Origin of the sequence: Halomarina ordinaria (assembly GCF_030553305.1) — an archaeon.
GTDB lineage: Archaea > Halobacteriota > Halobacteria > Halobacteriales > Haloarculaceae > Halomarina > Halomarina ordinaria.
In genome coordinates this window covers 1,532,553-1,966,138 of the sequence record NZ_JARRAH010000001.1, presented here as the reverse complement: position 1 = coordinate 1,966,138, position 433,586 = coordinate 1,532,553, and the positions used below count along the sequence as shown (strand labels likewise).

Annotated in this window: 467 protein-coding genes, 10 tRNA genes, 1 other RNA gene and 2 pseudogenes (1 of these 480 only partly in view); 232 read left to right on the top strand and 248 right to left on the bottom strand. The window is 70.1% G+C overall.

Annotation, left to right across the window (positions count from 1 at the left end; all coding sequences use genetic code 11):
• The first annotated feature begins 711 nt into the window (after positions 1–711).
• Positions 712–924 (top strand): hypothetical protein, encoded by a 213-nt coding sequence (locus P1Y20_RS10695; protein WP_304448649.1) that lies wholly within the window; start codon positions 712–714, stop codon positions 922–924.
• A gap of 17 nt (positions 925–941) precedes the next feature.
• Here P1Y20_RS10695 and P1Y20_RS10690 read toward each other — a convergent pair whose 3' ends face one another.
• On the bottom strand, positions 942–2,276 hold the full coding sequence (locus P1Y20_RS10690) for a tyrosine-type recombinase/integrase (protein ID WP_304448648.1): 1,335 nt from the start codon (positions 2,274–2,276) through the stop codon (positions 942–944).
• Between the two features lie 324 nt (positions 2,277–2,600).
• Here P1Y20_RS10690 and P1Y20_RS10685 point away from each other — a divergent pair, with 324 nt between their 5' ends.
• Positions 2,601–3,632, top strand: coding sequence for a DUF8231 family protein (locus tag P1Y20_RS10685; RefSeq protein WP_304448647.1), 1,032 nt, complete (start codon positions 2,601–2,603; stop codon positions 3,630–3,632).
• A gap of 273 nt (positions 3,633–3,905) precedes the next feature.
• Here P1Y20_RS10685 and P1Y20_RS10680 read toward each other — a convergent pair.
• From P1Y20_RS10680 to P1Y20_RS10670, 3 genes are all read right to left on the bottom strand, one after another.
• Positions 3,906–3,979: transfer RNA gene (locus P1Y20_RS10680), tRNA-Lys, on the bottom strand.
• Positions 3,980–4,112: 133 nt separating this feature from the next.
• A complete protein-coding gene (locus P1Y20_RS10675) occupies positions 4,113–4,793 on the bottom strand; it encodes a DUF7119 family protein (protein WP_304448646.1) in 681 nt (226 codons plus the stop codon).
• A 52-nt stretch (positions 4,794–4,845) separates the two neighbouring features.
• A complete protein-coding gene (locus P1Y20_RS10670) occupies positions 4,846–4,986 on the bottom strand; it encodes a DUF8595 family protein (protein ID WP_304448645.1) in 141 nt (46 codons plus the stop codon).
• Between the two features lie 308 nt (positions 4,987–5,294).
• On the opposite strand from P1Y20_RS10670, the gene P1Y20_RS10665 reads away from it, so the two are divergent.
• The 3 genes from P1Y20_RS10665 (at position 5,295) to P1Y20_RS10655 (ending at position 7,748) form a co-directional block, all read left to right on the top strand.
• Complete coding sequence (locus P1Y20_RS10665) at positions 5,295–5,612, top strand: DUF8134 family protein (RefSeq protein WP_304448644.1); 318 nt, start codon at positions 5,295–5,297, stop codon at positions 5,610–5,612.
• An 86-nt stretch (positions 5,613–5,698) separates the two neighbouring features.
• Positions 5,699–7,447, top strand: coding sequence for a nitrite/sulfite reductase (locus P1Y20_RS10660; RefSeq protein WP_304448643.1), 1,749 nt, complete (start codon positions 5,699–5,701; stop codon positions 7,445–7,447).
• Positions 7,448–7,451: 4 nt separating this feature from the next.
• Positions 7,452–7,748, top strand: a complete 297-nt coding sequence (locus P1Y20_RS10655) for a DUF6360 family protein (protein ID WP_304448642.1) — start codon at positions 7,452–7,454, stop codon at positions 7,746–7,748.
• A gap of 4 nt (positions 7,749–7,752) precedes the next feature.
• Here the strand turns inward: P1Y20_RS10655 and P1Y20_RS10650 are convergent, their stop codons facing one another.
• The 11 genes from P1Y20_RS10650 to P1Y20_RS10600 all read right to left on the bottom strand — a co-directional run bounded on the left by P1Y20_RS10650 (position 7,753) and on the right by P1Y20_RS10600 (position 17,138).
• Complete coding sequence (locus P1Y20_RS10650; RefSeq protein WP_304448641.1) at positions 7,753–8,181, bottom strand: hypothetical protein; 429 nt, start codon at positions 8,179–8,181, stop codon at positions 7,753–7,755.
• A 58-nt stretch (positions 8,182–8,239) separates the two neighbouring features.
• Complete coding sequence (locus P1Y20_RS10645) at positions 8,240–9,223, bottom strand: phosphate signaling complex PhoU family protein (RefSeq protein WP_304448640.1); 984 nt, start codon at positions 9,221–9,223, stop codon at positions 8,240–8,242.
• A 35-nt stretch (positions 9,224–9,258) separates the two neighbouring features.
• Entirely contained in the window at positions 9,259–10,185 is a 927-nt protein-coding gene (gene pstB, locus P1Y20_RS10640) for a phosphate ABC transporter ATP-binding protein PstB (RefSeq protein ID WP_304448639.1), read from the bottom strand.
• The gene (gene pstA / locus P1Y20_RS10635) at positions 10,182–11,729 is read right to left on the bottom strand and encodes a phosphate ABC transporter permease PstA (protein WP_304448638.1); all 1,548 of its coding nucleotides are present in this window, start codon (positions 11,727–11,729) and stop codon (positions 10,182–10,184) included. Before pstA ends, pstB begins: the two co-directional genes overlap by 4 nt.
• Complete coding sequence (gene pstC / locus P1Y20_RS10630) at positions 11,726–12,829, bottom strand: phosphate ABC transporter permease subunit PstC (RefSeq protein WP_304448637.1); 1,104 nt, start codon at positions 12,827–12,829, stop codon at positions 11,726–11,728. The genes pstA and pstC overlap by 4 nt, the downstream gene beginning before the upstream one ends.
• Positions 12,830–12,923: 94 nt before the next feature.
• The gene (locus P1Y20_RS10625; RefSeq protein WP_304448636.1) at positions 12,924–14,072 is read right to left on the bottom strand and encodes a PstS family phosphate ABC transporter substrate-binding protein; all 1,149 of its coding nucleotides are present in this window, start codon (positions 14,070–14,072) and stop codon (positions 12,924–12,926) included.
• Positions 14,073–14,295: 223 nt separating this feature from the next.
• A complete protein-coding gene (locus P1Y20_RS10620; RefSeq protein ID WP_304448635.1) occupies positions 14,296–14,712 on the bottom strand; it encodes a universal stress protein in 417 nt (138 codons plus the stop codon).
• Between the two features lie 50 nt (positions 14,713–14,762).
• Positions 14,763–16,040 carry an MBL fold metallo-hydrolase gene (locus P1Y20_RS10615; protein WP_304448634.1) on the bottom strand — a complete coding sequence of 426 codons (1,278 nt, stop codon included), beginning with the start codon at positions 16,038–16,040 and terminating at the stop codon, positions 14,763–14,765.
• Between the two features lie 43 nt (positions 16,041–16,083).
• A complete protein-coding gene (locus P1Y20_RS10610) occupies positions 16,084–16,395 on the bottom strand; it encodes a WNWW family protein (RefSeq protein ID WP_465261616.1) in 312 nt (103 codons plus the stop codon).
• Positions 16,396–16,411: 16 nt separating this feature from the next.
• Complete coding sequence (locus P1Y20_RS10605; protein ID WP_304448632.1) at positions 16,412–16,732, bottom strand: hypothetical protein; 321 nt, start codon at positions 16,730–16,732, stop codon at positions 16,412–16,414.
• Between the two features lie 97 nt (positions 16,733–16,829).
• Positions 16,830–17,138 (bottom strand): hypothetical protein, encoded by a 309-nt coding sequence (locus P1Y20_RS10600; protein ID WP_304448631.1) that lies wholly within the window; start codon positions 17,136–17,138, stop codon positions 16,830–16,832.
• Positions 17,139–17,287: 149 nt separating this feature from the next.
• Here P1Y20_RS10600 and P1Y20_RS10595 point away from each other — a divergent pair, with 149 nt between their 5' ends.
• From P1Y20_RS10595 to P1Y20_RS10585, 3 genes are all read left to right on the top strand, one after another.
• Complete coding sequence (locus P1Y20_RS10595; RefSeq protein WP_304448630.1) at positions 17,288–17,707, top strand: 30S ribosomal protein S6e; 420 nt, start codon at positions 17,288–17,290, stop codon at positions 17,705–17,707.
• Positions 17,708–17,711: 4 nt separating this feature from the next.
• Positions 17,712–18,143, top strand: a complete 432-nt coding sequence (locus tag P1Y20_RS10590) for a DUF7112 family protein (protein ID WP_304448629.1) — start codon at positions 17,712–17,714, stop codon at positions 18,141–18,143.
• An 81-nt stretch (positions 18,144–18,224) separates the two neighbouring features.
• Positions 18,225–18,680, top strand: coding sequence for a DUF5807 family protein (locus tag P1Y20_RS10585; RefSeq protein WP_304448628.1), 456 nt, complete (start codon positions 18,225–18,227; stop codon positions 18,678–18,680).
• A gap of 4 nt (positions 18,681–18,684) precedes the next feature.
• Here the strand turns inward: P1Y20_RS10585 and P1Y20_RS10580 are convergent, their stop codons facing one another.
• Positions 18,685–19,815: a DHH family phosphoesterase gene (locus tag P1Y20_RS10580; protein ID WP_304448627.1), complete on the bottom strand. Its 1,131-nt coding sequence runs from the start codon at positions 19,813–19,815 to the stop codon at positions 18,685–18,687.
• A gap of 54 nt (positions 19,816–19,869) precedes the next feature.
• The gene (locus tag P1Y20_RS10575) at positions 19,870–20,289 is read right to left on the bottom strand and encodes a universal stress protein (protein WP_304448626.1); all 420 of its coding nucleotides are present in this window, start codon (positions 20,287–20,289) and stop codon (positions 19,870–19,872) included.
• 60 nt (positions 20,290–20,349) lie between these two features.
• Between P1Y20_RS10575 and P1Y20_RS10570 the strand changes: the two genes are divergently transcribed.
• Positions 20,350–20,739 (top strand): universal stress protein, encoded by a 390-nt coding sequence (locus P1Y20_RS10570; protein ID WP_368662148.1) that lies wholly within the window; start codon positions 20,350–20,352, stop codon positions 20,737–20,739.
• A 5-nt stretch (positions 20,740–20,744) separates the two neighbouring features.
• On the opposite strand, the gene P1Y20_RS10565 is transcribed toward P1Y20_RS10570, so the two are convergent.
• Positions 20,745–21,275: a GNAT family N-acetyltransferase gene (locus P1Y20_RS10565; protein WP_304448624.1), complete on the bottom strand. Its 531-nt coding sequence runs from the start codon at positions 21,273–21,275 to the stop codon at positions 20,745–20,747.
• A complete protein-coding gene (locus P1Y20_RS10560) occupies positions 21,272–21,640 on the bottom strand; it encodes a universal stress protein (RefSeq protein WP_304448623.1) in 369 nt (122 codons plus the stop codon). The genes P1Y20_RS10565 and P1Y20_RS10560 overlap by 4 nt, the downstream gene beginning before the upstream one ends.
• A 78-nt stretch (positions 21,641–21,718) precedes the next feature.
• On the opposite strand from P1Y20_RS10560, the gene P1Y20_RS10555 reads away from it, so the two are divergent.
• Positions 21,719–22,345, top strand: coding sequence for a DUF5806 family protein (locus P1Y20_RS10555; protein WP_304448622.1), 627 nt, complete (start codon positions 21,719–21,721; stop codon positions 22,343–22,345).
• A 9-nt stretch (positions 22,346–22,354) separates the two neighbouring features.
• Here the strand turns inward: P1Y20_RS10555 and P1Y20_RS10550 are convergent, their stop codons facing one another.
• Positions 22,355–22,807, bottom strand: a complete 453-nt coding sequence (locus P1Y20_RS10550; protein WP_304448621.1) for a DUF7529 family protein — start codon at positions 22,805–22,807, stop codon at positions 22,355–22,357.
• 202 nt (positions 22,808–23,009) lie between these two features.
• Between P1Y20_RS10550 and P1Y20_RS10545 the strand changes: the two genes are divergently transcribed.
• From P1Y20_RS10545 to P1Y20_RS10525, 5 genes are all read left to right on the top strand, one after another.
• Positions 23,010–25,643 (top strand): dipeptide ABC transporter ATP-binding protein, encoded by a 2,634-nt coding sequence (locus tag P1Y20_RS10545; RefSeq protein ID WP_304448620.1) that lies wholly within the window; start codon positions 23,010–23,012, stop codon positions 25,641–25,643.
• Between the two features lie 81 nt (positions 25,644–25,724).
• Positions 25,725–27,455, top strand: coding sequence for an ABC transporter substrate-binding protein (locus tag P1Y20_RS10540; protein WP_304448619.1), 1,731 nt, complete (start codon positions 25,725–25,727; stop codon positions 27,453–27,455).
• 36 nt (positions 27,456–27,491) lie between these two features.
• Positions 27,492–28,505 carry an ABC transporter permease gene (locus P1Y20_RS10535; protein ID WP_304448618.1) on the top strand — a complete coding sequence of 338 codons (1,014 nt, stop codon included), beginning with the start codon at positions 27,492–27,494 and terminating at the stop codon, positions 28,503–28,505.
• Positions 28,502–29,488: an ABC transporter permease gene (locus tag P1Y20_RS10530; protein WP_304448617.1), complete on the top strand. Its 987-nt coding sequence runs from the start codon at positions 28,502–28,504 to the stop codon at positions 29,486–29,488. The genes P1Y20_RS10535 and P1Y20_RS10530 overlap by 4 nt, the downstream gene beginning before the upstream one ends.
• 7 nt (positions 29,489–29,495) lie before the next feature.
• On the top strand, positions 29,496–29,882 hold the full coding sequence (locus P1Y20_RS10525; RefSeq protein WP_304448616.1) for a DUF7268 family protein: 387 nt from the start codon (positions 29,496–29,498) through the stop codon (positions 29,880–29,882).
• A 1-nt stretch (position 29,883) separates the two neighbouring features.
• Here P1Y20_RS10525 and P1Y20_RS10520 read toward each other — a convergent pair whose 3' ends face one another.
• Both P1Y20_RS10520 and P1Y20_RS10515 read right to left on the bottom strand, forming a co-directional pair.
• Positions 29,884–31,152, bottom strand: a complete 1,269-nt coding sequence (locus tag P1Y20_RS10520) for a dihydroorotase (protein WP_304448615.1) — start codon at positions 31,150–31,152, stop codon at positions 29,884–29,886.
• Positions 31,153–31,216: 64 nt separating this feature from the next.
• Positions 31,217–31,903, bottom strand: coding sequence for a lipoate--protein ligase family protein (locus tag P1Y20_RS10515; RefSeq protein ID WP_304449486.1), 687 nt, complete (start codon positions 31,901–31,903; stop codon positions 31,217–31,219).
• 57 nt (positions 31,904–31,960) lie between these two features.
• On the opposite strand from P1Y20_RS10515, the gene P1Y20_RS10510 reads away from it, so the two are divergent.
• Positions 31,961–32,803 carry a DUF8155 domain-containing protein gene (locus P1Y20_RS10510; RefSeq protein WP_304448614.1) on the top strand — a complete coding sequence of 281 codons (843 nt, stop codon included), beginning with the start codon at positions 31,961–31,963 and terminating at the stop codon, positions 32,801–32,803.
• A gap of 223 nt (positions 32,804–33,026) precedes the next feature.
• On the opposite strand, the gene P1Y20_RS10505 is transcribed toward P1Y20_RS10510, so the two are convergent.
• The gene (locus P1Y20_RS10505; protein WP_304448613.1) at positions 33,027–33,470 is read right to left on the bottom strand and encodes a DUF4385 domain-containing protein; all 444 of its coding nucleotides are present in this window, start codon (positions 33,468–33,470) and stop codon (positions 33,027–33,029) included.
• Between the two features lie 156 nt (positions 33,471–33,626).
• Here P1Y20_RS10505 and P1Y20_RS10500 point away from each other — a divergent pair, with 156 nt between their 5' ends.
• Both P1Y20_RS10500 and P1Y20_RS10495 read left to right on the top strand, forming a co-directional pair.
• Positions 33,627–34,667, top strand: coding sequence for an SIR2 family protein (locus P1Y20_RS10500; RefSeq protein WP_304448612.1), 1,041 nt, complete (start codon positions 33,627–33,629; stop codon positions 34,665–34,667).
• A gap of 126 nt (positions 34,668–34,793) precedes the next feature.
• A complete protein-coding gene (locus tag P1Y20_RS10495) occupies positions 34,794–35,243 on the top strand; it encodes a PaaI family thioesterase (protein WP_304448611.1) in 450 nt (149 codons plus the stop codon).
• Positions 35,244–35,264: 21 nt separating this feature from the next.
• On the opposite strand, the gene P1Y20_RS10490 is transcribed toward P1Y20_RS10495, so the two are convergent.
• A complete protein-coding gene (locus tag P1Y20_RS10490; RefSeq protein WP_304448610.1) occupies positions 35,265–35,843 on the bottom strand; it encodes a cysteine hydrolase family protein in 579 nt (192 codons plus the stop codon).
• 85 nt (positions 35,844–35,928) lie between these two features.
• On the opposite strand from P1Y20_RS10490, the gene P1Y20_RS10485 reads away from it, so the two are divergent.
• The 6 genes from P1Y20_RS10485 (at position 35,929) to P1Y20_RS10460 (ending at position 42,465) form a co-directional block, all read left to right on the top strand.
• Positions 35,929–37,509, top strand: coding sequence for an Hvo_1808 family surface protein (locus P1Y20_RS10485; protein WP_304448609.1), 1,581 nt, complete (start codon positions 35,929–35,931; stop codon positions 37,507–37,509).
• A gap of 2 nt (positions 37,510–37,511) precedes the next feature.
• Positions 37,512–38,819 carry an Hvo_1808 family surface protein gene (locus P1Y20_RS10480; RefSeq protein WP_304448608.1) on the top strand — a complete coding sequence of 436 codons (1,308 nt, stop codon included), beginning with the start codon at positions 37,512–37,514 and terminating at the stop codon, positions 38,817–38,819.
• Positions 38,820–38,869: 50 nt separating this feature from the next.
• Entirely contained in the window at positions 38,870–40,012 is a 1,143-nt protein-coding gene (locus P1Y20_RS10475; RefSeq protein WP_304448607.1) for a nicotinate phosphoribosyltransferase, read from the top strand.
• Between the two features lie 40 nt (positions 40,013–40,052).
• Positions 40,053–40,423: RNase P RNA component (rnpB, locus tag P1Y20_RS10470), an RNA gene on the top strand.
• A gap of 62 nt (positions 40,424–40,485) precedes the next feature.
• A complete protein-coding gene (locus P1Y20_RS10465) occupies positions 40,486–41,514 on the top strand; it encodes a matrixin family metalloprotease (RefSeq protein ID WP_304448606.1) in 1,029 nt (342 codons plus the stop codon).
• A 42-nt stretch (positions 41,515–41,556) separates the two neighbouring features.
• The gene (locus P1Y20_RS10460; RefSeq protein WP_304448605.1) at positions 41,557–42,465 is read left to right on the top strand and encodes a hypothetical protein; all 909 of its coding nucleotides are present in this window, start codon (positions 41,557–41,559) and stop codon (positions 42,463–42,465) included.
• Here the strand turns inward: P1Y20_RS10460 and P1Y20_RS10455 are convergent.
• Both P1Y20_RS10455 and P1Y20_RS10450 read right to left on the bottom strand, forming a co-directional pair.
• Complete coding sequence (locus tag P1Y20_RS10455) at positions 42,462–43,316, bottom strand: ATP-grasp domain-containing protein (protein WP_304448604.1); 855 nt, start codon at positions 43,314–43,316, stop codon at positions 42,462–42,464. The two genes, P1Y20_RS10460 and P1Y20_RS10455, sit on opposite strands and share 4 nt — an antisense overlap.
• Positions 43,317–43,377: 61 nt before the next feature.
• Positions 43,378–43,908: a 50S ribosomal protein L16 gene (locus P1Y20_RS10450; RefSeq protein WP_304448603.1), complete on the bottom strand. Its 531-nt coding sequence runs from the start codon at positions 43,906–43,908 to the stop codon at positions 43,378–43,380.
• A gap of 733 nt (positions 43,909–44,641) precedes the next feature.
• On the opposite strand from P1Y20_RS10450, the gene P1Y20_RS10445 reads away from it, so the two are divergent.
• The 7 genes from P1Y20_RS10445 (at position 44,642) to P1Y20_RS10415 (ending at position 51,916) form a co-directional block, all read left to right on the top strand.
• The gene (locus P1Y20_RS10445) at positions 44,642–45,667 is read left to right on the top strand and encodes a glutathione S-transferase family protein (protein WP_304448602.1); all 1,026 of its coding nucleotides are present in this window, start codon (positions 44,642–44,644) and stop codon (positions 45,665–45,667) included.
• 42 nt (positions 45,668–45,709) lie between these two features.
• Positions 45,710–46,816, top strand: a complete 1,107-nt coding sequence (locus tag P1Y20_RS10440) for a DUF7350 domain-containing protein (RefSeq protein ID WP_304448601.1) — start codon at positions 45,710–45,712, stop codon at positions 46,814–46,816.
• A gap of 31 nt (positions 46,817–46,847) precedes the next feature.
• Positions 46,848–47,846, top strand: a complete 999-nt coding sequence (locus P1Y20_RS10435) for a DUF7282 domain-containing protein (RefSeq protein WP_304448600.1) — start codon at positions 46,848–46,850, stop codon at positions 47,844–47,846.
• A 54-nt stretch (positions 47,847–47,900) separates the two neighbouring features.
• Positions 47,901–48,962 (top strand): twin-arginine translocation signal domain-containing protein, encoded by a 1,062-nt coding sequence (locus P1Y20_RS10430; RefSeq protein WP_304448599.1) that lies wholly within the window; start codon positions 47,901–47,903, stop codon positions 48,960–48,962.
• Entirely contained in the window at positions 48,959–50,266 is a 1,308-nt protein-coding gene (locus P1Y20_RS10425; protein WP_304448598.1) for a DUF7405 family protein, read from the top strand. The genes P1Y20_RS10430 and P1Y20_RS10425 overlap by 4 nt, the downstream gene beginning before the upstream one ends.
• Positions 50,267–50,410: 144 nt before the next feature.
• Positions 50,411–50,650 (top strand): hypothetical protein, encoded by a 240-nt coding sequence (locus tag P1Y20_RS10420; RefSeq protein ID WP_304448597.1) that lies wholly within the window; start codon positions 50,411–50,413, stop codon positions 50,648–50,650.
• Between the two features lie 42 nt (positions 50,651–50,692).
• Positions 50,693–51,916 carry an MFS transporter gene (locus P1Y20_RS10415; RefSeq protein WP_304448596.1) on the top strand — a complete coding sequence of 408 codons (1,224 nt, stop codon included), beginning with the start codon at positions 50,693–50,695 and terminating at the stop codon, positions 51,914–51,916.
• Positions 51,917–51,925: 9 nt separating this feature from the next.
• Here P1Y20_RS10415 and P1Y20_RS10410 read toward each other — a convergent pair whose 3' ends face one another.
• Entirely contained in the window at positions 51,926–52,120 is a 195-nt protein-coding gene (locus P1Y20_RS10410; RefSeq protein WP_304448595.1) for a hypothetical protein, read from the bottom strand.
• A 168-nt stretch (positions 52,121–52,288) separates the two neighbouring features.
• Here P1Y20_RS10410 and P1Y20_RS10405 point away from each other — a divergent pair, with 168 nt between their 5' ends.
• A complete protein-coding gene (locus tag P1Y20_RS10405; RefSeq protein ID WP_304448594.1) occupies positions 52,289–53,134 on the top strand; it encodes an aldo/keto reductase in 846 nt (281 codons plus the stop codon).
• Here the strand turns inward: P1Y20_RS10405 and P1Y20_RS10400 are convergent.
• The 7 genes from P1Y20_RS10400 to P1Y20_RS10370 all read right to left on the bottom strand — a co-directional run bounded on the left by P1Y20_RS10400 (position 53,028) and on the right by P1Y20_RS10370 (position 56,455).
• Positions 53,028–53,621, bottom strand: coding sequence for a hypothetical protein (locus P1Y20_RS10400; protein WP_304448593.1), 594 nt, complete (start codon positions 53,619–53,621; stop codon positions 53,028–53,030). The genes P1Y20_RS10405 and P1Y20_RS10400 overlap by 107 nt on opposite strands.
• A 137-nt stretch (positions 53,622–53,758) precedes the next feature.
• Complete coding sequence (locus tag P1Y20_RS10395; protein ID WP_304448592.1) at positions 53,759–53,953, bottom strand: cold-shock protein; 195 nt, start codon at positions 53,951–53,953, stop codon at positions 53,759–53,761.
• A 229-nt stretch (positions 53,954–54,182) separates the two neighbouring features.
• Positions 54,183–54,665 carry a gas vesicle protein GvpH gene (gene gvpH, locus P1Y20_RS10390; RefSeq protein ID WP_304448591.1) on the bottom strand — a complete coding sequence of 161 codons (483 nt, stop codon included), beginning with the start codon at positions 54,663–54,665 and terminating at the stop codon, positions 54,183–54,185.
• A gap of 105 nt (positions 54,666–54,770) precedes the next feature.
• A complete protein-coding gene (locus tag P1Y20_RS10385; RefSeq protein WP_304448590.1) occupies positions 54,771–55,154 on the bottom strand; it encodes a VOC family protein in 384 nt (127 codons plus the stop codon).
• A gap of 141 nt (positions 55,155–55,295) precedes the next feature.
• Positions 55,296–55,490: a cold-shock protein gene (locus tag P1Y20_RS10380; RefSeq protein WP_304448589.1), complete on the bottom strand. Its 195-nt coding sequence runs from the start codon at positions 55,488–55,490 to the stop codon at positions 55,296–55,298.
• 283 nt (positions 55,491–55,773) lie between these two features.
• Positions 55,774–55,899, bottom strand: a complete 126-nt coding sequence (locus tag P1Y20_RS10375) for a hypothetical protein (RefSeq protein ID WP_304448588.1) — start codon at positions 55,897–55,899, stop codon at positions 55,774–55,776.
• 67 nt (positions 55,900–55,966) lie between these two features.
• The gene (locus P1Y20_RS10370) at positions 55,967–56,455 is read right to left on the bottom strand and encodes a DUF8162 family protein (protein WP_304448587.1); all 489 of its coding nucleotides are present in this window, start codon (positions 56,453–56,455) and stop codon (positions 55,967–55,969) included.
• Positions 56,456–56,711: 256 nt separating this feature from the next.
• On the opposite strand from P1Y20_RS10370, the gene P1Y20_RS10365 reads away from it, so the two are divergent.
• Positions 56,712–58,694, top strand: coding sequence for a bacterio-opsin activator domain-containing protein (locus tag P1Y20_RS10365; protein ID WP_304448586.1), 1,983 nt, complete (start codon positions 56,712–56,714; stop codon positions 58,692–58,694).
• Positions 58,695–58,698: 4 nt separating this feature from the next.
• On the opposite strand, the gene P1Y20_RS10360 is transcribed toward P1Y20_RS10365, so the two are convergent.
• The 4 genes from P1Y20_RS10360 to P1Y20_RS10345 form a co-directional block, all read right to left on the bottom strand.
• On the bottom strand, positions 58,699–59,757 hold the full coding sequence (locus tag P1Y20_RS10360; RefSeq protein ID WP_304448585.1) for a Brp/Blh family beta-carotene 15,15'-dioxygenase: 1,059 nt from the start codon (positions 59,755–59,757) through the stop codon (positions 58,699–58,701).
• Entirely contained in the window at positions 59,733–60,527 is a 795-nt protein-coding gene (locus tag P1Y20_RS10355; RefSeq protein WP_304448584.1) for a lycopene cyclase domain-containing protein, read from the bottom strand. Before P1Y20_RS10355 ends, P1Y20_RS10360 begins: the two co-directional genes overlap by 25 nt.
• A gap of 123 nt (positions 60,528–60,650) precedes the next feature.
• On the bottom strand, positions 60,651–61,403 hold the full coding sequence (locus tag P1Y20_RS10350) for a bacteriorhodopsin (RefSeq protein WP_304448583.1): 753 nt from the start codon (positions 61,401–61,403) through the stop codon (positions 60,651–60,653).
• Between the two features lie 194 nt (positions 61,404–61,597).
• Positions 61,598–61,671 (bottom strand) — tRNA-Phe (locus tag P1Y20_RS10345).
• 93 nt (positions 61,672–61,764) lie between these two features.
• Between P1Y20_RS10345 and P1Y20_RS10340 the strand changes: the two genes are divergently transcribed.
• Complete coding sequence (locus P1Y20_RS10340; protein ID WP_304448582.1) at positions 61,765–61,941, top strand: hypothetical protein; 177 nt, start codon at positions 61,765–61,767, stop codon at positions 61,939–61,941.
• Between the two features lie 151 nt (positions 61,942–62,092).
• Here the strand turns inward: P1Y20_RS10340 and P1Y20_RS10335 are convergent.
• A tRNA-Val gene (locus P1Y20_RS10335) sits at positions 62,093–62,166 on the bottom strand.
• An 85-nt stretch (positions 62,167–62,251) separates the two neighbouring features.
• Between P1Y20_RS10335 and P1Y20_RS10330 the strand changes: the two genes are divergently transcribed.
• Together P1Y20_RS10330 and P1Y20_RS10325 are read left to right on the top strand one after the other, a co-directional pair.
• Complete coding sequence (locus P1Y20_RS10330) at positions 62,252–62,785, top strand: DUF192 domain-containing protein (RefSeq protein ID WP_304448581.1); 534 nt, start codon at positions 62,252–62,254, stop codon at positions 62,783–62,785.
• 67 nt (positions 62,786–62,852) lie between these two features.
• Positions 62,853–64,796, top strand: coding sequence for an ABC transporter ATP-binding protein (locus tag P1Y20_RS10325; RefSeq protein ID WP_304448580.1), 1,944 nt, complete (start codon positions 62,853–62,855; stop codon positions 64,794–64,796).
• A 102-nt stretch (positions 64,797–64,898) separates the two neighbouring features.
• On the opposite strand, the gene P1Y20_RS10320 is transcribed toward P1Y20_RS10325, so the two are convergent.
• A complete protein-coding gene (locus P1Y20_RS10320; RefSeq protein ID WP_304448579.1) occupies positions 64,899–65,213 on the bottom strand; it encodes a DUF5789 family protein in 315 nt (104 codons plus the stop codon).
• Positions 65,214–65,326: 113 nt separating this feature from the next.
• On the opposite strand from P1Y20_RS10320, the gene P1Y20_RS10315 reads away from it, so the two are divergent.
• Positions 65,327–66,055: a creatininase family protein gene (locus P1Y20_RS10315; RefSeq protein WP_304448578.1), complete on the top strand. Its 729-nt coding sequence runs from the start codon at positions 65,327–65,329 to the stop codon at positions 66,053–66,055.
• Between the two features lie 38 nt (positions 66,056–66,093).
• Here P1Y20_RS10315 and P1Y20_RS10310 read toward each other — a convergent pair whose 3' ends face one another.
• Together P1Y20_RS10310 and P1Y20_RS10305 are read right to left on the bottom strand one after the other, a co-directional pair.
• Positions 66,094–66,540, bottom strand: a complete 447-nt coding sequence (locus P1Y20_RS10310; protein WP_304448577.1) for a DUF5790 family protein — start codon at positions 66,538–66,540, stop codon at positions 66,094–66,096.
• A 139-nt stretch (positions 66,541–66,679) separates the two neighbouring features.
• Positions 66,680–67,015: a dihydroneopterin aldolase family protein gene (locus P1Y20_RS10305; RefSeq protein WP_304448576.1), complete on the bottom strand. Its 336-nt coding sequence runs from the start codon at positions 67,013–67,015 to the stop codon at positions 66,680–66,682.
• Between the two features lie 113 nt (positions 67,016–67,128).
• On the opposite strand from P1Y20_RS10305, the gene P1Y20_RS10300 reads away from it, so the two are divergent.
• Entirely contained in the window at positions 67,129–67,752 is a 624-nt protein-coding gene (locus P1Y20_RS10300; RefSeq protein ID WP_304448575.1) for a translation initiation factor IF-2 subunit beta, read from the top strand.
• 88 nt (positions 67,753–67,840) lie between these two features.
• On the top strand, positions 67,841–68,581 hold the full coding sequence (azf, locus tag P1Y20_RS10295) for an NAD-dependent glucose-6-phosphate dehydrogenase Azf (protein ID WP_304448574.1): 741 nt from the start codon (positions 67,841–67,843) through the stop codon (positions 68,579–68,581).
• 148 nt (positions 68,582–68,729) lie between these two features.
• Here the strand turns inward: azf and P1Y20_RS10290 are convergent, their stop codons facing one another.
• From P1Y20_RS10290 to P1Y20_RS10270, 5 genes are all read right to left on the bottom strand, one after another.
• Positions 68,730–69,638, bottom strand: coding sequence for an abortive infection family protein (locus P1Y20_RS10290; protein WP_304448573.1), 909 nt, complete (start codon positions 69,636–69,638; stop codon positions 68,730–68,732).
• A gap of 57 nt (positions 69,639–69,695) precedes the next feature.
• The gene (locus P1Y20_RS10285; protein ID WP_304448572.1) at positions 69,696–70,307 is read right to left on the bottom strand and encodes a DUF309 domain-containing protein; all 612 of its coding nucleotides are present in this window, start codon (positions 70,305–70,307) and stop codon (positions 69,696–69,698) included.
• Between the two features lie 39 nt (positions 70,308–70,346).
• Positions 70,347–72,425 carry a hypothetical protein gene (locus P1Y20_RS10280; RefSeq protein WP_304448571.1) on the bottom strand — a complete coding sequence of 693 codons (2,079 nt, stop codon included), beginning with the start codon at positions 72,423–72,425 and terminating at the stop codon, positions 70,347–70,349.
• Between the two features lie 72 nt (positions 72,426–72,497).
• Complete coding sequence (locus P1Y20_RS10275; RefSeq protein ID WP_304448570.1) at positions 72,498–72,677, bottom strand: hypothetical protein; 180 nt, start codon at positions 72,675–72,677, stop codon at positions 72,498–72,500.
• A gap of 411 nt (positions 72,678–73,088) precedes the next feature.
• Positions 73,089–73,161: transfer RNA gene (locus tag P1Y20_RS10270), tRNA-Arg, on the bottom strand.
• Positions 73,162–73,331: 170 nt separating this feature from the next.
• Here P1Y20_RS10270 and P1Y20_RS10265 point away from each other — a divergent pair.
• The 3 genes from P1Y20_RS10265 to P1Y20_RS10255 all read left to right on the top strand — a co-directional run bounded on the left by P1Y20_RS10265 (position 73,332) and on the right by P1Y20_RS10255 (position 76,482).
• Complete coding sequence (locus P1Y20_RS10265; protein ID WP_304448569.1) at positions 73,332–74,813, top strand: single-stranded DNA binding protein; 1,482 nt, start codon at positions 73,332–73,334, stop codon at positions 74,811–74,813.
• Between the two features lie 230 nt (positions 74,814–75,043).
• Positions 75,044–75,478 (top strand): histone, encoded by a 435-nt coding sequence (locus P1Y20_RS10260; RefSeq protein ID WP_304448568.1) that lies wholly within the window; start codon positions 75,044–75,046, stop codon positions 75,476–75,478.
• Positions 75,475–76,482, top strand: coding sequence for a histone deacetylase family protein (locus tag P1Y20_RS10255; protein WP_304448567.1), 1,008 nt, complete (start codon positions 75,475–75,477; stop codon positions 76,480–76,482). Before P1Y20_RS10260 ends, P1Y20_RS10255 begins: the two co-directional genes overlap by 4 nt.
• Here P1Y20_RS10255 and cca read toward each other — a convergent pair.
• On the bottom strand, positions 76,461–77,813 hold the full coding sequence (gene cca, locus P1Y20_RS10250) for a CCA tRNA nucleotidyltransferase (protein WP_304448566.1): 1,353 nt from the start codon (positions 77,811–77,813) through the stop codon (positions 76,461–76,463). The genes P1Y20_RS10255 and cca overlap by 22 nt on opposite strands.
• Positions 77,814–77,936: 123 nt before the next feature.
• Between cca and P1Y20_RS10245 the strand changes: the two genes are divergently transcribed.
• Positions 77,937–78,009, top strand: a tRNA-Asn gene (locus P1Y20_RS10245).
• 31 nt (positions 78,010–78,040) lie between these two features.
• On the opposite strand, the gene P1Y20_RS10240 is transcribed toward P1Y20_RS10245, so the two are convergent.
• Entirely contained in the window at positions 78,041–78,670 is a 630-nt protein-coding gene (locus tag P1Y20_RS10240) for a GNAT family N-acetyltransferase (RefSeq protein ID WP_304448565.1), read from the bottom strand.
• A 102-nt stretch (positions 78,671–78,772) separates the two neighbouring features.
• Between P1Y20_RS10240 and P1Y20_RS10235 the strand changes: the two genes are divergently transcribed.
• Positions 78,773–78,847: transfer RNA gene (locus tag P1Y20_RS10235), tRNA-Ile, on the top strand.
• A 199-nt stretch (positions 78,848–79,046) separates the two neighbouring features.
• Here P1Y20_RS10235 and P1Y20_RS10230 read toward each other — a convergent pair.
• Genes P1Y20_RS10230 through P1Y20_RS10220 form a run of 3 tightly spaced genes read right to left on the bottom strand, consistent with a single transcriptional unit; the run spans position 79,047 to position 81,105 of the window.
• A complete protein-coding gene (locus P1Y20_RS10230; RefSeq protein WP_304448564.1) occupies positions 79,047–79,424 on the bottom strand; it encodes a DUF7522 family protein in 378 nt (125 codons plus the stop codon).
• Positions 79,425–79,474: 50 nt separating this feature from the next.
• Positions 79,475–80,746 carry an MFS transporter gene (locus tag P1Y20_RS10225; protein WP_304448563.1) on the bottom strand — a complete coding sequence of 424 codons (1,272 nt, stop codon included), beginning with the start codon at positions 80,744–80,746 and terminating at the stop codon, positions 79,475–79,477.
• Positions 80,747–80,793: 47 nt separating this feature from the next.
• On the bottom strand, positions 80,794–81,105 hold the full coding sequence (locus P1Y20_RS10220) for an EthD family reductase (RefSeq protein WP_304448562.1): 312 nt from the start codon (positions 81,103–81,105) through the stop codon (positions 80,794–80,796).
• An 82-nt stretch (positions 81,106–81,187) separates the two neighbouring features.
• On the opposite strand from P1Y20_RS10220, the gene P1Y20_RS10215 reads away from it, so the two are divergent.
• Both P1Y20_RS10215 and ubaA read left to right on the top strand, forming a co-directional pair.
• Positions 81,188–81,529: a hypothetical protein gene (locus P1Y20_RS10215; protein ID WP_304448561.1), complete on the top strand. Its 342-nt coding sequence runs from the start codon at positions 81,188–81,190 to the stop codon at positions 81,527–81,529.
• 45 nt (positions 81,530–81,574) lie between these two features.
• Complete coding sequence (ubaA, locus tag P1Y20_RS10210; RefSeq protein WP_304448560.1) at positions 81,575–82,399, top strand: SAMP-activating enzyme E1; 825 nt, start codon at positions 81,575–81,577, stop codon at positions 82,397–82,399.
• Here the strand turns inward: ubaA and P1Y20_RS10205 are convergent, their stop codons facing one another.
• Positions 82,400–82,792 (bottom strand): desampylase, encoded by a 393-nt coding sequence (locus tag P1Y20_RS10205; protein WP_304448559.1) that lies wholly within the window; start codon positions 82,790–82,792, stop codon positions 82,400–82,402.
• A 9-nt stretch (positions 82,793–82,801) separates the two neighbouring features.
• Positions 82,802–83,710, bottom strand: a complete 909-nt coding sequence (locus tag P1Y20_RS10200) for a BtuF-related (seleno)protein (RefSeq protein WP_304448558.1) — start codon at positions 83,708–83,710, stop codon at positions 82,802–82,804.
• Positions 83,711–83,814: 104 nt separating this feature from the next.
• Between P1Y20_RS10200 and P1Y20_RS10195 the strand changes: the two genes are divergently transcribed.
• From P1Y20_RS10195 to P1Y20_RS10175, 5 genes are read left to right on the top strand one after another with little or no spacing between them, the layout of a single operon-like run.
• The gene (locus tag P1Y20_RS10195) at positions 83,815–84,168 is read left to right on the top strand and encodes a YkvA family protein (RefSeq protein WP_304448557.1); all 354 of its coding nucleotides are present in this window, start codon (positions 83,815–83,817) and stop codon (positions 84,166–84,168) included.
• Positions 84,169–84,214: 46 nt separating this feature from the next.
• On the top strand, positions 84,215–84,802 hold the full coding sequence (locus P1Y20_RS10190) for a DUF6663 family protein (RefSeq protein WP_304448556.1): 588 nt from the start codon (positions 84,215–84,217) through the stop codon (positions 84,800–84,802).
• Positions 84,803–84,835: 33 nt separating this feature from the next.
• A complete protein-coding gene (locus P1Y20_RS10185) occupies positions 84,836–85,627 on the top strand; it encodes a hypothetical protein (protein WP_304448555.1) in 792 nt (263 codons plus the stop codon).
• Between the two features lie 51 nt (positions 85,628–85,678).
• On the top strand, positions 85,679–86,047 hold the full coding sequence (locus P1Y20_RS10180; RefSeq protein WP_304448554.1) for a DUF8159 domain-containing protein: 369 nt from the start codon (positions 85,679–85,681) through the stop codon (positions 86,045–86,047).
• 44 nt (positions 86,048–86,091) lie between these two features.
• Positions 86,092–86,508: an acyl-CoA thioesterase gene (locus tag P1Y20_RS10175; RefSeq protein WP_304448553.1), complete on the top strand. Its 417-nt coding sequence runs from the start codon at positions 86,092–86,094 to the stop codon at positions 86,506–86,508.
• Between the two features lie 129 nt (positions 86,509–86,637).
• On the opposite strand, the gene P1Y20_RS10170 is transcribed toward P1Y20_RS10175, so the two are convergent.
• Positions 86,638–87,267: a rubrerythrin family protein gene (locus tag P1Y20_RS10170; RefSeq protein WP_304448552.1), complete on the bottom strand. Its 630-nt coding sequence runs from the start codon at positions 87,265–87,267 to the stop codon at positions 86,638–86,640.
• 92 nt (positions 87,268–87,359) lie between these two features.
• On the opposite strand from P1Y20_RS10170, the gene P1Y20_RS10165 reads away from it, so the two are divergent.
• Together P1Y20_RS10165 and P1Y20_RS10160 are read left to right on the top strand one after the other, a co-directional pair.
• The gene (locus P1Y20_RS10165) at positions 87,360–88,517 is read left to right on the top strand and encodes an MBL fold metallo-hydrolase (protein ID WP_304448551.1); all 1,158 of its coding nucleotides are present in this window, start codon (positions 87,360–87,362) and stop codon (positions 88,515–88,517) included.
• Between the two features lies 1 nt (position 88,518).
• A complete protein-coding gene (locus P1Y20_RS10160) occupies positions 88,519–88,935 on the top strand; it encodes a DUF7988 family protein (protein ID WP_304448550.1) in 417 nt (138 codons plus the stop codon).
• Here P1Y20_RS10160 and P1Y20_RS10155 read toward each other — a convergent pair.
• Both P1Y20_RS10155 and bcp read right to left on the bottom strand, forming a co-directional pair.
• Positions 88,932–89,684, bottom strand: coding sequence for an SDR family oxidoreductase (locus P1Y20_RS10155; RefSeq protein WP_304448549.1), 753 nt, complete (start codon positions 89,682–89,684; stop codon positions 88,932–88,934). The genes P1Y20_RS10160 and P1Y20_RS10155 overlap by 4 nt on opposite strands.
• A 39-nt stretch (positions 89,685–89,723) precedes the next feature.
• Positions 89,724–90,194 carry a thioredoxin-dependent thiol peroxidase gene (gene bcp / locus P1Y20_RS10150; RefSeq protein WP_304448548.1) on the bottom strand — a complete coding sequence of 157 codons (471 nt, stop codon included), beginning with the start codon at positions 90,192–90,194 and terminating at the stop codon, positions 89,724–89,726.
• An 81-nt stretch (positions 90,195–90,275) separates the two neighbouring features.
• Between bcp and P1Y20_RS10145 the strand changes: the two genes are divergently transcribed.
• The gene (locus P1Y20_RS10145; protein ID WP_304448547.1) at positions 90,276–91,037 is read left to right on the top strand and encodes an SDR family NAD(P)-dependent oxidoreductase; all 762 of its coding nucleotides are present in this window, start codon (positions 90,276–90,278) and stop codon (positions 91,035–91,037) included.
• Positions 91,038–91,043: 6 nt separating this feature from the next.
• Here P1Y20_RS10145 and P1Y20_RS10140 read toward each other — a convergent pair whose 3' ends face one another.
• The 7 genes from P1Y20_RS10140 to P1Y20_RS10110 all read right to left on the bottom strand — a co-directional run bounded on the left by P1Y20_RS10140 (position 91,044) and on the right by P1Y20_RS10110 (position 101,003).
• Positions 91,044–92,318 (bottom strand): MFS transporter, encoded by a 1,275-nt coding sequence (locus P1Y20_RS10140; RefSeq protein WP_304448546.1) that lies wholly within the window; start codon positions 92,316–92,318, stop codon positions 91,044–91,046.
• Between the two features lie 90 nt (positions 92,319–92,408).
• Positions 92,409–94,499 carry a DNA mismatch repair endonuclease MutL gene (gene mutL, locus P1Y20_RS10135; protein WP_304448545.1) on the bottom strand — a complete coding sequence of 697 codons (2,091 nt, stop codon included), beginning with the start codon at positions 94,497–94,499 and terminating at the stop codon, positions 92,409–92,411.
• Positions 94,496–94,894, bottom strand: coding sequence for an NUDIX domain-containing protein (locus P1Y20_RS10130; RefSeq protein ID WP_304448544.1), 399 nt, complete (start codon positions 94,892–94,894; stop codon positions 94,496–94,498). The genes mutL and P1Y20_RS10130 overlap by 4 nt, the downstream gene beginning before the upstream one ends.
• Entirely contained in the window at positions 94,887–97,565 is a 2,679-nt protein-coding gene (mutS, locus tag P1Y20_RS10125) for a DNA mismatch repair protein MutS (RefSeq protein WP_304448543.1), read from the bottom strand. Before mutS ends, P1Y20_RS10130 begins: the two co-directional genes overlap by 8 nt.
• A 79-nt stretch (positions 97,566–97,644) precedes the next feature.
• Positions 97,645–98,973, bottom strand: coding sequence for a bifunctional hydroxymethylpyrimidine kinase/phosphomethylpyrimidine kinase (gene thiD, locus P1Y20_RS10120; RefSeq protein ID WP_304448542.1), 1,329 nt, complete (start codon positions 98,971–98,973; stop codon positions 97,645–97,647).
• 1 nt (position 98,974) lies between these two features.
• On the bottom strand, positions 98,975–99,997 hold the full coding sequence (locus tag P1Y20_RS10115; RefSeq protein WP_304448541.1) for an AIR synthase family protein: 1,023 nt from the start codon (positions 99,995–99,997) through the stop codon (positions 98,975–98,977).
• Positions 99,998–100,046: 49 nt separating this feature from the next.
• Positions 100,047–101,003 (bottom strand): alkaline phosphatase family protein, encoded by a 957-nt coding sequence (locus P1Y20_RS10110; protein ID WP_304448540.1) that lies wholly within the window; start codon positions 101,001–101,003, stop codon positions 100,047–100,049.
• A gap of 59 nt (positions 101,004–101,062) precedes the next feature.
• Here P1Y20_RS10110 and P1Y20_RS10105 point away from each other — a divergent pair, with 59 nt between their 5' ends.
• Positions 101,063–102,004, top strand: a complete 942-nt coding sequence (locus tag P1Y20_RS10105; RefSeq protein WP_304448539.1) for a glycosyltransferase family 2 protein — start codon at positions 101,063–101,065, stop codon at positions 102,002–102,004.
• On the opposite strand, the gene P1Y20_RS10100 is transcribed toward P1Y20_RS10105, so the two are convergent.
• From P1Y20_RS10100 to pyk, 5 genes are all read right to left on the bottom strand, one after another.
• On the bottom strand, positions 102,001–103,419 hold the full coding sequence (locus P1Y20_RS10100; RefSeq protein ID WP_304448538.1) for an oligosaccharide flippase family protein: 1,419 nt from the start codon (positions 103,417–103,419) through the stop codon (positions 102,001–102,003). The genes P1Y20_RS10105 and P1Y20_RS10100 overlap by 4 nt on opposite strands.
• Before the next feature lie 158 nt (positions 103,420–103,577).
• Positions 103,578–104,942, bottom strand: coding sequence for a sulfatase family protein (locus P1Y20_RS10095; protein ID WP_304448537.1), 1,365 nt, complete (start codon positions 104,940–104,942; stop codon positions 103,578–103,580).
• 10 nt (positions 104,943–104,952) lie between these two features.
• Positions 104,953–105,963, bottom strand: coding sequence for a glycosyltransferase (locus P1Y20_RS10090; RefSeq protein ID WP_304448536.1), 1,011 nt, complete (start codon positions 105,961–105,963; stop codon positions 104,953–104,955).
• 1 nt (position 105,964) lies between these two features.
• A complete protein-coding gene (gene wecB / locus P1Y20_RS10085) occupies positions 105,965–107,041 on the bottom strand; it encodes a non-hydrolyzing UDP-N-acetylglucosamine 2-epimerase (RefSeq protein ID WP_304448535.1) in 1,077 nt (358 codons plus the stop codon).
• 162 nt (positions 107,042–107,203) lie between these two features.
• Positions 107,204–108,985 carry a pyruvate kinase gene (gene pyk / locus P1Y20_RS10080; RefSeq protein WP_304448534.1) on the bottom strand — a complete coding sequence of 594 codons (1,782 nt, stop codon included), beginning with the start codon at positions 108,983–108,985 and terminating at the stop codon, positions 107,204–107,206.
• A 125-nt stretch (positions 108,986–109,110) separates the two neighbouring features.
• Between pyk and P1Y20_RS10075 the strand changes: the two genes are divergently transcribed.
• The gene (locus P1Y20_RS10075) at positions 109,111–109,746 is read left to right on the top strand and encodes a DsbA family oxidoreductase (RefSeq protein ID WP_304448533.1); all 636 of its coding nucleotides are present in this window, start codon (positions 109,111–109,113) and stop codon (positions 109,744–109,746) included.
• Between the two features lie 209 nt (positions 109,747–109,955).
• Here P1Y20_RS10075 and P1Y20_RS10070 read toward each other — a convergent pair whose 3' ends face one another.
• The gene (locus tag P1Y20_RS10070) at positions 109,956–110,267 is read right to left on the bottom strand and encodes a thioredoxin family protein (RefSeq protein WP_379737808.1); all 312 of its coding nucleotides are present in this window, start codon (positions 110,265–110,267) and stop codon (positions 109,956–109,958) included.
• Between the two features lie 301 nt (positions 110,268–110,568).
• Between P1Y20_RS10070 and P1Y20_RS10065 the strand changes: the two genes are divergently transcribed.
• On the top strand, positions 110,569–111,729 hold the full coding sequence (locus P1Y20_RS10065) for a glutathione-independent formaldehyde dehydrogenase (RefSeq protein WP_304448531.1): 1,161 nt from the start codon (positions 110,569–110,571) through the stop codon (positions 111,727–111,729).
• A 144-nt stretch (positions 111,730–111,873) separates the two neighbouring features.
• Complete coding sequence (locus P1Y20_RS10060) at positions 111,874–112,014, top strand: hypothetical protein (RefSeq protein ID WP_304448530.1); 141 nt, start codon at positions 111,874–111,876, stop codon at positions 112,012–112,014.
• Here P1Y20_RS10060 and P1Y20_RS10055 read toward each other — a convergent pair whose 3' ends face one another.
• The gene (locus P1Y20_RS10055; protein ID WP_304448529.1) at positions 112,015–113,145 is read right to left on the bottom strand and encodes a CobW family GTP-binding protein; all 1,131 of its coding nucleotides are present in this window, start codon (positions 113,143–113,145) and stop codon (positions 112,015–112,017) included.
• Between the two features lie 67 nt (positions 113,146–113,212).
• On the bottom strand, positions 113,213–113,776 hold the full coding sequence (locus P1Y20_RS10050; RefSeq protein WP_304448528.1) for a hypothetical protein: 564 nt from the start codon (positions 113,774–113,776) through the stop codon (positions 113,213–113,215).
• Positions 113,777–114,047: 271 nt separating this feature from the next.
• Here P1Y20_RS10050 and fdhF (P1Y20_RS10045) point away from each other — a divergent pair, with 271 nt between their 5' ends.
• From fdhF (P1Y20_RS10045) to P1Y20_RS10030, 4 genes are all read left to right on the top strand, one after another.
• Positions 114,048–116,135, top strand: coding sequence for a formate dehydrogenase subunit alpha (gene fdhF / locus P1Y20_RS10045; protein ID WP_304448527.1), 2,088 nt, complete (start codon positions 114,048–114,050; stop codon positions 116,133–116,135).
• A gap of 308 nt (positions 116,136–116,443) precedes the next feature.
• Positions 116,444–117,958 (top strand): NADH-ubiquinone oxidoreductase-F iron-sulfur binding region domain-containing protein, encoded by a 1,515-nt coding sequence (locus tag P1Y20_RS10040; protein WP_304448526.1) that lies wholly within the window; start codon positions 116,444–116,446, stop codon positions 117,956–117,958.
• Entirely contained in the window at positions 117,955–121,182 is a 3,228-nt protein-coding gene (gene fdhF / locus P1Y20_RS10035; RefSeq protein WP_304448525.1) for a formate dehydrogenase subunit alpha, read from the top strand. Before P1Y20_RS10040 ends, fdhF (P1Y20_RS10035) begins: the two co-directional genes overlap by 4 nt.
• Positions 121,183–121,272: 90 nt before the next feature.
• Entirely contained in the window at positions 121,273–121,884 is a 612-nt protein-coding gene (locus P1Y20_RS10030) for a molybdenum cofactor guanylyltransferase (protein WP_304448524.1), read from the top strand.
• On the opposite strand, the gene yqeC is transcribed toward P1Y20_RS10030, so the two are convergent.
• From yqeC to P1Y20_RS10015, 3 genes are all read right to left on the bottom strand, one after another.
• Positions 121,881–122,609 (bottom strand): selenium cofactor biosynthesis protein YqeC, encoded by a 729-nt coding sequence (gene yqeC, locus P1Y20_RS10025; protein ID WP_304448523.1) that lies wholly within the window; start codon positions 122,607–122,609, stop codon positions 121,881–121,883. The two genes, P1Y20_RS10030 and yqeC, sit on opposite strands and share 4 nt — an antisense overlap.
• A gap of 115 nt (positions 122,610–122,724) precedes the next feature.
• Positions 122,725–123,315, bottom strand: coding sequence for a 50S ribosomal protein L15e (locus tag P1Y20_RS10020; RefSeq protein ID WP_304448522.1), 591 nt, complete (start codon positions 123,313–123,315; stop codon positions 122,725–122,727).
• Positions 123,316–123,498: 183 nt separating this feature from the next.
• A complete protein-coding gene (locus P1Y20_RS10015) occupies positions 123,499–124,725 on the bottom strand; it encodes a trans-sulfuration enzyme family protein (protein ID WP_304448521.1) in 1,227 nt (408 codons plus the stop codon).
• A gap of 214 nt (positions 124,726–124,939) precedes the next feature.
• Between P1Y20_RS10015 and P1Y20_RS10010 the strand changes: the two genes are divergently transcribed.
• Positions 124,940–126,769, top strand: a complete 1,830-nt coding sequence (locus P1Y20_RS10010) for an ABC transporter ATP-binding protein (RefSeq protein ID WP_368662170.1) — start codon at positions 124,940–124,942, stop codon at positions 126,767–126,769.
• A gap of 28 nt (positions 126,770–126,797) precedes the next feature.
• Here the strand turns inward: P1Y20_RS10010 and P1Y20_RS10005 are convergent, their stop codons facing one another.
• The 3 genes from P1Y20_RS10005 to P1Y20_RS09995 all read right to left on the bottom strand — a co-directional run bounded on the left by P1Y20_RS10005 (position 126,798) and on the right by P1Y20_RS09995 (position 129,271).
• Entirely contained in the window at positions 126,798–127,703 is a 906-nt protein-coding gene (locus P1Y20_RS10005; RefSeq protein ID WP_304448519.1) for a serine/threonine-protein kinase RIO2, read from the bottom strand.
• A 102-nt stretch (positions 127,704–127,805) separates the two neighbouring features.
• Entirely contained in the window at positions 127,806–129,095 is a 1,290-nt protein-coding gene (locus P1Y20_RS10000) for an MFS transporter (protein WP_304448518.1), read from the bottom strand.
• 8 nt (positions 129,096–129,103) lie between these two features.
• Positions 129,104–129,271, bottom strand: coding sequence for a rhodanese-like domain-containing protein (locus P1Y20_RS09995; protein WP_304448517.1), 168 nt, complete (start codon positions 129,269–129,271; stop codon positions 129,104–129,106).
• An 89-nt stretch (positions 129,272–129,360) separates the two neighbouring features.
• Between P1Y20_RS09995 and P1Y20_RS09990 the strand changes: the two genes are divergently transcribed.
• Complete coding sequence (locus tag P1Y20_RS09990; protein ID WP_304448516.1) at positions 129,361–130,095, top strand: helix-turn-helix domain-containing protein; 735 nt, start codon at positions 129,361–129,363, stop codon at positions 130,093–130,095.
• A gap of 27 nt (positions 130,096–130,122) precedes the next feature.
• Here the strand turns inward: P1Y20_RS09990 and P1Y20_RS09985 are convergent, their stop codons facing one another.
• The 3 genes from P1Y20_RS09985 to P1Y20_RS09975 all read right to left on the bottom strand — a co-directional run bounded on the left by P1Y20_RS09985 (position 130,123) and on the right by P1Y20_RS09975 (position 131,581).
• On the bottom strand, positions 130,123–130,461 hold the full coding sequence (locus tag P1Y20_RS09985) for a DsrE family protein (protein WP_304448515.1): 339 nt from the start codon (positions 130,459–130,461) through the stop codon (positions 130,123–130,125).
• A gap of 152 nt (positions 130,462–130,613) precedes the next feature.
• Positions 130,614–130,910: a stress response translation initiation inhibitor YciH gene (yciH, locus tag P1Y20_RS09980; protein WP_368662146.1), complete on the bottom strand. Its 297-nt coding sequence runs from the start codon at positions 130,908–130,910 to the stop codon at positions 130,614–130,616.
• Positions 130,911–130,996: 86 nt separating this feature from the next.
• Positions 130,997–131,581: a PaaI family thioesterase gene (locus P1Y20_RS09975; protein WP_304448514.1), complete on the bottom strand. Its 585-nt coding sequence runs from the start codon at positions 131,579–131,581 to the stop codon at positions 130,997–130,999.
• 120 nt (positions 131,582–131,701) lie between these two features.
• Here P1Y20_RS09975 and P1Y20_RS09970 point away from each other — a divergent pair, with 120 nt between their 5' ends.
• The gene (locus P1Y20_RS09970) at positions 131,702–132,280 is read left to right on the top strand and encodes a DJ-1/PfpI family protein (protein ID WP_304448513.1); all 579 of its coding nucleotides are present in this window, start codon (positions 131,702–131,704) and stop codon (positions 132,278–132,280) included.
• 43 nt (positions 132,281–132,323) lie between these two features.
• The gene (locus P1Y20_RS09965) at positions 132,324–133,301 is read left to right on the top strand and encodes a DUF7351 domain-containing protein (RefSeq protein ID WP_304448512.1); all 978 of its coding nucleotides are present in this window, start codon (positions 132,324–132,326) and stop codon (positions 133,299–133,301) included.
• On the opposite strand, the gene psmA is transcribed toward P1Y20_RS09965, so the two are convergent.
• Positions 133,253–133,963 carry an archaeal proteasome endopeptidase complex subunit alpha gene (psmA, locus tag P1Y20_RS09960; protein WP_304448511.1) on the bottom strand — a complete coding sequence of 237 codons (711 nt, stop codon included), beginning with the start codon at positions 133,961–133,963 and terminating at the stop codon, positions 133,253–133,255. The genes P1Y20_RS09965 and psmA overlap by 49 nt on opposite strands.
• Positions 133,960–134,574, bottom strand: coding sequence for an Ntn hydrolase family protein (locus P1Y20_RS09955; protein WP_304448510.1), 615 nt, complete (start codon positions 134,572–134,574; stop codon positions 133,960–133,962). Before P1Y20_RS09955 ends, psmA begins: the two co-directional genes overlap by 4 nt.
• A gap of 156 nt (positions 134,575–134,730) precedes the next feature.
• Here P1Y20_RS09955 and P1Y20_RS09950 point away from each other — a divergent pair, with 156 nt between their 5' ends.
• The 4 genes from P1Y20_RS09950 (at position 134,731) to P1Y20_RS09935 (ending at position 137,779) form a co-directional block, all read left to right on the top strand.
• Entirely contained in the window at positions 134,731–135,582 is an 852-nt protein-coding gene (locus P1Y20_RS09950; protein ID WP_304448509.1) for a lipoate--protein ligase family protein, read from the top strand.
• A gap of 67 nt (positions 135,583–135,649) precedes the next feature.
• Complete coding sequence (locus tag P1Y20_RS09945; RefSeq protein ID WP_304448508.1) at positions 135,650–136,483, top strand: deoxyribonuclease IV; 834 nt, start codon at positions 135,650–135,652, stop codon at positions 136,481–136,483.
• A gap of 72 nt (positions 136,484–136,555) precedes the next feature.
• Entirely contained in the window at positions 136,556–136,918 is a 363-nt protein-coding gene (locus P1Y20_RS09940; RefSeq protein WP_304448507.1) for a hypothetical protein, read from the top strand.
• Positions 136,919–136,969: 51 nt separating this feature from the next.
• Positions 136,970–137,779: a class I SAM-dependent methyltransferase gene (locus tag P1Y20_RS09935; protein WP_304448506.1), complete on the top strand. Its 810-nt coding sequence runs from the start codon at positions 136,970–136,972 to the stop codon at positions 137,777–137,779.
• Between the two features lie 108 nt (positions 137,780–137,887).
• Here the strand turns inward: P1Y20_RS09935 and P1Y20_RS09930 are convergent, their stop codons facing one another.
• A complete protein-coding gene (locus P1Y20_RS09930; RefSeq protein ID WP_304448505.1) occupies positions 137,888–138,541 on the bottom strand; it encodes a DUF7095 family protein in 654 nt (217 codons plus the stop codon).
• A gap of 149 nt (positions 138,542–138,690) precedes the next feature.
• On the opposite strand from P1Y20_RS09930, the gene P1Y20_RS09925 reads away from it, so the two are divergent.
• The 3 genes from P1Y20_RS09925 to P1Y20_RS09915 are packed head-to-tail and all read left to right on the top strand — an operon-like array spanning position 138,691 to position 140,583.
• Positions 138,691–139,068: a hypothetical protein gene (locus P1Y20_RS09925; protein ID WP_304448504.1), complete on the top strand. Its 378-nt coding sequence runs from the start codon at positions 138,691–138,693 to the stop codon at positions 139,066–139,068.
• Between the two features lie 56 nt (positions 139,069–139,124).
• A complete protein-coding gene (gene ncsA / locus P1Y20_RS09920) occupies positions 139,125–140,090 on the top strand; it encodes a tRNA 2-thiolation protein NcsA (RefSeq protein ID WP_304448503.1) in 966 nt (321 codons plus the stop codon).
• A gap of 49 nt (positions 140,091–140,139) precedes the next feature.
• Positions 140,140–140,583, top strand: coding sequence for an SRPBCC domain-containing protein (locus P1Y20_RS09915; RefSeq protein WP_304448502.1), 444 nt, complete (start codon positions 140,140–140,142; stop codon positions 140,581–140,583).
• Between the two features lie 63 nt (positions 140,584–140,646).
• Here the strand turns inward: P1Y20_RS09915 and ftsZ are convergent, their stop codons facing one another.
• The 3 genes from ftsZ to P1Y20_RS09900 all read right to left on the bottom strand — a co-directional run bounded on the left by ftsZ (position 140,647) and on the right by P1Y20_RS09900 (position 142,866).
• On the bottom strand, positions 140,647–141,795 hold the full coding sequence (gene ftsZ / locus P1Y20_RS09910) for a cell division protein FtsZ (protein WP_304448501.1): 1,149 nt from the start codon (positions 141,793–141,795) through the stop codon (positions 140,647–140,649).
• On the bottom strand, positions 141,796–141,972 hold the full coding sequence (gene cdrS / locus P1Y20_RS09905; protein ID WP_304448500.1) for a transcriptional regulator CdrS: 177 nt from the start codon (positions 141,970–141,972) through the stop codon (positions 141,796–141,798).
• Between the two features lie 216 nt (positions 141,973–142,188).
• Positions 142,189–142,866 carry a double zinc ribbon domain-containing protein gene (locus tag P1Y20_RS09900; RefSeq protein WP_304448499.1) on the bottom strand — a complete coding sequence of 226 codons (678 nt, stop codon included), beginning with the start codon at positions 142,864–142,866 and terminating at the stop codon, positions 142,189–142,191.
• Positions 142,867–142,984: 118 nt separating this feature from the next.
• Between P1Y20_RS09900 and P1Y20_RS09895 the strand changes: the two genes are divergently transcribed.
• A tRNA-Tyr gene (locus P1Y20_RS09895) sits at positions 142,985–143,058 on the top strand.
• A 64-nt stretch (positions 143,059–143,122) separates the two neighbouring features.
• Here the strand turns inward: P1Y20_RS09895 and P1Y20_RS09890 are convergent.
• Positions 143,123–143,887, bottom strand: coding sequence for an SDR family NAD(P)-dependent oxidoreductase (locus tag P1Y20_RS09890; RefSeq protein ID WP_304448498.1), 765 nt, complete (start codon positions 143,885–143,887; stop codon positions 143,123–143,125).
• Positions 143,888–144,364: 477 nt separating this feature from the next.
• Between P1Y20_RS09890 and P1Y20_RS09885 the strand changes: the two genes are divergently transcribed.
• Complete coding sequence (locus P1Y20_RS09885) at positions 144,365–144,817, top strand: type IV pilin domain-containing protein (RefSeq protein ID WP_304448497.1); 453 nt, start codon at positions 144,365–144,367, stop codon at positions 144,815–144,817.
• An 85-nt stretch (positions 144,818–144,902) separates the two neighbouring features.
• Here the strand turns inward: P1Y20_RS09885 and P1Y20_RS09880 are convergent, their stop codons facing one another.
• On the bottom strand, positions 144,903–145,169 hold the full coding sequence (locus P1Y20_RS09880; RefSeq protein ID WP_304448496.1) for a DUF7553 family protein: 267 nt from the start codon (positions 145,167–145,169) through the stop codon (positions 144,903–144,905).
• A 96-nt stretch (positions 145,170–145,265) separates the two neighbouring features.
• Between P1Y20_RS09880 and P1Y20_RS09875 the strand changes: the two genes are divergently transcribed.
• Genes P1Y20_RS09875 through P1Y20_RS09845 form a run of 7 tightly spaced genes read left to right on the top strand, consistent with a single transcriptional unit; the run spans position 145,266 to position 150,868 of the window.
• Positions 145,266–145,886 carry an HAD family hydrolase gene (locus tag P1Y20_RS09875; protein ID WP_304448495.1) on the top strand — a complete coding sequence of 207 codons (621 nt, stop codon included), beginning with the start codon at positions 145,266–145,268 and terminating at the stop codon, positions 145,884–145,886.
• Entirely contained in the window at positions 145,887–146,822 is a 936-nt protein-coding gene (gene cbiB / locus P1Y20_RS09870) for an adenosylcobinamide-phosphate synthase CbiB (RefSeq protein ID WP_304448494.1), read from the top strand.
• On the top strand, positions 146,813–147,571 hold the full coding sequence (gene cobS, locus P1Y20_RS09865; protein WP_304448493.1) for an adenosylcobinamide-GDP ribazoletransferase: 759 nt from the start codon (positions 146,813–146,815) through the stop codon (positions 147,569–147,571). Before cbiB ends, cobS begins: the two co-directional genes overlap by 10 nt.
• Positions 147,571–148,125 (top strand): NTP transferase domain-containing protein, encoded by a 555-nt coding sequence (locus P1Y20_RS09860; protein ID WP_304449484.1) that lies wholly within the window; start codon positions 147,571–147,573, stop codon positions 148,123–148,125. The genes cobS and P1Y20_RS09860 overlap by 1 nt, the downstream gene beginning before the upstream one ends.
• The gene (locus P1Y20_RS09855; RefSeq protein WP_304448492.1) at positions 148,116–149,120 is read left to right on the top strand and encodes a nicotinate-nucleotide--dimethylbenzimidazole phosphoribosyltransferase; all 1,005 of its coding nucleotides are present in this window, start codon (positions 148,116–148,118) and stop codon (positions 149,118–149,120) included. Before P1Y20_RS09860 ends, P1Y20_RS09855 begins: the two co-directional genes overlap by 10 nt.
• Before the next feature lies 1 nt (position 149,121).
• A complete protein-coding gene (cobD, locus tag P1Y20_RS09850; RefSeq protein WP_304448491.1) occupies positions 149,122–150,144 on the top strand; it encodes a threonine-phosphate decarboxylase CobD in 1,023 nt (340 codons plus the stop codon).
• Positions 150,128–150,868 (top strand): adenosylcobinamide amidohydrolase, encoded by a 741-nt coding sequence (locus tag P1Y20_RS09845; protein WP_304448490.1) that lies wholly within the window; start codon positions 150,128–150,130, stop codon positions 150,866–150,868. Before cobD ends, P1Y20_RS09845 begins: the two co-directional genes overlap by 17 nt.
• A 24-nt stretch (positions 150,869–150,892) precedes the next feature.
• Here the strand turns inward: P1Y20_RS09845 and P1Y20_RS09840 are convergent, their stop codons facing one another.
• Both P1Y20_RS09840 and P1Y20_RS09835 read right to left on the bottom strand, forming a co-directional pair.
• Positions 150,893–151,795: an alpha/beta hydrolase gene (locus P1Y20_RS09840; RefSeq protein ID WP_304448489.1), complete on the bottom strand. Its 903-nt coding sequence runs from the start codon at positions 151,793–151,795 to the stop codon at positions 150,893–150,895.
• 291 nt (positions 151,796–152,086) lie between these two features.
• A complete protein-coding gene (locus tag P1Y20_RS09835) occupies positions 152,087–152,227 on the bottom strand; it encodes a hypothetical protein (RefSeq protein ID WP_304448488.1) in 141 nt (46 codons plus the stop codon).
• Here P1Y20_RS09835 and P1Y20_RS09830 point away from each other — a divergent pair.
• Positions 152,226–152,489 carry a hypothetical protein gene (locus P1Y20_RS09830; protein WP_304448487.1) on the top strand — a complete coding sequence of 88 codons (264 nt, stop codon included), beginning with the start codon at positions 152,226–152,228 and terminating at the stop codon, positions 152,487–152,489. The genes P1Y20_RS09835 and P1Y20_RS09830 overlap by 2 nt on opposite strands.
• Positions 152,490–152,626: 137 nt before the next feature.
• Here P1Y20_RS09830 and P1Y20_RS09825 read toward each other — a convergent pair whose 3' ends face one another.
• From P1Y20_RS09825 to P1Y20_RS09805, 5 genes are all read right to left on the bottom strand, one after another.
• A complete protein-coding gene (locus P1Y20_RS09825; RefSeq protein WP_304448486.1) occupies positions 152,627–153,445 on the bottom strand; it encodes a DUF7839 domain-containing protein in 819 nt (272 codons plus the stop codon).
• A gap of 65 nt (positions 153,446–153,510) precedes the next feature.
• A complete protein-coding gene (locus tag P1Y20_RS09820) occupies positions 153,511–153,912 on the bottom strand; it encodes a helix-turn-helix domain-containing protein (RefSeq protein WP_304448485.1) in 402 nt (133 codons plus the stop codon).
• A 90-nt stretch (positions 153,913–154,002) separates the two neighbouring features.
• Complete coding sequence (locus P1Y20_RS09815; protein WP_304448484.1) at positions 154,003–154,989, bottom strand: sulfite exporter TauE/SafE family protein; 987 nt, start codon at positions 154,987–154,989, stop codon at positions 154,003–154,005.
• A gap of 1 nt (position 154,990) precedes the next feature.
• Positions 154,991–155,140: a DUF7512 family protein gene (locus P1Y20_RS09810; RefSeq protein WP_304448483.1), complete on the bottom strand. Its 150-nt coding sequence runs from the start codon at positions 155,138–155,140 to the stop codon at positions 154,991–154,993.
• A gap of 306 nt (positions 155,141–155,446) precedes the next feature.
• Entirely contained in the window at positions 155,447–155,593 is a 147-nt protein-coding gene (locus tag P1Y20_RS09805; RefSeq protein WP_304448482.1) for a hypothetical protein, read from the bottom strand.
• A 201-nt stretch (positions 155,594–155,794) separates the two neighbouring features.
• On the opposite strand from P1Y20_RS09805, the gene P1Y20_RS09800 reads away from it, so the two are divergent.
• Positions 155,795–156,421 (top strand): cob(I)yrinic acid a,c-diamide adenosyltransferase, encoded by a 627-nt coding sequence (locus P1Y20_RS09800; RefSeq protein ID WP_304449483.1) that lies wholly within the window; start codon positions 155,795–155,797, stop codon positions 156,419–156,421.
• Between the two features lie 25 nt (positions 156,422–156,446).
• Here the strand turns inward: P1Y20_RS09800 and P1Y20_RS09795 are convergent, their stop codons facing one another.
• On the bottom strand, positions 156,447–157,007 hold the full coding sequence (locus P1Y20_RS09795; RefSeq protein ID WP_304448481.1) for a DoxX family protein: 561 nt from the start codon (positions 157,005–157,007) through the stop codon (positions 156,447–156,449).
• Positions 157,008–157,124: 117 nt separating this feature from the next.
• Here P1Y20_RS09795 and P1Y20_RS09790 point away from each other — a divergent pair, with 117 nt between their 5' ends.
• The 4 genes from P1Y20_RS09790 to P1Y20_RS09775 all read left to right on the top strand — a co-directional run bounded on the left by P1Y20_RS09790 (position 157,125) and on the right by P1Y20_RS09775 (position 160,407).
• A complete protein-coding gene (locus tag P1Y20_RS09790; RefSeq protein WP_304448480.1) occupies positions 157,125–158,618 on the top strand; it encodes a cobyric acid synthase in 1,494 nt (497 codons plus the stop codon).
• Positions 158,619–158,800: 182 nt separating this feature from the next.
• Complete coding sequence (locus tag P1Y20_RS09785; protein ID WP_304448479.1) at positions 158,801–159,574, top strand: nucleotide-binding protein; 774 nt, start codon at positions 158,801–158,803, stop codon at positions 159,572–159,574.
• Positions 159,571–160,149: a DUF8054 family protein gene (locus P1Y20_RS09780; protein ID WP_304448478.1), complete on the top strand. Its 579-nt coding sequence runs from the start codon at positions 159,571–159,573 to the stop codon at positions 160,147–160,149. Before P1Y20_RS09785 ends, P1Y20_RS09780 begins: the two co-directional genes overlap by 4 nt.
• A 78-nt stretch (positions 160,150–160,227) precedes the next feature.
• Positions 160,228–160,407, top strand: coding sequence for a hypothetical protein (locus P1Y20_RS09775; RefSeq protein WP_304448477.1), 180 nt, complete (start codon positions 160,228–160,230; stop codon positions 160,405–160,407).
• 60 nt (positions 160,408–160,467) lie between these two features.
• Here the strand turns inward: P1Y20_RS09775 and P1Y20_RS09770 are convergent, their stop codons facing one another.
• Both P1Y20_RS09770 and P1Y20_RS09765 read right to left on the bottom strand, forming a co-directional pair.
• On the bottom strand, positions 160,468–160,674 hold the full coding sequence (locus P1Y20_RS09770; RefSeq protein ID WP_304448476.1) for a hypothetical protein: 207 nt from the start codon (positions 160,672–160,674) through the stop codon (positions 160,468–160,470).
• Positions 160,675–160,767: 93 nt separating this feature from the next.
• Positions 160,768–161,469, bottom strand: a complete 702-nt coding sequence (locus P1Y20_RS09765) for a helix-turn-helix domain-containing protein (protein ID WP_304448475.1) — start codon at positions 161,467–161,469, stop codon at positions 160,768–160,770.
• 160 nt (positions 161,470–161,629) lie between these two features.
• Here P1Y20_RS09765 and P1Y20_RS09760 point away from each other — a divergent pair, with 160 nt between their 5' ends.
• A complete protein-coding gene (locus P1Y20_RS09760; RefSeq protein WP_304448474.1) occupies positions 161,630–162,613 on the top strand; it encodes a metallophosphoesterase family protein in 984 nt (327 codons plus the stop codon).
• A gap of 89 nt (positions 162,614–162,702) precedes the next feature.
• Complete coding sequence (locus tag P1Y20_RS09755) at positions 162,703–163,386, top strand: helix-turn-helix domain-containing protein (RefSeq protein ID WP_304448473.1); 684 nt, start codon at positions 162,703–162,705, stop codon at positions 163,384–163,386.
• Here the strand turns inward: P1Y20_RS09755 and P1Y20_RS09750 are convergent, their stop codons facing one another.
• Positions 163,387–164,526: a CBS domain-containing protein gene (locus P1Y20_RS09750; protein ID WP_304448472.1), complete on the bottom strand. Its 1,140-nt coding sequence runs from the start codon at positions 164,524–164,526 to the stop codon at positions 163,387–163,389.
• Positions 164,527–164,747: 221 nt separating this feature from the next.
• Between P1Y20_RS09750 and tuf (P1Y20_RS09745) the strand changes: the two genes are divergently transcribed.
• The gene (gene tuf, locus P1Y20_RS09745; RefSeq protein WP_304448471.1) at positions 164,748–166,013 is read left to right on the top strand and encodes a translation elongation factor EF-1 subunit alpha; all 1,266 of its coding nucleotides are present in this window, start codon (positions 164,748–164,750) and stop codon (positions 166,011–166,013) included.
• A gap of 29 nt (positions 166,014–166,042) precedes the next feature.
• Here the strand turns inward: tuf (P1Y20_RS09745) and P1Y20_RS09740 are convergent, their stop codons facing one another.
• The 3 genes from P1Y20_RS09740 to P1Y20_RS09730 form a co-directional block, all read right to left on the bottom strand.
• Positions 166,043–166,180 carry a hypothetical protein gene (locus P1Y20_RS09740; protein WP_304448470.1) on the bottom strand — a complete coding sequence of 46 codons (138 nt, stop codon included), beginning with the start codon at positions 166,178–166,180 and terminating at the stop codon, positions 166,043–166,045.
• Positions 166,181–166,495: 315 nt separating this feature from the next.
• Positions 166,496–168,337 (bottom strand): right-handed parallel beta-helix repeat-containing protein, encoded by a 1,842-nt coding sequence (locus tag P1Y20_RS09735; protein ID WP_304448469.1) that lies wholly within the window; start codon positions 168,335–168,337, stop codon positions 166,496–166,498.
• Positions 168,338–168,457: 120 nt separating this feature from the next.
• Entirely contained in the window at positions 168,458–169,558 is a 1,101-nt protein-coding gene (locus P1Y20_RS09730; protein WP_304448468.1) for a M24 family metallopeptidase, read from the bottom strand.
• Positions 169,559–169,717: 159 nt separating this feature from the next.
• Here P1Y20_RS09730 and P1Y20_RS09725 point away from each other — a divergent pair, with 159 nt between their 5' ends.
• Together P1Y20_RS09725 and P1Y20_RS09720 are read left to right on the top strand one after the other, a co-directional pair.
• Positions 169,718–170,542, top strand: a complete 825-nt coding sequence (locus P1Y20_RS09725) for a PGF-CTERM sorting domain-containing protein (RefSeq protein ID WP_304448467.1) — start codon at positions 169,718–169,720, stop codon at positions 170,540–170,542.
• An 87-nt stretch (positions 170,543–170,629) separates the two neighbouring features.
• Positions 170,630–170,926, top strand: coding sequence for a HalOD1 output domain-containing protein (locus tag P1Y20_RS09720; RefSeq protein WP_304448466.1), 297 nt, complete (start codon positions 170,630–170,632; stop codon positions 170,924–170,926).
• Positions 170,927–170,984: 58 nt separating this feature from the next.
• On the opposite strand, the gene P1Y20_RS09715 is transcribed toward P1Y20_RS09720, so the two are convergent.
• Positions 170,985–172,175: an AI-2E family transporter gene (locus P1Y20_RS09715; protein WP_304448465.1), complete on the bottom strand. Its 1,191-nt coding sequence runs from the start codon at positions 172,173–172,175 to the stop codon at positions 170,985–170,987.
• 150 nt (positions 172,176–172,325) lie between these two features.
• Between P1Y20_RS09715 and P1Y20_RS09710 the strand changes: the two genes are divergently transcribed.
• From P1Y20_RS09710 to thiM, 6 genes are all read left to right on the top strand, one after another.
• The gene (locus tag P1Y20_RS09710; RefSeq protein WP_304448464.1) at positions 172,326–172,610 is read left to right on the top strand and encodes a hypothetical protein; all 285 of its coding nucleotides are present in this window, start codon (positions 172,326–172,328) and stop codon (positions 172,608–172,610) included.
• Positions 172,607–173,245: a CAP domain-containing protein gene (locus P1Y20_RS09705; RefSeq protein WP_304448463.1), complete on the top strand. Its 639-nt coding sequence runs from the start codon at positions 172,607–172,609 to the stop codon at positions 173,243–173,245. The genes P1Y20_RS09710 and P1Y20_RS09705 overlap by 4 nt, the downstream gene beginning before the upstream one ends.
• Before the next feature lie 124 nt (positions 173,246–173,369).
• Complete coding sequence (locus P1Y20_RS09700; RefSeq protein WP_304448462.1) at positions 173,370–174,425, top strand: DHH family phosphoesterase; 1,056 nt, start codon at positions 173,370–173,372, stop codon at positions 174,423–174,425.
• A 141-nt stretch (positions 174,426–174,566) separates the two neighbouring features.
• On the top strand, positions 174,567–176,369 hold the full coding sequence (locus tag P1Y20_RS09695; RefSeq protein WP_304449482.1) for an SLC13 family permease: 1,803 nt from the start codon (positions 174,567–174,569) through the stop codon (positions 176,367–176,369).
• A gap of 503 nt (positions 176,370–176,872) precedes the next feature.
• The gene (thiE, locus tag P1Y20_RS09690; protein ID WP_304448461.1) at positions 176,873–177,508 is read left to right on the top strand and encodes a thiamine phosphate synthase; all 636 of its coding nucleotides are present in this window, start codon (positions 176,873–176,875) and stop codon (positions 177,506–177,508) included.
• Positions 177,501–178,325, top strand: a complete 825-nt coding sequence (thiM, locus tag P1Y20_RS09685) for a hydroxyethylthiazole kinase (RefSeq protein ID WP_304448460.1) — start codon at positions 177,501–177,503, stop codon at positions 178,323–178,325. Before thiE ends, thiM begins: the two co-directional genes overlap by 8 nt.
• Before the next feature lies 1 nt (position 178,326).
• On the opposite strand, the gene P1Y20_RS09680 is transcribed toward thiM, so the two are convergent.
• Positions 178,327–178,809 carry a peroxiredoxin family protein gene (locus P1Y20_RS09680; protein ID WP_304448459.1) on the bottom strand — a complete coding sequence of 161 codons (483 nt, stop codon included), beginning with the start codon at positions 178,807–178,809 and terminating at the stop codon, positions 178,327–178,329.
• 124 nt (positions 178,810–178,933) lie between these two features.
• On the opposite strand from P1Y20_RS09680, the gene P1Y20_RS09675 reads away from it, so the two are divergent.
• On the top strand, positions 178,934–179,896 hold the full coding sequence (locus tag P1Y20_RS09675) for a carbohydrate kinase family protein (protein ID WP_304448458.1): 963 nt from the start codon (positions 178,934–178,936) through the stop codon (positions 179,894–179,896).
• Here P1Y20_RS09675 and P1Y20_RS09670 read toward each other — a convergent pair.
• The 10 genes from P1Y20_RS09670 to P1Y20_RS09625 form a co-directional block, all read right to left on the bottom strand.
• Positions 179,884–181,008, bottom strand: coding sequence for a M24 family metallopeptidase (locus P1Y20_RS09670; RefSeq protein WP_304448457.1), 1,125 nt, complete (start codon positions 181,006–181,008; stop codon positions 179,884–179,886). The two genes, P1Y20_RS09675 and P1Y20_RS09670, sit on opposite strands and share 13 nt — an antisense overlap.
• On the bottom strand, positions 181,005–182,123 hold the full coding sequence (locus P1Y20_RS09665) for a Gfo/Idh/MocA family protein (RefSeq protein WP_304448456.1): 1,119 nt from the start codon (positions 182,121–182,123) through the stop codon (positions 181,005–181,007). The genes P1Y20_RS09670 and P1Y20_RS09665 overlap by 4 nt, the downstream gene beginning before the upstream one ends.
• A 41-nt stretch (positions 182,124–182,164) precedes the next feature.
• Positions 182,165–183,133 carry a sugar phosphate isomerase/epimerase family protein gene (locus tag P1Y20_RS09660; RefSeq protein ID WP_304448455.1) on the bottom strand — a complete coding sequence of 323 codons (969 nt, stop codon included), beginning with the start codon at positions 183,131–183,133 and terminating at the stop codon, positions 182,165–182,167.
• A 164-nt stretch (positions 183,134–183,297) separates the two neighbouring features.
• Positions 183,298–184,380 carry a Gfo/Idh/MocA family protein gene (locus P1Y20_RS09655; RefSeq protein WP_304448454.1) on the bottom strand — a complete coding sequence of 361 codons (1,083 nt, stop codon included), beginning with the start codon at positions 184,378–184,380 and terminating at the stop codon, positions 183,298–183,300.
• Between the two features lie 86 nt (positions 184,381–184,466).
• Positions 184,467–184,673 (bottom strand): DUF8005 family protein, encoded by a 207-nt coding sequence (locus tag P1Y20_RS09650; RefSeq protein ID WP_304448453.1) that lies wholly within the window; start codon positions 184,671–184,673, stop codon positions 184,467–184,469.
• Positions 184,663–185,808: an ABC transporter ATP-binding protein gene (locus tag P1Y20_RS09645; RefSeq protein WP_304448452.1), complete on the bottom strand. Its 1,146-nt coding sequence runs from the start codon at positions 185,806–185,808 to the stop codon at positions 184,663–184,665. Before P1Y20_RS09645 ends, P1Y20_RS09650 begins: the two co-directional genes overlap by 11 nt.
• Before the next feature lie 11 nt (positions 185,809–185,819).
• Positions 185,820–186,743 carry a carbohydrate ABC transporter permease gene (locus P1Y20_RS09640; protein ID WP_304448451.1) on the bottom strand — a complete coding sequence of 308 codons (924 nt, stop codon included), beginning with the start codon at positions 186,741–186,743 and terminating at the stop codon, positions 185,820–185,822.
• 1 nt (position 186,744) lies between these two features.
• Complete coding sequence (locus P1Y20_RS09635; protein WP_304448450.1) at positions 186,745–187,731, bottom strand: carbohydrate ABC transporter permease; 987 nt, start codon at positions 187,729–187,731, stop codon at positions 186,745–186,747.
• 2 nt (positions 187,732–187,733) lie between these two features.
• The gene (locus tag P1Y20_RS09630; protein ID WP_304448449.1) at positions 187,734–189,203 is read right to left on the bottom strand and encodes an extracellular solute-binding protein; all 1,470 of its coding nucleotides are present in this window, start codon (positions 189,201–189,203) and stop codon (positions 187,734–187,736) included.
• A gap of 87 nt (positions 189,204–189,290) precedes the next feature.
• Positions 189,291–190,370, bottom strand: a complete 1,080-nt coding sequence (locus tag P1Y20_RS09625) for a TrmB family transcriptional regulator (protein WP_304448448.1) — start codon at positions 190,368–190,370, stop codon at positions 189,291–189,293.
• Positions 190,371–190,534: 164 nt separating this feature from the next.
• On the opposite strand from P1Y20_RS09625, the gene P1Y20_RS09620 reads away from it, so the two are divergent.
• On the top strand, positions 190,535–190,981 hold the full coding sequence (locus tag P1Y20_RS09620; protein WP_304448447.1) for a universal stress protein: 447 nt from the start codon (positions 190,535–190,537) through the stop codon (positions 190,979–190,981).
• A gap of 49 nt (positions 190,982–191,030) precedes the next feature.
• Here the strand turns inward: P1Y20_RS09620 and P1Y20_RS09615 are convergent, their stop codons facing one another.
• A complete protein-coding gene (locus P1Y20_RS09615) occupies positions 191,031–191,597 on the bottom strand; it encodes a DUF8173 domain-containing protein (RefSeq protein ID WP_304448446.1) in 567 nt (188 codons plus the stop codon).
• Positions 191,598–191,715: 118 nt separating this feature from the next.
• Here P1Y20_RS09615 and P1Y20_RS09610 point away from each other — a divergent pair.
• Positions 191,716–193,903: pseudogene (locus P1Y20_RS09610) on the top strand (NADP-dependent malic enzyme).
• Positions 193,904–193,998: 95 nt separating this feature from the next.
• On the opposite strand, the gene P1Y20_RS09605 reads toward P1Y20_RS09610, so the two are convergent.
• A complete protein-coding gene (locus tag P1Y20_RS09605; protein WP_304448445.1) occupies positions 193,999–195,336 on the bottom strand; it encodes a right-handed parallel beta-helix repeat-containing protein in 1,338 nt (445 codons plus the stop codon).
• Between the two features lie 134 nt (positions 195,337–195,470).
• Here P1Y20_RS09605 and P1Y20_RS09600 point away from each other — a divergent pair, with 134 nt between their 5' ends.
• Positions 195,471–195,833: a group I truncated hemoglobin gene (locus P1Y20_RS09600; protein ID WP_304448444.1), complete on the top strand. Its 363-nt coding sequence runs from the start codon at positions 195,471–195,473 to the stop codon at positions 195,831–195,833.
• Position 195,834: 1 nt separating this feature from the next.
• On the opposite strand, the gene P1Y20_RS09595 is transcribed toward P1Y20_RS09600, so the two are convergent.
• On the bottom strand, positions 195,835–196,629 hold the full coding sequence (locus tag P1Y20_RS09595) for a GHMP family kinase ATP-binding protein (protein WP_304448443.1): 795 nt from the start codon (positions 196,627–196,629) through the stop codon (positions 195,835–195,837).
• A gap of 284 nt (positions 196,630–196,913) precedes the next feature.
• On the opposite strand from P1Y20_RS09595, the gene P1Y20_RS09590 reads away from it, so the two are divergent.
• Positions 196,914–198,341 (top strand): sulfatase, encoded by a 1,428-nt coding sequence (locus P1Y20_RS09590; protein WP_304448442.1) that lies wholly within the window; start codon positions 196,914–196,916, stop codon positions 198,339–198,341.
• A gap of 6 nt (positions 198,342–198,347) precedes the next feature.
• Positions 198,348–198,770, top strand: coding sequence for a GtrA family protein (locus P1Y20_RS09585; protein ID WP_304448441.1), 423 nt, complete (start codon positions 198,348–198,350; stop codon positions 198,768–198,770).
• Between the two features lie 6 nt (positions 198,771–198,776).
• Here P1Y20_RS09585 and P1Y20_RS09580 read toward each other — a convergent pair whose 3' ends face one another.
• From P1Y20_RS09580 to P1Y20_RS09555, 6 genes are read right to left on the bottom strand one after another with little or no spacing between them, the layout of a single operon-like run.
• On the bottom strand, positions 198,777–199,331 hold the full coding sequence (locus tag P1Y20_RS09580; RefSeq protein WP_304448440.1) for a DUF7261 family protein: 555 nt from the start codon (positions 199,329–199,331) through the stop codon (positions 198,777–198,779).
• A complete protein-coding gene (locus P1Y20_RS09575) occupies positions 199,319–199,723 on the bottom strand; it encodes a DUF7262 family protein (RefSeq protein WP_304448439.1) in 405 nt (134 codons plus the stop codon). Before P1Y20_RS09575 ends, P1Y20_RS09580 begins: the two co-directional genes overlap by 13 nt.
• Entirely contained in the window at positions 199,716–200,408 is a 693-nt protein-coding gene (locus P1Y20_RS09570) for a DUF7263 family protein (protein ID WP_304448438.1), read from the bottom strand. Before P1Y20_RS09570 ends, P1Y20_RS09575 begins: the two co-directional genes overlap by 8 nt.
• Positions 200,408–200,863 carry a DUF7266 family protein gene (locus tag P1Y20_RS09565; RefSeq protein WP_304448437.1) on the bottom strand — a complete coding sequence of 152 codons (456 nt, stop codon included), beginning with the start codon at positions 200,861–200,863 and terminating at the stop codon, positions 200,408–200,410. The genes P1Y20_RS09570 and P1Y20_RS09565 overlap by 1 nt, the downstream gene beginning before the upstream one ends.
• A complete protein-coding gene (locus P1Y20_RS09560; protein ID WP_304448436.1) occupies positions 200,856–201,596 on the bottom strand; it encodes a DUF7289 family protein in 741 nt (246 codons plus the stop codon). The genes P1Y20_RS09565 and P1Y20_RS09560 overlap by 8 nt, the downstream gene beginning before the upstream one ends.
• Positions 201,593–203,467, bottom strand: coding sequence for a type II secretion system F family protein (locus P1Y20_RS09555; RefSeq protein ID WP_368662169.1), 1,875 nt, complete (start codon positions 203,465–203,467; stop codon positions 201,593–201,595). The genes P1Y20_RS09560 and P1Y20_RS09555 overlap by 4 nt, the downstream gene beginning before the upstream one ends.
• Positions 203,468–203,707: 240 nt before the next feature.
• Here P1Y20_RS09555 and P1Y20_RS09550 point away from each other — a divergent pair, with 240 nt between their 5' ends.
• On the top strand, positions 203,708–204,307 hold the full coding sequence (locus tag P1Y20_RS09550) for a rhomboid family intramembrane serine protease (protein WP_304448434.1): 600 nt from the start codon (positions 203,708–203,710) through the stop codon (positions 204,305–204,307).
• Here P1Y20_RS09550 and P1Y20_RS09545 read toward each other — a convergent pair.
• Positions 204,295–206,544 (bottom strand): type II/IV secretion system ATPase subunit, encoded by a 2,250-nt coding sequence (locus P1Y20_RS09545; protein WP_304448433.1) that lies wholly within the window; start codon positions 206,542–206,544, stop codon positions 204,295–204,297. The genes P1Y20_RS09550 and P1Y20_RS09545 overlap by 13 nt on opposite strands.
• A gap of 441 nt (positions 206,545–206,985) precedes the next feature.
• On the opposite strand from P1Y20_RS09545, the gene nasA reads away from it, so the two are divergent.
• The 4 genes from nasA to P1Y20_RS09525 all read left to right on the top strand — a co-directional run bounded on the left by nasA (position 206,986) and on the right by P1Y20_RS09525 (position 213,105).
• On the top strand, positions 206,986–209,058 hold the full coding sequence (nasA, locus tag P1Y20_RS09540) for an assimilatory nitrate reductase NasA (protein ID WP_368662145.1): 2,073 nt from the start codon (positions 206,986–206,988) through the stop codon (positions 209,056–209,058).
• Between the two features lie 15 nt (positions 209,059–209,073).
• On the top strand, positions 209,074–210,378 hold the full coding sequence (locus P1Y20_RS09535) for an MFS transporter (protein ID WP_368662168.1): 1,305 nt from the start codon (positions 209,074–209,076) through the stop codon (positions 210,376–210,378).
• Positions 210,368–211,006, top strand: a complete 639-nt coding sequence (gene mobA, locus P1Y20_RS09530) for a molybdenum cofactor guanylyltransferase (RefSeq protein ID WP_304448431.1) — start codon at positions 210,368–210,370, stop codon at positions 211,004–211,006. Before P1Y20_RS09535 ends, mobA begins: the two co-directional genes overlap by 11 nt.
• 332 nt (positions 211,007–211,338) lie before the next feature.
• Positions 211,339–213,105, top strand: coding sequence for a nitrite/sulfite reductase (locus tag P1Y20_RS09525; RefSeq protein ID WP_304448430.1), 1,767 nt, complete (start codon positions 211,339–211,341; stop codon positions 213,103–213,105).
• Here P1Y20_RS09525 and P1Y20_RS09520 read toward each other — a convergent pair.
• The 6 genes from P1Y20_RS09520 to acs form a co-directional block, all read right to left on the bottom strand.
• Entirely contained in the window at positions 213,102–213,320 is a 219-nt protein-coding gene (locus P1Y20_RS09520; protein WP_304448429.1) for a DUF8119 family protein, read from the bottom strand. The genes P1Y20_RS09525 and P1Y20_RS09520 overlap by 4 nt on opposite strands.
• Before the next feature lie 13 nt (positions 213,321–213,333).
• Positions 213,334–213,798 (bottom strand): universal stress protein, encoded by a 465-nt coding sequence (locus P1Y20_RS09515; protein WP_304448428.1) that lies wholly within the window; start codon positions 213,796–213,798, stop codon positions 213,334–213,336.
• 3 nt (positions 213,799–213,801) lie between these two features.
• Positions 213,802–215,499, bottom strand: a complete 1,698-nt coding sequence (locus P1Y20_RS09510; protein ID WP_304448427.1) for a sodium:solute symporter family transporter — start codon at positions 215,497–215,499, stop codon at positions 213,802–213,804.
• Positions 215,496–215,888: a DUF4212 domain-containing protein gene (locus P1Y20_RS09505; protein ID WP_304448426.1), complete on the bottom strand. Its 393-nt coding sequence runs from the start codon at positions 215,886–215,888 to the stop codon at positions 215,496–215,498. Before P1Y20_RS09505 ends, P1Y20_RS09510 begins: the two co-directional genes overlap by 4 nt.
• 306 nt (positions 215,889–216,194) lie before the next feature.
• On the bottom strand, positions 216,195–217,919 hold the full coding sequence (locus P1Y20_RS09500) for a bacterio-opsin activator domain-containing protein (protein ID WP_304448425.1): 1,725 nt from the start codon (positions 217,917–217,919) through the stop codon (positions 216,195–216,197).
• A 174-nt stretch (positions 217,920–218,093) separates the two neighbouring features.
• Positions 218,094–220,055 carry an acetate--CoA ligase gene (gene acs / locus P1Y20_RS09495; RefSeq protein ID WP_304448424.1) on the bottom strand — a complete coding sequence of 654 codons (1,962 nt, stop codon included), beginning with the start codon at positions 220,053–220,055 and terminating at the stop codon, positions 218,094–218,096.
• Positions 220,056–220,402: 347 nt separating this feature from the next.
• On the opposite strand from acs, the gene P1Y20_RS09490 reads away from it, so the two are divergent.
• Together P1Y20_RS09490 and P1Y20_RS09485 are read left to right on the top strand one after the other, a co-directional pair.
• A complete protein-coding gene (locus P1Y20_RS09490) occupies positions 220,403–222,202 on the top strand; it encodes a BCCT family transporter (RefSeq protein WP_304448423.1) in 1,800 nt (599 codons plus the stop codon).
• Between the two features lie 88 nt (positions 222,203–222,290).
• Positions 222,291–222,548 (top strand): hypothetical protein, encoded by a 258-nt coding sequence (locus P1Y20_RS09485; protein ID WP_304448422.1) that lies wholly within the window; start codon positions 222,291–222,293, stop codon positions 222,546–222,548.
• A gap of 261 nt (positions 222,549–222,809) precedes the next feature.
• Here the strand turns inward: P1Y20_RS09485 and P1Y20_RS09480 are convergent, their stop codons facing one another.
• The gene (locus tag P1Y20_RS09480; RefSeq protein WP_304448421.1) at positions 222,810–224,291 is read right to left on the bottom strand and encodes a helix-turn-helix transcriptional regulator; all 1,482 of its coding nucleotides are present in this window, start codon (positions 224,289–224,291) and stop codon (positions 222,810–222,812) included.
• A gap of 211 nt (positions 224,292–224,502) precedes the next feature.
• Here P1Y20_RS09480 and P1Y20_RS09475 point away from each other — a divergent pair, with 211 nt between their 5' ends.
• Complete coding sequence (locus tag P1Y20_RS09475) at positions 224,503–224,829, top strand: hypothetical protein (protein ID WP_304448420.1); 327 nt, start codon at positions 224,503–224,505, stop codon at positions 224,827–224,829.
• Between the two features lie 103 nt (positions 224,830–224,932).
• On the opposite strand, the gene P1Y20_RS09470 is transcribed toward P1Y20_RS09475, so the two are convergent.
• A complete protein-coding gene (locus P1Y20_RS09470) occupies positions 224,933–225,598 on the bottom strand; it encodes a metallophosphoesterase family protein (RefSeq protein WP_304448419.1) in 666 nt (221 codons plus the stop codon).
• 83 nt (positions 225,599–225,681) lie between these two features.
• On the opposite strand from P1Y20_RS09470, the gene P1Y20_RS09465 reads away from it, so the two are divergent.
• The 5 genes from P1Y20_RS09465 (at position 225,682) to P1Y20_RS09445 (ending at position 229,204) form a co-directional block, all read left to right on the top strand.
• Positions 225,682–225,900 (top strand): DUF8015 family protein, encoded by a 219-nt coding sequence (locus P1Y20_RS09465; RefSeq protein WP_304448418.1) that lies wholly within the window; start codon positions 225,682–225,684, stop codon positions 225,898–225,900.
• A gap of 66 nt (positions 225,901–225,966) precedes the next feature.
• Positions 225,967–226,866 carry a DUF4129 domain-containing protein gene (locus tag P1Y20_RS09460; RefSeq protein WP_304448417.1) on the top strand — a complete coding sequence of 300 codons (900 nt, stop codon included), beginning with the start codon at positions 225,967–225,969 and terminating at the stop codon, positions 226,864–226,866.
• The gene (locus tag P1Y20_RS09455) at positions 226,863–227,423 is read left to right on the top strand and encodes a DUF7269 family protein (RefSeq protein ID WP_304448416.1); all 561 of its coding nucleotides are present in this window, start codon (positions 226,863–226,865) and stop codon (positions 227,421–227,423) included. Before P1Y20_RS09460 ends, P1Y20_RS09455 begins: the two co-directional genes overlap by 4 nt.
• Positions 227,424–228,707 (top strand): DUF58 domain-containing protein, encoded by a 1,284-nt coding sequence (locus tag P1Y20_RS09450; protein WP_304448415.1) that lies wholly within the window; start codon positions 227,424–227,426, stop codon positions 228,705–228,707.
• A complete protein-coding gene (locus tag P1Y20_RS09445; protein ID WP_304448414.1) occupies positions 228,704–229,204 on the top strand; it encodes a DUF7519 family protein in 501 nt (166 codons plus the stop codon). Before P1Y20_RS09450 ends, P1Y20_RS09445 begins: the two co-directional genes overlap by 4 nt.
• Position 229,205: 1 nt before the next feature.
• Here P1Y20_RS09445 and P1Y20_RS09440 read toward each other — a convergent pair whose 3' ends face one another.
• Positions 229,206–230,153 (bottom strand): AAA family ATPase, encoded by a 948-nt coding sequence (locus P1Y20_RS09440; RefSeq protein ID WP_304448413.1) that lies wholly within the window; start codon positions 230,151–230,153, stop codon positions 229,206–229,208.
• A gap of 92 nt (positions 230,154–230,245) precedes the next feature.
• Between P1Y20_RS09440 and P1Y20_RS09435 the strand changes: the two genes are divergently transcribed.
• Positions 230,246–230,330, top strand: a tRNA-Ser gene (locus P1Y20_RS09435).
• 244 nt (positions 230,331–230,574) lie between these two features.
• Positions 230,575–230,784, top strand: a complete 210-nt coding sequence (locus tag P1Y20_RS09430; protein ID WP_304448412.1) for a hypothetical protein — start codon at positions 230,575–230,577, stop codon at positions 230,782–230,784.
• A 4-nt stretch (positions 230,785–230,788) separates the two neighbouring features.
• Here the strand turns inward: P1Y20_RS09430 and P1Y20_RS09425 are convergent, their stop codons facing one another.
• Positions 230,789–231,028: a DUF8142 family protein gene (locus P1Y20_RS09425; protein ID WP_304448411.1), complete on the bottom strand. Its 240-nt coding sequence runs from the start codon at positions 231,026–231,028 to the stop codon at positions 230,789–230,791.
• Between the two features lie 87 nt (positions 231,029–231,115).
• On the opposite strand from P1Y20_RS09425, the gene P1Y20_RS09420 reads away from it, so the two are divergent.
• Entirely contained in the window at positions 231,116–232,567 is a 1,452-nt protein-coding gene (locus P1Y20_RS09420) for an amidase (protein ID WP_304448410.1), read from the top strand.
• On the opposite strand, the gene P1Y20_RS09415 is transcribed toward P1Y20_RS09420, so the two are convergent.
• Positions 232,568–232,852, bottom strand: a complete 285-nt coding sequence (locus P1Y20_RS09415) for a GYD domain-containing protein (protein ID WP_304448409.1) — start codon at positions 232,850–232,852, stop codon at positions 232,568–232,570.
• A gap of 22 nt (positions 232,853–232,874) precedes the next feature.
• Positions 232,875–233,168, bottom strand: coding sequence for a DUF8081 domain-containing protein (locus P1Y20_RS09410; protein WP_304448408.1), 294 nt, complete (start codon positions 233,166–233,168; stop codon positions 232,875–232,877).
• A gap of 73 nt (positions 233,169–233,241) precedes the next feature.
• Here P1Y20_RS09410 and P1Y20_RS09405 point away from each other — a divergent pair, with 73 nt between their 5' ends.
• Positions 233,242–233,667, top strand: a complete 426-nt coding sequence (locus P1Y20_RS09405) for a bifunctional nuclease family protein (RefSeq protein ID WP_304448407.1) — start codon at positions 233,242–233,244, stop codon at positions 233,665–233,667.
• A 1-nt stretch (position 233,668) separates the two neighbouring features.
• On the opposite strand, the gene P1Y20_RS09400 is transcribed toward P1Y20_RS09405, so the two are convergent.
• Complete coding sequence (locus tag P1Y20_RS09400) at positions 233,669–235,540, bottom strand: PINc/VapC family ATPase (RefSeq protein ID WP_304448406.1); 1,872 nt, start codon at positions 235,538–235,540, stop codon at positions 233,669–233,671.
• A gap of 79 nt (positions 235,541–235,619) precedes the next feature.
• Here P1Y20_RS09400 and P1Y20_RS09395 point away from each other — a divergent pair, with 79 nt between their 5' ends.
• From P1Y20_RS09395 to P1Y20_RS09375, 5 genes are all read left to right on the top strand, one after another.
• Positions 235,620–236,738: a M20 family metallopeptidase gene (locus tag P1Y20_RS09395; RefSeq protein WP_304448405.1), complete on the top strand. Its 1,119-nt coding sequence runs from the start codon at positions 235,620–235,622 to the stop codon at positions 236,736–236,738.
• A gap of 43 nt (positions 236,739–236,781) precedes the next feature.
• Positions 236,782–236,973 carry a hypothetical protein gene (locus P1Y20_RS09390; protein ID WP_304448404.1) on the top strand — a complete coding sequence of 64 codons (192 nt, stop codon included), beginning with the start codon at positions 236,782–236,784 and terminating at the stop codon, positions 236,971–236,973.
• A 26-nt stretch (positions 236,974–236,999) separates the two neighbouring features.
• On the top strand, positions 237,000–238,490 hold the full coding sequence (locus P1Y20_RS09385) for a carboxypeptidase M32 (RefSeq protein ID WP_304448403.1): 1,491 nt from the start codon (positions 237,000–237,002) through the stop codon (positions 238,488–238,490).
• A 302-nt stretch (positions 238,491–238,792) separates the two neighbouring features.
• Positions 238,793–240,295: a lipopolysaccharide biosynthesis protein gene (locus P1Y20_RS09380; protein ID WP_304448402.1), complete on the top strand. Its 1,503-nt coding sequence runs from the start codon at positions 238,793–238,795 to the stop codon at positions 240,293–240,295.
• A gap of 208 nt (positions 240,296–240,503) precedes the next feature.
• Positions 240,504–241,472 carry a hypothetical protein gene (locus P1Y20_RS09375; RefSeq protein ID WP_304448401.1) on the top strand — a complete coding sequence of 323 codons (969 nt, stop codon included), beginning with the start codon at positions 240,504–240,506 and terminating at the stop codon, positions 241,470–241,472.
• Positions 241,473–241,481: 9 nt separating this feature from the next.
• On the opposite strand, the gene ddh is transcribed toward P1Y20_RS09375, so the two are convergent.
• A complete protein-coding gene (ddh, locus tag P1Y20_RS09370; RefSeq protein WP_304448400.1) occupies positions 241,482–242,396 on the bottom strand; it encodes a D-2-hydroxyacid dehydrogenase in 915 nt (304 codons plus the stop codon).
• 162 nt (positions 242,397–242,558) lie between these two features.
• Complete coding sequence (locus P1Y20_RS09365; RefSeq protein WP_304448399.1) at positions 242,559–243,830, bottom strand: eIF2B alpha/beta/delta subunit family protein; 1,272 nt, start codon at positions 243,828–243,830, stop codon at positions 242,559–242,561.
• Between P1Y20_RS09365 and P1Y20_RS09360 the strand changes: the two genes are divergently transcribed.
• The 4 genes from P1Y20_RS09360 to P1Y20_RS09345 all read left to right on the top strand — a co-directional run bounded on the left by P1Y20_RS09360 (position 243,829) and on the right by P1Y20_RS09345 (position 247,107).
• Positions 243,829–244,398, top strand: coding sequence for a metallophosphoesterase family protein (locus P1Y20_RS09360; protein WP_368662144.1), 570 nt, complete (start codon positions 243,829–243,831; stop codon positions 244,396–244,398). The genes P1Y20_RS09365 and P1Y20_RS09360 overlap by 2 nt on opposite strands.
• A gap of 82 nt (positions 244,399–244,480) precedes the next feature.
• Positions 244,481–245,278, top strand: a complete 798-nt coding sequence (locus tag P1Y20_RS09355; protein ID WP_304448398.1) for a hypothetical protein — start codon at positions 244,481–244,483, stop codon at positions 245,276–245,278.
• 96 nt (positions 245,279–245,374) lie between these two features.
• Complete coding sequence (locus P1Y20_RS09350; protein ID WP_304448397.1) at positions 245,375–246,127, top strand: coenzyme F420-0:L-glutamate ligase; 753 nt, start codon at positions 245,375–245,377, stop codon at positions 246,125–246,127.
• Entirely contained in the window at positions 246,124–247,107 is a 984-nt protein-coding gene (locus P1Y20_RS09345) for a 5,10-methylenetetrahydromethanopterin reductase (protein ID WP_304448396.1), read from the top strand. The genes P1Y20_RS09350 and P1Y20_RS09345 overlap by 4 nt, the downstream gene beginning before the upstream one ends.
• Positions 247,108–247,116: 9 nt before the next feature.
• Here P1Y20_RS09345 and P1Y20_RS09340 read toward each other — a convergent pair whose 3' ends face one another.
• Positions 247,117–247,365 carry a DUF8024 family protein gene (locus P1Y20_RS09340; RefSeq protein ID WP_304448395.1) on the bottom strand — a complete coding sequence of 83 codons (249 nt, stop codon included), beginning with the start codon at positions 247,363–247,365 and terminating at the stop codon, positions 247,117–247,119.
• 76 nt (positions 247,366–247,441) lie between these two features.
• Between P1Y20_RS09340 and P1Y20_RS09335 the strand changes: the two genes are divergently transcribed.
• The 5 genes from P1Y20_RS09335 to yciH (P1Y20_RS09315) all read left to right on the top strand — a co-directional run bounded on the left by P1Y20_RS09335 (position 247,442) and on the right by yciH (P1Y20_RS09315) (position 252,506).
• The gene (locus P1Y20_RS09335; protein ID WP_304448394.1) at positions 247,442–247,795 is read left to right on the top strand and encodes a DUF7573 domain-containing protein; all 354 of its coding nucleotides are present in this window, start codon (positions 247,442–247,444) and stop codon (positions 247,793–247,795) included.
• Positions 247,796–247,936: 141 nt separating this feature from the next.
• Positions 247,937–248,896, top strand: a complete 960-nt coding sequence (locus P1Y20_RS09330) for an AAA family ATPase (RefSeq protein ID WP_304448393.1) — start codon at positions 247,937–247,939, stop codon at positions 248,894–248,896.
• Entirely contained in the window at positions 248,893–249,879 is a 987-nt protein-coding gene (locus tag P1Y20_RS09325; RefSeq protein WP_304448392.1) for a DUF58 domain-containing protein, read from the top strand. Before P1Y20_RS09330 ends, P1Y20_RS09325 begins: the two co-directional genes overlap by 4 nt.
• Positions 249,876–252,116: a transglutaminase TgpA family protein gene (locus tag P1Y20_RS09320; protein WP_304448391.1), complete on the top strand. Its 2,241-nt coding sequence runs from the start codon at positions 249,876–249,878 to the stop codon at positions 252,114–252,116. Before P1Y20_RS09325 ends, P1Y20_RS09320 begins: the two co-directional genes overlap by 4 nt.
• Positions 252,117–252,212: 96 nt before the next feature.
• Positions 252,213–252,506 carry a stress response translation initiation inhibitor YciH gene (gene yciH / locus P1Y20_RS09315; RefSeq protein WP_304448390.1) on the top strand — a complete coding sequence of 98 codons (294 nt, stop codon included), beginning with the start codon at positions 252,213–252,215 and terminating at the stop codon, positions 252,504–252,506.
• A 102-nt stretch (positions 252,507–252,608) separates the two neighbouring features.
• On the opposite strand, the gene P1Y20_RS09310 is transcribed toward yciH (P1Y20_RS09315), so the two are convergent.
• From P1Y20_RS09310 to P1Y20_RS09290, 5 genes are all read right to left on the bottom strand, one after another.
• Positions 252,609–253,016, bottom strand: a complete 408-nt coding sequence (locus P1Y20_RS09310; RefSeq protein WP_304448389.1) for a rhodanese-like domain-containing protein — start codon at positions 253,014–253,016, stop codon at positions 252,609–252,611.
• Positions 253,017–253,096: 80 nt separating this feature from the next.
• Complete coding sequence (locus tag P1Y20_RS09305; RefSeq protein WP_304448388.1) at positions 253,097–253,687, bottom strand: NUDIX hydrolase; 591 nt, start codon at positions 253,685–253,687, stop codon at positions 253,097–253,099.
• Positions 253,684–254,091, bottom strand: a complete 408-nt coding sequence (locus tag P1Y20_RS09300; RefSeq protein WP_304448387.1) for a hypothetical protein — start codon at positions 254,089–254,091, stop codon at positions 253,684–253,686. Before P1Y20_RS09300 ends, P1Y20_RS09305 begins: the two co-directional genes overlap by 4 nt.
• Positions 254,088–254,507 (bottom strand): DUF5809 family protein, encoded by a 420-nt coding sequence (locus P1Y20_RS09295; protein WP_304448386.1) that lies wholly within the window; start codon positions 254,505–254,507, stop codon positions 254,088–254,090. Before P1Y20_RS09295 ends, P1Y20_RS09300 begins: the two co-directional genes overlap by 4 nt.
• Positions 254,508–254,531: 24 nt before the next feature.
• Positions 254,532–255,032, bottom strand: coding sequence for a DUF5810 domain-containing protein (locus tag P1Y20_RS09290; protein WP_304448385.1), 501 nt, complete (start codon positions 255,030–255,032; stop codon positions 254,532–254,534).
• A 270-nt stretch (positions 255,033–255,302) separates the two neighbouring features.
• Here P1Y20_RS09290 and gdhB point away from each other — a divergent pair, with 270 nt between their 5' ends.
• Positions 255,303–256,601 (top strand): glutamate dehydrogenase GdhB, encoded by a 1,299-nt coding sequence (gene gdhB / locus P1Y20_RS09285; RefSeq protein ID WP_304448384.1) that lies wholly within the window; start codon positions 255,303–255,305, stop codon positions 256,599–256,601.
• A gap of 157 nt (positions 256,602–256,758) precedes the next feature.
• Entirely contained in the window at positions 256,759–257,487 is a 729-nt protein-coding gene (locus P1Y20_RS09280) for a class I SAM-dependent methyltransferase (protein WP_304448383.1), read from the top strand.
• A gap of 4 nt (positions 257,488–257,491) precedes the next feature.
• Here the strand turns inward: P1Y20_RS09280 and rimI are convergent, their stop codons facing one another.
• Positions 257,492–257,965 (bottom strand): ribosomal protein S18-alanine N-acetyltransferase, encoded by a 474-nt coding sequence (rimI, locus tag P1Y20_RS09275; RefSeq protein ID WP_304449479.1) that lies wholly within the window; start codon positions 257,963–257,965, stop codon positions 257,492–257,494.
• Between the two features lie 302 nt (positions 257,966–258,267).
• Positions 258,268–260,244: an aconitate hydratase gene (locus P1Y20_RS09270; RefSeq protein WP_304448382.1), complete on the bottom strand. Its 1,977-nt coding sequence runs from the start codon at positions 260,242–260,244 to the stop codon at positions 258,268–258,270.
• 315 nt (positions 260,245–260,559) lie between these two features.
• Here P1Y20_RS09270 and P1Y20_RS09265 point away from each other — a divergent pair, with 315 nt between their 5' ends.
• Positions 260,560–261,033: a deoxyuridine 5'-triphosphate nucleotidohydrolase gene (locus P1Y20_RS09265; protein WP_304448381.1), complete on the top strand. Its 474-nt coding sequence runs from the start codon at positions 260,560–260,562 to the stop codon at positions 261,031–261,033.
• A gap of 133 nt (positions 261,034–261,166) precedes the next feature.
• Positions 261,167–261,880 carry a ferredoxin--NADP reductase gene (locus P1Y20_RS09260; RefSeq protein ID WP_304448380.1) on the top strand — a complete coding sequence of 238 codons (714 nt, stop codon included), beginning with the start codon at positions 261,167–261,169 and terminating at the stop codon, positions 261,878–261,880.
• 54 nt (positions 261,881–261,934) lie between these two features.
• Here the strand turns inward: P1Y20_RS09260 and P1Y20_RS09255 are convergent, their stop codons facing one another.
• Positions 261,935–262,693 carry a zinc metalloprotease gene (locus tag P1Y20_RS09255; protein WP_304448379.1) on the bottom strand — a complete coding sequence of 253 codons (759 nt, stop codon included), beginning with the start codon at positions 262,691–262,693 and terminating at the stop codon, positions 261,935–261,937.
• A 370-nt stretch (positions 262,694–263,063) separates the two neighbouring features.
• On the opposite strand from P1Y20_RS09255, the gene P1Y20_RS09250 reads away from it, so the two are divergent.
• The 3 genes from P1Y20_RS09250 (at position 263,064) to P1Y20_RS09240 (ending at position 265,411) form a co-directional block, all read left to right on the top strand.
• The gene (locus tag P1Y20_RS09250; protein ID WP_304448378.1) at positions 263,064–263,468 is read left to right on the top strand and encodes a CBS domain-containing protein; all 405 of its coding nucleotides are present in this window, start codon (positions 263,064–263,066) and stop codon (positions 263,466–263,468) included.
• 86 nt (positions 263,469–263,554) lie between these two features.
• Positions 263,555–265,246 (top strand): NAD-binding protein, encoded by a 1,692-nt coding sequence (locus P1Y20_RS09245; protein WP_304448377.1) that lies wholly within the window; start codon positions 263,555–263,557, stop codon positions 265,244–265,246.
• A 92-nt stretch (positions 265,247–265,338) separates the two neighbouring features.
• A tRNA-Arg gene (locus tag P1Y20_RS09240) sits at positions 265,339–265,411 on the top strand.
• 256 nt (positions 265,412–265,667) lie between these two features.
• Here P1Y20_RS09240 and P1Y20_RS09235 read toward each other — a convergent pair.
• On the bottom strand, positions 265,668–267,158 hold the full coding sequence (locus P1Y20_RS09235; protein WP_304448376.1) for an MATE family efflux transporter: 1,491 nt from the start codon (positions 267,156–267,158) through the stop codon (positions 265,668–265,670).
• A 218-nt stretch (positions 267,159–267,376) separates the two neighbouring features.
• Positions 267,377–267,964: a 2Fe-2S iron-sulfur cluster-binding protein gene (locus P1Y20_RS09230; RefSeq protein WP_304448375.1), complete on the bottom strand. Its 588-nt coding sequence runs from the start codon at positions 267,962–267,964 to the stop codon at positions 267,377–267,379.
• A 316-nt stretch (positions 267,965–268,280) separates the two neighbouring features.
• Between P1Y20_RS09230 and P1Y20_RS09225 the strand changes: the two genes are divergently transcribed.
• Positions 268,281–269,480 carry a M14 family zinc carboxypeptidase gene (locus P1Y20_RS09225; protein WP_304448374.1) on the top strand — a complete coding sequence of 400 codons (1,200 nt, stop codon included), beginning with the start codon at positions 268,281–268,283 and terminating at the stop codon, positions 269,478–269,480.
• A gap of 12 nt (positions 269,481–269,492) precedes the next feature.
• Here the strand turns inward: P1Y20_RS09225 and P1Y20_RS09220 are convergent, their stop codons facing one another.
• The 5 genes from P1Y20_RS09220 to P1Y20_RS09200 form a co-directional block, all read right to left on the bottom strand.
• On the bottom strand, positions 269,493–269,774 hold the full coding sequence (locus tag P1Y20_RS09220; RefSeq protein ID WP_304448373.1) for a lipoyl domain-containing protein: 282 nt from the start codon (positions 269,772–269,774) through the stop codon (positions 269,493–269,495).
• The gene (locus tag P1Y20_RS09215; protein WP_304448372.1) at positions 269,771–270,787 is read right to left on the bottom strand and encodes an alpha-ketoacid dehydrogenase subunit beta; all 1,017 of its coding nucleotides are present in this window, start codon (positions 270,785–270,787) and stop codon (positions 269,771–269,773) included. The genes P1Y20_RS09220 and P1Y20_RS09215 overlap by 4 nt, the downstream gene beginning before the upstream one ends.
• Positions 270,787–271,791 carry a thiamine pyrophosphate-dependent dehydrogenase E1 component subunit alpha gene (locus tag P1Y20_RS09210; protein WP_368662167.1) on the bottom strand — a complete coding sequence of 335 codons (1,005 nt, stop codon included), beginning with the start codon at positions 271,789–271,791 and terminating at the stop codon, positions 270,787–270,789. Before P1Y20_RS09210 ends, P1Y20_RS09215 begins: the two co-directional genes overlap by 1 nt.
• Positions 271,792–272,046: 255 nt before the next feature.
• Positions 272,047–272,946: a phosphogluconate dehydrogenase (NAD(+)-dependent, decarboxylating) gene (gene gnd, locus P1Y20_RS09205; protein ID WP_304448370.1), complete on the bottom strand. Its 900-nt coding sequence runs from the start codon at positions 272,944–272,946 to the stop codon at positions 272,047–272,049.
• 45 nt (positions 272,947–272,991) lie between these two features.
• Positions 272,992–273,897 (bottom strand): alkaline phosphatase family protein, encoded by a 906-nt coding sequence (locus P1Y20_RS09200; protein WP_304448369.1) that lies wholly within the window; start codon positions 273,895–273,897, stop codon positions 272,992–272,994.
• A 209-nt stretch (positions 273,898–274,106) separates the two neighbouring features.
• On the opposite strand from P1Y20_RS09200, the gene P1Y20_RS09195 reads away from it, so the two are divergent.
• Positions 274,107–276,737, top strand: a complete 2,631-nt coding sequence (locus P1Y20_RS09195) for a valine--tRNA ligase (RefSeq protein ID WP_304448368.1) — start codon at positions 274,107–274,109, stop codon at positions 276,735–276,737.
• Between the two features lie 51 nt (positions 276,738–276,788).
• Positions 276,789–277,883: an aminopeptidase gene (locus tag P1Y20_RS09190; protein WP_304448367.1), complete on the top strand. Its 1,095-nt coding sequence runs from the start codon at positions 276,789–276,791 to the stop codon at positions 277,881–277,883.
• A 306-nt stretch (positions 277,884–278,189) separates the two neighbouring features.
• On the opposite strand, the gene P1Y20_RS09185 is transcribed toward P1Y20_RS09190, so the two are convergent.
• Positions 278,190–280,379, bottom strand: coding sequence for an elongation factor EF-2 (locus P1Y20_RS09185; RefSeq protein ID WP_304448366.1), 2,190 nt, complete (start codon positions 280,377–280,379; stop codon positions 278,190–278,192).
• Between the two features lie 126 nt (positions 280,380–280,505).
• On the bottom strand, positions 280,506–281,159 hold the full coding sequence (locus P1Y20_RS09180) for a J domain-containing protein (protein ID WP_304448365.1): 654 nt from the start codon (positions 281,157–281,159) through the stop codon (positions 280,506–280,508).
• Between the two features lie 97 nt (positions 281,160–281,256).
• Here P1Y20_RS09180 and P1Y20_RS09175 point away from each other — a divergent pair, with 97 nt between their 5' ends.
• Positions 281,257–282,006, top strand: coding sequence for a DUF5781 family protein (locus P1Y20_RS09175; protein WP_304448364.1), 750 nt, complete (start codon positions 281,257–281,259; stop codon positions 282,004–282,006).
• A gap of 4 nt (positions 282,007–282,010) precedes the next feature.
• On the opposite strand, the gene P1Y20_RS09170 is transcribed toward P1Y20_RS09175, so the two are convergent.
• The 3 genes from P1Y20_RS09170 to P1Y20_RS09160 all read right to left on the bottom strand — a co-directional run bounded on the left by P1Y20_RS09170 (position 282,011) and on the right by P1Y20_RS09160 (position 283,772).
• Positions 282,011–282,595, bottom strand: a complete 585-nt coding sequence (locus P1Y20_RS09170) for a hypothetical protein (RefSeq protein ID WP_304448363.1) — start codon at positions 282,593–282,595, stop codon at positions 282,011–282,013.
• Positions 282,596–282,721: 126 nt separating this feature from the next.
• Entirely contained in the window at positions 282,722–283,342 is a 621-nt protein-coding gene (locus tag P1Y20_RS09165) for a 30S ribosomal protein S7 (RefSeq protein WP_304448362.1), read from the bottom strand.
• 1 nt (position 283,343) lies between these two features.
• Complete coding sequence (locus tag P1Y20_RS09160) at positions 283,344–283,772, bottom strand: 30S ribosomal protein S12 (protein WP_304448361.1); 429 nt, start codon at positions 283,770–283,772, stop codon at positions 283,344–283,346.
• Between the two features lie 164 nt (positions 283,773–283,936).
• On the opposite strand from P1Y20_RS09160, the gene P1Y20_RS09155 reads away from it, so the two are divergent.
• Positions 283,937–284,227: a hypothetical protein gene (locus P1Y20_RS09155; RefSeq protein WP_304448360.1), complete on the top strand. Its 291-nt coding sequence runs from the start codon at positions 283,937–283,939 to the stop codon at positions 284,225–284,227.
• 63 nt (positions 284,228–284,290) lie between these two features.
• Here the strand turns inward: P1Y20_RS09155 and P1Y20_RS09150 are convergent, their stop codons facing one another.
• Genes P1Y20_RS09150 through P1Y20_RS09125 form a run of 6 tightly spaced genes read right to left on the bottom strand, consistent with a single transcriptional unit; the run spans position 284,291 to position 292,487 of the window.
• Positions 284,291–284,716, bottom strand: coding sequence for a NusA-like transcription termination signal-binding factor (locus P1Y20_RS09150; RefSeq protein ID WP_304448359.1), 426 nt, complete (start codon positions 284,714–284,716; stop codon positions 284,291–284,293).
• A 3-nt stretch (positions 284,717–284,719) separates the two neighbouring features.
• Complete coding sequence (gene rpoA2 / locus P1Y20_RS09145) at positions 284,720–285,934, bottom strand: DNA-directed RNA polymerase subunit A'' (RefSeq protein ID WP_304448358.1); 1,215 nt, start codon at positions 285,932–285,934, stop codon at positions 284,720–284,722.
• A gap of 1 nt (position 285,935) precedes the next feature.
• A complete protein-coding gene (locus P1Y20_RS09140) occupies positions 285,936–288,863 on the bottom strand; it encodes a DNA-directed RNA polymerase subunit A' (RefSeq protein WP_304448357.1) in 2,928 nt (975 codons plus the stop codon).
• Between the two features lie 3 nt (positions 288,864–288,866).
• The gene (gene rpoB / locus P1Y20_RS09135; RefSeq protein ID WP_304448356.1) at positions 288,867–290,693 is read right to left on the bottom strand and encodes a DNA-directed RNA polymerase subunit B; all 1,827 of its coding nucleotides are present in this window, start codon (positions 290,691–290,693) and stop codon (positions 288,867–288,869) included.
• A gap of 1 nt (position 290,694) precedes the next feature.
• The gene (locus P1Y20_RS09130) at positions 290,695–292,260 is read right to left on the bottom strand and encodes a DNA-directed RNA polymerase subunit B'' (RefSeq protein ID WP_304448355.1); all 1,566 of its coding nucleotides are present in this window, start codon (positions 292,258–292,260) and stop codon (positions 290,695–290,697) included.
• Complete coding sequence (locus P1Y20_RS09125) at positions 292,257–292,487, bottom strand: DNA-directed RNA polymerase subunit H (RefSeq protein WP_304448354.1); 231 nt, start codon at positions 292,485–292,487, stop codon at positions 292,257–292,259. Before P1Y20_RS09125 ends, P1Y20_RS09130 begins: the two co-directional genes overlap by 4 nt.
• A gap of 257 nt (positions 292,488–292,744) precedes the next feature.
• Between P1Y20_RS09125 and P1Y20_RS09120 the strand changes: the two genes are divergently transcribed.
• Positions 292,745–292,817, top strand: a tRNA-Asp gene (locus tag P1Y20_RS09120).
• Between the two features lie 193 nt (positions 292,818–293,010).
• On the opposite strand, the gene P1Y20_RS09115 is transcribed toward P1Y20_RS09120, so the two are convergent.
• Entirely contained in the window at positions 293,011–293,196 is a 186-nt protein-coding gene (locus P1Y20_RS09115) for a hypothetical protein (RefSeq protein WP_304448353.1), read from the bottom strand.
• A gap of 54 nt (positions 293,197–293,250) precedes the next feature.
• Positions 293,251–293,442: pseudogene (locus tag P1Y20_RS09110) on the bottom strand (SLC13 family permease); the annotation flags it as partial.
• 127 nt (positions 293,443–293,569) lie between these two features.
• Between P1Y20_RS09110 and P1Y20_RS09105 the strand changes: the two are divergent.
• Both P1Y20_RS09105 and crcB read left to right on the top strand, forming a co-directional pair.
• Positions 293,570–293,980, top strand: coding sequence for a fluoride efflux transporter FluC (locus P1Y20_RS09105; RefSeq protein WP_304448352.1), 411 nt, complete (start codon positions 293,570–293,572; stop codon positions 293,978–293,980).
• Positions 293,980–294,333: a fluoride efflux transporter CrcB gene (gene crcB / locus P1Y20_RS09100; RefSeq protein WP_304448351.1), complete on the top strand. Its 354-nt coding sequence runs from the start codon at positions 293,980–293,982 to the stop codon at positions 294,331–294,333. Before P1Y20_RS09105 ends, crcB begins: the two co-directional genes overlap by 1 nt.
• Positions 294,334–294,340: 7 nt before the next feature.
• On the opposite strand, the gene P1Y20_RS09095 is transcribed toward crcB, so the two are convergent.
• On the bottom strand, positions 294,341–294,781 hold the full coding sequence (locus tag P1Y20_RS09095; protein WP_304448350.1) for a universal stress protein: 441 nt from the start codon (positions 294,779–294,781) through the stop codon (positions 294,341–294,343).
• Between the two features lie 40 nt (positions 294,782–294,821).
• Positions 294,822–295,832 carry an ATP-binding protein gene (locus tag P1Y20_RS09090; protein WP_304448349.1) on the bottom strand — a complete coding sequence of 337 codons (1,011 nt, stop codon included), beginning with the start codon at positions 295,830–295,832 and terminating at the stop codon, positions 294,822–294,824.
• A 74-nt stretch (positions 295,833–295,906) separates the two neighbouring features.
• Here P1Y20_RS09090 and P1Y20_RS09085 point away from each other — a divergent pair, with 74 nt between their 5' ends.
• Positions 295,907–296,371 (top strand): DUF7382 domain-containing protein, encoded by a 465-nt coding sequence (locus P1Y20_RS09085; protein WP_304448348.1) that lies wholly within the window; start codon positions 295,907–295,909, stop codon positions 296,369–296,371.
• Position 296,372: 1 nt separating this feature from the next.
• Here P1Y20_RS09085 and P1Y20_RS09080 read toward each other — a convergent pair whose 3' ends face one another.
• The 5 genes from P1Y20_RS09080 to P1Y20_RS09060 all read right to left on the bottom strand — a co-directional run bounded on the left by P1Y20_RS09080 (position 296,373) and on the right by P1Y20_RS09060 (position 301,040).
• The gene (locus tag P1Y20_RS09080; protein WP_304448347.1) at positions 296,373–297,560 is read right to left on the bottom strand and encodes a pyridoxal-phosphate-dependent aminotransferase family protein; all 1,188 of its coding nucleotides are present in this window, start codon (positions 297,558–297,560) and stop codon (positions 296,373–296,375) included.
• A 51-nt stretch (positions 297,561–297,611) separates the two neighbouring features.
• Entirely contained in the window at positions 297,612–298,355 is a 744-nt protein-coding gene (locus P1Y20_RS09075; protein ID WP_304448346.1) for a protein-L-isoaspartate O-methyltransferase family protein, read from the bottom strand.
• A gap of 21 nt (positions 298,356–298,376) precedes the next feature.
• Entirely contained in the window at positions 298,377–299,306 is a 930-nt protein-coding gene (locus tag P1Y20_RS09070) for a methyltransferase (protein ID WP_304448345.1), read from the bottom strand.
• A 46-nt stretch (positions 299,307–299,352) separates the two neighbouring features.
• A complete protein-coding gene (locus P1Y20_RS09065; protein WP_304448344.1) occupies positions 299,353–300,003 on the bottom strand; it encodes an HVO_0476 family zinc finger protein in 651 nt (216 codons plus the stop codon).
• 83 nt (positions 300,004–300,086) lie between these two features.
• Complete coding sequence (locus tag P1Y20_RS09060) at positions 300,087–301,040, bottom strand: aminopeptidase (RefSeq protein WP_304448343.1); 954 nt, start codon at positions 301,038–301,040, stop codon at positions 300,087–300,089.
• A gap of 144 nt (positions 301,041–301,184) precedes the next feature.
• Here P1Y20_RS09060 and P1Y20_RS09055 point away from each other — a divergent pair, with 144 nt between their 5' ends.
• The 6 genes from P1Y20_RS09055 (at position 301,185) to rpsJ (ending at position 306,026) form a co-directional block, all read left to right on the top strand.
• A complete protein-coding gene (locus tag P1Y20_RS09055; protein WP_304448342.1) occupies positions 301,185–302,198 on the top strand; it encodes a type II glyceraldehyde-3-phosphate dehydrogenase in 1,014 nt (337 codons plus the stop codon).
• A gap of 90 nt (positions 302,199–302,288) precedes the next feature.
• Positions 302,289–302,684 (top strand): Hsp20/alpha crystallin family protein, encoded by a 396-nt coding sequence (locus P1Y20_RS09050; protein ID WP_304448341.1) that lies wholly within the window; start codon positions 302,289–302,291, stop codon positions 302,682–302,684.
• 99 nt (positions 302,685–302,783) lie between these two features.
• On the top strand, positions 302,784–303,311 hold the full coding sequence (locus P1Y20_RS09045) for an amino acid-binding protein (protein WP_304448340.1): 528 nt from the start codon (positions 302,784–302,786) through the stop codon (positions 303,309–303,311).
• A complete protein-coding gene (locus P1Y20_RS09040; protein ID WP_304448339.1) occupies positions 303,308–304,255 on the top strand; it encodes a homoserine dehydrogenase in 948 nt (315 codons plus the stop codon). Before P1Y20_RS09045 ends, P1Y20_RS09040 begins: the two co-directional genes overlap by 4 nt.
• Before the next feature lie 196 nt (positions 304,256–304,451).
• Positions 304,452–305,717, top strand: coding sequence for a translation elongation factor EF-1 subunit alpha (gene tuf / locus P1Y20_RS09035; RefSeq protein ID WP_304448338.1), 1,266 nt, complete (start codon positions 304,452–304,454; stop codon positions 305,715–305,717).
• On the top strand, positions 305,718–306,026 hold the full coding sequence (rpsJ, locus tag P1Y20_RS09030; RefSeq protein ID WP_304448337.1) for a 30S ribosomal protein S10: 309 nt from the start codon (positions 305,718–305,720) through the stop codon (positions 306,024–306,026).
• A gap of 308 nt (positions 306,027–306,334) precedes the next feature.
• Here rpsJ and P1Y20_RS09025 read toward each other — a convergent pair whose 3' ends face one another.
• Complete coding sequence (locus tag P1Y20_RS09025; protein WP_304448336.1) at positions 306,335–306,802, bottom strand: hypothetical protein; 468 nt, start codon at positions 306,800–306,802, stop codon at positions 306,335–306,337.
• A 162-nt stretch (positions 306,803–306,964) separates the two neighbouring features.
• Here P1Y20_RS09025 and P1Y20_RS09020 point away from each other — a divergent pair, with 162 nt between their 5' ends.
• Positions 306,965–307,261 (top strand): hypothetical protein, encoded by a 297-nt coding sequence (locus P1Y20_RS09020; protein WP_304448335.1) that lies wholly within the window; start codon positions 306,965–306,967, stop codon positions 307,259–307,261.
• Positions 307,262–307,275: 14 nt separating this feature from the next.
• Here the strand turns inward: P1Y20_RS09020 and P1Y20_RS09015 are convergent, their stop codons facing one another.
• Positions 307,276–307,944: a helix-turn-helix domain-containing protein gene (locus P1Y20_RS09015; protein ID WP_304448334.1), complete on the bottom strand. Its 669-nt coding sequence runs from the start codon at positions 307,942–307,944 to the stop codon at positions 307,276–307,278.
• A gap of 351 nt (positions 307,945–308,295) precedes the next feature.
• Between P1Y20_RS09015 and P1Y20_RS09010 the strand changes: the two genes are divergently transcribed.
• Both P1Y20_RS09010 and P1Y20_RS09005 read left to right on the top strand, forming a co-directional pair.
• The gene (locus P1Y20_RS09010; protein ID WP_304448333.1) at positions 308,296–309,291 is read left to right on the top strand and encodes an orotate phosphoribosyltransferase; all 996 of its coding nucleotides are present in this window, start codon (positions 308,296–308,298) and stop codon (positions 309,289–309,291) included.
• A gap of 90 nt (positions 309,292–309,381) precedes the next feature.
• Positions 309,382–309,825: an ester cyclase gene (locus P1Y20_RS09005; RefSeq protein WP_304448332.1), complete on the top strand. Its 444-nt coding sequence runs from the start codon at positions 309,382–309,384 to the stop codon at positions 309,823–309,825.
• Positions 309,826–309,882: 57 nt separating this feature from the next.
• Here the strand turns inward: P1Y20_RS09005 and P1Y20_RS09000 are convergent, their stop codons facing one another.
• Both P1Y20_RS09000 and P1Y20_RS08995 read right to left on the bottom strand, forming a co-directional pair.
• Positions 309,883–311,226, bottom strand: a complete 1,344-nt coding sequence (locus P1Y20_RS09000) for an RNB domain-containing ribonuclease (RefSeq protein WP_304448331.1) — start codon at positions 311,224–311,226, stop codon at positions 309,883–309,885.
• A gap of 46 nt (positions 311,227–311,272) precedes the next feature.
• On the bottom strand, positions 311,273–311,572 hold the full coding sequence (locus P1Y20_RS08995; RefSeq protein ID WP_304448330.1) for a DUF7562 family protein: 300 nt from the start codon (positions 311,570–311,572) through the stop codon (positions 311,273–311,275).
• 113 nt (positions 311,573–311,685) lie between these two features.
• Here P1Y20_RS08995 and P1Y20_RS08990 point away from each other — a divergent pair, with 113 nt between their 5' ends.
• Positions 311,686–312,165 carry an RNA-binding protein gene (locus P1Y20_RS08990; RefSeq protein WP_304448329.1) on the top strand — a complete coding sequence of 160 codons (480 nt, stop codon included), beginning with the start codon at positions 311,686–311,688 and terminating at the stop codon, positions 312,163–312,165.
• A gap of 39 nt (positions 312,166–312,204) precedes the next feature.
• On the opposite strand, the gene P1Y20_RS08985 is transcribed toward P1Y20_RS08990, so the two are convergent.
• The 3 genes from P1Y20_RS08985 to P1Y20_RS08975 all read right to left on the bottom strand — a co-directional run bounded on the left by P1Y20_RS08985 (position 312,205) and on the right by P1Y20_RS08975 (position 314,347).
• Positions 312,205–312,828 (bottom strand): hypothetical protein, encoded by a 624-nt coding sequence (locus P1Y20_RS08985; protein ID WP_304448328.1) that lies wholly within the window; start codon positions 312,826–312,828, stop codon positions 312,205–312,207.
• Positions 312,829–312,881: 53 nt separating this feature from the next.
• Positions 312,882–313,967: a CAF17-like 4Fe-4S cluster assembly/insertion protein YgfZ gene (ygfZ, locus tag P1Y20_RS08980; protein WP_304448327.1), complete on the bottom strand. Its 1,086-nt coding sequence runs from the start codon at positions 313,965–313,967 to the stop codon at positions 312,882–312,884.
• Positions 313,968–314,050: 83 nt separating this feature from the next.
• Positions 314,051–314,347 (bottom strand): DUF6432 family protein, encoded by a 297-nt coding sequence (locus P1Y20_RS08975; RefSeq protein ID WP_304448326.1) that lies wholly within the window; start codon positions 314,345–314,347, stop codon positions 314,051–314,053.
• An 82-nt stretch (positions 314,348–314,429) separates the two neighbouring features.
• Between P1Y20_RS08975 and P1Y20_RS08970 the strand changes: the two genes are divergently transcribed.
• The gene (locus P1Y20_RS08970) at positions 314,430–315,320 is read left to right on the top strand and encodes a DUF7093 family protein (protein ID WP_304448325.1); all 891 of its coding nucleotides are present in this window, start codon (positions 314,430–314,432) and stop codon (positions 315,318–315,320) included.
• A 24-nt stretch (positions 315,321–315,344) separates the two neighbouring features.
• A complete protein-coding gene (locus P1Y20_RS08965; protein ID WP_304448324.1) occupies positions 315,345–315,725 on the top strand; it encodes a DUF5611 family protein in 381 nt (126 codons plus the stop codon).
• Here P1Y20_RS08965 and P1Y20_RS08960 read toward each other — a convergent pair.
• The 8 genes from P1Y20_RS08960 to P1Y20_RS08925 form a co-directional block, all read right to left on the bottom strand.
• A complete protein-coding gene (locus P1Y20_RS08960) occupies positions 315,722–316,495 on the bottom strand; it encodes an ABC transporter permease (RefSeq protein ID WP_304448323.1) in 774 nt (257 codons plus the stop codon). The genes P1Y20_RS08965 and P1Y20_RS08960 overlap by 4 nt on opposite strands.
• Positions 316,492–317,472, bottom strand: a complete 981-nt coding sequence (locus P1Y20_RS08955; RefSeq protein WP_304448322.1) for an ABC transporter ATP-binding protein — start codon at positions 317,470–317,472, stop codon at positions 316,492–316,494. Before P1Y20_RS08955 ends, P1Y20_RS08960 begins: the two co-directional genes overlap by 4 nt.
• Before the next feature lie 129 nt (positions 317,473–317,601).
• Positions 317,602–317,958, bottom strand: a complete 357-nt coding sequence (locus P1Y20_RS08950) for a cell division protein SepF (protein ID WP_304448321.1) — start codon at positions 317,956–317,958, stop codon at positions 317,602–317,604.
• A gap of 107 nt (positions 317,959–318,065) precedes the next feature.
• Complete coding sequence (locus tag P1Y20_RS08945) at positions 318,066–319,148, bottom strand: geranylgeranyl reductase family protein (RefSeq protein WP_304448320.1); 1,083 nt, start codon at positions 319,146–319,148, stop codon at positions 318,066–318,068.
• A gap of 44 nt (positions 319,149–319,192) precedes the next feature.
• Positions 319,193–320,179 carry a WD40/YVTN/BNR-like repeat-containing protein gene (locus tag P1Y20_RS08940; RefSeq protein ID WP_304448319.1) on the bottom strand — a complete coding sequence of 329 codons (987 nt, stop codon included), beginning with the start codon at positions 320,177–320,179 and terminating at the stop codon, positions 319,193–319,195.
• A gap of 120 nt (positions 320,180–320,299) precedes the next feature.
• On the bottom strand, positions 320,300–321,331 hold the full coding sequence (locus P1Y20_RS08935) for an NAD(P)-dependent alcohol dehydrogenase (protein ID WP_304448318.1): 1,032 nt from the start codon (positions 321,329–321,331) through the stop codon (positions 320,300–320,302).
• A gap of 83 nt (positions 321,332–321,414) precedes the next feature.
• Positions 321,415–324,357, bottom strand: a complete 2,943-nt coding sequence (gene uvrA, locus P1Y20_RS08930; RefSeq protein ID WP_304448317.1) for an excinuclease ABC subunit UvrA — start codon at positions 324,355–324,357, stop codon at positions 321,415–321,417.
• 148 nt (positions 324,358–324,505) lie between these two features.
• Positions 324,506–325,546 carry a Gfo/Idh/MocA family protein gene (locus tag P1Y20_RS08925; RefSeq protein ID WP_304448316.1) on the bottom strand — a complete coding sequence of 347 codons (1,041 nt, stop codon included), beginning with the start codon at positions 325,544–325,546 and terminating at the stop codon, positions 324,506–324,508.
• Between the two features lie 79 nt (positions 325,547–325,625).
• On the opposite strand from P1Y20_RS08925, the gene P1Y20_RS08920 reads away from it, so the two are divergent.
• Together P1Y20_RS08920 and P1Y20_RS08915 are read left to right on the top strand one after the other, a co-directional pair.
• Entirely contained in the window at positions 325,626–326,207 is a 582-nt protein-coding gene (locus P1Y20_RS08920) for an LURP-one-related/scramblase family protein (protein ID WP_304448315.1), read from the top strand.
• A 33-nt stretch (positions 326,208–326,240) separates the two neighbouring features.
• A complete protein-coding gene (locus P1Y20_RS08915) occupies positions 326,241–326,477 on the top strand; it encodes a glycine zipper domain-containing protein (protein ID WP_304448314.1) in 237 nt (78 codons plus the stop codon).
• 3 nt (positions 326,478–326,480) lie between these two features.
• Here the strand turns inward: P1Y20_RS08915 and P1Y20_RS08910 are convergent, their stop codons facing one another.
• Positions 326,481–326,870 carry a DUF7475 family protein gene (locus tag P1Y20_RS08910; protein ID WP_304448313.1) on the bottom strand — a complete coding sequence of 130 codons (390 nt, stop codon included), beginning with the start codon at positions 326,868–326,870 and terminating at the stop codon, positions 326,481–326,483.
• Between the two features lie 99 nt (positions 326,871–326,969).
• Between P1Y20_RS08910 and P1Y20_RS08905 the strand changes: the two genes are divergently transcribed.
• The gene (locus tag P1Y20_RS08905; RefSeq protein ID WP_304448312.1) at positions 326,970–327,527 is read left to right on the top strand and encodes a metal-dependent hydrolase; all 558 of its coding nucleotides are present in this window, start codon (positions 326,970–326,972) and stop codon (positions 327,525–327,527) included.
• On the opposite strand, the gene P1Y20_RS08900 is transcribed toward P1Y20_RS08905, so the two are convergent.
• Together P1Y20_RS08900 and P1Y20_RS08895 are read right to left on the bottom strand one after the other, a co-directional pair.
• The gene (locus P1Y20_RS08900) at positions 327,505–328,329 is read right to left on the bottom strand and encodes a CDP-alcohol phosphatidyltransferase family protein (RefSeq protein WP_304448311.1); all 825 of its coding nucleotides are present in this window, start codon (positions 328,327–328,329) and stop codon (positions 327,505–327,507) included. The two genes, P1Y20_RS08905 and P1Y20_RS08900, sit on opposite strands and share 23 nt — an antisense overlap.
• Positions 328,330–328,423: 94 nt before the next feature.
• A complete protein-coding gene (locus P1Y20_RS08895) occupies positions 328,424–329,161 on the bottom strand; it encodes an SDR family NAD(P)-dependent oxidoreductase (protein WP_304448310.1) in 738 nt (245 codons plus the stop codon).
• Positions 329,162–329,238: 77 nt separating this feature from the next.
• Here P1Y20_RS08895 and P1Y20_RS08890 point away from each other — a divergent pair, with 77 nt between their 5' ends.
• From P1Y20_RS08890 to P1Y20_RS08875, 4 genes are all read left to right on the top strand, one after another.
• A complete protein-coding gene (locus tag P1Y20_RS08890; RefSeq protein WP_304448309.1) occupies positions 329,239–330,129 on the top strand; it encodes an SDR family oxidoreductase in 891 nt (296 codons plus the stop codon).
• Positions 330,130–330,169: 40 nt separating this feature from the next.
• Positions 330,170–330,841 (top strand): TIGR00266 family protein, encoded by a 672-nt coding sequence (locus tag P1Y20_RS08885; RefSeq protein WP_304448308.1) that lies wholly within the window; start codon positions 330,170–330,172, stop codon positions 330,839–330,841.
• A gap of 73 nt (positions 330,842–330,914) precedes the next feature.
• Positions 330,915–331,886 carry an ROK family protein gene (locus tag P1Y20_RS08880; RefSeq protein ID WP_304448307.1) on the top strand — a complete coding sequence of 324 codons (972 nt, stop codon included), beginning with the start codon at positions 330,915–330,917 and terminating at the stop codon, positions 331,884–331,886.
• An 81-nt stretch (positions 331,887–331,967) separates the two neighbouring features.
• On the top strand, positions 331,968–333,476 hold the full coding sequence (locus P1Y20_RS08875; protein WP_304448306.1) for an LVIVD repeat-containing protein: 1,509 nt from the start codon (positions 331,968–331,970) through the stop codon (positions 333,474–333,476).
• A gap of 19 nt (positions 333,477–333,495) precedes the next feature.
• Here P1Y20_RS08875 and P1Y20_RS08870 read toward each other — a convergent pair whose 3' ends face one another.
• Both P1Y20_RS08870 and P1Y20_RS08865 read right to left on the bottom strand, forming a co-directional pair.
• Positions 333,496–334,920, bottom strand: coding sequence for a ribonuclease FAU-1 family protein (locus P1Y20_RS08870; RefSeq protein ID WP_304448305.1), 1,425 nt, complete (start codon positions 334,918–334,920; stop codon positions 333,496–333,498).
• Entirely contained in the window at positions 334,917–335,291 is a 375-nt protein-coding gene (locus P1Y20_RS08865; RefSeq protein WP_304448304.1) for a DUF7532 family protein, read from the bottom strand. The genes P1Y20_RS08870 and P1Y20_RS08865 overlap by 4 nt, the downstream gene beginning before the upstream one ends.
• An 87-nt stretch (positions 335,292–335,378) precedes the next feature.
• On the opposite strand from P1Y20_RS08865, the gene P1Y20_RS08860 reads away from it, so the two are divergent.
• Positions 335,379–336,386 (top strand): PrsW family intramembrane metalloprotease, encoded by a 1,008-nt coding sequence (locus P1Y20_RS08860; protein WP_304448303.1) that lies wholly within the window; start codon positions 335,379–335,381, stop codon positions 336,384–336,386.
• A gap of 441 nt (positions 336,387–336,827) precedes the next feature.
• Here the strand turns inward: P1Y20_RS08860 and P1Y20_RS08855 are convergent, their stop codons facing one another.
• Positions 336,828–337,448: a riboflavin synthase gene (locus tag P1Y20_RS08855; protein WP_304448302.1), complete on the bottom strand. Its 621-nt coding sequence runs from the start codon at positions 337,446–337,448 to the stop codon at positions 336,828–336,830.
• A 110-nt stretch (positions 337,449–337,558) separates the two neighbouring features.
• Between P1Y20_RS08855 and P1Y20_RS08850 the strand changes: the two genes are divergently transcribed.
• A complete protein-coding gene (locus P1Y20_RS08850) occupies positions 337,559–337,801 on the top strand; it encodes a DUF7533 family protein (protein ID WP_304448301.1) in 243 nt (80 codons plus the stop codon).
• Here P1Y20_RS08850 and P1Y20_RS08845 read toward each other — a convergent pair.
• The 4 genes from P1Y20_RS08845 to P1Y20_RS08830 all read right to left on the bottom strand — a co-directional run bounded on the left by P1Y20_RS08845 (position 337,798) and on the right by P1Y20_RS08830 (position 342,473).
• A complete protein-coding gene (locus tag P1Y20_RS08845) occupies positions 337,798–339,627 on the bottom strand; it encodes a UvrD-helicase domain-containing protein (RefSeq protein ID WP_304448300.1) in 1,830 nt (609 codons plus the stop codon). The two genes, P1Y20_RS08850 and P1Y20_RS08845, sit on opposite strands and share 4 nt — an antisense overlap.
• Positions 339,628–339,721: 94 nt before the next feature.
• Entirely contained in the window at positions 339,722–339,889 is a 168-nt protein-coding gene (locus P1Y20_RS08840; RefSeq protein ID WP_304448299.1) for an HVO_0416 family zinc finger protein, read from the bottom strand.
• Between the two features lie 157 nt (positions 339,890–340,046).
• Positions 340,047–341,909, bottom strand: coding sequence for a DUF2070 family protein (locus P1Y20_RS08835; protein WP_304448298.1), 1,863 nt, complete (start codon positions 341,907–341,909; stop codon positions 340,047–340,049).
• Between the two features lie 12 nt (positions 341,910–341,921).
• Complete coding sequence (locus P1Y20_RS08830; RefSeq protein WP_304448297.1) at positions 341,922–342,473, bottom strand: GMP synthase subunit A; 552 nt, start codon at positions 342,471–342,473, stop codon at positions 341,922–341,924.
• Between the two features lie 184 nt (positions 342,474–342,657).
• Between P1Y20_RS08830 and P1Y20_RS08825 the strand changes: the two genes are divergently transcribed.
• Positions 342,658–343,491: a TrmB family transcriptional regulator gene (locus P1Y20_RS08825; RefSeq protein ID WP_304448296.1), complete on the top strand. Its 834-nt coding sequence runs from the start codon at positions 342,658–342,660 to the stop codon at positions 343,489–343,491.
• 4 nt (positions 343,492–343,495) lie between these two features.
• Here P1Y20_RS08825 and P1Y20_RS08820 read toward each other — a convergent pair whose 3' ends face one another.
• Complete coding sequence (locus P1Y20_RS08820) at positions 343,496–344,005, bottom strand: DUF7097 family protein (protein WP_304448295.1); 510 nt, start codon at positions 344,003–344,005, stop codon at positions 343,496–343,498.
• 111 nt (positions 344,006–344,116) lie between these two features.
• On the opposite strand from P1Y20_RS08820, the gene P1Y20_RS08815 reads away from it, so the two are divergent.
• Positions 344,117–344,452, top strand: a complete 336-nt coding sequence (locus P1Y20_RS08815) for a DUF192 domain-containing protein (protein WP_304448294.1) — start codon at positions 344,117–344,119, stop codon at positions 344,450–344,452.
• 55 nt (positions 344,453–344,507) lie between these two features.
• Here the strand turns inward: P1Y20_RS08815 and P1Y20_RS08810 are convergent, their stop codons facing one another.
• A complete protein-coding gene (locus tag P1Y20_RS08810; RefSeq protein ID WP_304448293.1) occupies positions 344,508–344,798 on the bottom strand; it encodes an ArsR family transcriptional regulator in 291 nt (96 codons plus the stop codon).
• A gap of 236 nt (positions 344,799–345,034) precedes the next feature.
• Here P1Y20_RS08810 and P1Y20_RS08805 point away from each other — a divergent pair, with 236 nt between their 5' ends.
• From P1Y20_RS08805 to P1Y20_RS08795, 3 genes are all read left to right on the top strand, one after another.
• Positions 345,035–345,334, top strand: a complete 300-nt coding sequence (locus P1Y20_RS08805) for an EMC6-like membrane protein (protein WP_304448292.1) — start codon at positions 345,035–345,037, stop codon at positions 345,332–345,334.
• Positions 345,334–347,175: a ribosome biogenesis/translation initiation ATPase RLI gene (locus P1Y20_RS08800; RefSeq protein WP_304448291.1), complete on the top strand. Its 1,842-nt coding sequence runs from the start codon at positions 345,334–345,336 to the stop codon at positions 347,173–347,175. The genes P1Y20_RS08805 and P1Y20_RS08800 overlap by 1 nt, the downstream gene beginning before the upstream one ends.
• Positions 347,176–347,302: 127 nt before the next feature.
• Positions 347,303–348,076, top strand: coding sequence for a PHP domain-containing protein (locus tag P1Y20_RS08795; protein ID WP_304448290.1), 774 nt, complete (start codon positions 347,303–347,305; stop codon positions 348,074–348,076).
• A gap of 91 nt (positions 348,077–348,167) precedes the next feature.
• Here the strand turns inward: P1Y20_RS08795 and P1Y20_RS08790 are convergent, their stop codons facing one another.
• On the bottom strand, positions 348,168–348,689 hold the full coding sequence (locus P1Y20_RS08790; protein ID WP_304448289.1) for an archaemetzincin family Zn-dependent metalloprotease: 522 nt from the start codon (positions 348,687–348,689) through the stop codon (positions 348,168–348,170).
• A 39-nt stretch (positions 348,690–348,728) separates the two neighbouring features.
• Between P1Y20_RS08790 and P1Y20_RS08785 the strand changes: the two genes are divergently transcribed.
• From P1Y20_RS08785 to npdG, 4 genes are all read left to right on the top strand, one after another.
• Positions 348,729–349,142, top strand: coding sequence for a UPF0146 family protein (locus P1Y20_RS08785; protein ID WP_304448288.1), 414 nt, complete (start codon positions 348,729–348,731; stop codon positions 349,140–349,142).
• Positions 349,139–350,017, top strand: coding sequence for a TIGR01548 family HAD-type hydrolase (locus P1Y20_RS08780; RefSeq protein WP_304448287.1), 879 nt, complete (start codon positions 349,139–349,141; stop codon positions 350,015–350,017). Before P1Y20_RS08785 ends, P1Y20_RS08780 begins: the two co-directional genes overlap by 4 nt.
• 73 nt (positions 350,018–350,090) lie before the next feature.
• Positions 350,091–350,312, top strand: a complete 222-nt coding sequence (locus P1Y20_RS08775; RefSeq protein WP_304448286.1) for a hypothetical protein — start codon at positions 350,091–350,093, stop codon at positions 350,310–350,312.
• A gap of 44 nt (positions 350,313–350,356) precedes the next feature.
• A complete protein-coding gene (gene npdG, locus P1Y20_RS08770) occupies positions 350,357–351,025 on the top strand; it encodes an NADPH-dependent F420 reductase (RefSeq protein ID WP_304448285.1) in 669 nt (222 codons plus the stop codon).
• A 379-nt stretch (positions 351,026–351,404) separates the two neighbouring features.
• On the opposite strand, the gene P1Y20_RS08765 is transcribed toward npdG, so the two are convergent.
• Positions 351,405–351,740 carry a thioredoxin family protein gene (locus P1Y20_RS08765; RefSeq protein WP_304449478.1) on the bottom strand — a complete coding sequence of 112 codons (336 nt, stop codon included), beginning with the start codon at positions 351,738–351,740 and terminating at the stop codon, positions 351,405–351,407.
• 38 nt (positions 351,741–351,778) lie between these two features.
• Between P1Y20_RS08765 and P1Y20_RS08760 the strand changes: the two genes are divergently transcribed.
• The 4 genes from P1Y20_RS08760 (at position 351,779) to hisE (ending at position 353,512) form a co-directional block, all read left to right on the top strand.
• The gene (locus tag P1Y20_RS08760) at positions 351,779–351,937 is read left to right on the top strand and encodes a preprotein translocase subunit Sec61beta (protein ID WP_304448284.1); all 159 of its coding nucleotides are present in this window, start codon (positions 351,779–351,781) and stop codon (positions 351,935–351,937) included.
• A gap of 188 nt (positions 351,938–352,125) precedes the next feature.
• Positions 352,126–352,722, top strand: a complete 597-nt coding sequence (pdxT, locus tag P1Y20_RS08755; RefSeq protein WP_304448283.1) for a pyridoxal 5'-phosphate synthase glutaminase subunit PdxT — start codon at positions 352,126–352,128, stop codon at positions 352,720–352,722.
• Positions 352,723–352,784: 62 nt separating this feature from the next.
• Positions 352,785–353,228: a bifunctional nuclease family protein gene (locus P1Y20_RS08750; RefSeq protein ID WP_304448282.1), complete on the top strand. Its 444-nt coding sequence runs from the start codon at positions 352,785–352,787 to the stop codon at positions 353,226–353,228.
• A complete protein-coding gene (gene hisE / locus P1Y20_RS08745; RefSeq protein ID WP_304448281.1) occupies positions 353,225–353,512 on the top strand; it encodes a phosphoribosyl-ATP diphosphatase in 288 nt (95 codons plus the stop codon). Before P1Y20_RS08750 ends, hisE begins: the two co-directional genes overlap by 4 nt.
• Positions 353,513–353,515: 3 nt before the next feature.
• Here the strand turns inward: hisE and P1Y20_RS08740 are convergent, their stop codons facing one another.
• Positions 353,516–353,833, bottom strand: a complete 318-nt coding sequence (locus P1Y20_RS08740; RefSeq protein WP_304448280.1) for an ASCH domain-containing protein — start codon at positions 353,831–353,833, stop codon at positions 353,516–353,518.
• 43 nt (positions 353,834–353,876) lie between these two features.
• A complete protein-coding gene (locus P1Y20_RS08735) occupies positions 353,877–354,236 on the bottom strand; it encodes a DUF5518 domain-containing protein (RefSeq protein WP_304448279.1) in 360 nt (119 codons plus the stop codon).
• A gap of 112 nt (positions 354,237–354,348) precedes the next feature.
• On the opposite strand from P1Y20_RS08735, the gene P1Y20_RS08730 reads away from it, so the two are divergent.
• Complete coding sequence (locus tag P1Y20_RS08730) at positions 354,349–355,335, top strand: NOG1 family protein (RefSeq protein ID WP_304448278.1); 987 nt, start codon at positions 354,349–354,351, stop codon at positions 355,333–355,335.
• On the opposite strand, the gene P1Y20_RS08725 is transcribed toward P1Y20_RS08730, so the two are convergent.
• The 4 genes from P1Y20_RS08725 to P1Y20_RS08710 all read right to left on the bottom strand — a co-directional run bounded on the left by P1Y20_RS08725 (position 355,305) and on the right by P1Y20_RS08710 (position 359,378).
• A complete protein-coding gene (locus P1Y20_RS08725) occupies positions 355,305–356,675 on the bottom strand; it encodes a TIGR00341 family protein (RefSeq protein WP_304448277.1) in 1,371 nt (456 codons plus the stop codon). The genes P1Y20_RS08730 and P1Y20_RS08725 overlap by 31 nt on opposite strands.
• 191 nt (positions 356,676–356,866) lie before the next feature.
• A complete protein-coding gene (locus P1Y20_RS08720; protein WP_304448276.1) occupies positions 356,867–358,177 on the bottom strand; it encodes a TIGR00341 family protein in 1,311 nt (436 codons plus the stop codon).
• A gap of 52 nt (positions 358,178–358,229) precedes the next feature.
• On the bottom strand, positions 358,230–358,931 hold the full coding sequence (locus tag P1Y20_RS08715; protein ID WP_304448275.1) for a 5-formyltetrahydrofolate cyclo-ligase: 702 nt from the start codon (positions 358,929–358,931) through the stop codon (positions 358,230–358,232).
• A 45-nt stretch (positions 358,932–358,976) separates the two neighbouring features.
• Positions 358,977–359,378 (bottom strand): DUF5518 domain-containing protein, encoded by a 402-nt coding sequence (locus P1Y20_RS08710; protein WP_304448274.1) that lies wholly within the window; start codon positions 359,376–359,378, stop codon positions 358,977–358,979.
• A gap of 133 nt (positions 359,379–359,511) precedes the next feature.
• On the opposite strand from P1Y20_RS08710, the gene engB reads away from it, so the two are divergent.
• Positions 359,512–360,129, top strand: a complete 618-nt coding sequence (engB, locus tag P1Y20_RS08705; protein ID WP_304448273.1) for a GTP-binding protein EngB — start codon at positions 359,512–359,514, stop codon at positions 360,127–360,129.
• Positions 360,130–360,407: 278 nt separating this feature from the next.
• Here the strand turns inward: engB and P1Y20_RS08700 are convergent, their stop codons facing one another.
• The 4 genes from P1Y20_RS08700 to P1Y20_RS08685 form a co-directional block, all read right to left on the bottom strand.
• Positions 360,408–361,076, bottom strand: coding sequence for a class I SAM-dependent methyltransferase (locus P1Y20_RS08700; protein ID WP_304448272.1), 669 nt, complete (start codon positions 361,074–361,076; stop codon positions 360,408–360,410).
• A complete protein-coding gene (locus P1Y20_RS08695) occupies positions 361,073–361,984 on the bottom strand; it encodes a thiamine-phosphate synthase family protein (RefSeq protein WP_304448271.1) in 912 nt (303 codons plus the stop codon). The genes P1Y20_RS08700 and P1Y20_RS08695 overlap by 4 nt, the downstream gene beginning before the upstream one ends.
• Positions 361,981–362,568 carry a dCTP deaminase gene (gene dcd / locus P1Y20_RS08690; protein ID WP_304448270.1) on the bottom strand — a complete coding sequence of 196 codons (588 nt, stop codon included), beginning with the start codon at positions 362,566–362,568 and terminating at the stop codon, positions 361,981–361,983. Before dcd ends, P1Y20_RS08695 begins: the two co-directional genes overlap by 4 nt.
• A gap of 67 nt (positions 362,569–362,635) precedes the next feature.
• Positions 362,636–363,358, bottom strand: a complete 723-nt coding sequence (locus tag P1Y20_RS08685) for a Yip1 family protein (RefSeq protein WP_304448269.1) — start codon at positions 363,356–363,358, stop codon at positions 362,636–362,638.
• Positions 363,359–363,446: 88 nt separating this feature from the next.
• Here P1Y20_RS08685 and pth2 point away from each other — a divergent pair, with 88 nt between their 5' ends.
• Positions 363,447–363,785, top strand: coding sequence for a peptidyl-tRNA hydrolase Pth2 (gene pth2 / locus P1Y20_RS08680; protein WP_304448268.1), 339 nt, complete (start codon positions 363,447–363,449; stop codon positions 363,783–363,785).
• 3 nt (positions 363,786–363,788) lie between these two features.
• Here the strand turns inward: pth2 and P1Y20_RS08675 are convergent, their stop codons facing one another.
• Positions 363,789–364,871 carry an NADH:flavin oxidoreductase/NADH oxidase gene (locus P1Y20_RS08675; protein ID WP_304448267.1) on the bottom strand — a complete coding sequence of 361 codons (1,083 nt, stop codon included), beginning with the start codon at positions 364,869–364,871 and terminating at the stop codon, positions 363,789–363,791.
• 159 nt (positions 364,872–365,030) lie between these two features.
• Between P1Y20_RS08675 and truD the strand changes: the two genes are divergently transcribed.
• From truD to P1Y20_RS08640, 7 genes are all read left to right on the top strand, one after another.
• Positions 365,031–366,341, top strand: a complete 1,311-nt coding sequence (gene truD / locus P1Y20_RS08670; protein WP_304448266.1) for a tRNA pseudouridine(13) synthase TruD — start codon at positions 365,031–365,033, stop codon at positions 366,339–366,341.
• 45 nt (positions 366,342–366,386) lie between these two features.
• Positions 366,387–367,106, top strand: a complete 720-nt coding sequence (locus P1Y20_RS08665; protein WP_304448265.1) for a DUF2103 domain-containing protein — start codon at positions 366,387–366,389, stop codon at positions 367,104–367,106.
• Between the two features lie 81 nt (positions 367,107–367,187).
• Positions 367,188–367,454 carry a 50S ribosomal protein L37ae gene (locus P1Y20_RS08660; protein ID WP_304448264.1) on the top strand — a complete coding sequence of 89 codons (267 nt, stop codon included), beginning with the start codon at positions 367,188–367,190 and terminating at the stop codon, positions 367,452–367,454.
• Between the two features lie 37 nt (positions 367,455–367,491).
• Positions 367,492–367,626 (top strand): DNA-directed RNA polymerase subunit P, encoded by a 135-nt coding sequence (locus tag P1Y20_RS08655; RefSeq protein ID WP_304448263.1) that lies wholly within the window; start codon positions 367,492–367,494, stop codon positions 367,624–367,626.
• 5 nt (positions 367,627–367,631) lie between these two features.
• Positions 367,632–367,922 carry a KEOPS complex subunit Pcc1 gene (locus P1Y20_RS08650; protein ID WP_304448262.1) on the top strand — a complete coding sequence of 97 codons (291 nt, stop codon included), beginning with the start codon at positions 367,632–367,634 and terminating at the stop codon, positions 367,920–367,922.
• A 98-nt stretch (positions 367,923–368,020) separates the two neighbouring features.
• Positions 368,021–368,413 carry a prefoldin subunit beta gene (locus P1Y20_RS08645; RefSeq protein ID WP_304448261.1) on the top strand — a complete coding sequence of 131 codons (393 nt, stop codon included), beginning with the start codon at positions 368,021–368,023 and terminating at the stop codon, positions 368,411–368,413.
• A gap of 4 nt (positions 368,414–368,417) precedes the next feature.
• On the top strand, positions 368,418–368,660 hold the full coding sequence (locus tag P1Y20_RS08640) for a DUF3194 domain-containing protein (RefSeq protein WP_304448260.1): 243 nt from the start codon (positions 368,418–368,420) through the stop codon (positions 368,658–368,660).
• Positions 368,661–368,693: 33 nt separating this feature from the next.
• Here the strand turns inward: P1Y20_RS08640 and P1Y20_RS08635 are convergent, their stop codons facing one another.
• Both P1Y20_RS08635 and P1Y20_RS08630 read right to left on the bottom strand, forming a co-directional pair.
• A complete protein-coding gene (locus P1Y20_RS08635) occupies positions 368,694–369,449 on the bottom strand; it encodes a DUF7001 family protein (protein ID WP_304448259.1) in 756 nt (251 codons plus the stop codon).
• A gap of 5 nt (positions 369,450–369,454) precedes the next feature.
• Complete coding sequence (locus P1Y20_RS08630; RefSeq protein WP_304448258.1) at positions 369,455–370,387, bottom strand: sulfide-dependent adenosine diphosphate thiazole synthase; 933 nt, start codon at positions 370,385–370,387, stop codon at positions 369,455–369,457.
• Positions 370,388–370,519: 132 nt separating this feature from the next.
• On the opposite strand from P1Y20_RS08630, the gene P1Y20_RS08625 reads away from it, so the two are divergent.
• A complete protein-coding gene (locus P1Y20_RS08625; protein ID WP_304448257.1) occupies positions 370,520–371,659 on the top strand; it encodes a pyridoxal phosphate-dependent aminotransferase in 1,140 nt (379 codons plus the stop codon).
• 367 nt (positions 371,660–372,026) lie between these two features.
• Here the strand turns inward: P1Y20_RS08625 and P1Y20_RS08620 are convergent, their stop codons facing one another.
• From P1Y20_RS08620 to P1Y20_RS08605, 4 genes are all read right to left on the bottom strand, one after another.
• Complete coding sequence (locus P1Y20_RS08620) at positions 372,027–372,788, bottom strand: 4-phosphopantoate--beta-alanine ligase (RefSeq protein WP_304448256.1); 762 nt, start codon at positions 372,786–372,788, stop codon at positions 372,027–372,029.
• A 44-nt stretch (positions 372,789–372,832) separates the two neighbouring features.
• A complete protein-coding gene (locus P1Y20_RS08615; RefSeq protein WP_304448255.1) occupies positions 372,833–373,663 on the bottom strand; it encodes a pantoate kinase in 831 nt (276 codons plus the stop codon).
• A 38-nt stretch (positions 373,664–373,701) separates the two neighbouring features.
• Positions 373,702–374,277 (bottom strand): pyridoxamine 5'-phosphate oxidase family protein, encoded by a 576-nt coding sequence (locus tag P1Y20_RS08610; RefSeq protein ID WP_304448254.1) that lies wholly within the window; start codon positions 374,275–374,277, stop codon positions 373,702–373,704.
• A 274-nt stretch (positions 374,278–374,551) separates the two neighbouring features.
• On the bottom strand, positions 374,552–375,820 hold the full coding sequence (locus tag P1Y20_RS08605; protein WP_304448253.1) for a cation:proton antiporter: 1,269 nt from the start codon (positions 375,818–375,820) through the stop codon (positions 374,552–374,554).
• Between the two features lie 104 nt (positions 375,821–375,924).
• On the opposite strand from P1Y20_RS08605, the gene P1Y20_RS08600 reads away from it, so the two are divergent.
• The gene (locus P1Y20_RS08600) at positions 375,925–376,452 is read left to right on the top strand and encodes a DUF8159 domain-containing protein (RefSeq protein WP_304448252.1); all 528 of its coding nucleotides are present in this window, start codon (positions 375,925–375,927) and stop codon (positions 376,450–376,452) included.
• A gap of 9 nt (positions 376,453–376,461) precedes the next feature.
• Here P1Y20_RS08600 and P1Y20_RS08595 read toward each other — a convergent pair whose 3' ends face one another.
• Entirely contained in the window at positions 376,462–377,292 is an 831-nt protein-coding gene (locus P1Y20_RS08595) for a bacteriorhodopsin (RefSeq protein ID WP_304448251.1), read from the bottom strand.
• A 220-nt stretch (positions 377,293–377,512) separates the two neighbouring features.
• Between P1Y20_RS08595 and P1Y20_RS08590 the strand changes: the two genes are divergently transcribed.
• Positions 377,513–377,935: a DUF2178 domain-containing protein gene (locus tag P1Y20_RS08590; RefSeq protein ID WP_304448250.1), complete on the top strand. Its 423-nt coding sequence runs from the start codon at positions 377,513–377,515 to the stop codon at positions 377,933–377,935.
• Positions 377,932–378,129 (top strand): helix-turn-helix transcriptional regulator, encoded by a 198-nt coding sequence (locus P1Y20_RS08585; RefSeq protein ID WP_304448249.1) that lies wholly within the window; start codon positions 377,932–377,934, stop codon positions 378,127–378,129. The genes P1Y20_RS08590 and P1Y20_RS08585 overlap by 4 nt, the downstream gene beginning before the upstream one ends.
• A gap of 50 nt (positions 378,130–378,179) precedes the next feature.
• On the opposite strand, the gene aspS is transcribed toward P1Y20_RS08585, so the two are convergent.
• From aspS to P1Y20_RS08565, 4 genes are all read right to left on the bottom strand, one after another.
• The gene (aspS, locus tag P1Y20_RS08580) at positions 378,180–379,484 is read right to left on the bottom strand and encodes an aspartate--tRNA(Asn) ligase (RefSeq protein ID WP_304448248.1); all 1,305 of its coding nucleotides are present in this window, start codon (positions 379,482–379,484) and stop codon (positions 378,180–378,182) included.
• A 39-nt stretch (positions 379,485–379,523) separates the two neighbouring features.
• Complete coding sequence (locus P1Y20_RS08575) at positions 379,524–380,174, bottom strand: helix-turn-helix domain-containing protein (RefSeq protein WP_304448247.1); 651 nt, start codon at positions 380,172–380,174, stop codon at positions 379,524–379,526.
• An 81-nt stretch (positions 380,175–380,255) separates the two neighbouring features.
• Positions 380,256–380,969, bottom strand: coding sequence for a phosphoglycerol geranylgeranyltransferase (locus P1Y20_RS08570; protein ID WP_304448246.1), 714 nt, complete (start codon positions 380,967–380,969; stop codon positions 380,256–380,258).
• Positions 380,970–381,023: 54 nt separating this feature from the next.
• Complete coding sequence (locus tag P1Y20_RS08565; RefSeq protein ID WP_304448245.1) at positions 381,024–383,540, bottom strand: DNA topoisomerase I; 2,517 nt, start codon at positions 383,538–383,540, stop codon at positions 381,024–381,026.
• A 253-nt stretch (positions 383,541–383,793) separates the two neighbouring features.
• Between P1Y20_RS08565 and P1Y20_RS08560 the strand changes: the two genes are divergently transcribed.
• Positions 383,794–384,270, top strand: a complete 477-nt coding sequence (locus tag P1Y20_RS08560; RefSeq protein ID WP_304448244.1) for a hypothetical protein — start codon at positions 383,794–383,796, stop codon at positions 384,268–384,270.
• A 12-nt stretch (positions 384,271–384,282) separates the two neighbouring features.
• On the opposite strand, the gene P1Y20_RS08555 is transcribed toward P1Y20_RS08560, so the two are convergent.
• From P1Y20_RS08555 to gatB, 3 genes are all read right to left on the bottom strand, one after another.
• Entirely contained in the window at positions 384,283–385,785 is a 1,503-nt protein-coding gene (locus tag P1Y20_RS08555; protein WP_304448243.1) for a S8 family peptidase, read from the bottom strand.
• Between the two features lie 6 nt (positions 385,786–385,791).
• Positions 385,792–386,406, bottom strand: a complete 615-nt coding sequence (locus tag P1Y20_RS08550) for an ArsR/SmtB family transcription factor (RefSeq protein WP_304448242.1) — start codon at positions 386,404–386,406, stop codon at positions 385,792–385,794.
• A gap of 214 nt (positions 386,407–386,620) precedes the next feature.
• On the bottom strand, positions 386,621–388,102 hold the full coding sequence (gatB, locus tag P1Y20_RS08545) for an Asp-tRNA(Asn)/Glu-tRNA(Gln) amidotransferase subunit GatB (RefSeq protein ID WP_304448241.1): 1,482 nt from the start codon (positions 388,100–388,102) through the stop codon (positions 386,621–386,623).
• Positions 388,103–388,217: 115 nt separating this feature from the next.
• Here gatB and P1Y20_RS08540 point away from each other — a divergent pair, with 115 nt between their 5' ends.
• On the top strand, positions 388,218–389,897 hold the full coding sequence (locus P1Y20_RS08540) for an aldehyde ferredoxin oxidoreductase C-terminal domain-containing protein (RefSeq protein WP_304448240.1): 1,680 nt from the start codon (positions 388,218–388,220) through the stop codon (positions 389,895–389,897).
• 6 nt (positions 389,898–389,903) lie between these two features.
• Here P1Y20_RS08540 and P1Y20_RS08535 read toward each other — a convergent pair whose 3' ends face one another.
• Positions 389,904–390,779, bottom strand: coding sequence for an alpha/beta fold hydrolase (locus P1Y20_RS08535; RefSeq protein ID WP_304448239.1), 876 nt, complete (start codon positions 390,777–390,779; stop codon positions 389,904–389,906).
• A 102-nt stretch (positions 390,780–390,881) separates the two neighbouring features.
• Here P1Y20_RS08535 and P1Y20_RS08530 point away from each other — a divergent pair, with 102 nt between their 5' ends.
• The 3 genes from P1Y20_RS08530 to P1Y20_RS08520 are packed head-to-tail and all read left to right on the top strand — an operon-like array spanning position 390,882 to position 395,702.
• The gene (locus tag P1Y20_RS08530; protein WP_304448238.1) at positions 390,882–391,133 is read left to right on the top strand and encodes a DUF7518 family protein; all 252 of its coding nucleotides are present in this window, start codon (positions 390,882–390,884) and stop codon (positions 391,131–391,133) included.
• A 23-nt stretch (positions 391,134–391,156) separates the two neighbouring features.
• Positions 391,157–394,723, top strand: a complete 3,567-nt coding sequence (smc, locus tag P1Y20_RS08525) for a chromosome segregation protein SMC (protein ID WP_304448237.1) — start codon at positions 391,157–391,159, stop codon at positions 394,721–394,723.
• Positions 394,716–395,702 (top strand): segregation and condensation protein A, encoded by a 987-nt coding sequence (locus P1Y20_RS08520; protein WP_304448236.1) that lies wholly within the window; start codon positions 394,716–394,718, stop codon positions 395,700–395,702. Before smc ends, P1Y20_RS08520 begins: the two co-directional genes overlap by 8 nt.
• Positions 395,703–396,028: 326 nt before the next feature.
• Here P1Y20_RS08520 and mtnP read toward each other — a convergent pair whose 3' ends face one another.
• Both mtnP and P1Y20_RS08510 read right to left on the bottom strand, forming a co-directional pair.
• A complete protein-coding gene (mtnP, locus tag P1Y20_RS08515; RefSeq protein ID WP_304448235.1) occupies positions 396,029–396,880 on the bottom strand; it encodes an S-methyl-5'-thioadenosine phosphorylase in 852 nt (283 codons plus the stop codon).
• A gap of 49 nt (positions 396,881–396,929) precedes the next feature.
• Complete coding sequence (locus P1Y20_RS08510) at positions 396,930–397,622, bottom strand: phosphoribosyltransferase (RefSeq protein WP_304448234.1); 693 nt, start codon at positions 397,620–397,622, stop codon at positions 396,930–396,932.
• 109 nt (positions 397,623–397,731) lie between these two features.
• Here P1Y20_RS08510 and P1Y20_RS08505 point away from each other — a divergent pair, with 109 nt between their 5' ends.
• From P1Y20_RS08505 to P1Y20_RS08460, 10 genes are all read left to right on the top strand, one after another.
• Positions 397,732–398,187, top strand: coding sequence for a nucleoside deaminase (locus tag P1Y20_RS08505; RefSeq protein ID WP_304448233.1), 456 nt, complete (start codon positions 397,732–397,734; stop codon positions 398,185–398,187).
• 48 nt (positions 398,188–398,235) lie between these two features.
• On the top strand, positions 398,236–399,222 hold the full coding sequence (locus tag P1Y20_RS08500) for a PhzF family phenazine biosynthesis protein (protein WP_304448232.1): 987 nt from the start codon (positions 398,236–398,238) through the stop codon (positions 399,220–399,222).
• Between the two features lie 117 nt (positions 399,223–399,339).
• Positions 399,340–401,634 carry a phosphoenolpyruvate synthase gene (gene ppsA, locus P1Y20_RS08495; RefSeq protein WP_304448231.1) on the top strand — a complete coding sequence of 765 codons (2,295 nt, stop codon included), beginning with the start codon at positions 399,340–399,342 and terminating at the stop codon, positions 401,632–401,634.
• Positions 401,635–401,771: 137 nt separating this feature from the next.
• A complete protein-coding gene (gene mfnA, locus P1Y20_RS08490; RefSeq protein ID WP_304448230.1) occupies positions 401,772–402,854 on the top strand; it encodes a tyrosine decarboxylase MfnA in 1,083 nt (360 codons plus the stop codon).
• A 37-nt stretch (positions 402,855–402,891) separates the two neighbouring features.
• Positions 402,892–403,446, top strand: coding sequence for a YqaA family protein (locus tag P1Y20_RS08485; protein WP_304449477.1), 555 nt, complete (start codon positions 402,892–402,894; stop codon positions 403,444–403,446).
• Positions 403,447–403,716: 270 nt separating this feature from the next.
• A complete protein-coding gene (gene metG / locus P1Y20_RS08480; protein ID WP_304448229.1) occupies positions 403,717–405,810 on the top strand; it encodes a methionine--tRNA ligase in 2,094 nt (697 codons plus the stop codon).
• 37 nt (positions 405,811–405,847) lie between these two features.
• Entirely contained in the window at positions 405,848–406,018 is a 171-nt protein-coding gene (locus P1Y20_RS08475) for a DUF7312 domain-containing protein (RefSeq protein WP_304448228.1), read from the top strand.
• 94 nt (positions 406,019–406,112) lie between these two features.
• Positions 406,113–406,682 (top strand): NfeD family protein, encoded by a 570-nt coding sequence (locus P1Y20_RS08470; protein WP_304448227.1) that lies wholly within the window; start codon positions 406,113–406,115, stop codon positions 406,680–406,682.
• A gap of 60 nt (positions 406,683–406,742) precedes the next feature.
• On the top strand, positions 406,743–407,930 hold the full coding sequence (locus P1Y20_RS08465; protein WP_304448226.1) for an SPFH domain-containing protein: 1,188 nt from the start codon (positions 406,743–406,745) through the stop codon (positions 407,928–407,930).
• A 44-nt stretch (positions 407,931–407,974) separates the two neighbouring features.
• On the top strand, positions 407,975–408,589 hold the full coding sequence (locus P1Y20_RS08460; protein ID WP_304448225.1) for a winged helix-turn-helix transcriptional regulator: 615 nt from the start codon (positions 407,975–407,977) through the stop codon (positions 408,587–408,589).
• 4 nt (positions 408,590–408,593) lie between these two features.
• On the opposite strand, the gene P1Y20_RS08455 is transcribed toward P1Y20_RS08460, so the two are convergent.
• From P1Y20_RS08455 to P1Y20_RS08435, 5 genes are all read right to left on the bottom strand, one after another.
• Complete coding sequence (locus P1Y20_RS08455) at positions 408,594–408,833, bottom strand: DUF7123 family protein (RefSeq protein WP_304448224.1); 240 nt, start codon at positions 408,831–408,833, stop codon at positions 408,594–408,596.
• 270 nt (positions 408,834–409,103) lie between these two features.
• A complete protein-coding gene (locus P1Y20_RS08450; RefSeq protein WP_304448223.1) occupies positions 409,104–409,487 on the bottom strand; it encodes a TRAM domain-containing protein in 384 nt (127 codons plus the stop codon).
• A gap of 38 nt (positions 409,488–409,525) precedes the next feature.
• Positions 409,526–410,206, bottom strand: coding sequence for a YkgJ family cysteine cluster protein (locus P1Y20_RS08445; RefSeq protein WP_304448222.1), 681 nt, complete (start codon positions 410,204–410,206; stop codon positions 409,526–409,528).
• Positions 410,207–410,230: 24 nt separating this feature from the next.
• Positions 410,231–411,040, bottom strand: coding sequence for an MBL fold metallo-hydrolase (locus P1Y20_RS08440; protein ID WP_304448221.1), 810 nt, complete (start codon positions 411,038–411,040; stop codon positions 410,231–410,233).
• A 29-nt stretch (positions 411,041–411,069) separates the two neighbouring features.
• Positions 411,070–411,342 (bottom strand): MarR family transcriptional regulator, encoded by a 273-nt coding sequence (locus P1Y20_RS08435; RefSeq protein ID WP_304448220.1) that lies wholly within the window; start codon positions 411,340–411,342, stop codon positions 411,070–411,072.
• A 181-nt stretch (positions 411,343–411,523) separates the two neighbouring features.
• Here P1Y20_RS08435 and P1Y20_RS08430 point away from each other — a divergent pair, with 181 nt between their 5' ends.
• The 5 genes from P1Y20_RS08430 (at position 411,524) to P1Y20_RS08410 (ending at position 416,346) form a co-directional block, all read left to right on the top strand.
• Entirely contained in the window at positions 411,524–411,922 is a 399-nt protein-coding gene (locus tag P1Y20_RS08430) for a PPOX class F420-dependent oxidoreductase (RefSeq protein WP_304448219.1), read from the top strand.
• A gap of 53 nt (positions 411,923–411,975) precedes the next feature.
• Positions 411,976–412,680 carry a class I SAM-dependent methyltransferase gene (locus P1Y20_RS08425; protein ID WP_304448218.1) on the top strand — a complete coding sequence of 235 codons (705 nt, stop codon included), beginning with the start codon at positions 411,976–411,978 and terminating at the stop codon, positions 412,678–412,680.
• A 36-nt stretch (positions 412,681–412,716) separates the two neighbouring features.
• On the top strand, positions 412,717–413,700 hold the full coding sequence (locus tag P1Y20_RS08420) for a glycosyltransferase family 2 protein (protein WP_304448217.1): 984 nt from the start codon (positions 412,717–412,719) through the stop codon (positions 413,698–413,700).
• Positions 413,701–413,819: 119 nt separating this feature from the next.
• On the top strand, positions 413,820–415,397 hold the full coding sequence (gene thsA / locus P1Y20_RS08415) for a thermosome subunit alpha (RefSeq protein WP_304448216.1): 1,578 nt from the start codon (positions 413,820–413,822) through the stop codon (positions 415,395–415,397).
• A gap of 148 nt (positions 415,398–415,545) precedes the next feature.
• The gene (locus P1Y20_RS08410; protein ID WP_304448215.1) at positions 415,546–416,346 is read left to right on the top strand and encodes an alpha/beta fold hydrolase; all 801 of its coding nucleotides are present in this window, start codon (positions 415,546–415,548) and stop codon (positions 416,344–416,346) included.
• Here P1Y20_RS08410 and P1Y20_RS08405 read toward each other — a convergent pair.
• The 3 genes from P1Y20_RS08405 to P1Y20_RS08395 are packed head-to-tail and all read right to left on the bottom strand — an operon-like array spanning position 416,300 to position 418,231.
• Positions 416,300–416,920 carry a trimeric intracellular cation channel family protein gene (locus P1Y20_RS08405; RefSeq protein WP_304448214.1) on the bottom strand — a complete coding sequence of 207 codons (621 nt, stop codon included), beginning with the start codon at positions 416,918–416,920 and terminating at the stop codon, positions 416,300–416,302. The genes P1Y20_RS08410 and P1Y20_RS08405 overlap by 47 nt on opposite strands.
• Complete coding sequence (locus P1Y20_RS08400; protein WP_304448213.1) at positions 416,920–417,675, bottom strand: SAM hydrolase/SAM-dependent halogenase family protein; 756 nt, start codon at positions 417,673–417,675, stop codon at positions 416,920–416,922. The genes P1Y20_RS08405 and P1Y20_RS08400 overlap by 1 nt, the downstream gene beginning before the upstream one ends.
• Before the next feature lie 4 nt (positions 417,676–417,679).
• A complete protein-coding gene (locus P1Y20_RS08395; protein ID WP_304448212.1) occupies positions 417,680–418,231 on the bottom strand; it encodes a nicotinamide-nucleotide adenylyltransferase in 552 nt (183 codons plus the stop codon).
• A 221-nt stretch (positions 418,232–418,452) separates the two neighbouring features.
• Here P1Y20_RS08395 and lonB point away from each other — a divergent pair, with 221 nt between their 5' ends.
• The 3 genes from lonB to P1Y20_RS08380 all read left to right on the top strand — a co-directional run bounded on the left by lonB (position 418,453) and on the right by P1Y20_RS08380 (position 422,202).
• Positions 418,453–420,417 carry an ATP-dependent protease LonB gene (gene lonB, locus P1Y20_RS08390; RefSeq protein ID WP_368662165.1) on the top strand — a complete coding sequence of 655 codons (1,965 nt, stop codon included), beginning with the start codon at positions 418,453–418,455 and terminating at the stop codon, positions 420,415–420,417.
• 3 nt (positions 420,418–420,420) lie between these two features.
• Positions 420,421–421,221 carry a CPBP family intramembrane glutamic endopeptidase gene (locus P1Y20_RS08385; RefSeq protein WP_304448210.1) on the top strand — a complete coding sequence of 267 codons (801 nt, stop codon included), beginning with the start codon at positions 420,421–420,423 and terminating at the stop codon, positions 421,219–421,221.
• Between the two features lie 78 nt (positions 421,222–421,299).
• On the top strand, positions 421,300–422,202 hold the full coding sequence (locus P1Y20_RS08380; RefSeq protein WP_304448209.1) for a cell division protein CdpA domain-containing protein: 903 nt from the start codon (positions 421,300–421,302) through the stop codon (positions 422,200–422,202).
• A 1-nt stretch (position 422,203) separates the two neighbouring features.
• On the opposite strand, the gene P1Y20_RS08375 is transcribed toward P1Y20_RS08380, so the two are convergent.
• Genes P1Y20_RS08375 through P1Y20_RS08365 form a run of 3 tightly spaced genes read right to left on the bottom strand, consistent with a single transcriptional unit; the run spans position 422,204 to position 424,823 of the window.
• On the bottom strand, positions 422,204–422,644 hold the full coding sequence (locus tag P1Y20_RS08375) for a Mut7-C RNAse domain-containing protein (protein ID WP_304448208.1): 441 nt from the start codon (positions 422,642–422,644) through the stop codon (positions 422,204–422,206).
• Positions 422,644–424,392, bottom strand: a complete 1,749-nt coding sequence (polX, locus tag P1Y20_RS08370; RefSeq protein ID WP_304448207.1) for a DNA polymerase/3'-5' exonuclease PolX — start codon at positions 424,390–424,392, stop codon at positions 422,644–422,646. The genes P1Y20_RS08375 and polX overlap by 1 nt, the downstream gene beginning before the upstream one ends.
• Positions 424,389–424,823 carry a DUF5788 family protein gene (locus tag P1Y20_RS08365; RefSeq protein ID WP_304448206.1) on the bottom strand — a complete coding sequence of 145 codons (435 nt, stop codon included), beginning with the start codon at positions 424,821–424,823 and terminating at the stop codon, positions 424,389–424,391. Before P1Y20_RS08365 ends, polX begins: the two co-directional genes overlap by 4 nt.
• A gap of 72 nt (positions 424,824–424,895) precedes the next feature.
• Here P1Y20_RS08365 and P1Y20_RS08360 point away from each other — a divergent pair, with 72 nt between their 5' ends.
• On the top strand, positions 424,896–425,243 hold the full coding sequence (locus tag P1Y20_RS08360) for a DUF5789 family protein (RefSeq protein WP_304448205.1): 348 nt from the start codon (positions 424,896–424,898) through the stop codon (positions 425,241–425,243).
• Between the two features lie 48 nt (positions 425,244–425,291).
• Positions 425,292–425,741, top strand: coding sequence for a DUF302 domain-containing protein (locus tag P1Y20_RS08355; RefSeq protein ID WP_304448204.1), 450 nt, complete (start codon positions 425,292–425,294; stop codon positions 425,739–425,741).
• Positions 425,742–425,830: 89 nt separating this feature from the next.
• On the opposite strand, the gene P1Y20_RS08350 is transcribed toward P1Y20_RS08355, so the two are convergent.
• The 3 genes from P1Y20_RS08350 to P1Y20_RS08340 all read right to left on the bottom strand — a co-directional run bounded on the left by P1Y20_RS08350 (position 425,831) and on the right by P1Y20_RS08340 (position 428,455).
• A complete protein-coding gene (locus P1Y20_RS08350; protein WP_304448203.1) occupies positions 425,831–425,962 on the bottom strand; it encodes a hypothetical protein in 132 nt (43 codons plus the stop codon).
• Between the two features lies 1 nt (position 425,963).
• A complete protein-coding gene (gene nreA / locus P1Y20_RS08345) occupies positions 425,964–427,232 on the bottom strand; it encodes a DNA repair protein NreA (protein WP_304448202.1) in 1,269 nt (422 codons plus the stop codon).
• A 266-nt stretch (positions 427,233–427,498) separates the two neighbouring features.
• Positions 427,499–428,455, bottom strand: a complete 957-nt coding sequence (locus P1Y20_RS08340) for a transcription initiation factor IIB (protein WP_304448201.1) — start codon at positions 428,453–428,455, stop codon at positions 427,499–427,501.
• Positions 428,456–428,618: 163 nt separating this feature from the next.
• Here P1Y20_RS08340 and rnhA point away from each other — a divergent pair, with 163 nt between their 5' ends.
• Both rnhA and P1Y20_RS08330 read left to right on the top strand, forming a co-directional pair.
• The gene (gene rnhA / locus P1Y20_RS08335) at positions 428,619–429,218 is read left to right on the top strand and encodes a ribonuclease HI (RefSeq protein WP_304448200.1); all 600 of its coding nucleotides are present in this window, start codon (positions 428,619–428,621) and stop codon (positions 429,216–429,218) included.
• Positions 429,202–429,738 (top strand): DUF7108 family protein, encoded by a 537-nt coding sequence (locus P1Y20_RS08330; protein WP_304448199.1) that lies wholly within the window; start codon positions 429,202–429,204, stop codon positions 429,736–429,738. Before rnhA ends, P1Y20_RS08330 begins: the two co-directional genes overlap by 17 nt.
• A gap of 1 nt (position 429,739) precedes the next feature.
• Here P1Y20_RS08330 and P1Y20_RS08325 read toward each other — a convergent pair whose 3' ends face one another.
• Positions 429,740–430,099 (bottom strand): PadR family transcriptional regulator, encoded by a 360-nt coding sequence (locus P1Y20_RS08325; protein ID WP_304448198.1) that lies wholly within the window; start codon positions 430,097–430,099, stop codon positions 429,740–429,742.
• 201 nt (positions 430,100–430,300) lie between these two features.
• On the opposite strand from P1Y20_RS08325, the gene P1Y20_RS08320 reads away from it, so the two are divergent.
• The 5 genes from P1Y20_RS08320 to P1Y20_RS08300 all read left to right on the top strand — a co-directional run.
• On the top strand, positions 430,301–430,834 hold the full coding sequence (locus P1Y20_RS08320) for an inorganic diphosphatase (protein WP_304448197.1): 534 nt from the start codon (positions 430,301–430,303) through the stop codon (positions 430,832–430,834).
• Positions 430,835–430,928: 94 nt separating this feature from the next.
• Positions 430,929–431,108 (top strand): hypothetical protein, encoded by a 180-nt coding sequence (locus tag P1Y20_RS08315; protein WP_304448196.1) that lies wholly within the window; start codon positions 430,929–430,931, stop codon positions 431,106–431,108.
• A gap of 90 nt (positions 431,109–431,198) precedes the next feature.
• On the top strand, positions 431,199–432,545 hold the full coding sequence (locus P1Y20_RS08310; RefSeq protein ID WP_304448195.1) for an alkaline phosphatase family protein: 1,347 nt from the start codon (positions 431,199–431,201) through the stop codon (positions 432,543–432,545).
• 60 nt (positions 432,546–432,605) lie between these two features.
• Positions 432,606–433,385, top strand: a complete 780-nt coding sequence (locus P1Y20_RS08305; protein WP_304448194.1) for a YihY/virulence factor BrkB family protein — start codon at positions 432,606–432,608, stop codon at positions 433,383–433,385.
• Positions 433,386–433,420: 35 nt separating this feature from the next.
• Positions 433,421–433,586: the 5' portion of a DUF7310 family coiled-coil domain-containing protein gene (locus P1Y20_RS08300; RefSeq protein ID WP_304448193.1), read on the top strand. Its footprint extends 299 nt past the window's final position; 166 of the gene's 465 nt are visible here — the first part of the coding sequence; its start codon is at positions 433,421–433,423; its stop codon lies off the right edge, out of view.

Sequence of the window (433,586 nt, the reverse complement as noted above, 5' to 3'; positions counted from 1 at the left end):
CCGCTATCGGTTCCGCTATCGGTTCCGCTATCGGTTCCGTTACCGAATAAGGGGAAACTGATGCGCCCGCTATTTCTTATAGATCAGTTTTCCAACTGTCTTTTCAGGGACTACAGAGTGGGGCAAGCAGGCCACCGACAACATTATTAGGTTCGCTATGGAATGCCCTGATGCGACTAATGCATAGTAGAATAACGTCGTCGGCGTGCTGGCAGGCACTGTGGCCGACGACGCTACAACTAACGGGTAGAACCCCGACGTGCCGCGCCAGACACGTCGGGCGCGGACACGTGGAAGGTAACCCGTGATGAGTGCTTTACACTCAGCCATTATCAAGCCTTCCTCACATCCTGTAGCCCGGCAGGGGCTAGGTCGAGGCCTGACTCGACCATCATTCCACAGTGAACAAAAAAACACCTGCGCTGAACGACACTACCGGCTTGACGGGCAATCAATGCTCGGCTGGATACGAATGGTGCGCTGGTCACGCTGCAGTCGATCTCAACGCTGCAACACTCGGCTCCTGTTCCGCTTGTATTCAAACCGCTACACGGGACCGAAGGATGTCATGAGTGGAACTCGCCCATGTCGGGAAGACCGATCCCGCCCCCGCGACTCCCTCCGTTCGTGCAATCACCATGCGAGCTGGCGTGAGGTGTACCGTGCGCTGAACGTCTCCACGTCCATCGAACCGACCTCAAAAGATCCTTCATGACGTCGCTTACTGAATCCGACTCGGACGCCGATTACCTTGAACATCTTGACGCGTACGCCCGTGAGCGACTCGCCCCCCATCGCGAGCATCTCGAACGCCTCGCTATGCTTGACACGGCACTGAGCGAGGACGCGAAGAAGGCGCTTCAAATGCTCGACGAGGCGGAGCGGGGAGAATTGCCGGACGAACGCGAGGAGGTCCGCGAATGAGTGCTGCAGCTTCCTGCTCACTCGCCGTCGGTCCCGTCAAGCACAGCCTGCACTCGCTGGTCGATCAGCGCGTCGAGGACGTCGGCCGCCGCGTCGGGGTCGACGCCCTCCTCGCCGACCAACTGCCCCATCGTTCGGAGGGCGGCTTGCTGCCGCTGCTCGGTGTTTTCGACCGCGTCGTGCGAGAGAGCGAACCCACAGTACATACACCGCGAACCGTGTCGGGGCGTCTCTTGCTGGCACCGGGGGCAGGTGACCGGCCCGTACTCCTCCGGTTCATCGGTTTCGACGTCTTCCCCGTGGAGCATGGCGTACTGGCGTTCGTTCGACTCGTCACCGAATCGAGCCATGTACCGGCGTGTGTGTTCGCTCCCTCGTTGGCGGCCCTGTCGGTCTTCGATTCGGGCCTGACTCATGCCGAGGAGGACGAGCCAGCGCGTATTGGCCTTCCGGAAGTCTGTCGGCGTGACATCCTTCGTGACACCGGCACGCTCACCGGCGCCCTTGAAGTAGTTGAGCCAGGTGTTGTACGAGGGACGGTCGGAGGAGGTGAGCTTCGACCAGAGATAATCGCTGTCGTCACCGGGGTGTTCGTTCAGCCACCGTTGGAGGTACGGGACAGCCATGATGAGGTGGACGGTGCGCTCACCTCGTTTTCCGTCGACGTGAACCCCCACGGAGTGTTCAGCGTCGAACACGTCGCCGACACGGAGGTCGTACAGTTCGCCGCTTCGACACCCAGCCTCGAACTGGACCGCGAACAGCGCTTTGTCCCGTGTATTGTGCGCCGCCTCTATCATCGGGACGACGTCGTACTGCCACTGGAGGATGTCGCGTTCCGAGGGAACAGGATTGAAATCATTGCTCGTCCCGGTCGGAATCCAGGCGAGGCTGTCGGGTGGTTCAGATTGCTTCAGTCGGTAGCGTCCGAACGACCGCAGTGCTGTCCGGTAGTCCTGGTTCGTGTGTTCGTTGGCGTACTCATCGTTAATCCAGCGGACGATAGTTTCGGCGGCCGCCCGATACTGCAGGGCGAGGCCAAGCAGACCGTGTTGGTCGAGGAGTGCCTTGACGTCTTCATCGGTCGTGACGCCAGCGGCGTCGGCCTCGTCGTTGTCGACGAAGTCCTCGACGGTCGGCCACGGCGTGAGAATCGCCATCCGTCGAACGTGCCGGAGGATTTTGAGGTGACGGTGATCGCCAATCTCCGAGGGAACGAGACGGATGTTGTCGGACATCTTCAGGAGGTGTTCGCGGTCGGCAGCGAACGGCACCTGCGAGTCTTTCTCGGCGTTACCACGGAGTCGCTGACGGATTCCGTCGACCTCAGCGCGGGGGTCGGCATCGGTCATACTCCTATGGTTTATGTATCGGATTGTAAGGCTAGGGCTAGAAGCCGGCCCTTGGCTTCCTTCGAATCGTCCCTCGACGAGCGACGCGTAGCTGTGCCGACCGGTGACGACTGATTCGACTCACGGAGCGTCTCCCGACGTCGCGATGAACGCACCCTACTCCTGGAATGCGCGTCTCGACCGTTCCTCGACCGTGTGGACACGCTCGCGCTCACCGACTGCAATCGACGCTCCGTCGGTACCCCGCATCGTCCGTCGGCTCGTCGGTCGTCGTGCGTATCGCGGGAAAGTAATCGTTATACGGAGTCGTTCCGTCGCTCCTGTATGCAACGTCGAGCGGCCGCGGTCCTGTTCGTCTTCTTCCTCGTCATGGGCACGAGTGCGTACTCCGTCATCGCGATGGCGGAGGAGCCCGCCATCCAGATCGAGGACGAGGGACAGACGTACGAGCCCGGCAGCAACTTCACTATCGGCGGTCAGGAGTACAACCTCTCCGAAGTGAGCGTCGGGGACGAACCGTCCGGGACGCTCGTCTACACCATCGACGACGCGCTCCAATCCGAGACGTTCGACGACGGTTCGACCGTCGAACTGGAGAACGGGACGTATCTCGTCTCCACCGGGAGCGCGCCCGACCCGACGACGGCACCCGCGGACGGGGGGAACGTCTCCGAGGAGAACGGCACGGCCGGTAACGCGACCGACGGGAACGCCACCGGTGAGAACGCGACCGACGGGAACGAGACGGCTGACAACGCCACGGACGGGAACGCCACCGAAGGCAACGCGACGGCCGGTAACGCGACGGGGAACGACACCAGTGCGCCCGAGACGCTCGTGTTCACCGAGGAACGCGACGTCGAAGGCATCCTCGAGAACGACACCTCGGTCGCGAACGAGACCGTCGCCGTCGACGACCAGGAGTACGTCCGCGTCCTCGAGAACAACCAGCTCGTCCCGCTCTCGGAGTACCTCGAACCGGCCGAGCAGCGCACCTACGAGGCCGGCGACTCCTTCGAGTACGAGAACAGAACCGTGACGGTCGAGAACGTGACGGACAGCAGCGCGACGGTGACCTGGCGCGCCGACCAGACCGTCGAACAACCGCTCGAGGAAGGGGGGAACGTCACCCTGTCGAGCAACGGGTCGAACGAGACGTACGTCGTCAACTTCCCCGGACAGAGCGAGTCGGACCAGCGCGTGGTGTTCAGCAGTAACTACGACGCGTACCGGCAGGAGATCGAGCGTCAGGACTACTTCCACGAGCGCATCAACGGCCTCTGGGGCGTCCTCATCCTCTCCGGTATCGCCGCCTTCGTGCTGCTCGCGATGGCGTACATGCCGGTTCGCGGCTGACCGTCCCACCACTCGGTTCGCGCACAGCCGATTCCGCTCTTCGTATCCATCTCCTCACGAACAGTTCGAACAGGGTCGTGTCGAACGCGGTTCGCCTCTCCTCGTCGGCACTCGCGCGTGAGACACGTCGCCGCGCCGCTCTTCGCGCAGTGGTCGCAGGGAGATGGCCGAGAGGGTGTTTGACGACAGCCCCTCCGCTCGTCGACACTCGCTGCGCTCCCCGGTTCAAACCTTCCGTAGCGTTTTCACTGCTCACATTCGTTCGCGGGGAAACGGGCTGAGAGGGATTTGAACCCCCGGCCGTCTGGTTAAAAGCCAGACGCTCTGCCTAACTGAGCTATCAGCCCTCGCCCTGACCTTCCGCGCCGCGTCGCTAAACCGTTACGGTTGTCCCGGCGAGAAACCCCTCAACGCCGTTTGACACCCTTCGACTCGGCGGTGGCGCCGTGTGCACACCTAGGTCACGTGTGACACGAGCGCCTATCGCTCCCGTGCGTCGCGCGATTCCCGTTCCAGCGCGTCGAGGGCGTCGGCGACGACGTCCTCCGGTTCCCGGCCGTCGAGCGCCGCGCGCCGTCGGAGGTCGCGATAGACCGCCGTGTCGAGTTCGAGCGTGAGCGTTCCGGGGTCGACGTTCGCCGCCCGGAGGGCCTCCTCGACGGGCGTGCCGTCGTTGATTCGACTCGCGATGGCGCGCACGTCCCGAACGGTCAGTCCGTGGTCGAGGACGGCCCACGCGAGCTGGTAGCGCGCGTCGCCGTGGACGCGGGCGATGTGTTTCGCCGTCGTCGGCGCGATACGACCGGTCGCGACGTAGCGCCGGACCGCCCGCGGCAGGTCGTGGACCCGCGCCCACTTGCGGATAAAGGAGACGGTGACGTCGTCGCCGGCGCGTTCGGCGGCCGCCTTGTACGACCCCTCGCCGCGGACGAGCGCGGCGCAGGCCGCCGCCCCGCGGAGCACGTACACGTTGTCGTCGCCGGCGCTCGAGGTCGCGAAGCGGCGGACGGTCTCCGCCGCCTCCGTGACGCTCTCGGGGTCGCTGGGGTCGAACTGGACGGCCCGTCGGGCGCGCTCGCCGGTGAGCGTCGGGTCGCCCCTGATGACGGGCTGTCCCACCGGCGACTCGCGGTCGGCCGGGGGGTCGTCCGGATCTCTCATCGGTCGAACCGACGGGGGCCCGTAGGAAAAGCGTCTCGGGGTCGTGCGCGACTCACTCGCCGCGCTGCTCGGAGAGGTGCTCCCACACCTCGGTGCAGCCACAGCCGTCTTCCATGTCGTCGAGGTGGCTCGTGTCGACGTCCTCGGTCGGTTCGTCGTCTGCGGGCTCGGTCACGGATGTCGGCTCACTCATCGTCTTGCTCCTCGTAGAGTTCCGGCGCGACGTCGGCGGAGACGTGCTGTCGAGCGCCGTCCGGGGACTCCATTCTTACCATCGATTTCCCGTAGGCACAGGACACTCAAAAGGTCGCGTTCAGCTGTAACGTTGACCCGTACTGTCGCCCGGCGGCAATCCTCTCCGCTATGCACGACAGGACTTCTCGGCAAAACCGCACGAGGGCATCGGGTTTCGTCGTCGAACCGCGTCACTCGATTCGGCGACACGCGGCGGCGCCTGCCCGCACCGGTGCGGTTAGTGTCCGCACCCCGTAACCACCGACCGTGGCGAACGCAGTGTACCTGCTCGACGACGGCGCGTGGGTGAGCGTCAACGACCGCCGGGAGCTGAGCGTCGGCCAGTTGTGGCGCCTCGCCGACCACGACTTCTGTGACTGCTCGCTCGCCGACGTACTCGCCGAGGGGTTCGTCGACGTCGGTCTCGTCCCGCCGGAGGTGGAGGTGCGCCTCGCCGGCCAGTGCATCGCCTGCGGCGCGCAGAACGTGACGGGATGGCTCCGGGTCGGCCGCGTCGACGCCGAGACGGGAGCGTTCCGGGGCGGAGTCCCCGAGAGCGTCCACCGCCCTCGCTCTCGCAGGTAGCGGAGATTCTCGCCGGTGGGCCGAAGCGCCCGCGAGCCTTGACGCGACGCACGCGGGTATACGGCCGGGGGCCGAGAGGTAGACAAATGCCGAGCAAGGTCGAGGGCTGGAAGGACGAGGTCTACGGGACGGACATCCGCGAGCACCTCTTTCGCTTCGCGGAGGAGGGGTGGGACGCCATCCCGGAGGACGAACACGACGCCTGGTTCGAGCGCTTCAAGTGGTGGGGGCTGTACCACCAGCGCAACGGCCAGGAGAGCTACTTCATGATGCGCGTCGGCGTCCCCGGCGGGCGACTCACGCCGGAACAGCTCCGGGTGGTCGCCGAGGTGGCGGACGACTACGCCCGTGGTCCCGCCGACAACCCCGAGTGGGAGGGCGCGTGGCTCGACTACACCACCCGGCAGTCCATCCAGCTCCACTGGATCGAACTGGCGGACATCCCGGACATCTTCGACCGCCTGGAGAGCGTCGGTCTCTCGACCATCCAGGCGTGCGGTGACTCCTGGCGCAACATCGTCGGCAGCCCCGTCGCGGGTCGCGACGCCGACGAACACCTCGACGTCTGGCCGCTCATCGAGGGGCTGAACGACGAGTTCAAGGCCAACCCCGCGTACTCGAACCTCCCCCGCAAGTGGAAGGTGTCGGTGACGGGCGACACCCGCGGCAGCGGCCAGGGCGACATCAACGACCTCGCGTTCGAACCCGCGGTGAAGGAGGTCGACGGCGAGGAGGTGAAGGGGTTCAACGTCCGTGTGGGCGGCGGCCTCGCCCGCAAGGAGGCGCGCCTCGCCCGGGACATCGACGTGTTCTGTACGACCGAGGGGGCCTACGACGTCTCGGCGGGTATCTCCGCGCTCTTCCGCGACCACGGCGACCGTGACAACCGCTTCAACGCCCGCATCAAGTTCCTGATGGACGAGTGGGGCCCCGAGAAGTTCCGTCGCGTCCTCCAGGAGGAGTACGTCGACTACGACCTCCCCACCGCGGGCGAGGACCTCCGCGACCAGTACGACTACAACGCCGGGCGCGCGGACGCCCCCGGCGACTACGTCGGCGTCTTCGAACAGAACGACGGCCAGTACTTCGTCGGACTGTCCGTCCTCGTCGGGCGGATGGGCGTGACGGACACGCTCGAACTCGTCGACCTCGCCGAGGAGTACGGCTCCGAACTCATCGGCCTGACCCAGCGACAGAACGTCATCGTCGCGGACATCGCCGAGGAGGACCTAGAGGACTTCCTCGCGGAGGACCTGCTCTCGGAGTACAGCCCCGACCCACACCCGTTCATGCGCGGGTCGCTCGCCTGCACGGGGACGGAGTTCTGCTCGCTGTCCATCGTCGAGACGAAGAACCGGATGGTCCGCTACGCCCACTGGCTCCGCGACAACGTCGAGGTGCCCGACGGCGTCGAGGACTTCCACGTCCACCTCTCGGGCTGCACCGCCTCCTGCGCCCAGCCCCAGATCGCGGACATCTCCCTGCGCGGCATGAAGACGCGCAAGGACGGCGACCCCGTCGAGGCGTTCGACGTCGGCCTCGGCGGCGGCCTCGGCGCCGACCCGCAGTTCGCCGACTGGGTGGAGATGCGCGTCGCCGCCGACGAGGTGCCGGGGTACATCCGCAACCTGCTCGCCACCTACGAGGCCGAGCGGGACGAGGGGGAGTCCTTCCGCGACTTCATCGCCGCCCGCGACGAGGAGGAACTCGAGTCGCTCGCCGACCCCGAGGAGACGAGCTACGAGGACCCCTACATGCACAACACGAAGATGACGTGGTACCCCTACGCCGAGGAGGACGCCATGGACAGCGCGCCCACGCCGGCCGACGACTGACGCGATGGCCGACCGCATCATGCGGGTGAACGCCTACACCACCCTCGACCTCGTGGACGCCGCGGCGGAGGGCCACGACTTCGAGGAGTCGGCGTACGCCACGCTGAACGTCAGTTCCCCCCGGAAACGGCCGGACCACGTCACGCTCCAGCTCGAACTGGACAACGCCGAGCTCGACCACCTGCCACCGCACGCCGACAGCGTGACGCTCTCGGCGGCGGAGGCGCGCACGCTGGCCGCGGACCTCGTCGAACACGCCGAACGCGTCGAGGCGGCCGAGGCGAACGAGGACGCGGCGTAACCGACTACTCGGCGTTCGCGCCTCCCTCCTCGCCATCCCCTCTCTTCGCCGTCCACCCCTCGGCGCGCTCGCGCCACTGTCGCTGCTGTTCTCGCTCCGTAACGTGGCGCTCGCCGTCGGCGAGGTCCTCGCGGACGCGCTCTTCGAACGTCGTCACGTCCGCGAGGAAGTTCTCGCGGAACGTGTCGACGAGTTCGTACGTCCACATGTCCTCGATGGCACCGGCGGGGAGGTGCTCGTCGCGGAGCGCGTCGGCGAATTCCGTGTGTCCGGCCTCCCGGAGCAGTTCTTCGGCGTCGTGCAGGTGGTCCATCCCCCCGCCGATTCGGTGATGACAACTCAGCAGGTCGCCGTACCCCCGGTAGATGTGTTCGAGGCCGAGAGTGAGTTCGTGGAGCGCCTCCCGTTCCGTCTCGCTCAGGTCGTCCGTCATGCCCCGACCGTCGACGGCGGCGGGGGAAACCGTTTCCCCGACGCACGCCCGGACGACCTCAGCGCTCGGCGCGCAGGTCGTCGGCGACCGCCCATTCGGCGATGGCGGCGCCGCACTCGACCGTCTGACGGACGCTCTCGCAGAACCGGCCCGCCGCGTACGCGGCGGCCGGGTCCCCGTCCCGGTCGCCCCGGTCGAGTTCGGCCAGGACGTCGTCGCGGGCCGAGAGCGCGGCGTGCGCCTGCTCCGTGTCGCCGCCGTTGACCACGACGTCCGTCGCGTCCGCGACGACCGACCGGGCGCGCCTCGCGGCGTCGAGGAGTGTCGCCGGGAGCGTCGTCTCCCCTTCGCGTCCCACGACGGTCGCCATCGACGCCGCGCAGTCGCCGACCTGTACGAGTCGTTTGGCGGTCTCGTAGTAACTGCGAAGCTCGTGACGGTCGACACCGAGTGTCGCCGCCTCCGAGGGGTCGTCGACCGCCCGGTGGTACTGCCGGGCTATCGTGGCGAGCAGCCTGTCGGTCTCGTGGTCTCGTCCCGCTGTCCGCTCCGCGAGCGAGGCGTCGCTCCGGGCGACGGCCTCGACGGCCCCACGCTGCATCGAGAGGACGGTCGACTGGAGCTGGACGACGGTCTGTCGGACCGAGACCTCGTCCGCGTTCAGCAGACTACGCACGACGACCTCCCGGTCGGACTCGCGGACCACCTCGAAGCCGACGAGTTCGGCGGTGGCGTCGGTGACGGCGCGGCGCTTCGCCGCCGGTGTCGGCTCCGCCGTCGTCAGCGTCAACTCGTCGACGCCGACGGTGTAGTGGGCACGGACCAGTCGGGTGAGTGTCCCCGGTTCGTACCGGTCGACCGACCGCTCGACCGAGCGGCCCGCTCCCTCCCCGGCGTTCGTGCGGACGAGCAGCGACCCGTCCGCTTTCGGGTGCAGGTTCAGGTGCGTGCCGGCGACGATGTCGTGCGTGTCCGCCCAGGGTTTCGGCAGCGAGATGGTGTAGGTCGACCCGCCGGCGAGCTGGACCTTCCGTCGCTCCATCTACGCTCCCCCCGGTCCCCGCGTCGTGCGCCCCGTCATCCGAACTTGCCGGTGATGTAGTCCTCGACGCGCTGGCTCTCGGGGTTCTCGAACACCTGATCGGTCTGCCCGTACTCGACGAGTTCGCCGCCGGTGAGGAAGACGGCCGTCTGGTCGGAGATGCGCGCCGCCTGCTGCATGTTGTGCGTGACGACGACGACGGTGTAGTCCTCCGCCAGGTCGTCGATGAGGTCCTCGATCTTCGAGGTGGCGATGGGGTCGAGCGCGCTCGCCGGTTCGTCCATCAGGATGACCTCCGGGTCGGTCGCGAGACAGCGCGCGATACAGAGGCGCTGCTGTTGCCCGCCCGAGAGCCCGATGGCGTTGTCGTCGAGGCGGTCGTTCACCTCGTCCCACAGCGCCGCCCGCCTGAGCGAGCGCTCGACGATCTCGTCTTCCTTCGCCCGGTCGTCGCGGCCGGTCAGCCGGGAGAGCACCCCCGTCTCGATGTCGCCGTGCTTGCGTGGCCCGTACGCTACGTTGTCCCGGATCGACTTCGGGAACGGGTTCGGCGCCTGGAACACCATCCCGACGCGCTTTCGCAGTTCGACGAGGTTGACGCCGTCCTGGTAGATCTCCTCGCCGTCGATGGTGACGGAGCCGTCGACGGAGGCCGCCCTGATTCGGTCGTTCATCCGGTTGAGACACCGGAGGAACGTCGACTTCCCGCAGCCCGAAGGACCGATGAGTGCGGTCACGCTCTCTTCGGGTATCTCCATCGAGATACCCTTCAGGGCGTGGTCCGAGCCGTAGTGGACGTCGAGGTCGTCTGCGGCGAGCTTCGCGTCGCCCTCGAACTCGTAGTCGGTCCACGAGTCGCGGGTTCGCTCGTCGGTCTCGCCGGCGACGGTCGTCTGGCCCGCCTCCGTCGTCCGGTCCGTGTCTGTCGTCTCGTCCGTATCTGTCGTTATCGTCTCGGTCATTGTGTCAGTTTCCTTCGGAAGTAGATGCGCGATGCGATGCCGATGGCGTAGAACGAGAGGACGACGAGCAGGAGCACGAGCGCCGTCCCCCAGCCGAACGCCTCGTCGCCGCTCACGCCGGCCGTGATGGTCGCGTACAGCTGGTAGGGGAGCGCCGGTGCGCTCTGGAGGAGCGCGTCGTTGGCGACGAACGGCGGGGCCCCCGTGAACTCGAACGACCCGAGCACGCTCGGCGCGTTATCGCGCAGCCCGCCGGTCATCACGAGCAGTATCGGTGCGGTCTCCCCCGCGATGCGCCCGACGCCGAGGATGATGCCCGTCGCGATACCGGGCATCGCGGCGGGGACGACGACGCTGCGTATCGTCTGCCACTGACTGACGCCCAGTGCCGCGCTCGCGTCGCGGTACTCGTCGGGGACCGCGAGGAGGGCCTCCCGACTGGTGATGACCACCAGCGGGAGGAGCATGAACCCGAGCACGAGCATCCCGGCGAGCAGCGAGGTGTTGTTGCCGAGCCGAGGGACGAGGAAGGCGTAGCCGAACAGCCCGAACACGACGCTGGGCGTGCTCCACAGCCCGTTCGTCGCCACCTCAACGACGGCGGTGAACCGACCCTGCTCGGCGTACTCGGAGAGGAACACCGCGGCACCGATGCCGATCGGGACCGCGAGCACGACCGCACCGAAGACGACCCAGAACGTCCCGACGATGGCGGGATACACCCCGGTCACCGCCGTCGGCGAGAGGCTGAACCCGTTGGTCACGAACGGCCACTCCACCGTCGGCGTCAGCCGGGCGCCCTCCAGCACGGGACCGAGTCCGCGGGAGACGATGAACAGGATGAGCCCGGCGAGGACGGCGAGCATACCGAACGCGCTCGACCCGATGAGCAGGTACGCGCCGTTCTGCCGGCCGCGCGTGCCGAATCCCTCGGCCGACTTCGCCGCCGACCACGAACAGAGCAGGCCGCAGACGACGGTCAACGCCGGGACCACGATGGTCCCGTAGAAGGTGGCGGTGAACGCATCCGGGTCCCAGCTCCACTCGGGACCGAGGACGCCCGTCAGGACGAGCGCGCCGACGCCGGCGGTCAGCAGGCCGACCGGGACGGTCGACCCGACGTCCTCGCCGACGAGCATCACGCCGACGGTGACGACCGCCCCGGCAGCGACCGCCGCGGCGAGCGACACGCCGGCACCGACGCCGAGGGTCTGCGAGACGACCAGACCCGCCGCGACCGCCCCGATGCCGCCGAAGGCGACAGCGGTGAAGACGCCCGCGTTCCGGTCTGGCTGTGTCTCGACGAGCCCCGCCCGCGAGGCGACACCGATACCGACGAGCGTGACGCCCATGGCGAGCAACCCGACCGCGAGGACGTCGAACAGCGAGATTCCGAGGACGTCCGTCTGCTCCGTCGTCCAGCGGAAGATACTCGTCATGCCGAGGACGAAACTGACGATGCCGAGGCCGACGACCCCGGTCGCCACGCGTTCGAGTGCCGTCGTCTCCCCGTCGACCAGTTTCGACCCGTAGGCGTCGCTCATCGGTTCCCTCCGAACTGGTGTTGCATCCGTGCCTCGATGAGTTGCGAACCGATGCTGAGGACGAGCACGCTGACGAACAGCACGACGCCCGCGGCGAACAGCGCGCTCATGTGCGGGCCGGTCGCGTTGCCGTACTGACCCGCGATGAGGCTCGTGAGCGTCTCCGTGTTGCCGAAGACGTCGTAGAGCGGCTCGGGAAGCGCCTGGGTGTGGCCCAGAATCACCGTCGCGGCCATCGTCTCCCCCGCCGCACGTCCGACGCCCAGCAGCACCGCGGCGGAGACGCCGGAGAACGCCGCCGGGAGGGTGATGCTCTTCATCGTCTGCCAGTCGGTCGCACCCATCGCGAGCGAGCCGTCCTTGACCGGCGAGGGGACGCTCGAAATCGCGTCCTCGGCGACGGAGACGACCGTCGGGAGCGACATGAGACCGATGACGATGCCGACGACGAACAGGCTCCCGAACGACGGCAACGCGAAGTTCGTCATCATGTAGCTGTTGATGACCACGTAGCCGAGGAAGCCGTAGACGATAGAGGGGATGCCCGCCAGGATTTCGATGCCGGGTTTGACCACCTCACGAACGGCCGGTGGTGCGATTTCGCTGATAAATAGCGCGCCGGCGATGCCCAGCGGTCCCGCGATGAGCATCGCGAGGAACGTCGTCAGCAGCGTCCCCCATATCATCGGCGTGAGCGCGTAGACGTCCTGCGACGTGCTCCAGAAGGTCTCGACGCCCGGGAGCACCGTGACGCCGAACAGCCGTACCGGCGTGCCGAGCGAGAACATCTCGACGCCCATCAGCGCGAACGCCGGTATCGCTTCGAGCACCAGGAATACCGTAATCAGCGCGAGGACGAGGACGGTCGAGACCGTCGCGAGGAACGTCAACGCTCGCGCCGTCTCTGCCTGGTGGGCGACCCACCCGTACCCTACGACGACGACGAACCCGACGACCGGTAGCACGGTGAACGTCGAGTTCAGCATGAACGCGGCGAACGCCGCGACGAGACACAGGGCACCGATAGCGCCGGTCGCCAGCGCCCCGTCGCCCGCGTCGGTGGTTCGTCGGATTCGTTCGAATCCCGATATGCTACTCATGTACTGAAAATCTTGGTTGTCCTTTTGCTGTGTCAGCTCCTTCGACCCGAAGGAGTCGTTCGCTCGCGGTGCCCCCGGGGACGCCGGTGGTCGTTCAGTTGGTCGGCCCGGGGAGCGCGTCGAGTTGCTCCTGGCGGGTCTCCTCCTCGAGCGGCAGGTAGTTGTTCGGCTCGACGAACATCGTCTGGCCGTAGTCGCTGAGTATCATACGGATGAACGCCGCCTCCTTGTTGGAGGTGCCGTCCCACGTGTAGCAGTGCAGTGCGCGCGAGAGGGGGTACTCGAGTGTCCCGAGGTTCTCCCCGTAGGTGTAGGTGGTGCCGTCGATTTCGAGACCGATGGGGGGGACGGTCTCCTCGTCGACGAACGCCAGCGCGATGTACGCGATGGCGTTGTTCGACTCCTGGACGAGCGTCGCCACCTGCTGGTTCTGCCCCTGGCGGACGTCGGTGCCGGGCATCTCCGCGTCGGGGTCGCCGAGAACGTTGTTCCGGAAGGAGGTGTCCGTCCCCGAGCCCTCGGCGCGGCCGACGGCCTGAATCTCGCGGTCCGGCCCGCCGAGTTCCGACCAGTTCTCTATCTCGCCACGGTAGATGGCCTGGAGGTCCTCGAGCGTCATCTCGGTGACGCCCTCGTCGTATACCTCCTTACTGACGACGATGGGCTGGGCGTCGATGGCCACGACGTGGTCCGTGAACGGTTCGAGTTCCTCCTCGCTGCGGTCGGGGAACTCGGCGCTGACCGGCGCGGACGCGTCGCCGATGTCGACCTGACCGTTCTCGAGTTTCTCGAGACCGACGCCGGTGTGGTTCAGTCCGATGGACGTGTAGAACGGGGGGGTCCCCGACTCACCGCTGGGTTCGAACCCGTAGAGGCCCGCCCAGTAATCTGCCATGTTCTTGTCCGTGTCGATGTCGTACTGTCCCGGCCCCCAGTACTCCTCGTCGTCGGCCGGCGCGTTACCGTTCCAGAGCGACCCCGCCTGACTCGTGATGGGGTACACCGTCGAGGAACCGTCGGCCGTCAGGGGCCCCTCGCCACTGGAGCCCTCCTCGTCGGTCTGTGTGCCTTCCGACTCGTTCCCGCTACTACTCTCGTCACCGCTCTCGTTGTCGTCCCCTTCGCTCCCGTTACCCCCACTGTCGCCCGCGCAACCTGCCAGTGCTGTGATGCCCGCGGTCCCCGCGCCGAGGATGACCGTCCGCCGCGATACTCCCGGAACCTCCGTCGAATCGTCCGTCATCACCCGAGCGATTATCCCTTCTGAGTAAGTAGTTTCATATTTCTTATATATAACTGCTCGTTACGGATAGAGAGGGTATGCGACACTACGGAGGCAGCTATAGCTCGAGAGGCAGTACGGACTGGTTACGTACCGGGACGTGCATCGGCCGGTCGAGAGGGTCTGCGTGCTCGATTCGTCCCCCCCCTCGCTCTCGTTACCCCGGAACGCGCTCCGCCTCGACTCACGCCCGGACGACGAGGACGGGTCGGTCGCACGTCCTGAGCACGCGCTCGGTCGTGCTCCCCAGCAGGAGGTCGTGGAGGCGCGAGTGGCCGTGACTCCCCATCACCACGAGGTCGACGTCGCGGTCCTCGGCGTAGTCGACGATGGCCTCGCTCGGCACGGCGTCCTCGATTGCACTCACCACCTCGACGCCGGCGTCGGCACCGAGGCCCTCGACGGCCTCGACCGCCGCCTCGGCGCGTGCCTCCAGCGCGTCGAGGACGGCCTCGACGTTCGGTTCGAGCGAGGGGCGGAGGTGGACGACGGACAGCGCGTGGACGGTCGCCCCCTGTTCTCGCGCGAGCGAGACGGCGTGTTCGGCCGCCGCCAGCGCACCGTCGCTACCGTCGGTTGGAACGAAGATTCGGTCGTACATGCCCCCCACGACGACGCCGGGGGGCTTAACGTGTCACCCTATCCACACGCTCAGCGCTCGACGGTCGCGCCCAGTTCCGGCGCGCTCGCGTCGAAGCCCCGCTCGCGCAGTTCCCCGGCGAACCACTCGGTTCGCTCGCCGTGGTTACAGAGGACGCGGGCGTCCCGGTAGTCGTCGAGGAACCGTTCCAACCCGCTGCGGTCGGCGTGCGCGGAGAACTCGAAGAGCGCGGTGCGCGCGCTGACGGGCACGACTCGGCCGTCGAGTTCGGCGCTGCCGCGGTCGAGCAGGTCCCGCCCCGGCGTCCCCTCGACCTGGTAGCCCGTGAACGCGACGGCGTTGGTCGGGTCGCCCCGGACGGCGGGGACGTAGGTCATCGCCGGCCCGCCGGTGAGCATCCCGCTGGTCGTGACGACGACGTTGTTGCCCCGGGCGATGCGCTCACGCTGTCCGTCGCCGCCGCGGACGACGCGTGCGCGGCCCACGGCCCGGCGCAGCGCCTCCCCGTCGCGGACGAACTCGGGGTGACTGGTGAGCATCCGGGCGACGTCGACGCCCATCCCGTCGACGTAGCAGTCGATGTCGTGGGCGTCACACACCAGCAGCACCTCCTGCGTGCGGCCGATGGCGAACGCCGGGACGACGACGGTCCCACCCTGGTGGACGGTCTCTCTCACCCAGTCGGCGAAGCGCCGCTCCACCCGCCCGCGCGGGTCGTGGTGCACGTCGGCGTACGTCGACTCGCAGACCACGACGTCGGCCTCGGGGCGTGCGGTCGACCCCTCGACCAGTCGCTGGCCGCCCACCCCGCGTTCGTGGTTCCCGTTCCCGTCGTTCCCCTGCTCGTCGACGTAGAAGTCGCCAGTGTAGAGCAGGCGCGTCTCGCCGTCGTCGACGAGGACGTGCGCGCTCCCGGGGATGTGCCCGGCGTTGTAGAGGGTCACCTCGTGGCCCGCCGCCTCGAACGGCTCGCCGTAGCCGTGCGGTTCCGACACCTGGGTCAGCCGGCTCACGTCCGTCCGGGTGAACGGACACTGGAGGGTGCCGCCGTGGAGCTTCAGCGTGTCGCGCGCGAGCGTCAGCGCGAGTTCGCGCGTCGGCGCCGTCCAGTGAATCGGGGGACGGGCACGCCCCGAGAGGAGCGCGGGCAGCGCGCCGACGTGGTCGAGGTGCCCGTGGCTCACCACGACGGCCTCGGGGTCGACCGACCCCACCGGGTACTGCGGCGGGTTCTCCGCCGCCATCCCGTAGTCGAGCAGGAGCGCGTCGTTCACCAGGAGGGCGCTCCGCCCGATCTCGTCCGCGCCGCCGAGGAAACGCACCTTCATCGGCGACGACTACTCGGGGGCGACCCTTGTGCCCGTCGTCTCCTCACCGCTCGACCGCCCGTATCTGGAACTCGGCGTAGCCACCGAAGGCGAGTTCGAGCGACCCGAGCCACCAGTTCCAGCGCTCCGGCAGGCGCTCGTCGGGCGCGTCCCGGAGGCTCTCGACGACGGCGGCGACCGTCAGCGGGGTGCCCACGTCGCTCGCGTAGCGTCCCGAGTCGGCGAGGTCACCGGCCGCGCGGACGACGGCGCGCACCTCGCCGGGTGTGGCGTCGAACCGCTCGTCGAGCGTCCGTTCCAGGGCCGTGCGGTCCATACTGGTCTCTGGTCGACCGTGACCTTCACTCCCGCGCACTCGAAAAAGGGGGGTCTCAGTCGCTGGGGAGCATCGACCGGCCGCTGGTCGCGAGCGCCTGCATCTCCTCGACGGTGACCTGCATCTCCTCCAGGCGTTCGCGGACGCGCTCGTGGTCGGGGTCCTCGCGCTTCAGTCGGAGGACGACGTCGGTCGCCTGGCGGTGGAGGTCGTCGAAGAGGTGAGGGTAGTCGGTGTACTGGACGCGCTCGATGGACTCGTGGGCGAGGTCGGCGACGTCGGTCCACTCGTCCCGGTCGGCCCGCCGGCGAGCGACGTCGATGGTGTAGGCGGCGCCGTCGTACTCGGGTGGGTCGTTCGCTGTCCGCTCCGTCATGCGTCCCTCTCTTGTGTCCTCGGGCTGAGGACAGCATCCGCTAGCCTCGTAGCCACGGGGCGTCCGGAGGGCTATACACCGTGATTGTGACGCGTTGTCACGCCCTGGTCGGCGCGGCCGTGATGGTCTGCAGTTCCTCGACGACCCGGCGCAGCGAGCGCAGTTGCGCGAGCGCCCGTCCGTGGTCGGGGTCGGCGGCGTCGAGCGTCCGCTCGATGTCCTCGGCGAGGTGGTGGACCTGCTGGACCTGGGTGGGGTAGGGGGCGTCGTCGACGCTCTCGACGACCGTCCGGAGGTGGCCGGGAACGAGACCCCACTCGCCGGCCGTGGCGCGCTCGACGGCGGCGTCGGCGGCGTAGGAGGCGTCGTCGTACGCGGGGGCGTGCGTGTGGTCGGACTGTTGCACACCTGACATACGCCGTCGAGGCGGATAACGCTTCGCCGGCCGTGTCCGTTGCGCGCGGCCGCGTCGCCGACTCGACCGCCCGCTCCGGGCCTGTGACGTGCAACGACGCTTTCAGTATGCTTTTCACCGCCCGCCCGTTCAGACCGGGTATGGCTGAGTTTCAGGTCGTCGTCGCCGACCCCGAGGACGGCACGACCTATCAGTTCGATATCGACGGACAGGACGCGAACCGCTTCATCGGCCGCGACCTCGGCGAGGAGGTCGACGGGAACGCCGTCGGCCTCGACGGCTACACCCTGGAGCTGACCGGCGGTTCCGACAACGCCGGGCGACCGATGCGCGCCGACGTGGCCGGCCCGAACCTGAAGGCGCTGCTGCTCACCGGCGGCGTCGGCTACGAGCCGACCGTCGAGGGCGAGCGCAAGCGCGTGACGGTCCGCGGCCGCGAGGTCAGCGACGAGACGCGACAGATAAACGCGAAGATCGTCGAGCGCGGCAGCGAGTCGGTCGCGGAGGCGCTCGGCCTCGACGACGAGGACGGCGACGACGGGGACGACGGCGACGACTAACGCCGTGGTCGAGCGCATCTCACACGACAACTCCTCGGTCACCACGCTCCGCGCCCGCGTCGAGCGTGCCGGCCGCACCGAGCGGCCGAAACTCGTCCTCCCCGAGGGGGTCGCGACCCCCGACGACCCGGTCCGTCTCGTCCTCGGCGGGCGGACCTACCACGCGCTCATCGAACCGGACTTCGACGGCGTCCCCGAGATACGCGGGGCGTACGACAACGCCCGCCTCGCCCGCGAGCGCGACGGCGAGAACCACCTCGTCGAGTGGTACGAGCGCGGGTCGCTCGACTTCGGCCGCTCGGTCCACCTCGACGTGGTCGACCCCGGCTCCCTCTACGGCGTCCGCGCGCCCGGCGAGCGCGCGACCTACCCCTCGCTCGACGGTCCCTCCGACTCGCTCGCGGACATCGCCCGCGACGTCGAGGACGGGGAGTAGCGCGCCCTCCGGGTACCGGGCGCAGTACGCGGCCGAGCGCAGAGTGGCAGGCTTTTCCCGTTTCGCCGAGTAGCGCTCGCCATGAACGCCGCACGACGCGAGTTCCTCGCCGGCGAGCGCCCGGACGACGTGCTCATGTTCCTCGCCGACGAGGCCGTCACGAACCCCGACGCGCTGCTCAGTATCGGCGAGGCGACCGACCGGGGCGTCGTCCTCGTCGTCCCCGGGGAGAACGGCCGCGCCGCCTTCGAGTCGGCCGTCGGCACCGACCCGATGACCTTCGCCGGGTCGGCGATGGGGACCGACGGCACCGTCGCCCCGGACTGCACCGACGGGGAGTGCCCGAGCGCCCACGCCGACGAACCCGCCGAGGACCACCGGGTGCGCTTCGTCTTCGCGTTCGCCGAGGAGCGAAACGAGGAGGTCGGCGGCCTCTACGCGGAGGGCGAGGTCGTCCACGCCTACGCGGCCTGTTCCTGCGGGACGACGTACTCCGACCGGTGGGTCGCCGGCGACCGACCGATTCCGGAGGAGTAGGCGTTCAGGCGTCCGGTGTACTCTCTTCGACCGGCGGCAGGTTCCTGAACGCGTCGAGGATGACCTGTTTGGTGGTCGCGCCGCGGGTCGTCCAGTGGTTGGCGTAGTCGAGCATGTCGTGGTAGATGTCGGGCTTGCACCCCGCCGCCCGCGGGTGCCCGCCGCCCTGGACCTGCGCGGCCACCTCGTGACAGCGCTCGAAGCCCTCCGACCCGCGGATGGAGGCGCTCCCGGCCGGCTTGACGACGACGGTAGCGTCGGCGCCGCGCTCGCGGAGCGTCTCCGCGACCTCGTTCTGCGAACACCGCCCGTAGGTGACGGCGACCGTCGCGCCCGCCACCTCCCGGATGTCGGCGCGTTCGACCGCGAGGTCGATGAGCGCCTGTTTCTCGACGCGGCGCTCCTCGATGTACGCCTCGACGACCTCGGGGAGGTCGGCCCCGTGGGCGCGGACCGTGGCGACGTAGCGCTCGGGGGAACTCCAGTAGGAGTAGTCCGCCAGGTCGTCGCTCCGGGGGTCCTCGCGGAGCCAGAGGTCGTGGTCGCGGGTGACGGTCGCCAGTTCGCGGTAGCGCTCGTCGAAGTCGTGGTCGATGCTCCGGAGGGCGACGTCCGTGGTGCACTCCTCGTCGGACTCGCCGACGACGAGGTCGACGCCGAGGTCGCGGACCGTCGCCGCGAGGTCGTCGTCCCACTGGTGGTGGTCGAACCAGGTCACCGAGTCGGCCGCCGCGACGAGGTCGGGGAGGTACTCGACGTCCTCGGGGTCGTCGGGACAGAGGTCGCAGACGAACACCTCGACGCCCGCGGGGAGGTACTCGACGGCCTCCTCGAAGGCGTCGGCCAGCGAGTGCGGCGAGGTGGGGAGGAGCGCGACGTGCCCCTCGGGGGCCTCGAACTCCTCGGCGGGGTCGACGGACGCCGCGACGGGGTCGTCGCGCGCCTCGCGGACGAGCGCCACGCAGCCGAGGCCGTCGGCGTCCGGGTCGGCGACGACGACGGTCTCCGCGCGTTCCAGAGCGGCGATGCGTTCCTCGCTCGGTCCCTCCTCGTCGGGCAGGAAGAAACCGGCGCCGGGGATGACGGACTTGCGCGACAGCGACAGGTCGGCCGTGTCGATGAGGTCCTCGTTCATGGGTGAGCGAGGAAGTGGCGGGCAATCAAGCCCGTGGTTCGCCGCGCCCGCGCCTCACTCCGCGTCCGCCGCCATCTCGCTCTCCACCTCGCCGGCCAGTTGCCGGACGGTGAGGACGGGGATGGGACAGTCGTGGACGACGGTCTCGGCGACGCTCCCGAGGTGGTAGGAGTAGGGACTGTCGCGGCCCCGGGTGCCCGTCGCGACGAGGTCGGCGTCCACGTCGGTGGCGTAGCGCTGGATGACCGCGGCGGGGTCGCCGCGTTCGACGACGGTGGTGACCGGGTAGTCGTGTTCGCGCTCGAGACGGGCGAGTGCGTCGCGTACCTCCGCCTCGTGCTCGCCGTTCGCATCGTTCAGCACCGAGAGGACGTGGACCTCTGCCCCGAAGCGTTCGGCGATATCGAGCGCCGTCTCGACCGCTCGCCCGGCACTGGTGCTGCCGTCCGTCGCGATGACCACGGTCTCGAACATGCGTGCGACTATCGTCGCGGCTCTCAAATACTCGGTGGGTTTTTGCCCTCGCTACCGCTGGTGGGGCGTATGGACATCGACACGGTGCTGGTCCCCGTCGACGGGAGCGAGGAGTCGGTGCGGGCCATGGAGGTGGCCGTCGCGGTGGCCGACCGGTACGGCGCGCTGGTACACGCGCTCTACGTGCTCGACCGGCCCGACCGCGACCGCACCGAGCAGATGATGGTCGCCGCCCACGCCGTCGCCGGCGACGTCCCGCTCACCCACTCGGTCGCCTACGGCTTCTCGACGTCGCACCTGACGACCCACCCCGGCAGCGTCGTCCTCGACACCGCCGAGGACGTGAGCGCCGACTTCCTCGTCATCCCCCGGGACCGCCCGGCGGACCTGCTCGGCAAGGCGGCGGGCTACGTCCTCCAGTTCGCACCCCAGCCCGTGCTGGCCGTCTGAGTTGCTCACTCGGGGTCGAGGCGCAACGACATCTCTATCTCGAAGCTCTCGGACTTGCTCGACTCGAAGCCCACCTTGCGGTAGAGCGCGATGGCCGGCGCGTTCCAGCGCTCGACGGTGAGCCAGACGCGGTCGACGCCCTCGCGCTCGCCCTGGCCGAGCAGCGCGGTGATGAGGCGCGTCCCGATACCCGCGTTCTGGTACTCGCCGAGGACGAAGATGGCGAGTTCGTACCCCTCGGTCCCGTCGGGGACGAGCGTGGCGTGGCCCACCGCCCGGCCGTCGGACCGGGCGACGACGTTGACGCACTCCTCGCTGGCGATGCCGACCAGCCAGTCGCGGATGCGCTCCTCGCCGGTCGGCGGGATACCCTGCGCGCGGTCGGCGGGGTCGAAGTCGAGGTACATCGACACCAGCGCCTCCTCGTCTCCCTCTCCGAGGGCCTCGATGGCGATGGGGCGGCCCTCGGCGTCCTCGAAGTGACGCGGGGGCGGTTCGAACGGGCCGGCGGGCGCGTCGGGGAAGATGCGACTCATCGTATCAGCGTCACCGAGGTGTTGGCGTTCAGCAGGACGAACTCGGCGATGCTCCCGAGGTTTATCTTCCCGAGGGGGCTGGTCTCGCCACCCCCGAGGACGATGCGGTCGAACTCCCCGCGCTCGGCGAACTCGACGAGGCGACTGCCCGCGTCGCCCTCGAGCACCCGGACCTCGGCGTCGAGGGCCACCCCGTCCAGGTGCTCGTACACCCGCGTCTCGACCGTCTCGACGGAGAGCGACGAGTCGGGGTTCTCGACGATGGCGACGGTCACCTCGTCGCCCGCCGCCTCCGCTCGTCGCAGCGCGCGTTCCAGCGCGTGCAACGAGTCGTCACTGCCGCCGATGCCCACCAGCGTTCGCATGGGTGGGCATTGCCCCGTGACACCAAAAGCCTCCCGTCGACACGACACGCTTTTTCGCCCCCGGTTTCGAGGTGGGGTATGACCCAGCCCCCCACGGACGACGGCCCCGAGCGACCGTCGCCCGAACCGCACGTCCCCGAGGAGTCCGACCACGCCGACCACGCCGACCACGACGGGCGCGACGGCGAGGACGACGTCCCCGAGGACGTCCGGAAGTACGAGCGGTTCAAGAAGATAGACGGCGCGCAGTACGACCGCGCGAACCAGTTCCTGCGCGACCGGACGTACATCACGGCTCGCGAGTGGGCCATCGCGCGGCTGTGTTCGGACTTCCGGACGGAGACGGGCGTCGAGATGACGAAGATCGGCGAGAACCTCCCCGAACTCGTCCCGTTCATGGAGGACACCTACACCCCGCAGGCGGTCAACCAGGCGCGTTCGGCGTTCGAGGCGAAGGTCCGGAAGGCCGGCGCGACCTTCCTCTACGGGGCGATGTGCGACTTCTTCACCGCCGAGGAACTCGACGACATCATGTACGAGACGACCGAGGTGGCGAAGTTCCTCCTGGAGGTCGAGGGCGTCGACCTCTCGGTCGAGCAGGAACTGGAGGCCGAAGAGCGCATCAGCAGCGTGATGCGCGAGGTCCGGAAGGCGAGTTCGGAACTCCGCGAGGAGGACGCCGAGACGAACGCGAGCGACGACTGAGTCCCCCCCTCACTCGGGGAAGAACAGTTCGGGGTCGTCGAACGCGACGGCGACGGCGTCGTCGGCGCTCAGGCTCCGCACGTAGGTGAACAGCCGGCCGGACTCACGGGCGTACTCGCGCAGCGACGTCGCCCGGTCGGGGGCGTAGTAGAGCGGACAACAGAGCGCCGCCTCGCTCGCGCCGTCGCGGACGACCACGAGCACGTAGACGCGTCCGCCCTCGACCGCGCGGAACACCTCCGTCTCGGTGAGCGAGGCGTCCGCGACCATCGACTGGACGGCCGCGAACTCCTCGCCGGAGACGACGAGGTCGAAGCCGCTGCCGTCGTCGACGACGGTCACGTCGCCGGGGTGGAGTTCGACCACGTCGTAGCCGTCCTCGCGGTAGGTCTCGCCGGTCGCGTGCATGTCCTCTATCACCCGCTCCCAGCCCTCGCCGGCGGGGGTGCCGATGTCGTCCATGCCCGGCCTGTGTGGGCGGCGCGTGAAAGCCTGTCCGGTCGTCGTCGCGGCGTCTCCCACCTCGATCGCCCCCCCCCACTCCGCCACCGAACCCGCTGCAGTCCTGCGGTTCTTGTCCCTCTAGCCGAGTACCTCGGACCGCGGATTGACGCGCTCGACGTAACTCCCCAAATCATTTACTATCATCTCGCCAACGAGGGCCATGACCGATTTGCTCTCCGTCTCGGGGCTCCGGACGCAGTTCGACACCGACCGCGGCACGGTGAAGGCAGTCGACGGCGTCGACCTCACCATCCCCGAGGGGAAGACGGTCGGCCTGGTCGGCGAGAGCGGGTCCGGCAAGTCCGTCACGGCCCTCTCGCTGATGCGTCTCGTCGACGACCCGGGCCGCATCCCCGAGGGTGAGGTGCTGTTTCGCGCGCCCGAGACCGTCCGGAAACTCGCCCGCCGGTACCCGAAGGGCGTCGCCACGCCCGACCACGACGGGTACGTCCGGGTCGAGGCCGGCCGCGTCGACGCGGCCGACGCGCCCAGCGACGTCGAGGCGACCGACGACCCCGACGCGGTCGCGCGCCTCGCCCGCGAGCGCCCGAAAGCCATCGCCGTGCCCGAGGCCGACCAGGACGGGTACGTCCACATCGAGGCGGGGAGCGTCGACCTCACCGCGGCGCCCGAGCACGTCATGCGCGAGGTGCGCGGCGGCGACATGGGGATGATCTTCCAGGACCCGATGACGTCGCTGAACCCCGCGCTGACGGTCGGCGAGCAGGTCGCCGAGAGCCTCCAGCTCCACCGCTACGGCGGGCGCAAGAAGGACACCTGGACGAACGCCGTCCGGGAGGTGTTCTCCCGAAGCGGGATGAGCGAGGAGGTCCGCGAGAACGCCATCGACCTGCTCGCGGAGGTGGGCATCCCCGAACCCACCCAGCGCGTCGACGAGTACCCCCACGAGTTCTCCGGCGGGATGCGCCAGCGCGTCCTCATCGCCATCGCGCTCGCTTGCCGCCCCCGCCTGCTCGTCGCCGACGAGCCGACGACGGCGCTCGACGTCACCATCCAGGCACAGATCCTCGAACTCGTCAACGAACTTCAGGACGAACTGGGGATGTCCGTCCTGATGATCACCCACGACCTCGGAGTGGTGGCGGAGACGTGCGACCGCGTCGCCGTCATGTACGCCGGCGAGATCGTCGAGGAGGGGCCGGTCGAGGAGATATTCGCGAACCCCTCCCACCCCTACACCTACACGCTCCTCGAGTCCATCCCGAGCGAGGACACCGACCGCCTCACCCCCATCGAGGGGAACGTCCCCGACCTCATCGACATGCCCGATGGCTGTCACTTCGCGCCGCGCTGTCCGTGGGCGAAACCCGAGTGCACCGAGGGCGAGATACCGTTCCTCCAGCACGGCCCCGAGGGGGTCGAGCACCGCTCGAAGTGCATCCTCCCGGAGTTCGACACCGACGAGTACGGCGTCGAGGAGGGGATACGCGCCGACTCGGTGACGCCGACGGGCGACCCCCTCCTCGAGGTCGAGGGGCTGAAGAAGTACTTCTCGCGCGCCGACGGCCTCCTCGACGGCCTCGTCGGCGGCGACACGCGGGCGGTGAAGGCGGTCGACGGCGTCGACCTGGAGGTGTACGAGGGCGAGACGCTGGGGCTCGTCGGCGAGTCCGGGTGCGGGAAATCGACGACGGGACGGACCATCCTCCGGCTCCTCGAACCCACCGAGGGGCGGGTGGTGTTCGCCGGCGAGGACCTGAACGACCTCTCGCGCGAGGACCTCCGCGAGCGCCGCCGGGACCTCCAGATGATCTTCCAGGACCCGCTGTCGAGTCTCGACCCCCGGATGACCGTCGGCCAGACCATCGCCGAACCGCTGACGATACACGACCTCCCGGAGGAGGGGTCGCGCCGCGACCGGGTCGTCGAGTTGATGCGCGCGGTCGGGCTCGACCCGAGCCAGCGCGACCGCTACCCCCACGAGATGTCGGGCGGCCAGCGCCAGCGCGTCGGCATCGCCCGCGCGCTCGCCGTCGACCCCGACTTCATCGTCTGTGACGAACCGGTGAGCGCGCTCGACGTGAGCGTCCAGGCCCAGATCCTCAACCTGCTCGAGGACCTCCAGGACGAGTTCGGCCTCACGTTCCTCTTCATCGCCCACGACCTCTCCGTGGTTCGCCACATCTGCGACCGCATCGCCGTCATGTACCTCGGCGAGGTGGTGGAGGTGGGGTCGACCGCCGAACTGTTCGACGACCCCAAACACCCCTACACGCGGGCCCTGCTCTCGGCGATTCCCGAACCCGACCCGCGGGCGAAGACCGACCGGGTCATCCTCCGGGGCGACGTGCCCAGCCCCGTCGCCCCTCCCTCGGGCTGTCACTTCCGGACGCGCTGTCCGTCGGTCATCCCGCCCGAGGACGTCGAGGTCGACCAGAAGGTCTACCGCGAGGTGATGGACCTCCGCCAGCGCGTCGAGGACCGCTCGCTCGATGTCGAGGCGCTCCGCGCGACCGAGGCGGGGACGGCGACGGCCACCGACGGCGGGACGGCGGCGTCGTCCGCGACGGCCACCGACGCCACGCCACACGTCGACTCGCTGGTCGACGCGCTGTTCGAGCGTCCCCCGACCGGCGAGAACCGCGCGACGGTCGAGCGCGCGCTCGAACGCGTCCTCGACGACGAGTGGGAGGCGGCGGCCGCGCTCCTGCGCGAGCGGTTCGAGAGCGTCTGCGAACGCTACCGACCGCGACTCCAGGACTCGCCGCACCCCGCCGCCTGCCACCTCTACGACCAGCCCGCGGACCTCCCCGACGAGCGCGCGGAGGAGTAAACCACCGGACGGCTCCGTATGACTATCCCTCTCGTGTGTGTCATCGGTAACCTTATGTAATGTGGTGCGACCGTTATGAGTATGCCTACTGGTGACAAATATGACCGCCGGACGTTCCTGAAGGCGGCAGGCGCAACGGCAGCGGCAGCGACGCTCGCGGGCTGTGCGGGCGGCGACAGTCCGGGTGCCGGCGGCGGCGACGGTAACGGCAGCGGCAACGGCTCCGGTGGCGGTGGCGGAGGCGGCGAGGGGGGCCGACTGGCGTACGCCCGCGGTAACGACTCGGCGACGCTCGACCCGCAGTCGACCACCTCCGGCGAGGACGCGAAGGTGATAAACCAGGTGTACGACACGCTCATCAAGTTCGAACCGGGCGAGTCCACCCTCGTCGAGGGGCTGGCGACGGACTTCAGCCTCGACGGGACGACGGCGTCGCTGACGCTGCGCGAGGACGCCACGTTCCACGGCGACGACGGCGCGACGTTCACCGCGGACGACTTCGTGGCCACCTACCGACGCTTCGTCGACGAGGAGTACGACTACTTCATCGGCACGAGTGACGACGAGGGTGTCGAAGGGAGCGCCCAGTCGTTCTACGGTCCCTACCTGCTCGACAAGGTCGAGAACGTCGAGGCGACCAGCGAGACGGAACTGACGCTCGAACTCGACTCCGAGTACGCCCCCTTCCTGCGCAACCTCGCGGTGTTCGCGATGGCGGTCATGCCAAAGAACCTCATCGAGGAGGGCCACGACTTCTCCGGCGAACCCGTCGGGACGGGCGCGTTCGCCTTCGAGGAGTGGGACACGGGCAACCAGCGCATCATGCTCTCGGGCAACGACGACTTCTGGGGCGAGGGGCCCTACGTCGACGAGGTGGTCTTCCAGGGCGTCGGGCAGAACAGCACGCGCGCCCAGTCGCTGCTGGCCGGCGAGGTCCAGCTCATCGACGGCATCGGCGCCCAGGAGGTCAGCCAGATACAGAACTCCGAGGACGCCGAACTCCAGGAGACCCCCGGGATGACCGTCGGTTACATGGCGTTCAACATGGCTCGCGTCGAGGCGTTCCGCGACAAGAACGTCCGGCAGGCCATCAGCCACGCCATCAACGTCGAGGCCATCATCGAGAACATCTACGAGGGGCTCGCGGTGCAGGCGAGCCACCCCCTCCCCGAGACGGTGATGGGACACAACGGCGACGTCGAACCCTACGAGTACGACCCCGAGACCGCCCAGCAGTTGCTCGAGGAGGCCGGCTACGGCGACGGTTTCTCGTTCGAACTGGCGACGATGAACAACCCCCGGCCGTACTTCGCCTCCCCCCAGCAGACCGCGGAGGTCGTCCGCTCGAACCTCGAGGAGGTCGGTATCGAGGTCGAAATCAACGAGCAGTCGTGGGACCCGTTCCTGAACTACACCTCGGAGGGCCAGCACGACGCCTGTTTCCTCGGGTGGATCTCGGACAACGCCGACCCGGACAACTTCTACTACCCGCTGCTCCACCCGCAGGTGGACGCGAGCGAGGTCCCGGACGGCCAGGACTGGGTCAGCCGCGACGTCGAGGGGTTCAACACGGGTAACCGCGCCGCGTGGGCCAACACCGACTTCATGGACCTCGTCGAGCAGGGTCAGGCGGAGTACGACGAGGGCGCCCGCGAGGAGATCTACCTGGAGGCGAGCCAGCTCGTCCACGACGAGGCACCGTGGGTGTTCATGACCCACACCTCGGAGATGCGCGGCGTCGGCGCCGGCGTCTCGGGCTTCACCGTCTCGCCCATCGGCGGCCCCGCCCTCCACCTCGTGGAACTCTCGTAACGCCGCACCGCCCGCCTACCACCGTTCACCGTCATTATGGTCAGCAAACAATTCATCATCAAGCGATTGCTGTTGCTCGTCCCGGTGTTGCTCGGGGTGGCGACGCTCGTGTTCGCCATCCTCCACCTCTCGCCGGGCGACCCGGCGAGAGTCATCGCCGGCGAGCGCGCCTCCCAGGCGTTCGTCGAACGTATCCGCGAGGACCTGGGGCTCAACGACCCCATCTGGGTGCAGTACGGGCGCTTCCTGCTCGACACCGCGACGCTCGACTTCGGCCGGTCGTACATCGTCCGCGACGGGACGCCCGTCCTCGAGGTGCTGCGCACGCGCTTCCCCGTCACGCTCGAACTCGCCGTCCTGGGTCAGCTGTTCGGCATCGTCTTCGGCATCCCGCTCGGCATCCTCAGCGCGGTCAAGCAGGACTCGCTCACCGACCACCTCACGCGCGTCGGCGCGCTCACGGGCATCAGCGTCCCCATCTTCTGGAGCGGGCCGCTGCTCATCCTGCTGTTCGCCGTCCAGCTCGGGGTCCTGCCGACGAGCGGTCGCATCGGCTACGGCTACTCCATCCCGGCGGTCACCGGGCTGTTGACGATAGACACCCTCATCGCCGGCGACCTCGACGCGTTCGCCTCGACGGTCAGACACCTGTTCCTGCCGGCCGTCGTCATCGGCGTCTACGCGATGGCGCTCATCTCGCGGATGATGCGCTCGTCGATGCTCGAGGTCGTCAGACAGGACTACATGCGGACCGCCCGGGCGAAGGGGCAGGGCGCGAAGATAACCGTCATGAAACACGGGTTCAAGAACGCGCTCATCCCCGTCATCACCGTCATCGGCATCCAGTTCGGCTCGCTGCTCGGCGGCGCCGTCCTCACCGAGACGGTGTTCAACATCCCCGGCATCGGCACGCTGCTGGTGGAGGCCATCAACACCGGTGACTACCCGCTGGTTCAGGGGACCGTCCTGCTGTTCGCCCTGCTGTTCACGCTCGTGAACCTGGGCGTCGACATCACCTACTCCTACCTCGACCCGAGGATCGACCAATGAGCGCAGAAACCGAAACCGCGACGGACGCGCGCGGCCAGCGGGGCTTCTTCGCCCGCCTGCTCGCCTCGCCGTTCGTCTCCAGCCTGCTGTCGAATCGCCTCGCCGTCGTCGGCCTCACCATCATCGGCGCGATGGTCGTCATCGCGCTCTACGCCCGGTTCGTGCTGGTCGGGGGCTTCCTCTCGCCGAACCTCGGCCCCCTCCTGGGGTCGCAACTCGGGACCACCGGCTACGTCGGGCCGTGCGGCGCGAACACCCTCACGGGGGCCGCCTCGAACGCCGGGTCCTGCGCCCACCCGTTCGGGACGGACATCCAGGGCCGCGACATCCTCTCGCGGACGCTGTACGGCGCGTGGCTGGCGCTGAAGTGGGGGACCATCACCGTCGTCACGTCGACGGTCATCGGCATCAGCCTCGGCATCGTCGCCGCCTACTACGGCGACCTGACCGACAACGTCATCATGCGGACGATGGACGTCCTGCTCGCGTTCCCCTCGCTGCTGCTCGCGCTGGCGCTCGTCGCCATCTTCCCCCAGGAGTGGGGGCTGTGGCGCGCGGTGACGGCGCTCATCCTCGTCTACACGCCGCGGTTCGCCCGCGTCGTGCGCGGGGCCGCGCTGAAGGTGCTCGAGGACGAGTACGTCGACGCCACCGTCGCCCTCGGCGCGAAGGACCCCCGCGTGCTCGTCAGGCACGTCCTGCCGAACTCGCTCGCACCCATCACCGTCCAGAGTACGCTCAACTTCGGCCTCGCCATCATCGACCTCGCCGCGCTGTCGTTCCTCGGTTTCGGCGCGAGCGCCGGGACCCCCTCGTGGGGACTGATGCTCTCGAACGGCGTCGACTACGGCCTGCTCAACGGCCAGTGGTGGTGGTCGTTCTTCCCCGGCCTCTTCCTCGCGGTCACCGTCCTCGGGTTCAACCTGCTCGGCGACGGGATGCGCGACGCGCTCGACCCGCGCATGCGCGAGGCCGTCGACTAGCCGCGCGATGGTCCCCGACTCGTCGCCCTCGACTCGCTCCCGCCTCCGGCGGTGGGCGCGCCCGCGTGTGCGCATCGTCCTCTCGGCCGCCCTCGTCGGGGCGCCCCTCGGCGCGCTCGCGACGCTCGCGCTCGTCTCCCTTCTCCCGTTTTCGGTCCGGGAGGCCAGCACGCAGGCGTTCGCGCTGAGCGCGCTCGCGCTCGGCTTCGGCCTGCTCGGCTGGTCGGGGTCGGTGCTGCTCGGGCGGAGCGTCGAACGGGCGCAGCGCACCCTCGAGACGGGAACGGACTGGACGGAAGCGGACTCCCGGCGCGCGATGGCGCGCATCGTCGGCGTCGGTGCCGGCGGGATGGTCGGCGTCGCCCTCGTGACGACGCTCCTCGGGGCGTTCTGACTTATCGGACGTTCTCCCCGTTCGCCTCGCCGAAGCGTTCGGCGGTCGCGCCGCGCTGGTAGACGAACTCCCCGCGCACCATGGTCCACTCGGGGAAGACGCCGCGCATCCCCTCGAAGGGCGTCCAGTCGCACTTCGTGTGGAGGTCGGCGGCGCGAATCTCGCGGCTGGCGTCCGGGTCGACGAGGACGAGGTCGGCGTCGCGCCCCTCCGCCACCCGGCCCTTCCGGTGGAGGCCGAACACCTCGGCGGGAGCGGCGGCGGTGAGGTCCCGCACCCGTTCGTAGTCGAGTTCCTCGCGCCGGGCGGCCTCGAGCAGGAGCGGGAGGGCCGTCTCGACGCCGGGGACGCCGCTCGGCGCCTCCCAGATACCGGCGTCCTTCTCCTCGCGGGTGTGTGGCGCGTGGTCGGTGGCGACCATGTCGACCGTCCCGTCCGCGAGGCGCTCGAACAGGGCGGCGCGGCGCTCCTCGCTCCGCAGGGGCGGGTTCATCCGGCCGAACGTCCCCAACTCCTCGTAGTCGTCCCGGGAGAGGAAGAGGTGGTGTGGGGTCACCTCGCAGGTCATGCCGGCGTCGGCGGCCGCGTCGACGCCCTCCGGCGTGCTCGTGTGCGCGACGTGGATGCGCGTGCCCGCCTTCCGGGCGACGTCGCAGGCGCGCGAGACGGCGACGCGCTCGGCCTCCGCCGTCCGGTAGGCGCTCCAGGCGTCGGGGTCGTCGCGTTCCCGAACCGAGTCGTCGAACAGCGTCGCGTCCTCGGCGTGGACCGTCACGCGGACGTCGTGGTCGCTCGCGCGCTCGACGGCGTCCCGGTAGGTGTCCAGGTCGATGCCCATGTCGCCGGTCGAGTCGGCGAGGAACACCTCCCCCAGTGCGAACAGGGGCCGCTCGAACAGCGAGTCGGGGTCCCAGCCGGGGGTGACGCCGCCGCTGATGCCGTAGTCGACGAGCGACTCGCGTGCCAGCGCCGCCTTCTCGTCGAACGCCTCGCCCGTCACCGTCGGCGGGTCGGTGTTCGGCTGGTCGACCACCGTCGTCACGCCCCCGGCCGCCGCGCTCCGACTGCCCGTCCCCCACGTCTCCTTGTGCGGGAAGCCCGGTTCGCGGAAGTGGACGTGGGCGTCTATCATCCCCGGCAGGAGCAAGCGACCCTCGGCGTCGACGTCCGCGACGCCGTTGAGGTTGCGCCCGACCGTCTCGATGCGGCCGTCCTCGATACGGACGTCTCGAACGCGCCCGTCGGCGAGCGTGGCGTCCCTGATGAGCATGGTCCCTATGGGTGAGGGGGTGTCCTAATCCTGCCGGAGGGGAACGGTCCGTTCGACGTGACGGTCAGCGCCCCTCGATGCGCTCCACGCGCGCTTCGGCCGCCCCCACGAGCGCCCGCTCGATGGCCTCGACCACGTCGCCCGGGTCGACCGTCCGGCCCGCCGCGCGTGCGACGCTCCCGACGCTCTCCGGGTCGAAGGGCACGTCGAGGGCGGCGTACACGTCCTCCAGCACGGCCGCGAGCGCCGCCCGGTCGTCCGTCACGCAGATGCCCGCCGTGAGCGCCGCCCCTCGCTGGACGCGCTGGGCGATGCCGACGACCTTCCCCTCCGCCTGCAGCGAGTGGTCGCCCGGGCAGAACGAGGCGGGAGGTTCGCCCGCCTCGACCGCGACGCCGAGACGCTCCAGCGCGCGCGTCACGTCCCCGGTCATCGCCTCGTAGCGCGCGTCGAGGCCCTCCCGAACGTCGTCGAGGCCCTCGACGCGGGCGAACGCCACCGTCGAACCGGTGTAGGCGACCGCCCGGCCGCCCACGGAGCGCTCGTAGGGCGCGAAGCCGTGCTCGCGCGCGGTCTCCCGCGCACGGTCGTACCCCGGTTCGCGGGCGTCGCGCCGCCCGAACGCCACCTGTCGGTGGGGCGTCCACACCCGGACCGCCCGCCGGCCCGTCTCGGCGGTATCGGCACAGAGCGCCCGCGTCACCGCCCGGTCGGCCTCGATATCCGCGGCCCGCCCCCGGAGTACGCGCACCGTCATGGCCCGCACTCGAACCCGAGCGGGCTAAAGCGCCGCGCTCGTACCCCCTGCATGGTCACGCTGGACGGCGAGGTGCTGTCGCGCTATCGCCGCTTCTCGCTGTACAACTCGCCGTACGTCGCCCACGACCACGGGTGCGCTATCGACCTCTACCCCGGCGACGGGGTCGAGCGCGCAACCGACGCCCCCTCGCCCGTCGCCGGCGAGGTCGTCGACACCCGGGCGGTGCGCGCCCCGTCGAAGGCGTACGCCGCGGAGCGCGACTTCCTGATTCTCGTCGACACCGGCGACTACGTCGCCCGGACCCTCCACGTCGAACCCTCGGTGTCGCCCGGCGAGCGAGTGGCGGTGGGCGACTCGCTCGGAACCCTCGTCCGGGCGGGCTTCTTCGCCCCCTGGGTCGACAACCACATCCACCTCGGTTTCCGTCCCCACGAGGCGAACCACCACCGCGCCTCCGGGTCGCTCCCCATCGACGTCGGCGTCCCCGTCGAACCGCTCCCGTGGGACGGCACCGGGCGCGTCCAACGCGTCGGCGAGACGTACGCCGTCCTCGACGCGCCCGCCCACCCCGCGCCGGACGAGCACTTCGTCGGCGTGGCCTGCGGCGACGCCGTCCTCGACGGGGGGTTCCCCCACTACGACGGCGGCGGCCTGCTCGGCGGCGTTCCGGGCGACCCCGTCTCGCTCGCCGGGTCGCGCATCGGGACCGTCGGCGAGAACGGCCGGGACGTCCGCTGGGAGGCCGTCGAGGTGCGCGCGAACGGGACGCCCATCACCGGCGTCTCGCTGTTCTGCGCGCAGGACGCGGCCTTCGGCGCGAAACTGGTCTGTCCGGAGACGTCGTTCGAGGTGGGCGAGGCGGTCGAGGTGTCGATACACCCGACCGAGTGACGGCGCCCCTCTCACCCTGCCGACCCGGGCGGACCCGTCTGCCGACGTCTCAGGACGAGCACGTGTCGACGTCCCCCGTCCCCTCCTCCGGTTCGACGTCCTCCTCGCGCTGGGGGTGGTCGCGTCCCTCGCCACCCTCTCGCCCGTCGACGAGCGACGCGAGGTCGTCGCCGCCCTCCGCGCCGTCGTCGGTGCCGGGGCCGTCCTCGACGACCGACTCTGACTACCGCTCCCGGTGGGCCTCCTTCGCCGCTCGATACGCGTCGTCGGCCTCGACGCGCTCCCACCAGACCTCGTACACGAGCGCCGCCTCGCGCTTGTCGTGGTCGGCCCAGTGGACCGGGTCGCGTTCTTCGCCGTTCTGGTACTTCCGTCCGCCCGGATAGCGCGCGTAACGCATCGCCCGCGTGTAGCCCATCTGGAGGTACTTGCGGGCCATGTCCATCCCCGGGAAGTCGCCCGCCTCGCGGTATTCGCGGAACTGCCGGTAGATGGCCTCCCCGCCCTCGTCGGCCGTCTCGCGGTCCGCGTACCCCCACAGCGGCAGGAGTTCGCCCTTGTAGGGTTCGACCTTGAACACCCCCTCCTCGCCGCGGCCGACCTCGTACTGTTCGGGGTGTTCGCGGAAGTCGACGTCGTACTCGGGACCGTCGTTAGTGTCGGTCATCGGATATCGGTTCGGTTCGCTCCCCCCTCGCCCTTTCGACGCACGAAGTAGTACCATCTAATCATCAAATATGCAATTCGTACAGATTCTTTATCTTATGCGAAATCACAAATAATAAAAGATAGATATTAATTCGTGTTCCATCTCTTGTAATGCATGACAAAATGTCTTTTATTAGGGGCTGGAGCTTCTTTCGGACATGATGAGAAGCTTCCCTATGAACAACGACCGCCGTTAGGACATAGACTATTTTCTGCTGGCTGGGAATCGGGCTTACTGAAACGGGAGGATTTTGCCAGTCTTCTGTATCAGGTCTGTGAATATGTTGGCGAAGTACCAGATGACATTGAATCGGGAGATATGCTCGAGTGCGATGCTGAGATGTTTCTTAGAGATTTGCACGAGAACCATCCTACACAGCAAGATAATAACAGTGTCAATATAAACACAAGCGTACAAGAATCGCTTGGAACTTGCTATTACTACTTTTTTGAACTATTTCGTCGATACTCTGCCGAATTTTCGCCAGCACGAGACAACTACACAAAAATGATTGAAAAACTAGATGCTAGTGACTTACATATCCTTTCTCTAAACTACGATACACTACTAGAACAGTCAATCACCTTTTCTGGGATTGATTATTCCTATTTCTCGTCAAACTTTAGTAAACGAAATACTATACCCGTTTCTAAGCTACATGGCTCAATAAATTGGGTAAACAAGTTCCCAGCAGAGGCGATTTACCTTGGTGATTCATTCGCAGACCGGATAAAAATGATTCACAGCAATTCTATGCGCCTGAGTGGGTTAAAAATATTGGACCTCGAAAAGTATTCGGATATCAACTATCACGAGCTCGCCTGTGGTACTCGGGACACTTACGAGCCTGCGCTGATTCCGCCTTTCGATTCCGCCAAAGACTACGGAAAAGTAGATGAGTATAAAGTAGTGTGGGAAATAAGTAAAAAAATGTTGGGGTGTTCTGACGAGTTAGTCATTCTCGGGTGCGGAGTGAAAGAAAACGACAGTAGGCTACTGACACTACTTAGCAACGACTTATGTGATGATACAGACATCACTGTTGTCTCTGGACGGCAATCCGAGGAAATTGCGAATCGGCTGTCGAAGTTAACCGATGCTTCCTCTTTCAATACTGATTATCGATATTTCGGCGACTATGTTGAAGCGCTGTGACGCAGTACCGTCTTAATTGTACTATTTACTGATTACTAGTTGTCTTTGTCTTATTGTCCTGTGGTACAGCTGGCTACCTCTGATAAGGACCGCTGGCTACAAACCCGCACGCGGTCACTCCCCGACATGGCAGACGAGAGCCTTCCGCCGGCGGCCACGGAGTTCGTCCAGCGGTTCATCGAGGAGGAACACGGCTACCTCTCGTGGCTCGGGACCACCGTCGAGGAGTTCACCTACGACTCCATCACCCTCTCCGTGCCGTTCGACGAGAAGTTGACCAACCCGACGACGCCGCCCACGATGCACGGCGGTATCGCCGCGACGCTCATCGACACCGCGGGGGGCATCGCCCTCCGGCCCTCCCTGGCGGACCCCACGGCCGGCGGCGTCGCCACCATCAACCTCAACGTGAACTACCTCCGGCGGGCGGCGGGCGATATGACGGCCCGTGCCGAGGTGGTCCGCGCCGGCGGGTCCGTGGGCGTCAGCCAGGTGACGGTGACGAGCGAGACGCCGACCGACGGCGACCGGCCGGTCGCCGTCGGGCAGGGTGCCTACCGACTGTTCCGGGAGTGACCGGCCGGTCGCGCAACGTCGCTAGCCCGACTCGAACTCGACGTCCTCTAACTCCTCCACCTCGCCGAACAGCCAGTCGGCGTGGTCCAGCGCGTACTCCCGGTGGTCCTCCTCGATGGCGCCGATGGCGTCCCGGACGAGGACGGGTCGGAAGTCGCGCAGGCCGGCGCTCCCGGCGGTGTGGAGGACGCAGACGTTCGCGAGCGTCCCGCAGATGAGCAGGTCTCGCACGTCGTGAGCGCGGAGCCACCCCTCCAGGTTGGTGTTGTAGAAGGCGTCGTAGGTGTGCTTGGTGACGACGTGGTCGTCGGGTTCGACGGGGAGGTCCGCGACGACCGCCGTCTCCCACGTCCCCTCGACGACGTGTTCGCCCCACCGGTCGAACTCGTCGTAGTAGTGGTTCCCCTCGAACTGTTCCGGCGGGTGGACGTCGCGGGTGAAGACGACGCGCGCGCCGGCGTCCCGCGCCCGGTCGAGGAGCGCGGCGACCGGTTCGATAGCCGCCTCGCTCCCCGGGGCGTAGAGGCTCCCCTCCGGGTGACAGAACCCGTTCTGCATGTCCACGACGACGACGGCGGTGTGGTCGGGGTCGAACGCCATGCGGTCGCTTGGCAGACGCGCCGCAAAACGGTTCCGCCGGTGACGCTTCGGGTGGTTTTTGACACCGCCTCACATAGGAGGTGGCATGCAGCGGTCCCTGAACGTCTCCCTCCCGGTCCTGTTGGCCCTCCTCGCCCTCCTCGGTGCCGTCACCCCCGTCGTAGGGGCGAACGCGCAGGCTGGCCCGCGCGAGGACCCCGACGGCGACCCCCTCGGGTGGGAGGACGGCTACTGGTACGACGACCCGGTCGACGTGACGCCCGGCGACGGCCTCGACGAGGACGAACTCGACGCCGTCGTCGCGCGGTCGATGGCGCGCGTCGAGGAGATACGCGGCCTGGAGTTCGAGCGGTCGGTCCCCGTCGAGGTGGTCTCGCGCGCCGAGTTCCGCGAGGAGGTCGACGCCGTCGAGGTGGCCGACGAACGCGACCGCCTCCACCAGAACGTGAAGTTCGAGGCGCTGTTCATGGTCGAGGAGTCGGCGGACGCCGTCGCGGTCCAGCGCGCCAACCGGGGGGCGACCGTCGGCGGCTACTACGACCCGCGGAGCGAGCGCGTCGTCGTCGTCTCCGAGAACGAGACCGCCCCCCGGGTCAACGAGGTGACGCTCGCCCAGGAACTGTTCCACGCCCTGCAGGACCAGCACTTCGACGTCGAGTGGGAGAACCAGACGACCCGCGAGGCGCACAACGCCCTCGACGGCCTCATCGAGGGCGACGGCAACTACGTCGACTACCTCTACGAGGAGCGCTGTGGGAGCGAGTGGGACTGCCTCGCCGACTCCGCGCCCGGGGCGCAACCCGGCGCGAACGACCTCCACTACGGCCTCTACTTCCTCGTCTACCAGCCCTACAGCGACGGCCCCCCGTTCGTCCGGTCGGTCCGCGAGGAGGGGGGGTGGGAGGCGGTGAACGCCCTCTACGACGACCCGCCGGCGAGCACCGAGCAGGTCATCCACCCCGAGAAGTACGGCGAGGACGCGCCGACCGCGGTCGAGGTCGAGGACCGCAGCGACGACCGCTGGCGTCCTCTCGACCTCGCGGGCGAGACGGACCACGCGGCGTTCGGCGAGGCCGGCATCTACTCGATGCTCTGGTACCCGAGCTACGAGGCGACCACCGCCTCGGGCGTCCCCGAGACGGTCGCCATCCCCTACGCCCACCCGTTCAACACCGACACGAACGGTCGCCTCGACGGCTTCGACCCGCTGAACTACTCGCACCCCGCGAGCGCGGGGTGGGACGGCGACTCGCTCCAGCCGTACGTCACGGACGACTCGCGCGCGACCAACGAGACGGGCTACGTCTGGGAGACCGCCTGGGACTCGCCGGGCGACGCCGAGGAGTTCGCTGCGGCCTACCGGTCGGTGCTCGACTACCACGACGCCGAGCGCGTCGGCGAGCGCACCTACCGCCTGCCGGACGGGAGCGGCTACGGCGACGCGGTCCACCTCGCCGTCGACGGCGACCGGGTCACCATCGTCAACGCACCGACCGCCGACGACCTCTCGGGCGTCCACGCGGTCGACGTCGCCCGCGTCGAGGAGGAGCGGGAGGGTGAGGGCGAGGGGAGCGAGGCGACCGGTCCCGGCTTCGGCGTCGGGGTCGCCCTCTCCGCGCTCCTCGTCGCGCTCGCGGCGCTGGTCGCGCGCCGCGGCCGACCGTGAGCGTGCCGCCTCGACCCCGTCCCCGGGTGCTCGCCGTCGCGCTCTGCGCGCTGGTGGTCCTCTCGGGCTGTTCGGTCCCCGTCACCGACGAGGGCGAACTCGGCGTCGAGGACGGGTACGCGGCCGACGCCGACCTCGACGTGACGACGGAGGACGGCCTCAACGCCAGCGAGCGCGACGCCGTCGTCGCGCGGACGATGGCGCGCGTCGAGGTCATCCGGGGCCTGGAGTTCACCGACGACGTGGACGTGCGCGTCGTCTCGCGAGAGACCTACCGCGAGGAGCGCGGCGCGGAGCGGGCCGCCGGCGCGTTCCGCGAGCAGGCGTGGGAGGCGCCGTTCCTCGTCGACGAGGAGACGACCGTCGCGGCGGCCCGCGAGGAGGTGTTCGGCGCCGCCGTGGCGGGCTACTACGCCGGCGGCGACGTCGTCGTCGTCAGCGACAGCGAGACGCCGATGCTCGACACGCGGACGCTCGCGCACGAACTCGTCCACGCCCTGCAGGTCCAGCACTTCACCGCCCCGCCCGACCGCCGGACGCGCGACGGGTCGCTCGGCGTGAACGGCCTCGTCGAGGGCGACGCGAACGCCGTCGAGGCCGCCTACGAGGCGCGCTGTGGGACGGAGTGGGACTGCCTCCCCCGACCGGACCGCCCCAGCATCGACGAGGACCCGGTCTTCGAGAGCGGCCTCTACCTCTCGGTCGTCGCGCCCTACGTCGAGGGGCCGGAGTTCGTCGACGCCCTCCGCGAGGAGGGCGGCTGGACGGCGGTGGACGACGCCTACGACGCCGTCCCCGAGAGCAGCGAGCAGGTCGTCCACCCCGAGCGCTACCCCGACGACGCCCCCGCGACCGTCGCGGTCGCGGACCGCTCGACCGACCGCTGGGAGCGCGTCGACCGGGACCCCGACTGGACGACGCTCGGGGAGGCCACGATCTACGCCATGCTCCGGGCGAACGGCGCGCTCGACGGGGGGGACCGCTTCGACTACGACCACCCCGCGACCGACGGGTGGGCCGGCGACCGCCTCGTCCCCTACGTGAACGCCGACGCCGACGCGTCGGACCCCGATGCCGAGGCGGGCTACGTCTGGCGCATCGAGTGGGACGACGCGAGCGAGGCCCGCGAGTTCCTCGACGCGTACCGCACGCTCCTCGAGGAGCGGGGAGCCGACCGCGAGGGGACCGTCTACGTCCTCCCCGCGGACGACCCCTACGCCGACGCCTTCCGGGTGACCCGCGAGGGGGAGACGGTCACGGTCGTCAACGCGCCGACCCCCGCCGACCTCGACGCGATTCACCGGTCCTGACTTCCGAGCGTATCGCCTACCTTTTTCGACGCGCCCGGTGTACCGGGCGTATGTTCGACATCGTCCCCTCCGAGGCCATCAGCGAGGGACGCGCCACGGACGCCTACTTCGACCGGACGGTCGCCGCCCTGGAGGCCGCGGACCGCAACCCGACCGTCGTCGCCGAGGTGACGGCCGACCAGTTCCCCGACGGCTCGTTCGAACTCCTCGCGGGCGTCGAGGACGCGGCGCACCTCCTCTCGGGCCTCCCCGTGGACGTGGACGCGCTCCCCGAGGGGACGCTGTTCGACGGCGGACCGGTGATGCGTATCGAGGGGCGCTACCTCGACTTCGCACGCTACGAGACGTCGCTGCTCGGCTTCCTCTCGCACGCGAGCGGCATCGCCACCGCCGCCCTGGAGGCCCGACTCGCGGCGCCCGAGTCGACGCTCCTCTCGTTCGGCGCGCGCCACGTCCACCCGTCGATGGCCGCCGTCGTCGAGCGCTCGGCGCTGCTCGCGGGCTTCGACGGCTTCTCGCACGTCGCCGCCGGCGAGTTGCTCGGCCGGGAGGCCAGCGGGACGATGCCCCACGCGCTCGTCATCTGCTTCGGGCCGGGCGAACAGGAGGCGGCGTGGACGGCGTTCGACGACGCCGCTCCCCCCGAGACGCCGCGTATCGCCCTCTGTGACACCTACTCCGACGAGACCGAGGAGGCCCTCCGCGCGGCCCGGGCCATCGACCTCGACGGCGTCCGTCTCGACACCACCGGCTCCCGGCGGGGCGACTTCCGCCACATCGTCCGGGAGGTGCGCTGGCGTCTCGACGGCGCGGGCTTCGAGGACGTCGAGATCTTCCTCTCGGGGGGCCTCGGCCCCGCCGAACTCCGCGACCTGCGGGACGTCGCCGACGGCTTCGGCGTCGGCGGCCACGTCAGCAACGCCGACCCCGTCGACTTCGCGCTCGACATCGTCACCGTCGAGGGACAGTCGTGGGGCAAGCGCGGCAAACTCCCCGACGAGAAGGCGGTCTACCGGACCGCCGACGGCGGGCACGACGTCCGGCGCGCGGCCGACCCCGCGCCGGAGAACGCGGAGGAACTGCTCGCGCCGCTGGTGCGCGACGGCGAGGTGGTCCGCGAGTTCGACCTCGACCGGGCCGTCGCGCGGACCGCCGAGGACGCCGCCCGCGTCGGGTTCGGCCCTCCGGCGTAACCGAACGACTTAGGCCCGCGACCCGTCTACGTGCCACCGTGGCAGCGGGTGTCCGGCCCCCGTGCGACGCACGAGGAAAGTCCCCCCACCGGCCGGGCAGGCGACCGGGCGCAAGTCCGGGACGGGAGACCGTCGGCACTGGAACAGAAACGAGACCACTCCTCCGGACCGATGAGGTGCGCGAACCCGACCGCGAGGGAGGGGAGTTGACCCACCGAGGGTTGCGCGACGTCTCTCCGAGAGGTCGCGGTACGCGCGAGCGGGCCCTGCCCGCGAGCGCCGATGGAGGAGAACGGATGGAACGGCGAATCCTCGCCGGTGCAAGCTCGCGGCATCAAGGTAGCCCGGCGACAGCCGCGAGCGCTCAGCCGAATGCCGGATAGAACAGAAGGGGGCTTACGGCCCGCAGCCACTACTCGTCAGAGTTCGAGAGAGTCACAGCTATCTTTCTGGAGCGTCACTGTCGAATCGAAATGACCGACGGTCCCGATTCGTGGTTCCCCCTCCCCCTCCCCCTCTCCCTCGCACTCTGCGCGCTCGTCCTCCTCGCCGGCTGTACGTCGCAGGTGCCGACGGTCCCGTCGACCGACGAGTCGCGCGGTATCGTCTCCGACAACCCGTGGGGGACGGAGACGCTCACCGTCGCGCTCGTCGACGAGACGGGGGCGGACCGCGACTTCGAACCGCTGGTCGCCGAGGCGCTCGCCTACTGGGAGGCGAACGCGGAGCGTTACGCGGGCTACGGCGTCACCTACCGTCTCGACCCGGACGCCGCCGACCCGGATATCGTCGTCACCGTCGTCGACGACATCGGGACCTGCGGGACGGAGGACCACGCCGCGGGGTGTGCGCCCTACATCACCCGTGGACCGGTCGACCGACCCGTCGAGGTCGAGGTCCGGACGGGCTTCTCCGACGACTCGACGGTTCAGGTGCTCACCCACGAACTGGGTCACACGCTCGGTCTGGCCCACGGCGACGACCCCCGCGACGTGATGGCCGCGGAGTCCTCGCTGGTCACCCCTCCGCAACCGAACGCCACCGACCGCGCCCTCCCGTGGGCGAACGAGACGCTCCGGGTCGCTATCGACGACGCGGCCGTCCCCACCGACGAGCGCGAGGCCGTCGCCGAACAGGTCGGCGCCGCACTCGCCTACTACGAGCGCGGCGCCGACGGCACCGTCCCCGAGAACGTCTCGTTCGAGGTGGTCGCGTCGAACGCGAGCGCCGACGTCACCGTCCGCTTCACGGACGAGTCGACGTGCCACGAGGGGCCGGCCTCCTGTGGGACGCTCGAAGGGCCCGACCCGGACGGCGACGGCGCCATGGAGACCTACACCGCCCTCGACATCACGCTCACCGGTATCGAGACGGACGCCGTCGCCTGGCACGTCGCCCGCTGGCTCGGCACCGGCTTCGGCTTCGAGACCGAGGACGAGTACCCCGACCCCCTCCGCCGGGACGCCACCGCGAGCGAACAGCGCGGCGAGTGGTGGCGCTGACCGACCTGTAGACTTTTCGATACACGCGGCGGGCGATAGTACATGGCGGTCCCCTCGCCTTCCCCCTCACCCTCCGACACCACCGTCGAGTGGCGCTACGACGCGCGAACCGTCCCGTGGCTCCGGTGCTGTCGGCTGCTCGCCGTCGCCCTCGTCGGCGGGACGTTCGCCTCGCTGTACGGCGTCGTCGCGCTCGCGGTCGCCCTCTCCGCCGTCGCCGCGACGTCCACCCTCGGCGGGTCGCTCCGGTTCGCCCTCGTCCTGCTCGTCCTCGTCTTCGTCGGCGGGCCGTTCTCGCTGCTCTACCTCCTCCCCTTTCTCGACCCGACACAGCGCGCCGGCGTGGTCGATACCCTCACCGAGGAGCGTCGCACCCCACCGCTGCCCGGTCGGACGTACGTTGCCCTCGCCACCTGTGGGGTGGTCGCGTTCGCCGCAGCCTTCCTCCTCGTCGGTCCGTCCGGTCCACTCGCACTCGTGGTCGGGGGCGTCCTCGCGGGCGGCTGCTACCTCCTCGGCACCACCCACGGCCGCATCGACGGCGAGGCGCTGACAGCGACGGCCGGGAACGACGCGACGAACGAGGGGTCGCTCGCCGGCCTCCGGTCCTACCGGACGGTTCCCCTCGGGCCGCTCTCGCTGTTCGTCCTCCGTCACGAGCGGACGCCCGGGGCGCTCTCGCGCCCGCAGTGGGTGCTCGTCCCGACGCGGAAGCGCGAGGCGTCGACGGCCGTCTTCGACCGCGCCGTCGACGTCCGTGTCACGGACGACGGCCGGGGGCGGGGGTCGAACCGCGCGGTCACCGTCACCGCCGCCCTCCTCGGCGTGGTCCTGCTCGCCGTCGGCGTCGGCGGCGTCGTGGTCGTCGGCGGACCGGTCGGCTGGTACCTGTCGCTCTGCTCGGGCCTGTTCGGCGGTCTCCTCCTGCTGGTGGCCGGCTTCGAGAGCTAACGCTCGGCCGTCGCCCGAATCAGGTCCGCGAGCGCGTCGTAGAAGCCGGGTTCGTACTTCGTCGCCTCGTCGACGGTCGGCCGGGCGTTCGTCTCGTTGACCACCGCCCGGTCGTCGGTCACGAGCAGGTCGACGCCGAGGTAGGCGACGCCGAGCGCCGCGGCGGCCTCCTCCGCGAGCGCCCGGAGGTCGGCCGGGAGGCGAACGCCGGTGGCGACCGCCCCCCGGTGGACGTTGTGCTTCCACCGTTCCTCCCCCTCGGGGAGGCGACGCTCGACGGCGCCGGCGTACGCGCCGTCGACGACCATCGCCCGGTAGTCGCGCGCGTCGGGGAGGTACTCCTGGAGGAGGTACGAGCGGTCGCCCGTCGCCGGGAAGTCGTGGATGAGCGAGAGGTAGTCGGTCACGCCGAGCAGCGAGTCGAGGTCGTGGACCTTCGCGATGCCCGTCCCGCGCGTGGTGGAGTTGGGTTTGACGACCACCGGTGGGTCGAACCGTTCGAACGCCGCCCGCAGGTCGTCCTCGTCGGCGGGGCTGGAGACCACCACCGTCTCGGGGACGGCGACGCCCGCCCGGGCGAGGCGGGCGAGCGCCTCCGCCTTGTGGCGCGAACGCAGTATCGCCTCGCGGTCGTTCACCCACGGGACGCCGAGGAGGGCGTCGGCGACACCCCCCTCGGGGAGGCGGCCGGGGTAGACGAAGCCGACGTCGTACCCCTCGAACGGCGGCGAGGAGAGCGCGAACGACCGCTCGGTCGGGTCGACGTGGCCGACGGCGATATCGCGCTCGCGAAGCGGGGCCTCGATGCGCTCGTAGGTCTCGGCGCGGGTGGTGACCGCGAGGCGGAGCATGGGCTACGGGAGGGGTGCGGGGCGTAAAAGCGTAGAGACCCCCGCCTCGCGCGGTGGGTGCTTACGAGACGAGCAGGTCCTCGCCGCGTTCGACGACGATGCGACACGGCGGCGAGACCTTGTTGTACGCGCGCCGGAGGGCGTCCTTGGCGGCGGGCGCCTGGTCGGGGTGACACCAGATGGTGAACACGCGCTCGCCCTTGCCCATGCGGGCGGCGGTGCCGACGATCTTCCCGAAGGACTGGCGCATCCCGTCGGAGACGCGGTCCGCACCCGCACCGGTCGCCTGCTTGTTCTCGCGCAGGACCTGGTGGGGGAACTTGCGGAGGATCATCTTGTAGTTCTTCTCGCCGAGTTCCTTGATGAGGTGGCGGTTCGCCGACAGGCGGGAGGCCTCGAGCGAACCGTGGCGAATCTGGACGGCCTCGTCGACGACGAGACTTATCTGGACGGGGTAGTCGTCGGGGTCGGCGTCGATGTCGCCCATCTTGTGCTGAGCGATCTGGGACCCGGGAATCCCCGTGATGTACTCCCGTCGGGTGTACGGGGGCTTGTCGATGTCCCGGTACATCGAGGCGGGTTTATCGGTCATATTACGTGTGTCGAGGTGCAGTTCGGGGTTAAAGCCTTCGAACCCACTTTCCGCCCACGTTTTGCTGCGCTCGTGAGGTGCTGACACGCCTCGCTTCGCTCGGCGGTCAGCACCCGGCTCGCTGGCAAAACCTGGACGGAAAGCCGTCGTCACCCCCTTCGGGGGTTCCTCGGCCCGCTCGCTCCCTCCGGTCGCTCGCGGTGCGGCCGCGACCTGTTCTCGCCTGTGTCGGCGGCCATCGCGCCCTTCACGTCAGGCTGTCGTCGCCTGATTATGTTCGTCGACGGAGCGTGACACACCAATGTCTCGCCGGTGTCGCGTCGGTACCGGGAGACGACCCGAACCCACCGTCCGGACGTTCATATACGAGAACGCGGCCAGACCCCCCGTGCGCTGACTCCCGTCGCGGGGCGCTCGCGGGTGTGCGACGCCACGCCCCGTGAGTCCGCCGTGGCGTCGCCTGCACGCCCACCCTTTGCCGCGGTCGCTCGCGACGCTCGCTTCCTGGCAACACCTGGACGAAAACCGCCCCTCACTCCCTGCGGTCGTTCGGCGCGTCCACTCGCTCGCGCCTGCAGCGCTCACTCGCGGGACGACGTCACGCCACGCGAACCCGTTCGCGGCGTCGCCTGTTCGCCACCCGTTCGCGGGAGCGTCGACACCGCGCTCTCGGCTCTGTCCGGGTACCACACACCCTCCGCGCCTATTTGAGGTGTCGGCTCCCAGGTGTGGTATGCACCAGTTCGTCGACGGCGAGTGGGTCGCGGAGTACGAGGCCACGAACGAGGACGGCGAGTTCGACCGCCAGGAGACGACCTTCCGGAACTGGGTCGGCGGCGAGGGCGTCCGCGAGGGCGAGGACCCGGACCCGGATGCGGCGTTCCCCGTCGAGGCCGGTCGCTACCACCTCTACGTCTCGCTGGCCTGCCCGTGGGCCCACCGGACGCTCGTCACGCGCGCGCTGAAGGGGCTGGAGGACGTCGTGAGTGTGGACGTCGTCGACCCCTACCGCGACGAGGACGGCTGGCAGTTCACGCCCGAGAAGGCGGGCTGTACCCCCGATACCGTCAACGGCTTCGACTACCTCCGGGAGGCGTACGTCGCCGCCGACCCGGACTACACCGGCCGGGTGACGGTGCCCGTCCTCTGGGACACAGAGAAGGGGACCATCGTGAACAACGAGTCCGAGGAGGTCATGCGGATGCTGGACGTGGCGTTCGACGGCCTCGCCACCCGCGACGTGGACCTCTACCCCGAGGGGGACCGCGACGAGGTCGACCGGGTCATCGAGGAGATCTACGACCCCATCAACAACGGCGTCTACCGCGCCGGCTTCGCCGACTCGCAGACGGCCTACGAGCGTGCGGTTGGGGAGCTGTTCGACGCGCTCGACCGCTGGGACGCGCTTCTCGGGGACCAGCGCTACCTCGCCGGTGACCGCCTCACCGAAGCCGACGTCGCCATGTTCACGACGCTGATTCGCTTCGACGACGTCTACCACACCCACTTCAAGTGCAACGTCCGGAAGATAGCGGAGTCCCCGAACCTCTGGAACTACCTGAAGGAGCTCTATCAGCTCCCCGGCGTCGCCGAGACGGTGGACATGGACCACATCACGGAGCACTACTACACGACGCACACCGACGTCAACCCGAAGCGCATCGTCGCCGTCGGTCCGGACCACGACTTCACCGCACCCCACGACCGCGACCGCCTCGGGGGCGGCCCGCCCGGCGCGCTCTCGCCGGCCGACGACTGAGGTCACCAGAACGCTCATCCCTCCGAGCGCGAACCTCTACGCATGCGACGACGGCGCGCCCTCTCGCTCGCCGGGCTGGCCCTGTCGAGCGCCCTCGCCGGCTGTCTCTCCACGCTCACGCGGGACGAGAGCGAGGGCGACGCTGAGGGCGAGGGTGAGCGGGGGCGGCCGGACGGCTCGAACGCGACGCGCGGAGACGACCGCCCCGAGGGCATCTACATCCAGTCCTTCCAGGAGTCGATGTCCATGCAGGGCGAGTCGACCGCCGGCGACTACCGCGTCGCCCTCGCGTTCACCGTCCCGCACGACTTCTGGACCGTCACCGGGCGCGAGGTCGAACTGGTCCCGCGGACGGACGCGGACTCGCTGCACCTGATGGCGGTCGTCTGGGACCCCGAGTCGGAGCGCGTCCTCCCCGAGAGCGGCGTCTCCGTCCAGCTCACACGCGAGGGCGGCGTCGTCACCGAGGAGGTGCTCTACCCGATGCTCTCCCAGCCGATGGGATTTCACTACGGCGCGAACGTCGTCCTCCCCGATGACGGCACCTACGACGCCCGGGTGCGCGTCGGCGGGCTCTCGATTCGCCGCACGGGGTCGTTCCGCGACCGGTTCGGCGCGAGCGCGAGTGCCCGCCTCTCGCTCGCGTTCACCGACGAGACGCGCGAGGCGGTCGCCACCCGCCCCATCGAACAGGGGGGCGACCCCGGGGCGCTCGCGCCGATGGATACCGGTTACCCGCAGTCGCTCGCGCCCCCCGTCTCGGACCTCCCCGGCGACCTCGCGGGGGAGACCGAGCGCGGCGACTGGGCCGTCGCGGCGACGGTCCTCCCCGACCCGCCGACGGGTATCGAGGGGACGGGCGCGTACCTCGCGGTCTCGCCGCGAACGCGCTACAACGGCTTCCTCCTCCCGGCGATGGGACTCTCGGGGACCCTGACCCGGGAGGGAGAACCGGTGTTCGAGGGGGCGCTCGACCGTACCTTCGACCCGACGCTCGGCTACCACTACGGGGCGGTCGTCCCCGACGCCGCGGCGGTCGACGACCTCCGGGTGACGGCGACGACGCCGCCCCAGACGGCGCGCCACGAGGGCTACGAGACGGCGTTCTTCGACCTCCCCGAGGTGGAGACGACGCTCGCCTCGCGATAGCCTCTTTCCGGTGGGTGCCGTAGCCGCCGCCATGGCCCGTGCGCTCGCCGTCGCGCTCGCCCTCCTCGCCGTCTGCGCGGTGGTGCCCGCGCCCGCGAGCGCACACGCGAACCACCTCACCGTCGACACGCAGGTGGTCGCGGACGACCGGGTCGTCGTCGAGAACGCCTTCGTCAGCGTCGACGCCCACGTCGTGATTCGCGCGGACGACGACGGCGCGCCCGGCGAACCGCTCGGCTCGACCCGCGTCTCACCGGGGATGCACACCGCCGTCGAGGTGCCGCTCGACGAGGGAACGCTCGACGCGAACCGGACGCTCTGGGCGGTCCTCCACCGCGACGACGGCGACGGCGAGTTCTCCCCCGACGACGACCGGGCGCTCACCTACTTCGGGAGCGTCGCGGGCGAGCGCTTCGCGGCGCGTGCGACCGACGCCGACAGCGGCGCGAACGTGGTCGCCGAGGGGTTCTCGCTCCAGCGCGCCGACCGCGGGTCGGTCTCCGTCGAACGAGTCGAACTCCCCCGGGACGGTCACCTCGTCGTCCGGGACGCGACGGGGGCGACCGAGAACGGGAGCGAGAACGCGAGCGCGGCGAACGGAACGGTCGTCGCCACCCGGGCGCTCGACGCCGGCGTCCACGAGGACGTCCCGCTCGACCTCTCGCCGGCGAACCTCACCGTCGACCGCGGGACGGCCGACCTGGTCGCCACCGTCCACGTCGACGACGGTGACGGGACCGACGGTGACGGCGACCGACCGGTTCGCGTCGGCGACGAGCGCGTCGGGTCGGCGTTCAGCGTCGCCGTCGGCGAGACGAGCGGCCCCGAGTCGCTCGGCGACCCCGACCTGAACACGCCGACCGAGACGCCGGACGAGGGCGAACGTACGAGCGCGCCCGGGACCGACGCCGACGACGGTGACGGTGCCAGTGACGATACGGTGGGTCTCGGCCCGGGGTTCGGCGTCTTCGTCGCCCTCCTCGCACTCGCCGTGACCGGTGTGCTCGCGCTGTCTCGACGCGTCCGCTGACCGCTTCGACTATCGCACCAGAAGCCCCTTGCCCTCGAATCGACTAGTCCTCGTATGGACCGTCGGACGTTCCTGCGTGCGACCGGTGGCGTCTCGCTCGCCGCCGGTCTCGCAGGGTGTACTTCACTCGATATCATCACTGGCGGCCAGCGCGTCCCTCCGGTCCTCGACGACCGCCCGGACGCCGTCTACCTCCCGACCCACCGCGAGGACATGGGGATGCTCGGTATGGGCGACGCGGGGTCGCTGAAGGCGATGCTCAGCTACAGCTACCCCCACCGGTTCTGGAACGTCAACGGGACCGAGGTCGAGAAGACGCCGCTCGACGGCGACGCCCACCTGATGGTGACGCTCTGGGACCCCGACTCCGGGGTCGTCCTCCCCCGCGCCGACGTCTCGCTGGAGGTGCGCCAGGGCGGGTCGACCGTCGTCGGCCCCGAGGTGCTCTACCCGATGCTCTCCCAGCCGATGGGTATCCACTACGGCGACAACTTCTCGCTCGACGGCGACGGCGACTACGTCGCCCGCGTGCAGGTCGGCGGCCTCGACGTGCGCCGAACGGGGGCGTTCCGCGAGCGCTTCGCCGAGGCGACGACCGTCGACGTCGAGTTCAGTTACTCGCAGTCGCGGCGCGACAACCTCCCCTACGAGAACTTCGACGACGCGGGTGCCCGACGGACGATCGAACCGATGTCGATGCCGAGACAGCCCTCCTCCGCCGCCCCCTCCCCCGACGCGCTCCCGGGGACGGTCCGCGGGAGCGCGTCGGCCGGCGACGTCCGCTTCGTCGTCACGACGCTCGACGCGCCGCCCGCGGGCATCGACGAGGAGGGGGCGTACCTCGCCGTCTCGGCGCGCACCCGGCACAACCGGTTCGTCCTCCCGGCGATGGGCCTCGCGGCCCGACTGACGCGCGACGGGGAGCGGGTGTTCGAGGGCGACCTCGCCGACGCGCTCCACCCGGCGCTCGACTACCACTACGGGGCGGTCGTCTCCGACGTCGCGTCGGGCGACACGCTCACGCTCTCGCAGACGGTGCCGCCCCAGACGGCGCGCCACGAGGGCTACGAGACGGCGTTCTTCGACCTCCCCGAGGTGGAGGTGACGCTCCAGTGAGACCGGACCCGTCGCTCGACCGCCGCGAGTTCCTGAAGGCGGCCGTCGCGCTCGGCGGGGTGAGCGCCCTGAGCGCGTGTCTGGACCGGTTCGAGGACGACCCCGAACCGGTCCCGACTGGCGCGGACCCCGACTCCCTCCCCGCCCGCCAGTTCGCCTGGAACGACCGCCTGCCGACCGACGACGCCGGCAACACCGTCCTCCCCCGTCACCAGACGCTCTGGTACCTCACCCTCGACGGCGACGGACCGCCGGACGCGGGCGAACGCGAGACGGTGGCGGCGGCGCTCGCCACGCTCGACCGCGCCTACGAGCGGAGCAACGAGGGCCTGCTCTCGCTCGTCGCCTACTCGCCGGCGTACTTCGAGCGCTTCGACGACCCCCTCCCCGAGAGCGTCGACCTCCCTCGTCCGCGGGCGCTCTCGACGTTCGAGGACCCGGCCCTCGACGAGCAGGACGCGCTCCTCCACCTCGCCAGCGACCGCCCGGACGTGCTCCTCGAGGCCGAGGAGGCGCTGAAGGGGGAGGTGGATGAGGCCAACGGTGAGACGGTGGAGGCGGCCCTGACGGACGTGTTCACTCTCGACGACCGTCGGACGGGGTTCGTCGGCGACGGGATGCCCCGCGAGGCGGCCGCCGAGACGCAGCTCTCGGGCATCCCCGAGGGCAACCCCATCCCCGAGGAGTCGCCGCTGTTCATGGGGTTCAAAGCGGGCCTGAAGCGCAACCAGGCGAGCGAGGACGCCGTCACCATCCCCGAGGGGCCGTTCGCCGACGGCACCACGCTACACGTCTCGAACATCCGCCAGCGCCTCGACGACTGGTACGGCGAGCAGGACCACGACCAGCGCGTCATGGAGATGTTCAGCCCCACGCACGTCACCGAGGACCTCGTCCCGGAGGGGAGCGTCGGCACCGAACTCGGGGACTTCTCCGGGGTCACCCGGGAGATAATCGACCGTATCGAGGACGACGCCCTGGAGTTCGGCCGGGTCGGCCACGCCCAGAAGGCCGCCCGCGCCAACCGCGACGCCGGCGGGGACGCCCTGTTGCTCCGCCGGCACTTCGAGTCGACCGACGACGACGCCGCGAGCCTCCACTTCCCGTCGCTCCAGCGCGGCATCTCGCAGTTCGAGGCGGTCCGCGAGGCGATGAACGGCGCGGACCTCACGCAGGTGACGCCCGCCATCCGCCAGCGCGTCAACAACGGCATCCTCGAGTACATCTTCACGGACCACCGGGGGAACTTCCTCGTCCCGCCGCGGGACCGCCGGGCGCTCCCGCCCGCGGCCCCCGACGCCTGAGTTCGGGGTGCGGACCGAAAGCGACAATCCTCTCTCCGTGTACCCTCCGCGTAGAGTCCGCCGTGAGTCGCACACCTCGTATCCAACCGGTACCTCGTCCCCACGCGGTCGCCTCGCCCCGGAACGCCACGCAGGGAGGGCGCCGTGCCTGACCCGTTCTCGCAGAACCCCCGGTTCCGCAAGTTCGCGCTCTACCGCCACGAGGACGCCTCGGGCGTCTCTGGGACGGGCGTCGTCGCCTACGGCGTCCAGTTCCCGCCGCCGAACGGGAAGTGCGTCGTCGCGTGGGTGACCGACGTGGCGAGCATCAGCGTCTACGACGACATGCAGGCGGTCCAGTCGGTCCACGGCCACGAGGGGGGCACCGAGGTCCTCTGGGAGTAACCCGGGCGACCGAGCTATGTCCCTCGCGGGTGAGACGGGGGTATGAGCCGCGGCTCCGGGGTCGACGACGGCGGGAAGTGGCGGGCGCTGGCGCTGCTGGCGACGGCCGAACTGTTCGTGATGGCGCTGTGGTTCAGCGCGACGGCCGTCGCCCCCGAACTCGCCGGCCGGTGGGGGCTCGCGCCCCGACAGGTCGCGTGGCTCACCATCGCCGTCCAGCTCGGCTTCGTGACGGGTGCGCTCGCCTCGGCGGCGCTCACCCTCTCCGACGTCGTCCCGACGCGCCTGCTGTTCGCGGCGAGCGCGCTCGTCGGCGCCGGCGCCACCGTCCTCCTGACGCTTGTCGGGAGCGCCTCGCCGGCCATCGCCCTGCGCTTCCTCACCGGCGTCGCGCTCGCGGGGGTGTACCCGCCGGGGATGAAACTCGTCGCGGGCTGGTTCCGCGCCGGGCGCGGCCTCGCCATCGGGACGCTCATCGGCGCGCTCACCGTCGGGTCGGCGCTCCCGCACCTCGTCAGAGCGGTCGGCGGCGTCGACCGACCGGGACTGGTCCTGCTGGTGGCCGCCGGCCTCGCCGTCGTGGGTGCGGCGCTCGTTCTCCTGGTGGAGGAGGGTCCGTACCAGTCGCCGGCGGCACCCTTCGACCCCGGGATGGTGGGGCGCATCGTCCGCGACCGGCCGGTGTCGCTCGCCAACCTCGGCTACTTCGGACACATGTGGGAGCTGTACGCCGTCTGGACGTGGGTGCCGACGTACCTCGCCGCGAGCTTCACGGCGCGCGGCGAGGCGGCCCCGGCGCTCGCGAGCGCGCTCGCCTTCCTCACCATCGCGGCCGGGAGCCTCGGCGCCGTCGCCTTCGGCACCGCCGCCGACCGCTGGGGGCGGACGACGCTCACCGCGGTGAGCATGGTCGCGAGCGGGAGCGCGAGCCTGCTCGCCGGACTCGTCTTCGGCGCCTCGCTGTGGGTCGTCCTCCCCTTCCTCCTCGTCTGGGGGTTCGTCGTCGTCGCCGACTCCGCGCAGTTCTCCGCGTGCGTGACGGAACTCGCCGACGAGCGCTACGTCGGGACGGCGCTGACGCTCCAGACGGCGGTCGGCTTCCTGCTCACCGTGGTCACCATCCAGGCGACGCCGCTGGTGGCCGCGCGCGTCGGCTGGCAGTGGGCGTTCGCCCCCCTCGCGGTCGGACCGGCCGTCGGCACGCTCGCGATGCTCAGGCTCCGCGCGCTCCCGGCGGCGCGCAGGTTGGCCGGCGGCGCGGGCTGAGGCTCGAACTCAGACCGCCCGGCGGCCCGCCCCCGGGGTGTCGGCGTCGTGCGCCTCCTGCTCGGAGTCCCCGTGTCCCTCGGCACCGTCCGGCGACTCCCCGTAGTGGAGCGTCCGGGGGACGAGGTACGTCGCCACGACGAACAGCGCCGTCAGGACGACCAGCGTGATGGCGACGAGCGCGAGTGTGACGAGTTCTGTCATGGTACCTAGTAGCGCAATTCGGGGACAAGAACCTGTCCCCGAACGTCGGCGTCGACGAGGGTCTCGACGCCCAGACCCTCCGAATTCGGTGTGTGACGTCACCTCCGAACGGCGACGCGCTTGCCGCGCCACGAAGGCCTAACCCGTCGTCGCGCGAGGGTCGAGACGATGACCGTAACGAACCAGAGCGACACGTTCGACATCGGCGGGGAGTTGACCGTCCACCGACTCGGCTTCGGCGCGATGCGGCTGACGGGCGAGAACGTCATCGGCCGGCCGGACGACGAGGAGGCGGCGAAGGACGTCCTCCGACGGCTTCCGGAGGTGGGCGTCGACTTCGTCGACACGGCCGACTCCTACGGCCCGGGCGTCAGCGAACGGCTCATCGGCGAGGTGTTCGACGGGAGCGACGACGTCGTCGTCGCGACCAAGGCGGGGCTGTTGCGCAACCGCGACGGCGACTGGCTCCCGCACGCCAACCCGGACTACGTCCGCAACCAGGTCCTCTGCAGCCGCGACCGGCTGGGCGTCGACACCATCGACCTCTACCAGCTCCACCGGCCGGACCCCGACACGGACTTCGAGACGGCCGTCGAGACGTTCGCGGAGCTGAAGGACGACGGCCTCGTCCGACACGTCGGCGTGAGCAACGTCAGCGAGGAGCAACTGGAGACGGCGCTCGACGTGGTCGACGTCGCCACCGTCCAGAACGAGTACAACGTCGGCAACCGCGAGTCGGAGGCGGTCCTCGAACGCTGCGAGGAGGAGGACATCGGTTTCATCCCGTGGTTCCCGCTCGGCGCCGGCGACCTCGGCGAGAAGGAGGCGGTCCTGGAGGAGGTGGCGGCGGACCACGACGCCTCGAAGCGACAGGTCGCGCTCGCGTGGCTCCTCCAGCACTCGCCGGTCACGCTCCCCATCCCGGGAACGTCGAGCGTCGACCACCTGGAACAGAACGTCGCGGCCGCGTCGCTCGACCTGCGCGAGTCGGAGATGGAGCGACTGAGCGAGTGAGCCGCGCGGCGGACGCGGCGTAGCCGACGGCCCTCGCGGCCGTCGACCCCGCGACGCGCAGCGCGCGCCGTCGGCGCCCCACGAACGTCCGGTCGAGGCTCGTCTGTGTCGCGGGTCGGGGGGCGGCGACGAGGCGTGCGACGGCGAACAGCGCCGCGCCACCACCCGTCGCCAGCGTCAGCACCGCGTTGAGCAGCGCCAGGTCGGCCGCGCGCGGTGCGAACAGCGTCATCAGGACGCCCGTGAGCGCGAGGCGGCCCGCAACCGCGAGCGCGAGGCCGGTCAGCCCCGCCGTGAGGACGGCCCGCGGCCAGTCGTACTGTCTGCGCATATCGCCGCGCTCGTAGTGGAGCGGCGAGCGCGCCACCGCGGCCGTTCTGAGGACCGCGACGACAGCGCCGGGGAGTCGCCGGGCGGTCGCCCGATACGACGGGTGGTACCGGGCGGTCAGCGACTCCCGACCGGTATCGGGAACTGGGACATACATCGAAGAATGAGTTTGTGCGTCTGGACATTAATCTTCGTCAGACTCATTCTCGAATTAGATAATTTCTTGACCGCTGCTCGCGCTCGCGAGTCGGGTTCCAGAAAATCGTGCTCTGATGTCGATGCGTCCGTCCGGACCTAGAGCCGCTGCAGGTTCGTCGCCCGCGGGCCCTTGTCCGCCTGTTCGATGTCGAACTCCACTTCCTGACCCTCCTCGAGGTCGGGACCGCCGACGTCTTCCATGTGGAAGAACACGTCCTCGTCCGAGTCCTCAGTCGTGATGAAGCCGTAGCCGCCCGTGTCGTTGAAGAAGTCAACCGTACCTTTCGCCATTGCTTGTAATCGAAGCCGACGGATGAATATAATACTTCCGCGGCTCACTGTGACACGGTCCGGACGACGCCCGTCGCACGCAAGCCGAATCGCCATCTTGCGGGGGCGTGTCCGCCTCCGACGATGCTCCGAGCACTCCGGTCACTGCTGCGCCGCGCCATCGACCTCGTCATCGCCATCGTCACGCTCCCGCTTCGGATACTGCGCTCGCTGCTGTAACGACCGCTCTCTACCGTTCTGCCGGTCGCACGCGCACCTCGAGGACGCCGTTGTTGCGTCGCGTCGCGGGGACGCCCGCGGGCCACGGCAACGACACGCGCCCGACGACCCGGTCGTGCGCCGCGACGACGAGGTCGTCGTTCCGGTCGCGGCCGACGACCACGTCCTCCTCGGCGACGCCCGAGAGGTCCGCGACGACCACCACCTCGCGGTCGCCTCGCTCGACGTGAACGGGGTACTCCGGCGTACCCGACGTCGAGGTGTCCGAGGGGTCGGGGGCGGAGGGGCGACGGCTCACGCCGCGGTCGACGTGCCCCTCGACGCCGTCGTGCGCCCGCCCCGCGTCGGCGAGGTCCGCGAGGTTCTCGAGGAGGTCGGTCACGCTCCGCACGCCGACGTCGAGGCGAAAGCCCCGCGTCCACGCGCCGCGCTCGGCGTCAGTCGCGTCCGTCCACTCGTCGTCGCCGTCGTCGGGATGTGCTGGGTCGGTCATCGTGTTCGGCGGGCCGCGCTGGCTTGGCGTGCGATTGGCTGGCGTTCAGGATAAACCGCACGGCTACAGCTATCGTCGCCGGTTCGAGTCGGTCGCCGCCCGCGCTCACTCCTGGTACTCGGCGACCTCGACGAGGTTGCCGTCGGGGTCGCGGAGGTAGACGGACGCGAGCGATCCGACCGCGCCGGTCTTCGGGACCGGGCCCTCGACGACGTCGACGCCGGCCTCCCGGAGTTCCGTCTCGACCGTCTCGATGGGCGTCTCGGTCAGCAGGCAGAAGTCACCCGACCCGGGCGTCGGCCGGTCGGCCCGCGGGTCGTACTCGTCGCCGGCGGGGTGGAGGTTCACCTTCTGGTCGCCGAACTGGAGGGCCGTCCGGCCCTCACCGAACGTCACCACCTCCGCGTCGAGCACGTCCTCGTAGAAGTCACACGTCGCGTCGATGTCCTCGACGGTGAGGACCAGGTGGTCGAGGCCGGTCGTGTCCATGGCTCCGTATCGCTCGTCGCCAGTATGAGCCTTCGCCTCATGGGGTGCGACGACTGCGGCGCCGTCGCTCGTGGTGCGTGTCGTCCAAGAGAAATGCAGAACCGCGTGTATCACCGCCCGGTGCGGTGCGTACTCGCCGTGTTACAGGCGGGTAAGGTTCTTCGCGCGGGGGCCCTTGGGGGCCTGTTCGATATCGAATTCCACTTCCTGGCCCTCCTCGAGGTCCGCGCCGCCGATGTCTTCCATGTGGAAGAACACGTCGTCGTCCGCATCCTCCGTCGAGATGAAACCGTAGCCGCCAGTGTCGTTGAAGAAATCAACCTTGCCGTTTGCCATTGCGACTAAACGAAACGCCCACCCACCAATAAGACTTGCGAGAGTCGTGGTACCTTGGGGGTATTTTGCTGGACGACGTAACCGATTCGTCCGCTCGGCTGGTCGAATGTCAGAAACGGCCGGTTCTCGACGGGACCGGTGGGGGTTTCTGACCCCTGCGCCGCTCGTTCGACCGAATCGGCAGTTCCCGACGACGTCGCTCCCGTGACTCGTGTCGTGGGGTCGAGGACACCGGGGGGCGACACCACGGCCGACCCCTCTGTGACGGCATCGACTCCGCGCGTTACGACCCGAGGACGCGCGCGAGGCCGCCCGCGAGGAGGACCAGTGCGCCGGCGATGAACGTACCGGGAATCGGGAGGACGAACAGGACGGCACCGAACGCGAGGACGGCAGTTGATGCTCTCATTACGGGCAGGGGTTCGACGGGCCGGTAGTTACCGTTTGTGGCGGTGCGTGCCGGTCCGGCCACCGGGTCAGTAGCCGCCGGGGAGCGCGAGGACGATTCCCAGTACGACCAGCGGGACGGCGAACAGCGTCGCGTACCAGCCGCCGGCGGCGCCGAGCAGGACCCACGTCGACCAGCCGTAGCCGGTCGGGTCCCAGTCGACGCCGACCCGGGGGAGCGCGAGGACGCCGACGACCGGACAGCCGACCGTGTACAGCACCCCCAGCAGGAGCGCCAGGGTCAGGAGCGCGTTCCCCCACGCACCGCCCGCCGAATCCACGGACGCGAGCACCCACAGGACGCCGCCGACGTACGGGAGCGACAGGCCGACGCCGACCAGCGCGTACGTCGTGACCGGCGAACCTTCGGGGGGGAGCGCCGCGAACAGCGACCGAACCCGCTTCGCGGCCAGGAACGGTGCACAGAGGGCCGTAGCGGCGACCCCCGGGACGAGCAGTACGAGCCCGAACGTCACCCATCCGCCGACTTCGGGGACGACAGACTGGAGGAGGGCCATGCGTGGTCGCGCGCGGAGCGACACAAGTGCTTTCGGGTGCGTCGCTCCCGACCGTGCAGACGGGTACCGTGACCCCGCGTTCGTGCGCCACCGCGACGAACCGGCGTGATACCGCCCCGAGCGACGGCGGTCTGTCGGGTGTGGAGGGGGCCCGACGCCCGACGAGCGAGCACGCTCGCACCGGGCCGACGTCCGGGTTTATACTGCCAGCGACCCTATTCCGGCCGGAGAGACACTCGTGACTGGACCTCAGAGCGTGCGTGTCCTCGCGGTCTCGGACGGTGACGAACTGCTTGCCGCCCTCGACCGTCGAACGACACTGGCACTCACCGCCGTGTCGGAGGGCAGCGACGCGTTGTCGCGTCTCGACGACGCCGACTGCGTGGTGTTGATCGACGGTGGGGGCGTCGATGCGGTCGCCCTGCTGGAGCGTCTCCGGGCTTCGATACCGGCGTTGCCGGTCGTAGTGGTCGCCGACGACGGAACGGTCGCGAGTGACGCCGTCGCCGCCGGCGTCTCGGAGTACGTTCCGAAGGATGCCCCCGACGTCGACGACCGACTGTACGGGCGGGTCATCGCGGCAGCGGACGCGGCGACGTCGCGTCCGACCGACCGGAACGCCCGGATGCCCATCGAAGACCTCGGTTTGCGCGAGGAGCTACGACTGAAAGAGCGGGCCATCGACGAGGCACCGGTCGGCATCACCATCGCCGACGCCGACCGCCCTGACGAGCCGATGGTGTACATCAACGACGCCTTCGAGCGGCTGACGGGCTACTCGAAGGAGCGCGTCGTCGGCCAGAACTGTCGGTTCCTGCAGGGCGAGGACTCCGACCCCGAGGCCGTCGCCGCGATGCGTGGGGCGATCGACGCCGGCGAGCAGGTGTCGGTCGAGTTGCTGAACTACCGGAAGAGCGGCGAACCGTTCTGGAACCGCGTCGACATCGCGCCAGTTCACGGCTCCGACGGGTCCGTCTCACACTTCGTCGGGTTCCAGACCGACATCACCGAGCGCAGGGAGGCCGAGATGCAGGTGGAACGCGAACGACGGAGCCTCGAACACCTGCTGGTACGCATCGACGGCCTTCTCAGGGACGTGACCCGCACGCTCGTCGGGTCCGGGGGACGCGTGGAGGTCGAACGGGGCGTCTGCGACAGCTTCGTAGCCGTCGATACCTACGAGTTCGCGTGGCTCGGCGTTCCGGACCGCTCCAGTGACACCCTCGCCGCGACGGCGTCGGCCGGCGAGTGGGCCGTCTCGCTCGACGACCTGCACGTCGACCTCACGGCGTCGGACCCGCCTCTCGCCGCCACCGCCTACGAGACCGGCGAACTGCGTGTCGTCACCGACGACGCAACACTGGCAGCCATCGCCGAGGACTCGCCGTGGATGGCCGCCGGGGCTGTCCACGGCATCGCCGCAGTCCCGCTCGTTTACGGCGAGACGACGTACGGCGTCCTGTCCCTGTACGCCACCGAGGAGGCGGCGCTGAACGAACACGAACGGGTCGTGCTCGAAGCCATCGGCCGGTCGACGGCGACGGCGTTGAACGCCCTGGAACGCGGCCGGATGCTCGCCACCGACAGCGTCCGACAACTCGACATCGAGACCACCGACGGGGGCCTGTTCTTCGTCGAACTCTCGGCACAGACCGGTTGTTCACTCACGTACAACGGCTCGGTGTACCGCGACGACGGGTCGGTGCTGATGTTCTTTCAGTCGGACGGCGACGCCGAGGCCGTCCTCGCGGCCGCCGAGCAGTACTCACACATCGCGTCGGGGGAGCTGATACACGAACACGGCCGCGAGGCACTGCTCGAGTTCACCGTTACGGACGACTCCCTGCCGGCGACGCTGGCCGAACGCGGCGTCCAAATCCGTGCCATCGCCGTCGACGACGGCGTCGCTACGATCGAACTCGAACTGCCGAGCGAGGGCGACGTGCGTGCCATCGCCGACCTCCTCTCAGAGCGGTATCCGGCGACGGAAATCGTCGCCCAGCGCGAGCGCGAGCGTCCGCCGTCGACCCGACAGGCGTTCGTCGGCGAGGTCGAGGAGCGACTCACCGAACGACAGTTGACGGCGCTCCAGAAGGCCTACGTCAGCGGGTTCTACGAGTGGGACCGTCCCGTCACTGGCGACACGCTGGCGGAATCGATGGATATCGGTCGGGCGACGTACCACCAGCACCTCCGTGCGGCGGAACGGAAACTCATCGGTGCGTTCTTCGAGCGGTGACACCTCACCCCCACCAGATTCCCTCCCGGTAATCCATCCACGTCACTACAGCGACGTGGGGAAGCGTGAGCACCGCGACGAAGACCAGATACACAGCGGCTCCCGACGCCGTCGAAGCGGGTGCGACGGGAACGAGCGAGGCGAAGCCGACGAGGAAGACGAGCGCGAGCGCCGTCGTCGGTGCGGCCTCACGGGCGGACGACACGACGACGCTGCGAGGGGTAACCGGTCCGGTCCCGGTCCTGGTCCCGGTCCCGTCGACGGCGACGACCCTGAGGACGTGCCGAAGGGAGTGCCACACGCAGAAGTAGACGCCGATGGCGACCACCGGTGGCACAGTCAGGAAGAACAGCCACAGGAGCGCCGTCTCGCCGGCGTCGACCTGCCAGCCGCGGCCACCGTCTCGACGGTAGCCGACGAGCAACACCCCGACGCTGACCGTCAGGAAGACCGCGCCCCCCACCAGACGGGTCCCTCCGGCGAACAGCCACATCGCCGAGACGTCGGTCCCGAACAGGCCGACCCACGAGTCGACGACGGTTCGATACCGCTCCGGGAAGGCGAGGAGCGGGACGAACATGGGGAGGCCACCCCGAACCCCTCCTGTCGTCACCCGAAGTCCCGTCGAGTCGAGGTGGTCGGCTTCCACGAAGGCGACGAGGGCGTGAACGTCGCCTTGACCCCAGTGGAACCACGTCAGCGCGATGAACCCTGCTGCGGCGGCCAGCGGGGTGATGAGCCAGAGTACCGCGTAAGCGCCGCCGAAGACGGCGTAGAGCCCCCCGACTGCGGCCATCGAGCGGGGGGGCGAGCAGTCGTCGACTCGCGCCGGAACGAGGTAGTCGATCGCGCCGTGTGGGAGGCCGAAGACGACGACGCTGGCCGCGAGCGGGAGGTACCTGATCGACGGCGGCAGCGAGACGTCAAGCGCTCGTCCGAGGGTCGCACCGACGACGAACAGGGCACAGATCACCCACGCCGGGCGGGCGGCGAGACGGCGGTAGACCCCGCGAAGCGCCGGCGTCGGTCGCTCGACGGTCACGCCCATCGATCGACCACCCATCGGAACAGGACCAGCCCCTGCACCACGAAGAGGTTCGTCACGAGAAAGAACAGCGCCTCCTCGAGAGGGAGGCCGACGAGCGCGACGCCGGTCGTGTACGTCGGCGAGATGTGCCAGATACCGGTGGCGAGCGCGACCCTGTCGATTACCCAGAGGTACAGCGTCGGGACGGCGACCCCGAGGGCGGCCGTTCGACGCTGATACAGCAACTGTGGGAGGCCGACGACCCACTGGATGAACAGGACGGGCGCGCCCCACGCGAGGATGGCGCCGAGGTAGAGCGTCTCGGGCGACCGGAGGCACACCGCACCGGCGATACCGAGTCCCGTCGCGGCGAGCGCTCCGACGCCTCTGTATCGAAGCGAGAGTCGACCGACGTCGAGCGTTCGTCGCCCGTGTGTGGTCCGGCCGAGTGCGTCGGCTTCCGGCCACCCGTCGCGGAGCGTCAACTGCCCGAGCCACAGTGCGGTGAGTATCGGCTGGAGGACGAAGAACACGTACTCGCCCAGCGGGGCGAACCCGAGATGGACGAACGTCCGTCCCTCGCCGTAGCCCCAGACGCCGCGAGCGATGAGGTAGTTGTCCCACGGCGTCGTGTAGACGACAGCGAGCAGCGTGACGATGGCGACGCCGCTCCAGTAGGGTCGGTCGATCGACCACACCGTCGGCCGGGTCGTTCGAGAACGGGTCACCGTGGCCGCTGCCAACAGTCCCGCGACTGCCGGCAGGACGAACGCGAAGTGAAACTGCGCGTACGTCGGACCGCTCATTGTCGCTCCGCTCGGCGAGCCGTGCTGTCGAACGTGTCCGTGTGTCGGCGGGTGGAAGTCATCGAGACGGATTCGAGCCGGTGCGCTTCGGGAGTAGTTCCTCCTCGACACCGTCGTCCGGTGTCAGTCGGCGACCGGCTGGGACGTCGACCCGGCGAGCCCGCCGGCGGCGTCGAGCACCTCACGGCTCGACAGCAGTATGAACCCGAAGCCGACCTTCGCGACGAGGTCGAGGACCATGAAGCCCGCCGTCTCGATGGGGAGGCCGACGAGACCGAGCCCCTCGGTCCCGAGGATCCACCACACCGGATACACCAACCAGACGACGATGATGAGGTTTCGGAGGGTACGGAACGTCGACTGGGCGGCCTCCGGGAGCCGGTTCGCCTCCTCGGTCAACGTCTCCAGCAGGAAGTACAGGAGCACCAGCAGGAAGCCGGTGGAGACGCCCCACCAGACGATGCGGTCACCGACAGGACCGAGCAGCGCGCCGGTCGTCGACAGCGTCGCTACCGCACCGGTGCCTATCATCAGCGCGTCGAGCCCGACGAGGGTGGCGAGTTGGTTCCGGTTCGCCCCGGCGAGCAACCCGAGGTCGATGAGGAGCAACGGCGTCGTGAACAGCCAGTCGGTGTACCGTGCCCAGTAAATGGGTATCTCCTCGCCCGCGACGGTCACCGTCGTCAGACCGAACCCCAGCGCCATCATCAGATAGTTGACGAAGGCGATGGCGGTGATGAATATCGTCACGATGTAGAACTCCTGTCGCCGTCTGCTCTCCTCGCCCCACCCGCGGGCGATGAAGTACACCATGCCGAGGAACATTCCTGCCGTACCTATCCACAGCCATATCGCTTCGCTACCTGGAGTTGCCATAACTCGTCGTTGACTACGCACTGGTCGGTTTTGAAATCTATACCAAACTAGTATGGACGATTCGGCAACTCTTACGTGCCGGGGCTTCCACCCCGTCGTCCGGCCCGACGCAGACATCGACGAACGCGGCACCGGGGGTCGGAATCGTTGTAAGGCGACGCCGTCGCTCGACTAGAAATCGCGCGAACGAACCATGCCGCCTCCCGGATTTGAACCGGGGACAGCTCGATCTTCAGTCGAGTGCTCTCCCAGTCTGAGCTAAGGCGGCTCGTCTCAACGGATGCCGACGGACCGAAAAAGCGTTTCGAAACGGCCGTGTGCGACCCGAAAGCTCATCACACCCCATAGCGGCGTCTCGGTCATGCCCGCTCCCCCGCTCCTGGAGAACGCCGGCGGCGCGCTCGTCCTCCTCGCGGTCGCCGCCTCCTCGTCGTTCACGGTCCTCGTCTTCGCCCCGCCCGTCGTCCCCACGTCCCTCCTGGTCTGTCTCGTCGCGGTCGCCCTGTTCGCCGCGACGCTGGTGGAGACGCCCCACTAACACACACTCGCTGTCGCTCGCGGAACGAGAGTGGGTCCGGACGGATTCGAACCCCACTCGCACCGCTCACGTTCGTTCGCGGTGCTCCCTGATTCGAATCCGCCGCAGTCCACGATCCACGCGGCTCACGTCCGTTCGCCGCGAGAAGTAGTGGGTCCGGACGGATTCGAACCATCGACCTCAGCCTTGTAAAGGCCGCGTCATGACCAACTAGACCACGGACCCTCGTCTCGACCCACCGCCGCGGAGCGAATAACGCTTGCGAAGCCCCCCGGAACCCTTACACTCGCACGGCCGGAGTCTCCGCTACATGCGAACGGAACGCGTCCTCGCCGCCGCCGGTCTCCTCCTCGCGCTCGGACTGGTCGGGGCTACCCTCGTCGCCGCCGGCGTCCTCCCTCCCGCCTTCCTCGGTTCGCCGCCCGCGGACGACGACTACGACCGGACGGCCGTCGTCGTCAGCGACGAGAACGGCACCGAACTCGGTCGCGTCGAGGCGCGCATCGCGGACACGCGACAGAAACGCTACACCGGCCTCAGCAACACCTCCTCGCTCCCCGAGGACGAGGGGATGCTGTTCGTCCACGACGACCCACAGAGCCTGACCTACGTGATGCGCGGGATGGACTTCGGCATCGACATCGTGTTCGTCGCCGAGAACGGCACCGTCACGGGCATCGAACACGCGCCGGAGCCGCCGGAGGGCGAAGACGGGAACGACTACCGGTACACGGGCGAGGGAAAGTACGTCCTCGAGGTGAACTACGACTGGACCACCCGCCACGGCGTGACCGTCGGCGACCGCGTTCACGCCGAGGGCGTCGGCCTGGAGCGGTCGGAGTAGCCTGTCCAGTGTTACCGTATTCCACTGGCTGCCAACACTTTTCACCGGCTCACGCCTAGGTTCAGCGATGGGAATACACGCCGACGAGGACGACCCGTTCGAGGAACAACGCGAACGGGCGGAGAACCCCATGCGTCGGCTGTTCGTCGATTACGGGGGGAAGAACACCTTCGCGTTCGTCGTCGGCGTCCTCGCCAGCACGGCCGCACGCGCGCTCGACCTCCTGCCGCCCATCCTGCTCGGGTTCGCCATCGACTCGGTCATCCGGCAGGACAAGGCGTTCGTCGCCCCGCTGATACCCGACGCGTGGGTCGCCACCCGGGAGGGACAGCTGTTCGTCGTCACGGCGCTCGTCGCGTTCTCCTTCTTCGGGGGCGCGCTGTTCCACTGGGCGCGCAACTGGGGGTTCAACTCCTTCGCCCAGCACATCCAGCACGACGTCCGGACGGACACGTACGACGCGATGCAGCGGCTCAACATGGACTTCTTCGCCGACAAGCAGACCGGCGAACTGATGAGCATCCTCTCGAACGACGTCAACCGCCTCGAGCGGTTCCTGAACGACGGGCTGAACAGCGCGTTCCGCCTCGGCGTCATGATCATCGGCATCGCCGGGGTGCTGTTCTACTTCAACTGGCAACTCGCGCTCATCGCGCTGGTACCGGTCCCCGTCATCGCCTTCTTCACCTACAAGTTCGTCGAGATAATCCAGCCGAAGTACGCCGAGGTTCGCTCCTCGGTCGGGAAGGTCAACTCCCGGCTGGAGAACAACCTCGGGGGTATCCAGGTCATCAAGTCGAGCAACACGGAGGACTACGAGTCGACGCGCGTCGACGGCGTCTCGCGGGACTACTTCGACGCCAACTGGGGCGCCATCGAGACGCGCATCAAGTTCTTCCCCGCCCTGCGCATCATCGCCGGCATCGGCTACGTCCTCACGTTCGTCGTCGGCGGACTGTTCGTCATCACCTACGAGACGACCGGCGGGGCGCCGGGGCCGTTCACGCAACCGCTGTCGGTCGGCGAGTTCGCCACGTTCATCCTCCTCACCCAGCAGTTCGTCTGGCCGATGGCGCAGTTCGGGCAGGTCATCAACATGTACCAGCGCGCCCACGCCAGCGCCGCCCGCATCTTCGGGCTGATGGACGAACCCGGTCGCCTCGTCGAGAACCCCGACGCCGACGAACTCGTCGTCGAGGAGGGCCGCGTCGAGTACGACGACGTCACCTTCGGCTACGACGACGCCGAGACCATCGTCGAGGACGTGCACTTCACGGTCGAGGGCGGCGAGACGCTCGCGCTGGTCGGCCCGACGGGCGCCGGGAAGTCGACGGTGCTCAAACTGCTCATGCGCCTCTACGACGTGGACGAGGGGGCAGTCCGTATCGACGGTCAGGACCTCCGGGACGTCTCGCTCCAGAGCCTCCGCCGGCACGTCGGCTACGTCAGCCAGGACACGTTCCTCTTCTACGGGACGGTCCGCGAGAACGTCGCCTACGGGTCGTTCGACGCCACCGACGAGGAGATCGTCGCGGCGGCGCGGGCCGCGGAGGCCCACGACTTCATCCAGAACCTCCCCGACGGGTACGACACGATGGTCGGGGAACGCGGCGTGAAGCTCTCGGGGGGCCAGCGCCAGCGCCTCTCCATCGCCCGGGCGGTCCTCAAGGACCCCGAGATCCTCGTCCTCGACGAGGCGACCAGCGACGTGGACACCGAGACGGAGATGCTCATCCAGCGCTCGCTGGACCGTCTCACCGCCGACCGCACGACGTTCGCCATCGCCCACCGCCTCTCGACCATCAAGGACGCCGACCAGATCGTCGTCCTCGAGGGCGGTCGCATCGTCGAGCACGGCTCCCACGACGACCTCCTCGCGGAGGACGGCCTCTACGCCCACCTCTGGGGCGTCCAGGCCGGCGAGATAGACGAACTCCCCCAGGAGTTCATCGAGCGCGCGGCTCGACGACAGGCACGCACGGACTCCGAGACGGGCGAAGCGGACGACTGAGCGGCGCGCTCGCTTCGGGACGGCGTCGCCACGCTGCCGTCGCTCGTCGGTTTCGGTCACGCGTCTCTCCGACCTGCCAGCGAAACGTCCGAAGAACAGCCGTTACAGCGACTCCTCGTCGTGTTCCTGGTCGGACTCCGACTGGTCGCCCCGGTCGGAGTAGTTCTCCCGGCCGACCGCCTCGCTGCCGACCATGTTCAACACCGCCTGCTTCACCTCGTCGGCGGACTGGAACTCCTCCTGGTACCCTTCGAGCGCCTCGTCGAGGCGCACCGACCCGCCCTCGAGACCGATTTCGGCGTCGCCGTACGCCTCGCGGATCTCGTCGGTGTCGGCCGGGTAGTCGTGCGATTCGAGGCGGCCGTCGAGGTCGCCGAAGTCCACGCCGAGGCTCCGGTCGTCGTCTGACTCGCTCATAGTGTCGCGACCAACACGGGCCAACGGGATACGGTTTGTGCCCGCGACGGCGCGGTCACCTCGCGTTCGCACTCGACGTTTGATTTGATGTGGGCGGCGCCCGACGCACGGGTATGCGACTCACGGACCACCCGTGGCCGGACGTGGAGGCGTCGTCGACCGACCTCGCGCTCCTGCCGGTCGGAAGCACCGAACAGCACGGCCCGCACGCACCGCTCGGGACCGACGCGCTGACCGCCGAGGCCGTCGCCGACGCCGGCGCGGCCGCCACCGACCGCGAGGTGGTCGTCGCGCCAACGATTCCCGTGGGCGTCGCCGAGGAACACCGCGGGTTCGCGGGGACGCTGTGGGTCTCCGAGGACACGTTCCGGCGGTACGTCCGGGAGGTCGTCGAGAGCCTCGCACACCACGGCTTCGATCGCGTCGTCGTCGTCAACGGCCACGGCGGGAACGTCGCGGCGCTCCGCGAGACCTGCGCACGGGTCACCCGCGACGGGACGGCCTACGCCGTCGCGTTCACGTGGTTCGACGGCGTCTCCTCCGACCTCCCGATGGGGCACGGCGGCGCCAGGGAGACGGCGCTGCTCCGACACGTCGCACCGGACCTCGTCCGCGAGGACCGCGTCGAGGCGGCCCGCGCGGAGGGGGCCGACCGCTGGGGGGAGTGGGTGAGCGGCGTCAACCTCGCCTACGACTCGGCGTCGTTCACCGAGAACGGCGTGGTGGGCGACCCGGGTGCGGGCACCGCGGCGGACGGCGAGGAACTGCTCGACGACGCGGCGGCGGCGCTCTCGACGCTCCTCGATAGCGTGGCCGACCGGCCGGTCGGCGGTGACGAGTAGCGTAGCCGCCGGCGGTCAGACCGCGCCGCGCTCGCGGGTCACTCCTCGTCTTCCTCGTCGGCGTCGTCGTCCGCCTCGGCGTCGTCCGCCGCCTCACCCTCGGCGTCTTCGAGCGCCCCGCGGAGCTGGGGGATGGTGCTCGCGAGCGCCCCCACCTGTTCGTGGGCGTCGGCGACCGTCTCGACGAGGTCGTCCACCTCCGCGATGGCCTCGCGGAGGTCCTCCGCGTCCTCGAAGGCGTCGGCCCGTTCGCCCATCGTGTACCACTTCTTGGCGTTGCGGAGGTGTTCCTCGGCGGCACCGGCGTCGAGGGCGCTGCGGAGGCCGTTGAGCACGCCGAGGGTGTTGTCGGCCTCGACGTCCCACACGTCGTCGGCGGGGGGGAGTTCCGCCCGGGCGTTCGCGAGGCTCTCCTCGACGTCGTCGCGCATCTCGGTCGCCGCTTCGCCGAAGAGTTCGTCGTCGTCGAGGGTCTGTTGGCTCATGGCGCGGGGTTTGTCGCCATCGTTCATAAACGCCCGCCCGAAACTGAAAGTAAAAACGGTGGTTTCGACCGCTCGCGAGCGGGTCAGCGTCGGTTCACCCCCCTCACGGGGCGGCGACCGGTGTCCGGTCCGGTTCCGTTCACTCCTCGTGGACGTCGACGACGCGCATCATGGGGTAGCCGTCCTCCATCCGCATCTCGGTACGGACGACGGTCTCCCCGTAGTCGATGCGCATGTGCACCTCCATGTACCGGCCCGTCAGTTCGGTGTAGTCGTGGGTGGTGTCGAGTTCGTCCACGAGGATGGCCACGTCCACCGCCGTGCAGTGGGGCTGGTTCTCGACGGCCGCCTCCATGGCGCGTTCGAGGCTGGCGGCGCTCTCGGGGCTGACGGGGGTCCCCGCGAACTGGTGGTACAGGGTCCCGAACTTGATGCCCGCCTCGAAGCAGGCCACCTCCCGTTCCGTGGGGTCCATACGCCCTCTGGCCGCGGGGCCGACTAAAGCGCCCCGGGTTCTCCCCCTCGCACTCTTGGTACGTGAACGCACATCTCGCAACCGGTTTAGGCGCGAATCGCTTTGCTCCCGCCATGGATTACGAATCGAGCCTCGACCGAGCCATGGAGAACGTTCCCGACATCGATACCAGTGGCGAGCGCCTCAGCGTCCCGGACGCGCAGGCCCAGAAGGACGGCGCGTTCACCCGCCTGACCAACCTCTCGGATATCGCCGACACCGTCTCCCGCGAGACCGAGCACGTCCACCGCTTCGTCCAGCGCGAACTCGGGACGAACGGGAAACTCGAGGAGGGCGTCGGCCGCTACAACGGGACCTTCTCCGGGCGCGACTTCGACACGGCCATCGAGAAGTACGTCGAGACGTACGTCCTCTGTGGCGAGTGCGGCCTGCCCGACACCCGCCTCGTGACCGAGGACCGCACGCCCATGCTCCGCTGTGACGCCTGCGGCGCGTTCCGTCCCGTCTCCAAGCAGCGCCGCCCCCAGCAGCAGACCCAGCAGCGCGACGCCGTCGAGGAGGGCAACACCTACACCCTCGAGATAACCTCGACCGGCCGCAAGGGCGACGGCGTCGCCGAGCGCGGCGAGTACACCATCTTCGTCCCCGGCGCCCAGCGCGGCGACATCGTCGAGGCGTACATCGAGAACATCAGCGGGTCGCTCGCGTTCGCCCGCCTCGAATCGAAACAGGACTGACTCCTCCGGCACGTCCCTCCCGCGAGCGCACACCGACGAGCGGCGAAACCGCGTCATTCTTCACCGACTTCTCCCTCTCTCCGCTCGAATGGACGACCCGGTCTTACTCACGGGGGCCGCGGGTCGCGTCGGCAGGGCCATCCTCGGCGACCTCGGCGGGGAGTACGAGTGGCGCCTGCTCGACCGCGAACCGCCGACGGAGGAGCCCGACCACGAATACGTCGTCGCCGACATCACCGACGAGGAGGCGGTGCGCGAGGCGATGGAGAACGTCGGCGCGGTGGTCCACCTCGCCGGCGACCCCCGCCCGGAGGCGCCCTGGGACAGCGTCCTCGCGAACAACATCGACGGGACGCACACGGTGCTGGCGGCGGCCGTCGAGGCGGGCGTCGAGAAGTTCGTCTTCGCCTCCTCGAACCACGCCGTCGGCGCCTACGAGTTCGGGCGCGACCCCCACATCTACCGCACCGAGTCGGAGTTCCGCCTCGACGGTACCGAACTCCCCCGCCCGAAGAACGTCTACGGCGTGAGCAAGGCCGCCGGCGAGACCCTCGGGCGCTACTTCCACGACGTCTACGACCTCTCGGTCGTCTGCGTCCGCATCGGCAACCTCACGAAGGGCCACCCGCCCGTCGACTACGAGCGCGGACAGGCGATGTGGCTCTCCTACCGCGACTGCGCGCACCTCTTCGACTGCTGTCTCCGCGCCGACTACGACTTCGAAATCGTCTACGGCATCTCCGACAACGACCGCAAGTACTACTCCATCGAGCGCGCCCGCGAGGTGCTCGGCTACGACCCGCAGGACAACTCCGCAGAGCACGACTGAGAAATCTATTGTCTTCTTTGATAAAGAAGGATCTCAGGAATTTCAGAAAGTGCCCGGTCAACTCAACCCATTTTCATCTGTGATAGGCTGTTTAAACACATCTCATGGATGTTTGTGACGGGGTTTTTATATGTATGGCTCTCTTTAACTATTGGGAGTACTGCTCATAGCGGTTAATGAGGAAGTAGAGGAATGCACCTACTTGGTGGATTAGCAATGTACAGTAAGTGCGGTCCATATAGGAATGGCGTTGTTTTCTGTCATTTCCAAGTTTAGCCGTCAACTGCTCTAATCCCTGTAGTAGATTATTCAACTCGGGCGCCGTGATACCATTTGCATTGTATACTCCTTCCTCTCGAAGCATATTGAGATAGTCTGAGTGATTTAAATCTGGATTGTCTGTCCAACCCTCCTTGTCCACGCAGATTGTACGGAGAACATCCTCAACACTGTTGTACAATCTCTTTGCAATCAGTTCGTCGTAGTCACCGTCCAGATACTGCTCATAGGCATCATTGTAGCCTCTGAGCGCTGTAGACCACTGCTTGTCTGCTGCTAACGATCGAACTTGTTCGTCAACGTCTTTCATCGCATCAGAAGCGAGCGATTCGAATCTAATCGTCCCTGGCTCATTCTCCGGGACTTCCCGTACCTGCCATAGTAACCCCTCTGTCTCAATAATGTCGCAGAGTGTCTCAAAATGACTCCCCATCCATTGATTGTTTCTGTCATATTTTTCTACTTGTACAATGAACAGATGCTCTAAGTAAGACAACGCAATATCGCTATCTGACTCTAATAATATCTTCTCATGAAGTTTATTATTCCCTGATAAACCACACGTGGAGGTTTCTGTTTTAATAGCCTCTACCACCTCATCGGGTATGCCGGATGTACCTGCTACACGAATGACTGGTTCCAGAGCTGCCCCTACATCAAAGTCTGTGGCGGTAAGTGCGTGAGCGATTCGTTCTCTACTACGTTGTGTTAGTTCTCTGTGGACTCGCGATTCGGGTTCTCTATTGCGCTCGAAGAACGATTCGAATTCATCTGTCATCGCTGCCTACTTTGATTGGGAATTGATAGATGTATGGTTGATGGAATACTCTGAGAACTACCCGAACAGCCCCTCGACGTCCCGTTCCTCGTGTTCGCGCCGGTCGACGTGTTCCGAGAGGCGCCGGTAGACCAGCGCGCGGTTCCGGCCCTCCGCGAAGTCCATCACGAGCGCGACGAACGGGCTGGTCGCCCGACCGGCGTCGAGGTCGGCCCGCCCGAACTCGGTGGCCCGGTCGAGCAGGTCGGTGTCGTAGTCGTACTCCGCGGCGAGCGCCCGCGCCGCGAGCGCCGCCTCCTCGAAGGTGAGGTCCGCGACGGCGAGCGCGACGCCCTCCACGTCGAGTGCGACGGGGTCGCGTCGTTCGACGACGGTCGGGTCGGCCGCCAGCGCGTCGAGGTACGCTCGAACCGGGTCGAGGGCGACCCCCCGGTACTCGCTCCCGAGGGGTGCGAGGTACTCGCGGGCGCCCGCCGCGAGGCCGACGGCCCCCCGTTCGTTCCCCTCCCTCGCGTGGTAGACGGCGGCGGTGAACTGGACGAGGCCCTGCAGGAAGTCGCGGTCGCGCCCCGCGTCGAGTTCGAGCCACTCCTCCTCCCACGGGTCGTGCGCGGCGTGGTACTCCCCGGCGTTGTAGAGGGCGACGCCGGCACGGAGTGCGCGGTCCATGTCTTCCCTTCTCGCTCGCCGGAGAAGTGTCTGGCTCCCTCAGTCGCGCGCCCAGACGACGCTGAAGTTCGCCACCTCGGGGTGCGTCTCGCGCATGAGTTCGGCGGCGTGCGCGGGTGCGGGCAGGTTGCCGCTGCCGAAGTAGGGCATCGCGTAGGCGGCGCGCAGGTCGCCCCGTTCGCGGACGGCGCGCATCGCCTCCTTCCGGCCGCCTTCGAACAGCGGCGGGCGCGGGAGGCCGAACAGCAGCGCCGCGTCGTCGTTCGCGACGACGCCGAGCGGTGTGACATCGTCCGTCAACTCCTCGCCGACGGTCTCGGGGTCGAGGTCGGCGAGCCCCTCCCCGAGCAGCCAGAGGTCGACGTAGGAGCCGACCGCGAAGGTCGGGTCGCCCTCGGCGCGCGCCAGGTCGCGCCGGACGCCCGCCGTCTCGGGCGTGACGAGTTCGTCGATGGGTCTCGGCTCCCCCTCCCGCACCGAGAGGTCGACCGTCTGGGTACGGTCGAGCGTCGCGTCGACGCGCTCGTCGATCCGTGCGTGGGGCGTGACGTCCTCCTCCTGGAGGAGTCGGAACGCCTCGCGCTCGGTACAGAACGCGCCGAGGTCGAAGGGGACGGCGACCACCCGGTCCAGTCGGGCGTCCCCGTCGGCCCCCTCGCGCGGTTCGACGCGCAGGCGGAGCGTCCCGTCCGCGAGGTAGCGCTCGGCCTCGAGCGCGCGGACGGCGCTGACCAGCGGGCCCGACTCGGGGACGTGTGGCTGGGCGTCGGGGTGGTAGCCCCCGACGTCGCCGAGGAACTCCCAGCCGTCGGGCGTGTCGGCCCAGACGGCGTGGTCGAGGAAGTCGAAGCCCTCGCCGGCCAGCCAGAGGTCGAACCGGCGGTCGGGGGCGTACGCCCCGTTCCGGGCGAACGTCGCCGCCCAGGCGTAGAGGTAGCGGTCGCGCGCGACGGTGATGGTGTCGACGGGCAGGTCGTCGCCGAGGCTGTCGGGGTCGACCTCGTTGGGGACGAACGGGTCGAACCCGAGTTCCGTCCGCGTGTACTTCGTCCGGGCGTACCAGCCGACGCCGTCGGCACCGGCGCCGATGGAGGCCCGGAGGTCCATCCGCATCGCCTGCTTGCTCGGGGTGTACTGGGGGTTGTTCGTGTGGCTCTCGCCGAGGTAGTAGACCGGGCTGTCGTCCGAGTACCGCCGCGCGTTCCTGACGAGGCTCCTGACCGCTTCGTTCGTCTGCTCGGGGCTGATGTCCTTCTCGTACCAGCCGCGGTAGAAGTCGGTGAAGACGAAGTCGGGCAGCGACTCCCGGAGACGCAGGTCGTCCATCACGCCCGCGAACACCTCCGGCTGGCGGCTCTCGACGATGTAGGGGAAGTGCAGGAAGATACCCACGTCGAGGTCCTCGCTCACCGCCCTCACCGCGCGCCGCTGGGCGGTGAAGACGTCCGGGCCGTACTGCTGCATCCGTTCGACCGACTCGCGGTTCCACTTCCCGCCCGGAATCCACTCGCCCGCGACCGGTGCCTCCTGCCAGAGGATGAGTTTCCCGCCGGGCATCCGCTCGCGGTAGCGCTCGGCGACCGCTCGGAGTCCGTCGAGGTGACGCTCGCGTTCCGTCCCGTTCGTGGCGAACGTCTCGGCGTCGATACGCCGGAGGACGCCGACGTTCGCCCACGCCTCCACGCCCGCGTCGCGCGCCTGCTCCAGCGCGGGCGCGAGGCGCCGCCCCTCGTCGTCGACGTGCGCGCTCGCGTCCGCCAGCACCACCGCGAGGTCGTGCTGGCGGGCGAAGGCGTAGAGGTTCCGGCGCAGTCGGTCGTTCTGCCAGATCGCCCGTTCGGCCCACGCGAAGTCCGTCCGCGACTCGGCGGCGCTCGTGTCTGGGTAGGGGACGTCCGCCCACTGGTTCGTCGGCTCACCCGTCCACTGGCTGACGGCGTAGCCGCTCGTCGCCGCCACGCCGACGACGCCCGCCGCGCCGAGCATCGCTCGCCGGCGCGTGATGCCGCCACCGCCACCGCCACCACTACCACCCTCGCCGCCCTCGCTGCCGCCGTCTCCGGGTTCTGCGGCTCCGCCACCCCCGCCGCCGTCGTCGCCGCGCTCCGGTCGGTCCATTCGTTGCCTACCCGGTACTGACCCGAGGGCAATCAACCTGTCCGCTCGCGTGTCACTCGGGCGCACGGTGGGTTACCGGCGGAGCGTCCACCCGAGTGCGAGGACCGCGACGGCGACGCCGAGCGCGAACGGGAAGGTGTCGCTCTCGCCGCCGAACCGCCAGCCGAAGACGACGAACCCGACGAGCGCGACGACGAACGCGGCGAGACCGACCCACTGGAGGGTCGGTGAACGCGAGGAGCGTCCGGGCATGGTGTGGGTGTAGCTGTTGGTGGAGGAACACGTGCGTTGGCCAGAGACGGAGCTGTAACAGTCGCTGTGCCTCGAGCGAGAAACGTCCTGACGGAGTCTCACGCGAGCTGCGCGGGACCGGAGGTCCCGCGAGAAACCGGCGGCTTCGCCGCCGGTGACGAAAACGAGCGTGAGGCACGTCAGGGCGCGAACCGTGAGGCGAGTCGCTCTCCGAGCGACTCGCCGAACAAAGTGAGCGTCCTGATGGAGATTTGAACTCGCCGAGACTCGCTGACGCTCACGGCTTCGCCGTTCGCGGGCGAGGTCGCAAGCGACCTCGCCACCGCTCGTCTCGTCTGCTCAAATCTCCGTGGAGGCGTTTCACGAGGCGTCGGCTCCTCGCTTCGCTCGTCGCGTGACGCCTCGTAGAAACGTCCTGACGGAGATTTGAACTCCGGTCCCTGGCTCCGCAAGCCAAGAGGATAGTCCACTACCCTACCAGGACTCACCTATCCGTACCGGGGTTCGGGATAAGTGGGTTACGGTTCGCTCGCGTCCTGCCGGCTGTCAACACGGCGACGAACGTTCAAGTACCAGAGGGTGACCAGTGGGGCGTATGCCGAACCGTTCGAACAATCGACAACGATTAACAGCGGTGTACCCATGTCCCGACTAATGGGCGTTATCGAGGACGTATACGGGGACCTCGAGGCGGACATCTCCGAGGAGGAGTTCCGCGAGGCAGTGGCAACGAAGGTCGAACAGATGGACGGCCTCGCCGACGAGGAGACGGCGGCGATGCTCGTCGCGCACGAACTCACCGAGGAGGAGGTCAACGGCATCGCGGACGTCGAAGCCGGCATGGAGGAGGTGAAGTTCCTCGCGAAGGTGCTGAGCGTCGGCGACCTCCGGACGTTCGAGCGCGAAGACGGCGAGGGGCAGGTGCTCAACGTCGAGGTCGCGGACGAGACGGGCCGCGTGCGCGTCGCGCTCTGGGACCAGGACGCGGCCGCTGCCGAGGAGGAACTCGACGCCGGCGACGTGCTGCGTATCAAGGGTCGTCCCAAGGAGGGCTACAGCGGCCTGGAGGTGAGCGCCAGCCGCGTCGAGGGCGACCCCGACGCGACCATCGAGGTCGACCTCGCCGAGGAGGGCACCATCGCGTCGCTCTCGCTCGGCCAGAGCGACGTCTCTGCGCGCGGGCGCGTCCTCGGCACCGAACCCGTCCGGACCTTCTCGCGCGACGACGGGAGCGAGGGCCGCGTCGCGAACGTCGTCCTCGGCGACGAGACGGGCCGCGTGCGCGTGACCCTCTGGGACGAGCAGGCCGACCGCGCCACCGAACTGGAGGAGGGGCGTTCCGTCGAGGTCGTCGACGGCTACGTCAGGGAGCGCGACGGCGCGCTCGAACTCCACGTCGGCTCCCGCGGGAAGGTCGAGGACCTCGACGAGGACGTGACGTACGTCCCCGAGACGACGGACATCGAGGACCTCGAACTGGAGGACGTCGTCGACATCGCGGGCGTCATCCGCTCCGCGGACCCCAAGCGGACGTTCGACCGCGACGACGGGAGCGAGGGCCAGGTGCGGAACGTTCGCGTGCAGGACCGCACTGGCGACATCCGCGTGGCGCTGTGGGGCGAGAAGGCCGACGCCGACATCGGCCCCGGCGACGAGGTGCTGTTCGCCGACGTGGAGATAAAGGACGGCTGGCAGGAGGACCTCGAAGCCTCCGCCGGGTGGCGCTCGACGGTCTCCGTCCTCGACGCGGGGAGCACGACCGCCGGGGCGGAGGCGGGGAGCGCCGACGCCGACGACTCCGACGGTGGTTCGGGCGGTGCGACCGGTCTCGACGCCTTCACCGGCGAGAGCGACGCCGACGGTGCGGGAAGTGCCGGAGACGCGCCGTCGTCCGACGCCGGGGCGGAGAGTGCCGCCGCGGCCACGGCGAGCGCCGAGGGACTCGCCGACGCGAGCGACGGCGACGAGTCCACGGAGTTCACCGGGACCGTCGTCCAGACGGGCGACCCGGTGATGCTCGACGACGGGAGCGAGACGGTCACCGTCGTCACCGACGAGGACGTCCGCCTCGGCCAGGAGGTGACCGTCCGCGGGCGACTGGTGGACGGCCGCCTCGAGGCCGACGAGGTCTTCTGACGACTGCCGCCTGCGGTCGACGACCGTCGCCTGTCGCCTGCCGCCTGTCGGCCGACGGCCACCGTGTTCTGCTCCCGTTTCCTCCGGTCTCGCTGCACTTGCTCGAACCGTGTCTGGTCGTCACGTCCCCCGGACGACTGCGTTCGCCCCGACACCCGCGCTTCGACCCCCGTCGGAGGGTGGTCTATCGACGCGGAACGCTTAAGCCCGAAACAGTCCCGTGTCACGGTATGAGTGTCGAGTTACCGTTCGCGCCGGTGGACACTATCATCCGGCGGAACGCGGGGTCCCTCCGGGTGAGCGCCGACGCCGCCGAGGCGCTCGCTCACCACATCCAGGTCCGCGGCGCGGCGTTGGCCGTCGACGCCGCCCAGCGCGCGACCGAGGACGGCCGCAAGACGCTGATGGCCGAGGACTTCGGCACGACCGGCGAGAAGGCGGCGCTCGAACTCCCCATCGCGCCGGTCGACCGCATCGCCCGACTCGACATCGACGACCGCTATCGCGTCTCGATGGACGCGCGTATCGCCCTCGCGTCGCTGCTCGAGGCCTACGCGGACGACGTGGCCGCCGCGGCCGCCGTCCTCGCCCGGCACGCCGACCGCCGGACGGTCATCGAAGCCGACGTCGAGACGTACTTCGAACTCGCCGCCTACTTCGAATGAAGTTCGGCTACCGGGAGGCCTGTCTCTCACACGACGCGGGACCGCGCCACCCGGAGCGTCCCGACCGACTGCGCGCCATCCGGCGCGCGCTCTCCCGGCAACACGCCGTCGAGTACGCCGCCCCCGACGCCGCCACCCCGGAGGAGGTGAAGGCCGTCCACGACGACGAGTACGTCGAGTCCGTCCGGGCGTTCTGCGCCGACGGCGGTGGAGAGTGGGACCCCGACACGGTCGCCGTCGAGGAGACGTGGGACGCGGCGCTCGCCAGCGCCGGCATCGCCCGCTGGGCCGCCCACGAGGCACTCGACGGGGCCGACGGCTGGGACACCCCCTTCGCGCTCGGTCGCCCGCCGGGTCACCACGCCGTCTACGACGACGCCATGGGCTTCTGCTTCTTCAACAACGCCGCCGTCGCGGCCCAGTCCGCCCTCGAACGGGTCGACCGCGTCGCTATCTTCGACTGGGACGTCCACCACGGCAACGGCACGCAGGACATCTTCTACGAGCGCGGCGACGTCCACTACTCCTCCATCCACGAGCGCGGCCTCTACCCCGGGACGGGCCACCCCGACGAGACCGGTCGCGACGACGGCGAGGGGGCGACGTTCAACCTCGCGCTCCCCGCCGGCTGTGGCGACGTCGAGTACGCCTTCGCCATCGACGAGGGGCTTCGCCCCGCGCTCGAAGCGTTCGACCCCGGCCTCGTGCTCGTCAGCGCCGGCTTCGACGCCCACGAGCGCGACCCCATCTCGCGGATGCGCGTCTCCTCGGAGGGGTACGCCGCCCTCACCGACCGGATGCGCGACCTCGCTGACGACCTCGACGCCCCGCTCGCGTTCGTCCTGGAGGGGGGGTACGGCCTGGAGTCGCTCGCCGAGAGCGTCGCCACCGTCGACGAGGTGTTCGAGGGACGCGAGCCGGTCGAACCCGAGGGCGATGTCGACGAGAAGGCCCAGCGGGTCGTCCGGTCGACCCTCGACCATCACGGCCTGGGGTCGAAGTAACGCGCGAGGTCCGCCCCGAACTCCCCGGCCAGTGCTACGGTCTCCTCCCCGCCGAGCACCTCGTAGCCCTCTCTGAGTGCGTCCTCGACGCGGACGCCGAGCGAGACGCCGAAGAGGGCGTCGCTCTCGAGCCACGAGCGCGCCGTCGCGTGGTCGCGCTCGCGCTCGACGACGTAGCGCGCACCGTCGACGAACGGCCCGTAGACGTCCCCCGATTCGGCGTACTTGTCGTAGAAGCCAGCGGCGTGACCGCCGACCCACACCGGAGGCCCGTCGTGGCGCGCGACGGCGGGTCGGGCGGCCACCTCGCACTCGACGAAGAGGACGGCCGTCTCGTCGGCGAACGCGGCCGCCCGGAGCACGTCGAACCCCTGCCGGTCGAGTTCTCCGGCGACCCCCGCGAGCGACTTCTCCAGCTGGGGGTAGAGCTGGTCGTCCACGAGGTCGGGCGCGTCGAACCGGAGCGCGAAGGGGGTCGTCCCCCGCCGGTCGAGTTCCGCGGCCATCCTCTCGGCGTCGAGCGGGGTCGGCGCGGGCGGGTCGAAGCGCTCGACGGTCGGGTCCGCGAGGAACACCCGCGCGTGGTGGACGAGCCGCGCGACGTTGTCAGTCGAGCACACCGCGGCGACGTTGCGCTCCGGGTCGGTGGGGTCGACGACCACGAGCGGGTCGTCGAACGACCGCCTGCCGTGGGCCTCGGGGTCGAGTTCGACCGGCGGGCGCCAGTCGCACGCGGCCGCCAGGAACGAACGCAGGTCGCCGTACGCCAGCACGAGCAGTTCCGTCAGGTAGCCCGAGAACCCCTTCGTCCGGAGGTCGCTCCCGTAGACGCCGATGCCCTTCAGGAACGCCTTCGTCAGCACCACCTCGCGGGCGAGGTCGGCGTCGAGTCGCGCCGAGAGGTAGGCGTCGTGGAAGGGCGTGCGGTCCACCGCCGACTGGATGTCCGTGGCGTCTGCTACCCTGTAACAGGGAACGAGGTCGACGTCGAACCCCTCGACGGTGCCCTTCACGTAGGGGTGTTCGGCGTACTCCTCGTGGCCGTCGGGGAGGACCGCCCGGCCGACCTGGAGGCCGTAGCGCTCCAGGTCCGCGCGCGGGAGGTCCGGCGGGAAGCGGACGAACACGTCGATGTCGCGGTCGCCGCTGACCCACGTCCCCCGGGCGGTCGAGCCGACCTGGACAACGTCCGCCGCGACCGGCAGGTCGTCGACGGCCGCCTCCGCCGCCGCGAGGACGCGCCCCGCGACCCCCGCGAGTCGCTCGCGCTCCTCCGTATCGGGGACGACGCGGGCGGCGATTTCCTCGACGACGGCCTCGAACTCGTCCATGTGCGGAGGTCCCGGTCGGCGGGCGAAAACGTGTCGGTCCGCCCTGTGACGTGTGGTCGCACTCCGCCCGACCGCCCCGGAAACGAAAGTCCTATCTGGTGAATCGAGTTAGGGGATGGTAGAGCCGCCGTAGCTCAGTTGGTAGAGCACCTCGCTGTTAACGAGGTTGTCCCAGGTTCGAGTCCTGGCGGTGGCGCTCCTCTCGTTCACTGCTCCGCCAGCCCCCGCTACGACTCGATGACCGCCTCGCCCGCGCGGAGCGCCTCGTCCCACCACGACGCCTCCCGCGCGTCGGCGACGGGGAGCGGCGGGTCGGGGTCGGCCGGTGGGTCGCACAGCGCGCGACGGAACCACCCCACGTCGCACCACTCCTCCAGTTTGTAGCCGACGTCCTCCCAGACGCCGACGCGCCCGAAGCCCAACGCCTCGTGGAAGGCGGCGCTCGTCGGATTGGGGAGCGTGACGGCCGCGTAGACGCTACAGTAGCCCTGCCCGGCGAGCAGGTCGAACAGGGCGGTGTAGAGGCCCCGACCGACGCCGGCCCGTTTCGCGCCGTCGGCGACGTACACCGAACTCTCGGTCGCCCACCGGTAGGCCGCCCGCGAGCGCACCGGGCCGGCGTAGGCGTACGCCACCACCCGGCCGTCGCGTTCGCAGACGAGCCACGGGTAGGCCTCCCGTTTCGACTCGATGCGCGCTCGCATCTCGGCTTCGGTCGGGGGCGTCCGCTCGAACGTGATAGTGGTCTCCTCGACGTAGGGGGCGTAGACGTCGCGAATCGCGCCCGCGTCCCCGGGCGTGGCGAGTCGGAGCGTCGCGCTCACCGCGCCCGCGGACTCGCTGGCCTCTCCGGTCATGCCCTCCGATTCGGGGCGGCGTGCAAACCCGTTGCGTCCCGCGCGACGCTTGCCGACCCGTCTCGGCACACTAAAGAGGCGCGACAGAAAACCCTGGACTGAGGGCCCTTAGCTTAGTCAGGTCAAAGCGACCGGCTCATAACCGGTTGAGCGCTGGTTCAAATCCGGCAGGGCCCATGCGAGTACCGCGAGCGTCAGCGAGCGGTCGCGCGGAACCCCGACGGATTTGAACTGAGGAGCGAGCGCCAGCGAGCGACCGTGGTTCAAATCCGGCAGGGCCCATGAGGCCGGCGCGCAGCGCCGTGCCGAGTACACCGCTGCCGATTTGAATCGAGGAGCGAGCGCCAGCGAGCGACCGTGGTTCAAATCCGGCAGCTCACTCCTCGCTCGCGAGCGTCCGCCGGAGCGCCGTCGCCACCTCCTCGAACAGCGTGATGGGCATCGCGTCGGTGGTGGCGAACGTCCCCTCCTCGCCGTCGACGACCCGGACGACGTAGCCGTCGGTGAACGCCCTGATGGTGAACTGGTAGGTGCCGAGTTCGGAGGTGCCGTAGGCGCGCAGGTCGGCGAACGCGAGGCGCTCGTTGGCGGCGAAGCGCTCGACGTCGGCGTCCCGGTCGAGGTCGCTCCGCAGGTAGAGCCGTTCCCACTCCTCGGGGGTGAAGTAGACCAGGCTCCGGAGGTCGTCTCCGATGGCGGTTCGAGCGGCGCTGACGAGCGTCTCGCGACGCTCGTCCGTGACGAGTGCTGTCATGTCTCTCGAATACGCACGCCGAGGAGATATGCCCTGCGCGAGCCCTCCCCTCACCACTCGGTCAGCGCGCGCGTCCCGTGGTAGCGAGAGAGGACGCCGAGGAAGGTGGCGACGGCGCAGAGCGCGCTCGCCCCGCCGAGGTAGAACACCCACGCGATGCCCACCGAGTCGACGAGGACGCCGGCGACGACGGGGGCGACGACGCTCCCCGGCCGCCAGACGAGTTCCCGGACGCCGAAACTGCTGGCGACGCTGCCGTCGGCGGTCCCCTCGTCGGCGAACAGCGCCATGCTCGCGGGTTCGCGGAGACTGTCCGCGACGCCCAGCAGCGCGTTCAGCGCGACCAGCGGGAGGAACGCCACCGACAGCTCGCCCAGGGAGGGGAACGTCGCGGGGAGCGAGAGCGCCTCGCCCAGCAGGGGCGTGAACGGGACCAGCAGGGCGACCACGCCGTAGGCGGCCCCGCCAACGAAGACGAACAGCGCGCGGCCGTGGCGGTCCGAGAGCGTCCCGCTGTAGGGTTGACAGCACATGTTCGCCACCTTCTCGGCGACGATGACGACGCTCACGGCGAGCGTCGCCTCCACGTAGCCGAGACCGCCGCGGGCGGCCGACAGACCGGCGTAGACGGGGACGAAGTTCCGGACGAGCGTCACCGAGACGGCGTACTGCGCGCGGAAGCTCGTCAGCGTCCACAGCCGCCGGTTGAGTGCGAGCCCACGGAAGGGGTTTCCCCGTATGCGGCTCCCGTCGGGGTCGACGAACGCGAGGACGGCGAGCAGCGCGCCCACCATGAGCGCCACCTGGACACTGTAGACGGCGCCGAAGCCGAAGCGCTGGTAGAGGTAGCCCGCGCTGAGCGCGCCGCCGACCCCCGCCGCGAGCCGTGCGGCGTTCGCCCGGCCGATGCGGTTCGCGCGGCCGTCCCTCGCGGCGAGTTCGCCCACCAGCGCCAGCGAGAGGATCCCCGTCGCCGTCGCCGAGAGCCCCTGGAGGGCGCGCGCGAGGACGACGTGCCCGCTCGTCTCGACGAACGCGAACGCGCCGTAGGCGACGACGCCGAGACCGAGGCCGACGAGCAGGACGGTCCGCTTGTCGTAGCGGTCGCCGGCCCACGCCACGGGGACGACGGCGGCCGTCTGGGCGACCGTGAAGCCCGTGTAGAACAGGCCGAGGACGACGCCGGAGGCGCCGAGGACGTTGATGTACGTCGGGAGGAGCGCCGCGAGCGTCGCCAGGCCGAACCCGGCGGCGAAGCGCGTGAGGTAGAGCGCGCCGAACTGGCGGGCGGCCGGCGTGGCGACTCGCGAGCGGAGGGGCATACACCGGGTCTGGGTGGTCCCGAAAAAGCGGTTGCGAAACCGACCGGTCAGTCGACGACGACGGTCTCCTCGGCGACCAGCTGGAGCACGTCGTCGGTGTCGGCGAAGTTGGCGATGTCGGCGCCGGCGGCCCGGCCCGCCTCGCTGTCGAGCGCCGCGTCGAGCGCCTCGCGGTCGGCGAAGAACACCTCCGCCAGCGCGTCGTAGGGCGCCCCCTCGTCGGCGAACGCGACGGTGTAGCGCTCGACGTTCGGCATCTCCTCGGCCATCGGTGCGTGCTCCTCCAGGTAGTAGCGCTCGAACTCCTCGCGGTCCATCCCCTCCGTCCGGTTGAGACCGAACACAATCTTGGTCGTCATGGCGTCTCGACCTCTCGCGCCGGGACCGTAACTGTTCGCTCGCGGCAACGCTCATGTGCGCCGGGCGTGAACCCCTCCACTCGTGACCGAGAACGACCGGGTCGGACGACGCGCCTTCCTGCGTGCGGGGGCCGGGGCGGGGGTCGTCGCCGCGACGGCCGCCGCCAGCGCCACCGCGGCCGCCCAGGGCAACGAGAGTGGCACCAACGCGAGCGAAGGTGAGGGTGAGAACGACGGCGGTGGGGAGGGCGAGAACGACGGCGAGGGCGAGAACGACGACGAGGGTGAGAGCGAACCGTTCGCCCCCGGCCTGAACTTCGTACTCGCGTTCCTCGCCGTCGTGCTGGCCGTCCTGTCGCCGCTGGCCTTCGCCCTCCTCCTGTTCGCCCGCGGCGGGGGCCGGGGGCGGCCCCCGGAGGAGTAGGGACGGCACCCCCGCGCTTATTCTCCGTCGTCACCTGGTGTGTGTATGGCTGACCTCGCACTCTCGCCCGAACAGCTCGACCGGTACTCCCGGCACATCATCATGGACGAGGTCGGACCCGACGGGCAGGCGGCGCTGCTCGACGCGCGGGTGCTCTGCATCGGCGCGGGTGGCCTCGGCTCGCCGGTCATCCAGTACCTCGCCGCCGCCGGCGTCGGGACGCTCGGCATCGCCGACGACGACGTGGTCGAACGGTCCAACCTCCAGCGGCAGGTCATCCACGCCGACGCCGACGTGGGCCGCCCGAAGGTCGACTCCGCCGCCGACTTCGTCGCCCGACAGAACCCCGATATCACCGTCGAGCCCCACGAGACGCGCGTCACCGAGGAGAACGTCGAGTCGCTCATCGCCGACTACGACGTGGTCGTCGACGGCTCGGACAACTTCGCCACGCGCTACCTCGTCAACGACGCCTGTACGCTCGCGGGCGTCCCCTTCTCGCACGGCGCCATCCTCCGCTTCGAGGGGCAGGTGACGACCTTCGAGGCGCGCGAGGACTCCCCCTGCTACCGGTGTATCTTCCCCGAGGCGCCCCCGGCGGGGACGGTCCCGAGCTGTGCCGAGGCGGGCGTCCTCGGCGTCCTCCCGGGAACGGTCGGCTGTATCCAGGCGACCGAGGCGATGAAGCTCGCGCTCGGCTACGGCGAGACGCTCGACGGTCGGCTCGTCCTCTACGACGCCGGCGACATGACGTTCGAGACCGTCGAGATACGCAAGAACCCCGACTGCCCGGTCTGCGGGGAGGACCCCCGCATCGAGTCGGTCCACGACGTGGCGTACGAGGAGACCTGCTCGATTCCCGCCGAGTAGTCACGTCTCGCGCTCGAACGCCTCGCCGTCCCACAGCCAGCAGCCGACGAACGACTCGTCGGGAACGACGATGACGTAGCGCATCCCCGGCCACGTCGCCTGCGCCGCGTCGGTCGCGCTCGGCCCGGTCGGCCCGCGCGGGTGGGAGTGGTAGAACCCGACGACCGCCCGTCCCTCGTCTTCGATGCGTTCCATCGCCGCCAGCTGAGCCGCCGGGTCGAGTTCGTAGCGCGTCTCCGGCGTCCGGGCGACGTTCTCGACGGGGACGTGCGTCGTCGCCCGTATCGACTCCTCCTCGACCACGCCGCCGAGGACGCCACAGACCTCCTCGGGAGCCCCCTCGCTCGCGTGGTCGAGGAGGGCGGCTCGCGTCGCTCGTGCGAGTTCGAACATCGCGCTCGCTCAGGCGGTGACGCGCGCCAGCGGTCGCGCGACGTCGCCCGGCGGCGCCTCGAACAGGTCCGGGTGAATCAGCGCGGCGAGGTACTCCAGGGTGTCGACGAGGCGCGGCCCCGGCCGGTTGAGGTAGTGATGGCCGTCGAGGGCGTAGGCGCGCCCCTCGCGGACGGCCGTCAGGTCGTCCCACCCGGGACGGTCGGTGAGGCCGCCCAGGTTCGCCGCGGTCTGGTCGAGGTCGAAGCCGCAGGGAGCGGCGACGAGGACGTCCGGGTCGGCCTCGCGAATCGCCGCCCACTCGCGCGGGACGGAGGCGTCCCCCGCGAACAGCGGGTCGCCACCGGCGTACTCGACCAGTTCCGGCACCCAGTGGCCCGCCGTCATCACGGGGTCGAGCCAGTCGAGGACAGCCACCTCGGGGCGCTCCTCGACGCCGGCGGTCACGTCGCGGACGGCGTCGACGCCCGCGCGGAGTTCCGACACCAGCTGGTCGGCGTGGCCCTCGCGCCCGGTCGCGCGTCCGACACGTCGGATGTCGTCGAACACGTCCGCGAGGCTGTGGGGGTCGGTCGTCAGGATGCGACAGTCGAGGTCGAGTTCCTCGACGGCCTCCTCGACGACCACCTCGTCGACGGCGCAGACGTCGCACAGCCCCTGCGTGACGATGAGGTCGGGGTCGGCCGCCGCGAGGACGTCGAGGTCGATGTCGTAGACCCCCTCGCCCTCGCGTTCGGCGTCGAGCACCTGTGCGTCGATGTCGGCGCTCGACGCCGTCGGGTCGATTCGCGTCGCGTTCACGGCCGGCTTCTCGCTCGCCTCGGGCGGGTAGTCGCACTCGTGGGACACCGCCACGGGTTCGAGGCCGAGCGCGTAGACGATCTCCGTCGCCGAGGGGAGCAGCGAGACGATGCGCATGGTCGTCGAGAGGGGCGCGAGCGACTAAACCCCGCCGGCGGTGCGGGGGCGCGGCGCACCCGCCGGCGCACCCCTCAAGGGCGCGCACCTGCTACCCGGAGGCGATGCTCCGCCGTCTCACCACGGTCGTCGTCGAGGCGTACGTGCTGGTCCGGGTCGCCCTCGACCGGCGAACGCCGAACCGCGTCGCCGCGCTCGTCGCGCTCGCCGCCGCGTACCTCGTCGTCCCGGTCGACCTCCTGCCCGACGCCATCCCCCTCCTCGGGTGGGGCGACGACCTGCTGTTCGGCGTCCTCGTCCAGCGGGGCGTCGGCCACGTCGTCCCCGACGCCGTCGTCGAGGAGCACCGCGAGGCGGCCCGCGACCGGGTGTGGCTGGCGGCGGGGCTGGTGGCGAGCGCGCTCGCGCTGTCGCTCGTCGGGGCCGTCCTCGTCGTCCGGTGGCTCGGCTGGCTCTGAGCGACGACCCGACAGCCACACAACGCCCGGCCACCAACGCCCGCCGATGAGCGACTCCGCGGTCTACCGCGTCCTCCGGAGCACCCGCGCGGACGACGAGTTCCTCCTGCTCGACACCGAGACGGCGGACCCCGTCTACGTCGAGCGCGCGGGGTACGACGACCCGCTCGCCGACCGCGTCGCCGCGCTCGAACCGGGCAACACCGTCCGCGCGACGTTCGACTGGGACGGCGAGCGCCCCCGGTTCGTCGCCCTCGACCGTCTCACCGAAACGCACTTCTCGTTCGCTCGTGACGTCTCGCCGACCTTCCAGGCGGCGCTCGACTGCTGGGCCGAGGCCGACCGCGCCGGCGAGGCGATGAACGCCCACCTCACCCGGAACACCGACGGCGACGTCAACGGCGTGCTCTACGTCTTCGCCGAACAGGCCGGCGAGCGCGACCTCTTCGCCGAGTTCGAGGACGGCCTCCGCCCGCTCGACCCCCTCGTCGCCCGCATCGAGGGCGCCGACCCGCCGTACGACGTGTTCGTCCTCGACCCGGCCGCCGACCCCTTCGTCGTCGTCTACATCGCCCTCCGGCGCGACGGCCTGCTCGCGGAAACGGTACGGGATACGTACTCTCTCGATTCCTGAAAGCTTATGCCACGTTCACCGTAGCCTCCGTCCATGTCGACCCGTCGGTCGTTCCTCCGCTCCGGGGTCGTCGCGGCGGCCACCGGCGCGCTCGCCGGCTGTCTCGCCGCCGGGAGCCCCGACCCGACCACCCTCTCGCTCGGCGAGCGAGCGACCCTCGACGAGGCGACCCCCCGCGTCGACCGGGTCCACCCCTACGCCGCGTACGTCCTCGACGAGTCCACCGCCCCCGCGATTCGGAGCGCCCCCCACACCCAGTTCCTCCTCGCGTGGGTCGACGTGCGCGGCGAGCGCGAGGCACCGCCACCCGAGCAGTACGGCCTCGTGCTCGACGGCCGCGCGCCCGTCCCCGCAGAGGCGGTCAGACCCCCACCCGAGGTCGTCTACGGCGCGGGTCGAGTCGTCGGCGGCGACTGGGCGCTCGTCTTCCCCGTGCCGACGACGCGCGCGGTCGAGTCGGCCGCAGTCGTCCGGTTCGAGGCCGGCGACCCGGTCGCCGAGTGGCCCGTCGACGGGGCGACGCTCGACCTACTGAACGACCCGCCCGCCGTCCAGGTCCGGGACGTTCGCGTCCCCGACCGCGTCGAGCGGGGGGAGCCCTTCCCCGTGGCGGTCACCGCCGCCCGCCTCGGTGGGCGCGCGGAACCCCTCGCCGTCGTCGCGACCGCCGACTCGCTCGCCGGCCGCGTCGAACGCGTCGACCTCCCGGCCGGTCGACCCGTCCGCACCACCCTCTCGCTCACCGCACCCGCCGCCGGGACGAGCGCCGTCCTCGTGGAGTGGATGGGCGGTCGCATCGAGCGCCCCCTACACGTCGAGGGCTGACGTCCGAACCGAGAGCCGCACGCTTAATCCGCCGGCCGCCGACGGACGAGTATGCCCGGCATCGACGAGGCGCTGTACGAGCACCTCGAAGAGCACCTCATGAGCCAGAACGTCTACCTGACGGACGCGGGGTGCGTCGACGGGACGCTCGAACTGGTCTACGAGACGGTCCTCCCGACCGGCGGCGTCCCGCCCCGACAGGTGGGCACCGTCGTCGTCTCACTCCGCGAGTTCGAGGGGTGGGACCCCCAGAACGTCGGCGCGACGGTCACGAACCCCGACGGCGTCGTCCACGGGACCTGGGAGGTGCGCGAGGAGTGGCTGCGGGCGCTCGACGCCGGCGACATTTCGGAAGAGGAGTTCTCCCGACGCGCCATCGAGGCCGTGCGCGCGTGGGGGCCGCGCACCGAGACGAACTGACCGACCGAGCCAACAGCTATCACGGCGGCGGGCCGTCTCCGCGTATGCACGACGTCTACGAGAACCGCGTGCGCTTCGCAGAGACCGACCAGCAGGGCGTCGTCTTCTACGGCGAGTACGTCACCTTCCAGGACGAGACGGTCAACGCCTTCCTCCGGGCTATCGGCTACGACTACGACACCATGCGCGCCGCCGACTGGGACGTCCACGTCGCGCACGTCGACCTCGACTACCGCGCGCCGGCGCGCTTCGAGGACGTCGTCGTCAACGCCTGTCGCGTCGAGGCCATCGGGGAGTCGAGCGTTCGTTTCGCCTACCGCGCACGCCGCAAGCGCGACGGCGCGACGCTCGCCGAGGGCCACGTCGTCCACGTCGCCGTCGACGCGGACGGGTCGACGCGCGTCCCCGAGGCGTTCCGCGACGCCGTCGTCGTCTTCCAGGACGACCCGCCCGAACAGTGAGGCGAGCGTTCATATACGAGCGCGCGGCCAGCGCCGGTGTGCCCTGACGCCGGCCACGGACCGTCCGCGGGTGTGCGACACAGCGGTCCGTGGAGCGCCCGCCGTGTCGCCTGTTCGCCCCCCGACCGCTCAACAGACCGGCCGCGGGTCGATGCCCATCCCTTCGAGCGCGTCGGCGTACTCCTCGTAGGCCAGTTCCACGACGGCGACGGCCGCCTCTCGCGCGCGCTCCCAGTCCTCGTCGCGCCCGCACAGGTCGTCGAGGAGCGCCGCCCCGTCCTCGACCTGCTCGTCGGTCTCCGAGCGGAGTTCCCGGAACAGGTTCGCCGCCGCCTCGTCCGACTCGTTGACGAAGAAGTTGATGGTCTGGAGGAAGGTCCTATCGGTCACCAGCGACCGCCCGACCATCCCGGCGGCGGCGCGCTCGACGGTCGAGTCGCAGCCCCGGAGGTGCTCGTGGAGCGCGTCGGCCGTCGCCTCCACCTCGCCGTCGAGGTGGTCCTCGACGCGCGCGGCGTGCTGGCGCTCCCGGTCGGCGACCCGCTCGAACGCCTCGCGAGCGGCCGCCTCGTCCTCCCTTTCGGCCCACGTCTCGAACGTCGTCGCCGCCCGCCGCTCGGCACGTGCGGCGGCGGTCAGCACGTGCTCGCGGTCGAGGTGCGCCGCCGTCGTCGCGACCAGCGCCTTCTCGCTCCCGAGTCGGTCGAGTTCCGTCGCGCACTCCGCTCGGACCGTCGAAACGAACGTGTCGGGGTCCATGTCCCCCCAACGGGTCGCCGACGTATGTAGAGTCGTCTAGACGGACCGACAGCTCTCGCGGCGCTTATCGGTCCGGGTCGCCACCTGCGGGTATGGCCCGCGACCCATCGAGCGCGTCGACCGAGGCGGGCGACGGTATCGACGCCGCGACGCTCCGCGAGCGCCTCGTGGACGGCGAGTCGGTCCACCTCCTCGACGTACGCAACCGCGACGAGAGAGAGGAGTGGCGCATCGACGCACCCGCCAGCACGGCGATTCCGTACATGCGCTTCGTCGCGGCGCAGGCGACCGACGGCGTCGCCGACCTCGCCGCGGCGTTACCCGACGACGAGACGGTCGTCGCGGTCTGCCCGCGCGGCGAGGCCAGCGCCGAAGTCGCGGCCCTCCTCCGCGAGGTCGGCGTCGATAGCGTCAACCTCGACGGCGGGATGGAGGGCTGGGCGCGCCTCTACGAGTCCACGGTCGTCTCGGAGGACCCGACCGTCGTCCAGTACCTCCGGCCCTCCAGCGGTTGCGTCGCCTATCTCGTCGTCGACGACGGCGAGGCGGCCGTCGTCGACCCGCTGCGCGCGTTCGCCGACCGGTACGTCGCGGACGCCGCCGACCACGGCGCCGACCTCGTCTACGCGCTCGACACGCACGTCCACGCCGACCACGTCAGCGGCGTCCGCGACCTGGCCGACCGGGGTGTCGAACCCGTCCTCCCCGCGGGCGAGACCGACCGCGGTCTCGCCGACCCCGAGCGGTTCACGCTGCTCGACCCGGGCGAGGCGTTCGACGTCGGCGGCGTCCCGGTCGATACCGTCGCCGCCCCCGGCCACACCACCGAGACGACCGCCTACCGGGTGGGGGACGTCCTCCTCACGGGCGACGGCCTGTTCACCGAGCGCGTTCCGCGGCCGGACCTCGAAGCCGGTGCCGAGGGCGCCGAGGCGATGGCCGGGGAGCTGTACGCGACGCTCACCGACCGGTTCGCGTCCCTCTCGGACGACCTGGTCGTCGCCCCGGGACACGTCGAACCGGACGCCACCGTCCGGGGGCCGTTCGTCGCCCGCCTCGGCGACCTGCGCGAGCGTCTCCCCGCGTTCGACCGCGACCGCGAGGCGTTCGTCGCGTACGTCCTCGACCGGATGGGGCCGCGTCCGGCGAACCACGAACGCGTCATCGCGGTCAACCTCGGGCGCGACTCGGTCGACGACGAGGAGGCGTTCGAACTCGAACTCGGGCCGAACAACTGCGCCGCCGGGTGAGATGACGGCCACGACCGAGGAGCGGGTGCGGTCGTACCTGCTCGCCGAGCACCGCGACCTCCTCCAGCGGGTGCTCGACTGCGCGGACGCCGTCGCGGCGGGCGTCGACCTCGACGCGGTGGACGCCCTCGATGGCCCGCTCTCGGCCGCCCTCGCCCGCGCCGGCGTCACCCAGCGGTTTCCCGCCGTCGTCGCGGGGTGCGCCGAGGCGGCGGGCGGGGAACTGCGCGCGCCGCCGGTCGCCGCCCCGCCGTACGTGGTCGTCACGAGCGTCGGCCCCGTCCTGCGCGCGACGCTCGACGGGGTGCGCGTCGTGGTGACGGTCGAGGCGTTCCGTCTCGAACATCGTCCACGACGGTACGTCCGGGCCGCGCGGACGCCCGAGGCGGCGCTCACGGTGGAGGTCCGCTCGCGCTAGAACAGCCCTAGCTTGTCGCGGTTGTAGAGGTCGAGTTCGCTCACGTAGGAGGGGTCCTGCCGGGCGGCGAACGCGACGGCTTCGGCGACTTCCTCCGCCTCGACGGCCTCGCCGTGGTCGTAGCGGTCCTCGAACGCGGTCGGTTCGTCGCCCTCGAAGCCGGCGACGGAGAACTCCGTCCGGACGGCTGCCGGGTTGACGACGGTCACCCCGACGCCGTCGTCGCCGACGCGGGCGGCGACGCTCAGCGCGAACCCGCGCGTCCACCACTTGCTCGCGGCGTAGACCGGGTTGAACGGCCGGGGGTACTGCCCGGCGAAACTCCCGACGAACACGAGCGTCCCCGCCGACTCGCGGAGGTGCGGGAGCGCCGCCCGCGTGGCGAAGAACATCCCGTCGACGTTCGTGTCCATCATCGTCCGGTAGTCTTCCGTCGAGAGGTCGGCGACGCCCGCCCCGCGCGCGAGGCCGGCGTTGTTGAGCAGGATATCCAGTCCATCGAAGCGTTCGACGGTGGCCTCGACGAGCGCGTCGACCGCCTCCTCGTCGCGGACGTCCGTCGGGACCGTCGCCGTCTCGCAGTCGTACTCCCCGCCGATGGCGTCGGCGAGTTCCTCCAGGCGTTCCTCGCGGCGGGCGGCGAGCACCACGTCCGCGCCGTCGCGGGCGAGCGCCCGCGCCGACGCCGCGCCGATACCCGAACTCGCACCCGTCACGATGGCCGTCTGCCCGTCGAGCGGTCGTGTCATGCCACGGGTTACCGCGGCCATCCTCCTCGCTCTTTCGGGTTACGCCGTCGACTCGCCGCGCGCGTCGAGGTCGTCGAGCAGTTCCTCGGCGTGGCCTTCGGGCGTGACGTCCTCGTAGACGCCCGTTACCTCGCCGTCGTCGACGAGGTACGTGTTCCGGAAGGTGCCGTCGAAGCGCTTGCCGAACATGTGCTTCTCGCCGTAGGAGTCGTAGCGAGCGGCCACCTCGCCGTCGGGGTCCGACAGGAGCGTGAACGGGAGGTCGTACTTCTCCGCGAACGCCCGGAGGTCGGCCGGCGAGTCGTCGCTGATACCGAGGACGGTGATGTCGCGGTCCTCGTACTCCTCCCACGCGTCGCGGAAGCCGCAGGCCTCACTCGTACAGCCCGGGGTGTCGGCCCGTGGGTAGAAGTAGACGACGACGGGGCCGGCGAAGTCCGTCAGCCGGGTCGGTCGGCCGTCCTGGTCGAGCAGTTCGAAGTCGGGGGCGTCGTCGCCTACCGTGAGCATCGACCGAGGGCTAGACGGGCGCGAGCAAACGGGTTGCGGTCTCGCCCCGGGAGTTATCATCCCACGTGACGATTCGACCCTATGCGACTCGAAGACGCGACCGTGTTCGTGACGGGCGCCGGCGCCGGTATCGGCGAGGCGACCGCGCGACGCTGCGCCGAGGAGGGGGCCACCGTCATCGTCACCGACGTGAACGAGGAGACGGCGAGCGAGACCGCCGACGCCATCGAGGACGCGGGTGGGCGGGCGGTCTCGCACACCCTCGACGTGACCGACGGCGAGCGCTTCCACGACCTCGTGACGGCGACCGCCGAGGAGTACGGCCTCGACGGCATCGTCAACAACGCGGGGACCGGTCACCCGCCCGCCTACACCGAGGACCTCGACGCGGGCGTCCTCGAGTTCGTCCTCGACGTGAACGTCCGTGGCGTCTGGCACGGCTGTCGCGCCGCCCTCCCCGTGATGAAGGAGCAGGGTCACGGCGCCATCGTGAACGTCGCCTCGCTGGCGGCCATCCTCGGCCTCCCCAGGCAGGCCGTCTACTCGCTGACGAAGGGGGCCGTCCTCAACTTCACGCGCGCCGTCGCCGCCGAGGCGGGGCCGACGGGCGTCCGCGCGAACGCGGTCTGTCCGGGGTTCATCGACACCGACCTCGGCCGGCAGTACTTCGAGTCCCGCGACGACCCCGAGACGGCCCGCGCGCGCATGGAGGCGCAGTACCCGCTGAAGCGCCTCGGCGAGGCCGACGAGATAGCCGACGTCGCCCTGTTCCTGCTGAGCGAGGAGTCCTCCTACGTGACGGGCCACGGCCTCGTCGTCGACGGCGGCTACTCCGTCTCCTGAGGGCGGTCAGGCCGCTACGGCCGCGTCGAAGTCCTTCCCGAAGGCGAGGAAGAGGACGACGCCGAGCAGCCCGACCGCCGAGGCGGCGCCGAACGCGAGCCGCGGCGAGAACCCGTAGATGAGGCCGCCGAGCGCGGAACTCGGGATGACGACGAAGTTGCGAACGAGGTAGTACGCGCCGGTGACACGTCCGCCCTCGTTGCGCTCGGCGGGGCCGACGATGAGCGCCTTGTGGGCCGGCAGGCCGGCGAAGCGCAGCCCCGAGACGGCGAACAGGAGCGTCACGACCAGCGGGTCGGCGGGCGCGGAGATGAGCAGGACGGGGAAGACGGCGTAGACGGCGAACCCGAGGGCGACGACGGGTTTCAGCCCCACGCGTCGCGTGAGCGCGGCGACGGGGACCATCGTCAGGAGCGCGACGGCCATCTCGACGGCCAGCAGGACGCCGAACAGCGCGTCCGGGCTCAGGTAGCCCACCACCGGGAGCGTCACGTCCACCTCGAGGAACTGCGTGACGACGATGACGAAGAAGGTGTAGACCATCCCGTTGGCGAAGCGCACGAGCGTGTCACCGAGCAACAGCGGCGGCAGTTCCGGCGGGAGCCCCCGGAGGTCGTCGACGAGTTGACCTATCCCCTCGAAGGACTTCCCCAGCGCGTCGCCCGAGGGGTCGTAGAGGCGGTGCTGGGCGACCGTTCCCACGAGCGCGACGACGGCCGCCACGCCGACGACGTAGCGGAAGCCGAGGCCGAAGCCGTAGGTGGCGATGAGCGCCGAGGCGAGCAGCGGGCCGACGAGGAACGCCGTCCGACGGACCGTCTCCGTGCTCGCGAACCCCGTCGCCAGCCGCTCGTCGGCGACGCTCTGTTTGACGATGGCGAACGTCGCGCCGAGGCCGAACGACTGCCAGCACTGGACGAGCAGGAGGCCGAGGAACACCGCCCCCACGCCGAACCCGAGCGACCCCGCCGCGAACCAGACGACGAACCCGAGCGTCGACAGCAGGCCGAACAGCGTCAGCGCCGTCCGCGAGCCGATGCGGTCGGAGACGGCGCCGCCGGGGTAGGGGTACGCGAAGCCGATGACGTTCCCCACCGTCCCGTAGAGACCGATGACGAACGCGCTCGCGCCCAGCAGGTCGAGGTACCGTCCCATGTACCGGCCGGTCATCTGGAAGCCGAGGCTGAAGGCGAACATCGACAGCGACAGCACGAGGACGTCCCGCTCGAAGGAGAACAGTTGGCGGACGATTCCTCTCACGCTCGTGCTGTCCGTCGACACGCGCTCGCCTTCGAACGTGGCTCACATCAATCTCACTATGAGTCCTCCCGAGCGCTCCCGAGCAGTGCACCGGGTGTCCGAACGCTCGGCCTACTCCCGTCTACGCCCCGCGTGGCCGGGGTAGTCGCGCTCGAAGCGCTCGGCGATCTCCTCGCGGCCGAACGCGACGACCGTGGGCCGCCCGTGGGGGCAGGCGTAGGGGTTCTCGCAGTCGTCGAGGGCGGTCAGGAGGTCGACGACCGACCCCTCCGTCAGCGACGTGTTGCCGGTGATGGAGGGGTAGCAGGCGAGGTCCGCGAGCAGGGCGTCGGCCGCCGCCTCGACCGTCGTCGCGCCGTCGCCCGCGACGAACGCCGTCAGGAGGTCGCGCACGAGGTCCTCGCGCCCGGTGAGGAGCGCGGGCACCGTCCGCACCGCCGCGACGCGTTCCTCGACGAGGCCGGCGTGGAAGCCGAGCGAGGCGAGGGCGTCCTCGAACTCGTCGAACAGCGCCGCCTCCCGCGCGGTGAGTTCGAGGCGGACTGGCTCGGCGAGCGCCTGCGTCGTCACGTCGTCGGCGAACGCCTCGCGCAGGCGCTCGTAGTTCACCCGCTCGTCGGCCGCGTGCTGGTCGACCAGCAGCAGGCCGTCCTCGGCCTCGCAGACGAGGTACGTGTCGTCGTACTGCCCGAGGACGGTGAGCGACGGCAGGCGTTCGTACTCGGGGTCCGGCGCGTCGTCGCTCAGGCGGCTCTGTTCGGTGCCGGGGCGGAACCGACGCCGGTCGTGGGGGTCTCGGATGTGAGTGTGGTCGTCGGACTCGTCGCGCTCACCCTCTTCCTCGTCGCGCTCGCGTTCACCTCTCGACCGACTCTCCCCGCCGTACATCGGGTCCGACGCGGGCGCGTCCGCGACGTCGGTCGACGGAGTCGACGCCGCGGAGGGAGCGGTGGAGGCGGACGAGGGCGCACCGCCCTCCTCGCCGGTGCGCTCGCCGTCCCGGCGGCGCGCGCCGTCGCTCGCGTCGTCCGTCCGACTCGCGCGTGCCCCTCCTCCGGTTCGACTCGAACCCGAACCGGCGTCGCCCCCGGTCGCCCCCTCGCCGTCCGAACCGTCCTCGGCTCGCTCCGGACTGATCTCGGTCTGCTCGGGCGCCGACCGACCGCGGGGCGCGCCCGAGCGAATCAGCCCCTTATCGAGCAGCGCGCGCTCGACGGCGTGGCCGACCTGCTCGCGGACGCCCTCCTCGTCGACGAACCTGACCTCCTGTTTGCGCGGATGCACGTTGACGTCGACCGTGGCGGGGTCGACGTCGAGGAAGACGACGGCGAAGGGGTAGCGGTCGGGCGCGAGCTGCGTCCCGTAGGCGTCGACGACCGCCTCCCGGACCGCGCTCGCGGCGACGTACCGCCCGTTGACGAACGTCGAGCAGTACGACCGGCTCGCGCGCGTCGTCTCGGGGTGGCTCACCAGTCCCGAGACGCCGTCGAGGGGGCCGTCGGGGAGGTCCAGGTCCGCGCCGTCCACCTCGACCATCGCGCTCGCCACCTCGCGGCCGTAGACGGCCATCACCGCGCTCCGGAGGTCGCCCCGGCCGGCCGTCGAGAAGCGCTCGCGGCCGTCGGCCTCGAACGTCACGGCGACGTCCGGGTCGGCGAGCGCGTAGCCCGTGACGACGCGCTGGACGTGGTCGGCCTCCGTCGAGGGGCGCTTGAGGTACTTCCGGCGGGCGGGGACGTTGTAGAACAGCTCCTCGACCTCGACGGTGGTTCCCTCGGGACAGCCGGCGGGGCCGACCGACTCGACCTCGCCGCCCTCGACGACGAGTTCCGTTCCCCGGTCGCCCCCGCGGGGTTTCGTCGTCACCGTCAGCCGCGAGACGGCGCCGATGGCGTGGAGCGCCTCCCCGCGGAAGCCGAGCGTCCGAACGCCCGCTTCGAGGTCCTCGACGTCCGCTATCTTGCTCGTCGTGTGCTCCTCGACGGCCCGGCGGACCGCCGCCTCGTCCATCCCGACGCCGTCGTCGCGGACGCGGATGCCGTCGATGCCGCCGTTCTCGACGCTCACGGCGACGCGCGAGGCGTCGGCGTCGACGCTGTTCTCGACGAGTTCCTTCACCGCGCTCGCGGGGCGCTCGACCACCTCGCCGGCGGCGATGCGCTCGACCGTCTTCGGGTCGAGCCGGCGTATCTCGCGGCTCACGACTCGCCCCCGTCCAGCGCGTACTCGAGCCCGGTCGCCAGCCGCTCGCTCAGCACTGCCGACGCCTCCGCCGGGGTCGCCCACCGGTGCTCGACGTGCTCCTCGCTCAGCTCGACGCGCGCTCCGTCCGTCGTACAGCGGTAGACGACGACGAAGCGGTTCGTCCCCGAACTCCGCCAGGCGGCGGTGTGGACCGGTCGGTCCACCTCGACCGCGAGGCCCGTCTCCTCGCGCACCTCGCGCCGGAGGCCGTCGAGCGGGCGTTCCCCGACGCCGAGGCGCCCGCCCGGGAACTCCCAGCCGTCGTCCGGGTCGCGCAGGAGCAACACGTCGCGCCCGGGGCCGAACAGCGCCGCCTTCTGGTGGACCGTCGCCCGCAGCGGTCGCTCAGTCATCGGCCAACCGCCCCCGGAGGTCCTCCACGAACTGGAGCGCTTCGAGCGGCGTCATCCCGCTCGTGTCGACGTCCCGGAGTCTCGACACCACCTCCTCGGTCGCCGGGTCGAGCGCGGCCGGCGCGGTGTCGTCGGGGTCGATACCCGCCGTCCCGCCGTCGGCCTCCGCGCCGTCCCTGAACGACCCCGACCCGAGGTCGAAGACGGCCTGTACGGTCTCCCCCTCGCGCTCGCTCCCCTTCGCCTCGATGGCCCGCTCCTCGCGGAGCGCGGCCAGCACCTCGTCGGCGCGCTCGACGACCGGCCCGGGCACGCCCGCGAGGTCGGCGACGTAGACGCCGTAGGAGCGGTCGGTCGCCCCCTCCTCGACCGTCCGGAGGAACGTGACGTCGCCCTCGCGTCGGTTCGTCTCCCCCTCGGTGGTCCCCCGCTCGTCGACCGCGACGTGGACGTTCGCCACGCGCGGCAGGTGGTCGGCGAGCGTCGTCAGTTCGTGGTAGTGGGTGGCGAAGAGCGTCCGCGCGCCGACGACGTTGTGGAGGTACTCGGTGGCCGCCCACGCGATGCTGATGCCGTCGTAGGTGGCCGTCCCGCGCCCCACCTCGTCGAGGATGACGAGCGACTCCTCGGTCGCGGAGTGGAGGATGTTCGACAGTTCGGCCATCTCCACCATGAACGTCGAGCGCCCCTGCGCGAGTTCGTCGAGCGCGCCGACGCGCGTGTAGATGCCGTCGACGACGCCCACGCGCGCTCGCCGGGCCGGGACGAAACTCCCCACCTGCGCGAGCAGGGTGATGAGCGCCGCCTGGCGCATGTACGTCGACTTCCCGCTCATGTTCGGGCCGGTGACGATGAGGAAGCGTCGGTCGTCGGAGAGCGAGAGGTCGTTGGGGACGAACTCCGTGTCCGTCTCGACCACGGGGTGTCGGCCCGCCTCCACGTCGAGGACCCCCGGTTCGGCGAGGTCCGGGCGCGTCCAGTCGTGCTTGACGGCGTGGACCGCGAGGCTCGCGAGGGTGTCGAGTTCCGCGAGCGCCCGCCCCACGTCCTGCAGGAGTTCGGCGCGCTCGGCGACCGACTCGCGGAGGTCGCAGAACAGGTCGTACTCCAGGTCGCCCCGGCGCTCTTCGAGGCGCAACAGCTCTCGCTCGCGCTCGTTCAGTTCGTCGGTGACGTAGCGCTGGGCGTTCTTCAGCGTCTTGATGCCCTCGTACTCCTCGGGGACGGCGTCGGCCGCCGACTTCGGCACCTGCACGTAGTAGCCGTCGGTCTTGTTGCGGTCGACCGAGAGCCGCGAGATACCGGTCCGCTCGCGCTCGCGCTCGGCGAGCGTCTCGAACCACTCCAGGTTCGCCTCGTAGCGCTCGACGAGCGCGTCGAGGTCGTCGTCGAACCCCCGGCGCAGGAGGCCGCCCTGCGTGACCGTCGTCGGCGGGTCGTCGACCAGCGCCTCGTCGAGCGCCCCGGCGAGTGAGACGGCCGCCTCGCGGTCCGGGCCGTCGAGGAGCGCCGCGACCGGCGAGTCGGCGAGGCGCTCCGCGTCCGACACCGCGTCCACCAGTCGCGGCAGGAGCGCGAGCGTCTCGCGCACCCGGAGCAGGTCGCCCGCGTCGGCGCTTCCCGAGACGCTCCGGCTGGCGAGGCGTTCGAGGTCGTACGCCTCGCCGAGTCGCTCACGGAGCTCCTCGCGTTCGAGCGCGGCGGCCGCGAGCGCCGCCACCGCCGACTGGCGCCGGGTCAGTTCGCCGCGCTCGCGCAGGGGTCGGCCGAGCCACTCCTTCAGCAGGCGTCGCCCCGCGCTCGTGGCGGTGTGGTCGACCGTCTCGAACAGCGAGCGCCCCGCGCCCGTCATCGTCTCGGTGAGTTCGAGGTTGCGCTGGGTCGTCGCGTCGAGGTCGACCCGGTCGTCCGCGGCGTACGGCTGGAGGCGTGTCACCGACGCCAGCGCGCCGACGCCCGTCTCCTCGACGTACGAGAGCGCCGCCCCCGCCGCCCGCAACGCCGCGCCGTCGAGGTCGCCCGCCAGCGACTCGGGCGCGCCCCCGAACTGCTCGCGGACGGCGTGGCGCGCCCGCCCCGGCGCGAACGCCTCCGTCGCGTGGAGCGTGAACGTCGTCTCGACGCGCTCTCCCACCCGCGCGAGCAGGTCGTCGTCGCCCCGGACGTCGGGACCGGGGAGCACCTCGGTCGGCGCGAAGCGGTACAGCTCCGTACAGACGGCGCCAGCGTCCGCGACGCTCGTGACGTGGAAGCGCCCGGTGGTGACGTCGACGAACGCGAGGCCGTACTCGCCCTCGCCCTCGACGACGCTCGCCAGGTAGCGTGCCTCCTGGCTCGTCGTCTCCAGCAGGGTACCCGGCGTCGCCACGCGCACTATCTCCCGGCTGATGTCGCCGTCCCCGCGCTCGAACTGCTCGGCGACGGCGACGCGATACCCCCGCTCGACCAGCGCGCGCAGGTACGGCGTCAGTTCCGAGAGGGGGATGCCGGCCATCTCGTACGACGACCCGCCGCTCGACCGCTCTGAGACTTTCAGGTCGAGTTCCCGCCCCACGGTCCTCGCGTCCTCGTGGAAGAACTCGTAGAAATCGCCCATCTGCATCGCCAGCAGGTCGGCCTCGGACTCGCGCTTCAGTGCGAGGTACTGCCCGACGATTCCCTCCGCAGTCATGAGACGTGAGTGGTGGGTGACGGAGGAAAACCCTGTGGGTTCCCGGGGACGGGTGTGTCCGCCTCCCGTGGGGGTCTTCCTATCGGAGCGCGTCGGCCAGCGCGAGCAACCGGTCTTCGAGCGTCGCCGCCTCGCCCGAAAGGAGGAGGGCCGTCGCCTCCCGGCCGACGCCGGCGTCGAAGGCGACGACGTCCGGGACCCCCCCGTCGAACGCCGCCGCGATACCCTCCTCGTAGGCCGTCTCGCCGTCGACGACCGCCACCTCCAGGCCCGCGTCCGCGAGCGCGTCTCGCACCGCCTCGTCGTTCCGACAGACCGCGGCGAAGCGAAGCGACGGGTCCTGTTCGCGCGCCGCGAGCAACACGCGCGCCACGTTGTTCGAGGCGCCGAAGCGTACCCCACGCGGCGCCGCGACCCCCGCCAGCGTCTTCGTGAGACGCCCCTCGACGGCGGCCGCCTCGGCGCGCGACTCGGCGTAGCGCGACGCGCCGACGACGTTCATCCCCACCTCCGGGACGAGCGCGCGCACCGCGTCGCCGTGCTCCCGGAGCGTCGCGAGCAGGCCCTCGACGGCCTCCGCGGTCGGCTGCCGGTCGGCCCGCTCGCGCAGCGCCGCGAGGTGGTGGACGGCGCCCGGCCCCTCCCCGACGGCGTGGTGGTACCGGACGGCGCGCGCCACGAACCCCGTCGCGCGCTCGACCGCACGCTCGACGTCGTCGCCGCGCGCGAGACGGGCCGCGACGGCGCTCGCCAGCGTACACCCCGAGCCGTGGGTCGCGTCGGTGTCCACCCGCCGGTGGCGGAAGGTCTCGACTCCCTCGCCCGTGACGAGGGTGTCGACCACCTCGTCGCCGGACCCGATGTGGCCGCCCTTCACGAGCGCCGCGCGCGCGCCGAAGTCGAGCAGCGCCTCGCCCGCCGCGCGCGCGTCGGCCTCGCTCTCGGGGCGCTCGCCGACGAGCACTTCCACCTCGTCTGCGTTCGGCGTCACCACCGTCGCCTCGGCGACGAGCGCCTCGTAGGCCTCCTCGGCCGCCTCGGCCAGCAGGCGGTCGCCGGAGGTGGCGACCATCACCGGGTCGACCACGAGCGGGCAGTCGAAGTCGGCCGCGCGCGCGGCCACCGCCTCGACCACCTCGCTCGTGGCGAGCATCCCCGTCTTCGCCGCCCCGACGTCGAAGTCGTCGAGGACGGCGTCCAGTTGCGCCTCGACGTGCTCCGTGGGCACGACGTGCGACCCCGTCACGCCCCGCGTGTTCTGCGCCGTCGTCGCCGTGACGACGCTCGTCCCGAACGTCCCGAGCGCCTCCATCGTCTTCAGGTCCGCCTGGATGCCCGCACCGCCGCCCGAGTCGCTCCCCGCGATGGTGAGCGCCACCGGGAGGGTGACGGGTGCCGCCGCCCGCATCTCACTCCTCCAGTTTCGGCAGGTTCTCCTCGACGGCCGCCCAGTACGGGTCGGCACCGGGGTGGTCGGTCGGTTCGCCGTCGACGACCAGCCCCGACCCCTCGACCACCCTGCCGGCGTCGGCGGCGGGGATGCCCTCCTCCTCCAGTGCCGAGAGCACGCTCTCGACGTGTTCGGGCGCGACGGTGAGCAGGAGCGTCCCCTCGCTGATGGACGCCCACGGGTCGATGTCGAAGAACTCGCAGGTCGTCTCGACGCCCGGCAGGACCGGGATGGGGTCGCGTTCGAGTTCGATGCCGACGCCCGCCGCGCGGCCGAGTTCGTAGCATCCCCCGTAGACCCCGCACTCGGTGGCGTCGTGCATCGCGCTGACGGGCGCGGCGGCACTCGCCACGAGCGCGTCGCGAACCGGCGACATGTCGTAGAAACGCTCCTGTGCCGTCTCGATGTCGTCGTTGGGGACCTCCCCGCGGAGGAGCTCCTCGAACTGGACGGCGAGCAGGCCCGTCGCCTCCACCGCCGGTCCCTTCGTGACGACGAGGCGGTCGCCCACGCGCGCGCCGTCGGGCCTGACGAGGTCCTCGGGGTCGCCCACGGCGATGCTCGTCGCGCCCCCGACCATCGGGTAGTTACAGCCGGCGTAGCGCGCGGTGTGCCCCGTGACGATGCTCACGCCGAGGTCGCGCGCCTCGGCGTCCATCGTCTCCCAGACGGTGGCGAACTCCTCGTCGGTGATGTCCGGCGGGAGGTTGAAGTCGATGCTCAGGTGCGTCGGGGCGATACCCGACACCGCCACGTCGCTCAGCAGGATGTGGAACGCGAACCACGCGGCGCGCTCGAACCCGAGCGACGGCATGACGAACACCGGGTCGGTCGCCAGCGCGACGGCCTTGCCCCCCACCTCGATGGCGCCGAAGTCGACGCCGTGCTGGGGGGCGAGCGTCACGTCGTCGCGCTCCGCACCCAGGTACGGGTAGATGTACTCGTCGAAGAACTCCCGGTCGACTTTGCCGAGGTCGGTCATACCGGGTGGTACTACGAGGTGATGCTTAGCGGTGGTGGTCGCGCTCGTGCTACTCCCGGTAGCCGAGCGCGCGGAGGCGTTCGTTGACGTCCTCGTCGTCGGCCTCGCGCGAGCGCGACCGGACGCCGTCGTCCCTCGTCCGCCGACGCTCGCCGTCGAGGACCGCCCATGGCACGCGCACGAGGTCCGGGTGGCGCACCCCGCGCGGGTGGCCGTAGACGCGCACCCCGAGGGGCCAGACCCGCTCGCCGAGCAGGTTGCCGTGGTCGCTCGTCAGCACCGCTCGGCCGTCCAGGTCGTCGGTCAGCGCGCGGGCCGCCGCGAGGACGTAGCGCAGGTTGTCGGCGTACGCCGCCCAGACGCGTTCCGTGGGGAGCTCGCCGTCTTCGAGCGCCTCCCAGACGTCGTGGGGGCCCTCCTCTCGCTCCGCGCCGTTGAGCATCCGGTCGGGCGACCAGCTCCGGTAGCGCATCTCCGGGTAGCCGACGAACGGGTAGTGCGGCTGCATGAAGTGGACGACGAGGCGCTTGTCGGGATACGTCTCGTGGGCCTCACGGGCGGCGTCGGCGACGGCGTCGGCGGGGACGGTCCCCGCCTCCTCGTCGAAGGCGTCGGCCCACACCTCCACCACGTCGTGGAAGGCGTCGCCCGCCAGTTTCGAGACGAACGGGTTCGCGGAGACGTAGACCGTGTCGCCGAACGCCCCGTCCGCGAAGTTCTTCTCCGTCCACTCGGCGGTCATGCTCCCGAGGCTCTCCACCCGGCGGTAGTCGTCGAACTCGCGGAGGTCGGCCACCGCCTCGAACAGGTCGGCCCGGCAGCCGTCGAGGACGACGAGCGTGTCCCAGTCCTCGTCCATCACGTGCGTCGCGGCCCCGTCGCCGGGGTAGCGCTCGTGTACCGGGACGACCACCCGCTGGGTGAGTCGGCCCTTCCACCACCGCCTGTCGTCGTAGTGTGCGCCGACCTCGGAGAGGGCGTAGCGTATCGACTCCTTCAGCGCCATTCTCACGTCAACTCGCGCTGGAAACGTTAATAACTCCGCCGGCCGAGCGTTCTCGACCAGTGACGCCCGACGTCTCCCTGCCCGACTCCCTGCGGTCGGGTCGCGGCCCGCTCGTGTCCGTCGTCGTCCCCACCTACGAGGACGACGAGTTCCTCCCCGGTGCCCTGGAGAGCATCGCCGCCCAGCACGCGGACGTCGAGCTAGTCGTCGTCGACAGCTCCGGCGTCGGGTGGCTCCGCGACCTCGCCGCCCGCGTCGAGGGCGTCGAGTACGTCTACCAGGAACCCTCCGGCCTCTCGGCGGCGCGCAACCGCGGTATCGACGTCGCGCGCGGCGAGTACGTCGCCTTCCTCGACGCCGACGACCGCTGGCGCGAGGACAAACTGGAGAAACAGCTCGCGGTCATGCGCGACGGCGCGGACGTGGTCTACTCCGACGTCACCGTCGTCGGCGAGTCCGGCCGCCGCCGTCTCTCCTCGCTCCCCGTCGAGCGCCCGGCCGCCCACCACGTCGACTTCCTCTACTCGGGGGGCGTCCCCATCCTCACCGTCCTCGTGCGCCGGGCGTGTCTCGAACGCCACCGCTTCGACGAGTCGCTCGGGGCCGTCGAGGACCGCCACCTGCTCGCGCGACTGTTCGCGGAGTTCCGCCCCGGGCGCGTCGCCGAACCGCTCGCCGAGTACGCCGAACGCGCCGACTCGATGAGCTCCGACGCCGAGTTGATGTACCGCAGCGAGCGCGACTCGCTCGCGGACCTCGTCGCGCGCTACCCCGACCTCGACGCCCACCGCTCGCACCTCGAGGCCCGCGCCGCCTACAGCTACGGCAAACGACTCCTCCGGACGGGCGACGCGCGCGCCGCCCGCCGCCCGCTGTTCGACGCCCTGCGCGGCGGGGCCGGGGGCTACCGCGGCGCCGCCCTGCTCGCGCTCTCGCTGCTCCCCCGCGGGCACGAGCGGCTGCTCTGGGAACTCGAACGGTTAGAGGAGTGCCGGCGCTAGGGGATGGGGAGGTTCCGGCGCACCGTCGCGCGGAAGCGCCGCGAGAGCGCCGCGAGCGCGAGGAAGTACACCCCCGCGCCGACGCTCACGAGGGTGAGGGTCGCCGGAATCCCGCCCGGCATCGTCTCGCTCCCGGCGAACACGACGACGCCCATCACGAGCGCCGCACCGACCTGGGTGCTCACCTCCCGCGTCGGGAGGGGGACCTCGATGAGCCGCGAGAGGTAGACGTAGCCGAGGACCAGGCCGGCGACCGCCGAGAGGGTGGTCGCGACGGCCGCGCCGTACCAGCCGAAGCGATAGACGAGCACGACGTTCAGGACGAGGTTGAGGCCGATGAAGACGACGTTCACCCGGAAGGCGAGGTCCGGGCGGTCGACGGCCCCGAGCGTGTTGGTGAACTGCGACTCGTAGACGTACACCAGCCGCGCGAACACGAGGACCACGAGGATGAGGCCGCCCTGGGCGAACTCGGCGCCGTAGATGCGCATCAGCGACTCGCCGAGGACGAGGCTCCCCACGAGGCCGGGGATGACGAACAGCCCGGAGTACGCGAGCGCGTCGTCGACGAACCCCTCGACGGCGCGCGTCCCCTCCGCCTCGCTCAGGCGGCTTATCTGGGGGAACAGCGACCGGCTGATGGCGACGCTGAACATCGCCAGGATGGACGCGAGGTTCCAGGCGATCTCGTAGATGCCGAGGAGGTCGCTGGCGACGAAGATACCGAGGACGATGGTGTCCATCGAGGCGAACGCCCGCGACTCGATGCCGTTGAACCAGGAGAACTTCGCGTAGTCGACGACGCTCACCACCTGCTCGCGCGAGGGGAGCGTCGGCCGGACGGTGAACATCGCGATGCCGACGACGCCGGCGAGTACCTCGGCGACGGCGTAGCCAGCGAGGAGCAACTGGACGGTGCCCAGGCCCGCGAGCGCCACGCCGACCTGCGCGATGCTCCGGAAGAGACGGTCGATAGGCGAGAGGAGCGCGCCGAGGTGGACGAGGTCCATCCCGTTGAGCGCGCTCGTCGCCGTCCAGATGAACAGGCTCGCCGCGAGCAGGCCGAGGACGACGCCCGGGCTCACGCCGAGGCCGACGTCGAAGTACGTCCGGGCAACCTTCGCGCCCGCGAGGAACACGAGGGAGACGACGGCGAACGCCGCCCCCTGCAGGAGGACGACCGCCCCGAAGTAACCCGACCGGTCTCCCCCCTCGCTGATGCGCTTGATGGCCGCCGTCTGGATACCCTGTCCGGAGAGAATCTTCATCCAGATGACGATGCTGACGACGAAGTAGTACTGCCCCAGGACGCTCGCGCCCAGTTCGCGCGCCAGGACGAGCGTGACGGCGAACCCGAGAATCGACGTGAGGAACTGCGAGCCGAAGTACACCAGCGACGTCTGTCCGATGCGCATGAGGGGTCAGTGAGTTCCCGAGACGACGGCGGGCCGCCGTTTCAGCGTTGTGTTGTGCGCGCTCCGCGCGCCGTGTCGACGCGGCGCAGTCGCGACCCGGCGCGGCGACGTGCGGTCCGCCGACTCGTGCGGCGAGGTCGACGCCGCCGAGGGAGGCGTCACTCCTGGTAGCCGAGGTCGCGCAGCCGTTGCTTGACGTGGTCTTCCATCTCGACGTCGCCGAGGTCGACCGTCGTCGCGTCCACGTCGCGCTCGTGGTCGTCGACGGCCGCCCGACACCTTTCGAGGGCGCTCCGCTCCTCGCCGGCGACGTCCTCCGTCTCGCCGGGGTCGGCCCGCAGGTCGTACAGTTCCTCGTCCTGCCCCCGACGGATGTACTTCCAGTCGTGGTCGCGGTAGGCGTAGCGGCGCTCGCTGTCGGGGCCGTCCGGCGCCCAGTCGCCGATGACGGAGTCGCGGGGCCACTCGCCCGCTCCGACGAGCGAGCGGAGGCTGTGTCCCCAGAACGCGTCCGCCTGTTCGCCGCCGGCGTAGTCGACGAGCGTCGGCGTCACGTCGAGGAGGCCGACGAGGTCCTCGAACTCCCCCGAGGCCTCGCCGTCCGACAGCACGAACGGGACGTGCGTCACCTCGTCGAAGAACGTCGCGTGGTGGCTGTACTGGCCGTGCTCGCCGAACTCCTCGCCGTGGTCGGCCGTGAACAGCACGACGGTGTCCTCGCCCCACGTCTCGCGGACGTGCTGGAGGAGGCGGCCGATTTCGGCGTCGCAGAAGCGAATCTCGGCGTCGTAGAGGTCGAGGAGCTGCTGGCGCTCGTGTTCGCTCAGCGCCTCCGGTTCCTCGAGCATCTTCCGGCGGAGTTTGACCGCCTGGCGCTCGTCGATGTACTCGCCGGTGAGCGCGCGCTGGTGGCGCTCGGGCGGGACGTAGGGGTGGTGGACGTCCATGTAGTGCGCCCAGAGGAAGCGCGGGTCGCTCGCGGTCGCCTGCTCGTCGACCCAGTCGACGGCCATGTCGGTCAGGTCGTCGGCGGTGACGTACGCCGACCCGACGTTGAGGCCGGCCTGTCGCTCGGCGGTGTTGACGCCGGTCGAGAGCGCCTGGAAGAGCAGGCCGTCGTTGTCGAGGCGGTCTTTCGCTATCTGCTTGATGCGGGCGACCGGGCCGGGGTCGGTCTTCGAGTCGAAGAAGTGGTCGAAGCCGCTCCCGTAGCCGAAGTCGGCGGAGAGATAGAGGTTCGAGTGGAGGCCGGCCGTCCGGTAGCCGGCGTCCGAGAGCGCCTCCGAGACGAGCGTCTGCTCGTCGGAGATGCGCTCGTAGCCGCCGTACATGAGCGCGTACGAGGAGGCGAGGATGGAGGGGAACGACGGCCGGGTCGAGCAGGCGTGCGCGAAGGCGTTCTCGAAGCGACACCCCTCGTCGGCCAGGGCGTCGATGGTCGGCGTCGTCTCCCGGTCGTAGCCGTAACAGCCGACGTGGTCGGCGCGCAGCGAGTCCACCGTGAGGAGGAGGATGTCGGTCATGTTCGTTGAGTTATTCGCCCAGAACCGTTCGTAACACTTCGGTGTATCGGCCCGCGACGCGGTCGTAATCGAAGCCTGCGACGTACTCGCGGAACGCCTCGGGGCCGTGGTCGGCGTCGCGCCGTCGGGCGCCCGCCTCGCGGATGCCGCCCGCGACACCCGTCGGCGTCGGGTCGCAGAACGTGACGTGCTCACCGAAGCGCGCCTCCGCCCGGCCGCGCGCCTGGACGACCGACAGCCCCGCCGCGCCGTACTCCAGCACCTTCAGCGTGTGCGGGTCGTCGACGAGGCAGACCCCCACCTCCGCGCGGTGCAGGTAGCCCGGGACGTCCTCGTGGGGGACGGTGCCGAGGAAGACGACGTTCTCGCGCTCGCGGGCGGCGCGCGCGACGGCCGGTTCGAGGCTCCCCGCGCCGAGGACGAGGAGCGTCCAGCCGTCGAGGTAGCGCGCCGCCGCGAGCAGTTCCTCGATGCGGTAGAGCGGTTCGAGCCCCCCGACGTAGACGGCCACCCGGTCGTCGGGTGCGACGCCGGCGTCGGCGAGGCGCTCGCGGGCGCGCTCGACGGCCGCCGGGTCCGGGTCCGCGAACCGCTCGTAGGAGACGCCGAGGTCGGCCTTCGTCGCCGCGGGGGCGTGCCGGCGCGCCCGGTGTTCCTCCTCCTCGTAGACGTACAGCGTGTGCGTCGAGAGCCGGAACGCACACGCTTCGAGCACGCGTACGGGGAGCGACAGCCACCGGGGGTGGGTCGCCTCGAACTGCCGGATGGGGTCGACGTGGTCGACCACGAGGGGCCGGCCGAGCAGGCGAAGGAGTGCCCCCGCGAGCGCCCCCGACCGCGTCGTCCCGACGACGACGTCGTACCGGTCGCGCTCGCGCACCGACGCGAGGAGCGTCCGGGGCGTCGTCCCGCGCAGGGTCACGTCGAAGCCGCGGGCTTCGAGGCACTCGGCGATACGTCGGCGACCGACGCTGATGTTCGCCGGCTTGTCCGGCGTCAGCCACAGCACGTGCCCGCCCATCTCAGTCGAGGGCGGCGTCGAGCGCCGCGACGATGCGTTCGCCGGCGTCGCCGTCGCCGTAGAGGTCCGGGTGGCCGGTCATCGCGTCGCGGGCGTCGGCGTCGGTCAGCAGGGTCTCGAGGCGCGCGCTCAGCTCTGCGGGTTCGACGAGTTCGTTCACGCCGGCCTCGACCGTCTCCGGGCGCTCGGTGTTCGGGCGCACCGTCAGACAGGGCACCTCCAGCACCGACGCCTCCTCCTGGATGCCGCCGGAGTCGGTGACGACGACGCGGGCGTGGTCCATCAGTTTCAGGAAGTCGAGGTAGTCGAGCGGGTCGACCAGCCGAAGGGACCCCGACGGCTCGTAGTCGAGGTCCGCGAGGACGCGCTGCGTGCGGGGGTGGGCGGGGAAGACGACCGGCACGCTCGCGCCATCGAGGGCGTCGACGACGGCGCGCAGGCGCTCCGCGTCGTCGGTGTTGTGCGGGCGGTGGATGGTGGCGGCGACGTAGTCGCCGTCGAGGCCGAAGCGTTCGAGGACGTCCGAGCGTTCGGCGGCGAGGGGGGCGTGTTCGTGGCAGGCGTCGACGACGGTGTTGCCCGTCTCGTGGACCCCCTCCGTGACGCCCTCGTCTCTGAGGTGTGAGACGGCCTGTTCGGTCGGAGCGAACGAGAGGTCGGCGACGTGGTCGGCGACGACGCGGTTGACCTCCTCGGGCATCGTCCGGTCGAAGCTCCGGAGACCGGCCTCGACGTGGCCGAACGTGGTCGAGAGCTTCGACGCCGCGAGCGCCGTCGAGAGGACGGCGTTCGTGTCGCCGAGCGCCACCGCCGCCGCGGGTTCGCGCTCGAGCAGCAGGCGCTCGACGCCGACGAGCGCCTGGGAGGTCTGCTCGCCCTGTGTCCCGCTGCCGATTTCGAGGTTCTCGTCCGGCGCCGGGAGGTCGAGCGCCTCGAAGAACGCCCCGCTCATCTCCGCGTCGTAGTGCTGGCCCGTGTGGACCAGATAGCGCTCGAACGTCCCCTCGGCGGCGCGAATCACCGGGGCCATCTTGATGATTTCGGGTCGGGTGCCGACGACGACCACGAGTTCTCGCATACTCGATACGCCTGCGGCGAGCCCCTTGCGTCTTTCTGCCCTTCCGTGTCCCGTGGGGCCGCCTCGCGCACCTCGCCCGCGGTGACGACCCGCCGCGCCCGGTCGCCTCACGGGCCGTCGCCTCCCGGTCGCCCCGCGGGTCGTCGCGCGCCGGCGTCGGCGCTACGGTCGCCGGTCGGCCGTTATCTCCGCCCCCGCCGCCCGCTCGCGCGCCAGCACGTCGCCCTCGTAGACGATACCGCGTTCGGCGTCGACGGTGACGGTCGTTCCGGGCGCGACGTCGGCGGGGGCGAGCGAGGCACCCGAGACCATCGGGACGCCGAGTTCGCGGGCGACGATGGCCGCGTAGCCGGTCATCCCGCGGCGGGCGGCGACGATGCCGCCGATGCGCGAGAGGTCGCCGTCGAACGGTCCCTCGAACGACCCGGGGACGGCGAGTATCGCCCCCTCCGGTGCGTTCTCGAGGCCGTCGCCGGCGTACGCGAGGGGGCCGACGACCCGGCCGGGGACGGTCCCCTGGCCCGTCGCCAGCGTCTCGGCGGCGACGTGGACCTTGAGCATGTTCGTCGTGTCCGTCCCCTCGACGCCCGTCATCATCCCCGAGAGGACGACGACGGTGTCGCCGCTCTCGGCGGCCCCCACGTCGAGGACGGCGTCGACCGCCCCCCTGATGACGTCCTCCGCGTCGGCGACGTAGTCGACGTGGACCGGACGGATGCCCCACGAGAGCGCGAGACGCCGGCGCACGCCCTCGTCGGGCGTCGCGGCGACGATGGGCGCCTCCGGACGGTACTTCGCGGTCTTGAGTGCGGTGTAGCCGGACTCGCTGGCCGCGACGACGGCACTCGCGCCCACGTCGCGCGAGAGGTAGCGCGCCGCCCGGGCCAGCGAGTCGGCGCTCGCCGTCCCCGGCCCCGGGACGCGCTGTTCGCGCAGGTCGGCGTACTCCTCGCTCGCCTCCACCTCCGAGACGATGGTGTCCATCGTCTCGACGACCCGGACGGGGTCGTCGCCGATGGCCGTCTCCGCCGAGAGCATCACCGCGTCCGTGCCGTCGAGGACGGCGTTCGCCACGTCGGAGGCCTCGGCGCGCGTGGGCCGGCGCGCGTGGACCATCGAGTCGAGCATCTCCGTCGCGATGATGACCGGCGTGCCCGTCTCCCGGCAGCGCCGTACCACGCGCTTCTGGATGAGCGGGACCTCCTGGAGGGGGTACTCGACGCCGAGGTCCCCACGCGCGACCATCACGCCGTAGGCCGCCTCGACGATGTCCTCCAGGTGGTCGATGGCGCCGCTTCGCTCCAGTTTGGCGACGACGGGCACGTCGCCGCCGAGGTCCTCGATGACCCCCGCGACCGCGAGCACGTCCTCAGCGGTGCGGACGAAACTCGCCGCGACGAAGTCGGCCTCCTGCTCGACGGCGAGTTCGAGGTCCTCACGGTCGTCCTCCGTGACGACGTCGAGGTCGAGGGCGAGGCCGGGGACGTTCACCCCCTTTCGCGCGCCCAGTTCGCCGCCGCTCTCGACGCGCGCGACGACCGCATCGCCGTCGACGCGCTCGACGGTCGCCTCGATGCGCCCGTCGTCGACGAGGACCCGGTCGCCGGGCGAGGCCCCCGCGATGGAGATGGAGAGGCCGACCTCGCTCGCGCTGGCGTCGTCGCCCTCGACGAACCGCACCTCGCTCCCCTCGACCAGGTCGACCGGTTCCTCTACGGGTGCGGTCCGAATCTCGGGCCCCTGCAGGTCCACCATCGACGCCAGCGGGGCCGCCGACTCGCGGTCGACCTCCCGGATGCGTTCGAGGAGGTCGCGGCGCTCCTCGCGCGTCCCGTGACTCGAGTTCACCCGCGCCACGGTCATCCCCGCGTCGGCGAGCGCCCGAATCCGCTCGTGCGAGGCGGACGCCGGCCCGAGCGTACAGACGATCTTCGCGTTACTCATGGGGTCTCTCGCCCGTCATCCGGGAAAAAGGTTCGTTCCCCCCGAAGAATCGCCTTCCAGCGGTCGTGCGCGCCCGCCTCACAGCCGACCCGCGCTCTTCCGTCCGCTGCCCGGAGTCCCTCCACATGAGTGACGCCCACTCCACGGAGCGACTGACCGTCTACTCCGACTACGTCTGCCCGTTCTGCTACCTCGGTCGCGCCTCGCTCCGGCGCTACCAGGCGTCCCGCGAGGACCCCCTCGAGGTCGACTGGCACCCCTTCGACCTCCGGAGCGGGAAGCGGAAGCCGGACGGCACCATCGACCACGACGCCGACGACGGCAAGGACGACGACTACTACGCGCAGGCCCGGGAAAACGTCCGCCGACTCAGCGAGGAGTACGATGTGGAGATGGCCCAGGAGATAGCGACGGAGGTCGACTCGCTCCCCGCGCAGGTCGTCTCGTACTACCTGTCGGAACACCACCCCTACGAGACGTGGCTGGCGTTCGACGAGGCGGTGTTCGAGGCGCTCTGGACCGAGGGCCGGGACATCGGCGACGAGGCCGTCCTCGTCGACCTCGCCGAGGAGGCGGGCGTCGACGGCGAGGAGGTCCGGTCGGCACTCGACGACGACGCCCTCCGCGCCGAGGTCGACGAGCGGTTCGCCGAGGCCCAGCGTCAGGGCGTGACGGGCGTGCCGACGTTCGCCTACGACGGCTACGCCGCCCGCGGTGCGGTCCCCCCCGAACAGCTGGAGCGTCTCGTCGAGGGCGTCTGAGTCGCGTCCGAGGTGCGGGCGGCACGTGCCGCCAACAGAAAGCCCATTACGCACCCCTCCCGAGCACCGCTCGTCGGCGGACAGGAATATCGGTCGCCGACACCCCTCACCGACACCCCGCTATCCCCCCCCAGCCGGGGTGTCGGTCGTACCCGGCCGCCCGCCGCGACGTCCCTCGCTCCTGCTCGGGGCGTCCGGGCGGGCGTTCTCTACTCTTCGATACCGCGTCGTTCGACGAAGTCCACGACGGACTCGGTCCCCTGGAATCCCTCGGCCAGCCGGGCGACGGCCTCGCCGTCCTCGAACAGGACGAGCGTCGGGACGCTCCGTATCGCGTACTCCTCTATCAGCGGGAGGTCCTCGCGGGGGTTGACCAGCGCGACGACCGCGTCCGTGGCGCGCGCGACGTTCCCCAGGACGGGTTCGATGCTCTGACAGAGCGTGCACCCCTTCGTGTAGAAGTCGACGAGGACGAGGTCGTGGGCGGCGACGAGCGCCGCCAGCTCCTCGCCGTCGCGCAGGTGAACCGGTCGGTCGGGGGTCTCGCGCGCGGCGACGAGCGGGTCGGTCTCGGCGGTCGTGTCGGTCACGAGTCGGAGAAGGTGCCCCGCGCACTTACACCCCTCACGCTCGTGTGGCCCGGTCGCCCGGCCGTCCGCCCCGGGACCGCCGGCCGCGCTCCGCGTCGTCTCCACGGTCGACGCACCGCCGAACGGTCACGATACCCGACAGCTCGTGACTGTCCCGTCTGCTTCACTCTCAAACCCGTACTAAAAAACAGGTAATAGCCGAGCGGGCGACTGTCGATTCGGTGTCATACCAATGGACGCAGTAGTCTACAAAGGCGAGCACGAGGTCGCAATCGAGGACGTCGACGAACCGAGCATCGAGGACCCGAACGACGTGGTCATCGACATCACGACGACCGCCATCTGCGGGTCGGACCTCCACATGTACGAGGGCCGGACGGCCGCCGAACCGGGTATCGTCTTCGGCCACGAGAACATGGGGACCGTCACCGAGGTCGGCGAGGGGGTAAGCACCCTCGAGGAGGGCGACCGAATCGTCCTCCCGTTCAACGTCGCCTGCGGGCACTGTCGAAACTGCGAGAACGGGTTCACCGGGTTCTGTACGAACGTCAACCCCGGCTTCGCCGGCGGCGCCTACGGCTACGTGGCGATGGGTCCCTATCAGGGGGGGCAGGCCGAGCAACTGCGCGTCCCGTACGCGGACTTCAACGCGCTGAAACTCCCGGAGGGCAACGAGCACGAGGACTCCTTCGCCCTCCTCGCCGACATCTTCCCGACGGGGTGGCACGGGACGGAACTGGCCGGCCTCCAGCCCGGCGAGTCCATCGCCATCTTCGGCGCCGGTCCCGTCGGTCTGATGGCCGCCTACAGCGCGAAGATAAAGGGCGCCTCGGAGATATACGTCGTCGACCGCGTCCCGAGTCGCCTCGACCTGGCCGAGGAGCACTGCGACGCGATGCCCATCAACTTCGAGGACGCCGACCCGGTCGAGCAGATAAAGGAGGCCCACGGCGACGGGGTCGACCGCGGCGTCGACGCCGTCGGCTATCAGGCCATCGACCCGGACACCGACACGGGTGACGACGCCTACGACCCCGCCCGTGAGAACCCGGCGGTCGTCCTCAACCAGCTCATCCAGACCGTCCGCCCGACGGGCCAACTGGGCATCCCCGGCCTCTACGTCCCGAGCGACCCCGGCGCGCCCGACGACATGGCCGCGCAGGGCCGACTCGGCATCGACTTCGGCAAGCTCTTCGAGAAGGGCCTGCGCCTCGGGACGGGCCAGTGTAACGTCAAGCAGTACAACCGCCAGCTGCGCGACCTCATCATCGAGGGGCGCGCCGACCCGAGTTTCGTCGTCTCCCACCGCGTCGGCCTGGAGGAGGCTCCCGAGATGTACGAGGCGTTCGACAAGCGCGAGGAGGGCGTCACGAAGGTCCTCCTCGAACCGTAGTCGGACCGTCTCGCCACAGCACGCACGCTTCTTTTGCGCCCCCCGGACCCAGCACACGACGACCCGTGAGAGTCGACGGACCGCCCACCGCGCGTCGGACGACCCCCCGCAACCGTTATCCTCCCGCTGGCGGTAGCTCCACTCGTGTGTCTCTACTGTAACATCGGCGCGGGGTGGTCCGCCCTCCTCCAGTACGACGACGTCTACCAGAACGCCGTCGGTGGGACGGGCGAGTCGACCTACGGGTTCCACGAGTCCTACGAGGAACTGCGCGAGCAGGTCTGATTACTTGAGCAGCGTCTCGCGCGGGAACGGGTCGTCCGCCCGGGTGACGTCCGACTCGCCGTCGTCGAGCAGACACGCGTCGAGGCCGTCGAGCAGTCCGTCGTCGAGGTCGGTCCCGATGAACACCAGCCGCGTGGCCGGGTCGTCCTCGCCCCACTCGCCGATGGGACCGGCGCGCAGCGAGGGTCCGGCCTGGTTCAACCCGAGTACCTCCTCCGGCCGACTCGCCAGCCAGCAGAAGCCCTTCGCGCGGACGACCGACCCGTCCCAGTCGTCGAGCCAGTCGGAGAACCGCCCGGAGTGGAGCGGCCGGTCGCCTTCCTCGTAGACGACCGACTCGACGCCGTGGGTCTCGGCGGCGGAGCGGTCGTGCGAGTGGTCGTGACCCTCCTCGCCCCCGTGGTCGTCCCTCCCCCCGTGTCCGCCGCCGGCGAGTTCGCGCTTCCAGCCCTGCTCGCGGCTCGCCGCCTCGAAGTCGAAGCGGCCGGTCCCGAGTACTGTCTCGGGCGGGACGTCCGAGTGGGTCGTCCGGCGTATCGCCGCGCGGGGCTGGAGTCGTCGAATCACGGCCTCCATGTCGTCGAGGACCCCGTCGGGCACCATGTCGCACTTGTTGAGCAGGAGTACGTCGCAGAACTCGATGCCGTCGACGAGCACGTCCGCCAGCGGCCGCTCGGGGTCGTGGCCCGGCGGGAGGTCCGCGCCCGCGTCGAACTCTTTCCAGAACCCGTAGGCGTCGACGACGGTCACCATCGTGTCGAGGGCGTAGTCGTCGGTGGGGTCCGGTCCCTCCCCGGCGTCGCCGGCGAGCGTCCGCGCGATGGGGACGGGTTCGCTGATGCCGGAGGCCTCGACGACGAGGTAGTCGAACTCGCGCTCGCGGGCCAGTCGCGCCGCCTCCGTCCGGAGGTCGTCCTGCAGGCGACAGCAGATACAGCCGTTCGAGAGGTCGACGACGCCCTCCTCCTCGCGCTCGACGAGTTCCGCGTCGACGTTCACCTCCCCCATGTCGTTGACGATGACCGCGATACGCCGGTCGCCGGGCGCGGTCAGCAGGCGGTTCACGAGCGTCGTCTTCCCTGCCCCGAGCGCGCCGGCGATCACCGTCACGGGGACCCGTTCGTCGCTCATCGACGGTGAGTCGCCCCCCGGGGGCAAGTATCCGCCGTCGGTCACATCGACGGACAGTCCCGTTCGGTTATGACTCGTCGCCGCCCAGTCGCCAGAGCGCGCGGTACACCGTCTGGAGGTCGACGTCGCAGCGTTCGGCCAGCGTCCGACACCGCTCCAGGTAGCGCTGGTAGGCCGTCGTCGACGGCGGGTCGGGATAGGGCGTCGAGAGAACGCCGGCGGCGCGGAGTGCGTCCCACGTCCGCTCGTCGACGGCGAGGTAGGCGTCGGGACGGAGGTACTGCAGGAGGGCGCTCGCGACGCCGGTGTCGACGCCGTCGAGCGTCTCGAGGCACGCGAGGCGCTCCTCGTCCGTGTCGACCTTGCCGACCGCCTCGACCATCTCGCGGACGTCCTCCCAGTCGTTCGACCGGAAGCGCTCCTCGACGTCGAGTCGCCGCCTGTGGGGGTACGCTCCGAGGTGACGTCTGAAGTACCACCAGACGACCCACTCCACGTCCTTCCACGTGACGTCCCCCGCGGCGACGGCGTCCGGGAGCGTCTCCAACTGGTCGCGCTCGACCTCGTGGAACGGTTCGCGACGCTCGTACGCGCGGGCTTCCCTGTCGACGACCGAACAGTCGAGTTCCATTCTCTCACTCACCCCGTGGCTGTGTCGCCCCGGTCCAGGTCCATTGGTCTCCCGACGGCATAACGCCACGCCCGGTCGCCGCTCGAACTGTTCTCCCCCTCCGTTCATTCACGGAGAAAGACTAATGTGTTGGAATGACCCTCTAGATTTCAGTACATACGGTTGAGGAGAACAACGTAACGTTCAATCCCGACCACGATGTGGTATTCGGTAGCGAACGACGCGGAAGGGGACCAGCGCGACGACCAGCGACCGACACAACACGACAACTATGAGCAAGGAGGCCGACGAGGGGGTCTGTACCATCTGCCCGTACTGCGGGGTCGGGTGCGGACTCAAACTCAAGGAGGGCGAGGAACAGGGCGAGGTACGACTGCAACCGTGGTTCGACGCACCGGTGAACGAGGGCGCGCTCTGCATCAAGGGCGGCGCGTCGACCGAGGTGGTGAACCACGAGGAGCGCCTCATGGAACCGCTCGTCAGAGAGGACGGCGAGTTCCGCGAGGCGACGTGGGAGGAGGCGCTCGAGCGCGTCACGAGCGAGATGAGCCGCATCCGCGAGGAGTACGGCGGCAACTCGATGGGCTTCTTCGGTTCCTCGAAGTGCACGAACGAGGAGAACTACGTCCTGCAGAAACTCGCCCGTCGCTACGGCACCAACAACGTCGACAACTGCACGCGGATGTGTCACGCCTCGACGGTGGCCGCCCTGCGCGAGAGCCTCGGCGCCGGCGCGATGACCAACAGCATGCAGGACCTGATGGAGGAGGCCGACGTCTACTGGATACACGGCGCCAACCCGGCCGAACAGCACCCCATCGCCCACAGCAAGTACTTCCGGCAGGCGGCGCTCGAGGACACCTTCGTCGTCCAGGTCGACCCGCACGTGAACAAGACCAGCCGCGACGCGGACCTCCACCTGCAGGTGAAACCGGGAACCGACATCCCGCTCCTCAACATCGTCCTCAAGACGATTCTCGACAACGGCTGGGTCGACGAGGACTTCGTCGAGGAGCGCACCGAGGGCTTCGAGCACCTCGTCGAGACCCTGGAGGACTTCGACGTCGAGGAGGCCGCGGACATCTGTGGCGTCCCGCTGGAGGACATCGAGCGCGCCGCCGAGGTCTACGCCACGGCGGAGAACGCCGCCATCTTCACCGGCATGGGGATGAGCCAGCACGCCTGCGGGACCGACAACGTCCAGAACGAGATCAACCTCGCGCTGGTGACGGGCAACCTCGGCCGCCCCGGCACCGGCGTCAACCCGCTCCGCGGGCAGAACAACGTCCAGGGGACCTGCGACGTCGGGGCGATGTACAACACCCTCCCCGGCTACGTCCCCGTCGACGACGACGAGGGCCGCGCCGCCGTCGAGGAGGTGTGGGGCTTCGAGGTCCCGACCGTCCCGGGCCTCTCGAACGTCGAGATAACCCAGGCGGCGGGCGAGCAGGTCCACGGCCTCTACGTGATGGGCGAGAACCCGGTCATCAGCGAACCGAACGGCAACGAGGTGCTCGAACTGCTCGACGAGATGGAGTTCATCGTCGTCCAGGACATCTTCATGTCCGACACCGCCGAACTGGCCGACGTCGTCCTCCCCGCCACCTCGTGGGCCGAGCGCGGCGGCACCGTCACCAACACCGACCGGCGCGTCCAGCGCATGCGCGCGGCGACGCGCGTCCCCGGCAACGCGCGCCACGACCTCGACATCCTCTCGGACGTCGGCACGCGCCTCTTCGGCGAGGGCTTCGACTTCGACGCCGGCGACCCCGAGGAGGTGTTCGAGGAACTCCGGCAGGTGACGCCCATCTACCGGGGCATCACCTACGACCGTCTCGGGCTAGAGGGCGTCCACTGGCCGTGCTACGACGAGGAGGACGAGGGCGACCCGTTCCTCTACGAGGAGTCGTTCGACACGCCGAGCGGCCTCGGGGGGATTCGGGGCGTCACCCACCAGCCGCCACGGGAGGTCGAGGACGAGACGTACCCGTTCGTCCTGACGACCGCCCGCCTCGAGGAGCACTACAACACGGGGACGATGAGCACCCGTTCGCCGACGCTCATCCGCCGGACGCCGGAGAACTTCGTCGACATCAACCCCGTCGACGCCGACCGGCTCGGCGTCGAGGACGAGGCGTACGTCAAACTCGTCTCCCGCCGCGGTGACGTCGTCGTCAAGGCGAGCGTCAACGAGAACGTGAAGCCGGGCGTGCTGTGGTCGACGCCGCACTTCTCGGAGTCGCCCATCAACCGGCTGACGAACGACGCGCTCGACCCGGTCGCGAAGATTCCGGAGTACAAGGCGTCGGCCGCGCGCGTGGAGGTGGACGTCGAACCGGCGGCCCAGCCGGGCGACTGAACGTCCGTCCTCGCACTCCCTTCGCTTCCCCCTCCTCGACGGTCGCGGCCGGCACCCCCACGGTCAAGTGAGCCGCGGGCGAAGCGAGCGCCATGCCGAACACTCGAACGCTCGCCGGGCCGGTCGTCCTCGCACTCGTTCTCGCACTCGTCGCCGCGCTCACGGTCGTGCGCAGGCGACGCCGTCGTCCGCGCCTGACGCCGCCCTTCTGACCCGGGCCGACACTCACCACCACACACGACACTGTCTCTCGATTGGTACGATTCCGCGGACAATCGTTTTTTACGGTCCCCGCTCGCAGGCGGCGTATGGACGAGACCCCAGCGACCGTCGGTCGGTCCCCCCTCCTTCGCGTCTCGGACGCGGAGGGCGCGGTTGCCGCCGCCGCGCGGGCGGTCGCAGCGGAGTCCGTCGTCACGGTCGGTTCGACCGGTATCCGGGGGGTCGACCCGCTGGTATCGGCGACCGTCGACGGCCGGACTGCGTACCACCAGAACTGCACGCTGGAGCGCGCGCGCGACCTCGCCACGACGGTCGTCGACGGCGACCTCCCGACTGAGGGGGCGCTGGCCGTCGTCGAGCACGACGCCGACACGGAGACGCTCCCGGCCCCCGAGACGGGACCGCTCGCGGTCGGCCGACGGCACCTGCTCGGCCCCTGCGGGTGGGTCGCGCCGGCGAGCCTCGACGACCTCCCCCCCACGTTCGACGAGGGCGCCCCCGAGCGGGCGCTCGACCGCGTCTCCGCGGTCGGTCTGCTGGGCCGCGGCCGCGGCGACGGCCGGGCCGACGAACCGGTCGCGCCGGCGTGGCGCACCGCGAGCGAGGCCGACGGCGACCCCGTCGTCGTCGTCAACGCCAACGAGGCCGACCGGCGCAACGGGACCGACCGTCTCCTGCTCGAATCCACACCCCTCGCCGTCCTCGACGGAGCGCTCGCGACCGCCCGCGCCGTCGGCGCGGGCGACGTCGTCGTCTACTGCAACGAGGAGGACGCGCTCGTCCACGAGCGCGTCGAGGCGGCCGCGAGCGCGCTCGCCGCCGAGAAGGGCGTCACCGTCGAGGTCGTCGTCGGCCCCGACCGCTTCATCGCCGGCGAGATGACGATGGCGCTGGAGGCGATGGAGGGCGCGGACCGCATCGAGGCGCGCGTCCGCCCGCCCGGCCCGGAGACCCACGGCCTCTACGGCCGGCCGACGGTCATCCACACCCCCCGAACGTTCGCGCACGTCCGCCGGGCACTCCTCGCGGACGAGGCGTACGACGCCGACGACGCCGACCCCGGCACGCGCCTGTTCACCGTCGCCGGCGACGTCGAGGCGCCAGCGACGGTCGAACTCCCCACCGGGAGTTCGCTCGCGGCCGCCCGCGACGCCGTCTCGATGACCGGACGCTACAAGATGGCCTGCGTCGGCGGGCAGTTCGGTGGCCTCACCCGGTCGCTCGACTGCCCCCCGAGCGCCCCCGCGCTCGCCGCCGCCGACCTCGGTACCGAGGGGGTCGTCGAACTGCTCGACGACACCACCTGTGCGGTCGCCACCGTCGGTACCCGCGCCCGGTTCGCCGAGGAGGAGAACTGCGGGCGCTGTGTGCCCTGTCGCGAGGGGTCGAAACAGCTGACGAACCTCCTGCGTGACGTCTACGGCGGCGACTACCAGGACGACATGCTACGCGAACTGGCGCGCGTGATGCGGGCGACGAGCACCTGCGCGTTCGGGCAGACCGCCGCCCGTCCCGTCACCACCGCCATGGAACAGTTCGAGACCGAGTTCCGCGCCCACGCAGACGGGCGCTGTCCGAGCGGCGCCTGCAACGAATCATGAGCACGCAACCACCACTCCCCCGCGTCCCGACCGTCGACGACCCGCAACCAGAGACCCCCCTGACCGAGGACTTCGTCACGGGGACGGCGAACGACCCCGACCTCCGGACGCCGACGGCAGGCGACGAGATGGTCACCGTCGAGGTCGACGGCGCACCCGTCGCGCTCCCGGCGGGGTCGACGCTGCTCGACGCCGTCGAGGCCGTCGACACCGAGGCGTACGTCCCGGCGCTCTGTTCGTACGACCGCGACACCGAGCAGGGCGACAACATCGGCCCGCGCTCGGAGTGTCGCACCTGCATGGTCGAGACGGACGACCACGGCCTCGTCCCCTCGTGTAGCTTCCCCGCCGAGGACGGCCTCTCCGTCTCGACAGACGCCACCGACGCCGAGGAGGCCCGCGACGTGAACCTCGACCTCCTGCTGTCGAACCACAACCTGCGCTGTACGACCTGCAACGCGAACGGCGACTGCGAACTGCAGGACGTCTCCATCGAGAACGACGTCTCGCACCCGCGCTACGGCGTCCTCGACGACCGCGACGAGTACGAACCCCTCGACGACACCTCCTCGTTCATCCAGATAGACCGCAACAAGTGCATCCTCTGTAACCGGTGCGTCGAGGCGTGTAACGACGTGCAGGTCGAGGGCGTCCTCCGCATCGACGGCTCCGGCGGCGACACTCACGTCGACTTCCAGACCGACGCCGCCACGATGGCGGACTCCACGTGCGTCTCCTGTGGCCACTGCGCGACGGTCTGTCCGACCGGGTCGCTCACGGAGAAGGGCTACGACGGCGTCGCCACCCTCCCCATCCCGGGGTTCAACCAGCGCAACTCCGTCGGGAAGGTCATCGAACACGAACCCGCGCGGACGGCCGACGACGAGCGCCGTTCCGAGCGCGAGGAGGAGGTCGACATCGAGGAGAAGCAGGGCGTCGCCCGGTTCATGGCGAAGGCCCGCGCCGACGCCACCGACGCCGCCCGCGACGTGGGCGAGAAGGCGTGGCAGAAAGTCGAACACACCGCCGAGGACGTCGCGGCGTCGACGATGCCCGAGGGCGTCCTCTTCGACATCGCGGACGCGGTGAGCGACGTCCGCCGCTCGGGCGTCGAGAAGACCGAGACCACCTGCGGGTACTGCGCGGTCGGCTGTCGCTTCGAGGTCCACGCGAAGGACGACGACTTCCTCGCCGTCCAGCCGACCGACCCCGACCACGCGCCCGTCAACGACTTCTCGACGTGCGTGAAGGGGAAGTTCGGCTACGAGTTCGTCGACCAGGAGACGCGTCTGCAGACCCCGCTCGTCAAGGAGGACGGCGAGTTCCGCGAGGCGACGTGGGAGGAGGCGCTCTCGCGCGTCGCGAGCGAGTTCGCCGGCATCCGCGACGACCACGGCCCCGACGCGCTGGCCACCTTCGCCTCCTCGAAGGGGACCAACGAGGAGGCCTACCTCGTCCAGAAGTTCGCCCGGCAGGTGCTCGGCTCGAAGAACATCGACAACTGCGCGCGCCTCTGTCACTCCTCGACCGTGGCGGCGCTGAAACAGACCGTCGGCTTCGGCGCGATGTCCAACCGCATCAACGAGGACATCGGCGAGACCGACTGTTACCTCATCACGGGGTCGAACACCACCGAGAGCCACCCCGTCCTCGCCACGCGCATCAAGCAGAACGTCCGCGACGGCGCGGACCTCTTCGTCTTCGACCCCCGGAAGGTCGAAATCGCCGAACACGCCACCCAGTACTCCCGGACGCGCCCGGGCTACGACGTGGCGTGGATAAACGGGATGATTCGTCACATCATCGACGAGGGCCTCCACGACGAGGCCTTCGTCGAGGAGCGCACGAAGAACTTCGAGGACCTCCGCGAGAAGGTCGAACCGTTCACGCCCGAGGAGGTCGAGCGCCTGACGGACGTCCCGCCCGAGGAACTCACCCGGGCGGCCGAGACCATCGCGAACGCCGACACCTGCGTCTTCGGGTGGGCGATGGGGATGACCCAGCACTCCCACGGGACGCAGAACGTCCTCGCGCTGGCGAACCTCGCGCTCGTCACCGGCCACGTCGGCAAGCCCGGCGCCGGCTTCTCGCCGTTCCGCGGGCAGAACAACGTCCAGGGCGGCGGCGGCGACATGGGGACGCTCCCGAACAACCTCCCCGGCTACCAGGACGTCACCGACCCCGAGGTGCTCGACCGGTTCGCCGAGGTGTGGGGCGAACGCCCGCCCGGCGAGGTCGGCCTCCGGGTGCCCGAGGCGTTCAGCGAGGCGCTCGCGGGCAACGTCCACGGCATGTACGTCGTCGGGGAGAACCCCGCGCTGTCGGAACCGGACCTCTCGCACGCCCGCGAGGCGCTGGAGGACCTCGACTTCCTCGTCGTCCAGGACATCTTCATGACCGAGACGGCGGAGTACGCCGACGTCGTCCTCCCCGCGGCCACCTTCGCGGAGAAGAACGGCACGTTCACGAACACCGAACGGCGGGTCCAGCTCGTCGGGAAGGCGATGGACGCGCCGGGCGAGGCGCTCCCCGACTGGGTCATCGTCCAGGAACTCGCGAACCGCCTCGGGTTCGACTGGGACTACGACTCGCCCGCCGACGTGATGGACGAGATAAACGACCTCGTCCCCATCTACGGGGGCATCAGTCACGACCGCCTCGAGGCGGTCGGCGACGGCCTCCAGTGGCCCTGTCGCGACGCCGACGACCCCGGCACGCCCTTCCTCTACGAGGAGGAGTTCAACTTCGAGGACGGCCTCGCGCGGTTCGTCCCCGCGGACATGGGCGAACCGGGCGAACTCCCGAGCGAGGAGTACCCCCTCACGCTCACCAGCGGGCGCGTGCTCTACCACTGGCACACGGGGACGCTCACCCGCCGCGTCGAGGGGCTGATGCACCACGTCGGCGAGAGCTTCGTCGAGATTCACCCCGAGACGGCCGAGCGACTCGGCATCGAGGACGGCGAGCCAGTTCTCGTCGAGTCGAAGCGCGGGGAGATAACGGTCGACGCGCGCGTGACCGACCGACCCGGCGTGGGCGTCGTGTTCATCCCGATGCACTTCGCCGCGGGCGCCGTCAACACGCTTACGCGCGAGTCGTTCGACGCCGTCAGCGGCATCCCCGAGTACAAGGTGGCGAGCGTCCGGGCGAGACCCGCCGGCCCCGACGCGGGTGTCGCGCCCGAGACATCGGCGGACGCCGCCGTGGCCGACGACGACGACTGAGCGCGAACCCCCTCGTTTCCACTCCAGCCCCGAAACGGTCTCGTTTTTCGGACCGCCGGGCGTTTACCCCTCGGACCGGTACCCCCGGGTATGCACACCGCCGTCGTCCTCGCCGGCGGGCGCTCGACGCGCTTCGGGCCGCGCGACAAGGCCGTCGCCGACCTCGCCGGGACGCCGATGATACGCCGGGTCGCGGACCGCCTCGTGTCCGTCGTCGACGCGCTCGTCGTCAACTGCCGCGAGGACCAGGTCGACGCCATCGACGCCGCGCTCGACGGCTTTCCGCTCCCGGTGCGCTTCGCCGTCGACGAGACCCCCGACGAGGGGCCGATGGCCGGTATCGGTCGGGGGCTGCGGGCGGTCGAGGGCGAGTACGCCTTCGTCGTCGCCTGCGACATGCCGTTCGTCGACCCCGGAATCGTCGCGTTCCTCTTCGAGCGAGTCGTCGACCACGACGCCGCCGTCCCGCGCCTCGACGACGAGTGGTTCCAGACGACCCACGCCGTCTACCGGGCGGACGCGATGGCCGACGCCTGCGACGCGGCGCTCGCCCGCGACGACCACAAGATTCTGGCGGCGCTGTTCGAGGTGGACTACGTCGTCGTCGACGAACCCGCCCTCCGGGCGCACGGGTCGCTCGACACGTTCGAGAACGTCAACACCCGCGAGGAACTGGCGGCGGCCGAGGCGCGTCTCGGTTAGACGACCGCCACGAGGTCGCCGCCGCGGAGGTGCGTGAGCGCGACGTAGGGGACGTCGGCGCGCTCGTGAATCCGGCGAGCGATGGTGCGAGCGGTGCGCTCCCAGTCGGCGTCGTCGACCTTGTTCAGGACGGGGACGACCGTCGTGTCCCCGGGAACGCCCTTGCACCCGCCGTCGGGGTGGGTGAGGACCGTCGCCACGTCCTCCGCGCGGACGGTGTCGCCCACCTCGCGGTCGGTGAGCGCCGCCACCCGCTCGGGCCGGTGGACGTAGTCGTCGGTCAGGGGGCGGCCGACGACCTGCACGCTGGCGATGGGGAGGACGGCGGTGCTCGCCGCGGGGAGGCGGGGTTCATCGGCGTCGGGCGCCTTGAACTCGCGCATCCGGGCGCCGTCGGCCTTCACGAGGACGGCGTCGACGTCCGTCTCGGTGAGCGCGTCGACCGTCGCCGTCTCGTAGCCGAGGTACCGGTCGTCCTCGCGCTCGGGGACGACGCCGAGGGGCCACGGCCCGTCGTGCGCCGCGACGGCGTCCACCGGGTCGTCGGTGACGCGCACCTCCCCGACGTGTTCGTCGAAGATGGGGATACGGACGGTGGCGGTGACGACCGCACGGTCGAGGGCGTTCGAGAGCGTGTAGAGGGTCGTCTTCTTCCCTCCAGCGCCGACCACGCAGACGAGCGGGGTCCCCTCGCTCTCGGGGACGAGCGCGTCGATGAGGTCCATACGGGGGAGTCGTGCCGCGCGCGCATGAGCGTACTGCCGGCGGCTGGACTCGGCGTCGGTCCGAGTCCTCCCGAAAGAAGCGTTCCGTGACCGTTCCGTGTGTGTTCCGCGAGCGTTACTTGCCGCGACCCTTGTTCGCCCGGACGCCCGGACGGACCTTCTCGGCGCCGGTGCCGCGGTTGCGCAGGCCGCGTCCGCGCTTGCCGGCGCCGGTCTTGCCCCGGAAGGCGCGCCCGCGCTGGCTGTCGTCGCAGATCCAGTTCAGCTCGTCGTCGTTCTGGATGGCGGGGTGCTCGGGGTCGATGAGGATGGCCTCGAACCACTTCTGGGAGCCGTCCTGTCCGACGCTGTAGGAGTTGAGCACGCGCAGGTTGCGGAACTTCCGCGACGCGCGCTCCTCGGCGACGCGCTGGAGGTTCTTCTTGCGGGTGATCTTCCGGACGCCCTGGCGCTTCGAGCGCCGCCCGGCGGTGAAGCGCTGCTTGCGCGCGCTGCCCTTGCGGACGCTGACGCGCGCGAGGACGACGCCCTGCTTGGCCTTGTAGCCGAGCGAGCGCGCCTTGTCGAGTCGGGTGGGGCGCTCGATGCGCTCGATGGCGCCCTGGTTCCGCCACTCCTGCTTTCGCTGCCACTGGAGTTCGGCGAGCTTGCCTTCCTTCGGGTCCTTCCACGCCTCGCGGATGTGCGAGTAGAAGCTTCGTGCCATGGTGTGTTCCGACGGGCGTTGGGTGGTTCAGCGCGAGCGGGTCGCGCCACATTCCGGCCTGCGTGGTCGCGACCCGCGTTCGGGGTCGCGCCGGCAGGTGCCCGCTGGGGCCCGTCTCGGCCAGCGAGTTGTCCAGACTACTGCCATGGCGTACTTAGGGCCTTCGGAACGCCCGCTCGCCGCTCAGACCGAGCGCGCGGGGTCGGCGTTCGCGAGGCGCGCGAACGCGCCGTCGAGGTCGGCGAGCAGGTCGTCGACGTGCTCGATACCCACCGACACGCGGAGCAGGGTGTCGGTGATGCCGACCGCCTCGCGCTCGGCGCGCGGGATGGGTTCGTGGGTCATCGCCGCCGGGCACTCGACGAGGCTCTCGACGCCGCCGAGGCTCACCGCCAGCCGGAAGTGCTCCAGGCCGGCGACGAAGCGCGTCACGTCGTCCATATCGCCGTCGAGTTCGAACGACAGGACGCCGCCGAACCCGCTGGTCTGCTCGCGCGCGAGGGCGTGCTGGGGGTGCGAGTCCAGTCCCGGGTAGTGGACGCGTCGTACCCGGTCGTGGTCGACCAGGTACTCGGCGACCGCCCGCGCGTTCGCCTCGTGTGCGCGCATCCGGAGCGGGAAGGTCTTCAGCCCGCGCAGGAGGAGGTAGCTGTCGAAGGGGGCGAGGACGTTCCCGAGGGCGACCTGCTGGTGGAACCCCACCACCTCGGCGAGCGCGTCGTCGTCGGTGACGAGCGCCCCCCCGAGGCCGTCGGAGTGGCCGTTGAGGTACTTGGTGGTGCTGTGGACGACGACGTCGGCCCCCAGGGTGAGCGGGCGCTGGAAGTAGGGACTGAGGAACGTGTTGTCGACGCCGAGGCGTGCACCGCGTTCGTGGGCGAGGTCGGCGATAGCGGCGACGTCACAGAGACGCAGCAGGGGGTTGGTCGGCGTCTCCATCCAGACGAGCGTCGTGCGGTCGGTGAGCGCACGTTCGACGTTCGCGGAGTCGGTCGCGTCGACGAACGTCACGTCCACGTCGAGGCGCTCGGCGAACAAGCCCTCCAGCATCCGGCGGGTCCCGGCGTAGAGGTCCTCGAACGCCACGACGTGGTCGCCGGGTTCGACCGTCGCGAGGAGCGCCGTCGCGATGGCCGCCGTCCCGGACGAGAAGGCGAAGCCGTGGTTCCCCCCTTCGAGGGCGGCGAGGCGCTTCTCGACGGCGTGGCGCGTCGGGTTCGACAGCCGGGTGTAGAGGAACTCGCCGCGCTCGGGGTCCACGTCCTCCAGGCTGAGGTCGGTGTCTAGCCCCTGGAGCGCGTACGTGGAGGCGAGGTGGATGGGCGAGACGACGTCGCCCGGCCCGGCCTCCGGCGTCGGTTCCTCGCCGTAGCCCACCGCGAGCGTCTCGATGTGCGGGTCCGAGTCCATACGTTCCTTCCCCCGAGCGACCACAAAATCATTTCGACTATCTGATAATTTATCCGGTCGCAAATATTACCTCGAATCATCCCCGGGCGGCGCGACCCTCATACCCGTTCGTCGCGTACCGGGGGTGAATGTCGCAGGGGTTCGTCACCACCGGGTCGCGTCGGGTCAGCGAGCGCGCGCCGTGAGTACGGCGCCGTCGCCGCTGGCCGCGCCGATGCGCGACCTCTTCGCCCGCTACGCCCGGCCCGAGCTGGGGCTGTTCGTCCTCGGCGTCGTCACGAGCATCCTCGGACGCGGCGTGAGCCTCGTCCCGCCGCTGGTGCTCGGCGTCGCCATCGACGCCCTGTTCACCGACGCGGGTCCCTACACCCTCCCGCTCGTTCCGGGCGCGTGGATTCCGAACGGGGCGCCCGCACAGCTCTGGTTCTCCGTCGCGCTCGTCCTCGGGTCGCTCGTGGTCGGCGGCGCGCTCACCTGGGTCCAGGGGGTGAGCCTCTCGCTGTTCTCGAACCGCATCCAGCACGCCGTCCGCGTCGACGCCTACCGCGCGATGCAGGACCTCGACATGGCGTTCTTCGACGACAAACAGACCGGGCAGGTGATGGCTATCCTCAACGACGACGTCCGCAACCTGCGGATGTTCCTCGGGACGACCGTCAGCGGCGCGCTCCAACTGCTCGCCACGGTCCTCGGCATCGCCGCCCTCCTGTTCTACCTGAACGCGCAACTCGCCGTCGTCACCCTCGTCGGGGTGCCCGCGCTCGGGGCGTTCACCGTCTGGTTCATGCGCACCATCCGCCCGCGCTACCGCGCGCTCCGCGCGAGCATCGGCGACCTCAACACCCGCATCGAGAACAACCTCGCCGGGATGGAGGTCATCAAGACCTCGAACGCCGAGGCCTTCGAGAACGGCCGCGTGCGCGACGCCTCGTGGGAGAACTACCTCCGGACGTGGGCGGTCGCCAAACTGGAGTACCTCTACCAGCCCGCGATGGACCTGCTCGCGGGCCTCACCTTCGCCGTCACCTTCGCGCTCGGGGGGTACTGGCTCGTCGTCGGCCCGCCGCCCGGCTTCTCCGGCACGCTCTCGCCGGGCGAACTGGTCACCTTCCTGTTCATGACCCAGCGGTTCGTCGAACCGCTCTCCGGGGCGGGGCGCATCGTCAACTCCTACGAGAACGCCCGCGCGAGCGGCGAGCGCATCGTCGACCTCGTCGAACGCCCCGTCACGGTCCGCGACGGCCCCGACCCCGTCGCCCCGGAGCGAATCACGGGGCGCGTCGAGTACGACGACGTGAGCTTCGCCTACGTCCCCGGCCGGCCCGTCCTCGCGGACGTGAACTTCGTCGTCGAACCGGGCGAGACCGTCGCCTTCGTCGGCCCGACCGGCGCGGGGAAGTCCACCGTCGCGAAGCTCCTCCTGCGCCTCTACGACGTGGATAGCGGGGCGGTCCGCGTCGACGGCCACGACGTGCGTGACCTCGCCCTCGACAGCCTCCGCTCGGCGGTGGGGTACGTCGGGCAGGACGTCTTCCTCTTCGACGGGACGGTCCGCGAGAACGTCGCCTACGGGTCGTTCGACGCCACCGACGAGGCGGTCGTCGCGGCGTCGCGTGCCGCGGAAGCCCACGAGTTCGTCGTGGACCTCCCCGATGGGTACGACACTCGGGTCGGGGAACGAGGGGTGAAGCTCTCGGGGGGCCAGCGCCAGCGTCTCGCCATCGCCCGGGCTATCCTGCAGGACCCGGCGGTCCTGGTGCTGGACGAGGCGACGAGCGCCGTCGACACCGAGACGGAACGCCTCATCCAGCGGGCGCTCGACCGCCTCACCGCCGGTCGAACGACGCTCGCCATCGCCCACCGCCTCTCGACGGTCAGGGGAGCGGACCTCATCCTCGTGCTCGACGAGGGACGCGTGGTCGAGCGCGGCGCGCACGAGGCGTTGCTGGCCGCCGGGGGCCTCTACGCCCACCTCTGGGGCGTCCAGGCCGGCGAGGAGGCGAGCGCGTTCGACTCGCTGCTCCGTACCGACGGCGAGGACTGAGCTCCGATTCGCTATCGTCCCATCCGATTTATCGACACGCGCGCACCGACTCGAACGAGTCGTCGCGGATGGCGTCCGCGATGGCCGAGACGTCCTCCTCGCCGACCTGCTGGGGGTACTTGCGTCGGAAGTACCGGACGAGGTTCGCCACGTCGCGGTCGAGGAACTCGTCGGCGTTCTCGTGGTCCGTCGGGACGGCCTGTGGCCAGTCGAAGATCGTCACGCCGTCGCTGTCGACGAAGACGTTGTACTCGCTCATGTCGGCGTGGACGTAGCCCTCGCGGTAGGCCGTCGCCAGTTCCGTCAGCACGAGGTCGAGGACGCCGACCACCTGTCCGGCGTCGAGGCCGGCCTTCGAGAGTTCGACCCCGGGGAGCTTCTCCATCACGAGGGCGTGGCGGTTGTGGTCGACGGGCCGGGGGACGCGCACGTCCGGGTAGAGCGTCTCCAGGGCCTCGTACTCCCGCTCGGCGGCCTTGCGCGCGGTGTAGAACCACGAGACGTGGCGGTTCTCGGAGGTGTACTCGCGCTCGCGGCGCACCTCGCGGAAGTTGGTGTAGCCCTCGCGGTGGAACTTCAGCGCGAGAGGCTTGTACGAGCGCACCTCGTAGACGTCGCTCTCCTTGCCGACGCCGAGGGGCGCGCCGAACGCCTGGATGCTGTCGCGCTCGGTGAGCGCGCGCAGCGCCAGCACGTCGTACCCCTCGAACGTGAGGCGAAAGCCCTGGTAGTGGACGGTCTTTCGCTCGACGTACCCACGGTCCTCACAGCGGTCCAGCCGGTAGTCGACCTCCTCGCTGTCCAGCCGCGAGAACTCCGCCACCTTCTCGCGGTCGACCCACTCGCTGAACCGCATGCCGTGCTCGATACCCGAGAGGAGATAGAAGTCCTCGGGTTCGAGTTCGAGGAAGCCCGCGGCGACGTTCTGCACCATACCTCCCCTCTCGTGCGGGCGAGTAAAAGCCCCCCGCGTCGCGCACGGTAAACTGGAGAGTGCTATACGGAATCGGGATGGGGACCGAGACTGAGCGCGGGTTCAGTCTTCGGACACCGCCCGGGTCGGTGACTCGGCAACCGGGGCTGGTGGCTCGTGGGTCCCGAAGTCGGGGTGGGTCTCCTCCATCCAGACGTACACGACCGCACCGGAGGCGAACATCAGGAGTGCGGTCATGTAGAACGCGGCCTCGGGGTTCACGAACTCCATCGAGAGCCCGATCAGGATGGCTCCGACGGCATAGCCGGAGTCGCGCCACATCCGGTAGACTCCCATCCCTGCAGACCGCCAGGTCGGGTGGGCGGCGTCGCTCGGCACCGTCATCAGGTTCGGATACAGTAACGCCATGCCAAGGCCGGAGAGAGCGGCCAAGACTGCCCACGCGAGATACCCCTCGACGAGTACCATTCCAAGGACGCCGACACCTGCGAGGAACATGCCCCAGACGACGGGCGGCCGGCGACCGATACGGTCAGCAAGTCCACCGGTCGCGATCTGGAGGAAGTACATCGCGCTGTGGACACCGACGACGACACCGACCGCCGCAATACCAAGACCCTGGCTTACCAGATACAGCGGGACGGCGATCCAGAACAGCGTATCCACGAAGTTCTCGATGTGGCCGGCCTGAGCCGCAGCGAACAGCGTCTTGTCACCGTAGGTCGCTCGCTTCACCACCTCGTCGAACGGCAGGTTTGCGTCGTGGTGGTCGTCGTCTCCCTCTGCTTGGGCGTACTGGACAGTTTCCTTGATCAGGAAGATGGAGACGAGGAACGCCAGCACGACGACGATGGCGAGGAAGTAGAACGGCTCCGGCCGGAGGCTCCACTGACCGGCGACAACGCCTGTAATCCATGCCCCGACGGCAACGCCAGTGTAGCCGAACGACTCGTCGATACCGACCGCAAGGCCACGCTGCTCGGGTCCTGCGAGGTCGATCTTCGCGTTGATCGCCATACTCCACGTCAATGCCTGGTTGATACCCAGCAGGATATTCCCGACGGTGATCCAGCCCCAACTCGGAGCGAAGATGAGGACGAGCGGCAGGGGGAGTGCTGTCGCCCACCCGGCGACGAGCACTGGCTTGCGGCCGTACTCCTCGCCCCATTTGCCAGCGTAGAGATTGAGAATCGACTTCACGATTCCGAACGAGACGACGAACGAACCGATAACCAGGAACGACTCGACGCCGAGTACCTCTTCGCCCAGAACGGGGACGACGGTCCGTTCGGACCCGATGGTCAGGCCAGTGGCGAACACCAGCAGGACGTGGAGTGAGAACTGTCCGAGGTGCTCGCGGATTCCTTGTTTGATTTCAGTACCCGTATTCATGGACTCATTTAGCAGCGCAGTGGGCCGTCAGTCGATTGGTCGTAGACATCCACGTCGATGCTGCCCGGGAGCTGCCCGTCCTCGAAATCCGCTCCGTGGCGAATATCGAGGACGACCGGCCCGTCATCACCGTTTCGCAATCGGTCGCTGAGTTCTTCCGGCGTGATCTCCTGCATCGGTACTCCCGAATAGAGGGTATATCTACATGTAGGTGCTGCCGGACATGACCGGCAGTGTTAATTTTGACCAGACCGACGTTGGTCGTATGAGTCTGTACGAGGCCTCGATTCGGGTCAAACACGAGTGCCCGTACCGAGAAATCTCTGAGCGCCACCCGGACCTGACGATACGGGAGTGGCCGCTGAGCGACTGCCAGGTGCTCGAAATCACCTCCGAGACGACGCCGACCGACGACCTGCTCGACGAGATCAGCCAGCTCGGAACCGTTCTACACGAATCGGAGAACGACGACGGCTATCACGTCGTCACGCAGTCCTGTCTCTGCTCGCTCGAGGAGACCATCGTCGACCGCTTCGAGGAACACAACTGTCTGTACCAGTCCCCGACGATCTACCGCCAGGGCTGGGAACACTACACGGTGGTCGCGTTCGACGAGGAGGACGTCCGGGAACTGCTCCGCGACCTGCGCTCCGACAGGGAGATCGAGCTCCTCTCGAAGACCTCGCTCTCGGAGACGCAGATTCCCCACACGATGCTGGCCCCGGTCGACCGACTGTTCGAGACGCTCACGGACCGGCAGCTGGCGGCGTTGCAGTTGGCGCTGGAGTGCGGGTACTACGAGCACCCCCGGCAGACGTCCATCCGTGACCTGGCCGACCGGACGGCCGTCGCTCGCTCGACGTACGAAGAACACCTCCGGAAGGCGGAGAACAAACTCCTCACGAACGCGGGGCAGTTCTTGCGGCTGGTCACCGCGACGTCGACGGCGGACCCGTTACGGGTCCGGGAGACGCGACGGGCGGGACGGGTCGCCGACTAGTCCGCCGCGCGGACGGCGAGCGGTTCGCTACCCGATCGTGAGCACCTTCTCGGCGTCCTCGACGATTCGCAGGTAGTCGCCCATCGTCGCACGGGGCCGGAGGTCGTCCTCGTCGAGGTCGCGGGAGTCGAGACACGTCCCACAGGCGAGGAGCTCGCCGCCGTCTCGAGTGTACTTGCGCATCACACCGTGCGGGTTGAACGTCTCGTGTTCGAGGTCCGGTGCCTCGACAGCGTCACCGAGGAGGAAGACCTCGACCGTGTGCTCCGCATCGAGTGCCGTGTTCGCGAGCCGAAACGCGTTCCAGACGCGCTCGGGGTCGTCGGTCTCCAGGACGATTCCGACGTGTGCATACCGGCCCTTCACCGGCGACGCACTCGAGATTGGATGGTGTTTGTTCTCGGAACGAGGCCACGACTCATGAGTCGCTCCTTCTCCTCGGGGCCCGTCGCCCCCGGGCCGCCGCGTGGGGTCGATAGCGGCGCGACCGGCCGGGACCCCGACGCCCCGCGCGTCGCTCAGGCGAGCTGAAAGCCCTCATCCCGGAGGACGTCGGGCAGGCGGTCCGCGTGGTCGCCCTGTAGTTCGATGTGGCCGTCGCTGACGGTACCGCCGGTGGCGAGGCGGCGCTTGAGCGTCGAGGCGAGGGCGTCAACGTCGACTCCCTCCTCGAACCCGTCGACGACCGTCATCGGCTTGCCGTAGCGGCGGCGCTCGACGCGAATCGAGAGTCGCTGCTCGGCGCGCGCGAGGTCCTCGCCGATGCCGAGGTCGCTCGGCAGGCCGGCGATGTCACTGAGGTCTTTCTCACTCACGGTCGTCCTACGCCGCCGACGGTATAAACCGGTTCGCGGCTGTGCGTGCCCGTGGTATAGCGCCGTCCCCTACGTTCGCCGCTCTCTCAGCGGCCCGCCGCCTGTTCGTCGCGCAACGTCATACACGTACTCGACAGGCGGGCGACCCGCTTCCCGTCCTCGTTCGTGATGTCACACTCGACGAGGCCGACGGTGCGGCCGCCCTCGACGACGCGGCCGACGGCCTCCAGTCGCTCCGACCAGACGGGTCGGAGGTAGTTCACCGTCAGGTCGAGCGTCGTGAACGACTCCGCCTCGGCGAGCGTGCTCGCGTAGGCCGTCCCCATCGCGGCGTCGCCGACGTCACAGACGACGCCGCCGTGGAGCGTCCCCATCGGATTGGCGTGCTCCGGCCCGGCGTCGAAGGCGAGGCGTGATTCGCCGTCCGCGGCTTCGAGTACGTCGAAGCCGACGAGGACCCCTACCGGGGGCCGGGGAATCCCCTCGGCGCGCTCCTCGACGGCCAGCTCGCGAAAGCCGCCCTCGCGGGTGAACTCGATGCTCTCCTCGAGGTCCACCCGCCGGAGGAGCGCCTCCCGGGCCAGCGCTTCGGGGTCGTCCGTCGTCGCCGCCAGGCGGTCGTACTCCTCGGCGGTGAGCGTCACCTCGACACGGCGCTCGTCGCTTGCCATGCCACCCACTCCGAGCGCGGGCGCATAACTCCCGGCCATCGCGCCGCACGGGCGATTTCGTATCGCACTCTCCGATTTATCGACGTATCCAGTCAAGTCCCCTCACCCCCAACCACGGCCATGACAACCGTGGAAATCGTCGTCTACGAGGGGTTCGACGAACTCGACGCCATCGGTCCCTACGAGGTGCTCGCCAACGCCGCCGGTCTCGGTGCCGACATCGCCGTCTCGCTCGTGACGCTGGAACCGTGCGACGTCGTCGAGGCGAGCCACGGCCTCCGGGTGGAACCGGACGGCGTCCTCGGGTCGCCCGACGTCCTCGTCGTCCCCGGCGGCGGGTGGAACGACCGGAGCGCGGCGGGCGCGTGGAGCGAGGCCGAGCGCGGCGAGATTCCCGAGGCGGTCGCGCGCCTCCACGACGGAGGGGCGACTATCGCTTCGGTCTGTACGGGTGGGATGTTGCTGGCGCACGCGGGCGTCCTCGACGGCCGCCCCGCGGTCACGCACGCGGGCGCGCTCTCCGACCTGCGCGAGTTCCCCGTCGAGGTGCGCGAAGAGCGCGTCGTCGACGACGGCGACGTCCTCACCGCGGGCGGGGTCACCTCCGGGCTGGACCTCGCGTTCCACCTCGTCGAGCGCCTGGCGAGCGTCGAGGTGGCGACGCGCGTCGCGAGCGAGATGGAGTACGACCGGCGCTGAGCGTCGACGGACGACTTATCCGTCGTGGTGGGGTACTGTGGCCATGACCGACGGCGAGGTCGACCCGAGCGAGGCGTTCCGCCCGCTCGGCAACGAGGTCAGGACGCGCGTCCTCGCGTCGCTGCTCGAACCGGTCGGTGGGGGTCGCGACGCCGCCGACCCGGACGGCGACAGCGCGGGCGTCGCACCCACGACGAAGACCTTCTCGGAACTGTTCGAGGCCAGCGGCGCGGAGACGACCGCCGGGTTCGCCTACCACCTCCGACAGCTCACCGACCACTACCTCCAGGAGACCGACGACGGCTACACCTTCACCTACGCGGGCCTGCAGGTCGCCCGCGCCATCGTCAGCGGTGCCTACACCGAGAGCGTCGACCGCGACCCCGTCGCCCTCGACGACCCCTGTCCGCTCTGTGCGGCGGCCGACCTGCACGTCGCGGTGACGGACAACACGGTCGGCGTCTCGTGTCACGCCTGCGAGGCGGACCTGCTCTCGCTGCCGTTCCCGCCCGGCGGCCACCGGACCCACGACGACGCGTCGCTCCCGGGGGCGTTCGACCGACTCCACCGCTCGCGGGTGGCGCTGCTCGTCGCCGGCACCTGCCCGGAGTGCGGCGGCACGTCGAGCGCGCGCGTCGAGTACGCCGACGCCGACGCGGTCGCCACGGACGGGGCCGAGACAGAGCGCCCCGCCAGTCCCGTCCGCCTCCACCTCGGCTGTGCGGCCTGCGGCTACACGCTTCGCTGTCCGGTGACGCTGGCCGTCCTCGACCACCCGGCGGTGGTGTCGTTCTACTACGACCACGCGCTCGACGTGCGCGAACGGCCCATCTGGAACGTGGGCCGCGAGTGGCGAGAGGCGGTGCTCTCGGACGACCCGTGGTGCGTTCGCGTCTCGACGGAACTCGGGAACGAGACGCTAGAACTGCTCGTCGGGCGCGACGGGACGGTCGTCGAGACCGACCGCCGGGCTCACTCGGCGTCGGACGCCGCGTCCTCGCCCACGTCGACCGTCCGGTAACCCTCCTCGTCGACGACGGCAACCGCGATGAACTCCCCGTCCTCGTCCTCGTCGTCCTCGTCGCTGAGCGCGTCGCGCGCGAGCGCGATGGCGTCGTTGAGCCCCATCTCCTCGTCGTAGTGCTCCTCGAGGTGTTTGCGGAGGTCGTCGCTGCCGCCGCCGATGGCGGCCGCGCGCCACTCGTAGGGCGTCCCCGAGGGGTCGGTCTCGAACAGGCGCGCCTCGCCGTCGACGTAGCCGCCGACGAGCAGCGCCGCGCCGAACGGCCGGGCGCCGCCCGACTGGGTGTACTCCTGGATGTGACGGCTCACCTCGGTGGTGAGCTGCTCGGTCGTGACGGGCTGGCCGTAGCGGAGTCGCTCGACCTGCGCCGCGCGCCGCGCCACGTCGACGAGCTGGCGGGCGTCGGCGACGTGGCCGGCGCTCGCGACGCCGTGGTTGTCGTCGACCTTGTGGAGCTTCTCGACGCTGCGCGGTTCGAGCAGCGGCGACCGGACACGCCGGGAGGCGGCGAGGACGACCCCCTCCTCGGTCCGGATGCCGACGCTCGCGCTCCCTCGTTTCACCGCCTCGCGGGCGTACTCGACCTGGTAGAGTCGCCCGTCGGGCGAGAAGATGTTGCTGCCGCGGTCGTACGCCTGTCGGTCGTTGCCTCCCATCATGCGAGTGCCTCCGTGACGTCGTCGTAGGTGTCGATGTTCACGCCGTCGGCGGTGATACGCGCGACGGTTATGCCGTTTCCGCTTGCGGTGTCGCGTTCGAGCGCGCTGTCGACCGCCTCGGCCGCCACCTCGACCCCCTCCTCGAGGGTGAGGTCGTCGCGGTAGAGGCGTTCGAGCGCCCCCGTCGCGAGGGTCATGCCGCTCCCGCTGGCGCTGTAGGCGTCCTCGAGGACGCCACCGGCGCCGTCGATACTGAACACGCGTGCCTCCCCGTCGGCGTCGACCCCGCCGAGGACGGGGCTCGCGGGCATCCCGCGCAGGAGCTGGCCGGCGGTCTGGGCGAGCGCGTCCACGTCCATCGGCTCGCCGCGGCGCGCCTCGTAGAGGTTCGCCGAGGCGCGCAACTGGCGGATGAACGCCTGGGCGCCGCCGACGGACCCGGCCATCGTGACCGCCGCCCGGGGGTGGACCTGCTCGATTTTCATCGCCTGCTTGTTGGAGACGAACCGACCGCCGAGGCTGGCCCGGCGGTCCGCGGCCAGCACGACTCCCTCGCTCGTCGCGAGGCCGACCGTGGTGGTGCCGGTCTTCGTCACCACATCGTCGTTCATACCTCCCCTCGGGGCGCGCGCCGGATAAGTACTCGCTAAAGATGCCTTTAGCTGAGGCCTCGGGGCTCCTCGCCCGCCGTGGGGGACGGCGGCGTGCCGTCCCGCTACGACCCCCGCGGCGCAATCGCTTTCCCGGAGCGCTCCACTCTAACGGGTATGACAGCCGAGGTCGAGCAGGAGGAGCGCGAGCGAGGACCGCTCGCCGACCGCGAGTGGCGACTCGTCCGCGAGGAGGCCCGCCCCGGGCCGATGTGTATGGCACTCGACGCGGTAGCCGCCGAGACCGCCGCCGCGGGCGGTCCGCGGACCGTCCGCGTCTACCAGTGGGCGCCGAGCACCCTCTCGCTCGGCTACCGGCAGGACCCCGCGGACGTCGACTGGGCGTTCTGCGAGCGCGAGGGAATCACCGTCACCCGCCGGCCGACCGGCGGCGGCGCCATCTACCACGACCACGAGGGCGACATCTCCTACTCCATCATCGCACCCGCCGCCGAGTTACCGGGCGACCTCATGGAGACCTACGACCTGCTCTGTCGGCCGCTGCTCGACGCCTGCGCCGCAGTGGGTGTCCCTGCCGGGTTCGCGGAGCGTGAGCACCCCGAACTGTACCACCCCGCCTGCTACCTCCGGGAACTGCACCCCGCCCACGACGTCGTCCACGAGGGTCGAAAGCTCTCGGGGAACGCCCAGTACCGCCGGCGCGACAGCGTCATCCAGCACGGCTCGCTCACCTACTCCGCGCGCGCCGAGCGGACCCTCGGCTGTTTCACCGACCCGCCGGTGACCCCCGAGGCGTTCCGCGAGCGCGTCACCGCGCTCGACGAACACGCCGACGTCTCGCGCGGGGCGGCCGTCGAGACGCTAGAGGAGTCACTCCGCGCGTGGGCGGACGCCGAGGAGGGGACGTGGACCGACGCCGAACTCGACCGCGCCGCCGACATCGCCGAGGCGAAGTTCGCGAGCGAGGCCTGGAACCGCAGGCGCGAGGACCCCCTCGCGGGCCGCTGAACCGCCCCCGTCCTCGCGTACGCGTTCCGAAGTCCCTATATCGCCGTCGGAGTAGGTTCAGCCACCAATGCTCAGAGTCGGAGCGCACGTCTCCATCGCGGGCGGCGTCGACAACGCCGTCGGCAACGAGGTCGCCGTCGGCGGGAACTGCGGACAGATATTCACCCACTCCCCGCAGGTGTGGCAGGACCCCAACATCGGCGACGAGGAGGCCGAGGCCTTCCGCACAGGGACCGAAGCGAACCTCGACGGCCCGTGGGTCATCCACTCGTCGTACCTCGTCAACCTCTGTACGCCGAAGGACGACCTGCGTGCGAAGTCCGTCGACTCCATGCAGAAGGAGGTCGACGCGGCCGCGAAGCTCGACATCCCCTACGTCAACGTCCACCTCGGCGCGCACACCGGCGCCGGCGTCGAGAACGGCCTCGCGAACGCCGCGAGCGCGCTCGACGAACTCGACGTGCCCGACGACGTGACCGTCCTCGTCGAGTCCGACGCGGGCAGCGGCACCAAACTCGGTGGCGACTTCGAACACCTCGCGACCGTCCTCGACGACAGCACACAGGCCCTCGACGTCTGTCTCGACACCGCCCACGCCTTCGCCGCGGGCTACGACCTCTCCACCGCGAAGGGCGTGAAGGCCTCGCTCACCGAGTTCGACGACGTCGTCGGCCTCGACCACCTCCGGTGCATCCACCTCAACGACTCGAAGCACGCCTGCGGGACGAACAAGGACGAACACGCCCACATCGGCGAGGGCGAGATCGGCGTCGGGGGGATGGAGACGCTCGTCAACGACCCGCGCGTCGAGGACGTCCCGCTCGTCCTCGAGACGCCCACCGAGGACGGCAAGAGCTTCGAGTGGAACATCCAGCGGGTCCGCGAACTCCGCGGGGAGTGACCGCCGCTCGCCACCCGAACCCTCCCCCTCGATAATAAATACTTATGCCCTGACACCACGTCGGTCGGGTCGATGCCCTCCCCCGCTCGCCTCCCTCCCAGCCTGCTGCTCGGCGGTGCCGTGGTCTGCGGTCTCGTCGCGGCGGGCGTCGACGCGTTCGTCACCATCACCGGCGAGACGTACGCACAGGCCGCGTTGCTGCTGCTCGCGGTCCCGTTCGGCTTCGCACTCCTCCTCGCCGCCCTGCTGCGCGAGCGCCTCGCGTCTCCCCGGCACGCGGTGCTGTTCGTCGCGGCGGTCGGCGCGCTCGCAACCGTCGTCGAGGTGTCGGTCGTCCTCGCGGCCGACGAGTTCGACCCGACGGTCGCACTCGTCTCGGCCGCCGGCGCGGCGCTGCTCTACGCGGGGCGCCGCCTCGTCGACGCCGCGGCCTGAACCGCCGGAATACCCCCAGCGTTTTCGTCGTCGCCCGCCCATCGACGAGCGATGCGACGGTTCTCCGCCGATTACCTGTCGGACACGCGCGCGGGCATGTGGGACGAGGACTCCCGCGCGGCGCTCGCGCCGCTCTCGCTCGCCGACCGCGAGGTGGTCCTCGACGTCGGTTGCGGGACGGGCGCGCTCGCGACGGTGCTGGCCGAGGAGACCCCGCCCGACGCGCGCGTCGTCGGCCTCGACCGGGACGCCGCGCTCCTCGGGAGGGTCCCCGCGACGGTCGCGCCCGTACGGGCCGACGCCCTCTCGCTGCCCGTCGCCGACGGGCGGGCCGACCTGGTGGTCTGTCAGGCGCTCCTCGTCAACCTCCCCGACCCGGTCGCCGCTGTGGGGGAGTTCCGCCGCGCTTCGAGCGACCTCGTGGCGGTCGTCGAACCCGACAACGGGGCCGTGCGCGTCGAGTCGAGCGTCGAGGCGGAGACGCACCTCACCGCCCGTGCCCGCGAGCGCTACGTCGCGGGCGTTCCGACGGACGTGACCCTCGGGTCGGTCCCGGGGCTGTTCGAGGAGGCTGGCCTCGTGGACGTGGAGACGCGCCGCTACGACCACGAGCGGGTCGTCGAACCACCCTACGACGACGCGGCGCTCGAGGGGGCGAAGCGGAAGGCGACGGGGTCGCGCCTGCGCGACCAGCGCGAGACGTTGCTCTCGGGAGGGTTGACCGAGGCGGAGTACGACGCGCTCAGACGGGAGTGGCGCGAGATGGGGCGCGTCGCCGTCGAACAGATGGCGAACGGCGAGTACCGGCGGCGCGAGGTGGTCCCGTTCCACGTGACGGTCGGGCGGGTGGGGAGAGAGTGAACAGGCGACGCCGACCCCGCCCGCGAGGCGTGGCGTCGCGCTCCCGCGGGCGCCTCGCGGTCCGTCTCAGGACACGGCGACGCTGGTCCCCTCCTCGAACATAAACCCTCAGACCACGTCGCCGCGGACGGTCATCCCCTCCTGTTCGGCCCGGTAGGCGCGGAGCGCGTCGGCCGCGTCGGCCGCCTCCTCGTCGTCCATCCCGAGCATCGAGAGCGAATCGGAGAGGGTCGGGAAGACGAGGTCGCCCGCCCGCAGTTTCTCGAACGCCGTCTCCGAGCGGGTGCCGTCGACCCACAGACAGACCCCCCGCGGGTCGAGTATCTGCTCGTAGGCCCCCCGTGCTCGCGCCCCCTTCAGCCGCTGGGTGACGTTGTTCTCGAAGCCGGTGTTGCACACCTCCAGGTGGACCGGTTCGTCGGGCGCGAGGAGGTGGGCGGCGAGGCACTGCTCGGGGGCGACGTGCCCGCTGTGGTTGGCGCGGATGGCGTCGGGGTGCTCGTCGGCCCACGCGGCCGAGACGGTCTTTCCCACCCCTTTCACGCCGTGGCTGGCCTCGAACTCGGCCTCGCGGTCGGCGTCGCCGTGGAACAGGAGGTCCTTCGTGAGGTAGACGTCGAGGCGCTCGACCGGGTCGAGGCCGAGCGCGACGTCGCCGTACACCCACACCTCGCGGACGGGGACGGGCATGGTCTCGCGTTCGACGGCCTTGACCAGTCGTGCGACGCGGGAAACGGCCGCCTCGCGGGAGAGCGCAGACATCGTCCCGAGTAGACCGGCGACGCGAAAAACCGTTTCTCCCCGCGTCGACCCGTCGCACGTCCGGGACGCGAACTATCACGCCGCCGAAGGGACGCACCGTGCGACACGTGGCCGCGAAGTATTTCACCCCGGGTGCGCTGGCTTCGGGCATGGCTCCCTCGCCGGTCGGGGCGGTCTCGCCCGTGGCGCAGTCGGACTCGTCGTCGCTCGCCGCCACCGAGCTGTTCATGGTGCTCAGCGTCGACATCATCCTCGTCATCCTGCTCACCGCCGTTCTCGTGGCCGTCGGGCGGCGAACCGGGGTGCTCGCGGGCGTCGCGCCGCAGCTCCCCTCACCGACGGGGGCGTTCCTGCTCGCGTCGGCGGTGGTGGTCGTCTCCGAACTCGTCCGCCTCCAGCTCGTCGCCGCGGCCATCCTCGCGGTGCTCTGCGTGGTGATGGGCGGCCTCGCGGCCGTCGTCCTCACGGCGTTCGACGAGGAGGGCGCGACGAACGGCTCCGACCCCGAAGAACCGACGACCGACTGATTCTCCCCTCTCGCGACCCGTAACCGTGATTGTCGTCGGTCCGATAGCGAGGGGCAATGGACTGTGATAAGTGCGGCAATCCGGCGGTGATGCACGCCGCCTACTCTGGGCTGCACCTCTGCGAGAAACACTTCTGCCGGTCGGTCGAGAAGCGCGTCAGGCGCCGCATCCGCGAGGACGCGCTGCTCTCGCCGGACGCGACCCCGGACGACCCCGAGACGTGGGTCGTCGGCCTCTCCGGCGGGAAGGACAGCGTCGTCCTCACCCACATCCTCCACGAGACGTTCGCGAAGGACCCCCGCGTCGAACTCCTCGCGCTCACCATCCACGAGGGCATCGAGGGCTACCGCGACGAGTCCGTCGACGCCTGCCTCGACCTCGTCGAGGCGCTCGACCTGCGCCACGAACTCGTCACCTACGAGGAGGAGTTCGGCCTCCGGATGGACGACGTCGCCGAGTCCGACCCGCTCGGGATGGCTCCCTGCGCCTACTGCGGGGTGTTCCGCCGGGACGTCCTCTCGCGGTACGCGACGGAGTTCGACGCCGACAAACTCCTCACCGGCCACAACCTCGACGACGAGGCCCAGACCGCCCTGATGAACGTCCTCGAAGGTGACGTCGCGCAGGTCGCGAAGCACTTCGACGCCAGCCTCGGGAGCTTCGAGGAGCGCGCGGAGGTGGAGGAACTCGTCCCGCGCGCGAAACCCCTGCGCGACGTCCCCGAGAAGGAGGTCGCCCTCTACGCGCACCTGAAGGACCTCCCGGCACACATCACCGAGTGTCCCCACGCGAGCGAGGCCTACCGCGGCGAGATACAGCGCCTCCTGCTTGACCTGGAGGAGAACCACCCCGGCACCCGTCACTCCATCATGGCGGGCTACGAGGAACTGGCGGGCATCGCCGCCGAACGCTATCGCCGAGGCGACGGCCCGGAGATGCGCGAGTGCGAGCGCTGTGGCGGCGCGACGACCCGGTCGCTCTGCCGGAAGTGCCAGCTCGTCGAGGCCGTCGACGCCGCGTAGCGGTCCCCTCGGCGCGAGTTTATGCTCTCACCCGCCCATACCCGAGGGTATGCGAGAGATAACGACCCGCGTCGACATCGACGCCTCGCCCGCGGCCGTCTGGCGGGTCCTCACGGACTTCGCGGCCTACCCCGAGTGGAACCCCTTCATGACGGTCGAGGGGCACCCGCGGAAGGGCGAGCGACTCACGGTCCACCTCTCGCCGCCCGGCGGCCGGTCGGTCACCTTCCGCCCGGTGGTCCGCCGGGCCGACGGCGACGAACTGCGCTGGGAGGGGCGCCTGTTCGTCCCCGGCCTCTACGACGGGACCCACCGCTTCGCGCTGACGGAGCACCCGGACGGGACGACGACGCTCGTTCACGACGAGACGTTCGGCGGCGTCCTCGTCGGTCCCATCAACCGGCGGTTCGGCCCCGCCGTCGAGCGGGGGTTCGAGGAGATGAATGCGGCGCTGAAGGCGCGCGTCGAGGCACAGAGCGAGGCGGTCGCGTAGCGTCGGTCGAACGCGCTCGCTGGTGGTCGAAAGAGAGAGAACCGGTGTTCGTTCGTCTCCGGGTTACCGGATGACGTCGAGGCCGTTGTTCTGTTCGAGCTGGGAGGTGCCGCCGTCGGTCTCCCCGTAACTGACGTTCTCGTGGCCGTCGTCCTCGATGGCCTGTCGGGAGGCGTTGGCCTGCTTCTGGGTCGTGGGGCCGAGGATCTGTGCGGACTGGACGCCGGTCATGATGGCCATGACGCGGACCTTGCCCTTGTACTCCTCCTGGATGCGCGCGCCCCAGATGACGTTGGCGCTGGCCTCCAGGCGGTCGGTGATGTTCTGGGCGATACCCTCGGCCTCTTTGAGGGTGAGGTCGGGGCCGCCGGTGATGTGGACGAGGCCGCCCGAGGCGCCGCGGTAGTCCACGTCGAGCAGCGGGTGGTTCATCGCGTCCTTGACCACTTCCTCGGTCTTGTTCTTGTCCTGGGTCTCGCCGACGAGCATCACCGCGACGCCGCCCTGGTTCATGATGGTGGACATGTCCGCGTAGTCCAGGTTGATGAGGGAGGGCTGGGTGATGGTCTCGCTGATGCCCTTCACCGTCTCCGCGATGATCTGGTCCATCACGGAGAAGGCCTTGCCGATGGGCAGGTTCGGCACGTAGTCGAGCAGTCGGTTGTTGTCGAGGACGATGATGGAGTCGGCCTCGTTGCGGAGCTTCTCGAGGCCCTCTTCGGCCTTCACCGTGCGGGCGCGTTCGACGTTGAACGGCGTCGAGACCATGCCGACGACGATGGCGCCCTGCTCCTTGGCGATCTTCGCGACGATGGGCGCGGCGCCGGTACCGGTGCCGCCACCCATGCCGGCGGTGACGAACACCAGGTCCGCCTCGCCGAGCACCTCCTTGATGGTACCCTGGGCCATCTCGGTGGCGCGCTCGCCCATCTCGGGGTCGCCGCCGGCGCCGAGACCGGCCGTCAGGGACTTGCCGACGAGTATCTTCGTGTCGGCCTCTATCATCTTGAGGTGCTGTTTGTCGGTGTTGATGGCGACGGTGTCCGCGCCGTCGACGCCGATGTTGTAGAGGCGGTTGACGGTGTTGTTACCCGCGCCACCGCAGCCGACGATGACGATTCGGGGTTCGCCGAACTCGTCGTCGTCCGAGTCGGACATCTTGCGCTGCTCCTTCTCTGCGTTCTCGAGCGCGGAGTTGACGATGTCCTGCATCTACGCCCTCGCCCACGGCCGTTTGTTCTGACGCCCGCGGTCGGCGTTCTCCTCGTTGATCATGTCACGCACGGCGGCCCGGATGGCCTCGCTTCGATTCGGGTACTCACCCGTCTCGACCATGCGTTCGACCTCTTCTATCTGCTGCTTCGGAATCCGTAGTGTCACACGCTCCATTGTTGTATTTCCCCTTGTGTCCGGTAAGACGTCGGGCCACCGTGTCACACCGGCCCGCGCGTCTTACACGCCAAACCGCACCACGGGTCGGGGTTTCGACCCCCGAACCCAACGTGTAAGACGAACGTCTTACGCAGGTGTTTGCATACCCTGGTGTATAATAAATCTTCGGTATATCGTAAGACACGATTCGGGACGAGTCGTAAACACGACGGGTTACTGGCGGTCGAGGACGTCCGCTGCGGGCGTCCTCCGGCCGCATCCCGGGCAGAAGCTCCAGTCCGAGCGGACCTCGTCACCGCAGTCACAGAAGACGCGGTGGTTCGCCTTCTCCCCGCAGTTCGGACAGAAGACGTGCGACGAGGACAGCCCCTCGCCGCACTGGCCGCAGGTCGGGTCGGACCGGCCCTCCGACGCCCGGGTCGGCTCCGCTTTCGTGTCGTGTGCGTCGCGCTCCCGCCCGCGTGCGGGTCGCTCCGCCTCGGTCTCTCGCTCAGTCGTTCGTCCCGCGTCGCGTGTCTTACGGTCGTCGACGGCCGTCGCCCCGTCGACGTTGATTGTGAGCGTGACGTCCCGCGTGTCGGCCGGGCGGCCGTCGTAGCCGCCCCCGGCGCGCACCTCCGCCAGCACTGCGTCGGCGATCTCCGCGACGAGGTCGTCGCTTCGCTCGGCGAGTATCGCGTCGACGCGCTCGCGGACCAGCGCGTCCAGCGCCGCGCGGTCGAGTCCCGCGTCGGACGCGGTGGGCTCGGCGGACGCCGACGGCGCGGGCGCGTCGCTCCCCTCGTCGAGGTACGCCCGGAGCGCCTCGCGCATGACCTCGCTCTTGGAGGCGTCTCTCCCCTCCAGGCGCGCCACGAGGTCGTCGTCCGCGCGGAACGTTATCTTGCTCATGCGAACGTGTGACGTATATTGGTTGGACTATAAGAATCTTCTCTCATCGTCCGACGCGTGACCGACGCCGGGGCGAACGATAAGGGTTAAATTCGATGGTGCGTTCGTATCTGATAGACCGCTCTTAGCTCAGTCTGGCAGAGCAGTCGACTGTAGATCGACTTGTCCCCCGTTCAAATCGGGGAGAGCGGACTTCTCCTGCGAACGACGTGAGCAGTGAGCCGTCTCCCCGACTCGATGTGAACAGGGAGTGTGGTCACTCGACCGGCGGGACGAATCGCTCGGTGCCCTTCGCCACCACGTAGGGGACGTGGCGGGAGAGGGACAGTCCCAGCCTGGTCTTCCGGTCGGCGGTGACGACCCTGTCCGTCGACGCTATCCTGTCGGCCAGTTTCCGTCCGACGTCCGCTGGGTCGCTCAGCAGGGACGCCGGGTAGCCGAGTCGGGCCGCCGACCGGGTGTTCGACAGCGGGGGGTGCATCAGCGTACACGCGACGTTCTCGTGGCGCAGTTCCAGCCGCAGGGACCGGACGAGCGCCTCTATCGCCCCCTTCGTCGAGGCGTAGCCGGAGAGGCCGGGGTGGCCGACGAGGCCCGCCCCGGAACTCACGTTGTGGACGATGCCCTCGTTTCGCGCCCGCATGTGCGGTAAGACGGCCCGAATCGTTCGGACGTACCCGAAGTAGTTCACCTCGAACTCGCGTCGCGTGTCGGCGAGCGTCGTCTCCGCGAAGGGGGCGAAGGTGAACACCGCGGCGTTGTTGACGAGGACGTCGATTTGCTCCCACTCGTCCAGCACGGCGCCGACGGCCGCCGCCACCTCGTCGTCGCTCGTCACGTCGCACTCGACGAACCGGACTCGCTCGGGGTGGGCCTCCTCCAGCGCCTCGACGTGCTCCCCGTGGACGTCGAGGCCCGCGCCCCGGTAGCCGTCGTCGACCAGCGAGGCGAGCAGGTGGTAGCCGATACCCTCGTTCGCGCCGGTGACGACCACGACCCGCCCCCGCTCGGATGACTGCATAGCGGCGCCACTACGTCGGTGGTACGGATTAGCTCAGTGGTCGGTTCGCCAGCGACCGCGAACCGCGTGCGACGACCCGACCCGTTCCGTCTCGCGCGCGTACGAACCCGGCGAGAGAAAGTACTTAAACCACGGCTCGTACCCCCGTAATACGCCCGGACACGTACGAGACGACGAACTGTCACGATTCGACGAAAGTGGGGCACAGCGAAGCGTTCTCGAATCCTGAACACGCTACATTACTCTCTGATAAACTACTTCGAATACGAGAAAGTATGAAACTAAAGTAATTCTTAAGTATGTGTGTGTCGGACCGGAGAGCAACCACTGGCACGTGGGATTGCGGCGGGTGGGACACCGTGGCTGGCGTCCCTCGCTCGCGGCGTCCGGGGAGCGACCCTCGACGGCCACGCGGGCGCGTCACGTACGCGCGCTGACGCACTCGCCCTCGTCGGGCCGGTGGACAGTGAAAAAACCATGATACGCAAACTCAAGCAGCTGTTTACGACGGACGACCGCGCCGTCTCGCCGGTCATCGGCGTCATCCTGATGGTCGCCATCACGGTCATCCTCGCGGCCGTCATCGGGACGTTCGTACTGGGACTGGGCGACAGTATGGGTAACAACGCGCCGAGCGCCAGTTTCAGCTTCGACCAAGATGGTGACGTTGCTACGTCCGGAGCGACACTAGATATCGAACATAACGGCGGTCAGACGCTCGACAGCGAGAATGTTGAAGTTCGATACAAAGGCGAAGAAATCACTGACGATATGGATACGTCGTTCACTTCGGATATTTCGTCCGGAGCGATAGCGACTGTCGATATCTCCGACACGGCAACTAACAGTTACAGTGAAGGTGACGAGATAACCGTCGTGTGGGTCTCTGACGGCGAGACGTCGGAACTCGGTAGCCACGAACTGAGCTAATCCGGCTCAACGAACTTTCGTAGCAACACTTCGATTTTTGACCGCTGACTTCCTCGCGAGAGGCTTCCGCGCTGTTCTGAACCCCTCAGATACCGCCGACGCCCTCGCGATACTCCGTGACGTGTTCGAGTGCCCGGTCGACGTGCTCGCTCGCGTCGCCCGCCTCCTCCGAGAGTTCCCGGAGGATGTTCATGTGGCGGTCCAGTCGCCCCTGGTCGGGGCCGCGCTCTGCGGTGGCGAGTTTGGCGAGCGCCTCCGACTGCCCGGCGAGTCGCTCGCTCGTCTCGCCCTCGGTCGATTCGGCCGCCGCGTCCAGTTCGTCGCTGGCCGCCTGGAGTTCGTCTCTGACCATGCGCGGGGGTATGTGACTCCCCGTGAAAACCGTTGATACCGCGGCAGGTGGGCGGGGACCGTCGCGTTCAAGTCGAATTGCACTAATCACGGGACAGTGGCGCACACGTTCGACCTCTTCGGAACGCTCGTCCGGGCGGCGACGCCGGACGACCCCGCCCGCGCCGTCGCCAAGGAGCTAGCGGCCCGCGACGTGGCCGTGCCCGACGACTGGGCGCGCGCCTACGGCGAGGTCCACATCGACGCCCCCGAGGGTGCGGAGGTGCCCCTGCCGGCGCACGTCGCGGCCGCCCTGCGGGACCGCGGCGTCGACGTGCCCGCCAACGCGGCCCGCCGCGCCGTCGTCGCCGCCTTCGACCCCGACGTGGAGACGGTCGAGGGCGCGCGCGCGGCCGTCGCGGCCGCCGCCGAGCGCGGGCCGGTCGCGGTCTGCTCGAACTGTAGCGTCCCCGAACTGGCCGCCCGGACGCTCATCCGGGCCGACCTGGAGCGCGACGCGTTCGACGCCGTCGTCACGAGCGTCGCCTGCGGGTGGCGCAAGCCCGACACCCGGCTGTTCGAGGCGACGGCCCGGACGCTCGGCGTCGCCCCCGACTCGCTGACGCACGTCGGGGACGACCCGCGGACCGACGGCGGCGTCGAGGCCGTCGGCGGGCGCTTCGTCGACGTGGCGGACGTCCCCCTCGCGACCTTCCCCGACTGGCTGGAGGGCCGGTAGATGTCGCTCGCCGGCGCGGGGGCCGTCGCGCTGGCCGCCGTCCTCGACGCCGTCGCGGCCGAACCGCCGGCGCGCGTCCACCCCGTCGCCTGGTTCGGCCGTCTCGTCGCCCCCCTCGACCGCGAGTGGACGCGCCCGCGACTCGTCGGTGGCCTCGTCGCGCTCTGTCTCCCCGCGCTCGCGGGGGGCGTCGTCGGTGGCCTCGTCGCGCTGGCCGCGTCGCGCTCGCCCGCGCTCGCGGCCCTCCTCGCCGGCCTCGTCCTCTTCTCGACGACCAGCCGCCGGATGCTGACGGACCTCGCCCGGTCGGTCGTGGACGCCTCGTCGGCCGACCTCCCCCGCGCCCGCCGCGACCTGCGCGGGCTGGCGGGCCGCGATGCGGGGGCCCTCTCCCCGGGCGAAGTTCGCAGCGCCGCCGTCGAGAGCGCCGCCGAGAACCTCGCGGACGGTCTCGTCGCCCCCCTGCTCGGGTTCGTCGCCGGGACGCTGCTCGGCGGCCTCCCCCTCGGCGCCGGCCTCGCCGCCTGGGTGAAGGGCGTCAACACGCTCGATTCGATGCTCGGCTACCGCTCGAAACCGGTCGGGACCGCGAGCGCGCGCCTCGACGACGCCGTCATGTGGCTCCCCGCGCGGGCGAGCGCGGCCCTGCTCGCGCTCGCCGCCGGCGCGCCCCGCGCGCTCGCCGCCGCCCGGCCGTGGCTCGCGGGCGTCCCCTCCCCCAACTCCGGGTGGCCGATGGGGACGCTCGCGGCGGCGACGGGTGCGCGCCTCGAGAAGCCCGGCGTCTACACGCTCAACCCCGACGCCCCCCTCCCCTCGCTCCCCGTCGCCGAGCGAGGGGTGTGCGTCGTGGACCGGGCGGCGTGGCTCGCCGTCGCGCTCGCGGCGCTCGCACTCGCGCTCCCCGCGCTCCCGGAGGTGGGCGGGTGGTCCTGACCGCCCTCCGGGGGGCGCTCGGCTTCCTCTCGCGGCTCCCCGTCGGCCGTGACCGGCGGGCGTGGGAGGCGTTTCGAACCACCCCCGTCGCCTTCGTCCTCGCGGCCTACCCGCTCGGCGCGCTGGTCGCGCTCCCCGTCGCGCTCGCGGCCGCCCTCCCCGCCCCGGCCCCGGTCGTCGCGTTCGTCCTCCTCGTCGCGCTCGTGCTGGTGACGGGCGTCAACCACGCCGACGGCGTGGCCGACCTGGGTGACGCCGCGAGCGTCCACGGCTCGCCGGCCGACCGCCGCGCCGTCCTCAAGGACACGACGGTCGGCGTCGGCGCCGTCCTCGCCCTCGCGCTCGTCGTCGCCGGCCTCGCGCTGGCCGGCCTCGCGCTGGCCGGCCTCCCTCCGCTCGCGCTGTTCGGCCTCGTCGTCGCGGGCGAGGTGGGCGCGAAGCTTGCACTGGCGTGCGTCGCCTGCCTCGGGGAGGCGCCCCACGACGGCCTCGGCGCCGCCGTCACGAGCAGGGCCGACGCCTCGCAACTCCCCGGCCCGACACTCGCGGCCCTCCCCGCGCTCGCGCTCACCGGCCCCTCGCCGGCCGCGCTCGGCGCGCTCGCAGGCGGCCTCGCGGGCGGTCTCGCGGTGCTCTGGTGGGCGCGGCGGGCGCTCGGCGGGGTCAACGGCGACGTCTTCGGCGCGGCGAACGAGGTAGGACGCGTCTGCGCCCTGCACCTGGGGGTGGTGCTGTGGACGCTCTGGTGATGTGCGGGGGACGCGGCACCCGCCTCGACCGCGGGGAGAAGCCGCTCGTCCCGGTGTGCGGCACGCCGATGGTCGAGCGCGTCGCCGACGCCTGCGCGGACTCGGCGGGCATCGAGACGACCTACGCCGCCGTCTCGCCGCACGCGCCCGACACCGCCGACCACGTCCGCGAGACGCTCGGCCTCCCCGCAGTCGAGACCCCCGGGGAGGGCTACGTCGCCGACCTCGACCGCGCGCTCGCCGACCCTCGCCTCTCTCCCCCCCTGCTCACCGTCGTCGCGGACCTCCCGCTCCTCACCGGCGGGGTGCTGGACGCCGTCTGCACCCGCGCCGATGGCGGGTCGCTCGCGGTCTGCGTCCCCGTCTCGCTGAAGCGCGACCTCGGGGTGAGCGTCGACACGCGCTTCGACCACGGGGGGCGCGCGCTCGCGCCCACCGGCTGTAACGTCGTCAGTGACGACGCCGATTCCATCATGACTTCCCACGACCATCGACTCGCCGTCAACGTGAACCGACCGGACGACCTCGCCGTCGCGGAGGCGCGATGCGACTAGTCCTCGTCGCCGGGACGACCGCCGTCGCCGCCGTCGAGGGCATCAGCGCCGCCGGCGCCCACCCCGCGCTCATGCGTCACACGCCGAGCGCGGACGCGGAGATACTCGTCTACGGCGCGCCCGTGGCCGCGCCCGACGGGACGACCCACCCGACGCCGGTCAGCCCCGAGGGCTGTCCGACGCCGGCGGTGATGACCCGCGCCGCCCGCGAGGTGCTCGGCTTCGACGCGACCGTCGTCGACGCCGGCCTCGCCGCCCCGACCGGCGCGCCGACCGTCTCGCTCGACGCCGCACCCGGCCGCGACGTGCGCGACCCGGAGGCCGTCCCCGACGCGCACGGCATCTTCGAGCGCGGGCGCCGACTCGGCCGCGCGCTCCCCGACGACGGCCCGCTCCTCCTCGGCGAGACCATCCCCGGCGGGACGACCACCGCCCTCGGCGTCCTCACCGCCCTCGGCCACGAGGTGGGCGTCTCCTCCTCGCTCCCGGAGAACCCCCTCGCCCTGAAACGGGAGGTGGTCGCCGCCGGCCTCGACGCCTCCGACCTCGAACCGGGCGAGGCGGCCGACGACCCGCTCGACGCCGTCCGTGCCGTTGGCGACCCCGTCCTCGCGGGCGTGGCAGGCCTCGCCGTCGGCGCCCTCGACGCCGGCGTCGAGGTGGTGCTCGCCGGCGGCACCCAGCTGGTCGCGGCCGGCGCCGTCGTCCGCGGGTTCTCCGACGCCCCCCTCGAACTCGCCACCACCTCGTTCGTCGCCGACTCGACGCCCGACCTCGCGGCCGCCTGTTCCACCCTCGCCCTCGACCTGACCGTCACCGACCCCGGGTTCACCGACGACCACGTCGCCACGCGCCACTACCGCGCCGGCGTCGGGAAGGAGGGCGTCGGCATGGGGGGCGCGCTGGCGCTCGCGGCCGAGCACGCCGCCCTGGACGACACGCGCGAGCGCATTCGCCTCGTCTACGACCGACTGCTCGACGGCGAGGGGCCGTGAGATGGACCCAGAGAGCGTCGAGAGCGTCGACCGGGTGCCCCACGGCAGCGACGACAGCGTCGCCCTCGACCTGAGCGCGAACTGCAACCCGGTCGTCCCCGGGGGTGCCCGGAGCGCGTACGACCGGGCGTTCGAGGCCTCGCGCACGTACCCCCGCGACGACTACCCCGACTTCCGGGCGGCCGCCGCCGACTACGTCGGCTGCGACCCCGAGAGCGTCGTCCCGACGCCGGGCGGCCTCGCCGCCATCCGCCTCGCGATGGGCGTCACCGTCTCGCCCGGCGACACCGTGCTCGTCCCGTCCCCCTCCTTCGGCGAGTACGCCCGCGAGGTGCGCCTGCAGGGTGGCGTCCCCGCGTTCGTCGCGCAGACCGACGCGCTCGACGCCGACCCCGCGGGCCACGCCCTCGCGGTGCTCTGCACGCCGAACAACCCCACCGGCGACCTCCCGTCACCGGAACGCCTCGACGCGTTCCACGAACGCTGTCGCGCGGCGGGGACGCCGCTACTCGTCGACGAGGCGTTCCTCGACTTCGTGGCGCGGGACTCGCTCGCCGGCCGCGAGGGGGTCGTCGTCGCCCGCTCGCTGACGAAGGTGTTCGGCCTCCCCGGCCTCCGGGCGGGGTTCGCCGTCGCCACCGGCCACCTCGCCGCCCGCCTGCGGACCGCCGTCCCCGCCTGGGCGCTCGGGACGCCCGCCGCCGCCGTCGGCACTCACTGCCTGCGCGACGAGCGCTTCGTCCACGAGACGCGCGAACGGGTCGTCGCTGAGCGTGCACACCTGCGCGACGGCCTCGAAGCGAGGGGGTTCGACGTCCACCCCTCCGACGCGCCCTACCTGCTCTGCGACGTGGGGGCCGACCCCGCGCCGCTCCTCGCCGCCCTCCGCGAGCGGGGTATCGCCCTCCGGGACGCGACCACGTTCCGGGGCCTCGACACGCACGTCCGGGTCGCGGTGAAGACGCGCGAGGCGACCGACCGTCTCCTCCGAACCCTCGACGAGGTCGATGGCGTACTCGACTGACCTGCGCGCGGGCGTCGGTCGCCTCCGGAGCGACGAGCGGGCGCGCTGGCTCTCCTCGGGGTGGCGCGGCGGGTTCACGGAGACCCGCGCGGCCTACAACGTGAGCGTCCCCGACGGGTGGCCGGAGGTGGACCTCGACGCGTACGGCGCCGAGCGGCGCGAGCGCGCCGGTTTCGAGGACGGTCCAACCCTGTTCACGGGCGTCGACGCCCGGCACGCCCGCTGTGCCCGCCTCGGGCCGGTCACCTGCCTCGCCACCGCCGGCGTCTCCAACCCGGCCGCCCTCCCGGTGGGTGAGGCGACGCCGACCGACGACGCCGACACCGCCGTCGACTCGGTCGAGGGGTCGAGCGACTCCTCCCGGGAACCGCCGGGGACGGTCAACGTCCTGCTCGGGACGACGACGGCGCTCACCGACGGGGCGCTGGCCGGCCTGCTGGGGGTCGCCGTCGAGGCGAAGACGGCGACGCTCCTGGCGACGACGGGCTTTCCGGGGACGACGACGGACGCCGCCGTCGTCGGCTGTCGGGTGCGTGAGACTCCGGACCCCTTCGCCGGGAGCGCCACCGAGGTCGGTGGCGCGGCGCGGGCGTGCGTCCGGGAGGCGGTCCGCGCCAGCCTCGACTCGCGGTATTCGGAGGACGGCTGGGCGGTTCCCGGGTCCGTCGAGGCGGCGAAGTACGGCCTCTCGACGACGGCGCGCGCGGACGTGTTCGTCCCCTGAGCGCTCCCCCGTCGTCGGTCGCCGTTAGGCGCGGTCCTGGAACCCCGCCACGGCGTCGTAGAGCGCCGCCCGGCGCGCGCCGTGCATCAGGTAGTGGTCGCCGCCCGCGAGTTCGAGGTACTCCCCTTCCTCGGTACCTAATTCGTCGTAGAGCGTCGTCGCGTCCTCCCGGACGGAGATGACGTCCTCGCTCCCCCGGACGACGAGCGTCGGGAGGTCGAGGGCCGCGGCGTCGTACGGCGGGTTCCCCCGGCCGCAGTCGTCGTAGTCGGCGAGCGCGCCGGTCTGGGCGAGGTAGCGCTCCCCGTCGACGCCCTGGTTCGACTCGACCTGCGTCCGCCAGATGGCCTCGAAGAGCGCGCCCGTCTCGCCCTGTCGGTCCTTCACGGTGTCGTACTCCTGGTAGTGGTAGGCGCCGAAGTCGGCGTCCAGACCCAGCGCCGCGAGGCCCTCCTCCACGTCGTAGGGGACGTCGTAGACCGGGGCGACCTGCGTGAGCGAGGCGACGTCGGGGTCGTTGCGCTCGACGAACCGCCCACAGGTGTTGGTCCCCCACGAGACGCCGACGAGGTGGACGACGTCGTAGGACTCGCGGACGAACGCGAAGGCGTCCGCGACGTCGTTCGCCGCGAGGTCGGTGCGGACCGGTGGGCCGTTCGCTTCGGGTGGCTCGTCCAGTTCGGGCGGTCGTTCGGAGTCGCCGTACCCGCGGACGTCGAGGGCGAACGCGGCCCGGCCCGCGTCGGCCGTCGCCGCCAGCCAGGAGTAGGAGTCGTCGCCGGGCACCGGCGGGGCGAACAGCGCTCGCGCGCAGGTGATGCTCCCGTGGAGGAAGAGGACGGCCTCGGTCGCGTCGGCGGTCGATTGCTCCCAGCAGTTGAGCGAGAGGCCGTCGCGGGCCTCGACGGTGTGCGCGGTCGGGTCCATGCCCCCACTCGCGAGGGAAGCGAGTAAAGCGCTCGCCCGGCCGTGTGCTACGTCGTGTCAATCCTGCACAACGACTAAGGGGGTGCCGGAAATACGAGATGACGTGCCACGCGCCCCTCGAGGCGCCGGTGCGTTCACATGACCGCGTCCGACCACATCCCGACGCTCGCCGTCCCGGTCAGCGAGGGGTACGGGGTCGACGCGGTCACGCACCGCTGCACTCGGTCCACCCATCTCGCGTAACCGGACGGGTCCCCCCGTCCGCGTCGATGCTGGGTGGGGCCGAGTGCGCTAGCGTTCTCCCTCAGCATCGATTCCCCCGCGTCGGAGCGCCCGCTCCGCGGTTGCGAGCGGGTACTCCGGGTGGACCACCGCGTCCGCGTGGAGCGGCCACCCCTCGGGTTCGACCCCCGGCGGACGCCTCATGTCCATGCATGAACTCCCGGCCACGCGGGTGGCCGTCAGACTGTGGGTGCCCCGCGGTGCCGCCGGCGACCTCGCCGGCGGCGCGCGGCGCGTCCTCGAAGCCGTATCGACCGTCGACCGCGTCGAGACCCTGGAGGTCACGGGCTTTCGGCCCACGGCGACCGACGTCCGCGTCGAGGTGCGCGCGACCGTCGCCCTCGCCGCCGGTACGGACGCCGCCGACCTCGAAGCGGGTTTCGGCGTCGTCGAAGCCGCGGTGGACGCGTGACCCGCGCTCGCTCGAACGCGTCCCGCCCCGCGGTCGGGGCGCGCGCGGGTTCGACTCCCGCCGGGACGCCTCGCTCGTCGCCGACCCTCGACGACCGGCGTCGCCGGCGGACGTGACAACCCCCCCTTCGACCCTCTCTACTGCCGGACGTCGACCAGTTCGTAGCTGACGTTGTGTTCGCGCAGGCGGTCGGTGTGCGCCGACCGCTCGCGGGCCGTCACGACGAGCAGGACCGACAGCCCCCTGACGGCGGCCTCCTGGACGGCCTGGGGGGTGCCGAACCTGATGTCGGGCGCGAGGTCGACGCCCCGGACCGCCGCCAGCGCCTCCGTCCCCGCGACGCCGACGAGGTCGTGGGCCGCCGCGAGGTCGACGAGACGGTCGGCCGCGACGGCGCGACTCCCCCCCTCGCGTACGCCGGGCAGGACGACGACGGTCACCGTCCCGGGGTCGTACTCCAGCAGTCCCTCGAACTCGGCGACGCCGAGGTCCGCTCCCCGCTCGGCGTCGGTGAGGGCGACGGCCGTGGCACCGGTCCCCGCGTCCGCGTCCTCGGGCGAGGCGGTGAGCGTCCCGTCGCGCATCGACAGCGCGACGCGGTCGCCGGCGGTCACGGCCGCGGCCGCGATGGCCGTCTCCGACTCCACCTGCCCGATGACGTCCTCGCTGACGAACTCGGTGTACTCCCGGAGGTCCTCGGTGCGCGAGATGAGCCAGTCGACGCCCTCCTTCGTCACCTCGTAGCGCCCGCGACCGTGTTTCTCGACGTGGCCGGCGTCGACGAGCGCACGGATGTACTCGCTGACAGCCTGGGCGGTGACGCCGACGCTGTCGGCGATCTCCTGCTGGCTCACCGCCGGCTGGCGCGCGGCGATGGCGACGAGAATCTGGTACCGCGAGGCGTCGCGCTTGTTCCGCAGGACGGCGACGTCACGCTCGTCCACACCGTCGGTCATAGTTCCACTTCCGGGCGCCCGTGCAAGTAGCTTTCCGGACGCTCCCGCCGCTCGCCACCGGGTCCCTACGGTTCCGCGGGCTGGGCGCGGGGCGTCTCCTCGTACTTGTCGCGGAACTCGGCGATGAGTTGCCCCATCTTCGCGTACCAGTCGTTGAGCATGCGCTGCATCTCGTCGGCGACCACGTCGGGGTCGGTCGGGCGGTAGACGTGGTAGTAGCCGCCCTGTTCGTAGTTCACCTGTTCCTTCTGGACGAAGCCGGTCTGGAGGAGGCGCTGGACGGCGCGGTAGGCGGTCGAGCGCTCCCGGTCGACCGCGGTCGCCACCTCGTCGACCGTCAGGGGGTCGTCGTGCTCGACGAGGACGCGGAAGACCTCCTTGTCGAGTTCCTTGAGCCCGTGGATACACTCGAGCAACCCCTCGCACTCCATGTCCTGCTTGAGGTACTCGCTCATCGAGTCTGCCATTGACGGACGATAGCCACCCCACGGTAAAAAGAGTTGTGTGGTCTGTGCATAACCGCGCACGCCGGACGCGGGGCGCGACCGACGGCGAGGTCAGTCGGTGGAGGCGGGCCGCGGTTCCTCCCTCCGACGGAGCGCGAGGAGACTGCTGTAGCAGACGGCACCGCTGACGAGCAGCGCGCTCCCGACGATGATGGCGAGGCTGAGGTGGCTCAGGGCGGGCGTCCCGAGGGCGAGACCGACCTGCCGGATGGCGACGGCGACGGCGCCGAGCAGCAGCATCGCCCCGAAGTACCCCTTGATGTCGTCCTCGCTGACGACGCCCGTCGCCGCCGACCCGACGCGCGCGCCGAGGGCGCTGCCGGCGAGCAGCGGGGCGACGATGCTGAGGTCGACGCCGCCCGACTGCGCGTAGAGGAAGCTCCCGACCGCCCCGGAGATGGTTATCTGGAGGATGTCCGTCCCGACCGCGACCGCCGCGGGGACGCCGAGGCCGTACAGCATGGCCGGCATGAGGAGGAACCCGCCGCCGACGCCGAGGAAGCCCGCGAGGACCCCCACCACGAGGCCGATGGCGAAGACGACCCAGACGGAGACGGTCGGGCCGTCGAGTATCGACACGGTCGGCGGGAGGCGGACGCGAGCGAGGACCGCCCCGCTCCCGGTCGGGTCGCCCTCGCGGCGGGCGTCGACGACGACGAACGCGCCGACGGCACCCAGCAGGACGACGTACGCGACGGAGACGACGAGGTCGGCCGCCCCGAGCGCCTCCAGCGAGAGGACGGCGCGCTTGCCGAACTCGATGCCGACGCTGACGCTGACCGTCAGCAGGGCCGCGAGGCGGTAGTCGACCTGTCCGAGGTCGCGGTGACGCAGCGCGCCGATGACCGACGTCCCGAAGACGAACGCGAGGCCGCTCCCGACGGCGACGCGCGAGGGGTACCCCATCACGAGCAGCGCCGGCGTGACGAGGAACGACCCGCCCATCCCGAAGAAGCCGAACAGGACGCCGACGAGCACGCCGAAGCCGACGAACAGCGCCAGCGTGGCGGCGCCGACGCCGAGGAGTTCGACCGCCATCTCACTCGCCGCCCAGCGCCCGTTCGAGGTGCGGCGCCGCGACGCGGGTCACGCCCCCGTAACCGGCGTAGAGGACCAGCGACTCCGCGAGGACGAGGCCGACCAGCACGACGGCCTGCGACGACCCCGACAGCGTCTCGATTCCGAACATCAGTACCACCCCGCTCCGCGGGTGAGTCGTGTGTGAGTCATGGGTTTCTCTCTGGTACTCCCTATCCGGTTCCTGCTCTTAACGGTTTTGGGACTAGCGCACAATACTATATCGCGGTATCCAACGCGTGGAGATGCATACGTTACGGGTAGCTACGAACGGTCGCCGGTGTGAGTCGTGGCGGTTCGCGCGCGGCCGCACCGTCGGCCGGAGGAGCGGTTCGGCGTCGGACACGCATCGCTGTCCGGTCGCACCCGTCCCGTCCGGGGAGAGGCCGGACCCCGTCGACCACGGTGGTGCCCTCGTCTAGTAGAAGTAGACGTCGATGGGGTGTCCGCACGTGCAGGCCACCCGTTCGCCCCGGAGGGTCGCGCGTCGTGCCCCGGACGGTTCGGGTTCGGCGACGACGACGTCCCGGCAGTTCGGACACTCGATGTCGATGCTGGACGACATACCTGTTCATTCGAGACAGTACGCTATGGTTATAGATGTCGTACGCCCCGGTAAGCGATGGTTACCCCTGACCGGTGGCTACATGCACCGAGCGGTCCCACACCGTCTATGACCGACGAACACACCTCCGGCGAGCGGACGACCGAGACCCTCTCCGACGACGACCCCCGTCGGGCCGCCCCCGGCGGCGGCGTGACACCGATGGCGCGCGACATCGAACCCGCAGCGCCCGAGGAGTTCGGCCTCGTGCAGGTGTGGTGGGGCGACGGGAAGGGCAAGACCACCGCCGCCCTCGGGATGGCCATGCGTGCGGTCGGCCACGGCTACCGCGTCCACCTCCTCCAGTTGATGAAGGGGGGCGCGGCGAGCGTCGAGTCCGTCCGCGGCGAGTACAACGCCATCGCCGCCCTCCCCGGTTTCTCCTACGAGAACGCGGGCCACTACGGCTGGCACGCCATGAACGACGGCTCCGCGGACGCCGACCACGAGCGCGAGGCGCGAGCGGGCCTCGACCGCGCGCGCGACCTCGTCGCGGCCGCCGGCGAGGCCGACCTCGACGCCCCGCTCGACCCCGAGGGGTCGCCCGAGGACGGCGTCAACATGCTCGTCGTCGACGAACTGCTCTACGCCGCCGACCGCGGTCTCGTCTCGCCGGGGGAGGTCGTCGAACTGGTCGAGTCGAAACCCGAGTCGCTCGAACTCGTCCTCACGGGGAGCCACACGCGCCCGGAGTACCTGCTGGACCACGCCGACCTCGTGACGCGGGTCGCGAAGGAGAAACACCCCATCGACGCGGGCCAGCGCGCGCGCAAGGGGACCGAGTTCTGAGGGGACCGTCGCGGCCCCCTCGCCTTCACCCGAGGACGTAGTCGAGGACGGGGTAGCGCTCGACGAGCGGTTCGCCGTCCACCTCGTAGCGTTCGAGGTAGGCGTCGAGGCCGAGGATGCGCCCCGCGCCGAGGGCCGCGACGGTGAGGAACACCAGCGCGTAGGCGAGGTCGCCGTTGACCACGCCGTGGGCGACGTCCCAGTTCCCGAAGTAGAACAGGACCATCAACAGCGCGCCGAAGAACGCCGCGAGACGGGTCAGCGCGCCGACGACGAGGCCCAGGCCGATGAGCAGTTCACCCCACGGGACGGCCACGTTCGCGAGCGCGACCAACCAGTCGGTGGTGCCCATCCAGTAGAACACCCCTTCGAGGGGGTTGCCGTTCGTGGCAGCGACCCCCACGAGGTAGCCCCGTGCGTCGAACGGCTCCGCGGCCACTACCTTCGTCCACCCGGCGTAGAGGAACGCGTAGCCGATCATCAGCCGGAGCGCGAGCACGAACCACGCGGCGAGGTCGTGGGCGCGCCCCGTGACGGTCAGGTCGCCGAGGCGGGTCTCGAACCGGTTTGCGGTTTGGTTGGTCATTTCGCTCACCTCACGGTTACCACTCGTTCTCGGACGGGGATATATCCGGTATCCGGTTCTCGAATCCGTGGAATCGGGCGTCGACAGCTTCAGGGCGTCCCCTCGCCACCTCCCGCTATGCCTCGCGCGCGGACCGTCCTCGTCGCCGGGACGGCCAGCCACGTCGGGAAGTCGACGGTCGCCGCCGGCCTCTGTCGGCGCCTCGCCGACGCCGGCGTCGACGTCGCCCCCTACAAGGCACAGAACATGTCGAACAACGCCCGGGCGGTCGCCACGCCCGACGGCGGCTTCGGGGAGGTCGGCGTCTCGCAGTACGTCCAGGCGCGTGCGGCGCGCGTGCCGGCCACCACCGACCACAACCCCGTCCTGTTGAAACCCCGCGGCGGCGGCGAGTCGCAACTGGTGATACACGGACGGGCGGTCGGGCACGTCGCCGCCGGCGACTACTACGAGACCCACTGGGAGCGCGCCCGCGCCGCCGCCGAGGCGTCGTGGGAGCGGCTCGCCGCGGCACACGACGTCGTCGTCGCCGAGGGGGCGGGCAGCATCGCGGAGATAAACCTCCACCACCGCGACCTGGCGAACGTCGAGACGGCCCGCTTCGGGGACGATATCGCGGTCCTCCTCGTCGCGGACATCGAGCGCGGCGGGGTCTTCGCCAGCCTCGCGGGCACCCTCGAACTGATGCCCGCCGACGTCCGCGAGCGGGTGGTCGGCTGCGTCGTCACGAAGTTCCGCGGCGACCGCTCGCTGCTCGCCCCCGGCGTCGAGGCGTTCGAGGAGCGCTTCGGCGTCCCGATACTCGGCGTCCTCCCCTACGACGACCCGGGGCTCCCCGAGGAGGACAGCGTCTCGCTCCCCCCCGTTGGCGAGCGCGCCGTTCGAGGAGGGGGGGATGGGATTCCCGACGCCGAGTCGGTCACCGTCGCCGTCCCGCGCCTCCCGCGCATCTCGAACTTCACCGACCTCGACCCCCTCGCGCGCGAACCGGGCGTCCGGGTCGCCTACCTGCCGCTCGACGCGTCGCTCGACGGCGCGGACGCGCTCGTCCTCCCGGGGACGAAGAACACCGTCGACGACCTGCTCGCGCTCCGCGAGGCCGGCTTCGACGACCGCCTCGCGGCGTTCTCGGGCCCGGTCGTCGGCCTCTGCGGCGGCTACCAGCTCCTCGGCGAGCGACTCACGAACGCGGCCGTCGAGGGGACCGGCGGGGACTCGGACCTCCCCGGGTTCGGCCTCCTCCCCGTCGAGACGCGCTTCGAGGAGCGAAAACGGGTCGAACCGGTCACCCGACGGCTGGTCGGCTGCGGTCCCCTCTCCGGGGCCGAGGGTCCCGTGACCGGCTACGAGATACACATGGGCCGCACCCGGGCGCTCGGACCGGTGGACCACCCGTTCCCCGAGGAGTCGGCGGGGGCGGCGACCGACCGCGTCCTCGGGACCTACCTCCACGGCCTGTTCGACAACCGGACTGCCCGCGACGCCTTCCTCGACGCCGTCTTCGCGGCCGCCGGCCTGTCCAGACCCGATGGCGAGGCGGGGCCGTCGCCGTACGACCGGGCGGCGTCGCTCGTCGGCGAGATAGACCTCGCCCCCCTCTCGCTCCCCTAGTCCTCGTCGATGGGACGACCCGCGCGTCGGCGTCGCGCTCCTCGAGGAACTGGTTCGGTGGTACGTCTCGCACCTCACCCCCGAGGACGACCCGAGTGAGGTGGTCCTCCTGCTGGTCGCGGCGAGTGACCTCGCCGAGTGAGTGCGAAGGTTTAGGTACGAACACCCATCCACCGAACGTAATGGTAGAGGCCTTCGCGGTCGCCAGCGGGAAGGGCGGCACGGGAAAGACGACGAGCACGCTCGCGCTCGGCATGGCGCTGGCCGAGGAGTACGACGTGACGGTGGTCGACGCCGACACGGGGATGGCGAACCTGCTCTTCCACGCCGGCCTCGACGACGCCGACACGACCCTGCACGACGTCCTCCTCGGCACCGCGCCGGTCGCCGAGGCGACCTACGAGCGCTTCGGGATGCGGGTCGTCCCCTGCGGGACGAGCCTCGCCGCCTTCCGCGAGGCCGACCCCACCCGCCTGCGCGAGGCGGTCGCGGACCTCGCGGCCGACGCCGACGTCCTCCTGCTCGACTCGCCGGCCGCCCTCGGGAGCAAGAGCGCCGTCCTCCCCGTCGTGCTCGCCGACCGCGTCGTCGTCGTCCTCCAGCCGACCATCCCCTCGCTCTCGGACGCGCTGAAGGTCCAGGAGTACGCCCGCTCGTACGGCACGGGCACCGCGGGCGTGCTGTTCAACCGCGTCCGCGAGGGCGACGAGGAGGCGGTCTCGCGTATCGAGGGGAACGTCGAGCGCTACTTCGACGGGCCGACGCTCGGGTCGGTACCGGAGAGCGAGGCGGCGGGGGCGGCCCGCCGGGCGGGCGAACCGCTGCTGGCGCACGCTCCCGACGCCCCGGCCGCACGCGCCTTCCGCGAGGCGGCCCGCGCGCTCTCCGTGCGCGCGGGCGACGCCGACGACGTGGCCGCTCGCTTCCGGAGCGCGGTCATCCCCGACCCGCCATGAGCGTCGAGGCGCTCCCCATCCCCCGGGGGGAACTGCTCCGCTCGCGGGTGGTCGCCGACGTCGCCGTCGCCCTGGAAGACGCCCTCGACCGGTCGCTGACGGGGTACGCCCTGCTCGCCCCGCAGGAAGCCCTCCTGCTCGACGACGGCGACCCGCTCGTCCTCACCTTCGAGGCGGGCGTTCCCGTCCTCGCCTACCACGTCGGGACCGACGCGGGCGGCGCGCGGGCGCTCGCCGACCTCGCCCCCCTCGGCCCGTGTCGCCTCGACCTGTTCGAACTCCCTCCCTCCGCGCTCGCCGCCGCCCACGACACCCCCGAACTGCGCGTCTCGCCGGGCACGCCCGCCGAACGGCTCGGCGGCGACCCGTCGCTCGCCGAGCGCACGCGCGAGCGGGCACCCGACGACGCGACCGACGACGGGGACGACCTCGACGCGCTGACGGCGTTCCTCGAGGACGAGGAGCGCATCGACGCCATCCGCGAGCAGGCGCGGACGGAGGCCGAGCGCCGGGCCGCGGAGTGGGGCCTCGACGACCACCTCGGCCGGGTCGACCCCCCCGGGTCCGGACGCTGACGGGCCGGTGGTCGTGACTCCTCCGTCGGTAGGGGAACGGCTGACACGTTCAAGTGCGTCGAACCCCGAAACAGCGTCATGGTGTACCGTGCCATCTTGCCGGACGGAGACATCGAGTGTAGCGAGTACGACCGAGGCGACAAGGGGGTCGACCTCTACGGCGAGGGGGGGACGTTCGTCGCGTTCGTCCCCTACGCGAACCTCATCGCGATACTCGACGAGGAGCACGTCCCGACGGACGAGCGTTCCATCATGTAGCGCGGTCTCTCGGGCTCGCGTTCGCGCGCGGTTCCGCTCGAAACGAGTCGGACGCCGCGCTCAGTCGTCCGCGACGAGGAAGGTCCGCCCGCCGCGCTGTTCGAGGTGGACGCGGTCGTGGTCGAGGGCGACGCGGACGTACTCGGCGACGCCGCTCGCGCTCACGTCCGAGACGTCCACCATCAGGGGACCGTCGAGCGTGCGGTCCCGGGGAGTGGCCTCCTCTGCTGTGCCCGTCTGACGGGTCCTGACGACGTCCAGGTCCATACCCGGGAATACCGGTATTCGACCTTGAACGTCAGCCATGTGCGTAGTGAAAGTGAAAGTAACGCCCGGTACGGGTGCTCGTGACGTCCGGGGTCAGTCCAGCGCCCGGAGCGCCTCGGCGACCCGGGAGATGGTCTTCGACTGGCCGCGGCGGAGCGTCTTCGAGACGGCGCTCTTCGAGACGTCGAAGCGCTCCGCGAGGGTGCCGAGCGTCGCGCCGCGCGGGCACTCGAAGTAGCCCTCGTCGACGGCCGCCTCCAGCGTCCGTCGTTCGGTCTCCGAGAGGTCCCGACAGGCCTCGATGAGCGTCATCGCCGCCGAGACGTTCTGGACGAAGCCCTGGAGGTCGGCGAGTTCGACGCTCCGGCGCGCGACGACGTCGAACTCGTTCTGTCGCTCCAACTCGGCGAGCGTCCCGTTGGCGCCGTCCTCGCGGTCGAACCCGACGTGCCAGAGTTCGCTCCCCTCCTCGATGTGGAACGGGCCGGTGATGTAGCCGCCCGACTCCCGGATGGTGTGCATCGCGGCCGTCTCCTCGATGGTGGTCCGGACGTGTGCCACCCGGTCCTGTCGCGAGAGCAGGTCGTAGTCGGTGAGGTTCGGGTGCTCGCGGAGCGCGCCGAGGCCGTTGTCGAGGGCGTCGCGGTCCGCCCCCTCGGTTATCATCCGGGTCTCGAGGGTGTCCGTCCGCCGGTCGAACTCCCACTGCGCCGCCGAGAACGATACGTCACAACCGTCGCTGATATCGATGTACGGGCAGTCGTACTGCTCCATATCGATGGTGATGTCGATCATACCCCCTGTCTCCTACGTCCGTATCGTTCGTGACAAAAAGCGCTTTCGTCCGGCCCGTCCCCCGCCTCGACACCACCCCGACGACCCCACCGTGACTATGTACTACACTATATAGAAAATACGATTTGTTTATAGTTGCTCGAACGTCTACGCGTACCTAGTGACTCCCGACACGACGTTCACACACGACCGCGACCGGTTGCTCGCCCGGTTCGGGGCCCCCGCGACGGAGGAGGACGTGACGCTCGCCGTCGTCTCCGACGTCCACGTCTCGCCGTCGGAGACGGGCACGTGGAAGCTCTTTCACCGCACGGAGTCCCGGCTGGCGACGGCCGTCGCCGACGCCAACCGCCTCGGCGTCGACGGCGTCGTCCTCTCCGGCGACCTGACGAAGGACGGCGCTCCCGAGGAGTTCGAGGCCGTCGACGCCCTGCTCTCGGACCTCTCGGCCCCCGCGGTGGCCGTCCCCGGCAACCACGACGTCCCGAAGTCGTTCGACCCCCACGACACCCCGGCGCTCGCCGACTTCGTCGACTCGTACACCCCCGGGTCGCTCCCCTTCCGGGCCGACCTGGGGGGCGTCGACGTCGTCGGTCTCAACAGCGCCGCCGCGCCCGACGGCTCGCTCGCCGACGGCCACGCGGGGCACGTGAGCGAGGACCAACTCGCGTGGCTGGCCGAGTCGGTCGACCCCGACCGCCCCACGGTCGCCGTCTTCCACCACCCGGCGTTCGCCGTCCACGAGCGGGTCCCGTCGTTCTCGACGGCCGACCACCTGCGCGTGGGGAACGCCGACGCCGTCGCCGGGGCACTCGCCGACGCCGGCGTGGACCTCGCCGTCTCCGGCCACGTCCACTGGCCCGCCGTCGCGCGCCGTGCGGGCGTCCCGCACCTGACCGCTCCCGCCGCCTGCTCGTTCCCCCAGTCGTACCTCCTGGTGCGACTCACCCCCGAAGGAGCGACCGTGACGATGGTCCCGTTGACCGACCCCGAGGGGGCCGACGAGGCGCTGGCACACGCCGAGCGCGACGGCGCTCGCGATGGGACGCTCGCGGCGAACCTCGACCACGGGTACTTCGAGTCGTTCCCCCTCGCGGACGTCGCGTCCCCGTCCGCCTCGCCGTCGGCCGTCGCCGACGACTGATCGCCCCTTCGCGCGGCGACTGTCTCCTTCTCGTTACAGTTTTTCGGGCCGCAAATAAGCTTACCACCGGCTGGGGCGTGGCCACGGACATGGCGACGATCGCTGGCGTCAGACTGCCCGCCGACGAGGTGGCGCTGTGGGAGACGATGGAACTCCTCCCCGAGGCGGTGTTCGAGTACGAACCGCTGGTCGCGAGCGGGGAGACGCACGACGCGACGTTCCTCCGCGTGCTGACGGTCGACGGGTCGCGACTCGACGCCGCGCTCGAAGCCGACCCCTCGGTCGCGGACCGGACTCGCCTCGCGACCACCGATGGGGGCTGGCTCTACCACGTCGAGTGGGCCGAGACGGTCACCGAGACGTTCCGGACGCTCACCGACTGCGGCGGGAGCATCACGAACATGGTCGGGCGCGAGGGCGAGTGGGACCTTCGCGTGGTGTTCCTCGACCGCGCGGCGTTCAGCGACGCCTACGACTGCTGCGTCGAGGGCGGGCTGACGCCCGCTATCGGGTCCGTCCAGGACCTCGACGTCGACGAGGGGTTCGAACCGCTCCAGACGCGCCAGTCCCACTGCACACTCACCCCCCACCAGCGAGAGGCGCTCATCGCCGCCCTCGAACACGGCTACTTCGAGATTCCCCGGCGGACGAGCCTCGACGACATCGCCGCCGACCTCGGCATCTCCCACCAGGCGCTCTCCGAACGCCTGCGCCGGGGCTACGACGTCGTCGTTCGCGAGTTCTGCGCACAGGCGCAGGTCGACGCCGCCTGACTACAGTTCGCCGAGCTTCCGGAGCAACTGCCCGCGGTACTCCTCGTCGTCGCGCCGCCCCTTCGCTTCCAGGACGTTCCGTTCGAGTCGGTCGAGCGCGAGCGACAGCGCCTCGTCGGCCCCGAAGCTCTCGCCCGTGCCGGCGAGCGACCCCTCGTCCGAGCGCAGTCGCACCTGACAGCGGACGAGGTTCGTCCCGCGGAACTCCTCGTCGTGCTCGCTGAAGCGGATGTGGACGTGCTGGACGTCCATCTCCCGGTGTTTGTCGACGACCTCCTCGATGCGCGCCGCGACGTCCTCGCGGGACGTCGTCCGCAGGAGGCCGACGTTCGTTATCTGGACGTCGAGGTGGTCGTCCTCGGTGTAGCTGAGCGCGCGCAGGACGTCCGTCTTCGTGACGACGCCCGCGACGAGTTCGGCGTACTCGGGCGAGACGACGAGGCCGTCCGTGTCCTCCTCCAGCATGGTTTCGACGGCCTCCTGGACCGTCGCCTCGGGCGTCGTCGTCAGCGTCTTCGGCGTCATGGCGTCGTAGACGGGCAGGTCGAGCAGCGCCTCGTCGCCGGCGACGCGCTGGCCCTTGCCGGGCTGGTCGCCCTCGCGGACGACGAACTCGACGAGGTCGCTCGTGGTGAGCACCCCCGAAAGCGTCCCGTCGTCCTCGACGACCGGGAGGCGCGAGACGCCGTTCTCGCGCATCAGGTTGACCGCCTCGCCGAGGGTGTCGTCCTCCGTGACGCTCACGACCTCGGTCGTCCGGACCTCCCCCACGTCGAGGACGTCGAGGTGTTCCGTGACCGCCCCCAGCAGGTCGTCGGCCGTGACGCTCCCCCACAGCGAGTCGCCCTCGACGACCGGGGCGACGCGCGTCTCGTTCTCGACCATGAGGCGGGCGACGTCCCGGACGTTCCGGGTGCGCTCGACGTGCGGGACCGGTTTCGCCAGCCGCGAGGCCGACGCGTCGTCGTCCAGTTGCGACCGGAGCGCCTCCGTCGGCGTGACGACACCGACGCACTCGTCGTCCTCCACGACGAGTACGCCGCCGACCGTCGGTTCCTCGAGCGACGAACGGACCTGTCCGAGTCGCGTCTCCGGGGTGACCTCGACCGTCTCCTGCGTCGCGACGTCTGCGATGTCCATAGTGTCCCGGGGGACTCGTGGGCGCCTGTTGTAAACCGTGCTTGCCAGCGCATGTATGCCGAACGACCCCGCGTGACGAGTCCTCCCCTCTCGTGCGGAGTGCTCTCCCGTATCGTGACACTCCGTTCGACGGACCACTCGTGTCACCTGCACAACCGTTTTGCCCCCGCGCTCGAAACGTGTGGTACTGACTAGCGGGACCGCCCGCGAGAGGAGAGACTATGAGCGACAAGCCACACCAGAACCTCGCCATCATCGGCCACGTCGACCACGGGAAGAGCACGCTCGTCGGACGGTTGCTCTTCGAGACGGGAAGCGTCCCCGAGCACGTCATCGAGCAGTACCGGGAGGAGGCACAGGAGAAGGGCAAGGGCGGCTTCGAGTTCGCCTACGTGATGGACAACCTCGCCGAGGAGCGCGAGCGCGGGGTCACCATCGACATCGCCCACCAGCGCTTCGACACCGACGAGTACTACTTCACCATCGTGGACACGCCCGGCCACCGCGACTTCGTGAAGAACATGATCACCGGGGCGAGCCAGGCCGACCACGCCGTCCTCGTCGTCGCCGTCGACGACGGCGTCCAGCCCCAGACCCAGGAGCACGTCTTCCTGGCACGGACGCTCGGCATCGGCGAACTCATCGTCGCCGTCAACAAGATGGACCTCGTCGACTACGAGGAGGACCGGTACCGGGAGGTGGTCGACGACGTGAAGACCCTGCTCGAACAGGTCCGCTTCCGGACCGACGACGCGAGTTTCATCCCGTGTTCGGCGTTCGAGGGCGACAACATCGCGGAACGGACGGGCAGCATGTCGTGGTACGACGGCCCCATCATCCTGGAGGCGCTCGACGACCTCCCCGAACCGCAACCGCCCACGGACGCGCCGCTACGCCTGCCCATCCAGGACGTCTACACCATCTCGGGCATCGGGACGGTACCGGTCGGACGGGTCGAGACCGGCACGCTCGAACCGGGCATGAACGTCTCGTTCCAGCCCTCGGACGTGAGCGGCGAGGTCAAGACCGTCGAGATGCACCACGAGGAGGTCCCGCAAGCGGGACCGGGCGACAACGTCGGGTTCAACGTCCGCGGCATCGGGAAGAACGACATCCGCCGCGGCGACGTCTGTGGTCCCGCCGAGGACCCGCCGAGCGTCGCCGAGACGTTCCAGGCCCAGGTCGTCGTGATGCAACACCCGTCGGTCATCACCGCGGGGTACACGCCGGTCGTCCACGCCCACACGGCGCAGGTGGCCTGCACGTTCGATTCGCTGGACCAGAAACTCGACCCGGCCAGCGGCGAGGTCGAAGAGGAGAACCCGGACTTCATCGAGAGCGGGGACGCCGCCATCGTCACCCTGCGTCCGCAGCGGCCGCTCAGCATCGAGCCGTCCTCGGAGATTCCCGAGCTCGGGAGCTTCGCCGTGCGCGACATGGGCCAGACCATCGCGGCCGGCAAGGTGCTGGAGGTGAACGAGCGCTAACCCCCCTCTCTCACCCCACGCTTTCCGGCTCAGAGCCGCCGCGAGAGCAACAGCAGGCCGACGACGAGCAACCCGATGCCCCAGTACAGCGAGTCCCCCGGCAGCCAGACGAGCAACAGCGTCACGATACCGGAACTGAACAGCGACCAGCCGATGGTGTTCGCCATAGGTGGGTATGGCCGGGCACGGAGGAAAACCCTCGGGCCCGCGCGTGCCTCCGACGACGTCCCGTTCACCGTGCTCACGGACTCCCGGCGAGGGAAGGCACCGGACCGGGGCGCGAACCACGAGAACGAGGCACGCCATGCCCGAGTGTGTCGCCTGTGACGAGACGCTCGAAGAACAGTCGATGGAGACGCAGGTCGAACACGACGGCGAGCAGTTCCACGTCTGCTGTCCGACCCGCGAGAGTGGTTCGAGGCCCCTCCCTGGAGGGGACGCCCGACCGGCGCGCCGCGCCGGTCGGGCCGTTCACGACGCGCTCACTCTGCGGTCCCGTTCACCGGCAGGGAGACGCGGAGTTCGTGTTCGCCGGGGTAGAGTTCGCTGGTCGTGCTGTCGTGGAGCGACTGCTCCGCCGCGGTGGCGCGACTCCACCCGGCGCCCGGCTTCTCGTAGCTGACGAGCGAGTAGTCGTCGCCGCACCCGGACTCGACGGTGAACCGGACGACCGCACTGTCGTCCTCCACGTCGAACGACTCGACGTCCACGCAGGCGGCGCGCTCGTCGGTGAGCGTCGAGGGCGCGCCGCTTCGCTCCACGGGCGTCTCCGCGCTCCCGTGCAGGAAGCGAATCAGGCGCGATTGGTCCGAGTAGAACCCGTCGCTGTCTGGTGACCCGAACTGTTCGATGACGGGACCGACAGCGAAGTCGACCTGGTAGTACGGCCCGTCGACGGGTTCGGGTTCGGGTTCGGGTTCGGGTTCGGGTTCGGGTTCGGGTTCGGGTTCGGGTTCCGGGTCCGTCGGTCCGTCGTCGCCGCCGACGAACGGGTCGAAGCGGACGTTCGAGACGCCGGGGTCCTCGCCCTCACTAACCGCGGAACCCGCACCGTCAGCGAGCGCGCCGGTCACGGGGTCAGCGAAGGGCACGTCGCTGTCGTTCGCGGGGGCGCTCGACGGGCCGGAGGCGTCGCCCCAGCTGTTGTTCCGCGCGTCGAAGACGGCACCCTCGGGAGCCGCGTTGGAGACCCCGAACTCGGTGTTGTTCGCGAGGTCGTTTCGCTCGAAGGTGACCTCGTCGATGCGCTCGTCTGTGACCTCGACGCCGAGGCGGTTGTCGGTGATGCGGTTGTCCGTTGCGGTGGCGGACGCGACGCGGAACAGGATTCCCGCGTCGTTGCCCGTGATGGTGTTCTCGCTGATTTCGTTGTCGGCAGCCCAGTAGAGGTAGATGCCGTTGCCAGCCCCCGAGATGGTGTTGCCGGTGACGACGTTCCGCTCGCCGTTGATGAACACGCCGTTGCTCCGGAGCGTGGGGTCGTCGCCCCCGACGCCGCCGGTGACGGTGATGGTGTTGTTCCGAACGAGGTTGTCGTCGCCGCCCTCGAAGACGAGTGCGCCTTCCTCGATGCCGGCGACATCGTCGCCGTCGACGGCGAACTCGTTGTTCTCGATGGTGTTGTTCGTCGACGGACCACCGGCGGAGAACAGGTCGAGACTGCCGCGGAACGTGTTCTCGGCGACGTAGCTGTCGAACAACTGCTCCCAGAACAGGACGGGTTCGGCGAACGTGTTGTTCACGACGGTGAACCGCGCGGTGTTCTCGTCGAACGCCACGCGTCCCTCGAACGTGCTGTCGCGGATGGTGACGTCTCCGGCGTAGAGTCCGATGATGGGGTCGGTCACGTGACTCGACTGGACGGTCCAGTCCTCCGCGCTGGCGACGGCCAGCGTCTCGACGGTGACGTTCTCCAGCGTCCCCGACGCGCCGCCACCGCCGCCGCCTTCACCGCCCGGGTAGCGAATCGTGTCGACGGTCAGGTCGCGCACGTCGAGAACGAGCTCGCGCGCATCTGGGTCGACCGACGGGTCATCGTCGGTCCCAGACCCGTCGATGCCGCCGGTGACGCTGTAACCCGCTCCGTCGATGCTGACCGCTCCGGTCGCGTCGACCACGAGACATGCTTCGTCATCTCCTGCGACGAGATTCCCCGTGAGGACGTACTCGCCGGGTTCGTCGACGACGGTACACGCGTCGATGGCGGTCGGTCCCGTCCCGTCCTGTGCCGGGAGGCCCGAGACCCCCGTCAGGAGCGTCGAGAGGACGACGATACTGGTGACTGCGACGACGAGTCGCGCTCGTGGTGCTGTTGTGGCTGTCATGTCCATCGGTAACTACTGACTAGCTACTACTCTGTTATTCGCACCTGTTTCGGGAGTTCATTGTCACTTACACGGTAGCATCAGGACCGCTGACAGCACGAGTACCGTTCGACGGCGTCGCTACGGACAGCGCCAGCCGCGGTCGGTGTGGTTCAGCCGTTCACAGCCGTCCTCGGTCACGCAGACGAGGTCCTCGATGCGGACGCCGAACTCGCCGGGGAGGTAGACGCCGGGTTCGACGCTGAACACCATCCCGGGTTCCAGTTCGCGGTCGTTGCCGGCGACGACGTACGGTCCCTCGTGGACGTCCAGGCCGACGCCGTGGCCCGTCCGGTGGATGAACCGCTCGCCGTAGCCCGCGGCCTCGACGACGTCGCGGGCGGCGGCGTCGACGCTCGCCGCCGTGACACCCGGCGCGACGGCGGCCACCGCGGCCGCCTGCGCCTCCCTGACCACCTCGTGGACCTCGCGGAACCGCGCGCCCGGTTCGCCGTCGAAGACGACGGTACGCGTCTGGTCGCTCGGGTACTCGTCGACCACCGTCCCGAAGTCGAGGACGACGGGGTCGCCCGCCTCGATGCGACGCGTCCCGTGAGCGTGGTGGGGTTTCGCGCCGTTCGGGCCGGACCCGACGAGCGGTTCGAAGGAGACGCCGCTCCCGCCGGCCGCGTCGAGACGGCGCGCTATCTCGCGGGCGAGGTCGTCCTCGGTCATCCCGACCGCCTCGCTCCCGAGCGCGCGCACCTCCTCGACCACCTCGTCGGCGACCTGACCGGCCCGCCGGAGGGCGTCGCGTTCGGCGTCGTCCTTGCGGAGTCGGAGCGGGGCGAGGGCCTCGCTCGCCAGTCCGAACGTCGCCTCCGGGAGGAGCGCGCGGAGGTCCTGCGTGAAGCGCGCCCACATCGTGTCGTCGACGAGTACCGACGTCCACTCGTCGTCGACCACCTCGCCGAGTCGCGCGCGCGGGTCCTCGTCGTCCGCCCAGGTGCGCACGTCCTCGACCCACGTCGCCTCGCGCACCTGCTCGCCGTACAGTTCCGGGACGAGGACGGTCGGGGTGCCCTCGCGCGGGAGGACGAACAGCAGGTGGCGTTCGCCGGGCGTCTCGCTGAACCCGGTGAGGTAGTAGAGGTTGCGACTGGGGAACAGGACGAGGGCGTCGGCGCCACGGGCGTCGAGGCGTTCCCGACAGGCCCGCGTTCGGCGTTCGAACGGCGACATATCGGGGGGTTCGCGCTCGGCGGCTAAAACGCATCGGCGCCGGAACGAAGCGGGCTAATAATCGTTGTGGCTACGATGGAACCGGACCGTTCATGGTCGGTCACGTCCTGCCTCGCGTCGAGCGCGCGGACCGTCGTCCGCGCGGACCGATTCACTATCATGAGCGAGACATCCACGCGCGGTCGAGGCTGGTTGCGCGGCGCGGTCACCGTCGTCCTGGTGCTGGTCGTCGCGGGCGCGGTCGTCCCGGCGGTCACGACGGCCGCCTCCCCGCACCGATACAGCGGGACGGTGCTGTACGAGGACGGGAGCGTCGCCGAGGGACAGGTCATCGAGGCCCGACACAACGGCTCGGTGGTCGCCGCGGACGTCACGGACGGCGACGGCGAGTACGCCCTCTCCGTCTCGCCCGACGACGTCGCCGGCAACGGGAGTTCCGTCACGCTGGGGGTCGAGGGGCGCACGGCCACCGTCGGCTGGGAGTCCGGCGGCGAGACGACCGCCGACTTCGTCGTCCCGGGGGCGGGCGGCGGTGACGACGGCGCGTCGAACGACTCCGACGCCACCGGAAACGACACCACGGACGCGAACGGTTCCGACGGCGCCGTGACGGACGGGAACGCGACCGACGCGCCCGCGGCGGACGAGAGAGCCGGAAACGACTCCTCGACGGACGAGTCGGCGACGAACGACACCGGGGACGCGAACGAGCCCGACGAGACCGACGACGCGGCGGCGAACGGGAGCACCGACGGGGCGGACGACGAAGCGGACGCGAACGGGACGGGGTCGAACGACACCGCGACCGAACCGAACCGCTCGACGTCCGGCGACGAGGCCGCCGAGGGGACCGAGAACGCCTCCGGGCCGGACGTGGAGCGCGCCGACGACGAGGAGAGTTCCGCCGAGGGACCGGGCTTCACGGTCGGCGCGGCGCTCGCGGCCGCCCTGCTCGCGGGTGCGCTCCTCGCCCGGCGGCGCTGATTCCCGTACTCGCCGTTCCCGGCGTCTGCAACGTCCAATACATATTGACAGCGTGTTTATTGACGCCTTCTCCCGTATGCCGCGTGTATGAATCATCGACAGCGGTCGGACTCGATACGCCCGAGCGTCGCCATCGTGGAACGCATCGCGGACCTCGAGGGGGCCGACCCCCTCTCACTCGACCCACCACTGAACGACGTCATCGACGCCGACGCGCTCGACGAACTCTGTGCGTCGCCGCTCGGCGACCTGAACGTCACGTTCGAGTACCGCGACTACCTCCTGACCGTGACGGCCGACGGGACCGTCTCGGTCCGTCGCTCCACCTACGACACCGCCACCGTCGAGTCACCACAACGTTCCATCCGCGCCTTCTCCGACTGACCCGCACCTCCCGACGGACGCGACCCGCACCAGCGACCGCACCGGAGAACGGGCGGGCTCAGTCGGTCGGCGTCGTCGTGTCGTCCTCCCCCGTCGGTGACGGCGTGTGGCGGTCGGGGGCGGTCGACGGGTCCTCCCGGAGCCCTCTCCCGCCCTCGCCGAGTTCGCCGGCCAGCAGGGCCGGGAAGACGATGCGGACGAACTCCAGGGCACCGACGAGCGCCAGCGGCGCGAAGAAGACGCCGTACCAGCCGAAGAGGGCCGCCCCCAGCAGGTACGCGAACAGCATCAGCCCCGTGTGCAGCGAGCGCCCGGAGAGGTACGGCCGGACGAAGTAGCGGATGAGCGAGTCGATGCCGAAGAACGTCACGAGGTAGTAGAGTCCGGGGAACCAGAGGGCGACGTACGACCCGCTCCTGACGACCTGGACGACGAGCACGGCGAGCACCAGGGTGTAGACGATGCCGCGTCCGATGAGCGGGACGAACGTCGCCAGCCCGGTCAGCACGGCGAGGAGGACCGGCTGGGGGATGAACACACCCGTCGGCGAGACGACGTTGAGCGCGGAGTAGACGACGGCCGCGACGAGCATCACGACGAAGACGGTGAGCATCTGGCCGAAGTACGCCCCCGAGAGCCCCTCGTCGACGCTCCGGAGGTAGCGGTCGAGCGTCGACCCGCGCTCGGCCACCTCCTCGTTGAACCACGCAGCGAGGTCCTCGTCGTCGCGCAGGAGGTAGAAGACGAACGCGAGCACGAGCGTCGTGTGGAGGAAGAGGCTCCCGAGCGTCCCGACGACGCCGAGGACGGTGTCCAGCCCCCGCTGGACGACCGGCTCGTCCCACAGCCGGCGCGCCCGTTCGTACAGCTGCTCCGGTTCGTTCAGCGACGCCGAGACGTCGAGGTACGGCTGGACGTACCGGGCGTACTGGCTGACGTCGAGCAGACCGAGCGCCTGGAGTTGCTGGACGACGGCCGCGACGAGGCCCCCGAGCATCACGAGGAAGGGGACGACGATGACGACCAGCGTCACGACGGCCGCCTTCGTCCCCCCGAGGTGTCGGTCGAGGCGCCGGTCGACCGGCCGCGCCGCGTAGTACGCGAACAGTCCGACGACGAGCGTCCCGACGAACCGGTAGCCGACGAGCAGCAACATCCCCGCGACGAACGCGGCGACGAGCCACCACCCCGCTTCCGAGCGGTCGATCTGGATGCGGACGCGTTCGACCGCGCCGCGCGAGGGTCCCATGCCCTGTCGTAACACGTCACCGGCGGAAAAACCGTGCGGCGCTCCCCGGGCCGGTACCCGACACGTCGCCGTTCGACACCGACGACCCCCCGGCGCAACCGGTCAGCCGCGACGGGTGAGACATATCGGTGTGGCCCTCCTACACCGCTCATGGAACAGGACGACGCCCCACCCCGGCGGCGGTCCGACGGTGCCGGCCAGCGAACCCCCTCCTGGCTCGACGTCGTCGAGGAGGTGATGGACGCTAACATCGACGGCGAAGAGGAGATAGAGGCGGCCTTCGAGGACCTCGCCGTGGACGTCCCCCTCGCGATGGGCCCGGAGACCCCCCACGCCACCTGGCGCTTCGACGGCACCGTCCGGGTCCGGACCGCCGGGGTGCGCGCGACGCTCGCCGAGTGGCTGGAGTGGTGGGACCGCGACGACCGGCCGTGACCCGCGTGGACCGGCGACGGTTCCTCGCGTCACTCGCCGGTGCGGGGTCTGCCCTCCTCGCCGGCTGTCTCGGCGTCGACGGGGCCGACGTCCCGCCCCTCCCCGACCTCGGCGGCCCCGACCCCGCCACCTCCGAGGGGTCGAGCGAGCCCCCGAGCGTGCCGACCCCGGAGCGGGTGGCCGGCATCGACCCGAACGCGCTCGAACGGCGCGTCCACGCGGAGACGAACGCGGCACGCACCGGGCGTGACCTCGACGCGCTCGACTTCGACACCGACCTGCGGGCGGTCGCACGCTACCACAGCGCCGACATGGCGCGGCGGGAGTACTTCGCCCACGAGTCACCCGACGGGGAGACCGTCGGCGACCGCTACGACCGTTTCGGCTACGACTGCCGGGCGCCGACGGGGCTGTTTCGCTACGCCACGGCCGGCGAGAACCTCTTCATGCTCCGCTTCGCCGCCGCCTCGGAGGACGTCGAGAGCATCGCCGAGCGGGCCGTCGAGGGCTGGCTGGAGTCGCCCGGCCACCGCGAGAACCTGCTGTCGGACCACTGGCGCCGCGAGGGCATCGGCGTCGCGTTCGACCGGGAAGGGCCCGTGACGGCCGTCTACGTCACGCAGAACTTCTGCTGACGGTCGCCCCCGTCGTCGCTCGCTGACTGTCGTGACGCGAAACCGGTCCTGCCGTGACTCTCGCACGGGCGGACCAGCAGGCCTTTACTTCGCGGTCCCGTGGCCCCTAGCCACGGAGGTCGGCATGACTGAATCCTCACGCACACAGACGGTGGTCAACGAGGCCGCCGCGTCCGACCTCGGCGACGGGCCCGCCGACGTGGTGGACGTACTGTTCGACCTGCTCGACGGGCACGACTCGCTCGCCATCGTCTGTCACAACAACCCCGACCCGGACTGCCTCGGGAGCGCGCTCGCGCTCCAGTCGCTCGCGGAGGCCTGCGGCGTCAGCGACGTCGTCGTCCTCTACGCGGGGGAGATAACCCACCAGCAGAACCGCGCGATGGTGAACCTCCTCGCCATCGACGCGGTCGAGTACGACCCCGACCGCCTCGCGGCGGCCGAACTCGTCGCGTTCGTCGATCACTCGCTCCCCGGCGTCAACAACCCCGTCACCGACGAGTACACGCCGGACATCGTCATCGACCACCACCCGGTCGACGACGTCTCGGGGGCGTTCGTCGACCACCGCGAGGCGGTCGGCGCGACGGCCTCCATCCTCACCGAGTACCTCTGCGAGGCGGACGTCGCGGTCGACGAGCGCGTCGCCACCGGCCTGCTGTTCGGCATCCGTCGCGAGACCCTCGAGTTCATGCGCGGCGTCACCGAGGCCGAGTACGCCGCCGCCGAGTACCTCCACCCACGCGCCGACCTCGACGTGCTCAGACAGCTCTCGGACTCGCTGTTCACGCCGACGACGCTCGACTCCATCGCCGAGGCGACGCGCAACCGCGACGTCCGGGGGTCGGTGCTCGTCTCGAACGTCGGCCTGACCGCCGAGCGCGACGCGCTCCCCCAGGCGGCCGACCACCTCCTCAACCTCGAAGGGGTGACGACGACCGTCGTCTTCGGCGTCGTCGGCGACACCGTCCACCTCAGCGCGCGCTCGCGGGACTCGCGGGTCGACGTCGGCAAACTCCTGCACCGCGCGTTCGACGACGTGGGGAGCGCCGGCGGCCACCGCGACATGGCGGGCGGGACGCTCCCGCTCGGTCTCTTCAGCGTCCTCGCCGACAACGAGGACCTCTGCTCGCTCGTCGGCGAGACCATCACCGAACGCGTCTTCGACCACCTCTCCTGACGCCGTCCGCTCGACCGACCGCCGTCGAGAGCACCGCGGCTACGCCATGCGAGCGTTTATGATTCGTTGCGTGTACGTTATCGGTATATGCTGAGCACGGTGGTGCAGAGCGGCGGGCAGGTACCGCCGCTCACCGCGGAGATGGTCGTCGTCTTCGGCGTCGTCCTCCTCGCGCTCGTGTTGTTCACCACGGAACTCCTCCCCGTCGACGTCACCGCCATCGTCCTGATGGTGCTGCTCATCCTGCTGGAACCGTGGACGCAGATCTCCCCCGAGGAGGGAATCTCGGGGTTCTCGAACGAGGCGACCGTCACGGTGCTCGCGATGCTCATCCTCAGCACGGGCATCTCGCGGTCGGGCGCCGTCCAGATCCTCGGGCGGAAGATGGCCGCGTTCGCGGGGACCGACCGGCGCAAACAGCTGGCGGCGACCGTCGGCGTCGCCGGCGCCCCCTCGGGGGTCATCAACAACACGCCGGTGGTGGCCATCCTCGTCCCCGTCATCTCCGACCTCGCGCACAAGGGCCGCACCTCGCCGTCGAAGCTCCTGATGCCGCTGTCGTTCGCCTCGATGCTCGGGGGGACGCTCACGCTCATCGGCACCTCCACCAACATCCTCGCCAGCGAGATCGCGCGCGAACTCTCCACGGAGTACGCCGACCTCCACGCCTTCGGCGTCTTCGAGTTCACGCAACTGGGGGTGGTCGTCCTCGTCGTCGGCTCGGCGTACCTGCTGTGGGTCGCTCCCCACCTCATCCCCGAGCGCGTCCCCCCCGAGGAGGACTTCGTCGAGGAGTACGAGATGGGGGCGTACCTCACCGACGTCGTCGTCCGCGAGTCCTCGCCCATCGTCGGGATGACCGTCGAGCGCGCCATCGACCAGTCGCAGTTCGACGCCGACATCCTGCAACTCGAGCGCGACGGCGAGCGCTTCGCCGAGCGCCTCGGAAAGAAGGAGATACGCGCGGGCGACACCCTCCGGGTCCGCACCGACCGGAACACGCTGCGCCGCCTGCTCCTGGCCGACGCCCTCGCGCTCCAGGACGGCCCCGAGACGGCTGCCGACCTCGCCCCGGCGGACGACGACCCGCTGCTCGTCGAAATCGTCGTCCCGCGGGGGTCGTTCCTCGTCGGGGAGACGCTGGCGAGTTCGGCCTTCAGGGGGCGGTACGACGCCAGCGTCCTCGCCTTCCGGAGCCGCGGCGAACTCCTCCACGAGCGACTGGAGGACGTCCGTATCCAGGTCGGCGACACCCTCCTCGTCCAGACCACGTCGAACACGCTCGACCGCCTCGCACGGACCCCCGATTTCATCGTCGCGCGCGAACCCGACCGCCCCGAGTACCGCACCGAGAAGATACCGCTCGCCGTCGCCATCATCGCGGGCGTCGTCGGCGTGGCCGGACTGGGGCTGGTCCCCATCCTCGTCAGCGCGCTCGCTGGCGTGGTGGCGATGGTCGCCACGGGCGTCATCCGCCCCACCGAACTGTACGACTCCATCGAGTGGAACGTCATCTTCCTGCTCGCGGGGGTCATCCCCCTCGGCCTGGCCCTCCAGCAGACCGGCGGCGCGGACCTGCTGGGGGCGCTGGTCGCCAGCACCGCCGGGACGCTCCCCCCACTCGCCGTCCTCTGGGTGTTCTACGTGGCGACGGCGCTCCTCACGAACGTCGTCAGCAACAACGCGAGCGTCGTACTGATGATACCTATCGCGGCGCGCGCGGCGGCCGACGTCGGCGCCAGCCCGTTCGCGTTCGTCCTCGCCGTCACCTTCGCGGCCTCGACGGCGTTCCTCACGCCCATCGGCTACCAGACGAACCTCTTCGTCTACGGGCCGGGCGGCTACCGCTTCACCGACTACTTCCGCGTCGGCGCGCCGCTCCAGGCGCTGCTCTCGGTCGTCACCGTCGTCGGTATCTGGTTCTTCTGGGGACTCACGCCGTGACGAACCGTGCGGCCGGAGCCCGGACGGGGCGCACACTCCCACCCGGGCGGCGGGGTCGAATCGCGTCAGAGGTCGCGTTCGTCCGGCCGCCTCGGCACCCTCGGCCGGTCGGCGTCATCGGGCTCACTCCGTCGAAAATACGTACCTGACCCTGGTCAGACGGTAACATAGCGTTTACGGAACCCGCGAGGACCGCCGTCCGCCACGGTGGCGCGCCGCGGGGGGAGCCCGCGGCGCGCGTGTGGACGCATGTGTGGTAGCCGCCGAGCGCGACACACTCCCGGCGATACCGCGGTTCCTGTTCCCGCAGTGGAATGACAGACGGTAACCTGGAACCACTCGATACGAGGGGCGCCCGAGATATGGACGTTGGTTTCGTGGCAAAGTATGTCACGGTCTGTCGCAGTGGTGCGGTTTTCTCCCCTCGCTCTTCGCACCACGCTCGCGGCACGCGACCAGAACGCTCATCGCCCCGCTCCCGAAATCACCGCCAGATATCACCGATGAATCCCGACGACCTGCGAGTGTACCTCGTCACCCAGCAGCACCTCTCCGCCGGCCGGTCGACGCCGGCCGTCGTCGCCGACGCGCTGGCCGGCGGCGCGACGTTCGTCCAGTTACGCGAGAAGGACCGCCCCGCCCGCGAGCGATACGAGGTCGGCCGGCGCGTCCGCGAACTGACGGCCGAGGCGGACGTCCCCTTCGTCGTCAACGACCGGGTCGACCTCGCGCTCGCCCTGGACGCCGACGGCGTCCACCTCGGCGACGACGACCTGCCGGTCCCGGTCGCCCGCGACCTCCTCGGCGACGACGCCATCGTCGGTCGGTCGGTCTCGACCGTGGCCGCCGCCCGCGAGGCCGTCGACGCCGGCGCGGACTACCTCGGCGTCGGGGCGGTGTTCGCCACGGGGTCGAAGGACGTCGACCCGGCGGACGCGGACATCGGGCTGGAGCGGGTTCGAGACGTCGCGGACAGCGTTGACGTCCCGTTCGTCGGCATCGGCGGCATCACGGCCGACAACGCCGCACGGGTCGTCGAGGCGGGGGCCGACGGCGTCGCCGTCATCAGCGCCCTCACGGACGCGCCGGACGTGGCGGCGGCCGCACGGGCACTTCGGGAGGCGGTCGACCGTGTCTGAGTCGGTACAGCCCACGCTCGCCTCGTCGCTCGCGTCGGTGGCGGCGACGGGTCCGCTCGTCCACTCCGTCACGAACGCGGTGACGGTCAACGACGTGGCGAACGTCACCCTCCACTGGGGCGGCCTGCCGGTGATGGCCGACGACGAGCGGGAGGTGGCGGAGATGGTCGCGGGTGCCGACGCCCTCCTGCTCAACGCCGGCGACGTGAGCGAGCGCGGCGAGCGGACGATGGTCGCGGCGGGGCGGGCGGCCAACGACCACGGCGTGCCCGTGGTCCTCGACCCCGTCGGGGTGGGGGCGACGCCGACGCGGACGGCCGTGGCCGAGCGCCTCGTCGCCGAGGTCGACCTCGCCGTCGTGAAGGGGAACTACGGCGAGGTGAGCACCCTCGCGGGCGCGGCCGGCGAGGTGCGCGGCGTCGAGTCCGTCGGCGAGTACGCGGACATCGCGGCGACGGCGCGGGCCTGCGCCGACACCACCGGGAGCGTCGTCGTCGCCTCCGGCGAGCGTGACGTCATCGCGACGTCCGAGCGGGCATTCGGCGTCGAGGGCGGTCACCCCATGCTCGGGCGGGTCGTCGGCACGGGGTGTATGCTCGGGGTGACGCTCGCCACGTTCTGCGGGGCCGTCGCCGACCCCCTGACCGCGAGCGTCGACGCCGTCGTCGGCTACGGACTGGCCGCCGAGCGGGCCGCCGAGACGGAGTACGGCGGGCCCGCGAGCTACAAGATTCGCTTCCTCGACGCCGTCGCCGGCCTCTCCCCCGAGGCGGTCGACGCCGACCTCGCGGGTCGCGTGACGCGACTCGACGGCTGACCTAGCCGCTGAACGGGTCCTCGAAGTCGTTGCGGACGAAGTAGCGCACCCAGTTGCCGTAGGTGCGGTCGGCGGGGTGGTCGGCGACCTGTTCGTAGCGAATCACGCCGTCCTCGTCGATAACGTAGGTGCCGGCGATGCCGGTGAGGCCGTGGCTCGTCTCCTCGGTGCCGCTGTAGGCCTCCGCCACCTCCCCGTCGGGGTCGGCGAGCAACTGGACGTCGAGGTCGAAGCGGTCGCGCATCTCGGTGAGCCTCGGGAGCGGGCTCGTCACGACCGGGAGGACGTCGACCCCGTCGTTGAACCAGAGGTCGTAGGACACCTCGCTGAACGTCTGGAGCTGTTCGGCGCAGAAACTGCACCAGTGGCCACGGTTGACGAGGACGATGGTGGGACCCGACTCCAGGGTCTCCGACAGCGAGACCTCGCCGCCGGCGGTGCTCTCGAGTGTGAACTCCGGTGCCTGCTCTCCTTCGAGCGTCATACCCGGGTCGAGGAGTGTCGGACGCATAACCTGCGGGGCGGTCGTGCCGCCGCCGTACACGGACGCGGTGGGATTGATGTAGCGGCATCGGAGAAGCTTTTTCTCGTCCTCTCGATTCGCCCGTATGTCACCCCCACCCGTGCTCGTCGCCGGTGAGACGCTCGTCGACTTCCTGCCCGAGCGGGTCGGTTCGCCGGCGACCGTCGAGACCTACCGACGCAGGGCCGGCGGCGCGTCCGCGAACGTCGCCGTCGCGCTCGCGCGCCTCGACCGGGCGCCGTGGTTCTGGACGCGCCTCGCGACCGACCCCCTCGGCGGGTTCCTCGCCGACACGCTCGACGCGGCGGGCGTCCCCGACCGCTTCGTCGAGCACGACCCGGACGCGAAGACGACGCTCGCGCTCGTCACCCACGACGAGGCGGCCGTCCCGACGTTCTCGTTCTACCGCGACCGGGGTGCCGACACCCGCTTCGAGGTGGGGACGGTCCCCGACGAGGCGCTCGACGCCGTCGAGTGGGTCGTCTTCGGCGGGGTCGTCCTCTCGACGGACGCCGGCCGGCACGCGGCGCGCGACCTCGTCCAGCGCGCCCGCGAGCGCGACTGCACCGTCGTGTTCGACCCGAACGCCCGACCCGAACTCTGGTCCGAGGGGGCCTTCGAGCGTGCGCTGGCGGCGGTGCTCCCGCTGGTCGACGTCGTGAAGGCCAGCCCGGACGACCTCCGGGTGGCGGGGTTCGAGGCGAGCGACCCCGAGGCGCTCGCGCGCGCCGTCTGTGAGCGCGGCCCCCACACCGTCCTGCTCACGCTCGGGGGCGAGGGGTCGCTCGCGGTGACGACCGACGACGCGCCGTGGGCCGCGACGCGCGTCGACCACGGCGGCTACCCCGTCGACGTCGTCGACACGACTGGGGCCGGCGACGCCTTCCTCGCGGGCGCGGTCGCCGCGCTGGTCGACGGCCACGACCTCCCCGAGGTACTGGCGTTCGCCAACGCCGTCGCCGCGCGGACGACGACCGAGCAGGGGGCGATGGCCGCCCTCCCCGACCGCGAGGCGGTCGAGGCGTTCCGGGCCGACTACGGCTCGTAGAGCGCGGGGCGCGTGACGGTGACGCCCGACCCGTCCGTCGCCGTCACCTCGAGGGTCGGCCAGTCGTCCGCGTCCGTGCGCGTCAGCGTCTCGACACCGTCCTCGGTGACGAGCACCGTCTCCTCGCTCTTGGCGCCCCGGACCGTCGGGTTCCACGCGTAGCCCATCGGGAGGCGGACGGGGGCGGGGTGGTCGGGGGTGGCTATCCACTCCCGGCCGGCGAAGCCGGCGGCGCCACCCTGGTGGTGGTACGCCCACTCGCCGTCGAAGCCGGCGGCGTCGTAGGCGTCCTGGACGGCCGCGAACACCTCCCCCGCCGTCCCGCCCTCGCGCCCCACGCGCCGCGTCGCCGCGAGCGCCGTCGCCTCGACGCGCGCGGCCGCCCGGTGGCGCTCCGCCAGCCACGTCGGCGGGTCGAACGCCACCGTCCGCGTGCAACTGGCGAACAGGCCGCCGCGCTCGGCGGTGACCGAGACGAGGGCGTAGTCGCCCAGCGGCGCCGTCGTCGGCGTGTAGTGACGGTAGCGCCGCGCGCGCTCGCCGCCGCCGACGAGCGCCACCGGCGAGTCGACGCCGCGCGCGGCCAGGTCCCCCCGGAGGCGGGCCGCGACCGCCCGCTCCGTGTCGTCGCGTTCGCACGCCCGACAGACGGACTCGACCGTCTCGGCGACGGCCCGACAGAGCGCCCGGTAGCGCGCCGCGTCGCCGTCGGTGAGGGGCTGTCGGAGGGCGCTCGCGTCGAGCGTCGCCAGCCCGGGGACGTCGACGTCCGCGGCCGCCGGGGTCGGACTCACCTCGCTCACGACGCTCGGCAGGTCGGCGCGGTACCAGTCGAACGTGACGACGGTGCAGTCGGGCAGTTCCTCGGTCCGGAGGCGGGGCGCCTCGATGTCGTCGGTGACCACCGTCAGCGCCTCGCCGTCGTAACCCGCCGCCGCCACGCCCGCGTCGCCCGCCCGGTCGACGACGTTGTCGCCGCCGGTGAGCCACGCGAAGCCGTTCGGACGGGCGAACCAGACCGCTTCGAGGTCGTTCGCGTCGAGGTACGCGTCGAGTCGCTCCCGGCGGGTTCGCCAGTCGAACTCGGTGGGGTCCGGGGTCGTGTCGCTCATCGCTCGACCGAGACGCGCTCGCCGCGCGCGTCGCTTCGTTCCACCGCGTCGAGGAGCCGCTGGGCCTCGAGACCGTCCTCGAAGCTCGCGTGGAACTCGTCGCGCTCGCCGGCCGCCGCCCGGAGGAACTCGTAGTTCTCGTGGACGAACGTGTGTTCCCAGCCGAGGACGTGGCCGGGCGGCCACCAGTGGTCGACGTAGGGGTCGTCGGCGTCGGTGACGAGCACCGTCTCGAAGCCGCGGTCGCCCTCGCGCAACACCTCCAGTTCGTTCAGGCGTTCGAGCGAGAACCGGAGGGCACCCTTCGTCCCCTCCAGTTCGACGGTGTGGTCGTTCTTGTGGCCGGTCGCCATCCGCGTCGCCTCGAAGGTGCCCATCGCCCCCGACTCGTAGGTCACCCGCGCGCCGTAGGCGTCGTCGACGGTGACCGGCCGGGTGTCGTCCTCGCCCTCGACGGGTCGCTCCTCGACGAACGTCTGCAGGCTGCCGTCGACCGACGTCGCCTCGCCGACCCGGTCGCCGACGAGGAAGCGCGCGAGGTCGAGGGTGTGGGCACCGAGGTCGCCGAGCGCGCCGCTGCCGGCCAGGTCGGCGTCGAGTCGCCACGACCACGGTGCCTCCGGGTCGACGAGCCAGTCCTGCAGGTAGCGCCCGCGGACGTGGCGTATCTCCCCGAGGTCGCCCGCCTCGACGAGGCGGCGCGCGTAGCGTAGCGCCGGGACGTAGCGGTAGTTGAACGCACAGCCGGCGACGGCGTCGCTCGCGCGGGCCGCCTCGGCCATCCGCTCGGCCGCCTCCAGCCCCGGCGCGAGCGGTTTCTCACAGAGCACGTGGACGTCCGACTCCAGCGCCCGAATCGACGGCTCGGGGTGGAGGTGGTTCGGCCCGAGGTTGTAGAGGACGTCCACCTCCTCGATGGCGGCCTCCCAGTCCGTCTCCGTCGCCGCGAACCCGAGGCGGTCGGCCGCCTCCGCGAGCGCCGCCTCGTCGCGACCGACGAGGACGCTCCGCTCGGTCTCCGGCGCGTCCGGGAAGAACATCGGCAGGCGCGCGAGCGCGTTGGCGTGTGCCTTCCCCATGAAGCGATACCCCAGCATCCCGACGTGGAGCGTCATCGCGTAGGTGTCTCGTCGGGGGAGGCGAAAGGCGTTCGGGCCTACTCCGCCCAGTAGGCCTCGCCGGGCTGGGTCTCGAAGACGGCCCGGTCGAGCAACTCGACGGCCTTCTCCAGTCCCTCGCGCGAGGAGGTCAGCGAGTCCTCGTGTTCGATGGAGAGCGCGCCGTCGTAGCCGACCATCCGGAGCGTGGAGACGAGGTCCTTCCAGTGGGCCTCGCCGTGGCCGTAGCCGACCGTCCGGAAGAGCCACGAGCGGTCGACCTCCTCGTCGTACGGCGTGGTGTCGAGGACGCCCTTCTCGCGGGAGACGCTGTCGTAGACACGGGTGTCCTTCGCGTGGACGTGGTGGATGGCGTCGCGCTCGCCGAGCAGGCGGACGGCGGCGAGGACGTCGATGCCCTGCCAGTAGAGGTGCGAGGGGTCGAAGTTCGCGCCGACGCGCTCGCCGGCGGCCTCCCGGAGGCGGAGCAGGCCGGTCGGCTCGTACACCAGCATGTTCGGGTGCATCTCGATGGCGAGGTCGACGCCGTGCGCCTCGGCGTGCTCCGCCAGGTCCGCCCAGTAGTCGGTCGCGAGGTCCCACTGGTAGTCGTGGGCGTCGGCGTGTTCGGCTGGCCACGGCGCGGTCACCCAGTTCGGCACCTCGTCGTTCGGGCCGCCGGCCGGTAGCCCCGAGAAGCAGGTGACGACGTCGACGTCCAGGGCGTCGGCGAGGCAGACGGCCTCGCGCAGTTCCGTGTCGGCGCGCTCCGCGCGCTCGTCGTCGGGGTGCAGCGGGTTGTTGTGCGTCGCGAGCGCGCTCACCGACAGGTCGTGGTCCGCGAGCGTCTCGCGGAGGGCGGCGCGCGCGTCGTCGTCGTCGAGGAACTCCTGCCGATTGAGGTGGTCATCGCCGGGGAACCCCCCGCAGCCGAGTTCGACCGCGCTCACGCCGATGGAGGCGAGGTACGCGAGTGCGTCGTCGAGCGATTCGTCGCCGAGTGGGACTGTGAGTACGCCGATGTGCATGGGTTGAGTGTCGGACCGCTGTCGTTCGACGGCGTTTCGTCGTCGGGGCACCTTAACGTCCCGGCCGTCCCGGTCGTCACGACCGTCGGGGGCACCGGCGCTCGGCCGCATCGCTCCGGCGTCGGTCGGCCGACGAACGGTCGGGGTCGGGGTCGGGGTCGAGGTCAGTCGGAGACGGAGAGGGCGTTCCCCTGGACGGAGACGGCACGGCCGGTCTCGGAGGAGCGGTAGATGCCGTCGAGGATGCGCTGGACCACGAGGCCCTGTTCGAGCGTGTTCAGCCGGGGGGGTTCGTCGCGTGCCACCGTGTCGACGAACGCGCGCAGTTCCGAGCGCATCGGCGGTCGGTTGCGCGTCGTCACCGTCGCGTCGGTGAAGTGGGGGGCGCCCTCGGAACTCGTCTCGTAGATGGTGAGGTTGCCGTCGAGGTCGAGCGTCGCGCCGGCCTCGGTGCCGTGGACGACGAACTCCGTCGTCGGCGGTCGGTTGCTCGCCCACGCCACCTCCAGCGAGACCGTCCGGTCGTCCGCGCAGCGGATGAACGCGCTCGCGGAGTCGTCGACGTCGAAGGTGCCCTCGGTGTCCTCGCCCCACATCTCGAGGTAGGTGTAGTCGTCGCGCCCGCCGAACGTCGAGCGGGTCACGCCGTTGACCTCCTCGACCGGCGGGTACGAGAGGAGGTGGAGCGCGAGGTCGATGGCGTGGACGCCGATGTCGACGAGCGCCCCGCCGCCGGATATCTCGCGGTTGGTGAACCACGACCCGCGGCCGGGGACGCCCCGCCGGCGGACGTAGTTCGCCTCGACGTGGGTGACCTCGCCGAAGCGCCCCTCGCGCTGGTAGTCCTTGAACACCTTGACGGCGTCGTTGAACCGGTTGAGGAAGCCCACCATCGCGTTCCCCTCGGCGGTCTCCGCGGCCGCGACGATGCGCTCTGCGCTCTCCAGCGTGTGTCCGATGGGTTTCTCCAGCAGGACGTCGAGACCGGCGTCGAACGCCGAGACAGCGTACTCCTCGTGGAAGCGGTTCGGCGTGGCGATGATGACGCCGTCGACGTCCTCGTACAGCACCTCGGGGTGCTCGTAGGCGCGCACGCCGAAGCGGTTCTCGAAGTGCTCGCACGCCTCCGAGGCGATGTCCATTCCGCCCGCGACCTCGACGACCCCCTCCGCGGCGAGCGACTCCAGGTGCTCGGCGTGGATGTGGCCGATGTTTCCTAGACCGATGATGCCAATTCGTGGTGCCATTCTCGTATCGACTTCGTGATTGGACCGTGATTCATGTGTCGTTCCATCGTCGCCGAAATCCGACCGCCCTCTCCGGGTCGTCGGAGTCAGTAGAGCTGCCGTTCGCGCTCCTCTCGCTCCCGTTCGCGCTCCTCTCGCTCCTGCTCGACCGCCCGGCCGCGCCGGTACTGTCGCAGCGCCGGCAGGTACCGCCCCCGGAGGTCGCGGACGAACGCGACGATACCGTAGACCCAGAAGAAGAAGAGGAGGGTCACGCCGCCGAGGTAGAGCAGCGGGTCCACGTCAGCGCTCACCCCCGTCGGCGGTCATCTCGGGCTGGCCGGCGACGCCGTGGACCAGCGCCTCGCCGCTCTCGGTGTCGAAGAGGTGGACCTTCGTCCGGTCGAGGACCACCTCGACCTCGTCGCCCTCCGCGAGGTTGCTGTCGGGCGAGACGCTCATCAGCAGTTCCGTCCCCTCGTCCTCCTCCTCGTCGTCGAGGATGAGGGTGACGAATATCTCGTTACCCATCGGTTCGAGGACGTCCGTGCGCGCGCCGACCGGGTCCGTCCGGTTCGTGACCCCGTCGGCCTGTTCGACCGTGTAGACGTCCTCGGGGCGGACGCCGAGGGTGACGGCCGTCCCCTCGTCGGCGTCGACGGGCGTGTCGATGCCGACCGAGAGCGCCGAGGAGGCGAACTGGCCGTCCTCGTACACCCCCTCGACGAAGTTCATGCTCGGCGAGCCGATGAAGCCCGCGACGAACAGGTTCGCCGGTTCGTTGTAGCAGGTCAGCGGCGGGGCGAGTTGCTGGAGGTTCCCCCCGTCGATGATGGCGATGCGGTCGGACATCGTCATCGCCTCCGCCTGGTCGTGGGTGACGTAGATGGTCGTCGCCCCCAGTTCGCGGTGCAGGCGCTGGAGTTCCGTGCGCATGTGGACGCGCAGTTTCGCGTCGAGGTTCGCCAGCGGCTCGTCCATGAGGAACGCGTCGGGGTTGCGGACGATAGCGCGGGCGATGGCGACGCGCTGGCGCTGGCCGCCCGAGAGTTCGTCCGGCTGACGGTCGAGCATCCCCTCCAGCTGGACGATGTCGACGGCGCGCTCGACGCGCCGGTCTATCTCCTCCTTGTCGTAGTCGCGCAGGCGGAGGCCGAAACTGATGTTCTCGTAGACGTCCATGTGCGGGAACAGCGCGATGTTCTGGAACACCATCGCCACCCCGCGGTCCTTCGGCGGGAGGTTCGTCACCTCCCGTTCACCGATGTACACCTCCCCCTCGCTGGGCTGGGTGAGGCCGGCGATCATCTCCATGGTCGTGGACTTCCCACAACCGGAGGGGCCGACGAGCGTGAGGAACTCCCCGTCCCTGATGTCGAGGTTCATGTCCTCGACCGCGATGACGTCCTGGTAGCGCTTCCAAACTCCGTCGAGTGTAACTGTTGCCATGATGAATCACTTCACTCCTTGAGTGCCCCTGCCGTGAGGCCGCTGACGATCTTCTCCTGTGCGACGACGACGAGGATGGCGACGGGGATGACGGCCACGATGGAGGCCGCCGCCATCAGGTTGTACAGCGTCGAGTACTGCGTCTGGTAGTTGAGGATACCGTAGACCATCGGCGCCCAGTTGGTGAACTTCCCGCTCGTGACCATCAGGTACGAGAAGAAGAACTCGTTGTACACCGAGATGAACGTGAGGACGGCCGCCGTGGCGACGCCCGGCGCCGACAGCGGGATGATGACGCGGAACAGCGCGCCCAGCCGCGTCGACCCCTCGACCCGGGCGGCGTCCTCGAGGCCGTCCGGAATCTGGCTGTAGAACGTCGTGAGGATGAAGATGGAGAGGGGGAGGAACAGCGCGCTGAACGGCAGCACCATCGCGGGCGGCGTGTTGATGACCCGGGGGAACACCTGCACGCCGAAGACCATCACGTCGCCCTGGAACAGCTGGTACAGCGGGAGCAGGAACGCCGCCGGCGGGAAGTAGGAGATGGCGAGCACCGACAGCATCAGCGGCACCCGGCCGGGGAACTCCAGTCGGCCGAAGACGTACCCCGCGAGCGACGCCAGCGCGATGACGATGACCGTCGTGACGGTCGCGAGCACGAAGCTGTTGAACAGGTAGAAGTGGATGGGCACCACCTCGAATATCTCGACGAACGCTCCCGGGTTGAACCCCTTCGGGAGCAGACCCATGTCCTGGATGGCGCTCGTCGGCGTGAGCGCGATGACCAGCAGGTAGTAGAGCGGGAACAGCGTCGTGACGAGGAAGAATATCATCACGACGTAGAACATCGCCCGGTAGGTCCGTTCGGGGTCGCTGATGGCCCCCTGGACCCAGCGGGTGAACGGTCCATCGTTGGACTCTGACTCGGTCGCCATCTCAGAGACCCCCCCGTGCGAGGCGGGCGATGTTCACGGCCACGAGCAGCGAGATGATGCCCGCCGTGGTAAAGGCGATGGCGGCGGCCGTCCCGTACCGGCCGATGGTGAAGAACGTCGTCACCACTTGACACGAGAGCGAGGGGACGGTCGTACAGCCCGCGCCGGAGGCCTCGATGAGGCCGAAGACGCGCGCCGCGTCGATAGTGCGAAACAGCATCGCGACGGCCACCGTCGGGATGACGAGCGGGAGCGTGATGTAGCGGAACTGCTGGACGCGGGAGGCCCCCGAGACGCGCGCGACGTCGTACAGCGAGCGGTCGATGCTCTGGAGTCCCGCGAGGATGAGCAGCGCCATGAACGCCGACGTCTTCCAGATGTCGGCGACGATGATGAGCAGGAGCGAACTCCCGAGGTCGTTGAACGGCTGACTGGAGATGATGCCGAGGTCGGAGAGGGGTCCGACGGCGAAGCCGACGCCCGGCTGGAACATCAGGTAGAAGATCATCCCCTGGATGACGATGGGCACCGCCCACGGGAGGATGATGGCGACGCGGACCCAGCGCCGGCCGCGGAAGTCCTGGTCGAGCACCAGCGCCTGGCCGAAGCCGATGACCGTCTCGAAGAGGACGCTGACGACGGTGAACACGAGCGTCACCACCAGCGCGCTCTGGAGGGGCTGTTCGAGGCTGAAGAAGGGGTTGACGAGCGCCTTCTGGCCCGTGAACAGTTCGACGTAGTTCTGGAGGCCGACGAACTCGCCCACGCGCGTCGCCCCCGTCAACCGGTCCGCGTGCAGGGACAGTTCGAACGTGCTCAGCAGCGGCCAGAACGCGATGAGCCCGAGCAACAGGAACACCGGGGCCAGCAGCAGGTAGGCGAACTGCGATTCGTCGAGCGTCTCTAGCCAGCGCACCGACCGGGTGTACGCCCCGGACCGGCCGCCTCCGGCGTCGCGTTGCGTTCGTGTTTCGGTTTCAGTTCCCATGGTTACGTACTCCCCTCGATGACTTGCAGTTCGTTCTTCAGGTCCGTCATCGCCCCCGCCGGTGCCTGTTCGCGCGAGGCCGACCCGTTGACCGCACTCGAGATGGCGCTCGACTCCTGTGGCCAGAGCACCGTCACCGGCCGCGGCATGCTGTTCTGGCCGGCGACGTAGAGCGTCTCGGCGTAGCGTCCGGTCGGCTCGATGTCGCGGGCGGCCTGCGTCCGCAGCAGTTCGAGCTTCGGCGGGAGCCACCCCCAGATGCGGAACAGGCCGAGCATCACCTCGTCGGTGGTCGCCGCCTCGATGACCTCGCGGACCGCGTCGGGCACCTCCGTGTTCGGGTTGACCGTCATGTTCCAGCCCCCGAGCGCGGAGGTGGTGCCGCCCGTCCCCTCGGCCTGTGCGTTCGACGGTTCGGTGGCGTAGGGCAGGGGCATCACGCCGTAGTCGGTGCCGTAGTTCTCCTCGGTGGCGTTCGTGGCGATGGAGTACGGCCAGTTGCGCTGGGCGACGGTCTCGCCGTTGACCATCGCGTTGTGGACGTTCGGCTCCGACCACGAGAGGACGTTCTCCGGCGAGATGCGGGGGTAGCCGTCGAGCGCCGCGTCGTCGTCCTCGCCGTAGATGAACGACCGGGCCATCCGGATGGAGTTCACCACGGGTTCGGTGTCGACGGTGATGGGCCGTTCACCGATGGGGCCGAAGAGGTTGTCGCGCCCCCCGAAGTACGCGCCGCCCCAGGAGGTCATCATCTCGTTGAACGAGCAACACGAGAGCCCCTCGTAGCTGTCGAACGGGAAGACGTAGCCGTAGCGAAGCGACTCCTCCTCGTCCGCGTTCGCCTGGAGCGTCTCGGCCATGATCTGCGAGAACCGCTCCCAGGTCATCGGTTCGGTCGCCCAGTCGTCCTCGTCCGGCTGGAAGCCCGCGTTCCTGACGAGGTCCTTCCGGTACTGCATGACGCCGAAGTCGGGGAACAGCGGTACGCCGTAGAGGCTCCCGTCGCTCCCCATGGCCGTCGAGAGGCTCGATTCGAGGTACTCCGACTCGACGGTGTCGAGGACGTCCTGGGGGAGGAAGGAACTCAGGTTCGTCACCAGTTCGCGGTCGATGAACGTCCGCGTCCACCCGGAGTCCATCAGGATGAGGTCCGGGTCGGCCTCGCCGCCGGTGAGTTGTCGCATGTACTTGTCGCGCCGACTCCCCGAGTCCTGGACGCCGGGTTCGAACGTGATGCGGATGTCGTTCGAGAGGCCCCCCTCCTCGTGGAACAGGGCCCGTATCTCGTCGCCGACCGCCTGGGCGGCCGACGGGTCGAACCCGAACGAGACGACCGTCTCCCCCCCGGACCCGGTCGTCCCGTACAGACACCCAGCGAACCCGGCGCTGACGCCCGCTGCGCCGGCCGCGGCGATGAACCGGCGTCGAGTGGCCCGCCGGCCACCGCTCTCTCTACTGCTGTCCCGTGGCATTGCCTGTCACGAGTCGGCCGAACAGGGAATATAATTACTGTACTACAACGGCCGTAGTTGATACGAGAAGATGGAGTTCACGGCGGGCTACCTGTCGCTGGGCCAATCGATGTCGTCGACGGTGATCCGCGTCGCCTCGACCTCCTCGACGACGGCACCCCACCCACCGACCGCGTGGGTCCGCTCGCCGTCGTCGACGACGAGCGTGGCCCGCCCCGCGAGGTCACGCAGACTCGGCGTCGCGCCCGACACCTCCGACGCCGTCCGCACGTCCACGACGTCGCCGCGTATCGTGCGCGGGTCGCCGCTCGTGAGGTCCCGTCCCTCGACGGTGACGCGGACGGTCGCGCCGTCGGCGAGCGCCGGCGTCACGTCCCGGAGACAGCGCCGCAGGTCGACGTACTCGCGCGGGAGGCCGTCCTCCCCGTCGCTGTGGACGACCGGCCACGGCTCCCAGAGGCAGGTCTGGAAGTACCAGTTGAAGACGTAGGTGTGCGCCCGGTCGTCGACGAGGACGCCGTAGCGGTCGACCGAGTCGGCGTGGTGAGCGAAGCAGGTCTGGTGACGGTCGACGAGCGCGACGAACGGTGCGGGGAGCGGCCGGTGGCGCACCTCGCTGCAGATGCCCTCGAAGCGCGCGCGTTCGGGTGCCGGCGCGTCGGGGTCCGTGTGGACGACGACGTTGACCGCGGCGCCCCGCTCGCGGGCCGCACGAAGGGACCCGCGTAGCGACCCGAACTCGGACTCGCTCACCGACAGTTGGACCTGGTGGGTCGCCCGCTCGATGCACGTCCGCGCCCGGTCGAGGACGGTGTCGAAACGGTGGACGAGACTCGCGCGGGGGCTCTTCACGTCCGGCTGTTCCCAGCGCGCCTCGACCTCCTCGGCGGCCGCCTCGAACTCCGTGGCGCGCTCGCGCAGGTCGGCGAGCACCTGTGCGGGGCTGTGCGCCCGCGCGCAGCGGTGCTCTCGCTCGTAGGTCTCGATGTACCCCCGCGACTCCAGGTCCCGCAGGACGTCGTAGATGCGCGCCGAGGGGACCTCGGCCGCCTCTGCCAGTTCGGTCGCGGAGGCGGTTCCGAGGTCGAGCAGCGCGACGTACGTGCTGGCCTGGTACGGCGACAGTCCCGCCTCGCGAAACGTCGCCACGAGCGCCTCGGTGTCCATGGTCGTGCACTGGTCGCCGGCGCGTAAAGCCTTCTTGTCGACTCGTTTCGCCATCACAGTCGCATACGGCACCGGACGGGGCCCCGAACTCCACGGACGACTTCCCGTCAGCTGTCATCGAAGCGACCGAAACGCTGTTCGTGCGCGACGTGTTCGCTAGCGCCATGGCACTCGACACAGTCCTGCTCGCAGTCGGTGAGGGTGACGAAGACCGCATCGACGCGCTGGCGCGGACGGTCAGCGACATCGCCGGCCCGGCGGGCGCGACGGTGACGCTCGCGCACGTCTTCACCGAGGCGGAGTTCGCCGCGGTGGTCGAACAGCTCGACTACGACCCGGACGGGCCGGTCGACCCCGACGAGGTGGCGAGTCGCCACGCGACGGTTCGCTCGCTCGCGTCGACGTTCGACGCCGGCGGCGTCGAGTACGTCGTCCGGGGGGCGGTCGGCCCCCACGGCGAACGCATCGTCGCGCTGGCACGCGGCACCGGGGCGAACCTCGTCGTCGTCGGCGGACGCAAGCGCACCCCCGCCGGGAAGGCCGTCTTCGGGAGTACGGCCCAGGAGGTGATGCTCAACGCCCCCTGCCCGGTGACGTTCGTCCGCGAGTAGGTGTGCAGCCCGTGACGACCGACGTGACGGCGGGTGGGACGGCCGGTCGTCAGCCCCCTGGCGTCCCGTCACCCGTCGACGCGCCGTCGTCGCGGTAGTCGAGGTAGGCCGCGCCCATCCCGAGGCTGCTCAGGACGAAGCCGAGGAGACCCCCGAGGAGTGGGACGACGGCGACGGCCACCGCGAGGAACACGGCCACGAGCAACACGAGGGGGCGGCTGTCGGTGACGACCCGGCCGGCCGCGAGGTAGCCGAGTGTTCCGGCGACCGCGACCACGACGGCCAGTGGAATCACCAGCAGGCTCCCGACCACCGTGAGCACCAGCACGACCACGAGGACCACGACGGCGACGCCCAGACCGACCCCGTAGACGAACGTCTCGCCGGGGTCCTCGGTTATCCGTCGGGTCGTCCGGCCGGTGTACGTCGGCGCGAACGCGAGCAACCCACCACCGACGACGAGGGCGACGAGCGACGCGACGGCGGCCTCGACGCCGACGGTGGTGCCCGTATCGAACGGGCGCTGAGCGGCCGCCGGGGCGGCGAACAGCGGGACGAGGAGGAGCGAGGCGACGATGCGGTGGCGGCGGGGACGGGCCGGGGAACGACTCGACATGCTGATTGTCGTCTTCACGCTCATGTCATACGAGGATAAACAGTCCGGTCGGGACGCCACGACGGCGGTACGACACGCGTCTGCCCTCGCTTATTAGGCTCCGGTCGCACCGGCCCGTATGGGACTCGACGAGGACGCGCTTCGGTACCACCGCGAATCACCCCCCGGAAAGCTGGAGATATCGACGACGAAGCCGACGAACACGCAGCGGGACCTCTCGCTGGCGTACTCGCCGGGCGTCGCCGCCCCCTGCCTCGAAATCGAGAGGGACCCCGACGCGGCCTACAGCTACACGTCGAAGGGGAACCTCGTGGGGGTCGTCTCCGACGGGTCCGCGGTCCTCGGTCTGGGCGACATCGGGGCGGCGGCCTCGAAACCCGTCATGGAGGGGAAAGGGGTGCTGTTCAAGCGCTTCGCCGACATCGACGTCTTCGACATCGAACTCGACCACGAGGAGACCGACGACTTCGTCTCGTCCGTCGCCGCGATGGAACCGACGTTCGGTGGCATCAACCTGGAGGACATCAAGGCGCCGGAGTGTTTCGAAATCGAGGCGCGCCTGCGCGAGGAGATGGACGTCCCCGTCTTCCACGACGACCAGCACGGCACCGCCATCATCTCCGGCGCCGCCCTCCTCAACGCCGCCGACATCGCCGGAAAGGCCCTCGACGAACTCGAGGTCACGTTCTCGGGGGCGGGCGCGGCCGCCACCGCCACCGCCCGTTTCTACGTCTCGCTCGGCGTCCGACGCGAGAACATCACGATGGTCGACATCGACGGTATCCTCACGGAGGCGCGCGCCGACGCCGGCGACCTCACCCCACAGACCGAACCGTTCGCGAAGGACGTCCCCGCGGGCCACGTCGGGGACGCGATGGCGGGCGCCGACGTGTTCGTCGGCCTCTCTGCGGGGGGCATCGTCGACGCGGAGATGGTCCGCTCGATGGCCGCCGACCCCATCGTCTTCGCGATGGCGAACCCCGACCCCGAAATCGACTACGAGACGGCCAAGAACGCCCGCGAGGACACCGTCATCATGGCGACGGGCCGCTCCGACTACCCCAACCAGGTCAACAACGTCCTCGGCTTCCCGTTCATCTTCCGCGGCGCACTCGACGTCCGTGCCACCGACATCAACGAGGACATGAAGGTGGCCGCCGCCCGCGCGCTGGCCGACCTCGCGAAGCGCGACGTCCCCGATGCAGTGATGAAGGCCTACGGCGACCAGCCCCTGCAGTACGGCCCCGAGTACATCCTCCCCAAACCCGTCGACCCCCGCGTCCTCTTCGAGGTGTCCTCGGCCGTCGCGGGGGCGGCGATGGACAGCGGCGTCGCCCGCGACGAGGTCGACCTCGAGGAGTACCGTCAGGCGCTCGAAGCCCGCCTCGGGAAGTCCCGCGAGATGATGCAGATCGTGGTCTCGAAGGCCCGGAGCGAACCCCAGCGCGTCGTGTTCGCCGAGGGCGACCACCCGAAGATACTCCGCGCGGCCCACCAGCTAGAGGAGGAGGGCATCGCCCACCCCGTCCTCGTCGGGGACCGCCACCGCATCTGGGAGCTGTCGGCCTCGCTCGGCCTGGACTTCGACCCCGAGATCGTCGACCCCGAGGAGGGGTCGCTCGCGCCCTACGCCGACCGCCTCCACGAACTGCGAAAGCGCAAGGGCGTCACCCGGACGCAGGCGGAGACCGTGGTCCGGCGCGACGGCGACTACCTGGCGAGCGTGATGGTCGAACTGGGCGACGCCGACGCCATGCTCACCGGCATCACCCACCACTACCCGACCTCCCTGCGCGCATCCCTGCAGGTGGTGGGGACGGCCGACGACGCCGAGTACGCCGCCGGGGTGTACATGCTCACGTTCAAGAACAGCGTCGTCTTCTGCGCCGACGCCACCGTGAACCAGGACCCCGACGAGGACGGACTGGCGGAGACGGCGAAACACACCGCCGAACTCGCCCGCCGCTTCAACGTCGAACCTCGCGTCGCCCTCCTCTCCTACTCCGACTTCGGGTCGGTGCAGAACGACGGAACGGCCAAACCCCGCCGGGCCGCGCGGGCACTCCAGTCGGACCCGACGGTGGACTTCCCGGTCGACGGGGAGATGCAGGCCGACACCGCCGTCGTCGAGGAGATGTTGACCGACACCTACCATCGCCTACAAACTCCTGCAACGGCTCGGTGGGGCGGAGGCCATCGGCCCCATGCTCGTCGGCATGGACAAACCCGTCCACGTCCTCCAGCGCGGCGACGAGGTCAAGGACATCGTCAACCTGGCGACGGTCGCCGCGGTCGACGCCCAGTAGGTATCCCTGGGCGTCTCGCTCGCGGCCTCCGGTGACGGGTTCGCCATCGTATCGGTGGGCCGGGCGAGCCACGGTGGCGCGCCTCGCGGGCCGTCTCAGCGTTCGTAGACGTTCCCGACGGTCGCGTTGCCCGCCGGGTCGTCGATGGGCGCGACGCCCACGTCGTAGCCGAAGTCGTCGACGAGCGCCTCGGTCCGGTCGTCGAACCACGGGACGAGCGCGACGCCGTAAGCGGCGTCCGGCCAGTCGACCGTCGTGTCCGTCACCTCCGACCCCGGCCGTCGCTCCAGGACGACCGCCGCGTTCCGCAGGTCGTCGTCTTCGTTCAACCGCCCGTCGCCGACGATGGTGGTCTCGCGCAGCAGGATGCCCCACTCGTCGGGGTCCGGCGGCGCGCGGTCCCAGCGCTTCTCGGGCGCGTGCGCGAGTACCGCCGGGACGCGGTCGGCGTTGCACGTGACGTCGCAGTTCTCGATGGTCACGTTACCGCCGGCGGAGTCGACGACGATGCCCCACGCCGGCAGGGAGCCGCCCGCGTAGCCGGCGCCGTTAGGGTCCGACGGTTCCTCGACCCGGATGGTGACGTTCTCGATGACACCGCCTGCCTCCTCGGAGTTCTGCGGGTCCCAGTAGACCGGGTTCGCGGCCTCGTAGGTGCCGACGTTCCGCGGGTTCTGGTCGTCGAGGTCGACGGTGATTTCCGAATCGCGGATGGAGGAGTCGCTCCCGCCGTTGCGGGCGGCCGCCAGCGCGCAGTTCTTCCACCGGCAGTTCTCCATGTGGTTGGTCCCGCTCGTCCCGACGTACGGTGCACCGTCGCCGGGGTTGTTCTCGACGTCGAGGTTCCGCCACGTGAGCGTCCCCTGGTGTCGGTCGAACGCCCCGCCGAAGCCGCGGGAGGCCCCGTGGCCGGTTATCTCCGCCGGCCCGCTGTACTCGACGTCGTCGACGAGTCCCTCGCCGTTCGGGTCCTCGACGGCGAGGAAGAGGAACCACTTGTCCCCGTTCGACGTGCTCGGGGTGAACCCCTGTTTGCGGAGACGACGGACCTGGAGGTCGTCGTCGGCGAGGACGACGTGGCCGAGCGCGCCGGACGTCTCGCGCTCGCCGTAGTCGACCGCGTAGTTCTCGAGGAGGACGTCCCGGACATCGGTGAGGTAGAGGATGTACGCGTCCCCCTCGTCCTCCGGTCGGAACCGGACACCCTCCGGGTCGTCGCCGAGGCCGCGGAGACCGAAGCGCTCGACGCCCGACGCGCGCACGGCCGCCGTCTCCCCCGTCGGGACGCAGTAGGTCCCCGGGGGGACCTCGATGAGCGTCCCCGTCTGGACGTGCGGGTCGAGCGCGATCGGGTCGCCACCGGTGGGGTCCCACCCGAGGTCGGCGACGGCGTCCTGTCGCCTGTCGAAAGCGGGGCGCGTGACTGGTGTCATCCGTGTTCCCCTCGGGGCCGGGCGGTCGTATACCCCTCCGCCGATGCTACTTTGCTTCCGTTCCAGTGACGTGATACCTGAACGACGACTCGTTCGGGACAAGGTTTAGTCCCCATATCTCCGTAGCCAGGACGATGTCAGACCAATCGGTGTACGAGCGAATCGGCGGCCGCGAAGCCGTCGACGCCGTCGTCGACGACTTCTACGACCGCGTGCTGACCGACCCGCAACTGGTGGGCTACTTCGAGGACACCCCGATGGCGGAGCTGCGCGCCCACCAGGTACAGTTCATCAGTTCGGTCGCGGGAGGGCCGGTCGAGTACGATGGGGGCGACATGCGCGAGGCGCACGCCCACCTCGACATCGACGAGCCCGACTTCGACGCCGTCGCGCGCTACCTCGAGGCGGCGCTGCGCGAGAACGGCGTCTCCGAGGAGGACACGGCGACCATCATGGACGAGGTGGCGGCACTCAAGGCGCCCGTCCTGAACCGTTAACTCACCGCAGTCGCGCCCCCTCGTTCGTCGCTCGGGTCGTCGACGCCAGCGCGTCACCCGCACCCACCGCGACGACCGTCTCGCCGACCATCGCCATCGTCCCGACCCCGCCGGCACGTTCGACCCGGGAGACGGCGCGCTCGACGCGGTCGGTGACGAGGCCCGTCTCCCGGGCGAACCGCCACGAGCGTTCGACGAGCGCGTCGACCGGTCCGTGCGGGTCGAGCGCCGCGAGGGCGTCCCGGCCGGCGACTCGCACCCGGTCGAGCGCGTCGTCGTCGCCGAGGACCTCCTCGGTGGCGATGCCGCCGTAGCTGGTGTAACTGAGGTCCGCGTCGCTCTCGGCGCGCCGTATCCCGTCGCCGGCGTTCCAGACGAGTCCCCCGCGCGCCTGGACGAACACGTCCCCGAGGCCGGTGCCGGCGGCCACCTCCGCGCGGTGGGCGACGTCGACGAGCGCGGCGCGGGACCGGCCGAGGTCGAACACCTCGTCCGCGGCGAGCGCCGTCGCGAGCGTGGCGGCACCGCTCGCGCCGAACCCACGACCGACCGGCACCGTCGCCTCGAGGTCCACCGTCGCCGTCAGGTCGAGCGCCGCGAGCGCTCGTTCCACCGGGTCGAAGGCCGTCTCCCGTCCGTCGAGGGAGACCGTCGTCTCGTTCGCGGGCCGGACCGTCGCCGCCACGCCGTCGGCGACGGCGACGCTCACGCCGAGCGACCCCCCGTCGGGGTCTGTAGCGGGGACGAACACGGTCGTCACGCTTCCCGGTGCGAACGCGCGGGCGGACCGGAGCATACGCCGGAGGCTCGCGCGTCGTGCGTATAGCTCTCACGACTCGTGGTAGGTTTCTGTCGAAAACCAGACGACGGAACGGGGACGACCCCTCGGCCGTCACCTCAACCTGCCGACAGCTGATATCACAAGTTTGAGTATCGTAACGACCCTCAGTACGAGGGAACAGACATGTGCGCGTACACGTTTGCGTCCCGCGACCGGTTCGGGTCGGCCGGCCGGGACGTCCCAGGGTGGCCGGGGGACGAGGGGGCAAAACCGGAGCGAGGGGGACGCCCCCGGCGGCTATGACCGACGAACGCGTCTCCAACGTCGTCCTCGTGACGGTCGACTCGCTCCGCGCCGACGCCATCTCGCCGTACGACGACGACAGACACACCCCGGTCGTCCAGGAGTTGGCCGACCGCGGGACGGTCTTCGAGCACGCGTTCGCCAACGGGAACTGGACGCCCTTCTCGTTCCCGTCGCTGCTCGCGTCGCGCCCCGTGTTCGCCGACAACGGCCGCATCGGCGTGACCGACTCCCCGACGCTCGCCGAGACGCTCTCGTCGGCCGACGTAGCGACCGGCGGCTTCAACGCGGCGAACGGCTTTCTCACCTCCCACTGGGGGTACGACGACGGGTTCGACGAGTTCGAACCGTTCGTCGCCGACGTGGGCTCGGGCGTCTACAGCCGCTACCTCGCGGCCCACCCCACGGTCGAGGCGTGGCTCCAGCTCGCGGCCTCGCCGTTCCGCCGCCTCCGGGCGCTGGCGCGCCGCGACGGCGACGACCTCCCCTTCCTCGACACCTCGCGGATGTTCGACGTCGAGCGTGCCGCCTCCCGGTTCGTCGAGGGGACGGAGGAGCCGTTCTTCCTGTGGATCCACTACATGGACCCTCACACCCCCTACGTACCCGCCCCCCGGTACGTACGGGAGGTCTCCTCCAGCCTGGTGGGTACCCACCGGATGCTCATCGCGCACGCACGCACGGGCCTCGGCCTCGAGGTCGACGACCGGACGGTCGCCGACCTCCGGACGCTCTACCAGGGCGCGGTCCGACAGGTCGACGCGAGCGTCGGGCGCGTCCTCGACTCGCTCGATACCGCGGGCGTCGCCGACGAGACGGCCGTCGTCCTCGCCGGCGACCACGGCGAGGAGTTCCGCGAACACGGCCACCTCGCGCACTACCCGAAGCTCTACGACGAACTCATCCACGTCCCGCTCATCGTGGACGTCCCCGGTGCCGACGCCCGCCGCGTCGAGGGCGCGGTCGGCCTCGACGCCGTCCCGCCGACGGTCTGTGACCTGTTCGACGTGGACGCCCCCGACGAGTGGGACGGTGAGAGCGTCCTCCCGAGCGTCACCGACGGCGAGGTGCTGGCCGACGACCCGGTGGTGTCGGTCGCCGTCCGCGGCGAGAGCGTCACCGCCCAGCCCATCCCCCGGAGCCTCGCGGACGGCGACCTGCTCGTGAGCGCCCGGACCGCCGAGTGGACCTACCTGGAGAACGTCGACACGGGCGAGGGCGAACTGTACCACCGCCCGTCCGACCCCCAGCAACGGACCGACCGCGCCGTCGACCCCACCTCCGCCGACGCGGCCGTCATCGAGCGGCTCCGCCCGCTGGTCCGCGACCACGGCGCCGCCGTCCGCCAGCGCGGCGCCGACGCGGCCGAGGAGGGCGTCGACGACGCCATCGAGACGCGGCTGAAGGCCCTCGGGTACCGATAGCGCACGATGGTCCAGGCATTCCTCCGACAGTTCGTCGACGGCCCGCTCGCCGTCCAGCTCCGGCGCTTCGTCGCCGTGGGCACCGTCGCCGCCGGCATCCAGATGGCGCTCCTCTGGCTGTTCGTCGACTGGGGCGGCATCAACTACCTCGTGGCGGCGGTGTTCGCCATCGAGATGACCATCGTCATCCAGTACGTCCTCAACAACGCCTGGACGTTCGAGGCGGCCGCGAACACCGGCCGGGCGGCCTTCCTCGAAGGCCTCGTGAAGACGAACCTCGTCCGGGGGAGCGCCATCCCGCTCCAGCTCGGCGTGCTCTACTGGCTCGTCGGCTGGCGCGGCATCTCCTACCTCCTGGCGAACGCCATCGCCATCCTCGTCAGCGGCGTGTACCGCTACGTCCTCGACGCACGCTGGACGTGGGGCTGAATCCTCCTACACCCTCGGCGGCACGACCCACACGACGAGCGTCACCCGACGGTCGCTCGCCGCCGTTGTCACCCGCACGTCGAACGCCGCCGCGAGCAGCGTCGTCTCCCCTGCCCGGTCCTGTAGGACGAGACCGCCGTCCGCCTCGCACGGGCCGAACGCCCGCCCGCTCGTCGGGTCGCGCGGGCAGGCGTCGTTCGCCACCGCCGCGGCCGCGCTCCCGTTCTCGGTCACCGTGTAGGCCGTCCCCGACGCGACCCGTGACGACTCGAGCGCCCGCACCCGTCCGTCGAGCGCCGTCCGGGTCGCCCGCGCCGCCGCGTCCCGCTCCGACCAGCCGTACTCGCCGGTGACGTTCGTCCCCGCGTCGTGGACCGCCCGGGTCAGCAGGCGCTCCGCGTTCCCTCCGGGGTCGTCGTACCCCTCGCTCGCCCGGACGTCGGGGTGCGCGCCCAGCTGGAGGTAGGCGAGGACCGCCGGCGCGAGCGCGACGGCGACGACGGCGGCCGCGGCGAGGACGAGTTGCGCGCGCTCGCGGTCGACGCCGCTCACGCGTACCACACCCGGATGGTGACGTCGCCGCCGGCGGTGGTCACCGTCGCACGTCCGACCGGGACGCCCGCGGGTCGGCGGTAGCCCGCGGCGCCGTGCGGGGTGTCGATGCGGTACAGCAGGTTGTCGGGCAGGAGGCGGTCGACCCGCTCGTCGAGGGCCGTGCGCTCGCGGTCGAACGCCGCCGGCGAGGCGGCCACCTCGGCCAGCCGGCTCGTCCCGCGGTGGCGCGGCGGTTCGTTGCTCAGTACCGTGGCCGCGTCGCTCGCGTAGGCGTCGAGTTGCGCCTCGCGGGTGTCCGGCGCCGGCACGCCGAGGACGAACCCGGTCGTCACCGCGAGGACGAGCACCACGCCGACACCCGCCTCGACGACCGACAGCGACAACTGGCCCCTAGACATCGACGGTCACCACCAGTTCCGCCTTCGTCGTCCGCGCGGGGTAGTAGGTGACCTCGACGCTCGGCGGGGGGAGCGGGCCCTCGGCCGCGAAGCGCAGGCGCGTCGTCTCGAAGCGCGACAGCGAGACGTCGTGGGTCCCCGCCAGCCCCGCCGGGTCGTGGAGGACGACGCGTCCGTTCGCCCGCACCGTCTCGACCGTCGTCCCGCCGGGCGGGTCCAGGGTGAGCGTCGCGCGCGGGGAGCGTCGCGGGAGCGTCACCGCGTCGTCGCCGGTGGCCGGCAGGGTCACCGACTGGCGCTCCCGGACGACGACGACGCGTCTCACCGTCGCGCCGCCGGTCGGGTCGCCGCGCTCGACGACCGTCTCGCCGTCGACGCGCAGACGGACGTCGCGGCCCCGGACGACGGGGAACGACTCGTCGAGCGACTCGGCGTCGAGCGCTCGCAGTGCCGCGTCGTCGAGGACGTTCTTCCGGTCGCTCAGCGGCGAGTCGGCCGCGACCAGCCGCTCGGAGAGGGCGACCGCGACGTGGCGCTCGGTCGCGTCGCGCTCCGCCCCGGCGAAGGCACCGTCCGCGACGACGAGCGCGAGGCCCGCCGTCGTCGTGAGCACGAGCAACGCGACTGCCAGCGCGGGGAGGTTCGCCTGCCCCCGCGTGCGCCCCTCGCAGTACGTCCCGCACATCACGCCCGGCCCTCCTCGGTCGTCAACTCGACGACCACGCGCTCGCCCCCGCGGACGGCGACGACGGCGCGCTCGGTGCTCCGCCACTCCCCCTCGACGCGCGCGACGCGCTCGGGGAGCGCGAGGCGGACTCGCCCGTCGACTGCCGGATGCGGGTGGTCGAGGACGAGCGCTCGTCCGTCGGCGACGACCGCGTACGGCTCCCCGCGAATCGTTCGCGGGAGGTGGACGTCGAGCGTGACGTCGGCGTGCGTCGCCGCGGGCGGGACGGCCTGCTGGACGCGCTCCGCGCCCGCGACGAGCGTCCGCTCGCCGACGCCCTCGGCCGCGGTCGTGCGGTAGTCCGGGACGACGCCGCCGTAGAGCGTCGCGGTCAGCAGGCCGATGAACAGCACGACGACGCCGGCTTCGAGCGTCTTGCCCACGACGGGCGTGACGGCCCGCGTGTCACCCATCGCGCACCTCCAGCGACAGGTCGTGGACGACGAGGTAGGTGGCCCGCTCGCCGGGGAAGGTCGCGACGACGCTCTCGACGCCGTCGCCGTCGAGGTCCCGGCGGTCGACGCTCGCCCCACGCTCGGTGAAGGCCGCCTCCCACGGCTCCGGGGTCCGGGTCTCGACGGCGACGGCGTACTCCCCCCGGTCGAGGCGTTCGCGGTGGTGGCTGACGTCGGTGACGAACGTCGTCTCGACGCCCCCCCGACCGGAGACGGTCGCCGTCCCGCTCGCGTTCAGTCGGGGTGCGCCGACGACGAGGACGCCGTCGTCGTCGCCGGGGTCGGAGGCGGTCACCGGGAGCGGCGACTGCAGTCGGGCGCGTCCCGGAGCCCCCCGGACGAGCGCCCCGGCGACCCACGAGACGCGGCGGTCGCCCGCCTCGAAGACGAGGCCGTCGACGCGGACGCGCTCGACCGTCTCGCCGTCCGCGTCGAGCACCCTGAGGTCGCGCTCGACGGTCCGCAGTTCCCCCCGGGCGAACGAGACGCGCCCGCGGTGGGGACCGGTCACCTCGACCGGCCGGAGCGCCCCGTCGACGTCGCTCGCGACGCGTGCGGCGTCCGCCTCGGCGGCGTTCTCCTCGACGACGGTGCCGATGCTGGCGGTGAGCGCGCCCATCGAGACGACGGCGACGCCGAGCAGGAGGGCGACGCCGACGACGTGCGACTGCCCTCGCGTCCCCTCACTCATAGCATCCCCGCCCCCGCGAAGACGACGTACGTGACGGCGACCAGCGCGCCCGAGTGCAGCAGCGCCTCGTAGCGCCCCCGACTCGCCATCCCGGCGAACCAGCCGCAGGCGAGCATCGTCGCCTGCGTCACGGTGTAGAAGAGGAACTGGTCGCGCTCGGGGTCGACGGCGTCCGGGTCGAGCGCGACGCCCGACGTGGTGTCGGAGACGCTCGAGAGCTGTGCGAACCCGTCGAGGACGGAGCCGTTGACGGCGACGACGATGCCGACGACGAGCAGGGCCGTCGTCCAGCCGACGGCGACGTAGACGAGCATCGACGAGCGGAGCGCCTTGCGCTCGTGGTAGAGCCGCCCGACCTCCGTCTGGAGCGTCTCGAAGACCTCCTCGGCGTCGCTGCCGACGTCGAGCGCGCCGGTCACCAGCCCCATCGTCTGGGCGGCCAGCGGCGTCCCGACGCGGTCGACGAAGCGGTCGAGCGCCGCCGCCCGGACGTCCGCCTCGGGCGCGGTCACCAGCGAGAGGTTGAACGCGAGGGCGTCGACGTCGGCCTGGAGGGCGCCGGCGTCCACCTCGCGGGCGACGCGGGCGACCGCCTCCGAGAAGGGGCGTCCGAGGCTGACGTGGCCCGCGACGGCGTGGACGAAGTCCTTTATCTCCCTGTCCTTCGCGTCGTCGACGCGCGCCCGCCGGACCGCCACCGCGCCGACCGGCAGGCCGACGGCGACGTAGCCGAACAGCGCGGCGTTGACGGGGTGGTAGCCGGCTTCGAGGCCGCCGCCCACCACGAGGAGACCGACCGGGACGCAGACGAGGACGGCGTTCGCGGGGTTCTCGCGTGCGCCCGCGAGCACGCCGCGGACGGTGGCGGCCGGCGCGTAGGTCGGCGCCGCCTGGTCCGGGGGCCGGAGCGTCGCGATGAGCCAGGCCGTCACCGCCCCCACGCCGAGGACGAAGACGACGCTCGCGACGACGATGAGCGTCCGGACGGTCACCGCCCCGAGCGGCGGGCCGACGGGTTCGGAGAGGCCGGGCGCGAGGACGGCCATCACGGTGACGATGATGACCAGCAGCGCCGGCAGGACGAGCAGGACGATGAACAGTTCGGCGAGCAGTTCGAGGAAGTCCGTCGCCTGCTGGCGCGAGCGCGCCTGCCGGTGCGAGAGCATCCGCGACTCGAGGCCGAGATAGCCCGCGAGGGCGTCCTCGCCCTGCGCGGCGTGTTCGCGGAACTTCAGCAGGAACGGCGAGAGGAGGTCCCGCGAGGGGGTGTCGCGGGCGACCATCCGGAGGCCGGCGTCGAGGCTCCCCGCGAGCGCCGCCCGGTTGAGGACCGACCGCAGCGCGACGGCCGTCTCGCCGTAGGCGTCCTGTTCGGCCACCTTCCGGAGCATCGTCCGGTGGTCGTCGGTGCCGCCCGCGAGCGTCCGGAGGTAGCGGACCGCGCCGGGGAGGGTGCGCTCGATGTTCGACCGGCGCGCCGACGCCACCCACGCCAGGTAGCGCCCGCCGGCCCAGACCACGCCGCGCTTGCCGAGTGCACCGGCGGCGAGGCCGAGGGCGGCGGCGGCCACCCCCCGGGGCACGTCGGGCGGGTCGACGCGGTTCAGGAAGGGGACGCCCGCCTGCAGGAAGGCGGCGGGGCCGTCGAGCACCTCGGCGGGGACGACCAGCGCGAGGGCGACGGTGCCGACGCCCGCGAGGACGAACGTCACCCACGAGAGGCCGTACACCCGCGCCAGGTAGAGGTCGAAACTCGACCCGAGCGACGCGCCCCGATAACGCCGCCGGTCGCGCTCGTGGCGGCCGCTGTCGGCGTGCCGGGAGAACAGCGCGTACAGGCCGCGGTCCAGCGCGCCGACCCGACCGTCCATCATCGTCCCTCACCTTCCCCGGCGCGTCCCCTCCCCCGCGCCGGACTCGAACGGTGCCCGTTCATGTACGGGAGTCGATTCCTTTCCTCACTTAAAATTTCTGATTACGTGACTTTCTTCGATAAGTACTATCGTCTCGCCCTCTCCGTTTCGGGAGTGCCTCTCCGTGGTCGGGGTTGGCCGGTCCACGCCGTCGACGCTCGCCCGTGAGGTTTTGTCGATGCGGCCGAACGTACTGACATGAGTCGTTCGCCGACGGCCGAGACGCTGGTCGTGATGGGCTGTGTCTTCCTCGCCCAGCAGGTGTTCGGCCTCGTCGGGCTCGCGGTCCCGCTGTTCGCGCTCGGCCCGGCCTTCCCCGCGTTCCCGTGGACGGTCGTGACGAGCGTCTACGCCCACGCCAATCTCGCGCACCTCCTGGGTAACGCGTTCACGCTGGCGCTCGTCGGCCTCATCGTCGAGCGCTCGACGACCCGATTTCGCTTTCACGCCTTCTTCCTCACGACCGGCGTGCTGGCGGGGCTCGTCCAGGTGTTCGTCCTCGGGAGCGCCGTCATCGGCGCGAGCGGCGCCATCTTCGCGCTCGTCGGCTACCTCGTCACGGCCAACCCCGTCTCGACGGCCGTCTTCAGTCGAGTGCGACTGAGCCGCCGGGGCCAGCTGGCGCTGTTCGCCGTCCTCGGCGTCGTCGTCACCGTCGCCACCGGCGCGCCCGGCGTCGCCCTCCTCGCGCACTTCACCGGGTTCGTCCTCGGCCTCGCCGCCGGCCGCCTCCACCTCCTCGACGTGGGAGGGCGGGACCGGCGGGAGTCCGCGAGCGCGAGCGACTACCGGCTCTGACGCCGGTCCGCCTCGCCGCCGTCGGCGCGGGCCGGTTCGCCATCGTCTTCCCCACGCTCCCCCCTACGACGCATCGCGGCGACCCGTTCGACCGTCGCCGCCTCGTTGGCCCGCAGGTCCGCGAGGAAGCCGAACAGGTCGTCGGCGTCCGAGACGTCCTCCTCGACGAGGTACTCCACGTAGCGGTGCTTGCGGAGGAACTCCCGCTCGACGGCCTCGACCGGACGGTCGGTCCGGTCGGCGACGCGCTCGAAGACGCGGGTCCGACAGTCGCGCGCCGCGTCGCCGAGGGCGGGGTGGTCGTAGGCGAAGTCGAACTCGCCGTCGGTCGTCCGTTCACAGACCGTCCCGTAGTGGACGGTGACGCCCTCGCGCTCGATGACCCCTCCAGAGCGGTCGGTCGGCTCGTCGAGCAGTTCGACCACCTCGCCGACGTAGCGCTCGCTGTCGGTCTGTCGGGGAAAGACGACGAGGTCGAGTTCCGCGAGGAGGTAGGCGGGCAAGCCCTGCTCGACGGCGCGGTTGACGAGCTTCTCGACGCTCTCGGCGTGCGTCGTTCCGAGGACGCCGTGGCCCGTCGAGAGCATCTGCGCGAACGAGGCGAAGCTCGCGGGCGTGTTTATCTCCGCGATGACCTCCACGTCGGGGTTGAGGTAGTTGGCCTCGGTCATCAGGTCGGCCATCGTCACGCGCTTGTACTCGCGCTCGTGGTCGCGGGTGGTGAGCGAGACGCCCGTCTCGTGGGGGAGCCACACCTCGCGCGAGCCCTCGTCGATGCTCACCGGGCGGTCGTCGTAGGGGATGAACGGGACGTGGGCGTTCATGAGCGTCGTCTTTCCCACACCCGTCGGGCCGGCGAAGAGGACGACGCCGTGGTGTTCGTACAGCAACCACAGCAGCGCGACCAGTTCCGTCGGCAGGCTGTCGCCTACGACGAGGTCGACCGGCGTGAGCGGGTCGGGGCTCTGCTTGCGGATGGAGATGTGCGGGCCGCCCTCGCTTATCGTGGGGAGGGCGACGGCGCAGCGGATGGTCTCGTCGACGCCCGGTGGCCGGAGGTTCACCTTCGCGCTGGGCGTGCTCGCGTTCACCTCGACGCCGTCGGTCGCGGCGAGTTGCGTGACGACGTTGACGAACTCCGTCTCGCGCTCGAACGCGAGGTTGGTCGGCACGCGCTCGTCGAACCCCCGGGGAACGACCTTTACGCGCTCGCCGACCCGGTTGGCTTCCACGTCCTCCAGGTGGCCGTCGCGGATGGGAACGGTGAGATGGCCGTAGCCGACGTAGTCCCGGAGGACGTAGTAGACCAGGTCGTCCAGCCGGTCGGGGGCGAACCGGCCGTCGACGGGCGGGACGGCGAGGTCGTACTCTGCGAGCGCCGACTGCACCCGGTAGCGCAGCGAGTCGACCCACGTCCGGGTGTCCTCGGCCGTCAGCCGCCGGGAGAGGACGGCCTCCGCCCGCTCACGGACGAACCGGGCGGTCCCGTCGCCCTCCTCGCCCTCGCTGGCCAGCAACCCGCCCTCGACGGGCGCCTCCCAGACGCGCTCCTTGCACTCCTCGACCAGCGCCCGGTCCCCCGGGAGCAGGTCCGGTTCCCTGACGGCGTACTTCGTCGCGAAGGGGTCGGTGCCGAGGACGTTCTCGCGGTAGAGCACCACCGGCACCTCGAAGTCGAGGAAGGGGACGGTGTAGCGCGCGAGGCGTTCGCTGGCGAAGCGTTCGAGGTGGTCGGTCCCCGTGATACCCGTGCGTGCGGGGGCGTAGTCGGTCGTGTGGACGACCACCTCGCCGTCGCGCTCGTCGGCCACCTCGATGGCGTCGTCGAGCGCGTGGGGGGTCAGCGGGCCGAGACAGCGCACGCGAGAGAGCGCGCAGTACGCGAGGCGGCGGCGCATCGCCGGCGAGCAGTCGGCGAGGCGGTCGATGGCGCGCTCGTACTTCGGGTCGAACCCGGTGCGCATCCGCTCGACGGCCCCCTGTCGGGTCAGCGGCGGCGTCGTGCTCGCGTCGACGAAGTACGCCTGGACGCGTTCCAGCGCGCGCGTTCCCTCCGCGGACAGCGACGGTTCGCGCGCCCGGTACCGGAAGCCCTCCTCCACTCGCTCGACGGTCACGACGACGCCGGGGTGGACCGCCTCCTGGCGGAGGACGGTCGGGGCGTACCACGCGTCGGGGTCGGCGGGCGCCGGTGGCGGCGCTACCGTCGGCCGGTCGGTGTCGCTCGCTGCTGACATTAGTCGAAATTCGAGACTTTCTCTATGTTAAACCTTCCCCCACGAACGCCGTCCCACCGTCGGGGGCGAGTCGACGAACGGCGTCCGTCGGGTCTGGACCCACCACTCGGAGCGTCCGATTCGTAGCGCGTGACGCCCGCTACGGCCGACGCCGCGCGCGCCCCCGACCCGCGTCGGGTCGCGTCCGAACATCCCTTCGTCGCCCGTTTCCGAACGTTTCCCGACTTGTGGTCCCGTTCTCGCGATGGAACCGGACGAACGACGACCCCCAACACATTATATCCGTTCTATCGCCCCGTGCAATTCCAGAAAATCACTCTATTTCTGTACGAACAGTCGTGATTACGGTTATATACTTCGTGTTTGCTCTACCGTAACGAGAACTGTGACGACACACGGACATCGGTACGGAACCGGACCGAGAGGGGAGGTGACGGCGCCGTGAGCGAGTGGACGCCGACGACCTGCATGCGCTGTGCGGTCGGCTGTGGGCACGTCCAGCGGGGCGTCGACGTCGGCTACGGTATCGACGGGGTGCGCGGCGACGCCGCCCACCCGGTCAGCCGCGGCCTCGCCTGCGGGCGGGGGACCAGCGAGTCGGCCGACCCCGGCGGCGAGTGGCTCACCCGCCCGCTGGTGCGCCAGGACGGCGACCTCCTCCCGACGACGTGGGACCTCGCGCTGGCGCGGGTCGCCCGCGAGTTCGAGGCGGCCGTCGAAACGTCGCCCCACGCGCTCGGCGTCCTCGGCAGCGGCCAGCAGACGAACGAGGCGGCCTACGCGCTGGGGAAACTCGCCCGCGGCGGCGTCGGGACGCGCAACTACGACGCCAACACGACCCTCTGCATGGCCAGTGCCGTCGCCGCCTACTACGAGGCGTTCGGCAGCGACGCCCCGCCGCCGACGTACGACGACGTCCCCGACGCGGAGCGCCACGTCGTCTGGGGGGCGAACCCGGCGGTCGCTCACCCCGTCCTCTTCCGGTGGATTCGCGAGAGCGCTGCCGAGGGGGAACTGCTCGTCGTCGACCCCGTCGAGACGAAGACGGCACGTGCGGCCGACGGACACGTCGCGCTCGCCCCCGGCGGCGACCTCGCGCTGGCGCGGGCGGTCCTCTCGCTCGTCGTCCGCCGGGGCGCCGTCGACGAGGCGTTCGTCGAGCGCGCCACCGAGGGGTTCGACGCCCTCCGCGAGGCCCTCCCCGCGCCCCGGTCGGCGGCCCGCGCCGCCGGCGTCTCGCTCACGGACGTGGCGGCACTCGCCGACGCCCTCGCCGCCCCGACGCTGCTCTACTGGGGGATGGGCGTCAACCAGAGCGTCCGCGGGACCGACACCTGCCGGGCGCTCGTCGACCTCTGTCTCGCGACGGGCAACCTCGGGCCGGGGACCGGTCCCTTCTCGCTGACCGGCCAGGCCAACTCGATGGGCACCCGGGTGTGCTCCTCGAAGGGCACCTGGCCGGGCCACCGGGCGTTCGACGACCCCGCCGAGCGCGAGGCGGTCGCCGAGGCGTGGGACGTCCCCGTCGAGCGACTGCCCGACGACCCCGGCCCCGGTCCCGTGGGCATCGTCGAAGCCGTCGACGACGAGGTGGCGGCGCTGTGGACGGTCGCCACCAACCCCGTCGCGAGCCTCCCGGACGCGAGCGCGGTCGAACGTCGTCTCGACGACGTCTTCCTCGTCGTCCAGGACGCCTTCCGCAGCGAGACGGCGGAACTCGCCGACGTGGTCCTCCCGGCGGCGACCTGGGGGGAGTCCGCGGGCACCGTCATGAACATGGAGCGGACCGTCTCGCGCGTCCGCCCGGGGACTGACCTCGCCCCCGGCGTCCGCACGGACCTCGACATCGTCGCCGCGCTCTCCCAGTCGCTCGCCCCCGGCCTCCTCGACGGCCACCCCGACCCGAGCGACGTGTTCGACGAGTTCGCCGCGCTCACGGCGGGTACGGACGCCGACTGCTCGGGCATCGGCTACGCCCGTCTCGACGCGGAACGGGCGGTCCGCTGGCCGGCGCCCGACCCCACCGCGGTCGGCGGCTACCGCTACCACCGTGACGAGGGGGAGTGGGCGTTCCCCACCGACTCCGGGCGCGCGCGGTTCTCGACGGCGCTCCCGACCGACCTGCCCGAACCGGCCGACGAGGGCTACCCGCTGACGCTCACCACCGCGCGCGCCGCGGACGCCTACAACACCGGCGTCCGCGGGCGTTCCGACGGTCCGCCGACCGCCCGCGTCCACCCCGAGACGCTGGCCGCGCACGTCCCGCCGCTCGACGACCCGAGCGAGACCACCCTGCGAGTCGAGTCGCGCCGCGGGGCCGTCGCGGTCCGTCCCGAACCGGACCCCGGCGTCCCCGTCGGCGTCGTCTGGCTCCCCATCCACCACCCCATGACGAACACGCTCACGCTCCCCGAGACCGACCCGCGCTCCGACGAACCGAACTACAAGCAGTGCGCCGTCCGCCTGCTCGCGCCGCCGGCGACCGACGACCCCTCGCTGGGGGAGGTGGCGTAGATGGGGGTGATTCGGATGACGAAGTGGCGGACGCTCCTGCTCGCCACCGTCGGGTTCAACTTCTCGTTCCTCATCTGGTTCTCGTTCGCGCCGTTCACGGGGCCGATGGCCGAGGAGTTCGGCCTCTCGCTGGCCGAGGTCGGCGTCCTCGCCAGCGCGGCCATCTGGCTCGCCCCCTTCGGCCGTATCCTGACGGGGTGGCTCTCCGACAAGTTCGGCGCGCCGACGGTCTTCGCCATCGTCCTCGCGTACGTCGGTGTCTTCTCCATCGCGAGCGCGTTCGCCCAGTCGTACACGGTGTTCTTCCTCGAACGCCTCGTCGTCGCGACGGCCGGCATCACGTTCGTCATCGGCATCCAGCACGTCTCGGAGTGGTTCCCCGAGGAGCAACTCGGCACCGCCGAGGGCGTCTACGCCGGCGTCGGTAACGCCGGGGCCGCGGCGGGCGCACTCATCCTGCCCCGCGTGTTCGGCCCCGAGTGGAGCGGGCCGCTGTTCGACACCAACTGGCGTGCCGTGTTCTTCTACACCGGCGTCGTCTCCATCCTCCTCGCCGTCGTCTACTACTACTTCGGCGAGGCCGCCGCCACCGAGGAGCGCCGGCAGGCGACCGCCGAGAGCGCGACCCTGCGCGAGTGGGTCCACACCGCCACCCGGTACGGGACGGTCGTGCTGGCGCTCGCCTACGTGATGAGCTTCGGCCTCGAACTGTCGATGAACGGCTGGCTCGCCACCTACTACCGCGAGGCGTTCGCCACGGACGACCTCGTGCTGGCGAGCACGTTCGCCGCGACGTTCTCGCTCGCCGCGGGCCTGCTCAGACCCATCGGCGGCTACGTCAGCGACCTGCTCGCCCGGCGCGAGCGCGACATCCTCCCGGTGTTCCGGGGGCGCTACCGCGAGCAGTGGACGTTCCTCACGCTCTGTTTCATCGTCGTGACGATGGTCGGGATGACGCTCGCGGGCCTCTCGGGCGCGGTGCTGCTCGCCGTCGGCGCGGGCTTCCTCGTCGGGATGGGCTGTGCGTTCGCCGAGGGCGCCGTCTTCGCGCAGGTGCCCGCCATGTTCCCGAACAGTTCGGGCGCCGCGGCGGGCATCGTCGGCGGCGTCGGCACCGTCGGCGGCATCGTCTACCCGCTCGTGTACACCTCTGCGCTGCTCCCGAACCGCCACGTCGGCTACGCCGTCGTCGCCGCCTCGATGCTCCCCATCGTCCTGCTGAACGCGTGGGTCTACCGGCCCCACATCGCGGCGCGCGCGACCGAAATCGGCTTCGGGTCGTTCGGCCCGGACGCGGAGGTGACGAGCGGTGACGACTGAGGACGTCCCCCGGTCGGCGGTCGTCCTCGCGGGCGGGCGCTCGCGGCGCTTCGGCCGCGGCGACAAGGCCCTCGCCCCCGTCGCGGGCCGGCCGATGATTCGTCGGGTGGTCGAGCGCCTCGCACCCGCGACCGACGAGGTGGTGGTGAACTGCCGGGCGGACCAGCACCCCCGCCTCGCGGCCGCCCTCGGCCCGGCGGGCGAACACGTCCGCTTCGCCATCGACGCCCCCGACCGCGTCGACGACGGGCCGGTCGCCGGCCTCCACGCGGGGCTCGACGCCGCCGCCTCGTCGCTCGCCGCGGTCGTCGCCTGCGACATGCCGCGGCTGTCGCCGTCGCTGCTCGACCTGCTGTTCGTCCGCGCGTCCACCGAGGGGCGGTCGGTCGCGGTCCCGACCGCCGGCGGCCACCGTCAGCCCCTCCCCGGCGTGGTTCGGGTCGCGCCGGCGCTGGCGGCCTGCGAGGCCGTCGGCCCCGGCGGGTCCCTCAGGGCGCTCTGTGACCGCCTCGACCCCGTCGTCGTCTCGACTGCCGCCGTCCGCGGCCACGCCGCCCCGGGGACGCTCGTCGACGTGGACACGCCCGCGGACCTCCGGGCGACGGCCGCCGCCATCGACCGAACCTGACGAGGTCGCCCCGCTTCCGGCCCGGGACGCTCGTTCTCGCGCGCGTGGGTCAGCCCTCCGTCACCGTCGGTGCCCTTCGTTCGTGCCCCCGCTACCCCCAGTTTCCGGTCACTCGTCCGGTTTTCTCCCCCGATTTTCGACGCCGAATCCGGTTAAACAGATATAGGGTGATATAACTCTGGACGTCTGTCTCCGGATGAACCTCTTATTTTTACTATTTCAACGAGTATGATTATATACTGAGGGATACCCCACTCGAAACGTCATGTACGAGCTATTCGGTCGGGTATCGGTCGAGGAAGCGGACGTTTGGGTTCCGGAGGTGTCGTCGCGTGCCACATAAGAAGGAGGAGTGGAAGGGGGCCTGCTACGGCGACGAGGTGCGCGAGAAGCTCCTCGCGTTCGCCGAGGCCGGGTGGGATTCGATTCCCGAGGACGAGCGCGAGGCGTGGTTCACCCGGTTCAAGTTCTGGGGGCTGTTCCACCAGCGCTCGGGGCAGGAGAGCTACTTCATGATGCGCCTGAGCAACGCCGACGGCGTCCTGAAGCCGGGGCAGTTGCGCGCCATCGCCGACGTCGCCGACGAGTACGCCACCGGCCCGGCGTCGAACCCCGAGTTCGGCAACGGCTACATCGACCTGACCACGCGCCAGTCGGTGCAACTCCACTGGATCAAACTGGAGGACGTCCCAGCCATCTGGGAGCGTCTGGAGGGCGTCGGCGTCACGACCCGCTCCGCGGGCGGCGACACGATGCGCAACGTGACGGGCAGCCCCACCGCCGGCAAGGACGCCCGCGAGGTGCTCGACACCCGTCCCCTGCTCGCACGCATCCAGGAGGGCCTGCGCGGCGACGACGCCCTCGCCAACCTGCCCCGGAAGTTCAACATCAGCGTCTCGGGCATCCCCGACGGCGCCGCCCAGGACGCGCTCAACGATATCGGCCTCGAACCCGCGGTGACGGACCTCGACGGGGAGGAGCGCGTCGGTTTCAACGTCCGTGTCGGCGGCGGCCTCGGCGGCCACGAACCGCGGGTCGCCCGCCCGCTCGACGTGTTCGTCACCCCCGAACGCGCCTACGACGTCGTCCGGGGGTTCGTCGAACTGTACCACGACCTGGGGAACCGTCAAAACCGCCGGAAGAACCGGAGTCGCTTCTTCGTCGACGAGCGCGGCCCGGCCGCGATTCGGACGGTCCTCCAGGAGGAGTACGTCGACTTCCCGCTCCGGACCGCCGGGACGGACTTCCGCGACCGCTACTCGTACAACGCGGGGCGGGGCGACGCCGGTCCCGCCGACTACGTCGGCGTCCACGACCAGCACGACGGCCGCTACTACGTCGGGCTGAACGTCCCCGTCGGGCGGCTGCCGGCCACCGACGCCGTCGCGCTGGCCGACCTCGCGGGCGAGTTCGGCTCCGGGGAGGTGCGTCTCACCCGCCGGCAGAACCCCCTCATCATGGACGTCCCCGAGGCGGACGTCGCCGCTCTGCTCGCCGAGCCGCTGCTGGAGACGTACCCGCCGGAACCGAACCCCTTCCAGCGCGGCGGGATGGCCTGTACCGGGACCGAGTTCTGCTCGCTCGCGCTCACGGAGACGAAGGCGCGGATGGCCCGGATGCTCCGCTGGCTCCGGGACAACGTCGACCTCCCCGACGACGTCGAGGAGGTCAAGATTCACTTCTCGGGTTGCACCGCCGACTGCGGCCACGCCAACACGGCCGACATCGGCCTGCTGGGGATGCGCGCCCGAAAGGACGGCGAGATGGTCGAGGCGCTCGACATCGGGGTCGGCGGCGGCCTCGGTCCCGACCCGGGCTTCGTCGACTGGATTCGCCAGCGCGTCCCCGCCGACGAGGTGCCCGGCGCGCTCGCGAGCCTCCTCGAAGCGTTCGCCGCCCACCGCGAGGACGGCCAGACGTTCCGCGAGTGGGTCGCCGCCACGCCCGAGGAGGCGCTGGTCGAGCTGTGTGCCCCCGCGGAGACGGACTACGAGGACCCGTGCATGTACGACGCGAAGCAGTCGTGGTACCCCTTCGCCGAGGGGGCGAGTCCGGCGCCGACCGCACCCGACGGGACGCCGCTCCCCTCCGACGACTAGTCGTCCCGGTCGCGGGCCGCGTCGAGCGAGCCGAAGAACGTGAAGTACGCGACGACGCCCGCGAGCATGCAGAGATAGTACGCCCACGTTGGCCCGTCGAGGACGTCGAACAGGGCGGTGACGACCGTCACCCAGACGACGGCGAACACGAGGTCGACGACCATCCCCGAGCGGTGCTCGGCGACGTGGTCGCGAATCGTGTCGACGAGGCTCATTGGGGCCTCGCGGTCACCCGTCGTCCGGTTGCACGTCTACGACGAGGACGGGGACGTGCGTCGAGCGCAGGACGCGCTCGGTGACGCTCCCGAGCAGGGCGCGCCGGACGCCGGAGCGTCCGTGGCTCCCCATCACGACGAGGTCGATGTCGTGGTTCCCGGCGTACTTGGCGACCACACGGTGAGGGACACCGCTCGCGACGTGTTCGACGACGTCGACGCCGAACTCGTCGCCCGCCTCGGCGATGTACCCGGTCGCGGCCTCCGCCCGCTCCCGGACTTCGTCCATCTCGTTGAACCGGCCCGCGCGGAGTCGGTCGATCTGTTCGGTGCCGAGTGACACCTCCATCGCGTCGACGTCGACGACGTACAGCGCGTGGACGGTCGCGTCGTAGCGCCGCGCGAGGTCCATCGCGTGGTCGACGGCGTTCTCCGCGACGTCGCTTCCGTCGGTGGGTACGAGGATACGTTCGTACATGGGTCAGTCGTCCGCGGGTGTTCCGCTGTCGGTGCGCTCGCTCGACGCCACCGCCTCGGCGGCTGTCGTCTCGTGCATCGGCTCGGGGCTGTGACACTGACGGACCAGCATCTTCGTCTGCAGGTCGGGTTCGTCGGTGAGCAGCGAGACGCCGATGGTGACCGCGAACACGATCGGCGTGGCGATCAACGCCGACCCGATGGCCGGCATCCACTGGGCCAGTCCGGCGACCAGCGGCCCTTCGACGCCGCCCAGGTAGTTCGGGACGACCTCGTTGATCATCGGAATCGACCAGAGGACGAGCCCGGTGAGCATGCCGGTGATCGCCCCCTCGCGGTTCGTGTTCTCCCACCAGAGTCCGAGGAAGAACATCGGGAACAGCACCGACCCGGCCAGCGAGAACGCGTAGGAGACCAGCGCCGCGATGGGTGCGGCCGGGTCCAGCGCGGCCAGCGTCGTGATGACGCCGAGCAGGATGATGCTCAGACGGCCGACCAGCACCTGCTGGCGCTGGGTCGCGTCCGGGTTGATGATGTTGGTGTAGATGTCGTGCGAGATAGCGGACGACCCGGCGATGAACAGACCGGCGACCGTCGCGATGGCGGCGGCGATGCCGCCGGCCGCGACGAAGCCGACGAACCACTGCGGCAGTCCCGCGAGCTGCGTCGCCAGCACGACGATGACGTCGGCCGCGGCGCTGTCCATCCCGTTCGCGCCGTACACCGGGCCGACCTCCTGCGCGTAGAGGTCGGAGCCGAACGCCGCGAACGCGGGGGCGCTCCAGTAGAGCAGACAGATGAAGAACAGCCCCCACACGGTCGACCAGCGCGCCGTCCGTTCGCTCTCGACGGTGTAGAACCGGACGAGGACGTGCGGGAGCCCCGCGGTTCCGACGATGAGCGAGAAACACGTCGCGATCCAGAGGTAGTAGCTCTCGTTGGCGAACGGCTCGGAGAACTCGCTCCCGAGTTCGCCGATGAGCTGTCCGTACTCTACCTGGGGGAGCACCGTCGAGTACCCCTGCGAAAAGCCGACGACGTACAGCCCGATGAGGAACGCGGCGATGAGGATGGTGTACTGGACGGCCTGGTTCTTCGTCGCCCCGAGCATCCCCGACAGCGTCAGATAGCCGACCGTGATGGTCATCATGAAGACGACCATCGACTGGTAGCCGGTCAGGCCGAGCAGGCCGATGTCACCGAAGACGTACAGACCGACCAGCGCCATCCCCCGGGCCTGCCCGATGGCGTAGACGAACCCGATGAGGAACGTCGTGATGGCCGCGATGGCCCGGGCGGCGTCGGAGTTGAAGCGGTCGCCGACGAAGTCCGGCGCCGTGTACTTCCCGAACCGGCGCATCTGTGCGGCCATGAAGATCAGGACGATGAAGAACGCCGTCGTCCAGCCGACGACGAACGCCAGTCCGTACACCCCCGACAGCGCGATGAGCGCCGCCATCCCGAGGTAGGAGGCCGCCGACATCCAGTTGGCGCCGATCGCGGCGCCGTTCTCCAGGTTGCCGATGGAACGGCCCGCCACCCACATGTCCTCGGCGTCGGCCACGCGAAAGACGAACCCGATGACGAGGAACAACCCGAGCATCGAGAGCACGAGGATGGCCGGAAGGAGTTTGAACGAGACGTTGAGCCCCTCCGGAAGCAACCCGCTGGACTGGAGGAGGGAGAGGGATTCCACCGTCATTCAGCCTCACCTCCGGTGGGGTGTTCGATACCGTACTTCTCGTCGAGCGCGTCGCGCTTGCGGACGTACCAGTACGAGAGCAGCAGGCCCGTGGTCGGCGCGCCGATGGCCATCAGGAAGTAGTGCAGCGGGAATCCGATGAGCGGCATCTGGGTCGTCATCGGTCCGGGGGCGATCGCCGTCAGCGTCACCGGGCCGAAGACGGCGACGAACCAGATCGCGAACCCCGTCCAGATGATTCGCAGGTGGTCGCGCATGAACGGCGTGCTCGGCGACAGCAGGTTCACCTCGGCGTCGAGATAGTCCGTCGTCGCCGCGTCGGCGGTCGTAGTCGCACTCGTCCCCGTCGCGTGTCCGCCGTCCGTCGCCGCGTCGGAGTCGCTAGACATCCGCGCCACCTCCGGCCGTCGTCAGTGTGAGATACGAATTCGAGTCCCCCGACGCGACGAGGGCTGTCCCTTCCCCCCGTCGCGTCGACTGTCCGCCCGGTTCGGTCCCCTGTAAGGACATGACATCTGACATCGTATGGCAGTATAACTATAAGCGGCGTCCCTAACTGCATAAAAATCCGTGTACGAACCCCGCGTTCCGGTACGCGCGGCGTTTTCGTGTGGCGTTCGCCGAGGGGTGGTCGCCGTCGGACCGAGGGTGGGTTCGCGGAGGGACGTCGGCAAAGTCGCTTCGGGGCGGTCGGGTCAGTCCTCGCCCTCGTCGAGGTAGGCGGTGAGGAGCTTCTGCTGGGCGCGTCGCAGGTGGTTGTGGAGCGTCGGCGAGGAGACGCCGACGGAGTCGGCGAGTTCCTCGGCGGTGGACTCGCGGGGCCACTCGAAGTAGCCGGCGTAGTACGCCGCCCGGAGGACCGAGGCCTGTCGGTCGGTGAGCCCGCCGTCGAGGCCGGCCGCGAACGGTTCGGCGTCGCGCGCCGAGCGCTCGCGCTCGTGCTTGGCGACGAGGCGCGTCCGGGGGTACGCCTCCCGGACGCCGCCGACCACCTCGCGGACGGTGGCGTCGCTCGCCACCTCGCCGACCAGTCGTACCGTCCCCCCCGACGCGGTGAGGTCGCGGACCGTCCCGCCGCGCGCGACGAGCGCCTGCGCCGGCGAGTCGGTGAGCACCAGTTCGAGCGACGCACCGTCGGCCCGGTCGCTGACCAGCCGGGCGTCCTCGACGTCCGGTGCGCCCGCCGCCCGCTCGAGCGCCGCGTCCGGTGACGCGCCGCGCAGCGTGACGTAGTGGAGGAGTGCCCCGCCGCCGACCGGCGCCAGTCCCTCCAGTCGGAACGAGCAGTCGAGCGCCGCCGCCGTCGTCCCGAGGAACGTCTCGTCGTCGGTCTCGAGGGTGAGTTCGGTCACCGTGTCCGCGAGCAGGAGTCGACGGTGTTCGACGCCGGCGAGCGCCGCGGCGACGCGCGACCCGTAGGTCGCGAGCAGGTCGCGCTCGACCCCGCCGACGGGACGGGTCGGGACGAGGCAGAGCGCGCCGTAGACCGTCTCGTCGTGGGGGAGCGCCACGACCGTCACGTCGGTCGTCGACGTCCGGCCGTCGACCGCCGTCGTCCGGACCGCGCGCTCCTCGACGGCCGCCTCCACACTCGCGCGCGCCCGCTCGTCGCTCGACAGTGCCGCCACCGTCGGGCCGACCGGCCCCGAGACGGCGGTCGGCCCCTCCGTGCTCGCCGGGTCGACCACCGCCGCCCCCCGGTACGCGCTCGTCCCCGCGACCCGGTCGCAGGCGACGCGCCGGACGCCGTCGGCCGTCGTCGGGTCGCCGAGCGCGTCGCTCGCCTCCCGGAGCAGGGTCGCGACCGTCCGGAGGCGCGCCTCCCCCCCCGCGCTCCGGCGCGGCGTCTCGCCGTCCCGCCGCTCGAACGCCGCGACGACGGCCTCCCGGTCGGCGGGGTCGAGGTGCGCCGCGAGCTGTTCCGGCCGGTCGTAAGGGCCGACCGCGAGGACGACCCGCGGGTCGAGGCGCCGGCGCACGAGCAGGTCCCGGACGAAGTACTGCCGCAGGTCACGACTCGACACCGACTCGAACGCCGCCCGACCGGTCGCGTCGGCCGCTCCGGCGGCCACCTCGGCGACGAGCATCTGGACCCGGCGGGGGCTCACGTCGACGAGGGGGTCGTCGGGCGCGACGCCCGCGCTCTCGGCGTACTTGCGGAGGGCGTGTTCGACGTCCCGCGGGAGGTACGCCTCGCGCGTCGCTCCCTCCCCTTCCCGGACGCGCAGGAGGAAGTGCCGGCCGTGGGACGTCACGTCGACGAGTCGGACGCGCGTCACCTCCGCCGGCAGGAGCCCCACCTCCGCGCAGAGGCGGAGGACGACGTCCTCTCGGTGCGTCTCCGCCGCCCGCCGGAGGCGCTCGTAGTCCGCGGCGTCGAGCACCCCCGCGCCGGTCGTACACCCCTCGTCGGCGAGCATGTTTCGGCGAGACGCGTCGCTCCGAAATGAAACTTCGGGCGCACGGCGGCGAGTTTCGCACGCCTGCGAGGCCGTCACCCTCTCTCGTGAACGATTCCCCCCGCGTGTTCCGTACCGACCCCCCTCCGTCGTCGAGATGGGTTTCGGAACCTCGAGGGAGAACGAAACCCTCGCTCACTCGTCGTCGGGTGCGTCCTCGCGGATGGTCGACTCTATCTCCCCGAGTATCTCGGGGTTGCGGAGCGCGCTCGTGTCGCCGAGCGGTTCGTCGTTCGCGATGTCCTCCAGCAGACGGCGCATTATCTTCCCGGACCGGGTCTTCGGGAGTTCGGGCGTGAAGACGACGGCGTCGGGCGTGGCGATGGGGCCGATGGCCTCCCGGACGCGGCGCTCGATGCGCGCGCGCAGGTCGTCGTCGGCCGGTCGGTCGCGCTCGGGGCTGACGTAGGCGCAGACGGCCTTCCCGGTGCGGTCGTCCGCGCTCCCGATGACCGCGGCCTCGGCGACGCCGTTCACCTCGACGATGCTGCTCTCCAGTTCCATGCTGCTGAAGCGCCGCCCGGCGACGTTGATGACGTCGTCGACCCGCCCGAGGACGGTGAGGTAACCGTCCTCGTCGACGGTCGCCTCGTCGCCCGCGACGTAGCGAAAGCCGCCGTCGTCCCGTGCGGGGTGCGTCGACCCGAGCGTCCCCCCCTCAGCGAGGGTCGTGGGCATCCCCGGCCACGGCCGGTCGACGACGAGGTGCCCCGGTTCGCCCGGCGGGGTCGGCTCGCCCGCCTCGTCGACGACCCGCGCCTCGATACCCGGGAGGGGCGGGCCGACGCTCCCCGGTTTCATCGCGTCCGTGCCGGGGAGCGTCGAGGCGAGGATGGCGCCCGTCTCGGTCTGCCACCACGTGTCGACGACGGGGCACGACCCGCCGCCGATGTGCGCGCGGTACCACTCCCACGCGCGCGGGTTGATGGGTTCGCCGACGGTGCCGAGCAGTCGTAGCGAGGAGAGGTCGTGGCGCTCGGGGTGGTCGCTGCCCCACTTCATGAACGAGCGTATCGCCGTCGGCGCGGTGTAGAAGACGTCGATGGCGTTGCGCTCGATGATGCGCCAGAGGCGGTCGCGCTCGGGGTGGTCCGGCGCCCCCTCGTAGAGCATCGTGGTCGCACCCAGCGCGAGCGGCCCGTAGACGATGTAGCTGTGGCCGGTAATCCAGCCGATGTCCGCCGAGCACCAGTAGGTGTCCTCGGGCTCGAGGTCGAGGACGGCGCGCGCGGTCCAGGCGACGTGCGCGAGGTAGCCCCCCGTGGTGTGGGTGACGGCCGTCGGCGCGCCGGTCGTCCCCGAGGTGTAGATGAGAAAGAGCGGGTCGCCCGCGTCGCGGGCGACGGGGGCGACGCGCGCGCCCTCGTGGGCCGCCAGCAGGTCGACGTAGCTGTACTGGTCCTTTCCGAGGTGGGTCTCCTCACCCAGTCGGGAGACGACGACGGTGGCTTCCACCTCGTGGTCGAGGCTGATGCGGGCGTTGTCGGCCTTGTTCTTCTGGTTGGTGGCGGCCCCACGGCGGTAGTAGCCGTCGCAGGTGACGAGGAACCGGGAGTCGGCGCGCGCCATCCGGGCGGCGAGCGCCTCCGCCGAGAACCCCGCGAAGACGACGTTGTGGACGGCCCCGAGGCGCGCGCAGGCCAGCATGGCGACCGGCAACTCCGGAATCATCGGCATGTAGAGGGTGACGACGTCGTCGGGCCCGACGCCGAGCGACCGGAGGCCGGCGGCGAATTCGTTGACCTCGCGGTGGAGGTCGAGGTAGGTGTAACTCCGCGTCTCGCCGAGCCGACCCTCCCACCGGATGGCGACCTGGCTCTTTCGGTCCTCGAGGTGGCGGTCGACGCAGTTGACCGACGCGTTCAGCCGCCCCCCGTCGAACCACCGGAACGGCGGCGTCTCGCCGTCGCCCGCCAGCACGGATTCGTACGGCCGCTCCCACTCCAGCAGGTCGCCGGCTCGCGCCCAGCAGTCGGGCCACTCGCGCTCGAAGGCCGAACGGAGGTCGGGGTCGGTGACGTTCGCCTGCGCGACGAACGGCTCCGGCGGGTCGTGCGCCCCCCGGTCGAGGGGTCGTCGCGCGGGGTCGTCGTGCATGTCTCTCCCCGGTGATACGGTTCCGGGGAGGAAAATCTTCGTGGCGTCACGTGCACACCCGTTGACGGCTCCCCGCCCTCGCGACACAAAAACACCCTCGCCAGTCGCCCCCAACGGTTAGGTGGACGAGTCGTGTGTCTCGGTACCGCTGTCCACGACGCGCCGCTACGGACGCGCAGACGCAAGGGGTAAGGGCGAGCCACGAGTGGCGCTTCATCGGGACCCCGCGACGACCGCGTCCCCGTTACCTCGAACCGTGCGGAGACCACGACGACCGGTCGGAAACCGGACTGTACCTATGACAGACGTACGCGACACCGACGGCGAGACCGGAGGGACATCGAGCGATGGCTGACGGCGACGACGGGACCGACACGTCCGGCGGCCTCCAGGTCGACCTGTTCCACCCGGAGTCGGACCGCGAACCCGGCGACACGAACATCGAGCGCTGGGGGTTCGACGTCCACCCGAAGGTGTTCCCTATCTCCTGTTTCGTCATCGGGGTGTTCATCGCGCTCACGCTCCTGTTCGAGGACGTCGCGGCGCTCGTCGGCCTCACGACGGCCGACGGGGGTGCGATGACGGCGAGCGACGCCTACGGCCTCGTGTTCACGGCCCTCACCGACGCCTTCGGCTGGTTCTACATCCTCGCGGTGAACGTCTTCATCCTCGTGGTCCTCTACTTCGCGTTCGGACGGTTCGGGACCATCAGGCTGGGCGGGGTGCGCGCCGAACCGGAGTTCAGCGACTTCGCCTGGATGGCGATGCTGTTCAGCGCGGGGATGGGCATCGGGCTGATGTTCTACAGCGTCGCCGAACCGCTGTTTCACTTCCAGTCGGGCGGCGGGCCGTTCTTCGGCCTCCCCGAGGAGTCGTCCGCGAGCGGCGGTGCCGCGCTCGCGCTCACGTTCTTCCACTGGGGCATCCACCCGTGGGCCGTCTACGCGCTCGTGGGCCTCGGGCTGGCGTTCTTCTCGTTCAACCGGGGACTCCCCCTCACCTTCCGCTCCATCTTCTGGCCGCTGCTGGGCGACCGCATCTACGGCTGGCCGGGGCACGTCATCGACCTGGTGACGGTCTTCGCCACGCTGTTCGGCCTGTCGACGTCGCTCGGTCTCGGCGTGAGACAGATAAACGCCGGCCTCGGGTTCGTCGGCCGCGAGTTCCTCGGGGTCGCCATCCCGACGACCCCGCTCGTCCAGGTGGGCATCATCGCCTTCATCACGGCTATCGCCACGCTGTCGGTCGCGGCGGGCCTCGACGGCGGCGTCAAGCGCCTGAGCACGCTCAACCTCTACCTGATGGTGTCGCTGCTCGGGTTCATGCTCGTCGTCGGGCCGACGCTGTTCGTCCTCGACGGGTTCGTCCAGAGCCTCGGGACGTACGCCACGAACCTGGCCGCACTCAGCCTGTTCACCGAGTCGTTCACCGGCAGTTCCTCCTCGTGGCAGGGCGAGTGGACGGTGTTCTACTGGGCGTGGTGGATCGCGTGGTCGCCGTTCGTCGGGATGTTCATCGCGCGCATCTCGAAGGGCCGGACCGTCCGCGAGTTCGTCGTCGGCGTCCTCTTCCTCCCGAGCCTGTTCTCGTTCCTCTGGCTGTCGACGTTCGGCGGCAGCGCGCTGTTCGTCGAACTGCGCCGCCAGAGCGGCGGCCTCACCGGACCGCTCGCCGAACAGGGACGGTCCGTCGCGATGTTCGAACTGCTCGGGTTCTTCCCGCTGACCGCCGTCACGTCCACCGTCACCGTCATCCTCGTCGGGACGTTCTTCGTCACCTCCTCTGACTCGGGGTCGCTCGTCATCGACCACCTCACCTCCGGGGGGAAACAGGACGTCCCGCGGGTCCAGCGCGTCTTCTGGGCGGTGACGGAGGGTGCCGTCGCGGCCGTCCTGCTCGTCGGAGGCGGGCTGGGGGCGCTCCAGACAGCGTCCATCACGAGCGGCCTCCCCTTCGCGGTCGTCCTGCTGGTGATGTGTTACACGGTCTACCTCGGGCTCGACAACGAGTACGAGATACTCGACTCCGAGGAGTTCGCCGAACGTATTCAGGAGATCACCGACGACGATACCGTCGCCGTCGAACGCACCGGTGGGAGCGTCGTCACCGACGTCACCGACGACGACTCCTCGCCCACCGACGATTGAGGCGTGTTCGACCGTCTCACGCCCGCTGCGAACGGCTTGCGTGTGGAAACCGCGGATTCATATCGTCCCTTCCACTAGGGCAGATACGATGGGTGCGACGAGACACACACCCGGACCTGACGCTGACGCCGCGTTCCGACTCGGACTGCTGGCGACCACGGCGCTCGCGTTCGGTGGAGTGGGACTGCTTCTGATTACCGGACAGGTGGACCTCCTCGCCGCCGTCCTCACGTTCGTCTTCGGTCTGCCGTTACTGCTGCTCGTGGTCGCGTGCCTCCTCAGCATCTGGCTCGGCTACACCAAAGAGCCGGTCGACGCGCTCCTCACGTCGCCCTCACGCGAGTGACGTGGCCACACTCTGGGTTATTTTCATAATAAAGTAAAAGAAAATTATAAGGCGCGTGAGCGGCTACTGGGAGGTGCGGCACCACAGTCGGGCTTGTCAGTGGCCCGCGAGTGCCCGCACGCGGCCCGTTCGGGTCGCCTCCGCCGTCCGTCTTTCTACCCCCTCCCCCCCCCTTTCGACGCTCCAACGGCCGGGAGTCGCCTCGCACGACGCGGGAGTCGATGCCGTGAGCGGCGCGAGTACGCGGGAACCGGGGGTCGGTCAGTCGGACTCGTCGAACGGCGAGCGCGCGCTCTCCGGTTCGTCGCCCGGCCGGGCGATGAGGTTCTCGCGACCGATGCTGATCTTTCGCACTTCGCCGTTCTCCTCCATGCGCGAGAGGAGGCGACTGACCTTCGACTTCGACCAGTCGGTCCGCTCGACGATGTCCGCCTGCCGGAGGCGGCCGCCTCCCTCGTCGAGCAACTGCATGATGCGGTCCTCGTTGGTCAGCGGTTCGGGTGGGGCGGCGGCCGAGGGGCCGTCGTCACCGTCGGACAGCGTCGGCGACGCGCCCGCTCCGCCGCCCGCGGGTCGACGCGTCCACCACACGCCGCCCGCGACGACGACCAGATACGCGCCGAGCAGCGCAGCGAACAGCGGCATGCGCTCGCCCGTCACCGTCGAGAGGATGCTGGCGGGGCCGGTGTTGCTGGGGTTCGTCCCCGCCTCCACCTCCTGACCGTCCGGGATGCCGTCGCTGTCGGTGTCGACCTTCGTCGGGTCCGTGTTGTGTCGGTCGACCTCGGCCCCGTCCGAGAGGCCGTCGTCGTCGGTGTCGGTGTCCGTCGGGTTCGTGCCGTACTCGTCGACCTCCTCGCCGTCGTCGAGGCCGTCACCGTCCGTGTCGGCCGTCGTCGGGTCGGTGCCGTAGCGGTCGACCTCCTGTCCGTCGTCGAGACCGTCCTCGTCGGTGTCCGCCTCGGTCGGGTCGGTGCCGTACTGGTTGACCTCCTGGCCGTCGGTGAGGCCGTCGTCGTCCGTGTCGGCCGTCGTCGGGTCGGTGCCGAACTCCTTGACCTCCTGGCCGTCGGTGAGGTTGTCGCCGTCGGTGTCGGTGTCGGTCGGGTTCGAGCCGTACTCGTCGACCTCGGTGCCGTCGTTGAGGCCGTCACCGTCCGTGTCCGGGTTGGTGACGTTCGTCTTCTCGACGTTCACCTCCTCGCCGTCGGTGAGGCCGTCGTCGTCCGTGTCGGGGGTGAGCGGGTCCGCGTCGCGCTGTATCTCGGCCTGGTTCCCGAGGCCGTCGTCGTCGAAGTCGCCACCGGGGGTGAGCACGTGGATGTCACGGTCGACCCGGTCGACCCGCTCGCCGTCGTCGTCGAGGAGGACGACCCGGAGCGTCTGCTCGCCGCTGAAGTCGGAGGACCACTGCTCGAAGGCGAACGAGACGGTCTGGTTCCCGCCGTCGCTACTGACGGGTTGACACGACAGCTCGCGCAGGTCCTCCGTGTCATCACCGGCGCGCACACAGAGCTGGTAGTCCCCTTCCCCCGCCGAGATGCCGACGTCGAGCGTGTGTGACTGCCACTGCGTGAGGTAGGTGACGTCGTCTTCGGCGGCGACGCGGCCTTCGCCCGCGTACGAGACGTCCTCGATGCTCGCGGACTGTGCCGCGACTGGCACGACGCCGGCCGTACAGAGGAGTACGACGGCGAGCACCACCGCGGCGCGGCCTGTCTGAGTGGTCCGGGGCCTTGACATTGTGTGCGCCGTAATGTACCCCTTATCGCCACGCAACATAGCCTTTTTTCGTTTCTTTATGTGACTATGTGAGGGGACTACTCACACGTACGAGTCGCCTAACGGACGATTGCGGGCTCGAAACGGTCTGCAACAATGTCTGTCTCACCCCGAAACCGATGGGACGACTCCCTCGCTTTATCCCTCCGAGTGACTTCAGGAGGAAGTGCACATGAAGTCGAACCTGCGGAAAGTCCTTGCCGCCCTGCTGGTAGTCGGCCTGGTTGTCATGGCTGGCTGCGCTGGCCCGGCCGGGGACAACAACACGACTGGCGAGGACAACGAGACGGAGAACGACACGCTCGGTGACGACGAGAACGACACGCTCGGTGACGACGAGAACGACACGCTCGGTGACGACGAGAACGACACGCTCGGTGACGACGAGAACGACACCATGGACATGAACGAGACGGAGAACGACACCGAGAACGACACCATGATGGACAACGACACCATGATGGACAACGAGACGGACGAGAACGAGACCGAAGTCTAACTCCGACTCGACGATTCGACGCAGTTCTTTTATCGACGCGAGTGCCCGACAGCGATAGCCTCGGCGTCCCGCACGCCGTCGCCGCCCGACGGGCACTCGCCGGTCACTCGCCCGACCGGAGTCGCTTCCCGGTCCGCGCCGGCAGTCCCGCCTCGGCGACCGCCGCCCCCACCGCCTCGACGTCGTACGCGACGCGCCGCAGGTCGACGTGCGTCCCCTCGTCCGTTCCCGTGAGGACGGCGTAGGCGGCCCGGGGGTCGCCGTCGCGGGGCTGACCGACGCTCCCCGGATTGACGACGGGCGTCCCGGCCACCCGTTCGGCGTGCTGGACGTGCGTGTGGCCGAGGAGGAGCGCCCGCTCGTCGCCGAGGTGTGGCGCGAGCGACGCGAACCCCTCCGGGTAGACGTAGCGGTCGCGCTCCGCCGGGTGGCTGTGGACCAGCCTGACGCCCTCGTGGGTCCGGTCCTCGGGGAGGCCGTCGAGCCACGCCACCTGGTCGTCGTCGAGTTCCTCGCGGGCGTGGCGCAGGCCGGCGTGGGCCATCTCGTTGTGGCGGTACGCCCCCGGGTTCGAGACCGAACGGTCGTGGTTTCCCCGAACCACGGCGTCGGCGACCTCCCGGACCGTCTCGACGCACGCCGCCGGGTGCGGGCCGTAACCGACGACGTCACCGAGGCAGACGACACCGTCGACCGCTGGCATGTCGTCGAGGACGGCGTCGAGGGCGACGGCGTTCGCGTGGACGTCGGCGATGACTCCCAGGCGCATACCGGCGGTCCGTCCGCGCTCCCCTTCACGGTTGGGCCGGCGTTCGGCCAGGGACTTTTCCGGGACGCCCCCCGAGGGTCGACATGGGCTACACCTGGCAGTACTACGACCTCGTCCTCGCGGGCATCGCCGCCAGCCTCCTGGCGGGCGTCGCCGTCGGGTACGCCACGGCGCTCTCGATGGAGGTGGCGGTCATCGCCACCTGCCTCCTCGCGCTGGTGGTCATGGGGCACGGGTTGTTCGTCAACGGCCCCGTCGACGCGCCGGCTGACCTCGCCGACCCGGTCGACCTGCTGGAGTGACCCCACCGAGCGACGAAACCCCACGCATCGACGAAGGTTTACTTCGAGCGACACGCAACGGTGTGTGTGAACGGAGAACGCGCCACCGCCCTGGTCCTCGCGGTCCTCGCGGTCCTCGCCCTCGGCGCCGCCGCCGCCACCCTCGACTCCGCCGCGAGCGGTGCGCTCGGCGGCGGCGGTGGCGGCACCCTCGACCCGCCCGAGTCGGACGGCCCCACCCTCGAACCGCTCTCCCTGTTCCTGCAGGCGCTGCTCGTCGCGGTCCTCGTCGGGGCCGTCGCCGCCCTCGCGATACTCGCCTACCGCGAGGGCCTCGGGGCGCTCACCCAGTTCGGACTGATGATCCTCGCCGTCGCGTTCGCCCTCCTCGTCGTCTCCTACCTGCTGTCGGTCGGTGACTTCCTCCCGGGCGGAGCGAACGTCACCAACGCCTCCGGACCGGTCGGGGTCGGCGACGACGACGGCGGCGGCCTCCTTCCGGGCGGCGGCGACGGGACCGTCCCGTCGGTCGCGGTGCGTCCGGACGCGGCGCTGCTCGCGCTGCTCTGTCTCACCCTCGTCGGCGTCGTCGCCGTCGTCGTCCGGGCCACCGGCGACGGCGACGCCCCCAAGTCCGTCGAGGAGGGGACGCCCCCGCCGGAACCCGACGTGCGTGCCGTCGGTGCCGCCGCGGGCCGGGCCGCCGACCGCATCGCGGCCGACGCGGACGCCTCGAACGCGGTGTACCGCGCCTGGCGGGAGATGACCGACCACCTCGACGTCGCCGACCCGGAGACGAGCACGCCCGGCGAGTTCGCCGACGCGGCCGTCGCCGCCGGGATGGCCCGCGAGGACGTGGCCGAACTGACGACACTGTTCGAGGTGACGCGCTACGGGGGTGCCGAGGTCGACGCGACCCGCGAGGAGCGCGCGCTCGCCGCCCTCAGACGCATCGAACGGGAGTACGCGGGCGCGGAGGGTCGATGATGCGCCGTCTCGCGCTCCTCGGTGCGCTCCTCGCCCTCTCGGGACTGACGCTCGCGGCCGTCCCCTCCGTCGCCATCGGCCTCCCGCTCCCCGGTACCGCCGTGCTGGCGCTCGGCGCGCTCGCCCTGCTCGCGGGCGTCTCCGGCGCGATGGCGCGTCGGTCGCGCCCCGAGCCGCCCGCGCTGCCAGTCCCCGAGCGCCGCCGGTCGGCGACGGTCCCCGGTGCCGACTTCGACGACCGACTCGCGAACGCCACCATCCACGCCGCCGTCGGCGGGGTGACCGACCGCGACGCGATACGCGACCACCTCAGGACCACCGCGCGGGCGGTCCTCGCCCGCTACGACGGCCTCTCGCCGAGCGAGGCCGACGCGCGTCTGGCCGACGGGTCGTGGACCGACGACCCCGTCGCGGCGGCGTTCTTCGCCGACGAACTGTCGGTCGACCGCTCGCTCGCCGCACGCCTCCGCGCCGTGCTCTCGGAGGACTCCGCGTTCCGTCGGGGGGTTCATCACGTCGTCGCCGCCCTCGACCGCCGAGCCTCGGAGGGCCGGTAGGTGGCACCCGAGTTCCCCCTCACGCGCCGGACCGGCCGCTGGCGCGGCCTGACCGCCGTGACGTTCCTCTTCGCCGGGGTCGGCGCGCTCGCGGCGCGGCCGGGCCTCCTGCTCGCGGCCGCCGTCCCCCTCGTCCTCGCCGCCGTCGTCCGGGGAGCGACGCCGCCCGCCGTCGACCTGACCGTCGAGCGGACGCTCTCCGACGACGCGCCCGACCCGGGGGGGACCGTCGAGGTCGAGGTGCGCGTGACCAACGCGGGCGACGCGCTCGCCGACCTCCGCCTGCTCGACGGCGTGCCGACCGCGCTCACCGTCGAGGGCGGGAGCGCCCGCCACGGGACGGCGCTCCGCCCCGGCCGCTCGACCTCCTTCACCTACACCCTCACCGCACAGCGCGGCCGTCACGAGTTCGACGACGCGGTCGCCGTCGCGCGCGACCCGACCGGCGCGGCCGAACGGCGGGTCGAAGTCGCGGTCGAATCGGCCGCGCAACTCGTCTGTCGCCCGCCACTCCCGGCCCCCGTCGCGCTCCCGCTTCGCGCCACCGCCACGGGCGTCACCGGCGAGACGACCACCGGCGAGGGCGGCGCGGGCCTCGCCTTCCACTCCGTCCGGGAGTATCGCCGGGGTGACCCGCTCGCCCGCATCGCGTGGTCGCGCACCGCGCGGACCGGCGACCTCCGGACCGTCGAGTTCCACCGCGAGCGCTCGGCGACGGTCTGCGTCGTCGTCGACGCGCGCGAGGCGGCGTACGTGGCGCCGACCGCGGACGACCCGCCCGCGCTCGAACGCGGCATCGAGGCCGCGGGGAGCGTCCTCCGGGGGCGACTGGACGCGGGCGACCGGGTCGGCCTCGCGGCGCTCGGCCCGACGCCGTGCTGGCTCGAACCGGCCACCGGTGCGGACCACCGCGTCCGCGCGCGCGACCACCTGGCGACGCACCCCGCCTTCTCGCCGGTCGCTCCGGACGACCCGTTCTTCCCGACACTCCGCCTCGCCCGCCTGCGCCGACGCCTCCCGGCGGGGGCACAGGTCGTGTTCTGCACGCCGCTGACGGACGACTACGCGCTCCGCGCGGCCCGCCGCCTCGACGCCGCCGGCCACCCGGTGACGGTCGTCAGCCCCGACCCGACGGCGGCCGACTCCACCGGCGAGCGACTGGCGCGCCTCGAACGCTCGCTGCGCGCGTCGACGCTCCGCGAGGCGGGCCTCCCGGTCGTCGACTGGCGCGACGGCTCGTTCCGGGCGGCCGTCGAGCACGCCGCCCGGCGGTGGTCGGCGTGAGCGGGTTCAGCCTCGAGCGTCGCCCCGCCGGGTCGACCGTCGCCGTCGTGACGGCCCTCGCGGCGCTCGCCGCGCTCCCGCTGGTCGCGCTCCCCGCCGCGCTCGTGGGCGTCGCCGCCGGCGTCGTCCTGCTCGCGCTGGGGGCGCTCCGCGCCACCGAGTCGCTGGCGACGTTCGGGGCGGGGGCGCTGTTCGCCGGGGCGGCCCTCGCCGGCGTCGCCGGCGCGCCGCCGCCCGTCGTCCTCCTCTCGGTGGCCGCGAGCGTCGTCGCGTGGGACGCGGCGGTCCAGGCGGCCGACCTCGCCGCGACGCTCGGGCGTCCCGCGGCCACCGGGCGGCCGTTCGCGGTCCACGTCGCCACCACCGCGGGGCTGGTGAGCGTCGCGGCGGCCGTCGGCTACCTCGCGTTTCGGGCGTCCGCGGGCGGGCGACCGCTCGCCGCGCTCGTGGCGATGCTCGCCGGGGCGCTCGTCCTCGCGACGGCGCTCCGGACGTGACCTAGACCGTCGGGACGGGCGTCGAGTCGAGCGCGCTCTCGACGACGGCCGACTTCTCGACGTCCTCCACGCGCGCGTCCGGCGTCAGCACCAGTCGGTGCGCGAGGACCGGTCGGGCGACCCGCTTGACGTCGTCCGGCGTGACGAACGCCCGGCCGCCGAGGACGGCGTGCGCGCGGGCGGCCTCGAACAGCCGCTGGGTCCCCCGGGGCGAGACGCCGACGCGGACCCGCCGGTCCTCGCGTGTGGCCTGCGCCAGCGCGACCATGTACGCGAAGAGGTCCTCCTCGACGCGCACCGTCTCGGGGACGCGCCGGAGCGCCCGGACGGCGTCCGGGTCGAGGACGGGTTCGACGTCGGGACTGCGCCGCTCGCGGGCCGCACGGCGGCGCAGGAGCTCTATCTCGCCCTCCGTGTCGGGGTAGCCGAGCGTCGTCTTCGCCACGAACCGGTCGACCTGCGCCTCGGGGAGGGGGAAGGTGCCCTCCTGCTCGACGGGGTTCTGCGTGGCGATGACGACGAAGGGGTCCGGGAGGGGATGGGTCTCGCCGTCGACGGTCACCTGCCGTTCCTCCATCGCCTCGAGGAGGGCGGACTGGGTCTTCGGCGGCGCGCGATTTATCTCGTCGGCCAGCACGACGTTGGCGAAGACGGGTCCCTCCTGGAACTCGAACGCCCGCTCGCGTTCGTCGAAGACGTGCGTGCCGGTCACGTCCGAGGGGAGGAGGTCGGGGGTGAACTGCACGCGAGAGAACGAGAGGCCGAGCGCCCGCGCCACCGACCGTGCGGTCAGCGTCTTGCCCGTCCCCGGCACGTCCTCGATGAGGACGTGCCCGCGCGCCAGCACGCCCAGCAGGAGGTGGTCGAGGAACGACCGGTCGGCGATGACCGCCGACAGCACGGCGTCCGAGACGGCGTCGCAGGCGTCGCGTGCCTCGTCGATGTCCATGTCGGAACGCTGACCCGTGTGCGTTTAGGACTGTCGGCGCGGTGCTCCCGAACCGAAACCGACTAAACCTCCGCGGGGGTAGTCGCTGCTGAGCCGAGGTAGCCTAGCCCGGCCAAGGCGGCAGATTCGAAATCTGCTGTCCTCACGGACACGTGAGTTCAAATCTCACCCTCGGCGCTTCTGTCGAACTCACTCCCCAGCGAGGCGTTTCATCGCCGAGCGATTCTCGAGTCCGGGGAACGGCCCCGTGAGATTTGAAGCAGGGAGCGAGCGCGAGCGAGCGACCGGGGTTCAAATCTCACCCTCGGCGCTTCTGTCGAACTCACTCCCCAGCGAGGCGTTTCTCCCGCACTCACGTCTCACGAGGTGCGTCTCCGAGACGCCCGAACATCTTTGGGTACACGGCAACTGAACCTCGCGCATGGACGGCTGGCGACGGTTCTACGAGTGGCAGATGGTCCTCGTGGGCGCTGTCGGCGTGGCGTTGACGCTCGTGTTCGTCGCGCCGGGGGAGTACGTCGTCGCCGCCGGCCCGCTCCGATTCGACCCGTTCTACGCCCTCGTGGCGCTCTTCGCGGGGGTGAGCCTCTGGTCGGGCGTGGAACTCCGACGGACCGAGACCGTGGACTGACGATTCAGGCCCGGTCCGGTTCCGGGTCTTCGCCGTCGGGGCCCTCGGGTTGGACCAGGCCGCCGCGGAAGGCGAACCAGCCGATGACCGAGACGAAGAGGATGGGCGGGAGGATCATGAACGCCCAGAGGGGTTCGAGCCCCCACGTGAGGAGGAGGACGACGTTGAACAGCCCCAGGAAGAGGAAGGGCGAGATGGCGAGCGCCGCCCGCTTTCGTGAGATACCGTTCTCGCCGTAGCGCATACACCGTGTCGGTGCCGGGGAGGCAAAAGCCCCCCGTTCGTCGCGCCATCGCGTACGCTTTTGGTACCGTGGCGCACACGGGCAGGCATGACCGAGGACCTGACGTTCTCGTCGGCGACGACGCTCGCCCGCCGCCTCCGGTCGGGCGACCTCTCGGCGTCGACGCTCGTCGAGGCGTGTCTCGACGCCATCGACGCGCGCAACGACCGCACCACCGCTTTCGTCACCGCCCGCGCCGAGGCGGCGCGCGCGGCCGCCGCCGAGGCCGACCGGGCCGCCGCGCGCGGCGAGTCGCTCGGCCCGCTCCACGGCGTCCCCGTCGGCATCAAGGACCTCACGCCGGTCGCGGGGGTGCGGACGACGTACGGCTCCGCGCCGCTCGCCGAACACGTCCCCGACCGTGACGACCCGGTGGTCGAGCGCCTGCGGGCGGCGGGCGCCATCGTCCTCGGGAAGACCAACACCTCGGAGTTCGGTCACGTGGCCACCACGGACAACGCGCTGTTCGGCCCGACGGGGACGCCGTACGGGCCCGAGCGCACCGCCGGCGGCTCCTCCGGCGGGTCGGCGGCGGCCGTCGCCGACGGGCTGGTGCCGCTGGCGCAGGGCACCGACGCCGGCGGGTCGGTGCGCATCCCCGCGAGCGCCTGCGGCCTCTACGGTCTCAAGCCGACGTTCGGCCTCGTCCCGCGTCACACCCGCCCCGACGCGCTCGCCGACGTCCTCCCGTTCACCTGCACCGGGCCGCTCGCGCGCACCGTCGAGGACGCGGCGTGCTTCCTCGACGTGACGGCCGGCCCCCACACCGCGGACCCCTTCTCCGTCCCTGCCCCCCAGGGGTCGTTCGTCGCGGCGCTCGACGAGGGGGTCGACGACCTGCGCGTCGCCTACTCGCCGACGCTCGACGGCGTCTTCCCGGTCGACGAGCGCGTCGAGACGCTCGTCGACGAGGCCGTCGCGGCGCTCGCGGACGCGGGTGCGACCGTCGAGCGAGCCGACCCGGACCTCGCACCCCTCTGGGACGACGCTCGCGCCGGGTCGCTCACGATGTTCCAGGCGAAGGTGGCGGCCCTGGTGGCGAACTCGGAGGCGGCCTTCGGCGTCGACCTGGGTGACCACCTGGAGGAACTGAGCGGCGTCCTCGCACCGATGGTCCGCCGCGGGCGCGAGCACGACGCCGTCTCGCTGTGTGCCGCGAACGCGGCTCGGACGGCCGTCTTCGACGCGTTCGAGGCGGTGTTCGCGGAGTACGACCTGCTCGCCTGCCCGACGCTCGCGGTCCCGCCGTTCCCGAAGACCGAGTTCGGCCCCGAGACGATAGCCGGCGAGTCGGTCGACCCCTACACCGGCTGGTACCTGACGCAGGCGTTCAACATGACCGGCCACCCGGCCGCCTCGCTCCCGGCGGGCTGGACCGACGACGGCCTCCCGGTCGGCTTCCAACTCGCCGGCCCGCGCCACGCCGAGGCGACGCTCCTCGCCGCCAGCGCCGCCTACGAGCGCGAGCGTCCCTGGCACGACCGGCGACCCGGGCGGTGATCAGAAGTCCTCGACCAGTTCCCCGAAGCGCTCGACGGGGATTATCTCCATCGTCTGCATGTCGAGCCCCCGGCGCTCGACGACGAGCGACATCTTGAGCGCCTGCTCGCGGTTGGGCGCCTCGAACAGCACGAGGTAGTCGTGCTCGCCGAGGACGGCGTAGGCGTCCAGGAGTTCGCCGTCGAGGTCGTGTATCTCGTTTCGCACGTCGCCCCAGACGCTGGCGAGTTTCTGGACGTTCTGGACCGTGTCGCGCACGTCGACGAGCGCCATGTACGTGCCCATGCGAACCGGTAACAACTCACTGTCAAAAGCCGTTGTGGCTGTGTGGGAACGTCGCTTGCTCGCCTCCCGTCGTCGACTCCCGGGAGGGACCGCGACGCGCGACGAGGTAGCCGTCGACCGGCGCGGGGTCGTTCGGCGCGGCGTCCTGTACCCAGAGCGTCACGCTGTGCGTGCTCAGTTCGCGTGCCCACTGGCGCGCGAGCGCCTTCGTCTCGAACCGTCTGCGGGGACCGCGGTCGTTCACCCACCGGCCCGCCGCGGCGCTCCGGCGACGTGCAGAGGGCTTCACGGCCACGGTGTAGGTGGATTCGCTCATGTCCGGTCGTTCGGGAGAACTGTACGTTCCCCGTGAGGGTAGCTTTTCATACCAGCATCGTGAAGTGGATGACATGCCAACGACTGCCACGGTGCGTGGAGTGGGGGTGAGTGTGAGCGAGGACGGTCATCGAACGCCCGTGGTGCTCCTCGACGCGGACGACCGTGTCGTCCCCATCTTCGTCAGCGACGACCAGGCGCAGTCGATGCAACTCGCCATCGACGGCGAGAGCTTCGAGCGACCGCTCACACACGACCTGCTGGTGGAGATGGTGATGGAACTCGGCGGCGCCGTCGACCGCGTCCGCATCGACGACCTCGCCGACGCGACGTTCTACGCGAAGATCGACGCCGAACAGTACCGCGACGGCGAGCGCCGCGACCTCTCGTTCGACGCCCGGCCGAGCGACGCCATCGCGCTCGCGTTACGCCTCGAATGCCCCATCGAAATCTCCGACGCCGTCATCGACCGCGCGGGGCGGCCCGCCTCGTCGTTCTGAGTCAGGACGCGAGGACCGTGAGTTGCTTGCCGTCGTCGATGGCCCGTTCCATCTCCTCGGCGATGGCGCTCCCCCGCGAGACCTGAATCTCGCCGCCGCGCGAGACCGTCGCGGTGAAGAGGTACTCCCCGCCGGCGCGGACCTCGACGGTCTCGCCGGCGTACCCGTCGAGGGGGACGATGATGTGCCGGGCGGTTATCTCGGGGGTGACGACCTCCCCCTGCTGTCGCTGACTCCCGCCGCTCGCACTCGCGCTCCCGCCGCCAGCGCCCCCGCCGGTGCTGCGCTGGGGGCGCTCGTCGAGCGTGCGCACGTCGATGTTGATGCCGAGGTCGTCCTCTATCTGGGAGATGCGCCCGCCGCCCTTCCCGATGACGTAGGAGATGTCGTCGTCCTCGACGTAGACGACCGCGCGGTTCTGTCCCTGGAGTTCGACCTGGACGTGCCCGCGGGCGACGGCGCGAATCTCGCGCTCTATCTCCTGTTTGGCGATGCGGCCGACGCCCGTCTCGCGCTCGCCGCCCTCCTCGCCGATGGGGACGGTGACGACCTGCCGGTTGAAGGTGTATATCTCGTACTCCGGCGTGCCGGTCTCGTGGTCGCTGACGACGATGACGGGTCGGGCGAGGTCCTCCTCCATCAGGCCGGCGGGCACCTTCACCTCCGTCTTCACGTCGTAGACCGTCGTGAGGTCGCCCGCCTCGACGTAGGCGACGGTGTCGACCACCTGCGGAATCATGCCCAGTTCGACGCGGCCGACGAGGCGCTGGAGGGCGTCGATGGCGCGCGTGGCGTGGACGACGCCGACCATCCCCACCCCGGCCAGCCGCATGTCCGAGAAGGTGCGGAAGTCGCTGGTCTTCCGGACCTCGTCGTAGATGGTGTAGTCGGGCCGGACCATCAGCAGGGCGTCGGCCGTCTTCTCCATCTGCCCGTCGAGTTCGGTGTACTGGGTGATGTCCGGGCCGACCTGCAGGTCGCGGGGTTTCTCCATCGTCTTCACGGAGTAGTCGGCGTCCGCGAGGAACTCCGCGACGGCCTGCGCGAACGTGGACTTCCCGGCACCGGGCGCGCCGGCGATGAGGACGCCGCGCTGCCGGTCGAGCAGGCGCTCTTCGACCTCCTCGGCGTAGCTGTAGTCGGCCATCGTCGTCTTGGCGATGGGTCGGACGGCGGTTATCTCGACCCCGTCGCTGAACGGCGGCTGGGCGATGGCGATGCGGTAGTTGCGGAACTGGATGATCTGCATCCCCGGTTCCGAGAGTTCGGTGAAGCCCTCGTCGGAACTGGAGGCGGCGTTCGTGACGTCGTGGACGTACTCGCGCATCGTCTCGTCGTCCAGTTCCGTCTCGCCGATGGGTTCGTAGCGCATCTCGCCGACCGTGCCGCGCTTGGCCATCGGCACCATCCCCGTCTTCAGGTGGACGCTCATCGTCCCCTCGTCGAAGTACGGCTGGATGGAGAGCTCCTCGACCTCCGAGTCGTACGGTTCGAGGTACTCGACGTCGAGTCCCTTCGCCTTCGCCACCTCGCCCTGGACGATGTCGCTGGTGACGAAGGTGGCGTCGTACTCGCTCGCCACGTCGCGGATGATGGCGTCTATCTCGCCCGCGCTCGCGCGGCGTATCTCCTCCTCGTTCGGTCGCCGACCGACGTATTCGAGCTGGATGCGTCCCTCGTCGGCGAACTCGGTGAGTCGCTGGAGTTCCTGGAGGCCCTGCCAGCCGATCTCGCGGTCGCTGTTGGCCTGCGACTCCAGTTCGCTCACCACCGCCTCCGGGACGTAAATCGCGGCGTCGGCGAACGCGCCGCTCTCGACCCGCTCGGACACGCGGCCGTCGACGACCACGCTCGTGTCCGGAACGACATTCATGGGGAGGAGTCCGCCGGCACGCCGTATAAGCGTGTTCAACACGCGAAGCCTTACGCGCCGGCGGACGCTCCTCCGACCCATGGAGCCGACTCCGGACGTCCCCGAGACGCCCGACGTTCGCGCGCTCGCCCGCGACCTCGTGGCCGTCCCGAGCCACGACGACGAGACGGCCGCCGGCAACGCCATCGCACGGTGGCTCCGCGAGCACACCGACGCGACGGTCGCCCACACCGACGCCGGCGTCGTCGCCCGCCGTGACGAGTGCGAACACGACAGTCCGTGGGCGGTCGAGGGAGGAATAGCGCTCGTCGGCCACCACGACGTGGTGGCGCCGGACGAGGCGCAGGTCGACGGCGACGACTACGTCGTCGAGGAGTGCGACGGTCGCCTCCACGGGCGCGGGAGCGCGGACATGAAGGGGTCGCTCGCCGCGCTGTGCTGCGCGTTCCGCGACACCGACGCCCCCTGTACCCTCGCGTCGTTCGCCGGCGAGGAGGTCGGCGGCGTCGGCGCCCGCCGGGCCATCGACCGGGGTTTCGCGCCCGACTACGCCGTCGTGGGTGAGGGGTCGACGGGCTACTCCTCGCCGGGCGTGACGGACGTCGCCGTCGCGCACAAGGGGCGGCGCGCGAGCACGCTCGTCGCGCACGGGACGGCCGCCCACGCGAGCGAACCGGACGCCGGCGAGAACGCGGTCTACCGCGCGCTCGACGCCGTCGACGTGGTGCGCGACCTGGCGGCGCCGAGCGCGACGGTCCTCGGGACCGACCTCGCGGGGAGCGTCGTCGTCACCGAAATCGAGGGCGGGAGCGGGTGGAACGTCGTCCCCGAGCGCTGTACCGTGACGATAGACGAGCGGACCGTCCCCGGGGAGCGCGCCGACCTCGCCGCCGCCGCGAGCGAGGACGTCGAGTGGCGCGTCGAGCAGGACCTCCCGCCGATGGCCTGCTCCGACGAGGCGTTCGCGGCGGCCGCCCTCGACGCCGTGCGCGCGGTGCAAGACGGCGCGGGCGAGCGCGTCGCCAAGCCCCACGCGACCGACGCCGGGTGGCTCGCGCAGGCGGGCACCGCCTGCGTCGTCTGTGGGGCCGCCGAACCGGGCGAGGCACACACGGCCGGTGAGAGCGTCTCGCTCGCGGTCCTCGACCGCTGTTACGCGGCGTACCGGGGAATCACGGAGCGGGCGGCGTCGCGCTGACCGACCGAAGCGTTCTCGCCCCCGCCCCCCGTGGTGGGGGTCGATGTCCGACCCGCTCTCCCCGGCGCTGCGCGCCGTCGCGGCGCTGGCCTCGCTGTTCGCGCTCGGGACCGGCGCGTTCGTCGCGCTCTACGCCGTCTCACCGTACGCGCTCGCGGCGGGCCTCCTGTTCGCCCTCGGGGGCTGCGTCGGCCTCTACGTCGCGCTCGTCGCGCCGGACTATTCAGCAGGTTGATGGTACGAGCTGGCTAGGCGTCACGTATGGCGACTGACCAGCCGTCGCAGTACGACGACTTCCTGACGCGGGTCCGCCGCATCTCGAACCTCCAGACCGCGGGCGGGGTCCTCTCGTGGGACCAGCAGGTGATGATGCCCGAGGGGGGGACGCCGGCCCGGTCGAAACAGCTCTCGACGCTCTCCGCGCTCTCGCACGAACTGCTCACCGACGAGGGGATGGCCACCCACCTCGACGCGCTCGAGTCGACGGACCTCGACGACGACCGGCGGGCGGTCGTCCGCGAACTCCGGCGCGAACACGACCGCGCGGCGAGCGTCCCCGCCGACCTGGTCGAGGAGATATCCGAGGCGACGAGCGAGGCGCTGTCGGTCTGGCAGCGGGCGAAGGACGAGGACGACTTCGAGCACTTCGCGCCGACGCTCGAACGCCTCGTGGAACTCAAACGCGAGTACGCCGCGCACATCGACCCCGACGCCGACCCCTACGCGGTGCTGTTCGCCGACTACGAACCGTACCTCGACCTGGAGACGGCCGAGCGCGTGCTCGAACGCCTCCGCGAGCGACTCGTCCCGCTCATCGAGGCGGTCGAGGCGAGCGACGTCTCCTTCGAGTCGCCCTTCTCGGGCACCTACGACGACGAGACGCAGATGGCGCTGGCACGCGACGTGCTCGACACGCTCGGCTACCCGTGGGAGCGCGGCCGCCTCGACACCGCCCCCCACCCCTTCATGTCCGGGACGCAGTTCGACGCCCGCGTGACGACGCGCTTCAAGCCCGACGAGCCGATGGACGCGCTCACCGCCGTCGTCCACGAGTTCGGCCACGCCACCTACCAGCTCGGCCTCCCCGACGAGGCGTACGGCACGCCCCTCGGTCGGTCGCGCGACCTCACGGTCCACGAGTCGCAGTCGCGCCTCTGGGAGAACCACGTCGGCCGGACGCGGGCGTTCTGGGACCTGCTCGCGCCGGTCGTGAGCGACCACCTCGGCGACGTCTCGTCCGGGGAGCTGTTCGAGGCGGCCAACCGCGTCTACCCGGACAACCTGATTCGGGTGGAGGCGGACGAACTCACCTACCACCTCCACATCATCCTCCGGTTCGAGATAGAGCGCGCCCTCGTCAGCGGCGACCTGGCCGTCGCGGACGTCCCCGAGGCGTGGAACGACAAGATGGAGTCGTACCTCGGGGTGCGACCCGAGACCGACGCCGAGGGGTGCCTTCAGGACATCCACTGGGCGCACGCGAACTTCGGCTACTTCCCGACGTACTCGCTCGGGAGCGTCCTCGCCGCCCAGCTGTTCGCGGCGGCGGAGCGCGACGTCGGCGACGTCGAGGCGCAGGTCCGCGAGGGGGACTTCGACACCCTGCGCGACTGGCTCCGCGAGCACGTCCACCGCCACGGCCAGCGCTACACCACGCCCGACCTCGTCCGCGAGGCGACCGGCGAGGCGTACACGGCCGACTACTTCCTCGACTACGTGGAGGGGAAGTACGGCGACCTGTACGACCTGTAGCGACCCGACGCGGACCGGACGTCCGGACGACACCGTCTCTGTCACCGGCTTTTTCGAGTGGTCTGCGTCGCGCCCTCTCTTCGATTCACGTCCCACCTCGCCGGAAGTAGCCACCGCCATTCCCGGCGGACCGACGGGGTAGACGGACAGTATCGAAATAGTATTCCTCCCGTATGGAGACGTATGACTGTGACAGTACCGCATCGTTCCCCTACGGACTCGTCCCTCCCTCCTGCGTCGTCCTTCCCGAGGGACTCGTTCCGCGGGTCCGGCGGCCGACGTCCGTTCGTCTCCTCTCGTCGATGAGGCGACTCCTCAGGCTGCTCAAGCGGTCGCTCTCGCCCGACGGCGACCTCACCTCGCGGACGGTCGTCAGCGGGTTGTGGGTCGCGTTCACCAACGGCGGCAACCGCGTGCTGGAGACGGTGATGCTCGTCGTGATGGCGCGCCTGCTCTCGCCGGCGGACTTCGGGCTGTTCGGTATCGCCATGATCGCGCTCTCCGCGTTCAAGCGGTTCTCGCGCCTCGGCCTGGACACGGCCCTCATCCAGCGAAAGGACGAGAACGTCGACGCCTACCTCGACACGGCGTTCACCCTCCAGATACTTCGAGGAATCGCCATCGCGGCGGTGGCCTACCTCTCGGCGCCGTTCGTCGCCCCGTTCTTCGACGAACCGCAGGCGGAACTGCTGTTGCGCGTCCTCGCCATCGCGACGCTCTTCGAGACGCTCTACAACCCGGGGCGGGTCTACTTCGAGAAGGACCTCGCGTTCCACAAACAGTTCGTCTTCTCGCTCAGCGGGACGCTCCCCCGCGTCGTGGTGTCCATCGGCTACGCGCTGTTCGTCGAGGCGACGGTGTGGGCGCTCGCCGTCGGGTTCATCGCCGGTAACGTGGTCCGGATGCTCACCTCCTACGCCATCCACGACTATCGCCCCTGGCCGCGGTTCAACCGCACGTACGCGGGCGAGATCATCGGCTACGGGAAGTGGATTCTCGGCTCCTCGATGGTGTCGTTCCTCTACAGCGAGGGCGACGACATCTTCGTCGGTCGCGTCCTCGGCTCGGGCGCCCTCGGTGCCTACCAGCTCGCCTACCAGCTCTCGAACGCCCCCGCCACGGAGATCTCACACACCATCTCGCGGGTCGCCATGCCCGCCTACTCGAAGGTGCAGGACGACACGGCCGCCCTGCGCGAGGGGTTCTACCGCGTGCTGCGGCTCTCCTCGCTCGTCTCGCTGCCGGTCGGCGTCGGCATCGCCGTCGTCGCGCCCGTCTTCGTCCCCGTGTTCCTCGGCGACGGCTGGGAGGCGATGATCGTCCCCATGCAGATACTCGCCGGCTTCGGTCTCCTGCGGTCGGTCCGGACGTGTACCTCGCCGCTGTTCAACGCGGTCGGCCGCCCGGACTACGGCGCGAAACTCCACGCCCTCCGACTGGCCGTCCTGGCGGTCGCCATCTACCCGCTGACCACCGCGTTCGGCCTCCCGGGGACGTCGCTCGCGGTCCTCGTGACGAGCGCGGTCGGTCTCCCCGTCGCGGCGTGGCTGGCCCTCCGCATCGTCGACGACGACCTGCGCTCGCTCGCTGCCCCCATCGTGTTCCCGGCGTTCGGGAGCGTCGTCATGGGCGGCTGCGCACTGTTCGCCCGTCGGGCGGTCACCGAGACGGCGGGGATGTTCGTCGGGTTCGTCGCGACGGTCCTCACCGGCGTGGTCGTCTACGCACTCGTCATGTTCGCGCTCGAACAGCGCTTCGACATCGGACTGAACGACCTCGTCGGACAGGTCCGGGGAAGCCTCTGAGTGACCGTCGCTCTAGTTATCGACTAACCGACCGGTACCGTCCGTCTACCACTCGACGGCCGCGTCCACCGAGCCCCGTGGAGGGGATTCGACTCCGTGTCGTGTCTCACGCAATGGTGTCATATCAGATACAACACACCGGGACGTGGGTCGTCGGACGTTGTCTAGCATAGACATAACTACGTGTCTATCTATCTATTGTGTCTATATGGTACTAAAGAATGTCTTCGAACACTACCGGGAGGGTGGCCTCGAACGGGTGGTCTCGAAGACACGGGACCAGGCGGCCTTCAGCCTCGAACACGCGGTGTTCGCGCTGGAGCGCGCCGTCCTGACCGACCGGCAGTGGTACGAGTACACCGTCTGGCGGAACCGGTGCGGCGTCGACGCGGCCGCGGACCCCCGGGCGCTGCGGTACGTCGACCCCTCGCGTATCACCCGCTCCTCCCCCTTCGAGACGCGCTTTTGTTTCCGGAAGTTCGGCGCCGTCCGCGGCGGCGACTGGGACGTCGAGTCCGAACCGCTCGCCGAGAAGTTCGACTACATCTGGGAGGCGCTCGCCGCCCGGTACGAGGAGGGCCGCGACTGGGAGGACGTGGGACTCGTCCAGCGGGTACTCGCGGGCGAGGAGCGCTGGCGGTTCGCGACCGGCGAGGACGTCTGGGCGTGGGTCGAGTCCCTCGACGAGGTGTACGAGAGCATCCGGGACGACGGCTACCGCTCCGCGCGTGACATCCTCGACACCTCGTTCGAGGAGGCGGCCGCGAGCGACCACGACTCGCTCGTCGACCGGTTCCGCCCCGTCGCCAACGAGTCGATGTTCTTCGCCGACACGGACGACGTCACGGTCTTCGACTGGCTGGCCGAGATACAGGTCGACATCGGCCGCGACGGCGAGGTGATACAGCACAACGGCCGCCACCGCCTCTGGTTCGCGCAGCACCTCGACGTCGCGGAGATACCCGTCTGCGTCGTCGTCCGCCACGAGGAGTGGCAGGCCCTGCGCGACGAGGTGGCGAGCGCGACGACCGTCGACGACCTGAGCGAGCGGGCCTGCCGCCACCTCGACCACCCCGACATGGTCGACGTGGTCGGGTCGCTGCAATCGGTCGCCGACGCCCACGCGAGCAGTCCCCCCGCGCGGCGGTCGGCGGTCCGGGCGGTCTCCGACGACTGACGCGCCGGGCTAGACGATGCGGTTGACCAGTTCTTCCTCGCGTTCCGTCCGCTCGACGTTCTCGACGACCAGGTCGCCGACGTCGGCGTGGTAGCGGTTCGTCATCGCCCCGACGTGGGGCGTCACGATGACTTCCTCCATCCCCCACAGCGGCGACGACTCGGGGAGCGGTTCGGGGTCGAACACGTCGAGGCCGGCGCCCGCGAGGGCACCCGATTCGAGCGCCGACACCAGCGCGTCCTGCTCGACGACGCCGCCTCGCGCGACGTTCAGCAGGTAGGCGTCCTCGCGCATGCCGTCGAACTCCTCGGGCCCGAACAGGCCCTCGGTCGCCTCCGTCAGCGGGACGGCGAGGGCGACGAACCGCGCGTCCGCGATGGCGTCGTGGAGGTCCTCAGTGTGGTACACCCGGTCGACGCCCGGGACGGGGTCGGTCGACCGGCGGACGCCGACCACTTCCATACCGAGGCCGGCCGCCCGTCGGGCGATACCCTGGCCGAGCGTCCCGAGCCCGACGACACACAGGCGCTCGCCGTCGAGCGTGAAGGGTGCCTCGTACGGTTCACGCGCCCACTCGCCCCGCCCCTGGTGGTCGCGGTAGACGTGCAGGCGCCGGGCGAACGAGAGCATCATCCCCGCCACCGTCTCGCCGATGGTCGTCCCGTGGATGCCGGTGCTGTTGGTGAACGTCACGCCCTCCTCGGCGTAGCGCTCGACGGGGAACTCGTCGTAGCCGGCGCGGACGCCGTGGACCCACGGCACGTCGAAGAACGTCTCGTCGGGGTGGAAGGAGACGACGAGGTCGTACTCGTCCGTCCGACTGGAGTCGAACCGCGAGGCCTCGATGTCGCGTTCGCGGAGGTACGAGCAGAGCAGGTCGGGTTCGAAGACGACCGAGACGGAGTCGTGGACTGCGGCGTGCATACGCGTGGCTCAGGGCGCGGTCGCATATGACTGTCTGAATCGGATGGTGGCTCAGCGTGAGTTCGTCATCACAAGGGGCTGAGTGGGGGTAACCCTCATCATCGCCACCGCGTGTCCGTTCTGCTCCACGAATGAAGAACGCCACGCTTCGACGTTTCGGTCCTACGCCCGCTCGACCCACCGCGCCCGGTCGCGGGCGGCCGCCGCCTGCGCACGGACGTCCTCGACCGACTGCGGGCCGTCCTCCGTCACGAGCGTCACTCGCTCCGCGGGCGTCACGTCGAAGGTGGGTGCGTAGACCGACAGCGGGGCATCGCCCCCGTAGACGGCCTCCCGCTCCCGCTTCTCGAGGTGTGCGTCGGTCGTCGGACTCACCTTGTCCGCGGCGGCGACGGCGTAGGTGGGGACACCGACCTCGTGCGCCGCGAGCGCCGCCGCGCGCGTCCCGACCTTGTTCACGACCCGGCCGTCCGAGAGCACCGCGTCGGCCCCGACGAGGACGGCGTCGACGCCCTCGTCGGCGAGCGCCTGCGCGACGGCGGCGTCCGGGAGGAGCGTCACGTCCACGTCCTCGGCGAGCGTCTCGGCCACCCCGACGCCCTCGCCCCCGGGGCGCGACTCGGCGACGAAGACCCGGTCGAGGTCGGCGCCCGCGAGCGCCTCGCGGACCGTCCCCGACCGCGAGCAGGTGAGGACTCGAGGAGCGCGGTCCGCCTCCACGAGGTCGGAGAGGGTAGCAACGACTGCCTCGGCGGCCAGTGCGTCGGCCGAGAGTGCCCGGTCGATGCCGGTCTGCGCGTGTTCCGCGACGGTGGCCGGCTCCGCTTCTCCGTCCGCCTCGTCGAGCGCGCCGGCCATCGCCCGGTCGATTCGGGCGGCCACGACCGGCATACTCGGTCGAGCGGTTCGCAGGTCGCGGGCGAGGTCGGCGAGGTCGGCCCACGCTTCACCCTCCGCCGCCCGGTCCCGGAGGACTTCGAGCGCGCGCAGCGAGAGGTACGCCGCGCCGTGGGTGCGGTCCTCGGCGACGCGCTCGACGGTGGGCGCGACCGCGGCGTACGACCGCCAGAGGTCGGGTACCGTCTCGCGCTCGCGTATCTCCGTCGGCGGGACCCACTCGTGGGCGACGCTCTCGTCGTTCGTCTCGACGGCGCGCGAGTCGCAGTCGAACAGGTAGGGGTGGACCACCCAGCGTACGCCGAGGGCGTCGTCCGGCACCTCCACGGGGTCGCCCCGGCGGACGAATGCACAGCCGTCGAGCAGCCCCGTCTCCTCGGCTATCTCCTCGCGCGCGAGCGCGTCGGGGTCACTCTCGGCGTGGCCGGCGACCGCCCCCCACAGCCCCGAGTACGACCCGACGGCGTCGCTCCGCCGGAGCAGGAGGACGTCACTCCCCTCGCGCAGGAAGCAGGTGACGACGTGGGTCTCGTCCATGGCACTCGCAGGCGTGTGGGACCGCGGGACGCTTATACCGTTCCCCGCCGACGGGTCGGCCATGCGCGTTGCCATCATCAGCGACACCCACGTCCCCTCGCGGGCGGTGGGGATTCCGGCGTGGGTGCGAGACGAGGTGCGGGCGGCCGACCACACGATTCACGCCGGCGACTTCGACTCCCGGGAGGCGTACGAGACGGTCGTCGACCTCGCCGCCGAACTGACGGCCGTCCGGGGGAACATGGACCCCCCGATGGCCGACGGCGACCTCCCGGAGGTGGCGTCGGTCGACCTCGACGGCGTCCGGTTCGTCGTCACCCACGGGACGGGTGCCCTCGACACCTACCGCGAGCGCGTCGAGGGCGTCGTCCGCGCCGAGGCCGACGACCACGACGGCCCCGTCGTCGGCGTCAGCGGACACACCCACCAGCTCACCGACGAGCGACTGGACGACCTCCGACTGCTGAACCCGGGGAGCGCGACGGGTGCCGACCCCGCGATGCGGACGACCATGCTCGTCGTCCGCTGTTCCGACGGCGCGTACGAGGTGAGCGCCGAGGAGCGGTAAGCCGGAGACACCGGACGGAACGGCTGTCCCGCGATATTTATTGTCACTGTATATTTATTACCAGACAGTAATTAACTCTGGTGTGGAAACGTCACTGACAAGACGGTATTATCTGGCGCTAGCCGGCTCGACCGCACTTCTCCCGCTCGCCGGGTGTGCGGAGTCGACGGAGGGGAACGAATCGGGTGGCGACGACGGGGAGACGAACCAGTCCTCGGGCGTCTCCGAGGACGGGACACTCGGCACCGGAAACGGGAATAACGACACCGGGGACGATACCGGAGACGACACAGAGAACGACTCCGACCTTGACGGTTCCGGTTCGTCCGCCGGCGAGTCGTACTCGTTCGAGGGCTCTGGCACCGACACGAGTGACGAGTTCGAGGTGTCGGGTGGGGTTGTGACCGTCGACTTCACGCACGACGGGGAGCGAAACTTTATCGCCGAAGCGCTCGCCGTCGAGGGCGACGAACTGGACGACCGCATCCTCGTCAACGAAATCGGTGCGGTCGAGGGAGGGCAGGCGAACCGCCTCGGGAGCGGGCCGTACCAACTCAACGTCGACGCGGACGGTGAGTGGACCATCGAACTCGCGCAGCCAGGGACTGATGGGGCGGAGGACGCTCCCGTCGACCTGTCCGGGTCGGGCAACCAGTACGAGGGACCGTACGCGTTCAGCGGCGTGACTGAAGTCTCGGGGACGCACGAGGGTGAGCGGAACTTCATCGTCGAGGCGTACGCCGTCGAGGGCGACACGCTGGACGACCGCATCTTGATAAACGAAATCGGGAGTACCGAGGCGTCGACCTCCGAACGGCTCGACGGTATCTATTACCTGAACGTTCAGGCTGACGGCGGGTGGACGCTCTCGGCGGAGTAGTCCGACGAGACCGCCTTTCGATGTCGGGCGAGAACGACACCAGCCGACCTCTCCGGTATCGCGTCCCTTTACGTCGCGTCACACCGAGTCACACGCATGGAGGTGTTCGCGGTCCCCGACCTGCCCGAGATACGCGCGGGCGACGACCTCGCGTCGCTCGTCGAGGAGCGCGTCGAGTTGCGGGCCGACGACGTCGTCTGCGTGGCGAGCACCGTCGTCTCGAAGGCCGAGGGCCGGACGATGGACCTCGCGGACGTGACGGCCGGCGAGCGTGCCCGCGCCGTCGCCGAGCGACTCGAAGCCGTCACGGGCGAGGCGAAGGACCCCCGGTTCGCGCAGGTCGTCCTGGAGGAGTCGAGCGCGCTGTTGCTGGAGGCGCCCTTCCTCCTGACGCAGACGCGCTTCGGGCACGTCACGGTCAACGCCGGCATCGACCGCTCGAACGTCCCCGAGGCGGACCTGCTCCTCCTCCCGGAGGACCCGACGGCGAGCGCGCGGGCGCTCTCCGAATCGCTGGGGACGCCCGTCGTCGTCACCGACACGTGCGGGCGGCCGTTCCGCCACGGCCAGCGCGGCGTCGCCATCGGGTGGGCCGGCCTGCCCGCGAGTCGCGACTGGCGCGGCGAGCGCGACCGCGACGGCCGGGAACTGGGCGTCACCGTCGAGGCCGTCGTGGACGAACTCGCCGCCGCCGCGAACCTCGTCTCCGGCGAGGGGAGTGGCGGCACGCCCGTCGTCGTCGTCCGCGACTTCGACTTCGGCGACCACGCCGGTAGCGACGCCCTGTTTCGTGCGCGCGAGGACGACCTGGTCCGCCAGGCCCTCGAGGAGTGGGAGTTTCCGTCATGAGAGGAATCGAACTCACGCCCGAACACGACGTCTCCCGGGTGGTCGACCTCGCCCGGCGAGCCGAGCGTGCGGGCTTCGACACGGTGTTCACGAGTTGCCACTACAACAACCGCGACCCGTTCGTCGCGCTCTCGGGTATCGCGAGGGCGACCGACGAGGTCCGCCTCGGGCCGGGGGTGGCGAACCCCTACGAGACCCACCCCGTCAGGCTGGCCTCCTCGGTCGCCACGCTCGACGAGGTGAGCGACGGTCGGGCGGTGTTCGGCATCGGACCGGGCGACCCCTCGACGCTCCGGAACCTCGGCCTGCTCGACGAGCGAGGCCTCCGACCGGTGCTGGAGGCGTTCAAGAGCGCGCAGGCGCTCTGGCGCGGCGAACGTGTCACCCACGACGGGACGTTCGTCGCCGAGGACGCGGGGCTGAACTACGCGCCGCCCAGCGGCGACTCGATTCCGGTCTACGTCGGCGGCGAGGGGCCGCACATGTGCCGGATGGCCGCGAAACACGCCGACGGCCTGCTGTTCAACGGCTCGCACCCCGAGGACCTCGCGTGGGCGCGCGAGCGCGTACACGAAGGACTCGACGAGCGCCCCGAGTCGCGCGGCGACTTCGACCTCGCGGCGTACGCGAGCGTGAGCGTCGCCGACGAGGAAGCGACCGCCCGCGAGGCGGCCCGGCCGCCCGTGGCGTTCATCACCGCGGGGGCGGCTCCCCCGGTGCTGGAGCGCCACGGCGTCGACGCCGAGCGCGCCGAAGCCATCGGCGACGCCATCAGCGCGGGGTCGTTCAGCGAGGCGTTCGAGCGCGTGACGCCCGCGATGCTCGACGCCTTCTCGGCGGCCGGGACGCCCGAGACGGTGGGTGACCGCCTCGGGTCGCTGCTCGAGTACGCAGACAGCGTCGTGGTGGGGGCGCCGCTGGGACCTGACCTGGAGACGGCGGTGGACCTCGCGGCGACGGCGCTCGACCGGGCGGAGTGAGAAGGAGGTTCAGTAACGCGGTTCGCGATACTCCTGCTCGCGGCGCTCGCGGGGGCCGCGGCCGGGCGAGGAGAAGTTGGCGATGGGCCGGACGAACGCCCCGAAGACGAGGTAGCCGAAGACGACGACGCTGACGGTGACGAGCAGCGCCCCTATCGCCAGCAGCACCGCCTGTCCGACGCTCATCGTGGCGATGTCGACGAACCGGGTGACGAGTTCCGGGATGCTTCCGAGGAGTTCGACGAGCACGTTCTGCATACCTCGACCTACGGGCGCTGGTACTTGTGTGTGTCCGTCCGCCACGGCTATACGTCCCGCCCCCGCGAGTGGGTACATGGTGCGGGACCGCTCGCTCGACGAGTTCGCCGCGGCCGACGCCGACGCCGAGAGCGACGGCGCGAACCGTGACGACTCGAACCGTGACGACGCGGACTGCACGAGTGACGCGCGCGCGGGAGAGGCGAGCGACCCGTCGTCGGAGTCGCCCGACGGTGAGACAGCAGTCGCCGCCGACTCGCCGGTCGCGGCCGAGGTGCCCGACCTCCCCGACGGGCTCCCGCTTCGACCCGCCGTCTCGACGATGGACTGGACGTCCGGGGGCGCGCCGTGTGCGGCCTGCGGGACGCACGTCGAGCGTCGCTGGCGCGACGGCGATGGACTGGTCTGCGCCGACTGCAAGGAGTGGTAGGTCTCCCCTGAGGACCGTTGACGTATCAACACGCTATCAGCAGAATTACTTTGCTCCGGCCCCTGTGGAGCCTGTGAGACAACCCCTCGCCCAGCCGGCCGGACGGAAAGCACTTGTCACGCAGGGTGACATAGCGGGACAATGAGCGATAATCTCGCGGCCGACGCGACGGCCGAGGACGTGGCCGTCGAGGAGGCGGGCGCCCTCGCCCGCCTCCTCACCGAGAACGTCGAGCGCGTCATCGTCGGCCATCACGACGCCGTCGAGGACATCGTGACGGCGGTGCTGGCGCGGGGGCACGTCCTCCTGGAGGACGTGCCCGGCGTCGGCAAGACGATGCTCGCGCGCGCCGTCGCACGGTCGGTCGACGGGTCGTTCAAGCGCATCCAGTTCACGCCCGACCTCCTCCCGACGGACGTGACGGGCGTGAACGTGTTCAACCAGCAGACCCGCGAGTTCGAGTTCCGTCCGGGGCCGGTGTTCGCGAACGTCGTCCTCGGCGACGAAATCAACCGCGCGCCGCCGAAGACCCAGTCCGCCCTCCTCGAATCGATGGAGGAGGCGCAGGTGACCGTCGACGGCGAGACCCACTACGTCCCCGACCCCTTCGTCGTCATCGCGACGCAAAACTCCGTCGAACGCGACCGGACCTACGAACTCCCGGCGGCCGAACTCGACCGCTTCATGAAGCAACTCCACCTCGGCTACCCGGAGGCGGCCGAGGAGTCGGAGGTCCTCGCGCGGGTCGTCGGCGACCACCCCATCGAGACGCTCGACCCCGTCGCGAGCGCGGACGACCTCCGCGCCGCCCGCGAGACGGTCGCCCGCGTCACCGTCGAGGGGGACGTCCGTGACTACGTGACGCGCCTCGCTCGCTACACCCGCGACCACGCCCAGCTCGGCGTGAGCCCCCGCGGCTCCATCGCCCTCCTGCGGGCGGCCCAGGCGCGGGCAGTCCTCGACGGCCGGGGGTACGTCGTCCCCGACGACGTCCAGCGCGAGGCGGTCGTGACGCTCGCTCACCGCATCCGCCCCGCCCCCGGCGGCGAGCGGACGGGCCGCGACATCGTCGAGACGGCGCTCGGCACGACGTCGGTATGAGACCGACGCGAAGAGGGGTCGTGGTCGTCGGGCTGACGCTCCTCGCGTTCGTCCTCGCGGCGACGTTCGGCCAGGGGGCGCTCAACGCCCTCGCCGCCCCGGCGCTCATCGCGCTCGCGGCCGGCGTCGTCCAGATGCGCTACGCGGGGCGGCCCTCGGTCGACCGCATCGTCCCGGCGCCGGGGTTCCCCGGCGAGACGCGCACGATGCGCGTCCACGTCGACGCGAGCGGTCCGACGACGGTCACCGACCGCCTCGGCTACGGCGTCCGCCCCCGGCGGTCGGTCCACGAACTCGCCGGGTCGCGCACCGTCGCGTACGACGTGGACCTCGTCGAGCGGGGGGCCCACGAGGTCGGTCCGCTCACCGTGACGGTCCGCGACGCGCTCGGCCTCTTCGAGCGGACGTACGAGGCGACGACCGACGAGCAGTTGCTCGTCTACCCGGAGGTCGAGCGGGTCGCGCCGGGCGGGTACTTCACGGGGCTGGTCGACCGCGCCGGGACGACCGAACGCCAGGCGTTCGACACCCTGCGGGAGTACGCCCCCGGCGACGCCCTCCGCGACATCCACTGGAAGACGAGCGCCAAGCGCCAGGGTGACTTCGTCGTGATGGAGTTCGCCGACGAGGACAGCGGGACGGTCGCGCTCGCCTGCGAGGCCGTCGCCGGCGACCGGGGACGCAACGCCGACGCGATGGCCGCCGCGACGGCCAGCATCGTCGCGTACCTCCTCAACGAGGGCGTCGAGGTGTCGCTCGTCACGCCCGGCGGCTCCCTCGACCGCGGCCTCGGCGACCGGCAGCGACTGGCCGCCCTCGAACTGCTCGCGCGCACGCCGCCGGGGCACCTCTCGACGGCCGACCTCGACCGCGCCGACGTGCGCGTCCACGCCGACGCCGAGGGGCGCGTGACGGTCGACATCCAGGGGCGGACCGTCGCCTACGACGACCTGCGGACGGGCCGTGAGGTGGTCCGCGCGTGAGCACCGACGCCCGGTCCTCGCTCGGGTCCCGTGTCCCCGTCGCGGGGACGCGCGCGGTCAGCGTCGCCGCGATGGCCGTCCTCACGGCGTCGTACCTGAGCGTCCTCTACGGCATCGTCGACGTGACCGGCGACCCGGGGACGTTCGCCCTGCTGGTGGCGGGGTCGCTCCTCGCGGGCGTGGTGCTCGCGCGCTACCTCCCGCCGCTCGGGGCGTTCGCGCTCACCGCCGTCATCGCCGTCGCCGGCGGCCTGCTCTACTTCCCGACGGTCCCGAACACGTACGCGCTCGCCGACCAGGTGCGCTTCATCTGGGGCGACGTCCTCGCGCTGGTGACGGGGCTGTCCATCCTTCGCATCATCAACGCCGAACTGTGGGCGCTCGCCGTCGCGCCGGTGCCGGTGTTCCTCTCGTGGTACCTGACGGCCCGGCGTCGATACGCGCTCGCGGCGGGCGTCAGCGGCGCCCCGCTCGTGTTCTTCGTCCTCACGGGGGACGCGTCCCTCCTCACCGCGCTCGTGGGCGTCGTCGCCGCCGCCGTCGTCCTCGGGGTGGGTGACCTCGACCGGCGTGACGGCCGTCTGGCCGACGCGGACGGGGTGGTGCTGGTCGTCGCCGCGATGGTCGTCCTCACCGTCTCGGCGAGCGTGGTCCCGACCGGGTCGGGCCAGCCGCTGCTCTCGACGGACGGCCCGCAGGCCGAGACGGTCGAGGGGAGCCTCGTGAACGACGACGGCCAGTTCGCCGTCCAGGGCGCCATCGACCTCAGCCCGGAGGTTCGCTTCCGCGTCGAGAGCGACCGCGGGGACTACTGGCGCATCGACGCCTACGACCGCTACACGGGCGACGGCTGGATTCGCACCGCGGAGTCACAGCCGTACCGTGACGGCCTCCTCGACCCGCCCCCCGGCGAGAGCCAGCGGGTCCGCCAGCGGGTGACCGCCGAGGACGACCTGAACGTGATGCCAGCGGCGTGGAAGCCCGTCGCCATGTCGGGGCACTCGACGCGCGCGACGGACTTCGGCGGGCTGGAACCCGCCGAACCGCTCGCGCCGGGTGACGACTACACGGTCGTCAGCCAGACGCCCACCCCTCGCCCCGGACAGCTCCGCGACGCGGGGACGAGCTACCCGGACGGCGTGACCGAGCGCTACACCCAGTTGCCCGACAGCACGCCCGACCGCGTGGGGACGTTCACCGAGCGCCTGACCGCGAACGCGGACAACCCCTACGACACCGCCCGCGTCGTCGAGACGTACCTCGAAGACGAGAAGGAGTACTCGCTCGACGTCCGCAAGCCGAGCGGCGACATCGCGGACCAGTTCCTCTTCGAGATGGAGGCGGGCTACTGCACCTACTACGCGACGACGATGGTGACGATGCTCCGCTCGCAGGACGTCCCCGCCCGGATGGTCACCGGCTACACCGAGGGCGAGCGCGTCGACGACGACGAGTGGGTCGTCCGCGGCCTCGACGCCCACGCCTGGGTCGAGGTCTACTTCCCCGGACAGGGGTGGGTCGCCTTCGACCCCACGCCGTCCGGCCCCCGCGAGTCGACCGAACAGGGTCGACTCGACGACGCACGCGCTAACGGCACGGAGGACGTCGACACGAACGAGACGCGGCCGGACCCGCCGGAGAACGACTCCGAGCCCGACCCGGACAACGGGACGGCGGCCAACGAGACGAACGAGACGGCGCCCAACGGGACGGACGGCAACGAGAGCACGAACGAGAGCGCGGGCGGCCAGTCCGGGAGCGGTGTCGCCGGGCCGGACGGCCTCGGCTCCGACGGCGGGGGGAGCGACACCGACACCGGCGACGGCGACGGTGGTGGCGACGAGGGCGCGGGCTTCCAGTTGACGCCGCCGACGCCCGAACAGGCGGCGCTCGGCCTCGCCCTCGCCGTCGGCCTCGTCGCCGGCGTGCGGCGCACGGGCCTCGACGGCCGGGCCTACCGGGCGTTCTGGTTGCGCCGCCAGTCGGCCACTGACGACCCCGAGGCGGACGTCAGGCGCGCGTTCGACCGCCTCGAGTACCTCCTCGAACGGACCGGTCGCGCCCGCGCCCCCGGCGAGACCCCCCGGCAGTACCTCGGGACGATGCCCGACGAACGGGCGCGTCGCGTCGGCGAACTGTACGAACGGGCGGTGTACGCCGGGCGGTCCGACCGCGCACTCGCCGACGAGGCCATCGCGCTCGTCGACGACCTGGTCGACGACCGGACCCGACTGTAGCGTCGGGGCGAAACCGCCCGCCGTCACCGCGCTGTCCCGTCCTCCTCGCAGTTCCCGACAACGTTTAATATAGGCATCGAGTAGTTCGCAACTGTAATGTCGGAAGTCTGCTCGACGTGCGGATTGCCTCAGGAACTCTGCGTCTGCGAGGACGTCGCGAGAGAGTCCCAGGAGATAAGCATCCGCATCGACGAGCGCCGATACGGGAAGGAGGTAACGGTCATCCAGGGATTCGACCCGCGAGACGTCGACATGGACTCGCTGTCGTCGGACCTGAAGTCGAAGTTCGCCTGCGGCGGGACCGTCGAGGACGACTCCATCGAACTGCAGGGCAACCACCGCGGCCGGGTCGAGGACTTCCTGCGCGATAAGGGCTTCAACGTCGCCTGACCCCCCTTCCGATTCCGCTTTTCCGACCGCTCGCGCCGAGAGCGACGCGTCCGAGGGGAGACGGGGCGGTGAGTGACGAACGACGCGTGACGCCCCTCCGACTCAGAACGGCGCGTCCGGGCCCTCGCTCGTCGCGCTCGCCTGCGCCCGCTGCTCGCCGTGGCCGCTCCCCTCGTCGCCGTCGCCGTCGCTGTCGCCGTCGACGAGTCCGTACTCCCAGCCGTTGAGCCCCTCGCGGAGGCTCTCGACGGTGGCGCCGCTCGTCCCCTCGTAGGACTTGATGAGGCGGGCGGCCTGAATCGAGGACTTCCCCATCGGACAGATGGTGACGATGTGGTCGGCACCGTCGAGTTCCTCGATGTGACTCGGGAGTTCCGCGAACGGGATGTTCTCGCTGCCCTCGATGTGTCCCCGCTCGAACGCCGCGCGCGAGCGGATGTCGACGAGGCGGACGTCCTCGCCGTCCTCCAGCAGCGCGTTCAACTCGTCGACGGAGATCTCGTCGTCCATGGTCGAGGTGAGCGGGTCCGGACGGATAAAGACTCAGTTGCGAGGGCGTCGGTCCCGTCGGTTGCGTCGACCGCGCCGGCTCAGTCGAGCAGGCCCGCCCGCTCAGCTAGCAACACGCCTTCGAGCGTCGCGTCGTTCGCGGGGTCGACGCGCACCCGCTCGAAGACGTCCGCGACGGGCACGCGCGTCACCTCGATGAACTCGTTGGTGTCGAGCGCGCGCTGGGCCGGTTCGAGGTCGGTGGCGAAGACGAGGCCGCGGCGGTGGCGCAACACGCCCGTCGAGACCCAGACGTCCTCGAGGAAGTGCACCGCTCCCGGGTCGTACCCCGTCTCCTCGCGCACCTCGCGGGCGGCGGCGTTCTCGTACGCCTCGGGGGGGACCGACGCCTGTGGCTCGACGGCCCCGTCGCCCGGTACGTCCACGTCCTCGACGATGCCGGCGGGCAGTTCGAGGCAGTACTCGCGGATGGGCGGGCGGTACTGCTGGACCATCATGAGGTGGTCGCCCTCGCGGACGACGGCGACGGTCGCCGGCGGGAGTTCGGCCCAGTAGTAGCGCTTCTCCGTCCCGTCCGGCTGTCTGAGCAGGTCGTAGCCGCCGGTGTACCACCCCGTCTCGTACTCGACGACCGACTCGACGCGCTCCCAGTCCTCGGGCACCACGGTCACTCGTCCTCCCTGACGAGGTCGATGCGGTAGACCGTCCCGTCGTCCGTCACGTAGGCGGTGGTCTCGTTGACCGCGCCGGCGTCCGTGCCGTCGGCGTTCCGGTCGCGCTGGTCGAGTTCGCTCATCTCGTCGAACGGGGAGTGCGTGAACGCCTCCTTCAGGCCGGTGGGGCCCTCCCAGTAGGGGTCGGACCGGCCGTCCTCGACCGCGGCGGTGGTGTAGGGGAAGCGCTGCTCGGAGAGGCCGGTCGCGTTGACCGTCGGACCGTCGCGGTCCTCGACGGGTTCGGCGGTGAGGTAGTACGGGTCGCCCGTGCGGAGGTAGCCCGGGAGCGCCCCCAGCGCGAGCAGGACGACGAGGACCGCGAGGATGACGGCGATGAGGTTCCGGGTTATCCGCCTCATTCGACGACCTCGCGGTACTGGCTCCCGAAACAGATGCGCCGCAGGGTTGCGACGGCCGCCGCCTCCTCGTTCTGGAACGTCGTCGCGACGACGCGTTCGGCGAAGGGCACGACGTGCCACGCGACGTGGTCGACGGTCTCGCTGCCGTGGCGGTCGAGGTCCAGGTCGTCGTGCTCCGCGTACCACGCCTCGAACTCCTCGCGGGTGCCGACGGTGACCGAGAGCAGGGAGGCGAACAGCGCGTCGCGGGCGGTGGCGACCACGTCGCCGGTGACCCGTTCCTCGTACTCCTCGCGGTCGAAGTCCATCCGGCGGGTCACCTCGCGGACGACGGTCCGTGCGGCCGGTCCGTAGGCGTCGTAGGCGTCGCGCGCGGCCTCGGGCGAGTCGGGGGCGAGCGTCCCCTCGGTGTGCATACCGACACTAGTCGCGGGAGGTAATTACGCGTTGTCGTCGGGTTCCGTCCCCGCGTCGTCGGCCGTCTCGCTCTCCGAGTCGTCCTCCGCGAGCATCCGCTCGGTCAGGTCCCGCGCCTCCTCGAGGACGGCGCGCGTCTCCTCGTCCCGCGGGGCCGGCGGGGCGTTCCGCGCGGGCGTCCCGTGGTCGTGGTCGTGGTCGTGCCCGTGGCCGTGGCCGTGCCCGTGCCCATCGACGCCCGGCCCGTCGTCCTCGAACAGTCGCCCCGAGCGCTCGCCGTCGTGCTGGTGTTCGCCCGCCGTCCCGACCGTGTCCTCGAACACCTGCGGGAAGTCGGTCTCCTCGGCGAGCGTCTCGACGCGCGCCGCGAGTTCCGCCTCCCCCTCCTCGTCCCACCCGGGGACGTGGTCGTCGAGCCACGCCTCGTGGTCTGCCCCCCGGATGAGCGCCGTGAACGCGAGGTGGTTGGCGAGGTGTCGTGCGTCCGACTGCGGCGTCTCACAGACCGGACAGGCGTATCCCATACCCACGATACCGCCGCGACGGACAAAGTCGTGTTGCGTGCCGACCGGGTTCGGTCCGTCCCCTCGGGCGCGACCGACCGCCTCGCACGCCACACTATCTCGCGCCCGTGTGTTAATATACCATATATGGATTAATACTATATTGACGGATGGGGAAGTGGGCGCCATGACCCTGAGGTGGGGGCGGACCCCGTCGACGACCAGCGGTCGCACGCACCGAACGACGCATCGAACGACACGGCCGACTCGACCCCTCGGAGGGCGGTGACGGTGGCGACGAGCGACCCCGACACCGTCCCGTCGGCGGCCGAATCGAGGGCCGAACCCGAGTCGGCGCTCGCGACCGCCCGCCGACAGCTCGAACGCGCCGCGGCGACCCTCGACATCGACCCGAACGTCGTCGAGCGCCTCAAGCACCCCCAGCGCGTCCAGCGCGTCTCGCTCCCGCTGGAGCGCGACGACGGGCGCGTCGAGGTGTACACGGGCTACCGCGCCCAGCACGACAGCGTCCGCGGACCGTTCAAGGGCGGCCTGCGCTACCACCCGGACGTCAGCGAGGAGGAGTGCATCGGCCTCGCGATGTGGATGACGTGGAAGTGCGCCGTCATGGACCTCCCCTTCGGCGGCGCGAAGGGCGGCATCGTCGTCGACCCGAAGGACCTCTCGACCGAGGAGAAAGAGCGCCTCACCCGACGGTTCGCCCAGGAACTGCGGGACGTCATCGGCCCCATGCGGGACATCCCCGCCCCCGACATGGGGACGGACGCGGAGACGATGGGCTGGTTCATGGACGCCTACTCGATGCAGGAGGGCGAGACCATCGCCGGCGTCGTCACCGGCAAGCCGCCGGTCATCGGCGGGAGCCTCGGGCGCGAGGAAGCTCCGGGGCGCAGCGTCGCCATCGTCGCCCGCGAGGCCGTCGACTTCTACGGGATGGACCTCGCCGACACCACCGTCGCCGTCCAGGGGTTCGGGAGCGTCGGCGCGAACGCCGCCCGCGCGCTCGACGAGTGGGGGGCGACCGTCGTCGCGCTCAGCGACGTCAACGGCGCCATCTACGACCCCGACGGACTGGACACGAACGACGTGATGGGGCACGAGGAGCGCCCCGGCATGGTCTCGGGTTACGACGCCCCGGAGACGCTCTCGAACGAGGACCTCGTCGAACTCGACGTGGACGTGCTCATCCCCGCCGCCGTCGGGAACGTCATCACCGAGGCGAACGCGAGCGAGATTCGTGCGAACATGGTCGTCGAGGGGGCCAACGGCCCGACGACGTTCGCGGCCGACGACGTGCTCAACCGCCGCGGTATCCCGGTCATCCCCGACATCCTCGCCAACGCCGGCGGCGTCACCGTCAGCTACTTCGAGTGGCTCCAGGACGTCAACCACCGCGCGTGGTCGCTGGAGCGCGTCAACGAGGAACTGGAGACCGCCATGCTCGACGCCTGGAACGACGTGCGAACCGCCTACGAGGCCGACGAGGACCTCTCGTGGCGCGACGCCACCTACGTCGTCGGCCTCCAGCGCATCGTCGACGCCCACACCGCACGCGGCCTCTGGCCGTAGTCCCCACCGTCGGCGACGTGCCGCCCGCCGCTCGCTTCCGCTCACTCTCGGCCCATCGGAGCGCCAGCACCGCCGGTCCCCTCGACTCCCGGGACGTTCGCGTGTCGGTGTCACACCTCGGTACGGAGTTATTACACGTGGCACGCTCCGGCGTGGTATGGAGTCGGAGGAGGACGCACTCGGCACGGCGATGCTCGACGTTTACCGGGATGACCTGCGCGGCGAGGCGATTCACCGCGACGGGGCCGAGGTGTGGGACGCCAGTATCGAAGCGAACTACTTCGGGCCGACGGACGCGTGGCACTCGGACGCCGCGCTCTACGACTCGCTCGCCGGACCGGTCCTCGACGTGGGCTGTGGCGCGGGCCAGCACGCGTTGACCTTCCAGCACCACGGCGTCGACGTGACCGCGTTCGACGTGTCGCCCAACGCCGTCAGGGCGGCCCGCGAGCGCGGCGTCGAGGACGCCCGCGTGTTCGACATGTTCGACCTCCCGGGGCCGTTCACCGACGCGTACCGGGCCGTACTGCTCAACGGGACGCAACTCGGCCTCGCCGGGTCGCTCCCCGGCGTCGCCGCGCTCCTCGCCGACCTCGCTCCGGTCACCGACGGGTCGGGCGTCGCCGTCGTCGACAGCTACGACCCCGGGCGCATCGCCCCCGAAGGGTTCGGGGGGCACCGACCGGACCCGCGCGAGGGGGTCTGTCGGCGGACGTTCCACGTCGAGTACGACCGCGCCGGCGAGCGACTGGTCGGGCCGTCGCTCTCGTTCGTCCTGTTCTCGCCGGCACGCCTCCGAGACGCCTGCGTCGGTACGCCGTGGTCGGTGCGGGAGGTCCTGCGGCGCGACGGGACGCCCTACTACCGGTGCGTCCTGGAGACGTGAGGGTTCAGTCGGTCGGCCGGACGAGCACCAGCGCGTTCTCGCCGTCGCCGTAGTAGCGCGGTATCGTCCGGCGGTACTCGAAACCGTGGCGGCGGTAGAGGCGGATGGCCTCCTCGTTGCTCGCGCGCACCTCCAGTTTCACCGACCCCGCGCCGACCGCCGCGAGCGTGGCCAGCGCCCGTTCGAGGAGCGTCGTCCCGATACCGCGACCCTGGAACTCGGGGTGGACCGCGATGTCCTTGACGTGGCCGACGTCGTGCCCGAAGTTCGGCGTCACGTCCGCCACGACGTAGCCCGCCACCCGCCCGCCGACCTCGGCGACGAGGAACCCCGGTTCGTCGAGGAAGCGCCGGAACGCCTCGTAGGGCCACGGCTGGGGGAACACCGCGCGCTCGATGCGGGAGACGTCGAGCAGGTCGGCCTCGACGACCGGCCGGACGGTCGGCGTCGTCGCGTCCCCCGGACTCGTCGTCGTCACGTCCCGCCAGAGGAACGCCACGAGTATGAGCTACCGGGTCCGCGACGATGACTGTCGCACGTCTCGACGCCGAACCGCGAGTCGACGGCGAGCGAGCGAACCTCTCGGACACCGATTCCGAACCGCGAGCGACCGGCGGGAGCGAGCGGGCCGAGGAACGACTACCGGAACGCTCGCTGCGCTCGCGTTCCGACGGGAGTGACGCTGTGCTTTTGGTCGAGCTTTTTCGGGGGCGACTGCGAGACCGCGAAGCGTGTCGCTCGCAAGCGACCACAAAAAAAGGTCGTTGGTGAACGGTCGCTTCAGTCGTCCGCGGGGGCCGCGCCGCCCGAGGAGTCCTCGTACTGCTGCTTCGTGAGCGAGAGCTTCCCGCCGGCGGCGAGGATGTCGCGCTCGCGCGCGGAGGCGTCGAGTTCGGCCGTGAACTCCCAGTCGTCGTTCACGCGGACCGTGAACTCCTCCTGGCCGGAGGTGACGGCCTCGCTGACGTCGTCGACGACCTCGATGTCGTCGCCCTCCTCGATTCGCTCGTACGTCTCCTCGTCGATGACCAGCGGGAGGAGGCCGAAGTTGAACAGGTTCGCCTTGTGGATGCGGGCGAAGCTCTGGGCGAGGACGCCCTGCACGCCGAGGTACATCGGGCACAGCGCCGCGTGCTCACGCGAGGACCCCTGCCCGTAGTTCTCGCCGGCGACGAGGAAGCCGCCGTCGGCGTCGAGCGCGCGCTGGGCGAAGTTCTCGTCGACGCGCGAGAGGGTGAACTCGCTCAGCTTCGGGATGTTCGACCGGTACATCAGGATGTCCTGCGTCGCCGGGATGATGTGGTCGGTCGTGATGTTGTCCTCCATCTTCAGGAGGGCGGGGCCGGCGAGGGTCGCCTCGAGGGGGTCCTTGAGGGGAACGTCGCCGATGTTCGGCCCCTTCACGAGGCCGTCGTCGACGGCCTCGTCGGGCGCGATGAGGTCGACCTTCGAGCCGCTGTAGGCGTCGGGCAGTTCCGTGCCGGGCGCCTCCAGGTCGCCGAGTTCCTCGGCGAGGTCGCGCGGGTCGATGATCTCGCCCTTGATGGCGGCCGCGGTGGCCACCTCCGGCGAGCAGAGGTAGACGTTGTCGTCCTCGATGCCGGAGCGGCCCTCGAAGTTACGGTTGAAGGTGCGCAGGCTGACGGAGTCGGAGGCGGGGACGTGGCCGATGCCGATGCAGGCCCCGCAGGTTGCCTCCGAGAAGTTGACGCCGGCGGCCATCAGTTCCGCGACCCAGCCCTCGCGGGCGAGCAGTTCCGAGGCCTGCTTGGAGCCGGGGGCGACGATCATGTCGGTCTTCTTGTCGACCTCGCGGCCCTCGAGCATCTTCGCGCCGGGGAGGATGTCCTCGTAGCCGCCGTTCGTACAGGAGCCGATCATGACCTGGTCGACGGACTGGCCGGCGACCTCGCGGACGGGCACGACGTTGTCGGGCATCGACGGCGTCGCGATGAGCGGTTCGAGGTCCGAGAGGTCGACGACGATCTCGTCGGCGTACTCGGCGTCGTCGTCGGGCTGGAGCTCGACGTACTGGTCGCCGCGGCCCTGGCGCTCGAGGTAGTCCTTCGTCTTCTCGTCGGTCGGGAAGAGCGAGGAGGTCGCACCGAGTTCCGTCCCCATGTTCGTGATGGTGGTGCGCTCGGGGACCGAGAGCGTCTCGACGCCCGGCCCGGTGTACTCGAATATCTTGCCGACGCCGCCCTTCACGGAGAGGCGACGCAGCATCTCGAGGATGACGTCCTTCGCGGTGGCCCACTCGGGGAGCTCACCCTCCAGACGGACGTTGACGACCTCCGGCATCTCGATGTAGTAGGCGCCGCCGCCCATCGCGACGGCGACGTCCAGTCCCCCCGAACCGATGGCGAGCTGGCCGAGGCCGCCCGGCGTCGGCGTGTGGGAGTCCGACCCGAGGAGCGTCTTGCCGGGCGCGGCGAAGTTCTCCTTGTGGACGTTGTGGCAGATACCGTTGCCCGGGCGGGAGAAGTGAGCGCCGAAGGTCCCGGCCGCAGAGCGGAGGAAGCGGTGGTCGTCCGTGTTCTTGAAGTCGAACTGGTAGGTCTGGTGGTCACAGTACTGGGCGGCGAGTTCCGTCTGGACCTCGTCGAGGCCGAGGGCCTCGAACTGCAGCCAGACGAGCGTCCCCGTCGTGTCCTGCGTGAGCACCTGGTCTATCTCTATCCCGATCTCCTCGCCGGTCTCGAGTTCTCCCTCGACGAGGTGGTCGGCCAGAATCTTCTCAGCGAGCGTCTGTCCCATATCACTCGAAGGTCGCTCGCCTGAAGATATAAATCCCGCGTGTTCGGTCAGTGTTGCGCTAGGACCGCCTCAAACCACGATATTCGCCAGTTTCGACCCCCTCACGGTGAGGAAACGTCCACGAACGATGAGGACGGTTCCGTCGCCCGGTTTCCGGCTTCGTCCCCGGGAGCACCGGCGAGTACGCGAGCGGTCCCTCGACCCGAAACTGGACGAGCGTTCGCCCCGCCCGCGCCCGGCCGGTTCGCGTCGTCGGCGACGCACCCGTCGCCGCCAGTAGAAAGCGTCTTTCGACCACTGGCCGCAGGAGTCGACATGTACCGAAGCGGCGCGTTCGTCGCGGAGCACTGCTCGCCGGTTTCGTCCGACCAAGTCCAGCCGAACGGTCTCGACCTCACGCTGGGGACCGTCCTCGAACAGGTCTCGCGCGGGCGCATCGCGCGCGAGGGAAAGACCGTCGGCGACCGCGAGGAGTGTGACCCCCGGGAGGGACCGGACACGGACGTGTTCCGCCTCGAACCTGGGGGATACGTGCTTCGCTACGCGGAGACGGTCGGCATCCCCGAGGACCACGTCGGGTTCATCTACCCCCGCTCGTCGCTCATGCGTAACTCCTGTATGCTCAACACGGCGGTCTGGGACGCGGGGTACGAGGGGAAGGGAGAGGGGTTGTTGCAGGTCCATCACCCCGTCGACCTCGAACGGGGCGCGCGCGTCGCGCAACTCGTCCTCGCGCGCGCGGACCACGAGGGGACGTACGAGGGGAGCTACCAGGGGGAGAACCTGTGACCGTTTGAGGCTCCCCTTGTCTCCGTGACCGACCCGGGGTCGCGCGGTCCTCACGACCCGACATGACCGTGTGGGTAGCGGCGACATGGCCCTGCTGGGAGAACTACTCCCGGCGCGGGGTCGTACCGCCCTCATGACACATACGGCGACCGTCGAGGCGATTCACGACCTGACGCCCCGCGTCAAACAGTTCCGCCTGCGCGTCGAGGGCCACGAGTTCGACCACGAACCGGGCCAGCACACGACCGTCCAGTTCGACCACGAGGGCGAGGAGGTGGTCAGGCCGTACACGCCCACGAGCCTCCCCGGTACCGACGCCATCACGCTCGCCATCAAGGTGTACGACGACGGCACCGCCTCGGCGTACATGCACCAGCGTCGGGTCGGCGACGAGGTGACCATCGGGTCGCTGGAGGGGAACCTCACGCTGCGCGACCCGGACGCCGACGTCGCCTTCGTCGCCACCGGCACGGGCATCACGCCGACGTTCGCGTTGCTCAAGCAGTACCTCCGGGAGGGGACGGGCGACGTCCACTTCTTCTTCGGGGAGAAGGACCAGGAGTCGGTCATCTACCGCGAGACGCTCGAACAGCTCGAAGCGGAGCACGAGAACCTCACGGTGGTCTACTCGCTGTCGGACAGCGGCTACGAGTGGGACGGCCCGACCGGCCACGTCCAGGAGCACGTCGAGGAGTACGTCGACGTCGAGGAACGGGACTTCTACGTCTGTGGCGTCCCCCAGATGGTCGTCGACACGAGAGAGCGGCTGGCGGACCTCGGCGCGCCCGACGAGCGGGTGTACACCGAGGGGTGGGAGGAGGGCGCCGTCTCGGACGACGAGGAGTGAGTACGACGGGGGTGAGCGAACGCGAGGCGTTCGCGAACGACGTCGCCCCCTCGCTCACCACGGCGTGACGCCGCCGCGGTAGTCGCGGATGCGCTCGGCCTCGCAGTCGTCGAACTGCAGGAGCAGTCGCGGGTCGCGGCCCTCGGGTTCGACGTACCGACAGCCGCAGACGCTCGCGTCGTAGTCGAAGTGCTCCGACTTGACCGACTCGGTCTCCCAGGGGTAGCCGCTGACCATCGGGCTGACGACGAGGCCGTCGGCCACGGTGCGCATCGACCCGTGGTCGTGGTCCAGCCCGATGGTGTGGCCGCACTCGTGGAGGAGCACCTGGAGGGCGTAGGTCCCCCACGTGCGCGAGACGACCGGTTCGGTCTCCCCGACGGGCGGGAGGCCGGCCAGTTCCGCGGCCCCGCCGACGGCCGCGACGTGCGGGATGCCCGCGCCGGTGGGCCACTCGGTCATCGGTTCGTCGGTGACGAGGAGGTTCACGTCGTCGCAGGGGTCGACCGGTCCGACGCCGGCGGCTCCCTCGACGAGGCGGCGGGGCCACTCCCCCTCGACGACGAGGTCGTAGGCCCGTTCGGACGTGACCGAGACGGTTCCACCGTACTCCACGACGGCGTCGCCGTGCGCGTCCTCGAAGGCCCGCCGCAGGTAGCCCTCGACGCGCGACCACAGCCCCGAGTAGGCGGCCGCGCGGTCGCTGAACCACAGCTTTACGTTGAGCGTCCGCTCGGGGTGGGCGATGCGGCGGCCGGTGACGCCCATCGACCCGACCGCTCCCACCGAAAGCAGGAACTTGCGCCGTCTCATGTGTGCCAGCCACGACGTCGACGGCGAACGCGGCCCATCTCCGCGCTCCTATCGCCATCCAGACGTATCGTGTTACCTGACTCTGACGAGTAGACCCGCATGACGGGTTCGTCAATACACATAGCCCTCTGACTATCACGAGACTATGAGTATAGCAATCGGACTCGTATGGGAGTGTCGGCCGCTCGTATCGATTCGAAATCGGTGAATTACCGGGCGTGAGACTACTTCCGGTTCGAGCGGCCGACCCGGCACCGTCTCGACCCGCCCCGCCCCCGGGTGTCCGGTCGACTGCTGCGGCTCCCCGCCACGCGACTATCGTAAAAACCCCTGTAGGAACCACTATGTGAGTGCCGCGACATCACCGTCCATGGACGACATCTTCGTTGCCCAGCTCATGTCCTCGCCGCCGTACACCGTCTCCGCCGACACGCTCGTCGCGGACGCGGCCAGCGTCATGCTCGACAACGGCATCGGTTCGGTCGTCGTCACCGACGAGGCGGGCCACCTCGTGGGCATCCTCACCTCCACCGACTTCGTGCACATCGTCGCCGAGAGCCGCCCGAAGGCACGGACGACCGTCTCGCGCTACATGTCGACGGACGTCACCACCCTGACGGCGCAGGTGCCCATCCGCGAGGCGGCCGACGCCATGATCGAACGTGGCGTCCACCACATGCCAGTCGTCGACGACGAGGACGTCGTCATCGGGATGCTGTCGACCACCGACCTCACGGCGTACCTGTCGTACGTCCGGACGCCGAGTCCGGCGTAGCGCGTCGCCGTGACCGACCGGCTCAGACGGGTCGAGTCGCGCCACCGGTGGACTCTTCGTCCGCCTTCGAGTGAACCCACCATGCGATGAGTCCGGGAAAACCGTACGACCCGCTCGAACAGCAGTTGCGGCACCTCCGGTCGGTCGAGTCGCTCGGCGACCTCTCGGGCCGCCAGCGCAAGGTCGTGACGTTCGGCGCGGCGCTGGCCACCCTGCTCGTCTGCTACGCGCTGGTCTACCAGTACGGGATGCGCACGCTGGAGGGAACCGACCGGACCTTCTTTCAGGCGCTCAACACCGTCGTCGCGACGATGACCACCACCGGGTACGGCTCCGACGCACCGTGGGGGAGCCCCTGGATGAACGCGCTCGTCGTCTCGTACCAGCTCTCCGGTATCGTCATCGGCCTCGTCACCCTGCGCATCCTCATCATCCCGCTGTTCGAGCGCGCACCGGTCGTCCTCGACGACCGACTGACGTCGAAGGACGGCCACGTCGTCGTCTGTGAGTACGGCCGGGGGAAGGACGTGCTCCTCGACGAACTCGAGGAGTCCGGCATCGAGTACGTCCTCGTCAACTCGGACAAACAGGAGGCCATCGACCTGTCGAACCGCGACTACCAGGCCATCGACGGCGACCCGACGCGGACGGAGACGCTGGAGCGCGCCTCCGTCGGGAAGGCGGCGTTCGTCGTCAGCGACGCCGGCGACCGCAACGCGAGCGTGCTGTTGACGGCCCGCCGACTGAACGACGAGGCCCGACTCCTCTGTCTCACGGAGACCCAGCGTCGGCGCGAGGCCCTCGAACGCATCGGCGCCGACCGCGTGGTCTGTCCCTCGGCGCTCATCGGCCGGCGCCTGGCCGAGAAGGCGACGACGACGTTCGACCTCGCACCGTCCGTCGACGGCTTCGACGACGACACCGTCGTCAGGGAACTGGTCGTCAGACGTGGCGGCGCGCTCGACGGCACGCGGGTCGGCGAGACCGCCGTCGCGGCCGCCCCCGAACTCACGCTCGTCGCCGCCTGGGTCGACGGGGAGTTGCGCCTCCCGCCGCGGCCGACCGACCGCCTGACCCCCGACGCGGTGCTGGTCGTCGTCGGTCCGGCGTCGTCGCTCGAATCGGCCGACGAAGGTGTCGCCGGCGTCCGCTCCCCCCGCCGGCACACGAGCGTCGTCGTCGCCGGCGTCGGCCAGGCCGGCAGCACCGCAGTCGAGCGATTCCCCGACGAGGTCGACGTGGTGACGGTCGACGTCGAGGACGGTCCCGACGCGGACGTCGTCGGCGACGCGAGCGAGGCGGCCACGCTCCGCGAGGCGGGTCTCGAGGACGCCACGGCGCTCGTCGTCGCCCTCGACGACGACGACGACGCGCTGTTGACCACCGCTATCGGCCGGTCGCTGACCGACGACATCGAGATACTGGTTCGGGTCTCGGACGCCGAGAACGTCCCGAAGGCGTTCGACGCGGGGGCCGACTACGCCCTCTCGGAGCAGCGCACGACCGCCCGGACGCTCGCCACGGAGGTCCACCGCGAGTCGGTCGTCCACCCCGTCGGTCAGGTCCGATTCATCCGCGTCGATGGGGAGAACTTCGCCGACGAATCGCTCGCCGACGCCGACGACCGCTCCGGGAGCGGGCGTGTCCTCGTCGGCGTCGAACGGAACGGGGCGCTCCACACGGACGAGACCACCACCATCCGCCTGGACGACACGGTCGTCGTCGCGGGGACCGACGAGATGCTCCACGACTTCGAACACGACGCGGTCGGGGAGTAGCCCACGGACTGCGCCGTCTCGTTCTGCCAGTTCGGTCACCGATCGGACGAACACACAACCGTTATACCGCAGTGTGGGGTACGATGTGACGAGAGCCTGTAGCTCAGTGGACAGAGTGCTTGGTTCCGGACCAAGATGTCGCGGGTTCAAATCCCGTCGGGCTCGTCACGGAGCGCTTCGCGCTCCGCTCCTCGCCCGACGTAGTTCGCGAACGCTTCGCGTTCGCTCACTCCCGTCGGGCCCTCGTTCTCCCTGCGAACGACAGTGAGCAGTGAAAAGCGACTGCTGGCGGGATTCGAAAGAGGGTGCGAACGCTTCGTGTTCATCCACCCCCGTCGGGCTCTTTTCGTATCTTCCGGCTCTTCTCGTCGCTGTGGGTTCGCTCCACCCCTCGGTGCTGCCGGACGAGGCTCACGGGGCGTCAGTCCTCGCCGTCTCCGACCGCCTCCGGTCGCGAGGGCACGTCCACGTCGACGACTCGCTGTTTCCACGTCCCGCGGAGGAACCACGCGCCGGCGGCGACGGCGCCGACGACGTTGCCGAGGGCCATGCCGATCCAGATGCCGGTCGCGCCCATGTCGGCGACGAACGCGAGATAGTAGACGGTCGGGACGCGCCCCAGCCACAGCGCCACCATCGAGAACGCGAGCGCCGTCCGGGTCTTGCCCGCCCCCCGGTACGCCCCGAGGAGGACCTGGAGGACGCCGATGAAGGCGAACTCGACGGTGCGGATGCGGAGGTACTCGGCGCCGAGGTCGATGGTGCGGAGCGCCTCGGGGGTGCGTTCGCCGATGAAGACGTTCACGACGGGTTCGGCGGCGACGAACGCCAGGCCGGCGACGACGAGCATCACCCCCGCGCCGGTGCCAGCGGCGAGGTGGACGGCCCGTTCCGCGCGGCCGTCCTTGCCGGCGCCGAGGTTCTGCCCGACCATGGTGTCGGTCGCCCGGCCGAGGCCCATCGCGGGGAGGAAGACGAGCGAGACGAGGCGGTTACCGAGGCCGTAGGCGGCGACGGTCGCCGTCGGAAACGTCGCGACCATGACGGTGAGGGTTATCATCGCCAGCGCGCTGGTGGACTGTTCGAGCGCGCTCGGCACGCCGATGCGGACTATCTTCCGGATGGCGTCGAGGTCGGGGCGGAGGTGGCCGAGCGAGACGGCCGGGCCGGCGCCGGTCGCGAGGATGAGGTAGAAGCCGACGCCCATGGCGACCAGCCGCGAGAGGAGGGTGGCGAGCGCCGCGCCCGCGACGCCCATCCCGGCGAAGCCCGTCGCCTCGAACAGCGCCGCCTCTACGCCTGCGAGGCCGAGGACGCCGAACAGCGGGTTGGCCTCGAACCCGAAGATGAACACGGGGTCGAGCGCGACGTTGAGCGCCACCGAGAGGAACATGACGCGCATCGGGGTGCGAGTGTCGCCGTACCCGCGCATGAGCGCGGAGAAGACGAAGAACCCGAACATGAACGGCGTCCCGAGGAAGAACACGCGCATGTACTCCTCGGCGAGCGGGACGACGTCCACCGCCGTCTCCGGGTCCGTGGGTATGAGCGCCAGTAACGGCCCCGTCGCGAGGTAGCCGACGACGGCGATGGCCACCGCCAGCAGGGTGATGAACGAGAGGGTCTGACCGGCTATCTTCCCCGCGTCGTCGTCGCTGTCGGCACCGGTGTACTGCGCGACGAGGATGCTCCCGGCGACGGTGAACCCGCCGCCGATGGAGAGAAAGAGGAAGATGAGCGGGAAGGCGATGCTCATGGCCGCCACCGCCGCCGCCGAGAGCTGGCCGAGCCAGAGGGTGTCGGCGACGTTGTACGCCACCTGGAGGAGTTCGGTGACGACGATGGGCCACGCGAGGGTGAACAGGGGGCGGGCCAGTCCCCCCTCGGTTATCGAGTCGCGTGCGGGGCTCACCCTCGACACTCAGCGAGGGCGACCATTTGAGTGCGCTGGTTCGCTCGCGCCCGTGTCACGAACGTAGCACGCCGCTCGCTCGCGTTCGGGCGAGCGGTGCTGAACCCGGCGCAGTTCGGAGCGGAAACGTGAAGTGCGGGCGACTGCCGCGTCGCCGGCCCTCGAACGGTCGGTCGACGGAGGAACAGGGGTGGGTCGCGGGTCGGGCGTCGGTTCGTCTAGGGGCTCTCGCCGGTTTCGAGGGTGAAGTCGGTGGTGGGGTAGGCCACGCAGGTGAGCGTGTAGCCCTCGGACATCTCCTCGTCGCCGAGCATCTCGTTGGTGTGGTGCGTGACGTAGTCCTCGCTGTGCCCGCCGTCGGCGATGTGGCCGGAACAGGAGATGCACTGCCCCTGACGGCAGGCGTAGGGGAGGTCCCAGCCCTCGTCCTCGCCCGCCTCGAGGAGGGTCTCGTTCTCCTTGACCTCGATGGTCTGGCCCTCCTTCGTGTACTCGATCTCGAACACCTCCGCCTCGTCGTCGGGGATGGCCGAGGGGTCGTCGTCGCCCTCGGCCGCCGCGCCACCCTCCTCGAGCTCGCCCTCCCCCTCGCCGGCGGCGACGGCCCCGGCGGCGGCGCCGCCGCCCCCGATGGAGCGGTTCATCGGCTCGGGGAAGTCGGTCTTCGGAACGCTCGCCGCGCGCCGTTCGAGGACGTCCTCGGAGATGTCCTCCGTCGGCGTCCACTCGGTGCCCCTCGTGTAGTGTAGCGAGACGGCGATGAGGGTGAAGAGCGCCCCCAGCCCGATACCCAGTGCGTCAACCATGCTGAGCGATTGGGAACAGGTGCTTAATTGCGTTGTGATTCCACCGAGATTCGGCGTACGCGCCGGGTGTGCGTTCGCAACGCCGCCCGCGTATCCGTCGGCAGGCAGACCCACCGCGAGGCCGGCGCCGTCGCTCCGGACAGCGACCGAGTGTCGAGCGCGTCCCGACCGGCGTGGCCCACCGCCCGACGGTGAACGGTCCGTGCGACACGGTTCGCGACCTTCGACATCCTATCAGGCCGCATCCTGAATTATTATATCATTTCTCTCTTTAGTGAATTAAACTTAATACACGGGCAAAATGAGACTCATCTACATGGAACTAACCCGACGAACGACTCTGAAGGCCCTCGGTGGGCTCCTCGCCGCCGGCACGCTCGGCAGTTCGACTGCCGGGGCGTCGCCCTCCAGCGACCGGCGCTCGCGCGAGCGCGTCGCACTCGACTACCTCTCGAACGACGACCTCCTCGACAACGACGAACTCGAGTCGGTGCTGCGTGCGCTCCGTCGCGAGTACCCCGAGCACGTCCGCCTCAAGCGCATCGGCCGGTCGAACCAGCGCCGGTCCATCTGGGCGGTCAGCGTCGGGAACGTCACCGGCGACGACGGCACCGACGTGATGGCCATCGGCCAGCAGCACGGCGACGAGATGGTCTCCTCCGCCGAGGGACTGCTCTCGGCGGTGCAGTTCGTCGCGAGCGACCCGAGCGCGGAGGCCATCCGCGAGAACCTCACCCTGCACGTCGTCCCCCGCGCCAACCCCGACGGGTTCGTCGCGCGCCAGCGCTACAACGTCGACACGCACGCGCCCGCGGCCGGCGACGACGACGGCATCTTCGGCGGCGACACCGGTTTCTACACCGCCGGCGAGGAGGGAGTCGGCTGGGACGTCAACCGGTATCACTGGGACGACTGGACCGAGAGCAACCTCTACCAGGCACTCCCCGAGGAGTACCCGGTCAACCCCGTCGTCGAGGCGCAGGCGCTCCTCGACGCCGTCGAGAGGGTCGACCCCGACTGGATTATCGACTACCACCGCCAGGGGACCTACTGCGTCGACCCCGACGCCACCTTCGACCCGGAGAACCCCGGCGAGGCGTACGAGCGTGGGGAGTACCCGCCGTCGCGCGACGACGACGGGGGCGGCGAACTCGTCACCACCTCGGTGTTCTGGCCCATCAACGAGGACGTCCCCCAGGAGGCCCAGGACCTCTCGAAGCGACTCGTCTGGACGATGACCGAGGCGCTCACCGCCTTCGACCGCTCGACGGTCACGCGCTACCCCGGCGGTACCTACGCCGGCATCGCCCGCAACGCCTACGGTCTGCAGGGGCGCGGGAGCGTCCTCTACGAACTGAGCGCCGGCACGCTCGGCGACCGCGAGTTCCGCGTCCGTCAGGTGTTCGAGTCGCTGCTGTCGTGTCTCGACGCCACCGCCGACGGCTCGCTCGACGACGTCGACCCGGAGAACGTCACGCAACTCCCCGAGCGCGAGACGAACGGGTTCACCGTCTGAACCGCGTTCCCGTCACGCCGGCGTGACGTACGCCAGCGGGTCGCCGCGGGCGAACGACTCGTTCTCCGCGACCAGCACCTCGGCGAGCGTTCCCGTCACCGGGGACGGAACGTCGATGCTCACCTTCTCGACCTGTATCTCACAGACCACGGCGTCCGCCTCGACGCGCCCGCCCTCGCGGACGAACCAGTTGGCGACGACGGCCTCCTCGACGTCGTCGGCGTCCGCCGGCCAGACCGCACCCGAGTCGAGCGCCACCCGGTCGGCCTCGTCTTCACCCTCGTCCCGGCTCATTCGACGGTCTCGCGGACCGCCTCGGCGATGGCCCCGGTGTCCGGATTGACCGCCTCCTCGAGCGGTCGGGCGTACGGAATCGGCACGTCCGGGACGGCGAGTCGACGCACCGCCTCCAGGTCGTCGAGGGCGCGCTCGGCGACCCGCGTGACGACCTCACCGGTGAGGCCGAACGAGCGGTAGTCCTCGTCGACGACGACCAGCCGACCGGTCTTCCGGACCGACTCGACGACCGTCTCGGTGTCCATCGGGACGAGCGTCCGCAGGTCGACGACCTCCGCCTCGACGCCCTCCTCGGCGAGCGTCTCGGCCGCCTCGAGCGCCCGGTGGACGTGCAGGCCGAGGGTGACGACGGTGGCGTCGCTCCCCTCGCGTTTCACGTCGGCCTCGCCGAAGGGGATGGTGTACGCCTCCTCGGGGACGGGCGTCTTCGGCCCCTCAGGGGCGGGCATCCAGCCCAGTCCCATCAGGCGCTTGTGGAACATGTAGACGACCGGGTCGTCGTCGCGGATGGCGCTGTGCATCAGTCCCTTGGCGTCGTAGGCCGTCGACGGGACGACCACCTTCATCCCCGGTAGATGTGCGAAGGTGCCGTAGAGCGTCTGGGAGTGCTGGGCCGCGTCGTTGTACGTCCCGCCGACGGCGGTCGTGAGGACCATCGGGACGTTAACCGCCCCGCCGCTCATGTACGTGTTCTTCGCCATCTGGTTGTAGATCTGGTCCATACAGACGCCGAAGAAGTCGACGAACATCAGCTCGGCAATCGGGCGCATCCCCTGCTGGGCCGCCCCCACGGCCGCCCCGATGAACGCCGTCTCGCTGATGGGGACGTCCATCACCCGGTCGCGGCCGAACTCCGCCAGCAGCCCCTGCGTCGAGTCGAAGATGCCGCCGTAGTCGGCGACGTCCTCGCCCATGACGAACACCTCGTCGCCGTCGCGCATCTCGCTCGCGACGGCCTCGACCATCGCGCGGCTCATCGTCAACTCCCGCTCGGTGGCCGCCTGCGCCATCAGTCGTCACCTCCGGCGGGCGCGTCGGCCGCCCGCGGACGCTGCCCCCCGTCCACGAAGACGTCCTCCGTGACCTCCGCCGGGTCCGGCTCGGGCTGGTCTTTCGCCCACGCGATGGCCTCCTCGACGCGTTCGTGGGCGCGTTCGCGTATCGCCGCCAGCTCCTCGTCGCTCACGTCCGAGGAGCGCAGGTCGTCCGCGAGTCGCTCGACGGAGTCGAGTCGCTGGTGGCGCTCGACGTCGTCCTCCGGGCGGTAGGCCTCGGCGTCGCCCATGAAGTGCCCCATCCGGCGGTGGACCTGGACCTCGACGAGCGAGGGGCCGTTGCCCGCCCGGGCGCGCATGACGGCCTCCTCCGCGGCCTCGAAGACCGCGACGGCGTCGTCGTAGTCGATACGGACGCCCGGCATGTCGAACCCCGCCGCGCGCTGGGAGCCGTCCGAGACGTCCGTTACGCGCTCTTTCGGCATGCTGATGGCCCAGTCGTTGTCCTCGATGACGAACACGACCGGCAGGTCGTGGACCGCGGCGAGGTTCAGCGACTCGAGGAACCCGCCCTGGTCGATGGCCCCCTCGCCGACGAACGAGACGGCCACGCCGTCGGTGTTCCGTTTCTTCGCGGCCATCGCCGCTCCCACTGCGGGCGGACAGCCCTCCGCGATGATGCCGCTACACGCGAAGTTCACGTCGGGGTCGAACAGGTGCATGTGGCCGCCCTTCCCCTTGCAGAGGCCGGTCCGCCGGCCGAATATCTCGGCGGTCATCCGCTTCAGGTCGACGCCCTTCGCGATGGCGACGTGGTGGGGGCGGTGCGTCGCCGTCACGACGTCGTCGTCGCGCAGGTGTGCGCAGACGCCCGCCGCGGCCGCCTCGTGACCCGCCGCCAGGTGCAACTCGCCGGGTATCGGCCCCGCCGAGATGTCGAACGCCGGCTGTTTCCCCTCCAGGTACTCCTCCTGGAGGCGTTCCTCGTAGTGCCGAGCGGTCACCATCCACTCGTACATCCCCTGTAGTTCGCTAACGGTTGGCATGAGTCCTCTCCGAGTCGCCACTTGCCGACGACGATGATAAACGTTAGTTAACAATAATCGGACTATCGGGCGTCTCCCGGCCGCGAGTTCGAGTACGAAGCCGGGACCAGTGCCCCCGTGCGCTGACCGTCACCCGCGGGCGCGCTGCGGGGCCACCACCTCGACGGAGTGCGACACGAGCGTCCGCGGCCACCCGCGAACGCCCGCGTGTCGCCTGTACGCCCCTGCTCACTCCTCGCGGACGACTTCGTGACGCCCGAAGCCGTAGCGCAGGCGGTTCGCCAGCCGCCGGGAGAACCGGCCGTCGTCGGCCCGCGAGCCGAAGCGCTCCGCCAGCGCCGCGTAGACGAGCGGCATCGCCACCTCCTGTTCGAGCGCCTCCTGGACCGTCCACGTGCCGGTCGACCCGCCCTCGATGCGGTCGGCGACGGTACCCAGGTCGCTCCCCTCCTCGCGGAACGCCTCCTCGCAGAGTTCGAGCAGCCACGACCGGATGACGGCGCCGTTGTTCCACGTGCGAGCGACGGCCTCGAGGTCGAGGTCGTAGCGCCCGTTCGCCAGCAGGTCGAACCCCTCGCCGTAGGTCTGCATGAGGGCGTACTCGACGCCGTTGTGGACCATCTTCACGTAGTGGCCCGACCCGGCGGGACCCATCCGGTCGTGGCCGTCGGGACCGGTCGCGACGGCGTCGAAGACGGGCGTCAGTTCCTCGTAGGCCCACTCGGGGCCGCCGACCATCAGCGAGAAGCCGAGGTCGGCGCCGGCCGGTCCGCCGCTCGTGCCGCAGTCGAGGTACGCCGCGGGCGTCGACTCGGCGCGCCGCACCGAGTCCTCGAAGTGGGAGTTCCCGCCGTCGACGACGACGTCGTCGCTCGTGAGGTGCGGTTCGAGTTCCGAGAGCGTCGCGTCCACGATGTCGCCCGCGGGGACCATCAGCCAGATGCGCTTGTCCTCGCCGAGTTCGTCCGCCAGCGCCGCGAGCGACGCGGCGGGCGTCGCCCCCGCGTCGGCCGCCGCCGCGACGGCCGTCTCGTCGACGTCGAACGCGACCACGTCGTGTCCGGCGTCCATGACCCGTTCGGCGACGATGCGACCCATCCGACCGAGGCCGACGACTCCCAGTTGCATGGGTGAGGGTCCGCGAGCGGGCGCTAAGGGGTTGTGGTTCCGCCCTCAGCGATAGCCCAGCTGTTCGAGCTGGTCGGCCGGGTCGTACCCCTGGGCGTCCGTCTCGCGGACGGCGGGTTCGTACTCGCCGGTGTCGCGCGCGCTCGTGACGTACCACGGTACCTCCCGGACGGCGTCGATGCCCGCGAACGCGGGATGGCCGTAGATGCCGCGCTCGCCGACGGCGTTGGCGTGGTCGGCGGTGACGACCACCCGTTCGGCGTCGACGCTGTCGAGGAGCAGACGTACGTCGTCGAGCGCGTATCGGAGGTTCGCCCGGTAGGCGTCGAGGACGTCCGCGAGGTCGCGCTGGCCCCTCCGCACCTGGTCCCACGGGTCGGCCGTCCGCGGGTCGGGGAACGCCCCCTCGTCGAAGCCCCCGGTGTCGTCGTCGAGGAACGGGTGGTGCGGTTGCATGTAGTGGACGACCAGCCGCTCGGGGTCGTGTTCGCGGTAGTGTTCGATGGCGCGGTCCGTGATGGGCCGCGGGAGGACGGTCCCCTCCTCGTCGTCCCACGCGTAGCGCCACACCTCGTCGAAGTGGGCGAACGCGTCGCCGTCGAGCACCTCCCCCGAGAAGGGGTTCCCGGTGACGTAGGCGGTGCGTGCGACGCTCTCGGCGTGTTTCGAACCGAAGGTCCGGCGCATCCAGGACTTCGAGTAGCTCGCTATCGAGCGTACCACGCGCGGGTCTGCGAGGAAGCCGTAGTCGGCTTCGACCGCCGCGATGAGGTCGGGCCGGCAGGCGTCGAGGACGACGAGCACGTCCCACTCCTCGTCGTAGACGTGCGTGCCGCCGCGCGCGCCGGCGGTGAACGCCCCGATGAGGGCGATCTTCCCGTAGTACCGTCCCTCGCGCAACACGTGCCGGAGGACCTGCGCGCCGCGCCCGGTGGGGCTCCGTTTCGCCATCACTGACCGTACTCCACGGAGCGGCGTCTAATCACTTGCCTCTCGACTCGCCCGACTCGCACGCCGACCGCCGCGACCGGGCCGCTCGCGTCCGGACGCGAAGATTTATCCCGCCGACTCGTATAGGTCCGACCATGTATCGGTCGTCCGTAGTACGTGTGTAGGCTCCTTCTCCCCCAGCACCGCTCGACGACCGCACCAGTGCGACAATGACAGGACTACCAGACGAGTACGACCCGGACCGAATCGAGCAGAAGTGGCGCGACGAGTGGCGCGAGAGCGACGTCTACGCGTTCGACGGTGACGACGAGGACCGCCCCGAGTACGTCATCGACACGCCGCCGCCGTACCCCACCGGCAACCTCCACATCGGTCACGGCCTCGGGTGGACCTACATCGACTTCGCCGCCCGCTACCACCGCCTGCAGGGCGAGGACGTCCTCTTCCCGCAGGGGTGGGACTGCCACGGCCTCCCGACGGAGGTGAAAGTCGAGGAGATACACGACATCCACCGGACGGAGGTCTCTCGCGAGGAGTTCCGCGACCTGTGTATCGAGTACACCGAAGAACAGATCGACTCGATGCACGAGACGATGGACCTCCTCGGGTTCTCCATCGACTGGGACCACGAGTTCCGGACGATGGACCCCGAGTACTGGGGGGAGACCCAGCGGTCGTTCGTCCGGATGGCCGCCGCCGACTACGTCCACCGCGACGAACACCCGGTCAACTGGTGTCCGCGCTGTGAGACCGCCATCGCCGACGCCGAAGTCGAGAAGGAAGACCGCGAGGGGACGCTCTACGAAATCACGTTCGAGGGCGTCGGCAACGACGACGTCGACATCGCCACCACCCGGCCGGAACTGCTCGCCGCCTGCGTCGGCATCGCGGTCGACCCCGACGACGAGCGCTACGCCGACCGCCTCGACGACACCTTCGAGGTGCCGCTGTTCGGCCAGGAGGTCGACCTGTTCGCCGACGCCGACGTCGACGGCGAGTTCGGGACCGGCGCGGTCATGGTCTGTACCTTCGGCGACAAGCAGGACGTGACGTGGTGGGCCGAACACGACCTCGACCTCCGGCCCGTCCTCACGGAGGACGGCCACCTGAACGAGGCGGCCGGCGAGTTCGCCGGCCTCACCGTCAGCGAGGGGAAGGAGGCCGTCGCGTCGGCCCTGGAGGACGCGGGCGTCCTCGGCGCCCGCGAACCGACCGCCCAGTCGGTCGGCGTCTGCTGGCGCTGTGACACCCCCATCGAAATCCTCTCGAAGGAACAGTGGTTCGTCCGCGTCGACCAGGAGGAGATACTCGAGAAGGCTCGCGAGGTCGAGTGGGTACCCGAGCACATGTACACTCGCCTGGAGGAGTGGACCGAGGGGATGGACTGGGACTGGGTCATCTCCCGTCAGCGCGTCTTCGCGACGCCCATCCCCGCGTGGTTCTGCGAGGACTGCGGACACGTCCACGTCGCCGAGGAGTCGGACCTCCCGCTCGACCCCACCGAGACCGACCCGGCCGTCGGGGCCTGCCCGGACTGCGGGGGCGACGCGTGGCGCGGCGAGACGGACGTCATGGACACGTGGATGGACTCCTCTATCTCCCCGCTGTACATCAGCGGCTGGCCGGACGAGGAGTTCTCGCCGGTCGCGCTCCGCCCGCAGGGCCACGACATCATCCGCACGTGGGCGTTCTACACCCTCCTCCGGACCGCCGCACTGGAGGACGAACGTCCCTGGGACGAGATACTCATCAACGGAATGGTCTTCGGCGAGGACGGCCGCAAGATGTCGAAGTCGCGCGGGAACGTCGTCTCGCCGGACGAGGCGGTCGCGGAGCACTCCGCCGACGCCTTCCGGCAGTCGCTCGCGCTCGGTGGCCAGCCCGGTACCGACGTCCAGTTCCAGTGGAAGGAGGTGAAGTCCGCCTCGCGGTTCCTCACCAAGGTGTGGAACATCACGAAGTTCGCCTCCGGGCACTTCGACGAGCGGACGCCCGACGTCGAGAGCCCCGCCTACCGCGACGCCGACGAGTGGATCCTCTCGCGGGCTGCGACCGTCGCCGAGAACGTCGCCGCCCACATGGACGAGTACCGCTACGACGCGGCGCTCCGGGAACTCCGCGAGTTCGTCTGGCACGACCTGGCCGACGACTACCTCGAACTCATCAAGGGCCGGCTCTACGAGGGGCGGCCGGGCGAGCGCAACGCCGCCCGCCACGCGCTCTACACCGTGCTGTCGGCCTCACTGCGGATGCTCTCGCCGTTCGCGCCGTTCCTCTCGGAGGAGGCCTACCGGGCGCTCCCGGGGACGGAAGGGAGCGTTCACAACGCGCGCTGGCCCGACCTGGAGGCGCACGACGAGGACGCGGAGGCGCGTGGCCGACTCGTCGCGGACGTCACCAGCGAGATACGCGGCTGGAAGTCCGAGCAGGGGATGGCGCTCAACACGGAACTCGACCGCGTCGAGGTCTACCTCGCCGACGGCGAGCGTGCGCTCGACACGTACGACCTCGCGAGCGCCGTCAACGGCCCCGTCTACATCGAGAGCGGCCGGCCGAACGTCGAGATGGTTCCGGTCGGCGTCGACCCCGACCACGCCACCATCGGGCCGGAGTTCCGCGACCGGGCGGGGGCGGTCATCGGCGCACTCGAGGCCGCCGACCCCGCCGAAGTGAAGGCACAACTCGACACCCACGGCGAACTCGAACTCGACGCCGGCGGCGAGGTCGCCGTCCTGACGGCCGACGCCGTCGACGTCGTCGAGGAACAGCGCGCCGCGAGCGGCGAGGAGGTCACGGTGCTCGAACTCGACGACGCGACCGTCCTCATCTACGAGGGCTGACGCTCCCGCGGTACCGGTTCCCCTTTTATCGCGCCCGCGCCAGTCGTCGACATGGACGAACGCATCCGCGAGCACGCCCGCGTGCTCGTCGAGTGGAGCGCCCGCGTCGAGCGCGGCGACGACGTCGTCGTCTCGGTCGGCCCGGAGGCTCACGAACTGGCCGCCGCGGTGTACGAACGACTGGGCGAGGCCGGCGCGAACGTCGTGACGACCTACGACTCCGGCGAACTCACGCGCGCGTACCTCCGCGCGCACGGCGACGAATTCGAGACCCCCGACCACGAACTCGCGCTGTACGAACACGCCGACGTCGTCCTCTCGCTGGGCGGTGGACGCAACACCAGTGCGACCGCCGACGTCCCGGGCGAGGCACGCCAGGCGTACGCGACGGCGAGCACCCCCGTCCGCGAGGCACGCATGGACACGCGCTGGGTGTCGACGCAACACCCGACGCGCTCGCTCGCTCAGCAGGCCGGCATGGCCTACGGGGAGTACTGCGACTTCGCCTACGCCGCCATCCTCCGCGACTGGGCGGCGCTGGCCGACGAGATGGCCCGGATGAAGGAGCTCCTCGACGACGGGAGCGAGGTAAGGCTCGTGAAAGAGGACACCGACCTCACGATGTCCGTCGAGGGTCGCACGGCGGTCAACAGCGCCGCCAGCGTCGACTACGACAGCCACAACCTCCCCTCCGGCGAGGTGTTCACCGCACCCTACGCCACCGAGGGCAAGGTGTTCTTCGACGTCCCGATGACGCTCCACGGCAAGCGCGTCCAGGACGTCCACCTCACCTTCGAGGACGGCGAGGTCGTCGACTACGCGGCCGAGTCCAACGAGGCGGTCCTCTCCGACATCCTGTCGACCGACGAGGGGGCGCGACGGCTCGGCGAACTGGGCATCGGGATGAACCGCGGTATCGACCGCTTCACCGACAACATCCTCTTCGACGAGAAGATGGGCGACACCGTCCACCTGGCGCTCGGGCGGGCCTACGACTCGACGCTTCCCGAGGGGGAGACGGGCAACGAGTCGGCCGTCCACGTCGACATGATAACCGACGTGAGCGAGGACTCGCGCCTCGAGGTCGACGGCGAGGTCGTCCAGCGGAACGGCCGCTTCCGGTGGGAGGACGGGTTCGAGGCGTAGCAGGGGATGGCGAACAGGCGACGCCGCGAACGGGTCCGCGGGGCGTGGCGTCGCACACCCGCGAGCGCCCCGCGACGTGAGTCACGTCACGCCGGCTCTGGTCGCGCCCTCTTTTATAAACGTACGGGCGAGACAGTGACGAGCCATCCGGCGGCGACGCAGCAGCCGCGAGCGACCGGAAAGAGCGAACGGGCCGAGGTGCGACCGCAGGGAGCGTCGCGGGCTTTTGCTTCGGCGTTTGCCGGCGAGCCAGCGGCGACCGCGAAGCGTGTCGCCGCCACGCGAGCGCAGTAAAAGGTGGGCTTCCTAGAGGTAGTCGATGGCCGGCGGCAGTTCCGTCTTCATCCCCTTGCGCTCGCGAATCTCCATGATGGTCTCGGGCTGGAGGTTGTCGGCCATGACCTGGAAGCCGGCGTTCTCCGTGTTCCACGACGCGCGGCCCTCGGTGGCGCTGCGGATGTCGCTGGAGAAGCCGAGCATCTCGGAGACGGGCGCGACGCCCTCGACGACCATCAGGTCGCCCTCCTGGAACATGTCGTCGACGCGGCCGCGTCGACCCTGAATCTCACCCGAGGCCGCACCCATGTGCTCGTTGGGCACGTCGATGCGCACGTTCTGGATGGGTTCGAGCAGACGGACCTCGGCGTCGATGAGGCCGCGGTGGACGGCCTCGCGGGTCGCCGGGATGACCTGCGCGGGACCGCGGTGGATGGCGTCCTCGTGGAGCTTCGCGTCGTGCAGTCGGACGAGCGCCCCCTGGACCGGCTCCGCAGCGAGTGGGCCGTCGTCGAGGGCCTCCTCGAGGCCCTCGATGAACAGCTCCATCGTCTCGTTGAGGTGCTGGATACCCTTCGTGTCGTCGATGACGATGTTCGTCCCGTAGATGTGCTCGACGTTCTGAGAGGAGTCCTTGTCCATCCCGGCGTCCTGGAGCGCCTCGCGGCGTTCCAGTTCCGGCATGTCCATCGTCGCCTCGCCGAGCTTGAGCGTGTCGACGAGTTCCTCGCTGAGCGGTTCGACGCTGATGTAGAACCGGTTGTGACGGTTCGGCGAGATGCCCTCGACGACGTCGCCGGCGCGCGTCGGCTGCTCGCGGAAGACGACGATGGGCTCGCCAGTGATGACGGGGATGCCCTGGTTGCTCTCGATACGCTGGGTGATGACCTCGAGGTGGAGTTCGCCCTGTCCGCTGATGAGGTGCTCGCCGGTGTCCTCGTTGATCTCGATGCGGATGGTGGGGTCCTCCTTCGAGACCTGTCGGAGCGTCTCGATGAGCTTCGGGAGGTCGTCCATGCTCTTGGCCTCCACGCTCTTGGTGATGACCGGCTCGGAGATGTGCTCGATGGACTCGAACGGGGTCATCTCGATGGAGGAGACGGTCGAACCGGCGATGGCGTCGCGCAGGCCGGTGACGGCGGCGATGTTCCCCGCGGGGACGCGGCCGACCTCCTCGCGCTCGCCGCCCATGAAGATGCCGACGGACTGGACGCGGTTCGTGCCGGCGGTACCGGAGACGTAGAGCTCCTGACCCTTCTCGATGGTGCCGGAGAAGACGCGTCCCGTGGCGATTTCACCGGCGTGGGGGTCCATCGAGATGTCGGTGACCATCAGGACGACCTCGCCGTCGTCGTCGACCAGACGCATCTGCTCGGAGAGGTCCGACTCGGCGTCGCCGCGCCAGATGCGCGGGATACGACGGGGCTGGGCGTCGATGGGGTCCGGGAAGTGCTCACAGACCATGTCGAGGACGACGTTCGAGAGGGGCGTCGCCTCGTGGAGCTCCTGGCGCTGGTCGTTGCGCTCCATGTCGATGATGTCGCCGAAGTCCATACCGGTCGCCTGCATCGAGGGCATGGAGACGCCCCACTTGTAGAGGGCCGACCCGAACGCGACGGTCCCGTCCTCGACGGAGACACGCCAGTCGTCGTTGATGTCGTCCATGTCGTCGGTCATCCCGCGGATGAGTTCGTTGACGTCACGGATGACGCTCAGGAGGCGCTCTTGCATCTCCTGGGGTCCCTCCTGCAGTTCGGAGATGAGGCGGTCGACCTTGTTGATGAACAGCGCGGGCTTGACGCCCTCGCGGAGCGCCTGGCGCAGCACCGTCTCCGTCTGGGGCATCGCGCCCTCGACGGCGTCCACCACGACGAGCGCACCGTCGACGGCGCGCATCGCGCGGGTCACGTCGCCACCGAAGTCGACGTGGCCCGGCGTGTCGATGAGGTTGATGAGGTGGTTGTTCCCCTCGTACTCGTGGGTCATCGAGACGTTCGCCGCGTCGATGGTGATCCCGCGTTCCTGCTCGTCGTCCTCCGTGTCCATGGCGAGCTGCTGGCCGGCCGTCTCGTTAGAGATCATGCCCGCACCCGCGAGGAGGTTGTCCGAGAGCGTCGTCTTCCCGTGGTCGACGTGAGCCGCGATGGCGATGTTCCGGATGTTCTCCGGCTTGTCCATCAGCTTCTCACATTCCTGTACGATTTTCTTACGTCGGCCCATTAGCGGGACATACCGACAGCGTAGTGAAAAGGGTAGTGTTTCCGCCGCAGTATATCGGTCGAGAATTGTGAGAATGCGGCTCATACGGACCGCACGGGAGGACTCCGTCCGCGCGCCGTCTCGCGCTCACTCGCGTCGCGCTTCCGGCTCCCTCCTCGCCGTTCGGTCCGACTTCCTCTCTCGGACTCGCTCGTAGGCCCACCGGACGCGCCTGAACGCCTCGGGACTCCCGCCGGCGTCCGGGTGCGTCTCCTTCACCCGCTCGCGGTAGGCCCGGCGCACCGTCTCGGCGTCCGCCTCCGGCGGGACGCCGAGGACGCGGTACGCCTCGGCGGTCTCCCGGTCGAGCGCTACCGCCCCCCGGTCGGGGTCGACCCGTCGCCCCGGCCCGACTCGCTCGTCCTCCGTCCACGCGCCGTCCCGTCTCCCCTCCCGGTCCGCCCACTCGCCGTGGGCCCACTCCCCGTCCGCCCACGTCCAGTCGTCGCCGGTCCACTCGCCCTCTGTCGCCCACTCGCCGCGGTGGTCCCACCCCTCGCGGTGCCAGTCGTCGCCCGGCGTTCGCCCCCCGTCGTCCGCGGGGTCCGGGTCGACGCCGATGTCGCCGTAGACGTCCTCGACGACGCGCGCGTCGGCGTAGCGCCAACAGCGATAGCTCGTCGCCCCGAGGGCGAGCGCCGCCGGGTAACCGAGGGGCGTGCCGGTCAGTCCGACCAGACAGGCGACGGCTCCGAGCGCACCGAACACCGCCGCGAGCGTCACCGCGACCCAGACGAGCACACCCCACGATACCGACGCTCGCGTAGTAAATCCATCCCACCGCCCTGCCCGCGCCGTCACAAGAGTCATACAGCCGCCGGTCGTGGTAGGAGTACGCATGGACGTTCGAGTACTGGGTCGCGGCCCGGCGGAACCGTTTCTCGGCGCACAGGACCTCTTCGAGACGGAGTACGACCTCTCGATGCCGGTGCGCGTCCGTATCCGACGGGACCCCGACGAACGGACGTGGACGGGTCACTACCCCGACCACCACGTCCTCAACATCTCCGCGCAGGCCGCCACCAGCGCGATGGCTCGCGAACTCGCCCTCCACGAGTACGCCCACATGCGGCGCAACGAGGAGGCCCACCCCTCACACACGCAGTCGACCGCCGAGGCGCTCTACCTCGCGCTCGCCGGCCGGCGCGTCGAGCGCCGCAAACTGACGCACTGCTACCAGATCGCGAACCACATGAAGGACATCTACGCCGACGACATCACCCTCTCGGTGGCGCCGGCGGACAAACTCGTGGCCTTCCTGGAGGCGAGTCTCGCCACCGCGCTGGCCGACCGCCCGCACGACCCGCCGCGCTGGCAGCGCCTCACCCCCGCCGCCGACCCCGACATCACGGCGGTGAACGCCGCGTTCGCCCTCGCGCTCTGTGAGCGCCACGACCTGCTCACCCCGGACCACCGCCTCTACGACCTCGCCCACGCCGCGGCCGACGACGCACCGGGCGTCTCCATCGAACGGTTCAAACACCGCTTCAAGACGCTCGTCGACGACCCCGACGAGAGCGAGTACCGCAAGGCGCTCGTCGACGTCACCCACCAGTACGCCGTCGAGACGGGACAGGCGGCGGACTGACCGCTCACTCCTTGTCGACCATCTCCTCGCGGTCGTACTCTGTCTGCTCGTCGAGGTAGACGTTGGCGTCGGGGTGCTGGTCCGCGTCCTCGACGACCTCGCCTTCCTCCCGGAGGCGCTCGATGGCGGCCTTCGCCTCGTCGGGGGTCACGTGCCCGACGACGCTCATGACGTCGACGAGCTGGCCCTCTGGGACGCCGGTGGTGGTGCCGGTGGTGTTCGGTTCGAACGAGCTGTCGGCCTGCAGGAACCGCAGGTAGGCCCGGGGGTCGTTCGACCCCGCGAGCGTCTCGTGGAACCGGGCCGGGTAGGCGCTGATGCGACCCGAGGGCAGTTCGTACACCGCCTCCTCGTCGACCCAGGACTCCTCGTCCGTGAGCTGGTCGTCGAGGGTGGACTCGAACGTCTCGTGGTCGATGGCGTCCGTCCGTTCGTCGAGCGCCTCCGTGTACGCGACGAAGTGCTCGCGGTCGACGCCGGGCGTCCCCTCCCCGTGGTGGTACTCGACCATCGTGAGGAGTTCGCGCGGCAACAGGTACTTGCCGCGATGCTCGGCCTCGTCCAGGACGGCGTCGTTCAGGTCGGTCATCCCGTCGACCTACTCGCGCCAGGGGTAAAAACACGCTGCAGGCGGTACGCTGCGTGGGGGAACACGGGACGGGACGCGCCGAAAACGTGGCGTCCCTGAGCGGGACCGCGCGGAGAGGGAGAGAGGTTACCGGGCCGCGGCCGCGACGCGCTCTTTCTCCTCTTTCTGGTTGATGGCGTACGTCTGGACGTCGTAGTCGGCGGCGCCGATGAGCTGCTGGGCCAGCGCCTCCGCGGCGGAGGTCGACGTCTTGAACGACGCGCTGTGGGTGCCCTCGGCGATGAACTTCAGCGACTGGTCGACCCGGCGCTGCGGGGCGACGTCGACCGCCTTCGGGACCGAGATGCCACCGTACTTGAGGCGGACGGTCTCCTCGCGCGGGCCGGCGTTCTCGATGGCCGAGACGAGCACCTGCACGGGGTTCTCCTCCGTGCGGTCGTGGACGATGTCGAACGCCTCGCGGACGATCTTCAGCGTCTTCTGCTTCTTGCCGGTGTTCTCCTCGGTCTGCATCAGGCGGTTGGTGAGCCGCTCGACGATGCTGATCTCGGACTTCTTGAACTGCTTGCCGGCGTGCCGACCCATCGTGTGGGCGATGGGCGTGACGGTGATGTAGCGCTCCATCGAGGGGTCCGCGTAGGTGACGTCGGAGACGTCCCACTTCGTGAACAGCAGGGCGTCGACGCTCTCCTCTTCGTCCTCCGTCCCCTCCGGTTCCTCGGGTTCGGGGGCTTCGCTCTCGCTCATCTCAGCGCACCGGTTTCTCGGCGTTGCCGCGCACCAGTTCGATCATCGAGACGCCGTTTACCTTCTCGACTTTGTAGTTCACGCCGGAGAGGTCGCCCATCGCGCGACCCTTCGCCCCGCCGATACCGGCGATGGTGACCTCGTCGTGCTCGTCGATGAACGAGATGGCGCCGTCGCCGGGGCAGAACGCGGTGACCTGCTTCCCGTTCTTGATGAGCTGGACGCGGACACACTTCCGGATGGCGGAGTTGGGCTGCTTCGCCTCGATGCCCACCTTCTCCAGGACGATACCTCGACCCTGCGGAGCGCCCTCGAGCGGGTCGGACTTCTTGCCGAGCCCGCGGGCGCGTCGCGCGTACTCAGAGTCGGACCACCGGTGGTTCTGGCGGTCCTTCTTGAGCTTCCGCGCGGCGTACTTGCCGTTCGCCATAGTACCATTCGGTACCTATCCGAGCTACTTAAGACTCCCCTTTCGGCCCGACCCGCGTTCGGGCCGTGTGCACCGGTTTCACGCCTCCTCCTCGACGTGCGGAGTGTTCGCACGCGCCGACGTATCCCCGAAGTCTCATGTACGTCCGTGGTAATACGGCTGACATGGCAAACGCATCGGCCTCGACCGACCCCGACGCCCCCGACGGGGTGAGCCGCCCGACCGCCGACCAGACGACGGGCGGACTGTTCTCCGGTATCGCCCTCCGCGTCGCGGGTGCCATCGCCCTGATGGTCGCCGTCGGCCTCTTCATCGAGTTGCTCATGGAGTTCGGCGTTCTGAACGACACCGCGATGAACAACGTGCTCGTCGGCATCGCGTTCAGTTTCGCGCTCCTCACCGCCGTCGTCGCCGTCCTCGCGGTGGTCGTCACGCTGGTCAAGCGCGCGTTCTGAACCCGCCGGCGCAGGCGGTAGAACCGAGCAGTCGAGCCCTCCCGTCCGCTCGCACGCCGAGCCTCAGGTCAACTCGACGTCGTCGATGTCGTAGTGGCGTCGCGCGAGCGTCCGCGCCCGCTCGATGTTCCGCCCGCCCGTCCCGATGGCGACCCCCCGGTCCTCGTGCGCGACCTCCGCGTACGCGACGACGTCGCGGTTCCGGCTGACGGTGACGTTGTACACCGCCGCGGGCGCGAGCGCGTTGGCGACGAACGCCTCCGGCGTGTCCGCGTCCTCGACCAGTTCGACGCGCCGGCCGAGGCGCTCCTCGACCCGCTCGACGTGGTAGCCGTCCGGCCCGATGGCCTTGCCCATCTCGCCGGGCGGGACGAGGTAGACGACCCGGTCCTCGTCGTCGTCGACGATGCAGTCGCGCGCGGCGACGTCGGTGACGTCCTCGAACAGCGCGATGAACCGCCGCGCCCGGTCCGAGAGGGTGACGCGCATCGCTCAGTCCGCGTCGGCGTCGACGGCGTCGCGGTCGACGGTCCCCATCCGCAGGTTCACGTCGCCCGTCCCCAGGCGGATTGGCTTGCCGACGATGACGTTCTCCGTCACGCCGTCGAGGTCGTCTATCTCGCCGTGGATGGCGGCGTCGAGGAGGTGGTTGACCGTCACCTCGAACGCCGCACGGGCGAGCACCGAGTCCTTGTTGCCGGAGATGCCGTGGCGGCCGATGGACTCGATCTCCCCGCGGTTGGTCATGATGTCCGCGACGAGCATCAGGTGGCGGATGTTCACGTCGCCCAGCCCCTGCTCTTCGAGCGTGTTCATCGTCTCCTCGATGATGGCCTCGCGGGCCGCCTCGATGCCCAGCTGGCGGTGGACCTCGTGGATGTTGTTACACGTCGTCCGCGAGGCGTCGACGCCCTCTATCTCGAGGGTCTTGCCGAAGGCCGACCCCTCGGTGTAGAGCACGAACTCCTCGCCCCCCTCGTCGGTCGCCTCCTTGCGGATGACGACGCGCGACACCTCGTCGATGCCCTTGAACACGATGTCGCGCAGTTCCTCGACCAGCTGGAGGAGGCCGCGGTAGCTCGGCTCCTCGGGGCCGAACTCGACGACCGTCGGCTCCGGCCGGGCGGTCTCGACGCCGAGTTCGCTCTCGATGGTCGCGGCGACCTCCGCGGTGATGTCCTCCGTCGCCTCGACGGTCGGCCAGCGCTCGTCGAGCGTCTCCTCGTTGAGGTCGATGCGCACGAGCATGTCCGCGACGTTCGTCGAGACGTCACCGAGCGCGAGGATGCGCGTCGCCTCCACCTTCCAGACGACCTCGTGGGCGCGCTCGCGGTCGACCGCGAACTCGTCCTCGAGGTAGACCGTCATCATCGGGGTGTTCGGCGTCTTGCGGGCGTCCACCAGCTCGATGAGCCGGGGGAGCCCCTGCGTGACGTCGATCTCGGCGACGCCCGCGTAGTGGAACGTGTTCATCGTCATCTGCGTCCCCGGCTCCCCGATGGACTGCGCGCTCACGGTCCCCACGGGGTCGAGCGGGTCGACGCGGGTGTCGAGATACCGGCGCTCGACGCGCGCGGCTATCTCCTCGACGGTCTCCGTGTCGGAGACGCCCTTCTCGTCGACGACGCGATACACCTCGTCCTTGAGCCGTCGGGGGAGGTCCGTCCCCTCGACGACCGCCTTCGTCTCGTTGTCCACTGTCGCCATTTCAGTCGTCACCCAGCGCCATGCTGTCCATCTGTTCGGAGAGGTTCGTCTGTCGGTCCTGGTCCTCGAGGAACGCGTCGCCCTCGTCCTCGAACTCGGCGTCGAGCACGCGGGTCGCGATGTCGTCCACGTCGATGTCGTTGTCGGCCGACGAGGAGACGGTCACCGGACTGGTGCCGTCCTCGCCGAACTCGAACTGGACGATGGTGTCGCTCGTGTCGCGCACCGTCCCGTCGTACTGCGTCTCCAGTTCGGACAGCGCGTTGATGAGCCGTCGCTGGAGGTAGCCGGACTTCGAGGTGCGCACCGCCGTGTCGACCAGCCCCTCGCGGCCGCCCATCGCGTGGAAGAAGAACTCCCGCGGGCCGAGGCCGGACCGGTACGACGACTCCACGAAGCCGTGGGCGTCCGCCGACAGGTTGTTGGGCTGGTAGTGGCTGAGGGTGCGGTCCTCGTAGCCGCGGTTGATGCGCTCGCCCCGAACCGCCTGCTGGCCGACACAGCCGGCCATCTGGGTCAGGTTGAGCAGCGAGCCGCGGGCCCCCGAGCGGGCCATGATGACCGCCGGGTTGTCCTCCTCCAGGTACTCCTCGGCGATGTCACCCGCGCTGTCGCGGGCCTTCCCGAGGGTCTGCATGATCTTCATCTCGAGGGTCTCGTCGACCGTCCGACCGGGCAGGCTCTCCAGGTCGCCCGCCTCGTACGTCCGGATGAGCTCCTCGACGCGGTCGTAGGCGTTGTCGATGGCCTCCGTGATCTGCTCTTCGGCCTCCGTGGGCACCGACTCGTCGTCGATGCCGACCGAGAACCCGAAGTGCATGATGGCGCGCATCGCCAGCGACGCCACCTCGTTGATGAACATCCGGGCACGCGTCGTCGAGTACTGCTTGCAGATGGTGTCGACGATCTCGCCGCCGAACGCGCCGACCGCGTCCTCGTCGACCGTCCCCTCGACCAGCACGCCGTCCTCGATGACGACGGGGTCGCCCGCCGAGGAGGTGAACTCCAGGTTCAGCGCGTCGGGCAGCAGTTCGGTGAAGATGGTGCGGCCGGTCCAGTAGGGGACGCCCGCCTCGTCCTCGCCGTCCGCCTCGGGCAGTTCGTCGACGCGGGTCGCCCGGAGCAGGTCGAGCGCCTGCGTCTCGTTGAACCGCGGGTTCTCGTGGGTCAGCAGGTACGTCCCGCTGATGTGGTCCTGGATGGCGCCGATGATGTTCCCGCCGAAGCGCGGCGAGAGAATCTGCTCCTGCACGCGCATGAGCACGCGCGCCTCGGCGCGCGCCTCCTCGTTCTGGAGGGCGTGCATGTTCATCTCGTCGCCGTCGAAGTCGGCGTTGTACGGCGGGCAGACGACCGTGTTCAGCCGGAAGGTCTTGTACGGCATCACCACGACCTCGTGGGCCATGATGGACATGCGGTGCAGCGAGGGCTGTCGGTTGAAGATGACGATGTCGCCGTCGACGAGGTGGCGGTTGACCTCCCAGCCGGCCTCGACCTTCTCGCTCAGCTCCTCGCAGTTCTTCTCGGTCACCTTCAGCCGTCGGTTGTCCGGGCGCTTGACGTAGTTCGCCCCGGGGTGGCTCTCCGGGCCGTTGCGAACGTACCGGCGCGCCTCCTCCAGGTTGCGCTCGGTGACGTTCATCGTCTGGGTCATCTCCGTCGCCACGCGGTCGGGGACGCCGACCTCGTTCAGCGAGAGCGTCGGGTCCGGCGATATCACCGTGCGAGCGGAGAAGTTCACGCGCTTGCCCGAGAGCGAGCCGCGGAACCGCCCCTCCTTGCCCTTCAGGCGCTGGCTGAGCGTCTTCAGCGGCCGTCCGGAGCGATGGCGGGCCGGCGGCGTGCCCGAGATCTCGTTGTCCATGAACGTCGTCACGTGGTACTGGAGCAGCTCCCACAGGTCCTCGATGATGAGCTGTGGCGCGCCCGCCTCGCGGTTCTCCATGAACCGCTGGTTGATGCGGATGATGTCGACCAGCTTGTGCGTGAGGTCGTCCTCGGAGCGCTGCCCGTTGTCGAGCGTGATGGAGGGTCGCGCGGTCACTGGCGGTACCGGGAGCACGGTCAGTATCATCCACTCGGGGCGCGAGCGCTCCTCGTCGATGCCGAGCACGCGGAGGTCCTCGTCGGGGATGTCCTCGAACCAGTCGCGGACGTCGCTCGGCATCAGCTTGTTCATGTCCTCCTCGGTGAGGTCGATGCCGAGGGCCTTCTCGATGGACTCGCGGTCGGCGGGGCGCGGGCGGAACTCCCCGGAGATGATCTCGTTGATGCGCGAGCTGTCGATGTCCGTCTTCTCCGCGAGGTCGACGGGCGACATCGGCTCGCGGTCGACGTCCTCGGGGTCCTCCTCCTCGAGGGCGCGCCCCTCCATCGCGGCGGCGATGCGTTCGGCGTAGTCCGCCGAGAGGACGTCCTGGACCTCGTAGTAGGTCGTCGGCTTCTCGTGGTTGATGTCGTACTGCTTGCCGCCGCAGTGCGGACAGCGCGACTTCTTGCGCGCCTGACGGATGGCCGCCTTCGTCACGTTGTTCAGGTCGTTACCGAGCTGGCGGTCGCGCTCCAGACGGTCGCGGAACTCGTCGCGCTCCTCCTCCGTGAGACAGAGGCGCGAGCAGTCCCGACAGGTGCCGCGCAGCAGCCGTCGGATGAGCTTCGAGAACCCGACGTGGATGACCGGCGCGGCCAGCTCGATGTGCCCGAAGTGCCCGTTACACGACCCGGAGTGCTTCCCGCAGGTCTTGCACTCCAGCCCGGGGTCGATGACGCCCAGTCGGGGGTCCATCAGCCCCATGTCGATGGGGAACCCGTCGTCGTCGTACGTGTCCGCGGTGATGACCTTCGTCGCGGACATGTCTCGATACTCCTCGGGGTTCATCAGCCCGAAGCTGATGGACCCGATCTCCTTGGGTGACTGGTTTACACTCATGTATTAGACCGCGTCCTCCAGTTCGATGCGCGGGGCGATGCCGAGCGCCTTCATCTCGTCGAGGAGGAGTTTGAACGCGTAGCTCATCTCGAGCTCGTGGATGTCCGTCTCCTCGCCACAGTTCGGACAGTAGACCCGCCGTTGCTCGACGTTCTCGACGGCGGTCATCCCGCAGTTGCCACAGACGTCGATGAACTCGCGGTCGGACTCGTCGAGCAGGCGCTCTTTGAGCGCCATCGCCGCGCCGTGACCGATGAGCACGTCGCGTTCCATCTCACCCACGCGCAGGCCGCCCTCGCGGGCGCGCCCCTCCGTCGGCTGGCGGGTGAGCACCTGGACCGGCCCCCGCGAGCGCGCGTGAATCTTGTTCGAGACCATGTGGTAGAGCTTCTGGTAGAAGATGATGCCGACGAAGATCTCGGCCTCGATCTTCTCGCCGGTGACGCCGGAGTACATGACCTCCTTGCCCGAGGACTCGAAGCCGTGGTCCTGCAGGGCGTCGCGCAGTTCCGCCTCGTCCTCGCCCTGGAAGGCGGTCCCGTCGACGCGCCGTCCCTCCAGCGCGCCGACCTTCCCGCCCAGCATCTCCAGGACGTGACCCACCGTCATGCGCGAGGGGAGCGCGTGCGGGTTGACGATGAGGTCCGGGACGACCCCCTCCTGCGTGAAGGGCATGTCCTCCTGGGGGGCGATGTGGCCGATGACGCCCTTCTGGCCGTGCCGGGAGGCGAACTTGTCCCCGAGTTCGGGGATGCGCTCGTCCCTGACCGAGACCTTCGAGAGCTTCGAACCGTCCTCGCCCTCCATGAGCGTCACCGTGTCGACGGTGCCGTTCTCGCCCGAGCGCATCGTCACGCTCGTCTCGCGGCGCTTCTGGGGGGAGAGCCCGCCCATGTCGTCGGGTTCCTCGAGGAACCGCGGCGGGGAGGTCTTCCCGAGGAGGACGTCGTTCTCGTCGACGTCGGTCTCGGGGTTGACGAGGCCGTCCTCGTCGAGGTGGGTGTACGCCTCCTCGCCGCGCGCGCCGCGCACCTCGTCGTCGGGCATCTCGAAGCGGTCCTCCTGGCCGCCGGGGTAGCGTCGCTCCTCGCCCTCGTAGGTCCGGAAGAAGTGCGAGCGCCCGAGCGCGCGGTCGACCGACCCGCCGTTGAGGACGAGCGCGTCCTCGATGTTGAACCCCTCGTAGCTCATCACGGCGACGACGAAGTTCTGCGCCGCCGGGCGGTCGTCGAACCCGATCTGCTCCGTGGTCTGGGTCTTGACCATCGAGAGCTGCGGGTAGTGCAGCAGGTGCTGGCGGGTGTCGGGGCGGATGCGGTAGTTCGCGCTCGGCAGGCCGAGCGACTGCTTGATCATCCCCGACCCCATCGTGATGCGCGGGCTGGCGTTGTGCTCCGGGTACGGAATCATCCCGGCGCCGATACCGAAGATGAGCTGCGGGTCGATCTCGAGGTGGGTGTGGTCGGTCGTGAGGTCGTCCTCGTCGACCGCGACGTAGATGTCCTCCTCCTCCTCGGCGTCGATGAACTCGATGGCGCCCGTCTCCACGAGGTCGTGGAACTCGATCTGCCCCGCCTCGAGCGCCTCGACGTCCTCGTCGGTGAGGAGCGGCTCGCCGTTCTCGACGACGATGAGCGGCCGACGGGCTCGCCCCGCGTCCGCGTTGATGATGACCTCGCCGGTACGCCCCTTGACGGAGACGTTCACCATCGAACTGACGTCGCCGCGACGGCGCGCCTGCCGGATGTCGCTCGCGAGCTTCTCGGGGTCGGGGTGGGTACCGACCAGACTGCCGTTGACGTAGACTTTCGCGTCTCGTGCCTGACTCATGTTAGTCGTCCGCTGGCTGCTGTTCGAACGTCTCGATACCCGGCATCCCCTCGACGCCCATCGTGGCGAGTTCGCGCTTCAGCCCGCGCTCGTCCTCGACGTTCTGGGAGAGCTCCATGGCCTGCGCGAAGTTCTTCACGAGGCCGCAGTTCGGCCCCTCGGGGGTCTCGGAGGGACAGATGCGCCCCCACTGCGTGGCGTGCAGGTCACGCGCCTCGAAGTGCGGCTGGCTCCGCGACAGCGGCGAGCGGAGCCGACGCAGGTGCGACAGGACGCCCATGTAGTCCGTCCGGTCGACCAGCTGGGAGACGCCCGAGCGACCGCCCACCCAGTTGCCCGTCGCGATGGGGTGTTCGAGGCGCTCGGTGAGCACGTCCGAGCGGACGACCGTGCTCACGGTGAGGTTCCGGTTGCGCATGTTCGCGCGCTCGAGCTGGTACTTCACGTCGCGCGCCAGTTTGTTCAGCGCCGTCCGGAACAGGTCGCGCATCAGGTCGCCGCTGACCTTCAGGCGCTTGTTGGCGTAGTGGTCCTTGTCGTCGGAGTCGCGGCGCTTGAGCGCGAGTTCGAAGCACGCCTCGGCCATCCGACAGAGGTAGTACGCCTTGTTCATGCGAATCTTCTCCTCGTCGATGCCCTCCTCGTGGAGGTGCGGCAGGAGGTAGCGGTCGACGACGTAGTTCGCCCGCTTCAGCTGGTAGTTCTTCCCCTGGCCGCTGGCGACGCGCTTGCCGAGCGCCTCGATGGCCTCCGGGGTCGACTGGACCTCCGCGGCCTCCAGGTTCTCCAGCATGAACTTCACGACCTCGGGGTCGTCGCTCACGCGGTGGACGATCTCCTCGTCGGATTCGAGGCCGAGCGCCCGGACGAGCGTGACGAAGTTGATGCTCCCCGACACCGAGGGGAACGACACCTCGAGGATGCCGCTGCGGTTGCGCTCACAGAGCACCAGCGCCCGGTAGCCGCGGCGCTGGCTGAACGTCTTCGCCACCTGAATCTCGTCGCCGTAGCGCGTGTCGTACTCGGCGAGGATCTTGTTCGGCGCGAGGTCCTCGCTCGTCATCAGCACGCGCTCGGAACCGTTGACGATGAAGTAGCCGCCGGGGTCGGCGGGGTCCTCGCCGATCTCGACGAGTTCCTCGTCGGAGAAGCCGGCGATGTTACACTTGTTCGAGCCGACCATGATGGGCATGCGCCCGACCTTCGTCTCGGCCTGGTCGACGACGTGTTCCTCCTCCTCTTTCCCGCCGCGGACGATGCTCATCTCCATGAACACCGGCGCGGAGTAGGTGATGTTCCGGAGGCGGGCCTCCTGCGGGTAGAGCAACTCCTCGCTCCCGTCGGCCTCCCGGACGCGCGGCGTCGTCACCCGGACGTCGCCCAGTTCGACGTAGACGGGTTCCTGGCCCTCCTTGTCGCCGATGTCCGTGTCGATGGTGCCCTTCTCCTCGACGACCTCCTGCATCCCCCGCTCGAGGAAGCCGTTGAACGAGCGAAAGTGGTGTTCGGCGAGGCGGTCGCGCGAGAAGTACTCCCGAGAGATGACGCGTCGGTCTTGCCTGTTCATTCTATCACGAGTCGATATACGATTGCCACGTCTGCGGTTCGCGAGTCGCGTTCGATGCGGACGACGTCCCCCACGTCGGCGTCCTCCCCCCGTAGCGCGGGGTCCCGCCGCTTGATCTTCGGTAAGTCGGTACGGTCGATGTCGTACTCGGCGAGCACTTCGTCGACTTCCTCGTCGTCGACGATGGTGTGCTCCGGCACGAGGTTGTGTTGGCTTGCATCTACCATGGGTGGCTCCTGACGGTCGAGAAGGCTATCACGAGATACTACAGCGCGTTATTCGGCCTGTCCACATAACGCTTACTAAGTCCGAGTCGCAGCGCTCTCGCTACGCCGGAAGAGCGGTCCGACGGGCCGCTTCACGCCGCCGGTTGGTCGGGGCCACTGATGTACCCATCGGTGCGTTCCGCGGTATCATACGCTTTGCGGCGGGTCGTTTGGAAAGGGTTAAATGAACCCGGCGGGAAGCAGGTATTGCGCACTCTGCCCGGGTGGTGTAGTGGCCCATCATACGACCCTGTCACGGTCGTGACGCGGGTTCAAATCCCGCCTCGGGCGCTTCTGTCGAACTCACGTTCCGAGCGAGGCGTCCCGTCGTCGAGCGATTCGTGAGCTTCGCCGACAGCGAGGACTAGATGGCCTGACCAGACTGGACACGGTGAGCGACGTCGTTCCCGAGGCACAGGGAGACGTACCAACGCGTCTGGGTGCGGTTACGGAGTCTGCGTGACGATAACTAGCGCGGATACGGCTACTCTCTCCCCCGATACAACCCGAACCCCACCAGCACGAGCGCGACGACGGCGCTCACCATCGCGACGCCCGATGCCGCCTCCGAGAGCCACGGGAAGTCGTATCCGTACCACTCCAGCACCGCGACCCCCACCAGCGGCGTCACCACCGCTGCGCCCAGCGCGCGCTTCGCCGTCGTCGACATATATCCTATCTCATACGAACAGTAAAAAAGCGTGTCGGCTGCCCACACCCCCGTTCACGTGACCCTACAGCCCCACAGCGGCGCGATACCGAGGGTCGACGTCACCGACAGCAGCAACTGCGGAGGTGCGCCGACGTGGACGTAATCGGTGAAGCGATAGCCGCCCGGTCCGTAGACGAGGAGGTCTGTCTGGGAGCCGATGGGCGTCACGAAGTCGGCGCTCGTGGCGACGGTCACTGTGAGGGCGAGATCGCGAACGAGTCCACGCCGCTGGCCCAGCGCTGTCGCACGGAACGCCTTTACCGTCACGCGGTGTCACACTCGGCGTTCGGGCGACGGAGTCCGCCTCGCTCACGACTCCTCCTCCCTTTCCATGTCCGCACCGCACCCACTCTCGAAACTCGAATCGCTCGCGCTCGTCGCCGTCGGCGGGTTCGTCGGGGCGAACGCCCGCTACCTCGTCGGCGTGTTCGTCCCCGACGCGCCCGGAACGCTCGTCGTGAACGTCCTCGGGAGTATCGCCCTCGGGTTCCTCCTCACCGAGGCGACCCACAGCGGGTACCTCGCGGCCGAGACGCGCGTCGTCCTCGGCTCGGGCTTCCTCTCGTCGTTCACCACCTACAGCACGTTCGCCGTCGAGACGGCGCTGCTCGGGTCACCCGTCTGGATGCTCGCCAACGTCACCCTCTCCTACGCGCTGGGATTCGCCGGGGCCGTCGTCGGCGCGCACGCCGCCCGGGCGCTCGACGCGGGACGAGGGGAGAACCACGGGAGGTCCGTCTGATGGTCGCGCTCGACCCCGCCCAGCTCGTCGGGCTGGGTGGCGTGCTCGGCGCCGTCGCCCGCTACCTCGTCACCGAGGCCGTCGACGTCGAGGGGCTCCCGCTCGGGACCGTGCTCGTGAACGTCCTCGGGAGCTTCGTCCTCGGCGCGCTCACGTTCGCCGGCGCGGGCGACGACCTGCTGCTCGCGCTCGGGACGGGCGCCTGCGGTTCGTTCACGACGTTCTCCTCGTTCTCCGTCCAGACGGTCGAACTGTGGGCCGGCGGTGACCGCCTCCGGGCGTTCGCCAACGCGTTCGGTACGCTCCTCGCCGCGCTGGGCGCGGTGGGGTTCGCGTGGGTCGTCTTCGGCTGAGCCTCGACTACTCCTCCTCCGCTTCCGGACGGACGACGAGCACCGGGACGGGCGACCGGCGGACCACCTTCTCCGCGACGCTCCCGAGGAGGAGGTGGCTCAGGCCGGTCCGGCCGTGGGTGCTCATCACGACGAGGTCGACGTCGTTGTCCCCGGCGTAGTCGACGATGGTCTCGCTCGGGATACCGGGTTCGACGGCGGTGGTGACCGACACTCCCACCTCCTCGGCGCGTTCCTCCACTCGACCGACGGCCCGGTCGCCGACGTCGTCGAGCGCCTCCTCGACGGACAGCCACTGTTCCTCGGGGAGCGTGCTGAGCTCCCGGACGTCGAGGACGTACAGCACGTGGAGCGTCGCGCCCGTCTCCGCGGCGAGGTCGAGCGCCTCGTCGACGGCGGCCTCGGCGTGGTCGCTCCCGTCGGTCGGCACGAGGATGCTGTCGTACATACTCCCTCACTCTCCCCCCACCACCATAGGGATTGGAGGCTCAGCGAGGTGACGAGAGGCGCGGACTCTCGCCGCCGTGGGGCGTCTCGCGCTCACGCACCCGGACGGCGTGGAGGCGCTCGCTCGTGTCGTCGACCACCAGCGCCTCCCCGGGGGCCGTCGGCATCCGCTCGTCGAGCGTCCCACGCACGGCCGCGGGGCGGACGGCGCGCATCGCCTCGCGGTCCGCACGACTCGACAGCCGGTGCATCACGACGAGGTCGGACTGCGAGGCGACGACGGGCGGGAGGGCGCTCGGGCGCTGGGTGGCGACGACGAGGCTGACGCCGGGCTGTCGTCCCCGGGTGAGCAGCCGGCGGAGCGCCGGCGCCGCCACGCCCGCGAAGGGGACGTGCGCCTCGTCGACGAACAGCCACGGGTGGCGGTCGGTCGTCCCCTCGACCCGGTCGCGGTAACACCGACTCGCTACCGCGCGGCAGACGGCGTTCGTCGCCGCGCGGTCGTATCCCGAGCAGTCGAGGACGGTCGCTCGTCCGTCGAACGGCGTCGGCGCGTCGCCGAAGACGTCCCACGAGTCGGCGAGCGCGAGGTGGTTCGCCGCGGCGCGCCGCGTCGCCCCCGCCGCGTCGGCGCCCTCGACGAACGCGCACATCCCCGCCAGCGTGTCGGCGCGTGCGGCCGCCCGCCAGACGAGCGCTCCCGTCGCCGTGGTCGGGTCGAGGCCGAGCAGGTCGCACCACGCTCGCGGCGCGAGCGCGTCGGCCCGGACCCGCGGTCGGACGACCCGTGCGCCGACCGGGTCCGCGTCGAGGGTGGTGAACGCCCCCATCGGGTCGAGCACGACCGGCGCGAGGCCGTCGACCCGCGCCGCCTCCTCGACGAGGACGCCGAGCGTGTAGGACTTCCCCGACCCCCGCTTGCCGACGACGAGCGCGGCGTGCGGGCCGTCAAGGTCCAGCAGTACGCGGCTCCCGTCGCTCCCGTCGCGCGCCCGGTACGCCCCGAGGTGGCCGGTGGGCCCGCCGTCGTACTCCCGTCCGAGGACCGTCATGGGGGCGCTGGTCCCGGGTTCGAATATGAACCTTCGGCCGAGCGTTCAAGTGCGATGGCGGGACCAGCGCCCCCATGCGTTTCGAACTCCCCGACCAGTTCGACCGGTTCCGCGACGACGACCGCGCCATCGAGGGCCTCCCCATCCGCCTCGTCGTCGCGCTGGTCGTCGGCGTCGCCACGCTGAGCATCATGATGAACATGCTGTCGGGGGTGAACGGGCTGGCCGTCACGGAACTCGACACGGAGCCGCGACCGGAGGTCGTCTCGCCGGGGCCGAGCGACGTGGACGTGCGCGTCGTCACCGCCGACGGCGAACCGGTGGCCGACGCGACCGTCGTCGCGCGCGCCGGGAGTGCCAGCCTCGACGGCGTGGAGACGGCGCGGACGGGTACGGACGGTATCGCGACGCTCTCGCTCGCGCCCGAACTGGGACCGAATCAGGCCGACGGGACGGTCACCTTCGACGTGAAACCGCCGGCGGGAAGCGAGTACGTCGACCGCCGGGAGAACACCGCGGTGCTGGTGATACGCGAGTGACTCACTCGCCGAGTTCGCGGTTCGTCGCCGCGACGCCCGCGTCGGTGTCGACGTCGACGCCCTGGACCTCCAGCGCGCGGCCGAGTGCCCCGACCGTCCGGAGGACGTTCGAGGGGCGCGCGGAGTGGCCCATGCAGCCGACGCGGACCACCTCGCCGGCCAGGTCGCCGAGGCCGCCGGCTATCTCGATACCCTCCTCCTCGAGGAGGTGTGTGGTGAGCGCGTCGCCGTCGGCCGCGCCGGGGATGCGCACGGCGTTCAGGCTCGGGAGCCAGTGCTCGTCGGCGGGGAGCAGTTCGAGGCCCATCGCCTCGACGCCCGCCTTCAGCGCGCCGGCCATCCGGCGGTGACGCGCCCACCCCGCCTCGACGCCCTCCTCCGCGACCATGCGGAGCGACTCGCGCAGCGCGTAGAGCGTCGAGGTCATGCCCGTGTGGTGGTACTGCGGGTCGTCGCCCCAGTAGCTCCACAGCCCCTCGAGGTCGAGGTACCAGGAGTTCGGCCGCGTCTCGCGGTTCCGGACCTTCTCCATCGCCCGGTCGGAGAGGGTCAGCGGGCTCGCGCCCGGCGGCGCCGAGAGGCACTTTTGGGACCCCGAGTAGACGAGGTCGAGGTCCCACTCGTCGGTGCGGAACTCGACGCCGCCGAGGGAGGCGACGGTGTCGGCGACGACGTAGGCGTCGTGCGCGTGGGCGATGTCGGTCAACTCGTCGATGTCACCCTGTCGGACGCCGGTGCTGGTCTCGCCGTGGACGAAGCCGAGGACCGTCGGCTGGTGTTCGTCGAACGCCGCCTCGACGTCCGCGGGGTCGAGCGGTTCGCCCCACGGCGCGTCGACGGTGACGACGTCGCCGCCGGCGCGCTCGGCCATCTCGCCCATCCGGCCGCCGAAGTAGCCGTTCGAGGGGACGAGCACCGTCTCGCCCGGTTCGACGAGGTTGACGAAGGCGGCCTCCATCGCGGCCGACCCCGTCCCGGAGACGGCGAGGGTGTACTCGTTGTCCGTCCGGAAGACGTACCGGAGACCCTCCTGGACGTCGTTCATCACCTCGACGAAGGAGGGGTCGAGGTAGCCGACCAGCGGCGTCGCCATCGAGCGCAGGACGCGCGGGTGGACGTCGCTCGGTCCCGGGCCCATGAGCGTGCGGTCCGCCGGGTTCAGTTCGCCGATGTCTGGTGCGTCGGTCACGGTCGGAGGATGGGGGACTGGGGTACATAGCCCCGGCGACTTCGGCAGGTGTCAGTAGCTGTCCCAGTCGATCCAGTCCTGCTCCCAGCCGCGTCGGCCGTGCGTGTTGCGCTGGGCGAACTCGCGGTCCTCGCGGACGGTGCGGTTGCGCTCGACGGTGTCGGCCTGCTCGCCCTCGACGAGCATCGGCGCGAACGCGACGGGACCGAAGCGGTCGGTCACCTCGCCGTCGGCGTCGACGGCGACCAGCGACTGCTCGCTCGCGCCCAGCGGCATGACGAGGCGGCCGTCGTCGGCCAGCTGGTCGACGAGCGCGCGCGGCGGTTCGACGGCCGCCGCCTCCACCAGGACGCGGTCGTAGGGGGCGTACTCGGCCAGACCGTGGATGCCGTCGCGGCGGTCGACGAGGACGCCGCCGTAGCCGGCGCGGTCGAGGTTGTCGCGCGCCTCGTAGACGAGGCGTCGCGAGATGTCGACGCCCTGCACCACGTCCTGCCCGGCGATCTCGGCGACGACGGCCGCCGTGTAGCCGACGCCGACGCCGACGACCAGCGTCGAGTCGCCCGGCTCGGGCGCGAGTGCCTCCAGCAGGCGGGCGGCCGTGCTGGGCGAGAGGACGCGCGTCCCGAGGCGTTCGAGCGTCCGGTCGGCGTACGCGGCGTCCTCCGTCTCGGCGACGAACTCGTGGCGGGGGACGGTGCGCATGGCGAGGCCGACGGCGTCGCTCCTGACGAACCCCTTGGCCTCGTACTGGAGGCTGTCGACCATGTCCTCACGCAGCACCGTCCGGTCCATATCCGCCCTCCGAGACGGAGGTTAATCAACTGCCCGGCCGGCGACGGCGCGCTCGGCGAGGCCGGGGACCTCGCCGACCTCGGCGTCGAACCCCGCGTCCGCCAGCCGGTCGGTCAGGTCCCCCGCCGCGTGCGCACGGCCCTCGGCGCGGGTGGCGTACGCGTCGAGCGCCCGGAGGGTCGCGCCCGGCGTCTCGCCGCGCACCGCGCCGACGAAGACGGCCGCACCGCCCACCGGGAGCGCCGCCCGCGTCGCGGCGAACACCCGTTCGAGGTGTTCCCCGTCGTACCGCGTGAGCAGCCCCTCGGCGAACACGAGGCCCGCGTCGGGGTAGTCGCCCGCGAGGGGGTCGCCCGCGACGAGGGTGACGGCCTCGTGTTCCAGTGCGGGTGCCACCGCGTCGACGACGTCGGGTGCGTCGAGGAGCGTCACGTCGTACCCTCGTCGAGCGAACTCGACGGCGTGGCGCCCGGGGCCGTCCGCGAGCGCGAGGACTCGCTCCGCACGCGGGGCGCGGTGGACCGCGGCGGTCACGGCCGCGCGGACGGCGGCCTCGTCGCGGGCGGCCCGCGAACCCAGCGCGTTGGCCGTCCAGTCCGGCGGGCGCGCGGGAGCCTCACCCGTCCGCATCGTGTCCGGGAGCGCGAGCCACGCCTCCAGCGCGTCGAGTTCGTGCGGGCGCCGTCCGATGGAGCGAATGTCGGTCTTCGCGAGGAAGCCGAGCAGGCGATTCGTCGGCTGGTACTCGCCGCCGACCCGTCGCAGGAAGCCCCGTTCGTCGAGCGCCTCGCAGACGAGGCGAGCGGCGCGCTCCTCGACGCCGGTCTCGCGCGCGACGCCCCCGGCAGTGCCGGTCGACGTCGTCAGCGCGTCGAGGACGCCCGTCCGGCGCGCGGTCAGGAGCAAGAGCAGTTCGCGGTCGGTCCCCTCGCGCCGGTCCTGTGTCGGCATGGCTCGCGTTCGGCGGCGACGGGTAAAAGGCGCTCAGTTCGCGGGTTTACCAGGCGGACCAGGCGTCGCTCGTCTCGTCGTCGCCGTAGACGCGCTTCACGTCCTTGGCGACGGCGCTGTCGCCGTCGTGGTCGAGTTGCCAGAAGTCGTAGCCGCGGGCGTCGTCGCGGATACGGATGGACTTCACGGTGAACTCCTCGTCGCCGAAGGTCTCGCGCTGCCCCACGACGAACTCCTGGTCGCCGGGGAGCAGCAGTTTGAGACTCCGGGTGTCGTCGCGACCCCCCTCCTTCGGGTTGAGCGTGACGGGGACGTGGACGTTGTCGACCGCGCGTGTCCAGAACGTCTCCACCTCCTCGACGCGGGCGAGTTTCGAGCGGCGCTCCTCGCCGACTTCGAGGCTGGTGATGCGGACGGTCATGAGCGCCTCGTCGGTGTCGACGATGAACTCCTCGCCGGCGGCGACCGTCTCCTCGGCGGGCGCCTCGACGCGCGTCTTGAACGACTCCCCGTCCTGGGAGACGATGACGTCGCGCTCGACGGTGCGTTCCTCCTCGAGTTCGGTCTTGTGCGTGTGACCACACTCGGTGCAGCGGACGGTCGGCGTCCCGCCCGGCGAGAGCACCTCGTGGACCGTCTCGACGTCCGGCGAACACGCCGGACACGCGACGGCGACCTGCTGGCCTGGTTGACTCATACCCGCCCTACTCGGTCGGTCGTTAAAGGCCCGTTCCTCCGCGTTCGGCGTGCGAGGGCGACGCGCACCCGCCTCCCGACTCGCTACGGACCCGGGAGGTCTATCTCCTCGCCGTCGGCGTACACCGTCGGCTCGGTGATGATACCGTCGAGGTGGATGGGCACCTCGATGGCTCCCCCGATGCCCGCGTCGTCGCCGAGGGCGACGTGGACCGTCCCCGCGGCCTTCTCGTCGAGCAGGACGCTCCCCATCAGGTCGGTGACGGCGACGTTCGCGCCGATGCCGAGTTCCGCGAGGTTGTAGGCGTCGTCGCCGACGTCCTCGGCGGCCGTCTCGACCTGCGCGCGCACCTCGTCGTCGTCGATGTGCGTGACCCGGCCGTCCGCCACCTCGAACGTCAGCGTCCGACCGTCCAGCAGGCCGTAGGGCATCATCGTCCCGTCGACGACGTACGTCCCGTTCGCGTCCTCGGGGCTGACGAACGTCTCGCCGGCCGGCAGGTTCGAGAACTCGCTCGGCCCGTGGACGATGCCCGTGTCCTGGAGCCAGGCCCGCTCGCCGGGGGCGAACGTGATGTCCGTGCCGGCGGGGGCGGTGACGCGAATCTCTTCCGCGCCCGCGACCTGCTCGTATATCTCGCGGCAGTTGTCGGCGATGGCCTCGTAGTCGGCGTCGAGGCCCGTCGTGAACACCTCCTCGGTGATGCCGGGGAGGGTCGCGGCGCGCGCGCCGGAGGCCGTCGCCTGACTGCGAGCGCGCGTGTGGCTCAGGCTCTTGGTCGTCGGCGCGAGCACGACATCGGCGTTGCGCATCGCCGCCGCCACCGACCGCGGTGGCTCCTCACCGTGCTGGTCGCCCGGCGGGTAGCGGACGATGGCGAGGTCCTCCGTCACGCCGCGGGCGGCGTCGAGCAGCGCCTCCCCGATGCGTTCGCGCTCGTCGTCGGTGACGACGAGGAACGTGTCGTCCGACCCGAGGTTCATGCACTGCGCGATGGCCGTCCGTGCGGCCGCGGCGAGGGCGTCGTCGTCGTCCATGTCGTGGGCTTCGAGGGTGGGGTCGTTAGTCCTTGCCGTCCCGGTGTCAGAAAAAATAGGACTCGAAGACGAGTGAATAACTCGGCCAGCGCGGCGGTACTCACGCAATAATTATCCCCGTCGATGCGGGACGGGCGAGTAGGAATGATCAAAGTCGGCATCAACGGCTACGGCACCATCGGGAAGCGCGTCGCGGACGCGGTCGCCCTCCAGCCCGACATGGAGGTCGTCGGCGTGGCGAAGACGCGGCCGAACTTCGAGGCGGAGACGGCCGTCGAGAAGGGCTATCCGCTGTACGCCGCCATCGAGGAGCGCCTGCCGCGGTTCGAGGAGGCCGGCATCGAGGTCGCCGGCGGGGTCGAGGAACTCGTCGAGGCGGCCGACGTGGTCGTCGACGCCTGCCCCTCGGGTATCGGCGCGGAGAACAAGGCGATGTACGAGGCGTACGACACCCCCGCGCTCTACCAGGGCGGCGAGAGCGCGGACCTGGTGGACGTGAGCTTCAACGCCCGCGCCAACTACAGCGAGGCGGCGGACGCCGACCACGTCCGCGTCGTCTCCTGTAACACGACCGGGCTCTCGCGCCTGCTCGCGCCCCTCCAGGAGACCTACGGCGTGAAGAAGGCGCGCGTGACGCTCGTCCGCCGCGGCGGCGACCCCGGCCAGACCGGTCGCGGCCCGATAAACGACATCCTCCCGAACCCGGTCACGCTCCCCTCCCACCACGGCCCCGACGTCAACACCATCTTCCCGGACCTCAACATCGACACGCTCGGGATGAAGGTGCCCGCGACGCTCATGCACACTCACAGCGTCAACGTCCAGCTGGAGGAGGTGCCAACCGCCGAGGCGGTCCGCGACCTGCTCGCCGGGGAGTCGCGGCTGTTCCTCGTCCCCGAACGCTTCGACATCGACGGGGCGGGCAAACTGAAGGAGTACGCGATGGACCGTGGGCGTCCGCGCGGCGACATCTGGGAGAACTGCGTCTGGGAGGAGTCCGTCTCGGTGGAGGACGACGACCTCTACCTCTTCCAGGCCATCCACCAGGAGTCCGACGTCGTCCCCGAGAACGTCGACGCGGTCCGGGCCGTCCTCGGCGCGGCCGACGCCGACGAGAGCATCGAGCGCACGAACGACGCCCTCGGCGTCGGCCTCTGAGCGGACGGAGACGTCCCGTCCGGGTCCGACCGACGGCGCGCGACCCCGGTGGACAGAAGGCTTTTGCGACGAGGGGCCGTGGGTACCAACATGGGACCTCGTGACAGGGACGACAGGGACCCCTTCGACGACATCTTTCGTGAACTCAGTCGGATGATGAACGACGTGATGGGCGACGACGTGGGCATGCGCGTCCAGGGCAACGACTCCGGCTTCGGCGACGACGTCCACATCACCACCCAGCAGGACGACGAGCACGTCTACGTGATCGCCGACCTCCCGGGCGTCGAGAAGGACGCCATCGACATCAAGTGCGACGGGCGGACGCTCACCGTCGCCGCGGCCACCGACTACCGCGAGTACGAGGAGCGCCTCCGGCTCCCGGTGCGCGTCGACGAGCACTCCGCGACGGCCACGTTCAAGAACGGCATCCTCGAAGTCGCCTTCGAGCGCGCCGACTCCTCCGCCGACATCGACCTCCACTGACGGACACCGGCAACGCTTCGCGGAAGCGTGAGGCTTCTTAACCTTCCGTCGCTTGCAGACGCCAATGAGCCGCGCGGACCCCCTGCGGCGGTGGAAGCGATGAGCGACGACGTGGTTCGGTCGTACACGGTGCGCCTCGAACTCGTCGACGAGCCGGGCGAACTGCTGAACGCCCTGGCTCCGATAGCGGACGGCGGCGGCAACCTGCTCTCGATATTCCACGAGCGCGGCAACCTCACCCCCCGGGGGCACATCCCGGTCGAGGTCGACCTGGAGGCGACCCCCGAGCGCTTCGAGCGGATAGTAGCGTCGCTCCGCGACGCCGGCGTGAACGTCATCCAGGCGGGCGCGGAACGCTACGGCGAGGAACTCACGGTCCTGCTCGTCGGCGACCTCGTCGAGACGGACCTCTCGGACACCCTCTCGCGGATGGAGAAGTGTACGAACGCCTCCGTCGCCGACGTCACCCTCACGGCGGCCAACGGGACCGGTGACCGGTCGAGCGCCCGCCTCAGGCTGGCGACCGAGACCGGCGAGGCCGACAGCGTCCTCCTGACGGTGCGCGAGTTGGCCGCGGAGAAGGGGTTGACGGTCATCGAGCCGCTCACCCCCGGAGGTGCGCAATGAGGCTCGCCGTCGTCGGTGCGGGCGCGGTCGGCCGCGCCGTCGCCGACCTGGCCGGCGAGTACGGCCACGACGTCGTCGCGCTCGCGGACTCCTCCTCGGCGGCGGTGGGGGAGGGCGTCGACGTCGAGGCGGCGCTGGCGACGAAGGACGACACCGGTCGCGTCGGCGAACACGACCCCGAGGCGGCCCTGGAGGCCGACTACGACGTGCTCGTGGAGGCGACGCCGACGACGCTCGGGTCGGCGGAACCGGGCTTCGGACACGTCGTGAGCGCGCTGGAACGCGACCGTCACGTCGTCCTCGCCAACAAGGGACCGGTGGCCGAGCGCTACGACGACGTGCGCGCCGCCGAACGCGAGAGCGCGGGGAGCGTGCGCTTCGAGGCGACGGTCGGCGGGGCCATCCCGGTGCTGTCGACCATCGCCGACGCCGGTCCCGGCCAGGTGACGGCGGCACGGGGCGTGCTCAACGGGACGGCGAACTTCATACTCACCAGGATGGCCGCCGAAGGCCTGGACTACGAACACGTCCTCGCGGAGGCACAGGACCTCGGCGTCGCGGAGGCCGACCCCTCCTTCGACGTGGAGGGGACCGACGCCGCGCTGAAGTGCGTCATCCTCGCGAACGTCCTCGGCGACGGCGGGTACACCCTCGACGACGCGGACGTGACGGGCATCACCGACGTCCCGGGTGAAGCGCTCGAACTCGCCGCCGAGGACGGCCGCACCATCCGCCTCATCGGCGAGGTCGTCGGCGACAGGGTGCGCGTCGGCCCGCGCCTCATCCCCGAACACGGGACGCTCGCCGTCTCCGGGACGCGCAACATCGTCCAGCTGGAGACGAACCACGCCGGCCGACTGAACGTCAGCGGGCGCGGCGCGGGCGGCCCCGAGACGGCGACGGCCGTGTTCTCGGACGTGGGGCGACTCCCGCCGCTGGAGTGAGTCCTGGCGGGGTCGCCCGCCAGGCGTGTCCTACGCTACCCTCGCGCGCCCGGCGAGTCGCCCGCCAGACGACGAATCGTGGTAGCGCGTGCCAAACCGCTATACGGCGGCGGGGTGGTCGGTATAGCTTTTCGAAATCGTTTTATCCGATTCAGTCGAAAGCTTTCCCCACAGCGCCTTTGCGCGTGAGCTATCAATGAGCGACAAACCGCACCAGAATTTGGCCGTAATCGGCCACGTCGACCACGGGAAGAGTACGATGGTCGGGCGCCTCCTCTTCGAGACCGGGAGCGTCCCCGAGCACGTCATCGAGCAGTACCGAGAGGAAGCAGAAGAGAAGGGCAAGGGCGGCTTCGAGTTCGCCTACGTGATGGACAACCTCGCCGAGGAGCGCGAGCGCGGGGTCACCATCGACATCGCCCACCAGGAGTTCGACACCGACGAGTACTACTTCACCATCGTCGACTGTCCGGGCCACCGTGACTTCGTGAAGAACATGATCACGGGGGCGAGCCAGGCCGACAACGCCGTCCTCGTCGTCGCCGCCGACGACGGTGTCGCGCCCCAGACCCAGGAGCACGTCTTCCTGGCGCGGACGCTCGGCATCGGCGAACTCATCGTCGCCGTCAACAAGATGGACCTCGTCGACTACAGCGAGGACGAGTACCGCTCCGTCGTCGACGACGTGAAGCAACTGCTCAAGCAGGTCCGCTTCGACACGGACAACGCGAGCTTCGTCCCGACGTCCGCCTTCGAGGGCGACAACGTCTCCGAAGCCAGCGACAACACGCCGTGGTACGACGGCCCGACGCTCCTCGAGGCCCTCAACAACCTCCCGGAGCCCCAGGAACCCACGGACGCGCCGCTGCGCCTGCCCATCCAGGACGTCTACACCATCTCGGGCATCGGTACCGTCCCCGTCGGCCGCGTCGAGACGGGCATCCTCGAGACGGGCATGAACGTCTCGTTCCAGCCCTCGGACGTGAGCGGCGAGGTCAAGACCGTCGAGATGCACCACGAGGAGGTCCCGCAGGCCGGCCCCGGCGACAACGTCGGGTTCAACGTCCGCGGTATCGGCAAGGACGACATCCGCCGCGGTGACGTCTGTGGTCCCGCCGAGGACCCGCCGAGCGTCGCCGAGACGTTCCAGGCCCAGGTCGTCGTGATGCAGCACCCGTCGGTCATCACCGCGGGCTACACGCCGGTCTTCCACGCCCACACGGCGCAGGTCGCGTGTACCATCGAGTCCATCGACAAGAAACTCGACCCGGCCAGCGGCGAGGTCGCCGAGGAGAACCCGGACTTCATCCAGGCCGGCGACGCCGCGGTCGTCACGGTCCGTCCGCAGAAGCCCCTCAGCATCGAGCCGTCCTCGGAGATCCCCGAGCTCGGGAGCTTCGCCGTGCGCGACATGGGCCAGACCATCGCGGCCGGCAAGGTCCTCAGCGTCAACGAGCGATAAATGCAGCAGGCACGCGTCCGGCTCGCGGGAACCAGCCCGTCGGACCTCGACAACATCTGTGGCGACGTCCGCGAGATCGCGAACAAGACCGGCGTCAACCTGTCGGGGCCAGTCCCGCTGCCCACGAAGACGCTCGAGGTGCCCACGCGCAAGTCGCCCGACGGTGAGGGTACCGCGACGTGGGAGCACTGGGAGATGCGCGTCCACAAGCGTCTCATCGACATCGACGCCGATGAACGGGCGCTGCGCCAGCTGATGCGCATTCAGGTGCCGAACGACGTCAGCATCGAGATCGTCCTCGAGGACTGACGCCGACTCTTCCCGTTTCTCTCGCGTCGGCGAGCGACGGTGTCCGTCGCTCCTTCGACGGCGAACGCGGACGGGATGACAGCTCCTCGCACTCGGCTCGCCAAAACAGAAGCTACAAGTACGAATCGGTGGCAATTCGTGTGTACGGGCTCGTAGATCAGTGGCAGATCGCTTCTCCCGGCGAGTCCACTCGGAGTGTTTGCGTTCGGTAATCGATTGGCGCGGCTACTATAGAAAAATACGCTGCGGGTCCTCTGACCGTAATATATCAAATTTAACACTATCTCGACACATCAGGTGGCGGCTCGCTACTCCAGTTCAGTAGCTCGCTGTGTCGCTTTCTCCCTCACTTGGTCGATAACTGGATGCATCTCGTGTTCTATCATCCATAGGTCATCCCCAGAACCCATGACGGTAAGTGCCGCACTCAGGTCAGCGGCTAACTGCTCCAATCCGTCCACGACGTCCCCATTGACGTCAAGCGATTTCCCGCGGGCGGCGTGGTTTCGGAGTTCTTCTATTCGGGGTATGAATCGGTCTGCAGGCTGAGTTTCTTGGTCGACCTCGCTCTGATTCATGACATCGTACCAGTCATGCTCCGTTAACTCCGCGAGCGTATTCGCCTGTGTATACCAGTCGTGGCGCGTTCGTTGTATTTGATAATTGTACTGCGTCTTCGCCTGCTTCTTCGCCACCTTCGATGAAACGAAATACGAAATAAGTCCGCCGGCGACAGCCCCTGTCAGCGCCCCGAAGACCGACGCCTCTATCGACATACCTCACGTCTCGACTGGTTGAAGGTAAATACTGTGACGGTACAGGTTCGTTCAGTCGCGGCTGTCGTACGGTCCATCTTGCTCGTGAAGTAAACGCAGAACGTGGGGCCCGCGTTTCCTCTGAACAGCTATATTCGCACGACGTGTAGGACGGCCACCACGATGGTCGACGCCGCCCTCCTCTGGATTGGCGCGAATGCCGCGCTCAGCGTCGTCTCTGTAGGCGCGTTTATCTTCCACTACGTGTGGACGCACGAACCGGACTACTTCGCAGTCGCCTTCGCGGCCGTGTGGGCCGCAGGTGTCGTCGAACTCGGGATGGCCAGCGGGTATGTGCCCGAACCCACGCTGTTTCACGTCCCCGTCGTCGTCTGTCTCGGTGTCGCACTCGTCGCTGGAGGGCTGAGCGTCCGGCAGTCGGAAATCGGGTTTCGACTCGGAAACCGCGATACGCGGTAGACTCGCGGCACGCCTCACTCGGCTCCCTCGTCGTCCGGGGTGTAGATGGTGTTGTGGACGAGGATGTCGATGGCGCGTCGGAGGCGTTCGGACGCCGCCTGATGTGATATCTCCAACTCGTCGGCGAGCGCGTCGAGGTCGACGTCCCGCGGCACCTTGTAGTACCCCTCTGCGACGGCTCGAACGAGCGTTCGGCGCTGCTTCTCGGTGAGGCCGAAGTCGGTCGACGGCTCGTCGAGTTCGGTCTGTTCGTACTTCTGCAGGAGCGTGAACCCGAGGTCGTAGTCGGCACACACCTCGTGGAAGCGCGACGCGGCCTCCTGACTCGGGAACGCCACCTGGAACTCCCACCCCTCGCTGGTTCCGACCATCCGCTGGATGACGCCACCCACCTCGACGATGGTCGGGTAGACGCTTCGCTCCCGTCCGTCGCCCATCTGCTCTGCCCGGTAGAGACGCCGGTCGTTGAACGTCGCGAGGCACTCGACGGCCGTCACTGTCGGGTCGTCGGCCATCGCGGCCTCGAAGACGTCGTAGTCGTCCGCTTCGACCCAGAAGGTCCCCACCCGATTCCCGTAATCCACCGTGTCCAGCTGTTCGAAGATGATGCGCGCCGACGGCACTTCTCGAAGGGCCGAGAGCAGTGTCGGCTGCTGTATGGACGACGTGACGATTATTCTCATGATGTCCCCCCTCGTGTCGCCCCGAGATGTGCGATTGGAACGTACGACCGCGTCGGAGCACGCACTCCCCGGCTGGATTCACGGTCCGCACACCGACTGAATTGGCGGTATTCCGACACTATCGACGCTCGTCGACGATTCGCACACCCACCCGAGAGTCCGTCGAGAACGCCTCGATTACACGCCGAGTCTGGAAATTAGGTGATAATAGTTGTAAAAAACGTACGACCGTCGGATATGTTGTCGGTAGGTTCATACTGTGGGTTGGGGAAATTGGAAAAGAATTAATACTCGCATCAGAGTAGTCCTATACACTCACGCCGTTCCCGTTATCATGACACTGATGCGATAATGAATTACCGAAGTCTCTCTGATCTGAACGCCGCTGCCCGCGAGCTGGCGACGGAGCTCCCGGACAGTATCGACCTCATCGTGGGGATTCCGCGGAGCGGTCTGCTCGCGGCGAACCTCCTCTGTCTCTACCGCAACCAGCCGATGACGGACGTCGACGGCCTCTGCGACGGTCGCATCATGCGCTCCGGTTATCGCTACGACGGTCATCGCGAGTTCGAGCACGTCGACCACGTCCTCGTCGTCGACGACTCCGTCGATACGGGTCGCCAGATGCAGGAGACGAAATCCCGTCTCGACGAACACGATTTCCCCTTCGAGGTCAGCTACGCCGCGCTCTACGTCTCGACGCACGGCCACCGCCACGTCGACTACTGGTCGGAGGTCGTGAGCAAGCCCCGCTTCTTCGAGTGGAACCTGCTCCACCACCCGATGCTGAAGAACTCCTGTGTCGACATCGACGGCGTGCTCTGCCGGGACCCGACACCCGAGGAGAACGACGACGGGAAGAACTACCGCGAATTCATCCGCACCGTCGACCCCGAAATCGTCCCGACCGAACGGGTCGGGTGGCTCGTCACCTGTCGCCTCGAACGCTACCGCGAGGACACCGAGCGCTGGCTGGACGAACACGGCGTCGAGTACGACGAACTCGTCATGATGGACCTGCCGAGCAAGGCGGCCCGCGAGGAGCGCGAGGACCACGCGGCGTTCAAAGCGGAGGTGTACGAGCGAACGGGCGCCACCCTCTTCGTCGAGAGTTCGCCCGGGCAGGCGACCGAGATCGCCGAGCGGACCGGCAAACCGGTGTTCTGTTACGAGGCGAACCAGCTGGTCTCGCCGGGGACGGTCGCACGGGTCCAGACCAAGGGCAACGAGTACCTCTCGCGGTTCGCGAGCGACCCGGTCGCGTTCTCGATGCGCGCCGGACAGCACGTCCTCTCGAAGGGCACCGACGTGATGAGTCTCCTCTCGCACCGCTACCGCGACGACTGACGACGACTGACGACGACGGCGACTGGTCCGGTTACGGGGCGACGCAACTGGTATTCTCACACATCGCCTACCGTCGCTTCGGTGGGTGACATGGCGACACGACAATCGCGAGAGCGACGCAACGAGGTCCTCGTCCGCCGGTTCGTCGAGGAAATCGTCACCGAACAGCACTACGACCGCATCCCCGAGTTCTTCGCGGACGACTACGTCAGACACGACCCGCAGGTCCCCGGCGAGGCGCGCGGCCCCGAGCGGTTCGAGGAGGCACTCCGGACCTTCCACAGGGGCTTTCCCGACGAGACGATAGTCATCGACGACCTGTTCGGCCGCGGTGACCGGGTCTGTCTCCGCTACACGGCGCGCGCGACGCACACCGGCGAGTTCGCCGGCCTCGAACCGACCGGTCGACCCGTCGAGCTGACGGCCATCGCCGTCCACCGCGTCGAGGACGGGAGGGTGGCGGAGACGTGGGTCGAGTACGACTCGCTCGGCCTGTTCCGGCAACTCGGCGCGGGTCCATCGACCGGCGAGTGAGCCGTCGCTCGTCGACGTTCCGGACGCGAGACGGGCGCGGGTCGTCCCGTCTTCGGCTCACTCCACCTCGCCGGCGGCCGACTCCACGTCAGCGTCGTCGGTTCCGTCCCCTTCCTCCTCCTCGTCCTCGACGACGCGAAGCCCGCGGTTGTTCACCGCGTAGGCGTCGAGGCCCACCTCCGAGAGGAACTGCTTGTACTCGCGTTCGCAGCGCTCGGCGTCTTTCTGCTTGTCGCTGGCGCGGTCACAGAGCGCGACGAGGTCCTCGGGGACGTCCTCCTCGTGGACGATCCAGTGGTTGATGAGGTCCGAGAGCCGCCGGATTGGGCTGGTGAAGTGGCCGTATATCTCGAAGTTGAGCGCGTGGTGGCCGCCGAAGGGGTCGTTCATGTACTTCGCCCGCGGCATGACGCGCATCACGGCGCGCTGTATCTTGCGCAGTTGGCGGCCGGGCGCCTGTTCCAGCGTGGCGTTGACCGCCTTCCGGGGGTCGTCCCACGAGTCGCTCGGGATGGAGACGCCGTCGAGTTCCTGTATCTCCTTCAGCGCGCGGTCCCACTCCTGGGGGGTCGGCTGGGGGTGGACGCGGTACATCGCCTCGACGCCGCGCTGGAACATCAGGACGTGCGTGACCGCCTTGTTCGCCTTCAGCATGCACTCCTCGATGATGGTGTGTGCGCGGTCCCGCGAGGGGTTGAGGACGAGCGAGCCGTCCTCCTTGCGCTGTTCGTGCATCCGGTCGGCGAGTTCGAAGACGAGCGAACACTCCTCGTGGAGCGGGGCGTCGGGGTCGTCGAGGCGGTTCTCCGCCTGCGTGTAGGTGAGGCGCTCGTCGCTCCGGATGACGGACTTGTAGATGTCGATGGTCTCGTAGGAGAGCGTCTCGGCGTCGAGGACCATCTCGACGGTGTGCGCGAGGCGGTCCTCCTCGGGGACGAGCGAGCACACCGTCTCCGAGAGCGCCGGCGGGAGCATGTGGACGGTGTAGGCGGGGAGGTAGACGGTGTTGCCACGCTCGACGGCCTCCGCCCACATCTCGCTGCCGGGGTGGACGTAGTGGGTGACGTCGGCGATGTGGACCCAGAGGCGATAGACGTCGTCCTCGCGCTCGATGGAGAGCGCGTCGTCGAAGTCCTGGGCGTCGATGGGGTCGGTCGTCCACGCCGTCAGGTCGCGCAGGTCGCGCCGCTCCTCGACCTCGTCCTGTATCTCCTCGACGACGCCCTCGGTGCGGCGCTCGGCCTCCTCCATGACGGCCTGCGGGAACGCGTCGCGTATCTCGAACTTCTCGAAGAGTTCCTCGCGCTTGTTCTGGAGGTGACGGGCGAGTTCCTCGTCGATTTCGACTGGACCCTGGCCCTCGGCCGTGCCGGCCGCGGCCTGGTCCGCCTGGTCGCTCATAGGCGCGCTAAGAGAAGGGGCCAGTTAGTCGTATCGGGGGCGGTGGCTATCGCCCGCGCTCCTCGAGCGAGCCGTAGCGGTCCTCGACCAGTTCGTTGTACCGCCGGAGGAACTCGCGCTGGCCCCGCGGCCGGTCGCGCTCGATGTCCAGCAACAGCCCTTCGAGTTCGTCCCGCGGCTGGTGGCATAGCTCGCGGTGGCAGGTCTTACAGAGGTACTCGAAGTCCTTGCCGCGGCGCGACCATCGGTCGCCCTCCTTGTCGTACTCCCGCGCCGCCGAACGCTCGACGGTGCGTCCGCACGCCAGACAGTCGACGCCGTCTCCGCCGTTCCGCGTGCCCCACATTACCACCACCTACGCTCCCCGACACTTATCCCTTTTCGCAGTCGGGTGAGACGATTCGATCGTCGGACAGACGAGGCGGGCGCTTTATCGTACCGGCGAGCACACACGACGGTATGCAGGTCAAGTCCCGACACCACCTCCGGAGCGACGAGATCGCGCGCATCACGGAGACGCTCGAGGAGCAACTCGGCGTCTCGCTCGACGGTGAGGCCTTCGAACGCGTGGAGTTCGTCGACGACGACACCGACCTCGTCCTCGTCGACGGCGACCCCGTCGTGGTCTACTTCGACGACGACCCGTTCCTGACCGTCCGCGGCGCGAACGCCTACCCGCCCGAGCGTAACCTCGTCACGGTCGACTCGGGGGCCGTCTCGTTCGTCAGCGACGGCGCGGACGTGATGCGCCCCGGCATCACCGAGGCCGACGACTCCATCGCGGCCGGCGACCTCGTCGCCATCGCCGAGGAGACCCACGGGAAGGTCCTCGCGGTCGGTCGCGCGACCGAGGACGGCGCCGACCTCACCGGCGACTCCGGGAAGGTCATCGAGTCGCTCCACCACGTCGGCGACGAACTCTACAACACCACGTTCTAGAAGAGTCGAGGACCGGTCGCACCCGAGGGCCGTCTCGCGCTACGCCGCGCAGGTCGCGTTCGCGGTGACGTTCTCGCCGCCGACGGCGACGGTGGCGTTCCGGACCGTCTCGTTCGACGCACAGCCGACGCGACCGAAGCGAACCGGTGTCGCCCCCTCGTAGTACCGTTCGCCGTAGACGACGTAGACGACGCTGTACTCCTCGACCGGCGGCCGGAGCGTCGCGTTCAGCGACTGTTCCGGGTCGAGGCTGTAGGCCTTCCACTCCAGCGAGGACGCCGGCGTCACCAGCGAGACGTTCCCCCGGACGCTCGCGTTCGCGTCGGCCGGGAGCGACCGCGAGACGACGGTCCCGTTGCGGTAGGTGACGTTGACCGTCTCGACGGCCGGCGTCGCCGCGTACACCTCCACCTCGTAGCTCGCGTTGTCGCGGTTCACGAGCGAGACGGCACCCACGGCGTCGCTATCGCCGTCACCGTCGTCACTGTCGTTCGTCCCGGGGGTCTCTCCGTCGGTCCCGTTCGACGTCGCGTTGTCGGTCGGCACGTCTGCCGGCGTCGTGTTCTCGGCCGAGTCCTCTCTCCCGCCGTCGGTGACGACGCTACAACCGGCCAGGAGGACGAGGGCGGCGAGCGCGCAGGCGGACAGCGCACGGCGTCGCATTCGCTCGTACTGTCTCTCGTATCAATATAAGTCTTGATGGCCGTTCCGACGGTTCACTCGGGGTACGTCGGGAGGCGCGCCGAGCGAGCGCTCCCCTCGACGAACGGCAGCGAGACGACCCGTGCGGTGCGCTCTTCGCCCCCGACGCGGACCGTCGGGTCGCCGTCGAACTCGAAGGGGACGTAGGCGAGTGCGGCGGGGCCGCCGTAGCTCTCGGCGTCCGCGCCCCGCGTTACCTCGCCGACCGCCGCGTCACCGTCGAAGACGGCCGCACCCGCCTCCGGGACGGCGTCGCACGCGAGGCCGACGAGGCGCTTCGAGGGGCGGCCGACGTTCTCGACGCGCGAGACGACCTCCTGACCGACGTAACAGCCCTTCTCGAAGTCGAGGGCGTTTCGAATCCCCGCCACGTTCGGGATGCGCCCGCGCAGTTCGGTGTGGTAGAGCGGCGTCCCGGCCTCGAGCGTGAGCGCGTTCCACGTCTCGTAACCGAAGGGGACGGCGTTCATCCCGCGGGTGAGGAGCGTGTCGAACACCTCGGGGGCGGCGTCGGCGGCACAGACCACCTCGTACCCCTCCTCGCCGGTCGAGGCGTCGCTCGCGACGACGGTGACGCCCACGTCGGCCATCGACCCGCGGACGAAGGCGAGTTCGGGTTCCGGCGCGCCCGCGTGGTTGAGGACGCTCGCCACCTTCTCGGTCGCCATCGGCCCGTGGACGCCGAAGACGGCGAGGTCGTCGGTGGCGACGCGAACCGAGACGTCCTGGATGAACGTCTTGCCCGCCCAGTCCTCGCGCACCTCGCTCGCGCGGTCGGGCGGACAGAACACCAGCAGGCGCTCGCCGGCGTTGTAGACGTAGAGGTCGGCCTCGATGCCGCCCTGGGGGTCACAGAGCAGGCAGTAGACCCCGCGGCCGTCGTCGTCGGGGACGCGGTTCGAGACGGCGTTGTCGACGAACTCGACGCGGTCCTCGCCGGTGACCTCGAGGATACCGTAGCCGAGTTCGATGACGCCGACGCCGTTGCGCACGGCGCGGTGGGTCCGGTCGGTGCGGCCGTAGGTGGCGACGACGCGGCGGCCGCCGTGGTCCGTGAACGTCGCACCGTGGTCGGCGTGGACGTCCTCGATGACGGTCATCGTTCGGTCTTGGCCGCGCCGCCTGATGACGCCTGCGGTTCCCGGGACCGGCGGGTGCGGTCGGACGGCTCCCTCCGGGGCGGTCAGAACGGGAGGCGGTCGCGCAGGCGCTCGACCAGCGACGGTTCCGCCTCCTCGTCGCCCTCGGGGACGACGTGCGCGGCCGGTACGAGGACCACGCGGTCGTTCGAGCGGGTGTCGGCCTCGATGAGGCCGTCGGTCTTCAGCGTCGTGAGCGCGTCGTCGAGGGCGTCTATCTCCGCGTCGACGCGGGTGCGGAGTTCGAGGACGGTCATGCCCTCGCTCCCGCGCTCGACGAGGGCGTCGAGCACCGCGACCTGGGTCGCGTCACGGTTCCGGAACTCACGCTTTGCACGCATAGGCCCCGATAACACGCGACGGCTCTTAACCTGTCCCCCGGAGAGGTACGCTTATACGTCCGACGGGGTGTAGTTCCCGACAATGGCTCTCAAATGCTCGTTGCTCGGGCACGAGTTCGGCGACGCCGAACTCGACCGTGAGCGCGAAGAACGCGGGAGCGAAGTGGTCACCTCGGTCCGCGAAGTCGTCGTCTGCGAGCACTGCGGCGCAGAGCGGGTCATCTCGGAGAACACCGAGGTCACCGCCGTCGTGGACGAGGACGTCCTCGACGCCGGTGACGAACCCGGTGAGGGGGAAACGGACACGGACACTGACACGGACATTGACACGGGGACGGACGCCCCGAGCGACCCCGAGGCCCCCGACGAGGCCGACGGTCCAGACGGCCCCGACGACGGGAGCGAGGACCCGCCGGACCCCGCCGAGGAGGACGCCGTCATCCTCACCGACGCGCCCGAGGAGCGCGAGTACGGCGAGTGGCCCGCCGAGGAGGGCCACGGCTACCGCCCGTGGAACCCCGACGAACTGCTCTCGGAGGCCCGGCGGGACGACGACGGCCCGACGGTCGCGGAGGCGGCCGGGCTCGACCCGGAGGCGGTGGACGCCGACGCCGGTGCCGACGCCGCCTCCGACGCGCTCGCGGACGACGCGGACGACCCCGACGGTACGACCGACGCGAACGCCGGGACGGTCGAGGACACCGGGGCGGCGTCGCCGACCGGGGACACGGGCGTCGAGGTGCTGACGGGCGGTCCGGACGAGGCCGACGACCCGGGGTCCGACCCGGACGTCGACGCCGACCTCGCCCCCGGCGTCGAACCCGCCGCCGGCCCCGCCTCCGACCCGGACGTGACGTACGTCTGCGGGTCCTGTGGCTACGCCGTCGAGGCGTTCGCCACCTCGCTCCGGGCGGGCGACGCCTGCCCCGAGTGCCGGGTGGGCTACCTCGGCACTGCTGAACGGAATCCCTAAACCTCCCCTCACCTACTGACTGCCATGCGCGAGTACAAGATGCGACGCGGCGAACACCTCGAGGAGCGCGTCCCGGACCTCGAGGCGAAGATAGCGGAGACGTTCGGCCCCATCACGACCACCGAGGAGTACAAGGGCAGCGACCTCCACGTGGTCGAGAAACCGGACAACCCCGTCTTCACCCGCATCGTCGCCGGCGCCGTCGAGTACAGCGGCAAGAAGGACACCCTCGCCGTCGAGTTCGAGGAGGCCGACCCGGCCGACCTCTCGCCAGACGACCTGGAGGCCGCCGGCGAGGCCGTCTCGATGAAGAACACCTTCCTGCTCGACTGCACCGGCCGCGACGCCAAGAGCCGCCGCGAGTCGATGAAGAACGCGGTGCAGGACGACGCCCCCGACGTCTAATCGACGAGTCCGTATCCTCGCTTGAACAGCGCCACGTCGACCGCCAGCACGGCGAGCGCCAGCGCCGTCAGGACGGCGAGCGACAGGTTCGGGTCGAGTTCGGAGTAGCCGAGGACGCCGTAGCGCATCCCGTCGACCATGTAGACGAGCGGGTCGAGCAACGAGAGCGTGAAGTACGGTTCCGGCAACACGGACAGCGAGTAGAACACGCCACCGAAGAACACCAGCGGTCGGAGGATGAACTGCGTGAGGACGGTGAGGTAGTCGAAGTCCCGCGCCCAGAGGCCGCCGATGACGCCCAGCCCCGAGAACAGCACGGGGATGACGACGGCGAACCCGAGGAGGTAGAGCGGTCTGGCGGGCACGACCGGCGCGAACAGGTAGCCGATGGCGTAGACGAGCGCGCCGACCAGCAGGCCGCGCAGGGAACTCGAGAGGACGTACGCGAACACCATCGCGGTGTACGACAGCGGCGAGGTGAGCGTCTCGTTGATGTACTCGTTCCAGCGGCCGTGGAAGATGGAGAACGAGGCGTTCTCGAAGGCGTTCGACACCACGCCGAGTACCACGAGCCCGGGGAGGACGAACTCGATGTAGCCGAAGTCGCCGCTCACCCCCGAGAGGCGCGAGCCGAGGATGACGCCGAAGACGGCGAAGTAGAGGACGTTCGTGATGGCCGGCGGGAGGAACGTGTTCCGCGGCCGGCGGACGAACCGCAGTATCTCCCGGCGCAACAGGGAGCGAAAGCCGGTGAGGCCGGACGGACTCACGCCGTCACCTCCGCGCGCTCGGGTTCGCCCTCCCCCTCCCCCTCGCCGTCGCCGCCCTCCTCGTCGCGTCGGGTCAACTCGACGAACACCTCCTCGAGGGAGGCCCGGCGGATGGACACGTCGACGACGCGCTCGCCCGCGCGGTCGAGCGCCCGGAGCACGTCCGGGGCGACCCGCCCCGCGCCGGCGGCCTGAACGCGCAGGACGTCCCCGTCCCACTCGACGCCGGAGATACGCTCGTGGTCGAGCGTCGGGCGGGTCGCCGGCGGCCCCGCGAGCGTGACGGTCAACTCGTCGGTGCCGCGTGCCCGGAGGTCGTCGGGGCTCGCCACCTCGACGCGCCGTCCGCTGTCGACGATGGCGACGCGGTCACAGAGGCGTTCGGCCTCCTCGATGTAGTGGGTAGTGAGCAGGACGGTGGTCCCCTCGTCGTTCAGCCGCTGGACGAGGTCCCAGAGGTCGCGCCGGAGTTCCACGTCCACGCCGGCGGTCGGTTCGTCGAGGATGAGGAGGTCCGGGTCGGAGACGAGCGCCCGCGCGATGACGAACCGGCGCTTCATGCCGCCGGAGAGCCAGTCGAAGCGGGTGTCGCGCTTGTCGTAGATGCCGACCGTTCGGAGGGCGTCCTCGGCGCGCTCGCGCGCCTCCGCGGGCGGGACGCCGTGGTAGCCCGCCTTGTGTTCGAGCACCTCGACGATGGGGAAGAAGCGGTCGACGTTGAACTCCTGGGGGGCGAGGCCGATGGCGTCGCGCGCCTCGCGGTAGTCGGCTTCCACGTCGTGGCCGAACACCTCGGCGGTGCCGCCGGACGCGCGGGCGAGGCCGACGAGGACGTTGATGAACGTCGTCTTGCCGGCGCCGTTCGGTCCGAGCAGCCCGAAGAACTCCCCTTCCTCGACGTCGAGCGAGAGCCCATCGAGCGCCCGGACGTCGCCGTACTCCTTGCGGAGGTCACGGACACGGATGGCCTGTGTCATCGTCCGAAACGAGACGAGGGCGGCGGATAAGGCTGCTGAAGGCGGGGGTACTCGCTGTCTCGTCGTCCGTCGGGAGCGGCCGATGCGCGGGAGCAGAGTGAGAGACGGGGCAGTCGCGCGGGCCGCGCCTCAGAGTTTCGTCCGGCTGATGGTGACGTCCGTGGGGGTGATGATGAGCTGGTCGTCGTCCTTCTGGACGATGTCGCCGCCCACCTCGCGGGCGACCTGCTTCAGTTCGTCCGTGATGTGTTCCATCGTGCGGTCGGAGGTCGTGTGACGGGTGATGTCCGCGATGACGAGGTCGCCGTCGTAGATGGCGTCCTTGATGGCGATGACGTCCTGTTGCCCGCCGATGCTGGCGATACGCACCTGCATCCCCGAGGCGTCCGACTCGACCTCCGTCTCGAAGTCGTCCAGGTCGAGTTCGACGTACTCGTCGGTGCTTCGCGTCCCTGTTCCCCCCATCAACTTGTCCATCAGACCCATAGCACGGGAGGGGGTCGGGGCGACAATAATTCTTGCGTCAGACGATTTCGCCGCGAAACGGGGCGACGAGGCGTCGTCGCGGCCGTTCGACCGCTCTCGCCCGCTCGCTACCGACCGACGAACGCGCGTAACTGCTCGCGCGAGAACAGCGTCGAGGGCTCGTCCATGTGGACCGCTATCTCCCCCGAGAGCGTCCGAAGCCCGAGTTTCTGGACCGCCTTCGGGACGGAGTAGCCCAGCCGAACGAGGTGACCGAGGCGTATCTCGTTCCTGAGGTCGTCGCGCCACGCCCGCTCGTAGTCGCCGAGCGTCTCCGGGCGCTCGGGGTCGACGGTCCGGGCCGCGTGGTCGGCCGCGCGCATCCCGTAGAGGATGCCGCCGCCGGTGAACGGTTTGGTCTGGGCCGCCGCGTCCCCGACGAGGAGGCTCCGCCGGCCCGTCACCCGTTTCGGCGGGCCGATGGGGATGAGCCCCGAACAGCGACGGTCCAGGTCGGCGCCGTAGGCGTCGCACAGCGCGTCGAACCGGCCGGAGACGTCGTCGCCGGGCGCGCACGCGAGGCCGTACTCGACGCCGCCGTCGCCGCGCGGGATGCGCCAGGCGAAGAACCGCGGGACCGTCAGGTGGACGTCCACGAAGTCCTCGCTATCGGGGTCGGGGTCGAACCCGAGGACGCCGTGGAGGAACTCCCCCGGTTCGGGGAGGCCGCAGTCGCGGCGGACCCGCGAGCGCGGCCCGTCGCAGCCGACCACCACGCGCGCCTCGTGGGTCTCGACGCCGTCCGGCCCGGAGACGGTCACCACGACGCGGTCACGCTCCTCGGAGACGTTCGTGACGGTGTGGCCGTCCCGGACGTCCGCGCCCGCGTCGCTCGCCGCCCGCGCGAGCGTCCTGTCGAGACCGACGCGGTCGACGGCGTTCGAGATGACCTCGCGCTTGTAGAACGCCTCGCCGGGCGTCTCCGGTCCCCCGAGGTGGAAGCGCGCGCCGTAGATGTCGTTCTGGAAGAGGTCCGCGCGCGCGCCCTCGGGGACGTACTCCCAGAGGTCGAGGCTGACGTGGCCGGAACAGGCGAGGGGCTTCCCGATTTCGCCCTGCTCGAAGACGAGCACGTCACGGCCCGCCTCGGCCGCCCGTCGCGCGAAGCGCGACCCTGCCGGGCCGGCACCGACGACGATGAAGTCGTGCATTACTCCCGTTTCCTCACGACGGAGTGAATACTTCTCGGTTCGGCTCAGACGAGTCGCAGGGCGCGCGGCGCCTGGCGCTCGTAGCCCGGTTTCCAGGGCCACACCTGTCCCATCCACGTCTCGCCTCCGTCGACCGAGCGGAACAGCCCACGGTTCGTGAGCGCGTAGAACTCCCCGGGCGCGCCGGCGGCGAGCACCGGTCTGAGGAGCCCCGACGCCTCGGGCAGGCCGTCCATCGAGCGCTCCCACCTCCCCTCACCGACCCGCCGGTAGACGTACGTCTCCGCGCGGCCGGGCGTGTGTGCCGTCCGGGCGCTCCGGGCCGACGAGAGGAGGACGGTCTCGGCGTCGGGGTCGACGGCGACGCTCCAGCAGTAGCGGTGTTCCAGACCCTCCTGCGGGTGGGTCCAGGTGTCGCCCCCGTCGGCCGTCTCGGCGTACCCGTCCCCGGCGGCCACCCACGCCCGTCCCGGTGCGTCGGGGTGCGTCGCCATCGAGTGGGTGTCGCGCCGACCGGAGGGGACGCGGTCGAGCCACGTCTCGCCGCCGTCGGTCGACCGGACCAGCGCGCCGGCCTCGACGGCGACGTACAGTCGAGCGTCGGTCGGGTCGACCTCCAGCCAGCGGACGTGGTGGGTGTGCGGGCGCGGCGGGAACGACCACTCGGAGGCGGAGGGGAGGTCGGTCAGCCCCTCGCGCTCGGTCCACGTCTCGCCGCCGTCGGTCGACCGGAACACGCGACTCGGTTCCGTCCCCGCCCACACCTCGTCGGGGTCGACCGGCGAGACGGCGAGGGCGGTCACCCGGTCGGGGAGGGCGTCCTCGCCGACGCGCGTCCAGGTCTCGCCGGCGGTCGTCGAGCGGTGGAGCCCCGCCTCGCCCGTCCCGCAGAGGACGCGCTCGGGACGCTCCGGGGCGGCCGCGAGACACCGGACGCTCGGGTCTGGCGTCCGGTCGGTGACGTGCCACTCGCCCGGGTCGCCGTCGGCCACGAGCACGGTCGACCCCAGCGCGGCGTAGATACGACTCATCGCTAGTCAGTCGCACGCGGGCCGGAAACCCCTGTCGACGCGAGCGACCCGAGGGCGAGACGGCGTCGCTCGACGGCGCGACGCGCGTCGAGTTCGTCGACGGCCAGTACCGCTCGCTACTCACCGTCGAGTTGTAACCTCGACCAGCCCCTTCACCGTCTCGGGGTCGCGCGCCCGCTCGAACGCCGACCCGAGGTCGGCGAGGGACGCCTCGAAGTCCACGAGCCCCGCCACGTCGACGCTCCCGTCGGCCAGCAGCGAGACGGCCGCCGGGTAGGTGTCGCGGTACCTGAACGACCCCCGGACGTCTATCTCGTCGTCGACCAGCGCGAGCGTGTCGAGCGACGCCGTCGACTCGCTGGCGAGGCCGACCAGCACCACCCGCCCCCCGCGACGGACGCAGTCGAGCGTCCCCTCGATTGCCGAGGGCGCGCCCGACGCCTCCACGACGACGTCGACGCCGAGACCGTCGGTGTGCGCCGCGACGGCCTCGGTCAGGTCAGCCGGGTCGACGGTCACGTCCGCACCGCGGGCGCTCGCCAGGTCGCGCTTCCGGTCGACGGGGTCGGCGACCAGCACGTCCGTCGCGCCCGCCGCCCGGGCCACGTCGGCGACGAGCAGGCCGATGGGCCCCGCCCCCGTGACGAGGACGCTGTCGCCCAGTCCGACCGCGCCGCGCCGACAGACGTGGATGCCAACCGAGAGCGGTTCGCAGAGCGACCCCTCGCGGGTGCTCACGCTCTCGGGGAGGCGGTAACAGTAGTCGGCGGGCCACGCGACGTACTCCGCGAACGCGCCGTCGTCCGGCGGCGTCGCCATGAACGTCACGTCCGGACAGAGGTTGTACTCGCCGCGCGAACAGTACGCGCAGCGCCGGCAGGGGACGCCCGGTTCCATCGCCACGCGGTCGCCGGACGCGAGGCCGGTGACCCCGCGCCCCGTCTCGACCACCTCGCCCGCCGCCTCGTGGCCGAGGACGAGCGGCGACTCGACGACGTAGTCGCCGATGCGGCCGTGTTCGTAGTAGTGGACGTCGGACCCGCAGATACCCACCTCGCCGACGCGGACCAGCACCTCGTCGGCGTCGGGGACGGGTCGGTCGCGCTCGCGGTACTCGAACTCGCCCGGTTCGGTGAGGACGGCGACCTGCATGGCTCGGTCGTCGTCGCCGTCGGCAAAGGTCGTTGTGCCGCCGCGACGTGACCGTCACGCGCGGTCGGTCGCGGCGTCGCCGGTCAGTCGTCGCTCGCGGCTGGCGTCGCCGGGCGGTGCGCGCGCGGCCCCTCCAGTTCGACGCCCGGCAGCAGGTCGCGGAGGTAGCGCCCCGTGTGGGAGTCCTCGTTCGCCGCCACGTCCTCGGGGGTCCCCTGCGCGACGACGGCCCCGCCCTTCTCGCCGCCCTCGGGGCCGAGGTCGACGACGTGGTCCGCGTTCTTCACCAGGTCGAGTTCGTGCTCGACGACGGCCACCGTGTTGCCGCCGTCGACGAGGCGCTGGAGCACGTCGATGAGTTTGCGCTCGTCCTCGGAGTGCAGCCCCGTCGTCGGTTCGTCGAGCAGGTAGAGCGTGTCGCCGGTGTCCTTCTTCCCCAACTCCTCCGCCAGTTTGACGCGCTGGGCCTCACCGCCGGACAGCGTCGTCGAGGGCTGACCGAGGCGCATGTAGCCGAGGCCGACGTCGCGGAGCAACTGGAGGCGCCGGCGGATGCCGGTGTGGCTCTCGAAGAACTCGTAGGCCTCGTCGACGTCCATCCCGAGGACGTCCGCGATGGTCTTCCCCTTGTAGGTGACGTCGAGCGTCTCGTCGTTGTAGCGCGCCCCGCCGCACTCCTCACAGGGGACGTAGACGTCCGAGAGGAAGTTCATCTCTATCTTGACGGTCCCCTGCCCGCCGCACTCCTCGCAGCGCCCGCCCTTGACGTTGAACGAGAAGCGGCCCTTCTCGTAGCCGCGCTGTTTCGAGAGCTTCGTCTCGGCGAACAGCTCGCGGACGTAGTCGAAGACGCCGGTGTAGGTCGCGGGGTTCGAGCGCGGGGTGCGCCCGATGGGCGACTGGTCGATGAGCCGCACGTTCTCGATGTCCTCGATGCCCTCGATGTCGTCGTGGTCGCCCGGCGCGACGTCCGTGTCGTTCATCCGGCGGACCAGTCCCTTGTACAGTATCTCGTGGAGGAGCGTGGACTTCCCGGAGCCGGAGACGCCCGTGATGGCGGTGAACGTCCCCAGCGGGAGGTCGACGTCGAGGTCGCGGAGGTTGTGCTGGCGCGCGCCGCGGACGGTGAGCGTCCCCGTCGGCTCGCGTCGCGTCTCGGGGACGGGTATCGACCGCCGACCGGCGAGGTAGTCGCCCGTGACCGACGCCTCCGTCGCCATCACCTCCTCGACGTCGCCGTTGACGACCACCTCGCCGCCGCGCTTGCCCGGGCCCGGGCCCATGTCGACGACGGTGTCGGCGCGGTACATCGTCTCCGTGTCGTGCTCGACGACGACCAGCGTGTTCCCGAGGTCGCGAAGCTCCTCGAGCGTGTTCAGCAGGCGGTCGTTGTCGCGCTGGTGGAGGCCGATGGACGGCTCGTCGAGGACGTACAGCACGCCCACCAGTCCCGACCCGATCTGCGTCGCCAGCCGGATGCGCTGGCTCTCGCCGCCCGAGAGGGTGGAGGCCTCCCGGTCGAGCGTGAGGTAGTCGAGGCCGACCTCGCACATGAACCCGAGGCGCGCGCGTATCTCCTTCAGTATCTCCTCGGCGATGGTGCGCTCGCGGTCGGTGAGGTCGGCTTCGAGGTGTTCGAAGTGGCCGAGCGCGTCGCCGATGGAGAGGCGGTTGACCCCGGTGATGGCCGTCCCGTCGACGAGGACGGCGCGCGACTCGGGCTTGAGGCGGGTGCCGTCGCAGGCCGAGCAGGTCGTCGCGGCCATGTACCCCTCGATGTGCTCGCGGGCGCGCGAGCTGTCGGTCTCGACGTAGCGCCGTTCGAGGTTCCCGACGACGCCCTCGAAGGGCTGTTCCTTGCGGCGGATGCCGTTCTTCGTGCTCCACTTGAACAGCACGTCCTCGTCGGTCCCGTGGAGGAAGGCGTCCTGCACGGCCTCGTCGAGGTCCTCGAAGGGCGTCGAGAGCGAGACGTCGAAGTGCGCCGCCACGGAGTCGAGTTGCCGGCGGTAGTACGACCGCGAGTAGCTCCACGGCTCGAAGACGTCCTTCAGGGGCTTCGAGGGGTCGGTGATGACCAGGTCCTCGTCGACCTCCTTGGTGACGCCGATACCGTCGCAGGCGGGGCAGGCGCCGTGGGGGCTGTTGAACGAGAAACTGCGCGTCTCTATCTCCGGCAGGTCGATGCCGCAGTGCGTGCAGGCGAGGGCCTCCGAGAAGGTGACGACGAGGCGGTCGTCGCCCGCGCCCGCGAGGTCGCCCGTCGCGCGCGTCGTCGCGCCGCCCAGTTCGACCCCCTCGGGGGGGTCGGGGAGGACGACCTTCAGGGTGCCGTCGGCCTCCTCCAGGGCCGTCTCGACGCTGTCGGTGATGCGCGAGCGCGCCCCCTCGGACACCTTCACGCGGTCGACGACGACGTCGATGGTGTGGTTGTAGTTCTCGTCGAGGTCCGGGCGCTCGACGGTGAGGTCGTACTCCTCGCCGTCGACCTCGACGCGGGCGTAGCCCTGCGCGACGAGGTCGTCGAAACGGTCGGCGAAGGCGCCCTTCTGGTCGCGCACCACGGGCGCGGCGAGCTTCGCGCGCGTCCCCTCCGGGAGGTCGAGGATGCGCCGCACCATGTTCTGGGCGCTCTGCTCGCCCACCTCGCGCCCGCACTCGGGGCAGTGAGGCGTGCCGACGCGGGCGTACAGCAGGCGGAGGTAGTCGTGGAGTTCGGTGACCGTCCCGACGGTCGAGCGGGGGTTGTTCGCGGCGTTCTTCTGGTCGATGGAGATGGCCGGCGAGAGTCCCTCGACGGCCTCGACCTGCGGCTTGTCCATCTGGCCGAGGAAGTTCCGCGCGTACGCCGACAGCGACTCGATGTAGCGGCGCTGGCCCTCCGCGTAGATGGTCTCGAACGCGAGCGAGGACTTCCCCGACCCGGAGAGCCCGGTGACGACGGTGAACGACTCCCGTGGGATGGTCACGTCGATGTCCTTGAGGTTGTGCTCCTCAGCCCCACGGACCTCGATGAACTCCTTCATCGTGTGGGCCAAGAGGGCGAGGGGTGAAACCCTGTCGGTCTGCACGTGCCGCGGGTGCGGCTGCGGCCCGCCAACGCCCCGGAGACGCCTGTTTACACGACTCACTCGGCGGGAAACAGCACCGACCCGGAACCCCTCGCGGAGGGGTTCAGCGCCCCGTTCGCGTCCCCACCGCGAGGTCGGCGTCGACGTCCACCCACGCCCCGTCCTCGCGGGCGGACTCGTAGGCCGCCTCGGTGACGGCGGTGACGCGCACCCCGTCCTGAACCGTCGCGGGCGGCGGGCGCTCCCCGCGGACGGCCGCGACGAACGCCTCGCCCTTGTCCCGGACGGCGCTGTGGTCGACGAACGGGCGGTGTTCGCCGCTCTCGGCGTCTATCTCGAGCAGGTCGCGCGGCTCCCACTCCCGGCCCGAGAGGTAGAGCGCGCCGTCGTCGTCCCAGCCGTGGATGTGCTCGCGGGTGCAGGGGGCCGCCCCGAACGTCGAGACGGAGGCCGTCGCCCCCTCGGCGAACCGTATCGTCAGGTCGGCGCGCTCGTCGACCCGGCGCTCGTCGTCGACGAACGACATCCGCGCGGAGACGGCCGTCGGCGTCAGCCCCGTCGTCCAGAGCAGCGCGTCGAGCAGGTGACTGCCCGTGTCGTAGAGGTACCCCCCGCCGCTCAGGTCGGGGTCGAGGCGCCAGGTACCCTCGAAGCGGTCGACCCAGTCCTGCGTGACCTCGGCGGTCAGCCACCGCGGGTCGCGCTCGGCCCAGCGTTCGCGCGCCGCGACGAACGCCGGGTTGAGGTGGCGCTGGTAGCCGACCATGAGCGTCCGGTCGCTCGCCTCGACCCGGTCGCGCACGTCGAGGGCGTCGCCGAGGTCGGTCGTCAGCGGTTTGTCACAGAGGACGTGGAGGTCGGCGTCCAGCGCGTCGACTATCTGCTCGTAGTGGAGGGTGTGTGGCGTCCCGACGACGACGGCGTCGAGCGGCGCCTCCGCGAACATCGTCCGGTAGTCGGTGTACCGTCGCTCCCCGGGGACGCCGAAGGTGTCGCCGGCACTCGACAGCGCCGCCCCGTCGACGTCGGTGACGGCCGTCACGGTCGCGCCGGGGTGACCGTGGAGCTGGTCGCCGACGCGCGTCCCGATGAAGCCGGTGCCGAGCAGGCCGATGCGAAGCGGGCTGGTCGCTCCTGTGCTCATACGCACGCGACGACGAGCGGGACGAAGTGACCTTCGGCACCCCTCTGATTTATTACGATATCGGGGACTATCACCGCCCATGAGCGAACCGAGCGCGCGCGACGTCGTCGGCGGTGTCGACCTCTCGGACGACAACTACGTCGTCAGACAGAGCCTCGTCCGGAACAAGTACGCGGTCGAGGACTCGTCGGGACGGACCGTCCTGCGGGGCAAACAGAAGCTGTTCAAGGTGAAGGAGGACTTCCCGTTCACCGACCCGGACGGCGACGTCGTCTTCCGCATCAAGGCGCGGAACCTCCTCGACGTGGCCGGCGAGTACGCGCTGGTCGACGAGCGCAGCGGCGACACCTTCGGCGTCATCGAGAAGGAGTTCACGCTGTTCAAACACGCCTACACCCTCCGGAGCCCCGAGGGCGAACGCTGGGCGCGCATCGAGAGCGAGAGCGCCGTCGTGATGGCGCTGAAGAGCCTCTCCGGTATCTTCGGCCTCCTGCCACACACCTACACCGTCACCGGGGCGGACGGCGAGGTCGTCGGGACCATCGAGGAACGCTTCTCGTTGCGTGACGTCTACGACGTGACTATCGGGGAGACGGGCGACGTCCCCCGGGAGGCCATCGTCGCCGCCGCCGTCGCCATCGACGCGCTGGAGGAGAACTGACGGGATGCCGTCGCTACCCGCGGGGGTGACGGCGTGCGTACCGACGGCTCCCGCGACGCGAACAATGCGAGCGACCCGGACGACACGGGCGACGCCGACGAGGAGTCGGCCCTCGCGACCGGGATGGGCCTCGGCATCGCGGTGGGGGTGGCTATCGGCGCCTCCGTCGGGGCGGCGACGGGGGACATCGGTCTCTGGCTCCCCGTCGGGCTGTCGTTCGGCGTGGCGCTCGGCGTGGCGTTCGGTGGTGCGTTCGGCGCGTCGGACTAGTCCCTACTCCTCCCGGCTGATGAGCACGAACAGCAGGACGATGAGCACGAGCTGTGCGACCTTGTCGACGACCTCGATGGTCCCCACCTCGGCGAGGGTCTGGCCCGTCCCGACGTAGTTCAGCCAGTACCAGAGCGGCACCTGGACCGCGGTGAACGCGACGCCGGCGACGTACACCAGCATCCGGCGGTAGTCGACGAGCACGAGCGCGATGCCCGCGAAGAAGCCGATTCCAGCGAGGAGGAACGAGATGCCGAGCGGTTCGGGCGCGAAACTGACGCCGAGGACGAGGTGGATGACGCCGGTGATGGCCGCCAGCGCCATGGCGAGCCAGTGCACTCCCGAGAGGGTCGCGGTGTCGAGCGCGAACCGGTTTGCGGTGGTCGTGGCCATACCGTGACAGTACGGCGCACACGTTCATGAGGGTATCCCTCGCGGCGGTGTCTCGCCGCGGCGGCGGCTACTTACCCGCACCCTCCGTAGGTCCGCCCGATGATGGTGACCACGCACGCCGCCGTCGGCGTGACGCTGGCCTCGTCGCTGGTCGTCCTCGCACCCGAGTTCGCCGTCGTCGGCGCGCTCGCCGGCCTCGCCGGCGGCGTCCTCCCCGACCTCGACCTCCTCGTCGGCACGCACCGCCGGACGCTCCACTTCCCCGCGCTCTACTGGGTCGGCGCGCTCCCCGCGCTGGCGTGGGCCGCGCTCGCCCCGTCGACGGCGAGCGTCGCGGCCGCCTGCTTCCTCCTCGCGGCCGCCGTCCACTCCCTCTCCGACGCCGTCGGCGCGGGCGAGGAACTCAGGCCGTGGGAGCGGACGACCGACCGGGCGGTGTACCTCCACCCCGCCGGCCGGTGGCTGCGCGCCCGGCGCTGGGTGCGCTACGACGGCGCGCCCGAGGACCTCGCGCTCACCGTCGGCTTCGCGCTCCCCGGCATCGTCCTGTTCGACGGGGCGGTTCGCTACCTCTGTCTCGCCGGTGTGGCGCTCGCCGCCGTCTACGCCCTGTTCCGAAAGCGCGTCCCGGACCTCATCGAGGGGACCGTCCGCTGACGGCCAGCCAGTCGCGGGCGAACCCCGCGAGGAACGGGACCATCGCGACGGTGGCGAGCAGGGTGGTCGTCGGTGGGCCCAGGACGGGCGAGAGCGCGAGCGCCACCACCGCCATCTGGACGCCCGCCAGCGGCCGCCGGACGGGACTCTCGGGCAGGTCGTGTATCGGGAGCCCCCGACGGCGCCGGACGAACAGGGCCGCGAGGAAGACGTAGCGCGCGGCGCTCACGGCGAGGTACCACACCGGGAGCTGGCCGTAGCGGACGGCGAGGACGGGCGCGACGAGCAGGCCGACGGTGTCGAAGGCCATGTCGAGGCGTTCGCCGAGGAGCGTCGTCCGTCCGTAGCCCCGCGCGACGCGGCCGTCGACCTGGTCGAGCAGGGCGGCCGCCCCGTACAGCGCGCCGGGCGCCCACGCGAGCGCCCCGACCGGTCGCGGGAGGAGCAGGAAGCCGGCGACGGCCGCGAGCGCCAGTCCCCGAACCAGCGTCAGGCCGTTCGCGAGGCCGAGCGTCGGCAGCAGGGGGGCCTCGCGGGTCGTCCGGTTCGCGTCGAGGCCGCGCCACAGCAGGGAGGCCTCGACGACGAGGACCGCCCCGGCGCCGAGTATCCACCAGAGGCCGGTCACGGGGGTCCGAACCGCCGCGAGCGCCAGCGCGCCGCAGACGATGACGGCGACGCCCGCCCCCACCGCGAGCGTCCAGCGACGCCGGAGGCGGTCGGCCGGTCGCCGCGCGCCGCCCGGAGCGCCGTGTGTACGGTGTGTCGGTGCGTCGGAGTCCATGTCGTCGAGGGTTGCCATTGAGTACGAGTGCGGCGTGGTGGTCGGACGCGAGCAGGTACAGGTGTCACACTACGGGCGCGGGGACCCTCAACCTATCCCCGGTGCCGACCGGTCAGACCGACTCCGGGAGCCACCCGCCGTCGACCTCGACGTTCTCGCCGCTGACGTACTCGCTCCCCTCGTCGCAGAAGAACAGGAGCGCCTGGTGCAGGTCGGCGTAGGTCGCCCACCGACCCCGGGGGGCGTCCTCGGGGAACTCGTCGGAGTTCTCGACGACGTACGGCGAGAGGGCGTTGACGGTGACACCGTCGTCCTGCGTGTCGGCCGCGAGCATCCGTGTGAACATCAGGACGCCCGCCTTCGCCACGAAGTACGGGAAGTTCTTCGGGCTGACCAGCCCCTTCTCCGCCGAGGCGTAGCCGACGTTGACGATGCGCCCCCACCCCGCCTCGCGCATCGGGCCGAGCGCGCGCTTCGAGCAGAGGACGGTCCCGTTGAAGTTCGTCTCCAGCACCCCGTTCCACGCCTCCCAGTCGATGTCCGCCCAGTGACTCGGCGCGAACCGGCCGACGTTGTTCACGAGGACGTCGACCGACCCGAGGTCGGCCTCGACCGCCGAGAACACCTCGTCGACCGCGTCGGGGTCGGTGACGTCGCCCCCGACGGCCGTCGCCGCGACGCCCGACTCCCGCGCCGTCGCGGCCACCTCGCGGGCCGCCTCGTCGCTCGTGTTGTAGTGGACGGCCACGTCCGCGCCGCGCTCCGCGAGCGCGAGCAGGAACGACCGACCGATACCCGACGCGCTGCCGGTGACGAGCGCGGTGCGACCCGAGAGGTCCGGCTGAATCATACGTCTCGTTCGGGCGGTCGGGTGATAGCTCCCCCGCAGGCGCGACCGTCTTCCCCCGCCGTCGCCTCCGGCGTGCCATGAGTGACCACACGCGCGAGGGAGGCGACGAGCGACCGCTGGCCGGGCGCGTCGCCGTCGTCACGGGCGCGAGTCGTAACGCGGGGCGGGGTATCGCCGTCGAACTCGGCGCGGCGGGTGCGACCGTCTACGTGACGGGCCGGAGCGCCGGCGACCACGTCGCCACCGACCTCGGGACGGGGACCGTCGACGAGACGGCGCGACTCGTGGACGAAGCCGGCGGCGAGGGTGTCGCCGTCCGCTGTGACCACACGGACGACGGACAGGTGGCGGCGCTGTTCGAACGGGTCGCCGCCGAGCGCGGCGGCCTCGACCTGCTGGTGAACAACGTCTGGGGCGGCTACGAGGGCTACGACGAGGAGCCGTTCGACGCGCCGTTCTGGGAGCAACCGATGGACCGGTACGACCGGATGTTCGACGCCGGGGTCCGGGCGCACTTCACGGCGAGCGCGCACGCCGCACCCCTCCTGGGTGCGGGCGCGCTGGTGGTCAACACGACGGCGTGGGACCGCGACCGCTACCTCGGGGCGGTCCCCTACGACGTCGCCAAGCACGCGGTCACCCGGATGGTCTACGGGATGGCGCTCGACCTCCGCGAGCGCGGCGTGACGGTGCTGGCGCTCGCGCCGGGGTGGATGCGCACCGAGTACCTCCGCGAGCAGTACGGCGTCGACGACGCGACGGCCCACGAGCACCCCGACCTGGCGCGCACCGAGTCGACGCGCTACGTCGGCCGGGCGGTGGTCGCGCTGGCGACCGACCCGGACGTCGCCGAGAAGAGCGGCGAGGTGCTCCAGACGGGAGCGCTCGCCGGGGAGTACGACTTCGTGGACGTCGACGGCCGTCGGGTGCCGCCGTTTACGTTACCGAGCGACGACCGACTCGACTGACCGGGGGGAGATTTATGCTCCGTGACGAGAGAGTCGGCGTATGCGTCACGACATCGACTACAGCCCCTCCTACAGCCTCCTCACGCTCCACCTCGACCGGGGCGAGGCGGTCCGTGCGGAGGCCGGCGCGATGGTCAGCTACGGTCCCGGCGTCGACATCGAGACGCAGGCGCGCGGCGGCCTGCTCGGGTCGCTCAAGCGCAGCGTCCTCGGCGGCGAGAGCTTCTTCCTCAACACGTTCTCGGCGCAGGAGTCGACCGAGTTGACGCTCGCACCGCCGCTCCCCGGCGACGTCGTCGCCCACGAACTCGCGGGCGAACCGCTGTTCGTCCAGTCCGGGTCGTACCTCGCCGGCGACGAGGACATCGAGATGGACACCGAGTTCGGCGGCGGCCGGACCTTCTTCGGCGGGGAGGGGCTGTTCCTCCTGCGGCTGGAGGGGCACGGCCAGGCCTACCTCTCCAGTTACGGCGCCATCCACGAACGCGACCTCGCCGCCGGCGAGGAGTACACCGTCGACACGGGCCACATCGTCGCCTTCGAGGGGTCGACCGGCTTCGAGGTGGAGCGCGTCGGCGGGCTGAAGTCCACGCTCTTCTCGGGCGAGGGCCTCGTCTGTACGTTCACCGGCCCCGGCCGAATCTGGCTCCAGACGCGGAGCGAGGACGCCCTGCTCTCCTGGCTCGTCCCGAAACTCCCCTCGAACGAGTAGCCGGGTGAAGCGTTTACCCGGAGTCGAAATAATGTCTTGACTTTTAAGTGCGGCGAGCGTGCCTATCCGCACAATGGCCTACTACGTGGGCGTCGACCTCGGGGCGACGAACGTCCGGGCGGTCGTCGCCGACGGCGAGGCGACGGTACTGGGGCGGGGCCGCGAGGTGACGCCCGACGGTCCGACGGGCATCGCGGTGACGGAGGCGGTGCTCTCGGTCGTCCGGGCGGCGTGCGACGACGCCGGCCTCGCACCGGCGTCGGTGTCGGCGGCGGCCGTCGCGTCGTTCGGTCCCCTCGACCTGACGGAGGGCGCCGTCGTCGACCCGGCGAACCTCCCCGAGTCCATCGACCGTATCCCGCTGACGGGACCGCTCTCGAACCTCGTCGACACCGACCGGGTCTACCTCCACAACGACACGAACGCGGGCGTCATCGGACAGCGCTTCTTCAGCGACCGGAACCCCGACGACATGGTCTACCTCACGATGTCGTCGGGCGTCGGCGCGGGCGTCAGCGTCGACGGCCACGTCCTGCGGGGGTGGGACGGCAACGCCGGCGAGGTCGGCCACCTCACCATCGACCCCGACGGGCGGATGACCTGCGGTTGCGGTCACGACGGCCACTGGGAGGCGTACTGCTCGGGCAACAACATCCCCCGCTACGCCCGGTACGTCCACGAGGCCGACGACGTGCCGACCGACCTCCCGCTCTCCTCTCCCGAGTTCGACGCGCCGACCGTCTTCGAGGCGGTCGAGTCGGACCCCCTCGCGGCCGAGGTGGTCGAGCGCGTCGGCCGGTGGAACACCCTCGGCGTGGCGAACGTCTGTCACGCCTTCGCGCCGCTGGTCGTCTACGTCGGCGGCGCCGTCGCGCTCAACAACCCCGACCTCGTCCTCGACCCCATCCGCGAACACCTCGCCGACGAGGTGATGGTGAACGTTCCCGAGGTCGAACTGACGACGCTCGGCGACGACGTCGTCGTCCTCGGGGCGCTCGCGAGCGCCCTCACCGGCGGGACGGGCGACCGGCGCGCCCTGGAGTGAGGCCGGTCGCCACCCCCTCGCACGGCTCGCCCACCCCGTCGCCATCGTAACCCATACGACCACCCGTCGACAGGGGGGTGTATGGTGAACGACGGGCTCTCGCGGCGCACCGCCCTCCGGGCGCTCGGCGGCGCGCTCGCCCTCCCGACCCTCCCCGCGCTCCCCCTCACGGGCCGCGCCGCCGGACAGGACGGCTTCGCGCCGCTCGGCCGCGTCGAGGTCGAGGGGACGAAAGAGGCCGTCGTCGACGGCGACGTCGCCTACCTCGCGACGACCGACGGCTTCGCCACCGTCGACGTGAGCGACCCCGAGTCCCCGGCCCTCCTCGCCGAGCGCCGCGACCTCCTGGCGGACCGCGAGGGCGGCCCGCTCGAGGAGATATTCGACGTGAAGGTCGACGGCGACCGCCTCGTCGTCCCCGGCCCCGCGAACGCGAGCCAGGGCGCCCTGCAGGGGGCGGCGCTCTACGACGTGGCCGACCCCGCCGCACCCGAACGCCTCGCCGTCTACGAGACGGACTTCTTCCACCACAACGTCTACTTCGACGACGGCGTGCTCTACTTCGGCGCGAACGGCCTCCCCGGCAACCCGCTGGTGATGGTCGACGCCGACGCCCTCGCCGCGGACGACCCGAACCCCGAACTCGGGCGCTGGTCGCCGGCGGCCGAGGACGACCGCTGGCTGGACGTCCCCTTCGGCGTGTTCAACCTCCACGACATCTGGGTACAGGAGGGCGTCGCCGCCCTCGCCTACTGGGACGCCGGCACCTGGCTGGTCGACGTGAGCGACCCCGCCGCCCCCGACCCCATCGTGAAGGTTCGGGGGTACGACCCGGAGGACCTCGCCGGCCTCTCGGACCAGGCGGTGGCCTCCCGGCAGTTCCAGCTCCCCGGCAACGACCACTTCGTCGCCTTCGACGACGACATGTCGCTGCTCGGCCTCGGGATGGAGGCGTGGGACCAGACGCCAGACGACGGCGAGGGGAGCCCCGGCGGCATCGACCTCTACGACGTCTCGACGCTCGCGGCCCCCGAACTCGTCCACTCCTTCGCCGCGCCGCCGACCGACGACCCCTCCTACTCGGGGACGTGGACCACCTCGCACAACTTCGAACTCACCGGCGGCCGCCTCTACGCCTCCTGGTACCAGGGCGGCGTGAGCGTCCACGACGTGCGCGACCCGTCGGACCCGACGCCCCTCGCCGAGTGGCGCGACGAGGTCGAGACGAGTTTCTGGACCGCGCGGGCGGCGCGCCCGGGCGAGTTCTTCGTCGCCTCCAGCGCGAACTTCCTCGAGTGGGACGTCACGGAGGCGCTCTACACGTTCCCCGACCCCGACCTCGAGGAGTCCGTCCCCAACACCACGACGCCGACGCCCGGGGGGAACGCCTCGAACGGGACGGACGGTCCGACGGCGAACGGTTCGACGGCGAACGGGACGAACGGCTCGGCAGCGAACGGCTCGGGAACGAACGAGACGAACGGGAGTGCCGGGTCGGGCGCGACCGGTCCCGGGGTCGGCGTCCTCGGCGGTGCGGCGGCGTTCGGCCTCGGCGCGTGGCGACTCGCGACGCGGACGCGCGAGGAGTGACGCGCTTCACCGTACCGTACTACTCCAGCGCGCGCTCGATGGCCGTCGCCACCTGCCGGGCCTTCTCCGCGAGCGGTTCGGTCACCTCGCCCGCCTCGACGGCCGCGTCGAGTTCGTCGTCGTCGACGCGTTCGACCGTCCCGTCGGCGTGTTTCACCACGTCGACGTGGAGGTCGACGTAGCGCGCCACGTCCGGGAACAGTTCGACGGGCGTGCAGACGTTGACGTAGGTGCCCCGGCGCTCGCCGTCGGCCCCCCGATAGACCGTCGCGTACCACCAGCGACCCTCCTTCAGTTTCGTCACCGCCACGTCGCCCGCGCGCCGTTCGACCTCCAGGGCGTCGTAGCGCCCGCCGGGGGTCATCTCCCGCTCGACGGTGACGCCGCCCTCCGGGTCGTAGTCCGTCACCGTCCCCCGGCCGAGGACGATGAGCCGTCCGTCGGGTTTGCCGTGACCGAGCGCGACGGTGTCGCCCTCGCGCGGGCCGAACTGTCGGGTGACGGCGGCGAACGGGAACGGTCCCGTGGGGTCACAGACCGCCTCGGCGAAGTCGACGGCGGCGCTCGCCTCGCCCGTGTGGGCCTTCGTCCGGTGGTGCCCCGGCATGGTCGTCGTCACGGCGCGGCGGTGGTCGTCGAGGGCGTCGCGGCACTCACGCCCGAACCAGACCCACGCCGTCGCGCGCCCGTCGGTGAGCCGTCCCGGTTCACCCACCTCCTCGGGGAGCGACGCGTCCACCCGCTCGGCGCGGGCGTTGAGGTGGTCGAGCGTCCCCGCGAGGGCGTCGAGGTCCGCGTCGTCGGCGCGCGCGTCCCACCGGACGCCCCACCCCTCGCGGGAGTCCGTCGGGAGCAACGAGGCGAGGTCGACGCTCGTCCCGCCGCCGCTCGCCCCCCGGACGAGACGCGCGAGACCGTTCCCGACCGAGAGTCGACCCGTACACCGGGGGTCGCGGTCGCTCCACGGGGGTTCGCCCTGCGCTACTTGCACGCGGAGCGCGTCGCCCGTCTCGACGTAACCGTCGGCCTCGTCGAACGGGAGGTAGCCCCTCCCCTCGTTCCCCCCGAGGTCGAGGACGGCGCCACCGCCGCGGGTGTCGACCACCTCGGCGTCGAAGACGGCCCCCTCCGGCGTGGGGTCGTCCCAGACGAAGGCGTCGACGCCGACCGCGACGAACTCGGCCGCGAGCGACGCGACGCGCTCGACCGGGCCGGAGAGACCGACGCCCTGCCGGTCGTGCGTCGTCTCCACGGTGACGGTCGCCGGCTCGACCGGGAACGTCGCGTCGAAACGCTCGCGTATCGGTTCGGAGGCCTGGACGACGGCGTGGTCGCCCGACAGCAGGTGCGTCAGTGCCGTCGCGTAGATGCCCCGGACGCGGACGCGGGGCGGGTCGACGGGGTCTCCCCCGTACTCGTCGCCCTCTCCGGCCTCCTCGCTCATAGCACGTCGGGGTCGTCGGCGAACCGGACGCGTGCGTTCACCGTCGGGCCGAGGCGGAGTTCGACGGTGCCGTCGGGGAGGGTGCGGCCGCCCTCGACCGGGACGCCCCACGAGTCGAAGCGGAGGTACCCCCGGATGTCGGCGGCGTGGGTGTAGAGGTCGAGATACGAGACGGCGTGTTCCTGGACGTCGCTCGCCGAGTGCGCGCGGTCCATGTCCGAGTGGACGGTGTCGCGGTCCTCGAAGAACGCCGTCAGGGCGTCGGCCTCCTCCTCGGTCGCCGCCTTCACGAGGTCGCTCGCCCGGCGGAGGTCGTCCGTCGAGAGGCCGACCTCGCGGAGGGCGGCCTGCGTCCGCTGGTCGAAGTGCATGGGCGCGCTTGGCGTGGGGGCGTAGAAAACCCCGCGGAACGCGCCTCGGGGCCTAGAGTTAGGGAGGAGGGCCGAGTAGGACGGCACATGGGAGAACGTGATCCGGTCGAGGCCCGTTCACAGGGGGGGCGGGACCTCTACGACGTCGCGACCTGGGAGCCCCGTAGCGCGCTCGACCGTCTCGCGCTCAAGGTGTACGGCGCCGCCCTCGCGGTCGGGAAGTGGTTCGTCGTCCTCCTCGCGCTGGTCTTCACCGCCCTCATCGGCGTGTTCGGTGCCCTCACCGACCCCATCATCGGGGCGTTCACGGTCCTCTCGGTGATTCCGGCGCTCGCGCTCGCCGGCTACGTCTACTACGCCGACATCACCAGCGGCGAACCGCTCTGGTTGCTCACCGCCACGTTCGTCCTGAGCATCTTCTTCGCCAGCTTCGCCGCCATCATCAACTCGGTGTTCGGCGGCCTCCAGCTGCTCGGCCCCGTCGGCTTCGTCCTCTTCTTCTACCTCGTCGTCGGCCCCGTCGAGGAGTCCGTGAAGCTCCTCGCGGTGCGCCTCTACGCCTACCGGGACGACCGCTTCGACGCCGTCATCGACGGGGCGGTGTACGGCGCCGTCGCCGGCCTCGGCTTCGCGTTCGTCGAGAACGCCATCTACATCAACCGCGGCCTGGAGATGAGCCCCGGCGGCGGCCCGGAGACGCAACTCGCGACGGCCGGCGGCACCGCCGCGCTCCGCGCGCTCGCGGGACCGGGCCACGTCGTCTACTCCGCGTTCGCCGGCTACTACCTCGGTCTGGCGAAGTTCAACCCCGAGAACGCGGGCCCCATCGTCGCGAAGGGCCTGCTCATCGCCGCGTTCATCCACGCGACGTACAACACGCTCGTCAGCGTCGTCCCGAGCGTCGCCGTCGCGGCCTTCGACGCCGTCCCGCAGTTCGTCGTCTTCTTCGTGTTCGTCCTCATCTACCAGGGGTTCTTCGGTTACCTCCTCTACCGGAAGATCGCCCGCTACCGCAACGCCTACCGCGAGGTCCGAACGGAGGCCGAGCGAAAGGACGGCGACATCGGCGTCGAGACGACTGAGTTCGATAGCTAACCATCCACGGTTTGCTGTGGGAGCGGCCTCCGGCCGCTCCCCGACAAGCCCTGACCTACTACCCTCCTCGCCCCCTCAGTCGCTGCGCTCCGTCGGGAGTTCGTCGGTCCGCTCGCTCCTTCCAGTCGCTCGCGGGTGCCGCGCTCGCAAGAAAGCACTGGGTACGGGTCGCCCGTCCGCTCCGTACGTTCATATACGAGAGTGCGGCCAGACCCTCCGTGCGCTGACTCCCGTCGCGGGGTGTTCGCGGGTGTGCGACGCCACGCCCCGTGAACCCGTCCGCGGCGTCGCCTGTTCGCCACATCTCTTCCGTGCGTGGGGTCGCTCTCGGCGCGCGAGTGTGCCCGCCTCGTCGCCAGCGCGCAACTCCGCCGTCGCACCTGAACTCGTGACTTCGTGACTCCTCGCGCAGTGCACACGCCCGTCGTCGGGACGCGCCGGTTACTGCGAGCCGTCGAGCAGCGGCGTCTCGACGGCCCCCTCCCGGACCATCCGCTCGACGTACTTCGCGAGGACGTCCACTTCGACGTGGACCGGGTCGCCGGGTTCCTTCCCCGAGAGGTTCGTCAGGTCGTAGGTCGCCGGGATGATAGCCACCGTGAACTCCTCCGGCGTGAGGTCGGCGACGGTGAGCGAGATGCCGTCGACGGTGATGGACCCCTTCTCGACGACGTAGCGCGCGAGCGACGGGGGGAGCGAGAAGCCGAAGGTCCAGTCGTCGCCGACGCGTTCGACGCGCGTCACCGTCGCGGTGCCGTCGACGTGTCCCTGGACGAGGTGCCCGTCGAAGCGTCCGTCGGCGGGCATGGCGCGTTCGAGGTTCACCTCGTCGCCCGGTTCGAGGTCGTCGAGGTACGTCCGGTCGAGCGTCTCCCGCGAGAGGAACAGTTCGAAGCCGTCGCCGTCGACGTCCTCGACGGTGAGGCAGGCGCCGCTGACGCTGATGCTCTCGCCGTGGTCGAGGGCGTCCGCGAAGGAACTCGCCACGCGGATGCGCTTGCCCTCCGTGTCGGTCCGCACGTCGACGACCGCGCCGGTCTCCTCGACGATTCCCGTGAACATACCCCCGCTTGGAACCCCGCGGCCCAAAACGTTCCTATCGTCCGTGCGGGTCGCTGCCCCAGTCGGGACGACATCGGCGGGCTTTACCCCTCGGCTGTGTACCACCGGGTATGGCACGCGGCATCATCGGAACGCTCCAGTTGGCCGTCGCGGTGGCGTTCGCCGCCCCGGTGGCGCTCCTGGGGCTCTCGTTCCTCCGTGGGGGCGACACCCTCCTGGGTGCCGGGTTTCTCGCGTTCGCGGTGCTGATGATTCTCGTCGAGGAGTACCTCACGACCCCACAGGACGTGCCGGGGAAGGTCGCGGAGAAGGCGGTCGGGACGGCGCTGCCCGAGGACGAGGAGCGCGACTAGACGGTCGCCAGCGGTTCCTGGGCCTCGGCGATGAGCTGGTCGAGCGAGGTGCCCGTCGGCTCGTTGTGGAGCAGGACGTCGATGGGCAGCGTCGGCGCGCCGTCGACGAGGTTCTCCATGAGCACGAGGCGCTCGCGTGCGCGGGACATGCCGACGTAGAAGACCCGCCGTTCGTTGTCCGTCAGCATCGGGACGGGGTCGGTCGTCTTCTCGAACTCGCCGCCGGGGACCTCGGCGTCCTGGTCCTCGACGGTGGCGGCCATCTGTTCGACTACCTTCTCGGTGAGGTCGGTGGCGACGAACACGTGGTCGGCCTCGCGGCCCTTCGCGGAGTGGATGGTCCCGACGCGGACGCGCGAGCGGTCGACGTCCCGGTAGTCCCCGCCGAAGTACGCCTTGACCGAGCGCTTCTGGTAGCCCGTTATCTTCCGGACCATGTCGGCCGCGCTCGCCCGGTCGGGCGTGAACGGGGCGTACTCCTTCACGAAGTCGGCGTCGAACTCGAGGTCGGCGAGGTCGTCGACTCCCTCGCGCTCCTGTCGGTCGTCGAGCGCGTCGTAGAGGTCGTCGCGCTCGCCGGTGCCGAAGGCGGCGCTGTCGAGCATCTCCGCCAGTCGGCGGACCTGCATCCCGGTGATGGGCTCGCCGTCCTCGATGGCCTCGACCGCCTCGATGTAGTCCGTCAGCCGGTCGGTCCACATCCGCTGGTCGGTGAGCGCCTGGAAGGGGATGCCCTCGTCGATGAACTCATCGACGAACTGGTACATCTGGTAGCGCGCGCGGAACAGCACCATGATGCTCCCGTCGTCGGTCTCGACGGTGTGGCGGATGTTGCGCACGAGGTCGAGCATCGAGGGGCTGGCGACGGCCTCGACGGTGCCGCCCTCGGTCCGGGGGAGGAAGTCCTTCTCCTGGCGCTCGGTGACGTGCGCGATCTCGCGGTTGACGACGTTGAGGATGCGCGAGGGGAGTCGATAGGAGGTGTCGAGGATGACGTCGTCGCCGGTCTCGTTCAGCAGGAGCTGAGGGTCGGCGCCCTGCCAGGCGTAGACGACCTGGTCGTCGTCGCCGGCGATGAGCACGCGCTTCATGTGGGGTTTCCACTCGTCGTACACCGCGTACTGGAGGGTGGTGATGTCCTGGAATTCGTCGATGACGAGGTAGTCGACGGTCGGCAGCAGCGAGCGCTGCTTGACGCGTTCGAGCATGTCGGCGAAGCCGATGACGCCCTCGTCGCCCTTGTAGGCGCGCCACGCACGGATGGCCTCCGGCACGTCAAGTCGGTCGTCGTCGCTCGACCACGTCGGAGTGTACTTGTTGCCCACCTGTGCGTTGGGGTCGACGTCCGGGGGCAGGCGGACCGTCTCGACGTCCCACTGGAAGGGGACGTCGTACCAGTCGGCCACCTCCCGGTCGGTCCGCTGGAGCCACTGGCTCGTCGCGATGATCTTGTTGCCCATCGTCGTCGCCCGCGAGGAACGCCGCCGTGAGGCCTCGTACTCGTCTTCGTACTCCAGCCCGTAGTCCTCACAGAACTCCTTCTTGTGTTTCTCGCCGACGACGTCGCCGCGTGAGAGGTTCAACAGTTCGTAGGCCTTCGCGTGCATCGTACAGACGTTCCCCCGCAGCGAGCGGGGGTCGCGGTCGAGTCGCTCGGCCAGTCGCTCGCGTATCTCCGCGGCGGCCGCTCTGGTGTAGGAGACGACGAGCACGTCGTCGATGTCCGTCGCCTCCTCGTCGAGCAGCGTGTCGACGCGGTCCAGCAGGGCTGTCGTCTTCCCACAGCCCGGGCCACCGAACAGTCGGGTGACCTGCGTGTCAGTCATTGCGGGTTGAACGGTTCCCTGCTGTATAAGTCACGTCATCTATCCACGCGTGACGACAGAAAAGCCGGACGGTACTCTTGGACGCGCCGCGGCGCTACGGCATCCACCCGCAGACGGTACACGTCGCGGCGTCGAGGTCGTGGAGGCCCCCGCACTCGGGACAGCGCTTCTTGTTATAGTCCCGCTCCCAACTCGGCCGCTCGGTCTCGTGCCCACGCTGTGACAGGAACTCGTCGAACAGGTCGGTGTCTGCGGTTGCCATACACGTCGTGGTATGCGACTACACATCATAAAGCTGGTGCCACGTATCGCCGTGAGTACCAGTTTCGGCCGAGTAATTCGACGAGCGTCGAGTTCGGAAGCGCGAGCATTGCTGTCCGTCGAACAATCGTGCGTCGGCGACTGTCGCCCGTCCGGACTCAGGTGGCGAAGAAGATGAGGACGCTCACGGCGCTCACGACGAGGATGAGGGCGGCGGCGAGCACCCCACCCATGGCGACCATCGCGTTCGCGTGGCTGGCGAGCGTCTCGGTGCGGTCGTTGCCGAAGACGGTCACCTCACAGCGCTCGACGGCCATCCCGGCCTCGACGGGTTCGAGGTCGGCCACCGACTCGGCGACGAGGTCGACGACGAGCGCCTCCAGGTCCGCGAGGGGGACGGCCGCGCCGACCTGGTTGTCCGCCTCGACGGTGTTGACGATGTGCGTGTCGGTCGTCATCACCTCGACCATCTCGACGCCCGTCTCGGCCGTGACGGCGTCGACGAGCCGGTCGCGGACGCCCGGTTCCATGTTGTTGCCGTCGACCAGGACGTACGCCGTGCGCTGGTCGCCCGCCTCGACGCACGCGACGCGCACGCCGAGCGGACCGATGCCCTCCGCCGGCGTCCAGGGCGTCCGGTCCCACGCGACGCCGAGGCGGAGGGGCACTCGCTCGGCGGCCGCCAGTCGGCGGCCGGCCTCCCCCGCGGCCTGTATCATCGAGAACGAGCGCCTGCTCCCGGGCGTGACGTGCCCGAGGTCGTCGCCGTCGAGACCGTCGTTGCTGTTGTGGGCGTCGACGAGCATCACCGCGTCCAGCCCGCTCGTGCGTGCCTCCGCCGCCGCCGAGAGGCCGACCGCGTACTCCACGTCGTCGGCGAACGACGGGGCGTACGTCGCCACGAGCAGGGCGGCGTCGCCGAACGCCTGCCCGAGGATGGACGCCTCGCCGTCGCGCGTGCGGACGCTCCCGGTCCCCTCCCCCCCGTACTCGATGCGCCGGTGGGCGCGGTCGGCCGCCTCGATGATGGTGTCGACCTCGCGTTCGGTGACGAGGTTGAAGTCGTGGCCGGCGGTCGCGTGCGGCGGGAAGGCCATCCCCTCCGAACTGGCGGCGACGCGCGCCGGGAGGTTCCCGCCGCCGATCTCGCCCATCGGTCCCGGGTGGATCATCGGGAGGACGAACCGCGCCTTCTCCCCGTTCGCGGTACGAAACGACAGGACCGTCACCGGGACGACGGCCTCCTCGCCCAGTTGTTCGAAGAAGTCCTCCAGTTCGCGGGACCCCTCCGCGATGTGGCCGACGAACCCCCGGAGGAAGTCGAGGACGCTCACGCCGAGGCTCCGGCGCCACGGCGTGTCGATGGTGACGACGAACAGCCACGTCGCCCCGCCGTAGAGGACGCACATCGCCGCCAGCAACAGGAAGTCCTGCGGGGCGATGGCGGTGAACACGTCGGGGGCGTGTTCGGGCCGCGAGAGGTACGACCGCAGGACGGGCCCGCCGATCTCGAGGTAGGTCATCGTCCCGCTGTAGACGAACAGGAGGAGCGCTCCGGCGACGGTCTGGATGCTCGCGGGGACGGCGGCGACGAGCAGCGACTTCCGCGAGACGGCCATCACCACCAGCAGGCGGATGGCGAAGACGCTCGCCAGCGCGGCGAGCAGCGCGTCGAAGACGAACCCCTGGCCGAACGACGTGAGGACGGCCACGACGCCCGCGACGGTCATGACGGCGACGGTGACGAGTTCGCAGAACAGCGCGAGCAGCGAGGCCCGGTTCGGCGTCAACTGCCCGCCGAGACGGCTGTCGACCGACGGGGTGAGCACGCTCGCCACCACCGTCGGGACGCCGATGTAGAACAGTCCCTGCCAGGCGTCCTCGAGGACGAACCGGGAGTCGAAGGCGGCGACGCCGGCCAGCGCGGCGATGACCAGCGAGAACCCGACGCTCGCGTACCAGTTCGGTGCGCGGAAGATGAACCGCGAGAGGCCCGCGAGGTCGCCCTGTGTCGCCGTCATGCGACGGGTCGGTCAGTCCTCGCAGCGCGCGAGGAAGTTCTCGAAGACGGCCTCGCCCTCCTCGGTGTGGGCGACCTCGGGGTGCCACTGGACGCCGTAGCGCTCGCGCTCGGCGTCGCTCATCGCCTCGATGTCGCAGACGTCGCTGCGGGCGGTCAGCGCGAACCCCTCGGGGAGTTCCTTCACCTCGTCGGCGTGACTCGCCCACACCCGCGTCTCGGGGGCGAGCGACCCGAGCAGGGGGTCGTCCTCGTCGACGATGTCGACGGTCACGTCGGCGTAGCCGCCGTAGTCGCCGCTCCCGACGCGGCCGCCGAGCGCGTCGGCGATGACCTGCATCCCCAGACAGATGCCGAGGACGGGGACGTCCAGGTCGAGGTAGTCGGCGCTCCGGCCGGCGTCGTCCATGCTCGGGCCGCCCGAGAGGACGACGCCGTCGGCGTCGACCGCGGCGGGGGGTGTCGAGTTGTCGACGAGCGAGACGTCGACCCCCATGTCCCGGAGCGCGCGCTGCTCGAGGTGGGTGAACTGGCCGTGGTTGTCAACCACGACGATACGAGTCATTGGCGGTCCTACGGTTCGCCCCCGATAAAAACCTCCGGAAGCGACGGGCGCACGGGACTGCTCCCCGGTCGCAGCCTGCACAGTCAGGTTACAGACTTATGCGTCTAGATAATCTAGCACGGTCGTCCGAGCGATTCGTTCGGAGGACTGGCGGACTCCGAGACTCCTGGGGCACATATTCACCATGGGTAACACGGAACACCGAACACGTGCGATAGCGTCCCTCGAGGAACTGGGTCTGCGCGAGTACGAAGCGAAGTGCTTCGTCGGCCTCGTTCAGCTCTCGGAGGGAACGGCGAAGGAGATCAGCAAGACGGCGAGCGTCCCGCGCTCGCGGGTGTACGACTCCCTCGACCGGTTACAGGACCGCGGCCTCGTCGACATCCGCGAGTCGAACCCACGTGTCTACCGGGGCGTCTCCGTCGACACCGCCGTCCAGACTCTGGAGAACGAGTTCCAGAGCCACCTCGACACCGTGAGCGACAACCTCGCCGAACTGCAGGTGACCCCCCACCGCGACGACGACGAGTTCTGGACGGTGACGGGCGAGGAGAACGTCACCGAACGCGGGGCCGGCCTCATCGACAGGGCGAACCGCGAGGTGTTCGTGACGCTCGACGACGACGAGCGAGTCGTCGAGCGCTCCGCGGACTGGATTCAGACCGCGCTCGACCGGGGACTCACGACGCTCGTCGACGTGCCCTCGGAGGCGATTCGCACCCACGTCGAACGGCTCGTCCCCGGCGCGCAAGTGTTCGTCACCGACCGGAGCGACGCCGACGACCCCGACGGGGAACCGCCGGGGCGAACGCTGCTGGTCGACGGCGAGTCGGTCCTGTTGAGCAGCATCGAACGGGAGTCGCCGACGGTCTCCAGCGAGACGGCGGTGATGGGCACCGGCGGCGTCGGTTCGCGACTCGTCTCCATGCTCCAGGAGGTCTCCCAGTCGCGCCGACACGTCGCCACCCCGGGGACGGCCGCGTTCCCCGACGTCGTCGAGTTCGACGCCAACGACTGACCGACTACTCCTCGCGTTCGTTCGCCGTCGAGAAGGAGAGTTCCGCGAGTTCGCGGCTCCGTCGCTCCTCCCGGACGGCGACGGCCTCCGCGTCCGGGGTCGCGTCGTCGTCGACGCGCGCCCACGACCCGTGGACCTTCGCGTGACACCACCGACAGAGCGCGACGGTTATCTCGTGGGTGAGGCGCGTCTCGTCGCGGTACGACAGGTGGTGTTCCTCGAGGAGCGGCCGGTCGTCGTCGTGGGCCATCCGCACCTCCGCCAGCCCACAGCGCGCGCACTCGTGGCCCCGCTTCCGGCAGCGCATGTGGGGACAGTCGCGCCACTCCCACGACCCCTCGACGACGGGGCAGGCGTAGTCGTCGCGTTGCCGCGCCTCGGCGAACGCGGGGTCGGCCTCCGGACGCTCGAACGCGAACCGACATCGGCCGTCGTCGGTCAGGTGGTCGCAGCGCTCGACGTGGTCGTACGGGTCGTCCACACCGACCGACGTGCCGGTGGGCGTCTTCTCCATACCCCCCGTTCACGCCGGAGGGTTTCAACCCTGTCCCGGGATGCCCTTCACCCTACAACGAATTTCATATTCCGAACAATGTTTTTATCCATCCGTCCCTCCCGCTCGACCATGCGCGTCGTCCACGACTCCGGTCGGGTCCTCGCCTCGAACGTCGACCGTGCGGAGGGGGTCCTCGCCAAGGGTCGCGGCCTCATGTTCCGCCGGTCGATACCGCCGGACTACGGCCTCGTCTTCCCCTTCTCGCGGACGGCCCGCCGGAGCATCCACATGGTCTGTGTCCCCTTCCCCATCGACGTCTGCTGGCTGGCCGAGGGACGGGTCCGCGAGACGGCGACGCTCCCCGCCTGGCGCGGGTACGGGGCGGCCGTCGCGGACACGGTCGTTGAGTTCCCGGCCGGGACGCTCACGGGAGTCGAGGTGGGCGACCGGGTTCGCGTGGAGTGAGTCGAGAAGGCGTGACGGCCCGCCGGGGCGGGCGTCGAGGGGGGAGGAGGGGGGCTCAGTCGTCGCTGACGGCGCGGGTGGTCTCTTTCTCGTCTGCGCCCTCGGCGTCGGCCGGGGCGGCCGTTATCTCGTAGAGGTTCTGGCGGGCGTCGGCGAAGTAGACGTCCTCGTCGACGACGCTGATGGTCTCGAGGCGCTCGAGTGCGTAGCGGACGGTCCGCGCCGACAGCATCGACTCCTCGACGATGCCCTTCTGCGTCAGCGGGCCGTTGTACTCGAGCACCTTGTACACCAACTTCGCGCTCGGCGGCAGGTCCGCTATCCCCTCGACAGTAGTGTCGCTCATCAGTGGGCTGAAAGACACGTCCACGCTGTATAAAGGTTGATACGCCCGTCCGATTCCGGATATATCCGCCGCTACCTCGACGGCCCGACGGCCCCCGCGGCCCACCCGACCCGCGGCGTGCGGCGGTGCTCTCGCCCGCATCTCCCGCGACGCGTCGGGTGCGGCCGCCTGCCCGGCGACGCACCGCGTCCGGCCCAACCGAACGGCTTTTGCGGCCGGACGGCCGACCCACGGACATGGCTACCGACACCGTCGAGCGACGACGCGCCCACCTCCGGGGGCTCACGGTCACCGCGCTGACCGCCATCGCGGGCCTGGCCGCCGGCCTCGGAGGGAGCGTCGTCGCCTCCGGTCCGCAGGACGTCCTGTCGGCGTCGGTCCTTCTCGTCGCCATCGCGGTGCAGATTCCCCTCTTGCGCGCGACCGGCGTCGTCGACGAGTTCTCGGCGAAGGACTACCTCTACGTCGCCTTCATGACGTTCTCGTTCTGGTTCGTCTGCCTGACCGTCGTCTACACCGCCGGGGTCTCGCTGTAATGGCCGAGGACAGCATCGCCGTCGTCGACCTCGACCGCTGTTCGCCCGACCGCTGCAACTACGAGTGTGCGAACTACTGCCCGCCCAACCGGACGGGCAAGGAGTGCATCACGCAGCGCGGCGATGCCGCCAAGGCCGGCGAGATAGCCGGCGACCCCGACCAGGTGCGCATCTCCGAGGACATCTGCCTCGGCGAGTCCTGCGGCATCTGCGTCGTGAAGTGCCCGTTCGACGCCATCGAGATAATCAACCTCCCGCAGGAACTGGAGGAGGACCCGGTCCACCGCTACGGCGAGAACGCCTTCTCGCTGTACGGCCTGCCCGCCCCACAGGAGGGGCAGGTGACGGGCATCCTCGGCCCGAACGGCATCGGGAAGACGACGGCCGTCCGCATCCTCGCCGAGGAGATAACGCCGAACCTCGGCGACTACGACACCGACCCGTCCTGGGAGGCCGCCATCGACCGCTTTCGCGGCACCGAACTCCAGAACTACCTGGAGGCGACCCGCGAGGGGAGCGTGACGGTCGCGCGAAAGCCCCAGTACGTCGATAAGATACCCGACCGCTTCGACGGCAACACCCGCCAGTTGCTGGCGGGGACCGACGAGCGCGGCGTCGTCGACGACCTGGTCTCGCGCCTCGGTATCCGACCGGTCATCGACCAGTCCATCGACACCCTCTCGGGCGGCGAACTCCAGCGCGTCGCGCTCGCCGCGACGCTCGCACGCGACGCCGACTTCTACTTCCTCGACGAGATAACGCCCTACCTCGACATCGGCCAGCGGGTGACGGCGGCGCGACTCATCCGCGAACTCGCCGAGGAGGGCGACCGCTCGATGCTCGTCGTCGAACACGACCTCGCGGTGCTCGACCTGCTCGCGGACTCGCTGCACGTCGCCTACGGTGAACCCGGGGCGTTCGGCGTCATCACGCCCCCGAAGTCCACCCGACAGGGCATCAACGAGTACCTCTCGGGTTACCTCGAGGCCCAGAACATGCGCATCCGCCCCGAGGCCATCGAGTTCGAGCGCCACGCGCCCCGAAGCGCCCGCGCCGGCGACGTCCTCGTCGAGTACCCGGACCTCGAGATGAGCTACGGGGAGAGCGAGTTCACCCTCGACGTGGAGGCCGGCGCCATCCACGAGAACGAGGTGCTCGGCGTGGTCGGCCCCAACGGCATCGGGAAGTCGACGTTCGCGAAACTGCTCGCGGGCCGCCTCGAACCGACGGCCGGCGACCTCGACGCCCGCCTCGATATCTCCTACAAACCGCAGTACGTCGACATCGACCAGCCGATGCGCGTCGACGCCTTCCTCGCCTCCATCACGAACGACTTCGGCTCGTCCTACTGGGAGACCGAAATCGCCGGACCGCTCCAGCTGGAACGCATCATGGAGCAGAACCTCACCGACCTCTCGGGCGGGGAGCGCCAGCGCGTCGCCATCGCGGCCTGCCTCTCGAAGGACGCCGACCTCTACCTCCTCGACGAACCCTCGGCGCATCTCGACGTCGAACAGCGCGTGCTCGCCACGCGCGCCATCCGCCGCTACACGGAGAACCACGACGCGACGGCGATGGTCATCGACCACGACATCTACATGATCGACCTGCTCGCCGACCGCCTGATGGTCTTCGACGGCGAACCCGCCGTCCGGGGCGAGACCAGCCCCCCGGTGGGGATGCGCGAGGGGATGAACCGCTTCCTCGGCAACCTCGACGTCACCTTCCGGCGCGACCAGCGCACCAGCCGACCGCGCATCAACAAGCCCGGGTCGCAACTCGACCGCGAGCAGAAGAACGCCGGCGAGTACTACTACGCCCCCCAGCGCGACGACGAGTAGGGTCTCTCCCGTCGGGGTCGCCCGCGACGCTCACCGCGGCGCCGACGGCGAGTTCCGAGCGGTCGGTCGGGCGACCGGACGGTCCCGGCAGGGGTACGCTTAACCCCGGCGGTGGACACGCCTTCACATGGACTACGACTACCACGTCCACTCCACGTACTCGGACGGGAGTTTTCTCCGCTGGATGGTCCGCGGCGCGGAGCGTGCGGGCCTCGACGGCGTCGGCGTGGCCGACCACTGTACCGTCTCCGACCGGGAGTCGATGCGACGGGCCAGGCGCGACCACGGGTTCAACCTCGACCTCACCTACGAGCGCCGCCGCGAGGCCATCGAGGGGGTGCGCGAGGACACCGACCTGCGCGTGTTCGACGCGGTCGAACTCGACTACGACCCCCGCGACGAGGCCGCCATCCGCGCGTTCACCGAGGCGGCGGCGTTCGACTACACCATCGGGAGCGTCCACACCGTCGACGACGTGAACGTGCAGGTGCCGTCGGTGTTCGCCGATATGCCCGACGAACGTCGCCAGGAGTTCGTCGACGACTACTTCGACTCGCTCGTCTCGCTCGTCGACTCCGAACTCTTCGAGGTGGCCGCCCACCCGGACCTCGTCGAGCGCAACCCCGAACTCCAGGGGTACGCCACCGACGCCCACTACCGCCGGGCGGCCGAGGCGTTCACTCGCTCCCGGACCGTCCCCGAACTCAACGCCGGGCGCGTCCTCCGTGACTACGGCGAGTTCCACCCCGCGCCGCCCTTCCTCTCGGTCCTCCGGGAGTTCGACGTGCCCATCACCCTCGGGTCCGACGCCCACCGCCCCGACGAACTCCCCGCACGCCACGAACGTATCCGCGAGTACCGCGCGGAGGCGGGCCTCGACCTCTACGAACTGGACGTGTGAACGGTGCCGCCGGGTGCGGAGCGGGTGCTCTCTGGTATCGCGTCGAAACCGGGAGAGACATCGTGGCCGGACGCCGTCGTCGGGGTCGGGGTCAGTGGACGAGTCGCGAGCAGGTCCCACAGAGGTTCTGCTCTTTCATGTCGACCTCGCGGACGGTCGGCGAGAAGTTCATCACGCAGCGGTTGTTGTCGCAGTGTTCGAGGCCGAGCGTGTGGCCGATCTCGTGGACGACCTCCTTGCGGACGCGGTCGGCGAAGACCTCGCTCGCGGGTTTCGAGGCGATGCCGCCGTCCGAGGAGGTCTGGAGGCGGTACGTCGAGATGACGCTGCCGTTGCCGTCGAGGTAGGCGAGGCCGAAGACGTAGTTGCGCCGGCGGTAGAAGAGGTCCTTCGGCGTGATGGCGATGTTCTTGTCGCCGTCGCCGATGCGACTCGCGAGTTCGATGAACTCCTCGGCGCGGTGCTGGCCTCGGCTGGGGTCGTACGAGCCGTCGGGAATCGACTGCGTGCTGTGGACCGTGACGTCGCAGTCGTAGACCGAACGGACGCCCGAGGAAGCCTCGCGCTTGACGACGGGGGCGACGTCGCCGACCGGCACGATGTCAACGTGCATGACAAGACATTAGGCAGGCCCGGCTATAAATATCCCGACGTGAAATCGGCAACACGCAACGCGCTCCTGGCGCGCCTCTCGCGGTACGACCGCGTCGTCGAGGTCGGTATCGGCGTCCACGACGACGTCGCGCGCGCCCTGGCCGCCGCCGCTTCACCCCCGACCACCGTTCTCGCCACCGACGTTCACGACCGACCGACGCCCCCCGGCGTCGAGTTCGTCCGCGACGACATCACCCGCCCGACGCGGTCGGTGTACGAGGGGGCCGACGCGCTCTACGCGCTCCGCCTCCCGCCGGAACTCCACCGCCCGACGTGGGACGTCGCCCGCGAGGTGGGGGCGACGTTCCACTTCACCACCCTCGGTGCCGACCCGCCCGAGGTGCCGGTCGGCCGCGAGACGCTGCCCGGGACGACGCTGTTCACCGCCCGCGAGCGCGGGGTGGTGGCGTGACCCTCGCCGTCGACACCGTCGTCCTCGACATCGACGGCGTGCTCATCGACGTCTCGAAGTCGTATCGCCGCGCCATCGTCGAGTCCATCGACCGCGTCTACGGCGACACCATCGACCACGACACCATCCAGCTGTTCAAGGACGCCGGCGGGTTCAACGACGACTGGGAACTCACCCACGCCGCCGCCCTGCTGGTGCTCGCCCGACGCCACGGCTACGAGTACTCGACGGTGACGTTCACCGAGGCCATCGCGGCCAGCGGCGGCGGCGTCGCGGGCGCGGAGGCGGTCGTCGCGGACGTGCTCGACCCGGACGAGCGCGAGCGCGTGCTCGCCGCGTGGGACCGCGAGGCGCTCACCGACACCTTCCAGCAGCTCTACCTCGGGGCCGAGCGCTACCGCGAACTCGAGGGCGGCGAACCCTCGCTGGAGACGCGGGGGTTCATCCACGACGAGACGGTCCTCGTCGAAGACGGCACGCTCGGGACGCTCGTCGAGCGCTACGACGTGGGCGTCGTGACCGGACGCCCCGCGGCGGAGGCGGCCATCGCCCTCGACCGCGTCGGCCTCGACGTCCCCGAGGAGTACCTGTTCACGATGGACTCCGACGCCCCGGGCAAGCCCGCCCCGGACGCGCTCGTGACGCTCGCAGAGCGTTTCGGGAGCGAGGCCCTCGCCTTCGCCGGCGACACCCTCGACGACGTGAAGACGGCCGTCAACGCCGAGGCCGCCGACCCCGACCGCGACTACCACGGCGTCGGCATCCTCACCGGCGGCCTCGAAGGCGAAACGGGCCGACGGAAGTTCGAGGAGGCCGGCGCCCACGCGGTCTGCGAGAGCGTCAACGACCTCCCCGCGGAACTCGAACCGCGCTGAGCGGGGCACCCCTCCGCTCGCCTCCCTCCGGCAAGGCTTATTCTCTCTCCTCGACGACACCGTCTCGAAGACGATGCCCTTCCCGCTCCTCTCCGCCGTCCGCCGGCGGCGGACGGGGTCGCTCGGCCGGACCGCCCTCGGCGCGGCCACGCTCGCGATGGTCCTCGCGTCGACGCTGACGCCGCCCGACCCGCTCGCGCAACTCCTCGTCCTCTCCGTCACGCTCCTCCCCGGCCTCGGCGTCGCCTACTACGGCGGGTGGAGACGCGTCGGGGTGCTCTTCCGGGGCGAGTGACCGCGTCGCACAACGCTTAATCGCCAGTCGGCCGAGTCTCGGGTATGCGAATCGCACTCTGTGGCGGCACCGGCGACATCGGCGAGGCGCTGGCGCTGCGCTGGGCGTACCACACCTCCCACGAGATACTGGTCGGCTCGCGCGACCCCGAACGCGCCCGCGGGAAGGCCGAGGAGTACGAGACGGAACTCGACAGCCGCGGCGTCGACGCCGAGGTGAAGGGCTTCGCCAACGAGATGGCCGCCGACCGCGCCGACGTGGTCGTCCTCGCCGTCCCGGCGTACCACCTCGTCGACACCGTCGAGGCCATCGCCGACCGCCTCGACGAGGACACCGTCGTCGTCACGCCCGCCGTCGGGATGAAGCGCGACGACGCCGGGCTCCACTACAACCCCCCGGGTGCGGGGAGCGTCGCCGCCCTCTGTGCCGACGCCGTCCCCGAGGGCGTCCCGCTGGTCGGGGCGTTCCACAACCTCGCGGCCGGCCGCCTGGCCGACCTCGACGCAGACGTCGAGTGGGATACCCTCGTCTTCGGCGACGACCCCGACGCGAAGGACATCGTCTCGCTGCTCGCCGAGGAGATAGCGGGCCTGCGCGCGCTCGACGCCGGCGGCCTCGCCAACGCGAGCGAGGTGGAGTCGGTGACGGCGCTGCTCATCAACGTCGCCGCGAACAACGACGGACTGCACGACCTGGGCGTTCGGTTCCAATAGTACCTTTTTTACTGCGGGGGGTCGCTACGCGACCCCCACTTGCAAAAAGCTACGCTAAAAAGGGCCGCGAGTCGGGCACGGCCCGTCTCGCGGTGAACCGCGCCGCGAAGCGGCGCGGACGCCCCCGTATTCATTTAGGGGACCAGAAACAGGGTCGATAGTGCCCACGTAGTCGCTAGTTCTGTCGTACCGCGAGTGAGCGCCAGCGAACGAGTGGGGTGACGACTGAACGAAGCGGAGTTCTCGCGAGCCGGAGGTGAGCGAGAGCACGCTGGACGAGCGTAGCGAGTCCAGCGGAGCGACGTGAAGAAGGAATCCTTTTGGCTCAGTTTTTACCCTGTGGGGCGGCTTCGCCACCCCACTCGTGGATAGAAGGTGGCTATGCGCCGGCCTGTTCGAGGGCGTCCTCGATGTCCTCTCGCTGGGTGACACCGACGAACCGCTCGACGACGCCGTCGTCGTTCTCGATGATGAGCGTCGGGAGCGAGCGTACCTGGTACTCGTTGGCGACGTCCTGCTCCTCGTCGACGTTCACCTTCTCGACCGCGAAGCGGTCGCCCCAGTCGTCCTCGATGTCCTCGAGGATGGGGTCCTGGGTCTTACACGGGCCACACCAGTCAGCGTAGAAATCCTTGAGCGTGACAGTCATCGGTCCACTACGGCTAACCTGCTCTCGGAAATAAGGGTTTCCACTGCTTTCGCGGGCCCCGTACAGGCGAAAAAGTTACCCCCTCTCACCTGTGAGTGGCGAGCATGAGTCGCGGCCAGAACTCCGGCGGGTTGATGTCGAGTGCGGGTCTCGTCCGCTACTTCGACTCCGAGGACCGCAACGCACCACAGATAGACCCCAAGACCGTCATCGCCTTCGGCGCCCTCTTCGGGTTGCTCGTCATGGTCCTCGGCGTCGTCTGACCGGCACCACGACACCCCGGTCCACGACGCACCACCCGTCCACGACGTTCGCAACGTTCCGTAGCTCCCGCTCTCGACCGACTCGGTACCGACTGCCGGCCTGTCGACCGGCCGAACGCCCGAACGACGGCCGTCTGCCCTCCCCGCGGAACGCACGCCTTTTGCCTCCGACGGGCCTACCGGTTCCAATGACACTCATCGCCGGCGTCGTCGCCGTCCAGGGCGACGTCTCGGAGCACGCCGAGGCCATCCGCCGGGCGGCCGCCGCCCACGACGAGACGGCCGAGGTGCGCGAGGTACGAACCGCCGGAGTGGTCCCCGAGTGCGACGTCCTGCTCATGCCGGGCGGGGAGTCGACGACCATCTCGCGGCTCCTCGCCTCGGCGGGCATCGACGAGGAGATACGCGACCACGTCGCGGCCGGCAAACCCCTGCTCGCGACCTGTGCGGGCCTCATCGTCGCCAGCACCGACGCGAAGGACGACCGGGTGCACCCGCTCGACCTGCTCGACGTCACCGTCGACCGCAACGCCTTCGGCCGCCAGGTCGACAGCTTCGAGGCCCCCCTCGACGTGACCGGCCTCGACGACCCCTTCCCGGCCGTGTTCATCCGCGCGCCGCTCATCGACGCCGTCGGCGAGGGCGTGGAGGTGCTCGCCGAGTGGGAGGGCCGCCCTGTCGCGGTGCGCGAGGGCCCGGTCGTCGCCACCTCCTTCCACCCCGAACTGACGCCCGACTCGCGGCTCCACCGACTGGCCTTCTTCGACGCGCTCCCGGCGCGCTAGCGCGCCGACGCGAGAGCGAGCAGAACGCGTCCCTTTTTGCGAGCCCCCCCGTCTCGCGGTGTATGAACGCGTCTATCGAAGCGGTCCGCGTCGCCGGCACGACCGATGGTCCCGCGCCGATGGTCCTGCTCGGGGTGGAGGGTACCACCGACGTCCTCCCCATCGTCATCGGGTTCGAGGAGGCCGCGAGCATCGCCCGCGGGCAGGACGCCGTCGACATCGGCCGCCCGCTCACCCACGACCTGCTGCTCGACGTGGTCGAGGAACTCGGCGGCCGCGTGGACCGCGTCGCCGTCTCGTCGGTCAGCGACGAGACGTACGTCGCGGACCTCCACCTGAACACCCCGCGCGAGGACGTCGTCGTCGACGCCCGGCCGAGCGACGCGCTGTCGCTCGCCGCGCGGACGAACTGCCCCATCAGTATCGACGAAGGGGTGTTCGAGGCTGGGCGCGAACCCGAGGAGCGGTTCGCCGAACTCGACGACATCCGCGAGGTGGCTCAGTGAGCGACGATGTCCTCCGCGAGCTGTTCGACGTCATCGAGGACCGCAAGGCGACGCTCCCCGAGGACTCCTACACGACCTCACTGTTCACCCACGAGAAGGGCGAGAACGCCGTCCTCGAGAAGCTGGGGGAGGAGACGACCGAACTACTCCTCGCCGCGAAGGACGACGACCGCGAGGAACTCGCCCACGAGAGCGCCGACCTCGTCTACCACCTGCTCGTCCTGCTCTCGATGAAGGGGATGGACGTCGACGACCTCCTCGCGGAACTGCGCTCGCGGCGCTGAGCGTCAGGACTGCGCCTGGAAGCGGTGGCGGACGACCGCCGCCTCGTCGTCCCACTCGAAGCCGCCGTGGTGGACGCGCTCCATGCGCTCTCGGTAGGCCGCGAGGTCCGCCGACCCCTCCGCTCGCGCGTCCTCGTCGGTGAGGTCGCCGAGGGTGCGGTGGTCGACCGCCGTCACCTCGAACGTCGTCCCCTCCACCTCGAAGGTGTCGCCCGGCTCGGCGTACTGGTTGCCGCGGTGTATCTGGGTCACGTCGCCGTCCAGCGCCAGCTGTCGCACCCGGTCGTTCGGCAACAAGTCGGCCGCGTCTCGCTCCGTCATGACTGACGGGACGCGCGCCGGGGAGTAAAAACCGTGGGAGGGTTCAGGCGAGCGCCGCGCCGAGGGCGCCGCCGACCGCGGAGGGAATCGAGAGCACGAACCAGAGGACGACCGCGACGGCGGTGATGCCGAGGCCGCCGAGGAGGCCGCCCGGCCCGCCGAAGACGGCGAGCAGCGCGCTGCCGCCGATGCCGACCACGAGGGCGATGACGAGCCCGCCGAACGCGCCGGCGAGCAGGCCGTGCCAGGCGCCGTTGCCCACGCCGCCGCGCGCGATGTAGCCCGCGGCGAACCCACCGACGATGGCGGCGGTGAGGTGCCCGAGGATTGGGACCGCGAAGCCGACGATACCGAGGACCAGTTCGATGCCGAACCCGATGAGGACGGCACGCCAGTTGACCATGGCCGGTGTAGGCCGAGGTGGGGTAAAGGCCTGCTGGCGAGCGTGTGAGTGGCTCGCTGGCTCGCCGTGGGCCAAGGAACGCGCTTTTGCACTCGCGGGCGGTACGGGGGGTATGACCTACGAAGACCTCCCCACCGTTCCGCGGGCGGAGGAACTCATCGACAAGGCGTTCTCGCGGGCGGCGCGGGCGGGCCGCGCGAAGTCCGGCGCGGAGGCCCAGCAGTCGATGCTCCAGACTGCGGGCAACGTCCTCTCGGACAACCTCCAGAACGTGGTGACGTCGTGGCCCGACTTCGACGCCGTCGACCCGTTCTACCGCGACCTCGCGGACGCCGTCATCCCGGCGTCGGGCGACACGCCGGCCGGTGTCGACGGCCTGCGCACCCACCTCTCGGAGGTGATGTGGGCGGGGCGACAGGCCGGCCACATCCGCGACGAGTACCAGTCGAAACTCCGCGGCGTCGACGCCGACCTCGCACGCAAGCACCGGAAGCAGGCGTTCGCCCGCCTCGCCGACGTCACCCGCGAGGTCGAGGACGACCTGCTGGCGCTCGGCGAGGCCCGCGACACGCTGAAGACGCTGCCGGACATCCGCCCCGACGAACCGGCGGTCGTCATCGCTGGCTACCCGAACGTCGGCAAGTCCACGTTCGTCAACCACGTGACGAACGCCCGGAACGAGGTGGCCTCCTACCCGTTCACGACGACGCAGGTGCGCGTCGGCCACGTCGAGCGCGACCGCATCCGCTACCAGCTCATCGACACGCCCGGCCTCCTCGACCGCCCGCAGGCGGAGCGAAACGGCATCGAGCGCCAGGCCGTGAGCGCGCTCGAACACCTCGCCGACTGCATCCTCGTGTTCGTCGACGCGAGCGCGGAGTGCGGCTACCCCGTCGAGACGCAACTCGCCCTGCGGGACGAACTGGTGGAACGGTTCGCGGACATCCCCGTCCTCACGGTCTGTACGAAGGCCGACCGCGCGCGCGACATCGACGCCGACGTCTACCTCAGCGTCACCGAGGAGGAGGGCGTCGAGGCCCTCCTCGACGCGGCCGTCGAGGCCGTCGACTACGAACTCGAACTCCCCTTCGAGGGCTGAGGCGCGCTCACGCCCGCGCTCGGTTCCGCGTCTGTGTCGACGTCCACCTCGCCCGCTCGGCCGCTCGCCTCGTAGACGACGACCGACACCGACCGCCCCGTCTCCGACTCGAGCCGCGTCGCGAGTCGCTCGGCCGCGCCGTCGGGGGCGACGGCCGCGTGGACGACCACGGTGGCCGGCGCTCGCGTGAGCAACCCCGCCTCGTACTCGACCGTGATGGCGGTGGCCTCGACCTCGCTCTCGGCGACGGTGTCGTCCACCTCGCCGGCGAACGTCGCGTTCGCCCGGTAGTTTACCGTGACGTACCCCACGGCGGCGGAGACGACGAGGACACTGAGCGCCAGCGCCAGCGTCCGTCGGGCGGAGACGGTCCGCACCCGGCGTCGCTCGAAGAGCCCGTCGGGCAGGTACCCCCGTGCCCAGAGCGTCAGCAGGCTCGTCAGGTTTATCGAGAGGACGTTGACGAGCAGGAGGACGGCCGCGCCCGCCAGGACCGGTGGTCGCCAGTAGGCGGCCCCGATACCGATGGCCGCGGCGGGCGGGACGACGGCCGTCGCCACCGCGACGCCGACGAGCGCGGTGCTCACGTCCGAGGTGAGCGAGAGCGCGGCCCCGACGCCCGCGACCAGCGCGATGACGAGCGTGAACACGACCGGTTCTGAGAACTCGACCACCTGGTGGAGTTCCCCGAACGGGAGCGTCGGGAGGACGAGCAGCCGAACCAGCAGGGCGAACGCCGTCGCGCTCGCGACCGCCAGCGCGATGCCGCCGACCTGCGCGAGGAGCCCCGTCCGGACGAGGTCGTCGTCGCCGACGACGCTCCCGACGCTGGAGGCGATGGCGGGGCCGAGCAGCGGCGCGACGACCATGCTCCCGGTGATGACCGTCGGGCTGTCGAGGACGAGTCCCGAGCAGGCGAGCACCGCGCTCAGTACGGTGAACTGGGCGTACTCGACCGGGTCGCGGAGTTCCTCGCGCATCGCCGCCTGGAGTTCCTCACGCGAGACGGTGCCGCCGGTCGCTTCCCCGTCGTCCTCGTCGTTCTCGCCGTCACCCTCCGCCGGCGACCCCTCGTCGTCGCTCCCCTCGTCGGGGGCGGGGAGGACGACCGACGCCTCGTTCACGGCGACCGTCCCGCCGTCGTCGACGCCGGCGTCGCGAAGCGCGCCGAGCAGCGTCTCGACGGTCTCGGTCTCGACGGTGACCAGCAGCACGTCGGCCTCCCCGTCGGCCGCCCCGACGACCGCGTACGACCCGTCTGGACCGAGGTCGAGGTCCGCGAGCGCTCGCTCGACGTCGGCGCGGGTTCCTGCCGGGAGTATCGCTCGAACGGACCGCATGTGACTACCGGCCCGCCGTCCGCGTCGCACGCGGCGACCGCGCGAGCGACGGACTCCCGGTCGGGCGTCCCGGCCACCGTCTCGATACCATCTCGTACGGAGTCGATTCACCCGAGCGGCATAAACCGCCCTGTGTCGTCCGATGGTGAGCCGGGGCCGTCAGCCGCGCGTCTCGGACACGCCCGCGGGGCTCACGCGGGGACGGCGACGTTCTGCCGGGTGACCTCGACGTACCGCACCTCGACGTCGACGTCGGTGCCGGTCGCCGCCCGGATGCGCGAGTCGATGCGGGCGGCGAGGTCGGTCGGCCGGTCGCCGGGTGGTGCGCCGACGGTGACGACCACGCGCTCGACGCCGGTGAACAGCAGCCGCTGGCGTTCGGTCTCCATCGACACGTCGAGGAGGACGACCCGACCATCGGTCTCGTCGATAGCCGCGTCGACCTCCCCCCGGATGGTCTCCTCGGTCTCCGCCACCCGGTAGCTGTCGTAGGTGACACCGCCGAGGAACACCGAGAGGACGACGATGGCGACGACGAGTCCGCCGACGCGGGTGAGCGTGTCGCTGCGCGCCTCCTCGCGCTGGAAGAACTGCTCGGGGCGGTAGCCGGAGTACCAGAGGACGATCAGCGCCGCGAGGTTGATGGAGAGGACGTTGACGAGGACGAGGACGGCCGAAGTGAGCGCGACGGCCGGCAGGCCGAACGCGATGCCGATGCCGACCGTCGCCGCCGGCGGGATGAGCGCGACGGCGATCATGACGCCGACGAGTGCCGTCGAGACACCCGTCCGGAGGCTCAGCGCGCCCGCGACGCCCGCGCCGAGGGCGACCGTCAGCGAGAGGAAGTCCGGTGCGATGCGCTCCTGGACCTGCGGTATCGTCGTCGGGTCGAGCCCCGGCGGGACGAGGTTCGTCACCTGGACGAGCCACGCGAAGAGGGCGGCCGCGAGGATGGACAGCACGATACCGATGAACTGGAGACGGACCCCTCGGACCCAGAGTTCTCGGTCGTCGACGACGGTGCCGACGCAGGCGGCCATCGCCGGCCCGATGAGCGGCGCGATGACCATGCTCCCGACGACGGTGGCCGCCGAGTCGAGGAGCAGCCCCGCCGTGGCGATGATGGCGCTGATGATGGTCAGCGTGACGTACGTCGGGAACGTGCTCGCGAGGCTCTTCGCGCGGGCGACGAGTTCCTCGCGGGCGATACGGTCCTCCGCCTCCTCGTTCCCGTCGTACTCGTCCTCCAGCGCGTCGAAGCGCGCCGAGATGACCGTCGTCGCGTCGGTGACGACGGTGTAGCCGTGCTCGTCGACACCGACGCCACGCAACCGGGCCAGGAGGTCTTCGACCGCGTTCGCCGGGGCGGGAAAGGAGACGACGGCGTCGTACTCGCGGCCGCTGCTCTCGTCGCTCACGACGTAGTCGACGCCCTCGTCGTCGAGCGCCTTCAGCACCGTGTCGCGTTTCGCCGCCGGCACCGCAACCTGTACGAGTCGCACGCCGGAACGTCACCCGGGACGGTCAAATACTCTAGTATCGCGCCGTCGTCTCTCACTCGCTGAGCCGCCGAAGGACGGGAATCTCCGCGACTCGGTCCTCGGACAGCAGGCCCCAGTCGATACCCGACGGCTTCGACCCTCGTGCCGGACGGAGGACGCGCTCCGGCGTCGCGACGAGGTCGAGGGGGACGTCGTGGGCGTCGGGGGTGAGGTCGGCCGCGAGCACCTGCTCGTCGTGGACCGTCGTCGCCAGCGGCGTGTCGTCGTCGACGGCGCCGAGTTCGCGCAGGACGGCGTACTCGAGGTCGCTGTACCCCTCGCCCTTCCCGACGCGTACCCCGTCCTCCGTGACGGCGACGCTCCCGGCGACGACGAGGTCTATCTCGGGGAGGGCGTCCGGGCCGACCTGCACGCCCAGTTCTTCCGACCCCGAGATGGTCGAGGCGCGGTGGGGGTCGTCGATGCGGGCGGGGTCGAGTTCGACGAAACACTCCTCCTCGCGGAGGCGGGGGACCGCCATGTACACCGTCTTCCCGGCTTCGAGCGCGCGCTTCCTGACGGGGCGCTGGGGGGAGTCCGGGTTCGCCTTCAGCACCGCGGCGCGTTCCCACTCGGGCGTCTCGAACAGACGCCCGGCGGCGCGCTCGGCGCCCACGAAGTTCGGGATGCGCCCGCGCGGGGGGAACGGGAAGCGGGCGAAGTCGCCCTCCTCGAAGCGCGTCCAGACCGCGTCGCGCGCGTCGGTCTTCTCCATGCCCGTGGCTCGGCGGGCGGCCACAAAAACTCCACAGGACCGGGTTCAGGTCGCGGGCCGGCCGGTCATCCGACGCTCGGAGCGACCCTTCGCCCACGCGCCGACGGCGCCGCCGAGGGCACCCGGGATGGCGGCGAGCGCGAGGTAGACGACCCCCGCGACGAAGATGCCCACGCCGAGGAGGCCGCCGGCGAGGAGGCCGAACAGGCTCAGCAGGACGAGCGCGACGAACGCGCCGATGACGGTCGCGACACCTCCGTTGACGGCGCCGTTTCCGACCCGCCCCCCGGCGACGTAGCCGGCGACGAACCCGCCGACGATGGCCGTCAGGCCGGTCCCGACGACCGGCAGGTTCACGTCCGTGAACGGGATGACCGCGCCGCTGAGCAGCGCGAGAACGACGGTCGTGAGGAACCCGTAGACGATTGCGCGGGTGTGTAAGTCCATGACACTATCCTGTGGGCTGTACGAGGACATAACACTTTTCTGCCGGTTCCGGGACGATACGACCCCCGAGACGGTCGGCCGGGCGTCCGAATCACTCCGGCGCGCTTTTCCCCGCCGCTCGGGTAGCAGGGGTATGTTCGAGTCGCGGCCGGACCGGGACGCGGAGGTGGTGCTCCTCGGGCGGTCGAACGTCGGGAAGTCGACGCTCATGCGGGAGCTGACGGGACACACGTTCTCGACGGGCGGCAAGCCGGGCGTCACGCGGGCGCCGAACCACTACGACTGGGCGCCCGAGAGCTTCGTCCTCACCGACCTCCCCGGCTTCGGGTTCATGGAGGGCGTCCCCGAGGAGCGCAGGGAGCAGATCAAGACCGACATCGTCCACTATCTAGAGGAATATGCAGACGACATCCTCGTGGGCGTCCTCGTCGTCGACGGCAAGAGCGTCGTCGACATCATCGACCGCCACAGCGCCCGCGACGAGCTACCCCACGACGTCGAACTGTTCCACTTCCTCGAGGAACTCGGCATCCCGGCGGTCGTGGCGGTGAACAAGATGGACAAGGTCGACGACCGCGACGAGCGCCTGAACGCCCTCTGTGAACGCCTCGGCCTCCTCCCGCCGTGGCAACAGTGGCAGGACACCATCGCCCCCATCACCGCGAAACGCGGGAGCATCGACCCGCTCACCGAGGCGGTCCGCACGCACCTCCACGACGCCAAACGCGACGACCTGTTCAAGTTCTTCTGAACCACCACCTTTTGCTGTGCGGGTGGCGAAGCCGCCCGCTGGCAAACGCTGCAGTGTGAGACGCGACGCGTCTCACAGGCACCCAGAACCGCGTAGCGGTTCTGAGAGGACGAAAAGCCCGCGGCGCTCCCTGCGGTCGCGCCTCGACCCGCTCGCTCGCTCCGTTCGCTCGCGGCGCGACTGCTCGCGTCGGGGCGCCGGGGTCTCGGCTACCGACGGTTCATCGAACGGTATCCCGAGAGGTTCCGGAACGAGCGTCGCCGCGGGGTCGTGCGTATTCACTCCACACGTCCGCTCAGAACGCCGACGAACCCGAGGGCGTGTTCCTCGTAGCGCCTGTCGACGGTCCGCGAGACGAGTGCGTCGCGGGCCGCGCCCACCCGACGGTCGAGTCGCCGGTTCGGGGCGTCCTCGCCCCGTTCGACGGCCTGTCGGAACGAGTCGACGGGCGAGTCGGCGGGCGCGCCGGCACCGACGAACGCGCCGAAGGCCGGGGTGAGCAGTCGGCCGAGTGGGTGCGTACTGCTCGTCGCGTCGAGCAGGGCGACCCGACCCGCGGCGAGGTCGCACCAGTCGTCGACCGCCGCGCCGGGGTCGGGGAGCATGCCGACGACGAACGACGCGAGGACGGCGTCGGCGCGCGCGACGGGCGGCCGGGTCGCGTCGGCCTCGACGACGGCGACGTTCTCCCACCGGGCCGTGCGCTCGCGGGCGCGGTCGAGCAGCGGCCGGGTGAGGTCGACGCCGACGACCCGTCCCTCCGACCCCACCCGCTCGCGGAGGTGCGGGAGGTTCGCGCCGGTGCCACAGCCCATCTCGACGACGGTGTCGCCCGGCGCGAGCGAGAGGGCGTCGGCCGCGCGCTCTCGCCAGCGCGCGACCCCCGGTGCCGTGGCGATGGCGTCGTAGAGGTCGGCGTAGCGGCCGTAGAAGGCCCGGACGCTCACGGTCGCTCCCCGTCGCGCAGGTCGCGGACGCGCTCGGCGGCCGTCGCCGCGTCGGTCGCGAGGACGTACGCGACGGGTTCGATGCCGAACCCGCCGGTCTGGTAGAGCACGTCGACCTGCGCCCCCTCGGACAGGGCCTCCGCGATGGCCGACGCCACGTCGCCCTCGGCGTCGAACTCCCGCGTGCCGAGTCCCCGGTCCTCCGCCCGGGCGACGAGGTCGGGGCTGTAGCGGACGTTCAGCGCGGCGCGGGCCTCGCTGCCGGCGTCGCGCGCGGCGAGCAGGATGCCCGCGACGTGTTCGCTGACGCCGAACTCCGGGTCGCCCGGCACGGTCGCCCGACCCTTCACGTCGAGGATGCGCCCGGGGACGGCCACCACGTCGTCGATGTCGGCCGCGTCGGGGAGGCACTCGACGAGGTTCGACCCGACGGCGGGGATGAGCGCGGCGAACCCGCTCGTGTTCGAGAGGATACGCAGGCCGCGCCGGACGGACGCGAGCGCGCGCTCCGCCTCGCGAAGCCCGCTGTCGGCGTCGTGGACGGCGAAGTCGCCGTCGTAGTCGGCGAGTTCGGGCATCGCCTCCTCGTGGAGCGTCGCGAGCAGGTCGCCCCGCTCCAACTGGCGGATGAGCACCTCCGCCTCGACGAGCGCCTGGACGCGACTCGTCTCGCCGGCCGCGAGGCCCTCCCCGAGGTGGGCGACGAGGTCACGGACGCGCTCGTCGTTCAGGACCGCCGCGGAGCGGTCGACGTCGCCGTGGGCGTACTTCGAGACGGCGCTCTGGCTGATGCCGAGCAGGGTGGCGACCTCGTTCTGGGTCAATCCGCGCTCGCGGAGGTCCTCGGCGAGCATCGAGCGGAACGTCGGGAGGAACTCGTCGACGACCACCTCCTCGATGAACCTCACTGTTCGCCCCCGAACTCGACGTCGCCGCGGATGCGCGAGGCCTGCGGACCCGCCTGGTCCTGATACTTCGACCCCCGGTCGCTCCCGTAGGGGCGCTCGGCGCGCGAGGTCAGTTCGGTGAACACCAGTTGCGAGACGCGCATCCCCGGCGTGAGCGCGACGGGCGCGGTGCCGAGGTTGGAGAGTTCGAGCGTTATCTGGCCGCGGTAGCCGGGGTCGACGAAGCCGGCGGTGGCGTGGACCACGACCGCGAGTCGGCCGAGCGAGGAGCGCCCCTCGACCTGCGCGACGAGGTCGGGCGGTATCTCGACGCGCTCGTGGGTCGTCCCGAGCACGAAGTCGCCGGGGTGGAGGATGAACTCCTCGCCGTCCTCGACGTAGGTCTCCGAGACGTAGTCGTCGACCTCCGTCTCGCGGTTCGGGTGGATACACGGGATGTTCGCGCGCTGGAACTCGAGGAACTGCCGGCCGAGTCGCACGTCGACGCTCGCCGGCTGGACCTGGAGGTCGACGTCGTCGAGCGGTTCGACCACGAGGTCGCCGGCCTCCAGTCGCCGGAGGATGTCCGCGTCGGAGAGTATCATACCGAATCCACGCGCCGAGAGGGTCCTAAACCTTCCTCGTTACGCCGAGGGCCGGGGACGTCCCGACTCACAGGACGCTCCCGACGAACGCGAGCACCCCGCAACAGACGGCGATGAGCGCCGCCGCGTCCCTGTCGACGTTCCGCGCGTGGGACATCCCGTGGTAGTAGACCCACCCCTGCCACGCTGTGGTGAGCGCGGCCCCGAGCAGTACCACCGGGTGCCGGAGGTCGCTCCGGAACCCCGCGACCTGCGACTCCAGGGCCGCCTCGCCCGCGGTGACGTCGACGCTCCCCGCGAACGTCACGAACACGGCGCCGAGCAGGACGAACTGCGGGAGCGTCGTGGCCTGCGCCCACCCGGCGACGGCCAGCGAGTCGCCGAACGACCCCTCGCCGCCGGCGAGCGCGGTCAGGACGTGCATCCCGACGCCGCCCAGGACCCACCCGGTCAGCGAGGTGAAGAACACGACCGGGAGCCGGTCGACGACGGCGTTCCAGACGAGCGAACTCGCCCGCACCTCTCGCTCGCTCGGTTCGTCACAGTCCGTCCCGAGCGGTGAGTCCGGGTCGTCGCCGTGTCGCTCGCAGACCCAGTCGGGCGGTCGGTTCTCGTTGTCGACGGTGACGGTCGCCTCGCCGGCTTGCTCGGCGAGGGCGTAGCCGAACACGCCGAGGGTGGCGGTCGCGACGAGCGCGACGAGGAGCGCGACGGCGACCGCCCGCCCGAGTCGGAGTCCGGGCGCGTGTCGCTCGAAGTACCTGTCCGGTCGGCGGAGGGGACCGAGCATGGGGCCCGGTGTCCGACGAGCGAGCATAGGTCTTCCCCGTCGCTGGACGAGTCGTCAGCGCTTTGGCGCGCCTCGTCCAGCCTGGGGTATGAAACAGGCCATCGTCGCCCGCACGGACATCGGCATGGGGACCGGCAAACTCGCCGCGCAGGTCGCCCACGCCTCGCTCAAGGCCTACGAGTCGGCGGGTCCCGACGCCCGGCGACAGTGGAAATCCGGCGGGCAGAAGAAGGTCGTGCTCAAGGCGGGCAGCGAGCGCGAGGTGTTCGACCTGGCCGAGCAGGCCCGTCGCGAGGGACTTCCCCACGCCGTCGTCCGGGACGCGGGCCACACGCAACTCGACCCCGGCACCGTGACGACGCTCGCCGTCGGCCCGGCGCCCGAGGCGATGGTCGACACGGTCACCGGCGACCTCTCGCTCTACTGAGGCTCAGATACCGCGCTCGTACTGCCCGGGGACGGTGACGGCCTCCATCCGGTCGAGTTCCTTCGCGGCGTGGAGCGTGAAGTAGGGGTCGCGGAGGTGTTCGCGCGCGAGGATGGCGAGGTCCGCGCGCCCGTTCCTGACGACCTCGTCGGCCCCCTCGGGCGTCGTTATCTTCCCGACGGCGCCGGTCCGGACGTCCGCCTCCGAGCGCACGCGCTCGGCGTACGGCACCTGGTAGTGCGCACCCGTCCCCGGTATCCGCTGGTCGGGGTGGATGCCACCGCCGCTGACGTCGACGAGGTCCGCGCCGACCTCCTTCAGGTCCGCCGAGAGGCGGACGGTGTCGTCGACGGTCCACGACTCGCGGTCGGGGAGCCAGTCGGTCGCCGAGAGGCGGACGAAGACGGGCCTGTCGTCGGGCCACACCTCCCGGACGGCGGCGGTCACCTCCCGAATCAGACGGGTTCGACCGGCGTAGTCGCCGCCGTAGTCGTCCTCCCGGGTGTTCGTGACCGGCGAGTAGAACTCGTGGAGCAGGTAGCCGTGCGCGCCGTGGACTTCGGCGATTTCGAACCCGGCGTCGAGCGACAGTTCGGCCGCGCGCCGGAAGTCCTCGATGACCGCCTCGATACCCGCCTGGTCGAGGGCGTCGACCTCGTGGGGGTCGTCGTGGGGGTAGGGCACGTCGGTGGGGCCGACGGGCGTCCAGCCCTCGGTGCCGTGGACCGGCCCCGACTCGTCGGCGAAGGGGCGGTGGGTCGCGGCCTTGCGCCCGGCGTGGGCGAGCTGGATGGCCGGCACCGACCCCTGCTCGCGCACGAACTCGACGGTGGGTGCGAGCGCGTCGGCGTGCTCCTGGCTCCAGATGCCGAGGTCCTGGGGCGAGATGCGTCCCACTGAATCGACCGCCGCCGCTTCCGTCATCACGATGCCCGCGCCACCGACGGCGCGCGACCCGAGGTGGACGTGGTGCCAGTCGGTCGCCAGGCCGTCGCCGTCGCAGGAGTACTGACACATCGGCGACACCATGACGCGGTTGGGTATCTCCGTCTCGCGCAGCGTGAGCGGCGTAAACAGGTCCGACATTCGACGCGACTTCGGGGCGCGCGCCAAAAGCCCCGTCGAAGCCAGCAGGCGTGGCCGCTCGCGGCACCCGTCGTCCGGAACCGGGAACCGGGGAGCACATACCCGCGGGTCGTGAACGGCGCGTATGTACCTGGGCTCGGCGACGGGGGACGGGCACTGATGCGGCCGGCACACCCCGTCGAGCGCGCGGTCGGTATCGACCACTACGTGAGCGACGCCGACGGCGTCGGCGGGCGCCTGCGCGAGTCGCCGGAGGACTTCCGGGTGAGAGAGCGCGAGGCGGTCGACGTCGAGCCGGTCGACGCCGACCCGGGGGCGTACCCGCACGTCGTCTTCCGGGCCACGTTGCGCAACTGGGACACCAACGACTACGTCGCCGTCCTCGCCGACCGCCTCGGCGTCAGCCGCGAGCGCTTCTCGTGGGCCGGCACGAAGGACAAACGCGCGCTCACCACGCAACTGTTCTCGGTGCGCTGGCTCGACGCGCCCGACCTCCCGGACGTGCGCGGCGCGAGCGTCGAGGTGCTCGGGCGGACCGGGCGGCCCGTCCTCTTCGGCGACCTCCGGGGCAACGAGTTCGACGTCGTCGTCCGCGACCCCGAGCGCCCCGAGAACGTCCCCGCCGTCGTCGACGCCCTCCGCGAGTTCGGTGACGGGGAGACGGTGGCCGTCCCGAACGTCTTCGGTCAGCAGCGCTTCGGGACGCGCCGACCGGTCACCCACGAGGTCGGACTCGCCATCGCGCGCGGCGACTGGGAGGGGGCGGTCCTCGCCTACGTCGGCAACCCCAGCGAGCGCGAACCGGAGTCGACCCGCGAGGCGCGAACCTACGCCGAGGAGACGCGCGACTGGGCGGGCGCGCTCGACCGCCTCCCGACGCGTCTCGGCTACGAGCGCGCGATGGTCCACCGCCTCACCGAGAACGGCGGCGAGGCCCCCGAGGACTTCCGCGGCGCGCTGGAGACGGCGCCGAACAACATCCAGCGCCTGTTCGTCAACGCAGCCCAGTCGTACCTCTTCAACCGGATGCTCTCGGCGCGACTGGAGCGCGGCCTCCCCTTCCACTGTCCAGTCGCAGGCGACGTGGTCTGTTTCGCCGACGGGGAGGGACAACCGGACGCGAACCGCAGCCAGCGTGTCACCGAGGAGCGCGTCGAGACGGTGACGCGCCACTGCGAGCGCGGCCGGGCGTTCGTCACCGCGCCGCTCGTCGGCACGGAGACCGAACTCGCGGGCGGCGAGCAGGGCGACATCGAACGGGCCGTCCTCGACGACGCGGACCTCGCCCCCGCCGACTTCGACCGCGAGGGGGAGTTCGGCTCGACGGGCACCCGTCGGGCGGTACTGCTGACGACGGCCCTCGACGTGCGCGAGGACCCGCTGACGTTCTCGTTCGCGCTCCCGTCGGGGTCCTACGCGACGGTCCTCATGCGGGAGTTCCTGAAGGTCGACCCGGCGTCGATGCGGTGAGCGCGGAACAGGCCAGTTATACCTCCAGCGCGAGTGTCCGGGGACATGAGCTGTCGGCAGTGCGCGAGCGACCTCGACCGGCCGGGGGACTACTGCCTCGTCTGCCGGACGCGCAACGCCGACACGGTCGTCCTCGAACTCGGCCGCGAGCGCGCGCGGATGACCGCCCTCCTCGACGACGACGTCGTCGGAACGCGCGAGGTGACGACCACGCCCGAGGAGGGCGAGCGCGAGTCGACCGAGTTACGCAACTTCGCTGGCCTCGTCGCCGACGACCTCGTCCGAAAGCGCCCCGAGGAGGTGTACGCCACCGGGGACCGCGAGGTGCTGGGCGCCGTCCGCGAGCAGGTCCACTTCCCGTTCTACCGCGTCGAGGGCGACGACCCCGTCGCGGCCGTCGTCGAGCGTCGGGGGAAGCCGGCGCTGGAGACCGTCGAGAAGCCGCCCGCGGCGAAACTCGGCGGCGCCCACAGCACGCTCATCGGTGGCCGTGACGGTCGACGCGCGGTCGAGACCGTCGCCGGCCACCCGCACGTGAAGAAACTGATACCGGGTCCCATCGACGCCGGCGGCTCCGGGTCGCGCACGGGCGTCCGGGCGAAGGCGACCCGCGCCGACGGGAACGGCAACGTCCGGATGCTCCTGCGCGACGGCTCCAGCGTCCAGGAGAACCGCGTCGTCACCACCGCCTACGACCGCGAGACGGGCGAGCGCGTCCGCGACGACCTGAACGAGTGGCTCCGGGAGGCGGACCTCCAGGAATGAGGGGTCGAGTCACGGTCCGGACGGCCGTCCCGCCGGCGACTCAACGGATTTATACCTCTGTCGGCGGTACCGACGCGTATCATGGCCAAGAAGAAGGGACGAACGGGCAGTGCGGGTCGCTTCGGCGCGCGCTACGGCCGCGTCGCCCGCCGTCGCGTCGCCGAGATCGAAGAGGACACGCGCAACTCGAAAGTCGACGGCGACGCCGTCAAGCGCGTCGGGACGGGCATCTGGGTCAACGAGGAGACCGGCGAGAAGTTCGCCGGCGGCGCCTACCGCCCCGTCACCCCCGGCGGCCGCACGGTCCGACGCTCGATTCGCGCCGCCCTCTCCGAGGACGACGAGTAACCTAAGTACGACGACCCGATACTACCCTACTACCCGCATGAGCTACAAGTGTTCTCGCTGCAAGCGCGACGTCGAACTCGACGAGTACGGCGGCGTCCGCTGTCCGTACTGCGGCCACCGCGTCCTGCTGAAGGAGCGCGGCGGCGACATCAAAGAGATAGACGTCCACTAGCCGGCGTGGCGTCGTCGGCCCCGCACCGCGTTCTCCTGGAGTTCGAGTACGAGTCGCCGGACCGCGCGCGCCTCGTCGAGCGCTGCGTCCGACAGGAGGTCGGCGAGATAGCGGGCGACCGCACCCGTGCGACGGTTCGACGCGACGGTGCGACGCTCGCGGTCGACGTCGTCGCCGACGACCTCGTGGCGCTCCGCGCCGGTCTCAACACCTGGTGTACGCTCGTCGAGGTCGCGGAGGGCCTCTCGGAACCGCGTCGTGACGGGGCGCGCGAGCCCTCCGAGGACACGGCGTAGAATCGCGGCTGTCACACCCGGTACTCCCGCCACGGGGACGATACACACGGAGCGTCGAATGCCGTGCCTTTTTGCGTCGTCGTCCCCTCGACGGACCCATGCAGGGTAACCTTCCGCCGGAGGCCCAGGAGAAGATCGAAGAACTCCAGGGTCTCCAGGAGACCGCACAGCAGGTCGCCGCACAAAAACAGCAGGCCGAGACGACGCTCTCGGAGTCCCGCGCCGCCCTCGACCAGCTCGAGGACGTCGACGAGGACACGACGATGTACCGCGAGGTCGGCGAACTGCTCGTCAAGACCGAGTACGACGAGGCCGTCGAGAGCCTCGAGGACAAGGTCGACAGCCTGGAGATTCGCGTCGAGACGCTCGACAAGCAGGAAGAGCGCGTCCAGCAGCAGTTCGAGGAACTGCAGAGCGACCTCCAGCAGATGCTCGGCGGCGGCCCGTCCGGCCCGCAGGGACCCCAGGGTCCCGGCATGGGCGGCGACTGAGCCGATGCCGACCGACGAGGAGGTGGTCGAGGCCGCGAGCGACGCCGCCGAGGGCGTCGTCTTCTCGCGGTACAAGCAATCCGAGGTACGTGACCTCGACGTCACGGTGACGTTCGAGGAGGGCGTCCTCGAGGTGGACGTCTACCTCAACGCGCCGGCCGAGCCGGCCGACCCCGAGCAGGTCGCCGACGACGCGGCGCTCGCGGCGCAGGCCGCGGTCGACGACCTGTTCGCCGCCGAGGAGTGAGTCCACGCTCGACACGCGTCGACACCCCTTCTCTCACCCGTACCGTCGCTCGTGGACGGGACAGAACGCCGGGTCGCGGAGCTGTGCCCGTACCACACCCTCCTGTCGGTGGGGGTTGTGGAGGCGACAGCGCTCGTCCTCGCAGAACGCCTCCCCCGTCTCGAGGTAGTGGACGGCCTGCAGCGCGTAGCCGCGGAGCGCGTCGGTCGTCCGCGGGTCGTCCTCGACGAGGAACGACCCCTGGACCTCGCGTTCCAGCACTTCGCGTGGCGGCGCGTCACCACTCCGGAGGGCGTGGCGCTGTTGCTCGCGGTAGTAGTCCTCCGGCTTCGCCGGCGCCTCGTACAGTCCGGGCACCGAGAGCAGTGCCGGCTGACCGAGGACGGTCACGCGCTTGTGCCACCGTCCGTCGTGGGCGCCCCACGTCCCGAGCACCCGGTCGAGCAGGACGACGTGTGCGTGGTCGAGCGACCGCTCTTTGGGTGGGAGACGCTCCCTGAGCGCGTCCTGGACTGCCACCCCGTCGTAGATGACGCCGCCCGCCCGCTCGGGGTGCGAGAGCGCTCGCTCCTCGTAGCGGACGACACCGAGCATCTCGCTACCCGTCGCCCGGTCGTACGGCGACAGCACCCGCGCCCGGGCGAACTCGCGGGCGAGCGCCTCGTCCGCGCCGTCGAGGAAGCGCTCGCGGACGGACACCTCGGCGTCGACTCGCTCGCGGAGCCACGCGGCGATGGCGTCGGCGTCGGCCTCGGTCGTGGGCGCGGGGTAGAGGCTGACGCGCTCCATGGCGGTCAGTCGTCAGCGGGCGCCCGCGAGGTGAGTTCGACCGGGTCCGCTTCGACGTCGAGTTCGTCGAGGGCGACCTGTGCGGCGCGCTTGCCCGAGAGCAACATCGCCCCGAAGGTCGGCCCCATCCGCGGGAGGCCGTAGGTCGTGGCGACGGCCATGCCCGTCACGACGAGGCCGTCGTGCGCGAGGCCGGTGTGCTCGACGACGGCGTCCTCGCTCTTGCCGACCCACATGGAGTCGTGGCCGGGCGAGTCGTGACCGGGCGCGCCGTACTGGCCGTCATCGGTGCCGTCCATGACGGTCCCGCGCTCGCGGGCGTCCTGGATGCCCGGCGCGTCGAGGACGCCGCGCTCGTCGAGTTTGGTGACCGCCATCGCGTCGTGGCCCGTCGCGTCGATGACGAGGTCCGCCTCGACGGCGATGGGGTCGACGCAGGTCAGCTCCCGCGGCAGGGCGTGGACCGGCGTCCAGTTCATCACGATGCCCCCGACGCGGTGGTCCTCGCGGATGACGATGTCGGTGAACTCCGTCATGTTCTGTACCTTCGCACCCGCGTCGCAGGTGGCTTTGATGAGCGCGCTGCAGGCGTGCGGCCCGTCCGCGACGTACAGTCCCTCGGTGTCGCGCGCCGGGCGGTGGTCCACGTCGAGGTCGGCGAGGACCTCCTGGGCCGGCGAGCGCACCGTCACCTTGTTCATCAGGAACCCGCCGAGCCAGAAGCCGCCCCCGAGGTAGTTGTTCTTCTCGACGACCATCGTCTTCACACCGCGTTCGGCGAGTTCGCGCGCGGCGACCAGCCCCGACGGGCCGCCCCCGACGACGATGACGTCGGAGTCGGAGAAGTCCATGAACTCCTCGGTCCACTCCTGACCGATGGCTCGCGTCACGTCCGCCTCGCTCGCCGCACTGAACGGCGTGTGTTCGCTTTCGCTCATACCACTCGGTAGTATTCGCTTGTGGTAGTTAGGTGTTGTGGCGTGGTCGCGGTCGACAGGGCGTGGCGTCCGGTACGGGGCGGGGACTGCCCCGGTCAGGTGACTTTTGTCCACCCGCTCCGAGGGCTCTCCATGCAACCGACCGCGCGGGTCCGTGCGTGCGAGCGCTCGCCGATCCGCCTGATGTTCGACCTCGCCGAGGCGACCGACGACCGCGACCTGGTCCGATTGGAAGTAGGGGAACCGGACTTCGAGACGCCGACCCACGTCACCGAGGCTGCGAGCGCGGCCGCTCGCGCCGGCCACACGAGTTACACCACCAACGCCGGCCTGCCGGCACTCCGGACGGCCATCGCGCGGACGCTCGCCGACGAGTACGACGTCCGCCACGACCCCGACGAGGTGATGGTCACGACCGGCGGGATGGAGGCGCTCCACCTCGCGATGCTCTGTACCGCCGACCCGGGCAGTGAGGTGGTGATTCCCTCGCCCGCGTGGCCGAACTACTTCACGCAGGCGCGCCTCGCCGACGCGACGCCCGTGGAAGTCCCGCTCGCGTACCCCTTCGACCTCGACGCCGACCGCGTCATCGAGGCCATGGGGCCGGCGACGGACGTGGTCGTCCTCTGTACGCCGTCGAACCCCACCGGGCGGGTGTTCGACCCCGACCCCGTCCGGGCGGTCGTCGAGGCGGCGGCCGACCACGACGCCTACGTCCTCGCCGACGAGGTGTACGCCGCGCTCACCTACGACGCCGACCCGACGGGCATCGCGGCGCTGACCGGCCACCCGGAGCACGTGCTCACCGTGGGGTCGTGCTCGAAGTCACACGCCATGACCGGCTGGCGGGTGGGGTGGCTCGCCGGCGACCGGTCGGTCGTCGACGAGGCGACGAAGGTGCGCGAGTCGACCACCTCGTGTACGTCGAGCGTCTCCCAGCACGCCGCGCTCGCGGCGCTCACCGGGCCGCAGGAACCGACCGAGCGGATGTACGAGGCGTTCCGCGAGCGCCGCGACTACGTCGTCGACCGCATCGCGGGGCTCGACGGGGTCTCCGCGCCCATGCCCGAGGGGGCGTTCTACGCCTTCCTCGAACCCGACACCGACGAGGAGAGCCTCCCGCTCGCGAAGCGACTGCTCACCGACCACGGCGTCGTCCTCGCGCCCGGGACGGGCTTCGGCGAGGCCGGCGAGGGCTCGCTCCGCCTCTCGTTCGCCAACTCGCTGGAGCGCCTCGAGGAGGGGTTCGACCGACTGGAAGGGGCGTTTTGAGGAGGCGACGCGTCGCTGTGCAGGCCGACTGGGAGGGCTGACAGACGGCACGGGGCCGAGCGCGAGGCGCTGTGCCGTACTCCCGCGGGACGCCTCGCGCCGAGCGGTCAGGACACGGCGGACCTGGTCGCGCTCCGCTACTTGAACCCTCGCCACCCGACGAGGACACGTTTCCTGCGCCGTCGCGTCACCGTACCGACGACCGTTCAGAGGACGCCTCTGCCGACTCTATCACCGCTTTTCGCGGACCCGCTCGACCGACTCGCGGCGCGCGTACCGTTCCTCCCGGTCGGCACCGACCGGGAGGAAGAGCGCGAGGACCGCCCGAACGTCCCGCCGCGTATCACCGACCTCCGACGACGCTCCCTCACCCTCCGTCCGCGCGGTCGCCGCCCGTCCGGATGGCGCGCTCGGCGTCCGCGAGAGCCGCCTCGCGGTCGAACGCCTCGACGATGGCCGCCAGTTCCTCGCGCTCGGCGTCCGCGAGGTCGCGGGCGTGCGCCGTCACGTTCGGAATCGCCCGCAGGACGTTGTCCACGATGGGGACGGCCGCCACCTGTGGCGACCGCGAGAGGGGGTTGAGGTCGACGACGAGTTCCGTCTTCCCCATCGCGCCGAGCGCCTCCGCCCGGTCGCCGTCCTCCAGCGGGACGAGCACGACGTCGGCGTCGTAGATGCCGTCGGCGTCCACCTTCGCGCGCTCGTGGTCGAGTCCGGGGATGCGTGCGTCCGCGGTCAGTCCCTTCACGGCCTCGGCGCCGTGCTCGCGCAGGTGGTCGGCGATGGCCCGGACGCGCTCGTCGGTCCGGTTGAAGAGGTTCACCTCGAGGTCCGCCCCCGTCGCCTCGGCCAGCTCGACCAGCTCGCCGGGGCAGAGTGCCGCGACGTTCCCGTTGACGGAAATCACGGGATGGCGCGCCAACAGGAGGTGGGCGGCGGCGGCGCGTTCGGCCGCGTCGGCGCTGTCGAGCGTCCGCTCGCCGAGGAGGTAGTCGAACGCCTCCCCGCGCCCCTCCGCGATGAGGCCCTGCATGCTCGTGATGCCCTTCTCGACGCCCGCCTCGATGCGGTGGCGCGTCAACAGCGAGAGGTAGCGCGGGTGGCTCTCCGGTACCTCGATGTCGCTCATGGGCGGGGTTTGCGAGAGGCGGTGAAAAGCGCCGCGCTCCGGGGTCAGCGCCGCGCGCCGCTCGTCACCGAACACCGCCGGGCGTCGTAGCCCGCGTCCGAGAGCCCCGAACCGAGGGCGAAGACGGTCCGGCCGAGCATCGCCATCGCCGCCTCTCCGCCGGCGTCCTGGACGTCCTCGATGGTCGTCGCCACCCGGTCGGTCAGCAGGCCGGCCTCTCGCGCGAACGTCCGTGAGGCGGCCATGAACGTCCCCGCGCTCGGGTCGTCGAGCAGGCGGTCGAGGGCCGCCTCCCCCGCGCGGGTGAGCGCGGCCGTGTCGCCGGTGAGTATCTCGGCGGTGTCGAGGCCGCCGAAGGTGACGTACTCGACCTCGGGGCGGGCGGGGAGGCCGTCGAGGCGGCCGTGGGGCGGTGCGCCCGGTTCGAGGCGCAGCGGGACGCCCCCGCGGGCCTGTCCGACCACGTCACCCAGTCCGGTGCCGGCTTCGACTTCGGCGGCGTGCGCGAGCGCGACGAGTTCGTTCTCGGTCCGGGGGGTGAGGTCGGGGTGGTCGGGCGCGTGCGCGTCGAGCGCGAGGGCGGTCCCGAGCGCGCACGCCCCCGAGACGCCGAACCCGGCGCTCACGGGGAGTACCGTCTCGCACTCGACGCGGGCGTCGACGGCGAAACCGTCGAGGACGTTCGCGACGGCGGCCATCTCGACGCGCTCGCCGTTGACCGCGAGCGTCGTCTCCTCTGCGGGCGTCGCGGCGACCTGGACGCCGTCCGAGAGCGCGAGTCCCGCCCCGCGCGACCCCGCTACCAGGGGGTCGTCGTTCGGGTGGGCACTGAAGAAGCCGGTGACGTGGCCGGGGACGAACGCGCGCTCGGTCATAGTTCCGTCCCCGACTCCGCCGCTGTCGCGCTTGAATGTTACAGTTCGTCCCCGTCGAAGAAGCCGGTCTTCTTCGCCGCTTCGTCGTCCGTCCCCCACGGCGGGTCGAACGACTCGATGCCGAGACGGGGCAGGTGCTTGGCGCAGTGGACGTACGCCTCCTCCACCTCCACGCTCACCCACACCTTCCGCCGGTCGGTCCCCGAGGGGTCGACCGCCTCCGGGATGTCGTCGTGGAGGGTCGCCCGCCCGTTGACGTGGAGACCGACCGTGCTCTCCCACCAGTCGACGAACGTGAGCGAGGCGTAGGGGTTCTCCTCGACGTTGCCGAGCGAGGCGTGGACGCCGTTGCCCCGGTACTCCGGGTACGCGAGGCGGGACGACGAGAGCACGTTCACGAACCCGCGAGGGCCGAGGCGCGGCGAGCAGTCGGTCCGGCCGTCGGCGTCGGCCGTCGCGAGGAAGAAGAGGATGCGCTCGCCGACGAACCGTTGCATCCGGGGGGTCAGCGACTCGTGCATGCTGTCGTCGTAGAAGGACTCGGCGCGTGCTTCGGTCCCGAACCGCTCCTGCAGGTCGTGTTCGCCCGCGCTCCCGGGGCGCTCGTCTCCCATGGGGCGACTACACGAGGGGCCTGAAAGTCACTGTCGAAGTGACGGCACGAAAAACGTCCGACCGCCCGGACCGACGACGGTCCGGCGCGGGTCGGCACGGGTCGGGACTGGCACGGGCCCCGACCCGGTGATGAGCACGACGCTGTGGGGGCGGATGGCACACACGAGTATTTCCGTCACCCCAATCGACGAGGGGGCCCCGACGACTGTGAACCTTGGCCATGCGCTGGCCGGTTTCGCCGCGCGAGACTGTATCCGGACCCGAGTCGATTCCTCACCCCTGCTGCGTTCCCTGGAGGCGGTTCATGACCGGCGTCGCCGTGACGCCGTGGAGGACGACCGAGACGAGGACGACGAAGCCGACCAGCGCCCAGACGAGGTCTGCCTGCGGAAACGGGGCGCTGTTGAGCGCGTAGGCGAGGTAGTAGAACGACCCGATACCCCGGATACCGAAGAAGGCGATGGCACCGCGCTCGCCGGCCGAACGGTCGAAGCCGAGCAGGCCGACGAGGCCGGCCAGCGGACGGACGACGAGGACGACGGCGAGGCCGACGAGCGCCGCCTCCGCCGTGAGCGGCTCGAGGAGGCCGGTCGCCAGCGCGCCGCCGAGCAGCACCATGATTGTCACCATCAGGAGGTACTCGACCAGCTCGGCGACGTCGTGGAGCGCGTCGTTGTACTCGTGTTCGCGCTCGTAGTCGCGGAGGGAGACGGCGGCGACGAACACGGCGAGGAAGCCGTAGCCGCCGACGAACTCGACGGCGCCGTAGACGAGGAGCGTTCCGGCGAGGGCTTCGAGGCCGGCGAGCGAGCGCGCGAGCGGCGTCTCCGCGCCGAAGCGAAAGACCAGTCGCGCCAGTAGCCAGCCGAGGGCCGCCCCGCCGGCCACGCCCACGACTCCCTTGTACCCGACGTAGACGAGCGCCCACTCGCCCGCCCAGTCGACGGGTGCGAGGCCGACCAGCGCGAACAGGATAGCGAGGTAGGTGAAGGGGAAGGCGAGGCCGTCGTTCAGTCCCGCCTCGGAGGTGAGCGCGAAGCGCACCTCGTCGCCCATCCCCTCCACGTGGGGGGTCGGTTCGTCCTCCTCGCCCTCCGTCGGCTCCTCGACCTCCACCTCCGAGGCGAGGACGGGGTCGGTCGGGGCGAGGACCGCCCCCAGTAGCATCGCCGTCGGGACCGTGAGACCGAGGACGCTCCAGCCGAGCGCCATCGCCGCGGCGATGGTCAGGGGCATCGTCACCGCGAGCAGGCGGACGGTCGAGGCCCACTCCGGCCACCCGGGGTGGCGGTCGAGTTTCAGCCCCGCACCCATCAGCGCGACGATGACCCCGAACTCGGTGAGTCGCTCGGCGGCCTCGCCGTGTTCGAGGGGGTTCGGCGCCGGGAAGCCGAGCGGGAGGCCGAAGAGGGCGGCACCGAAGGCGACGTAGAGAATCGGCAGCGAGATGGGTCGGTCGGCGACGACCCGGGAGAGCACCACCACACCGAGAAGGACGACGCCGGCGACGACGAGGGCGATTTCGTATTGAGAGAGCGCCATGTCGAGCGCTACTCGAGGGGGGCTGAAATAGCTTCGAGCCGACGTGACGCCCGGGCGCAGACGCGTGGCACAGGTTTTTGCGGCCCCCGCGTGACTCCCCTCGAATGCGAAGACGCACGTTCGTCACCCTCGCGCTCGCCGGCCTCGTCGGCGGTGCCGGTTGTCTCGACCGGGCGCAGGGGCCGGCCGAGGGGGCGCCGAAGTCCGTCAGCGACTCGCGTCCGGTGAGCGGCCTCGTCCCCGACCTCCCGGTGACGGAGAAGACCGACATCGTGAAGCGGGGGGTCGAGTCGGCGCCGGTGACGATAGCCGACCTCGACGCGTTCCGGACGGCCCTCGAGGAGCGCGACGTAGTCGTCGAACGCCTCGAATCGAACGACGGCTACCTCGCGCTCGACCACCCCTTCGACGACGGGGGACTCGCCGACCCCCTCGGCGTCGTCGCCGGCTGTTACGCCGCGTACGTCGGGGGTGCCGACGACCGCCGGACGCTCTCCGCCACGACCTTCTTCGAGGGGGAGCCGGTCGGGGAGTACGCGGTGCTCGCCGCGTGGGTCGACGAGTACGAGCGCGGCGTCCTCACGACGAAGGAGTACGGTGAGAAAGTGCTCGGGACGGTCACGACCGCGTGAGCGGTCCGCTCAGTCGTCGGCCGGTTCTGCCCGCTCCCGGTCGAGGCCGTGCCGGGTGACGACGGGTCGTTCGGTGGCGAGGAACCGCACGAGCAACAGCGCGAAGACGAACTTCGCGCCCACGTCGAGGAGGGTGTACAGCCACGAGGTCGCCGCGAGGCCGGTGGCCCCCGTCCCGAACAGCGCCAGTCCCTCGGTGCCGAGCGCCCAGACGACCGGGTAGCCGACCCAGAGCACCGTGGTCAGGTACTTCAGCCGTCCGAACAGCCGCTGCACCGACGGGTCCTGGTCGGCCACGTCGCGCGGCCACTCGACGAGGAGCACGTACAGGACGACGAGGAAGAACGCGGTGCTCAGCGCGAACCACGCCCAGCGGAGCCACAGCGCCCGCGAGGTCATCGCGGCCGCCAGTCCGGTCACGCACATCGCCACGTCGAAGACGACGGCGGTGAACAGCTTCGTGACGTTCGTCCCCGCCAACAGCCCGAGCGCCACGAGGATGAGCGGCGTCGAGAACGTCCACGTCAGGTAGCGCCCCCACAGCGTCACCGACTCGCCTCGACCGGGGATGTCGACGACACCGACCGTCAGGCCGCTGATGAGGCCGAGGTAGCTCGCGATGGACACCGCGGGGATGCCGATGGTGGCGACGAGGATGAGACGGGCGTACTCGTCGGTCACCCCGCGCCCGAGGTAGGTGAACAGGAGCAACGCGACCCCCATCAGCGCCACGTTCAGCCAGAGCGAACTCGCGAGCAGCGCGTTCGACAGCGCCTCCGCGACGAGGTCGTCGGCCTGGAGCGGCCCGACGACGGTGAACGGTGGGGTTGGTACGACCATACGTACCGAGAGGCCCCGGACGCACTTGTAATCTTACGGTCATTACGGCAGCAATCGCCGGTCCCTCGCTACGGGGACTGTTCCGGACGTGAAGAGGACTCCGAACCGCTCATCGATGTGTTCATATCGGATTTCGTATCTACCGACAGCGTTATATCGCTGTGTAAAGTGTCCTTTACTGTAAAGCGTGCTTTACGGACCGTCCGCTTTACACCTCGCCATGACCCAGAATCGAACCGTCCCCCCCGCGACGAATCGGCTCTCCAAGCAACGCCGCTACCGCCGGCTGATGGTCGGCTCCCTCCTCGGCGGCGTCGGCCTCAGCCTCGCGCTCAGAGTCCTCGACTACCCACTCGCCGGCGAGGCCGTCTACTGGCTGGGCGTCCTCGGCTTCCTCGCCGTCTGGTTCGGCACGTCCGTCACCCTGTTCGACGAGCGAGACCGGGCGCTCGAACGCCGCGCCAGCCAGCTCGCCCTCCTCGCCCTCGCGCCGGTGCTGGTCGTCGGCGCGTCGGCCGCGCGCGTCCTCCCGCTGGTGAGCGACTACGCGGTCCCCGCCGCCGTCTGGCCCGCGCTCTACGCCTACGTCTCGGTGTACGTCGTCTTCGGCGTCGCCTACGCGTGGGTCCGCTCTGGACGATGAACAACGCGCTCCGCCAACGCCGCGGCGACGTCGGGATGAGCCAGGCCGACCTCGCGGCCGCCGTCGGCGTCACCCGCCAGACCATCAACGCCATCGAGCGCGAACGCTACGACCCGTCGCTCGAACTGGCGTTCAAGCTCGCGGCGCACTTCGACTGCCGCGTCGAGGACCTGTTCGACCCGGCGCTCGACTGACCTCTCCTCCCTCACCGTTCGAAAACCGAGTGCGACCGACCGGTTCGCGCCTACGGACTCAGCCGCTGGCGGTCCCGCGGGAAGAGGACGGCTTCGCGGATGTTGTCCAGCCCGAGCATCGTCATGACGAGGCGCTCGCCGCCCAGCCCGAAGCCCGCGTGGGGAGGCATCCCGTAGCGGAACATCTTCGTGTAGTACTCGAAGGATTCGGGGTCGAGGCCTTGCTGTTCGAACCCGGCGACGAGCTGGTCGTGGCGGTGTTCGCGCTGCCCGCCCGAGACGAGTTCCATGCGCGGGTGCATCATGTCGAAGCCCGTCGAGAGCGCCGAGTCGTCGTCGTGGTCCTTGATGTAGAACGGCTTGATCTCGCTCGGCCAGTCGGTGATGAAGTAGTGACCGCCGACGTCCCGCCCGAGGGCCTTCTCGCCCTCGGTCGGCAGGTCGTCGCCCCAGACGAGCTGGTCGTCGAGTTCGCCCGTCGCGTTGATGCGCTCGATGGCCTCCTCGTAGGAGAGGCGGGGGAACGCCTCCTCGGGGACCTCGAACTCGTCGTCGAGCCCCAGCACCTCGAGTTCCGCGGCGCAGTTCTCGGCGACCGCCTCGTAGGCGGCGCGCACGGCGCCCTCACAGACGTCCATCGCCTCCCGGTGGTCGGCGAAGGCGCTCTCGAAGTCGATGGAGGTCGCCTCGTTCAGGTGGCGGGGCGTGTTGTGCTCCTCGGCGCGGAAGATGGGGCCGATTTCGAACACCCGCTCGAGGCCGGAGCCGACCATCAGCTGCTTGAACAGCTGCGGGCTCTGGTTCATGAACGCCTCCTCCCCGAAGTAGGTGATGGGGAACAGCTCAGTGCCGCCCTCCGTCCCGGTGGCGACGATCTTCGGCGTGTTGATCTCCGTCGCGTCGACCTCGCGGAAGTACTCGCGCACGGCCCGGAGGATTTCGGCGCGAATCTCGAAGACGGCCTTCGGCTCGTCGCGCCGGAGGTCGAGCGTGCGGTTGTCGAGGCGGGTCGGCAGTTCGGCGCCGACCTTCCCCGAGGGGTCGAGGGGGAGTTCGGGGTCGGCGGGGGCGACGACCTCGACGGACTCGGGGACGACCTCGACGCCCGTCGGCGCGCGCGGTTCCTCCTCCACGTGCCCGACGACCTTCACGACCGACTCCCGGGAGACGCCCGTGCCGGTCTCCACGAGGTCGTCGTCCATCTCGTCTTTGGCGAACTTGACCTGTATCTTGCCCGTCTTGTCCCGGAGGATGAGGAAGGCGATGCCGCCGAGGTCGCGGAGCTCGTGCGCCCAGCCGGCGACGGTGACGTCGTCGCCCGGCTCGGCGTCCGCGGTGTACGTTCGGTTCTCCATGCCGCCCCGTTTTCGCCGGGTAAGTTAAAATCGGTCGATTTACTCGATGAGCGCGGACTCGACGAGCCGGGCGTACCCCCGGCGGAGGCGCTGGCTGATGGCCTGTTCGGAGACGTCGAACGCCTCGGCGATGTCGCCCATCGTCGACCGACGGGGAATCTCGAAGAACCCGTTCTCGTGGGCGAGTTCCAGCGTCTCGCGCTGACGCGCCGTCAGGCCGTAGTCGGCGCTCGCGTCCGTCGACTCGAACAGGTCGAGCAGTTCGAACCGCACCCCGACCTGGTCGAGGAACGCCCGGTAGCCCGCGAGCGTCCGGCGGTCGGGAAACCGCGTGACGCCGTACCACCACCCCTCCTCGAACCACGTCCCGTAGTGACGGGCCTCCACGTCGGACCAGTCCGCCTCGGCGTACACCCTCGCGGCGCGCGTCACCTGCGCGCGGTAGAGCCGTGCCCCGTCGGTCTCACAGACCGCTTCCACGTCGGTGACGGTCGCGTCCTCCTCCATCGCCGTCTCGAAGGCGGTCAGGTCACCGTCACCGCCGCCGTCGACCCAGAAGAACAGGCGGGGGCGGTCGCCGTCGGTGGGGACCGAGCGCGTGACCTCGACCGTGACCGACGGGACGGCCGACACCGCGCTCGCGAGGACGAGGTTCGGGGATGCCGTGCGGTATGCGGCGACGACGCTCATTGGTCGGTGTTCTGTCCTCTATTGTCAATAACCTTACCGCCGACAGGTTCGGCCGGGTCGGGGCTGTGTGGTCGTCGCCGTCTACTGCGGGACCTGCTTCGCGTCGCGCACGCCGCGGACGGTCGCCTCGACCGCATCGATGCCCTCGTCGTGGACGAGGTCGCCGACGACGACGACGTCCGCGTGCTGGCCCATCGTGTGTGCGGAGTCGTAGTCGTGGACGCCGCCGCCGTAGAACAGCGTCGCCTCGTCGAGCGCGTCGTGGGCCGCGGCGACGTGAGCCGTGTCGCCGAGCGTCCCCGAGTACTCGATGTAGACGATGTCCTGGCCGAACATGCGCTCGGCGACCGTCGCGTAGGCGGCCACCGCGTCCGGGTCGAGGTCGCAGTCCGCCTCGGTGTAGGTCGCCACCGAGGAGTCCTCGTTGAGCACGATGTACGCCTCGGTGAACGTGCGGTCCCAGTCGATGTCGTGGTCGAGGCGCGCCCACTCCTTGTGCGCGCCCGTGATCCACGCCACGTCGCCCGCGTTGAACACGACGGGGATGAGGTAGCCGTCGAGGCCGTCGTCGTGGACGACGACGGACGTCCCGCTCGGTTCGATGTACACCGGGACGTCGTACGTCGCGCAGGCGTCGACGACCCGCGCCATCTTCTCCTCGGTCACGCCCATCGTCCCGCCGACGGCGATGGCGTCGGTCCCCGTCGCACAGACGTCCTCGTAGGTGACGCCCTCCGGCAAGGTCTTGTCGGGGTCGACTTTTACGATGTGGTCCCAATCAGCCCACGCGTTCATACCTCTCCGTTCCGACCACCGGACAAAACGCCTTCGGAACGGGAGACCGTCCGTTCAGTCCGCGCTCGCACCGCGCTGGGCCTGGGCCTGGGCCTGCCACTCGCGGATACGGTCGGCGCTGACGCCCTGGACCTCAGCCGCGACGGTGTCGGCCTCCGCCGACTGCAGGTCCTCCAGGCTCTCGATGCCCGCCGCCGCGAGCTTCTCCGCCGTCTTCTTCCCGATACCGTCGAGGTCCTCGATGGCCTGGGCGACCTGCCGGGCGCGGTACTCCGCGTAGTTGCAGATGGGACAGCCCAGTTCCCACGGCTCGTCGCCGTTGTGGACGACCAGTTCGGGCAGGTCGTGGTCCTCGCAGAACTCGTCGGTCACCTCGATGTCGCCGCGACGGGGTAGCGGCAGGGAGTACTCGCAGTCGGGGTAGCGCGTACAGCCGACCAGCCGCGACCCGGACCGGAGGGTCTTGATGGCGAGTTCGCCGCCCTCCTCCTCGCCGCACTCCGGACACGTCCCGATTATTTCGTCGTCGGCCTCGTCGGCCGCCTCGGCCTGGCACTGCGGACAGCCGTGGGTGTAGGTGTTGCGCCCGGCGAGCATCTTCACGTGACGGAGGTCGTGGTCCTCGCACGTCTCGTCGAGCACCAGCGGTTCGCCGCGGTTCGGCAGGGGAAGGGTGTACTCGCAGTCGGGGTAGCCGTCACAGCCGACGAAGTACGACCCCCACCGCGAGCGGCGCACGAGCAGGTCGTGCCCGCTCTCGGGGCACGGGCCGAGTATCTTGTCCGCCTTCAGCGCCGACCGGAGGTGCTCGCCGACCTCCTCGCGCGACTCGTGGAGGTCCGCGAACACCCGTTTGAGGATGTCACGGGACTCGTCGGTCACCTCGTCGAGCGTCGCCTCGCCCTCGGCGATGGCGGTCATGTCCCGCTCTAGCTGGGCGGTCATCTCCTCGCTCACGATGAGGTCGGCGAAGCGTTCGGCGGCCTCCACGACGCCCATTGCCAGTTTCGTCGGCCGCGGCGGGTCGTTCTCGACGTAGCCGCGGTCGTAGAGCTTCTGGAGGGTGCCGTGGCGGGTCGCCTTCGTCCCCACGCCCATCGACTCCATCGTCTCGATGAGCCGGGACTGCCCGCGCCGGCGGGGGGGCTGGGTCTGCTTCGCGTCGAGGCGCACCTCGCGAATCGCCAGCTCCTCGCCCTCCTCGACCTCGGGGACGTAGTTCTCGCTGGTCGAGTAGTAGGGGTAGACGGCGTGGTAGCCCTCCTCCAGGAGGCGCTTGCCGTTGGCCTTCAGGCGGCAGTCCTCGACCGTCTCGCCCCCCGGCACGGCGGCGACGACGCGCAGGTGCGCCCACGTCGCCGGGTCGGCGACGGTGGCGAAGAAGCGCCGGACGACCAGTTCGTACACCTCCCACTCGTCGTCGGAGAGTTCGGTGGGGAACTCGCCGGTGGGGTGGATGGGCGGGTGGTCGGTCGTCTCCTTGTCGCCGCTGGTCGGCTCGATGTCCTCGCGTTCGAGGAGCGATTCGGCGTCCTCGCCGAAGCGCGGGTGGGTCGCGAACGTCTCCAGCAGGTCGCGCTCGTCGAGGTCCTCCGGGTAGACGGTGTTGTCCGTCCGCGGGTAGGTGAGGTAGCCGGCGGTGTAGAGGTCCTCCGCGATGCTCATCGCGCGCTGGGCGGAGTAGCCGAGGCTCCCGGCCGCGCGGATGTACTGGGTGGTGTTGAACGGCGCGGGCGGGTCGTCGGTCCGGGTCCGTCGGCGGACCGACTCGACCGTCGCCGCGCTCGCACCCCGGAGGTGGTCGTAGACGGCGTCGGCCGTCGCCTCCTCCCAGAGGCGCTCGGCCTCGGTGCCGTCCTCGTCCTCGAAGAAGTACTGCGCCTCGAACGCCTCCTCGTCCTTCGAGAGGTCGGCGAACAGTTCCCAGTAGTCCTCGGGGTCGAACGCCTCTATCTCGCGCTCGCGGTCGACGATGAGCTTCAGCGTCGGCGACTGCACCCGGCCCACCGAGATGAAGTCCTCGCCGAGTTGCTTCGCCGACAGCGAGAGGAAGCGCGTCAGCGCCGCCCCCCACATCAGGTCCACGATCTGGCGCGCCTCGCCGGCCGCCGCGAGGTCGAAGTCCAGTTCCTCGGGGTCGGCGAACGCCCCCGTCACCTCGCGGTCGGTGATGGAGGAGAAGCGCACCCGCTCGATGGGGATGTCCGCCTCCTCGCGGACGAGTTCGTACGCCTCCTTGCCGATGAGTTCGCCCTCGCGGTCGTAGTCGGTGGCGACGATGGCGCTGTCGGCCTCGCGCGCCAGCGAGCGCAGCGCCGCGACGATGTTCTCCTGGGTCTCGGTCTTCACCACCTCGGCGTCGACGAGTTCCACCGGCTGGACGTCGCGCCAGTCGGCGTACTCCGGCGGGAAGTCGACGCCGACGACGTGGCCGGACAGGCCGATACAGCGCCGCCCGCCCCAGCGGTAGACGGGGACGCCGTTGCGCCGCTCGACGCTCGCGCCCCCCTCGCTGAGGATGTCGGCGATGCGTCGCGCCGCGTTGTCCTTCTCGGTGATGATCAACTCCACGGGGACCCACCTCTCCGCGTCATGTCGCGGGGATAAGCCGACCGGGGTTCTAACCCTTTCGGGTGTTTCGCGGCGGAAAACCGGGCGACTGCGGGCGGATGCGCGTCCGCGGACACACGCACGCGAGTGTGCGCGAGGATGCAGCCGGCCCCCCCGCGACACACAGACCGGCCCGACCGCCGGGCGTCGCTCCGTCGACGCACCGGCCGTCGGAACCTGAAACCCATTTGCCCGTCCGCTCGTTACCCTCTCCATGGACCAGCGACTCATCCCGGGCGTCAGGCTACTGCTCTTGCAGTTGCTCGCCCTCGACGCCCTGATCCACCTCGCCGACATCGCGCCGAACCTCGCGGCGGTGCTGCAGTCGGGAGCCACCCCCCGAACGACGACGGTGCTCATCGCCCTCTCCGTCGTCGCCATCGTCGTCGGCGTCCTCGCGGTGTGGGCGGGACTGCTCTCCTACCGGACGGCCTACGCGCTGGCGGCGGCCCTCATGCTCGCGGAGATCGTCGCGTGGCTCGTCGTCCACAACACCAGCCTCGGGCACACCCACGACGCCAGCCTCCTCGTGAGTACCGTCCAGCACTTCGTCGGCGAACCCATCGAGACGGCCGCGAAGACGGCGGAGGCCATCGCGCTCGTCCTCGCGGTCTACCTCTTCCGGGTCGACGCGGCGGCGACGACCTACCGCACGTCGTCCGTCCGTCGTCTGCTGGCGCGCGAGGAGTAGCCCCCTACGCCGCTACGCCGCCACGGCGCCGAAACTGGCCGTGGCGTTCACCCGACCGAAGTCGTACTCGCCGTCGTCCGTCTCGATGGCCGTCGCGTTCTCCGCGAGGAGCGCGCGAACCTCCTCGGGCCGGAGGTCGGGGTGCTCGCCGACGAGCAGCGCCGCGACCCCCGCGACGTAGGGGGCGGCGAAGGACGTCCCGCCCTCGACGTCGAGGCGTTCGGCGCCGACGGTGTCCGGCGCGACGACGTCCACCCCGTCGCGGACGCTGTAGGGCTGGAGCGCGCCGTCCGCGCTCGCGCCGACGGTGACCACGCCGGGGGCCGTCGCGGGGGCGCTCTGACCGCCCGTCGTCCAGTGGTAGAGTTCGTGGTTGCCGAACAGTTCGAGCGTCGACGACGACTCGACGCCGTCGCCCCGTATCGCGACGTAGTACCGCCCCTCGGGGACGGTCGTCTGCAGGTGTTCGAACGGCCGGCCGTCGTGCCCGGTCGCCGTGGCGACGGGGACGTCGCGCGCGCCGATGCGCTCGCGCAGGAGGTAGATGTCGTAGTCCGTCTCGGTCTCGGGCCACTCGTCCCACCGGAGGGTGAGCGAGACGGTCCCCTCGATGGGTTCGCCGCCGTTCAGGTAGTTGCCGTCGACGTCGTCGTCGAACTCGACCCACTCGGGGTCGTCGGGCGTGTGGTTCCCCCGCCAGTAGCGCTCGGCGTGGTTCCCGGCGGAGGTGACGAACACCGTCTCGTTGGCCGCCTCCGCGGCGACGTGGGCGATACTCCCCGTCCCGTCGCCGGGTTGACCGTAGTAGCTCCCGGCGTCGACGATGACGTCGGCGCCGGCCTCCTCGAGCCACTCGACGGCCGCCCGGTACTCCGCTTCGGTCGTCGTGTCGCCGATGGACGCGAGGTGGAGCGTCGCCCCGGGTGCGGTGTCGGCGACGACGCTCGCCACCGCGGTCCCGTGGCGCCAGTCGTCGGACGAGTCGTCGTCGAAGGACCGGTAGGAGCCGACGCTACCGACGACGGAGGGGTGGCCGACCCGGAAGCCGCTGTCGATGACCCCGACGGTGACGTTCTCACCGACGACGTCCTCGTCGTGGAGCGCGTCGGCGCCGACGACCGAGACGCCCGGCGCGACGAGGTCGTCCGCGACGTCCTGGGGGTCGGCGAAGCGGACCGACTGCACGCTCGGGTCGTTCGCCAGCGCGCGAACCGTCCCGACGGGGACCGACGCCTCGACGTGACGGGTACCCTCAGCGGTGTAGACCCGGCCGATGTCGAGTCCCTCGGACGCCGGGACGTTCCCCTGGTCTGCCAACTCGAGGACGACCCGGACCTCCCGGTCGACGGTCGCCGTCTCGGCGGGGTCGGGACCGTAGAGGTGGTCCTTCAGTTCCTCGACCGTGACCGTGTCCCGGTCGGCCGGGTCGTGGCCCGTGGTCCCGGGGAGCGTCGTGAGCGGGACGGCGAGCAGGCTACAGACGACCATCACCGCGAGGAGGTCGCGGGGCTCCATCGGGGTTCAGACGGTCGGTCGGTCCAGCCGGTTCCAGCGCTGCCAGGCGAGGAGGAGGGCGACGACGAGCAACCCGCCGGCGAAGAACAGCGCGCCGGGCGGGAGCGACAGCGGCGCCGTGGCTGCCCCCCCGCTCCCGACGCTGTCGGCCATCCGCGGGAGCGAGTCGCTCGCCACCCCCGCGGGGGTGGCGAGCCACTGGACGAACAGGCTCAGCACGCCGAGCACACCGACGGCCGCGACGAGGCCGCGCAGCGAGTCGAGGAACGACGTCTTTCGCTCCTTGCGGCCGACGAACACGACGAGCGGGTCCTCGCTCGGCGCGTAGACGTTCATCTCCCGACCCTTCTGCGAGTAGCGGGTGTCGGCGACGCGGACGAGACCGGCTTCCCGGAGGTTCGTGAGGTGGTGGCGGGCGTTCTGCAGCGAGGTGTCGACGCTGTCCGCGACTTCGGAGGCGGTCGCGGGCCGCTCGTGGAGCGCCGTCAGGACGGCGCGGGCCGTGTCGGACGAGAGCGAGGAGAGCAACTCCCCGGCGTCGTCGCTGTCGAGCCACAGGGTGCGGAGTTCCCCCTCCTGCTCAGAGCTGGCATCGGTGCTAGTTGGCAACAGCCCTGACATTGTACTGCACTTACCCCCCTGGGTACAAATATTTGCGGTAACTTTTTTTCACTTCGCTTCCTGACCGTCGAGAATTGGTACAGCGCTCTGGACGTTTGATTTCGGGGATTTCAACGAAGAATCATGTTCGTCGTCGAACGTGTCGAGTCCGACCCGGTCACGACCGCACCCGACGGCCACGGACCCCCGTCGTCGTCCGTCGCGTTCCTCGTCGCTACTCGTCGAGTTCCGCGCGGAGCAACTGGTTGACCGTCCCGGGGTCGGCGCTCCCGCCGGTGGCCGCCATCACCTGCCCGACGAGGTAGTTGAGCGCGCCGTCCTCGCCGGCGTGGTAGTCCGCGACGGCGTCGGGGTTGTCCGCGACGGCCGCCGCGACGGCCGCCGCCACCTCGTCGTCGTCGGTCGTCCCGAGGTCCTCGCGCTCGACCACCTCGTCGGGGGCGAGGCCCTCGTCGAGCATCGCCCGGAGGACGACCTCCTCCGCGTTCTTCGTCGTTATCTCCCCCTCGTCGTCGAGTTCGAGCAGGCGGACGACGTCCCCTCGCTCGACGGCCGACAGCGGCATGTCGCGGTAGTTGAGTTCGCCCAGCAGGCGGTCGGCGGTCCAGGCGGCCGCGAACTCGGGGTCGAACCGCTCGGTGAGCGCCTCGTAGAAGTCGGCCACCGCCTTCGTCGAGGTGAGCTTCGAGGCCGCCTCCGAGCCGAGGCCGTACTCCGCGCGGAAGCGCTCGCGGCGGGCGTCGGGGAGTTCGGGGATGGGAATCTCCTCCTTCCACCCCGACACCTGCATGGGTGGGAGGTCGGCCTCGGCGAAGTAGCGGTAGTCCTTCTCGGCTTCCTTCGAGCGCATCGAGACGGTGACGCCGCGCGCCTCGTCCCAGTGGCGCGTCTCCTGTTCGACCTCGCGGCCACGCTGGACGGCGTTTCGCTGACGGGTCACCTCGTAGGCCAGCGCCTTCTCCGCGCCCTTGTGACTGGAGATGTTCTTCACCTCCGTCCGGTTGGCGGCGGCGAGCGCCGTTCCGGAGATGCTCCCGTCCGCGTCGACCTCCTCGTTCGGCACGAGCGAGATGTTCGCGTCCACCCGGAGCGACCCGTCGCGCTCGGCGTCGAACACCCCGAGGTACTCCAGGACCTCCTCCAGTTTCGCGAGGAACGCCCGCACCTCCGAGGGCGAGCGGAAGTCGGGGCGGGTGACGATCTCCATCAGCGGCGTCCCGGCGCGGTTGTAGTTGACGAGCGTGTACTCCGCGCGGTCGATGGCGCCGCCCTCGTGTTTCAGCGACCCGGGGTCCTCCTCCAGGTGCGCGCGCTCGATGTCGATGACGCGGCGCTCGCCCTCGACGCTGATTTCGAGCGACCCGTCCTGACAGATGGGTTCGTCGTACTGCGTTATCTGGAAGTTCTTCGGCAGGTCGGGGTAGTAGTAGTTCTTCCGGTGGAACCGGGTCTCCTCGGGGATGCCGGCGTCGATGGCCTTCCCCACCTTTACGGCGGCCTCGACGGCGGCCTCGTTGACGACGGGCAACGCCCCCGGCAGGCCGAGACAGACGGGGCAGGTGTGGGTGTTGGGCGCGTCGTCGGCCGTGTCGGTCGAACAGCCACAGAAGAGCTTCGTGGCCGTCTCGAGCTGGACGTGGACCTCCAGTCCGATGACGACGGCGTGTTCGCGCGCCCGGGTCGTCTGCGCTGTCATTACTGGACTGTCCCGTCGGGGGCGCTAAAGGGTGTCGGGACCACGTGGGGTCGCCCCGTCGCCGGAGACACGTCAACGGACACGACACTTATCTCGCGCCACGACAAGTAGTATCATGCTTCACGCAGCGGGCCCACTCCTGACGGTCGACGTGACGACCCGGACCGCGCGACGGACCGACATCGAGGAGGTGCTGGCGGAGACGGTCGGCGGCCGTGCGACCGCGACCCGACTCGCCCACGAGCGGGTTCCGTTCGACGCCGACCCGTTCGGACCCGACAACCGGGTCTACCTCTCCATCGGCCCGCTCCAGCAGTCCCGGATGAGCTTCACCGGCCGGACGAACATGACCGGCCTCTCGCCGCTGACCGGCGGGCTCTGTTCGACGAACGCCGGCGGCTACCTATCGCGGAACGTCGCCGCAACGGGTATCAGCGCGCTCGAACTCGTCGGACGGAGCGACGAGTTGCTCGCGGTTCACGTCACCGACGAGGGCGTCGAGTTCGAGGCGGTCCCCGAACTGGCGGGGGCGCTCGTCCCCGAGGTGTCCGACTACGTCGCCGAGCACCGGGGGCTCGGCCCGGAACACTGTATCACCGTCGGGCCGGCCGGCGAGAACCGCGTCCGGTTCGCCAGCGTCATGACGTTCGACCGGCGGGCGTTCGGCCGGGGCGGTCTCGGGGCCGTCCTCGGGTCGAAGAACGTCAAGGCCGTCACGTTCTCCGGGGACGCACCGGCCGCCGTCGACCTCCCCGAGGCCGCGAGCGAGGTGGCCGACGAGGTGACCCGCGAGGCCGCGACCAGCGACAGCCCGATGCGGCGACAGGGGACGACGAGCTACACCGAGTTCATCGACGCGCAGTTCTCGCTTCCCACCCGGTACTTCTCCGAGCGCAGTTTCGAGCACGCCGCCGACATCGGTGGCGCCGCCGTCGAGGCCAAGAAGTACAAGAAGGGCACCTGCTCGCAGTGTGCGTTCGCCTGCAAACTCCCGACCCGTGACGAGGCCAGCGGCGTCGAGACGGAGGGACCGGAGTTCGAGACGGTCTACGCGTTCGGGTCGAACCAGGGCGTCGGCGACATCGTCGACGTGATGCGCGCCAACGAACTCTGTGACACGCTCGGGATGGACACCATCTCCGCGGGCGTCACCGTCGCCGCGTACCTCGCTAGCGAGGACGCGTTCGGGGACGCCGAACTCGCCCGCGAAATCACCAGGGACATCGCTCACCGCGAGGATGTCGGCGACCTGCTCGCCGAGGGCGTCCACCGCGCTCACGGGGAACTCGGCGTCGAGGACTGGACAGTCAAGGGGATGGAGTTCGCCGCCCACGACGGCCGGGCGCTCCACCCCCTCGGCCTGCAGTACGCCGTCTCGAACCGCGGCGCGGACCACCTCTACGCCCGGATGCCCACGCTCGGGTACAACGGCCACGTCGACCGGGAGGGGACCGCCGGGACGGCCACGACGCTCGTCGAGGGGGAGAACCGCAATGCGTTCCGGGACTCGGGTATCGTCTGTGCGTTCTCGGAGCGCATCGTCGAACCCGACCGTCTCGCGACGCTGTTCGACGCCGACTACGAGGACCTGCTGGCCGTCGGTGCTGACGTCGTGGAACGCGAACGTCACTTCAACAACCGCCGTGGGTTCGACGCGGCCGACGACACCCTCCTCTACGACGTCCCCGACCTTACCTCGTCCGTGCGGGAGTACTACGGGCTCCGGGGGTGGAGCGAGGACGGCGTCGTCCCCGACGACCGGTTCGACGGGGTGGACGCGTCTACTGCCGACTGACCCGCCCTAGTCGAGGAACTCGACGAGGTGGCCGTTCACCGCCTCGGGTTTCTCGTGCTGGAGCCAGTGGGTCGCGTCCTCGAACAGGACGAGGTCGGCGTCGTCGCAGTACTCGACGCTCCGGGCGGCGTTCTCCCGGACCAGCGCCGTGTCGCGCGCACCCCACAGCACGAGCGTCGGGACGCTCACCCGCCCCCGCCGGTCGAACAGGTCGCTCCGGAGACCGTTCGCCCGGTACCAGTTCAGCATCGCCGTGAGCGCACCGGGGCGCCCCCACGCCGTCCGGTAGCGCGCGAGGTCCACCTCCGAGAACGTCCCCGGTCGGGAGCCGTCGGTGAGCGCCCGCGTCAGGAGTTCGAACTCGCGCGCCCGGAGGACGCGCTCGGGCACCCGCGGGAGCTGGAAGAACCCCGCGTACCAGCTCCGGAGGCCCTGTCGCCAGTCCTCTCGCAAGGTCTCACCGAACGCGGCCGGGTGAGGGACGTTGAGGATACCGAGGCGTTCGACGCGCCCCGGGCGGTCGAGCGCGAGACACCACGCCACCATCGCCCCCCAGTCGTGGCCGACGACGCGCGCCGTCTCCGCGCCGGCGTCGTCGAGCAGGCCGACGACGTCCTCGACGAGTCGGTCGACGCGGTACGCGCTCGTCCCCTCGGGCTTGTCGCTCAGGTTGTAGCCGCGCTGGTCGGGTATCAGGACCCGGTAGCCCGCCCCGGCGAGCGCGTCGAGCTGGTGGCGCCAGCCGTACCAGAACTCGGGGAAGCCGTGGAGCAAGACGGCGAGTGGACCGTCCTCCGGACCGACCGCCCGGACGTGGAGCGTGACGCCGTCGGTCGTGACGTACCGCGAGGTGCCCGGAAGGTCGCGCGTTCGCTGAACCATACCGGTCCTACGCGCGCCGACACCGAAGTCGTTCGGAGAGATGTCAACGAAGTTGTCATTGTCTGACGCATGTTTATACGTCCGCGACGGTGGATGTTTCACATGGCTAGTGGCAATCGCGTGGAGGAACTCGAGGCACGTGTCCGCAAACTGGAAGCCTCCGTGACGGGCCTGACGGACGAACTGGTCGAGTGCAAGGAACGGCTCGCGACGCTCGAGGAGGCGGTCGCGCCCGAGGACGACGACATCATCGAGGGCCGACAGGTCGAGCCGGAATCCGAAGGTGACAAAGCCGCACAGGACAACGACGACCAGAGCGAAGACTCCGGCAGCGACGAGATAATCGTCGCGTAAGGGGTCCGCCAACGAGCGCCCCCATGCACATCAAAGAGCTCGTCCTCGACGATTTCAAGAGCTTCGGCCGAAAGACCCGAATCCCCTTCTACGAGGACTTCACGACCATCAGCGGTCCGAACGGGTCGGGGAAGTCGAACATCATCGATAGCATCCTGTTCGCCCTCGGGCTGGCGCGCACCAGCGGGATTCGCGCGGAGAAGCTCACCGACCTCATCTACAACCCCGACGACGACGGCGCCGCCTTCGCCGGCGAACGCGAGGCGAGCGTCGAGGTCGTCCTCGACAACGGCGACGGCACCCTCACGCGGTCGCAGGTCGTCAACGCCGCCGGCACCGACAGCGTCGGCGACGTCGACGAGATATCCATCCGTCGGCGGGTCAAACAGACCGAGGACAACTACTACTCGTACTACTACCTGAACGGCCGGTCCGTGAACCTCTCGGACATCCAGGACCTCCTCGCGCAGGCGGGGGTGGCCCCCGAGGGGTACAACGTCGTGATGCAGGGCGACGTGACCGAGATAATCAACATGACCCCCGGCTCGCGTCGGGAGATAATCGACGAGATAGCGGGCGTCGCGGAGTTCGACGCGCGCAAGGCCGACGCGATGGCCGAACTGGAGGTGGTCGAGGAGCGCGTCGACGAGGCCGACCTCCGCATCGAGGAGAAACACGAGCGCCTCGACCAGTTGGAGGACGAACGCGAGACCGCCCTCCAGTACCAGTCGCTGAAGGAGGAGCGCGCGGAGTTCGAGGGCTACCTCAGGGCCGCCGAACTCGAGGACAAGCGCGCGCGCCTCGACCGCACGGAGACGAAGGTCGAGCGCGACGAGGCGACGCTCGAGGAACGCCAGCGCGACCTCGACGAGCGTCAGGGCACCGTCCTCCGCCTCGAGGAGGACCTGGAGGACATGAACGCCGAAATCGAGCGCACCGGCGAGGACGAACAGCTCCGGGTCAAGCGCGAGATAGAGGAGATAAAGGGCGACATCGCCCGCCTCGAGGACAAGGCCGAGAGCGCCCGCGAGCGCATCGATGAGGCCGAGTCGAAGCGCCGGCAGGCGTTCGTGAAACTCGACCGCAAGCAGGAGCAGGTCGACGACTTCGACGCCCGCATCCGGAACCTGAAGGTCGAGAAGTCCTCGCTGAAGGCCGAGGTACTGGAGAAAGAGGAGGAACTGGCGACGGTCGAGGCCGAAATCGAGTCCGTCGACACCGAGTACGACCAGCTGCAATCGGACCTACAGGACGCACGTGACGACCTGGAGGCGGCGAAGGCCGAGAAGAACGAACTCCAGCGCGAGCAGGACCGCCTGCTCGACGAGGCGCGCCGTCGCTCGAACGACCAGCGCGACCTGCGCGAGGAGATCGACGACCTCGAAGCGACGATTCCCGAGCTGGAGGCCGACCGCGCCGACCTGGAGGCGGAACTGGAGAAGGCCGAGAAGAACAAGGCGACCATCGAGTCGGTCGTCGACGACCTCCGCGCGGAGAAGTACGACCTGCAGGAGGACCTCGACGACCTCGAAGACGAGGTGAACGCCGCCCAGCAGGAGTACGCCGAACTGGAGGCGAAGGCGGGCCAGTCGGGCGACAGCTCCTACGGCCGGGCGGTCACGACCGTACTCAACGCCGACATCGACGGCGTCCACGGCACCGTCGGCCAGCTGGGGAACGTCTCCAGTCGGTACGCCACCGCCTGCGAGACGGCCGCGGGGGGTCGCCTCGCGCACGTCGTCGTCGACGACGACGGCGTCGGCCAGCGCGGCATCGAGTACCTGAAGTCGCGCAACGCGGGTCGCGCGACGTTCCTGCCCATCAACAAGATGCACCAGCGGTCGCTGCCGAGCGCGCCGAGCAACGACGGCGTGGTCGGCTTCGTCTACGACCTCGTCGACTTCGACCCACAGTACGCCGGCGTGTTCTCCTACGTCGTCGGCGACACGCTCGTCGTCGAGGACATGGCGACGGCCCGCGACCTGATGGGGCAGTTCCGGATGGTCACCGTCGACGGCGAACTCGTCGAGAAGAGCGGCGCCATGACCGGCGGGTCGCGCAGCGGGTCGCGCTACTCCTTCTCCTCGGGGAAGGGTCAGCTAGAGCGCGTCGCCGAACGCATCGCCCGGCTGGAGGACGAGCGCCGCGAGGCGCGCGAGGCGGTCCGCGACGTGGAGAGTCGCCTCGACGACGCCCGCGACCGGCAGGCCGACGCGGCCGACACCGTCCGCGACATCCGGAGCGACATCGAGCGCGTCGAGGGGCGCATCGAGGAGGTCCGCGAGAGCGTCGCGGCGAAGGAGGCTCGACTGGAAGAACTCGACGCCGAGCGCGACGACGTCGCCGCCCGGATGGAGGCCCTCGAAGCGGACATCACCGCCCAGAACGAGACCATCGCGGACGTCGAGGCGCGCATCGACGAGCTGGAGGCGGAACTGCGCAACTCCGAGGTGGCGGAACTCACCGAACGCGCGGAGGAGATACGCGCCGACGTCGCCGACCTGGAGTCGGAGATGGACGACCTCGACGGCGACCTGAACGAACTCGGCCTGGAGAAACAGTACGCCGAGGAGGCCATCGAGGAACTCCACGAGACCATCGAGGACGCCCAGAACCGGAAGGCTGCGGCCGAGTCACGCGTCGACGAGCTGGCCGCGGAGGTCGAGGAACGCGAGGCGGCGCTCGAGGAGAAAGCCGAGCAGGTCGCCGACCTGGAGGACGAACTCGCCGAACTGAAGGACGAGCGCGAGGCGCTGAAGGCCGACCTCCGGGAGGCCCGGGAGGCGCGCGACGAGGTGAAAGAGACCGTCGCGACCGTCGAGAACCGTCTGGAGAACCGCCGCGAGACGGTCGAGCGCCTGGCGTGGGAGGTCGACGAACTCGCCGCGCAGGTCGGCGAGTACGACCCAGAGGCCATCCCGGACCACGACACCGTCGAGGCCGAAATCGAGCGGCTGGAGGGGGAGATGGCCGACCTCGAACCGGTCAACATGCTCGCCATCGAGGAGTACGACGACGTGGCCGACGACCTCGAGGAACTGGAGGAGAAACGCGCCACGCTCGTCGAGGAGCGCGACGGCATCGTCGAGCGCATCGAGGGCTACGAGTCGATGAAGCGCGAGACGTTCATGGAGGCCTACGAGGCCATCGACGCCCACTTCACGGACATCTTCGAGCGGCTCTCGGGCGGAACGGGCACCCTCCACCTGGAGGACGAGGAAGACCCGTTCGAGGGCGGGCTGACGATGAAGGCCCAGCCGGGCGACAAGCCCGTCCAGCGCCTCGCGGCGATGTCCGGCGGCGAGAAGTCGTTGACGGCGCTCGCGTTCATCTTCGCCATCCAGCGGCACAACCCGGCGCCGTTCTACGCGCTCGACGAGGTGGACGCCTTCCTCGACGCCGCGAACGCGGAGGCGGTCGGCGAACTCGTCGACGAACTCGCGGACACCGCCCAGTTCGTCGTCGTCTCCCACCGCTCGGCGTTGCTCGAACGCTCCGAGCGCGCCATCGGCGTCACCATGCAGGCCGACAACGTGAGCGCCGTGACGGGCATCGACCTCGCGGCGACGGGGGTGACGGCGGATGACTGAGCGCGACCCCGAGGACGCCCGTCCCGACGGCGGCGAGGGCGTCGCCTTCTCCTGGACCGACCACGCGCGCGACGCCGACGAAGCCGGCGACCCTCCGCTCGACGCGGAGGCAGCGGAGACGGTGGAGGACGATTCGGCACCGACTGACGACGACGTCGACGACACCGGCGACACCGGCGACACCGGCGAGGTCGAACCCGTCGAACTGCTCGTCCAGTTGGCCGACCGGGGGGAGATAGCGCCGTGGGACATCGACATCGTCGCCGTGACGGACAAGTTCCTCGCGGCGCTCGACGGGGGTGACCTCCGGACGGGTGGTCGGGCGCTGTTCTACGCGAGCGTCCTCCTGCGGATGAAGAGCGACGCGCTGCTCGAATCCGAGGAGGCCGAGGAACCGGCCGAGTGGGACGACTGGGACGAGTGGGAGGTCCCGCCCGACGCGGACGGCAAGGAGTGGGACGGCCCGGACCCGTTCGACGCGCTCGAACGCGAGATGGACCGCCGCCTCGAACGCAAGCGCGCCCGCGGGAAGCCCCGGACGCTCGACGAACTCGTGCGCGAACTGCGCGAGGCCGAGCGCGGGTCGTGGTGGAAGGAGTCGCGCACCTACGACACGAGCGACTCGCCGCGCGGGTTCCGCCGCGGGACGCAGACGCTCGACTACCACGCGGGCGACGACTTCCGCGTCGACGACGAACCGACGGCCGACGACGTCACCGGCACCGCCCACGCCGAGGACATCGAGGAGACCATCCGGCGCGTCGACCGCGCGCTCCGCGAACAGTACGACGCCGGGCGCGCGGAGGTGCTGTTCGCCGAGGTGGAGGAGACGGGCGGGTCGCGCGTCGAGACGTTCCTCGGCCTGCTCTTTCTCGCCCACCGGGGACAGGTGACCCTCCAGCAGGACGACCTCTTCGGCGACCTCTGGATTCGGGACCCGGCCGGGGCCGAGACGCCCGAGGAAGCCGTCGCGGACTGACCCGTCGCCGGTGACGGTACGCCCGCGTCTCCTTTCAATACGCTATCAACTCCCCGGCGATTTGTAAACGGTCTATCGTGTAAGTGGTGCTTTACCGGTCGCAACCGTCGAAAGTATCTTGTTCAATGATAGCGGATAGCACGATATGACGCCATCCTGGTTCCGCGAGCGATTGGACGAGACGGAAGGACGAGTCGACCCGAAGACGCTGGCCGAGGCGCTCAGATACGTCCGCGAGAACGGCCGCTGAACTCCCCTCTTCTTCGGCGGAATGCTCGACGCGTAGCGACCGCCCCAGCGTCACGGCGTCGACGCCGACGGCAGCGTCAGAGGTAGTCGCCGGCGAGCAACTCGACGCGCTCGCGGGTCTCCAGCGGGATGTGCTCGGTCGGCGTGTTGATGGTCCCCTCGAGGGCGTGACCGCAGTCGCACTCGCGCTCCTCGGGTAACGTCTCGATGGCGTGTTCGATGACGCGCTTGATGGCCGTCTCGTTGGCCGCGGCGTTCTCGAGCACCTCGTCCAGCGTGACCTCGGCGTCCTCCTTCCAGACGTCGTAGTCGGTGACGCCCGTCACGGTGGCGTAGCACATCTCCGCCTCGCGGGCGAGTTTCGCCTCGGGGATGGCGGTCATGCCGACGACGTCCCAGCCCTGCGCGCGGAAGAACTCGCTCTCGGCGCGCGTGGAGTACTGCGGCCCCTCGATGCAGACGTACGTCCCGCCCCTCTCGGCGCCGTCGTCGGTCGCCGCGTCGGCCGCCCCGGCGAGGTGGTCGACCATGTGCGGGCAGTAGGGGTCGGCGAAGCCCATGTGGACGACCATCCCCTCCTCGAAGAAGGTGTAGGGACGGTGGCGCGTCCGGTCGAATATCTGGTCGGGGACGAGCAGCGACTGGGGCGGGAGGTCCTCGCGGAGGCTCCCGACGGCGTTGCTCGCGAGGATGCGCTCGACGCCTACCTGTTTCAGCGCGTGGATGTTCGCCCGGTAGGGCGCCTCCGTCGGGTCGCGCTGGTGGTTCTTGCCGTGACGCGGGAGGAACGCCACTTCGGTCCCACCCATCTCGCCGAGAGTGACCGGTTCGCTCGGCTCGCCGAAGGGCGTCTCGACGGCCTCCTCGCGGACGTTCTCCAGGTCGAGCGCCTCGTAGATACCGCTCCCACCGATGAATCCGACTGTCATACCCCGAGCGAGGCGCGAGGGACACAAAACTCCCGCGGGACGGGTCGGACTACTCGGCGAGTCGCCAGACCCCGTCCGTCCGGTCGACGACGCCGCGACGCTCCATCTCGACGAGCACCTCGCCCATCCGTCCCGGCTGGGCGATCTCCATCTCGATGCGCTCGACGTCGTGGAACTCGCTGAGGTAGTGACGCAGTTCGTCGAGCGTGTAGGCCTCCTGGCCGGCTTTCTCCATGACGCCGCCCGTGAGGTCGATCATGTCCTCGATGAAGTTCCAGGGGTAGACGACCCACGCCCACTGTTCGAGGCGCTCGCCGACGTAGTCGGGGTCGAACTCGCTGGTGCCGAGCAACTGGAGGGTGGCCGTTCGGACGCCCTCGGGGTTCCGGTCGGTGACGTACTCGTGGGCGCGCTCGATGGACCCCCCCGTGTCGGCGATGTCGTCGATGATGAGGACGTTCTTGCCCTCGACGCTCCCCTCCGGCATCGGGTAGCGCACCTCGGGTTCCCCCGTCTTCTGGGCGGTACCGACGTAGTGCTCCATCTTCAGGCTCGTGAGGTCGTCGAGGCCGAGGAAGTCACAGAGACAGCGCCCCGCGAACCAGCCGCCGCGAGCCAGCGCCACCACCACGTCCGGTTCGAACTCCGCCGCCTTCACCTGGTCCGCGACGTCCCGGCAGAGGTCGTAGATGTAGTCCCAGTTCGTGATGGTGCACTTGAACTCGTCTGGGAGCTCACTCATGTCGGCTACCACTCGCCCCGCGCCGACCATAAGGGTTGATAAAGGCCCGTGCGACACCGCCTCGGAGCCGAACCCGAACCTACTGGTCGTCCCCACCCGTCCCCGACCTATGGCAGACGACGCCGACCACGAGCGATACGTGCGACGGGCCATCGAACTCGCCGAGGAGGCCGCGGCGGCCGGCGACCGGCCGTTCGGGACGCTCCTCGAACGCGACGGCGAGGTGCTCGCCGAGTCGCGGAACACCGTCGTAACCGACTCGGACGTCACCGCCCACCCCGAACTGAAGCTGGCGCGGTGGGCCGCCCGCGAACTCGACGCCGACGCGCTCGCGGCGACGACGATGTACACGAGCACCGAACCCTGCGCGATGTGCGCGACGGCGCTCTACAACGCCGGCCTGCGGCGCGTCTACAGCACGGGCGCGACCGAACTGGCGAGTCTCGCCGAACCGGGCCTGACGCTCCCCTCCGAGCGGGTGTTCGACCACGCCGAAGAGGAGGTCACCGTCGTCGGGGGCGTCCTCGCGAGGGCGGGCCGGGCCGTCCACGAGTCGTTCTGGTAGGCGTCGAGGGCCACCAACCCTTATTCCACGCGCGGGAGTGGTCCGCGTATGGACAGCCGCCGCACCCTGCTGGTGGACGCCTTCACCGACGAACCGCTCGCGGGCAACGCCGCCGGCGGTGTCCCCGACGCGGAGGGGCTGACCGCCGACCAGATGCAGCGCGTCGCCCGCGAGTTGAACGCCAGCGAGACGGCCTTCCTCACCGACAGCGAGGAGGCCGACCGCCAGGTGCGCTACTTCACGCCGTCGACGGAGGTCGACCTCTGTGGGCACGCGACGGTCGCCTGCCACGCCCACCTCTTCGAGGACGGTGTCATCGACGCCGGGAGTCACACCCTCGCGACGAACGTGGGCGTCCTCGACATTGACGTGGATGACGACGGGACGGTGTGGATGACGCAGGCGCCGCCGGAACTCCACGAGGTCGAGGTGAGCCACGAGGACGTCGCCGCCGCCGTGGGCGTCGACCTCGACGCGCTCACCGACGTGGCCGACGACCTCCCGCTGGCGTGGAGTTCGACGGGACTGGCCTTCCTCGTCGTCCCCGTGGCCCGCCTCGACGACCTCGGGAACGCGACGCCGGACATGGCGGCCGTCGAGTCGCTCTGCGAGACGGTGGACGCGACGGGCGTCTACGCCTTCACCTTCGAGACGCTCGACCCCGGGGCGACCCTCCACGGACGGATGTTCGCCCCGCTCGCGGGCGTCCCCGAGGACCCCGTCACCGGCACCGCCAGCGGCGCGGTGGGGGCGTACCTCCGGGCGTACGACGCCTTCGAGGGCGCGATGGGCGCGGGGGACGACGGCGAGGGAGGCGAGGGGGGCGACGCCCCCCCGGCGGACGAGGCGGGCACGCGCGTCGCCGAGGGCCTCCCCGAGGAGATGGTCTTCGAGCAGGGGCACTTCGTCGACCGGCCCGGACGCGCGCTGGTGCGCGCCCGCGGCGAGGTACGCGTCGGGGGGCGGGCGCTCACCGCGCTCGACGGGTCGCTCGCGGTGCCGGACGCCGAGGACGACGACGTCATCGAGGCCTGAACGGGGTCGAGAAACCGACACACGGCGCAGCGTTCGAACCATCTCGCATCCCCCGTATCGTCCCTAGAAAGGGTCGGAAGGTTCTTTATCGAGTTCCGTGTTCCCCCCCATACGATAATGGCTGTACTCTGGCTGGACGACGTCGGGTCCGACGACATCGACGACGTCGGCGGGAAGGGTGCGTCGCTCGGGGAACTCACGGGGGCAGGTCTACCGGTCCCCCCGGGGTTCGTCGTGACGGCGGGCACGTATCGCAGGTTCATCGAGGGGACCGGTATCGACGAGGAACTGTTCGAGGCCGTCGACGTCGACTCCGACGATTCGAGCGCCCTCGCCGGTGCGGCCGAGCGGGCCGAGGAACTCATCCTCGAGACACCGATTCCCGACGAACTGAAGGAGGAGATACTGGACGCCTACGCCCGCGTCGGCGACGGCGAGGCGTTCGTCGCGGTCCGCTCCTCGGCGACCGCGGAGGACCTCCCCGACGCCTCCTTCGCCGGCCAGCAGGAGACGTTCCTCAACATCACCGGCGACGACCTCGTCGACCGCGTCAAGCGCTGCTGGGCGTCGCTGTTCACCCAGCGGGCCATCTACTACCGCGAGGAACAGGGCTTCGAACACCACAAGGTCGACATCGCCGTCGTCGTCCAGCAGATGGTCGACGCCGAGAAGAGCGGCGTGATGTTCACCAGCCACCCCTCGACGGGCGACCCCGAGGTCATCATCGAGGCGGCGTGGGGGCTCGGCGAGGCCGTCGTCAGCGGGTCGGTCTCCCCCGACAACTACCTCGTCGACAAGGAGACGGCCGAGCCGACCGAGGTGACCGTCGCCGACAAGAAGGTGATGCACACGAAGGACCCGGACACCGGCGCGACCGTCGAGGTCGAGGTCCCCGACGACCGGCGAAAGGCGCGCGTGCTCACCGACGAGGAGATAGCCGAACTCGTCGGTCTCGGCCGACAGGTCGAGGACCACTACGGGAGCCCCCAGGACGTCGAGTGGGCCATCGTCGACGGCGAGGTGTACATGCTCCAGTCGCGGCCCATCACGACCATCTCGAAGTCCTCTGGGTCCTCGGGGTCCTCGCAGGCGGCGAGTGCCACCGACGGGAGCGGCCAGCAACAGCAGCAGAACCAGAACGACGTCATCCTGAAGGGTCTCGGTGCGAGTCCCGGCATCGTCAGCGGCGCGGTCCGCATCGTCGACAAACTCGACCAGCTCGACAAGGTCCAGGAGGGTGACATCATCGTCACGGCGATGACGACGCCCGACATGGTCCCCGCGATGAAGCGCGCCGCCGGCATCGTCACCGACGAGGGCGGCATGACCAGCCACGCCGCCATCGTCTCGCGCGAACTCGGCGTCCCCGCCGTCGTCGGGACGAGCAACGCCACCCGCGAACTCGAGGACGGCCGGGTCATCACCATCGACGGCGACAAGGGGACCATCCGCGAGGGGCAGGTCACGAAGAAGGAAGAGGAGTCCGACCCGCTCGAGGACGTCCGTCCGAAGAACCCCGTCAAGCCGATGACGGCGACGGAGGTGAAGGTGAACGTCTCCATCCCGGAGGCGGCCCACCGCGCGGCCGTCACGGGCGCCGACGGCGTCGGCCTGCTCCGCCTGGAGCACATGATCCTCTCGACGAACAAGACCCCCGAGCGCTACATCCGCGACCACGGCGAGGACGCCTACGTCGAGGAAATCGTCAACGGCGTGCGCGGCGTCGCGGACGAGTTCTACCCCCGTCCCGTCCGCGTGCGCACCCTCGACGCGCCCACCGACGAGTTCCGTCAGCTCACCGGCGGCGACGACGAACCCAAGGAGCACAACCCGATGCTCGGCTACCGTGGCATCCGCCGTAGCCTCGACCGGCCGGACGTCTTCGGCCACGAACTGGAGGCGTTCCGGCGGCTCTACGACATGGGCTACGACAACGTCGAGGTGATGTTCCCGCTGGTCAACGACGTCGAGGACGTCCTGCAGGCCCGGACACTCATGGAGGACGTCGGCATCGACCCCGACAAGCGCTCGTGGGGGGTCATGGTCGAGACGCCCGCCAGCGCGCTCTGTATCGAGGAGATGGCCGACGCGGGCATCGACTTCGCCTCCTTCGGGACGAACGACCTCACGCAGTACACGCTCGCGGTCGACCGCAACAACGAGCACGTCGCGGGGCGCTTCGACGAACTCCACCCCGCCGTGTTGAAACTCATCGGCGACACCATCGAGACCTGTCGCGAACACGGCGTCGACACGAGCATCTGCGGGCAGGCCGGCTCGAAGCCGAAGATGATTCGCTACCTCGTCAACGCCGGCGTCAGCTCCATCTCGGCGAACATCGACGCCGTCCGCGACGTCCAGCACGAGGTCAAGCGCGTCGAACAGAAACTCCTGCTCGACTCGGTCCGGTAGACGGCTCGCGGTAGTTTCGCTGTCCTTCCCGCACGTTCTCGCGCTCGACGTGCTCTCGTCTCCTCGCCTACGCTCGCCATCGAAGCGCCGCGAGCGTGGAACGCAACGGCTAAACGGCGGACTCCGGTACGGGGGCCATGCAGCGGGCCGACCCCGACCCACAGGACTTCGCTCGCGTCCTCTCCTCGATGTGTACCCGGCCGCACCCCGCCGCCCGCGCCGCGGCCGAACGCTTCCTCGCCACGAACCCCGGCGACCCCGGGACCTACGAGTCGGTCGCCGCCCTCGAACGGGAGGCCGTCGAGCGACTCGGGCGGGTCGCCTCCCTCCCCGACCCCGAGGGGTACGTCACCTCGGGCGGGACGGAGGCGAACCTGCAGGCGGTCCGCATCGCCCGCAACCGCGCCCGCGGGCGCACCGACGACCCGAACGTCGTCGTCCCCGAGAGCGCGCACTTCTCCTTCTCGAAGGCGGCGGACGTCCTCGAGGTCGAACTCCGGCGCGCACCGCTCGTCGACTACCGCGTCGACGTGGATGCCATGGCGGAACTCGTCGACTGCGACACCGTCTGCGTCGTCGGCGTCGCCGGCACCACCGAGTACGGGCGGGTCGACCCCATCCCGGCCGTCGCGGCCCTCGCGCACGACGCCGACGCGCTCTGTCACGTCGACGCCGCCTGGGGCGGGTTCGCGCTCCCCTTCACCGACCACGCGTGGGACTTCGCGGACGCGCCGGTCGACACGATGACCGTCGACCCGCACAAACTCGGTCGGGCGGCGGTGCCGGCGGGCGGCCTGCTGGCACGCGACCGGTCGCTGCTCGACGCGCTGGCCGTCGACACCCCCTACCTGGAGTCCACCGCCCAGGTGACGCTCACCGGGACGCGCTCTGGGGCGGGCGTGGCGAGCGCCGTCGCGGCGATGGAGGCGCTCTGGCCAGACGGCTACGCCCGCGAGCACGAGCGCGCGTCCGCCGTCGCCGAGTGGCTGGCGGGGGAACTCTCCTACCGGGGGTACGACGTGGTCGACCCGACGCTCCCGCTGGTGGCCGTCGACCTCCCGCAGGCGACGTTCGAGGCGCTGCGCGAGTGCGGGTGGCGGCTCTCCCAGACCGGCGCGGGCGAGGCGCGCGTCGTCGTGATGCCCCACGTCTCGCGGGAGGCGCTCTCGGCGTTCCTCACCGACCTCGACCGGGTGGCGACGGAGGAAAGGAAGCTTTAGGGCGGTACGGTCGAAGTCCGAACCAGTGTCTTCGGTCCTGGCCGTCGTCGAGTTCGGAGTCGCCTTCGCCGACGTCGGTCTCCGTGCGCTCGAGGGAGCAGTCGAGCGAGCCACCGGTCCCTTCGGGCTGGTGCTCATCGCCGTCTACTCGTTTCTCATCGCCATCGTGCTCCCGCTCCCGAGCGAGGTGGTGCTCGCCGCGCCGCTGAACCTCGGCCTCCCGCGGTGGGCGAACCTCACGACCATCATCGTCGTCAGCGCGCTCGGGAAGGCCGCGGGGAGCGTCCTCGCGCTCCGCCTCGGCCACGAGGCCAAAGAGCAGTCGGGGCCGATAATCGACTTCCTCCGGCGCTCGCGGTTCGACGTCATCGCCTACTCCGAGCGCAAGACGGTCGAGATCGCCCGCCAGTACGGCTACATCGGCATGGCGCTCGCGCTCTCGGTCCCCTTCTTCCCCGACACCATCTCCATCTACGCGTTCTCGGTACTGGAGGACGACTACGCGAAGTTCGCGCTCGCGACGTTCGTCGGGAGCGCGGGGCGCCTCCTCGTCACCCTCGGGCTGGTCGGCGGCGCCCTCCAGTTCGTCTGAGCCGCCGCACCGACGGGGTTTTCCCGGCTGCCCGCGAACGGGGTGTCGTGACTCGCGCAGCGCGTCCCGTCCGGTTCCTTCCGATGCGTCGGGAGCCGCTGCGCCGGTGAACCGTCGCGCCGACCGGTCATACGGCGTGGGGCACCCTGCCCCGGTGCGACGCGAACCCGCCGCGTTCGAGTATCGCCCGCAGAGCGACAGCGTTCCCCCAGAAACGATGCATCACCGAAATCAGCGGGTTTTTGCCCCGCACGCGAGCCAGGACTACACATGAGCCACGAGGACTTCCCCACTGACGCCCCCGCGGTGGTCACCTGCGGGCTGCCGTACGCCAACGGCGACCTGCACATCGGCCACCTCCGGACGTACGTCGGCGGCGACGTGTTCGCCCGCGCGCTGCGCCGCCTCGGCCAGCGAACGGCCTTCGTCTCCGGGTCGGACATGCACGGCACGCCCGTCGCGGTCAACGCGGAGCAGGAGGACGTCGACCCCGAGACGTTCGCGCTGCGCTGGCACGAGACCTACGAGGAGACGTTCCCGCGCTTCGACGTCGAGTTCGACAACTACGGCCAGACCCACGACGAGACGAACACCGAACTCACCCGCGACATCGTCCGCGCGCTCGACGAGGCCGGCCACGTCTACGAGAAGGAGATACTCGTCGCCTACGACCCCGGCCAGGACCAGTACCTCCCCGACCGCTACGTCGAGGGGACCTGCCCCTACTGCGGGGCACACGCCCGCGGCGACGAGTGCGACGAGGGGTGCCAGCGCCACCTCGAACCCGGCGAGATAGAGGACCCGGTCTCGACGGTGACGGGCAACCCCGCCGAGTACCGCGAGCGCGTGCACAAGTTCTTCCGCGTCTCCGCGTTCCAGGAGTACCTCCAGGGGTTCATCGACCGCCTCGAGGGGACGGCGAACGCCCGCAACCAGCCCCGGGAGTGGATCGAGGGCGACCTCCACGACTGGTGTATCACCCGCGACATGGACTGGGGCATCGACTATCCGGGCGACGGAGCCGAGGACCTCGTGCTCTACGTCTGGGTGGACGCCCCCGTCGAGTACGTCGCCTCGACGAAGCAGTACACCGAGCGCGTCGGCCCCGACACCTACGACTGGGAGGAGGTCTGGACCGAGGCGGGCGAAATCGTCCACGTCATCGGCCGCGACATCATCCAGCACCACACCGTCTTCTGGCCGGCGATGCTCCGGGGTGCCGGCTACAACGAACCGCGCGCCGTGATGGCGAGCGGGTTCGTCACCCTCGGCGGGAAGGGCTTCTCTACCTCGCGTGACCGGGCGGTCTGGGCCGAGGAGTACCTGGAGGAGGGCTTCGAACCGGACCTGCTTCGCTACTACATCGCCACGAACGGCGGCTTCCAGCAGGACGTCGACTTCTCGTGGGAGAAGTTCCGCGACCGGGTCAACGGGGAACTCGTCGGCACGGTCGGCAACTTCCTCTACCGGTCGCTGCTGTTCGCCCACCGCGAGTACGAGGGGACGCCGGACGCGGACGTCTCCCCGGAGGTTCGCGAGCGCATCGAGGGGGCGATAAGCGACTTCGGCGAGGCCGTCAACGACTACGACGTGCGGGCGGTCGGTCAGGCGACCGTCAGCCTCGCGCGGTTCGGCAACGAGTACATCCAGCGCAACGAGCCGTGGAAGCTCACCGACGAGGAGCCCGAACGGGCGGCAGGGGTCATCCGCGACTGCGTCCAGCTCGCGAAGGCCGTCGCCGTCCTCTTCCAGCCCATCGCGCCCACGACGGCCGAACGCCTCTGGGACCAGCTCGACGAGGACGGGAGCGTCCACGACGCGACGCTCGACGACGCGCTCGCGGCGCCGTCCGAGCGCTTCGACGCGCCGTCGGAACTCTTCGAGAAGGTCGAGGACGACCACGTCGAGGAGCTGAACGCGAAACTCGACGAACGGGTCGCGGCGGCCACCGAGGGAGAGGACGGCGACGAGGCCGAGGGCGCGGACGAGGAGGGCGACGTCGACGAGGCGGACGACGCGGCCGCCGACCTCGAACCGGTCGCGGCCGACCGCGTCGGCTTCGACGAGTTCCAGGCGCTCGACCTGCGCGTCGGCGAAATCGTCGCCGCCGACCCCATCGAGGGGGCGGACAAACTCCTCCGACTGGAGGTGGACATCGGCGTCGAGACCCGGCAGGTCGTCGCCGGGTTGCGCCAGCTCCACGACGTCGAGGACCTGCCGGGGACGCGCGTCGTGGTCGTGGCGAACCTGGAGAAGGCGGAACTGTTCGGCGTCGAGAGCGACGGGATGGTGCTCGCCGCGGGCGAGGAGGCAGACCTGCTGACGACCCACGGCGACGCGCCGCTTGGGACGACGGTCCGGTAGGCGATACGCCTTTCTCGGCGTCGTCCGTAGGGTGGGTATGGCTGACGACGACGAGTGGCGGTTCACCCCCGAGGGCAATCCGGTCGAAGAGGAGCGACAGCCGATGGCGGCGGACCCCGAACCGGAGTCCCCGACGTTCGAGAACACGTTCTTCGTCGTCCTCGGTGCCGTCGCGACCGTCGGGGTCTTCCTCGTCATGTTCCTGTGAGGAGCGCACGACCCGTTCGCGCGGACGAGGGCGTCACGGCCCTCACGTTCCCGTAGACAGAAGGGTTAACCCTCGAACGCCCCTAGTCCGTGACATGGTTCCCCTCCAACTCCCGCTGGGACTGGAACTCTCGCTCCCGGTCCTGCTGTTGCTCGCGGGGACGGGTCTCATCGTCGCCGAGGCGCTCGCACCCGGTGCGCACTTCATCGTCGTCGGTATCGCGCTGCTCGTGGCGGGCCTGGTCGGCCTCGTCGTCGGGGCCGGCGCGTTCGGCATCTTCCTGATGATGCTCGCCGTGTTGCTCGCCGGCGGCCTCTCGCTCTACGGCTACCGCGAGTTCGACTTCTACGGCGGGAAGGGCCGCCAGCAGACGAGCGATTCGGCGGCACTCCGGGGGAAGACGGGCCGCGCGACCGAGCGGGTCACCACGAGCGGCGGCGAGGTGAAACTCGACGGCGGCGGGTTCAACCCCTTCTACGCCGCCCGGTCGATGGAAGGCGAGATACCGGAGGGGACGGAGGTGATGGTCATCGACCCCGGCGGCGGGAACGTCGTGGTCGTCGAACCGCTGTCGGCCATCGAGGACGCCATCGACCGCGAACTGGCCGAGGGGCGGCGGGCCGAACGGGACCGCGACCGCGACGGCGAGACCGAGTCGGCCTGAGCCCGTCCGTCACGGTCGACCAGTACGAACCCTTTTAGCAGTAACATACCAAGTGTGGGTATGCTCCCCGCAGTCACCCTTCAGGCTGGTTTGGGCGGCGCGCTGGTGTCGCTCGTGGCGCTGGTCCTGCTGGTCATCGCCGTCGTGGCGGTGTGGCAGGCCGTCGAAATCGTCAACGCCTACGAGAAGCGTGCGCTCACCGTCTTCGGCGAGTACCGAAAGCTCCTCGAACCGGGTATCAACTTCGTCCCGCCGTTCGTCTCGCGGACGTACCCCTTCGACATGCGGACGCAGACGCTCGACGTGCCGCGCCAGGAGGCCATCACGCGCGACAACTCGCCGGTCACCGCCGACGCCGTCGTCTACATCAAGGTGATGGACGCGAAGAAGGCGTTCCTCGAGGTCGACGACTACAAGCGTGCGGTGTCGAACCTCGCGCAGACGACGCTGCGCGCCGTCCTCGGCGACATGGAACTCGACGACACGCTCAACAAACGCCAGGAGATCAACGCGCGCATCCGCAAGGAACTCGACGAACCGACCGACGAGTGGGGCGTCCGCGTCGAGAGCGTCGAGGTGCGCGAGGTCAACCCGAGCGCCGACGTCCAGCAGGCGATGGAGCAACAGACCTCCGCCGAGCGCCGTCGCCGCGCGATGATCCTCGAGGCGCAGGGTGAACGCCGCAGCGCCGTCGAGACCGCGGAGGGTGAGAAGCAGTCGAACATCATCCGCGCACAGGGTGAGAAGCAGAGTCAGATCCTCGAAGCGCAGGGTGACGCCATCTCGACGGTGCTGCGCGCGAAGTCCGCCGAGTCGATGGGTGAACGCGCGGTCATCGAGAAGGGCATGGAGACGCTCCAGGCCATCGGCGAGGGCGAGTCCACGACGTTCGTCCTCCCGCAGGAACTCACCTCGCTGGTCGGGCGCTACGGCCGGCACCTGACCGGCAGCGACGTGCAGGCCGACGGGCAGTCGCTCAGCAGCCTCGACTTCGACGAGGAGACCCGCGAGATGCTCGGCCTCGACGACATCGAGCGCATCATCGGCGAGATCGACGAGGCCGCCGAGATGGACGTCGAGCAGATGGAGCAGGAGGCCCAGGCGATCAAGGCCGGCGCCGACACGGCCGACATCAAGGACCCCGACGAGGTCATCGAGGAGATGGACGCCGAGGTGGAGGGCGAGTCGGTGGAACCGGACGACGACTCGTCCGAGGAGAGGACGGTTCGGGAAGCGGAGACTGAATAAGTCTACCCGAAGCGCCTATACCCACGTCTTTCCTACCTGCGGTCGTGAGTGAACAGCCGAGCGGCGGGGTCGACGAGGAGAAGCGCGCGACCCTGCGGCGGTTCGCCGCGCTCGGGGCCGTCGCGCCGCTCGCGAAACTCGTCGATACCGATGCGCAGAGCGACGCCCGCGACGCCATCGCGGGCTACCTCTCGACGACGCCCGGCGCGCACTTCTCGAAGATACGCGACGACCTGTCGCTCGGCACCGGCGAGACCCAGCACCACCTCCGCCGACTGGTGGAGGCGGGGGCGATCGAGAGCTTCCGCGACGGCGAGTACCGCCGCTACGTCCCCGCCCGGCGCTTCTCGACGTTCGAGAAGCGGACGCTCGGCTACCTCCGGCGGTCGACGCCGCGCGGCATGCTCATCGCGCTGTTGCGCGACCCGGACGTGACGGCCAGCGCGCTGGCCGAGGACCTCGGCGTCTCGCGGCCGACGGTGAGCAAGTACGCCAAGGAACTCGACGAGGCGGGCCTGCTGAGTCGCGAAGACGGCTACGCGGTCGAGCGACCCGAGACGGTGCTGACGCTCCTCATCAGACACGCGGACTCCTTCGGCGCGGAGGCCGTCGCGCTCGCGGGCGAGGCCGACGCGCTGCTGCGGTACGACCCGCGCTGACGGTCTAGACGGTGACCTTCCAGGTGGTCCCCGAGGAGTACCCCCACTTCTCGACGGAGAGCCCGGAGTGTTCCGTGATGGCGCGCATGTTCGCGCCGACTTCCTTCGCGGTCATCCCGAGTTCGTCGCCGATGAGTCGGGACTTGAAGTAGGTCTTCGTCTCCGCGTGCTCCCGCAGGAACCCTGCGATGCGCCGCTGTTTCTCGGTGAGGTCCGGTTCCGGGGCGACCCGTGTCGCGCTCATACCCGTCCCGTGGTACTGTCGAGACATAGGGGATTTGGTACGATGGGTTAACGGCCTCCCGTCGGCCGATTCGACGGGTCGTGTCGGGGGGTCGGCCCCCCCGGGTCGCGGCGATGTGGTACGCGCGGGAAACGCGCTCCGGTGGCGAACGGGTGACACCGGCGAGCGACGCGCGGCCGGGGGTGTCACGCTCGGGCGGGCCCGGGTCGCGCCTGCGGTCAGGACACTGGCGGCGCTGGCCGCGCCCTCGGTAGTGAACCTTCGCCCGCCTCACTCGAGGACGTCGCCGACGGCGAAGTTCGACTTCACCTCGGTCACCTCTATCTTGACCCGTTCGCCGATTTCGGCACCGGGGACGATGATGACGTAGCCGCGTTCGACGCGGGCGATGCCGTCGCCCTGCTTGCCGATGTCCTCGACTTCGACGTAGCGTATCTCTCCCACTTCGACCGGGGGCTGGGGTTCGCTCGACGGGCGGCTCTCCGTCTCCTCGGGGACGGGTTCGCCGGTGGCGATGAGCGCGACCCGGTAGGTCTGACCGGGGTCGATGGACCCGGTCTCGACCTCGCGGCGCGGAACCTCCACGATGTACCGGTCGTCCTCAGATGTGACGTCGGCGCTAAACAGACAGAGGAGCTTTTCTGAGATTTCCATAGCCTCGGACGGGAAATCTGCGGCTATCACCAAAGGCCTTACTCGCCGAGGGGGGTTCCGTCGGGGTGCTTCGCCCCCTCGGAGTCGTGAACGACCACGTCACCCGGACCGGCGTCGACCGGTTCGTACGCCTCGGTGACCGCGAGGGCCTCCTCCAGTTCGCGGACGGCGCGCTCCTTCAGCGTCGCGGCCAGGGCCTCGGCGTCCGCCCGCGAGATGTCCCGACCGAGCCCCTCGCACTCGTGGGCGCGGACGACGCCCGCCTCGTCGACGGCCTCGCCCATCGGCTGGCTCGTCCCGTCGAGCGCGACGCTGAAGGGGTAGGTCCGACAGATGAGCGGGCGGTCGGGGTGGACGGTGCAGGCACCGGTTCCGTCCGTCTCGTCGTAGAAGACGCAGTCGCCGCAGGCGTCCGTCTGGAGCGCCCACTCGAACGTCTCGCCCTCGGTCCCCTCGTCGCCCTCGCCGAGTCCGAACGGCATCGGGCGGGCGACGTCGCGCCAGTCTCGTCGTTCCTCGTCGGTCGTCTCCTGCAATCGTCTCACTTCGTCGGGGAACACCGTCGCCGTGTGGGGGTCGCTCGTGCCGTCGTCGCGCCTCTCGGCGGTGCAACACGCCCCACAGCGGGTGCACTCGAAGCCGATGGTCTCGATGGCGTCCGCGAGGTCGGAGGGGTCGAGTGCGCGTGCGCGCTCCAGTTCGGCGTCGAGCGACTCCATGCGTCGGGTTTCGTGCCGAGGCGGTTAAACGGCCGGGTCGGGTGGCGAGGCGTGCGCACCGTCCCAGGCGAGACGCCCTTCGACGGCCAGTTTCTCGAGGTGCGCCCGGACCGTCGCCTCCGCGAGCGGGCGCACCGCCGAGACGTCCTTCTCGTAGGCCGCGTCCGTGATATTCGGGACCGTCTCCGCGCCCGCCTCGACGGCGGCGAGCACGCGTGCCTCGCGCTCGCGGCGATGGTCGAGGAGCCGTCGGGCGGTCGCGCGGACCCTCCCCGCGCCTTCGACGACGGGGCCGTGCCCCGGGAGGAGTCGGTCGGGTGCGCGGGCGTGGACGCGCCTGAGGCTCCCGACGTAGGCGCGCATGTCGCCCTCCGGCGCGCCGACGACGACGCTCCCCTCGGCGACGGCGAGGTCACCGGAGCAGAGCGCCCCGCCGACCGCGAACCCGACGTGTTCGGGCGCGTGACCGGGGAGGTCGAGGACCGTCGCCGGTCCCACGTCGGTCTCGATTTCCGTCCCGTCGTGGAACGTGCGGTCGGGAGCGACGCCGGTCGCCCGCTCGAAGGCGGCCTCGCGGCCCGCGCGCGCCCAGACGGTCGCGCGCTCCTCGCGGGCGAGGCGGGCGACGCCCCCGACGTGGTCGGGGTGGTGGTGGGTGAGGGCGACGTGCGCGACGCTCGCGCCGTCGCGGAGGGCGTCGAGGGCCGGGTGGTCGGCGGCGGGGTCGACGAGGAGCGCCCGCTCGGTTCCGACGAGGTAGGCGTTCGTCGTGCCACCGGGTGCGGCCGCGGAGTCGACGGGAATCGACGCGCGCGCCCACGGCTGGTCGGTCATGGGGAGTGAACGTCCGGCGCGAGGAAGAGTTATTCGACGAGGAAGTACACCTGCTTGCGGGCGTCGCGGAAGCTGTAGCGCGACTCGACGAGGCCCGCTTCGTCGAGGCGGTTCAGGGCGTACCGGACGGTGCGGTCGGGCAGCAGCGACTCCTCGGCGAGTTCACCCTGAGAGAGGGGCGTCTCGTCCTCGAGGACCTTCGCGACCAGCTTCGCGCTGGGGGGGAGTTCGCGGAGCCGCTCTCTGAAATCGGGGTTCGACAGCGGCGTCTCCGCGGCCTGCTTCTCTGCGTGCGTGCTCATACCTAACTCGTGGGGCAAAACCTACCGTAAACCTTCGCTATAGGGGAGACAAAACAATATCCACACTCCTATGTGTTCATATCCCCCTTATACATAGCGTGGTGACAGGTATTGTCACGACCGAAATCGATAGGATTTCGCCGACCCACAGGGCTTTTTCGCTTCCGTCCCTACCTCGCCCATGGCGATACCCGACGAGTTCCACGACTTCTTCGAGAAGCGGACGTTCGCGCACTTCGCGACGCTGATGCCGGACGGCACGCCGCAGGTGACGCCCGTGTGGGTCGACTACGACGCCGACCGCGAGGAGGTCCTCGTCAACACCGCCCGAGGACGGCGAAAGGAGCGAAACGCGAGCGAGGACCCGAAGGTGGGCGTGAGCATGGTCGACCCCGACGACCCCTACCGGTTCGTCTCCGTGCGCGGGCGGGTCGTCGAGTTCCAGGAGGAGGGAGCGGTCGAGCACATCGACGACCTCGCCCGACGGTACATGGACGTCGAGGAGTATCCGGGGCACGACGAGGAGGAGGGCGCGCGCGTCATCCTGCGAATCAGCACGGACGAGGTCGCCACCTCCTGACCGTCCCGTAATCCAGTACCGTTTTATTGTCCCCCCCGGTTGTGTCGGGTAGCGTGAAAGGCCAGGAGTGGTACCAGGCCGCCGACGTCGCCGAGGAGTACGACTCGAAGCGGTTCTCGCAGGGCGGTCGACTCATCGACGAACGTGAGAAGCAGGCGGTCATCGACGCCATCGCACCGATGGAAGGGAAGCGTGTGCTGGAGATCGCCTGCGGCACCGGCCGGTTCACGGTCATGCTCGCGGAGCGGGGAGCCGACATCGTCGGCCTCGACATCTCCGCGGCCATGGTCCAGCAGGGGCGCGAGCGCGCCCGCCGCGCCGGCGTCGAGGACCACCTCCAGTTCATCCTCGGCGACGCCGCCCGCCTCCCCTTCCCGGACGACTACTTCGACGTCGTGTTCGCGATGCGTTTCTTCCACCTCGCGGACACGCCCGCGTCGTTCCTCAGCGAGATGTGTCGCGTCTCTCGCGACCAGGTGTTCTTCGACACGTTCAACCGCGCCAGCCTGCGCACCGTCTACAACTGGCTGCTCCCGATGGGGTCGCGTCTCTACTCCGACAGCGAGGTGTTGCGCCTGCTCCACGGCGCCGGCCTCCGCCTCGACGAGGAGGACCACGACTTCATCCTCCCCTACGGGTTCTACCGGTCCATCCCCGACGACATCGCCCGGCGCTTTCGCGACGTGGACGTCTCGCTCGGCGACTCGGTCGCCGGGTCGCTCGCCTCCGTCTCCTACTGGGACGCCAAGGTCGAGTAGGGGGCTTTTTATCGCTCGGGAGCGGCAGGTACCGGTATGCAGCTCTCGGTAGTCGTCCCGACACTCAACGGCCGGGAGCGACTGGTCCGCTGTCTCGACGCCCTCGCGGCGTACGCTCCGGCCGCGGAGGTCGTCGTCGTCAACGGGCCGAGCGTCGACGGGACGACCGGCGCCGTCCGCGAGCGCGAGGACGTCGACGTGCTGGTCGAAATCGACGAGCGCAACATCGACGTCGCGCGCAACGCCGGCGCCGACCGCGCCCGCGGGGAGTGCGTCGCGTTCCTCGACTACGCGGTGCTCGTCGAACCGGGCTGGTACGGCGCGGTCCTCGACGCGCTCGCGGCACCCGGGAGCGCCCACCGCGCCAGCGGCCACGGGCCGGACGTCCCCGACGTGGTCAGCGGTCCGACCCGACGGCCGCTCCCCGGTGGCGGCGTCTCCTCCGAGACGGTCGAGCGCCGCCGGATGGGCGGTCGGGAGGTCACCTACCTCAACGGCGGCAACGTCGCGTTCCGGCGCGAGGCGCTCGACGCCATCGACGGCTTCGACGAGTACCTCGTCACCGGCGGCGCCCGCGACGCCGCCCACCGCCTCGCAGTCCAGGGGTTCTCGGTCGACTGGTGTCCCGCGATGGCCGTCAACACCGACCTCGCCGACGGCGACCTCGCGGGCATCCGGGAACCCTCGCTCCGCGCCGACGGCGGCGAGCACACCCGCGACTGGGCGTGGCGCTACCGCTCGCTCACCTACCGCCTCGTGAAGAACTACGGACTGCGGTCGTGCTGGCGCGTCGGCCGCCACGCGCTCGACGACGCCGTCGGCGCCCTCACGGACGTCGCCCGCGGCGAACGCCGGCCGTCGAGCTGGCTCGGCAACGGCCGGGACGTCCTCGTGGGTACCGTCTCGGGACTCCACGCGGGTGCCGGTGCGCGGGTACGCGACCGGACCCGCAGGCGGAACCCCCGCGGGCTCTCCTCGCGCAGCGACCGGGCCGTCGCCGTCTACGACCGGCGGGACTGACGCCCGCGGCGAAGGACGTTCCCGGCCGTGTTACCGAGTGGCATGTGTCGCCGTTACCCGATTCCGCGGCCCCTGAGGGAAACTTTTATATAGAATCGCAAACCATTCCCCACCTGATTATGGCACAATCCTTCCAGCGCCGCGGTCAGCCCATGTTCATCCTCGCAGAGGACACCGACCGGACCCGGGGACGGGACGCCCAGTCCTCGAACATCGCCGCCGGGAAGGCGGTGAGCAACGCCGTCCGGACCACGCTCGGGCCACGCGGGATGGACAAGATGCTCGTCTCCGACTCCGGCGACGTCGTCATCACGAACGACGGGGCCACCATCCTCGAGAAGATGGACATCGAGCACCCCGCCGCCCAGATGATAGTGGAGGTCGCCACCACCCAGGAGGAGGAGGTCGGCGACGGCACGACGACGGCGTCGGTCCTTGCCGGCGAGTTGCTCGCGCAGGCCGAGGACCTCCTCGAGGACGACGTCCACCCGACGGCCATCGTCGAGGGGTACAACGAGGCCGCCCGCCTCGCCCTGGAGGCCATCGAGGCCCAGGTCATCGACGGCGACCTCGACGACGAGACGCTCGTGGAGGTCGCGAAGTCGAGCATGACCGGGAAGGGGACCGGCGACATCGGCGCCGAACCGCTCGCCGAGACGGTCGTCGAGGCCGTCAAGCAGGTCCGGGGTGACGAGCGCGTCGAGCGCGACGACATCCGCGTCCGAACCCAGACGGGTGCCGGCTCCAGCGCGACCGAACTCGTCCGCGGGGTCGTCAGCGAGGAGGAACCCGTCAGCGAGACCATGCCCCGACGCGTCGAGGACGCCACCGTCGCCGTCCTCGACCTCGACCTCGAGGTACGCGAGGGGAACGTCGACGCCGAGTACAGCATCACGAGCATCGACCAGCTCAGCGCCGCGCTCGACGCCGAGGAGGGCGAGCTCCGGGGCTACGCCGACGCGCTGAAGGAGGCCGACATCGACGTCGCGTTCGTCACCGGCGACATCGACGCCCGCGTCGCCTCGTTCCTCGCGAAACACGACATCCTCGCGTTCGAGGACGTCAGCGACGAGGAGGCGACCGCCATCGCCCGCGCGACCGGCGCCAAGCAGCTCGGGAGCGTCAAGGACCTCGACGAGAGCGACTTCGGCCACGCCGACCTCGTCCGCGTCGAGACGTTCGGCACCGACGAACTCGCCTTCATCGAGGGCGGCGCGAACGCGAAGTCGGTCACGGTCTTCGCCCGTGGCTCGACCGAGCACGTCGCCGACGAACTGGAGCGCGCGCTCAACGACGCCCTGGACGTCGTCACCGCCGCCCTCGACAAGGGCGGCGTCGTCCCCGGCGCGGGCGCGACGGAGATCGCCATCGCGGACCACCTCCGCAGCGAGGCCGCGAGCATCACGGGCCGCAAGCAACTCGCCGTCGAGGCGTTCGCCAACGCCGTCGACGTGCTCCCGCGCACGCTCGCGACGAACGCCGGGATGGACCCCATCGACGCGCTGGTCGAACTCCGCTCGACGTTCGAGGAGGACGGCCGCGCCGGTATCGTCGCCCAGGGGCAGACCGGCGTCGTCGCCGACCCCGTCGAGCACGGTATCATCGACCCCGCCGCGGTCAAGCGCGAGGCCGTCGAGTCCGCCACCGAGGCCGCGACGATGATCGTCCGTATCGACGACGTCATCGCGTCGAACTGAACGGTCGAGCGTCTCGTCGCGAGACCGCGGTTCGACGCGAGTAGCGCCGAACTGAGCAGAGCGCGGTCGCCTCGCGACCGCACTCCTCCGCGAACGCCGTCCGAACGCGACGCCTCCCCTTCTTGTCGGTTGCCGACGTCCGTAGCCCATGTTCCGCCGTCTCCGCGAGCGCTGGCACCTCCTCCTCGTCGCGGTCCTCGCGCTCTGTCTCGTCGCGGGGGTGTCCGCCGGCGTCTACCTCTCGACGCCCTACCCGGACCGGGCCGGTGTCGCCGCGGTCGAGGCCGACCCGGCCATCGCCGTCTCGCCGTCCGAGGCGGGGTGGGTGATGCGTCCCGCGAACGCGTCGTCGTCCGTCGCCCTCGTCTTCTACCCCGGTGCGCGCGTCTCCCCGGAGAGCTACCTCCCGGTCCTGGCGCCCCTCGTCGCGGAGCGGAACGTCACCGTCGTCGTCCCGTCGATGCCGCTGAACCTGGCGGTCCTCGACGCCGACGCGGCCGACGAGGTCGTCGAGGCGCACCCGGCCGTCGACCGGTGGGCCGTCGGCGGGCACTCCCTCGGCGGTGCGATGGCCTGTCGGTACGCGGCGGAGCGAGGTGAGCGAGACGAGCGCGTCGAGGGGCTGGTCCTGCTCGGCGCGTACTGCGACGTCGACGTCTCGACGGCCGACCTCGCGGTGGTGAGCGTCGTCGGGGAGCGCGACACCGTCGTCGACCGGGGGAACTACCGCCGAGGGCTGGCGCGCCTCCCGGAGGACGCGATAGTGGCCGAACCGGCGGGGGTGAACCACTCGCAACTCGGGAGCTACACGGGGCAGTCGGGCGACGCGCCGGGGACGGTGAGCTACGAGCGCGCCCACGAACGGGTCGCGGCCGCGCTCCTCGCGTGGTACGACGCGGCGTTCACACCGTCGGGAGCCGCCAGTCGCGTCGCAGCGCGACCAGCCTGAGCGCGAACACGAGCGCAGCACAGCCGAGGCCGGCGCTGCCCGCCCGGACGCCGAGTTCGGTGGCGACCCAGACGCCGGCCCCGCCGACGACGGCCGGCGTCGCGTAGAAGTCCTCGCGGAGGACGACCGGCACGCGCCCGAGGAGCAGGTCCGCGATGCTCCCGCCGCCGACGCCCGTGAGCGCGGCCAGTACGACGACCCCGAACCCCGAGATGTCGACCTCGACGCCCACGAGCGCGCCCGTCGCGGCGAAGGCGGCGAGGCCGACGGCGTCCGAGACGACCAGCGCGGGGTGGTCGCGGACGCGCCCGCCGAGCGCCGTCGACAGCGCGACGGCGAGGGCGACGCCGACGAGCACGAGGCTCACGTCGGTCGTGTTGCGCAGCGCGAGCGGGACCCGCCCGACGAGGACGTCCCGGACGATACCGCCGCCGAGGGCGGTGGACGTCCCGAGGACGGCCACGCCGAAGAGGTCGAGGTCGGCGTCGGCGCCCTTCAGCGCGCCCGCGGCGGCGAACGCCAGCAGGCCGACGGCGTTCATCAGGCCGAACGCGTCCGCACCTTCGACGACCATCAGAACTCGAGTTCGACGCGGTCACCGACCGCCAGGCCGAACGCCTCGTCGCCGCGGCCCCGATTCACCGCGAATTCGACGTTGCCGTGACTCCCGACGGTGACCAGTGCGTCGCCCTCCCCACGATGCGCGTAGGAGGGCGCGACGGGGACGGACGCGCCGTTCACCGAGAGGGTCGACCGGCCGTCGAGGACGTCCCCGGGGACGTTCGTGACGACGTTGCCGAACCCGTCGACGACGAGGACTTCGCCCACGGAACCGTCGGCGCGCACCTCGGAGGCGGGGAAGCGCAGGTCGACGAACGACTCGGTCGGGGCCGCGCGGGCGAGGTCCGCGAGCCGGTCGACACCCGCCTCGTGGACGGCGCAGGCGGCCGGCGCGAACACGTCCCGCCCGTGGAACGTCGAACTCGCGGGGTCGTCGACGGTCCACTCGAAGACGTCGGGGCCCCCGTCCCCCGCGAGCGCCCGTGCCGCGGGAAGGAGGAGACCGTTGTCCGGGCCGACCAGCGCGTGGTCGCCGGCCCGAACGACGAGCGCCGCGCGGTCGGTACCGACGCCGGGGTCGACGACGGCGCAGTGGACCGCCGGGGGGAACTCGGGGAGCGTCTCGCGCAGCCAGAAGGCGGCGGCACGGACGTCCTGTCGGGGGAAGTCGTGGGCGACGTCGACGACGCGGGCGTCCGTCTCCCGGAGGACGACGCCCCGCATCGCCGCCGGGTAGGGCGTGCCGAAGTCGGAGGCGAGCGTTATCATCGGTTCAGTCGGTCGGGCCCTCGGCGGGTTCGCTCTCGCCGTTGCTGTCGGTCTTGCCGACCTGCTTGAGTCGCCCGAGGCCGTCGATCTCCTCGATGACGCTGACTGCGGGGTCGGGGACGAGGTCCTCCCAGTCGCCGCCGTTGGCCATGCGCTCTCTGACCTCCGACCCCTCCAGCACTTCGCGACGGAACATGGGCGAGGAGTGGACCTCGATTCCGGCCTCCCGGAACAGGCGGACGACGAGCGGGTTGTTCGAGTACGCCACGTCGAACTCCGGGCACATGCTCTGGACGTGGCTCACCCAGACGGCGTTGCGGTTCAGGTCCTCGATGGGGACGGCGTAGGTGATGATGTCGATGTCGGCCGCGCTGAGCGACTTCGTTATCATCATGATACGCTCGCCGGCGGTGAACGGGTCGTGGACGGTGTGGGACTGGTCGGCGCTCCCGATGCCGAGGACCAGTTCTTCGACGTCCTCGGCGATGCGCTCGACCATGGCGTGGTGGCCCTCGTGGTACGGCTGGAACCGTCCGATGTAGAACCCCCGTGTCATACCGGAGACTCGACAGGACGTTTAATAAGCCCAGCGAGTCGCCTCTCGACCCGACTGAGCCCTCGAATTCGGGTCTTTCGAGGGTTCTCGGTCCGGTCTGGCGTTCCCGGGCGGGAGAAAGTATATCAGTAGACGTCCCGTCAGTATCGAGTGAAAGCAACGGTTCTATGAGCAATAACAACGCAGACGAGGTCTCCCAGTCAGAAGAGGAGGTCGGTGAGATGCCGGCCGCCCCGGGGGACCAGTCCGAGTCCGACCTGGGGAGGGACGTGGCCGACGACATGGAGGTCGACGAGTCGGCGACCGACGACCTGCTCGGGGGACTCCAGATCGAAAGTACCGCAGACATCGAGGTCCCCGACCGGTTGGTGGACCAGGTCATCGGACAGGACCGCGCCCGGGACATCATCCTGAAGGCGGCGAGTCAGCGACGCCACGTGATGATGATCGGGTCGCCGGGGACGGGCAAGTCCATGCTGGCGAAGGCGATGAGTCAGCTCCTCCCGCGCGAGGAACTCCAGGACGTCCTCGTCTACCACAACCCGGACGACGGCAACGAACCGAAGGTCCGGACCGTCCCCGCCGGCAAGGGCGAACAGATCGTCGAGGCGCACAAGGAGGAGGCGAGAAAGCGCAACCAGATGCGCAGCTTCCTCATGTGGATCATCATCGCCATCGTCATCGGCTACGCGCTCATCATCGAGGGAGCGGTCCTGCTCGGTATCCTCGCGGCTGGTGTCATCTACCTCGCCTTCCGCTACTCCTCGCGGGGGAGCGACGCGATGATTCCCAACCTGCTGGTCAACACGGCCGACCAGCAGACCGCCCCGTTCGAGGACGCGACGGGCGCCCACGCCGGCGCGCTGCTCGGCGACGTCCGTCACGACCCGTTCCAGTCCGGTGGCATGGAGACGCCGAGCCACGACCGCGTCGAGGCCGGCGCCATCCACAAGGCCAACAAGGGCGTGCTGTTCGTCGACGAGATCAACACGCTCGACATCCGCAGCCAGCAGAAGCTGATGACGGCCATCCAGGAGGGCGAGTTCTCCATCACCGGCCAGTCCGAGCGCTCCTCGGGCGCGATGGTCCAGACCGAACCCGTCCCGACGGACTTCGTGATGGTCGCCGCGGGGAACCTCGACGCGATGGAGAACATGCACCCCGCCCTGCGCTCGCGTATCAAGGGCTACGGCTACGAGGTGTACATGGACGACACCATCGACGACGACCCCGAGATGCGCCGCAAGTACGCGCGCTTCGTCGCCCAGGAAGTCGAGAAGGACGGTCGCCTGCCCCACTTCACGCGCGAGGCCGTCGAGGAGGTCATCCTCGAGGCCCAGCGCCGCTCGGGGCGCAAGGGCCACCTGACGCTCGAACTCCGCAACCTGGGTGGGCTGGTGCGCGTCGCGGGCGACATCGCCCGCGCCGAGGACGCCGAGTTCACCACCCGTGAACACGTCCTGCGCGCCAAGCGCCGCAGCCGCTCCATCGAACAGCAGCTCGCGGACGACTACATCGAGCGCCGCAAGGACTACGAGCTGAACGTCTCGCAGGGCGAGGTCGTCGGCCGCGTCAACGGCCTCGCCGTCATGGGCGAGGACTCCGGCATCGTCATGCCCGTCATGGCGGAGGTCGCCCCCTCGCAGGGCCCGGGCCAGGTCATCGCCACGGGGAACCTCCAGGACATCGCCCAGGAGGCCGTCCAGAACGTCTCGGCCATCATCAAGAAGTTCTCCGACGAGGACATCTCCCAGCAGGACATCCACATCCAGTACGTCCAGTCCTACGAGGGCGTCGAGGGCGACTCCGCGTCGGTGACGATGGCCACGGCGGTCATCAGCGCGCTGGAGGACATCCCCATCGACCAGAGCATCGCCATGACCGGCTCGCTCTCGGTCCGCGGGGACGTCCTCCCGGTCGGGGGCGTGACCCACAAGATAGAGGCGGCCGCGAAGGCCGGCCTCGACACGGTCATCATTCCCGCCGCGAACGAGCAGGACGTGATGATCGAGGACGAGTACAAGGACGAAGTCGAGATCATCCCGGTACGCCACATCAGCGAGGTGCTCGAGGTCGCCCTCGTCGGCGAACCGGAGAAGGATTCGCTGGTCGACCGGCTGAAGAACATCACCGGGAACGCGCTCGACCGTCAGGTCGGCCCCGGTGGCAGCCCGAGTCCCCAGTAAGCCGTGACCGACTGGGCGGCGTTCGTCGGCCTGACGGTCGTCGTCCTCTGTTCCCTCCTCGTGCTGGCCCGTCTCTCACAGGAGAGCGTCGGCACGGTCACTCGCGCCGACGGCAGCGTCGGCAGCGTCTCGCTCACCGAGTTCGACCCGCCGAGCGACCGCGCCGCCTCGCGCGCCGACGGCGGGACGCTCACCCCGCCGAGCGAGTACGGGACGGGGACGCTGCTGGTCAACGTCGCGCTCTCGCAGGGCGTGTTCGCGGCCGCGCTCGTCGCCGCGGCGTGGTACACCCAGATACCGCTCCCGGCGCTCGGCGTCGACCCCGCGGTTCCCCTCAGCACGGGCCTGCCGGCGCTCGGCGTCGGCGTCGCGGCCGGCGTCGGCCTCTACCTGCTCAACGCGCTGGGCGCGGCGAGCGCGCCGGCCTTCGGCATCGAGGCCGACGACACCCTCCGGGAGCTCCTCACCCCGGAGTCACCGGGGGGATGGGTGCTCCTGCTCGGGGGCGTCCTCCCGCTCATCGCGGGCTTCGAGGAACTGCTCTTCCGGGCGGCGCTGGTCGGCGTCCCCGCCGTCGGGTTCGGCCTCTCGCCGTGGCTCCTCGCCGTCGGGGCGTCGGTGGCGTTCGCGTTCGGCCACGGCGCGCAGGGCCGGGCGGGCATCGTCGTGACGGGCGTCCTCGGCTTCGCGCTCGCGGCCGTCTTCGTCGTCACCAACAGTTTCCTCGCCGTCGTCGTCGCCCACTACCTCGTCAACGCCCTGGAGTTCGTCGTGGGCGGCTACTTCGAGGTCGAGTTAGCGTAGGGACGTCCGTCTGTCCCTCCAGTAACGTCTGACGCTCGTCTGACGCATCCTTTAGTACGACGAGTGGTAAGACGGCGCATGACCAGCCTCACGGAGGTCTACGAGGGCGGCAGCGGCGGGACGAACCTCCGGCGGCTGTACCTCGGCGTCCTCCTCTTTCTCACAGGGGTCGCGCTCGTCATCGGTGGTATCGTCTTCGCGACGGCCGACCCCCGGGCGGGGTTGTTCGGTATGGAGTGGTGGCAACAGCGCGAGGCCGCCGGCGTCCTCGCTGGCGTCGGTCTCCCGGCGATGTTCCTCGGCGTCTCCGCGGTACTCCCGGCGAGCCGCCGCCTGCGCACCTGGTCCGTCGTCGGCGCTGCAGTCACCCTCTGCGGAGCCGGCCTGTTCTACGCCGTCTACCCCGAGAACTGGATACAGGGCGAACCGAGCTACGCCCTCCACGTCGTGGCCGTCTACTTCCTCGGGACGACCATCACCGTCGCGTGCCTGTTCCTCGGCGTCGTCAACTTCAAGACGCGCAACGACCCCGGGGGCACCGTCAAACTCGAGGTCACGCGCGAGGGCGAGACGCGCATCGTCGAGGTGGACCGCTCGCGGCTGGGCGGCCTCGGCGGCGTCGGCTTCCTCGGCGACCCCCCGGACGGGAGCGTCGAGACCCAGACCGCGCGCGCGACCCCGCGGAGCGACGGCGGGAGCGAGAGCGCCTCGACCGCGAGTTCAGCCACCGGGACGGCGTCGTCGGAGACGCCGAGCCGCCCCGCGGACCCCGGGTCGGCATCGACGCCGACCCCGGACGAGGGCGCGGAACTCGTCGCCGAGGCGTCCCCCCGCAACGCCCCCGACACTTACTGCGGCAACTGCACCCACTTCCGCTACGTGCGGACCGACGACGGCCTCCGCCCGTACTGTGGCTACCACGCCGAGGTCATGGACGACATGGACCCCTGTCCGCAGTGGGAGCGAAACACCCGCGACTGACTCACAGCGACGCGAGGGTCTTTCGGACGTCGTCCCAGTGACTCCCCTTCCAGAACCACTGCCCGCAGTCCCGACAGCGCCACACCGCCTCGTCACCCGGGTCGGGGGCGTAGTCGGGCGTCGGCTCCCCCGGAACCCGTTCGAGCGGACCGTTGCACGCCCCGCAGCGACCCGGCTCCTCGGCCAGCGTGAGGGGGACGCCCGCCGCGCGGAGTTCCCGGAGTTGTTCGCGGGTGTCGAGCGAGCCGAGGAGAAGCGCGTCGTCGGCGCGCTCGCTCAACGGTACGTCGCGCGTGACGAGCGTCCGTCCCTCCTCGCGGGCGACGGCGAGCAGGCGGGCGTCGTCCTCGACGCCCCTGTCGAGCGCGTAGGCGACGTCGTGGCCGCACATCCTGAGGTAACTCCTGAGCCCGCCGCACATGGCGTCGAGGAGGAGGTCCATCACAGGCCGAGGAAGTCCTCGACGGCTTCGACCGACCACGTGTTGAGCACGTCGTCGGCCGTCGCCCAGCCCCGGCGGGCGGTGTGGACCCCGTAGCGGACGAGGTCGTAGCTCTCGGGGCGGTGGGCGTCGGTGTCGACGGCGATGGTCGCGCCCGCCTCGACGGCGACCTGCACCGCGCCGCCGCGGAGGTCGAGGCGGTTCGGGTTGGCGTTGACCTCGAGCGCCGTGTTCGCGTCGGCCGCGGCCGCGGCGACCGTCCCGACGTCGAAGTCGAGGCCCGAGCGCCGGTTCAACATCCGGCCCGTGGGGTGGCCCAGCACGTTCACCTCGGGGTGTTCCACGGCCCCGACGAGGCGGTCGGTCCCGTCGCCGTCGAGCGCGCTGTGCGGCGAGGCGACGACGCAGTCCAGTTCGGCGAGGAGGTCGTCGCCGACCGAGAGTCCGCCCTCCTCGTCGATGTTCGCCTCGACGCCCGCGAACACCCTGATGTCGACGTCGTCGGCCACCGCGCGTATCTCCTCGAGTTGCTCTCTCAGTTCGTCGTCGTCGAGACCGACGCCGCCGACCATCCCCGGCCCGGTCGCGTGGTCGGAGACGTTGAGGTAGTCGTAGCCGCGCTCGGCCGCGCCCTCGACCATCTCCCGAATCGAGTGGCGCCCGTCGGACCACGTCGTGTGGAGGTGGAGGTCGCCGCGGACGTCCTCCACGCGGACGAGGTCGGGCAGGGTGCCCTCGGCGGCCGCCCGCACCTCGCCGCGGTCCTCGCGGAGTTCCGGCGGGACGAGCGGGAGGTCGAGTGCCGCGTACACCTCCTCCTCGGTGGCGCCGGCGACCCGCTCGCCGGCGCGCTGGTGGTCCTCCGCGTCGTCCACGTCGGCGACGTCGAAGACGCCGTACTCGTTGACCTTCAGGCCCCGCTCGATGGCCCGGTCGCGCACGCGGATGTTGTGGTCGCGACTGCCGGTGAAGTACTGCAGCGCCGCCCCGAACTCCTCGGGGACGACCACCCGGAGGTCGACGCGGATGCCCGCCGAGCGGACGGACGCCTTCCCGGTCCCCGCCTCGATGACGACGTCGGCTTCCTCCCAGTCGGTGAACGCGTCGACGACGGCCTCCGCGTCCTCGCTCGCCACGAGGAGGTCGACGTCGCCGATGGTCGGCTTCCAGCGCCTGAGCGACCCGGCGACCTCGCAGCGCTCGACGGCGGTCACGTCCGCGAAGTGACGCTGGATGTCGTCGGCCAGCGGGCGGGCGTCGCCCAGCAACTCCCGTTCGTTCGAGCGGCGGGCGAACTCGACGTTCGACAGGATGTTCTCCTCGGTCTTCGCGCCGAACCCGGACACCTCGCGTATCTCCTCGGCGCGGGCGGCGGTCTCGAGGTCGTCGAGGGTCCGGACGCCGAGTTCGCGATAGAGCGTCCCGACCGTCTTCGGACCGACGCCCTCGACGCTCGTCAGCCCCGCCATGTCGACGGGGAGGTCGGCGCGCAGTTCCTCTAGCTCCTCGATTTCACCGGTCTCGACGTACTCGACGACCTTCGCGGCGATGGCGTCCCCGACGCGGTTCACCTCGCTGACGGCGTCGGCCCCGCCCTCGCGGGCGAGGTCGGCGACCGAGGTGGTGTGCTCGCGGACGTTCTCGGCCGCCTGCCGGTAGGCCCGCGGCTTGTACTCGACGTCCTGGGCCTCGAGCAGGTCGGCGAACTCCTCGAGCAGGTCGGCGAGTTCGTCGTTGCGGACGCTCACGAGCGCCCCCGTCGACCGCCGTCGTTGCCGAGCGCCTGCTTCAGGAAGCGCATCCAGCGCTTCTGGTCGGCGGCCTCCTGCGCGCGCGCCTCGGCCTCGATGTTCGAGGGACCGAGGCTCCCGAGCGCCTCGAGCGCCCGGTCGATACCGATGATGCTCTGGACGAGGGTCTTGCCCTCCTCGTAGCTCACCTCGTCGTTCTCGATGCGCTGTTTGCGCTGGAGGCGTTCGCGCCGGAGGTTTCGCTTGGCCTGCTCGACGCGCTCTCGCTCGCCCTCCGGGACGGTGTCGCGGCGCTTTATCTCGAAGACGAACGTCCGGAGGTCGACCTCCTCGTCCTGGACGGTGATGGTGTCGGGGATGCTCGCGCCGACCGTCGCGCCCTCGCGGTCGATACGCTCGAGCAGCCGTTTTCGCTCGAACTCCTGCATACCCGGTCTAGGGGCGCCGACACCAAAAGTCCGAACGAAAGGCGTAATGGCCGGGCCGTCACACCCTCGGACATGAGTGACGAGGAAGAGGAGTCCGGCCCCGTCGTCGAACTCGGGGAGGGCAACGCCGTCGAGGGAACGCCGTTCGCCCGGCTCGCCTCCCGGCTCCACTACGGCATCGGGAAGAGCGAGGTCGTCCGGCGCGTGGGCGACACCGAGATTCGAACCCCCGACGGCCCGCGAACCGTCGAGAGCGTCCTCGGAGACACCGACGAGACGTACTTCACCACCCGCGAGTCCCTCGAATCGACGGTGCGCGACGTCGTCGGTACCGGGCCGGTACCGACGACCGACGAGCCGGCAGGCCCGGACGACGACGCAGACGAGGACGCCGACGCCGACGACACCGACGACGAGTAACCCCCGGAACCCCTATCCACTTTACTCTCGCCGCCCTATCGAGGAGCGATGACGCTCCCTATCGACCCCGAGACGCTCGACGCCGAGGACATCGGCGAGAAGCAGGCGACGCTCCACATGGACCACGACGAGGCCGTCGAACACGTCCGCGAGACGTTCACCGACGCCGGCTTCGGCGTCCCCGTCGAGTTCTCGCCCTCCGAACTCCTCAACGAGAAGGTCGACGCCGACCGCGACCCCTACTACGTCCTCGGGGCGTGTAACCCGGCGATGGCCGACCGCGCCCTCGACATGAGCCTCCGGATGGGCGGCCTCTTCCCCTGCAACGTCGTCGTCTGGGAGGAGGAACCGGGCGTCCAGCGCGTCTACCACCTCAGCATCATGAAGGCCGGCCGCCTGCTCGGTATCGCTCCCGATAGCGAGGCGTGGCAGGCGCTCGTCGACGACACCGGCGAACTCGTGGAGGAGGCCTTCGGGAACCTCGACGGCGAGGAGTGAACGCGCGACGAGCTGAGCTCCGGTCGCGACGGTCCACCTCCGGCGTCTTCGACGCGGTGTTCGAGGTCTCCTCGACGTCCCCGACGGTCTCAGCTCTCCGCCGGCGTGTTACGTCCGCTGGCGCGCCACTTGAGGTAGGCGAGCGCGAGCAGTCCGGGGACGCCGAACGCGCCGAGTGCGAGCAAGCCGACGACCATCAGGTCCGTGGGTGTGACGAGCATATCAGGTTCCGTAGTCGGTGAGCGTCGCCTGGACGCCGGCGACCATCTGCGAGGAGCGCCGGAGGCGCGCGAGGTCGACCGGCAGGCGCGGCGCGAGCGTCCGGACCGCGTCGTGGAAGGTCTCGGCCTCGCCCGGCTCGCCCTCCGTGAAGGCTTTCCGGACCGACTCGCGGACCTGCCAGACGCCGGCCGGCCCCCAGTAGTCCTCGGTGACGTGCCGGAGGACGAGCACCTTCGCCTGTCGGCCGCGGTCCGCGAGGTGTTCGAGGGCACCCAGACGGGCGGCGTAGTACGCCCCTGCGGTCTCCTCGACGTAGCCCGAGCGTCCCTCGTAGCCCTCGTAGTCGGTCGCGAGGAGGTAGCCCGCCTCGGGGTCGTAGTTCCAGATGCTTCCGGGGGCCTTCATCTCGACGAGTTCGTACTCCCAGCGCCCGGGTGCGAGTACTACCCAGAAGCGGTTGCCGAGGTACTCGTTGTAGTACACCTCGACGGCGTCGACGCTCGGGGCGTTCCGAATCTGCCCGCGGAGGAACCCGCCGACGGTGTCGTCGACGGCCGTGATGGACCACCGCGTCGGGACGAGCTTTCGCTGCCGGGACTCGCCGAGCGCCCCCGCGGACAGGATGCGGTTGATGTCGTAGACGTCGAACCCGCGGTTGTAGAGGTAGTTCATCGCTCCCTCCGCGCGCCAGTCGTCGTCCGAGAGGGTCTTCTCGACGGCGCGCGGGACGTGCGGGTTCTCCGCGAGCTGGGCGTCCCTGGCGGTCGCTCGCGGACCGGTCGGCGTCGAGATGTCCGTGAGGCCGACGTCGAGGTCGATGTTCACCGGACCGTCGAGACCCACTTCGACGTCGACCGGTCGGTCGGCGATGGCCACCTCGCGCTGGACGCCGACGAAGCCGTCCCACTCGTCGGCGACGTGGACGTTCGTCCGCTGGGTGGAGTTGAGCAGGTTCGTCCGCGCCTGGAACACGTCGTCGATGGTGTAGCCCCGGCGATACCACTCGCTCGACGTCTCGTAGTCGGCGGCGTGTTCGGCGTCGCTCACCGGGGCGAGCACCCCCGCCGAGACGTCCGGGTACGACGAGCGGCCGACGAAGATGGAGGGGGCGGTGCTCCCGAACAGCGAGTCCCCCTGGACGACCTCCTCGAAGCGTCGCTCGACGTCGCTCAGGTAGTCCGTGATGGCGTAGGACTTCTCCTTCGCCAACCGGCGCATCCGGACGGACTCGTCGACGTCCAGTCCGTCGATGTACTCGTCGAGCCGCATTCACCGACCGTTGGCGGGGAACGGGTTTGACCCTTCGGTGCGGACCGGAAGTGGTCGTGACTCGGCGGACCCGAGTGGCGAACAGGCGACGCGAGGACGGACCGACGGCGAGGCGTCACGCTCCCGCGGAGCGCCGTCGGGCGAAGGTCACGACACGGGGTCGCTGGCCCCGGCCTCGGTTATGAACGTTCGGACGGCTCTCGGGGTGAGATGGGTATCGAGACGAGAGTGATGACGACTGGCGGAGAAAGCGGCGGACTCGACGACTAGCTGTGGATGCCCATGGCTTCGATCTGTTCCTGGTACCGGTTGCGGATGGTGACCTCGGTGACCTGGGCGACGTCGGCGACCTCGCGCTGGGTCTTCTTCTCGTTACAGAGCAGGGAGGCGGCGTAGATGGCCGCCGCCGCGTACCCCGTCGGCGACTTCCCCGACAGCAGGCCCTTCTCGGCCGTTGTGGTGATTATCTCGTTGGCCTTCGACTGTACCTCCTCGCTGAGGTCGAGTTCCGAACAGAACCGCGGGACGTACTTCTTCGGGTCGACGGGTTCCATCTCCAGGGAGAGTTCCTGGGAGATGTAGCGGTAGGTCCGACCGATCTCCTTGCGCTCGACGCGCGAGACCTCGGATATCTCCTCGAGGCTGCGCGGGATACCCTCCTTGCGACACGCCGCGTACAGCGCGCTGGTGGCGACGCCCTCGATGGAGCGCCCGCGAATGAGGTCCTCGGCGAGCGCGCGGCGGTAGATGACCGAGGCGACCTCCCGGACGGAGCGCGGCACTCCGAGGGCACTCGCCATGCGGTCGATTTCGCTCAGGGCGAACTGGAGGTTGCGCTCGCCGGCGTCCTTCGTCCGAATGCGTTCCTGCCACTTGCGCAGGCGGTGCATCTGGCTGCGCTTCTTCGAGGAGATGGAGCGGCCGTAGGCGTCCTTGTCCTTCCAGTCGATGGTCGTCGTCAGCCCCTTGTCGTGCATCGTCTGGGTCGTCGGTGCCCCGACGCGGGACTTCTGCTGTCGTTCCTGGTGGTTGAACGCCCGCCACTCCGGTCCGGGGTCTATCTTCTCCTCCTCGACGACCAGCCCACAGTCGTCACAGACGAGCTCCCCCCGGTCTGTGCTCTTTACAAGGTGGTCGGACCCGCACTCGGGACACTCCCTCGTATTTTCCCGTTCTGTGTGATTCTCCTGCTCGCGCTCCCGGGTACGGGTGGACCGTGTCATCGCATTTTTATAGTATTACGGGACCAATATATATGACTTTGGTCACCGGAGGTCCGAACGGGCGGCTTCGAAACCGACGACGGCGGGACGTCTGACGGCGATTCACCAGTGGTGTTGACCCGTGACCGCAACCGACTTGGGGTGGCCGGGGGGAGTCGGAGGTATGCCGACCATCGAGTGCGACGCGGACGCGGCCAGGGAGCGCCTGCGCGAGGCGGGCGTCGCGGTCGACCCGGGGAACACGGACCACGAGCGCTGGCGGGCCTCCCACGGGGGCGCGACGGCCGTCGCCTACGACGGCAAGGTCGTCGTCCAGGGGCGGACCCCCGCGCGCCTCGTCGGCCTCCTCGAGGGGGGCGGCGGGCGTGCACACGTCTACTTCGACGGCGCCGCCCGCGGCAACCCCGGGCCGGCCTCCGTCGGGTGGGTCATCGTGACGGGCGACGGTATCGTCGCCGAGGGGGGCGAGCGCATCGGCCGTGCGACGAACAACCAGGCGGAGTACGAGGCGCTCGTCCGCGCGCTGGAGGTCGCCGCGGACTACGGCTTCGACACCGTCGAGATACGCGGCGACTCCCAGCTCGTCGTGAAGCAGGTGACCGGGGCGTGGAACACGAACGACCCCGACCTCCGCGAGAAACGCGTCCGGGTCCGAGAAATCTTAGAGCGGTTCGACGACTGGTCGCTGAGCCACGTTCCGCGAGAGATAAACGACCGCGCGGACCACCTAGCCAACGAGGCTCTCGATGACCGAGGTTCCTGACGACATCGTGACGGAGGCGACGCGACTCACCCGCAACGCCCGGGACGCCGTCGACCCGGCGGAGGCACGGGCGGCCCGCGAGCGCCGGGACGACCTCGTGGCGGCCCACGACTTCGTCGCGCGCGAACGCGAGGAGGACGCGACGCTCGTGCTCTACCCCGAGGAGTGGCTGGAGGGGGAGACGGTCCGCATCGAGTGTATCGACGACACCGACCGGGCCATCGAACGCCCGCTCGAGGGGCCCGGGAACGAGGCCGACTGGGAGTCGGTCGAGGCGCACAACCGCGCCGTCGCAGAACGGGTCGCCGAGGTACACGGGTCGACCCACGGCGAGAACGCCGCCGCGTTCGCCGACTTCATGGGCAATCACTACGCGAGGCCCATCGAGACGGCGACCGCGTCGATGCGCGAAGAGTTCCTCACGGAGTACTACCCGCGTAACGCGTGGCCCTCGAAAGAACAGCGTGCTGTGGTCGAGAAGTCGCTCGACCTGACGGTACGGACGGCGCGCGAGTCCTGACTTACTCGGCGCTGTCGACGAGCGTGCGGAGTTCGTCCGCGCGCTCGCTGTCGGTGACGAACCGCGAGAACACCCAGCGCAGCTGGCCGAGGACGGCCTCCTTGCCCTCCTCGGTCAGCGCGTACTGGTTCGTCCGCTTGTCGAGTTCGCTCTTCTCGACCAGCCCCATCTCGACGAGGTCGTCGAGGTTGGGGTAGAGTCGCCCGTGGTTGACCTCGGAGCCGTAGTAGTCCTCGAGTTCGCGTTTGATCGCGAGGCCGTACCGTGGTTCCTCCGAGAGGATGACCAGGATATTCTGCTGGAACGCCGTCAATTCACGCCCGATGCCCGGTTCGCCGGAGACTGACTGTGCCTCTGACATAATCGGATACATGTCACGGTAGTACATAAAAGTTCTCAACTAACCACGGATTTGTAATCATTTTCGACGGACGGCACGTGGGTTTGTGTATAGACCGACGGCTATTCAGTGGCTATTTATGTAGCCCGTAACGCGTCGCTTCGAATAGATGTCGGTCCGGAGGCCGAAAGTACTTTTTGGCCCACTGTCGCACCTCCGTTGATGGCTAACCTCTGGGAAGACCTCGAGACCGGCCCGGACGCGCCGGAGACGATTTACGCGGTCGTCGAGTGCCTGAAGGGCGAGCGTAACAAGTACGAGTACGACAAGGACATCCCCGGCGTCGTCCTCGACCGCGTCCTGCACTCGAACGTCCACTACCCCGCCGACTACGGGTTCATCCCGCAGTCGTACTACGACGACGAGGACCCCTTCGACGTGATGGTGCTGGTCGAGGACGCGACGTTCCCCGGGTGCATCATCGAGGCCCGTCCGGTCGCGCTCATGAAGATGGACGACGACGGCGAACAGGACGACAAGGTCATCGCCGTCCCGACCGAGGACCCCCGGTTCGACCACGTTCAGGACCTCGACGACATCACGCCCCAGCTCCGCAACGAGATTGACGAGTTCTTCACGACCTACAAGAACCTGGAGAAGGGGAAGGAAGTCGAGACGCTCGGCTGGGAGGACAGACAGGCCGCCTACGACGCGATCGAACACGCCCAGGACCTCTACGACGAGCACTTCGCCTGACCCGTCCATTCCTCGCGGTTATCGTGGACGGACGGCCGAATGTGTTATAATTATGAGTAATCTTTTGTACCCGAGTGTGCTAGGTCGACCCGTAATGTCCACCCGAGAACCGTTCGGCTGTCACCACCTCACGGTCGTCCCCGAGAACTTCGACCCCGACGCGGGGCGCGAGCGTCGGCGCGCGTGGCCGTCCGGGCCGGCCCCCGACGGGCTCGAAACCGCGGACGCGGACGCGGACGGAGACGTCGACACCCCCACCGACCGGTCCGAGTGAGCGCGTGACACGGCGTGCGGGCGTCACAGCCACGGGCAACCGTTACCGCCGAAAAGAAGCTTCTTGTGTGAGTGCGCCGGACGCGCTATCATGGGACTGTTCGACCGCCTTCGCGGCGATGACGGGCCACGGGTCGCCTTCTTCGGTATCGACGGCGTCCCCTACTCCTTGCTGAGCGAGCACACAGACGAGTTCCCCAACCTCGCGTCCATCGCGTCGGAGGGGACGGCGGGGGCCATCGACAGCATCGTCCCGCCGGAGTCGAGCGCGTGCTGGCCGGCGCTGACCACGGGCGTCAACCCGGGCGAGACGGGCGTCTACGGGTTCCAGGACCGCGAGAACGGCTCGTACGACACCTACGTCCCGATGGGCCGCGACGTGCAGGCGACGCGCGTCTGGGACCGCGTCGAGACGGCCGACCGCGACGCGACGGTGATGAACGTCCCCGTCACGTTCCCGCCCCAGCGCAACGTCCAGCGGATGGTCAGCGGGTTCCTCTCGCCGAGCGTCGACAAGGCGGCGTACCCCGACGACCTGCGCGACACCCTCCAGGACCTCGACTACCGCATCGACGTGAACGCGAAACTCGGCCACCAGGAGGAGAAAGCGGAGTTCATGGAGGACGCCCACGCGACGCTCGACGCCCGCTTCGAGGCCTTCAAGCACTACATCCTGGAGGACGACTGGGACCTCTTCTTCGGCGTCTTCATGACGACCGACCGGGTGAACCACTTCCTGTTCAAGGACTACGAGCGCGACGGCGAGAACAAGGAGCTGTTCATGGAGTTCTACCGCAAGGTCGACGACTACCTCGGTCAGCTCCGCGACATGCTCGACGACGACACGACGATGGTCGTCGCGAGCGACCACGGCTTCACCAGCCTCGACTACGAGGTCCACTGCAACCAGTGGCTCAAAGAGGAGGGCTGGCTCGACTTCGAGGGCGACGACCCGAGCGAACTCGGGGACATCTCCGACGACACCCGCGCGTACTCGCTCATCCCCGGGCGGTTCTACATCAACCTCGAGGGGCGCGAGCCGCGCGGGAGCGTCAGCGAGGAGGACTACGAGGCCGTCCGCGACGAACTGAAGGCGGACCTGGAGGCGCTCGAGGGACCGGACGGCGAGGAGGTCGCCTGGCGCGTCGTCACCAAGGAGGAGGCGTACCGCGGCGACCACGACGACATCGCCCCCGACCTCACCGTCGTCCCGAACCACGGTTTCGACCTGAAGTCCGGGTTCAAGGGCGAGGGCGACGTCTTCGGCGTCGGCCCGCGCAACGGCATGCACAGCTTCGACAACGCCTGCCTGTTCATCGACGACCCCGACGCCCGCGTCGGCGACGCCGACCTCCTCGACATCGCGCCGACCCTCCTCGACCTGATGGACGTCGAGTACGACCGGACGTCCTTCGACGGCTCCAGCCTCGCGCGCTGAGCGCTCCCCGTCCGCGAACCTTCCCTCCACAGTTACCCGTCCGCCGCGTGAACGGAGCGTATGCCCCCCGCCCCGCGAACGACGCGAGAGGCCCTCACGCGGATTCAGGTACTCGTCCGTCGGCGCGGCCTCTCGCTCGCCGCCGCCGGTATCGCCTACTACGCGCTCGTCTCGCTGATTCCGCTGCTGGTGCTCGCCGTCGTCGTCCTCACCGCCGTCGCCGGCGACGAGGTGGCGTCGTTCGTCCTCCGACAGGCCGGCGAGATACTGTCGCCGAGCGGTCGGGCCACCATCCGCGAGACGGTCCGCGACGCGAGCGGCCGCACCGGCGCGTTCGCACTCGGGTCGCTCGTCCTGCTGTGGAGTTCCGTCAGGCTCTTTCGCGGGCTCGACACCGCGGTGGCCGTCGTCTACGACACGCCAGAGGACGACGACCTCCTCGGCCAGTTCGTCGACGCCGTCGTGGTGCTCGTCACGATTCTGGCGCTGGCGGGCGTCCTCGCCGGCGTCGACCTCGCCGTCGGTCTCAGCGAGTCGCTCCACACGGGCGTCCTCCGCGGGCTCGTCCAGCTGGTCGCGCTCACCGTCGCGCTGTTGCCCCTCTACTACGTCCTGCCGGACGTGTCGCTCCCGGTCCGCGAGACCCTCCCGGGGGCCGTCGTCGCCGCCGGCGGGTGGACCGTCCTCGGGACGGCCTTCGAGACGTACGCCGCGACCGTCGGTACCTCGCTCTACGGCGCGCTCACGGGCATCGTCGTCTTCGTCACCTGGCTCTACTTCTCCGCGCTCGTCCTCCTGCTCGGCGCCGCGGTCAACGTGGTGCTCGCGGGCCGCGACTGACTCTTTAAGTACCGGGACGGGACCACCTCGACTCGATGGACCCGAACTCGAAGGCCGACGCGCTCGTCGCTCGCGTCGACGCGCTCGAACGTGCCCTCACCGACGGCCGCGACCTGCCCGACCTCGCGCCCGAGGCCGACCGCGCGGCCCGACTCGCGGCGGTCGAAACCCGGCTGGACGACCTCGACGACCGCCTCGCCG

Bases quoted from the DNA above. Each gene is read 5' to 3' on its own strand.
- P1Y20_RS10695 (WP_304448649.1), top strand. From the start codon at position 712: ATGACGTCGCTTACTGAATCCGACTCGGACGCCGATTACCTTGAACAT.
- P1Y20_RS10690 (WP_304448648.1), bottom strand. From the start codon at position 2,276: ATGACCGATGCCGACCCCCGCGCTGAGGTCGACGGAATCCGTCAGCGA.
- P1Y20_RS10685 (WP_304448647.1), top strand. From the start codon at position 2,601: ATGCAACGTCGAGCGGCCGCGGTCCTGTTCGTCTTCTTCCTCGTCATG.
- P1Y20_RS10675 (WP_304448646.1), bottom strand. From the start codon at position 4,793: ATGAGAGATCCGGACGACCCCCCGGCCGACCGCGAGTCGCCGGTGGGA.
- P1Y20_RS10670 (WP_304448645.1), bottom strand. From the start codon at position 4,986: ATGAGTGAGCCGACATCCGTGACCGAGCCCGCAGACGACGAACCGACC.
- P1Y20_RS10660 (WP_304448643.1), top strand. From the start codon at position 5,699: ATGCCGAGCAAGGTCGAGGGCTGGAAGGACGAGGTCTACGGGACGGAC.
- P1Y20_RS10655 (WP_304448642.1), top strand. From the start codon at position 7,452: ATGGCCGACCGCATCATGCGGGTGAACGCCTACACCACCCTCGACCTC.
- P1Y20_RS10650 (WP_304448641.1), bottom strand. From the start codon at position 8,181: ATGACGGACGACCTGAGCGAGACGGAACGGGAGGCGCTCCACGAACTC.
- P1Y20_RS10645 (WP_304448640.1), bottom strand. From the start codon at position 9,223: ATGGAGCGACGGAAGGTCCAGCTCGCCGGCGGGTCGACCTACACCATC.
- pstB (WP_304448639.1), bottom strand. From the start codon at position 10,185: ATGACCGAGACGATAACGACAGATACGGACGAGACGACAGACACGGAC.
- pstA (WP_304448638.1), bottom strand. From the start codon at position 11,729: ATGAGCGACGCCTACGGGTCGAAACTGGTCGACGGGGAGACGACGGCA.
- pstC (WP_304448637.1), bottom strand. From the start codon at position 12,829: ATGAGTAGCATATCGGGATTCGAACGAATCCGACGAACCACCGACGCG.
- P1Y20_RS10625 (WP_304448636.1), bottom strand. From the start codon at position 14,072: ATGACGGACGATTCGACGGAGGTTCCGGGAGTATCGCGGCGGACGGTC.
- P1Y20_RS10620 (WP_304448635.1), bottom strand. From the start codon at position 14,712: ATGTACGACCGAATCTTCGTTCCAACCGACGGTAGCGACGGTGCGCTG.
- P1Y20_RS10615 (WP_304448634.1), bottom strand. From the start codon at position 16,040: ATGAAGGTGCGTTTCCTCGGCGGCGCGGACGAGATCGGGCGGAGCGCC.
- P1Y20_RS10605 (WP_304448632.1), bottom strand. From the start codon at position 16,732: ATGACGGAGCGGACAGCGAACGACCCACCCGAGTACGACGGCGCCGCC.
- P1Y20_RS10595 (WP_304448630.1), top strand. From the start codon at position 17,288: ATGGCTGAGTTTCAGGTCGTCGTCGCCGACCCCGAGGACGGCACGACC.
- P1Y20_RS10585 (WP_304448628.1), top strand. From the start codon at position 18,225: ATGAACGCCGCACGACGCGAGTTCCTCGCCGGCGAGCGCCCGGACGAC.
- P1Y20_RS10580 (WP_304448627.1), bottom strand. From the start codon at position 19,815: ATGAACGAGGACCTCATCGACACGGCCGACCTGTCGCTGTCGCGCAAG.
- P1Y20_RS10575 (WP_304448626.1), bottom strand. From the start codon at position 20,289: ATGTTCGAGACCGTGGTCATCGCGACGGACGGCAGCACCAGTGCCGGG.
- P1Y20_RS10565 (WP_304448624.1), bottom strand. From the start codon at position 21,275: ATGAGTCGCATCTTCCCCGACGCGCCCGCCGGCCCGTTCGAACCGCCC.
- P1Y20_RS10560 (WP_304448623.1), bottom strand. From the start codon at position 21,640: ATGCGAACGCTGGTGGGCATCGGCGGCAGTGACGACTCGTTGCACGCG.
- P1Y20_RS10555 (WP_304448622.1), top strand. From the start codon at position 21,719: ATGACCCAGCCCCCCACGGACGACGGCCCCGAGCGACCGTCGCCCGAA.
- P1Y20_RS10550 (WP_304448621.1), bottom strand. From the start codon at position 22,807: ATGGACGACATCGGCACCCCCGCCGGCGAGGGCTGGGAGCGGGTGATA.
- P1Y20_RS10545 (WP_304448620.1), top strand. From the start codon at position 23,010: ATGACCGATTTGCTCTCCGTCTCGGGGCTCCGGACGCAGTTCGACACC.
- P1Y20_RS10540 (WP_304448619.1), top strand. From the start codon at position 25,725: ATGCCTACTGGTGACAAATATGACCGCCGGACGTTCCTGAAGGCGGCA.
- P1Y20_RS10535 (WP_304448618.1), top strand. From the start codon at position 27,492: ATGGTCAGCAAACAATTCATCATCAAGCGATTGCTGTTGCTCGTCCCG.
- P1Y20_RS10530 (WP_304448617.1), top strand. From the start codon at position 28,502: ATGAGCGCAGAAACCGAAACCGCGACGGACGCGCGCGGCCAGCGGGGC.
- P1Y20_RS10525 (WP_304448616.1), top strand. From the start codon at position 29,496: ATGGTCCCCGACTCGTCGCCCTCGACTCGCTCCCGCCTCCGGCGGTGG.
- P1Y20_RS10520 (WP_304448615.1), bottom strand. From the start codon at position 31,152: ATGCTCATCAGGGACGCCACGCTCGCCGACGGGCGCGTTCGAGACGTC.
- P1Y20_RS10510 (WP_304448614.1), top strand. From the start codon at position 31,961: ATGGTCACGCTGGACGGCGAGGTGCTGTCGCGCTATCGCCGCTTCTCG.
- P1Y20_RS10505 (WP_304448613.1), bottom strand. From the start codon at position 33,470: ATGACCGACACTAACGACGGTCCCGAGTACGACGTCGACTTCCGCGAA.
- P1Y20_RS10500 (WP_304448612.1), top strand. From the start codon at position 33,627: ATGACAAAATGTCTTTTATTAGGGGCTGGAGCTTCTTTCGGACATGAT.
- P1Y20_RS10495 (WP_304448611.1), top strand. From the start codon at position 34,794: ATGGCAGACGAGAGCCTTCCGCCGGCGGCCACGGAGTTCGTCCAGCGG.
- P1Y20_RS10490 (WP_304448610.1), bottom strand. From the start codon at position 35,843: ATGGCGTTCGACCCCGACCACACCGCCGTCGTCGTCGTGGACATGCAG.
- P1Y20_RS10485 (WP_304448609.1), top strand. From the start codon at position 35,929: ATGCAGCGGTCCCTGAACGTCTCCCTCCCGGTCCTGTTGGCCCTCCTC.
- P1Y20_RS10475 (WP_304448607.1), top strand. From the start codon at position 38,870: ATGTTCGACATCGTCCCCTCCGAGGCCATCAGCGAGGGACGCGCCACG.
- P1Y20_RS10465 (WP_304448606.1), top strand. From the start codon at position 40,486: ATGACCGACGGTCCCGATTCGTGGTTCCCCCTCCCCCTCCCCCTCTCC.
- P1Y20_RS10460 (WP_304448605.1), top strand. From the start codon at position 41,557: ATGGCGGTCCCCTCGCCTTCCCCCTCACCCTCCGACACCACCGTCGAG.
- P1Y20_RS10455 (WP_304448604.1), bottom strand. From the start codon at position 43,316: ATGCTCCGCCTCGCGGTCACCACCCGCGCCGAGACCTACGAGCGCATC.
- P1Y20_RS10450 (WP_304448603.1), bottom strand. From the start codon at position 43,908: ATGACCGATAAACCCGCCTCGATGTACCGGGACATCGACAAGCCCCCG.
- P1Y20_RS10445 (WP_304448602.1), top strand. From the start codon at position 44,642: ATGCACCAGTTCGTCGACGGCGAGTGGGTCGCGGAGTACGAGGCCACG.
- P1Y20_RS10440 (WP_304448601.1), top strand. From the start codon at position 45,710: ATGCGACGACGGCGCGCCCTCTCGCTCGCCGGGCTGGCCCTGTCGAGC.
- P1Y20_RS10435 (WP_304448600.1), top strand. From the start codon at position 46,848: ATGGCCCGTGCGCTCGCCGTCGCGCTCGCCCTCCTCGCCGTCTGCGCG.
- P1Y20_RS10430 (WP_304448599.1), top strand. From the start codon at position 47,901: ATGGACCGTCGGACGTTCCTGCGTGCGACCGGTGGCGTCTCGCTCGCC.
- P1Y20_RS10415 (WP_304448596.1), top strand. From the start codon at position 50,693: ATGAGCCGCGGCTCCGGGGTCGACGACGGCGGGAAGTGGCGGGCGCTG.
- P1Y20_RS10410 (WP_304448595.1), bottom strand. From the start codon at position 52,120: ATGACAGAACTCGTCACACTCGCGCTCGTCGCCATCACGCTGGTCGTC.
- P1Y20_RS10405 (WP_304448594.1), top strand. From the start codon at position 52,289: ATGACCGTAACGAACCAGAGCGACACGTTCGACATCGGCGGGGAGTTG.
- P1Y20_RS10400 (WP_304448593.1), bottom strand. From the start codon at position 53,621: ATGTATGTCCCAGTTCCCGATACCGGTCGGGAGTCGCTGACCGCCCGG.
- P1Y20_RS10395 (WP_304448592.1), bottom strand. From the start codon at position 53,953: ATGGCGAAAGGTACGGTTGACTTCTTCAACGACACGGGCGGCTACGGC.
- gvpH (WP_304448591.1), bottom strand. From the start codon at position 54,665: ATGACCGACCCAGCACATCCCGACGACGGCGACGACGAGTGGACGGAC.
- P1Y20_RS10385 (WP_304448590.1), bottom strand. From the start codon at position 55,154: ATGGACACGACCGGCCTCGACCACCTGGTCCTCACCGTCGAGGACATC.
- P1Y20_RS10380 (WP_304448589.1), bottom strand. From the start codon at position 55,490: ATGGCAAACGGCAAGGTTGATTTCTTCAACGACACTGGCGGCTACGGT.
- P1Y20_RS10375 (WP_304448588.1), bottom strand. From the start codon at position 55,899: ATGAGAGCATCAACTGCCGTCCTCGCGTTCGGTGCCGTCCTGTTCGTC.
- P1Y20_RS10370 (WP_304448587.1), bottom strand. From the start codon at position 56,455: ATGGCCCTCCTCCAGTCTGTCGTCCCCGAAGTCGGCGGATGGGTGACG.
- P1Y20_RS10360 (WP_304448585.1), bottom strand. From the start codon at position 59,757: ATGGGTGGTCGATCGATGGGCGTGACCGTCGAGCGACCGACGCCGGCG.
- P1Y20_RS10355 (WP_304448584.1), bottom strand. From the start codon at position 60,527: ATGAGCGGTCCGACGTACGCGCAGTTTCACTTCGCGTTCGTCCTGCCG.
- P1Y20_RS10350 (WP_304448583.1), bottom strand. From the start codon at position 61,403: ATGGCAACTCCAGGTAGCGAAGCGATATGGCTGTGGATAGGTACGGCA.
- P1Y20_RS10340 (WP_304448582.1), top strand. From the start codon at position 61,765: ATGCCCGCTCCCCCGCTCCTGGAGAACGCCGGCGGCGCGCTCGTCCTC.
- P1Y20_RS10330 (WP_304448581.1), top strand. From the start codon at position 62,252: ATGCGAACGGAACGCGTCCTCGCCGCCGCCGGTCTCCTCCTCGCGCTC.
- P1Y20_RS10325 (WP_304448580.1), top strand. From the start codon at position 62,853: ATGGGAATACACGCCGACGAGGACGACCCGTTCGAGGAACAACGCGAA.
- P1Y20_RS10320 (WP_304448579.1), bottom strand. From the start codon at position 65,213: ATGAGCGAGTCAGACGACGACCGGAGCCTCGGCGTGGACTTCGGCGAC.
- P1Y20_RS10315 (WP_304448578.1), top strand. From the start codon at position 65,327: ATGCGACTCACGGACCACCCGTGGCCGGACGTGGAGGCGTCGTCGACC.
- P1Y20_RS10310 (WP_304448577.1), bottom strand. From the start codon at position 66,540: ATGAGCCAACAGACCCTCGACGACGACGAACTCTTCGGCGAAGCGGCG.
- P1Y20_RS10305 (WP_304448576.1), bottom strand. From the start codon at position 67,015: ATGGACCCCACGGAACGGGAGGTGGCCTGCTTCGAGGCGGGCATCAAG.
- P1Y20_RS10300 (WP_304448575.1), top strand. From the start codon at position 67,129: ATGGATTACGAATCGAGCCTCGACCGAGCCATGGAGAACGTTCCCGAC.
- azf (WP_304448574.1), top strand. From the start codon at position 67,841: ATGGACGACCCGGTCTTACTCACGGGGGCCGCGGGTCGCGTCGGCAGG.
- P1Y20_RS10290 (WP_304448573.1), bottom strand. From the start codon at position 69,638: ATGACAGATGAATTCGAATCGTTCTTCGAGCGCAATAGAGAACCCGAA.
- P1Y20_RS10285 (WP_304448572.1), bottom strand. From the start codon at position 70,307: ATGGACCGCGCACTCCGTGCCGGCGTCGCCCTCTACAACGCCGGGGAG.
- P1Y20_RS10280 (WP_304448571.1), bottom strand. From the start codon at position 72,425: ATGGACCGACCGGAGCGCGGCGACGACGGCGGCGGGGGTGGCGGAGCC.
- P1Y20_RS10275 (WP_304448570.1), bottom strand. From the start codon at position 72,677: ATGCCCGGACGCTCCTCGCGTTCACCGACCCTCCAGTGGGTCGGTCTC.
- P1Y20_RS10265 (WP_304448569.1), top strand. From the start codon at position 73,332: ATGGGCGTTATCGAGGACGTATACGGGGACCTCGAGGCGGACATCTCC.
- P1Y20_RS10260 (WP_304448568.1), top strand. From the start codon at position 75,044: ATGAGTGTCGAGTTACCGTTCGCGCCGGTGGACACTATCATCCGGCGG.
- P1Y20_RS10255 (WP_304448567.1), top strand. From the start codon at position 75,475: ATGAAGTTCGGCTACCGGGAGGCCTGTCTCTCACACGACGCGGGACCG.
- cca (WP_304448566.1), bottom strand. From the start codon at position 77,813: ATGGACGAGTTCGAGGCCGTCGTCGAGGAAATCGCCGCCCGCGTCGTC.
- P1Y20_RS10240 (WP_304448565.1), bottom strand. From the start codon at position 78,670: ATGACCGGAGAGGCCAGCGAGTCCGCGGGCGCGGTGAGCGCGACGCTC.
- P1Y20_RS10230 (WP_304448564.1), bottom strand. From the start codon at position 79,424: ATGACAGCACTCGTCACGGACGAGCGTCGCGAGACGCTCGTCAGCGCC.
- P1Y20_RS10225 (WP_304448563.1), bottom strand. From the start codon at position 80,746: ATGCCCCTCCGCTCGCGAGTCGCCACGCCGGCCGCCCGCCAGTTCGGC.
- P1Y20_RS10220 (WP_304448562.1), bottom strand. From the start codon at position 81,105: ATGACGACCAAGATTGTGTTCGGTCTCAACCGGACGGAGGGGATGGAC.
- ubaA (WP_304448560.1), top strand. From the start codon at position 81,575: ATGGCTGACCTCGCACTCTCGCCCGAACAGCTCGACCGGTACTCCCGG.
- P1Y20_RS10205 (WP_304448559.1), bottom strand. From the start codon at position 82,792: ATGTTCGAACTCGCACGAGCGACGCGAGCCGCCCTCCTCGACCACGCG.
- P1Y20_RS10200 (WP_304448558.1), bottom strand. From the start codon at position 83,710: ATGCGCATCGTCTCGCTGCTCCCCTCGGCGACGGAGATCGTCTACGCG.
- P1Y20_RS10195 (WP_304448557.1), top strand. From the start codon at position 83,815: ATGCTCCGCCGTCTCACCACGGTCGTCGTCGAGGCGTACGTGCTGGTC.
- P1Y20_RS10190 (WP_304448556.1), top strand. From the start codon at position 84,215: ATGAGCGACTCCGCGGTCTACCGCGTCCTCCGGAGCACCCGCGCGGAC.
- P1Y20_RS10185 (WP_304448555.1), top strand. From the start codon at position 84,836: ATGTCGACCCGTCGGTCGTTCCTCCGCTCCGGGGTCGTCGCGGCGGCC.
- P1Y20_RS10180 (WP_304448554.1), top strand. From the start codon at position 85,679: ATGCCCGGCATCGACGAGGCGCTGTACGAGCACCTCGAAGAGCACCTC.
- P1Y20_RS10175 (WP_304448553.1), top strand. From the start codon at position 86,092: ATGCACGACGTCTACGAGAACCGCGTGCGCTTCGCAGAGACCGACCAG.
- P1Y20_RS10170 (WP_304448552.1), bottom strand. From the start codon at position 87,267: ATGGACCCCGACACGTTCGTTTCGACGGTCCGAGCGGAGTGCGCGACG.
- P1Y20_RS10165 (WP_304448551.1), top strand. From the start codon at position 87,360: ATGGCCCGCGACCCATCGAGCGCGTCGACCGAGGCGGGCGACGGTATC.
- P1Y20_RS10160 (WP_304448550.1), top strand. From the start codon at position 88,519: ATGACGGCCACGACCGAGGAGCGGGTGCGGTCGTACCTGCTCGCCGAG.
- P1Y20_RS10155 (WP_304448549.1), bottom strand. From the start codon at position 89,684: ATGACACGACCGCTCGACGGGCAGACGGCCATCGTGACGGGTGCGAGT.
- bcp (WP_304448548.1), bottom strand. From the start codon at position 90,194: ATGCTCACGGTAGGCGACGACGCCCCCGACTTCGAACTGCTCGACCAG.
- P1Y20_RS10145 (WP_304448547.1), top strand. From the start codon at position 90,276: ATGCGACTCGAAGACGCGACCGTGTTCGTGACGGGCGCCGGCGCCGGT.
- P1Y20_RS10130 (WP_304448544.1), bottom strand. From the start codon at position 94,894: ATGACTGAGCGACCGCTGCGGGCGACGGTCCACCAGAAGGCGGCGCTG.
- mutS (WP_304448543.1), bottom strand. From the start codon at position 97,565: ATGACTGCGGAGGGAATCGTCGGGCAGTACCTCGCACTGAAGCGCGAG.
- thiD (WP_304448542.1), bottom strand. From the start codon at position 98,973: ATGCGGGCGGCGGCACCCGTCACCCTCCCGGTGGCGCTCACCATCGCG.
- P1Y20_RS10115 (WP_304448541.1), bottom strand. From the start codon at position 99,997: ATGACCGACCTCGGCAAAGTCGACCGGGAGTTCTTCGACGAGTACATC.
- P1Y20_RS10110 (WP_304448540.1), bottom strand. From the start codon at position 101,003: ATGGCGCTGAAGGAGTCGATACGCTACGCCCTCTCCGAGGTCGGCGCA.
- P1Y20_RS10100 (WP_304448538.1), bottom strand. From the start codon at position 103,419: ATGCGCATCGGACAGACGTCGCTGGTGTACTTCGGCTCGCAGTTCCTC.
- P1Y20_RS10095 (WP_304448537.1), bottom strand. From the start codon at position 104,942: ATGACCGACATCCTCCTCCTCACGGTGGACTCGCTGCGCGCCGACCAC.
- P1Y20_RS10090 (WP_304448536.1), bottom strand. From the start codon at position 105,963: ATGGGCGGGCACGTGCTGTGGCTGACGCCGGACAAGCCGGCGAACATC.
- wecB (WP_304448535.1), bottom strand. From the start codon at position 107,041: ATGCGAGAACTCGTGGTCGTCGTCGGCACCCGACCCGAAATCATCAAG.
- pyk (WP_304448534.1), bottom strand. From the start codon at position 108,985: ATGAGTAACGCGAAGATCGTCTGTACGCTCGGGCCGGCGTCCGCCTCG.
- P1Y20_RS10075 (WP_304448533.1), top strand. From the start codon at position 109,111: ATGAGTGACGCCCACTCCACGGAGCGACTGACCGTCTACTCCGACTAC.
- P1Y20_RS10065 (WP_304448531.1), top strand. From the start codon at position 110,569: ATGGACGCAGTAGTCTACAAAGGCGAGCACGAGGTCGCAATCGAGGAC.
- P1Y20_RS10055 (WP_304448529.1), bottom strand. From the start codon at position 113,145: ATGAGCGACGAACGGGTCCCCGTGACGGTGATCGCCGGCGCGCTCGGG.
- P1Y20_RS10050 (WP_304448528.1), bottom strand. From the start codon at position 113,776: ATGGAACTCGACTGTTCGGTCGTCGACAGGGAAGCCCGCGCGTACGAG.
- fdhF (WP_304448527.1), top strand. From the start codon at position 114,048: ATGAGCAAGGAGGCCGACGAGGGGGTCTGTACCATCTGCCCGTACTGC.
- P1Y20_RS10040 (WP_304448526.1), top strand. From the start codon at position 116,444: ATGGACGAGACCCCAGCGACCGTCGGTCGGTCCCCCCTCCTTCGCGTC.
- fdhF (WP_304448525.1), top strand. From the start codon at position 117,955: ATGAGCACGCAACCACCACTCCCCCGCGTCCCGACCGTCGACGACCCG.
- P1Y20_RS10030 (WP_304448524.1), top strand. From the start codon at position 121,273: ATGCACACCGCCGTCGTCCTCGCCGGCGGGCGCTCGACGCGCTTCGGG.
- yqeC (WP_304448523.1), bottom strand. From the start codon at position 122,609: ATGGACCTCATCGACGCGCTCGTCCCCGAGAGCGAGGGGACCCCGCTC.
- P1Y20_RS10020 (WP_304448522.1), bottom strand. From the start codon at position 123,315: ATGGCACGAAGCTTCTACTCGCACATCCGCGAGGCGTGGAAGGACCCG.
- P1Y20_RS10015 (WP_304448521.1), bottom strand. From the start codon at position 124,725: ATGGACTCGGACCCGCACATCGAGACGCTCGCGGTGGGCTACGGCGAG.
- P1Y20_RS10010 (WP_368662170.1), top strand. From the start codon at position 124,940: ATGCGCGACCTCTTCGCCCGCTACGCCCGGCCCGAGCTGGGGCTGTTC.
- P1Y20_RS10005 (WP_304448519.1), bottom strand. From the start codon at position 127,703: ATGGTGCAGAACGTCGCCGCGGGCTTCCTCGAACTCGAACCCGAGGAC.
- P1Y20_RS10000 (WP_304448518.1), bottom strand. From the start codon at position 129,095: ATGAATACGGGTACTGAAATCAAACAAGGAATCCGCGAGCACCTCGGA.
- P1Y20_RS09995 (WP_304448517.1), bottom strand. From the start codon at position 129,271: ATGCAGGAGATCACGCCGGAAGAACTCAGCGACCGATTGCGAAACGGT.
- P1Y20_RS09990 (WP_304448516.1), top strand. From the start codon at position 129,361: ATGAGTCTGTACGAGGCCTCGATTCGGGTCAAACACGAGTGCCCGTAC.
- P1Y20_RS09975 (WP_304448514.1), bottom strand. From the start codon at position 131,581: ATGGCAAGCGACGAGCGCCGTGTCGAGGTGACGCTCACCGCCGAGGAG.
- P1Y20_RS09970 (WP_304448513.1), top strand. From the start codon at position 131,702: ATGACAACCGTGGAAATCGTCGTCTACGAGGGGTTCGACGAACTCGAC.
- P1Y20_RS09965 (WP_304448512.1), top strand. From the start codon at position 132,324: ATGACCGACGGCGAGGTCGACCCGAGCGAGGCGTTCCGCCCGCTCGGC.
- psmA (WP_304448511.1), bottom strand. From the start codon at position 133,963: ATGATGGGAGGCAACGACCGACAGGCGTACGACCGCGGCAGCAACATC.
- P1Y20_RS09955 (WP_304448510.1), bottom strand. From the start codon at position 134,574: ATGAACGACGATGTGGTGACGAAGACCGGCACCACCACGGTCGGCCTC.
- P1Y20_RS09950 (WP_304448509.1), top strand. From the start codon at position 134,731: ATGACAGCCGAGGTCGAGCAGGAGGAGCGCGAGCGAGGACCGCTCGCC.
- P1Y20_RS09945 (WP_304448508.1), top strand. From the start codon at position 135,650: ATGCTCAGAGTCGGAGCGCACGTCTCCATCGCGGGCGGCGTCGACAAC.
- P1Y20_RS09940 (WP_304448507.1), top strand. From the start codon at position 136,556: ATGCCCTCCCCCGCTCGCCTCCCTCCCAGCCTGCTGCTCGGCGGTGCC.
- P1Y20_RS09935 (WP_304448506.1), top strand. From the start codon at position 136,970: ATGCGACGGTTCTCCGCCGATTACCTGTCGGACACGCGCGCGGGCATG.
- P1Y20_RS09930 (WP_304448505.1), bottom strand. From the start codon at position 138,541: ATGTCTGCGCTCTCCCGCGAGGCGGCCGTTTCCCGCGTCGCACGACTG.
- P1Y20_RS09925 (WP_304448504.1), top strand. From the start codon at position 138,691: ATGGCTCCCTCGCCGGTCGGGGCGGTCTCGCCCGTGGCGCAGTCGGAC.
- ncsA (WP_304448503.1), top strand. From the start codon at position 139,125: ATGGACTGTGATAAGTGCGGCAATCCGGCGGTGATGCACGCCGCCTAC.
- P1Y20_RS09915 (WP_304448502.1), top strand. From the start codon at position 140,140: ATGCGAGAGATAACGACCCGCGTCGACATCGACGCCTCGCCCGCGGCC.
- ftsZ (WP_304448501.1), bottom strand. From the start codon at position 141,795: ATGCAGGACATCGTCAACTCCGCGCTCGAGAACGCAGAGAAGGAGCAG.
- cdrS (WP_304448500.1), bottom strand. From the start codon at position 141,972: ATGGAGCGTGTGACACTACGGATTCCGAAGCAGCAGATAGAAGAGGTC.
- P1Y20_RS09900 (WP_304448499.1), bottom strand. From the start codon at position 142,866: ATGAGCAAGATAACGTTCCGCGCGGACGACGACCTCGTGGCGCGCCTG.
- P1Y20_RS09890 (WP_304448498.1), bottom strand. From the start codon at position 143,887: ATGCAGTCATCCGAGCGGGGGCGGGTCGTGGTCGTCACCGGCGCGAAC.
- P1Y20_RS09885 (WP_304448497.1), top strand. From the start codon at position 144,365: ATGATACGCAAACTCAAGCAGCTGTTTACGACGGACGACCGCGCCGTC.
- P1Y20_RS09880 (WP_304448496.1), bottom strand. From the start codon at position 145,169: ATGGTCAGAGACGAACTCCAGGCGGCCAGCGACGAACTGGACGCGGCG.
- cbiB (WP_304448494.1), top strand. From the start codon at position 145,887: ATGTCGCTCGCCGGCGCGGGGGCCGTCGCGCTGGCCGCCGTCCTCGAC.
- P1Y20_RS09860 (WP_304449484.1), top strand. From the start codon at position 147,571: ATGTGCGGGGGACGCGGCACCCGCCTCGACCGCGGGGAGAAGCCGCTC.
- P1Y20_RS09855 (WP_304448492.1), top strand. From the start codon at position 148,116: ATGCGACTAGTCCTCGTCGCCGGGACGACCGCCGTCGCCGCCGTCGAG.
- cobD (WP_304448491.1), top strand. From the start codon at position 149,122: ATGGACCCAGAGAGCGTCGAGAGCGTCGACCGGGTGCCCCACGGCAGC.
- P1Y20_RS09845 (WP_304448490.1), top strand. From the start codon at position 150,128: ATGGCGTACTCGACTGACCTGCGCGCGGGCGTCGGTCGCCTCCGGAGC.
- P1Y20_RS09840 (WP_304448489.1), bottom strand. From the start codon at position 151,795: ATGGACCCGACCGCGCACACCGTCGAGGCCCGCGACGGCCTCTCGCTC.
- P1Y20_RS09830 (WP_304448487.1), top strand. From the start codon at position 152,226: ATGCATGAACTCCCGGCCACGCGGGTGGCCGTCAGACTGTGGGTGCCC.
- P1Y20_RS09835 (WP_304448488.1), bottom strand. From the start codon at position 152,227: ATGGACATGAGGCGTCCGCCGGGGGTCGAACCCGAGGGGTGGCCGCTC.
- P1Y20_RS09825 (WP_304448486.1), bottom strand. From the start codon at position 153,445: ATGACCGACGGTGTGGACGAGCGTGACGTCGCCGTCCTGCGGAACAAG.
- P1Y20_RS09820 (WP_304448485.1), bottom strand. From the start codon at position 153,912: ATGGCAGACTCGATGAGCGAGTACCTCAAGCAGGACATGGAGTGCGAG.
- P1Y20_RS09815 (WP_304448484.1), bottom strand. From the start codon at position 154,989: ATGGCGGTCGAACTCCTCGGCGTCGGCGCCGCCACGCTGGCGCTGTTC.
- P1Y20_RS09810 (WP_304448483.1), bottom strand. From the start codon at position 155,140: ATGTTCGGAATCGAGACGCTGTCGGGGTCGTCGCAGGCCGTCGTGCTG.
- P1Y20_RS09805 (WP_304448482.1), bottom strand. From the start codon at position 155,593: ATGTCGTCCAGCATCGACATCGAGTGTCCGAACTGCCGGGACGTCGTC.
- P1Y20_RS09800 (WP_304449483.1), top strand. From the start codon at position 155,795: ATGGCGCGCGACATCGAACCCGCAGCGCCCGAGGAGTTCGGCCTCGTG.
- P1Y20_RS09795 (WP_304448481.1), bottom strand. From the start codon at position 157,007: ATGACCAACCAAACCGCAAACCGGTTCGAGACCCGCCTCGGCGACCTG.
- P1Y20_RS09790 (WP_304448480.1), top strand. From the start codon at position 157,125: ATGCCTCGCGCGCGGACCGTCCTCGTCGCCGGGACGGCCAGCCACGTC.
- P1Y20_RS09785 (WP_304448479.1), top strand. From the start codon at position 158,801: ATGGTAGAGGCCTTCGCGGTCGCCAGCGGGAAGGGCGGCACGGGAAAG.
- P1Y20_RS09780 (WP_304448478.1), top strand. From the start codon at position 159,571: ATGAGCGTCGAGGCGCTCCCCATCCCCCGGGGGGAACTGCTCCGCTCG.
- P1Y20_RS09775 (WP_304448477.1), top strand. From the start codon at position 160,228: ATGGTGTACCGTGCCATCTTGCCGGACGGAGACATCGAGTGTAGCGAG.
- P1Y20_RS09770 (WP_304448476.1), bottom strand. From the start codon at position 160,674: ATGGACCTGGACGTCGTCAGGACCCGTCAGACGGGCACAGCAGAGGAG.
- P1Y20_RS09765 (WP_304448475.1), bottom strand. From the start codon at position 161,469: ATGATCGACATCACCATCGATATGGAGCAGTACGACTGCCCGTACATC.
- P1Y20_RS09755 (WP_304448473.1), top strand. From the start codon at position 162,703: ATGGCGACGATCGCTGGCGTCAGACTGCCCGCCGACGAGGTGGCGCTG.
- P1Y20_RS09750 (WP_304448472.1), bottom strand. From the start codon at position 164,526: ATGGACATCGCAGACGTCGCGACGCAGGAGACGGTCGAGGTCACCCCG.
- tuf (WP_304448471.1), top strand. From the start codon at position 164,748: ATGAGCGACAAGCCACACCAGAACCTCGCCATCATCGGCCACGTCGAC.
- P1Y20_RS09740 (WP_304448470.1), bottom strand. From the start codon at position 166,180: ATGGCGAACACCATCGGCTGGTCGCTGTTCAGTTCCGGTATCGTGACG.
- P1Y20_RS09735 (WP_304448469.1), bottom strand. From the start codon at position 168,337: ATGACAGCCACAACAGCACCACGAGCGCGACTCGTCGTCGCAGTCACC.
- P1Y20_RS09730 (WP_304448468.1), bottom strand. From the start codon at position 169,558: ATGTCGCCGTTCGAACGCCGAACGCGGGCCTGTCGGGAACGCCTCGAC.
- P1Y20_RS09725 (WP_304448467.1), top strand. From the start codon at position 169,718: ATGAGCGAGACATCCACGCGCGGTCGAGGCTGGTTGCGCGGCGCGGTC.
- P1Y20_RS09720 (WP_304448466.1), top strand. From the start codon at position 170,630: ATGAATCATCGACAGCGGTCGGACTCGATACGCCCGAGCGTCGCCATC.
- P1Y20_RS09715 (WP_304448465.1), bottom strand. From the start codon at position 172,175: ATGGGACCCTCGCGCGGCGCGGTCGAACGCGTCCGCATCCAGATCGAC.
- P1Y20_RS09710 (WP_304448464.1), top strand. From the start codon at position 172,326: ATGGAACAGGACGACGCCCCACCCCGGCGGCGGTCCGACGGTGCCGGC.
- P1Y20_RS09700 (WP_304448462.1), top strand. From the start codon at position 173,370: ATGACTGAATCCTCACGCACACAGACGGTGGTCAACGAGGCCGCCGCG.
- P1Y20_RS09695 (WP_304449482.1), top strand. From the start codon at position 174,567: ATGGTCGTCGTCTTCGGCGTCGTCCTCCTCGCGCTCGTGTTGTTCACC.
- thiE (WP_304448461.1), top strand. From the start codon at position 176,873: ATGAATCCCGACGACCTGCGAGTGTACCTCGTCACCCAGCAGCACCTC.
- P1Y20_RS09680 (WP_304448459.1), bottom strand. From the start codon at position 178,809: ATGACGCTCGAAGGAGAGCAGGCACCGGAGTTCACACTCGAGAGCACC.
- P1Y20_RS09675 (WP_304448458.1), top strand. From the start codon at position 178,934: ATGTCACCCCCACCCGTGCTCGTCGCCGGTGAGACGCTCGTCGACTTC.
- P1Y20_RS09670 (WP_304448457.1), bottom strand. From the start codon at position 181,008: ATGAGCGACACGACCCCGGACCCCACCGAGTTCGACTGGCGAACCCGC.
- P1Y20_RS09665 (WP_304448456.1), bottom strand. From the start codon at position 182,123: ATGACGCTCCACGTCGGGATGCTGGGGTATCGCTTCATGGGGAAGGCA.
- P1Y20_RS09660 (WP_304448455.1), bottom strand. From the start codon at position 183,133: ATGCACATCGGCGTACTCACAGTCCCACTCGGCGACGAATCGCTCGAC.
- P1Y20_RS09655 (WP_304448454.1), bottom strand. From the start codon at position 184,380: ATGGCACCACGAATTGGCATCATCGGTCTAGGAAACATCGGCCACATC.
- P1Y20_RS09645 (WP_304448452.1), bottom strand. From the start codon at position 185,808: ATGGCAACAGTTACACTCGACGGAGTTTGGAAGCGCTACCAGGACGTC.
- P1Y20_RS09640 (WP_304448451.1), bottom strand. From the start codon at position 186,743: ATGGCGACCGAGTCAGAGTCCAACGATGGACCGTTCACCCGCTGGGTC.
- P1Y20_RS09635 (WP_304448450.1), bottom strand. From the start codon at position 187,731: ATGGGAACTGAAACCGAAACACGAACGCAACGCGACGCCGGAGGCGGC.
- P1Y20_RS09630 (WP_304448449.1), bottom strand. From the start codon at position 189,203: ATGCCACGGGACAGCAGTAGAGAGAGCGGTGGCCGGCGGGCCACTCGA.
- P1Y20_RS09625 (WP_304448448.1), bottom strand. From the start codon at position 190,370: ATGGACACCGAGGCGCTCGTGGCGACGTTTCGCGAGGCGGGACTGTCG.
- P1Y20_RS09620 (WP_304448447.1), top strand. From the start codon at position 190,535: ATGGCACTCGACACAGTCCTGCTCGCAGTCGGTGAGGGTGACGAAGAC.
- P1Y20_RS09615 (WP_304448446.1), bottom strand. From the start codon at position 191,597: ATGTCGAGTCGTTCCCCGGCCCGTCCCCGCCGCCACCGCATCGTCGCC.
- P1Y20_RS09605 (WP_304448445.1), bottom strand. From the start codon at position 195,336: ATGACACCAGTCACGCGCCCCGCTTTCGACAGGCGACAGGACGCCGTC.
- P1Y20_RS09600 (WP_304448444.1), top strand. From the start codon at position 195,471: ATGTCAGACCAATCGGTGTACGAGCGAATCGGCGGCCGCGAAGCCGTC.
- P1Y20_RS09595 (WP_304448443.1), bottom strand. From the start codon at position 196,629: ATGCTCCGGTCCGCCCGCGCGTTCGCACCGGGAAGCGTGACGACCGTG.
- P1Y20_RS09590 (WP_304448442.1), top strand. From the start codon at position 196,914: ATGACCGACGAACGCGTCTCCAACGTCGTCCTCGTGACGGTCGACTCG.
- P1Y20_RS09585 (WP_304448441.1), top strand. From the start codon at position 198,348: ATGGTCCAGGCATTCCTCCGACAGTTCGTCGACGGCCCGCTCGCCGTC.
- P1Y20_RS09575 (WP_304448439.1), bottom strand. From the start codon at position 199,723: ATGTCTAGGGGCCAGTTGTCGCTGTCGGTCGTCGAGGCGGGTGTCGGC.
- P1Y20_RS09570 (WP_304448438.1), bottom strand. From the start codon at position 200,408: ATGTGCGGGACGTACTGCGAGGGGCGCACGCGGGGGCAGGCGAACCTC.
- P1Y20_RS09565 (WP_304448437.1), bottom strand. From the start codon at position 200,863: ATGGGTGACACGCGGGCCGTCACGCCCGTCGTGGGCAAGACGCTCGAA.
- P1Y20_RS09560 (WP_304448436.1), bottom strand. From the start codon at position 201,596: ATGAGTGAGGGGACGCGAGGGCAGTCGCACGTCGTCGGCGTCGCCCTC.
- P1Y20_RS09555 (WP_368662169.1), bottom strand. From the start codon at position 203,467: ATGGACGGTCGGGTCGGCGCGCTGGACCGCGGCCTGTACGCGCTGTTC.
- P1Y20_RS09550 (WP_304448434.1), top strand. From the start codon at position 203,708: ATGAGTCGTTCGCCGACGGCCGAGACGCTGGTCGTGATGGGCTGTGTC.
- P1Y20_RS09545 (WP_304448433.1), bottom strand. From the start codon at position 206,544: ATGTCAGCAGCGAGCGACACCGACCGGCCGACGGTAGCGCCGCCACCG.
- P1Y20_RS09535 (WP_368662168.1), top strand. From the start codon at position 209,074: ATGACGAAGTGGCGGACGCTCCTGCTCGCCACCGTCGGGTTCAACTTC.
- P1Y20_RS09520 (WP_304448429.1), bottom strand. From the start codon at position 213,320: ATGAGCCTCGTCGACACGATTCGCGACCACGTCGCCGAGCACCGCTCG.
- P1Y20_RS09515 (WP_304448428.1), bottom strand. From the start codon at position 213,798: ATGTACGAACGTATCCTCGTACCCACCGACGGAAGCGACGTCGCGGAG.
- P1Y20_RS09510 (WP_304448427.1), bottom strand. From the start codon at position 215,499: ATGACGGTGGAATCCCTCTCCCTCCTCCAGTCCAGCGGGTTGCTTCCG.
- P1Y20_RS09505 (WP_304448426.1), bottom strand. From the start codon at position 215,888: ATGTCTAGCGACTCCGACGCGGCGACGGACGGCGGACACGCGACGGGG.
- P1Y20_RS09500 (WP_304448425.1), bottom strand. From the start codon at position 217,919: ATGCTCGCCGACGAGGGGTGTACGACCGGCGCGGGGGTGCTCGACGCC.
- acs (WP_304448424.1), bottom strand. From the start codon at position 220,055: ATGCACGACGACCCCGCGCGACGACCCCTCGACCGGGGGGCGCACGAC.
- P1Y20_RS09490 (WP_304448423.1), top strand. From the start codon at position 220,403: ATGGCTGACGGCGACGACGGGACCGACACGTCCGGCGGCCTCCAGGTC.
- P1Y20_RS09485 (WP_304448422.1), top strand. From the start codon at position 222,291: ATGGGTGCGACGAGACACACACCCGGACCTGACGCTGACGCCGCGTTC.
- P1Y20_RS09480 (WP_304448421.1), bottom strand. From the start codon at position 224,291: ATGTCAAGGCCCCGGACCACTCAGACAGGCCGCGCCGCGGTGGTGCTC.
- P1Y20_RS09475 (WP_304448420.1), top strand. From the start codon at position 224,503: ATGAAGTCGAACCTGCGGAAAGTCCTTGCCGCCCTGCTGGTAGTCGGC.
- P1Y20_RS09470 (WP_304448419.1), bottom strand. From the start codon at position 225,598: ATGCGCCTGGGAGTCATCGCCGACGTCCACGCGAACGCCGTCGCCCTC.
- P1Y20_RS09465 (WP_304448418.1), top strand. From the start codon at position 225,682: ATGGGCTACACCTGGCAGTACTACGACCTCGTCCTCGCGGGCATCGCC.
- P1Y20_RS09455 (WP_304448416.1), top strand. From the start codon at position 226,863: ATGATGCGCCGTCTCGCGCTCCTCGGTGCGCTCCTCGCCCTCTCGGGA.
- P1Y20_RS09440 (WP_304448413.1), bottom strand. From the start codon at position 230,153: ATGGACATCGACGAGGCACGCGACGCCTGCGACGCCGTCTCGGACGCC.
- P1Y20_RS09430 (WP_304448412.1), top strand. From the start codon at position 230,575: ATGGACGGCTGGCGACGGTTCTACGAGTGGCAGATGGTCCTCGTGGGC.
- P1Y20_RS09425 (WP_304448411.1), bottom strand. From the start codon at position 231,028: ATGCGCTACGGCGAGAACGGTATCTCACGAAAGCGGGCGGCGCTCGCC.
- P1Y20_RS09420 (WP_304448410.1), top strand. From the start codon at position 231,116: ATGACCGAGGACCTGACGTTCTCGTCGGCGACGACGCTCGCCCGCCGC.
- P1Y20_RS09415 (WP_304448409.1), bottom strand. From the start codon at position 232,852: ATGGGCACGTACATGGCGCTCGTCGACGTGCGCGACACGGTCCAGAAC.
- P1Y20_RS09410 (WP_304448408.1), bottom strand. From the start codon at position 233,168: ATGAGCGAATCCACCTACACCGTGGCCGTGAAGCCCTCTGCACGTCGC.
- P1Y20_RS09405 (WP_304448407.1), top strand. From the start codon at position 233,242: ATGCCAACGACTGCCACGGTGCGTGGAGTGGGGGTGAGTGTGAGCGAG.
- P1Y20_RS09400 (WP_304448406.1), bottom strand. From the start codon at position 235,540: ATGAATGTCGTTCCGGACACGAGCGTGGTCGTCGACGGCCGCGTGTCC.
- P1Y20_RS09395 (WP_304448405.1), top strand. From the start codon at position 235,620: ATGGAGCCGACTCCGGACGTCCCCGAGACGCCCGACGTTCGCGCGCTC.
- P1Y20_RS09390 (WP_304448404.1), top strand. From the start codon at position 236,782: ATGTCCGACCCGCTCTCCCCGGCGCTGCGCGCCGTCGCGGCGCTGGCC.
- P1Y20_RS09385 (WP_304448403.1), top strand. From the start codon at position 237,000: ATGGCGACTGACCAGCCGTCGCAGTACGACGACTTCCTGACGCGGGTC.
- P1Y20_RS09380 (WP_304448402.1), top strand. From the start codon at position 238,793: ATGAGGCGACTCCTCAGGCTGCTCAAGCGGTCGCTCTCGCCCGACGGC.
- P1Y20_RS09375 (WP_304448401.1), top strand. From the start codon at position 240,504: ATGGTACTAAAGAATGTCTTCGAACACTACCGGGAGGGTGGCCTCGAA.
- ddh (WP_304448400.1), bottom strand. From the start codon at position 242,396: ATGCACGCCGCAGTCCACGACTCCGTCTCGGTCGTCTTCGAACCCGAC.
- P1Y20_RS09360 (WP_368662144.1), top strand. From the start codon at position 243,829: ATGGCACTCGCAGGCGTGTGGGACCGCGGGACGCTTATACCGTTCCCC.
- P1Y20_RS09365 (WP_304448399.1), bottom strand. From the start codon at position 243,830: ATGGACGAGACCCACGTCGTCACCTGCTTCCTGCGCGAGGGGAGTGAC.
- P1Y20_RS09350 (WP_304448397.1), top strand. From the start codon at position 245,375: ATGGAGGTGTTCGCGGTCCCCGACCTGCCCGAGATACGCGCGGGCGAC.
- P1Y20_RS09345 (WP_304448396.1), top strand. From the start codon at position 246,124: ATGAGAGGAATCGAACTCACGCCCGAACACGACGTCTCCCGGGTGGTC.
- P1Y20_RS09340 (WP_304448395.1), bottom strand. From the start codon at position 247,365: ATGCAGAACGTGCTCGTCGAACTCCTCGGAAGCATCCCGGAACTCGTC.
- P1Y20_RS09335 (WP_304448394.1), top strand. From the start codon at position 247,442: ATGGTGCGGGACCGCTCGCTCGACGAGTTCGCCGCGGCCGACGCCGAC.
- P1Y20_RS09330 (WP_304448393.1), top strand. From the start codon at position 247,937: ATGAGCGATAATCTCGCGGCCGACGCGACGGCCGAGGACGTGGCCGTC.
- P1Y20_RS09325 (WP_304448392.1), top strand. From the start codon at position 248,893: ATGAGACCGACGCGAAGAGGGGTCGTGGTCGTCGGGCTGACGCTCCTC.
- yciH (WP_304448390.1), top strand. From the start codon at position 252,213: ATGTCGGAAGTCTGCTCGACGTGCGGATTGCCTCAGGAACTCTGCGTC.
- P1Y20_RS09310 (WP_304448389.1), bottom strand. From the start codon at position 253,016: ATGGACGACGAGATCTCCGTCGACGAGTTGAACGCGCTGCTGGAGGAC.
- P1Y20_RS09300 (WP_304448387.1), bottom strand. From the start codon at position 254,091: ATGAGGCGGATAACCCGGAACCTCATCGCCGTCATCCTCGCGGTCCTC.
- P1Y20_RS09295 (WP_304448386.1), bottom strand. From the start codon at position 254,507: ATGCACACCGAGGGGACGCTCGCCCCCGACTCGCCCGAGGCCGCGCGC.
- P1Y20_RS09290 (WP_304448385.1), bottom strand. From the start codon at position 255,032: ATGGGATACGCCTGTCCGGTCTGTGAGACGCCGCAGTCGGACGCACGA.
- P1Y20_RS09280 (WP_304448383.1), top strand. From the start codon at position 256,759: ATGGAGTCGGAGGAGGACGCACTCGGCACGGCGATGCTCGACGTTTAC.
- P1Y20_RS09270 (WP_304448382.1), bottom strand. From the start codon at position 260,244: ATGGGACAGACGCTCGCTGAGAAGATTCTGGCCGACCACCTCGTCGAG.
- P1Y20_RS09265 (WP_304448381.1), top strand. From the start codon at position 260,560: ATGTACCGAAGCGGCGCGTTCGTCGCGGAGCACTGCTCGCCGGTTTCG.
- P1Y20_RS09260 (WP_304448380.1), top strand. From the start codon at position 261,167: ATGACACATACGGCGACCGTCGAGGCGATTCACGACCTGACGCCCCGC.
- P1Y20_RS09255 (WP_304448379.1), bottom strand. From the start codon at position 262,693: ATGAGACGGCGCAAGTTCCTGCTTTCGGTGGGAGCGGTCGGGTCGATG.
- P1Y20_RS09250 (WP_304448378.1), top strand. From the start codon at position 263,064: ATGGACGACATCTTCGTTGCCCAGCTCATGTCCTCGCCGCCGTACACC.
- P1Y20_RS09245 (WP_304448377.1), top strand. From the start codon at position 263,555: ATGAGTCCGGGAAAACCGTACGACCCGCTCGAACAGCAGTTGCGGCAC.
- P1Y20_RS09230 (WP_304448375.1), bottom strand. From the start codon at position 267,964: ATGGTTGACGCACTGGGTATCGGGCTGGGGGCGCTCTTCACCCTCATC.
- P1Y20_RS09225 (WP_304448374.1), top strand. From the start codon at position 268,281: ATGGAACTAACCCGACGAACGACTCTGAAGGCCCTCGGTGGGCTCCTC.
- P1Y20_RS09220 (WP_304448373.1), bottom strand. From the start codon at position 269,774: ATGAGCCGGGACGAGGGTGAAGACGAGGCCGACCGGGTGGCGCTCGAC.
- P1Y20_RS09215 (WP_304448372.1), bottom strand. From the start codon at position 270,787: ATGGCGCAGGCGGCCACCGAGCGGGAGTTGACGATGAGCCGCGCGATG.
- P1Y20_RS09210 (WP_368662167.1), bottom strand. From the start codon at position 271,791: ATGTACGAGTGGATGGTGACCGCTCGGCACTACGAGGAACGCCTCCAG.
- gnd (WP_304448370.1), bottom strand. From the start codon at position 272,946: ATGCAACTGGGAGTCGTCGGCCTCGGTCGGATGGGTCGCATCGTCGCC.
- P1Y20_RS09200 (WP_304448369.1), bottom strand. From the start codon at position 273,897: ATGGCGAAACGGAGCCCCACCGGGCGCGGCGCGCAGGTCCTCCGGCAC.
- P1Y20_RS09195 (WP_304448368.1), top strand. From the start codon at position 274,107: ATGACAGGACTACCAGACGAGTACGACCCGGACCGAATCGAGCAGAAG.
- P1Y20_RS09190 (WP_304448367.1), top strand. From the start codon at position 276,789: ATGGACGAACGCATCCGCGAGCACGCCCGCGTGCTCGTCGAGTGGAGC.
- P1Y20_RS09185 (WP_304448366.1), bottom strand. From the start codon at position 280,379: ATGGGCCGACGTAAGAAAATCGTACAGGAATGTGAGAAGCTGATGGAC.
- P1Y20_RS09175 (WP_304448364.1), top strand. From the start codon at position 281,257: ATGGACGTTCGAGTACTGGGTCGCGGCCCGGCGGAACCGTTTCTCGGC.
- P1Y20_RS09170 (WP_304448363.1), bottom strand. From the start codon at position 282,595: ATGACCGACCTGAACGACGCCGTCCTGGACGAGGCCGAGCATCGCGGC.
- P1Y20_RS09165 (WP_304448362.1), bottom strand. From the start codon at position 283,342: ATGAGCGAGAGCGAAGCCCCCGAACCCGAGGAACCGGAGGGGACGGAG.
- P1Y20_RS09160 (WP_304448361.1), bottom strand. From the start codon at position 283,772: ATGGCGAACGGCAAGTACGCCGCGCGGAAGCTCAAGAAGGACCGCCAG.
- P1Y20_RS09155 (WP_304448360.1), top strand. From the start codon at position 283,937: ATGGCAAACGCATCGGCCTCGACCGACCCCGACGCCCCCGACGGGGTG.
- P1Y20_RS09150 (WP_304448359.1), bottom strand. From the start codon at position 284,716: ATGCGCGTCACCCTCTCGGACCGGGCGCGGCGGTTCATCGCGCTGTTC.
- rpoA2 (WP_304448358.1), bottom strand. From the start codon at position 285,934: ATGGCGACAGTGGACAACGAGACGAAGGCGGTCGTCGAGGGGACGGAC.
- P1Y20_RS09140 (WP_304448357.1), bottom strand. From the start codon at position 288,863: ATGAGTGTAAACCAGTCACCCAAGGAGATCGGGTCCATCAGCTTCGGG.
- rpoB (WP_304448356.1), bottom strand. From the start codon at position 290,693: ATGAGTCAGGCACGAGACGCGAAAGTCTACGTCAACGGCAGTCTGGTC.
- P1Y20_RS09130 (WP_304448355.1), bottom strand. From the start codon at position 292,260: ATGAACAGGCAAGACCGACGCGTCATCTCTCGGGAGTACTTCTCGCGC.
- P1Y20_RS09125 (WP_304448354.1), bottom strand. From the start codon at position 292,487: ATGGTAGATGCAAGCCAACACAACCTCGTGCCGGAGCACACCATCGTC.
- P1Y20_RS09115 (WP_304448353.1), bottom strand. From the start codon at position 293,196: ATGTCGACGACGGCGAAGCGCGCGCTGGGCGCAGCGGTGGTGACGCCG.
- P1Y20_RS09105 (WP_304448352.1), top strand. From the start codon at position 293,570: ATGTCCGCACCGCACCCACTCTCGAAACTCGAATCGCTCGCGCTCGTC.
- crcB (WP_304448351.1), top strand. From the start codon at position 293,980: ATGGTCGCGCTCGACCCCGCCCAGCTCGTCGGGCTGGGTGGCGTGCTC.
- P1Y20_RS09095 (WP_304448350.1), bottom strand. From the start codon at position 294,781: ATGTACGACAGCATCCTCGTGCCGACCGACGGGAGCGACCACGCCGAG.
- P1Y20_RS09090 (WP_304448349.1), bottom strand. From the start codon at position 295,832: ATGACGGTCCTCGGACGGGAGTACGACGGCGGGCCCACCGGCCACCTC.
- P1Y20_RS09085 (WP_304448348.1), top strand. From the start codon at position 295,907: ATGCGTTTCGAACTCCCCGACCAGTTCGACCGGTTCCGCGACGACGAC.
- P1Y20_RS09075 (WP_304448346.1), bottom strand. From the start codon at position 298,355: ATGGACCGGACGGTGCTGCGTGAGGACATGGTCGACAGCCTCCAGTAC.
- P1Y20_RS09070 (WP_304448345.1), bottom strand. From the start codon at position 299,306: ATGCCGACACAGGACCGGCGCGAGGGGACCGACCGCGAACTGCTCTTG.
- P1Y20_RS09065 (WP_304448344.1), bottom strand. From the start codon at position 300,003: ATGAGTCAACCAGGCCAGCAGGTCGCCGTCGCGTGTCCGGCGTGTTCG.
- P1Y20_RS09060 (WP_304448343.1), bottom strand. From the start codon at position 301,040: ATGGACGACGACGACGCCCTCGCCGCGGCCGCACGGACGGCCATCGCG.
- P1Y20_RS09055 (WP_304448342.1), top strand. From the start codon at position 301,185: ATGATCAAAGTCGGCATCAACGGCTACGGCACCATCGGGAAGCGCGTC.
- P1Y20_RS09050 (WP_304448341.1), top strand. From the start codon at position 302,289: ATGGGACCTCGTGACAGGGACGACAGGGACCCCTTCGACGACATCTTT.
- P1Y20_RS09045 (WP_304448340.1), top strand. From the start codon at position 302,784: ATGAGCGACGACGTGGTTCGGTCGTACACGGTGCGCCTCGAACTCGTC.
- P1Y20_RS09040 (WP_304448339.1), top strand. From the start codon at position 303,308: ATGAGGCTCGCCGTCGTCGGTGCGGGCGCGGTCGGCCGCGCCGTCGCC.
- tuf (WP_304448338.1), top strand. From the start codon at position 304,452: ATGAGCGACAAACCGCACCAGAATTTGGCCGTAATCGGCCACGTCGAC.
- rpsJ (WP_304448337.1), top strand. From the start codon at position 305,718: ATGCAGCAGGCACGCGTCCGGCTCGCGGGAACCAGCCCGTCGGACCTC.
- P1Y20_RS09025 (WP_304448336.1), bottom strand. From the start codon at position 306,802: ATGTCGATAGAGGCGTCGGTCTTCGGGGCGCTGACAGGGGCTGTCGCC.
- P1Y20_RS09020 (WP_304448335.1), top strand. From the start codon at position 306,965: ATGGTCGACGCCGCCCTCCTCTGGATTGGCGCGAATGCCGCGCTCAGC.
- P1Y20_RS09015 (WP_304448334.1), bottom strand. From the start codon at position 307,944: ATGAGAATAATCGTCACGTCGTCCATACAGCAGCCGACACTGCTCTCG.
- P1Y20_RS09010 (WP_304448333.1), top strand. From the start codon at position 308,296: ATGAATTACCGAAGTCTCTCTGATCTGAACGCCGCTGCCCGCGAGCTG.
- P1Y20_RS09005 (WP_304448332.1), top strand. From the start codon at position 309,382: ATGGCGACACGACAATCGCGAGAGCGACGCAACGAGGTCCTCGTCCGC.
- P1Y20_RS09000 (WP_304448331.1), bottom strand. From the start codon at position 311,226: ATGAGCGACCAGGCGGACCAGGCCGCGGCCGGCACGGCCGAGGGCCAG.
- P1Y20_RS08995 (WP_304448330.1), bottom strand. From the start codon at position 311,572: ATGTGGGGCACGCGGAACGGCGGAGACGGCGTCGACTGTCTGGCGTGC.
- P1Y20_RS08990 (WP_304448329.1), top strand. From the start codon at position 311,686: ATGCAGGTCAAGTCCCGACACCACCTCCGGAGCGACGAGATCGCGCGC.
- P1Y20_RS08985 (WP_304448328.1), bottom strand. From the start codon at position 312,828: ATGCGACGCCGTGCGCTGTCCGCCTGCGCGCTCGCCGCCCTCGTCCTC.
- ygfZ (WP_304448327.1), bottom strand. From the start codon at position 313,967: ATGACCGTCATCGAGGACGTCCACGCCGACCACGGTGCGACGTTCACG.
- P1Y20_RS08975 (WP_304448326.1), bottom strand. From the start codon at position 314,347: ATGCGTGCAAAGCGTGAGTTCCGGAACCGTGACGCGACCCAGGTCGCG.
- P1Y20_RS08970 (WP_304448325.1), top strand. From the start codon at position 314,430: ATGGCTCTCAAATGCTCGTTGCTCGGGCACGAGTTCGGCGACGCCGAA.
- P1Y20_RS08965 (WP_304448324.1), top strand. From the start codon at position 315,345: ATGCGCGAGTACAAGATGCGACGCGGCGAACACCTCGAGGAGCGCGTC.
- P1Y20_RS08955 (WP_304448322.1), bottom strand. From the start codon at position 317,472: ATGACACAGGCCATCCGTGTCCGTGACCTCCGCAAGGAGTACGGCGAC.
- P1Y20_RS08950 (WP_304448321.1), bottom strand. From the start codon at position 317,958: ATGGGTCTGATGGACAAGTTGATGGGGGGAACAGGGACGCGAAGCACC.
- P1Y20_RS08945 (WP_304448320.1), bottom strand. From the start codon at position 319,148: ATGCACGACTTCATCGTCGTCGGTGCCGGCCCGGCAGGGTCGCGCTTC.
- P1Y20_RS08940 (WP_304448319.1), bottom strand. From the start codon at position 320,179: ATGAGTCGTATCTACGCCGCGCTGGGGTCGACCGTGCTCGTGGCCGAC.
- P1Y20_RS08935 (WP_304448318.1), bottom strand. From the start codon at position 321,331: ATGCAGGTCGCCGTCCTCACCGAACCGGGCGAGTTCGAGTACCGCGAG.
- uvrA (WP_304448317.1), bottom strand. From the start codon at position 324,357: ATGAAGGAGTTCATCGAGGTCCGTGGGGCTGAGGAGCACAACCTCAAG.
- P1Y20_RS08925 (WP_304448316.1), bottom strand. From the start codon at position 325,546: ATGAGCACAGGAGCGACCAGCCCGCTTCGCATCGGCCTGCTCGGCACC.
- P1Y20_RS08920 (WP_304448315.1), top strand. From the start codon at position 325,626: ATGAGCGAACCGAGCGCGCGCGACGTCGTCGGCGGTGTCGACCTCTCG.
- P1Y20_RS08910 (WP_304448313.1), bottom strand. From the start codon at position 326,870: ATGGCCACGACCACCGCAAACCGGTTCGCGCTCGACACCGCGACCCTC.
- P1Y20_RS08905 (WP_304448312.1), top strand. From the start codon at position 326,970: ATGATGGTGACCACGCACGCCGCCGTCGGCGTGACGCTGGCCTCGTCG.
- P1Y20_RS08900 (WP_304448311.1), bottom strand. From the start codon at position 328,329: ATGGCAACCCTCGACGACATGGACTCCGACGCACCGACACACCGTACA.
- P1Y20_RS08895 (WP_304448310.1), bottom strand. From the start codon at position 329,161: ATGATTCAGCCGGACCTCTCGGGTCGCACCGCGCTCGTCACCGGCAGC.
- P1Y20_RS08890 (WP_304448309.1), top strand. From the start codon at position 329,239: ATGAGTGACCACACGCGCGAGGGAGGCGACGAGCGACCGCTGGCCGGG.
- P1Y20_RS08885 (WP_304448308.1), top strand. From the start codon at position 330,170: ATGCGTCACGACATCGACTACAGCCCCTCCTACAGCCTCCTCACGCTC.
- P1Y20_RS08880 (WP_304448307.1), top strand. From the start codon at position 330,915: ATGGCCTACTACGTGGGCGTCGACCTCGGGGCGACGAACGTCCGGGCG.
- P1Y20_RS08875 (WP_304448306.1), top strand. From the start codon at position 331,968: ATGGTGAACGACGGGCTCTCGCGGCGCACCGCCCTCCGGGCGCTCGGC.
- P1Y20_RS08870 (WP_304448305.1), bottom strand. From the start codon at position 334,920: ATGAGCGAGGAGGCCGGAGAGGGCGACGAGTACGGGGGAGACCCCGTC.
- P1Y20_RS08865 (WP_304448304.1), bottom strand. From the start codon at position 335,291: ATGCACTTCGACCAGCGGACGCAGGCCGCCCTCCGCGAGGTCGGCCTC.
- P1Y20_RS08860 (WP_304448303.1), top strand. From the start codon at position 335,379: ATGGGAGAACGTGATCCGGTCGAGGCCCGTTCACAGGGGGGGCGGGAC.
- P1Y20_RS08855 (WP_304448302.1), bottom strand. From the start codon at position 337,448: ATGTTCACGGGAATCGTCGAGGAGACCGGCGCGGTCGTCGACGTGCGG.
- P1Y20_RS08850 (WP_304448301.1), top strand. From the start codon at position 337,559: ATGGCACGCGGCATCATCGGAACGCTCCAGTTGGCCGTCGCGGTGGCG.
- P1Y20_RS08845 (WP_304448300.1), bottom strand. From the start codon at position 339,627: ATGACTGACACGCAGGTCACCCGACTGTTCGGTGGCCCGGGCTGTGGG.
- P1Y20_RS08840 (WP_304448299.1), bottom strand. From the start codon at position 339,889: ATGGCAACCGCAGACACCGACCTGTTCGACGAGTTCCTGTCACAGCGT.
- P1Y20_RS08835 (WP_304448298.1), bottom strand. From the start codon at position 341,909: ATGACGGCGACACAGGGCGACCTCGCGGGCCTCTCGCGGTTCATCTTC.
- P1Y20_RS08830 (WP_304448297.1), bottom strand. From the start codon at position 342,473: ATGACTCGTATCGTCGTGGTTGACAACCACGGCCAGTTCACCCACCTC.
- P1Y20_RS08825 (WP_304448296.1), top strand. From the start codon at position 342,658: ATGGGTAACACGGAACACCGAACACGTGCGATAGCGTCCCTCGAGGAA.
- P1Y20_RS08820 (WP_304448295.1), bottom strand. From the start codon at position 344,005: ATGGAGAAGACGCCCACCGGCACGTCGGTCGGTGTGGACGACCCGTAC.
- P1Y20_RS08815 (WP_304448294.1), top strand. From the start codon at position 344,117: ATGCGCGTCGTCCACGACTCCGGTCGGGTCCTCGCCTCGAACGTCGAC.
- P1Y20_RS08810 (WP_304448293.1), bottom strand. From the start codon at position 344,798: ATGAGCGACACTACTGTCGAGGGGATAGCGGACCTGCCGCCGAGCGCG.
- P1Y20_RS08805 (WP_304448292.1), top strand. From the start codon at position 345,035: ATGGCTACCGACACCGTCGAGCGACGACGCGCCCACCTCCGGGGGCTC.
- P1Y20_RS08800 (WP_304448291.1), top strand. From the start codon at position 345,334: ATGGCCGAGGACAGCATCGCCGTCGTCGACCTCGACCGCTGTTCGCCC.
- P1Y20_RS08795 (WP_304448290.1), top strand. From the start codon at position 347,303: ATGGACTACGACTACCACGTCCACTCCACGTACTCGGACGGGAGTTTT.
- P1Y20_RS08790 (WP_304448289.1), bottom strand. From the start codon at position 348,689: ATGCACGTTGACATCGTGCCGGTCGGCGACGTCGCCCCCGTCGTCAAG.
- P1Y20_RS08775 (WP_304448286.1), top strand. From the start codon at position 350,091: ATGCCCTTCCCGCTCCTCTCCGCCGTCCGCCGGCGGCGGACGGGGTCG.
- npdG (WP_304448285.1), top strand. From the start codon at position 350,357: ATGCGAATCGCACTCTGTGGCGGCACCGGCGACATCGGCGAGGCGCTG.
- P1Y20_RS08760 (WP_304448284.1), top strand. From the start codon at position 351,779: ATGAGTCGCGGCCAGAACTCCGGCGGGTTGATGTCGAGTGCGGGTCTC.
- pdxT (WP_304448283.1), top strand. From the start codon at position 352,126: ATGACACTCATCGCCGGCGTCGTCGCCGTCCAGGGCGACGTCTCGGAG.
- P1Y20_RS08750 (WP_304448282.1), top strand. From the start codon at position 352,785: ATGAACGCGTCTATCGAAGCGGTCCGCGTCGCCGGCACGACCGATGGT.
- P1Y20_RS08740 (WP_304448280.1), bottom strand. From the start codon at position 353,833: ATGACGGAGCGAGACGCGGCCGACTTGTTGCCGAACGACCGGGTGCGA.
- P1Y20_RS08735 (WP_304448279.1), bottom strand. From the start codon at position 354,236: ATGGTCAACTGGCGTGCCGTCCTCATCGGGTTCGGCATCGAACTGGTC.
- P1Y20_RS08730 (WP_304448278.1), top strand. From the start codon at position 354,349: ATGACCTACGAAGACCTCCCCACCGTTCCGCGGGCGGAGGAACTCATC.
- P1Y20_RS08725 (WP_304448277.1), bottom strand. From the start codon at position 356,675: ATGCGGTCCGTTCGAGCGATACTCCCGGCAGGAACCCGCGCCGACGTC.
- P1Y20_RS08715 (WP_304448275.1), bottom strand. From the start codon at position 358,931: ATGGAGAAGACCGACGCGCGCGACGCGGTCTGGACGCGCTTCGAGGAG.
- P1Y20_RS08710 (WP_304448274.1), bottom strand. From the start codon at position 359,378: ATGGACTTACACACCCGCGCAATCGTCTACGGGTTCCTCACGACCGTC.
- engB (WP_304448273.1), top strand. From the start codon at position 359,512: ATGTTCGAGTCGCGGCCGGACCGGGACGCGGAGGTGGTGCTCCTCGGG.
- dcd (WP_304448270.1), bottom strand. From the start codon at position 362,568: ATGATACTCTCCGACGCGGACATCCTCCGGCGACTGGAGGCCGGCGAC.
- P1Y20_RS08685 (WP_304448269.1), bottom strand. From the start codon at position 363,358: ATGCTCGGTCCCCTCCGCCGACCGGACAGGTACTTCGAGCGACACGCG.
- pth2 (WP_304448268.1), top strand. From the start codon at position 363,447: ATGAAACAGGCCATCGTCGCCCGCACGGACATCGGCATGGGGACCGGC.
- P1Y20_RS08675 (WP_304448267.1), bottom strand. From the start codon at position 364,871: ATGTCGGACCTGTTTACGCCGCTCACGCTGCGCGAGACGGAGATACCC.
- truD (WP_304448266.1), top strand. From the start codon at position 365,031: ATGCGGCCGGCACACCCCGTCGAGCGCGCGGTCGGTATCGACCACTAC.
- P1Y20_RS08665 (WP_304448265.1), top strand. From the start codon at position 366,387: ATGAGCTGTCGGCAGTGCGCGAGCGACCTCGACCGGCCGGGGGACTAC.
- P1Y20_RS08660 (WP_304448264.1), top strand. From the start codon at position 367,188: ATGGCCAAGAAGAAGGGACGAACGGGCAGTGCGGGTCGCTTCGGCGCG.
- P1Y20_RS08655 (WP_304448263.1), top strand. From the start codon at position 367,492: ATGAGCTACAAGTGTTCTCGCTGCAAGCGCGACGTCGAACTCGACGAG.
- P1Y20_RS08645 (WP_304448261.1), top strand. From the start codon at position 368,021: ATGCAGGGTAACCTTCCGCCGGAGGCCCAGGAGAAGATCGAAGAACTC.
- P1Y20_RS08640 (WP_304448260.1), top strand. From the start codon at position 368,418: ATGCCGACCGACGAGGAGGTGGTCGAGGCCGCGAGCGACGCCGCCGAG.
- P1Y20_RS08635 (WP_304448259.1), bottom strand. From the start codon at position 369,449: ATGGAGCGCGTCAGCCTCTACCCCGCGCCCACGACCGAGGCCGACGCC.
- P1Y20_RS08630 (WP_304448258.1), bottom strand. From the start codon at position 370,387: ATGAGCGAAAGCGAACACACGCCGTTCAGTGCGGCGAGCGAGGCGGAC.
- P1Y20_RS08625 (WP_304448257.1), top strand. From the start codon at position 370,520: ATGCAACCGACCGCGCGGGTCCGTGCGTGCGAGCGCTCGCCGATCCGC.
- P1Y20_RS08620 (WP_304448256.1), bottom strand. From the start codon at position 372,788: ATGAGCGACATCGAGGTACCGGAGAGCCACCCGCGCTACCTCTCGCTG.
- P1Y20_RS08615 (WP_304448255.1), bottom strand. From the start codon at position 373,663: ATGACCGAGCGCGCGTTCGTCCCCGGCCACGTCACCGGCTTCTTCAGT.
- P1Y20_RS08610 (WP_304448254.1), bottom strand. From the start codon at position 374,277: ATGGGAGACGAGCGCCCCGGGAGCGCGGGCGAACACGACCTGCAGGAG.
- P1Y20_RS08605 (WP_304448253.1), bottom strand. From the start codon at position 375,820: ATGGCGCTCTCTCAATACGAAATCGCCCTCGTCGTCGCCGGCGTCGTC.
- P1Y20_RS08600 (WP_304448252.1), top strand. From the start codon at position 375,925: ATGCGAAGACGCACGTTCGTCACCCTCGCGCTCGCCGGCCTCGTCGGC.
- P1Y20_RS08595 (WP_304448251.1), bottom strand. From the start codon at position 377,292: ATGGTCGTACCAACCCCACCGTTCACCGTCGTCGGGCCGCTCCAGGCC.
- P1Y20_RS08590 (WP_304448250.1), top strand. From the start codon at position 377,513: ATGACCCAGAATCGAACCGTCCCCCCCGCGACGAATCGGCTCTCCAAG.
- P1Y20_RS08585 (WP_304448249.1), top strand. From the start codon at position 377,932: ATGAACAACGCGCTCCGCCAACGCCGCGGCGACGTCGGGATGAGCCAG.
- aspS (WP_304448248.1), bottom strand. From the start codon at position 379,484: ATGGAGAACCGAACGTACACCGCGGACGCCGAGCCGGGCGACGACGTC.
- P1Y20_RS08575 (WP_304448247.1), bottom strand. From the start codon at position 380,174: ATGAGCGTCGTCGCCGCATACCGCACGGCATCCCCGAACCTCGTCCTC.
- P1Y20_RS08570 (WP_304448246.1), bottom strand. From the start codon at position 380,969: ATGAACGCGTGGGCTGATTGGGACCACATCGTAAAAGTCGACCCCGAC.
- P1Y20_RS08560 (WP_304448244.1), top strand. From the start codon at position 383,794: ATGGACCAGCGACTCATCCCGGGCGTCAGGCTACTGCTCTTGCAGTTG.
- P1Y20_RS08555 (WP_304448243.1), bottom strand. From the start codon at position 385,785: ATGGAGCCCCGCGACCTCCTCGCGGTGATGGTCGTCTGTAGCCTGCTC.
- P1Y20_RS08550 (WP_304448242.1), bottom strand. From the start codon at position 386,406: ATGTCAGGGCTGTTGCCAACTAGCACCGATGCCAGCTCTGAGCAGGAG.
- gatB (WP_304448241.1), bottom strand. From the start codon at position 388,102: ATGACAGCGCAGACGACCCGGGCGCGCGAACACGCCGTCGTCATCGGA.
- P1Y20_RS08540 (WP_304448240.1), top strand. From the start codon at position 388,218: ATGCTTCACGCAGCGGGCCCACTCCTGACGGTCGACGTGACGACCCGG.
- P1Y20_RS08535 (WP_304448239.1), bottom strand. From the start codon at position 390,779: ATGGTTCAGCGAACGCGCGACCTTCCGGGCACCTCGCGGTACGTCACG.
- P1Y20_RS08530 (WP_304448238.1), top strand. From the start codon at position 390,882: ATGGCTAGTGGCAATCGCGTGGAGGAACTCGAGGCACGTGTCCGCAAA.
- smc (WP_304448237.1), top strand. From the start codon at position 391,157: ATGCACATCAAAGAGCTCGTCCTCGACGATTTCAAGAGCTTCGGCCGA.
- P1Y20_RS08520 (WP_304448236.1), top strand. From the start codon at position 394,716: ATGACTGAGCGCGACCCCGAGGACGCCCGTCCCGACGGCGGCGAGGGC.
- mtnP (WP_304448235.1), bottom strand. From the start codon at position 396,880: ATGACAGTCGGATTCATCGGTGGGAGCGGTATCTACGAGGCGCTCGAC.
- P1Y20_RS08510 (WP_304448234.1), bottom strand. From the start codon at position 397,622: ATGAGTGAGCTCCCAGACGAGTTCAAGTGCACCATCACGAACTGGGAC.
- P1Y20_RS08505 (WP_304448233.1), top strand. From the start codon at position 397,732: ATGGCAGACGACGCCGACCACGAGCGATACGTGCGACGGGCCATCGAA.
- P1Y20_RS08500 (WP_304448232.1), top strand. From the start codon at position 398,236: ATGGACAGCCGCCGCACCCTGCTGGTGGACGCCTTCACCGACGAACCG.
- ppsA (WP_304448231.1), top strand. From the start codon at position 399,340: ATGGCTGTACTCTGGCTGGACGACGTCGGGTCCGACGACATCGACGAC.
- mfnA (WP_304448230.1), top strand. From the start codon at position 401,772: ATGCAGCGGGCCGACCCCGACCCACAGGACTTCGCTCGCGTCCTCTCC.
- metG (WP_304448229.1), top strand. From the start codon at position 403,717: ATGAGCCACGAGGACTTCCCCACTGACGCCCCCGCGGTGGTCACCTGC.
- P1Y20_RS08475 (WP_304448228.1), top strand. From the start codon at position 405,848: ATGGCTGACGACGACGAGTGGCGGTTCACCCCCGAGGGCAATCCGGTC.
- P1Y20_RS08470 (WP_304448227.1), top strand. From the start codon at position 406,113: ATGGTTCCCCTCCAACTCCCGCTGGGACTGGAACTCTCGCTCCCGGTC.
- P1Y20_RS08465 (WP_304448226.1), top strand. From the start codon at position 406,743: ATGCTCCCCGCAGTCACCCTTCAGGCTGGTTTGGGCGGCGCGCTGGTG.
- P1Y20_RS08455 (WP_304448224.1), bottom strand. From the start codon at position 408,833: ATGAGCGCGACACGGGTCGCCCCGGAACCGGACCTCACCGAGAAACAG.
- P1Y20_RS08450 (WP_304448223.1), bottom strand. From the start codon at position 409,487: ATGGAAATCTCAGAAAAGCTCCTCTGTCTGTTTAGCGCCGACGTCACA.
- P1Y20_RS08445 (WP_304448222.1), bottom strand. From the start codon at position 410,206: ATGGAGTCGCTCGACGCCGAACTGGAGCGCGCACGCGCACTCGACCCC.
- P1Y20_RS08440 (WP_304448221.1), bottom strand. From the start codon at position 411,040: ATGACCGACCAGCCGTGGGCGCGCGCGTCGATTCCCGTCGACTCCGCG.
- P1Y20_RS08435 (WP_304448220.1), bottom strand. From the start codon at position 411,342: ATGAGCACGCACGCAGAGAAGCAGGCCGCGGAGACGCCGCTGTCGAAC.
- P1Y20_RS08430 (WP_304448219.1), top strand. From the start codon at position 411,524: ATGGCGATACCCGACGAGTTCCACGACTTCTTCGAGAAGCGGACGTTC.
- P1Y20_RS08420 (WP_304448217.1), top strand. From the start codon at position 412,717: ATGCAGCTCTCGGTAGTCGTCCCGACACTCAACGGCCGGGAGCGACTG.
- thsA (WP_304448216.1), top strand. From the start codon at position 413,820: ATGGCACAATCCTTCCAGCGCCGCGGTCAGCCCATGTTCATCCTCGCA.
- P1Y20_RS08410 (WP_304448215.1), top strand. From the start codon at position 415,546: ATGTTCCGCCGTCTCCGCGAGCGCTGGCACCTCCTCCTCGTCGCGGTC.
- P1Y20_RS08405 (WP_304448214.1), bottom strand. From the start codon at position 416,920: ATGGTCGTCGAAGGTGCGGACGCGTTCGGCCTGATGAACGCCGTCGGC.
- P1Y20_RS08400 (WP_304448213.1), bottom strand. From the start codon at position 417,675: ATGATAACGCTCGCCTCCGACTTCGGCACGCCCTACCCGGCGGCGATG.
- P1Y20_RS08395 (WP_304448212.1), bottom strand. From the start codon at position 418,231: ATGACACGGGGGTTCTACATCGGACGGTTCCAGCCGTACCACGAGGGC.
- lonB (WP_368662165.1), top strand. From the start codon at position 418,453: ATGCCGGCCGCCCCGGGGGACCAGTCCGAGTCCGACCTGGGGAGGGAC.
- P1Y20_RS08380 (WP_304448209.1), top strand. From the start codon at position 421,300: ATGACCAGCCTCACGGAGGTCTACGAGGGCGGCAGCGGCGGGACGAAC.
- P1Y20_RS08375 (WP_304448208.1), bottom strand. From the start codon at position 422,644: ATGGACCTCCTCCTCGACGCCATGTGCGGCGGGCTCAGGAGTTACCTC.
- P1Y20_RS08365 (WP_304448206.1), bottom strand. From the start codon at position 424,823: ATGCAGGAGTTCGAGCGAAAACGGCTGCTCGAGCGTATCGACCGCGAG.
- P1Y20_RS08360 (WP_304448205.1), top strand. From the start codon at position 424,896: ATGAGTGACGAGGAAGAGGAGTCCGGCCCCGTCGTCGAACTCGGGGAG.
- P1Y20_RS08355 (WP_304448204.1), top strand. From the start codon at position 425,292: ATGACGCTCCCTATCGACCCCGAGACGCTCGACGCCGAGGACATCGGC.
- P1Y20_RS08350 (WP_304448203.1), bottom strand. From the start codon at position 425,962: ATGCTCGTCACACCCACGGACCTGATGGTCGTCGGCTTGCTCGCACTC.
- nreA (WP_304448202.1), bottom strand. From the start codon at position 427,232: ATGCGGCTCGACGAGTACATCGACGGACTGGACGTCGACGAGTCCGTC.
- P1Y20_RS08340 (WP_304448201.1), bottom strand. From the start codon at position 428,455: ATGACACGGTCCACCCGTACCCGGGAGCGCGAGCAGGAGAATCACACA.
- rnhA (WP_304448200.1), top strand. From the start codon at position 428,619: ATGCCGACCATCGAGTGCGACGCGGACGCGGCCAGGGAGCGCCTGCGC.
- P1Y20_RS08330 (WP_304448199.1), top strand. From the start codon at position 429,202: ATGACCGAGGTTCCTGACGACATCGTGACGGAGGCGACGCGACTCACC.
- P1Y20_RS08325 (WP_304448198.1), bottom strand. From the start codon at position 430,099: ATGTCAGAGGCACAGTCAGTCTCCGGCGAACCGGGCATCGGGCGTGAA.
- P1Y20_RS08320 (WP_304448197.1), top strand. From the start codon at position 430,301: ATGGCTAACCTCTGGGAAGACCTCGAGACCGGCCCGGACGCGCCGGAG.
- P1Y20_RS08315 (WP_304448196.1), top strand. From the start codon at position 430,929: ATGTCCACCCGAGAACCGTTCGGCTGTCACCACCTCACGGTCGTCCCC.
- P1Y20_RS08310 (WP_304448195.1), top strand. From the start codon at position 431,199: ATGGGACTGTTCGACCGCCTTCGCGGCGATGACGGGCCACGGGTCGCC.
- P1Y20_RS08305 (WP_304448194.1), top strand. From the start codon at position 432,606: ATGCCCCCCGCCCCGCGAACGACGCGAGAGGCCCTCACGCGGATTCAG.